General features: G+C 65.2%; 410 protein-coding genes, 1 rRNA gene and 5 pseudogenes (1 of these 416 only partly in view). 190 read left to right on the forward strand and 226 right to left on the reverse strand.

The features are described 5' to 3' along the window. Positions 1-698 precede the first annotated feature (698 nt). From VI123_RS11895 to VI123_RS11910, 4 genes are all read right to left on the reverse strand, one after another. A complete protein-coding gene (locus VI123_RS11895) occupies positions 699-1013 on the reverse strand; it encodes a hypothetical protein (RefSeq protein ID WP_336338276.1) in 315 nt (104 codons plus the stop codon). 745 nt (positions 1014-1758) lie between these two features. After that, positions 1759-2754 (reverse strand): phosphonate ABC transporter, permease protein PhnE, encoded by a 996-nt coding sequence (gene phnE, locus VI123_RS11900; protein ID WP_336338277.1) that lies wholly within the window; start codon positions 2752-2754, stop codon positions 1759-1761. Next, entirely contained in the window at positions 2751-3542 is a 792-nt protein-coding gene (gene phnC, locus VI123_RS11905) for a phosphonate ABC transporter ATP-binding protein (RefSeq protein WP_336338278.1), read from the reverse strand. The genes phnE and phnC overlap by 4 nt, the downstream gene beginning before the upstream one ends. Before the next feature lie 6 nt (positions 3543-3548). Then, positions 3549-4577: a PhnD/SsuA/transferrin family substrate-binding protein gene (locus tag VI123_RS11910; RefSeq protein WP_336338279.1), complete on the reverse strand. Its 1029-nt coding sequence runs from the start codon at positions 4575-4577 to the stop codon at positions 3549-3551. A 376-nt stretch (positions 4578-4953) separates the two neighbouring features. On the opposite strand from VI123_RS11910, the gene VI123_RS11915 reads away from it, so the two are divergent. Both VI123_RS11915 and VI123_RS11920 read left to right on the forward strand, forming a co-directional pair. Next, on the forward strand, positions 4954-5166 hold the full coding sequence (locus VI123_RS11915; RefSeq protein WP_336338280.1) for a hypothetical protein: 213 nt from the start codon (positions 4954-4956) through the stop codon (positions 5164-5166). A 60-nt stretch (positions 5167-5226) separates the two neighbouring features. Beyond that, positions 5227-5490, forward strand: coding sequence for an MTH865 family protein (locus VI123_RS11920; RefSeq protein ID WP_336338281.1), 264 nt, complete (start codon positions 5227-5229; stop codon positions 5488-5490). Between the two features lie 121 nt (positions 5491-5611). On the opposite strand, the gene VI123_RS11925 is transcribed toward VI123_RS11920, so the two are convergent. Continuing rightward, positions 5612-5809, reverse strand: coding sequence for a heavy-metal-associated domain-containing protein (locus tag VI123_RS11925; protein ID WP_336338282.1), 198 nt, complete (start codon positions 5807-5809; stop codon positions 5612-5614). Between the two features lie 489 nt (positions 5810-6298). On the opposite strand from VI123_RS11925, the gene VI123_RS11930 reads away from it, so the two are divergent. The 4 genes from VI123_RS11930 to VI123_RS11945 all read left to right on the forward strand — a co-directional run bounded on the left by VI123_RS11930 (position 6299) and on the right by VI123_RS11945 (position 10521). Further along, positions 6299-7489, forward strand: coding sequence for an AGE family epimerase/isomerase (locus VI123_RS11930; protein WP_336338283.1), 1191 nt, complete (start codon positions 6299-6301; stop codon positions 7487-7489). Between the two features lie 131 nt (positions 7490-7620). Continuing rightward, entirely contained in the window at positions 7621-8409 is a 789-nt protein-coding gene (locus VI123_RS11935; protein WP_336338284.1) for an SDR family NAD(P)-dependent oxidoreductase, read from the forward strand. 39 nt (positions 8410-8448) lie between these two features. Next, positions 8449-9450, forward strand: a complete 1002-nt coding sequence (locus tag VI123_RS11940; protein ID WP_336338285.1) for a TIGR03560 family F420-dependent LLM class oxidoreductase — start codon at positions 8449-8451, stop codon at positions 9448-9450. 45 nt (positions 9451-9495) lie between these two features. After that, positions 9496-10521 carry an aldo/keto reductase gene (locus VI123_RS11945; RefSeq protein WP_336338286.1) on the forward strand — a complete coding sequence of 342 codons (1026 nt, stop codon included), beginning with the start codon at positions 9496-9498 and terminating at the stop codon, positions 10519-10521. 15 nt (positions 10522-10536) lie between these two features. Here the strand turns inward: VI123_RS11945 and VI123_RS11950 are convergent, their stop codons facing one another. Next, positions 10537-10881 carry an L-rhamnose mutarotase gene (locus VI123_RS11950; RefSeq protein ID WP_336338287.1) on the reverse strand — a complete coding sequence of 115 codons (345 nt, stop codon included), beginning with the start codon at positions 10879-10881 and terminating at the stop codon, positions 10537-10539. Positions 10882-10958: 77 nt separating this feature from the next. Between VI123_RS11950 and VI123_RS11955 the strand changes: the two genes are divergently transcribed. Next, complete coding sequence (locus VI123_RS11955; RefSeq protein WP_336338288.1) at positions 10959-11924, forward strand: mannonate dehydratase; 966 nt, start codon at positions 10959-10961, stop codon at positions 11922-11924. A 2-nt stretch (positions 11925-11926) separates the two neighbouring features. On the opposite strand, the gene VI123_RS11960 is transcribed toward VI123_RS11955, so the two are convergent. The 4 genes from VI123_RS11960 to VI123_RS11975 form a co-directional block, all read right to left on the reverse strand. Beyond that, positions 11927-12823 (reverse strand): SMP-30/gluconolactonase/LRE family protein, encoded by an 897-nt coding sequence (locus VI123_RS11960; RefSeq protein ID WP_336338289.1) that lies wholly within the window; start codon positions 12821-12823, stop codon positions 11927-11929. Positions 12824-12925: 102 nt separating this feature from the next. After that, the gene (locus VI123_RS11965) at positions 12926-13753 is read right to left on the reverse strand and encodes an ATP-binding cassette domain-containing protein (protein WP_336338290.1); all 828 of its coding nucleotides are present in this window, start codon (positions 13751-13753) and stop codon (positions 12926-12928) included. Further along, a complete protein-coding gene (locus VI123_RS11970; protein WP_336338291.1) occupies positions 13750-14757 on the reverse strand; it encodes an ABC transporter permease in 1008 nt (335 codons plus the stop codon). Before VI123_RS11970 ends, VI123_RS11965 begins: the two co-directional genes overlap by 4 nt. Positions 14758-14762: 5 nt before the next feature. Then, a complete protein-coding gene (locus tag VI123_RS11975; protein WP_336338292.1) occupies positions 14763-15992 on the reverse strand; it encodes a substrate-binding domain-containing protein in 1230 nt (409 codons plus the stop codon). 236 nt (positions 15993-16228) lie between these two features. Here VI123_RS11975 and VI123_RS11980 point away from each other — a divergent pair, with 236 nt between their 5' ends. Then, a complete protein-coding gene (locus VI123_RS11980; protein WP_336338293.1) occupies positions 16229-16990 on the forward strand; it encodes an IclR family transcriptional regulator in 762 nt (253 codons plus the stop codon). A 203-nt stretch (positions 16991-17193) separates the two neighbouring features. On the opposite strand, the gene VI123_RS11985 is transcribed toward VI123_RS11980, so the two are convergent. Next, positions 17194-18060 carry an amidohydrolase family protein gene (locus VI123_RS11985; protein ID WP_336338294.1) on the reverse strand — a complete coding sequence of 289 codons (867 nt, stop codon included), beginning with the start codon at positions 18058-18060 and terminating at the stop codon, positions 17194-17196. A gap of 155 nt (positions 18061-18215) precedes the next feature. Here VI123_RS11985 and VI123_RS11990 point away from each other — a divergent pair, with 155 nt between their 5' ends. From VI123_RS11990 to VI123_RS12005, 4 genes are all read left to right on the forward strand, one after another. Then, positions 18216-19391, forward strand: coding sequence for an enolase C-terminal domain-like protein (locus VI123_RS11990; protein ID WP_336338295.1), 1176 nt, complete (start codon positions 18216-18218; stop codon positions 19389-19391). A gap of 1 nt (position 19392) precedes the next feature. Further along, the gene (locus VI123_RS11995) at positions 19393-20490 is read left to right on the forward strand and encodes a Gfo/Idh/MocA family protein (protein ID WP_336338296.1); all 1098 of its coding nucleotides are present in this window, start codon (positions 19393-19395) and stop codon (positions 20488-20490) included. A 333-nt stretch (positions 20491-20823) separates the two neighbouring features. After that, the gene (locus VI123_RS12000) at positions 20824-21225 is read left to right on the forward strand and encodes a (R)-mandelonitrile lyase (protein ID WP_336338297.1); all 402 of its coding nucleotides are present in this window, start codon (positions 20824-20826) and stop codon (positions 21223-21225) included. Positions 21226-21306: 81 nt separating this feature from the next. Next, on the forward strand, positions 21307-22140 hold the full coding sequence (locus tag VI123_RS12005; protein WP_336338298.1) for an aldo/keto reductase: 834 nt from the start codon (positions 21307-21309) through the stop codon (positions 22138-22140). Between the two features lie 122 nt (positions 22141-22262). On the opposite strand, the gene VI123_RS12010 is transcribed toward VI123_RS12005, so the two are convergent. Both VI123_RS12010 and VI123_RS12015 read right to left on the reverse strand, forming a co-directional pair. Beyond that, on the reverse strand, positions 22263-24338 hold the full coding sequence (locus VI123_RS12010; protein WP_336338299.1) for a beta-glucosidase family protein: 2076 nt from the start codon (positions 24336-24338) through the stop codon (positions 22263-22265). Positions 24339-26482: 2144 nt separating this feature from the next. Beyond that, on the reverse strand, positions 26483-27163 hold the full coding sequence (locus tag VI123_RS12015; RefSeq protein ID WP_336338300.1) for a helix-turn-helix domain-containing protein: 681 nt from the start codon (positions 27161-27163) through the stop codon (positions 26483-26485). A 123-nt stretch (positions 27164-27286) separates the two neighbouring features. On the opposite strand from VI123_RS12015, the gene VI123_RS12020 reads away from it, so the two are divergent. Further along, complete coding sequence (locus VI123_RS12020; RefSeq protein WP_336338301.1) at positions 27287-27691, forward strand: DUF7475 family protein; 405 nt, start codon at positions 27287-27289, stop codon at positions 27689-27691. 61 nt (positions 27692-27752) lie between these two features. Here VI123_RS12020 and VI123_RS12025 read toward each other — a convergent pair whose 3' ends face one another. Together VI123_RS12025 and VI123_RS12030 are read right to left on the reverse strand one after the other, a co-directional pair. Then, positions 27753-28646: an alpha/beta fold hydrolase gene (locus VI123_RS12025; RefSeq protein ID WP_336338302.1), complete on the reverse strand. Its 894-nt coding sequence runs from the start codon at positions 28644-28646 to the stop codon at positions 27753-27755. Between the two features lie 218 nt (positions 28647-28864). Continuing rightward, positions 28865-29521, reverse strand: a complete 657-nt coding sequence (locus VI123_RS12030; protein ID WP_336338303.1) for a helix-turn-helix domain-containing protein — start codon at positions 29519-29521, stop codon at positions 28865-28867. A gap of 111 nt (positions 29522-29632) precedes the next feature. On the opposite strand from VI123_RS12030, the gene VI123_RS12035 reads away from it, so the two are divergent. The 6 genes from VI123_RS12035 to VI123_RS12060 all read left to right on the forward strand — a co-directional run bounded on the left by VI123_RS12035 (position 29633) and on the right by VI123_RS12060 (position 35607). Further along, a complete protein-coding gene (locus tag VI123_RS12035; protein WP_336338304.1) occupies positions 29633-30199 on the forward strand; it encodes an acyl-CoA thioesterase/BAAT N-terminal domain-containing protein in 567 nt (188 codons plus the stop codon). Further along, positions 30106-30990 carry an acyl-CoA thioester hydrolase/BAAT C-terminal domain-containing protein gene (locus tag VI123_RS12040; RefSeq protein ID WP_336338305.1) on the forward strand — a complete coding sequence of 295 codons (885 nt, stop codon included), beginning with the start codon at positions 30106-30108 and terminating at the stop codon, positions 30988-30990. The genes VI123_RS12035 and VI123_RS12040 overlap by 94 nt, the downstream gene beginning before the upstream one ends. 163 nt (positions 30991-31153) lie before the next feature. Then, positions 31154-31813 (forward strand): hypothetical protein, encoded by a 660-nt coding sequence (locus VI123_RS12045; protein ID WP_336338306.1) that lies wholly within the window; start codon positions 31154-31156, stop codon positions 31811-31813. Between the two features lie 172 nt (positions 31814-31985). Continuing rightward, the gene (locus tag VI123_RS12050) at positions 31986-32921 is read left to right on the forward strand and encodes a DUF1616 domain-containing protein (protein WP_336338307.1); all 936 of its coding nucleotides are present in this window, start codon (positions 31986-31988) and stop codon (positions 32919-32921) included. Positions 32922-33097: 176 nt separating this feature from the next. Then, positions 33098-34828, forward strand: a complete 1731-nt coding sequence (locus VI123_RS12055; protein ID WP_336338308.1) for a glycosyltransferase family 2 protein — start codon at positions 33098-33100, stop codon at positions 34826-34828. Between the two features lie 62 nt (positions 34829-34890). Next, positions 34891-35607, forward strand: a complete 717-nt coding sequence (locus VI123_RS12060; RefSeq protein WP_336338309.1) for a hypothetical protein — start codon at positions 34891-34893, stop codon at positions 35605-35607. Here the strand turns inward: VI123_RS12060 and VI123_RS12065 are convergent. After that, the gene (locus tag VI123_RS12065) at positions 35533-35805 is read right to left on the reverse strand and encodes a hypothetical protein (RefSeq protein ID WP_336338310.1); all 273 of its coding nucleotides are present in this window, start codon (positions 35803-35805) and stop codon (positions 35533-35535) included. The genes VI123_RS12060 and VI123_RS12065 overlap by 75 nt on opposite strands. An 85-nt stretch (positions 35806-35890) precedes the next feature. Between VI123_RS12065 and VI123_RS12070 the strand changes: the two genes are divergently transcribed. Together VI123_RS12070 and VI123_RS12075 are read left to right on the forward strand one after the other, a co-directional pair. Continuing rightward, positions 35891-36421: a metal-dependent hydrolase gene (locus VI123_RS12070; RefSeq protein WP_336338311.1), complete on the forward strand. Its 531-nt coding sequence runs from the start codon at positions 35891-35893 to the stop codon at positions 36419-36421. Positions 36422-36461: 40 nt separating this feature from the next. Then, the gene (locus VI123_RS12075) at positions 36462-37376 is read left to right on the forward strand and encodes an NAD-dependent epimerase/dehydratase family protein (RefSeq protein WP_336338312.1); all 915 of its coding nucleotides are present in this window, start codon (positions 36462-36464) and stop codon (positions 37374-37376) included. Here the strand turns inward: VI123_RS12075 and VI123_RS12080 are convergent. Next, complete coding sequence (locus VI123_RS12080; protein ID WP_336338313.1) at positions 37368-37829, reverse strand: cupredoxin domain-containing protein; 462 nt, start codon at positions 37827-37829, stop codon at positions 37368-37370. The genes VI123_RS12075 and VI123_RS12080 overlap by 9 nt on opposite strands. Before the next feature lie 90 nt (positions 37830-37919). Here VI123_RS12080 and VI123_RS12085 point away from each other — a divergent pair, with 90 nt between their 5' ends. After that, entirely contained in the window at positions 37920-39872 is a 1953-nt protein-coding gene (locus VI123_RS12085) for a hypothetical protein (RefSeq protein WP_336338314.1), read from the forward strand. Here the strand turns inward: VI123_RS12085 and VI123_RS12090 are convergent. From VI123_RS12090 to VI123_RS12105, 4 genes are read right to left on the reverse strand one after another with little or no spacing between them, the layout of a single operon-like run. Next, on the reverse strand, positions 39845-40615 hold the full coding sequence (locus tag VI123_RS12090; RefSeq protein WP_336338315.1) for a glycosyltransferase family 2 protein: 771 nt from the start codon (positions 40613-40615) through the stop codon (positions 39845-39847). The genes VI123_RS12085 and VI123_RS12090 overlap by 28 nt on opposite strands. Next, a complete protein-coding gene (locus VI123_RS12095) occupies positions 40609-41805 on the reverse strand; it encodes a glycosyltransferase family 4 protein (RefSeq protein ID WP_336338316.1) in 1197 nt (398 codons plus the stop codon). Before VI123_RS12095 ends, VI123_RS12090 begins: the two co-directional genes overlap by 7 nt. Continuing rightward, complete coding sequence (locus VI123_RS12100) at positions 41802-42722, reverse strand: glycosyltransferase family 2 protein (RefSeq protein WP_336338317.1); 921 nt, start codon at positions 42720-42722, stop codon at positions 41802-41804. Before VI123_RS12100 ends, VI123_RS12095 begins: the two co-directional genes overlap by 4 nt. Next, positions 42715-43938 carry a glycosyltransferase family 4 protein gene (locus VI123_RS12105; protein ID WP_336338318.1) on the reverse strand — a complete coding sequence of 408 codons (1224 nt, stop codon included), beginning with the start codon at positions 43936-43938 and terminating at the stop codon, positions 42715-42717. The genes VI123_RS12100 and VI123_RS12105 overlap by 8 nt, the downstream gene beginning before the upstream one ends. A gap of 185 nt (positions 43939-44123) precedes the next feature. On the opposite strand from VI123_RS12105, the gene VI123_RS12110 reads away from it, so the two are divergent. Next, positions 44124-45143: a glycosyltransferase gene (locus VI123_RS12110; protein WP_336338319.1), complete on the forward strand. Its 1020-nt coding sequence runs from the start codon at positions 44124-44126 to the stop codon at positions 45141-45143. Here VI123_RS12110 and VI123_RS12115 read toward each other — a convergent pair. The 5 genes from VI123_RS12115 to VI123_RS12135 all read right to left on the reverse strand — a co-directional run bounded on the left by VI123_RS12115 (position 45140) and on the right by VI123_RS12135 (position 52490). After that, positions 45140-46276: a glucosamine inositolphosphorylceramide transferase family protein gene (locus VI123_RS12115; protein WP_336338320.1), complete on the reverse strand. Its 1137-nt coding sequence runs from the start codon at positions 46274-46276 to the stop codon at positions 45140-45142. The two genes, VI123_RS12110 and VI123_RS12115, sit on opposite strands and share 4 nt — an antisense overlap. Positions 46277-46327: 51 nt before the next feature. Further along, positions 46328-47656 carry a hypothetical protein gene (locus tag VI123_RS12120; protein WP_336338321.1) on the reverse strand — a complete coding sequence of 443 codons (1329 nt, stop codon included), beginning with the start codon at positions 47654-47656 and terminating at the stop codon, positions 46328-46330. Further along, on the reverse strand, positions 47656-49434 hold the full coding sequence (locus VI123_RS12125; protein WP_336338322.1) for a LamG domain-containing protein: 1779 nt from the start codon (positions 49432-49434) through the stop codon (positions 47656-47658). The genes VI123_RS12120 and VI123_RS12125 overlap by 1 nt, the downstream gene beginning before the upstream one ends. Positions 49435-49527: 93 nt before the next feature. Further along, entirely contained in the window at positions 49528-51327 is a 1800-nt protein-coding gene (gene glmS, locus VI123_RS12130) for a glutamine--fructose-6-phosphate transaminase (isomerizing) (RefSeq protein WP_336338323.1), read from the reverse strand. 2 nt (positions 51328-51329) lie between these two features. Continuing rightward, a complete protein-coding gene (locus tag VI123_RS12135) occupies positions 51330-52490 on the reverse strand; it encodes a sugar phosphate nucleotidyltransferase (RefSeq protein WP_336338324.1) in 1161 nt (386 codons plus the stop codon). A gap of 262 nt (positions 52491-52752) precedes the next feature. On the opposite strand from VI123_RS12135, the gene VI123_RS12140 reads away from it, so the two are divergent. After that, positions 52753-54042 carry a PQQ-dependent sugar dehydrogenase gene (locus VI123_RS12140; protein WP_336338325.1) on the forward strand — a complete coding sequence of 430 codons (1290 nt, stop codon included), beginning with the start codon at positions 52753-52755 and terminating at the stop codon, positions 54040-54042. On the opposite strand, the gene VI123_RS12145 is transcribed toward VI123_RS12140, so the two are convergent. The 3 genes from VI123_RS12145 to VI123_RS12155 are packed head-to-tail and all read right to left on the reverse strand — an operon-like array spanning position 54039 to position 57428. Continuing rightward, a complete protein-coding gene (locus tag VI123_RS12145) occupies positions 54039-55454 on the reverse strand; it encodes a flippase (protein ID WP_336338326.1) in 1416 nt (471 codons plus the stop codon). The two genes, VI123_RS12140 and VI123_RS12145, sit on opposite strands and share 4 nt — an antisense overlap. A gap of 55 nt (positions 55455-55509) precedes the next feature. Next, on the reverse strand, positions 55510-56421 hold the full coding sequence (locus VI123_RS12150; RefSeq protein ID WP_336338327.1) for an NAD-dependent epimerase/dehydratase family protein: 912 nt from the start codon (positions 56419-56421) through the stop codon (positions 55510-55512). Continuing rightward, positions 56418-57428 (reverse strand): Gfo/Idh/MocA family protein, encoded by a 1011-nt coding sequence (locus tag VI123_RS12155; protein WP_336338328.1) that lies wholly within the window; start codon positions 57426-57428, stop codon positions 56418-56420. The genes VI123_RS12150 and VI123_RS12155 overlap by 4 nt, the downstream gene beginning before the upstream one ends. Before the next feature lie 240 nt (positions 57429-57668). Between VI123_RS12155 and VI123_RS12160 the strand changes: the two genes are divergently transcribed. Beyond that, positions 57669-59582 (forward strand): methyl-accepting chemotaxis protein, encoded by a 1914-nt coding sequence (locus VI123_RS12160; protein ID WP_336338329.1) that lies wholly within the window; start codon positions 57669-57671, stop codon positions 59580-59582. A gap of 85 nt (positions 59583-59667) precedes the next feature. Here VI123_RS12160 and VI123_RS12165 read toward each other — a convergent pair whose 3' ends face one another. Further along, positions 59668-60102: a universal stress protein gene (locus VI123_RS12165; RefSeq protein WP_336338330.1), complete on the reverse strand. Its 435-nt coding sequence runs from the start codon at positions 60100-60102 to the stop codon at positions 59668-59670. A 95-nt stretch (positions 60103-60197) separates the two neighbouring features. Next, the gene (locus VI123_RS12170; RefSeq protein WP_336338331.1) at positions 60198-61553 is read right to left on the reverse strand and encodes a sulfatase-like hydrolase/transferase; all 1356 of its coding nucleotides are present in this window, start codon (positions 61551-61553) and stop codon (positions 60198-60200) included. Positions 61554-61686: 133 nt separating this feature from the next. Between VI123_RS12170 and VI123_RS12175 the strand changes: the two genes are divergently transcribed. Next, a complete protein-coding gene (locus tag VI123_RS12175; protein ID WP_336338332.1) occupies positions 61687-62085 on the forward strand; it encodes a ribbon-helix-helix domain-containing protein in 399 nt (132 codons plus the stop codon). A gap of 70 nt (positions 62086-62155) precedes the next feature. Here the strand turns inward: VI123_RS12175 and VI123_RS12180 are convergent, their stop codons facing one another. Further along, positions 62156-63223: an NAD(P)/FAD-dependent oxidoreductase gene (locus VI123_RS12180; protein WP_336338333.1), complete on the reverse strand. Its 1068-nt coding sequence runs from the start codon at positions 63221-63223 to the stop codon at positions 62156-62158. A gap of 87 nt (positions 63224-63310) precedes the next feature. Beyond that, positions 63311-63979, reverse strand: a complete 669-nt coding sequence (locus VI123_RS12185) for a ribonuclease HI family protein (RefSeq protein WP_336338334.1) — start codon at positions 63977-63979, stop codon at positions 63311-63313. 137 nt (positions 63980-64116) lie between these two features. Here VI123_RS12185 and VI123_RS12190 point away from each other — a divergent pair, with 137 nt between their 5' ends. Both VI123_RS12190 and VI123_RS12195 read left to right on the forward strand, forming a co-directional pair. Next, positions 64117-65319 (forward strand): PQQ-dependent sugar dehydrogenase, encoded by a 1203-nt coding sequence (locus VI123_RS12190; protein WP_336338335.1) that lies wholly within the window; start codon positions 64117-64119, stop codon positions 65317-65319. Between the two features lie 92 nt (positions 65320-65411). Further along, entirely contained in the window at positions 65412-65585 is a 174-nt protein-coding gene (locus tag VI123_RS12195; RefSeq protein WP_336338336.1) for a hypothetical protein, read from the forward strand. A 146-nt stretch (positions 65586-65731) separates the two neighbouring features. Here the strand turns inward: VI123_RS12195 and VI123_RS12200 are convergent, their stop codons facing one another. After that, positions 65732-66838, reverse strand: a complete 1107-nt coding sequence (locus VI123_RS12200) for an agmatinase family protein (RefSeq protein ID WP_336338337.1) — start codon at positions 66836-66838, stop codon at positions 65732-65734. 182 nt (positions 66839-67020) lie between these two features. Then, positions 67021-68037, reverse strand: coding sequence for an AbrB/MazE/SpoVT family DNA-binding domain-containing protein (locus tag VI123_RS12205; protein ID WP_336338338.1), 1017 nt, complete (start codon positions 68035-68037; stop codon positions 67021-67023). Positions 68038-68455: 418 nt separating this feature from the next. On the opposite strand from VI123_RS12205, the gene VI123_RS12210 reads away from it, so the two are divergent. Beyond that, positions 68456-70018, forward strand: a complete 1563-nt coding sequence (locus VI123_RS12210) for a sodium:solute symporter family protein (RefSeq protein ID WP_336338339.1) — start codon at positions 68456-68458, stop codon at positions 70016-70018. A gap of 61 nt (positions 70019-70079) precedes the next feature. Here VI123_RS12210 and VI123_RS12215 read toward each other — a convergent pair whose 3' ends face one another. The 6 genes from VI123_RS12215 to VI123_RS12240 all read right to left on the reverse strand — a co-directional run bounded on the left by VI123_RS12215 (position 70080) and on the right by VI123_RS12240 (position 74499). Then, on the reverse strand, positions 70080-70556 hold the full coding sequence (locus VI123_RS12215; RefSeq protein ID WP_336338340.1) for a Mov34/MPN/PAD-1 family protein: 477 nt from the start codon (positions 70554-70556) through the stop codon (positions 70080-70082). Positions 70557-70637: 81 nt separating this feature from the next. Continuing rightward, a complete protein-coding gene (locus tag VI123_RS12220; RefSeq protein WP_336338341.1) occupies positions 70638-72242 on the reverse strand; it encodes a TCP-1/cpn60 chaperonin family protein in 1605 nt (534 codons plus the stop codon). Positions 72243-72276: 34 nt separating this feature from the next. Next, a complete protein-coding gene (gene fmdA, locus VI123_RS12225) occupies positions 72277-73548 on the reverse strand; it encodes a formamidase (RefSeq protein WP_336338342.1) in 1272 nt (423 codons plus the stop codon). Positions 73549-73819: 271 nt separating this feature from the next. Next, positions 73820-74011: a hypothetical protein gene (locus VI123_RS12230; RefSeq protein ID WP_336338343.1), complete on the reverse strand. Its 192-nt coding sequence runs from the start codon at positions 74009-74011 to the stop codon at positions 73820-73822. Between the two features lie 127 nt (positions 74012-74138). Then, positions 74139-74261: ribosomal RNA gene (gene rrf, locus VI123_RS12235) — 5S ribosomal RNA — on the reverse strand. A 34-nt stretch (positions 74262-74295) separates the two neighbouring features. Next, positions 74296-74499, reverse strand: a complete 204-nt coding sequence (locus VI123_RS12240; protein ID WP_336338344.1) for a hypothetical protein — start codon at positions 74497-74499, stop codon at positions 74296-74298. A 71-nt stretch (positions 74500-74570) separates the two neighbouring features. On the opposite strand from VI123_RS12240, the gene VI123_RS12245 reads away from it, so the two are divergent. After that, positions 74571-75122 carry a hypothetical protein gene (locus VI123_RS12245; RefSeq protein WP_336338345.1) on the forward strand — a complete coding sequence of 184 codons (552 nt, stop codon included), beginning with the start codon at positions 74571-74573 and terminating at the stop codon, positions 75120-75122. 13 nt (positions 75123-75135) lie between these two features. On the opposite strand, the gene VI123_RS12250 is transcribed toward VI123_RS12245, so the two are convergent. Further along, a complete protein-coding gene (locus tag VI123_RS12250) occupies positions 75136-75639 on the reverse strand; it encodes a GbsR/MarR family transcriptional regulator (protein ID WP_336338346.1) in 504 nt (167 codons plus the stop codon). A 127-nt stretch (positions 75640-75766) separates the two neighbouring features. On the opposite strand from VI123_RS12250, the gene VI123_RS12255 reads away from it, so the two are divergent. The 4 genes from VI123_RS12255 to VI123_RS12270 all read left to right on the forward strand — a co-directional run bounded on the left by VI123_RS12255 (position 75767) and on the right by VI123_RS12270 (position 80980). Further along, positions 75767-76120 (forward strand): ArsR/SmtB family transcription factor, encoded by a 354-nt coding sequence (locus VI123_RS12255; RefSeq protein ID WP_336338347.1) that lies wholly within the window; start codon positions 75767-75769, stop codon positions 76118-76120. Positions 76121-76272: 152 nt separating this feature from the next. Next, positions 76273-76746: an Lrp/AsnC family transcriptional regulator gene (locus VI123_RS12260; RefSeq protein ID WP_336338348.1), complete on the forward strand. Its 474-nt coding sequence runs from the start codon at positions 76273-76275 to the stop codon at positions 76744-76746. A gap of 354 nt (positions 76747-77100) precedes the next feature. Then, positions 77101-78588 carry a proton-conducting transporter transmembrane domain-containing protein gene (locus VI123_RS12265; protein ID WP_336338349.1) on the forward strand — a complete coding sequence of 496 codons (1488 nt, stop codon included), beginning with the start codon at positions 77101-77103 and terminating at the stop codon, positions 78586-78588. Next, entirely contained in the window at positions 78578-80980 is a 2403-nt protein-coding gene (locus VI123_RS12270) for a DUF2309 domain-containing protein (RefSeq protein ID WP_336338350.1), read from the forward strand. Before VI123_RS12265 ends, VI123_RS12270 begins: the two co-directional genes overlap by 11 nt. Positions 80981-81251: 271 nt before the next feature. On the opposite strand, the gene VI123_RS12275 is transcribed toward VI123_RS12270, so the two are convergent. The 3 genes from VI123_RS12275 to dgoD all read right to left on the reverse strand — a co-directional run bounded on the left by VI123_RS12275 (position 81252) and on the right by dgoD (position 84895). Then, positions 81252-82280: an LLM class flavin-dependent oxidoreductase gene (locus VI123_RS12275; protein ID WP_336338351.1), complete on the reverse strand. Its 1029-nt coding sequence runs from the start codon at positions 82278-82280 to the stop codon at positions 81252-81254. A 385-nt stretch (positions 82281-82665) separates the two neighbouring features. Beyond that, positions 82666-83697: an NAD(P)-dependent alcohol dehydrogenase gene (locus tag VI123_RS12280; protein WP_336338352.1), complete on the reverse strand. Its 1032-nt coding sequence runs from the start codon at positions 83695-83697 to the stop codon at positions 82666-82668. A gap of 46 nt (positions 83698-83743) precedes the next feature. Then, positions 83744-84895, reverse strand: coding sequence for a galactonate dehydratase (dgoD, locus tag VI123_RS12285; RefSeq protein ID WP_336338353.1), 1152 nt, complete (start codon positions 84893-84895; stop codon positions 83744-83746). Between the two features lie 119 nt (positions 84896-85014). Between dgoD and VI123_RS12290 the strand changes: the two genes are divergently transcribed. After that, positions 85015-85788, forward strand: coding sequence for an SDR family NAD(P)-dependent oxidoreductase (locus VI123_RS12290; protein WP_336338354.1), 774 nt, complete (start codon positions 85015-85017; stop codon positions 85786-85788). A gap of 4 nt (positions 85789-85792) precedes the next feature. Here the strand turns inward: VI123_RS12290 and VI123_RS12295 are convergent, their stop codons facing one another. The 6 genes from VI123_RS12295 to VI123_RS12320 all read right to left on the reverse strand — a co-directional run bounded on the left by VI123_RS12295 (position 85793) and on the right by VI123_RS12320 (position 92498). Further along, positions 85793-87268, reverse strand: coding sequence for a rhamnulokinase (locus tag VI123_RS12295; protein ID WP_336338355.1), 1476 nt, complete (start codon positions 87266-87268; stop codon positions 85793-85795). Between the two features lie 7 nt (positions 87269-87275). Then, on the reverse strand, positions 87276-87929 hold the full coding sequence (locus VI123_RS12300) for a class II aldolase/adducin family protein (RefSeq protein WP_336338356.1): 654 nt from the start codon (positions 87927-87929) through the stop codon (positions 87276-87278). Between the two features lie 41 nt (positions 87930-87970). Continuing rightward, positions 87971-89131, reverse strand: a complete 1161-nt coding sequence (locus tag VI123_RS12305) for an ABC transporter ATP-binding protein (RefSeq protein ID WP_336338357.1) — start codon at positions 89129-89131, stop codon at positions 87971-87973. An 86-nt stretch (positions 89132-89217) separates the two neighbouring features. Next, positions 89218-90096 carry a carbohydrate ABC transporter permease gene (locus tag VI123_RS12310; protein ID WP_336338358.1) on the reverse strand — a complete coding sequence of 293 codons (879 nt, stop codon included), beginning with the start codon at positions 90094-90096 and terminating at the stop codon, positions 89218-89220. After that, positions 90096-91028: a carbohydrate ABC transporter permease gene (locus tag VI123_RS12315; RefSeq protein WP_336338359.1), complete on the reverse strand. Its 933-nt coding sequence runs from the start codon at positions 91026-91028 to the stop codon at positions 90096-90098. Before VI123_RS12315 ends, VI123_RS12310 begins: the two co-directional genes overlap by 1 nt. A gap of 36 nt (positions 91029-91064) precedes the next feature. Further along, positions 91065-92498, reverse strand: a complete 1434-nt coding sequence (locus tag VI123_RS12320) for an extracellular solute-binding protein (protein ID WP_336338360.1) — start codon at positions 92496-92498, stop codon at positions 91065-91067. 325 nt (positions 92499-92823) lie between these two features. On the opposite strand from VI123_RS12320, the gene VI123_RS12325 reads away from it, so the two are divergent. From VI123_RS12325 to VI123_RS12380, 12 genes and pseudogenes are all read left to right on the forward strand, one after another. After that, the gene (locus tag VI123_RS12325; protein ID WP_336338361.1) at positions 92824-93858 is read left to right on the forward strand and encodes a galactitol-1-phosphate 5-dehydrogenase; all 1035 of its coding nucleotides are present in this window, start codon (positions 92824-92826) and stop codon (positions 93856-93858) included. Further along, positions 93855-94658: a class I fructose-bisphosphate aldolase gene (locus VI123_RS12330; protein ID WP_336338362.1), complete on the forward strand. Its 804-nt coding sequence runs from the start codon at positions 93855-93857 to the stop codon at positions 94656-94658. The genes VI123_RS12325 and VI123_RS12330 overlap by 4 nt, the downstream gene beginning before the upstream one ends. Positions 94659-94868: 210 nt before the next feature. Beyond that, positions 94869-95636, forward strand: coding sequence for an IclR family transcriptional regulator (locus VI123_RS12335; protein ID WP_336338363.1), 768 nt, complete (start codon positions 94869-94871; stop codon positions 95634-95636). A gap of 634 nt (positions 95637-96270) precedes the next feature. Next, positions 96271-96792, forward strand: coding sequence for an LUD domain-containing protein (locus VI123_RS12340; protein WP_336338364.1), 522 nt, complete (start codon positions 96271-96273; stop codon positions 96790-96792). 2 nt (positions 96793-96794) lie between these two features. Beyond that, positions 96795-98975 carry an LUD domain-containing protein gene (locus VI123_RS12345; protein WP_336338365.1) on the forward strand — a complete coding sequence of 727 codons (2181 nt, stop codon included), beginning with the start codon at positions 96795-96797 and terminating at the stop codon, positions 98973-98975. A gap of 143 nt (positions 98976-99118) precedes the next feature. Beyond that, positions 99119-99420, forward strand: a pseudogene (locus VI123_RS12350) (L-rhamnose mutarotase). An 833-nt stretch (positions 99421-100253) separates the two neighbouring features. Continuing rightward, positions 100254-100547 carry a YgaP family membrane protein gene (locus tag VI123_RS12355; RefSeq protein WP_336338809.1) on the forward strand — a complete coding sequence of 98 codons (294 nt, stop codon included), beginning with the start codon at positions 100254-100256 and terminating at the stop codon, positions 100545-100547. 2 nt (positions 100548-100549) lie between these two features. Then, positions 100550-101143: a class I SAM-dependent methyltransferase gene (locus tag VI123_RS12360; RefSeq protein WP_336338367.1), complete on the forward strand. Its 594-nt coding sequence runs from the start codon at positions 100550-100552 to the stop codon at positions 101141-101143. 127 nt (positions 101144-101270) lie between these two features. Continuing rightward, positions 101271-101507, forward strand: a complete 237-nt coding sequence (locus VI123_RS12365; RefSeq protein WP_336338368.1) for a sulfurtransferase TusA family protein — start codon at positions 101271-101273, stop codon at positions 101505-101507. Further along, positions 101504-102649: an NAD(P)/FAD-dependent oxidoreductase gene (locus tag VI123_RS12370; RefSeq protein ID WP_336338369.1), complete on the forward strand. Its 1146-nt coding sequence runs from the start codon at positions 101504-101506 to the stop codon at positions 102647-102649. The genes VI123_RS12365 and VI123_RS12370 overlap by 4 nt, the downstream gene beginning before the upstream one ends. A 2-nt stretch (positions 102650-102651) precedes the next feature. Beyond that, on the forward strand, positions 102652-103278 hold the full coding sequence (locus VI123_RS12375; protein WP_336338370.1) for a DUF1641 domain-containing protein: 627 nt from the start codon (positions 102652-102654) through the stop codon (positions 103276-103278). A gap of 123 nt (positions 103279-103401) precedes the next feature. After that, positions 103402-103740, forward strand: a complete 339-nt coding sequence (locus VI123_RS12380; protein WP_336338371.1) for a thioredoxin family protein — start codon at positions 103402-103404, stop codon at positions 103738-103740. A 141-nt stretch (positions 103741-103881) separates the two neighbouring features. Here the strand turns inward: VI123_RS12380 and VI123_RS12385 are convergent, their stop codons facing one another. The 3 genes from VI123_RS12385 to VI123_RS12395 form a co-directional block, all read right to left on the reverse strand. Beyond that, on the reverse strand, positions 103882-104022 hold the full coding sequence (locus tag VI123_RS12385) for a hypothetical protein (RefSeq protein ID WP_336338372.1): 141 nt from the start codon (positions 104020-104022) through the stop codon (positions 103882-103884). Positions 104023-104577: 555 nt separating this feature from the next. Then, positions 104578-105795 (reverse strand): Tm-1-like ATP-binding domain-containing protein, encoded by a 1218-nt coding sequence (locus VI123_RS12390; RefSeq protein WP_336338373.1) that lies wholly within the window; start codon positions 105793-105795, stop codon positions 104578-104580. Between the two features lie 28 nt (positions 105796-105823). After that, positions 105824-106660, reverse strand: coding sequence for a phosphoenolpyruvate hydrolase family protein (locus VI123_RS12395; RefSeq protein ID WP_336338374.1), 837 nt, complete (start codon positions 106658-106660; stop codon positions 105824-105826). Positions 106661-106838: 178 nt separating this feature from the next. Between VI123_RS12395 and VI123_RS12400 the strand changes: the two genes are divergently transcribed. Continuing rightward, positions 106839-107249 (forward strand): cupin domain-containing protein, encoded by a 411-nt coding sequence (locus tag VI123_RS12400; protein WP_336338375.1) that lies wholly within the window; start codon positions 106839-106841, stop codon positions 107247-107249. 8 nt (positions 107250-107257) lie between these two features. Here VI123_RS12400 and VI123_RS12405 read toward each other — a convergent pair whose 3' ends face one another. The 7 genes from VI123_RS12405 to VI123_RS12435 form a co-directional block, all read right to left on the reverse strand. Next, positions 107258-108514 (reverse strand): beta-alanine-activating enzyme beta-propeller domain-containing protein, encoded by a 1257-nt coding sequence (locus VI123_RS12405; protein WP_336338376.1) that lies wholly within the window; start codon positions 108512-108514, stop codon positions 107258-107260. 64 nt (positions 108515-108578) lie between these two features. Further along, positions 108579-109322 (reverse strand): ABC transporter ATP-binding protein, encoded by a 744-nt coding sequence (locus VI123_RS12410; protein WP_336338377.1) that lies wholly within the window; start codon positions 109320-109322, stop codon positions 108579-108581. After that, positions 109319-110080: an ABC transporter ATP-binding protein gene (locus VI123_RS12415; RefSeq protein ID WP_336338378.1), complete on the reverse strand. Its 762-nt coding sequence runs from the start codon at positions 110078-110080 to the stop codon at positions 109319-109321. Before VI123_RS12415 ends, VI123_RS12410 begins: the two co-directional genes overlap by 4 nt. After that, positions 110080-111219, reverse strand: a complete 1140-nt coding sequence (locus VI123_RS12420) for a branched-chain amino acid ABC transporter permease (protein WP_336338379.1) — start codon at positions 111217-111219, stop codon at positions 110080-110082. The genes VI123_RS12415 and VI123_RS12420 overlap by 1 nt, the downstream gene beginning before the upstream one ends. Continuing rightward, positions 111216-112157 carry a branched-chain amino acid ABC transporter permease gene (locus VI123_RS12425; RefSeq protein WP_336338380.1) on the reverse strand — a complete coding sequence of 314 codons (942 nt, stop codon included), beginning with the start codon at positions 112155-112157 and terminating at the stop codon, positions 111216-111218. The genes VI123_RS12420 and VI123_RS12425 overlap by 4 nt, the downstream gene beginning before the upstream one ends. Positions 112158-112366: 209 nt before the next feature. Beyond that, positions 112367-113773: a substrate-binding protein gene (locus VI123_RS12430; protein WP_336338381.1), complete on the reverse strand. Its 1407-nt coding sequence runs from the start codon at positions 113771-113773 to the stop codon at positions 112367-112369. 403 nt (positions 113774-114176) lie between these two features. Beyond that, positions 114177-114944, reverse strand: a complete 768-nt coding sequence (locus VI123_RS12435) for an IclR family transcriptional regulator (RefSeq protein ID WP_336338382.1) — start codon at positions 114942-114944, stop codon at positions 114177-114179. 307 nt (positions 114945-115251) lie between these two features. Between VI123_RS12435 and VI123_RS12440 the strand changes: the two genes are divergently transcribed. Further along, positions 115252-116145, forward strand: coding sequence for a GAF domain-containing protein (locus VI123_RS12440; RefSeq protein WP_336338383.1), 894 nt, complete (start codon positions 115252-115254; stop codon positions 116143-116145). 283 nt (positions 116146-116428) lie between these two features. Here the strand turns inward: VI123_RS12440 and VI123_RS12445 are convergent, their stop codons facing one another. Together VI123_RS12445 and VI123_RS12450 are read right to left on the reverse strand one after the other, a co-directional pair. Next, complete coding sequence (locus tag VI123_RS12445; protein WP_336338384.1) at positions 116429-117673, reverse strand: inorganic phosphate transporter; 1245 nt, start codon at positions 117671-117673, stop codon at positions 116429-116431. Positions 117674-117835: 162 nt separating this feature from the next. After that, on the reverse strand, positions 117836-118729 hold the full coding sequence (locus tag VI123_RS12450) for a hypothetical protein (protein ID WP_336338385.1): 894 nt from the start codon (positions 118727-118729) through the stop codon (positions 117836-117838). A 149-nt stretch (positions 118730-118878) separates the two neighbouring features. Between VI123_RS12450 and VI123_RS12455 the strand changes: the two genes are divergently transcribed. The 3 genes from VI123_RS12455 (at position 118879) to VI123_RS12465 (ending at position 120493) form a co-directional block, all read left to right on the forward strand. Next, on the forward strand, positions 118879-119193 hold the full coding sequence (locus tag VI123_RS12455; RefSeq protein WP_336338386.1) for a hypothetical protein: 315 nt from the start codon (positions 118879-118881) through the stop codon (positions 119191-119193). A 271-nt stretch (positions 119194-119464) separates the two neighbouring features. Then, complete coding sequence (locus tag VI123_RS12460) at positions 119465-119719, forward strand: hypothetical protein (protein WP_336338387.1); 255 nt, start codon at positions 119465-119467, stop codon at positions 119717-119719. A gap of 279 nt (positions 119720-119998) precedes the next feature. After that, positions 119999-120493, forward strand: coding sequence for a DUF3592 domain-containing protein (locus VI123_RS12465; RefSeq protein ID WP_336338388.1), 495 nt, complete (start codon positions 119999-120001; stop codon positions 120491-120493). 97 nt (positions 120494-120590) lie between these two features. Here VI123_RS12465 and VI123_RS12470 read toward each other — a convergent pair whose 3' ends face one another. Both VI123_RS12470 and VI123_RS12475 read right to left on the reverse strand, forming a co-directional pair. Then, positions 120591-121214, reverse strand: a complete 624-nt coding sequence (locus VI123_RS12470; RefSeq protein WP_336338389.1) for a hypothetical protein — start codon at positions 121212-121214, stop codon at positions 120591-120593. Then, the gene (locus tag VI123_RS12475; protein ID WP_336338390.1) at positions 121211-122443 is read right to left on the reverse strand and encodes an outer membrane protein assembly factor BamB family protein; all 1233 of its coding nucleotides are present in this window, start codon (positions 122441-122443) and stop codon (positions 121211-121213) included. The genes VI123_RS12470 and VI123_RS12475 overlap by 4 nt, the downstream gene beginning before the upstream one ends. Positions 122444-123280: 837 nt before the next feature. Here VI123_RS12475 and VI123_RS12480 point away from each other — a divergent pair. Further along, the gene (locus VI123_RS12480) at positions 123281-123808 is read left to right on the forward strand and encodes a hypothetical protein (RefSeq protein WP_336338391.1); all 528 of its coding nucleotides are present in this window, start codon (positions 123281-123283) and stop codon (positions 123806-123808) included. Positions 123809-123870: 62 nt separating this feature from the next. Here the strand turns inward: VI123_RS12480 and VI123_RS12485 are convergent, their stop codons facing one another. Genes VI123_RS12485 through VI123_RS12495 form a run of 3 tightly spaced genes read right to left on the reverse strand, consistent with a single transcriptional unit; the run spans position 123871 to position 126903 of the window. Then, on the reverse strand, positions 123871-124950 hold the full coding sequence (locus tag VI123_RS12485) for a hybrid sensor histidine kinase/response regulator (RefSeq protein ID WP_336338392.1): 1080 nt from the start codon (positions 124948-124950) through the stop codon (positions 123871-123873). A gap of 4 nt (positions 124951-124954) precedes the next feature. Next, positions 124955-125431 carry a response regulator gene (locus VI123_RS12490; RefSeq protein WP_336338393.1) on the reverse strand — a complete coding sequence of 159 codons (477 nt, stop codon included), beginning with the start codon at positions 125429-125431 and terminating at the stop codon, positions 124955-124957. A gap of 11 nt (positions 125432-125442) precedes the next feature. After that, the gene (locus VI123_RS12495; RefSeq protein ID WP_336338394.1) at positions 125443-126903 is read right to left on the reverse strand and encodes a sensor histidine kinase; all 1461 of its coding nucleotides are present in this window, start codon (positions 126901-126903) and stop codon (positions 125443-125445) included. Between the two features lie 339 nt (positions 126904-127242). On the opposite strand from VI123_RS12495, the gene VI123_RS12500 reads away from it, so the two are divergent. Further along, a complete protein-coding gene (locus tag VI123_RS12500; RefSeq protein WP_336338395.1) occupies positions 127243-129837 on the forward strand; it encodes a hybrid sensor histidine kinase/response regulator in 2595 nt (864 codons plus the stop codon). Between the two features lie 26 nt (positions 129838-129863). On the opposite strand, the gene VI123_RS12505 is transcribed toward VI123_RS12500, so the two are convergent. The 3 genes from VI123_RS12505 to VI123_RS12515 form a co-directional block, all read right to left on the reverse strand. Further along, positions 129864-132101: an amino acid permease gene (locus tag VI123_RS12505; protein ID WP_336338396.1), complete on the reverse strand. Its 2238-nt coding sequence runs from the start codon at positions 132099-132101 to the stop codon at positions 129864-129866. Then, on the reverse strand, positions 132098-132529 hold the full coding sequence (locus tag VI123_RS12510) for a universal stress protein (RefSeq protein WP_336338397.1): 432 nt from the start codon (positions 132527-132529) through the stop codon (positions 132098-132100). Before VI123_RS12510 ends, VI123_RS12505 begins: the two co-directional genes overlap by 4 nt. 96 nt (positions 132530-132625) lie before the next feature. Then, on the reverse strand, positions 132626-133279 hold the full coding sequence (locus tag VI123_RS12515) for a potassium channel family protein (protein ID WP_336338398.1): 654 nt from the start codon (positions 133277-133279) through the stop codon (positions 132626-132628). A gap of 205 nt (positions 133280-133484) precedes the next feature. Here VI123_RS12515 and VI123_RS12520 point away from each other — a divergent pair, with 205 nt between their 5' ends. The 3 genes from VI123_RS12520 (at position 133485) to VI123_RS12530 (ending at position 136978) form a co-directional block, all read left to right on the forward strand. Continuing rightward, on the forward strand, positions 133485-134939 hold the full coding sequence (locus VI123_RS12520; protein ID WP_336338399.1) for an APC family permease: 1455 nt from the start codon (positions 133485-133487) through the stop codon (positions 134937-134939). 3 nt (positions 134940-134942) lie between these two features. After that, positions 134943-135596: a potassium channel family protein gene (locus VI123_RS12525; RefSeq protein WP_336338400.1), complete on the forward strand. Its 654-nt coding sequence runs from the start codon at positions 134943-134945 to the stop codon at positions 135594-135596. An 86-nt stretch (positions 135597-135682) separates the two neighbouring features. Beyond that, complete coding sequence (locus tag VI123_RS12530; RefSeq protein ID WP_336338401.1) at positions 135683-136978, forward strand: DUF6498-containing protein; 1296 nt, start codon at positions 135683-135685, stop codon at positions 136976-136978. Between the two features lie 28 nt (positions 136979-137006). On the opposite strand, the gene VI123_RS12535 is transcribed toward VI123_RS12530, so the two are convergent. Together VI123_RS12535 and VI123_RS12540 are read right to left on the reverse strand one after the other, a co-directional pair. Then, entirely contained in the window at positions 137007-137237 is a 231-nt protein-coding gene (locus VI123_RS12535) for a hypothetical protein (RefSeq protein WP_336338402.1), read from the reverse strand. 96 nt (positions 137238-137333) lie between these two features. Continuing rightward, entirely contained in the window at positions 137334-137981 is a 648-nt protein-coding gene (locus VI123_RS12540; RefSeq protein WP_336338403.1) for a metallophosphoesterase family protein, read from the reverse strand. Between the two features lie 101 nt (positions 137982-138082). Between VI123_RS12540 and VI123_RS12545 the strand changes: the two genes are divergently transcribed. The 5 genes from VI123_RS12545 (at position 138083) to VI123_RS12565 (ending at position 141726) form a co-directional block, all read left to right on the forward strand. Then, positions 138083-139504 (forward strand): FAD-dependent oxidoreductase, encoded by a 1422-nt coding sequence (locus VI123_RS12545; RefSeq protein WP_336338404.1) that lies wholly within the window; start codon positions 138083-138085, stop codon positions 139502-139504. A 110-nt stretch (positions 139505-139614) separates the two neighbouring features. Next, positions 139615-140094: a pyridoxamine 5'-phosphate oxidase family protein gene (locus tag VI123_RS12550; RefSeq protein ID WP_336338405.1), complete on the forward strand. Its 480-nt coding sequence runs from the start codon at positions 139615-139617 to the stop codon at positions 140092-140094. Positions 140095-140188: 94 nt separating this feature from the next. Then, the gene (locus VI123_RS12555) at positions 140189-140509 is read left to right on the forward strand and encodes a DUF7471 family protein (protein ID WP_336338406.1); all 321 of its coding nucleotides are present in this window, start codon (positions 140189-140191) and stop codon (positions 140507-140509) included. 58 nt (positions 140510-140567) lie between these two features. Then, the gene (locus tag VI123_RS12560) at positions 140568-141128 is read left to right on the forward strand and encodes a nitrous oxide reductase accessory protein NosL (RefSeq protein WP_336338407.1); all 561 of its coding nucleotides are present in this window, start codon (positions 140568-140570) and stop codon (positions 141126-141128) included. A 70-nt stretch (positions 141129-141198) separates the two neighbouring features. After that, positions 141199-141726: a winged helix-turn-helix transcriptional regulator gene (locus VI123_RS12565; protein WP_336338408.1), complete on the forward strand. Its 528-nt coding sequence runs from the start codon at positions 141199-141201 to the stop codon at positions 141724-141726. A gap of 3 nt (positions 141727-141729) precedes the next feature. On the opposite strand, the gene VI123_RS12570 is transcribed toward VI123_RS12565, so the two are convergent. The 3 genes from VI123_RS12570 to VI123_RS12580 are packed head-to-tail and all read right to left on the reverse strand — an operon-like array spanning position 141730 to position 145174. Continuing rightward, positions 141730-142542 (reverse strand): ABC transporter permease, encoded by an 813-nt coding sequence (locus VI123_RS12570; RefSeq protein WP_336338409.1) that lies wholly within the window; start codon positions 142540-142542, stop codon positions 141730-141732. Further along, positions 142539-143264: an ABC transporter ATP-binding protein gene (locus VI123_RS12575; RefSeq protein WP_336338410.1), complete on the reverse strand. Its 726-nt coding sequence runs from the start codon at positions 143262-143264 to the stop codon at positions 142539-142541. The genes VI123_RS12570 and VI123_RS12575 overlap by 4 nt, the downstream gene beginning before the upstream one ends. Further along, entirely contained in the window at positions 143261-145174 is a 1914-nt protein-coding gene (locus VI123_RS12580) for a NosD domain-containing protein (protein ID WP_336338411.1), read from the reverse strand. Before VI123_RS12580 ends, VI123_RS12575 begins: the two co-directional genes overlap by 4 nt. A gap of 192 nt (positions 145175-145366) precedes the next feature. On the opposite strand from VI123_RS12580, the gene fdhF (VI123_RS12585) reads away from it, so the two are divergent. After that, complete coding sequence (fdhF, locus tag VI123_RS12585; RefSeq protein WP_336338412.1) at positions 145367-147421, forward strand: formate dehydrogenase subunit alpha; 2055 nt, start codon at positions 145367-145369, stop codon at positions 147419-147421. An 11-nt stretch (positions 147422-147432) separates the two neighbouring features. Here fdhF (VI123_RS12585) and VI123_RS12590 read toward each other — a convergent pair. Then, positions 147433-147647 (reverse strand): annotated as a pseudogene (locus VI123_RS12590) (guanosine monophosphate reductase); the annotation flags it as partial. Between the two features lie 73 nt (positions 147648-147720). Here VI123_RS12590 and VI123_RS12595 point away from each other — a divergent pair. From VI123_RS12595 to VI123_RS12615, 5 genes are all read left to right on the forward strand, one after another. Further along, complete coding sequence (locus tag VI123_RS12595; protein WP_336338413.1) at positions 147721-148266, forward strand: ribbon-helix-helix protein, CopG family; 546 nt, start codon at positions 147721-147723, stop codon at positions 148264-148266. A 138-nt stretch (positions 148267-148404) separates the two neighbouring features. After that, complete coding sequence (locus tag VI123_RS12600; RefSeq protein WP_336338414.1) at positions 148405-149613, forward strand: Nramp family divalent metal transporter; 1209 nt, start codon at positions 148405-148407, stop codon at positions 149611-149613. Further along, a complete protein-coding gene (locus VI123_RS12605; protein WP_336338415.1) occupies positions 149614-151608 on the forward strand; it encodes a hydantoinase/oxoprolinase family protein in 1995 nt (664 codons plus the stop codon). Beyond that, positions 151605-153224, forward strand: coding sequence for a hydantoinase B/oxoprolinase family protein (locus VI123_RS12610; protein ID WP_336338416.1), 1620 nt, complete (start codon positions 151605-151607; stop codon positions 153222-153224). Before VI123_RS12605 ends, VI123_RS12610 begins: the two co-directional genes overlap by 4 nt. Before the next feature lie 50 nt (positions 153225-153274). After that, a complete protein-coding gene (locus VI123_RS12615) occupies positions 153275-154312 on the forward strand; it encodes an NAD(P)-binding protein (protein ID WP_336338417.1) in 1038 nt (345 codons plus the stop codon). A 484-nt stretch (positions 154313-154796) separates the two neighbouring features. Here VI123_RS12615 and VI123_RS12620 read toward each other — a convergent pair whose 3' ends face one another. The 8 genes from VI123_RS12620 to VI123_RS12655 form a co-directional block, all read right to left on the reverse strand. Continuing rightward, entirely contained in the window at positions 154797-155171 is a 375-nt protein-coding gene (locus VI123_RS12620) for a hypothetical protein (protein ID WP_336338418.1), read from the reverse strand. Next, positions 155168-156013 (reverse strand): ParA family protein, encoded by an 846-nt coding sequence (locus VI123_RS12625; RefSeq protein WP_336338419.1) that lies wholly within the window; start codon positions 156011-156013, stop codon positions 155168-155170. The genes VI123_RS12620 and VI123_RS12625 overlap by 4 nt, the downstream gene beginning before the upstream one ends. 91 nt (positions 156014-156104) lie before the next feature. Continuing rightward, entirely contained in the window at positions 156105-157340 is a 1236-nt protein-coding gene (locus VI123_RS12630) for a tyrosine-type recombinase/integrase (protein ID WP_336338420.1), read from the reverse strand. A gap of 399 nt (positions 157341-157739) precedes the next feature. Beyond that, entirely contained in the window at positions 157740-158291 is a 552-nt protein-coding gene (locus VI123_RS12635; protein WP_336338421.1) for a phosphatase PAP2 family protein, read from the reverse strand. A gap of 24 nt (positions 158292-158315) precedes the next feature. Next, entirely contained in the window at positions 158316-158792 is a 477-nt protein-coding gene (locus VI123_RS12640; RefSeq protein WP_336338422.1) for a metal-dependent hydrolase, read from the reverse strand. A gap of 25 nt (positions 158793-158817) precedes the next feature. Further along, positions 158818-159585, reverse strand: coding sequence for a CDP-alcohol phosphatidyltransferase family protein (locus tag VI123_RS12645; protein ID WP_336338423.1), 768 nt, complete (start codon positions 159583-159585; stop codon positions 158818-158820). Positions 159586-159657: 72 nt separating this feature from the next. Continuing rightward, positions 159658-160041 (reverse strand): DUF7475 family protein, encoded by a 384-nt coding sequence (locus VI123_RS12650; RefSeq protein WP_336338424.1) that lies wholly within the window; start codon positions 160039-160041, stop codon positions 159658-159660. A gap of 48 nt (positions 160042-160089) precedes the next feature. Continuing rightward, on the reverse strand, positions 160090-162063 hold the full coding sequence (locus VI123_RS12655; protein ID WP_336338425.1) for an aldo/keto reductase: 1974 nt from the start codon (positions 162061-162063) through the stop codon (positions 160090-160092). 140 nt (positions 162064-162203) lie between these two features. Here VI123_RS12655 and VI123_RS12660 point away from each other — a divergent pair, with 140 nt between their 5' ends. From VI123_RS12660 to VI123_RS12680, 5 genes are all read left to right on the forward strand, one after another. After that, complete coding sequence (locus tag VI123_RS12660; protein ID WP_407067005.1) at positions 162204-163073, forward strand: alkaline phosphatase family protein; 870 nt, start codon at positions 162204-162206, stop codon at positions 163071-163073. A 123-nt stretch (positions 163074-163196) separates the two neighbouring features. Further along, complete coding sequence (locus tag VI123_RS12665; protein ID WP_336338427.1) at positions 163197-164177, forward strand: MDR/zinc-dependent alcohol dehydrogenase-like family protein; 981 nt, start codon at positions 163197-163199, stop codon at positions 164175-164177. Positions 164178-164212: 35 nt separating this feature from the next. After that, positions 164213-164590, forward strand: a complete 378-nt coding sequence (locus VI123_RS12670) for a 6-pyruvoyl trahydropterin synthase family protein (protein ID WP_336338428.1) — start codon at positions 164213-164215, stop codon at positions 164588-164590. Next, positions 164587-165642 carry a glycosyltransferase family 4 protein gene (locus VI123_RS12675; protein WP_336338429.1) on the forward strand — a complete coding sequence of 352 codons (1056 nt, stop codon included), beginning with the start codon at positions 164587-164589 and terminating at the stop codon, positions 165640-165642. The genes VI123_RS12670 and VI123_RS12675 overlap by 4 nt, the downstream gene beginning before the upstream one ends. Next, entirely contained in the window at positions 165639-166538 is a 900-nt protein-coding gene (locus VI123_RS12680) for a class I SAM-dependent methyltransferase (RefSeq protein WP_336338430.1), read from the forward strand. The genes VI123_RS12675 and VI123_RS12680 overlap by 4 nt, the downstream gene beginning before the upstream one ends. Before the next feature lie 300 nt (positions 166539-166838). On the opposite strand, the gene VI123_RS12685 is transcribed toward VI123_RS12680, so the two are convergent. Next, positions 166839-167606, reverse strand: a complete 768-nt coding sequence (locus tag VI123_RS12685) for an SDR family oxidoreductase (protein WP_336338431.1) — start codon at positions 167604-167606, stop codon at positions 166839-166841. A 253-nt stretch (positions 167607-167859) separates the two neighbouring features. On the opposite strand from VI123_RS12685, the gene VI123_RS12690 reads away from it, so the two are divergent. Then, on the forward strand, positions 167860-168831 hold the full coding sequence (locus VI123_RS12690; RefSeq protein WP_336338432.1) for a DUF7351 domain-containing protein: 972 nt from the start codon (positions 167860-167862) through the stop codon (positions 168829-168831). A 71-nt stretch (positions 168832-168902) separates the two neighbouring features. On the opposite strand, the gene sod is transcribed toward VI123_RS12690, so the two are convergent. Together sod and VI123_RS12700 are read right to left on the reverse strand one after the other, a co-directional pair. Beyond that, on the reverse strand, positions 168903-169505 hold the full coding sequence (gene sod / locus VI123_RS12695) for a superoxide dismutase (protein WP_336338433.1): 603 nt from the start codon (positions 169503-169505) through the stop codon (positions 168903-168905). A gap of 308 nt (positions 169506-169813) precedes the next feature. Next, positions 169814-172066: an NADP-dependent malic enzyme gene (locus VI123_RS12700; RefSeq protein WP_336338434.1), complete on the reverse strand. Its 2253-nt coding sequence runs from the start codon at positions 172064-172066 to the stop codon at positions 169814-169816. 734 nt (positions 172067-172800) lie between these two features. Between VI123_RS12700 and VI123_RS12705 the strand changes: the two genes are divergently transcribed. Then, positions 172801-174333, forward strand: coding sequence for an alpha-N-arabinofuranosidase (locus VI123_RS12705; protein ID WP_336338435.1), 1533 nt, complete (start codon positions 172801-172803; stop codon positions 174331-174333). A gap of 78 nt (positions 174334-174411) precedes the next feature. Next, entirely contained in the window at positions 174412-175740 is a 1329-nt protein-coding gene (locus VI123_RS12710; RefSeq protein ID WP_336338436.1) for an exo-alpha-sialidase, read from the forward strand. On the opposite strand, the gene VI123_RS12715 is transcribed toward VI123_RS12710, so the two are convergent. Genes VI123_RS12715 through VI123_RS12730 form a run of 4 tightly spaced genes read right to left on the reverse strand, consistent with a single transcriptional unit; the run spans position 175741 to position 179615 of the window. Next, complete coding sequence (locus tag VI123_RS12715) at positions 175741-176451, reverse strand: hypothetical protein (RefSeq protein WP_336338437.1); 711 nt, start codon at positions 176449-176451, stop codon at positions 175741-175743. A gap of 2 nt (positions 176452-176453) precedes the next feature. After that, positions 176454-177329 (reverse strand): carbohydrate ABC transporter permease, encoded by an 876-nt coding sequence (locus tag VI123_RS12720; protein WP_336338438.1) that lies wholly within the window; start codon positions 177327-177329, stop codon positions 176454-176456. Continuing rightward, the gene (locus VI123_RS12725) at positions 177322-178197 is read right to left on the reverse strand and encodes a carbohydrate ABC transporter permease (protein WP_407067006.1); all 876 of its coding nucleotides are present in this window, start codon (positions 178195-178197) and stop codon (positions 177322-177324) included. The genes VI123_RS12720 and VI123_RS12725 overlap by 8 nt, the downstream gene beginning before the upstream one ends. Before the next feature lie 59 nt (positions 178198-178256). Further along, positions 178257-179615, reverse strand: coding sequence for an ABC transporter substrate-binding protein (locus VI123_RS12730; RefSeq protein WP_336338440.1), 1359 nt, complete (start codon positions 179613-179615; stop codon positions 178257-178259). A gap of 286 nt (positions 179616-179901) precedes the next feature. Here VI123_RS12730 and VI123_RS12735 point away from each other — a divergent pair, with 286 nt between their 5' ends. After that, positions 179902-181044 (forward strand): ABC transporter ATP-binding protein, encoded by a 1143-nt coding sequence (locus tag VI123_RS12735; RefSeq protein WP_336338441.1) that lies wholly within the window; start codon positions 179902-179904, stop codon positions 181042-181044. 1221 nt (positions 181045-182265) lie between these two features. On the opposite strand, the gene VI123_RS12740 is transcribed toward VI123_RS12735, so the two are convergent. From VI123_RS12740 to VI123_RS12755, 4 genes are all read right to left on the reverse strand, one after another. Continuing rightward, on the reverse strand, positions 182266-182652 hold the full coding sequence (locus tag VI123_RS12740) for a coiled-coil domain-containing protein (RefSeq protein WP_336338810.1): 387 nt from the start codon (positions 182650-182652) through the stop codon (positions 182266-182268). Between the two features lie 291 nt (positions 182653-182943). Beyond that, on the reverse strand, positions 182944-183642 hold the full coding sequence (locus tag VI123_RS12745) for a DUF2270 domain-containing protein (protein ID WP_336338442.1): 699 nt from the start codon (positions 183640-183642) through the stop codon (positions 182944-182946). A 429-nt stretch (positions 183643-184071) separates the two neighbouring features. Next, the gene (locus VI123_RS12750; protein WP_336338443.1) at positions 184072-185745 is read right to left on the reverse strand and encodes a histidine kinase N-terminal 7TM domain-containing protein; all 1674 of its coding nucleotides are present in this window, start codon (positions 185743-185745) and stop codon (positions 184072-184074) included. A gap of 143 nt (positions 185746-185888) precedes the next feature. Next, positions 185889-186830 carry a UbiA family prenyltransferase gene (locus tag VI123_RS12755; RefSeq protein ID WP_336338444.1) on the reverse strand — a complete coding sequence of 314 codons (942 nt, stop codon included), beginning with the start codon at positions 186828-186830 and terminating at the stop codon, positions 185889-185891. 316 nt (positions 186831-187146) lie between these two features. On the opposite strand from VI123_RS12755, the gene VI123_RS12760 reads away from it, so the two are divergent. From VI123_RS12760 to VI123_RS12775, 4 genes are all read left to right on the forward strand, one after another. Continuing rightward, on the forward strand, positions 187147-188103 hold the full coding sequence (locus VI123_RS12760) for a bile acid:sodium symporter family protein (protein WP_336338811.1): 957 nt from the start codon (positions 187147-187149) through the stop codon (positions 188101-188103). Between the two features lie 601 nt (positions 188104-188704). Then, positions 188705-189361, forward strand: a complete 657-nt coding sequence (locus VI123_RS12765) for a lactate utilization protein (RefSeq protein WP_336338445.1) — start codon at positions 188705-188707, stop codon at positions 189359-189361. A 441-nt stretch (positions 189362-189802) separates the two neighbouring features. Then, complete coding sequence (locus VI123_RS12770; protein WP_336338446.1) at positions 189803-190141, forward strand: HalOD1 output domain-containing protein; 339 nt, start codon at positions 189803-189805, stop codon at positions 190139-190141. A 583-nt stretch (positions 190142-190724) separates the two neighbouring features. Then, a complete protein-coding gene (locus tag VI123_RS12775) occupies positions 190725-191381 on the forward strand; it encodes an outer membrane protein assembly factor BamB family protein (RefSeq protein WP_336338447.1) in 657 nt (218 codons plus the stop codon). Positions 191382-191535: 154 nt separating this feature from the next. Here VI123_RS12775 and VI123_RS12780 read toward each other — a convergent pair whose 3' ends face one another. Beyond that, positions 191536-192780: a Cdc6/Cdc18 family protein gene (locus VI123_RS12780; RefSeq protein WP_336338448.1), complete on the reverse strand. Its 1245-nt coding sequence runs from the start codon at positions 192778-192780 to the stop codon at positions 191536-191538. An 888-nt stretch (positions 192781-193668) separates the two neighbouring features. On the opposite strand from VI123_RS12780, the gene VI123_RS12785 reads away from it, so the two are divergent. After that, positions 193669-196191, forward strand: a complete 2523-nt coding sequence (locus VI123_RS12785; protein WP_336338812.1) for a DUF7827 domain-containing protein — start codon at positions 193669-193671, stop codon at positions 196189-196191. 199 nt (positions 196192-196390) lie between these two features. On the opposite strand, the gene VI123_RS12790 is transcribed toward VI123_RS12785, so the two are convergent. From VI123_RS12790 to VI123_RS12805, 4 genes are all read right to left on the reverse strand, one after another. Beyond that, on the reverse strand, positions 196391-197611 hold the full coding sequence (locus VI123_RS12790; protein ID WP_336338449.1) for an ABC transporter substrate-binding protein: 1221 nt from the start codon (positions 197609-197611) through the stop codon (positions 196391-196393). 151 nt (positions 197612-197762) lie between these two features. Further along, complete coding sequence (locus VI123_RS12795) at positions 197763-198077, reverse strand: AzlD family protein (protein ID WP_336338450.1); 315 nt, start codon at positions 198075-198077, stop codon at positions 197763-197765. After that, complete coding sequence (locus VI123_RS12800; RefSeq protein WP_336338451.1) at positions 198070-198828, reverse strand: AzlC family ABC transporter permease; 759 nt, start codon at positions 198826-198828, stop codon at positions 198070-198072. The genes VI123_RS12795 and VI123_RS12800 overlap by 8 nt, the downstream gene beginning before the upstream one ends. A gap of 107 nt (positions 198829-198935) precedes the next feature. Beyond that, on the reverse strand, positions 198936-199574 hold the full coding sequence (locus VI123_RS12805; protein ID WP_336338452.1) for an NAD(P)-dependent oxidoreductase: 639 nt from the start codon (positions 199572-199574) through the stop codon (positions 198936-198938). 136 nt (positions 199575-199710) lie between these two features. Between VI123_RS12805 and VI123_RS12810 the strand changes: the two genes are divergently transcribed. Continuing rightward, a complete protein-coding gene (locus tag VI123_RS12810) occupies positions 199711-200046 on the forward strand; it encodes a winged helix-turn-helix transcriptional regulator (RefSeq protein ID WP_336338453.1) in 336 nt (111 codons plus the stop codon). A gap of 766 nt (positions 200047-200812) precedes the next feature. Here VI123_RS12810 and gfo6 read toward each other — a convergent pair. Further along, entirely contained in the window at positions 200813-201883 is a 1071-nt protein-coding gene (gene gfo6, locus VI123_RS12815; RefSeq protein WP_336338454.1) for a D-xylose 1-dehydrogenase Gfo6, read from the reverse strand. Positions 201884-202620: 737 nt separating this feature from the next. On the opposite strand from gfo6, the gene VI123_RS12820 reads away from it, so the two are divergent. Then, positions 202621-203766, forward strand: coding sequence for an alpha-D-ribose 1-methylphosphonate 5-triphosphate diphosphatase (locus tag VI123_RS12820; RefSeq protein WP_336338455.1), 1146 nt, complete (start codon positions 202621-202623; stop codon positions 203764-203766). A 50-nt stretch (positions 203767-203816) separates the two neighbouring features. Here VI123_RS12820 and VI123_RS12825 read toward each other — a convergent pair whose 3' ends face one another. Continuing rightward, entirely contained in the window at positions 203817-204446 is a 630-nt protein-coding gene (locus tag VI123_RS12825; protein WP_336338456.1) for a DUF7344 domain-containing protein, read from the reverse strand. A gap of 775 nt (positions 204447-205221) precedes the next feature. On the opposite strand from VI123_RS12825, the gene VI123_RS12830 reads away from it, so the two are divergent. The 4 genes from VI123_RS12830 (at position 205222) to VI123_RS12845 (ending at position 209881) form a co-directional block, all read left to right on the forward strand. Further along, positions 205222-205503: a winged helix-turn-helix domain-containing protein gene (locus VI123_RS12830; RefSeq protein ID WP_004515801.1), complete on the forward strand. Its 282-nt coding sequence runs from the start codon at positions 205222-205224 to the stop codon at positions 205501-205503. Positions 205504-205878: 375 nt separating this feature from the next. Next, positions 205879-207720 carry a COG1361 family protein gene (locus tag VI123_RS12835; RefSeq protein WP_336338457.1) on the forward strand — a complete coding sequence of 614 codons (1842 nt, stop codon included), beginning with the start codon at positions 205879-205881 and terminating at the stop codon, positions 207718-207720. A 331-nt stretch (positions 207721-208051) separates the two neighbouring features. Continuing rightward, positions 208052-208882 carry a glycosyltransferase family 2 protein gene (locus VI123_RS12840; protein ID WP_336338458.1) on the forward strand — a complete coding sequence of 277 codons (831 nt, stop codon included), beginning with the start codon at positions 208052-208054 and terminating at the stop codon, positions 208880-208882. A 72-nt stretch (positions 208883-208954) separates the two neighbouring features. Then, on the forward strand, positions 208955-209881 hold the full coding sequence (locus tag VI123_RS12845) for a DUF1616 domain-containing protein (protein WP_336338459.1): 927 nt from the start codon (positions 208955-208957) through the stop codon (positions 209879-209881). Between the two features lie 21 nt (positions 209882-209902). Here the strand turns inward: VI123_RS12845 and VI123_RS12850 are convergent, their stop codons facing one another. Then, positions 209903-211060, reverse strand: a complete 1158-nt coding sequence (locus VI123_RS12850) for a glycosyltransferase (protein ID WP_336338460.1) — start codon at positions 211058-211060, stop codon at positions 209903-209905. A 243-nt stretch (positions 211061-211303) separates the two neighbouring features. Between VI123_RS12850 and VI123_RS12855 the strand changes: the two genes are divergently transcribed. From VI123_RS12855 to VI123_RS12865, 3 genes are all read left to right on the forward strand, one after another. Then, positions 211304-212506, forward strand: coding sequence for a glycosyltransferase family 4 protein (locus tag VI123_RS12855; protein ID WP_336338461.1), 1203 nt, complete (start codon positions 211304-211306; stop codon positions 212504-212506). Next, entirely contained in the window at positions 212503-213762 is a 1260-nt protein-coding gene (locus VI123_RS12860) for a glycosyltransferase (RefSeq protein ID WP_336338462.1), read from the forward strand. The genes VI123_RS12855 and VI123_RS12860 overlap by 4 nt, the downstream gene beginning before the upstream one ends. 156 nt (positions 213763-213918) lie before the next feature. After that, positions 213919-215727, forward strand: coding sequence for a glycosyltransferase family protein (locus tag VI123_RS12865; RefSeq protein ID WP_336338463.1), 1809 nt, complete (start codon positions 213919-213921; stop codon positions 215725-215727). A gap of 31 nt (positions 215728-215758) precedes the next feature. On the opposite strand, the gene VI123_RS12870 is transcribed toward VI123_RS12865, so the two are convergent. Next, on the reverse strand, positions 215759-217174 hold the full coding sequence (locus VI123_RS12870) for a sulfatase (RefSeq protein WP_336338464.1): 1416 nt from the start codon (positions 217172-217174) through the stop codon (positions 215759-215761). Between the two features lie 199 nt (positions 217175-217373). On the opposite strand from VI123_RS12870, the gene VI123_RS12875 reads away from it, so the two are divergent. The 4 genes from VI123_RS12875 to VI123_RS12890 all read left to right on the forward strand — a co-directional run bounded on the left by VI123_RS12875 (position 217374) and on the right by VI123_RS12890 (position 222595). Further along, positions 217374-218855 (forward strand): sulfatase, encoded by a 1482-nt coding sequence (locus VI123_RS12875; protein WP_336338465.1) that lies wholly within the window; start codon positions 217374-217376, stop codon positions 218853-218855. A 118-nt stretch (positions 218856-218973) separates the two neighbouring features. Then, positions 218974-219930, forward strand: coding sequence for a glycosyltransferase family 2 protein (locus tag VI123_RS12880; RefSeq protein WP_336338466.1), 957 nt, complete (start codon positions 218974-218976; stop codon positions 219928-219930). Between the two features lie 382 nt (positions 219931-220312). Beyond that, positions 220313-221263 (forward strand): sulfatase-like hydrolase/transferase, encoded by a 951-nt coding sequence (locus tag VI123_RS12885; RefSeq protein ID WP_336338467.1) that lies wholly within the window; start codon positions 220313-220315, stop codon positions 221261-221263. 63 nt (positions 221264-221326) lie between these two features. Then, positions 221327-222595, forward strand: coding sequence for a hypothetical protein (locus VI123_RS12890; protein WP_336338468.1), 1269 nt, complete (start codon positions 221327-221329; stop codon positions 222593-222595). 25 nt (positions 222596-222620) lie between these two features. Here the strand turns inward: VI123_RS12890 and VI123_RS12895 are convergent, their stop codons facing one another. The 6 genes from VI123_RS12895 to VI123_RS12920 form a co-directional block, all read right to left on the reverse strand. After that, complete coding sequence (locus tag VI123_RS12895; RefSeq protein ID WP_336338469.1) at positions 222621-223880, reverse strand: hypothetical protein; 1260 nt, start codon at positions 223878-223880, stop codon at positions 222621-222623. A 4-nt stretch (positions 223881-223884) separates the two neighbouring features. Next, complete coding sequence (locus VI123_RS12900; RefSeq protein ID WP_336338470.1) at positions 223885-226083, reverse strand: carbohydrate-binding domain-containing protein; 2199 nt, start codon at positions 226081-226083, stop codon at positions 223885-223887. 293 nt (positions 226084-226376) lie between these two features. Then, positions 226377-227291, reverse strand: coding sequence for a hypothetical protein (locus VI123_RS12905; protein ID WP_336338471.1), 915 nt, complete (start codon positions 227289-227291; stop codon positions 226377-226379). 165 nt (positions 227292-227456) lie between these two features. Further along, the gene (locus VI123_RS12910; protein ID WP_336338472.1) at positions 227457-227957 is read right to left on the reverse strand and encodes a hypothetical protein; all 501 of its coding nucleotides are present in this window, start codon (positions 227955-227957) and stop codon (positions 227457-227459) included. A 55-nt stretch (positions 227958-228012) separates the two neighbouring features. Continuing rightward, a complete protein-coding gene (locus tag VI123_RS12915) occupies positions 228013-229518 on the reverse strand; it encodes a lipopolysaccharide biosynthesis protein (protein WP_336338473.1) in 1506 nt (501 codons plus the stop codon). 194 nt (positions 229519-229712) lie between these two features. Next, positions 229713-230849, reverse strand: coding sequence for a Gfo/Idh/MocA family protein (locus tag VI123_RS12920; protein WP_336338474.1), 1137 nt, complete (start codon positions 230847-230849; stop codon positions 229713-229715). Between the two features lie 490 nt (positions 230850-231339). Between VI123_RS12920 and VI123_RS12925 the strand changes: the two genes are divergently transcribed. Next, positions 231340-231513, forward strand: a complete 174-nt coding sequence (locus tag VI123_RS12925) for a hypothetical protein (protein WP_336338475.1) — start codon at positions 231340-231342, stop codon at positions 231511-231513. A 69-nt stretch (positions 231514-231582) separates the two neighbouring features. Here the strand turns inward: VI123_RS12925 and VI123_RS12930 are convergent, their stop codons facing one another. From VI123_RS12930 to VI123_RS12960, 7 genes are all read right to left on the reverse strand, one after another. After that, on the reverse strand, positions 231583-232392 hold the full coding sequence (locus tag VI123_RS12930) for a glycosyltransferase family 2 protein (RefSeq protein ID WP_336338476.1): 810 nt from the start codon (positions 232390-232392) through the stop codon (positions 231583-231585). An 86-nt stretch (positions 232393-232478) separates the two neighbouring features. After that, entirely contained in the window at positions 232479-232700 is a 222-nt protein-coding gene (locus tag VI123_RS12935; RefSeq protein ID WP_336338477.1) for a hypothetical protein, read from the reverse strand. Between the two features lie 128 nt (positions 232701-232828). Beyond that, positions 232829-233599: a UTP--glucose-1-phosphate uridylyltransferase AglF gene (gene aglF / locus VI123_RS12940; protein WP_336338478.1), complete on the reverse strand. Its 771-nt coding sequence runs from the start codon at positions 233597-233599 to the stop codon at positions 232829-232831. A 96-nt stretch (positions 233600-233695) separates the two neighbouring features. Beyond that, positions 233696-233893, reverse strand: coding sequence for a hypothetical protein (locus VI123_RS12945; RefSeq protein WP_336338479.1), 198 nt, complete (start codon positions 233891-233893; stop codon positions 233696-233698). Between the two features lie 1111 nt (positions 233894-235004). Then, positions 235005-235547 (reverse strand): DUF7344 domain-containing protein, encoded by a 543-nt coding sequence (locus VI123_RS12950; RefSeq protein ID WP_336338480.1) that lies wholly within the window; start codon positions 235545-235547, stop codon positions 235005-235007. Between the two features lie 600 nt (positions 235548-236147). Beyond that, entirely contained in the window at positions 236148-236411 is a 264-nt protein-coding gene (locus tag VI123_RS12955) for a HalOD1 output domain-containing protein (protein ID WP_336338481.1), read from the reverse strand. A 70-nt stretch (positions 236412-236481) separates the two neighbouring features. Beyond that, a complete protein-coding gene (locus VI123_RS12960) occupies positions 236482-239628 on the reverse strand; it encodes a GAF domain-containing protein (protein WP_336338482.1) in 3147 nt (1048 codons plus the stop codon). A gap of 546 nt (positions 239629-240174) precedes the next feature. Between VI123_RS12960 and rdfA (VI123_RS12965) the strand changes: the two genes are divergently transcribed. The 6 genes from rdfA (VI123_RS12965) (at position 240175) to VI123_RS12990 (ending at position 246519) form a co-directional block, all read left to right on the forward strand. Continuing rightward, on the forward strand, positions 240175-240822 hold the full coding sequence (gene rdfA, locus VI123_RS12965; protein ID WP_336338483.1) for a rod-determining factor RdfA: 648 nt from the start codon (positions 240175-240177) through the stop codon (positions 240820-240822). Continuing rightward, the gene (locus VI123_RS12970; protein ID WP_336338484.1) at positions 240819-242609 is read left to right on the forward strand and encodes an archaea-specific SMC-related protein; all 1791 of its coding nucleotides are present in this window, start codon (positions 240819-240821) and stop codon (positions 242607-242609) included. The genes rdfA (VI123_RS12965) and VI123_RS12970 overlap by 4 nt, the downstream gene beginning before the upstream one ends. A 137-nt stretch (positions 242610-242746) precedes the next feature. Next, the gene (locus tag VI123_RS12975) at positions 242747-243580 is read left to right on the forward strand and encodes a hypothetical protein (protein ID WP_336338485.1); all 834 of its coding nucleotides are present in this window, start codon (positions 242747-242749) and stop codon (positions 243578-243580) included. Between the two features lie 396 nt (positions 243581-243976). After that, the gene (gene nadE, locus VI123_RS12980; RefSeq protein WP_336338486.1) at positions 243977-244822 is read left to right on the forward strand and encodes an NAD(+) synthase; all 846 of its coding nucleotides are present in this window, start codon (positions 243977-243979) and stop codon (positions 244820-244822) included. A gap of 52 nt (positions 244823-244874) precedes the next feature. Continuing rightward, on the forward strand, positions 244875-245069 hold the full coding sequence (locus VI123_RS12985; protein WP_336338487.1) for a 30S ribosomal protein S17: 195 nt from the start codon (positions 244875-244877) through the stop codon (positions 245067-245069). Between the two features lie 115 nt (positions 245070-245184). Beyond that, positions 245185-246519, forward strand: a complete 1335-nt coding sequence (locus tag VI123_RS12990) for a 5'-deoxyadenosine deaminase (RefSeq protein WP_336338488.1) — start codon at positions 245185-245187, stop codon at positions 246517-246519. A 25-nt stretch (positions 246520-246544) separates the two neighbouring features. Here the strand turns inward: VI123_RS12990 and VI123_RS12995 are convergent, their stop codons facing one another. From VI123_RS12995 to yqeC, 6 genes are all read right to left on the reverse strand, one after another. Next, positions 246545-247456 (reverse strand): PhnE/PtxC family ABC transporter permease, encoded by a 912-nt coding sequence (locus VI123_RS12995; RefSeq protein ID WP_336338489.1) that lies wholly within the window; start codon positions 247454-247456, stop codon positions 246545-246547. After that, a complete protein-coding gene (locus tag VI123_RS13000; protein ID WP_336338490.1) occupies positions 247449-248285 on the reverse strand; it encodes a phosphonate ABC transporter ATP-binding protein in 837 nt (278 codons plus the stop codon). Before VI123_RS13000 ends, VI123_RS12995 begins: the two co-directional genes overlap by 8 nt. Positions 248286-248291: 6 nt before the next feature. Continuing rightward, positions 248292-249182 carry a phosphate/phosphite/phosphonate ABC transporter substrate-binding protein gene (phnD, locus tag VI123_RS13005; RefSeq protein WP_336338491.1) on the reverse strand — a complete coding sequence of 297 codons (891 nt, stop codon included), beginning with the start codon at positions 249180-249182 and terminating at the stop codon, positions 248292-248294. Positions 249183-249266: 84 nt separating this feature from the next. Next, entirely contained in the window at positions 249267-249647 is a 381-nt protein-coding gene (locus tag VI123_RS13010) for a Rid family detoxifying hydrolase (protein ID WP_336338492.1), read from the reverse strand. A gap of 80 nt (positions 249648-249727) precedes the next feature. Continuing rightward, positions 249728-250330 (reverse strand): nucleotidyltransferase family protein, encoded by a 603-nt coding sequence (locus tag VI123_RS13015; RefSeq protein WP_336338493.1) that lies wholly within the window; start codon positions 250328-250330, stop codon positions 249728-249730. A 31-nt stretch (positions 250331-250361) separates the two neighbouring features. Continuing rightward, positions 250362-251138: a selenium cofactor biosynthesis protein YqeC gene (gene yqeC, locus VI123_RS13020; RefSeq protein ID WP_336338494.1), complete on the reverse strand. Its 777-nt coding sequence runs from the start codon at positions 251136-251138 to the stop codon at positions 250362-250364. A gap of 94 nt (positions 251139-251232) precedes the next feature. Here yqeC and VI123_RS13025 point away from each other — a divergent pair, with 94 nt between their 5' ends. Both VI123_RS13025 and selD read left to right on the forward strand, forming a co-directional pair. Continuing rightward, positions 251233-251475 carry a sulfurtransferase TusA family protein gene (locus VI123_RS13025; RefSeq protein ID WP_336338495.1) on the forward strand — a complete coding sequence of 81 codons (243 nt, stop codon included), beginning with the start codon at positions 251233-251235 and terminating at the stop codon, positions 251473-251475. A gap of 2 nt (positions 251476-251477) precedes the next feature. Further along, on the forward strand, positions 251478-252554 hold the full coding sequence (gene selD, locus VI123_RS13030) for a selenide, water dikinase SelD (RefSeq protein ID WP_336338496.1): 1077 nt from the start codon (positions 251478-251480) through the stop codon (positions 252552-252554). A gap of 75 nt (positions 252555-252629) precedes the next feature. Here selD and yqeB read toward each other — a convergent pair whose 3' ends face one another. The 9 genes from yqeB to VI123_RS13075 form a co-directional block, all read right to left on the reverse strand. Then, positions 252630-254210, reverse strand: coding sequence for a selenium-dependent molybdenum cofactor biosynthesis protein YqeB (yqeB, locus tag VI123_RS13035; protein WP_336338497.1), 1581 nt, complete (start codon positions 254208-254210; stop codon positions 252630-252632). Then, a complete protein-coding gene (locus tag VI123_RS13040; RefSeq protein ID WP_336338498.1) occupies positions 254207-254452 on the reverse strand; it encodes a DsrH/TusB family sulfur metabolism protein in 246 nt (81 codons plus the stop codon). Before VI123_RS13040 ends, yqeB begins: the two co-directional genes overlap by 4 nt. A gap of 3 nt (positions 254453-254455) precedes the next feature. Further along, positions 254456-254809, reverse strand: coding sequence for a DsrE family protein (locus VI123_RS13045; RefSeq protein WP_336338499.1), 354 nt, complete (start codon positions 254807-254809; stop codon positions 254456-254458). Further along, positions 254806-255177 carry a DsrE/DsrF/TusD sulfur relay family protein gene (locus VI123_RS13050; protein WP_336338500.1) on the reverse strand — a complete coding sequence of 124 codons (372 nt, stop codon included), beginning with the start codon at positions 255175-255177 and terminating at the stop codon, positions 254806-254808. Before VI123_RS13050 ends, VI123_RS13045 begins: the two co-directional genes overlap by 4 nt. Positions 255178-255248: 71 nt before the next feature. After that, entirely contained in the window at positions 255249-257714 is a 2466-nt protein-coding gene (locus tag VI123_RS13055) for a xanthine dehydrogenase family protein molybdopterin-binding subunit (protein WP_336338501.1), read from the reverse strand. Continuing rightward, complete coding sequence (locus VI123_RS13060; protein WP_336338502.1) at positions 257711-258298, reverse strand: (2Fe-2S)-binding protein; 588 nt, start codon at positions 258296-258298, stop codon at positions 257711-257713. The genes VI123_RS13055 and VI123_RS13060 overlap by 4 nt, the downstream gene beginning before the upstream one ends. A 103-nt stretch (positions 258299-258401) precedes the next feature. After that, entirely contained in the window at positions 258402-260852 is a 2451-nt protein-coding gene (locus tag VI123_RS13065; protein WP_336338503.1) for a xanthine dehydrogenase family protein molybdopterin-binding subunit, read from the reverse strand. After that, positions 260845-261396 (reverse strand): (2Fe-2S)-binding protein, encoded by a 552-nt coding sequence (locus VI123_RS13070; protein ID WP_336338504.1) that lies wholly within the window; start codon positions 261394-261396, stop codon positions 260845-260847. Before VI123_RS13070 ends, VI123_RS13065 begins: the two co-directional genes overlap by 8 nt. Before the next feature lie 221 nt (positions 261397-261617). Then, complete coding sequence (locus VI123_RS13075; protein WP_336338505.1) at positions 261618-262850, reverse strand: Zn-dependent hydrolase; 1233 nt, start codon at positions 262848-262850, stop codon at positions 261618-261620. A gap of 136 nt (positions 262851-262986) precedes the next feature. Between VI123_RS13075 and VI123_RS13080 the strand changes: the two genes are divergently transcribed. Further along, complete coding sequence (locus tag VI123_RS13080; RefSeq protein ID WP_336338506.1) at positions 262987-264702, forward strand: N-acyl-D-amino-acid deacylase family protein; 1716 nt, start codon at positions 262987-262989, stop codon at positions 264700-264702. An 84-nt stretch (positions 264703-264786) separates the two neighbouring features. On the opposite strand, the gene VI123_RS13085 is transcribed toward VI123_RS13080, so the two are convergent. Together VI123_RS13085 and VI123_RS13090 are read right to left on the reverse strand one after the other, a co-directional pair. Beyond that, positions 264787-265905, reverse strand: coding sequence for a BMP family ABC transporter substrate-binding protein (locus tag VI123_RS13085; protein WP_336338507.1), 1119 nt, complete (start codon positions 265903-265905; stop codon positions 264787-264789). 195 nt (positions 265906-266100) lie between these two features. Beyond that, positions 266101-267243, reverse strand: coding sequence for a BMP family ABC transporter substrate-binding protein (locus VI123_RS13090; protein ID WP_336338508.1), 1143 nt, complete (start codon positions 267241-267243; stop codon positions 266101-266103). A 308-nt stretch (positions 267244-267551) separates the two neighbouring features. Between VI123_RS13090 and VI123_RS13095 the strand changes: the two genes are divergently transcribed. From VI123_RS13095 to VI123_RS13110, 4 genes are all read left to right on the forward strand, one after another. Beyond that, complete coding sequence (locus VI123_RS13095; protein ID WP_336338509.1) at positions 267552-269210, forward strand: ABC transporter ATP-binding protein; 1659 nt, start codon at positions 267552-267554, stop codon at positions 269208-269210. After that, positions 269210-270310, forward strand: a complete 1101-nt coding sequence (locus VI123_RS13100; RefSeq protein WP_336338510.1) for an ABC transporter permease — start codon at positions 269210-269212, stop codon at positions 270308-270310. Before VI123_RS13095 ends, VI123_RS13100 begins: the two co-directional genes overlap by 1 nt. After that, a complete protein-coding gene (locus tag VI123_RS13105) occupies positions 270310-271302 on the forward strand; it encodes an ABC transporter permease (RefSeq protein WP_336338511.1) in 993 nt (330 codons plus the stop codon). The genes VI123_RS13100 and VI123_RS13105 overlap by 1 nt, the downstream gene beginning before the upstream one ends. Before the next feature lie 162 nt (positions 271303-271464). Further along, positions 271465-272499 carry an LLM class flavin-dependent oxidoreductase gene (locus VI123_RS13110; RefSeq protein ID WP_336338512.1) on the forward strand — a complete coding sequence of 345 codons (1035 nt, stop codon included), beginning with the start codon at positions 271465-271467 and terminating at the stop codon, positions 272497-272499. Between the two features lie 4 nt (positions 272500-272503). Here VI123_RS13110 and VI123_RS13115 read toward each other — a convergent pair whose 3' ends face one another. The 3 genes from VI123_RS13115 to VI123_RS13125 all read right to left on the reverse strand — a co-directional run bounded on the left by VI123_RS13115 (position 272504) and on the right by VI123_RS13125 (position 276859). After that, positions 272504-273910, reverse strand: a complete 1407-nt coding sequence (locus VI123_RS13115) for a uracil-xanthine permease family protein (RefSeq protein WP_336338513.1) — start codon at positions 273908-273910, stop codon at positions 272504-272506. Positions 273911-274117: 207 nt separating this feature from the next. Continuing rightward, on the reverse strand, positions 274118-275377 hold the full coding sequence (gene thrC / locus VI123_RS13120; RefSeq protein ID WP_336338514.1) for a threonine synthase: 1260 nt from the start codon (positions 275375-275377) through the stop codon (positions 274118-274120). Positions 275378-275515: 138 nt separating this feature from the next. Beyond that, on the reverse strand, positions 275516-276859 hold the full coding sequence (locus VI123_RS13125; protein WP_336338515.1) for a dihydroorotase: 1344 nt from the start codon (positions 276857-276859) through the stop codon (positions 275516-275518). 141 nt (positions 276860-277000) lie between these two features. Here VI123_RS13125 and VI123_RS13130 point away from each other — a divergent pair, with 141 nt between their 5' ends. From VI123_RS13130 to VI123_RS13140, 3 genes are all read left to right on the forward strand, one after another. After that, a complete protein-coding gene (locus VI123_RS13130) occupies positions 277001-278299 on the forward strand; it encodes an amidohydrolase family protein (RefSeq protein WP_336338516.1) in 1299 nt (432 codons plus the stop codon). Positions 278300-278618: 319 nt separating this feature from the next. Continuing rightward, positions 278619-279548, forward strand: a complete 930-nt coding sequence (locus tag VI123_RS13135) for a hypothetical protein (RefSeq protein ID WP_336338517.1) — start codon at positions 278619-278621, stop codon at positions 279546-279548. An 80-nt stretch (positions 279549-279628) separates the two neighbouring features. Further along, positions 279629-280471, forward strand: a complete 843-nt coding sequence (locus tag VI123_RS13140) for a hypothetical protein (RefSeq protein WP_336338518.1) — start codon at positions 279629-279631, stop codon at positions 280469-280471. A gap of 205 nt (positions 280472-280676) precedes the next feature. Here the strand turns inward: VI123_RS13140 and VI123_RS13145 are convergent, their stop codons facing one another. Beyond that, a complete protein-coding gene (locus VI123_RS13145) occupies positions 280677-281447 on the reverse strand; it encodes a hypothetical protein (RefSeq protein WP_336338519.1) in 771 nt (256 codons plus the stop codon). 100 nt (positions 281448-281547) lie between these two features. Here VI123_RS13145 and VI123_RS13150 point away from each other — a divergent pair, with 100 nt between their 5' ends. Continuing rightward, a complete protein-coding gene (locus tag VI123_RS13150) occupies positions 281548-282021 on the forward strand; it encodes a hypothetical protein (protein WP_336338520.1) in 474 nt (157 codons plus the stop codon). Positions 282022-282058: 37 nt separating this feature from the next. On the opposite strand, the gene VI123_RS13155 is transcribed toward VI123_RS13150, so the two are convergent. Continuing rightward, positions 282059-283894, reverse strand: coding sequence for a bacteriohemerythrin (locus VI123_RS13155; protein WP_336338521.1), 1836 nt, complete (start codon positions 283892-283894; stop codon positions 282059-282061). 102 nt (positions 283895-283996) lie between these two features. Between VI123_RS13155 and VI123_RS13160 the strand changes: the two genes are divergently transcribed. The 8 genes from VI123_RS13160 (at position 283997) to VI123_RS13195 (ending at position 290952) form a co-directional block, all read left to right on the forward strand. After that, a complete protein-coding gene (locus VI123_RS13160) occupies positions 283997-284431 on the forward strand; it encodes a pyridoxamine 5'-phosphate oxidase family protein (RefSeq protein WP_336338522.1) in 435 nt (144 codons plus the stop codon). 128 nt (positions 284432-284559) lie between these two features. Then, positions 284560-284835, forward strand: coding sequence for an SHOCT domain-containing protein (locus VI123_RS13165; protein WP_336338523.1), 276 nt, complete (start codon positions 284560-284562; stop codon positions 284833-284835). A gap of 108 nt (positions 284836-284943) precedes the next feature. Then, positions 284944-285561, forward strand: coding sequence for a class I SAM-dependent methyltransferase (locus VI123_RS13170; RefSeq protein ID WP_336338524.1), 618 nt, complete (start codon positions 284944-284946; stop codon positions 285559-285561). 109 nt (positions 285562-285670) lie between these two features. Continuing rightward, positions 285671-285940: a DUF7571 family protein gene (locus tag VI123_RS13175; RefSeq protein WP_336338525.1), complete on the forward strand. Its 270-nt coding sequence runs from the start codon at positions 285671-285673 to the stop codon at positions 285938-285940. A 274-nt stretch (positions 285941-286214) separates the two neighbouring features. After that, positions 286215-287201 carry a DMT family transporter gene (locus VI123_RS13180; RefSeq protein ID WP_336338526.1) on the forward strand — a complete coding sequence of 329 codons (987 nt, stop codon included), beginning with the start codon at positions 286215-286217 and terminating at the stop codon, positions 287199-287201. 383 nt (positions 287202-287584) lie between these two features. Continuing rightward, the gene (locus tag VI123_RS13185) at positions 287585-288760 is read left to right on the forward strand and encodes a FecCD family ABC transporter permease (RefSeq protein WP_336338527.1); all 1176 of its coding nucleotides are present in this window, start codon (positions 287585-287587) and stop codon (positions 288758-288760) included. After that, on the forward strand, positions 288757-289671 hold the full coding sequence (locus VI123_RS13190; protein ID WP_336338528.1) for an ABC transporter ATP-binding protein: 915 nt from the start codon (positions 288757-288759) through the stop codon (positions 289669-289671). The genes VI123_RS13185 and VI123_RS13190 overlap by 4 nt, the downstream gene beginning before the upstream one ends. Before the next feature lie 84 nt (positions 289672-289755). Beyond that, positions 289756-290952, forward strand: a complete 1197-nt coding sequence (locus tag VI123_RS13195) for an ABC transporter substrate-binding protein (RefSeq protein WP_336338529.1) — start codon at positions 289756-289758, stop codon at positions 290950-290952. A gap of 465 nt (positions 290953-291417) precedes the next feature. Here VI123_RS13195 and VI123_RS13200 read toward each other — a convergent pair whose 3' ends face one another. Beyond that, entirely contained in the window at positions 291418-292458 is a 1041-nt protein-coding gene (locus VI123_RS13200; protein ID WP_336338530.1) for a zinc-dependent alcohol dehydrogenase family protein, read from the reverse strand. 111 nt (positions 292459-292569) lie between these two features. On the opposite strand from VI123_RS13200, the gene VI123_RS13205 reads away from it, so the two are divergent. Next, on the forward strand, positions 292570-293148 hold the full coding sequence (locus VI123_RS13205; protein WP_336338531.1) for an FAD-dependent oxidoreductase: 579 nt from the start codon (positions 292570-292572) through the stop codon (positions 293146-293148). Positions 293149-293287: 139 nt separating this feature from the next. Then, positions 293288-293857 carry a hypothetical protein gene (locus tag VI123_RS13210; protein WP_336338532.1) on the forward strand — a complete coding sequence of 190 codons (570 nt, stop codon included), beginning with the start codon at positions 293288-293290 and terminating at the stop codon, positions 293855-293857. 64 nt (positions 293858-293921) lie between these two features. On the opposite strand, the gene VI123_RS13215 is transcribed toward VI123_RS13210, so the two are convergent. Next, positions 293922-294731: an aldo/keto reductase gene (locus VI123_RS13215; RefSeq protein WP_336338533.1), complete on the reverse strand. Its 810-nt coding sequence runs from the start codon at positions 294729-294731 to the stop codon at positions 293922-293924. A gap of 57 nt (positions 294732-294788) precedes the next feature. After that, the gene (locus VI123_RS13220) at positions 294789-295529 is read right to left on the reverse strand and encodes a ThuA domain-containing protein (RefSeq protein ID WP_336338534.1); all 741 of its coding nucleotides are present in this window, start codon (positions 295527-295529) and stop codon (positions 294789-294791) included. A gap of 556 nt (positions 295530-296085) precedes the next feature. Here VI123_RS13220 and VI123_RS13225 point away from each other — a divergent pair. Both VI123_RS13225 and VI123_RS13230 read left to right on the forward strand, forming a co-directional pair. Continuing rightward, a complete protein-coding gene (locus tag VI123_RS13225) occupies positions 296086-297864 on the forward strand; it encodes an L-lactate permease (RefSeq protein ID WP_336338535.1) in 1779 nt (592 codons plus the stop codon). 24 nt (positions 297865-297888) lie between these two features. Then, a complete protein-coding gene (locus VI123_RS13230; protein WP_336338536.1) occupies positions 297889-300921 on the forward strand; it encodes an FAD-binding and (Fe-S)-binding domain-containing protein in 3033 nt (1010 codons plus the stop codon). Positions 300922-300957: 36 nt separating this feature from the next. On the opposite strand, the gene VI123_RS13235 is transcribed toward VI123_RS13230, so the two are convergent. The 6 genes from VI123_RS13235 to VI123_RS13260 all read right to left on the reverse strand — a co-directional run bounded on the left by VI123_RS13235 (position 300958) and on the right by VI123_RS13260 (position 307241). Further along, positions 300958-301404 carry a hypothetical protein gene (locus VI123_RS13235; protein WP_336338537.1) on the reverse strand — a complete coding sequence of 149 codons (447 nt, stop codon included), beginning with the start codon at positions 301402-301404 and terminating at the stop codon, positions 300958-300960. Then, a complete protein-coding gene (locus tag VI123_RS13240) occupies positions 301392-303146 on the reverse strand; it encodes an Nramp family divalent metal transporter (protein ID WP_336338538.1) in 1755 nt (584 codons plus the stop codon). The genes VI123_RS13235 and VI123_RS13240 overlap by 13 nt, the downstream gene beginning before the upstream one ends. A gap of 8 nt (positions 303147-303154) precedes the next feature. Continuing rightward, complete coding sequence (locus VI123_RS13245) at positions 303155-303724, reverse strand: ArsR family transcriptional regulator (protein ID WP_336338539.1); 570 nt, start codon at positions 303722-303724, stop codon at positions 303155-303157. Between the two features lie 130 nt (positions 303725-303854). Continuing rightward, the gene (locus tag VI123_RS13250; RefSeq protein ID WP_336338540.1) at positions 303855-305189 is read right to left on the reverse strand and encodes a metallophosphoesterase; all 1335 of its coding nucleotides are present in this window, start codon (positions 305187-305189) and stop codon (positions 303855-303857) included. A gap of 96 nt (positions 305190-305285) precedes the next feature. Beyond that, positions 305286-306290 carry an alcohol dehydrogenase gene (locus tag VI123_RS13255; protein WP_336338813.1) on the reverse strand — a complete coding sequence of 335 codons (1005 nt, stop codon included), beginning with the start codon at positions 306288-306290 and terminating at the stop codon, positions 305286-305288. 126 nt (positions 306291-306416) lie between these two features. Further along, positions 306417-307241 (reverse strand): M48 family metallopeptidase, encoded by an 825-nt coding sequence (locus VI123_RS13260; RefSeq protein WP_336338541.1) that lies wholly within the window; start codon positions 307239-307241, stop codon positions 306417-306419. Positions 307242-307354: 113 nt separating this feature from the next. Between VI123_RS13260 and VI123_RS13265 the strand changes: the two genes are divergently transcribed. The 4 genes from VI123_RS13265 (at position 307355) to VI123_RS13280 (ending at position 311076) form a co-directional block, all read left to right on the forward strand. Next, complete coding sequence (locus tag VI123_RS13265; protein WP_336338542.1) at positions 307355-307954, forward strand: hypothetical protein; 600 nt, start codon at positions 307355-307357, stop codon at positions 307952-307954. 127 nt (positions 307955-308081) lie between these two features. Then, positions 308082-308873 carry an aldo/keto reductase gene (locus VI123_RS13270; protein ID WP_336338814.1) on the forward strand — a complete coding sequence of 264 codons (792 nt, stop codon included), beginning with the start codon at positions 308082-308084 and terminating at the stop codon, positions 308871-308873. Positions 308874-308949: 76 nt separating this feature from the next. Beyond that, complete coding sequence (locus VI123_RS13275; protein WP_336338543.1) at positions 308950-309987, forward strand: DMT family transporter; 1038 nt, start codon at positions 308950-308952, stop codon at positions 309985-309987. A gap of 165 nt (positions 309988-310152) precedes the next feature. Then, a complete protein-coding gene (locus VI123_RS13280; protein ID WP_336338544.1) occupies positions 310153-311076 on the forward strand; it encodes an LLM class oxidoreductase in 924 nt (307 codons plus the stop codon). Between the two features lie 161 nt (positions 311077-311237). Here VI123_RS13280 and VI123_RS13285 read toward each other — a convergent pair whose 3' ends face one another. Both VI123_RS13285 and VI123_RS13290 read right to left on the reverse strand, forming a co-directional pair. Beyond that, positions 311238-311606, reverse strand: coding sequence for a cupin domain-containing protein (locus VI123_RS13285; protein ID WP_336338545.1), 369 nt, complete (start codon positions 311604-311606; stop codon positions 311238-311240). 183 nt (positions 311607-311789) lie between these two features. Next, positions 311790-312392 (reverse strand): class I SAM-dependent methyltransferase, encoded by a 603-nt coding sequence (locus VI123_RS13290; RefSeq protein ID WP_336338546.1) that lies wholly within the window; start codon positions 312390-312392, stop codon positions 311790-311792. 121 nt (positions 312393-312513) lie between these two features. Here VI123_RS13290 and VI123_RS13295 point away from each other — a divergent pair, with 121 nt between their 5' ends. Further along, positions 312514-313359: a DUF726 domain-containing protein gene (locus VI123_RS13295; protein WP_336338547.1), complete on the forward strand. Its 846-nt coding sequence runs from the start codon at positions 312514-312516 to the stop codon at positions 313357-313359. A 36-nt stretch (positions 313360-313395) separates the two neighbouring features. Here VI123_RS13295 and VI123_RS13300 read toward each other — a convergent pair whose 3' ends face one another. After that, on the reverse strand, positions 313396-314031 hold the full coding sequence (locus VI123_RS13300) for a DUF3267 domain-containing protein (RefSeq protein WP_336338548.1): 636 nt from the start codon (positions 314029-314031) through the stop codon (positions 313396-313398). A 157-nt stretch (positions 314032-314188) separates the two neighbouring features. On the opposite strand from VI123_RS13300, the gene VI123_RS13305 reads away from it, so the two are divergent. The 3 genes from VI123_RS13305 (at position 314189) to VI123_RS13315 (ending at position 318195) form a co-directional block, all read left to right on the forward strand. Further along, on the forward strand, positions 314189-314899 hold the full coding sequence (locus VI123_RS13305; protein WP_336338549.1) for a metallophosphoesterase family protein: 711 nt from the start codon (positions 314189-314191) through the stop codon (positions 314897-314899). 3 nt (positions 314900-314902) lie between these two features. Continuing rightward, on the forward strand, positions 314903-317401 hold the full coding sequence (gene ppk1, locus VI123_RS13310) for a polyphosphate kinase 1 (RefSeq protein WP_336338550.1): 2499 nt from the start codon (positions 314903-314905) through the stop codon (positions 317399-317401). Positions 317402-317523: 122 nt separating this feature from the next. Further along, a complete protein-coding gene (locus VI123_RS13315; RefSeq protein WP_336338551.1) occupies positions 317524-318195 on the forward strand; it encodes an AIM24 family protein in 672 nt (223 codons plus the stop codon). On the opposite strand, the gene VI123_RS13320 is transcribed toward VI123_RS13315, so the two are convergent. Beyond that, positions 318192-318851: a class I SAM-dependent methyltransferase gene (locus VI123_RS13320; protein ID WP_336338552.1), complete on the reverse strand. Its 660-nt coding sequence runs from the start codon at positions 318849-318851 to the stop codon at positions 318192-318194. The genes VI123_RS13315 and VI123_RS13320 overlap by 4 nt on opposite strands. A 196-nt stretch (positions 318852-319047) precedes the next feature. Between VI123_RS13320 and VI123_RS13325 the strand changes: the two genes are divergently transcribed. Beyond that, entirely contained in the window at positions 319048-320538 is a 1491-nt protein-coding gene (locus VI123_RS13325; protein WP_336338553.1) for an aldehyde dehydrogenase family protein, read from the forward strand. A 50-nt stretch (positions 320539-320588) separates the two neighbouring features. Here the strand turns inward: VI123_RS13325 and VI123_RS13330 are convergent, their stop codons facing one another. Both VI123_RS13330 and VI123_RS13335 read right to left on the reverse strand, forming a co-directional pair. Next, a complete protein-coding gene (locus VI123_RS13330; protein WP_336338554.1) occupies positions 320589-320978 on the reverse strand; it encodes a DUF5684 domain-containing protein in 390 nt (129 codons plus the stop codon). Between the two features lie 144 nt (positions 320979-321122). Further along, positions 321123-321401, reverse strand: a complete 279-nt coding sequence (locus VI123_RS13335; protein ID WP_336338555.1) for a PRC-barrel domain-containing protein — start codon at positions 321399-321401, stop codon at positions 321123-321125. Between the two features lie 277 nt (positions 321402-321678). Between VI123_RS13335 and VI123_RS13340 the strand changes: the two genes are divergently transcribed. After that, positions 321679-323022, forward strand: a complete 1344-nt coding sequence (locus VI123_RS13340; RefSeq protein ID WP_336338556.1) for a DUF7827 domain-containing protein — start codon at positions 321679-321681, stop codon at positions 323020-323022. A 65-nt stretch (positions 323023-323087) separates the two neighbouring features. On the opposite strand, the gene VI123_RS13345 is transcribed toward VI123_RS13340, so the two are convergent. Then, positions 323088-323699, reverse strand: coding sequence for an ArsR/SmtB family transcription factor (locus VI123_RS13345; protein ID WP_336338557.1), 612 nt, complete (start codon positions 323697-323699; stop codon positions 323088-323090). Between the two features lie 63 nt (positions 323700-323762). Continuing rightward, positions 323763-325064 carry a S8 family serine peptidase gene (locus tag VI123_RS13350; RefSeq protein ID WP_336338558.1) on the reverse strand — a complete coding sequence of 434 codons (1302 nt, stop codon included), beginning with the start codon at positions 325062-325064 and terminating at the stop codon, positions 323763-323765. 436 nt (positions 325065-325500) lie between these two features. On the opposite strand from VI123_RS13350, the gene VI123_RS13355 reads away from it, so the two are divergent. From VI123_RS13355 to VI123_RS13365, 3 genes are all read left to right on the forward strand, one after another. Beyond that, the gene (locus VI123_RS13355; protein ID WP_336338559.1) at positions 325501-326352 is read left to right on the forward strand and encodes a CPBP family intramembrane glutamic endopeptidase; all 852 of its coding nucleotides are present in this window, start codon (positions 325501-325503) and stop codon (positions 326350-326352) included. Between the two features lie 146 nt (positions 326353-326498). Continuing rightward, positions 326499-327656, forward strand: a complete 1158-nt coding sequence (locus tag VI123_RS13360) for a glutathione-independent formaldehyde dehydrogenase (RefSeq protein ID WP_336338815.1) — start codon at positions 326499-326501, stop codon at positions 327654-327656. Between the two features lie 56 nt (positions 327657-327712). Then, positions 327713-327874, forward strand: coding sequence for a hypothetical protein (locus tag VI123_RS13365; RefSeq protein ID WP_336338560.1), 162 nt, complete (start codon positions 327713-327715; stop codon positions 327872-327874). Position 327875: 1 nt separating this feature from the next. On the opposite strand, the gene VI123_RS13370 is transcribed toward VI123_RS13365, so the two are convergent. Continuing rightward, the gene (locus VI123_RS13370; protein ID WP_336338561.1) at positions 327876-328991 is read right to left on the reverse strand and encodes a CobW family GTP-binding protein; all 1116 of its coding nucleotides are present in this window, start codon (positions 328989-328991) and stop codon (positions 327876-327878) included. A 218-nt stretch (positions 328992-329209) separates the two neighbouring features. On the opposite strand from VI123_RS13370, the gene VI123_RS13375 reads away from it, so the two are divergent. The 3 genes from VI123_RS13375 (at position 329210) to VI123_RS13385 (ending at position 330746) form a co-directional block, all read left to right on the forward strand. Next, a complete protein-coding gene (locus tag VI123_RS13375; protein ID WP_336338562.1) occupies positions 329210-329437 on the forward strand; it encodes a DUF7557 family protein in 228 nt (75 codons plus the stop codon). Further along, positions 329434-329841 (forward strand): type II toxin-antitoxin system VapC family toxin, encoded by a 408-nt coding sequence (locus VI123_RS13380; RefSeq protein WP_336338563.1) that lies wholly within the window; start codon positions 329434-329436, stop codon positions 329839-329841. Before VI123_RS13375 ends, VI123_RS13380 begins: the two co-directional genes overlap by 4 nt. A 173-nt stretch (positions 329842-330014) precedes the next feature. Beyond that, the gene (locus tag VI123_RS13385) at positions 330015-330746 is read left to right on the forward strand and encodes a creatininase family protein (RefSeq protein WP_336338564.1); all 732 of its coding nucleotides are present in this window, start codon (positions 330015-330017) and stop codon (positions 330744-330746) included. 237 nt (positions 330747-330983) lie between these two features. On the opposite strand, the gene fdhF (VI123_RS13390) is transcribed toward VI123_RS13385, so the two are convergent. Next, positions 330984-334292, reverse strand: coding sequence for a formate dehydrogenase subunit alpha (gene fdhF, locus VI123_RS13390; protein ID WP_336338565.1), 3309 nt, complete (start codon positions 334290-334292; stop codon positions 330984-330986). Next, positions 334289-335809: an NADH-ubiquinone oxidoreductase-F iron-sulfur binding region domain-containing protein gene (locus tag VI123_RS13395; RefSeq protein WP_336338566.1), complete on the reverse strand. Its 1521-nt coding sequence runs from the start codon at positions 335807-335809 to the stop codon at positions 334289-334291. Before VI123_RS13395 ends, fdhF (VI123_RS13390) begins: the two co-directional genes overlap by 4 nt. Before the next feature lie 164 nt (positions 335810-335973). On the opposite strand from VI123_RS13395, the gene VI123_RS13400 reads away from it, so the two are divergent. Continuing rightward, a complete protein-coding gene (locus VI123_RS13400; RefSeq protein WP_336338567.1) occupies positions 335974-336243 on the forward strand; it encodes a hypothetical protein in 270 nt (89 codons plus the stop codon). 21 nt (positions 336244-336264) lie between these two features. On the opposite strand, the gene VI123_RS13405 is transcribed toward VI123_RS13400, so the two are convergent. Together VI123_RS13405 and VI123_RS13410 are read right to left on the reverse strand one after the other, a co-directional pair. Beyond that, a complete protein-coding gene (locus VI123_RS13405) occupies positions 336265-336645 on the reverse strand; it encodes a Rid family detoxifying hydrolase (protein ID WP_336338568.1) in 381 nt (126 codons plus the stop codon). 90 nt (positions 336646-336735) lie between these two features. Beyond that, positions 336736-337146: an EamA family transporter gene (locus VI123_RS13410; RefSeq protein WP_336338569.1), complete on the reverse strand. Its 411-nt coding sequence runs from the start codon at positions 337144-337146 to the stop codon at positions 336736-336738. A gap of 173 nt (positions 337147-337319) precedes the next feature. Here VI123_RS13410 and VI123_RS13415 point away from each other — a divergent pair, with 173 nt between their 5' ends. Together VI123_RS13415 and VI123_RS13420 are read left to right on the forward strand one after the other, a co-directional pair. Continuing rightward, a complete protein-coding gene (locus VI123_RS13415) occupies positions 337320-338564 on the forward strand; it encodes an NAD-binding protein (RefSeq protein ID WP_336338570.1) in 1245 nt (414 codons plus the stop codon). Between the two features lie 89 nt (positions 338565-338653). Next, positions 338654-340510, forward strand: coding sequence for a BCCT family transporter (locus VI123_RS13420; protein ID WP_336338571.1), 1857 nt, complete (start codon positions 338654-338656; stop codon positions 340508-340510). A 20-nt stretch (positions 340511-340530) separates the two neighbouring features. Here the strand turns inward: VI123_RS13420 and VI123_RS13425 are convergent, their stop codons facing one another. Next, complete coding sequence (locus VI123_RS13425) at positions 340531-341103, reverse strand: anthranilate synthase component II (protein ID WP_336338572.1); 573 nt, start codon at positions 341101-341103, stop codon at positions 340531-340533. After that, positions 341100-342611 carry an aminodeoxychorismate synthase, component I gene (gene pabB / locus VI123_RS13430; protein ID WP_336338573.1) on the reverse strand — a complete coding sequence of 504 codons (1512 nt, stop codon included), beginning with the start codon at positions 342609-342611 and terminating at the stop codon, positions 341100-341102. The genes VI123_RS13425 and pabB overlap by 4 nt, the downstream gene beginning before the upstream one ends. 317 nt (positions 342612-342928) lie before the next feature. Between pabB and VI123_RS13435 the strand changes: the two genes are divergently transcribed. Next, positions 342929-343822, forward strand: coding sequence for a bifunctional methylenetetrahydrofolate dehydrogenase/methenyltetrahydrofolate cyclohydrolase (locus VI123_RS13435; RefSeq protein WP_336338574.1), 894 nt, complete (start codon positions 342929-342931; stop codon positions 343820-343822). Between the two features lie 33 nt (positions 343823-343855). Here the strand turns inward: VI123_RS13435 and VI123_RS13440 are convergent, their stop codons facing one another. Continuing rightward, complete coding sequence (locus VI123_RS13440; RefSeq protein WP_336338575.1) at positions 343856-344056, reverse strand: hypothetical protein; 201 nt, start codon at positions 344054-344056, stop codon at positions 343856-343858. Between the two features lie 151 nt (positions 344057-344207). Here VI123_RS13440 and epsC point away from each other — a divergent pair, with 151 nt between their 5' ends. Then, a complete protein-coding gene (epsC, locus tag VI123_RS13445; protein ID WP_336338576.1) occupies positions 344208-345071 on the forward strand; it encodes a serine O-acetyltransferase EpsC in 864 nt (287 codons plus the stop codon). Between the two features lie 203 nt (positions 345072-345274). Here epsC and VI123_RS13450 read toward each other — a convergent pair. Both VI123_RS13450 and VI123_RS13455 read right to left on the reverse strand, forming a co-directional pair. Then, positions 345275-346361: pseudogene (locus VI123_RS13450) on the reverse strand (dicarboxylate/amino acid:cation symporter). A 297-nt stretch (positions 346362-346658) separates the two neighbouring features. Beyond that, a pseudogene (locus tag VI123_RS13455) lies at positions 346659-347590 on the reverse strand (DMT family transporter). 1031 nt (positions 347591-348621) lie between these two features. Here VI123_RS13455 and VI123_RS13460 point away from each other — a divergent pair. The 3 genes from VI123_RS13460 to VI123_RS13470 all read left to right on the forward strand — a co-directional run bounded on the left by VI123_RS13460 (position 348622) and on the right by VI123_RS13470 (position 351086). Next, a complete protein-coding gene (locus tag VI123_RS13460) occupies positions 348622-349170 on the forward strand; it encodes an MFS transporter (RefSeq protein ID WP_336338577.1) in 549 nt (182 codons plus the stop codon). Between the two features lie 879 nt (positions 349171-350049). Then, positions 350050-350703, forward strand: a complete 654-nt coding sequence (locus tag VI123_RS13465; protein ID WP_336338578.1) for a helix-turn-helix domain-containing protein — start codon at positions 350050-350052, stop codon at positions 350701-350703. A gap of 206 nt (positions 350704-350909) precedes the next feature. After that, the gene (locus VI123_RS13470) at positions 350910-351086 is read left to right on the forward strand and encodes a hypothetical protein (RefSeq protein ID WP_336338579.1); all 177 of its coding nucleotides are present in this window, start codon (positions 350910-350912) and stop codon (positions 351084-351086) included. A 107-nt stretch (positions 351087-351193) separates the two neighbouring features. Here the strand turns inward: VI123_RS13470 and VI123_RS13475 are convergent, their stop codons facing one another. Next, entirely contained in the window at positions 351194-351469 is a 276-nt protein-coding gene (locus tag VI123_RS13475; protein ID WP_336338580.1) for a hypothetical protein, read from the reverse strand. 246 nt (positions 351470-351715) lie between these two features. Here VI123_RS13475 and VI123_RS13480 point away from each other — a divergent pair, with 246 nt between their 5' ends. Both VI123_RS13480 and VI123_RS13485 read left to right on the forward strand, forming a co-directional pair. Next, positions 351716-352213: a dihydrofolate reductase gene (locus tag VI123_RS13480; RefSeq protein WP_336338581.1), complete on the forward strand. Its 498-nt coding sequence runs from the start codon at positions 351716-351718 to the stop codon at positions 352211-352213. 218 nt (positions 352214-352431) lie between these two features. Then, the gene (locus VI123_RS13485; RefSeq protein WP_336338582.1) at positions 352432-353808 is read left to right on the forward strand and encodes an aminomethyltransferase family protein; all 1377 of its coding nucleotides are present in this window, start codon (positions 352432-352434) and stop codon (positions 353806-353808) included. A gap of 82 nt (positions 353809-353890) precedes the next feature. Here the strand turns inward: VI123_RS13485 and VI123_RS13490 are convergent, their stop codons facing one another. Both VI123_RS13490 and glyA read right to left on the reverse strand, forming a co-directional pair. Beyond that, the gene (locus tag VI123_RS13490) at positions 353891-354130 is read right to left on the reverse strand and encodes a hypothetical protein (RefSeq protein ID WP_336338583.1); all 240 of its coding nucleotides are present in this window, start codon (positions 354128-354130) and stop codon (positions 353891-353893) included. A gap of 130 nt (positions 354131-354260) precedes the next feature. Next, positions 354261-355508 (reverse strand): serine hydroxymethyltransferase, encoded by a 1248-nt coding sequence (gene glyA, locus VI123_RS13495; protein ID WP_336338584.1) that lies wholly within the window; start codon positions 355506-355508, stop codon positions 354261-354263. Positions 355509-355785: 277 nt separating this feature from the next. Here glyA and VI123_RS13500 point away from each other — a divergent pair, with 277 nt between their 5' ends. Further along, positions 355786-357048, forward strand: coding sequence for an ABC transporter substrate-binding protein (locus tag VI123_RS13500; RefSeq protein ID WP_336338585.1), 1263 nt, complete (start codon positions 355786-355788; stop codon positions 357046-357048). 74 nt (positions 357049-357122) lie between these two features. After that, on the forward strand, positions 357123-358325 hold the full coding sequence (locus tag VI123_RS13505) for a hypothetical protein (RefSeq protein WP_336338586.1): 1203 nt from the start codon (positions 357123-357125) through the stop codon (positions 358323-358325). On the opposite strand, the gene VI123_RS13510 is transcribed toward VI123_RS13505, so the two are convergent. The 7 genes from VI123_RS13510 to VI123_RS13540 form a co-directional block, all read right to left on the reverse strand. Then, the gene (locus tag VI123_RS13510) at positions 358322-359029 is read right to left on the reverse strand and encodes an ABC transporter ATP-binding protein (RefSeq protein WP_336338587.1); all 708 of its coding nucleotides are present in this window, start codon (positions 359027-359029) and stop codon (positions 358322-358324) included. The two genes, VI123_RS13505 and VI123_RS13510, sit on opposite strands and share 4 nt — an antisense overlap. Before the next feature lies 1 nt (position 359030). Continuing rightward, a complete protein-coding gene (locus VI123_RS13515; protein WP_336338588.1) occupies positions 359031-359999 on the reverse strand; it encodes an ABC transporter ATP-binding protein in 969 nt (322 codons plus the stop codon). Further along, positions 359996-361777 carry an ABC transporter permease subunit gene (locus VI123_RS13520; RefSeq protein ID WP_336338589.1) on the reverse strand — a complete coding sequence of 594 codons (1782 nt, stop codon included), beginning with the start codon at positions 361775-361777 and terminating at the stop codon, positions 359996-359998. The genes VI123_RS13515 and VI123_RS13520 overlap by 4 nt, the downstream gene beginning before the upstream one ends. Before the next feature lie 3 nt (positions 361778-361780). Beyond that, the gene (locus VI123_RS13525) at positions 361781-363199 is read right to left on the reverse strand and encodes a branched-chain amino acid ABC transporter permease (RefSeq protein ID WP_336338590.1); all 1419 of its coding nucleotides are present in this window, start codon (positions 363197-363199) and stop codon (positions 361781-361783) included. A gap of 108 nt (positions 363200-363307) precedes the next feature. After that, positions 363308-364168, reverse strand: a complete 861-nt coding sequence (locus VI123_RS13530; protein ID WP_336338591.1) for a methylenetetrahydrofolate reductase — start codon at positions 364166-364168, stop codon at positions 363308-363310. Between the two features lie 77 nt (positions 364169-364245). Further along, on the reverse strand, positions 364246-365427 hold the full coding sequence (locus VI123_RS13535) for a hypothetical protein (protein WP_336338592.1): 1182 nt from the start codon (positions 365425-365427) through the stop codon (positions 364246-364248). Positions 365428-365566: 139 nt separating this feature from the next. Beyond that, the gene (locus VI123_RS13540; protein ID WP_336338593.1) at positions 365567-366523 is read right to left on the reverse strand and encodes a succinylglutamate desuccinylase/aspartoacylase family protein; all 957 of its coding nucleotides are present in this window, start codon (positions 366521-366523) and stop codon (positions 365567-365569) included. 368 nt (positions 366524-366891) lie between these two features. Here VI123_RS13540 and VI123_RS13545 point away from each other — a divergent pair, with 368 nt between their 5' ends. The 7 genes from VI123_RS13545 (at position 366892) to VI123_RS13575 (ending at position 376667) form a co-directional block, all read left to right on the forward strand. Further along, on the forward strand, positions 366892-369465 hold the full coding sequence (locus tag VI123_RS13545; protein ID WP_336338594.1) for a GcvT family protein: 2574 nt from the start codon (positions 366892-366894) through the stop codon (positions 369463-369465). A gap of 150 nt (positions 369466-369615) precedes the next feature. Continuing rightward, positions 369616-370755: an aromatic ring-hydroxylating oxygenase subunit alpha gene (locus VI123_RS13550; protein ID WP_336338816.1), complete on the forward strand. Its 1140-nt coding sequence runs from the start codon at positions 369616-369618 to the stop codon at positions 370753-370755. A gap of 5 nt (positions 370756-370760) precedes the next feature. Next, on the forward strand, positions 370761-371132 hold the full coding sequence (locus VI123_RS13555) for a hypothetical protein (RefSeq protein ID WP_336338595.1): 372 nt from the start codon (positions 370761-370763) through the stop codon (positions 371130-371132). A gap of 299 nt (positions 371133-371431) precedes the next feature. Further along, entirely contained in the window at positions 371432-373984 is a 2553-nt protein-coding gene (locus VI123_RS13560; protein WP_336338596.1) for a GcvT family protein, read from the forward strand. A 56-nt stretch (positions 373985-374040) separates the two neighbouring features. Further along, positions 374041-375288 (forward strand): threonine ammonia-lyase, encoded by a 1248-nt coding sequence (gene ilvA, locus VI123_RS13565; protein WP_336338597.1) that lies wholly within the window; start codon positions 374041-374043, stop codon positions 375286-375288. A gap of 270 nt (positions 375289-375558) precedes the next feature. Next, entirely contained in the window at positions 375559-376002 is a 444-nt protein-coding gene (locus VI123_RS13570; RefSeq protein WP_336338598.1) for a GlcG/HbpS family heme-binding protein, read from the forward strand. A 221-nt stretch (positions 376003-376223) separates the two neighbouring features. Further along, the gene (locus VI123_RS13575; RefSeq protein ID WP_336338599.1) at positions 376224-376667 is read left to right on the forward strand and encodes a universal stress protein; all 444 of its coding nucleotides are present in this window, start codon (positions 376224-376226) and stop codon (positions 376665-376667) included. Positions 376668-376673: 6 nt separating this feature from the next. Here the strand turns inward: VI123_RS13575 and VI123_RS13580 are convergent, their stop codons facing one another. Then, a complete protein-coding gene (locus VI123_RS13580; protein ID WP_336338600.1) occupies positions 376674-376835 on the reverse strand; it encodes a hypothetical protein in 162 nt (53 codons plus the stop codon). A gap of 382 nt (positions 376836-377217) precedes the next feature. Between VI123_RS13580 and VI123_RS13585 the strand changes: the two genes are divergently transcribed. Next, the gene (locus VI123_RS13585; protein ID WP_336338601.1) at positions 377218-378978 is read left to right on the forward strand and encodes a BCCT family transporter; all 1761 of its coding nucleotides are present in this window, start codon (positions 377218-377220) and stop codon (positions 378976-378978) included. Positions 378979-379028: 50 nt separating this feature from the next. Here VI123_RS13585 and VI123_RS13590 read toward each other — a convergent pair whose 3' ends face one another. Next, positions 379029-379622: a hypothetical protein gene (locus tag VI123_RS13590; RefSeq protein ID WP_336338602.1), complete on the reverse strand. Its 594-nt coding sequence runs from the start codon at positions 379620-379622 to the stop codon at positions 379029-379031. Positions 379623-379725: 103 nt separating this feature from the next. Here VI123_RS13590 and VI123_RS13595 point away from each other — a divergent pair, with 103 nt between their 5' ends. Further along, positions 379726-380157 carry a hypothetical protein gene (locus VI123_RS13595; RefSeq protein WP_336338603.1) on the forward strand — a complete coding sequence of 144 codons (432 nt, stop codon included), beginning with the start codon at positions 379726-379728 and terminating at the stop codon, positions 380155-380157. A gap of 21 nt (positions 380158-380178) precedes the next feature. Here VI123_RS13595 and VI123_RS13600 read toward each other — a convergent pair whose 3' ends face one another. Both VI123_RS13600 and folP read right to left on the reverse strand, forming a co-directional pair. Further along, positions 380179-380412, reverse strand: coding sequence for a hypothetical protein (locus VI123_RS13600; RefSeq protein WP_336338604.1), 234 nt, complete (start codon positions 380410-380412; stop codon positions 380179-380181). Between the two features lie 25 nt (positions 380413-380437). Continuing rightward, on the reverse strand, positions 380438-382837 hold the full coding sequence (gene folP, locus VI123_RS13605; RefSeq protein WP_336338605.1) for a dihydropteroate synthase: 2400 nt from the start codon (positions 382835-382837) through the stop codon (positions 380438-380440). A gap of 302 nt (positions 382838-383139) precedes the next feature. Here folP and VI123_RS13610 point away from each other — a divergent pair, with 302 nt between their 5' ends. After that, complete coding sequence (locus tag VI123_RS13610) at positions 383140-384885, forward strand: formate--tetrahydrofolate ligase (protein ID WP_336338606.1); 1746 nt, start codon at positions 383140-383142, stop codon at positions 384883-384885. Positions 384886-384896: 11 nt separating this feature from the next. On the opposite strand, the gene VI123_RS13615 is transcribed toward VI123_RS13610, so the two are convergent. From VI123_RS13615 to VI123_RS13625, 3 genes are all read right to left on the reverse strand, one after another. Further along, entirely contained in the window at positions 384897-385487 is a 591-nt protein-coding gene (locus VI123_RS13615; protein WP_336338607.1) for a cyclodeaminase/cyclohydrolase family protein, read from the reverse strand. Positions 385488-385939: 452 nt separating this feature from the next. Beyond that, complete coding sequence (locus tag VI123_RS13620; RefSeq protein ID WP_336338608.1) at positions 385940-387244, reverse strand: hypothetical protein; 1305 nt, start codon at positions 387242-387244, stop codon at positions 385940-385942. Continuing rightward, positions 387241-387924 (reverse strand): hypothetical protein, encoded by a 684-nt coding sequence (locus tag VI123_RS13625; protein ID WP_336338609.1) that lies wholly within the window; start codon positions 387922-387924, stop codon positions 387241-387243. Before VI123_RS13625 ends, VI123_RS13620 begins: the two co-directional genes overlap by 4 nt. Before the next feature lie 297 nt (positions 387925-388221). Here VI123_RS13625 and rdfA (VI123_RS13630) point away from each other — a divergent pair, with 297 nt between their 5' ends. Beyond that, positions 388222-388818, forward strand: a complete 597-nt coding sequence (gene rdfA / locus VI123_RS13630) for a rod-determining factor RdfA (protein WP_336338610.1) — start codon at positions 388222-388224, stop codon at positions 388816-388818. Between the two features lie 9 nt (positions 388819-388827). On the opposite strand, the gene VI123_RS13635 is transcribed toward rdfA (VI123_RS13630), so the two are convergent. Beyond that, complete coding sequence (locus tag VI123_RS13635) at positions 388828-390783, reverse strand: archaea-specific SMC-related protein (RefSeq protein ID WP_336338611.1); 1956 nt, start codon at positions 390781-390783, stop codon at positions 388828-388830. A 244-nt stretch (positions 390784-391027) separates the two neighbouring features. Here VI123_RS13635 and VI123_RS13640 point away from each other — a divergent pair, with 244 nt between their 5' ends. The 5 genes from VI123_RS13640 to VI123_RS13660 are packed head-to-tail and all read left to right on the forward strand — an operon-like array spanning position 391028 to position 395030. Further along, positions 391028-392167: a PTS fructose transporter subunit IIC gene (locus VI123_RS13640; protein ID WP_336338612.1), complete on the forward strand. Its 1140-nt coding sequence runs from the start codon at positions 391028-391030 to the stop codon at positions 392165-392167. Positions 392168-392172: 5 nt separating this feature from the next. Then, entirely contained in the window at positions 392173-392649 is a 477-nt protein-coding gene (locus VI123_RS13645) for a PTS sugar transporter subunit IIA (protein WP_336338613.1), read from the forward strand. Continuing rightward, on the forward strand, positions 392646-392927 hold the full coding sequence (locus VI123_RS13650) for an HPr family phosphocarrier protein (RefSeq protein WP_336338614.1): 282 nt from the start codon (positions 392646-392648) through the stop codon (positions 392925-392927). Before VI123_RS13645 ends, VI123_RS13650 begins: the two co-directional genes overlap by 4 nt. Next, entirely contained in the window at positions 392920-394602 is a 1683-nt protein-coding gene (ptsP, locus tag VI123_RS13655) for a phosphoenolpyruvate--protein phosphotransferase (protein ID WP_336338615.1), read from the forward strand. The genes VI123_RS13650 and ptsP overlap by 8 nt, the downstream gene beginning before the upstream one ends. Beyond that, the gene (locus VI123_RS13660; RefSeq protein WP_336338616.1) at positions 394599-395030 is read left to right on the forward strand and encodes a PTS fructose transporter subunit IIB; all 432 of its coding nucleotides are present in this window, start codon (positions 394599-394601) and stop codon (positions 395028-395030) included. The genes ptsP and VI123_RS13660 overlap by 4 nt, the downstream gene beginning before the upstream one ends. A gap of 77 nt (positions 395031-395107) precedes the next feature. On the opposite strand, the gene VI123_RS13665 is transcribed toward VI123_RS13660, so the two are convergent. Continuing rightward, on the reverse strand, positions 395108-396973 hold the full coding sequence (locus VI123_RS13665; RefSeq protein WP_336338617.1) for a heparinase II/III family protein: 1866 nt from the start codon (positions 396971-396973) through the stop codon (positions 395108-395110). Next, on the reverse strand, positions 396966-398216 hold the full coding sequence (locus tag VI123_RS13670; RefSeq protein WP_336338618.1) for a glycosyltransferase family 4 protein: 1251 nt from the start codon (positions 398214-398216) through the stop codon (positions 396966-396968). The genes VI123_RS13665 and VI123_RS13670 overlap by 8 nt, the downstream gene beginning before the upstream one ends. Positions 398217-398687: 471 nt before the next feature. Between VI123_RS13670 and VI123_RS13675 the strand changes: the two genes are divergently transcribed. Continuing rightward, positions 398688-398906: a hypothetical protein gene (locus VI123_RS13675; RefSeq protein WP_336338619.1), complete on the forward strand. Its 219-nt coding sequence runs from the start codon at positions 398688-398690 to the stop codon at positions 398904-398906. Between the two features lie 361 nt (positions 398907-399267). Further along, positions 399268-400779 (forward strand): chitin-binding protein, encoded by a 1512-nt coding sequence (locus VI123_RS13680; RefSeq protein ID WP_336338620.1) that lies wholly within the window; start codon positions 399268-399270, stop codon positions 400777-400779. A 172-nt stretch (positions 400780-400951) separates the two neighbouring features. On the opposite strand, the gene VI123_RS13685 is transcribed toward VI123_RS13680, so the two are convergent. The 3 genes from VI123_RS13685 to VI123_RS13695 form a co-directional block, all read right to left on the reverse strand. Then, entirely contained in the window at positions 400952-402757 is a 1806-nt protein-coding gene (locus VI123_RS13685) for a hypothetical protein (protein ID WP_336338621.1), read from the reverse strand. A 255-nt stretch (positions 402758-403012) separates the two neighbouring features. Then, on the reverse strand, positions 403013-405880 hold the full coding sequence (locus VI123_RS13690; protein ID WP_336338622.1) for an Ig-like domain-containing protein: 2868 nt from the start codon (positions 405878-405880) through the stop codon (positions 403013-403015). A gap of 408 nt (positions 405881-406288) precedes the next feature. Next, positions 406289-407281, reverse strand: a complete 993-nt coding sequence (locus VI123_RS13695) for an alkaline phosphatase family protein (protein WP_336338623.1) — start codon at positions 407279-407281, stop codon at positions 406289-406291. 221 nt (positions 407282-407502) lie between these two features. Here VI123_RS13695 and VI123_RS13700 point away from each other — a divergent pair, with 221 nt between their 5' ends. After that, positions 407503-408720: a glycosyltransferase family 4 protein gene (locus VI123_RS13700; RefSeq protein WP_336338624.1), complete on the forward strand. Its 1218-nt coding sequence runs from the start codon at positions 407503-407505 to the stop codon at positions 408718-408720. Here VI123_RS13700 and VI123_RS13705 read toward each other — a convergent pair. Both VI123_RS13705 and VI123_RS13710 read right to left on the reverse strand, forming a co-directional pair. Beyond that, the gene (locus VI123_RS13705; protein WP_336338625.1) at positions 408717-409937 is read right to left on the reverse strand and encodes a glycosyltransferase; all 1221 of its coding nucleotides are present in this window, start codon (positions 409935-409937) and stop codon (positions 408717-408719) included. The two genes, VI123_RS13700 and VI123_RS13705, sit on opposite strands and share 4 nt — an antisense overlap. Positions 409938-410162: 225 nt before the next feature. Beyond that, positions 410163-411050, reverse strand: coding sequence for a glycosyltransferase family 2 protein (locus VI123_RS13710; protein ID WP_336338626.1), 888 nt, complete (start codon positions 411048-411050; stop codon positions 410163-410165). Positions 411051-411413: 363 nt separating this feature from the next. Here VI123_RS13710 and VI123_RS13715 point away from each other — a divergent pair, with 363 nt between their 5' ends. Continuing rightward, positions 411414-411689, forward strand: coding sequence for a hypothetical protein (locus tag VI123_RS13715; protein ID WP_336338627.1), 276 nt, complete (start codon positions 411414-411416; stop codon positions 411687-411689). Between the two features lie 54 nt (positions 411690-411743). On the opposite strand, the gene VI123_RS13720 is transcribed toward VI123_RS13715, so the two are convergent. The 5 genes from VI123_RS13720 to VI123_RS13740 form a co-directional block, all read right to left on the reverse strand. Beyond that, complete coding sequence (locus VI123_RS13720) at positions 411744-412412, reverse strand: methyltransferase domain-containing protein (RefSeq protein WP_336338628.1); 669 nt, start codon at positions 412410-412412, stop codon at positions 411744-411746. Positions 412413-412601: 189 nt separating this feature from the next. Then, complete coding sequence (locus VI123_RS13725) at positions 412602-413576, reverse strand: DUF1616 domain-containing protein (protein WP_336338629.1); 975 nt, start codon at positions 413574-413576, stop codon at positions 412602-412604. 104 nt (positions 413577-413680) lie between these two features. Next, complete coding sequence (gene wecB / locus VI123_RS13730) at positions 413681-414796, reverse strand: non-hydrolyzing UDP-N-acetylglucosamine 2-epimerase (protein ID WP_336338630.1); 1116 nt, start codon at positions 414794-414796, stop codon at positions 413681-413683. Between the two features lie 151 nt (positions 414797-414947). Next, entirely contained in the window at positions 414948-416228 is a 1281-nt protein-coding gene (locus VI123_RS13735; protein WP_336338631.1) for a nucleotide sugar dehydrogenase, read from the reverse strand. 210 nt (positions 416229-416438) lie between these two features. Next, the gene (locus tag VI123_RS13740) at positions 416439-417758 is read right to left on the reverse strand and encodes a glycosyltransferase family 2 protein (protein ID WP_336338632.1); all 1320 of its coding nucleotides are present in this window, start codon (positions 417756-417758) and stop codon (positions 416439-416441) included. Positions 417759-418105: 347 nt separating this feature from the next. Between VI123_RS13740 and VI123_RS13745 the strand changes: the two genes are divergently transcribed. The 3 genes from VI123_RS13745 (at position 418106) to VI123_RS13755 (ending at position 422386) form a co-directional block, all read left to right on the forward strand. Beyond that, a complete protein-coding gene (locus VI123_RS13745) occupies positions 418106-419035 on the forward strand; it encodes an NAD-dependent epimerase/dehydratase family protein (protein ID WP_336338633.1) in 930 nt (309 codons plus the stop codon). A gap of 559 nt (positions 419036-419594) precedes the next feature. After that, a complete protein-coding gene (locus VI123_RS13750) occupies positions 419595-420929 on the forward strand; it encodes a glycerate kinase type-2 family protein (protein WP_336338634.1) in 1335 nt (444 codons plus the stop codon). A gap of 107 nt (positions 420930-421036) precedes the next feature. Then, positions 421037-422386, forward strand: coding sequence for a nickel pincer cofactor-dependent isomerase, group 22 (locus tag VI123_RS13755; RefSeq protein ID WP_336338635.1), 1350 nt, complete (start codon positions 421037-421039; stop codon positions 422384-422386). Positions 422387-422563: 177 nt separating this feature from the next. Here VI123_RS13755 and VI123_RS13760 read toward each other — a convergent pair. From VI123_RS13760 to VI123_RS13780, 5 genes and pseudogenes are all read right to left on the reverse strand, one after another. Then, positions 422564-422848 (reverse strand): annotated as a pseudogene (locus tag VI123_RS13760) (LUD domain-containing protein); the annotation flags it as partial. A gap of 415 nt (positions 422849-423263) precedes the next feature. Beyond that, positions 423264-423881: a LysE family translocator gene (locus VI123_RS13765; RefSeq protein ID WP_336338817.1), complete on the reverse strand. Its 618-nt coding sequence runs from the start codon at positions 423879-423881 to the stop codon at positions 423264-423266. Positions 423882-423965: 84 nt separating this feature from the next. Beyond that, entirely contained in the window at positions 423966-424925 is a 960-nt protein-coding gene (locus tag VI123_RS13770) for a hypothetical protein (RefSeq protein WP_336338636.1), read from the reverse strand. A gap of 232 nt (positions 424926-425157) precedes the next feature. Continuing rightward, on the reverse strand, positions 425158-425577 hold the full coding sequence (locus VI123_RS13775) for a hypothetical protein (protein WP_336338637.1): 420 nt from the start codon (positions 425575-425577) through the stop codon (positions 425158-425160). A 250-nt stretch (positions 425578-425827) separates the two neighbouring features. After that, entirely contained in the window at positions 425828-426520 is a 693-nt protein-coding gene (locus tag VI123_RS13780) for a type I 3-dehydroquinate dehydratase (protein WP_336338638.1), read from the reverse strand. Positions 426521-426748: 228 nt separating this feature from the next. Between VI123_RS13780 and VI123_RS13785 the strand changes: the two genes are divergently transcribed. Next, positions 426749-427369 carry a GNAT family N-acetyltransferase gene (locus tag VI123_RS13785; RefSeq protein ID WP_336338639.1) on the forward strand — a complete coding sequence of 207 codons (621 nt, stop codon included), beginning with the start codon at positions 426749-426751 and terminating at the stop codon, positions 427367-427369. A gap of 322 nt (positions 427370-427691) precedes the next feature. Then, complete coding sequence (locus VI123_RS13790; protein WP_336338640.1) at positions 427692-428600, forward strand: NAD-dependent epimerase/dehydratase family protein; 909 nt, start codon at positions 427692-427694, stop codon at positions 428598-428600. Positions 428601-428661: 61 nt separating this feature from the next. On the opposite strand, the gene VI123_RS13795 is transcribed toward VI123_RS13790, so the two are convergent. After that, positions 428662-429438 (reverse strand): IclR family transcriptional regulator, encoded by a 777-nt coding sequence (locus VI123_RS13795; RefSeq protein WP_336338641.1) that lies wholly within the window; start codon positions 429436-429438, stop codon positions 428662-428664. Between the two features lie 252 nt (positions 429439-429690). Beyond that, complete coding sequence (locus tag VI123_RS13800; protein ID WP_336338642.1) at positions 429691-430380, reverse strand: 4-carboxy-4-hydroxy-2-oxoadipate aldolase/oxaloacetate decarboxylase; 690 nt, start codon at positions 430378-430380, stop codon at positions 429691-429693. 200 nt (positions 430381-430580) lie between these two features. On the opposite strand from VI123_RS13800, the gene VI123_RS13805 reads away from it, so the two are divergent. Then, on the forward strand, positions 430581-431624 hold the full coding sequence (locus tag VI123_RS13805; protein ID WP_407067000.1) for a zinc-dependent alcohol dehydrogenase: 1044 nt from the start codon (positions 430581-430583) through the stop codon (positions 431622-431624). Between the two features lie 91 nt (positions 431625-431715). Here VI123_RS13805 and VI123_RS13810 read toward each other — a convergent pair whose 3' ends face one another. Then, entirely contained in the window at positions 431716-432387 is a 672-nt protein-coding gene (locus VI123_RS13810; RefSeq protein WP_336338644.1) for an MBL fold metallo-hydrolase, read from the reverse strand. Between the two features lie 264 nt (positions 432388-432651). Between VI123_RS13810 and VI123_RS13815 the strand changes: the two genes are divergently transcribed. The 3 genes from VI123_RS13815 to VI123_RS13825 all read left to right on the forward strand — a co-directional run bounded on the left by VI123_RS13815 (position 432652) and on the right by VI123_RS13825 (position 435691). After that, complete coding sequence (locus VI123_RS13815; protein ID WP_336338645.1) at positions 432652-433773, forward strand: TRAP transporter substrate-binding protein; 1122 nt, start codon at positions 432652-432654, stop codon at positions 433771-433773. Positions 433774-433920: 147 nt separating this feature from the next. Continuing rightward, positions 433921-434400, forward strand: coding sequence for a TRAP transporter small permease subunit (locus VI123_RS13820; protein WP_336338646.1), 480 nt, complete (start codon positions 433921-433923; stop codon positions 434398-434400). After that, the gene (locus tag VI123_RS13825) at positions 434393-435691 is read left to right on the forward strand and encodes a TRAP transporter large permease (protein ID WP_336338647.1); all 1299 of its coding nucleotides are present in this window, start codon (positions 434393-434395) and stop codon (positions 435689-435691) included. Before VI123_RS13820 ends, VI123_RS13825 begins: the two co-directional genes overlap by 8 nt. A gap of 78 nt (positions 435692-435769) precedes the next feature. Here the strand turns inward: VI123_RS13825 and VI123_RS13830 are convergent, their stop codons facing one another. Next, positions 435770-436729: an AEC family transporter gene (locus VI123_RS13830; protein ID WP_336338648.1), complete on the reverse strand. Its 960-nt coding sequence runs from the start codon at positions 436727-436729 to the stop codon at positions 435770-435772. Positions 436730-436848: 119 nt separating this feature from the next. Here VI123_RS13830 and VI123_RS13835 point away from each other — a divergent pair, with 119 nt between their 5' ends. From VI123_RS13835 to VI123_RS13845, 3 genes are all read left to right on the forward strand, one after another. Continuing rightward, positions 436849-437289: a universal stress protein gene (locus VI123_RS13835; protein ID WP_336338649.1), complete on the forward strand. Its 441-nt coding sequence runs from the start codon at positions 436849-436851 to the stop codon at positions 437287-437289. Positions 437290-437725: 436 nt separating this feature from the next. Further along, positions 437726-438373 (forward strand): MBL fold metallo-hydrolase, encoded by a 648-nt coding sequence (locus VI123_RS13840; RefSeq protein WP_336338650.1) that lies wholly within the window; start codon positions 437726-437728, stop codon positions 438371-438373. 513 nt (positions 438374-438886) lie between these two features. Then, a complete protein-coding gene (locus VI123_RS13845) occupies positions 438887-439564 on the forward strand; it encodes a type I 3-dehydroquinate dehydratase (RefSeq protein WP_407067001.1) in 678 nt (225 codons plus the stop codon). A gap of 50 nt (positions 439565-439614) precedes the next feature. Here the strand turns inward: VI123_RS13845 and VI123_RS13850 are convergent, their stop codons facing one another. The 8 genes from VI123_RS13850 to VI123_RS13885 all read right to left on the reverse strand — a co-directional run bounded on the left by VI123_RS13850 (position 439615) and on the right by VI123_RS13885 (position 446307). Continuing rightward, on the reverse strand, positions 439615-440562 hold the full coding sequence (locus tag VI123_RS13850; protein ID WP_336338652.1) for a homoserine dehydrogenase: 948 nt from the start codon (positions 440560-440562) through the stop codon (positions 439615-439617). Continuing rightward, positions 440559-441092: an amino acid-binding protein gene (locus VI123_RS13855; RefSeq protein WP_336338653.1), complete on the reverse strand. Its 534-nt coding sequence runs from the start codon at positions 441090-441092 to the stop codon at positions 440559-440561. Before VI123_RS13855 ends, VI123_RS13850 begins: the two co-directional genes overlap by 4 nt. Before the next feature lie 768 nt (positions 441093-441860). Continuing rightward, a complete protein-coding gene (locus tag VI123_RS13860; protein ID WP_336338654.1) occupies positions 441861-442895 on the reverse strand; it encodes an NAD(P)/FAD-dependent oxidoreductase in 1035 nt (344 codons plus the stop codon). Then, the gene (trxA, locus tag VI123_RS13865) at positions 442896-443255 is read right to left on the reverse strand and encodes a thioredoxin (RefSeq protein ID WP_336338655.1); all 360 of its coding nucleotides are present in this window, start codon (positions 443253-443255) and stop codon (positions 442896-442898) included. A gap of 159 nt (positions 443256-443414) precedes the next feature. Beyond that, entirely contained in the window at positions 443415-443819 is a 405-nt protein-coding gene (locus VI123_RS13870; protein ID WP_336338656.1) for a helix-turn-helix domain-containing protein, read from the reverse strand. 273 nt (positions 443820-444092) lie between these two features. Next, the gene (locus tag VI123_RS13875) at positions 444093-444551 is read right to left on the reverse strand and encodes a YeeE/YedE family protein (RefSeq protein WP_336338657.1); all 459 of its coding nucleotides are present in this window, start codon (positions 444549-444551) and stop codon (positions 444093-444095) included. Continuing rightward, positions 444548-445105 carry a YeeE/YedE family protein gene (locus VI123_RS13880; RefSeq protein WP_336338658.1) on the reverse strand — a complete coding sequence of 186 codons (558 nt, stop codon included), beginning with the start codon at positions 445103-445105 and terminating at the stop codon, positions 444548-444550. The genes VI123_RS13875 and VI123_RS13880 overlap by 4 nt, the downstream gene beginning before the upstream one ends. A gap of 8 nt (positions 445106-445113) precedes the next feature. Beyond that, a complete protein-coding gene (locus tag VI123_RS13885; protein WP_336338659.1) occupies positions 445114-446307 on the reverse strand; it encodes an MBL fold metallo-hydrolase in 1194 nt (397 codons plus the stop codon). Positions 446308-446555: 248 nt separating this feature from the next. Here VI123_RS13885 and VI123_RS13890 point away from each other — a divergent pair, with 248 nt between their 5' ends. Together VI123_RS13890 and VI123_RS13895 are read left to right on the forward strand one after the other, a co-directional pair. After that, positions 446556-446801 (forward strand): sulfurtransferase TusA family protein, encoded by a 246-nt coding sequence (locus tag VI123_RS13890; RefSeq protein ID WP_336338660.1) that lies wholly within the window; start codon positions 446556-446558, stop codon positions 446799-446801. A gap of 2 nt (positions 446802-446803) precedes the next feature. Beyond that, a complete protein-coding gene (locus VI123_RS13895; RefSeq protein WP_336338661.1) occupies positions 446804-447376 on the forward strand; it encodes a DsrE/DsrF/DrsH-like family protein in 573 nt (190 codons plus the stop codon). A 139-nt stretch (positions 447377-447515) separates the two neighbouring features. Here VI123_RS13895 and trxA (VI123_RS13900) read toward each other — a convergent pair whose 3' ends face one another. Further along, positions 447516-447926: a thioredoxin gene (trxA, locus tag VI123_RS13900; RefSeq protein WP_336338662.1), complete on the reverse strand. Its 411-nt coding sequence runs from the start codon at positions 447924-447926 to the stop codon at positions 447516-447518. A gap of 396 nt (positions 447927-448322) precedes the next feature. Here trxA (VI123_RS13900) and VI123_RS13905 point away from each other — a divergent pair, with 396 nt between their 5' ends. Together VI123_RS13905 and VI123_RS13910 are read left to right on the forward strand one after the other, a co-directional pair. Then, positions 448323-448763, forward strand: a complete 441-nt coding sequence (locus VI123_RS13905) for a DUF302 domain-containing protein (RefSeq protein WP_336338663.1) — start codon at positions 448323-448325, stop codon at positions 448761-448763. Between the two features lies 1 nt (position 448764). Next, complete coding sequence (locus tag VI123_RS13910) at positions 448765-449325, forward strand: class I SAM-dependent methyltransferase (protein ID WP_336338664.1); 561 nt, start codon at positions 448765-448767, stop codon at positions 449323-449325. Between the two features lie 318 nt (positions 449326-449643). On the opposite strand, the gene VI123_RS13915 is transcribed toward VI123_RS13910, so the two are convergent. The 8 genes from VI123_RS13915 to VI123_RS13950 are packed head-to-tail and all read right to left on the reverse strand — an operon-like array spanning position 449644 to position 458491. Then, entirely contained in the window at positions 449644-450054 is a 411-nt protein-coding gene (locus tag VI123_RS13915; RefSeq protein WP_336338665.1) for a DUF3830 family protein, read from the reverse strand. After that, positions 450051-451334, reverse strand: a complete 1284-nt coding sequence (locus tag VI123_RS13920) for a Zn-dependent hydrolase (RefSeq protein ID WP_336338666.1) — start codon at positions 451332-451334, stop codon at positions 450051-450053. The genes VI123_RS13915 and VI123_RS13920 overlap by 4 nt, the downstream gene beginning before the upstream one ends. After that, positions 451334-452743 (reverse strand): dihydroorotase, encoded by a 1410-nt coding sequence (locus VI123_RS13925; protein WP_336338667.1) that lies wholly within the window; start codon positions 452741-452743, stop codon positions 451334-451336. Before VI123_RS13925 ends, VI123_RS13920 begins: the two co-directional genes overlap by 1 nt. After that, entirely contained in the window at positions 452733-453764 is a 1032-nt protein-coding gene (locus VI123_RS13930; RefSeq protein ID WP_336338668.1) for an ABC transporter ATP-binding protein, read from the reverse strand. Before VI123_RS13930 ends, VI123_RS13925 begins: the two co-directional genes overlap by 11 nt. Beyond that, positions 453761-454861: an ABC transporter ATP-binding protein gene (locus tag VI123_RS13935; RefSeq protein WP_336338669.1), complete on the reverse strand. Its 1101-nt coding sequence runs from the start codon at positions 454859-454861 to the stop codon at positions 453761-453763. The genes VI123_RS13930 and VI123_RS13935 overlap by 4 nt, the downstream gene beginning before the upstream one ends. Next, positions 454858-455769 carry an ABC transporter permease gene (locus VI123_RS13940; RefSeq protein WP_336338670.1) on the reverse strand — a complete coding sequence of 304 codons (912 nt, stop codon included), beginning with the start codon at positions 455767-455769 and terminating at the stop codon, positions 454858-454860. The genes VI123_RS13935 and VI123_RS13940 overlap by 4 nt, the downstream gene beginning before the upstream one ends. Further along, entirely contained in the window at positions 455766-456794 is a 1029-nt protein-coding gene (locus tag VI123_RS13945; protein ID WP_336338671.1) for an ABC transporter permease, read from the reverse strand. The genes VI123_RS13940 and VI123_RS13945 overlap by 4 nt, the downstream gene beginning before the upstream one ends. Continuing rightward, positions 456794-458491: an ABC transporter substrate-binding protein gene (locus VI123_RS13950; RefSeq protein ID WP_336338672.1), complete on the reverse strand. Its 1698-nt coding sequence runs from the start codon at positions 458489-458491 to the stop codon at positions 456794-456796. The genes VI123_RS13945 and VI123_RS13950 overlap by 1 nt, the downstream gene beginning before the upstream one ends. A gap of 391 nt (positions 458492-458882) precedes the next feature. On the opposite strand from VI123_RS13950, the gene VI123_RS13955 reads away from it, so the two are divergent. After that, positions 458883-459677: an IclR family transcriptional regulator gene (locus tag VI123_RS13955; protein WP_336338673.1), complete on the forward strand. Its 795-nt coding sequence runs from the start codon at positions 458883-458885 to the stop codon at positions 459675-459677. A 352-nt stretch (positions 459678-460029) separates the two neighbouring features. On the opposite strand, the gene VI123_RS13960 is transcribed toward VI123_RS13955, so the two are convergent. The 3 genes in view from VI123_RS13960 to VI123_RS13970 are tightly spaced (each overlapping or abutting the next) and all read right to left on the reverse strand, a layout consistent with a single transcriptional unit that may run on beyond the window. Further along, the gene (locus VI123_RS13960) at positions 460030-460719 is read right to left on the reverse strand and encodes an urease accessory protein UreF (RefSeq protein ID WP_336338674.1); all 690 of its coding nucleotides are present in this window, start codon (positions 460717-460719) and stop codon (positions 460030-460032) included. Continuing rightward, positions 460716-461282 (reverse strand): urease accessory protein UreE, encoded by a 567-nt coding sequence (locus VI123_RS13965; RefSeq protein WP_336338675.1) that lies wholly within the window; start codon positions 461280-461282, stop codon positions 460716-460718. The genes VI123_RS13960 and VI123_RS13965 overlap by 4 nt, the downstream gene beginning before the upstream one ends. After that, positions 461282-461373: the 3' end of an urease accessory protein UreD gene (locus tag VI123_RS13970; RefSeq protein ID WP_336338676.1), read on the reverse strand. The gene runs 808 nt beyond the window's last position; only the last 92 of its 900 coding nucleotides appear in the window; the start codon falls outside the window, past its right edge; it ends in the stop codon at positions 461282-461284. Before VI123_RS13970 ends, VI123_RS13965 begins: the two co-directional genes overlap by 1 nt.

Here is a 461373-nt window from a genome sequence, read left to right on the forward strand (position 1 = left end):
CGGTTGACGAGGAAGTTAAGGAGCTGGTCTTCGTGGATTTCACTGTCTGCTTGCTGCTGGTGTTTGGACACATCTTCAGCAAGCAGACGTTCTAACTAACCGGCTTTGTGAGGTACTGATACTTCAACACGCTGTATGGACCACTCCGCTACTGAGAGATATCAAGTAGTTACTGAGGGTGCTGCTGCATAGAGCGCGAGCCCCGTAGTATGGTGCCCCTCGTCCCTTGCAGCACAATCGCGTAACATAGGAGTGGACGTGTTACTGGCATCACGTTGAAACATCCTTTTGTGGCGTGAGCAGGAACCTGTATCGCATGGTCCCCTCTGTTAGCGAGACACTATTTAATGAGCCGCAAGGGCGTCCAATTGCACTCTTTCAGTTCGGCCTGTCGCTCTCCTTCTTGTGTATGTTCGCGTATACCGCAAGCATCGGCGTCGCAGGCGATACTAGGTGGGTATTGTTTCTCGGCGTTGGAACCGCGCTGTCCGGAATCGCAGAATCCCTCCCGAAGAATCGGCGACAGACGGCGGGTTTACTCCGCTTCGCGGCAATTCTCGTCTTAGGTTCAGTTGCTGCTTCTTTCCTCGGTTTTAGATTTGTCAGTGGAGGATAACTGTCCGTGTTGTTGCTCTCTGTACAAGAGACCTGCGGGAAAACTGAAATTAGGCAAAAAGGAACTCGGCTGACCAGCAGCCCTACGTAGCGTCAGTTCCCCTGCTTACCAGGCGATACACACCGCTCAGTAACAGGATGACCCCCGCGAGCCCAACCACAATACCAAGTGGCTCCACGAAGGCACATATCCTGCATGGGTTTGATCCAGTGGCTATAGTGTATATAGTCCCGCTTTTTTCGACATAGGTAGCGTCCATTGTATCATCTGGATAGTCGAAATCTGGCGGTGACTGATTCACTGTGGCAATCCCATCAGCACGGAGTGCTTGGTCGAACACGTCTTGGCCCGCTGCTGAAAGGTTATTGTAACTGACTACCTCGTCATCCGGAGACACTTGCGATTCATTCGTCTCTGTGGTGTAAGCCCTGTTCGTCGGCTCCGAGGGAGCACCAATGAGTAAACCAGAGATAATAAGCAATGCTACTGCAAATATAATTAGCGCCCAACCAATGAATCGGTTTTTTGAATTCGGTCCCATTTTGCAGACTCTCTGAAATATATAAGGAGTGTTCTTTTTACTATCCTAGCCTGTCAGCAGAGTTAACAATCGCATCTTTTGTGCAGGGACTTATATCGGTTGTGACACCGGTAGCGGGTTCTTCTGGGTTGCCTGAGCAGTTGTCACAAGGTGGTGGTTGCCCGATGCGACAGCAGTTGTGTACCATGTTTGTGCCGGTGACACATGTCCTGATGAATTGATTGCGCCAAGAGAATGGTCCTCAGAGTGGTCTTGGGAACAGCCGTCTGATGGTGTATCTATATCACCCGGGGTGAGCGCGTGAATGGCATTGTGGATGACAGTGACCTCGAATTTGTCATCACCACCTGGATAGATTGGAGTACCGCCGAGTGCAGCATACGTATTGACCGCAGCGGTACCAGCCTCAGAGCTGTTACAGTCTGGGTGGGTTTGGAATGGATTTCCTTTTTCTTTGACCGGCCCGAGAGTGTATCGAAACCTCGGGGAGATAGAAGGTCCGTATCGACAATCGGTGCCTCTACTCCTGCAATCACAGTCCGAAACTCGGCTCGGATATCGGCGGGCCGGTGGTCGGTGATCTTGTCACGGCCCCACCTGTCTATTTGAGGAGCGAATCGGCCATCCGTTCCGGGAAGCCGACAGCTAACTGATAGAAGCTCAGTTGTTCTACGTCGTCGCCCTCACGGAGGTAGGACCGCGTTCTCTGACTGATCATTTCAACGGAGATGACGAGTATCACTATAAACAGAATCGTCGCCATCATATTGGTGAAATTGAAGGTTTGTTGCTCAATCGTGAGCGTCACTCCGAGACCCCCCGCTCCAATGATACCGAGACTGACCGCAGACCGGACGTTGTTCTCCAGAACGAACATCGCCCACGCGATGAACGGGCGGACCATCTGAGGAATCATTCCGAACGTGATTATCTGCGGCTTGCCTGCGCCAGTGCTTTTGATTCCTTCGATGGGTCCGTCATCTACCTCTTCAAGTTCGTCGGTGAGGAGACGGCCCAGTTCCCCGATAGTGTCTGTACCGAGCGCGAGGGTTGCCGTTACTGGAGTGATACCGCCCAAGGGAACGTATATCAGCGCCCAGACGAGCGCCGGAATCGACCGAATAATACTCATCACGCCCCGGAAGAGGAAGTTGAATGGAAACGGGATGACTCGCTCGTTTCCGAGGATACCGAACAGCAGTGCCAGCGGCGCACCCATAATCGTGCCCGCGAGCGCAATTGCGAGCGTGATTCCCGCTTCTCCGACCAGCCCCGCTTCGTTCACGAACTGATAGTAGCGGCCGAGGTCGACGAAGGGAAGTAGGTCGAAATACAGCTTCGGCGGGAAATACTGCGCGAGTGCCTCGACGAACTGTGGCCAATACACCACCCATTCCGTACTCCAGAACCCGGCCGCGTTCAATGACACGTACAGCAGTGCCGCAATACCAGCAAGTAGAGCTGATTGAGCCAGCCGACGAACTAGTCTGGCACGCTTCAGTTCGATGTGCCGTTGTTTGACGGCTGAATCGCCTCGACTACCGCCCAGTAATCGCTGAAGGAGCCTCTCGGTGAGGGAATCGGAATCTGTACTCATAATCTGGCACCCTTGTCGGCCGGTTTGGCCTGTGTAGATTCGTTCGAGTCGGTCCCTTCGCGCAGTTCTTCTGTCTGTATCTCACCGTAGATATCTTCGAGAATCGAGGGTGTGAGTTCCGCGCGCGAGCCAACAAACACCACCGTACCGTCTTTCAGGCCGATAAACTGCTCGCCGAACTCCCGGGCGATGTTGACCTGATGGAGGCTCGCCAGCGTCGTGAGGTCGCGCTTCTTGGCAGTCTCACGGAAGCACGCCATCACCGTCTCGGCACTGGCGGGGTCCAGACTGGCGACAGGCTCGTCGGCGAGGAGGAGCGCGGGCTGCTGGACCAGCGCGCGTGCGATTCCGACGCGCTGTTGCTGGCCCCCGCTCATTCGGTCTACTCTCTGGCCTGCCTCGTCGAGTAACCCGACCGTCTCCAGTGCCTCCAGTGCGAGTTCTCTGTCCTCTGTGGGCTGTCGGTTGAGCAGGCTCCGAACGAAGCCGGTTCGATTGAATGTCCCAGTCAGGGCGTTATCGTAGGCACTCAGCTCATCGACGAGATTGTGCTGCTGAAACACCATCCCGACGTCCGACCGCGAGTTGGTGATTTCCTGGCCGTCGAGATACACGCTCCCGGAGGTGGGTTCGGTCAACCCGTTGAGGATCCGCAGCAGCGTCGACTTGCCGGCCCCGGACTCGCCGAGCACGACAGCGAAGCTCCCGTCGGGAACCTCGAAGGAGACACCAGATAGGGCTGTCGTGTCCCCGTACTCTTTGGTCAAATCCTGCACATTCAGGCCCATATACAGCTACAGGTCCCCCAGATCGACGCCGAGCGTGTTGATAACGTCGAGGATGGGCTGGTAATCCTCGTTACTGCCCGGCGAAACCGCACTGATCGGGTTGTCTACGTCCCCGTCCGGCTCCCGCAGCGTCCCCTCGTCTATCGAGAGTATCGCCTCTTCGATGTCGGAGCGAAGCGGGTGTTCCCAGTTACTGCGAGCGATGATCGGTGAGAGAGGGAGCGACTGCGACGCTTCGACCAGTTCCAGTTCCGTCGAACTCGACCCGACGTCGTCGTCCCACCGGCCGGACTGTTCGCGGACCCGGTCCGGCCACTGGTCTTCCGAGATGTACTCCAAGAGCACAGCGATGTCACAGCCGACGGCGGCGAACTCGTCCCGGTTGAGGAAGTTCTCTATCGCGCCCGCCTGGCCGCTCGTCCACGTCCCGTCGTAATCGACCGGGTCGCCGTACGGGGCTTCTCCGGAATCGAGCCCGGCCTGGTTGAGCATATAGTTGGGGTACAGCGACCCGCTCGTCGAGAGCCGGTCGGCGAATACGATGCTCTCCCCTTCGAGGTCAGCGAGCTCCTCGATATCGGAGTCCGGGCGTGTCGCGATTCCGGAGAAGTACACCGACGCACCGCCTTCGTTGACGATACCGACGACGTCAATCTCCTCAGGATTGGCGAGCAACACGATGTCGCTGCGCGTCATCTCGGCTTGGTCGTTGATAAGCGACTGGCCGATTCCCGAGGTGCTATCGGCGAACTGGACGTCCAGGTCCAGCTCGTCGACCTCCGAACTGACGTACTCCGAAAACGGCTCCCACATCTCTTCGGTGTCTCCAGGCGTCTCACCGGGCGTTTCCAGGAACGTGACCGGTTCATAGTCGTTGCCCGTTGACCCCACAGTCGTGCCGGAATCGCTATCTGCTCCGTCAGTAGACCCGTCCCCGGAGCCGCCACTAGAACTGTCTGAACTACAGCCTGCAAGGCCTGCGGTGAGTCCTATACCAACGCCCTCCAGCACGCGACGGCGTGTCTTATCTGACATCACGTTTGGCCTATGGGAGTATTTAAAAGAAGTTGTATATTTTCTATAAATAAAAATACAGTCTGATATGTCGTGTAGTATAGCACAATAAAAATATATAAATGACAATATTCATGCACTGGCTCAGGAGAGAGGTGCTTTCAGTATAGTACAGCGGCGAAACGTACAACGGCGTTACCAGTAACAGAGTTGATCTAATACAGATATAAAGAAAAGTTAAACTTCTATTTGCCTGTAACAAAAATCGCTAGATGACGAGGACCTGCCGGTCGGTTTCTGCTAACACGTGCCCCAAGACTGTGCCCATGTGCTTCTGATGGGACTCTCCTTGATATCCCATCACGATTAGTCGTCCGATTTCCACTACAGCGCACACATGGCTGACACGACCCTCGCCACGATAGACGAGTTACTGGAAGGGGCCTTCGACGACGTGGACGACCCCGACGTACGATACAAACTCAGGAGCGCACGACAGCTCCTCCAGGTGATTCAACAGCAACAGGACATCGTCGACGAGGCCATCGACGCCGCCGTCGAGGACGAGGAGATACTGCGCAATCTTCGGGACCTGGGCTACACCGAGTAACGCGCGCCTCGCTCGCCGGGCAGAACAAGCCTTTTTCTCCCGCTCGACCAACGTCTTGTTATGACAGCCGACACCGCTGCGCAACTCAGAGCGGAACTGGAAGCGGTCTTCAACAGCGCGGACTATCCCGTTACGGAACCGATGGAACTGGTCCCGGTCCTGCCGGACGGCCCGGGCACGACCTTCGAGGCGGGCGACGTGAGCGTCGGCGTGATGGACTTCGGCGCGGAGTACGCCGAGTACCAGGACTACCCCTACGAGTCGGCCGAGGCCCTCATCGACGACCTGATGACTGGCTTCCGGGAAGCGGGACTGTTCGACTGACAGAACTCCCGAGCCACTGGTCCCGGCGCTGGCTACCGGACACCGGCGTCGCCCGGAGCGTACAGCTACCTACTTGCAAAAACGTCGAATCCGCAGTGACCGCAACGCTGACCGATGCCGTCTACGGTGCCGCGTCGTAGCCCGCGTCTTCCACGGCGGCGACGAGGTCCTCCTGGCTGGCGTCGCCGTCGACGGTCACCTGTTCGGCGTCCCGGTCGGCGTCGGCGCTCCGGACGCCGTCCAGGGCCTCGATGGCCTCCTCGACGCTCTGCTCACAGTGACCGCAGCTCATCCCTTCGACGGTCAACGTCGTTGACATAGCGGTTCGAAAGAGGAGCGTGCGGACCTTTTCGCTTACGGCTCCGGAACTGCCGCACCGAACGGTACTCACACCTGGGCAGGGTCGTTCGGGCGGACCGAGGGGGTATTTCGCACTATCAGAAGCGGGGGACGCTCCGTTTTTACTTCGGAACGGCACCCATCTCTCGAAATCTTGTCCCAATAGTGTGCGCTTCGACGATATCTGCGTGTAATTCGTGAGTGATTGGGGTATATTTCCGAAAATAAGTGCAACAGTCGTACTAACGCGGATAAATAATCTCGATATGTATCTCGAACCAGAAAAGACACCCATACTTTCCCGAAGCGTCTAATATACATTTGCGAATCACATGAACGAAACGCTATTCTGATATACTCTCTCACCGAAGCTTGGTTTACCAATGCTCTCGTCCATTGGTGCTTACCCGCCAGAGCAGCGTCCAGGACACCCAGAACATTATTGCCGTACCGGACAGTGAGGCGGTGTATGGACCCCGACTCGAAGTACCGGTCGGCCGAATGGTTGCGCGGTCAGATTCGCGACGTCCTGAACTTCTACTACCCGCAGTGTCTCGACGAGGACGCGGGCGGGTACGTCGCGCAGTTCGACGAGGAGACGGGCGAGGTGTACGACCGCTCCGCGAAACACCTGGTCGCCACGTCGAGGTTCGTCGTCAACTACTGCGTCGCGTCGACGCTGCACGGCCCGGACTGGTGTCGGTCCGCCGCGGAACACGGCCTCCGGTTCCTGCAAACCTCCCACCGTGACGCTGCCCGTGGCGGCTATCACTGGCTCCTCGACGGCCGGGAACCGCGCGACTCGAAACGCGTCTGCTACGGTCACGCGTTCGCGTTCCTGGCGCTCGCCCGCGCCGCCGAGGCCGACATCGCCGGCGTCGGCGACGACATGAAGCGACTATACCGGCTCCTGACCGACCGCTTCTGGGAGCCGGAGCACGGCCTCTGTAAGAGCGAGTACGACCCCGACTGGACGGAGGCCGCCGACTATCGCGGCCAGAACGCGAACATGCACATGTGTGAGGCGCTGATAGCGGCCTACGAGGCGACCGGCGACCGGCGGTATCTGGAGCGAGCCGAAACCATCGCCGAGGCACTCACGGTCGAGTTGGCGGCGGAGACGGACGGACTCGTCTGGGAACACTACGCCAGCGACTGGGAGCACGATTTCGACTACAACCGGAACGACCCGAGACACACGTTCCGGCCGTGGGGATACCAACCGGGCCACCAAATCGAATGGGCGAAACTGCTGGCGGTCCTCGCCCGACACAGTGACGAGGCGTGGCTCGGTACCAGGGCCGAAGAACTGTTCGAGGCGGCCATCGCCTGTGGCTGGGATGACGACGACGGCGGCTTCTACTACACCGTCGATTTGGACCTGGAACCGCTGGTCCGGGACAAGTACTCCTGGGCGGTCGCGGAGGCAATCGGTGCCGCGGCGGCCCTCTACGACGTAACCGGGGACACGGCGTACCGGACGTGGTACGACACGTTCTGGCAGTACGCCGACGCTAATCTCGTCAATCAGGACCTGCGTAACTGGTACACCAAAGTGACGGAGGCGAACGACCCGGTTCCCACGCAGTCGGGCGTCGCCGTCGAGCCCGGCTACCATCCCATCGGTGCCTGCCTCGAAGGCATCCGTTCATTCGCCTGATTGCCGTCCTGCAGTCTCTACCGGCGTTCTCGCCTCGCTCCCGACGTCCTACCTGTCGTACGTCCCGGCGGGACGACGACGACGGGGCGTTCTTCGGACACCGTTAAGTCCTTGGCTGTGAACCTCTAGCTATGTCTGGCAAGCGACACGCGGACCGGACAGTCGTCGTCACCGGCGCAGCGAGTGGCATCGGGCGCGGCATCGCGCGGCGGTTCGGGGAAGAGGGCGCGAGCGTCGTCGTCGCCGACGTCCGGCGGGAGCCCAAACAGGGAGCCCGGTACGACAGCGACGTGACGACCCCGACGGACGTCGTCGTCACCGAGGAGATGGCCGGCGAGGCCACGTACGTCGAAACCGACGTGGGCGACCCCGACAGCGTCGCCGCGATGGTGGACACGGCGGTCGAGACCTACGGCGGCGTCGACGTTCTCGTCAACAACGCCGGCATCCAGATAGCGGGGGACTCCCAGTCGACGACCGTCGAGGAGTGGCACCGCTCCATCGACGTGGACCTGAGCGGGGCGTTCTACTGCGCGAAGTTCGCCGTGCCACACCTCGTCGAACGCCGGGGGCAGATACTCAACATCGGCTCCGTGCGGGGCTTCGAAGGCGGCGGCGGCCCGCCATACGCGGCGGCGAAAGCCGGCGTCGTCAACATGACTCGTGACCTCGCGGTCGAACTGGGGTCGGACGGCGTCCGGGTCAACTGCATCAACCCCGGCTACATCGAGACGCCGCTGCAGGACATCAACACCGACGAGGACGTGGCCAAAGCGGCGGACCACACACTGTTGCCCCGGTTCGGGACGCCCGAGGACGTCGGCGACGCCGCGGTGTTCCTGGCCAGCGACGAGGCGTCGTTCATCACCGGCGCGAACCTCGCGGTCGACGGCGGCTGGCTCGCACACAGCGGCCTGTGAACCCCCAACAGTTATTCTCGCTCCGGTGCCAGTAGGCGTATGCAGTTCGACTGGATGGTCCAGTGCTACGCGGGCGCTGGCGTTCACCGGGACACACCGATGCTCGACAGTCTCGACCGGGAGACGATCCTCCGGGGCGTGGACACCGCGGTCGACACCGGCCTCGAAGGCCTGTGGGCACCCGACCACTTCATGCTCGGTCCGAAGGCCGAGGAGTTCGAGGTCTGGACGCTGTTGAGCGCGCTCGCCGAGCGGACCGACGACGTCGACCTCGGGCCGCTGGTCGGCTCGATTACGTACCGGAACCCCGCGCTGCTGGCGAAGATGGCGACGACCGTCGACGTGCTCTCCGAGGGGCGGGTCCGGCTCGGCCTCGGGGCCGGCTGGCACGAGGAAGAGCACCGCGCCTACGGCTTCGACTTCCCCGACGTCGGCACCCGAATCGAGATGCTCGACGAGGGGCTCCAGGTCGTCAAGGCGATGTTCACCGAGGACAGCCCGACCTTCGACGGGGAGCACTACAGCATCGACGGGGCGCTGAACGAGCCGAAACCGGTCAGCAAGCCCCACCCGCCGATTGTCGTGGGCGGCGCGGGGCCGAAGATGCTCCGGCTCGCCGCCCGCCACGCCGACGAGTGGAACGTCGAAATCAGCGGCCGGGCCCGCGGCCGCCCCATCGAGTTCAAGGCCCGGAAGTTCGACGAGTACCTCGAAAACGAGGGGCGGGACCCGGACTCCGTCGAGCGGTCGTGGCTCGCACACGCGCTCGTCCGGGAGGACGAGGCGGCCGTCGACGCGGCCGTCGATGACATCTTCCCGCTCCCGTGGGGCGAGGAGTCGGACATGGACGACGAACTGAGCGACGCCGCCGAGGCCCGGGAGAAAGGCGACATGCTCATCGGGACGCCCGCACAGGTCGCCGAGCAGATAGAGCGCATCCGCGACCTCGGGTTCGAGAAACTCCAGCTGATGTTTCTGGACTTCCCCGACCACCGCGGGATGGAACTGTTCGGCGACGAGGTCGCCCCGGAGTTCAGGTAGGTCGAGGGAAAACCGTTTTACAGGGCCAGCCGAACACTTGGTGTCATGGAGTACCGACAACTCGGCAGCACGGGGACCCGCGTCTCCGAGCTCTGCCTCGGGACGTGGCGTTTCGGCAAGGAGACGAACGGCGTGGTCGAGACCGGCCGCGAGGAGGCCCACGACCTGCTGGACGCGGCGTGGGACCGCGGCGTCAACTTCATCGACACCGCCAACGTCTACGGCACCCCACACGGCACGAGCGAGGAGTATATCGGCGAGTGGCTGGAGGACTACGACCGCGAGGACTTCGTTATCGCCTCGAAGGTGTATTTCCCCTTCGACGGCCGCGGCGAACCCGGTCCGAACGATTCGGGCCTGGGCCGCAAGCACATCCGCGCGCAGGTGGAGGGGACGCTGGACCGCCTCGACACGGACTATCTCGACCTCTACTACATCCACCGCTGGGACGAGCACAGCGATATCGAGGAGACGCTGGCAACCCTAAACGACCTCGTCCGCGCGGGGAAGGTCCACCACCTCGGGGCCTCGACGATGGCCGCCTGGCAACTGACCAAGGCCCTCTGGCAGAGCGATGTCGAGGACTACGAGCGCTTCGAGGTGACACAGCCGCTCCACCACGCCGGCTACTACGAGGACGTGAAGGACTATCTCGACGTGTGTGCCGACCAAGACCTCGCGGTCTGCCCGTACTCGCCGCTCGCCGGCGGCTTCCTCACCGGGAAGTACGAACGCGCCGACCCGGACGACCCCGAAGCCGTCGAGGCTCCGGACGGGTCCCGGGGGAGCTTCGACGACTTCTTCGACGACTACTACCTCTCGGAGCGGGGCTGGCACGTCCTCGACGAGGTGCGGGCCGTCGCCGACGACCTCGGCGCGACGCCCGCCCAGGTCGCCCTGCGCTGGCTGATGGACTGGGACGAGTTCACCTGCGTCCCAATCGTCGGGGCCCGTACGGTCGACCAGCTCGACGAGAACGTCGCCGCGACGGAAGTCGCCCTCTCGGACGCGCAGTGGGACCGCATCATGGACGCCAGATACGACCCGGAGGGCGACCTCTGGGGCCACTGACGTGGCCGTGCCGGCTCACTCGGCGTCGGGCTCGAACCACCAGACCCGTTCCATGAACGGGATGCCGGCCTCGGGGTCGGCGTCCGCGTCGACGCCCGACCGCTTGAACTGGCCGGTGTAGCGCTCCCACTCCGCGACGGCCTCGTCGCCGTTGACGGCGTCGAGGTAGGCGTCCAGGTCCGCACACTCCAAGATGCAGACCGCGACGTCCTCGCGGACGTACAGTTCGAACGTCTCGACGCCGCCCCGCTCCATCGCGGCGGTCACGCCCTCGGGGACCTCGTCGTGGGCGTCGACGTACGCCTCCCGCTGGTCGGGGTCGAGTCGCTGGACGTAGACGGCTCGCTCGGTGTCTCCCATACCGGCTCCACTCGGGGCTGGCAAATCAGCGTTACGGGGGCGGTGGGTATTAGTGGCCGCCCCGCGAGTCGGCTGGTATGGTTTCGCCCGCACTCGTGTTGCCACACGAACCCGACGAACGCTGGCACCTCGCCCGACAGCTGGGCGTCGAGGACGCCGTCATTCATCCGCTGGAAATCGGCAACGGCCGCACGCAGTGGACGTACGACGACTTGCAGGGGCTCTCGAACTGGCTGTCGGAGGTCGGACTGAACTTCTCCGTCCTCGAAGGGTCGGTCCCCATCTCGGACCGGGTCCGCCTCGGTCGGGAGGGTCGGGACGCGGACATCGAGGTGTTCAAGCAGTTCCTCCGGAACTGCGGCGAAGTCGGGATTCCGGTCGTCTGCTACGACTGGATGGCGGGCGTCCGCTGGGCGCGGACCGGCGCCCACGTCGAGGCTCGCGGTGGCTCCTACGTCACCGAGTTCGACGTCGACAAGACCCGCGGCGGGCCCGAGACGCTGCCGGACGCGACCCACGAGGACCTCTGGGAGGGACTGGAGTACTTCCTGCGGGAGGTCGTCCCCGTCGCGGAAGCGGCGGGAGTGAAACTCGGGCTCCACCCCGACGACCCGCCGCGGGCCTCGCTCCGGGACGTCCCCCGCATCGTCACGAGCGTCGAGAACTACGAGCGCGTCCTCGACATCTACGACAGCGAGTACAACGGCGTCACGTTCTGTCAGGGCAACTTCGCCGCGATGGGCGCGGACGTCCCTGCGGCTATCGAGCGGTTCGGCGACCGCATCAACTTCGTCCACTTCCGCGACGTCGAGGGCGACGCCGACCGGTTCGTCGAGACCTGGCACGACGACGGCCCGACGGACATGCTCGCCGCGATGCGGGCCTACGAGCGCCACGTCGACGACGACGTGGTGATGCGGCCCGACCACGTCCCGACGATGGCCGGCGAGGACAACTCAAACCCCGGCTACCACACGAACGGGCGGCTGTTCGCCATCGGCTACATGCGCGGCCTGCGGGAGCAGGTCCGGACCGACGGCTGAGTTCAGACCTCGACGGCGGACCGGAACTCGGGCCGTCCGGTCACGCCGAGGTCCACCCGGTAGAGGCTCCCCGCGCCCGGTCCGTCGACTTCGCGGCTCTCGACGCAGGCCGTCGTCGCGTAGGCTGTGTCGTAGTCCTCACCGGCGAAGGTCAGCGACGACACCTTCCGGGGGTCGAATGCGACCTTGCGCTCGTGGGTCCCGTCAGGCGCGAACCGGTGGAGCGCGCCACCGTCCCAGAACGCCGACCAGACGTGGCCCTCGCTGTCGACGGTCAGCCCGTCGGGATACCCCTCAATGTCGCTCGCGTCGTAGAACACTTCGGGGTCGGAGAGCCGGCCGCTCGCGCGGTCGTAATCGTACCGGTAGACGTAGCCGGGCTCGGCCGGGTCGACTTCGCAGGTGTCGGTGAAATACAGCTGTGACCGGTCGGGCGTGAACCCCATCCCGTTCGGGAGCACGCAGGACTCCCGGACGAGCGTGAACGTCCCGTCGGTGTCCAGCCGGTAGAGCTGTCCGGGCAGGTCCCGCTCCGTGTCCGGCATCACGCCGGCGAAGACCCGGCCCTCGGGGTCCGCGATGACGTCGTTGAACCGCTCGTGGAAGCGGTCGGGGTCCGGGGCGACGACGGACTCGGTCGTCCAGTCCTCGCGGGAGAGCCGCCGGACCGCCCCGGCCTCCTGGAACAACAGCAGCGAGCCGTCCCGCTGGATGGTGAAGCCGCCGATACGCTCGTTGTCGTCCCTGTAGACACACTCGTAGTCGTCGGCCGCCGGGTCGTAGCGGTAGACCCGCCCTTTCGGGATGTCAGTCCAGTAGAGACGCTCGTCCTCGGGGTGCCACAGCGGCCCTTCGCCGGTTTCACACTCGATGTCGACGACCTGTGTTGGCGTGTCCATACCGCGACCACGACCGCCGGGGCCGAAAAACCGGGGGTCTGTGTCGCGCCGCCGCTCGCGCACCTCCCGTTCGGAGGCGGCGGGGACCGCCCCGCCGTCGGGCTAGTCGTCGAGGCGACCGCTTGCCAGCGTCCCAGTCGTCATCAACTCGTTCAGCTCCTCCAGGCTGGTCTCCGCTGGCTGCTTGATGTCGACGAGCTGTCCCTGGAACAGCACGCCGATGCGGTCCGCGTGCCGAAGCACCGACTCGATGTTGTGGCTGACGATGACGATGGTGATGCCCCGGTCGGCCAGCGTGTCGATGGTGTCCTGGACGAGCCGGGTCGCGTCCACCGAGAGGGCGCTCGTGGGTTCATCGAGGATGATGACGTCCGGGTCGAAGGCAAGCGCCCGGCCGATGGCGACCAGCTGTCGCTGGCCCCCGGAGAGGAACTCCACCTCGGTCTTGATGTCCAGGTCCCGGCCGAGCTGGTCCATCATTATCTGTTCGGCCCGCTCGTAGGTTTCGCTCCAGTCGATGACGCTGAATGGGCCGAACCCGGTCTGTGGGAACTGGCCCATGAAGATGTTGGTGGCGATGTCGAGGTCGTTCATCAGCGCGAGGTCCTGATAGACCGTCTCGATGCCGTTGTCGCGCGCCTCGGAGGGGTTACTGAAGTTCACCGGCTGGCCGTCCTTGTATATCTGGCCCTTCGTTGGCTCGTGGACGCCGCTGAGCATGTTCATCAGCGTCGACTTGCCGGCTCCGTTGTCGCCGACGAGCGCGAACACCTCCGCGGGCTGTATCTCCAGGGAAACGTCCTCGACGGCGACGATGCGGCCGAACTGCTTCGTGAGGTTCTCCGCGCGGAGCTTCGGCGTGCCGGCCGAGTCGGTGTCTGCGCTCTCGGCGTGGCGCTGTTCCGCCGCGCCGCTCTCGTCGACGCTCATACCGCACCACTCGCGAGGATGCGAGCGCGAATCTTGCTCTGGGTGCTGTACAGCAGAATCGCCAGCAGCAGGACGATGCCGTTTATCATCTGAATCTGTGTCGCGTCGATGACCGGACTGTTGTTCAGCGCCGACTGGACGACCTGGATGAGGATGACGCCACCGAGCGCGCCGGTAATCTTCCCCCGGCCGCCGAAGAGGCTGATGCCGCCGATGACCGCGCCGGCGAACGCCTGGAACACCAGCCCCTCACCGATGAGCGGCGGGACGACGCCGACGAACCCGGTCAGCATCAGCCCGGCGATTGCCGACAGCACGCCGCTGATAGTGTAGATGAGGATGATGAGCCGCTCGGTGTCGATGCCGACCTCGCGGGCGGAGTGCTCCGAGCTCCCGAGCGCGTACACCGCCTGTCCGAAGGAGGTGTACCGCAACACCAGGCCCGCGACGAGAAACGCCACCAGCATCAGCCCGATAGCGAACCGGGGCGTCCCGCCGACCTGCGTATACACGAGCGGGAGGCCCGTGACCGGCTGGGTCTGCATCGCCGTCTTCGCACCCTCGAAGATGATGAGAAACGCCAGCGTCTGCAGGAACGGGTTCAGCCCGACCTTCGCTATCATCACGCCGTTGACGAGGCCGATGACCGACCCGACGAGCAGGATGACGGCGAAGCCTATCCATGGGCTGGTGGTCAGCGACCAGCAACTCGGGCAGGTCCCGAGTATCATCCCGGTGAACATCGCCGAGAAGCCGGCGATGGAGCCGATAGAGAGGTCGAAGTGTCCCGACAGGAGACAGAGGCTCTCGGCCAGGACGAGCAGCCCGATGGGGACGGCCCCCCACAGGATTAGCTGGGCCGACCTGAACGTCTGGGGTACGAACGCCAGCACCCCGAGCAGGACGAGGGCCAGAATCGGCCATATCATGTTGTCTAACAGCGTCAGCATCACGTCGTCCCGGTCCCCGACAGTCCGGCCGATGAATCCTTGGTCCGTTGCCATTAGCGTTAGCCCCAGACGTTACCCCAGAGGAACGGCTGGTCGTAGTTCTCTTGCGTGATGACGACGCTGTTGGTCCGGAACCACGGGTGGCCGTTCTGCTCGCGCATGACCCCGGGCTCCCAGATGGGCTCGGACCACATCTCGACGCCCTTGTGCTGGCCGGACTCGATGGTCAACTGGTCGGACGTGACCTCAGACCCCACCTCCGGGATGACGCTGTCGTCCATCCCGCTCTCGACGTACTCCCGCATGTAGTACATCGCGATTGGGTTGTAGAAGTAGTTGGGCTGGTCGACCGCCGCGTCGATGGTCCCCTCTCCGACCAGCGGGTTCACCTCGGGACTGCCGTCCATCTGTGTCAGACAGATGTGGCCCTCCTCGCCTCGCGGGGCCAGCATGTCGAGGTTCCGGAGCGCCCCGACGACGCCCAGTCCCATCGAGAGGTTCCCGGAGTAGATGCCGTCGACGCGGCCGTTGGCCTGAATCCACTCCTGGGTCGTCGACTGGGCCACGTCACGGGCGTACTCGCCGTTGAGCGTCTGGACGACTTCGACACGGTCCTGCTCTGCCATCACGTCGAGGAACCCCTGCGAGCGCTGGTTGGCCGACTGGTTCCCCTGGACGCCGCGGACGTTCAGCACGCGCCAGGTATCCTTGTCCGGGTACTGCTGTTCGAGGGCATTGAGCAACTGCTCGGCCGAGCTCGCGCCGCCGTCGTAGTTGCTGAACCCGACGTACAGCGGAATCTCCGAACTGGATGTGTCGGCGTTCGTCGCAAACACCGGCGTCCCCCCTTGGATGGCCTGGTTGATGGCTCCCTCGGCCGCGCCCGTCTGCCAGACGCCGACGAGGATGGCGTCGTGGTCGCTGTTTGCGAACTCGCGGATGTCCGAGACCTGCTTCTGTGCGCTTTGCTGGTTCGGCCGGACGTCGAGTTCGATGCCCTGGTCCTCGGCGTAGAACCGGGCCGCCTCGATGTAGGCCGTAATCCAGGAACCCCCGCGGACGTACGCCGTCATCCCGATTTTGTCGAGGGAGTTCCCGCCACCGCCGCCGCTGGTGCCGGTGGACCCGCCGTCCCCGGAGGAGTCGCCGTTGCTACCGTCGCCGCCCCCGTCTCCGCCGCCCCCGTCTCCGCCACCGCCCCCACCGTCTCCACCGCACCCCGCGAGTGCGACTGTCGTGATTGCTGCGCCGGTCGCTTTCAGGAACCGTCGTCTGTCACTGCCTCGCATAGCATGTCGATTTAAACCGTCAGTATATAAATGTTGTCGATAATAGAACGTGAGGAATAATCAAGTGGGGCCTCACTGCCATTTGGCCGGCGACGACTCGGGAAGGCTACGTGACGGGCCCGCCCGAAGTCACTCCTTAACTCCCGCGACGGTTACTGTCCCCGCCGTCGCGACTGCCCGGACGGTCGTTCCGTTCTGGTGAACAGAGCTATATGAGTGGGCGGTCATGTCGGAGTATGGCACCGGAGGAGAACACAATCACCGCGACCAGAACGTCGCTCCGGATAGTCGAGGCGCTGAAGCGACTGGACGGGGCAGGGACGACGGCGGTGGCCAACCACCTCGACATCGCCAAGAGCACCGTCCACAACCACTTGCGGACGCTGGAAGACGAGGGGTACATCACGAAGGAAGGCAGCGCCTACCGCGTGGGACTGCGGTTCCTGGAACTGGGGGAGTACAAGCGCCACCGGATGGACATCTACGAGACCGCCCGGCCGGAGGTCGCGTCGCTGGCCGAGGAGACGGGCGAGATGGCCAACGTGGCCGTCGAGGAACACGGCGAAGGCGTGTACCTCGCCCGCGCCGAGGGGACCGAAGCCGTCACGGTCGACACGTACGGCGGCAAGCGAGTGAACCTCCACTGCACCGCGCTCGGGAAGGCCATCCTCGCGGAACTGCCCGAGGAGCGGGTCGACGCCATCGTCGACGAGCACGGCCTGCCGGCCCGGACGGAAAACACCATCACGGACCGGGCGGCGCTGAAGTCGGAACTCGCCGACATTCGGGAGCGGGGTCACGCGTGTGACCACGAGGAGCGGCTCCCGGGCCTGCGGTGTGTCGCCGCTCCGGTCACTTCGGTGGACGGGGACCCGGTGGCGGCGCTCAGCGTCTCCGGACCCACGAGCCGTATCAAGGGCGACCGCTTCCACGAGGAAATCCCCGAACTGCTCCAGTCGGCGGTCAACGTCGTCGAAATCAACCTCACCTACTCCTGAGCCGTCCGCCCGGCGTTCGCCAGACGCGTCGGTTCGTTCCGCTGTACTGAACATCCGTGGTATGGCCCCTCATGACACGGATGCTCGACTCGTCTAACAGAAGTACGTCTGTTACAATTCCCAGGTTTGCCGTTTGCTTTCGCTGTCGATACGTTCAGCCCTGCGAAACGGGCGTTCGCTCAAGTGCGTCGTCCCGGCCCCGCTCACTCGTGAATCCGCTCGAAGGTCCGGTGGGCCAGATACGAGTACTCGCGGGCCGAGAGGAACGGCACCGCCTCGACCCACGAGAGGCAGTCCTCGTAGCCCGCCCAGTCGTCCATCCACGGGTAGTCGGACCCGAGCATGAGGCGCTCGGCCTCGAACCAGTCCACGAGGTTGCGGACGTACCCCCACATGTCCTCGTAGGGCCACTCCGCCCCGCTGGACCGGGGGAGCGAACTCACCTTGACCGCGACGTTGTCGTGGGCAGCCAGCGCCTCGAACCCCGTCCAGGGGGCCGCGTCCGGGGCCGTCGTCTCGTCGGGGTAGGCCATGTGGTCGACGACTAGCTGTACGTCCGGATGCCGTTCGGCGAGCGTCGCCACCATCGGGAGCTGCTGGGCCTTCGGGAAGACGAACACGGCCGTTCCCTGCTCGGCGGCCTCGGCCCAGACCGGTGCCAGTTCTTCGTCGAGTATCCAGTCGGCGGTCCGATTTAGCTCCGTCGAGTGTTCCTCGTAGTCGAGGCAGGCGTGCATCCGGACGCCGAGCATCCGGTCGTGGCCGACGACCCGGCGGAGCCGCGCCCGGACCTCGTCGGGGTCACCGTAGAAGTCCATCAGGCCAACTCCCCACAGCCGGTCCGGGTACGCCTCGATGGCCCGCATCGTGTACTCGTTGGCTCGCACGCCGCGGCCGTACATCGGCGTCGTCACCATCACGGCTTCCTCGACGCCGGCGGCGTCCATGTCCGCGACGAGGTCGTGGGCGGTGTAGACCCCCTCCCAGCCCGGCGGGAGCACTGTCTCGGGCCAGGGTAGCTCCGCGGTGTCCGGTCCCCACGTGTGGGTGTGTGTATCGACGAAGCGCATCGTCACGCCGGAGCGTCGCCTCCCATGACGACGGCGGCCTCACTACCGGAGCCGACCTGTGTGTGTTTGACCATACCACGGCAAACTACACACCACGGTGAAATGAAACCTCGGGAGACCCCACGTTTATCTCCCGTGGTGTCGCATAGTGTGGTATGGCACCGGAAATAACCAGCATCGAGTCCGTCGAGTTCGCCTACCCCATCGAGGACGTCGGGACAGACCAGCACGGGTTCAACCTCGTGTACGAACCGGGCGCGGTAACGGAGCGGAAACTGTTCGCCGTCAAGGTTCACACCGACGAGGGCATCACGGGCGAGTACGTCGGCGGCAACTCGCCTGGAGCTGCCCAGATAAACACCTTCGCCGACTACCTCGTCGGGAAGAACCCGCTCGAACGCGAGCGCCACTGGAGCGAGGTGAAGCGGGCGCTGCGGAAGTACGACCGGATGGGTATCGGCCCCATCGACATCGCGCTGTGGGACTACGCCGGCAAGAAGTACGACGCGCCCATCCACGAACTGCTCGGCACCTACCGGACCCGACTGCCCGCCTACGCCTCCACGTATCACGGGGACGAGAACGGCGGGCTCGACACGCCCGCGGCCTTCGCCGACTTCGCCGAGGACTGTCGCTCGATGGGGTACGGCGGGTTCAAAATCCACGGCTGGGGCGGCAGCGAGGGGGCCCGGGACCTGGACCGCGAGATTGCGGCGGTCCACGCCGTCGGCGAGGCTGTCGGCGACGAGATGGACCTGATGCACGACCCCGCCTGCGAACTGGAGACGTTCGCCGACGCCCTGAAGCTCGGGCGCGCGCTCGACGAAGAGGGCTTCTTCTGGTACGAGGACCCCTACCGGGACGGCGGCGTCTCACAGCACGCCCATCGGAAACTCCGCCAGGCCCTCGACACCCCCATCCTCCAGACCGAACACGTCCGCGGGCTGGAGCCGGCGACGGACTTCGCGGCCAACGAGTCGACGGACTTCCTGCGCGCGGACCCGGAGTACGACGGCGGCATCACCGGCGCGATGAAGCGGGCGAAGGTCGCGGAAGGGTTCGGCTTGGACGTGGAGTTCCACGCCCCGGGACCCGCCCAGCGCCACTGCATCGCAGCGATTCGCAACACGAACTACTACGAACTCGCCCTGGTCCATCCCGACGCGCCCAACACCCAGCCGCCGGTGTACGAGGGCGGCTACTCCGACATGCTCGACACGGTCGACGACGACGGCACGGTCGAAGTCCCCGACGGACCGGGCCTGGGCGTCGACTACGACTGGGCGTACATCGAAGACAACGCCACGGGGAGCGTTCACACGTACGACTGACATGACATACAGAGCCGGCATCATCGGGACGGGCGGCATCGCTGGGATGGGCATCCTCGGGATGCACGACGAGGCGGACATCGGCCAGAAGAAGGTCAGAGCCAGCCACGCCGGGGGCTACAGCGCGACCGACGGCGTCGAACTGGTGGCCGTCGCCGACGTCGACGAGTCGAAACTCGACCGGTTCGGCGAGGCCTGGGAAATCCCGCCCGACCGGCGGTACGTCGGCCACGAGTCGATGCTCGCGGCGGAGGACCTCGACATCGTCTCCGTCTGTACGCCGTCGTACCTCCACGCCGACCACGTCGTCGACGCCGCCGAGTCTGCGGCCGACCCCGGACTCGTCTGGTGTGAGAAGCCCATCGCCTCCTCCGTCAGCGACGCCGAGGAGATGGTCGCCGTCTGCGCGGAGACGGACACGGAACTGCTCGTCAACCACTCCTTCCGGTTCACCACGAAACTCCAGCGACTCAGGGACCTCATCCAGGGCGAGGACCTCCTCGGTGACGTCCACGCCGTCGCCACGCAGTTCCGAATGGAACTGTTGCGGAACTCCACTCACCTGCTCGACACGCTCGTGTATCTGCTCGACGCCCGTGCCGAGCGGGTGTCGGGCTACATCACGGGCGAGAACGAGGCCGTCGACTCACTCGAAGCCGAAGAGCACGTCGACGACGCCGGCGGCGGCGGATTCGTGGTGATGGACGACGGCAGTTTCGTCACCATCGACTGCACCATCCCACGGGACGCCTCCTCGATGACGCTCCAGTTCGTCGGCAGCGAGGGCAAGCTCTACCTCAACAACGACGACGGGGAGTGGCGGTACTGGCGACTCGACGACGGCACGCACGTCGAGGCCACCCTGCCGGGTATCGACGGAGCCTGGACGTGGGACGAGGACTATCGCGACGCCTTCGCCAACGCCGCCGCCGACGCCGTGGCCGTCCTCGACGGGGCCATCGAGAACCCCTCGACGGGCGAGGAGGCGACACGCTCCCTGGAGATAATCGTCGGCTTCTACGTCTCCCACTACACCGGCGGCCAGGTGTCGGTCCCGCTCGCCCGTCCACTGCGGGACGTGACTATCACGTCGTGGTGAACGGACCGCCCCACCGTCGCTCGCCTTTCTGAATATATGGAACTATGATAGTAGATTCAGAGCTATTTACAGGATCAGAAGTTTAAATAAATAAAACCACAGTCAAATACAAATATTCAAAATTAAAATATCGAATTTGATTAGATACAGACACAGTCTGATTTCAAAAATCTCTACTCTCTCCGTGGGCCGCTCAAGGCTGAAGTCGATTACCGTCGACGACGTCCAGGCGTCCCGCTCCGACGTACCGTCTGGCAGATTGACTTAAGCGGCCTTTCAGTATAGCATCAGAATCAAGCCACACAGCGGCCAAGGATGGCGTAGGTTCAATCCATGGACATCACAAGCGACTGTTCGCGACTCTCCGTCGAAGGGCCCGACGAGTACTTCACAGGCGAGACGCGGATAGACCCCCTGTTCGACTCGCAGGCCGAGGCTCGCGCCGCGGCGGCGAGCGTCACGTTCGAACCGGGCGCTCGCACCGCGTGGCACACCCACCCGCTGGGGCAGCGACTCATCGTCACGAGCGAGTGCGGGCTCGTCCAGCGCGAGGGCGGAGACATCGAGCGGATTCGGGCGGGTGACGTGGTCTGGTTCCCGCCGGGTGAAAAGCACTGGCACGGCGCGACGCCGGAGAAGGCGATGACCCACATCGCCGTCCAGGAGGAGCGAGACGGCGAGGCCGTCACCTGGCTGGACCACGTCACTGACGAGGAGTACCAGCCCGAATCCTGAGTCACCGCGACCGGGCGAACCGACGCCGCCCGCTCCATCCGACCGATAGACTGATGCGAACGACGTGGCTGTTTCGATTCGATGCCACCAGAAGACCTCCCCCCGCTCGGACTGGGGACCTACTCCGACGACAACCGCGAACAGTGGCGTGACAACGTCCGGACCGCGCTCGACGTCGGCTTCCGGCACGTCGACACCGCGCAGGTGTACGAGAACGAACAGTACGTGGGCGAGGGGCTCCGCGAGGCCGACGTGGCCCGTGACGACATCTGGCTCTCGACGAAGACCGTCCACCACGACGTGCCACCCTCCGTCGAGCAGGTCCCGGCGGCCATCGACGGCTGTCTCGACCGGCTCGGCGTCGATACCGTGGACCTGCTCTACGTCCACTGGCCCTCCGGAATCTACGACCACGAGGCCGTCCTGCCCGCCTACGACGCCGCCTACGAGGCCGGCAAGACCCGCAACGTCGGGCTCTCGAACTTCACGCCCGACCTGCTGGACGAGGCGATGGCCGTGCTCGACGCGCCGCTGTACGCCCATCAGGCTGAGATGCATCCGCTGCTCCCCCAGCGGGACCTAGTCGACCACGCACAGACTCACGACTACACCTTCGTCGCGTACTCGCCGCTGGCCCAGGGGGCAGTGTTCGACGTCCCCGAAATCCGCGAGGTCGCGGAGAAACACGACGCCACGCCGGCGCAGGTGAGCCTGGCGTGGGTCCTCTCGCACGACAACGTCGCCGCCATCCCGAAGGCAAGCAGCCGCGAGCACATGGTACAGAACCTCGCCGCGGCCGACCTGGAACTGGACGACGAGGACGTCTCGCTGATAGATTCCATCGACCGCCGCCACCGGGTCATCGACCCCGACCACGGTCCGTGGAACTGGGAATCCGACTCTCTCAGTAACTAACCCCCGGTCACGGCGGCTGCCGTCCGGAGTGACGGTGGCGTCGACGCCGTTCGACGACCCGCCGCGAACCGGCACACATCTCCGGGCTCGGTCGCCTGCGTGTCGGTGGTGACGCGCAGCGTTCAGGTGTCGTGCTCGAAGGTCGCCACGATATCTCGCACTGACCGCCCGACGTGGATTCGGTTGGTGCCGTCGGGGACGGTCCAGCCGCTGGTTTCATCGTAATAGGCGAACGCCTCCTCAGTCAGTGAGACGCTCGCTGTCGTCGCCTCGCCTGGCGCAAGTGAGAGCCGGGCAAAGCCCGCGAGTTCGCGCGGCGGCGTCTCGACCGGTGCCGCTGCCTTTTCGACGTACACCTGGACGACAGCCGTCCCGGGGCGGTCGCTCGTGTTCCGGACGGAAACTTCGACGGTTCCGCCCCCGTCCGTCCCCGTCAGCGTCGGCTGCCCGTACTCTATCGAAGCGTAGGAGAGACCGTGGCCGAACGGGAACGTCGGCTCGAGACGCTCCTTTCCGAAGTGCCGATAGCCGACGAAGATTCCCTCGTCGTAGCGTGCAACATCATCCCGACCCGGATATGCGGATTCGTCAGTAGCCGGATACGCTGCAGGTTCGCCGAAGGTCACGGGTAGGCGACCGCCGGTCTCGGCGTCGCCGAACAGCACCGCGGCCAGGGCCTCACCGTCGGCCTGTCCCGGATACCAGGTCTGAACCACGGCGTCGACCGAACCGAGCCAGGGAAGGTCGACAGGCCCACTCGTCCGGAGGACAACCACGGTCCGCTCGGCCACTTCGGCGACAGCCGAGACGAGTTCGTCCTGTCGACCGGGCAGTGTCATGTCCTCACGGTCAAGGAACTCCGTGGCGTCGTCCTGAACGACTACGACCGCGGTGTCGGCGCTTTCGGCTGCCGCGACCGCGTCGTCGAGGTCCGCATCGGAGGGTTCGCTCGATTCCTGGGTGTCACCGAAGACGACCGCCTCCGCGATGGGTTCGACGCCGCGCTCGAACGTGACTGCTGTCCCTCGCTGTCTGAGTCCTTCTACAGGTGAGGATTCGACCGACGCCGTTACCTCTGAGGAGCCGCCGCCGCCGAGTTTGGCTCCGTCAGCGTTCGGGCCAAGGACCGCTAGCGAGTCGTCGTCGGCAACCGGCAACGCGTCGTCGTTTTTCAACAGGACGGTCCCCGAGACGGCAATCCGCCGCGCGAGTTCCCGATGTGCGTCTGTATCTGACTTCCCGTCGGGGTCGCCGGGCCAGTCGAACCGCTCCATCGTGGTAAGAATCCGCTCAACCTTCTCGTCGATGGTCGACTCGGCGACCTCGCCGTTCTCGACGGCGTCCTGGAGTGGGCCGCCGAACAGCGCAGGGACATCGGGCAGGTGTGGCATCTCGAGGTCGTTGACCGGACCGGTGTCGTCGAGTTCGGACTCGGGCAGATACTGCTCGCGAGTTATCCCGGGCATCTCCATATCGAGCCCGGCGTTCGCCGCGGCGACAGTGCTCCGTGTCCCCCACCAGTCTGACATCACGAACCCCTCGAACCCCCATTCGTCTTTCAGCACGTCGGAGAGCAGGCGCGCGTGTTCGCCCATGAACGTGCCGTTGACCCGATTGTAGGCGGTCATCACGGATGCGACGTCCGCCTCTTCGACTGCGGCGCGGAACGCGGGGAGATAGATTTCTCTGAGTGCCCGCTCCTCGACCTCCGCGCTGACCTCGTACCGGGTTTCCTCCTGATTGTTTGCGACGAAGTGTTTAATCGTCGCGCCGACACCCGCGGACTGAATCCCTTTTATCGTCGTGACGCCGATTCGAGCGGTCAGGTACGGGTCTTCACTGTAGTATTCGAAATTCCGTCCGCCGGTCGGGACTCGGATGATGTTGACGCCCGGTGCAAGTACGACGTGTTGCCCGTGGGCTGCGGTTTCTTGGCCCAGCTCCGCGCCGAACTCCCGCGCTAGGGCAGGGTCCCACGACGCGGCCAAGGAGATAGAGGCCGGGAAGGCGGTCGCCGACTCGCCGAACGCCCGGACGCCCAGTGGCCCGTCGACCAGCCGCAACGGTGGGATGTCGAGCCGCTCGACACCAGGAGTGTATCCCGTCGAGGTCTGGTCGGGGTCGACAGTACCGTGAATCAGTCCGAGTTTCTCGGACAGTGTGAGTTCCTCAATGAGTGTATCGATGTCTCGGTTCATTCTGTGAGTTCCTGAGCCGGTCCGCAAGCCGTCCCTCGCTCGTGTCCGACTACCAGCGTGTTCGGGTAGGTACTGTGACACACCGGTACGGCGTCGAACTGGTACCGTCACCGGCCACAGCCTGCCTGCATCTCCCGACGCCGCGACGGTCGGACGCTATCCCCCGTTTGGCCGACCACCGTTCGCGTCCCTGTCCCGAAAGCGGTGCCAAGAGTCGTCACGTGGGACTTCACCAGCTACAGGCGGGTGTTTGCCACCGATGTAATGATATGTTCCCCTCCCTCAAACGTCTCACTCGCTGGCTGTCGGCAGAGAATCCCTCGTACCTGGGAAGAAATTATTGCTGCTTGAGTGATTACATGGCCTCACCCCGTCGTATGCGGCCCTTTCGATGCTGGCTACTTCACCGTCTTCGTATTCCGTTCCGACTGTGTCGCTACATTGGACGCAATATTTCGCCGAAATCGTCCGCCATCACCGGAAGATACGGATTGGCGGCGTTTCGAGTCGTTCACAGCGATTTACGCGGTTCGTAGTTCGGCGGCACGGGTGATTTGTGACATCTTCGTCTCGAACGGGTCAGTGTGGTCGGGCGTTTCGGGAAACCACTACTCGGCCGATACCGACTCCCCAATCCCTCATTCGTGCTGGGATTGCCCCGGACGAGGCGTCGTAGTTTGCCCAGAATAACAGGTGTACGTCTATGCTCGTAAGGGGCTGGTCGTCGACTACTATCACCACAGCCCGGACAGTAGACAGAAACAAAACGGACTAGACGTACGTTCGGTACCGCTGCCCGGATAACTTCTGGGTGGGACGCGACACGGCGTGACACCGGGCCGAAACGACAATCGCGGCTCGGTGTCCGTTGCCTCGTCCCCGCTCAGGAACGGCCGACTCCCCGAGAATTGCCCCGGCAACTACACCGGACTGTGAGCCTCGGCCACGACTGCGTTATCCGGTGCATCCGGAACAGAAGGCGCGGAGCGAGCCACCGATATTAGTGCCGGCGAAGCGGGGCGCGGACCAAGACAGGAGCGGAAGTCGCAAGACTCGGCCGAAACGTCGGTTCCTGATACCCGGTGGTCAGCAGTCGACAGCGGGTCGACGTCCGGCAGCCTCGAACCATTTTTGGACAATACCGAATCCAGCACAGACCAGTTAGTGGGTCCCGTGGGACGAACAGCCGCAGAACCTCGACGTCCAGTGTTCGGTCCGCGTGGTAGGAGCCGGACCGTGCCATGTGCTTCAGCGCTCACGGTAGCCCGGTGCCGGGCAAGTCCGGCCAGCGTTCTCGGGCGGGCACGTCGAGAGAAGACATTTTGGTGAAGACATACTCGACGAAATTGAATAGTCAGAAAAATTAGGGATAAGTTGTCCTACCAGCATTAATTTATTTCCTCGCTTGCTTCTATGACACCTCTCCGCCACGTGGTGAGTGGTTCCGTGGCGTGCGGTCCGAACGGTCCGCGCTATCTGCGTGCAACGCCACGATGTCGAAGTCATAGAGTCAGTACGGTGCAATTAGCGCGACTAGCGGAAGTGACAGGGCTGGTAGCTGCTGGATGCAACCAAACATTTGTGGGCGCACAGCGGCGGCTTTCTGGCAACATTGCTCGGTTTGCCCACTCACTGGCCGAGTCCGCGAATCCTGACCCTGCGTCCCAAGCGTGCGCGCGTTTAGCGACTCTCTATCCGAGGCCACGGACGGCTTTCCGAGAGTAATATCTGAGAAATATAAGATTCCAAAGTAATATTCTACTCTGTTACTTCTGCGGTACTATCGACTCACATATGGGCCGAAACAGGCACGCCCCACTCAAAATAGGAGCCGAGCACCCGCCCCACGACGTGGACACCGTCCACGACGCAACGCGCACCCCGAGTCCGCGCTGCGGTTGGCTATGACGGAGGTCGCCCGCCCCTTCGAGCCGTGTCACCCCGGAGCTGGAAATCGCTCGGTCCGGATGCGAGCCACTGTACGAGCGGGAACCGACGACAGAAGAATTTCCGCGACGACGGCCATACGTCGGTCGGCTCTGACCGGAATACATCTGCACGGCTCGGCCGCGACCGGAAGAGCGGGTCACCGAGGGTTCTGTGTCTCGCCGGCCGCGGCCAGATACGCACCCAATCGGCACCGCTCACCCGTTGTGGGTGCCAGCGAGACCCGGGTCCCGCACGTCGAGCGAGTCGGTGAGCAGTCGGCGCTCGCCACGCCGGAGGAGACTGGACAGGGACGGTTGCGAGATGTCGAGTTCCTCCGCGAGTTCCGCGGCGGTCACCCGGCGCGGGCTCTCGTAGTAGCCGCGCGCGACGGCCAGTTCCAGAGCCTCACGCTGGCGGTCGGTGAGGCTGTCGTCGGTCGTCCCGTCGTCGTCAGAGTGATTCGTGATGGATATCAGGTCGACCGAGATTCCGTGCTCCTCGAAGGTGGTGTGGAAGTCGTGGAACGTCTCGTAGTCTTTGAACTCCTTCGTCTCGTGCCACCCCTCGGCGGTGATGGTCGTGGACTTCATCTTCGCACCGTCGAATCGCTCGGGGTCGAAGGCCGGGGCAATCGAATCGTCGAGTTCGACGGTGAGCTTGTAGACGACCGTGTCGCCCCGGTCCCCGAGCGGCGTCACCGTGGTGACCTCGTCGAGCGCCGCGAGCTGGGCCTCTGTCACCTCGTGTTCGGCGTCGATTTCGACGTGGAACACCCGTGCGCCGGGTTCGAGACAGAGGGCGTGCGAGCATTCGATTGCCTCCGGCGGGAGCGTCGCCGGGATGCTGACCAGCGGCAGGGCTGGCGAGCGGAGCCGGAACTCTGTTGTAATCGTCATTGGGTGAACATACACTCCGCGTATAATTAAGCGTCCTGACGGCCACGGCAGCCTGGCACTCGGTTCCGCCGCCGCGAGAACCTGCACCTGGATTTACATTTCGGCGGGGACAATCGGGTCCACATGGTCGCCCAATCGACGCCGCACCAAGACCCGCTGTTTAGCCGCCCATCCCATCCCATCGGCTATCTCGCCGCCGTCGCCACGCTCGTCACCGCCGGCATCCACCTGTTTCTCGGCCCGCAGGTCATGGGATTCAGTCAAACGCTGGGTATCCTGTTCGTACTGAACGGGCTCGGGTTTCTCGGCGGCCTTGTCCTGTACACCAGCCGCTACTGGCGGCGGGAACTGTTTTTGGTCGCCGCGGGATACGCCGCCGTGACGGTCCTCGCGCTGTTCGCGTTCCAGGGGTTCAGTCCCGACGCCTTCTACATGCGGGGCAGCCTGAACCCGCTCGCAGTCGGCGCGAAAGCCGCCGAGGTCGTCCTCGCGCTCTGTGCCATCTACCTGTACTCACAGACCCCGTGAGGGCGCTGTCGGCCTACTCGAACTTCATTACTCGCCGTCAAGCAGCGGCAGCCGACGCCGGTTACTGCAGATGTCGGAGTAGTTCGTCAGTCACTTCCGGGCGCTCGTGATGGACCCAGTGAGACGCGTCGCGGAAGGTCCGTAACTGCCCGTTTTCACAGTAGCCGACGCTCTCGTCGGCCATCGAGGGGAGGAGTGCGATGTCGGCTTCGCCCCAGCAAATCAGCGTCGGCTGTGAAACGGTGCTGCGGGGCGGGCGCCCCGACCGACGGAACCCGCGGTACCAGTTCACCCTCGGGACGACGCCGGAGTGCCGCCAGGCCGCCTTGTACCGGTCGAGTGTCGCCTCGTCGAAGGTGCCCGGGTTCGAGGTCACCTCCAGCGATTCGACCATGTTGGCCATGTCGTTTCGCTCCAGCAGCCACTCGGGTAGCTTCGGCACCTGATAGAACCAGACGTACCAGCTCCGGGCGACCTGTCCGGGACTGACCCGTAGGGTCTCCCGATACACGGTCGGATGTGGAACGTTGAGAATCCCGAACCTGTCGACGGCGGAGGGGTGGCGGAGCGCCAGGTTCCAGGCGACGAACCCGCCGAAGTCGTGGCCGACCACGTGGGCCGACTGCCGGCCCTCGCTCCGGATTAGTTCGCGGACGTCCGCAACCAGTTCTTCCTGTCGGTAGGGGTCGATGCCCTCGGGGGCGTCGCTCAGGTTACAGCCCCGCTGGTCCGGGACGACCACGCGGAAGCCGGCGTCGACCAGCGGGCCTATCTGGTCCCGCCAGCCGTACCAGAAGTCGGGGTGGCCGTGCAGGAGCACGACAAGCGGGGCGTCGGGGTCGCCGGCTGTCACGGCGTGCAACCGGACGCCGTTGACCTGGTAGTACGTGGACTCGAGGTCCTGTTCGGCCAGCAACGATGCGTCAGTGTCCGGGTGCGTTGTCGTGACTGGCATCAGTGTCGGTTCGAAGGGTCGACTCGCTTCGCTGTCTGTACGGGCGTCGGACGGTCACGTGACATACCCGCGGCTACGCCGGGGAGCCGAATACGGGAACTGCCACACCAGTGTGGCTCCTTTTCAACCCCAGTTCGAGCCCGTCGGCAGCGACCGCTCGGAACAGTTCCGGTACACAGTCTCCGCTCGGGTCGGGATTCCGTGGCTTTCCGGGCCGCTCAGTGGACGAGTTCGCCGAACACGCGCTCCTCGACCTTCCGAAGGTGTTCCCCGACGGTACCGGGAGCGATACCGACGACGTCGCTGACGTCCGCGAGCGACGCCTGCCGGGGCTCGTGATAGTACCCCAGGTCGACGGCCGCTTCGAGCACCTCCCGCTGTCGGGCGGTAATCAGCCTCCCGAACGCCGACTCGTCGATCCGGTACTCGCCCGTTTCGAGGACGTCGACCGTCACGTAATCGACGTCCGCGACGTGTTCGTACAGCTCTTTGAACGTCTCGTCGGTCCCGACGTAGGTCACCTTGAGGTTGTCCTCTGCGGTGAACCGTATCGGCGTCTCCACCACCAGGAACGACTCCCGCTGTAGTTCGAGCGCCCCGCGGACCCCCTCCGTGGGTTCGAACTGGCTCACTGCCATCCAGCGGTCCTCGCCGGCGGTGAGATAGCTACGGACGTGTGGCGACGCCGCCATAATCTGCTCGTATCGCTCCCGGTCCCCGCTCGCCTCGGCGAACAGCAACACGGTGTCGTCGGCGAGCAGTTCGACGTGGTGAATCGCTCGCCGCTCGATGGAGGGCTCGTCCGACAGGTTTCCGCCGAGCGGATGGAAGGCACCGTCCCCGTTCGGTTTGACCAAGACCGTGAGATACCGCATGCGACACCCTATACCGCGTCGGATTAAATTACCACGGATACCCGCGGTTATACGACACCACTGGCGCGGCACCGCACCTATGGGGTTGCGTCGAGAAGCGAGGTCCGAGACATGGCGTCCCAGCGAACGGTCCCGCGCCGCCGCTTCCTCCGACTGGCCGGACAGACCGGGTCGGTAGCCCTGACCGGGTGTTCCTCGTCTACGTCCCCAACCATCGAGATGCCGGCGAGCGCGCTGGTCGACGAGCCGATTCCCGTTGCAGTCACCGGCCTGGACCCGGAGCAGTCGGTGACGCTCCGGAGTCACACGCACGACAGGGGCGGTACCGCATGGGAGTCCAGTGCCGCCTTCGCCGCCGGGGCAGATGGTTCGGTGACGGTCGGCGCGCAGCGCCCGGACGAGAGCCGGTACTACGACCGAGACGACGGGATGGGGCTGTTCTGGTCGATGCGCCCGGTCGAGACCGGCCCGACCGCACCGCTCCCGCCCGGCGTCCTGTTCCAGCCACCGACTGAGGCCTTCGAGGTCACACTCACGGCCGAGAGCGGCGGACGGACGCTCCAGAGGCGACGACGACCCGGCGCATGTATGCACCGGACATCGGGAGTGCCCCGCTCCCCGACGGGCTGGTCGGTGCCGCCTTCCTCCCACCGGGGGACGACCCCGTTCCCGGCGTAATCCACCTGCACGGCCACGGCGGGGCCCCGTTCGTCGGCCTCGCACGCCTGCTGGCGTCCCGCGGGTTCGCGGCCCTCGCGCTCCAGTATTTCGGCGACCCGGACCCGTTATCGGACACGCTCCGGGCGGTCCCGGTCGAGTACGTCACCCGGGCGGTCGAGTGGCTCGGGAGCCACGAACGGGTCGTGGAGGGCGTCGGACTGTTCGGGTTCTCGCGGGGCGGGACGCTGGCCTTGCTCGCCGCGAGCCGAACCGACGCCGTCGGCGCAGTCGCCGGGTGGGCCACGAGCGGCGGCGTCTACGAGGGCTTCGGCCCGGACCGGACCCCGGCTGGGACCGCCGCGTGGTCGGTCGACGACCGACCGGTGTCGTTCCTGGAACTGGCGGACGCGGACCCGGGACCGCCGCCGGCCCCCGGACTACCGCTCTTCGAACCGCCGCTGGACGCCGCGCCGCGGGAGCGCCTTGCCGCGGCCACGGTCCCGGTCGAGGCCGCCGACGCGCCGATATACCTGGTCTCGGCCGCCGACGACCGGCGGTGGCCGTCTACCCGGCTGTCTGCCCGGGTCGTCGACCGCCTCGCCGGAGCCGGCTACTTACACCCCTACGCTCACGACGCCTTCGAGGACGCGGGCCACTACATGCGGCCCCCGTATCTCCCGACCGCTGGCACGACGCGGGACCGGACCGACGTTTACGGTGGAAGCCCGGCCGCGAACGCGCGTGCCAACGAGACTGCCTGGCGGCGGACGCGGGCGTTCCTGTCCAGGGCACTGCAGACGGCTCCGTGACGAACCCGGCGACCGCCGGAGCAAAGCGATACGAAGGCCCGTCTCGGTCCGAAAACTCACACTCGGGGCGGAGATGTCGAATTCGGAGGGACCGTTCCCGGGCACTCAAATCCGAGTTTGATCGTCCTGAAGCGGTTTACCGTCGGCGGCGGTACGCCGGTGTATGACGGTCTCCCGTCGTCGCCTCCTGCATGCGCTCGCCAGCAGCGGTACGATGCTCCCCTGGGCCGGGTGTCTCGCGCCCGATGGCACTCCCGCCACCGAAACACCGCCAGGGGAAGACGCGCAGTCAGAGTCCCCGTCGGCGTCTTCCGGGTGGGCCATCGACGTTCCGGAGACGCCGCCGGACGTGTCCTGTTCGGCCGTTTCCCGACCGACGGCCGAGTCGGTCGACCGCGAGGGCGCGCTCGAACCGCGTCCGTACCCCGGGCGACCGCCGTCGGAGCCAGCGGGCGAGGCCGGGGTGGCGTACGTCACCGCGTTCGAACGGGCGTACCGCCAGAACGACGAGATGCTGTCGAACACCGACCTGGCGACCGACGGCGGACGCGACAGCTACCTGACGCGGTTCGACATCACCGTCCGGGACTCGTGGGTCACCGCGGGGCCCGCCGGGTCGGCCGTCGTCCGCCTCCAGTACGTCGGCTCCGGGTCGGTCCATCCCGGTCTAGAGTTCGACTACGTCACCCAGTACGTCACCTACTACGTCGGTTCGGCGCGGGTCGTCCGGGCCAGGACGACGCGCCGCGACTTCGAGGGGGTCGATGCGCTGGACCCCGACCCCTGGACGGACGGGACCCCGGTGGCCTGTTTCGAGGGGTAGCCGATAGGCGGTCGGCGGTATCGAGCCAGACCGACCGGACAGCCCGTGGAAGTCGACGGCCACCGGGACGCCGTCGCTGTGGCTCACCGCGCCTGTCCACAGCCTCGCGGCCGCGACTCCCGAACGCGCCAGCATCCGCTTGCTTTTAGCTCTCTCGTCACGAGGGATGCCTATGGCCGCTGTCGAGAGAGATGACGGAGTCGTGCCGCGGGCGGACCTGCTCGCGGTCGTGGCGGGTGTCGCGGCGGTGCTGACTGTCGCGTTCACGCCGCTCGGCGAGTGGCGAACACTCGCCGTGGTGGTCGGTCTCCCGTTCGTTCTCCTGGGGCCCGGGTACGCGCTCGTCTCGGCTGTGTTCCCGCGGGCGGGCGACGCGGGGCCGGGTCCGGGCACGTCGTGGATAGCCCGGCTGGTGTTGAGCGCCGCCGGGAGCGTCGTGGTCATCGCCGTCGTGGGCGTCGCGCTCGACTTGACCGTCTGGGGGTTCCAGCGCGGCCCGGTCGTCGTCGCGCTCGCCGTGCTGACCCTGTCGGCGACGGCTATCGCCTGGTACCGTCGCAAGCAGGTCCCGGCCGACGTGCGGGCAGGAGCGACCGTCGCGACGGTCCGGGCGCGGACGCGTGCCGCCGTCGCGGGTGACGGGGCGCTCGGTGTCGTCATGACGGTGCTCGTGGTCGTCGTGGCGGCGGCCGGCGTCGCCGCGGTCGCCGCGGAGTCGTCGTCTCAGCCATCGGTGACGGAGTTTTACGTCCTCGGGCAGGACGAGTCCGGCGACCTGGTCGCGGGGAGCTACCCGACGGCCCTGACCGCCGGCGAGCCGGTGACGGTCGGTATCGGCGTCGGAACGACCCAGGCGGCGGGGTTCGACGGCACCGTCGCCGCGGCGCTCGAACGCGTGCGTGTCGACGGCGAGTCGGCCACCGTCACGGAGTCCCAGCCGCTCGGCTCCTTCGACGTGGCTGTCGCGCCCGGCGAGTCGACGGTCAGACGCCACACCGTTCGCCCCTCCATGGTCGGCGACCGGCTTCGGCTGACCTACCGGCTCTACGAACGGGGGTCGGAGTCGCCGTTCCGCCGCGTCCAACTCTGGGTCTCTGTCAGTCGATAGCGGTCACTCGGCGGTTTTCGAGATCGGGCTCGTAACGACCTCTTGACGTGTTGGTGTGGTATCCGATACCTATTTATCCGGTTTTATTCTACAATTGGTACGTAAACAGTGGGTGTGTGGTCCTAACATTGACACAAATAGACAAAAGCACGCGGAGGGGGCAGCAGACACCGTCGGTGTCACGAACCGTCGTGGAACTCGACGCCGACAGCCGGCTGGTCACGGTCGCCGTCGCGACGGACGGCACCGAACCGCTCCGCGTCTCGTTCAGACAGCCGGTACCGCCACACCACACGCTCCGGGTGGGAGACGACGGGTCCGTGGACGCCTACGCCGACGGCACGGTGACGGTGACCTACACGGCCGAGCCCGGCTCCGACGCGGAGTTTTGCTACCGTATCGACGGGCCGGTCGATTCGGCACTGTCCGAGCCGACGGCGGAGGTGTTGCAGGCGGCCGAGAGCGGACCGGCGTCGCCGACGGTGACGTGGGTCGACGCCGAGGGGACCACGACGCCGCTCTCGATGTCTGCCGACACGGTTACCGCACGCACGGACGGCGCGTTGCCGATGATAACCGGCCGGACGACGCCGGCGGCCGACCCGCTGGCCGGCGTGGCTATCGGCGTCATCCTCACGCCGACCAACGAGGACGCCGTGGTCCGGACCGTCCTCAGGGCCAGGCGGCGCGGCCACGCCGTCCTCGTCACGACGCAGGGCGTCGACGGCGACGCCGAGACGCTCGAAATACTCGAAACGCTGGGGGCCGTCGTCTCCGCGCCGCCCTCGAAGTGGGCCTCGCAGTTACAGCTCCACCGGGTGCTATCACAGACCGCCAGAGGGCAGGGTCTCCCGGGTATCGTCCTCCAGACCCGTGACTGCCCGCGCATCGACTACGAACGGACCGCGACAGCGGCCACGGACGCCGATTACGAGGTCATCGCCATTCCGGAGCTGTGGAACCAGTCGCCGACCAACCCCACGGTCGTCGTCGGCATCCCGGCGTACAACGCGGCGGACAGCATCGGCTCCGTCGTCGAGAGCGCGCTCCCCTACGCGCAGGAGGTCGTGGTCGTCGACGACGGGAGTCACGACGGGACGGCCGACCGCGCCCGGACGGCCGGTGCGACGGTCGTCGTCCACGACCGCAACCGTGGGTACGGCGGCGCGCTCAAGACGATATTCCGGGAGGGGGCTGAACGCGACGCCGCTCACCTCGTCGTCATCGACGCCGACGGGCAACACGACCCGGCGGACATTCCGGCCCTGGTCCAGGCACAGCAACGCGACGAGACGGACATCGTCATCGGCAGTCGCTACGTCGGCGAACGGGACACGAAAGTCCCGTTCGTCCGCTCGGTCGGGCTGGCGGTCATCAACAGCCTCACGAACGCCAGCCTCGGCAAGCTCCGCCCGAGCGGCTTCATCCACGATACACAGAGCGGCTACCGCGCGTACAGCCGCATGGCGACGCGCTCGCTCGCGGCGGACCCGATGATAGGGGACAACATGGGCGCGAGCACCGACATCCTCTATCACGCACACCGCAACCGGCTCAGCGTCGCCGAAGTCGGGACGACCATCTCCTACGACGTCGAAAACGGCAGCTCACAGGACTCGTTCTCCCACGGGATGGACCTCCTGCGGAACATCTTCTGGACTGTCGAGTACGGTCGGCCGCTGCTCATCTTGGGGCTCCCTGGGGCCGTCACGACGCTGGTCGGCGTCGCCGTAGCGATGTGGCTCCTCTCCGGGTACGTCGAGACCGGGACGCTGGCGACGGCCCCCCTCGCGGCGGCTATCCTGTTCGCGCTCGGCGGCCTGTTGCTCTGTGTCACGTCGCTGATGATGCACGTGCTGAACGGGCATCCGACGCTCAAGCGACTGCGCGGCGAGGGCAACAGCTAAATGCCGTCACCACAGGACTCCAGTACGATGACGGGCGCGCGCTGTTCAGTCGGTGGTCGGCCGTGAGCAGGACCGAGGTCGCCGCGGGCGGCCGCCTCCGGGACCGGGTCAGTCCCCGGGCGCCGGCCGCTGTCTTTGCGGCTCTGGGCCTCGTCCTCGTCGTGGCCGCCGTCGCCGTGCCCGCCGCCGAGACGCTGTTGCTCTCGTGGGGCGGGACGGCGCTGTTTCTCGCCGTGCTGTTGCGGTTCGTCTTCACCGGGCCGACGGTCCCGGCGGCCGTGACGACGGCCGTCTACACCACGATGGCCGACGACGCCCGTCGGCGCGCGCCCGACGCCCCACACCGGTACGTCCCCGGCGACGACGGCGTCTCGCTCGCCGTCGGCGGGGAGACGTTCGACCCTGTGGGCACGCGACTGCTGGCCGCCACGGAGACACCCGTCGGTGACGGACCGGCCGCGGAGCGGCTCGCGGTAGTGGTCGATGTCGTGATCAATGAACTGGAACTGGCCGGGCGTGCGAGCGCCACGACCGCAGCGGGCGAGGCGACGGTCACCGTCGTCGGGAGCCGCGTCGGGACGGCGGCACTGTTCGACCACCCCGTGGCTTCCGTCGTCGGCGTCGCGCTCGCGGACGCCCTCGAAACGGGGGTTCGCGTCGACACCAGTGTCGAGGACGGGGTGCTCGTGGTCTCCTGCCGGTGGTCACAGCGCGCCGAGGAACTTCTCGACGGTGCGGAGGCCGACGAAGACGGCGAAGACGGCCGCTCCGACCAGTAGCGGCCAGCGCAGACGGGTGCGCCACCCGACGGTGGCGTGGATCGGTGCGGTCAGGGCCGTCACGACGACGAGTCCGACGAAGGCGACGACGAAGGCTACTTCGACCGTGAGGCGGCCGGCGCTGGCAAGCAGCGCGATACCTGCGAGGGTCCACGCGGCCTGGTACAGCAGGAACTGTCGCTGGCGCGGGGTCGTCATTAGGCTCGCTACGGCACAGGGGGGTATAACCGCACCGACAGCCGGAGCAGCGGGTTCAAGGGCGTTCGCGCCGTCAGTACCGTAGATGTTTCCCTGGACTCACGCCGCCTTCGGCTACCTCCTCTTTCTCGCGGTCGTGTTCCTGCTCGGCCGACGGCTCTCGAAGGCCGAACTGCTGGCGGTGCTCGTCGGTACCCAGCTGGCGGACGTCATCGACAAGCCGCTGGCGTGGTGGTTCAACGCGATACCGTCGGGGCGGTCGCTGGCGCACTCGTTGCTGTTCGTGGTGCCCGTGAGCGCCGTCGTCGTCGCTGTCGCGTGGCACCGGCACCATCCCGAGGTCGGCCTCGCGTTCGCGTTTGGCTACCTGACCCACCTCCTCGGCGACACCTACGCGGCCCTCTACTACTGGCGGACCGGGGAGTTCACGTTCCTGCTGTGGCCGGTACTGCCGCCGTACCCCTACGGCGGTTTCGTCGGGTTCGCCGACTTCGCCGCCGACGTGGAGCTCACCGGGACGCTGGTGGGGCTGTTTCTCGCGGCCGTGGCCGTCGGCGGCGTCTTCCTCGTCCACTTCGCCCGTGCGCCGTGGTGGCAGGCATCTCGGACGCGGTGAGCACCAGCGGGTATTTGACGCGTCCGAGCGAGAGAGAGACATGGACCAGACTGTCGCCGGGCGGACGGTGCTCGTAACGGGCGGGGCGGGATTCGTCGGGAGCCACGTCGCCGACGCCCTCTGTCCCGACAACGAGGTGCGAATTCTCGACGACTTTTCGACCGGCGACCGGGCCAACTGCCCCGACGACGCGACGGTCGTCGAGGGGGACATCCGTGACGAGGCGGCGCTTTCGGCCGCCATCGACGGCGCCGACATCGTGTTCCACGAGGCAGCCCTCGTGAGCGTCGCCCGCTCCGTCGAGGACCCGACGGCGAGTCACAGCATCAACACCGAGGGGACGCTCGCGGTGCTGGAAGCCGCGCGGCGACAGGACGCCCGCGTGGTATTCGCGTCCAGCGCCGCCATCTACGGCGCGCCGGCGTCGACGCCGGTGGCCGAGACGGCCCCGAAGCGTCCGGCCTCGCCGTACGGGCTGGAGAAGCTCTCGGGGGACCACTACTGTCGCCTCTACGCCGACCTCTACGACCTCCCGACGGTCGCGCTGCGCTACTTCAACGTCTACGGCCCCCGCCAGTCCGGCGGCGACTACGCCGGCGCGATAACCGCCTTCACCGAACAGGCCCGGGCCGGCGGCCCGGTGACGGTCCACGGCGACGGCGACCAGACCCGCGACTTCGTCAACGTCGCGGACGTCGTGCAGGCGAACCTGCTCGCGGCCACCACCGACGCCACAGGGGAGGCGTTCAACGTCGGCACCGGCTCACAGACGACCATCCGCCGGGTGGCCGAGGTCATCCGCGACGAGGTGGCTCCGGACGCCGAACTGACCCACGTCGCCCCCCGCGACGGCGACATCCGCCACAGCGTGGCCGACATCGACAAAATCGTCGACCGGCTGGGGTACGAGCCGACCGTCACGCTGGCGGACGGCCTCCGGGCGTACCTAGCCTGACTCGACGACGACCGTCCCGACCATGCCCGACTCGTGCGGGATACAGAAGTAGGGGAACTCCCCGGCCGTCTCGAACGTGTGACTGTATGTTTCGTCGGTGCTGACGCTCCCCTGCGGGTAGGACTTCCGGGCGGCGGACTCGCTGTCGAACTCTCCCGACGCGAAGTACGCCGCCCCATCGGGCAGGTCCTCCTCGTAGGCCGTCACGCTGTGGGCGACGGCCCCGGTCGTCACCCAGTCGACGGTGTCGCCGACGCTGACCGTCAGCGTCTCCGGTTCGAAGTTGAGGCTGTCGGTCATCTCGACGGTGTGAGCGCTCGGTGTCCCGGTCTCCATCTCCGTCGGCGTCTCCGTCCCCCCTTCCGTCGCGTCCGAACTCGACCCGCCACACCCGGCCACGCCGCCGGTCAGCGCCACACCGCTCAGCCGTAGTACCGTCCGCCGATTACACATACCTGCTCCTTGGGTGCGAGACGGTTAAGCGTACACCTCGACTGCAACGCTTTTGGTCACACCCGCGAAACGGCTACCAACGAAACCCCGATGGTCGCTCTCACTCATGAACGGCGGACGCAGGCGCTTCCGTTCGCCGTCTGTCTGCTCCTCGGCGCGGGACTGCTGGCCGCGGACCGCCTCAGCCTGCTCCCCCGGCCGACGCTGTTGCGCGCCGGGTTCACCCTCGTCGGGGCCGCAGTGGCGCTTCTACTGTTCGTGCTGTCGCGGGGCGACCGCCCCGCCCGCTCGCGGCGGGTGCCGCCGAGTCTCGTGACGAAGGCCGTCCTGTTGCTCGCCGGCGGTGGCGTCGTCGCCACGGCGCTGGTGGGCTCACGGGTCCTGCCGTTCGCGGTCGTCCTCCCGCTGGGACTGGGCGTCGTTGCGCTCCAGCTTCGGGCCGACCCCGCTGCGCCGGCGATACTGACACAGCTCAGCGCGCTCTTTCTGGCCGGCCGGCTCGGGAAGTACCTCACGACCGGCTTCTACTTCGGCGGCACCGACACCTTCGCTCACGTCGCGGCGGTCGATACGCTCCTTCGGACGCGTTCCACGGCGGCGATTCCACACGGCTACGACCTCTATCCGGTGTTTCACTTCCTCGTCGGGACGGTGCGACACGCGACGGGGCTGCGGAGCTACGACGCGCTCGTCCTGGCTGGCATCGCGCTGTGTACGCTCGTCGTCCCGCTCTCGTACCTGCTGGGCTGGTCGGTGTTTGGCTCACAGCGGCTCGGACTGACGGCCGCGCTCTCGGTCACAGTCCTCGAATTCTTCTCCTATCACGCGCTGTACTTCTACCCGCAGGCGCTGGCGTGTCTCCTCGTCCTCGTCGGTATCTACGTCACCAGCCGGCTGCGCTACGCCGCCGACGAGCGGGGCTTTCGCCGACTCTCCGTCTTCGTCGTCGCGCTCGTCGCGACGATGGTCGTCACCCACCACCTGACGTACGTCCTGTTCGCGCTCGTCGCCGCCGCCGCCGTGCCGGTGGCCCTCGCCCGGCCGTATCTGTTCGACAGCCCGGTACCGGAGGTGCGGCGGTGGTTCCGGTACCGCTGGCTGTTCCCCGGCGTCGTGGGCGCGGTGCTCCTGCTCGTCTACTGGTCGTACTCCCCGAGCCTCATCACCGTCGGCATCGTCGAACTGAGCCTCGGCCTCCTGCTCGACGTGGCGACGGTGCCGCCACAGCAGTTGTACACGTACGGGACGGCGCTCCCGGTCGACAGCGTCGCCCGGGCCGTCGAGTGGCTGCTGACGCCGACCGGGCTGTACGCCGCCGGGCTGTGGGCGGTACTGTTGCTCGCGGGCTACGAGCTGCTCGACAGGCCCCGGGCGTACCAGCGGGGGTTCACGATGGCCGTCACCGGCCTCGGCCTGTCGGTACTGTTGCTCCCGCTTCCGGTTCCCGTCCCACAGCTAGAGCGGCTGCAGTTCGTCGTGACGCTGGTCGCTATCTTCCCGCTGGCTGTCGGCCTCCGACGCGTGCTGGCCGTCGACCGGCGGTACGCCGTCGCCGCCGTGGTGTTCGTCGCCGCGCTGGGCGGCGCGACGGCGTTTACCGTCCTCACGGCCGACGACGTAGCCGACATCTACATCGAGGAACCCCGCGAGCAGGTCTCGATGAGCGGCGACCAGTTCCGCGCCGTCCAGACGACGGCTGGGTTCGTCGGCGCGTACGGCGACGGACCGACGGCAACCGACCGCGTGACCAACCGCGCCTTCGAGACGGCCCGGTTCAACGCCACGGCCGAACTCGACGCCGCGCCGTCCGGTCTGGAGAGCGACGCGACGTACCTGGTCGCCCGCGAGCGCTGGACCTGGAACGTCGTCGCGCTGGGCCGTGGGCTCCGCGTCGGCGAGCAGGACACCTTCGCCGTCTCCAGGGCCCGGTTCTCCGTCGCGGACGCGACCCGGACCAAGGTGTACACCACGGACCACACGCGCGTCTACCGGAGCTCGGACGGTTTTGCCGGGCTCTACGGCGAGAACGGCACGAGCCTGTAACACAGGCTCCGGCACAGGTACGCCACCGAAAACGGGTGTGGCGAGATGCGGACCGCCCGCCCGAGGTAGGTCACGGCGCGGTCGTACTCCCCGGCCTCGTGACAGGCCAGGCCGAGGTCAGTGTACAGCTGAGTGTAGTAAATCGGGAGGTACGGCTGGGCCTCCGGGACGCGCTCGCTGACGAGGTAGCCGAAGCGCTTCGCGTGCCGGCGGTACTCGTCGACCGCCATCCCGGAGGCCGTCATGCTCTCCCCGTGGCGGCGGCGCTCGAAGAGGTCGGGACAGCAACAGACCCCGCCGTCGCTGGCCGCTTCCAAGACGTACAGCAGGTCCTCGCCGCGGTCCAGCCCGGTCTCGAAGCGGGTCCCGACCCGGTCGGTGTCGACGAGAATCGAGGAGGTCACCTCCGAGCGGTCCCCCACGAACACCTCGTAGACGAAGTCGTCGAGCGTGGTCTTCGGCCCCTCGACGCAGAGGCCAGCGCCCGTCTCCGCCATCCGGTCGAGCTGTCGCGCCAGTTTGTCCGGGGCCCAGAGGTCGTCGGCGTCGAGGAACGCAACGTACCGGGTGTCGGCCCGGTCTAACCCCGCGTTCCGGGCGTCGGCCGGGCCGGTGTCCACGTCGTCGACGACCAGCAGCTCCGTATCGACGGTCTGTGCCGCGACGGTCGCTTTGGCCTCTTCGAGCATCTCCGGCGGCGTGAACCGCTCGCTGTACGGAATGACCACGGACACGGTCACCATTCGGCCATCACCGCCTCGTGGATGTCCGTGACGCGGTCGGCGTGGGCGCTCCACGTCCAGTCCTGGTCGAGTAGCCGCCGATGGCCGGCGGTCCCCATCGCCCGCAGGCGCTCGGGGTCGTCGAACAGGCGGTCAAGCACCCCGGCCAACCGCGTCGGGTCCTTCGGCGGGACCAGCACGCCGGTCTCGCCGTCGACGACCATCTCGGGGATGCCACCCACCGACGAGGCGACGACCGGGGTCTTCGCCGCCATCGCCTCGTAGAGAACCGTCGGCCGTCCCTCGGTCCAGCTCGGGAGCACCAGCGCGTCGGCGGCGACCTGCCATCGCCTGAGCGCTACCGGGTCCAGCCGCCACATCGACCGCGCGGGGTGTGGGAGCTCCCCCAGTCGCTCCAGCAGCCACCACCGCAGGTCGCCCTCGTGGCCGACGGTGACGAGCATCACGTCGTCGCGTTCGAGCGCGCCGACCGCCTCCACCAGTTCCTTCACGCCCTTCTGTTCGGTGAACGCCCCGACGTACAGCAGGAGCTTCGTGTCGGGGTCGATGCCCAGTTCCCGGCGGATGGCGGCCCGACGGTCGGTCGGGAACTTCTCCGGGTCCTCCCCGATGGGGACCGTCCGTATCTTCTCCGCGGGCGCGAACCGCCGGGCGACTTCGGCCAGTTCGTCGCTGACGACCATGATTCGAGCGGCGTAGTCGATAGTCTCGCGGATGCGGGCCTGAGCCCCGTCGTTGAAACTGTCGAAGTTGTGCAGGTCGACCGCGTGGCTGTTGACCACCAGCGGCACGTCGTGCTCGCGGCAATACGGGAGAAGGCCGTACCCGTCGAGGTAGACGTCGGAGGTGTGGACCACGTCGTGTGGCGTCCCGAAGGTCCGCTCGACGTACCGGGGGATTCGCTTCTGGAGGGAGTCCCCCGACACGTGGTAGAAGTACTGTTTCGGCACCATGTACAGGAAGCGCGGGTAGTGGGCCACGTAGGTCCCCCAGCGCTCGGTCGCCGGCACCCGCGAGTACTCGGAGTGGGGGCCGACCGGCGGGGCGAACGGCGTCGGCACGACCACGTCGAGGTCGGCGTGGGTGCGGTTGATGGCGTCGAACGACCGGTGGTTGAACGGCGACCGGACCTGGAGCGGGTGGCTCTGGTGATGGATACAGCAGGCCAGCACGTCGTAGGGGTCGCTCATCGTTGCCCCCCGGCGAGGACTCTCAGCCCGAGCACCGACCAGAACGCCAGCCGAGCGAGGTTCTTCGGTCGGAGGACGGTCGCCACGTCGAGGTACGCGCCGGCCTCTCCGAAGCGACCCTCGGCGAGGAAGTGGCCGACCAGCCCCATCCGGTGGACCTGCCCGACCGGCACGCCCCGCGCTTCGAGGGCGGCGACGAGGGCGGCGTTCCGTTCGAGGTAGCGGCGGTCGTTCGCGGCGTAGGCCTCCGCGGGGGCGTCGCCGGTGAAGTGTGTCACGGCCAGCGGCTCGTCGACGTAGGCCAGTTTCCCCGCGGCGAGGACCCGCAGGACCAGGTCCCAGTCCTCGTAGATGGACAGCCCTTCGTCGAACCCGCCCGCCGACTCGACCGCCTCGCGCTCGACGAGCAGCGTCGACCCCGGCCCCATGAACACCTGCAACGACAGCAGCGCCTCGGCCAGTTCCCGGCCGCCCTCGCGTGGCGCGGCCGACCGAAAGAGCCGCTCGGAGACGACGGCGGCGAGCCGGCCGAGCGGGGAGAGGCCAGCGGCGGTCACGTCGCAGTACGCACCGACCCACTCCTCGCCCCGGCCGTCAAGGGACGCGAGCTGGCGCTCCAGTTTCCGGGGGAGCCACTCGTCGTCGGAGTCGAGGAAGGCGACGTACTCGCCGGCGGCCACCTCGACGCCGGTGTTGCGGGCGGCGCTGACACCGCGGTTCGTCCCGTGGGTGAGCACCCGGACCCGCTCGTCGTCGTACGCCTCGGCAACAGCCGCGGTGTCGTCGTCGCTGCCGTCGTCGACGACGACCACCTCGATGTCGCTGACGGTCTGGGCCAGCGCGCTGTCGACCGCCCGGCCCACCACGTCGCCGCGTTCGTACGCCGGAATCACGACGCTGACCCGTGGCTCAGGCATCGATGACCCTCCGGTGGACCGCAGCCAGCCGCTCGCCGTGGCGGGTCCACGTCCACTCGTTGTCCAGCAGGCGCTGTAGGCCCGCCGCACCCATCTCACGCAGTCGGTCGGGGTCGTCCAGCAGGTGGTCCAGCGCCTCGGTCAGCGCCGCGGCGTCGGCGGGCGGAACCAGCACGCCGGTCTCGCCGTCGACGACCATCTCGGGGATGCCGCCGACGTTCGAGGCCAGCACGGGCGTCTCGGCGGCCATCGCCTCGTAGATGACTGTCGGCCGCGCCTCGAAGTAGCTCGGGAGGACGAGGAGGTCCGCCGCCACCTGTAGCCGCCTGACGGCGACGGGGTCGAGCTCCCAGTAGGCGTGGGCGGGATGGCGCAGTTCGCCCAGTCGGTCGAGGAACCACCAGCGGAGCGCGCCGCCGTGGCCGACGGCCGCGACGCTCACGTCCGTCCGGTCTAAGCCCTCCAGGGCGGCCGCGAGCTCCCGGACGCCCTTCTCCTTCTCGAAGCGACCGACGTACAGCAGGAGCTTCGTGTCGGGGTCGATGCCCAGTTCCCGGCGGATGGCGGCCCGGCGGTCGGTCGGGAACTTCTCCGGGTCCTCCCCGATGGGGAGCGTCTCGACCTTGCTCGCGTCGGTGAAGGTGCGGGCGAGGTCGGCCAGTTCGTCGCTGACGGTCAGGACGGCCGACGCGTAGTCGATGGTCTCGCGGATGTGGGACTGGACGGTGTCGTTGAACCGGTCGAAGTTCTTGAGGTCCCCGGCGTGTGAGAGCGCGACCAGCGGGATGTCGTGGCGTCGACAGTACGTGAGCACGCCGTAGCCGTCGAGATAGAACCCACAGGTGTGGACCACGTCGTGTGGCGTCTCGAAAGTCCGCTCGACGTAGCGAGCCACGCGTTTCCGGACGGAGCGCCCGGAGTAGTGATAGAGGTAGCGTTTCGGCAGGGCGTAGAGGAACCGGGGGTAGTGGACCTCGTAGGACCCCCATCGCTCGGTCTTCGGGACGCGCCGGTACTCGGAGAAGGGGCCGACCGGCGGGGCGTAGGGCGTCGGCGACACTACGTCGAGGTCTACCCCGGTTCGGTTGAGCGCGTCGAACGAGCGCTGATTGAACGGCGTCCGAACGGGGAAGACGTGGCTCGGGTGTTCCGTCGCACACCCGAGGACGCGGTAGGACGGCTGGGAGTCGGATTGTGAGGTGGTTTCGTCTGACATGTGGTGGTCGTCGCTGGGCGACGGTCGAGTAGGTTCGTCCTACCGTACGCTGAGTCCGGTGTTATGCTTTCCGGGGCGGCGACCGCTGCTCGGTCCGACTGGCAGCGCTCTCGTCTGCGGTTGCCGGCCTGTGGATGGGCTAGCCTACCGACAGCGTTATTCACGGACATCGCGAGAGATAGGCCGTGACAGGACAGCAACGCGGCGACGCCGTCGACCCGCTGGTGTCGGTCGTCGTCGTCACCTACAACTCCGGGCGGACCGTCGGCGAGACGCTGGCGTCGCTGGTAGCTCAGACCTACCCCGACGACCGCTACGAGATACTCGTCGTCGACGGCGGCAGCGACGACGACACCGCGGCCGTGGCCGCCGAGTACGGCGCGGCCTTCCATACCGTCGACGGCGGGACAATCGGCGCGTGCCGGAACCGCGGCGTCGAGGTGGCCGCCGGCGAGTACGTCGCCTTCACCGACTCGGACTGTGCCGTCCCCGCGACGTGGCTCCGCGCCCACGTCGAGCGAATCGCGGACACGGACGACCACATCGCCGGCGTCGGCGGCCCGAACCGGCCGTTCCCGGACGACCCCGCTTTTGCGAAGTTGGTCGGGAGCCTCCAGGGGACGGTGTTCGGGTCGGGCGGGTCGCCGCAGTCACACGCCATCGACCGGGTGCGGGAGGTCCGGTCGGTCGCGTGCTGTAACGTCCTCTACGACGCGGCTGTGTTCGATGAGCACCGCTACGACGGGGAGATAAACGTCGGCGAGGACGCGGAGTTTCACTTCCGGCTGAGCGAGGCCGGCTACCGCTTCGTCTTCGACCCGTCGATTGCCGTCTCGCACCACCTCTCGCCGGACTTCGGGTCGTTCTGCAAGAAGGGGCGCTCGTACGGCTACGCCATGGCGCGCATCCAGCGCCGTCACCGGAAAGTCGTCCGGTGGTACTCCGCGCTCCCGTCCCTGGCGCTCGGCGGCGGCACGGCGGCGGCGCTGGCGGACCTGGCGCGCCGGAAGGCCCGATACCTCCCCCTGCTCGCCCTGGCCTACCTCCTGGTCAGCGGCTACGCGACGGCGCAGGTCTACCGTGACAGACGGAGCCCGCTGGCCCTGCTCGTCCCGGTCATGCTCGCGGCCCAGTACGGCTACTACGGCGTCGGCTTCCTCGAAGGCCTGACCGCGCCTGACCCCGTCCCGCAGGAACTCCCCTAGGCTCGGTAGATGCCGATGGCCCAGTGGTGTTCGCCGACGACCTGGTAGCCGAGGCCGAGGTTGCCGTCGACGGCGCAGTGCCAGCCCTCGCCGTCGAACCACGGGTCGACCTGGTGCATCGCGCCGGTGTTCCAGCCCAGCCCGCCGGGCGGGTCCACGACCGGCGAGTCGGCCCGTTCGCGGTCCCGGTACGTTTCGGGCGTGAGTTCGGTAATCTCGTAGGCGTGGATTCGCTCGCCGTAGCGGCCGGCACAGTCCTGATAGAACGCGAGGACATGGTCGGGAAAGACGAGCGGCCGGCCTCCCGGTCGGGCCGCCGTCGGCCGCCCGGCCACGACAGGGTTGTCGGCGTGTGGCGTCCAGTCGGGCGCTTCGAGTTCGTCGCTGTAGTACGCGTAGAGGTCGGTCCCGTCGCCGATGAGCGCCCACCACCGTCCCTCCCAGCGGAACGGGCTGAAGTCGTGTAGCGGGGTCGCCGGCTGGAGGAGGTCGGCGACCGGTTCCCACTCGTCCGGGAACGACCTGGCCCGGTAGAGCGTCACGCCCGCGGGCCCCAGCTCCTTCGCCCACCGGTCGGGGACCATGTAGTACTCCCCGTCCCATCGGAAGACGTAGGGGTACGAGAGGTGTTCGTCCGTCTCCAGGACGACGCGGTCGTAGGTCCACTCGTAGCCGTCGTCGCTCTCGGCGTGGCCGATTGCGGCCGTCGGCCGGCGGTTCTGCGTGTATATCTCGAAGAATATGTGCCAGTCCCCCGCATCGGTCACGAAGAGGAACGGGTCGGCGACGCAGTCCGCTCGGCCGAAGTCGGTCACGTCGGCGGCGGTGAGGACGGGATTGATGTCGCCGGCCGGGACGAACCGCTCGGGCGCTCGCTCGGCATTTACGGGATAGGACGGCACGGTCTCGCTCGCGTACCGGCCCCGGATGTCCACCGGGTCGGGCCGTCGCCGTCGCTCGGGCGTGCGCATGTGGAGGCGCTCGCCGGTGTGCCAGGCCGCGCGCTCGACGAGCGTCGACGAGGCGAGGCGTCGCCGGAGTCCGGCAACGAGCGGGTCGGTCCGGTGGCGGGCGTGCGCGAGGAGTCGGTCGTGCGACCGGTCGGCGCCGTCGGGCGACGTATCGTCTGTCATACTACCTCACTCCGGGGTGATGGTACTTAACGACCGACGGAACCGCCGAGGTCAGAAGCCGGTCCCGGCGGTGCCGAGCGCCCGGAAGCCACCGGTCGACCCCTCGGTGTGGGTGACGGTCACGTCGTCGGGGGACCCCTCGTACAGCGACGGTTCGTCGGGGTCGACCGGATGCGCGAGGTTGACGACGGTGTTGGTGATGTCCGCCGCCGCGCCCAGTTCGATGTAGGGTCCGAGCACCTTGCGGTTGGGACCCCGGCCGTTGTAGCTGTCGTAGCCCAGTTCGTAGACGTAGTCGGCCACGCCGGTGACGTGTTTGACCGTGTCGATGACGGCCGTGCCGTGGCCGCGCAGGCGGACGATAGCGGGCGGGTCGGTTGGGTTCGTCGTCGGCTCCCAGTGGACGTGTCCGAACTCGATGAGGCTGTCCCACGTCTGGTCGATGGCCACGCCCGCCGACCCGCCCATCGTGAGCGAGTCGACGGTCTGGGTGCCGCCGCGGGTGAAAAACACCGTCGTGTTCCGCCCGCTGACGGTGGCGGTGGGGTAGGCCGCGATAGTCCCGAACCAGTTCGCCGGTCCGTACCACGAGCGGAACTCGAACAGGCCGTCCTGGTCGCCGGCGTCGCACTCGTAGACGGTCAGCTGGTCGTGGCGACACTGGAAGGGCCCGACGCCCTCGTCGACGCGGTAGACGGAGTTGTTCCAGCCCCAGAGGACGAGGCGACCGACGAAGAGGTCCTGGGTATCCCGGTTGGCGTGGTGGATGGCGACCCCCGTTGGCTCGCTGCCCGCCGGTCCGTTCAACGCGAAGCCGTCGAGCTTGACCCGGCTCACGCCCGAGTCGCGGTCGAACAGGATGCCGTCGGCGCTCCGGTCGGTGATGGCGACCTTCGAGAGCTCGACCCCGAGACCGACTATCTGCGTCTCCTCGTAGGGACGAATCGGCCCCGTCTCCTCGATGACGCCCGCGGGGAGTCGGACCTCGCCGCCGCCCGCGGCGTCGACGATGTCCAGCGCGTCCTGGACCGGCGTCGCCGTCGTCGTCGGGTCCACGGAGCGCGGGGCGGAGTTGTTCCGTCCCAGCGCGACGACGTATCCCTCGAGGATGAGCGAGGTGACGCTCGTCGCGTCGCCCGAGCCACTACTGCCAGGGCCGATGGTCCCCAGTTGTGTCCACGAACCGCCGTCGCCGAGATAGACGTTACCGGTGTCGGTCGCGAGGAACTTCGCGCCGGCCTTGGCGACGTAGTTCGACCGATTGGCGTCGGCGTCGCGGACTTCCACGTCCGTGTCGATGCGTTCGAAGTTGCGGTTCAGCGGCTGGTCCCAGTCCAGTGACCCGGACGGGGGAGTTTCGTATTGGTGGTTGTCTGTCATCAGTTGCTCCCGGCGACGATACCGCCGTAACCGTGGCTCCCGTAGCCACTCTCGCCGAACTCGTCGTTCGGGATGGGCGTCGCAGTCGGTGTGTCGCTCGGCGTCTCTCCGTCGGTCCCGGCCCCGTCGACTACCGCGGCGACCTGGGCGGCCGTGAGGGCCGTGTCGTACACGCGGACGTCGTCGACGGACCCGTCTAGGTCGTATACGGTGGTGTACCCGTTGTCGCCGTACCCGACGTACAGCGACCGGGTGCTGTGAACTATCTCGCCCGCTTGAGAGATGTCGCGGTCGCGTTCCTCGCCGTCGAGGTATAGCACGAACGCCTCGCCGTCCCACGTGCAGCACACGTGGTGCCACGCCCCGTCGTGGGTGTCGACGCTGGGATTGACGGTGGCTCGCCCGCTCTCGACGGCGAGATGGGCCCGAATGCGGCTCGGGCTCTGGACGTCGACGGCGTAGCCCTCGTCGCCGAAGCGGGCGTCGGCCTTCTGGAGGACGGTCTGTTCGGTCCCACCGCTCGTCGTGCGGTACCACCCGCCAAACGAGAGCGCCGTCGCCGGCCTGAGGGTGCCAGCATCGGGGACTTCGACGTAGTCGTCCGCCGTCGGCCCGAAAGCGATGCCCGACGTGTCGAAGACGCCATCCGCCGCAAGCGTCGGCGACCCGCGCACGAACCCGTCGTTCGACCCGGCGCTGTCGGCCACCGTCGTCCCGCCCGTTTCTGTGAACTGCCAGCGGGCCACCGGCGCTGGCTGCGACGAGGGGGACGTCGGTGTGGGCGTCGGCGTAGATGACGGTGTCTCGGTCGGTGTTGGCGTCGGCGTTGGTATCGGTGTGGGTGTTTCGGTGGGCGTCGGCGTTGGGGTCGGCGTCGGCGTGTCAGTGACCGTCGGCGTCTCGGTTTCCGTCTGCGTCCCGACTCCCTCGTAGAGTGCGGCCACCTCGTCGCTACCGAGAGCGCGGTCGTACACGCGAGCGTCGTCGACGGCACCGTTCATGGCGTAGGTGCTGGCGTACCCGTTGTCGCCGTACCCGACGTACAGCGGTCGGTCGCTGTGGACGACAGCGCCGGACTGTGCGGTGTCGCGGTCGCGTTCCTCGCCGTCGAGGTACAGCACGAACGCCTCGCCGTCCCACGTACAGCACACGTGGTGCCACGCCCCGTCGTGTGTCGCCACGCCGAAGGGATTGACCGTCGCCCGCCCGCTCTCGACGCCCACGTGTGCGCGCAGGCTGTTCGGCGTCTGCACATCGACGGCATAACCTTCGTCGCCGTAGCGGGCGTCGGCCTTCTGGAGGACGGTCTGTTCGGCCCCACCGCTCGTCGTGCGGTACCACCCGGCGAAACTGAGTTCGGCCGGTGCGAGGACGCTCGCGGGCGCGACCTCGACGTAGTCGTCCGCGGTCGGGCCGAACGCGACCGCCGTCGAACCGTGAACGCCGGGCACGCCCAGTTCCGGGTTCCCGCGGACGACGCCGTCGTTGCCGCCCGCCACGTCAGCGACCGTTCCACCGCTCCCGTCGAGTGGCCAGTGGCCCACGAGCCCGTCGCTGGGGCCGACGACCGACAGGGGATTCGCGCCTGTCAGCCCTGGCGGAACGGCGCTGGACGCCCGCCACGGGACCCCACCGTAGCCGAGTTCGGCGACTTCGATATCGCTGCGCCCCAGACACCCGGCCGTCGAGACGGCACCGACTGTGGCGATGCCGGTCAGTTTGAGCAGTTCGCGGCGCGTGATGTCGGCGTCGTCTCCCGGTGGTGGGTCAGTTTCCATTTGATAAGTACTTGGCTACCAGCAACGATATCCCTTACTGCTACTGTCGTCCGACCGTCAGTTGCTGGCGGGGGAGTTCACGACCCGTGGGCGCTACTCCACTGTGACGCTTTTCGCCAGGTTCCGCGGCCTGTCGATAGCGCGGCCCTTGTCGTCGGCGACGTGGTAAGCGAACAACTGGAGGTAGACGTTCGCCACGAGGGGCTCCAGCAGCCCGAGTTCCGGCACCTCGAAGCCCACCTCGTAGTCGCCGTCCTGGCCGGCCCCGGTGAGGGCGATGACCGGAGCGCCGCGGGACTGGACCTCCTTGACGTTGTTCCGGGTCTCCTCTGGCCGAGTCCCGTCGGTCAGTATCGCGAGTACCGGCGTCCCCTCGGTGACGAGCGCCAGCGGGCCGTGTTTGAGTTCGCCCGCCGGGAAGCCCTCGGCGTGGTCGTAGGATATCTCCTTGAGTTTCAGCGCCCCCTCTAGTGCGACGGGGTTGCCGAACCGGCGGCCGATGAAGAAGAACGCCTCGCCGGCGGCGTAGGCGACGGCGACCTCTTCGATGGCGTCGTCGCGGTCGAGAGCACCCTGTACGGCCCCCGGGAGGTCCTGGAGGTGCTCAACCAGTTCCCTGCCGACGGTCGCGTCGAGTTCGCTGCGCCGCTCTGCGACGGTCAGCGCGAACAGCGCGAGGACGACGACCTGTGAGGCGAACGTCTTGGTCGCCGCCACGCCTATCTCCGGCCCGGCACGGATGTACACCACGTCGTCACACTCGCGTGCCATCGTACTCCCCACGGTGTTGGTCACGCCGAGGGTCCGAATCCCCGAGCGGCTGGCCGTCCGGAGGGCACGCAGGGTATCGGCCGTCTCCCCACTCTGGCTGACACCGACCACCAGGGTCCGTTCGGGGTCGCGGCCGCTCCCGACGTCGTACTCGCTGGCGAACTCGACGGTCGCGCGAACGTCCGCCAGCTCTTCGAGCAGCTGTTTCCCGTACATGCAGGCGTGATACGACGTCCCGCACGCGACGAACTGCACCTCGTCGATGCCCGCGAGGAAGTCGTCGGACAGCGAGAGGTCGTCCAGTTCGACGCGGCCCTCGATGGGGTCGATACGGCCGGCGATAGCCTGCCGGAGAGCGGTCGGCTGCTCGTGTATCTCCTTGAGCATGTAGTGGTCGTACCCGCCCTTCTCGGCGGCGTCGGCGTCCCACTCGACGGTGGTCACGGCCCGGTCGACGAGCGCGCCGTCCTGGTGGACCGTGACGCCATCCCGGGTCAGGTGTGCCACGTCGCCGTCTTCGAGGTACGACACGGAGCGCGTGTGTTCGAGCAGTGGCGTCACGTCGCTGGCGATGAAGTTCCCGTCGGCTCCGTGGCCGACGACGAGCGGGCTGTTGCGCCGTGCGGCGACGATGCCGTCGTAGCCGGCCGCGACGACGCCGAGGGCGTAGCTCCCCTCGATGCGGTCGACGACGGCCGCGACCGCCGCCCGGAGGTCCACGCCGGCTTCGAGTTCCGCCTCGACGAGGTGGGCGACGACTTCCGTGTCGGTCTCGCTGCGGAAGCGGTGGTCGGGGAGCGTCTCGCGCAGCTCGTCGTAGTTGGCGATGATGCCGTTGTGGACGACGGCGACCCGCCCCGAGCAGTCGGTGTGCGGGTGGGCGTTCGCGTCGGTCGGCTTCCCGTGCGTACTCCACCGCGTGTGGCCGATGCCACAGGTCTGTGGCGTCTCCACCGGCAAGTCGAGGTCTCCAACGGTCCCGGCTTGCTTGAACACTGATAGCTCCTCGTCGGCGAGCGCGATACCCGCCGAGTCGTAGCCGCGATACTCCAGTCGTTGCAGTCCGGCCACGAGCCGCGGCCGGGCCTCCGAGTCGCCGATGTATCCGATTATCCCACACATGATTACCCTCTCCGCACTGTTTCGCCCGACGCGATACGTCCCCGCAGGACGGTCCCGCTGTCGGCTAGCACTTCCCGCCCGATTACCGTCCCAGGCGTCACGGTCACGTTCCCCCGGAGCGTCGTCCGGTCGGCGACGACCCCACCCAGCCCGACCTCGCGGTGGACCGCGTCGCCGACGACGACGGTCGCCGGTCCGCCCTCGACGGTCACGTTCGGGCCGAGAGACGCCGCTTCCCCGACGATGCAGTCGTGGACGACCGCCCCGTCGCCGATACGAGCGCCGGGCATCACGATGCAGTTCGAGAGCACCGCGTTCGCGCCGATGCGGACGTTTTCGCCCAGCGAGGTCCCCGAGAACACCGTCGCGTTCGGCCCGACTGACACGCTCCCGTCGAGCGCGACGCCGTCGGACACCGCGGCCGTGTCGTCGACGCCGCGGGGGTCGGTGTCGTCGGCCCGGCCGTGGACGAGCGCGGCGTTCGTCGCCAGCAGGTCCCACGGGTACGTGAGGTCCTGCCAGGAGCCGCGGTGCAGCACTGCCGAGAGACTCCCGCGGTCGGCGAGCCGCTGGAGGGCCGTCGCCATCCCGAAGTCGCCGTCCGTCGTCTCGTGCATGTCCCGAATCACGTCGAACACGCGCTCGTCGAAGACGTAGGCACCGCCGTTGACCAGGAACGGCGGGTCGTCGGTCGGCGTCCGCGAGACGGACTCTACGGTCTCCCCGGCGACCTCCACCGCGCCGTACTCGGTCGGGCGGTCCGACCGAACGGCCGCGATGGTGGGCGTCGCGGTTTCGTCCCAGCGGTCGAGCAGGCGCTCCAGTAGCGCCGCGTCGACTATCTGGTCGCCGTGCAGGACGAAGAAGTGGCCCTCGACTGCCGACTCGACCTGCGAGAGTGCGTGTGCCGCACCCAACTGGTGTGGCTGGACGACGTACCGGATGTCGACGCTCCACTCGTCGCCGTCGCCGAAGTGCGTCTGGATGCGTTCGCGTTCGTGGCCGACGACGAGCACTACCTCGTCGACGCCGGCGGCGATTGCCGCTTCGAGGACGCTCTCTAGAATCGGTTTGTTGCCCACCGGAACCATCGGCTTCGGTCGCCCCTCGGTCAGGGGACCGAGTCGCTGCCCCTGCCCGGCTGCCAAGACGACCGCCTTCATCTACCCACCGAGCGAGAATGCATACCTTACCAATCTCCTGCAGGCTTAATATACGTTTCTCAGCGGGCCTATGTTGCGGTAGGGACTGGTAAACTCTTAAATGGATGAATCCCATGTCTGCCATATGAATAGAGGGTCGCGAAAGGGCAGCTTACTCCGCCGGAGAGAGTTTCTCAGAGCGGTCGGTGCCGCTGGACTGACTGGAACTGTCGCCGGTTGCTCACAGTTCGGTCTCGGGTCGTCTCCCGGGGAGACCGCCACGGTGACGGAGTCGCCCACAGAGACGGAGTCAGCGACGCCCACGGCGACAGCGACCCCCGACGACGGAACGGACGGTATCTCGAGGTCGTACTTCGAACAAGGACCGACGGTCGGACTGGAGGAAGTCGCCACCGGACTCACCTCCCCGAGCGCGCTCGTCACCGCCGACGAGGACGCCGACCGGCGGTTCATCGTCGACCAGGTCGGGACGGTCCACGTCCACGACGCCGACGGGCTGCGGTCGACGCCGTTTCTCGATATCACGGACCGGATGGTCGCGCTGGGAGAGGGGCTCCCGAACTGGATTTCATACGACGAGCGCGGCCTGCTCGGGCTGGCCTTCCACCCCGACTTCGCCGAGAACGGGCTGTGCTACGTCAGATACAGCGCGCCGTCGACCGAGGCCGACATCGACCACCGCGAGGTGCTCTCGGAGTTCAGGGCCACCGGGGACCGGTCGGCGGTCGACCCCGACAGCGAACGGGTACTGCTCGACCTGCCGTGGCACCGACCGATTCACCAGTCCGGGTCCATCGAGTTCGGGCCGGACGGGTACCTCTATGGCTCGCTGGGCGACGGGCTGAACCCGTACCACGGACAGGACCTCGACACGCTCAAGGGCTGCATCTACCGCATCGACGTCGACAGTCGCACCGAGACGACGCCGTACGGTATCCCCGCGGACAACCCGCTGGTCGGCCGTGAGGGGCGGGACGAACTGTACGCGTGGGGGCTGCGGAACCCGTGGAAGATGGCCTTCAGCGGCGACCGACTCATCGCCGGTGACGTGGGGCAGGCCACCTGGGAGGAGGTCGACGTCATCGAGGCCGGTTCCAACTACGGCTGGCCGCTGAAGGAGGGGACCCACTGCCACGACCCGCAGCTCGGAACCAGTTCGGAGGACCAGTGCCTCGTCGAGTCGGACCGCGGCGAGCCGCTGGTCGACCCGGTCTTCGAGTTCCCGCACTTCGACGAGGAGGGCGACGCGGTGGGCTTCGCGGTCATCGGCGGCCACATCCACGAGGGGTCGGTCGCCGCTGTCGACGGCTCGTACCTCTGTGGGGTGTTCACGAGTTCGTTTACCACCCCGGCTGGCCGGCTCCTCGCTGCCGCGCCACAGGACGCCGGTACCTGGCCCGTCGAGGAGCTACAGGTCGACGGCGGCCTCGACATCCAGGTGCTGTCGTTCGGGCAGGACGGCGCGGACAGCTACGTTCTGGGGACGCGGGCCGCCCTCGCCGACGACCCGCTCGGGCAGACCGAGGGCGTCGTCTACCGGCTGACCAGCTAGCCGCGGACGCTCCGGACGCTCTCGACGACTTTCACCCGTAGCGGCGGCGCGGCGAGCACGCAGACGCCGTAGACCACCGCCGAGACCGCGATGGCGGCCACGAGTGTGGCGGGCGTCTCGACGGACAGCACGCGGACGAGACCGAAAAGCGCGACGCCCATCCCCAGCGCGGCCGCGACCGTCCAGCCGACGTCACGGACCGGGAACCGGACGGGGGTGAGCCGTTCGAGGTAGTACCACAGCAACAGGGTGTTGACCGTCACGGACACCAGCGTCGCAGCCGCCGCGCCGACCAGTCCGTAGCGTGGCACCAGAAAGAGGTTCAGGACGACGTTCGTCGACAGCGAGACGACCGTGGCGATGGCCCCGTATTTCGGCCGGTCGAAGGCCTGAATCGCCTTGTCGAAGACGAGGTTCAGCGCCTGTGGGAGCTTCTCGACCATCAACACGACGAAGGCGGCCGCGGCGATGGTGTACTCCGGGCCGAAGACGATGCCCAGTATCTCCCCGCCGATGAGCGCGACACCGACGACGGAGGGGACGATGAGCAACAGCGAGGTCGTCATCGCGTCGGAGATGAGGTCCCGGACCTTCTCGACCGCGCCGTCGGCCTGCCACGCCGAGAGCTGCGGGAACAGCACCCTGGCGAAGACGGTGCTGAACATGATGGCCGTCGTGGTCAGCCGCCACGCCAGTTCGTACGCGCCGACGGCGGCCTGCGAGAGGAAGAGGCCGATGACGATGACGTCCATCCAGTTGTAGACGTGCCCGCCCAGCCCCCAGATGCCGTTGAACTTCGCGTAGTCGTACAGCGACTTGAGGTGGTAGGTCCCGGGCCGTGAGAGCGGCGTCGAGAGGCGGAGGCTCGCCCCGACGAACAGGACCGTGTACGAGACGAGCAGGGCCCACACGAGCGCCCGGACGCCGTAGCCGTACTGCAGCAGACCGACGGCCACGGTCACGAACGTCAGGCTCCGCAGGAAGTGCAGGACCGCCGTCTGTGCGACCCGTAGCTCCCCCTGAAGGACGTGGACGACGAGCATCGAGAGTTCGAAGGCGACGACGACGCCGACCAGTTCGACCGCGAGGTCGGCCCCGACGTACGCCGCCAGCGGGTCCCGGAGTGCGAGGACAGTGGCCGAGACCACGGCGATGAGCAGGAGCTTCAGGACCACCGCCGCCCCGAACATCTGGCCGGGGTCGTCTCCGGCGCTGATGCGTTTCTCGACGGCCCCGCGGAGCCCGAAGTCCACGACGGTCGCCATCGTGTAGAGGGTCGCCTCGAACAGGAAGAAGACGCCGAGCAGCGTCGCGCCCAGCGCCCGGGCGAAGTACACCGTCCCGAGGAAGCCAAGCGCCGTGTTCAGCAGTTCCACGAGGAACAGCAGCGAACTCGCGCGTGCGAGGTTCATCGACCGTCGGAGCGGCGGGGGCGAGAGTGTCCCGCGGGGGCCACGTCCGCGCATGTTACAGCAGACCCACCGAGTCGTACCACGCGACCGTGTCCGCTATCGCGGCCTGCCAGGACCGCTGGCGGACCGGTGCCTGTTCGGTCAGCCGCTCGGGAACAGTGCCGTAGTCGCCCCGTTCGAGGAACCCCTCGCCCGGCACCGGCGAGATACCGGCGCGATAGAGCAGGTCCATCGCCGGCTTGACGCCCCACCGAATCGCGCCGTAAGGGACGTTGACGACGGTACACCTGCCAGGGGTGTGCCGGGCCAGCGCGTTCAGCACCTGCCCGTTCGAGAGGTTCGGTCCGGTGACGAGGTGGCGTCCGGGCGCGCCGTCCAGACAGTGGGCAACCGTGTCGACCACGTCGTCGACGTGGACGATGTTGTACCTGTCGACGGTGTACAGCGGCGGGACCAGCAGGCGGTTCGTCGCAATCGGCCGGACGTGTTCGTACCGAGTCAGCCGGTAGTCCCGCGGCCCGAAGATGTAGGTCGGATAGATGGCTGACACCTCGAAGGGGTGGTCCCGGCCGAAGAGAAGGTCCTCGGCGGCGACCTTCGACTGCTCGTAGGCGGAGTCGGCGTCGGCCGGCACTTCGGGGTGGGCTCTGACGGTGCTGGTGAAGACGAACCGCGAGACGCCGGCGTCGGCCGCCGCGTCGACCAGTCGCTCGGTACCCGTGACGTTGGTTCCGGCCATCTGGGCGGTGTCGTAGACGGCCGCCGCGAGGTGGACGACGCTGTCGACGCCCGCCAGCGCCCGCGACAGCGAGTCGGGGTCCGAGAGGTCTGCCTCGACGGTGTCGACCCCGGACGGGAGCCGGCCGCTGGGCGAGCCGGGCCGCACCATCGCCACCGCGTCCCGGTCCAGCGAAGCGAGCAGGTTCAGCCCGATAAAGCCCGTCGCACCCGTCACGAGGACGGTCATCGAGCGGCCCTCCAGTCGACGCCACACCGGTCGTACACCGCGTCGATTATCTCCGCGACGGCGACGCCGCGGGCGGCCGGTGCGGCCGTGTCCGTGTCGCCGCGCGCCGCGTGGTCGGCGAAGTCGTGGATGCGCGCCGTGTGGGCGTCCTCGTCGCTGGCCGGGAACAGCGTGGCGACGCCGACGTCGACGAGCGAGCGCTCGCCGTGTCTGAACTCGAACGGGCGGCCGTGGACGTCCCCCTGCAGGGTCTCGGCGTCCAGTTCCAGCCAGCCCTCGGTGCCGACGACGAGGACGCGGCTCACCCCCTCTGTCTGTGTCCACGTCGCCGAGCACTCGACCGGCACGCCGTCGAAGTCGAGCGAGACGCTGGCGGCGTCCTCGACCGGCCGGTCGCGGAGCGAGCGGACGCGCGCGTCCGTCACCTCGGGGGGCGCGTCGAACACCTCCAGAAGAACGTCCAGCGTGTGGGGAAACAGGTCCCGCGCGACGCCGCCGCCGGAGAGGTCGGGGTCGTAGTACCACCCGGCCGACGGCGGGGCCGAGTGATGGGCGACGGTCACCTCCACGACCTCGCCCAGCAGGTCGTTCGAGAGCAGTTCCAGCGCCCGGTCGTAGTTCCGGTAGTAGCGGTGGAGATACCCCACCTGCGTGACGACCCCGGCCGCCGCCGCGGCGTCCGCCATCCGACGGGCGCTGTCGGCGGTCAGCGCAAGCGGCTTCTCACAGAGGACGTGACAGCCGGCCTCAACCGCGGTCAGGAATATCTCCTCGTGCGTGCTCGGCGGGGTACAGATGCTGACGACATCGAGTTCGTGGGCCGAGAGCATCGCCGCCGCGTCGTCGTAGCCGGGGATGGCCTGTTCGCGTTCGACGGCCGCTCGGCGGTCCGCGTCGCGCTCGGCGACGGCGACGACACGCGTGTCCGGATGGCTGGTAAAGGCCGGGATGTGGTAGTCGGTGGCCATCCAGCCGGCGCCGACGACCCCGACGGCCAGTTCGCTCATACGACACCTCTGGACAGTCACAGGGATAAACCCATCTAGGCGTTCTTTACGGTCCACTTACGTTCTGACTGCGTATCTCGCCCGTCGCGGCGTGACCGCTCCCCGGACCCCGCCAGACTACGACACATGTCAGCTCCAATTTGTGGAGGAGTCGACGTGTTTTCGACGTATCGATGGCGAAATAATCAAGTGTGATAATATCGGGAGCAGGAATATGGTCTCCGAACGGCTTTTATCGACATGGAGAACGCTGACGTGACAGATACGGGCACAAATAGAACCGCCGACAGGTCAGTCGGCGGTGATAGCCTGCTGTCGAGTATTCCGGACGGGAGTTCGATACCCGACGAGACGTGGGAGCTCCGCCACAAGTACTTCATACTCACAGTCCTCGCGCACATTCCGTTCCTGCTCGCGCTAGGGCTGGTCGAGACGGCACAGAGTCCGTTCGCCGGCGCGAGTATCCCCGCTATCCCTACCGGTCGGGTGGTGCTTCAAATCGGGCTCATCGCCGGATTCGCGTTCGCTGCAGCCGTCCCGCGGTTCAGTCGTCGGATACGGACCGTCCTCGCAGTTACCGGGCTGGCGTTCTGTACCGGCACGCTCGTGCACTTCAGCGGCGGGTACATCGAGGCGCACTTCCACTTCTTCGTCGCTATCGGCATCGTCGCCGTCTACGAGGACTGGATTCCGTTCGGTATCGGCATTGCCTACGTCGTCGTGAGCCACATCATCTTCGGCATCGTCGACCCCTCGGCGGTGTACAACCACACGGCGGCGCAGTTGAACCCCATCGCGTGGGGAGCCATCCACGGCGGGTTCGTCGCCATGCTGGCCATCTCGCTGACGATTCACCTGAGTTCCATCGAGAAGTCCCGACGGAAGGCACAGGCCGAGATAGAGCGGGCCCGCGAGCGGGCGAACCGCATCGACAACCTCGAAGAGGAGCGCGCCGAAATCGAGAGCCAGCGCGAGGAAGCACAGCGCCTCCGTGACGAGGCCGAACGGGAGCGCGAGGAGGTGGCGGCGCTCAACGCCCACCTCGAATCCAAAGCCGAGACGTACAAGGACGCGATGAAAGACATGTCGGACGGCGACTTCACCGTGCGCGTGGACGCGGACAGCGAGAACGACTCGATGAGCGAAATCGGCGTCGCGTTCAACGACATGGCGGACGAACTCGAAGCGACGCTTGGCGAGATTCAGTCCTTCGCCGCCGCCGTCGACCGGCAGGTCTCCGAATCGGACTCGGCGCTCCAGGAGGTCGCGACGGCGAGCGACGGGGTCAGCGACTCCATCCAGCAAATCGCCGCCGGGGCCGACGAACAGCGGGACATGGTGCAGGAGGCGAGCGCGGAGGTCTCGAGCTTCTCGGCGGCGGTCGAGGAAATCGCGGCGTCGGCCGACGAGGTCGCACAGACCTCCGCCGAAACCGCGACAATCGCCACCGACGGGCAGGAGCTCGCCGCCGACACGCTGCGTGACGCCCGGGAGGTCAAGGCGTCCATCGACGAGACCGTGACGACGGTCACCGAACTCGACGACCAGATGGCGGAAATCGCGTCCATCGTGGACTTCATCTCCGACATCGCCGAGCAGACGAACATGCTCGCGCTCAATGCCAACATCGAGGCGGCCCGCGCCGGCGGTTCGGGCACGGGCAACGCGGGCGAGGGGTTCGCCGTCGTCGCCGACGAGGTCAAGCAACTGGCCGACGAGACACAGGAGTCCGCGGGCGACATCCGGACCCGCATCGAGCGGATTCAGGACCAGACCAGCACCGTCGTCAGCCAGGTCGAGCAGGCGAGCGACCTGGTCGAAAAGGAGATTCGAGCCGTCGAGAAGGCCGTCGACGCCTTCGAGCGGGTCGCGGAAAACGCGGCGCAGACTGACACCGGGGTCCAGGAGATAAGCGACACGACCGACAGCCAGGCCGCCACCAGCGAGGGCGTGGTGTCGATGATGGACGAGGTGGCGGAGATAAGCGTCGAATCCGCCGACGAGACCGAGTCCGTCTCCGCGACGGTCGAGGAACAGACGGCCTCGCTCAACAAAGTGAGCGAGGGAATGGACTCGCTGTCCGACCAAGCACAGCGGCTCGAAACGCTCGTCGGGTCGTTCACCGTCAGAGCCGGCACCGCGCAGTCACACTGACCGGGCACAGGCGTCCCCGGCCGATACCTCGGTCCCGGACACTGCGACGGCGGACTCGCTCGCGTCCGACGGTGGCCGGGCTTCCCTATTCGGACTCGGACACGTCGACAGTGAGCACCGGCACGGACGACTTCGTGACGACTTTCTGTGCCGTGCTTCCGAGCATGTTCTTCTCGTAGGTGTCCGCCTGCGTCCCCATCGTAATCAGGTCGATGCCGGCCTCGTCAACGTACGAGACGATGCGTTCCGCCGGGCTTCCCCGCCGGATGGCCGTCGACACCTCGACACCCGCCTGTTCGACCGTCTCCTCGACGGCCGCCGTGGCCGCTTCCCCTTCGGCCCGCAGGTCCGCCAGCACGTCGTCCTGCATGTCCTCATCCATCGACAGGAACGCCCGGTCGTCGACGACGTACAGGGCGTGGACGGTGACGTCGCGCCCCTCGGCGATGTCGAGTGTGTGCTCCAGTACCTGCTGTGTCGACGCGCTCCCGTCCGTCGGAACCAGAATATCGCGATACATCGTTCGTACAAATCGAGTTGGCACAAACATCGCTTTCGGTTCCGCGCTGGCCCCCGGTCGGCCAGTGACCGCTTGCCCGGCCGAAGTCCTGTGAGTCAGAGATAGCCCAGTCGTTCGAGCCGGGCTTCGAGGTCCACGTCGTCGAAGCCGTCGATGTCGTACTCCGCCATCTCGTCGTCCCCGTCGGCGAGCGCGTCGATGTCGATCGACTCGCTGCGCTCCGCCGAGTCGGCGACGACCGCCGACGGCGGGCGGTCGATGGGTGTGTCGTCGGCGGGCTCGGATCGGCGGCCCCGGACGACAGCCGCGTACTCGTCCTCGCCCCAGGCCGCGCGCTTGTACACGGTGTCGCCGGGCCCGTCCTGATACACGAGCGACGCAGCCTGCCGGAACCGGTCGGGGTCGTCGGTGTACTGCTCGGCATACTCCGCGGTCTGGCCGGTCGGCGGTGCCTGGTAGGCCGTCGTCCGGCCGTCGGGGGCTTCGAACCACCCGGGGTCGCTCCCGTCCCCGTCGAACGCCGCCAGGACGGCGTCGGGGAACCGAGACAGCGTCGCCAGGGACGTGACCCGACGCCCCTCGGTCTGTCCGGGTCCCTTGACGACCAGCGGAACGTGGAACAGCTCCTCCTGTGTGCCCATCCCGTGCATGACCGCTGGCGGTTCGGTGTCGGCCTGTGGCGGCTCCCCGAAGCCGTCCCCGTGGTCGGCGGTGACGACCACGAGCGTCTCCTCCAGCACGCCCCGCTCGGCCAGGTCGCTGACGACCTGCTCCAGCACGGCGTCGGCCTGTCGAATCGCCCCGTCGTACAGCGGTTCGACCAACTGCCCGACGCCAGCCGGGAGTTGTTCCCCGTAGACGCTCCACTCCCACTTTATCGGGAGGTCGTCGTGCATGGCCCAGTAGAACTCCGTCCCCCACTCGTCGTAGGCGTCCCGCGTCGCGTAGGGCATGTGGGCGTCCATCAGGTTCAGGCACGCGGCCCACGGCTCCGCTCGCTCGTCGACCCACTCGGTCAGTCTGTCGGCGTACCAGAACCCGTCGACGCCGTTGCGCGTCTCGGACGGGTCCGCGACGTCCGTCGAGTCCGGCCGTTCTGTAACGACAGTCTCGAAGCTGTCACTGAGTCCGGACGGATGCACCGTGAGATACGGGTTCTCGGAGAACACGCCGGTCTCGTAGCCCTCGCCGTCGAGGTAATCGAAGACGGTCTGGCCGGGCACCAGTCGCTCGGTGATTCGGAGTTCGTGGCCCTCGGAGGGGACGCCGGTGAACAGGCTCGCGTGGGCCGGCAGCGACCAGCTCGCGGTCGTTCGGGCCTGCGTGTACACCGTCGCCTCGCGCCCGAATTCTTCGAGGAAGGGCGTTGTCCTGCGCCGGTGCCCCAACAGCGAGGTGTTCGCCGCGCGGACGCAGTCGAGAACGACGAGTAACACGTTCGGCCGACCCATTGTCAGGCTACAGAACGGCTCCGAGGCAAAAGTACGTTCTGTAATCGCTCTCTGCGTACTTCCGAGGGGACACACTGCAGTCGGGGCACCCGTGAGTATATTTTATGTGGGTCGACGGTATGGTGATACACACGTGGTCAAGTCAACGGTCCGGTTCCCCGAAACGGTGATGGACTGCGTCGAGGAGATGGTAGCGGAGGGGGTCTTCTCGAACAAGTCCGAGTTCCAGCGGTTCGCCGTCGAGTACGTCCTCTCGGAGATTGACGACTACGAACCCGAGATGGTCGACTTCGACGAACTCCAGCGGGACGTCTTCCAGCAGCCGGCCACCGACCGGACCGAGATGTCGCCCGAAATCAACGAGAACTTCTACGAGAACGCGGCCCGCGTCCGCCAGTTCGCCATCCGCGGCGAAATCGAGACCGCGGAGGAGTACATCGACACCGCGTACCCGGTCACGGACCCCCGGTGTCTGCTCCTCGACGACCTGCTGGAGCCGTATCGACAGCGTGCGGCCGACGACGACGAGTAGCCCGGCTGCTGTGACCGTTTTTGCGCCGACCACAACGCCGTGTGTCGAAGGAAACCAGCCGCTGGGCCGGTCAGTCGTCGTCGGCGCGGGCCTCCGGCGCGTCCGCCGACCGCGGCCCGGCGGCGTGACCCTCGTGTAACAGTGCCGTCGTGAACAGGTCCTCGGAGACAGCGGGCACCTCGTCGTCCGAAACCGCGCCCTCCGACGCAATCTCGTCGGCCGAGCGGGGGAACTTCCGGAGGTCCTTGTGGATTGCGATGCCCGCGTCCGCGCCCTCTCCCATGGCGACCGGAATCTGGTTGTGGCCGGGGGTGAGGTCACCCACGGCGTAGACGCCGGACTGGCTGGTCTCGCCGTGGTCGTCGACGGCGACCGTCCCGTCGTCGTTCCGCTCGAGGCCGAGTTCGTCGGCCAGTTCCGCGTGGTAGTCCGAGCCGAGCATCGGGAACCCGCCCTTGTACTCCCGGACGCTCCCGTCCTCGAACTCGTAGGCCGACAGCCACCCGTCGTCGTCGGTCCGCTTGCCCGACAGCTCCGTGTCGACGATGTCGACCGGGTGGTTCTCCAGCATCGTCTGGGTCTCGTCGCTCCACTCCGGCGTCTCGCCGCGGGTCAGGATGTCCACGTCGTCGGTGTAGTTCAGCATAATCATCGCGACGTGGGCCGCGGCCTCGCCGGTCCCCATGACGAAGACCGGTTCGCCGACGAACATGAAGGCGTCACAGTGGAGACACCAGTGCAGGCCCTTACCGGTCCGTGGTAGCGGCGGGTCCGGGCGCTCGTCGGCGAACCCGGTCGCCAGGACGACCTGCTTGACAGCTAGCTCGCCGTCACCGGTCGTCACGGTGAACCCGTCCGCGTCTTCGAGCGGGGTCACGGACTCGACGAAGCCCCGCTCGTAGGTCCCGCCGTAGTCCTGGACCTGCTCGCGGGCCGTCTCCAGGAACTCGTTACCGGACACGTCCTCCGTGACGCCGATGACGTTGTGCGTGTCGGTCATCATCGCGGCGCGGCCGCCGCCGCGGTTGACCACGATGGTGTCCATCCCGAGTCGAGTGGTGTACAGCGCGCTCGTCAGCCCGGCAGGGCCGCCGCCGACGACGGCCACGTCGTAATCGAACCGCTCGTCAGTGTACATTACCACTCTGTACGTGGTCGAGGAATAAAAACGGCAGAATAACGGCCACCGCTGTGTCCAGCGTCGCGTCGGACGCCCGTTCGCTACTCACCCCGGGCCGAGGGCCGCGATATCGGCTCCAACCGTCGCCTGCGCGTCCGCCGGGTTCGGGTCGCTGTCGGCCAGGTGTGTCCAGTCGTGAGCGGGCAGATTCGATAGGAAGGAAGTAATCGCCGTGCTGTAGGGGGTCGCTCGCACGGTGTTCTCCTTGTGCCCCCAGATGTGGTCGATGACGGTCATCGAGTCGATGCGGACCTCGACCGACGCGGGGTCACACCGCGTGGTCAGCGCCTGCAGGCCGAGGTGGAGCGCGGCGTACTCGGCGACGTTGTTGTTCGTCCGGGAGCCGACTGGCCGCCCGAGCCGGGCAATCGCCGTCTCGTCGGCCTGAATCACGGCACCGGCTCCCGCCGGGCCGTTGCTGTGGGCGCTACCGTCCACGTAGAGGACGACCTGTGACGCCCCGGACGTACCGGGAGTCCGCTGTGACTGTGGCGGGCCGGCTTCGAGAAGCCCGTCGACCGCCGCCCGTATCTCGTCGGCGGTCGTCTCGGGGTCGAACAGCCCGCCGTACCCGGGCACGGCGGCGTCTATCGCGTCGATTGCCGGCGTGAGTTCGTACCGGTACAGCGCCAGCAGTTCGTCGACCCGCGCCGCAAGCGGCGAGAGCGTCTCCGACGGCAGGCGCTCGTCCCCCGGTCGGTCATGAGGGTCCATCGATGGCGGACAATAGCCGCGCGTGAGTAATGACACTTCCCACTGCCCGGACCCGGGATGTGACTGGCTGTCGCCTGGGCCGCCATTGGCCGATTGGGGCCGCAGTTAACAGCACGGGAACCGTAGCCGCGAGTACGATGGACAGACGAACGTTTCTCGCGGCGAGCGGGCTGGCGGTCGCCGGCACACTCACGGGCTGTAGCGCTCCCGAGGAAGACCAGCCAGCGGGCGGCTCGGCGGCAACAGACGCTGTGACCGACGGTTCCGGCACAGGATTGGCCGTCGAGACCGTCGCGGAGGGGCTCGAATCTCCCTGGAGCGTCACGCCGCTGCCGGCGGCCGGCCGACTGCTGGTGACGGAGCGCGTCGGCCGCGTGGTCCTGGTCGACCCGTCCGACGGGACCGTCACGCGCGTCAGCGGCGCACCGTCGGTGTACGCCAGGGGTCAGGGCGGGATGCTCGACGCGGCGCTTCACCCCGACTTCCCGGACCCGGCGTGGGTGTACCTGACGTACTCGAAGGAAAACGACAGCGGCGAGTCGGCCACGCACCTGGGCCGTGGCCGCCTGGACGCCGACGGCGCACAGTTCACGGCGTTCGAGCAGTTGCACGTCGCGGAGCCGTTCGTCGACTCCGACGGCCACTTCGGGTCCCGCGTCGTGTTCGGCCCTGACGGGCTGGTGTACGTGACTGTCGGCGACAGGCAGTTCAAGGACTTCGGGCCGGACCACGTGGCCCAGGACCGGACGAACGAACTCGGGACCACGCTTCGACTGACGCCCTCAGGCGGGATTCCCGACTCGAACCCGTTCACGGACGACCCCGACGCGGTGGATTCGATATTCAGCTACGGACACCGCAACGCGCAGGGAATGACCGTTCATCCCGACACCGGCGCTATCTGGCAGGCCGAGTTCGGCGAGCAGGACGGCGACGAAATCAACGTCGTCGAGCGGGGCGGCAACTACGGCTGGCCGGTCGCCGATGAGGGCTGTACATACGGCAGCGGCGAGCCTATCGGCGTCAGCCACGCGGAGCGCGACGACGTGGTCGCGCCGGTCTACTCGTGGGACTGCGGGTCCGGGGGGTTCCCGCCCAGCGGCACGACCTTCTACACCGGCGACGCCTTCACGGAGTGGACCGGCGACCTGCTCGTCGGCGGACTGGCCTCGCAGTACCTCGCCCGGTTCACCGTCGACGGGCGCACGGTCAAGGAAGCGCAGCCGCTCCTCGCCGACAGGGGATGGCGAATCCGCGACGTCGCGGTCGAACCCAGTGGGCACGTGCTCGTCGCCGTCGACTCGCCAAACGCACCCATCGTTCGCCTCCGCCCGGCCTGAACCGGGGTGGTTGCGGCGCCACCCGGAGCGGGTGCCGTTCGAGCAGGGCACCCCTATCGCGTCGCTTTTCATCGCGAACACTTACCCCGGATGTGAACCAGACTGCGACTCTACACGCCGCGTTCGGGGTACTGGTCGTCGCGGGCTTTCTCGTCTCCGGGCAGCTTTTGAGCTACGGTCTGTACGGGCTGGGAGCCGCCTGTTTCGTCGCTGGGATACTGCTCGCTCGGCGGGACGACGGGCCGGACGCCGCCGAGAGCGCCTGAAGATACGATTGTAGCCGGCCACGGTCGGCTGGGAGATGCAAGCGGCGTCGGTACCGACTGGCGCAAGTTCGAGAAGCGCCCCGTAGCCGACTGCTCTCCGCGATGAGAACAGTACAGGAAGCGCAGAAGCGGAACTGAGGTCCGACTCAGTCGTCGGCCGGCGTCTCGGCCTCTTCGGTGGGGCCGAGCGGCTCCTTGGGCTTTATCGGGTCGCCGGATTCGAGCCCCTGCTCGGCGAGGGCCATGCTCCCCATGACCTCGATGATGAGGCGGTTGGCCAGCCCGCTGGTGACGCCGCCGTTGTAGGAACTGCTGTCGCTGGTGTCGTAGGCCGGTGAGACCTCGACCACGTCGAAGCCGAAGTCCTCGGGGTCGAGCGCCTTCACGACCTCGCGGACCATGTAGATGGCCTCCCGCGGGATGAGGCCGCCGGGTTCTGGTTCGCCGGTGCCGGGGGCGTAGGCCGGCTCCATCACGTCCACGTCGAAGGAGACCCACACGGCGTCGGTGCCGTCGGTGGCGCGCTGGACCGCGTCAGCGACGATGTCGTCGAGGTCCATCCCGCCGACTTCCATCGAGGTGTACCACTTCATGCCGGCTTCGCGCATCTCCTCGTAGGTGTCCGGGCCGGGCCAGAAGCCACGCGGACCGATGAGGGTGTAGTTCTCGCCGGCCATCAGGTCGTCGTCGAAGACGCGCTTGACCCACGCGCCGTGGTCGTACTTGAAGCCGGTCAGCCCTTCGTCGCCCGTGTCGGCGTGGCAGTCGAAGTGGATGAGGCCGATGTCGTCGTAGTCGTTCGCCTCGGCCCAGCCCTTGATGTCGGGGTAGGAGATGGAGTGGTCGCCGCCGATGACGATGGGGGTGGCCTGCTCGCTGATTTCGTAGACGGCGTCCTCGATGTTCAGCTGGCTCTGGCGGGTGTCACCGGGGGAGACGGCCGCGTCGCCGGTGTCGGCGACGCTGAACGTGTCGAAGGGGTCGACGCCGGTCTCGATGTTGAAGTGCTCGTAGGGGGGCGAGGGCACTGTCGAGGCGGCCCGAACGGCGCGCGGGCCGTACCGGGTGCCCGGACGGATGGTCGTCGCCGTGTCCAGAGGCGCACCCAGGATGCCGATGTCGACGTCCTCCTCGTCGAGGGCATCGCGCTCGACCTCGGGGAGCTTGAGGAACGTCGGGATGCCGCTGAAGATGGGTTCGTTCGCTTCCTTGTGCTTGTCGCCGTAGATGTCGTCGCCGTTTCGGTCGGTCATGATGTGGTAGTTTTCCGGATTCGAACTGGTCGAACCCGGCGCGTTTATCGACAGAAGTAGATGATTGCGAACTACGGAAAAGCGTTCCTTCGGATGTGTAAAACCCACTCCTATGACCACGAGTGGACATGTACCGTTCGAGTTTCCTTAAGGGATTTAAGGAATGTGTCGCCGCGCGACAGTTACTCCCCGGTGACAAGCGACGGGTCGTTCCGGAAGGCCAAGTGGGTCGCCACAGAGAGGCTGTCGCGGGCGTGTCTGGCGCTTCGCTCCAGCAGGACGACGGCGCGCTGGAGCGCGAGCAGCGGTTCGGGTCGCTCGGCTTCGAGATGGCTGTTCAGGTCGTCGATGCGGTCGTCGACGAGGTCGAACGCCGCGCGGGCGTCCTCGGTCGCGTCGTAGTCGGGCGTCGTCACCGCCGACCGGGTCGCGCTGGCCGCGTCGTCGAGCGCGTCCCCGAGTTCAGTGAGCTTCGTGGCGGTCGTCGGGTCGGGCGTCGCCGAATCGGTCGCCAGGCCCGCGATTTCGATGGCCGTGTCGGCCATCAGCACCACGTCCTGTGCGACGGAGCGGTAGCCGATGAGGGGAAAGCCCGTCTCCAGGCCGACGGCCTGGTTCAGCCGCGGGTTCCGGTAGATGGTAAACACCAGGCGAAGGAACAGGTAAAAGAGCTTCTCGACCTGTTCCTGGCGGCTCTCGACGGTCTCGACGAGAGTCGTGTCGCCCTCGATGAGCGCGGAAATCGCGTCCCCGCGTATCACCGCCTCGGTGCGGCTGAGCCGGCCGAGCAGCGTCGGGAGGTCGAAGTCCTCCGGGGCGACCGAACACCGCACCGTCACCGTCGTTTCCGCCTGTTCGACGATGCCGAGTCCCATCAGTCGGCGCTCGGCGTCCATCACGGCGTTGCGGTGTTCCAGCCCCAGCGGCGCCGTCGCCTCCACCCGGATGAGCTGTCGGCCCAGCACGTACTGCGTGATGATGGCCCGCTCTAAGGCGTCGGGGGTTAGCGCGTCGGCGTCGATGGTCGCCTCAACGTCCTCGATGGTGGGCTGTTCGGGAACGACGAGCAGCGACCCGCCGTTCTCGTCGCGCTGGACGATGACCTCGTCACCCTTCGAGATGTCGTGCTGGCGCGCCCAGTCGACGGGCACCGTCACCGCCAGCGTGGAGGAACCCAGCTGCTGGACCTTCCGCTTCATTCGAATCGGGTCGGGCGTCACGTCCTACCACTCCAGTGGATTTGCGATGCGTCCATCGAACACTCTACGTACTGTCCGAATAGCACACATTTTCCACTTCCGGTTGAAACAAATTCTCCGAACGCGCGTGTCTCTGGACGATACGCAACCGGACATCCGGCCAAATATTAAAACAGTACTAGGACTCTTATCCCGTAGATACTGTACATGTGTCCATCTACCTGTGCCTACAGTCCATGGGCGTTGCGGGACAACTCTACTGTGTAAACAATACTGTCATAACCGCTTTATGTAGTGCCCAAAACGAAACTCACGTGACTGATTACCGTCCGACCCAAAACAACATCGGGCCTAAAACTGTGGAAGCGAGCGGCGAATACGGATTTAGTTGTGCAATCGTCAACAGTGGTGGTGCGCCGTGAGCGTCATCCTCTACGGGCTCGCGGCCACCATCGTGACGATGATGACCATCGGGTTCTACGTAGCCAAGAAGGTCAACGGGGACAGCATCAACTACATCGTCGCCGGTCGGGGGCTCATCCTCCCGCTGGCCGCGGCGACGCTGATGGCGCAGTCGCTGGACTCGAACGCGACGCTCGGGAACACCGACCTCGCGGCCGGCTTCGGCTTCTGGGCCGGCGCGGCCCTGCCCGTCGGCCTGGCGACCTGCCTGTTCCTCACCGGCCTGTTCTTCGCCAAGCCGATGAACCGACTCAACCTCACGACGCTGCCGGACTTCTACCGCCGGAAGTACGGTCGCACCGCCGAAATCGTCGCGAGCCTCATCATGTCCGTCGCCTACGCGTTCCTGCTCGCGGGGAACCTCGTCGCCGGCGGGTACCTCTTCCAGATTTTCGTCGGCACGAGCTTCCAGCTGGGGGTGTTCATCATCGCCGGGCTCGTGCTCGCGTACACCGTGGCCGGCGGGCTGTTCTCGGTCGCTTACACCGACGTGATACAGGCGGGCGTGGCCTTCGTCGGCTCTATCGCGCTCATCGTCTACGTCACGACCAACTACGGCATCACGATTCCCGCCGGCATGGGGCCGACGAACCTCGGGCAACTCACCGACCCGAGCCAGGGGGCGTACATCAACCTCGCGACCATCGTCGCCCTGGGTCTCGGTGACATCGTCGCCATCGACTTCATGGAGCGGGTGTTCGCGGCCGACAGCCCCGAAACCGCACAGAAGGCCTGTTTCATCGGGGCCGCCGGCACGCTCGTCATCGGCGTTCCGTTCTCCGTCGTCGCGCTGTCGGCGAACCCGATTCTCTCCTCGCTCGGCGTCGAGGCCGGGAACCAGGCCGTGCTGTACACGCTCCTCCAGAACGCCGTGCCGCCGTGGCTGGCCGCGCTCGTCCTCGCCGGCATCGTCGCCGCCTCGTTCTCGACGAGCGACGGTGCGATACTGGGCACGTCGGCGGTCATCGCCCGTAACATCGGGAACATCCGCGTCGACGAAGAGAGCGCCGCCAGCCCGGCGACGGCCACGGACGGCGGCGTCGACGAGGGCTTTTTCGGCTCGGAGAGCGACAAACTACTCACCGTCACGCGCCTGATGTCGGTCCCGATTACGCTGCTGGGCGTGTTCCTGGCGATACGGGTGTCCGCGACCGGGATGTTGCTCGTGCTTGCCTTCGACATCATGCTCGCCGGCGCGTTCGTCCCGCTGGTGATGGGGCTGTACTGGTCCGACATCGCCACTACGCCGGCGGCGCTGGGCTCGATGCTGGCCGGCTCCGGGACCCGGCTCGTGCTGTTCGTCCTGGTCCCGACGACCTACGCCTACGAGAACACGCTCCTGTACATCCCCAACGACATCTTCACGTCGGCCTTCGACGGCCTGCCGACGTTCATCGCCGCCGCGGTGGGGCTCGTGGCGTTCCTCGTCATCGCCTACGTCACCAAGGACGACTACCCGATATACAGCGTCGAGAAGCAGAACAACCCCAACATCGTGGCCGGCGGCGAGGAAGACTGACCGGCCGAAGATTGACGGTTCCGTTCTCAGCCGGCTGGACAGTGTGACCGGGGGCGTGGCCTCAGACCAGCCGTGGCAGTCTGGTCGCTTCTTCGGCGGACTCGCACGCCGTCACGGGGACCTCTTGCCAGTTGAACATCCCCAGGCGGAACAGGCGGTAACTGTATGGCTCCCCGTGGGGGGCAAACACGACGAGCGCGAAGCGGTCGCGGATGTTTCGCCGGTCGGTGCCCGTCAGTCCCGAGGGCGTCGACGCCGACGTGTGTGAGTGATAGAACACCCGCGGCTCCGGCGGAACGGCGTCGGCGGCCGTAGCGACGAACCGGCGGCGCGGCCGCGGCGAGACGTTGTCGAGCGGGACGTGGTCGGTCGCGTACAACCGGTCGTCCCGTCGCGCACACGCGAGGTACCCGCCGGCCTCGTGAGGGTGACTCGCCGCGATGTGTGCCGCCATCGCGTCCCGAACGTCGTCGGGCACTGTGAGCGCTCGGGTCCGGTGACTGAGACGCACAGTATTCCGCGTAAGTGGTGGAACCATAGAGGTGTTTCGGCTGGCAGTGGGGCCGGCTATCCCGCCTTACCGGCCGTAACACCACCCCAGTCGGAGAGTGGGCCGGGCTCAGTGTCCCACAGCCCACGGGTAGCCGCCGGTCGCAGCGTGGCCGTGGTCGGCCTCCCCGGCACGGTCGTCGGTGTCCGTCCGGACCACGTCGTCGACCCGAAGTAGCTGTGTGGCGACGGCGACCGCTCGCCGCAGCGCGCTCTCGAACACCGAGGCCGGTTCCAGGATACCCGCCGCAACCATATCGTGGGGGCGGCCGTCGGGTCCGACGCCGACCGTCGCCGTCCCGCTGTCGTGGCGCTGTTTCAGCGTCGTCAGCGTCTCCAGCGGGTCCGCCCCGGCGTTCGCGGCCAGTGTGCATGGCACCGCTTCGAGCGCAGTCCCGAACCCGTCGAAGACGAGCTGTGTCCGGTCCGGGACCCCGCGGGCAACGTCGGCGACGTCCATCGCCAGCGCGGTCGGGACCGCACCACCGCCCGGCACGAACGCGCCGTCCTCGAGCGCGAGGCGGGTAACGTCGATGCAGTCGGCGACGATGCGGCGGACCTCCTCTGCGACGTGTGGCGTGCCGCCGCGGAGGACCAGCGAGACCCGCCGCTCCTCGGGACAGCCCCGCAACACGAGCGTCCGTGTGGTCCCGACGGTGCGCTGGCTGACTGCCTCGACGGTGCCTGTCTCCTCCGGAGTGAGTTCGTCGACGGCCGTGACCGGCGTAGCCCCGGTCGCCCGGGCGATGACGTCGAACTCGTCACGCCGGGTCCGCTCGACGGGGAGCACGCCGCGCTGTGCGAGCGCGGTTCGCACGGACTCGTCGATGGATTTCTGGCAGAACAGCACGGCCGCGCCCGACTGCACGACCCCCTCGACGAGGTCCGCTCTGCGCTCCCGTTCGTAGTCCTGGAACGCGCGCCGCTGTGTGGCGTCCCGGAACGCCACCGACTCGACGCTGTCCGGCTCCCCGATGCCGATTTCGCCGTCGACCATCGCAATGGCCGGCTCGTCGTGGGTGTCGGCGCGCGGATTCAGCGCTTCGAGAGCGGTCGAGGAACTGTCGAGATCGACAACGACGCCGTCGAGACGCGCCGACTCGCGGAGTTCGCCGCCGGGGTAGGACCGGAGCGTGAGCTTCGACGTGTCGAACCCGACGGCCCGCAACGCCCCGAGCGTCAGGTCGGCGAACCGGTCGGTCGACGCGTCGTCCCACCGCCCCGTGACGGCGGTCTTCGCAATCTGTCCGAGGCGGTCGTCGTTGCCATCGAGGGCACGTTCGTACCGCTCGACCCGGTCGAGGGCGGCTTCGGCGGCCCCGACGTATCCATCGACGATTGTCGTCGGGTGCAGCCCGTCCGCGCGGAGAGACGCGGCCGCGTCGAGGAGTGCACCGACGAGCACGACGGCCGTCGTCACCCCGTCACCGACAGCCTCGTCCTGCGCGGCCGCGGTCCGTTCGACCAGCCGGCCGACCGGGTGGTCGATGTCCATCCACTCGACGATTTTCGACCCGTCGTTCGTGACGACGACGGTCCCACTCTCGCCGATGACCATCTTGTCCATGCCGTTCGGCCCTAGCGTCGTCCGGACGGCGTCGGCGAGTGCGCCGGCGGCGTCCCCGGTGCCCCCCTGCTCCTCGTTGCCCTCGTCGTCTGTGTCATCTCCCAGCATCAGCGTCTATCGTCGGGCTTCCCAGCGGTGCTCATCACAGCGGGTCGTCCGTGATGGGGATTTCGCCGCGGTCCGTGCTGTTGTGCTCGATGCCCGTCGGCGAGGCGTCGAACTCGAACGCGCCGGTCGGGAGCGCGAGCGTCGAGCAGGCGTTTGGCACGTCTACGACGCCGCTCTGGCGGCCCTCGACCGGGACGGTGCCGAGGATGTGCAGCGCCTGCTGGCCGGTGTAGCCGAACTGCTTGAGGTAGTCGATAGCCTGGAGGCAGGCCCGCCGGTACGCGGTGTGGGAGTCGATGTACTTCTGCTCGCCGTCTTCCGTGACGGAGTAGCCAAGGAAGGTGACGTAGTCCTCGAAGTTCGGCCCGCGGTGGCCCGGTTCGAAGATGGGGTGGTCGACGCCGAACTTCTCCATCCCGTCTTTCACGAGGTCGAACTCCAGGTCGACGTAGGCGGCCATCTCGATTGCGCCACAGAAGGATATCTCGCCGTCGCCCTGCGAGGCGTGGAAGTCGCCGATGCCGAACTTCGCGCCCTCGACGTACACCGGGAAGTACACCGTCGAGCCGATAGAGAGGTCCTTGATGTCGTGGTTCCCGCCGTGTTCCCGGGGCGGGACGGTCCGGGCCGCGACTTCCGCGGCTTCCTCGGCCTCCTCGGGGTCCATCTCGCCCATCAGCGCGCCGTCGGGCGTCGGTGGGTTCGCCACAGCGGGCTCTGCCTCACCGGTCGGGTGGTTCGGTATCGACTCGGGGTCCTCGGCGTGTTTGTCGATGAGTTCCTGCTCGCGCTCGTTCCACGCTTCCAGCAGTTCCTCGCTCGGGGCACACCCCGCGAGACCAGGGTGAATCTTCCCCTCGTACTCGACGTCGGGGATGTGGCGCGACGAGACAGTGTAGCCGTCGATATCCCAGATGGACTTGGCCGCCTTGGGGAAGTGGTCGGTCAGGAAGCCGCCGCCGTTCTGCTGGGAGAACGTGCCCGTGAAACCGAACTCCGAGCGGTCGTTGAGCGGCCCCATGTCGTGGAACTCGACTTTCAGCAGGTCGCCCGGCTCGGCACCGTTTACGTGGACGGGACCCGCGAGGTAGTGGACCTGCGAGAGGTCCACGTCGCGGACCTCGTTGGCGTCGTCGCTGTCGGTTATCTGGCCGCCAGTCCAGTCTAAGGCCTCCAGTCGCATGCTCTCGCCGGGGTCCGCTTCGACGACCGCCGGGATGTCCGGGTGCCACCGATTGAACGGGTTCGCACCCGGCTGGTCGTCCGGCGCATTGTCGACGTCGACCTCGAACTTTGTCTCGGGCATTACGGCCGCCATATCGGATAGGCTACATATAAGTGTTCGGCAGAATAGGGTTTAGGTGTTTTAGTTTTCGTAGAGAATAGACCACATGTGTGCTGCTACTCGTTCTTTATGTTCGCACCTACAAGTAATATCGTAGATATCTATACAGTTGCTAGGTGCCATGTTTGCGTTTTGCTTAGAGTGGTCTCGACCGTGACAGGACGTGCTGGACGGCGCCCGCCACAGCATCTCGTCCTCACCGGTCGGTGGTCAGCCGAGCGACGGCATCCCGTCAGTCCGGGTCTCGACGCCGTCGGAGTTCGTTGACGAGCGTCGGAAGGACGATGCCGACGCCGAACAGCGCCCCCATCTCCAGCAGGTCGTTCGCCGTGAACAGTCGGACGGCGTACCACGCCGTGAGGCCGACGAACATGAACGCGAGCGTCACCTTCGTCTCGGAGGTCAGTAGCGGGTCACGCGCCATACGTCGAACCAGCGCACAATAGCCTAAAGTCGGTACGGTCGCACAGACGACCAGAGCGGACTACCGGACCCATCGAGTTCGACCGGGTAGACGCTCGCGTGGCTCACCGGTACAACAGATATGAATGGTGTGGCGGCGAACCGGGTTTCCCAGAGGCTCGCGCACTCCAGTACTCGCCGGAACGCTGGTGGGCTTATCTTCCGTGTTCGGGATGGGTACGGGAGGCAACCCCACCGCTGTGGCCGCCTATACGTCCTCTCGTGTAGCCACACGTATAAGGGTAGCTACTCAGCGCTCCGGGCCGCGAGAAAGTGTGCGTATTCCGATATTCCGACGGCTTCGGCACCGCCGAGCAGGGCAAACACCGCGGTGGGGAGCGTGACGTACGCGAGGGTCTTCACCGCCAGCACGGGGCCGACGAGCGAGGCGGTATCAGCAGGGGTAAGCGCCGGGCCGCGTGGGTCGCCACACTCGTTCTGGTGCGCCACCTCACGGAAGCCCCGTGGGTGACGCGTGTATAGCCGGATTTTATTTCCGCCCCCGCGAACAGTTCGACAGAATGGCATCCTACGACGCGTTCGACCCGTCCGTCGAGGTGAACGGTCGAACTGTCCTCACGATAGTCGAGGAAGCGATGGGGAAGTTCTCGGACGAGTACCGGGAGCGGGCGCTGGCGGCGCTGGCGGCGGAGGGCATCACCGACCCCGCGCCCGACGAGTGGTACCCACAGCAGGCCTGGCTGAACGCGTTCGAGACGATTGCCGAGGACCTGCAACCGCACGTCCTCGACCGTCTCGGCGAGCAGATTCCGCGGGTGGCCGACTGGCCGAACGACTTCGACAGCGTTCCCGAGGGCCTGCAGTCGATAGACGAGGCCTACCAGCGGAACCACCGCGGCGGGGATATCGGCCACTACCGGTTCGAGTCCGCGGGCGAGCGAGCCGGCGACGTGGTCTGCGAGAACCCGTACCCGTGCCCGTTCGACCGCGGCCTCGTCCGCGGCGTCGCCCAGCAATACGCGCCGGTCGACGGGTTCGTGTTCGTCGAGGAGACGGGCGAGACGTGTCGCCGGAACGGGGACGACACCTGCACGTACACGGTGTACTGGTAGTCGCCCGCGACGGCTACCCCTCGTACGCTTCGAGCGCCTCGCGGAGTTCCGCGGCCGAGTACTCCGAGGTGAGTTGCACGATTTCCGCCAGGTCCTCGTAGGTCTCCCGGAGGTCCCGGACGAGCGCCCCCTCGCGGGCGTCCCCCGGCAGTTGCTTCTCCGCCCGGCGAATCGTCCGGAGCGTCGTCTGGACTTCCCGCAGGAGGTACTGCTGGAACACGTCCTGCAGGATGAACCAGACCTCCCGCTCGGCCTCGAACCGGACGCGTCTGCCGCCCCCGTCCGACGACCGCCGGTGGACGAGACCGATGCGCGACAGCGTCCGCGTGACGTTGCTGACCGTCGACTTCGCGTAGCCGGTCTCGTCGACGAGTTCCGGGATGGAAAGCGGGGCATCGGCGAAGTACAGGACGCCGTAGATGCGCCCGGCGCTCCGGCTGAGGCCGTACACCTCGGCCGATTGCTCCATCGACTCGATGACTCGTTCGCGTGCGACCGCGCTGTCCTCGTCACTCATGTGTCAGAACTGGCCGCCCTGTTTGCCGCGTGCCCGACGCCATATCACCGCATATGTGATTCGTAAGTATTAAATTGTTTGATTGGTTTGTTCGGATTGAGCCGAACAAAAGGAACTCAGACTAGCCATGGCAAGCGCCTTCCCCCACCACCCGCCGGTCGAGTACGCACCCCGAGAGCAGACGAGCGTCGTCGTCGACGGCACCGAACCGACCGACGTGTTGCAAATTCTCTCGTCCGAGACAGCACAGGAGATACTTGGGGCGCTCAGAGACGAACCGCGCACCGCGTCGGACATCGCCGACGCCGTCGACCGGTCGCTCCAGAGCGTCTCCTATCACCTCGACCGCCTCCGCAGGGCGAACCTCATCGAAGCCGTCGAGACGTGGTACTCGGAGAAGGGGACGGAGATGACGGTGTACGCACTCGCTGCGGAACGACTCGTCGTGCAGTTCGGTGACACCGGCGACCGGTCCGTCTGAGCCGGACGCCGGGTCGGAATCCGTAGGTTTGCTCCGGGGAAAGCTGACTACGATACCGCGGTTCAGTCGGGCAGCGAGACGGTGTGCCGACACCCGAGAGAGATGCAGGGTAACGTACAACAGTAAAGTGTCTGTCTCGCCGACGTACCAGTATGGCCGACCAGGATATCGACGACGTAGACAGGGCGATTCTGTACGCGTTACAGGAGGACGCTCGAAACATGTCCTCCGGGGACATCGCGGAGCGGACCGACACGTCGGACAGCACCGTTCGCAAGCGCATCAACCGCCTCGAATCCAGCGGGATAATCAAAGGCTACAGCGCGGACGTCGACTACCAGGAGGCGGGCTACCCGCTCCGGATGCTCCTGTACTGCACCGCGTCGATTCCCGAACGGGGCGAGCTGATCCCCGAGATTCTGGAGATAGACGGCGTCGTATCGGTACAGGAACTGGTCACCGGCGAACAGAACCTCCTGGTGACGGCCGTCGGCGAGTCCGATAGCGACATCACGCCGGTCGCGCAGGCGCTCCTGGACATGGACCTGACGGTGGCCGACGAGGTGCTCGTCCGGAGCCACGAGACGACGCCCTTCGGCAAGTTCGATTCCAGGAACGGCGACTGACGACGGGTCGCGCTCAGAGACAGCCGCGGAGTCCCCTCCTTTCTGGTCCGTCGAACGATTCGGGAATTTCTGTCCGTGTCGCCAGGAACGCAGCCCCAATTATCGCGTAGCCGTATGTCTGAGCGAAAACTCGCTCCACCACGTATCGGCCGCCAGAGTCCCTGAAGGTCCAGGTAGGGCGTGTCTCCCGGTCGGCCACCTCGAAAACCATAATGTTCTATAATTCACCTCTTTAGGAACAATCTGGTAGTATAGAAGGATTTAATAACCAGTATGTTCGCAATAGGGGTGAAGACAACCAGACCCGGTCAACCGCGTTCCGAGGTTGCCGTGATGGGTCACGAACGAACAACGATGTCAGGACGCAACTCTACGACGACGGTCGGATCACTCCCGGACACGGCGGCAGACTCGCCGCTCGTGCCCGTCGCACTCACGTGGCTCGTGTGGTCGATGCTGGCTGCGAGCATCGCCGTACTCGCCGTCCGAGTCCGAACCGGGTTCACATGGGAGGTTCCCGGCGTGGTCGCCGTCGACGGGCTGACCGTGCTGATGTGGGTGGTCGTCACGTTCTTCAGCGGCATCGTCCACAGCTACTCGCGCCGCTACATGGCGGGCAGTCGCGTCAAAACGCCCTTTTTCGCCACCGTGTTCGGCTTCACGGTGGTCGTGATGGGGCTCGTCGCGGCTGACCACCTCGCCCTGTTCGCGGCGCTGTGGCTGGCGATGGGACTGCTGATGGCGAAACTCATCGGTATCGTCGGGGGCTGGGACCAGGCGCAGGCGGCCGCGTCGGTCGCCCGCAGGTACTTCCTCGCCAGCAGCGGGCTCCTCGGTCTCGCACTGGCGGCGCTGTGGTGGGCGACCGGGGCGACGACGGTCTCCGGGGTCGCCGCGGCGGCCGACACGCTCGGCGGCCCGGTGTGGCTGGCCGCCGCCGGCGCACTCGTGCTCGCGGCGATGATTCAGTCCGCCCTGATTCCGTTCCACGGCTGGCTGCTCTCTTCGATGACCGCCCCGACGCCCGCGTCGGCGCTGATGCACGCCGGGTTCGTCAACGCGGGCGGCATCCTGCTGACCCGCTTCGCGCCGGTCGTCACCGTCGACCCCGCGCTCATGCTGGCAATCGTCGCCGTCGGCGGTGCCAGCGCCATCGGCGGAAAACTCCTGAAGTCCGTCCAGACGGACGTCAAGGGCCAACTCGGCTGTTCGACGGTCGGCCAGATGGGATTCATGATAATGCAGGCCGGCCTCGGCTTCTTCGGAGCCGCCATCACCCACCTCATCCTGCACGGCTTCTACAAGGCCTACCAGTTCCTCAGTTCGGGAAGCGAAGTCGAACACACGAGCCCGGGCGACGGGACGCCGCACACGGTGGGACCGGTGGCGAGCGTCGCCGGGGCCGCCGTGACGCTGCTGACCGGTCTCGCCGGCGGCGCGCTGTTCGCAGTACTGACCGGAAAGGGGACGACGGCCGACAGCGGCCTGCTGTTGACCCTGTTCGTGGTGTTCACGACGCTCCACGCGGCCCGCAGCGCCGTCCAGCACACCTCGCTCTCCGCGACGGCCCGCTACGGAGCCGTCCCGCTGGTCTTCTTCCCCGCCATCGGAATCTACGCCGTGGTCTACTCGGCCGTCTCGGCGCTCGTGCCGGTGAGCGCGGTGACGACCGACCTGACCCTGCTCCACGGCCTCGTCGCCGTGGCGTTCGTCGCCATCTACACCGGCATCGAGACGGGGGTTCACGAGCGCAGCCAGCGCCTCTACGTGGCGCTGTTGAACGCCGGCCAGCCGGCGGCCGACACCGTGCTTACCGCGACGGAGGATTACAATGAGTACTGACGCCACCATCCGCGACAGCATCGACACCGCAGCGACGACCGTCGGCTCGCTCTGGCCGATTCACTCGTTCGTGACGGCGAACCCCCTGGCTGGGTTCGAGGACCGGCCGTTCGACGAGGCGGTAGCGGACGCCGCCGACCTGCTGGGTGGCCGTGGCTACCCCAGCGCCGAGACGTTCCGCACGGCGCTCCAGCGTGACCAGATTGACCCGGGGATACTCGAAACGGAACTCGCCGACCTCGGCTACGACGAGGACCCCGAGGTACTGCTCGAGCACATGGCCAACGCGAGCGACGCCACGGGTGACGCCGCCGACGGTCCGACGGACCGCGTCGACCAGGTGCTGGCGAAGTGGCTGTCGGCGTTCCTCGACGAGGGGAGCGCACACTGGTCGATGCCGAACCGCAAAGCGGGGTTCTACACGGCCTTCCGCGGGGTGGCTGAACACGACAGCGAAATCCCGGCGACGGCCGTCGACGCCCTGGCGCAGACGCCGACCGGCACTATCGAAGCCGTGCTCGCGCCGTACCCGGAGCACCAGTGGGAGACCATCTTCGAGGAGCAACTGGCCGCCCTGCCTGGCTGGACGGGGCTCATTAAACAGCGCGACGACGACGAGGGCGCGTGGCAGTCGACCTATCCGATTTCGCTGGCGGGGTACCTCGCGGCGCGGCTGGCGCTGCTCGACGCCGTCGACGCCGACATCTCCCCCTCGGACAACAGCGTCGAGCCGGACCCGACCGCCGAACTCGCCGGAGCGTTCCTGCGTGCGTGGGAGGCGACCTACCGCGGGGCCCTGGTCGAAACCGTCGCCGCCGAGAGCCAGTCGCTGGCCGACAGCGACACCGGCGGCCGCCCGGACGCACAGTTGGTGTTCTGTATCGACACCCGCTCGGAGGTCATCCGCCGCCACATCGAGGCGACGGGCGACTACGAGACCCACGGATACGCCGGCTTCTTCGGCATCCCGATAGAGTACCAGGGCTACGACGACGAGGTGTCGGTCGACGCCTGCCCGCCGATTCTGGACCCGCAGCACCGCATCACCGACGTGCCGACCGACGACGACACGCAGGCGAGCCACGACCGCTGGTCGGGCCTCCGCGAGGCCGCCGACGAAGTCATCGAGACGCTCGAAGCCAACGCCGCCACGGCCTACGGCTACGTCGAGACTGCCGGGAGCGGGTACAGCCTCGCGCTCGCGGCCCGCACGCTCGTCCCCGGGCGCGTCCACGACCTGTTCGACACGGTCGAGGAGTCGGTGCCGGACGACCACGAGTTCTGTGACCCACTCGTCCACTACCAGCACAGCTACGCCGGCGACCTGCCGGTGGGGCTGACGACAGAGGAGAAAGTCGAGTACGCCGCCACCGCGTTCGACATGATGGGCTGGGAGGAGTTCAGCCGCCTCGTCGTCTTCACCGGACACGCGAGCGAGACGGCCAACAACCCCTACGACGCGAGCCTGGACTGTGGGGCCTGTGCGGGCAACCCCGGCGGCCCGAACGCCCGCGTGCTGGCCGAAATCTGCAACGACGAGGCAGTCAGGGCCGCGCTCCGCGACCAGGGCTTCGACATCCCCGAGGACACGGTCTTCCTCGCCGGCGAACACAACACGACGACTGCCGAGGTGGAACTGTACGACAGCGACGTGCCCGAGAGCCACGCCGACGACCTCGCCCAGTTGCGCGGCGACCTCGCCGCCGCCCGCGAGGACGCGGCCGCCGAGCGCGCCGAATCGATGGGTGCCGACGGTTCGTCGGGCGTCAGCGAGACGGAGCGCCGCGCCGCCGACTGGGCCGAGACCCGCCCCGAGTGGGGGCTGGCCGGCAACGCTGGCTTCGTCGTCGGCCCGCGCGAGCTGACGAGCGACGTGGACCTCGACGGCCGCGCGTTCCTCCACTCATACGACTGGTCGACTGACCCTGACGGCGAGGCCCTGGAGTCGATACTCACCGGGCCGATGGTCGTCACGCAGTGGATAAACACCCAGTACTACTTCTCGACGGTCGACAACGCCGTCTACGGCAGCGGGTCCAAGGTGACCCACAACCCCGTCGGCAACGTCGGCGTCTACCAGGGCAACGGCGGCGACCTGATGGCCGGCCTGCCGCTCCAGTCGCTGATGGCCGCCGACGACGACCCGTACCACCAGCCGCTCCGCCTCTCGACGGTCATCCACGCCCCGGTCGACCGCGTCACCGACGTGCTCGCCGACCACGGTGAGCTTGCGGAACTGCTCGACAACGACTGGCTCTCGCTGACCGTCGTCGACCCCACGCAGGACCACCGCGCGTTCCAGTACGAGCGCGACCTGGAGTGGACGCCCGTGTCCGAGCGCGCCGTGGCCGACGCGATGGAACCGACCGCCTCCGCGGTCGCCGACGACTGAGCCGACTACGAGGAGGCGGTCCCCGAACCGTCGGCAGCAGTCATCGCCCGCGAACGCATCCGTTCTTGGTTGTATAGCCACTATCCGAAGTTGTATTGTGTAATTCCACACACCGATTATCCTATTTCCAGCAAATTTAGAGGGTTTTTCTCATTTTTCGAGTTGTAGACCCAGATATACTTCCAATACCCAGTATATATACCTGTATTTGTACTACCTGGCTGCCGATTTTCGCGGCCACCGACGCATCTGTCCGTTCGAGGCGGAACAGTCACCGCGGTGAGAGGCCGACGCCGTCGGCGAGCAGTTCGTGGGAGCGGAGCCCGTCGGCGTGGTCGCCGACGGCGTGTTGTATCATCACCTCGTCGGCCCCGACGCGGTCGGCGAGCTGTTCGAGAAGGCCGTCGAGCGTGTCCGGGCTGCCGGAAATCGCTCGGGGCCACTCGCCGGCGTCGAGCGTGGCCGGCGTCGGTTCGGGCACGCCCCCGAGCTCGTCGATAGCCTCCTCGACCGACGGCGTCGTACCGATGACTCCCCGCTCCATCCGTTTGAACGACGCTTCGGCCACGGCCCGGAGCCGCGCCGCTTCGCGGTCGGTCTCGCCACAGACCGCGTTCACCGCGACCATCCCGTGTGGCTCGTCGACGCCACCGGCCAGCGACGACGGGTCGAAGCGGTTCCGGTATTCCTCGAAGGCGCGGGTGGCCAGTTCGGGCCGGATGAACGCCGCAAAACAGTAGGGCAGGCCGAGTTCGCCAGCGATGGCAGCGCTGGACGGACTCGACCCGAGAACCCACGGGGCGGGCGGGTCCCCGCCAGAGAGTGGGATTTCCAGGTCGCTGTAGGCGTGGCCGTCGGGATAGCCGTCGTAGAGGTGCGAGACGACGGCCTCGATTTTCTCCGCGTGGTCCTCGTCGGGGTCGCGGACGCGGCGGGCCGTCCCGAGCGCGCGGTCGACGGCCGGCGAGCCGTTGGCCCGCCCCAGTCCGGCGTCGATACGCCCCGGCGCGAGCGCATCGAGGGAGCCGAACACCTCGGCGACTTTGAACGGGCTGTAGTGGTTGAGCAGTACCGCCCCCGAACCGAGCCGAATCGAGTCGGTCTCGGCGGCGAGGTGGCCGAGCAGTACCTCGGGGGTCGTCCCCGCGAGAGTCTCCCCCATCCCGTGGTGTTCCGCGACCCAGAACCGGGAGTAGCCGAGCCGTTCGGCCTGCTGTGCGGCCTCGACGGTGTTCGCGTACGCCTCGGTCGCGGTGCCGGTATCGGGAACCGGAGAGAGGTCGACGATAGAGAGGTCCATGTCCGCCCACAACGGCAGGGGGACATAACCGTTCGGCTGCCGGCAGTGCGTGGTATTCACATCCGCGCGACGCCACATGCCCTCACTCTGTCGCCAAGAGCAGTATGTTCAAAAATCTGTACGACAATATAACTATCGTATTTATTAAACGTTGGCACGTTCTCAGTATTCTCGTCGAAATGGCCGTCGTTCGAATCGTGAGCGCTAAGCGGGCTGGAAAGCCTTTACCACGCTACGCTGTCGTACCAACCGACCGCACGTATTTCGGGAACCACGTCCAGTATCGTGATGCTGTCGGCGATAGTTCGAGAACTGGCAATATAGTTGAATAGACAGAGCTCTGTCTTATGTGTCCTTCGCGGCGTGTCGCCCCGAGCGGCGTCGGTCACGCATCCAGCGATATCATGCCCTTGACCACGGTCGGTTCCATCGCCCGGCGGAACGCGTCGTCGATGTCTTCGAGTCCGGACTCGAAGTCGATGATGCCCTCGACGTCGACCTCGCCGTCCGCAAGCAGGTCCACGGCCGCGCCGTAGGTGTTCTTGTACCGGAACGAGCCGTGTACGTCGATTTCGTTGTCGATGAGTTCCAGCACGTCGAGAGGGACCTCCGCCTCGCTGGCGAGGCCGACGAGTACGACCGTTCCGCCTCGACGGACCACGTCGAGCGTCGACTGTATCGACGGCTCCGCACCGGAGGCCTCGACGACGACGTCGGCACCGGTTCCGCCCGTGTGCTCGGCGACCGCGGCTTCGAGGTCCGTCTCGGTCACGTCGACGGTCAGGTCCGCACCGCGTTCGTCGGCGAACGCGAGCTTTTCGGCCACCACGTCGGTCAGGATGACGTCCGTCGCGCCGGCGGCCTGCGCGGCCTCCATCGCCATCAGCCCGATTGGACCGGCACCGGTTATCAGCACCGTATCGCCGGTTCCGACGTCTCCGCGGCGACAGGCGTGAATCCCGACGGAGAGCGGCTCACACAGCGCCCCTTCGGCGGTTGAGACGGACTCGGGAAGCTCGTAGGCGAAGTCTGCGGGCCAGGAGACGTACTCGGTGAATGCCCCGTCGTGTGGCGGCGTCGCCATGAACCGCACGTCCTCGCAGAGATGGTAGTCGCCGCGCTTACAGTGGGGACAGCGCCGGCAGGGGACGCCGGGTTCGAGTGCGACCCGGTCGCCCGGTTCGAGGTCGGTGACGTTCTCGCCGACCTCGACGACTTCGCCGGCGCTCTCGTGTCCGAGGACGAGCGGCTCCTCGACGACGTAGTCGCCGATGCGACCGTGTTCGTAGTAGTGCACGTCGGAGCCACAGATGCCCACGTCCCGCACGGCGACGAGCACGTCGTCGGGGCCGGGCGACGGTCTGGGGCGGTCCTCCAGTTCGAACTCGGTCGGCTCTACCAAGACAGCTGTTCGCATACCTGGTGGCAGGTGGCAGAGCTATAAAAATACACAGGGTGGGCAGTCACCACTCCGCGATGCTGCCGTCCTCGTGGTGCCAGACCGGATTGTACCAGTTGACCTGCGTCTGGGCCTGCTCGCGGATGCAGGCCTCGTCGACATCGATGCCGAGCCCGGGGCCGGTCGGCCGCCTGACGTAGCCGTCTTCGAACTGGAACGTCCCGGGGTCTTCCAGGGCTTTGAGTCGCTGGCTCGCCGCCGGGTCGTGCAGGTCCAGGTCCTGTTCGTGCATCACGACGTTCTGGGTACAGAACGCGACCTGCAGACTCGCAGCAAAGGCGATGGGGCCGAGCGGGCAGTGCGGGACGACGGCGACGTCGAACGCTTCGGCCATCGACGCGACCTTGCGCATCTCGCTGATGCCGCCGACGTGTGTCACGTCGGGCTGGATTATCGACACCCCGTCGTCGACGAGGAGGCGCTTGAAATCGTACCGGGAGTAGAACCGCTCGCCCGTGGCTATCGGCACGGTCGTCCGCTCGGCGACCTGGGCAAACGAGTCGTCCTGTTCGGGGAGCAGCGGCTGGTCGATGAACATCAGGTCGAACTGTTCGAGGCGCTCGACGAGGTCGGCGGCCATCGGTTTCGAGACGCGGCCGTGGAAGTCGACGCCGACGAAGGCGTCGTCGCCGACGGCGTCGCGGATGGCCGCCACGCGCTCGACCGCGTGGTCGACTGCCTCCGGCGTCTCTATCGGCCGGAACTCCCTGGCGAAGTTGAACTTGAACGCCTTGTAGCCGCGCTCCCGGTCCTCCTTCGCGGCGGCCGCCACGTCTTCGGGGTCGTCGCCGCCGAGCCACTGGTAGACGAGCAGTTTGTCGCGGACGTGCCCGCCGAGTAGCTCGTGGACCGGCGCGCCGTAGTGTTTCCCCTTGATGTCCCACAGCGCGTGGTCGATGCCGGCGAGCGCGCTCATGAGAATCGGGCCGCCCCGGAAGTACCCGCTCTGGTAGAGCTTCCGCCAGTGGTACTCGGTCCGGAGCGGGTCGGCACCGAGGAGATACGCCTCGACGAGCTCCGTGACCGCGGCCCGAACGGTCTCTAACCGGCCCTGGACGATTGGCTCGCCCCAGCCGACGACTCCCTCGTCGGTTTCCAACTTCAGGAGCAACCACCGCGGCGGCACGGCGAACAGTTCGAAGTCGGTGATTTGCATGGGTGAGATATCTTCGAGGAACTACTTGTAATGACTGGCTGCCGATACTGACCCGCAGGAACCGTGCCAGCGATAGGCGTACATTTATGCTGGAGGCTACCGCAGTGGGAGACGTACGCATGAGTGTACTGGACAGTTTCTCCCTCGACGGAGAGACGGCTATCGTCACCGGTGCGGCGCAAGGTCTCGGCAAGCAGATGGCGACCGGTCTCACGGAGATGGGGGCCGACGTGGCTATCGCGGACGTGAACATCGACAAGGCCGAACAGACGGCGTCGGAACTCGACGGCGAGACGGAGGTCATCGCGACGGAAGTGGACGTGACCGACGAGGCCTCGGTCGAGGCGATGGTCGCGGACGTGACCGACCGCCTGGGACCGATTGACGTGCTGGTCAACAACGCCGGCATCGTCGAGAACTCCCCCGCGGAGGAGACGGACATCGAGTCCTGGCGGCGTGTCGTGTCGGTCAACCTCGACGGCGTCTTCCTCTGTGCCAAGCACGTCGGCCAGCGGATGCTCGAACGCGGCGAGGGACGCATCGTCAACATCTCCTCGATGTCGGGCTTCGACGTGAACGTCCCGCAGAAACAGGCCAGCTACAACACGACGAAGGCCGGCGTCCGGATGCTGACCCAGTCGCTTGCCGTCGAGTGGGGCGGCCGGGGCGTCCGCGTCAACGCCATCGCGCCCGGCTACATGCGCACCGAACTCGTCGACGAGGTGCTCGCGGAGAACCCGGAGATGGAGGAGACGTGGCTGGAGAACACACCGATGGACAGGCTCGGTCGGCCAGAGGAACTGAAAGAACTCGTCGTCTACCTCGCGTCGGACGCGTCCTCGTACATGACGGGGTCAACCGTCGTGATGGACGGCGGCTACACCTCGCGGTGAGGACTCAGGCCTCGGACGACGGGGCGTCGGTCAGTGCAGCCAGTCGTTCTTTCGCGCGGTTCCACTCGTCGCCAGCCCGCGGCTCGTAGGTCGTCTTCTCGAACGCCGACTCGACCAGCCGCCGGCCGGTCTCGATGTCAGGCACGGTTCCGGCGGCGACGGCCTGCGTGAGGACGTTGCCGACGGCCGTCGCCTCCACCGGCCCGGTCGACACCGGGCGGTCGGTGGCGTCGGCCAGGAGCTGACAGAACAGTTCGTTCCGGACGCCGCCGCCGCCGAGGACGATGCGCGAGGGCGGGTCCTCGACGACCGCCGCGAGCGCGTCGAGTTCCAGCGCCGTCTTCGCCGCCAGGCTGTCGAGGAGACAGCGGACGATACCCCCCTGTCCCGTCGGGACGGGCTGGTCCGTCCGGCGGCAGTACGCCCGAATCTGGTCGGGCATCGGCTCGTCGATGCCGAAGGCGTCGGCGTCCGTATCGACGAGTGCGGCCCGTGGCGGGGCCTGCTCGGCGGCCGACAGCAGGTCGGCGTACTCGACCGGCTGCCCGGTCTCGCGCCACGCTTCGCGGCACTCTTCGAGCATGAAGAAGCCGTTGATGTTCTTCAGGAGCCTGACGGTCCCGTCGACGCCGAGTTCGTTCGAGACGGCCTCGTCGAAGGCGGCGTCCGTCCGCACTGGGTCGTCGCGCTCGACGCCGAGGACGAACCACGACCCGGTGTTGAGGAACGCGGCGTCCTCGACGAGCGGGAGGCCGGCGACGGCCGCCGCCGTGTCGTGGCTGGCCGGCGTCACGATGTCCGGCGTCGAGGCCAGCCCCGGGACGACGGTCTCGTCGACAGCGCCGAGGGACTGGCCGGCCTCCGACAGCGGCGGGAGCACGTCAGTCGGCACCGATAGCTCGTCGAGCAGGTCGGTGGCCCACGTTCGGTCCTCGGGGTCGACCATCTGCGTGGTCGAGGCTATCGTCACCTCGCCGGCGGGCTGGCCCCCAATCTGTGCCGAGAGGAGCTGTGGCATCATCAACAGCCCGTCACTCGCTTCGAGGAGGTCGGGCTCGCGCTCGGCGAGGGTGTGCAGCTGCCACAGCGTGTTCGGCGTGTTCCAGTTCGTGATGCCGGTGGCGTCGAACAGCCGCCGCTTGCCGACCGCGTCGAACACCTGCTCGCGCGTGGCCGTCGACTCCGGGTCGCGGTACGAGACCGGGTCCCGGAGCAGTTCGCCGTCGGCCAGGAGCCCGAAGTCGAGCCCCCAGGTGTCGATACCGACCGTGTCGAGGCCGTCGGCGTGGTCGTCGGCCGCGCGGATGCCGTCCCCGATATTATCGACCAGCGCGTCCACGTCCCAGACGTAGCGGCCGTCGCGCTCGACGGGGCGGTTGTCGAAGCGGTGGACCTCCCGGACGGCGAACGACGACTCGCTCACCTCGCCGAGAAACACCGTCCCGCCGCTCGCGCCGATGTCGATAGCGACGTGGTTCATAAGACGGTCACTGCCCGTAGCTGTCGAGCTTGTCGGCCAGCCGGTCTATCTCCTCGTCGGGGAGGATTTCCGGCTCGCCGATGGCCCGGGCCTGGTGGTGGATGCGGGCGCAGTACTCGACCATCAGCGCGACCGTGTAGGCGTCGTCCAGCGTCTCGTCGGCGGTCAACACGCCGTGGTTGCGCAACAGCGTGGCGTTGAACGACTCGCCCAGCGCGTCGACGGCCGCTTCGCCGAGTTCCTCCGTCGCGTGTGTCCGGTACTCGGCGACGGGCACCTCCGTCCCGGTAAAGGAGAGGAGATAGTGCGAGGCCGGTATCGGCTCGCCCAGCGAGGCGAAGGTCGTCGCGTACGGCGAGTGGGTGTGGACGACGCCGCCGACCGCCGGTCGCTCGCGGTAGACGGCCAGATGCATCGGCAGTTCCGTCGACGGCTCGATGTCGCCCTCGACGACAGTCCCGTCGGTCCGTACGACCGGAACGTCCGCGGGTTCGATGTCCTCGTAGGGAACTCCAGACGGGCTGATGGCGATGTGGGTCTCGTCGAGCCGGGCGCTGAGGTTCCCCCCCGTGCCGGTCGTCAGGTCGTCGTCGAGCAGGCTTCGGCCGTACTCGCAGATAGCGTTACGCGTCTCGTAGTGTGGAATATCTTGGGCTGTCATGTGTCGTGTAGTGCAAACGGATGTGTGACGGCGGGTGGTCGTTACTCGGCGGGCTTCATCTGCTCTTCGAGTGCCATCTCGGCGTCGTCGCCGAGCTGGCGCTGGTGAATCGTCTCGCCGCTGGCGGCGTCGAACAGGTGGACGTCCTCGTCGGGAATCTCGACGTAGACGTGCTGGCCCTCGCTGATGGGGCGCTGGCCGTCCGTCTCGACGATGAACGTCTGTTCGTGGCTCTGTGCCCGCGCCTGGAGGTAGACGTAGGAGATGCTCCCCATCGGCTCGACGACGTCAACGACGGCCTCGAACTCGTGGCCCGAGTTCGCCCGGTCGTGCAGGGTCATGTCCTCGGGCCGGATGCCGAGGACGAGTTCGTTGCGGTTCCCGACCGCGGACTGCATCCCCTCGGTCAGGTCGAAGTCGAAGCCGTCCGCGCGGAGCGTGCCGCCCTCGACGGTCCCGTCGAAGAAGTTCATCGACGGCGACCCGAGGAAGCCGGCGACGAACTGGTTGGCCGGCCGGTAGAAACACTCCAGAGGCGTCCCGACCTGCTGGAGTTCGCCGTAGTTGAGCACGACCAGCCGGTCGCCCATGGTCATCGCCTCGGTCTGGTCGTGCGTGACGTACAGCGTCGTCACGTCCAGGTCGTTCTGGAGCCGGTTGATTTCGGTCCGCATCTCCGCCCGGAGCTTCGCGTCCAGGTTCGACAGCGGCTCGTCCATCAGGAAGACGTTCGGGTCTCGGACGATAGCCCGGCCCAGCGCCACGCGCTGTTGCTGGCCGCCGGAGAGTTCCCCCGGCTTGTCGTCGAGCAGCATGTCGATGTCCATCATCTCGGCGGCCGAGGTGACGGCCTCCTCTATCTCGTCAGCAGACATGTCGGTGGACATCTTCAGCCCGAAGGACATGTTCTCCTCGACGGTCATGTTGGGGTACAGCGCGTAGTTCTGGAACACCATGGCGATGTCCCGTGCGCGCGGTCCCAGTTGATTGACGAGTTCGTCGCCGATGTGGATGTCACCCTCCGTCTGGGTCTCTAGTCCCGCAACGATGCGCATGAGCGTCGACTTCCCGCTCCCCGAGGGCCCGACGAAGACGATGAACTCGCCGTCGCGGATGTCCAGGGAGACGTCGTCGACCGCAACTATCGATTCCTCTTCGTCTCCGAACCGTTTCGTAACGTCGTCGATTGTGATACGAGCCATTTAGCGTGCCTCCGTCTCGCGGCTGTGTATCCCCGCCGCAGGGGTGTGGTTTGCGAGCGATACCGGTGCCGGGTGCGTCGGCGCGGTCATTCTTTGATCACCACGCCGAAGCTGAGCCCGGCCGCGAGGTACTTGTTGACCGCGACGAGGAAGATGACCACCGGAACAATCATCGCCGTCGAGGCGGCCGCCAGCATCCCCCACTCGATGGACCGGGAGCCGATGAACGAGTAGACGAACAGCGTCACCGGCACGGCCTCGAAGCTCGTCAGCACGAGCCCGAACAGCAGCTCTATCCACGCGAAGATGAAGCTGATGATGGCGACCGAGAAGATGCCGGGTTTCGCCGCCGGCAGGACGACCTTCCTGAAGCCCTGGAACTGGGTCGCGCCGTCGACCCGGGCAGCCTCCTCCAGGGTCTCGGGGATGCCGTCGAAGAACGCCTTCATCACCCAGACCACCAGCGAGAGGTTGATGCTGACGTACATCAGCACCATCCCGATTCGCGTGTCGAACAGATTGAGCTCCCGGAATATGATGAAGAAGGGGAGCACGACGGCGATGGGCGGGAGCATTCGCGAGGAGAGTATCCACACGAGCACGTCCCGCTCCATCGGGATGTCGTACCGCGAGAGCACGTACGCCGCGGGAACGCCGATGAGCAGGACGAGGACGACCGACGCCGACACCATGACGAGGCTGTTGGCGAAGGCCGCGACGAACCCGGAGTCCTGAATCAGCTGGATGTAGTTGTACACGGTCGGCAGGAATATCCAGTCCGGCGGCAGCGAGTTCGCCGTTCCCGGCGGCTTCAACGACATCGAGGCGAGCCAGTACAGCGGGAACAGCACGATGAACGACCACGTCAGCAAGATGGTGTGTCGAACGACCGTGACCAGCGTCTCGCGCGTGTCCTTGTCGAGTCGCTGTGACGCGGTGGGGGAGTCACCGTCAGTCGTCGCCATCAGTCCCACACCCCCTCGAAGCCGACCTTCGCGATGATGATGTTACACAGCGCGACGACGAGGACGAGGTAGACGATAGCTATCGCCGCGGCCACGGGTATCTGGTTGTTGATGAACATCTGTTCGTAGATGTTGATGCTCACGAGCTGGGTCGCCGTCCCCGGGCCACCGCCAGTGAGCCCGTACACCACGCCGAATGTACGGAACAGGTCGATAAGCCGGATGAGCGTCGCGACGAAGACGACCGGCTTCATGTAGGGGATGATGACGTGGACGTAGCGTCGCCACATCGGCGCGCCGTCGACCCGCGAGGCCTCGATGAGCGTCTTCGGCACCGACGAGAGGCCGGCGTAGAAGATGATGAACATGAACGGCGTCCAGTTCCACGCGTCGAGCAGTATCACCGTCAGCAGCGGGATTTCCGAGAGGAAGTTCGGCGCTGCGAACGGCGTGCCGGTGTTTATCACGTACGGGATGATGCCGATTTCGCTGTTCAGCATGATGCGGCCGATGGTCGCGAGGGACACGGGCGCGACGGCCATCGGGACGATGAACAGCACCCGGTAGAACGACTTCACGCGGCCGGAGCCGACGCCGGCGACGAGCGCGGCCAGGACGAACCCGAGGACCGTTTCCAGCAGCAGCGCGCTCGTGACGACGGTAATCGTGACGACGAACGAGTGAATCGCGCCGCCACGGGTAAACGCCGTCTCGAAGTTGCTCAGGCCGACGAACTCGGCCGAGAACACGTCCAGCGTCGGCTCCGCGACCAGGCTGAGATACAGGTCGTAGGCCCCGGGGAAGAAGGTGATCATCACCATCACCGCAACCATCGGTGCCATGAACCAGTACGGGAGGTAGTCGTTCCAGAGGTCCCGTAGCCTGGCGACGGTCGATTGGGGTGTCGTTTCCGTTTGCGTTGGTGTACTCATTTGTGGGATGTGTTGTGGCGCAGGCGTGGCCTGAACTTAATTGCTGTAGATGTCTTCCGCGATGGACGCGGCCTGCGTCATCGCCTCCTCGGCGGTCTTCTGGCCGGCGATGGCCCGTTGCAGTTCCTCGGAGTAGCGCTGGCCCCACTGCGGGTACTTCCGGTCGAAGGGGTCCGGCGCGGCTTCCTGCAGGGATTCGAGCGTGACCTGCGCGAAGTTCTCGCCCACGCGCGAGCGGAACTCGTCGTTCTCCCAGACGGACTGCCGGACGGAGAAGGCGGCGTCGCCCTCGACGTGCATCCAGGTGTTGGTCGGCTGCGAGGACGCCCACACCATGAACAGGAACGCCTGTTCGGAGTTCTGTGCGTTCTTGGACGTGGATATCTGCCAGTTGAACGCGTTGGGCGAGAACTGGCCGTCGGCCGGGCTGGGCACCTTGGCGATGCCGATGTCGTCGGCGACCGACGAGTCGGGGCCGGTCAGGCCGGGCCAGAACAGGTTCGCGTCGGCGACGATGTGGCCGGCGCGGCCCTCCTGCATCGTCGAGAGGACGTCCGACCAGGTCTGTGTCGACGCGCCCTCCGGGCCGTAGTCCTGGAGCAGGCTCACGTACCACTCCGCCGCGTTGATGACGCCGTCGGTGTCGAGTCCGGAGTCAGTCGGGAACTCGGACCACAGCGAGGACCCGAACTCACGCAGGAACGTGTTCAGGATGTAGATGTTCATCCCGTAGCCCTTGTCGCCACGGCCGACGGTGCCGACGACGTCCGACTCGTTCTCGTGGATGGTCTGGGCGTTCTGGCGGAACTCTTCGAGCGTCTCCGCGACCTCCAGGTCGTGTTTCTCGTAGAGGTCCTTGCGGTAGAACTGCGTCTGGACCTCGACGGTGATGGGCATCCCGGTCCAGGTGTCACTGTAGCCGCCGCCGTGGGCCTGCCACCGCGACGCCTCGAAGAGGTCGTCGGTGTCGTACCAGTCCTCGTCGAAGAGGCTGTCGTCCTCGAAGAACGGGTCGAGGGGCTGAATCCAGCCCTCCTCGCGGAACTGGTTGACGACCTGGTCCATGTAGAAGACGTCGAACTGCCCGGCACCGGTGCTGACGTCTGTCTGGCGCTTTGTCCGGAACTGCTGTTCGGGCAGGACGTTCCAGACCACGTCGATGCCAGTCAGTTCTTCGAAAACAGGGACCGCGGGCTTGATGGCCGAGACCCAAGGGTGCTGGACGGCCCCGATGTTTATCGAGGAGCCCTCGAACTGTCGCCAGTCGATGTCGGCGTCCTCGTACTCGCTGAGCGGAATCGCGAGTTCGCCGTCGCTGCCGTCGGTGCTGGTGCCGCCGTCGCTGCCGTCGCTCGAACCGTCGCTCCCGCTGCCGCCCGAGCTATTGCCCCCGCGGGTACAGCCAGCGAGACCGCCGAGTAGTCCGACACCTGTCGCTTTCAGGAACGTCCGCCTGTTGGAGTTGGTCATGCGAGTTTGCCTCGTCACTACCGACTTACCGATGCATAATAAAGGTAATCATCTGTAAGGTAGAATACCAACTTCGCTGCCAGAGCACCGGGCCGACCACGTGGGCCCGCGCTCGGTACGCTCCCGACTGCGGGAGTCCGTGGCAAGATTTTAATACGCGGTCCGAAAACATCGAGGGTACGGACCGACGCCGAGCCCGCCGTGTCCGGCCAGTCTGGCGGCGACGGCGGGCTCCGGCCCGACCACTCATGACCCGACCCACACCAACGCACGACCGGAGTACCGTTGCAGCGACGACCGCGGCCCGACCGCCGGAGGGGAACTGATGCGCGCGAGCACACTGACCGACGTCGGCGAAATCACCGTCGAGGAGCGCGACCGGCCGGAGCCGGACGACGACGAGGTCCTCGTCCAGGTCGGTGCCTGCAGCGTCTGTATGACCGACTACCATATGTACCACGGCACCTTCGCCGCCGAGACGCCGCTGGTCCTGGGCCACGAGGGTGCCGGGACCGTCGCGGAGGTCGGTGCCGACGTCGACCAGTTCGCGGTCGGCGACCGCGTCGCAATCAACCCCACGGTGCCCTGTAACGCCTGTTCGTACTGCAAGAAGGGGGCGACGCACCTCTGTGAGAACAACACGAGCATCGGCGGTGCCGGCGACACCATCCTCGACGGTGCCTTCGCCGAGTACGTCCGCGTGCCGGCCATCAACGTCGAAGACATCGGCGAGATGTCGTTCGAGCGGGCCGCCCTCGCCGAACCACTCGCCTGCTGTGTCCACGGCGTCGAAGAGGCCGATATCACGCCCGGCGACAGCGTCGGCATCATCGGTGCCGGCCCCATCGGCCTCCTCCTGCTCCAGGCGTTCCGCAACGCCGGCGCCGCGCCCATCGTCGTCTCCGAACTCGACGACGAGCGGCGCGAGCTGGCCGCCGACCTCGGCGCGGACGCCGTCGTCGACCCCGAGGAAGCGGACCCGGAGGAGGCAATTCCCGAGGCAGCCGGCGGGCCGGTCGACGTCGGTGCCGAGGCCATCGGACTGGTCCCGACAATCAAGCAGGCCAACGCCGTGACCGCCCCCGGCGGGTCGACGCTCATCTTCGGCGTCCCCGACCAGGAGGCGACGATGGAAATCAGTCCGTTCGACGTCTTCTTCGACGAGGTGGACTACCGCGGGTCCTTCTCGCTGACGACCGAGGACTTCGAGCGGGCGATAACGCTGCTCCGGCACGGCCGCATCGACGCCGAGACGCTCATCACCGAGCGCATCGGGCTCGACGACCTCCCGACGGCGTTCGAGCGGATGGGCAACGCCGAAGGGCTGAAGAAGGTGGTCATCCCGGGGGATGGCGAGTGAGCGCGTCCGACCTGCTCGATACCGAGTCCGGGAACGCGGTCGTGGTCGCGCTCGACCACGGTATCGGAATGGGCGCAATCGACGGGTTCGAGGACCCACAGGCCACGCTCGATGCAGTGCTCGCGGGCGAGCCGGACGGCGTGCTCGTCGGACCGTACTTCGCCGAGCGGTTCGCCGACACCCTCGCCGCGTCGTCGACGGACGTCCTCGTGACCGCCGACTTCGTCTCCCCGTCGAGTCGCCCCGGCGAGGACGTCGGTCCGTGGGTCCAGCGGCGCGCCTTCGACACCGACCGGCTGCTGGCATGTGACCCCGTCGGCGTCAAGTCGGTGCTCGCCTTCGGTCGGCAGGACAGCCAGTCCTTCGAGCGAAACGTCGACTACATCACGGACATCACCGAGTCCCTGCGGGGGACGGGCGTCCCCCACATCGTCGAGACGGTCATGTGGGGGAACCAGGTCCCCGACCGGTTCGAAACGGACGCCGAGTACGTCGCCAACGCCTGCCGTATCGGGTGGGAACTCGGCGCGGATATACTCAAAGCACCGTACACCGGCGACCGCGACTCGTTCGAACCCATCGTCGAGAACGCGCCGGTCCCGGTCATGATACTCGGCGGCCCGTCCGGCGGCTCCGTTCGGGCGATGCTTGACGACGTCGCCGGCGCGATGGCGGCCGGGGCCCGTGGTCTCGTGATGGGACGGAGCGTCTGGCAGACGGAGGACCCGGCCGCCGTCGTGGCCGCGCTCCGCCGAATCGTCCACGACCGCGAGACGCCGGAAGCCGCCTGGACGGCCTGAACGGTTTCACTTCTCCGTATTTTCGACTCGTCTCTGGAGTGTACAAAGTCGTTCTGTAGAGTAGAACGGTTTAATTTCGCCGTTCGAGCGGCGTAGTAACCCAGTCTAAATCAAAAAATAATGTATAATTCGGCGCACTGACCCGTCCCGAACCGCCGGTTGTTCTGCTCTAGTGAACAAGCTTTTCACGCCACCGGGTGTAGCGCCGGTATGGCTGACGAACCACGGTATGCGGTCGAAGCGACCCAGACCTCTGTGGCTATCCTCGAGGCGCTCGTCGACGCGGCCGGTCCGGTCGGCGTCACGGCGCTGTCGGACACGGTCGGCGTTTCGAAGAGCGTGGCACACAACCATCTCTCGACGCTGCGCGCGGCCGGATACGTGGTCAAGCGTGGAGAGAAGTACGAGCCGTCCCTTCGCCCGCTTGCCCTCGGTGAGCGAACGCGCGAGGGACTCAGTTTCTATCAGGCGGCCAAAGAGCAACTGGACAACCTCGCGGCGGCGACCGGGGAGACGGCGACGCTGCTGGTCCTCGAAGAAACGGCCGGCGTCCCGGTGTCGATAGCGGAACCAGAGGACGGCTGGTCAGTCCCGTTCCGCACGGGCGAGCGGCTGCCGCTCCACGTCAACGCCCCGGGGAAGGCACTGCTGGCATCGCTCCCGAGCGACCGCGTCGACGCGATTCTCAGCGAAACCGACCTGGTCGCGCCGACCAGCGCGACCATCGTCGACCCGGACGAACTCACCGCGGAGCTGCGTCGGGTCCGCGACGACGGTATCGCGTTCTGTAGAGGAGAACAGTACGAAGGCATCATCGGGGTCGCCGCGCCGCTCTCGGAAGTCGGCGGCGACCGCGTCGCTGCGCTGGGCGTCTGTGGCCCCGTCGAGCGCTTGAACGGGCGCTACCTCAGGGAGGACATCACCGGGCAGGTGCTCAGCACGACGAAGTCCATCCAGGTCGACCTCACGTCGAACTGACCGCTTCTGGAATAACGGACGTACTACTGTTAGCCAATCGTCACTGGACCGTCACAATGGAGCGGGAACGACTGCGTTCTCGACCCGGGTTCGCCGCCGGGAGCGGCTCGTGTCTCCGGCCATATCGACTGAGCACGTCGGCACCAAGGACGGACGGCCAGGTGTCGTCGTTCGGGTCGGTAGACGGCGACTGTTCTTTCCAGCAGAACGGACCGAGCGGTAAGGGTACACAGTTGGGCCGGGACAGCGACAACAAGCGCGCCTACCAGCACTCGGATATGGAACTCTATCCGAAAGGTTCCAGATACTCGTAAAAACGCCGAAGTATCGGCTATCTGTGAGTGAATACTCCCAGTATGAAGACAAATATCGTCGTGAATTCTGCGTCGGTATGTCTCGTCATATTGTGGTCAGATACAAGACGTCTCTACATCGAGATGAGGGTGTAGTACAACTAGATTGGACTATTGTCGACTCAGAGAGGTCCATCGGGACGTATGTTCTCTCACCAACCTACAGCAGTCCTACCCCGCAGTAACGGCAGATGGGGTCGTGAGTCTCGCCCGAACATGGTGCTTCGTGTTCGTTTAAGACAAAAAATAAATGATGGTGTGGGTTTTCGGTTAGAACACAGATGGAAAGCAAGCGCGCGTCGTTCGAGGGCGCTCTCAAGGCGTTGGGTGTGACCGTCACCGCCACGACCGAGTCCGAACTCGAAGCGGCTGTGACGGAGGCGATTACCGAGCCCGCGGTCGGGGTCGCTCTCGACGATTCGGTCGGCAGCGAGGCGGTGTCGCTCGCGGAGACGCCGGTCACAGTGGACCCGACACCGGTCGAACTCCGCGAGGCGACCACCGGCGTCACCAGCGCTCAACTCGGCGTCGGCGACTACGGCTCGCTCGTCCTGACGATGACAGAACAGGCCAGCGAACTCGTGAGCCTCTTCGTCGAACGTCACGTCGCCATCCTCCACGAGGCCGACATCCAACCGGACATGGACACCGCAATCGCCGAGCTGGATGAGCGGTTCAACGAAACCGGCGAGAGCGCCATTCTCGCGACCGGACCCAGCGCGACGGCCGACATGGGCGCGCTCGTCAAGGGTGCACACGGACCCAAGGACGTCCACGTCATCCTCGTCGAGGAGGCCGAGTGACCATGTCAAAAGCCGACGAACTCCGCGAACTGATGCGCACCGAGGGCGCCGCAATCGCCCAAAACACACAGGGCTTCAACGACGGCCGCTACGACTCCGTCGCCGACCTGGAAGACTACGAAGACCTGAAATCCCAAGCCCGCGCCATCAAAGAAGACGCCATCGCGGACCTCCCCGAACTCCTCGACCAACTGACCGAAACCGTCGAAGCCAACGGTGGGACGGTCTACATCGCCGACGACGCCGCCGACGCCAACGACTACATCCGCAACGTCGTCGCCGACCGCGACGCCGACCGCGTCGTCAAAAGCAAGTCCATGACCAGCGAGGAAATCGAGGTCAACGACGCGCTCGAAGCCGACGGCGTCGACGTCGTCGAAACCGACCTCGGCGAGTGGGTCCTCCAGGTCGCCGACGAAGCCCCCTCCCACATCGTCGCCCCCGCCATTCACAAATCCCGCGAGAGCATCGCAGAGCTGTTCAACGAGCGCTTCGACCCCGAGGAACCCCTCGAAACCGCCGAGGAACTGACCCACTTTGCCCGCGAAAAGCTCGGTGAGCAGATAATCGACGCCCAGGTCGGCATCACCGGCGCGAACTTCGTCACCGCTGACACCGGGACGATGGCCCTGGTGACCAGCGAGGGCAACGCCCGCAAGACCGTCGCCGCCACCGACACCCACGTCGCCGTCGCCGGTGTCGAGAAAATCATCCCCACCGTCGAAGACCTCCACCCGTTCGTCGAACTCATCGGCCGCTCGGGCACGGGCCAGGACATCACCTCCTACGTCTCACTGCTAACTCCGCCCGTCGACACCCCGGTCGTCGACTTCACCGACGACGAGACACCGCTCTCCGAGTTCGACAACGACCGCGAGTTCCACCTCGTGCTCATCGACAACGGCCGCCTCGACATGCGCGAAGACGACGACCTCCGCGAGACGTTGTACTGCATCCGTTGCTCGGCCTGCTCGAACTCCTGTGCCAACTTCCAGAGCGTCGGCGGCCACGCCTTCGGCGGCGAAACCTATTCCGGCGGCATCGCCACCGGCTGGGAAGCCGGCATCGAAGGCCTCGACACCGCCGCCGAGTTCAACGACCTCTGTACCGGCTGCACCCGCTGTGTGAACGCCTGCCCGGTCGGCATCGACATCCCCTGGATAAACACCGTCGTCCGCGACCGCATCAACCGTGACAAAGACACCCCCGGCGACTGGCTCGTCGACGGCCTTACGCCCGACCAAGAAGACGGCGGCGCGCCCCTCCAGAAACGCTTCTTCGGCAACTTCGAGACGATAGCGAAACTCGGCAGCGCCACCGCCCCGGTGTCGAACTGGCTCGCCGACACGAGCGTCTCGCGCCAGGCCATGGAACGCGTGCTGGGTATCGACCCACGACGCGACCTCCCGACCTTCGAGCGCGAGACGCTCGTCGAGTGGTTCGAAACGCGGGAATCACAGGTCGAAGACCCCGACCGCCGGGCGGTGCTGTACCCCGACCTCTACACGAACCACGTCCAGGTCGACCGTGGCAAAGCCGCCGTGAAGGTGCTCGAAGCGCTGGGAGTCGACGTGGTCGTGCCGCCGACGGCGTCTAGCGGCCGCGCGCCCCTGTCACAGGGAATGGTTGCGACGGCGACCGACCACGCCGAACGGGTCGTCGACGCCCTCGCCCCACATATCGACGACGGGCGAGACGTGGTCGTCGTCGAACCCAGCGACCACGCGATGTTCACGCGCGAGTACGAACGACTCCTCAACGACCGAGCGTTTACCGACCTCGCTGAGAACAGCTACGAGGTGTTCGAGTACGTCTACGGCCTGCTCGACAACGGGGCCGACGTGGGCGCTCTCTCGACCGTCGAGGGTGGCGAAATCGCCTACCACAGCCACTGCCAGCAACGAACGCTCGGCCTAGAAGCCCACACAGTCGCCGTCCTGGAAGACTGTGGCTACGACGTGACCACGTCCGACGTGGAGTGTTGCGGCATGGCCGGGAGTTTCGGCTACAAGTCCGACTACTACGAACTCAGCATGGACGTCGGCGACCGACTCCGGACGCAACTGCGCGAGGACGGCGTCGAGGAGCGACCCGTCGTCGCCAGCGGCACCTCCTGTCTCGAACAGATCGACGCGCTCCTCGAACGCCAGCCGCGCCACCCCATCGAACTGCTGGCCGAATAGAACCGGACCACCCTCGCGGGAGGTCCAATCGGACGTGCCACGGGAAGGATTTGTCGGGAAGTCACATCCGCCGGCTCGCCGGTCGGACTCCCAAACCGTATCGAAAAAGCACTAAGCCGAGCGCCGGTGAACTGGGTCGGTGTATGGCGCGAATAGCGTTCCACCTCCGTATCGAGGACGGCAGCGCGAGGCGTACCGAGAAGAGCACGAGAACGTACCCGAGGCGCTGGAGGCGGCCTACCTCGACTCCGGCGCAGGTATCGAGACGTACAGCGTCTTCGAGAAAGACGGCCACGTCTTCGGATTTCTCGACGTAGAGAACCCAGAAGTCGTCAAAGAGGTCATGGCCGAGAGCGACGCGCAAGCGGACTGGGACGAGGTGATGGCCCCTATCCTCGTCGACACGGACGACCAGTGGATGGACGAAGTGTATCGGATGGTGTGACCCAGGCTGTCAGGTAGCCGGCGTCGACCGCAATCCACTCCCCGGTCATTTTCGTTTTCGAGAAAGGGAACCTCGCCCCCACCAGGAATCCGATAATACCGGAGAGGGACCATCCACCGACTGGGTGTGACTACAGACAGAAGAATCCCTGGTAACACACTAAATACGGGCTGAGCGACGATAGAGACAGTCAGGAACCGAGTGATACCATCAGCTCGTAATCTAATTCAGATAGACAGCCATACCGCCATTCGAGAGCATCCGATATTGGCGGAAAGCTTACCACAGTAACTCAAAATCGGGTCCGGATGTCGAGACAGGGCCTAATGGCCAGTGCTATCGTAGCGCATGTAACGAACCACTGTCTCGGCGCAAGAGGTGATTCACGGGCAGCAAGTAACCAAACGATGGGAACAGTCCGCACACGAGGTGGTACGTCACTCCATAGAACTCCTCCGCAGTAACCGTGGTCTGGAAAATACTATCATAGTAGCAGACGACTGTCTCCGGTAGTAGCGGATAGGGTTCTCGCTACTACCGTATGGAATCTAGATTGTACGTGGCGTCTCGTCAACAAAAATATAACAGATGTACTCGTGTTATCCATCGCGTTTTACCAGGGCTAGCTCAGAGAATACCTGTCGGTTCGCGTTCTGAGGGTATCAAACAGCTATATAGACTCATTATTTGCTTGATATGATTGTTTTTCGGCTCGCAGGACCTAATTTTTGATTGGGATTGTAAATATACACTTTTTACATGTTTTCCACGCGTTTTATATTTATATAACGAAGTAATACGACTATATTGGACCAGTGGCGCGTCGAGACGTGATGGAGTGGCTGTCAGAGTGTCTCCAGCATCAGGCCGCCCGTCGGGAAAGACTTAGGTATCTTTATTGTGTACTTGTGGATATAAAGCACAATATTGGAGTGACAGACAGGCGGACTCGGATTATCGTGGGACTCGCAGTGGGGGTCATCGGTATGGCCACACTCGGCGGGCTCTTGGAGTTGGGGATGGTGGTTGGCACGATTCTGGCTGCAGCGGCCCTCATCCTCGTCGGGACTGGACTCGTTCGAGTGTGTCCCCTGTACCGTCTGCTGGGCATCGACACATCCCGATAGCGATGGAGCGGTTCCAGAACACCGGCCAGCCCGACTGGGACTGGTGGAGCAAGCTCTGGCCGACGCCCGGTGCGACACTTCGGAGCCTCGGCATCGGGGCTGACGAATCGGTCGCCGAAGTGGGATGCGGAAGCGGGTACTTCGCGTTGCCGGCCGCCCGTATCGTCGAGCCCGGATCGGTGTACGCGCTGGACCTCGACGAGGAACTACTCGCCGAACTGGAGCACCTCGCAGACCAGCAGGACATCGAGAACGTCGTCCCGGTTCACGGCGACGCGCGTAACCTGACCGCAGTCCTCCCGGAACGTGTCGACACACTGGTCGTAGCAAACACGTTCCACGGAATCGACGACCAGGCGGGGTTCGTCCGGAACGCCTTCCAAGTAATCGAACCCGGCGGGGAGCTGGCAATCATCAACTGGCACGAGCGGCCGCGCGAAACGACGACCGTGGAGGCAGAGCCCCGTGGGCCCCCGACGGGACGTCGAATGACGCCCGGAGACACCCAAGAGACCGTGCGTTCGGCGTCGGAGTTCGTGTTCCGTCGGCATGTTGATCTCCCACCGTATCACTACGGGCTCGTGTTCGAGCGGTAAGCCTCCCGCGTTCCTGAGAGTCTCCAGCTCCCGCTCATTGACCGTCCTGTATGGGGGTTTTCACAATCTTGGAATATTCACACAATACTAATACAGTCGAGCACCAACTACCGACTGTGAGATATCTATGACCGACATCGAACCTGACGAGACCGTCGATGCCAGAGGCGCGGCCTGTCCTGGTCCATTGATGGACCTCATCGGAAAGGTCCGGAGTGCCGAATCCGGCGACGTGGTCCGGCTCCTGAGCGACAACGACCAGTCACTCACGGACGTCCCCGAATGGACTGACGAAGCCGGCAACGAGCTGATAGCTGTCGAGGAGCGCGATGACTACAATGCGTTCTACGTGGAGAAAGCATGACCGAGCACGTCGTCATCCTCGGCGGCGGGACCGGTGGAACTGTCCTCGCGAACGACCTCGCGGACCGGCTTGAACCGGAGCTCGACACCGGTGACGTCCGCGTCACGCTAGTAAACGACGACCCCGAGCACGTCTATAAACCGGTCTGGCTGTACGTCCCGTTCGGCCAACGCGAACCGGACGATGGGCGGCGTCCGCTCGACGAGCTGGTCGCCGACGCAGTCGACCTGCAACTCGACCGCGTGTCCGACATCGACACCGAGGCCCAGCGGCTCCAGTTCGACGGGAGTGCCGGCTCGGTCGGCTACGACTACCTCGTAGTGGCGACCGGGTCGACGCTGCAGCCCGACCGGATTCCCGGTCTCCGGGAGGGCGGACACGACTACTACAGCGAGTCGGGGGCAACCGAACTGCGCGATGAACTGCTGGCGTTCACGGAGGGCGACCTGGTGTTGAGCGTCATCGGGACGCCGCACATGTGTCCGGCGGCGCCACTCGAGTTCGTGATGATGGCCGACGACTGGTTCCGCGAGCGCGGTCTCCGCGAGGAGGTCGATATCACGTACACGTACCCGATTCAGCGCGTCCACGGGAACCCCCACATCGCCGAGTGGGCGCGCCCCATCATGGAAGAACGCGATATCGAGGTGGAGACGTTCTTCAACGCCGAGTCGGTCGACCCCGAGGCGGAGACCATCACGTCGATGGAGGGGACCGAACTCGACTACGACCTCCTCGTGACGATTCCACCCCACGCCGGCACCGACCTGGTCGAGGCGGCTGGCCTCGGCGACGACGGCTGGGTCGACGTCGACAAGCACACGCTCGAAGCCGAGGCCGCCGAGAACGTCTACGCGCTCGGCGACGCCGCCGCCACCGGCGTCCCCAACGCGGGCAGCGTCGCTCACTACCAGGCCGGCGTCGTCGGGCAGCGCCTCGCCAGCGAGATTCGGGGCCGTCCGGCGACGGCAACCTACGACGGGAAGACGCTGTGCTTCATCGAGACGGGGATGGACGCGGCGTCGTTCGTCGAGTTCGACTACGAGTCGCCCCCGTCGCCCGCGCCGCCGTCGGAGAAGCTCCACTGGTCGAAGCTGGCGTACAACGAGTCCTACTGGCTCACTGCGCGAGGTCTGCTCTGACCATGTCCGAGGAACGGGTATCCGAACGGACCGAGCTCGAATCGGCAATCGAACAGAACCCCGAAGCTGTTGCCGATTTCGTGGACCGCCTCGACGCCGTCAACGAGCTACTGGCCGTGCTCTCGCTGGGCGAGAGCGCGCTCGACGACGAGATGGTCCGGGAGCTATCGGCGACGGGGGCGACGCTGGCAGAGTCCGCCGACGGGCTTGCGACCGACGAGACCGTGGCGCTGGCCGAGCGAATCGGCGAGAACGGCGACGACCTGCGTGCGGCACTCGACACGCTGCTGGCGCTCCAGCGGAGCGGCACGCTCGACGAACTGGCCGAACTCGCCGAGGTCGGGTCGCTGGCGTCCGCGGCGCTCAACGACGAGATGGTCACGTCGCTGGCCGGCACCGGAGCCGGAGTCGGCGAACTCGCACAGACGGCGTCGGACGACGACACTCGTGCTGGCATCGAAACCCTGCTAGAGGGCCTCGGTGACGCGGAGCGGAAATCGCCAGAGCAGGTCGGGGCTGTCGGCCTGCTTCGCGGGCTGCGTGACCCGGATGTCCAGTACGGGCTGGGCTATCTGCTGGCGCTTGCAGGCGCGGTCGGTCGGGAACGGACCGACGGTCGGTCCCAGTAACGGCCAACCGCTGGCCCGTCTCCCGTGGCGATATGTCTCCCACCAGTCGAATTTCTCACAGTCACAATATAGTCTTGTTCAATATGCACAAGTCTATTAAACCCTCAGCGCGTAGAGTGTACAATGGCAATCGAGATACCGGAGACAGGGAGTGTGATTTCGCTTGGCGACGATGATATCGAATCGGTCGTCGGGGACACCGGCCTCACCCTCGTAGAGTTCTTTACGGAGTGGTGTGGCACGTGCCAGCGAATGAAGCCGACGCTCGAAACGCTCGCAGTAGACACGGATGCGACAGTCGTGACGGTCGACATCGAATCGCACCTCGAAACCGCGATCAAGTTCGGTGCCCAGAGCACGCCCACGTTCGTTCTGTTCGCTGACGGCCAGCCGGTGAAACAGCTCCGGGGCGGCCAAACCGAGCAGTCACTCCGCGAACTGATAGCTACGTACAGTGACTAACGCCCGGATGACGAGCGGTTCCACCCACCAGACTTCGCGCTGACACGCCGGACGCCACAGTGGGCGCGTGTACTGTTGTGGCGCAGACAAGTACGATGTTCTTGCCGAGCGGGGCAGTCCCCGGCTCGCGGCCGTTTGAGGCTAGTCCTGTCTCCCGTAGAGAATCTGGAGTGCTTCGCGCAGGTGGTAGAGAACCTCGTCGTCCTCCGCGTGCTCGTAGGCTTCCCGGAGGTGTCGCTCGATGGGCTGGTCGGCCTTCGCCTGGCCACGTTCCGAGTGCATATTTATTCACACGTCTAACATTTAATGAAGCTATTGATTCCTGCACATTACGTGTGAAAACGGCGTTCCGAGTGGGTGGCCGAAACGAGTCGCCGGCGTGTGTGGCGACGTGTCGTCCTCAGCAAGAAGATGCCAGGTAGTTAGAAAACCAGATAGCACGTGATATGGCGGGACGTGCCGCGACGACGGACGGACGGAACGTGCCACCATCCCGTCGAGTCGTGACTGAATACCGTACGTGCGGAAGACCAGCGACTCACGGGGCCACAAATCAGTGGCAAAAGCTAACAAAGAGAGACAAAGACGACTCACAGTGTTCCGTTTACGCCTCAGTGGAGGGGAAATGGATTCAAATATTAGGTATACGGTGTGTTTTTCGTGATGAGCGAACCCGGATTTGGCCCAAAAGCGTATATCTGAAGGAAATACGGGGCGTCCCTGGTATATTCCGGGACCATCCCCGTCCGGCGTCACCGGACTCGGACCGGTCAGTGGCGGCGGCCGTCGTCGGTCGTCCGCTATCGTCACGAGCGCCGAGTGGCCGGGCCCCTGGAATCAGTTGCGTGTGGTATCGCGCATGTACGCGTCGAGTTGCTCCGCAAGCAGCCGTGCGAACGCCTCGTCGTTGATGTCGGCCTCGGACTCGATGAGTTCGACCGACTCGTCGACGTTGGCACGGAGCGCGTCGAACAGCGCCGCGTCGGCCTCGGGGTCGTCGAACGCCGCACCGTCTTCGTCGAGCATCGAGACGCTGCCCAGCGGAAGCGCGAGCGCCGTCGGCCCGGTCGCGTCGTTGAGCTTCGCCGCGATAATCCGCCCGAGTTCGGCGTTCTCCTCGGGCGTCGTCCGCATCAGCGTCACCTGGGGGTTGTGAACGTGGAATGTCCGGCCCTCGAACTCGTCCGGCACGGAATCGCGCGGGCCGAAGTTGACCATGTCGAGCGCGCCGGGGGCGACGACCTGCGGGACCCCCATCTCGGCTGCGGCGTCGAGTCGGTCAGGACCGGCAGAGAGGACTCCGCCGACGAGTTCGTCCGCCCACTCCGTCGTCGTCACGTCGAGGACGCCGTCGATGACGCCCTCGCGAATCAGGTTCTCCATCGCTCGGCCGCCGGTCCCGGTCGCGTGGAAGACGATGGTCTCGTACCCACGGTCCTCCAGCACCTCCCGTGCCGCCTGGACGCACGGGGTGGTGACGCCGAACATCGTGAGGCCGATTGTCGGCTTGTCCGACAGCTCCACGCCGGGGTCGTTGGCGACCATGCCCACCATCGCCAGCGCCGCGTTGGCGATGACCGTCCGCGAGAGCTGGTTCAGCCCCTCGATGTCGGCGACGGAGTACAGCATCGCGATGTCGGTGGCCCCGACGTAGGGCTCGGTGTCGCCCGAGGCCATCGTCGAGACCATGAGTTTCGGGACGCCCACGGGCAGGGCACGCATCGCGCTCGTGGCGATAGACGTGTTCCCCGACCCGCCGAGGCCGAGGATACCATCGAGGGTGCCCGCCTCGTGGAGCCGCGACGCGATGGCCGCCGCGCCGTCGCCCATGACCTCCATCGCCACGCCACGGTCCCCGTCCTCGCGGAGCGAGTCGAGCGACGACCCCCCGGCCTCCGCGACCTCCGCCGCGGTGGTGTCCGGATCGATTTCCGGGTCGCCCATCACGCCCACGTCCATCACGTGGACGTCGACGCCCTGGGCCTCCATGACGTCGCGTGCGAAGCCGATTTCCTCGCCTTTCGTATCGAGCGTGCCGACGATGACGACGCTCATCGCGGCCACCCCGCTCGTGTCGGTCGGCTCATGAGACGGTGATGTCCTTGAACTCGCGTGCCTGCTTCTCGATTGCGTCCTCGGTGGCGAGGCGCTCGATGCTGGACGCGCCGAAGAAGCCGACGACGCCCTCGGTGTTGTCGAGGACGTACTGGGCGTCCTCGGGCCAGGCGATGGGGCCGCCGTGGCAGATGACCATCACGTCGTCGTCGACGCTCTTGGCGGCGTCATGGTGGGCCTGCACGCGCTCGGCGGCCTCGTCCAGGCTCAGGGCGGTCTCCGCCCCGATGTCGCCCGAGGTGGTCAGGCCCATGTGCGAGACGACGACGTCGGCACCCGCCTCGGTCATCTCGCGGGCCTGGGCCTCGTTGAAGACGTACGGACAGGTGAGCATCCCCTGGTCGCTGGCCTCCCGAATCATCTCGACCTCCTTGTCGTAGCCCATCCCGGTCTCTTCGAGGTTCTTCCGGAAGGAACTGTCCTCGTCGATGAGGCCGACCGTGGGGAAGTTCTGGACGCCCGAGAATCCGCGACGCCGGAGGTCCTCGATAAAGACGTCCATCTCGCGGAACGGGTCGGTGCCGTTGACGCCCGCCAGGACCGGTGTGTCCTCGACGACCGGCAGGACCTCCTGGCCCATCTCCAGGACGATTTCGTTGGCGTCGCCGTACGAGAGCAAGCCCGCCAGCGACCCGCGGCCGTTCATCCGGTACCGCCCCGAGTTGTAGATGATGAGCAGGTCGACGCCGCCGCGTTCCGCGAACTTCGCCGAGATTCCCGTCCCCGCTCCCGCCCCGATGACCGGTTCGTCGTTCTGTACAGTCGACTCTAACCGCTCTAGAGACTCGGTTCGTGCGAACTCCATGGTACGTTGAAACAAACGACAGAAGCCCTAATCAAGATTGGGGTTCGGACCCGGACCGCCGGTGCGAGTCGCCCGCTCAGCCCCGCCTTTCGGTCCCGGACTCCAGTCCCGCGTTCCGGTCCCGACCGTCCACCCAACCACAATATTTAATATATCTTGCTGTTCGGTACCATACGCTATGGTAGCAGACCAGCGATTCGTCCAGCCAGACGACGTCGAGACGATACAGCTAGACTGGGGGACCCTGAAGTGGATGAACGCCCCCGACGTCACCGGCTCCGAAGGGTTCAGCGCCGGCATCGTACTCCTCGAACCGGGGAAGGGACACGAGCGACACACACATCCGGATAGCGAGGAGATACTCTACTTCCTCAGCGGCGAGGGCGAACAGACCGTCGCCGACGAGGAGCGGACCGTCAGCGCGGGCGAGATGGTCTACATCCCGGCGGGCGTCGAACACAGCACGATGAACACGTCGTGGGAGCCGCTCCGGTTCATCGCCGCCTACTGTCCCCCCGGCCCGGAAGCCGAGATACGGGACCTCGACGAGGCGACGGTGTACCCACCCGGTGAGGTCCCCGAGGCGTAGACCGGGCGCTACTCGAGGGCGTACACTGTCGCGTCGGTCCCGCCGAAGTACAGCCGCCCGTCGAGGAGCGCCGGACTGGAGCCGACGCCCCGGGCCCCGACCTCGAAGAACCACTCCTCCTCGCCGCCGGTCGTCAGCGCGTGCACCCCCACGTCGTCGCCGTCGGTCTGCCTGTGACTCCCGACGTAGAGGCGCTCCCCCGTCACGGCCGGGCTGCTGCCGACCTCCAGGGCCGGCGTTTCGAAGGCCCACTCCTCGGTCCCGTCCGTGCGGTCGAACCGGAATATCTTCGCGTAGTTCGTCGTGGGGTCGTCGAGCGTGTTGTACGGCGTGTGGCCGACGTACACCGCGCCTTCGTCGACCGCGACGGACCCCGAGATGTACCGCCCGGCCGTGTCCGCGAGCCACTCCTGGTCCCCCGTCGCCGCGTCGACGGCGTGGACGTTCCCGTTCCAGTCGGTGATGTACACTGTCCCGTACGCGACGGCCGGGCTCGACCATATCATGTCCCGGGTCTCGTAGGTCCACGTCACGTCGCCCGTCATCGGGTCCAGTGCGTAGAGGACGCCGTCCGACGCGCCGATGTACACGGACTCGTCGGTGATGGCCGGGCTGCTCACGACCTCGGTGCCGACCTCGTGGCGCCACTCCGTCTCCCCCGTCGCCGCGTCGAGCGAGTATATCCAGCCGTTCTCTGGAACGTCGTTCTCGTCGGCGTACCACGCACACGCGAGATTGTGGCAGCCGACGCCGACGACGACCGAACCGTCCCACACCGTCGGACTCCCCCGAATCAGGCCGCCGAACGCCCGGGACCACCGCTCCTGCCCGCCGGCCGCGTCGACGGCGTAGAGGTGCTTGTCGTAGGACCCGACGTAGACGGTCCCGTCGCTGTAGGCCGGCGTCGCCTCGATGCGGTGCTGTGTCGGGAAGGCCCACTGCTCGGTCCCCGTCGCGGCGTCGAGCGCGTACAGCGAGTTGTCCGCACTGCCGATGTAGACGGTCCCGTCCGCCACGACCGGGCTCCCCCAGAACGGGCCGTCGGCCTCGTGGGTCCAGCGGACCGACGGACTCGCCCCGAGCGACGAGGCGCCGCCGGTGTAACCGGTGTTGTACCGGCCGCCCCGGAACGTCGGCCACGACGTTCTCGGTTCGGTGACCGGGTGCTCGGCGGGGACGGTACCCGGGCTCTGACATCCGGCGGCGACGGTGACTGCGGCTGTCGAGAGCGAGGCCAGGAACTGCCGTCGGTTGCTGTTCGCCATCTATCCGAAGTATAGACGCTGAGAAAATAATGCTGTCGGCTGTCCCCGTCCGCGGGCCCCGAAGTCAGACGACGAGGTACTCGTCGAGGTCCTCGTTTTCGAGCTGGTCGACCGTCCCCTCGTAGACGATGTCGCCCTGGTCGAGGACGTAGCCGCGGTCGGCGACACGGAGCGCCTCGCGGACGTTCTGCTCGATGAGCAGCACCGTCAGGCCCCGCTCGGCGATTTCGTCGATGGAGTCGCCGACCGTCCGGACTATCTGTGGGGCCAGCCCCTCGGTCGGCTCGTCCAGGAGCAGTAGCTCCAGGTCCGGCAACCGGAGCGTGCGGGCAATCGACAGCATCTGCTGTTCGCCACCCGAGAGCGTGCCGGCCTCCTGCTCCCGGCGCTCCTCTAGTCGGGGGAACAGGTCGTAGAGTTCCCCGAGCGTCATCGTGCTGTCGTCGCCACCGAGTCCGCGGCGGCGGATGGTGTTCCACCAGCCACGCGTAATCTTGGACATCTGGAGGTTCTCCTCGACGGTGAGTTCGGTGAACAGGCGACGGCCCTCGGGGACGACGCCGATGCCGCCCATCGCAACGTCGTCGGCGGGCCAGTCCGTGATGTCCGTCCCGTCGAAGCGGACGGTGCCCGAGCGGACCGCCGGCGGTTCGGTCCCGGCGATGCTCCGGACGGTCGTCGTCTTGCCGGCACCGTTCCGTCCGAGCAGCGTGACGATTTCGCCCCGTTCGATGCTGAACGAGACGCCTCGCAGGATGTGGCTCGGGCCGTAGTAGGCGTGAACGTCGTCGAGGCGCAGCAGGCTCACGCCTCCTCACCCCCGCCGAGGTAGGCCTCGCGGACGGCCGGGTGCTCCCTGATTTCCTCCGGCGTCCCGCGGGCGATGAGCGACCCCTGGTGGAGCGTGAAGATGCGGTCGGAGACGTCGAAGACGATGTCCATGTCGTGTTCGACGAGGAATATCGTCATCCCCCACTCCGTCAGGAGGTCGCCGACGAGGTCCACCGTCATCTCGGTCTCCGCCGGGGACATCCCGGCCGTCGGCTCGTCCATGAACAGCAGGTCGGGGTCGGTCGCGAGCCCGATAGCGACTTCGAGCCGTCGCTTGTCGCCGTACGGGAGCGACTGGGCGTCCATGCCGGCCTTCGAATCGAGCCCGATGGTCTCCAATATGTCGTCGGTCTGTGCCTGCACTTCCTCGAAGGAGTCCCGGCGACGCAGGAAGTTTATCCGGAACGAGCCGTGTTCCGCCGCGAACGACGCGACCTGGATGTTCTCACGGACCGTGAGCTCCGGCAGAATCGACGCGGTCTGGAACGACCGGCCGACCCCGAGCTGTGCGATTTCGAAGGGTTCCATCCCGACGAGGTCGGTCCCGGCGTAGTAGACGTCCCCTCGCGTCGGCGACAGCTGCCCCGTTATCGTGTTGATGAGCGTCGACTTCCCAGCGCCGTTGGGGCCGATGAGCGACACCAGTTCGCCCTCCTCGACGGACATCGTCACGTCGTCGAGCGCCGTGAGGCCGCCGAACTCCTTGGTCAGCCCTTTGGTTTCGAGCAGCGCCATCACCGCTCACCCCCGGGGACCAGGTCGGAGAGTCGCCGTCGCGTCTTCGCCACCAGTTCCTTCGGGTCCCGGAGCGCCCGGACGAAGTCGGTGAGCATCCCCCAGATGCCGTCGGGATAGACCCACACGACCGCGGTAAAGGACAGCGCCAGCAGGAGCAGCCAGTAGTTCCCGAGCGTGGGGAACCCGTTGACGATGCCCTTGAAGTAGAAGAAGACGAACGTCCCGATGACGGGTCCGGCGAGCGTTCCCAGCCCGCCCAGGACCGTCATCACGACGATGTCGCCGCTGACCGACCAGTAGAGGCGCTCGACGCCGGCGAACTGGGTGTTGACGGCCATCAGGCCCCCGGCGAGGCCCACGATGGCCGCCGAGAGGAGGAACGCCGCGAACTTGTAGCGCCAGACGTCGAGGCCGACGAACGCCGTCCGCGTCTCGTTTTCCCGGATAGACTTGAATATCAGCCCGTAGGGCGACTTGCGGATGCGCGTGATGAGCGCGACGACGGCGACGAAGAAGACCCCGATGAAGATGTAGAGGTTGTTCACCACGAGCATCCCGAGGAGGCCGCCGTACTCGTGCTCCAGGTCGACGATGCCCAAGAGCGGCATGCGTGGGATGTCGAGCCCGTTGATGCCCTGGGTTATTTCGACCAGCGGCTCCCGGGAGAGGAAGTAGAGGAACTGGGCGATAGCGAGCGCGACGATGGAGAAGTACACGGTGTGGAGACGCAGCAGTATCAGCGCCGCCACCACGCCGAGCGCGACCGCGGCGAGAACCCCCACGAGCACGACCAAGAGCGGCTCGTTGTAGACGTGAATCGCGAACAGGGCCGCGGCGTAGCTCGCCGTGCCGAAGAACATCGCGTGGCCGAAGGAGAGGAGCCCGGTCTGGCCGAGGAGGAGGTTGAAGCCGAGAGCGAAGATGGACCAGATGAGGATGGTCATCGCCAGGCCGTGATAGCCCCTGAAGATGTCCGAGACGACAGGTGCGCGACCGAACGCGTAAGAAAACAGGAGGACGAACAGGACCGACGAGAGGACGACGAACCGCTCGGTGTGTTTGATGCGGTTCCACGTCTCCCAGCTGAGCAGCGTCGAGTCGCCGGCGACGCTGTTGCGAATCGTGTCGATACTCATTGGCCGACCTCCGTCGACGGGTAGATACCGTTCGGCCTGAGCGACAGGACGACGATGGCGAGCAGGTAGATGCTAGCGCGGGTCATGCTCGGGACGAGTTCGGTGGCCGTCGCGAAGAAGAGGCCGGCCAGGAGCGCGCCGACCACGGTCCCCCTGAGGCTGCCGACGCCGCCCATGATGACGATGACCAGCGACGGGATGATTATCTCCATGCCGATGCCGGAGGTGACGTTGAACAGCGACCCCCCGAGGACGCCGGCCAGACCCGCGTACGCGGACCCGACGGCGAATATCAGCAGGAACGGCCGGCCGACCCGGATGCCGAGCATCTGGGCCATCTCCGAGTCCTCGGTCCCGGCACGCACGGCCAGGCCGTACTCGGTATACTTGAAGAACGCGAAGATAGCCAGGATGAACAGGACCGTGAGCGCGACGACGAGCACGCGTATCGTCGACGCCGCGCTCATGCCGGGTGGCGTGCCGATGGCGGGAAGGGATATCGCGCCGGTGAGCCACTCGGGACGGGGGTAGATGGTCCCCGTCCGACCGAAGATGATGGCGACGAACTCCTGGGCCGCGATGAGGATGCCGAAGGTCACCAGCAGCTGGTCGAGCAGGTCGCGCTCGTAGAACGGCTTGGCGATGAACCGCTCCATGACGATACCGAGGACGAAGACGATGACCGGGGTCAGTAGCAGCGCCGGGATGAATCCCCAGCCGAGTCCGACCTGGCCCGCATCGCTCAACAGTCCGCCGTACTGGTTGGTCGACGCGATGAGCAGACCGATGTACGCACCGGCGAGGTACAGCACGCCGTGAGCCATGTTCACGTATTTGAGCGACCCGAACACGATAGAGAGCCCGACCGCGACGAGCAGGTACAGGGACGCGACGCTCAAGGCGATGAACAGGAAGCCGACGATGCCGTCGATACTCATGTTTGCCACTCCGGTACAAGTGTGCGTGTTCGTCTCATGTGTGCGGTTAGTATTGCAACCATCAGGTATGTTAACGTTGTGCTTTGATGAACGACGGGGGCGGAACCACGTCGGGTCGGAGCGCCGTCGGTTGCCGGCGAGCCACCGCAGTCGGGGCTGGACGGCGGCCCGGCGTCCGGTCGTCGGCGCGGTCCGTCGCTGGCCGTTCGTTACTCGTCGCCGTAGGGGTTGTCGCCCATCGCGCAGTTCGACGCCGGGAACGAGCTACACTCGTAGACGAGCGGGTCGGTCGTCTCGACGATTTCCGTCCGGATGCCGAGTTCCTCGGCGCGGTCGTCGCTGACGCCCTGGACGAGGTACCACGGCCGCTCGACCTGGTGGTCGCAGACCCGGAACGCCGAATCGCCCCACGCGAGGCTCCAATCGAACTCTTCGAGCGTTCTGACGACGGTGGGCGGGTGGAACGTGCCGGCCTCCTCGACCGCGGCCGCGTAGACCATCATCGACTCGTAGGTGTGCATCGAACTCTGGTTGGGCGTCTCGTCGTACTCCTGTCGGTACGACTCGACGAACACCTGGCTGGGCTCGTTGTCCGCGTTGGGATTCCACGGCTCCATCCCGAGGACGCCCTCCGCGTCCGCGCCGAGCGGGTCGAGCGTGAACGCGCTGACGTGTGGAATGATGACGTCGACGTCGTCGGTCAGGCCGGCGTCGCGCAACTGTGCGAGGCCGCTGGCGGCGAAGTTGCCGAAGCTGGAGAAGTACAGCGTGTCGGCCCCGGAGTCTTCGAGGGCCTGTATCTGGGAGCTGTGGTCGGTCTCGCCCTCCGCGATGGCGGCGCCGCCGGCGTCCTCCCACGGCCCCTGTTCGGTGAGGTACTTGCGGGCGGCGTCGCGGTTCGACTGCCCGTAGGAGTAGTCCATGTAGATGTGGAACAGCGACCGGTCCTCGCCGAGCACGGACGGGGCGGCCTCGCCCATCGCCATCCCGATTATCTCCGCGTGGAACGTCGGGTGGAAGTAGTACCGCGAGCAGTTCTCGCCGGAGATGCCCGCCGAAGTGGAGTTGCCCCCCATGAACGGCACTTTCTCGCGCTGGGCGACGTTCTGCATCGCCATCGTCACCGTACTGGACATGCCGCCCGTCCAGAACTGGATGTTGTCCCGCTGAATCATCCGGTCGATGTTGTCCTGTGCCGTGTCAGCACTTCCCGCGGTGTCGGCCTTCGTCGGTTCGACCTGGTAGCCCATGATGCCGCCGCCGTTCAGCCGGTCCCAGTAGTCGACGAGGCCCCCGCCGTCGTTGAGGTGTGTGACCGCCAGGTCGAACCCCTTCTCCTGGTCCTGCCCGTCGGGACCTAGCGCCCCGGAAGTCGGCCCATTGAACCCGATGGAGACCGTATCGCCCTCGGGCGGGAAGTTCCCGATAGCGGCGTACTGTGTCCCGCCGTCGCCGCCGCTGCTGTCCCCGTTCCCGGTGCTGCCACCACCGCCACCGCCGTCGCTGCCCCCGTCACCACCCGAACAGCCGGCGAGGCCGGCGGCGATGCCAGCGGTGCCGATTGCTTTCAGATAGCTTCGCCTGGACCCGTCCACCGCGTCTTCGTCTCTGGTCATAGTTGAAACGTCCATGATAGAATGGTATAACAATCTATTTAAAACTTCTGCTATATTAATGATGTTAGATACGTTCCGAACGCGAAGCACTGCGTGCCGCGGCTGAGTTGCATGAGAGTTATCCACAAACAATCATTTTGTTTTCGCGTCTGTCCCGCGGAAGCGTCGCCCCGACCGCGACCCGAGCGTTCGGCGAAGGTGTTCGCATAATGTGAATGTGGTCGGTTCGGGCCGATGGGTTCCGCGTCGGATGCCTGGCGCTGTGACCGCACGGTTCCAGGCGAGGCCGACCTTCGTCGACTGGGACGGACAGGGGCGTCGGAGCGAGGCCGGTTCGCCGAGACTAACACGCGTACAGACGTTATTTTCACCGGTGAAGGGCAGTGATATCCTGGTCAGCCGGCTACGACCGGAGCCGGGATTCCAGTGTGTCTACGGCCCCGAGTAGTTGCTCGCCCAGTTCGTTGTCGATGCGAGTCCTGTCTATCCGGTATTTCGGCCCGCCCACGCTCAGGCCGCCGAGGACCGTCCCGTCGTCGCGGTGGACGGCCGCCCCGACGGCGACGAGCCCGGGCGCGAACTCCTCGTCGACGACGCCGTACCCGCGCTCGGCGGTCGCCGCCAGTTCGTCGAACAGCCGCTCCCGGTCCGTGATTGTGGCCTCGGACTCCCGTGGCAGCCCCCACTTGTCGAGTACCCGCTCGACGCGGGGCCGGTCGAGTTCCGACAGGATGGCCTTGCCGGCGGCGGTGTTGTGGAGGTAGTACTCCGACCGGTAGTCGGCCTCCTCCTCCGCGGTCGCCGTGTTGCCAGACGTCCCGTGGAACATCAACAGCCGGCCGTGCTCGAAGATGGTGAAGTTGGCCTCCTCACCGGTCGTCTCCGCCAGGTCTTCGAGAACGGAACTGACGCGGTCGCGGTTGGGGTACCGCGCTCGGACTCTGTCCCCCAGCAGCGCCACCCTGAAGCTCACCCGGTAGACCCCATCTGTCTTCACCAGATACCGGCTGTCACGGAGCGTGTCGAGGTGGCTGAGAATCGAACTCTTCGGACTGTCGACCAGCCCGTCGAGTTCCGCCAGCGTGAGCCCGTCGTGTTCCAGGACCAGCGTGAGAATCCGCAGCGACGTCCGGGTCGTCTTGAGGGTTCGGCGTTCGGTATTCTCTATCATACGACAGTGGTGCCACGCCGGTCGCATAACTGTTTTCATAATGCGAACGCCACCGCTCCGAGCGCAGTTTATTCGCATTATGTGAATTTCGGGTGCAAGTACTGCCAGTAATCAGCCGTCGAGCGGGGACGACCCTGGGCCGCGACTCGCCGGAATGGTAACTTCAGTGACTGTTGTGTCCGGTCCGGTCGGACGCGTGCGTCAGCCGGACACGGGCGAGTGACTGTCCGACGGGAGAGCGTCGGATACGGGAGGCAGACCACACGAAGGTTTTTATCCGGCGTCCGTGTGAGTTGTCCACAGGAACATGGGTAGTCCACGAGACAGACCGTCGGCGTCGCTTGACGAGGCGCAGTGGCCGGAACTGGTGTCGAGCGTGCAGCGGCTGACCGGCATCGGCGTGTGGTCCCACGACGTGGCGACCGATGAGACGTGGTGGAGCCGACAGGCCAAGGAAGTCCACGGTATCGACCCGGACCGTCAGCTCTCGTTTGCCGACCTCGTGGCCCAGTACACTGACAGCGACGAGGCGGAAGTGCTCCGCCGATTCGCCGAGGCGACGTCCGAGACAGAACCGTTCACCGTCGACGTGGCACTCACCGGCGCGGGCACGACCGAGCGGTCGATAAAGATGCACTGTGAACCGCGTCGAACGGCGGCGGGTGACCTGTGGTTGTACGGGACCGTCGAGGACATCACCGACGTGAAGCGGCGCGAACAGCGCATCGAGGTGCTCCGGAAGACGAGCCAGGAACTCCGGGCCGTGAGTTCCCGGCAGGACGTGGCGGAAATCATCGCCGACGCCGCGAAGAACATCCTCGGGCTGGTCAACACGACGGTTCGGCTGGTCGACACCGACGCCGAACTGCTGCGAACCGTCGTCGCCACCGAGGAGTGCGTCGAGCGTGCCGGGGACCGACCGGATTACTCGGTGGACGAGGAGACCCCAGCCGCCCGGACGTTCCGGACGGGCGAACCGGAGCTTCACGCGGACCACGACCTGACCGCGGACGACCACAACCGCGGCGACCTGCAGTCGGGCCTGTACGTCCCTATCGGCGAGCACGGCGTCCTCAGCGCCGGCGACGTCGTCGTCGACGCGTTCGCGGAACACGACCTCGAAGCCGCCGGCCTGCTGGGCCAGCTCGGAGCGGAGGCCATCACGCGCATCGGCTGGGTCAAGCGGTCGCGGGCGGTGTGAGGCGGCGGAGCGCGCGTCGGACCACGGGCGTAGAATATCGAGGTACTTGCTCGCCAGAGAGGTATCTAAAAAGAATTTTTGAGTGTAGATAGGAGGATTTAGATGTGGATAGTACATCCTGAAACCATATTTCGGATTTTGATTCGCGTCCACCGATTGCGCTCAGTTCTAGGACCGGTTCCGGTCCTATCTCGACTCGGTCTGGCGGGACCGCAGTGGCGAATGCACCGTCCAGCACCCGCGTCGGGACCCGACGGTCGGAAACTCCGTCGGAGCCGCCGGCTCACAGCAGGAACTCGAACACCGGATAGGACGCGGCGACCGACAGCGACGGCGTCAGGACCCAGAGGACGACGATTCGCTTGGCCGCCCGCGGGTCGAAGAGGCTCCGCTCGTCCAAGTCCGCCGGCCCCTCCGCGCCGATGTCCGGCACGTCCGGCACCTCGTTGGGCCTGTCCATCGGCTCCCGCTCCCGGGCGATGTCCCCGATTGTCGGGCTCGCTGGGGCCTCTTCGACGCGGGAGGTGACCAGCGCGCCCGTCGAGACCTCAACATCGGGCCGCTCGGGCGCGGGCGTCGCCAGTTCCACCAGCGTGGCCGCCCGGCTCGCCCGCCCCCAGCCGAGCCCGATAATCGTCGACGTCGTGCTCACGGCCAGGCTCGCGGGTATCCCGAAATACGAGAGCACCGTGATGACCGTCCCCCCGACGACGGAGACAATCAGCGACGCGAGAATCGGGAGTTCCGTGATGTCGTCCCCGACCGTCTCCAGGGTCCGCCGGGCGATGGTGAAACTGCCGACCCCGAAGGCGAACACCGCGAGCAGGACGCCCTGGTCGACGGTGAGCGACCCGCCCTCGCCGACGAGCGGGGCCACGGCGTTCGCCGCGTTCGACGCCCCAGCGGAGAACGCCATGTAACACGCGATGACGATGACCGACAGCGAGCCGGCGATGTCCCGCGGGGAGGCGTTGGAATTGAACCGGGGCCGGGGAACCGTCCCCGACCGGTCGAGCTGGACGAGATGGAGGTCGAACTTCGTGAACGCGACGTAGCGGTCGAGGTACGGGTAGATGTAGCGGCCGACCACGCCCCCGATGGTCAGGCTCAAAAGCGGCGCGACTATCCACGCCGAGACGATAGTGAACATGAGCGCCTCGTTGAGCGTGCCCGACGCCAGCCCGAGCCCGACGATAGCGCCGACGGCCGTCATCGATGTCGAGGCCGGCACGCCGTAGAGGTTCGAAATCAGTAGCGACGCGCCGGTGAAAAACAGGACGGCGACGCTCGCCAGGGGCGTGAACTGGGCCGCGGGCACGATGTTGCTGCTCATCGTCGCGATGACGTTCCGGCCGACGGTCCACGCGCCGAGGAAGGCGAAGCCGACGAACAGGATTCCCGCCGTCGTCTTCCGGACGAGGCGGGACCCGACCGCCGGGCCGAACGCCACGCCCGTCGACGACCCACCGATGTTGAACCCGACGAACACGGCGACGACGACACCAGCGAGGAGGAGTAGTGACACCATCGTGCTGTTCCCAGGTCACAATGGCCCGACTGTCGTATATAATTCCCAGCATATCTATCCGGGCCGACAGGTGCGAGGCCGTGCCCGTCTCGGTAGCGGCGAACCGTAGAAGTGACAGGCGCTAGGCTAGACGGCCGCTCGACGGTCGAGCAGAGCGTGTACCTACGCCCGCTCGACGTCGAAGCCCTCGTACGAGAGTTCGGCGAGGTAGAGGCGGCCGTCGTAGCGCACTATCCAGATGCCACGGTACTCGTTTTTCTCGACGGCCTCGTGGCGGTGGAACCGCTCTAGCACCGACCGGAACCCCTCGTCGGAGTCGCTGTCGGCGTAGTAGGTGTCGTTGATGGCTTCGGTGACGACCGACCGCTCGGCGTCCGAGAGGTCCGAGAGGGCGAACGCGTACTCGGAGCGGAGGTGTCCGGCGTAGGCGTCGGTGCTGCTGGCGACGACGGTCGCGGTATACCGGCGGGTCAACACGGTGGTCGGCTCGGTGTCTTTGACCGTGACGGGGTAGGTTTCCCCCTCGTAGCGGACCGCCTCGGTGTCGTTGTCGAGCAGGACGGACTCCTCGCGTTCGGACGCGTTGTAGGTCGCGTCGAAGTGATAATCGGAGCCCGGCCGGGTCGTGACCGGAACGGGGGGCAACACCGTGTCCAACATCGCCCGGTCGCGGGCCGAGAGGTCCCCGTAGGCGACGGTCGCACTGTCCTGGGCGGTCCCGTTGTAGTCGATACCGAGCCTGTATGCGGTCCCGGGCTGGCGGTCGACCACCGACCACGAGACGTTGTAGTATCGCCCCTCGGACCGGAACGGCAGCCCGGCTTCGACGGGCGGCTCCTGGCTCCGGGCCGTCGCCGAGCCGTTTTCGATGGCCGCGCGAACGACCGCTCCGGTGTCGCCCGGGCCCTCGTCTCGGTCGGGCACCGGCCGGCTCGCCTCTTCGGCGACTGTGTCGTCGGTGGCCGATTCAAGCGCCAGTGACCCCGCGGCCGAACACCCGGCCAGCAGGGCGAGCACGAGCAGACCCCCGGCCGCGAGGGCGCGTCGTCGGTTCATACCGGTCGGTGAACGGGGACCACGAAGTGGCTTCCGTAGAGTAAAGAGCGGATTTGACCGTCACCGAGCCACAAACGGCGGTGCCGACCGGCGGGGCGGCCCTCGACGGGACAAAGCACTGAAATGGTGCTCCCCCGAACTGGCAGGTGATGGAGCGACCAGGGAAAACACAGCTCCTGAAACTGGGGGGCCTCACGGTCGCACTGGTACTGGTACTCGCCGGCCTCCCGTTTCTCAGCCGGAACGGGTACATCAGCGGGTCGACGGCCCTCGCGGTCTTCGGTGGGCTGACAGTCGTTGCAGGGGTCTGGAAGGTCCGCTCGCCGGAGAAACACGACACCGTCCTGGGAAACGAGGAGGCCCACGCCGAGTCGACGGTCCGGTGGCGGCGGTTCGACGAACGCCTCGGCGGGGTCGCCATGGTCGGTGTCGGGCTCGTGTTCATCTTTCTCGGGCTCACGTGAGTTCCCACCGACTGTGGCCCCGTACTGGCGACAGAGCGCCGGCAGAGTGACAGTCGTCCACCACTTCGGCGCGTGACTGACCGCGACGCCGCAAGGTGACTGCGTGTCGTCGACCGTCCGCAAGGCAGTCCAGTAAGTCGCTACGGTGGCGGCGGCCAAATTCGTCGTGACGCCACAGATACTGAACCGTGTAGCGGAGGACCCGCCAGCCCCGAACGGAACAGTCTCGTCCGTCGACAGTTTATTGCCGGCGGCTTCCAAACTCGGGCGTATGTCGCCCTCCAGTGAACTCACCGAGCGAGAAGTCCGGTCGATTGTCCGGGAGGAAATCGCTGGGACGGCCCGCTCGCTGTTGGGAACGGTCGTCTGGACGGTCCTCTCCCTCTTCGCGGTCCTGGTCGGTCTCCAGTTGGTCCAACTGGCGCTGTACACGGCGTCGGTCGCCGTGGCAATCGGGTTCGCACTCGTCGGGACAGTCGTGCTCGGTGCGAGCCTCTACCTGCTCTATCTCCTGCACTGGGGCTAGAGTCGTGCGGGAGAGCCGGTCGCGTCCGTCGGGGAGGCCGAATCCAGGTACTGCAGCAGGAGACGCACAGGTATTTATGCGCGACGACAAGAACGGGAGCGTGTATGCTGCCCTCCGAAACTGCCGCCCAGCCACGTCCACGGGGAAACGTACAGCCGACCGGTCCGCCGTGTTCGCTACGTCGCCGGGCTCCGGGTGAGTGGGTCGTGCCGCGATTTACCGCGCGGTCCGGAAACGGGAGGCAACCGCCGGCAGTCGAACGGCCGACGGGAGGACGGGATGGCTGACGATTCGGGCGTCAGCATCAGCGGTCCGGACAGCCCGGGGAAGGCAGTGCTGTACGTCCTCGTCGGCCTCGCTATCGCCGGGTACGGCGGGTTCGATTACGTCCAGCAGACGGAAGCGGTCCGGAATTCGGTCGAGGTGGACGCGACAATCGTGGAGCGGGGCATCGAGACCGACAGCGGAACGTCGTCGAACCCGGGCGTAGAGTACGAACCGACCGTCGCGTTCGAGTACACGTACGACGGGACCGACTACACCGGGACGAAGCTGTACCCGGCAGACATAGCGCGGAGCTACGACTCGCGGTCGGAAGCCGAATCGGTACTCGAACCCTACGAGCGGGGAACGCGGACGACCGCGTACGTGTCGCCGGACGACCCGAGCGACGCGTTTCTGAAGAACGAGACGTCGAGCGCGCCGATAGTGGCGGTCGGGCTCGGCGCGCTGTTCGCCCTGCTGGGGACGGCGTCCGCTGTGAGACAGTTTTGAAGCGACCGGACGCGGTCGCTGTTTGCCCGAGTCGCCCCGGCGTTCGTACTGCGGCTTCGGGGACGGTCCCCGCCGTCGACGGTTCGCTGGCGGCGCGTCACCCCTCGTCGGCGTCGGTCCCGACCCACAGGTCGGAGCCGACGGCGAGGGCCATGGCGCTCGCCGGGACGACCAGCGCCAGTCGGCCGCCGACCGGGAGCGCGACGCCGGCCAGCGAGACCGCGATGAGCCCAGCGGCGAGCAGCGGCGGGCCGGCGAGGGCGGCACCGAGCCGGCGGTTCCCCGACTGGAGGTAGCCGAGGCCCCAGCCGAGGAGGCCGGCGGCCGCGAGCAGCGACGCGAGGGCCCAGACGAGGATACCGGTGAGTTCGCTCCCGAGGTCGTTCGGGCCGGCCGTGGTGACGAGCAGGGTGCCGAGCACGCAGACCCCCGTCCCGAAGAGGGCGGCGAGTGCGAACGCGCCCTGCAGGCGCGACATCGCGTCGCTGTCACGCCTGAACAGCGCGCCCAGACCGAGCGTCACGAACACGTTCGCGGTGACGACGAGCGCGGGGATGAGCGTCCGCTGGGCCCAGATTGCGCTGAACCGCGGCGGTGAGAACACGTACGAATCCCCGGGTCGCGGCGCGGGCCAGAACTGGAGCGGGACCACGGCGACGAGCAAACACGCGACACTCAGACCGAGCAGCAGGCCCGCAATCCGATAGAGACGACGGTTCATGCGGGTCGCTCACCCCCGAGGGCGACCACTGTCCCGGCCGGCGAGACGCTCACGAGGCCGCCGTCGAGCACCGCCAGCGAGACGGCCCGGTAGTCGACCGGGTACTGCCAGGTCGCCTCGCCGAAGCGCCTGGTGAAGGCGGTGAGGCCGACCTCGCGCTGGGACGTGACGACGGCGTCGCCGGCCGCGGCGGTCACCGCCCCGCCGATGTCGATTTCGGAGCACCACCGGGGCTCGGGGGGCCCGTCGTCGGTGCGGTCGAACGCGAACGTGGCGCTGGACGACTCGCCGGGCCGCTCGATAGCGTAGACGCTGTCGGAGGTGACAACCGCCGACTCCATGGCCCGCCCGCGGTCGATGCGCCACTGCTCGGTCCCGTCCGGAAGCGAGCGACCGAGCAGGTCGCCGTACGTGGTGGTCAGATAAGCCGTCCCGTCGGCGACGACCGGGTAGCCGGTAGCCCGGTCGTCGCGCCGCCAGCGCTCCTCGCCGGTCGCGGCGGCCAGCGCCACCGTCTTCTCGCCGGTGACGACGACGGTGCCGTCGGCCACGGCCAGCCGCGTCCCGTCGACGGGTGCCGTCCACTCCCGCGCCCCGCTCGCGGTATCGAACCGAACCACGCCGTCGGTCGTGGGAACGAACAGAGCGTCGTCAGTCACCGCCGGAACACCCGCACCGACTGGGTCGGTATGTCGCCAGACGACGCTCCCGTCGGCGATGTCGAGTCCGAGGACGCCGTCGGCGGTCCCGAGAAAGACCCGGCCGTCGGCGACGACCGGCGGCGCGAGCCCCTCTCCGATGCCGACGGCCGACGGGACCGTCGCCGGCGTGAGCGCGCGCGTCCACTGCCGGGTCCCGTCGCGGAGCGACAGCGCGACGACGCCGGCCGACGACGTCGCCACGACGGTCTCGTCGGCGACGACCACCGGACTGGCCGCGGCGGTATCGTCGCCCGTAGACGAGGTCGGAAGGCTCGTTCGCCACTGGACCGACGGCGTCGCCGAGTCCGTCCGAACCGGGGCAGCGCCCGTGTTCGCCGGGTCGAACCGCGGCGACGGCCACGAACCGCCGGGGACGGTCTCGAACCCCGAACCCGCGTCGGCCGAGTCAACCGTGTGAGGCGGGTCCGGGAGCGCGTCGTCGGGACACGACGACGAACAGCCTGCGATGCTAGCGACAGTGCCGGTGGCGACCGCTCCGAGGAACGCTCGCCGCGACGTGGAGGGCATCGGCCGCCGGTTCTGCTAGCTCGATAAAAAATATTGGCACGTGGTCCCGCGGGCGGAGAACAGCCATCGGGAGGCCCAGTGGCGGCGCCCCGGTAGCCGGTTCGCGGTTCCGTCGCCCGCAGAGCGGCGGCGAGAGGGCCCTGGCGACACGTGTTGGGCGTTGTTCCGGAGAGCGGGGTCGGGATGGCGACGGGCACGTAGTGTGCCACCCGTCACCCGCCACAGTCAGAGGCACGAGCGGGCTCTGGACCCGAGGCATGGGGTAAAGCGGTCGGGCGCGCCGTGACGCGTCGCCCGGAGTGGGGACCAGAACCCGTTTAGACGTAATGCAGTCCTGCAGGTTATCTCTTATGGCGGTGCGTCACACGGTGACGAGTCTGTGCTACACGACCCCAGGACCAGGCCGCTCGCGATCTCTGGAAAATGGTGGGCAGCCGGGGGGAGTGGCGTGCAACACCATCGGGAGTCGTCATCCACGACGACAGGTCCTGGACCCGTACCAATCGACGAACTCGGTCGGATTCAGGGGGAACCGAGCGGGGACCAGAACCTACCAACTGGTACGTAGCTGGTACAAAAAATCGTTGTGATGTTTTACCCCATTTCACTGGCTCTGCGACTGTTGAGCGACCGTTTTCCGACCCAGAAACCGCGGTGACCCCCCACAGACAGGCGTCGGGCTCGGTGATTAGACACAACGATACCGCCAGACACCCCACAGCGAGTGCCGCGACCGCGGGGCTGCCCAGCACCGAGTCGGGAGCCGCCCGCCCGAACGCGGCCCGCGCCCCGAGTCACGACACAAGAGTTATTGAGACGGCCGCGACTCGGGCAGACATGCGACGTTCTCGGCGGGCCTTCGTGACCACTCTGGTGGCTGTCGGAAGCGGCTGTCTCGGTTCGTCCCGGGCCCCGACGCCGACGACGGAGCCCGATGCCGACGGCGACGGCGTTCCCGATGCCGTCGACGACTACCCCACCGACGCCCGGCGCGCGTTTCGCTCGTTTCGGATGGCCGGGACAGAGACCCTCCAGCCCGGCCAGTTCTCGGCGGTCGCGCTCATGAACTCGCCGCGGGCGAGGGGCGACGTCCTCCACTACGACGTCACCGTCGAGGGGAGCGCCGGGGTTGACTGTCTCGTGTTCGACAGGGCGGCGTACGACGCCTACCAGGACGGGGACCGCGACGTGGCTATCGTCCCCGAGTACAGCCGGACGGGCGTCACGGAAGCCACCCTCACGCGGACGCTCGACGAGGGCGAGTACGTGTTCTCGCTGGACTACACCGACCTGCTGACCGAGCCCGGCGACGCGAGCGCCACCGTGCGCCGGTCGCTCTCGCTCAGCGAACCGGCGAGCGAGTGACGGGACCGGGCGTGGCTGCCGGAGTCCCCGCCGGCCTGCACGGCCGTCCGGAGCGTATCGAATCACTCCCGGTTCAGTTCGACGCGGAACACCGTCCCTTCCGGGTCGTTGTCCGCCACCCAGATGCGCCCGCCGAACTCCTCAACGAGCGTCTCGGCGAGATACAGCCCGATGCCGGTCCCGTTGCTCTTGTTCCCCTGTTTCCCCTTGCCGAACAGCTGTTCCTTCCGCTCGTCCGGGATGCCGGGGCCGTTGTCCGCGACGGCCACGCGGGCCACGTCGTCGGTGGTCTCGACCGAGACGGTTACCTGCGGCACGTCCTTGTCACAGTGCTGGACGGCGTTGTTGAGGAGGTTCCGGAAGACGGACGACAGCATGCCGTTGGCTTCCACTGCAATGTCCGGGAGGGTCGAGGGGTAGTCGAACTCCGCGTCCGGGTAGGCCGATTCGGCTTTCCGGCACTCGATAGAGAGGAGGTCGTCGAGGCGGACGGTCGTCAGCCGCATCGGCTCGCTTCCCCCGACGAGCTGCATGTACTCCCTGGTGTTCGCAGTCATCTCCTCCATGTGCTCGACGGTGTCGAGCGCGTTGTCCAGGTAGGTGTTCTCGCCGTCGGCCACCATCTGTGCCGTGTCCAGCCACCCGGTGAGGACCTGCAAGTCGTTCTTCAGGTCGTGTCTGAGAATCCGGTTCAAGACCTCCAGTTGCTCGGAGGTCCGTCGGAGTTCGGCCTCTCGGTCCTGGCGTTCCAGCGCGTAGCGGACCGATTTGATGAGCCGGTCGCGGTCCAGGGACGCCTTGTTGAGGTAGTCCTGTGCCCCCTGCTGGAGGAGGTCCACCGCGGCCTGCTCGTCCTGGAGCCCCGTCAGGACGATGACGGGCAGGTTCCCGACCACCCCCTCGATGCGTTCGAACGTCTCGATGCCGCTGCTCTCCGGCAGACCGAGGTCGAGCAACAGGAGGTCGAGGCCGTCCCGTTCGAGCCTGTCCAGGCCGTCCGTGAGCGTCGTCTCGTGGTGTACGTCGACGGAGCCCGGAATGAAGACGGTGGTCGTCTCCCGGAGGTGGCGCTCGATGAGCGTGGCGTCGTTGGGGTTGTCTTCGATGAGGAGGACCGATAGAACGTCGTCTGACGTGCTCATGTACTCATTCGGTCGGTGGGAGTTTCACAATCGAGAACCAGAAGTTCTCGATTTCGCGGACGATGTCCTGAAAGGCCTGGTAGCCGACCGGCTTGGTCAGGTAGGCGTTCGCGGAGTGTTCGTACGATTCGACGATGTCCCGCTCGGCCTCCGAACTGGTCAACACGACGACCGGGAGCTTCTTCAACACCGGGTCCTGCTCCATGTCCTCCAGTACCTCCACGCCGCCCTTGCGGGGCATCTCCAAGTCGAGGAGGACGATGTCCGGGCGGGGCGCGTCGGCGTACTCGTCCTCCTGCCGGAGGAACTGTATCGCCTCCACGCCGTCCTGGACGACGTGGAGGTTGTTGAGCATCTTCCCCTCCTCGAACGCCTTCCTGGTGAGTTCGATATCGTTCGGGTTGTCCTCGGCGAGGAGTACCTCGACTGGCTCCCGGTCTTGGGATAGAGACCTCTCAGATGGTGACTCGTCGGGCGTCATCAATAACAACTCTACTCAGGTATGGTGAAGATGAAAGTTGAACCTTTCCCTTCTTCGGATTCGACGCGGATGTCGCCGTCGTGGCGGTCGACGATGCGCTCGACGACGGCCAGCCCGATACCGCGGGCTTCGCTTTCGGTCTGGTAGTTCCGGCCGCTCTTGAATATCTTGAATATCTCGTCCTCGATGTAGGGGTCGATACCGTCGCCGTCGTCCGCGACGGTGAACCGACAGCCCTCGGCCGTCTCGGTCCCGGAGACGGTGACCTCGACGGGGTCGTCGCCCGAGTGCTGGAGCGCGTTCTTGATGAGGTTCTGGAACACCTGCCAGAGCTGGTCCCGGTCGGCGGTGACCGTCGGCAGCGACTCCACCGTGATGGTTCCGCCGTTCTCCTCGGCGAGCACCTGCAGGTCCGTGACTACTTCGTCGACGACCGCGGCGGTGTCGACCTCCGACATCTCGTCCCCGCGGGTGGTGACCCGGGAGTAGTCCAGGAGCCCGTTGACCATCGAACTCATCCGCTCGGCCCCGGTCACGACCGTATCGAGGTACTTCCGCCCCATCTCGTCGAGGTCGTCCCCGTAATCCTCGGCGACCAGTTCCGCGTACCGCGACACGGTGCGGAGCGGTTCCTGGAGGTCGTGTGAGGCGATGTAGGCGAAGTCCTCCAGGCGCTCGTTCGAGGCTTCCAGTTCCGCGACTGTCTCCTCCAGTTCCGCCCGGACCTCCTGGAGCTCGGTCACGTCGCTGTACAGGAGGTAGGCGCTGTCCTCGCCGAAGGGGACGACCCGGAGCTGGTAGTGTCGCGTCCCGTCGGCGGTGTCGACGGTGACGGTCTCTTCGAGCGGCTCGCCGTCGAGGACGTGGTCCCGAATCCGCGCCACCGCCGACTCGTCGTGAGCGGCGACAGCCGACAGCCGGTCGCCGGTGGAGGGCGCGGAGAACGCCGACCGGAAGGCGTCGTTCGCCCGCCGGATGCGGACGTCCGTTCCCGTAGCGCTCACGTCGACTATCTCGGCGGACGCGTTCTGGAACAGCGCCTCGGCGCGGTCGCGCTCGCGCTGGGCCGCCTGCGTCGTCTGTTCCTGCTGGGCGCTCGCGTAGCCGACGAACGAGCCCGCTGCGGTGCCGCCGATGGCTATCTGTGTCATGAGGAGGTACGGCTTTATCTCGCCCTGGATGAGTTGGACGCCGACGACGAGCAGCGCCAGCGTCAGCGTCCCGAGCCCGCTGAGGAGCTGCCAGCGGACGACCGAAGCGAGGTAGAGCCGCTCGCGGTTCCGGTAGAGCCAGTAGCCCGCCAGGAAGATGCTGCCGGCGAGGGCGAGCGGGAAACTGTTCTCCAGGACCGTCGTCCAGAGCGGTTTCCCTTCGACGACCCAGTCGACGTAGATGTCACGGACGATGACCCCTGACAACACTGCCGCGACGAGTCCCGAGAGACAGAGATACACCCGCTTGCTGTAACGCATTACTTCGTGATTGGCAGTCGGACCGTTAACGTTTGGGAGAAATGTAACTGAAACGTACGCTGAGAACACGAGCGGATGTGTCGAGGCGTCGGACCGGGCGGGCGGCCGGAGACCGCGTTCGACCGGAGCCACGGGGGCGGTCTCCAAATCGCGGACACTATCATACTCCCTACCTGTCCGGCCGGATAGATGACTGCATCCGGAGCAATCGGGCTGGTACAGGCCAGTGCAACCCACATTACGGCGCCGACCCGACCGGTCGCCACCGTCCCGGGCGCTGTCAGGTCGCCCGAGCGGAGCGCCCAACCTTATGCCGCGTGACTATAATCGTTCAGTATAGTGAGCCAACCAGCAGCGATTTCCGTGCTCCACGTCGACGAAGACCCCGACTTCGCGGCGCTGACGGCCGAGATGCTCGCGGAGCAGGCGGGGCAGTTCACCGTCGAGACGGCGTCGAGCGTGCGCGAAGGGATGGACCGACTGGCCACGGGAACCGTCGACTGTGTCGTCAGCGACTATCAGCTCCCCGACCGGAACGGTATCGACTTCCTCGAATCGGTCCGGGAGGAGTATCCGGACTTGCCGTTTCTCCTCTACACCGGCGAAGGGAGCGAAGTGGTCGCGAGCGACGCCATCTCAGCCGGCGTCACCGACTACCTCCAGAAGGATGTCGGGACCAGCCAGTACGCCATCCTCGCCAACAGAATCCGAAACGCCGTCGAGTCGCGACGGCGCGAGCGAGCCCGGACGCGCCACCTCGAAGCCATCGACACGGCCGGTGAGGGTATCAGCATCCTCGACGAAGAGGGGCAGTTCCGCTACGTCAACGAAGCGTTCGCCGACCTCTACGGCTACGCCGCCGAGGAACTGGTCGGGGAGCACTGGGCCGTGCTCTACCCCGACGAGGAGACCGACGTCGTCCGCGAGGAGATATTACCGGCTGTCGAGGAGACGGGCTCTTGGCGCGGCGTGACGACCGGGCTCCGGGCCGACGGGAGTACCTTCCAGGAGGACCACCGGGTCGCCGCGACCGAGAACGACGAACTCGTCTGTACCGTGGAGGACATCACCGAGCGGGAACAGCGCGAGCGGGAACTCGGCCGCACCAGCACCGTCCTCCAGACCGTCATCGACAACCTCCCGATGGGCGTGTTAGTCGAAAACGCCGAGCGCGAGGTGCTAATGGCGAACGACCAGCTGGGGTCGGTACTGGGCACCTCCCACGCCGCCGAGTCGTTCATCGGACGGGACTGTGACGTGGTGGCCAGGGAACTCAAAGAACGGTTCGCCGACCCCGAGCGGTTCACGGACGGCATCGTCGACCGGCTCGAACAGCGGGAGCCGGTGCGGAACGAGGAGTTCAGGCTCGCCGACGGCCGCGTCCTCGAACGCGATTACGTGCCCTACAGCCTGCCGGACGGCGAGGGGAACCTGTGGCTGTACCGCGAAGCGACCGAGCGCAAAGAGCGGGAACAGCGGCTGCAAACCCACCGCAAGGCGATGGAGGCGTCAATCGACGGGATGGCGCTGCTCGACGGGGACGGGAAGTACAGCTACGTCAACGAGGCCCACGCCGACATCTACGGCTACGACGACCCGGAGGCCTTCGCGGGCGAGTCGTGGCGGCTGTGCTACGACGACGACACGGTGACGCGGTTCGAGGACGAGATACTCCCGACGCTGTTTGCGGAGGGGAGCTGGCGCGGCGAGGCGACCGGCGTCCGCAGCGACGGCAGCACGTTCCCACAGGAGCTGTCCCTGACCGTCACCGACGAGGACGGCATCATCTGTGTCATCCGCGACGTCACCGAGCGCAAGGCCCACGAGGACAGACTGGAGCAGTTACACGACGCGACGCGGGACCTGATGACGGCCACGGCGACCGAGGAAGTGGCGACAATCGCCTCCGAAACCGCCACGGAGGTCCTTGACCAGCCGCTGAACAGCGTCCACCTGTACGACACGGAGGCGGACGCGCTGGAGCCCGTCGCGTGGGCCGAGGAGGTAGGGGACCTGCTGGATGGCGCACCGGCGGCGCTCCCGGTGGACGACAGCCTGGCAGGGGAGACGTACCGAACCGGCGACGTGCAGCGTCGCACAGACGGCGGCGACGCGGACGGCGCGGCGGCTGCGGGCACCCCGTTCCACAGCGACTGGTACTTCCCGCTGGGCGACCACGGCGTCTTCAGAATCGCGTCGCGGACGGCGGAGGCCGTCGAGGCGACCGACAGGGCGCTCGCGGACGTGTTCGCCGCCAACGTCGAAACCGCGTTCGACCACGTGAAACAGCGACAGCAGCTCCAGCGCGAACGCGACAGGCTCGATAGGTTCGCCAGTATCCTGTCCCACGACCTTCGGAACCCGCTGAGCGTGGCGCGGGGACACCTAGAGCTGGTCGAGTGTGACAGCGACCGCCTCGACGACATCGCCCGGGCACACGCCCGGATGGAGACGCTCATCGACGAGATGCTGACGCTCGCACGCGAGGGGGAGCGGGTCGACTCGCCGGAGGCGGTCGCGCTCGCGGACGCGGTCGAGGAGTGTCTCCGGACCGTCGAGACGGACGGGGTGACAGTCGACACCGCGACGACGCAGACGCTCCGGGCGGACCCGAACCGGCTGAAACAGCTCCTCGAGAACCTGCTACGGAACGCGGTCCAACACGGCGGCGACGATGTCACGGTCACCGTCGACGACCTGGACGGCGGCTTCTACGTCGCCGACGACGGCCCGGGCATCCCGCGGGCCGACCGCGAGGACGTGTTCGCGGTCGGGTACTCGACCGCGGATGAGGGGACGGGCTTCGGGCTGAACATCGTCCGGGAAATCTGCGACGCGCACGGGTGGACCGTCGCGGTTACCGAGAGCGAGGCCGGTGGCGCGCGAATCGAGGTCACCGGCGTGACGGCCGCCGCCGGCGACACTGGCCACTGAGACCGGGACTCGGGGCGCGGGACCGCTCAGAACAGCCGTTCGAGCAGGCCGCGGTCGCGGTCTTTCTCCGCCAGCAGGACCGAACACTCCACGTCGTCGACGATGTCGAGGACGAGCGACTTCGAGACGAGCCGACGGAGCAGCCCCTCCTCGGTCGCGCCGATGAGCAGCAGCGTCGCGTCGGCGGCGGCGTTCTGGATGGCGGTCTCGACGTCGCCGGACTTGACCAGCAACTCGGCGTCCTCCAGCCCCTGTTCGGCCGCCCACTCCTGGAGGAAGCGTTCGCCGTCCTCGCGGTCGTCGGCGACGTTGAGCAGCGTCACCTCGGAATCGTATTCGGTCTGCAGCAGTTTCGCGATGGCGGCCGACAGCTCGGAGTCCGGGCCACCGGCTGTCGGGAGCAGGATGCGCGAGGGGTCGAACCCGCGGTCCCGGAGGACGAGGAAGTCACAGGGCACCGCCTCGGTGAGTTCGTCCATGGCCGACTCGGCCCGCCCGGGCGAGCCGTGTGCGTCCGGCCCCCATCCCATCACGACGAGGTCCGCCGTGTGCGTGCGAGCGGCATCGAAGATGGCCTCGAATGACTTGTGCGAGAGGATGGTATGCGTCTCGACGTCGACGCCGAACGTCTCGGCGTCGTCGCGGGCGCTGTCGAGCAGTTGCTGTGAGGTCCGGTCTATCTCGTCGGAGCGGTCGGCGGCGGCCGACAGCGCCGTCTGGTCGGGGACCGTGACGATGTGGGTGGCGATGACGGTGCCGCCCCGCTGTTTGGCGATGGCGCTGGCGAGTGTGATGAGGTCCTGTTCGTGTGCGGGGTTGGCCAGGGGCACCATCACGCGGTACTGCCCGCCGTCGGGCTGGACGCCGGCGGCCGCGCTGACGGCCGCGTCCGGCATCTCCTCGGACCGCGAGATGATGTGTTTCGACAGGATGCCCTGTTTCTCCGTCCGTGACCTGGCGTAGAGCCCGTACCACAGCACCGCCGCGGCGGCGATGCCAAAGGAGAGCAACAGGGCGTCGCTGGCGACGAACACCAGCAACGCAAAGGAGAGCGCGGCACCGAGAATCGGCAGCAGTGGGTACAGCGGCACCACGAAATCAGGGGCGTACTCCTCGGGGTCGACGTAGCGCATGACGATGAGCGCGAGGTTCAACAGCCCGTAGATGATGAGGTGCAGCCCCGACGCGGCACCCGACAGCAGCGTCAGGTCCCCGACAACGATGAACAGGAGAATCAGGCCGCCGGTGATGCCGATTGCCCGGTAGGGGGTCCCGAACCGGGGGTGTATCTCGTTGAGCGCCGGCGTGACGATTCGGTCCCGACCCATGGCGAAGTTGATGCGCGAGGACGCGAGGATTGAGGCGTTCGCACTGGAGGCGGTCGCGAGCAGGCCGCCGAACAGGAGCGCGCCGCCCATGGCGGCCCCCTGGATGTAGCTCCCGACCTCGACGACGGCGATGGGGTTCTCGGCGTCGGAGGTGATGACGTCGGCGATGAACCCCTGCGGAACGGCCGCGCTCATGATGACCAGCACGAGGGCGTAGATGACCGTCACGATGACGACGCTGCCGATGACCGCCCGCGGGAGGTTCTTGCCGGGGTCCTTTATCTCCTCGGCCACGCTCGTAATCTGGACAAAACCGAGATAGGAGACGAAGATGAGCCCCGTGGTCTCGAGGGTGGTTATCATGTCGGTGGCCGCCGGGAGGTTCGACGGCTCGGCCCGGAGCGTCCCCAGGAGCGTAAAGACCGTGAGGATGCCGATGAGCAGGACGACGATGACGTTCTGGAGTCGGCCGGTCTCCTTGGCTCCGACGTAGTTGATGAACACGAAGAACGCGCCGCCGACGAGCGCCACGAGCTTGACGACGGTAATCGACACCGGGCCGACGCCGACGCTCCCGGAGAGGCCGAAGATGCGGGCGATGTACCGGCCGAACCCGACCATGTAGAAGGCGGAGGCGAAGGCCAGGCCGAGCCAGTTGGCCCAGCCGGCGACCGAGCCGAACATCGGCCCGAGCGCGTGGTTGACGTAGTAGTAGGCCCCGCCGGAGCGTGGCATCGCCGTGCCGAGTTCGCTGGCCGACAGCGCCGTGAACATGGCGATGACCCCGCCCAGGACGAACGCCACCGACGCCAGCGACCCCGCGGTGAGGATTGCCTCGCCCGGGAGCACGAAGATGCCGGCGCCAATCATCGTCCCGACGCCTATCGTCAGGGCGGCCAGCGGCCCGAGGTCCTTGGCGAGGTCCTCCTCGCTCATTCTTCCTCCTCGCGGGGGAGGGCGACGACCGGCCGGTCGGCCTCTGTCACCAGTTCGAGCGAGAGGTCGCCGGAGAGGAACTGCGTGAGGCGGTTCCCGCCGCGGGACTGGTACGCGATGGCGCTGGCGTCGACCGCCTCGGCCGCCTCGAAGATCTCCGCCGCGACGTCCCGGCCGTAGGCGGTGTGTTCGTCGGCGTCCGGGAACACCGTCCGGACGGCGGCGTACGCTTCCTCGGCCAGTTGTTCGGACTGTTCGACCGGCGTCTTGTCCGGCGCGCCGTCACCTTTCTCTACGACGTGGAGGGCCGTCACGCGGCCCGGACCGTAGGGTTCGAGTGCTCTGGCTGTCGCCAGCGCGTCGTCTTCGGTCGCGACAGGAAGGACCACGTGGGCAAGGAGGTCCCTGCCCTTGGACTCACTGCTCATAGTGGGTGGTGTATCCACTCGCTGTTAAGCGTGTGTATCCACTTTCACTCGGCCGAGTAAATATTACGAGACAATGGCCCGAACACTGACAGATAGCTAGCCGCGCAGCAGGTGCAACACCTCGTCGACCACGTCGGCCTCGACGGCGACGATGTAGCGCTCGCCGGGCTCTAAAACCGTGTCGGGGCCCGCGAGTTCCGTCCGGTCGGCCGTCGAAATCAGCAGGCTCCCGGCCGGCAGCGCGATTTCGTCGAGTCGCCGGCCGGCGACGGGGGCCGACGGGGCGACGCCCACCTCGATGATGTCGAGGTCGGCGGTCGGATAGACGAGCGTCCGGACGTCCGCGCCGGTCAGCATGTCCGCCGCGTGGTCGCCGCCGAGATACTCCGGCAGCAGCGTCGCGTCGACGACTTCGTCGTACTCCTGGTCGGTCCCCGTCTCAGCCCTGGCGATGGTCCGAACCGACGGGGCGTACTGCTGGGCCTCCATGCAGATAGCGAGGTTCGTGCCCGGTTCGTCGGTGAGCGCGGCGACGGCGTCGGCCTCGGCCAGGTCGGCCTGTTTCAGAATCGACGGGCGCGTCGCGTCACCGTGGATGACGGGACCGATGTACGCGTCCGAGAGCGCCTCGACGCGCTCCTCGTCGGACTCGATGACCAGCACGTCGTGACCCTGCTCGGCGAGGTTCCGGGCGGTCTGTGTCCCGACGCGGCCGCCGCCGGCGATGACGAATCGCTTTGTTCGGGTCATTGGTATACTGTTTCAAACGCGTCATCTTCAATGCCCCGACAGTTCCGACGACGCGGGAACCGGGTGACCGTCTCCGTGACCAGCCAGCAGAAGGCTTTATCAAATCCCTTCACGGTTCTTACAATAGAAGAACGCACCCGGTCGGTGAAGTGGGCCGGAGCGTACGGGGCGTACGATAGATGGCACACCGAACGAAACCACGACAATGAGTAAGGGCCAGACGCGGTCACCGGAGGCCGAACTCGGGTTGCTCGACGCGACGATGATAGGGATGGGCGCGATGATAGGGGCCGGTATCTTCGTGCTGACGGGGCTGGCCGCCGAAATCGCCGGCCCGGCCGCGATTGTCGTCTTCGCCCTGAACGGCGTTGTGACGGCGTTCACCGGGCTCTCGTACGCGGAACTCGCCGCGTCGATTCCGAAAAGCGGCGGCGGATACGCCTTCGTGCGAGAGATATTCGACGACTTCGCCTCGTTCATCATGGGGTGGATGCTCTGGTTCGCCTACATGATAGCAGGGGCGCTGTACGCGCTGGGGTTCGCGCCGAACTTCCTCGAACTGCTGCACGTCTACGGCGTGGTCCCGCCGCCAGAGCAGGTGGGTGCCGTGGCGCTGCCGGTGCTGGACGCGGCGCTCCCGCTGTCGTTCCTGCTCGCGTTTCTCGCGGTCTTGGGCCTAGTGGCGCTCAACGCCGTCTCGACGGCCGCGAGCGGGAGCGTCGAGACGATTTTCACCGTCATCAAGGTGTCAATCCTGGTGGTGTTCGTCGCTTTCGGGCTCGCCTCGCCGATGTTCTCCGGGGCCGAGTTCCAGCCGCTGTTCCCGGAGGGCAGCGGGGCGGCCGCCGTCTTGCCGGCGATGGGGCTCACCTTCATCGCCTTCGAAGGCTACGACCTCATCACCACGGTGACAGAGGAGGTACAGAACCCGCGCGAGAACATCCCGAAGGCCATCTTCATCAGCCTCGCCGTGACCGTCGTCGTCTACCTCGCGGTCGTGACGGTCGCCGTCGGAACCCTCGGCGCGGGGGGTCTGGCCGAGGCCGGCGAGGCGGGCATCGCCACGGCGGCGACGTCGTTCATGCCGACCGGGCTCCCGGTCATCCAGAACGGCGGCGCGCTCATCGTCTTCGGGGCCGTGTTCTCGACGCTCACCGCCCTCAACGCGGTCGTCATCGCCTCCTCGCGCGTGGCGTTCTCGATGGGGCGCGAGGGGCAGTTGCTCCCCTCTGTGGGTCAGCTACACCACCGTTACGGGACGCCGTTCGTCGCAATCCTCGCCAGCGCGGTCGTGATGCTCGCGTCGGTCGCATTACCGACCCAGAGCGCCGGCAACATGTCGAGCCTGTTTTTCTTGCTGTCGTTCATCATCGTCAACGTCGCCGTCATCAGGCTCCGCCGGGAGCGGCCGAACATGAACCGCCCGTACGAGATGCCGTTCTACCCCGCCCCGCCGATAATCGGCATCGCGCTCAATCTGCTCCTGACCGGGGTGCTCGTGGAGTTTCTCCTCCGGACGGACCCGCTGGCGCTGGCGCTCAGCGCGGCGTGGATTCTGCTCGGCGCGGCCGCGTATTTCGCCCTCAAGCGGGCGAAGACCCCGCCGGAGTCAGGACCGGCGACCGACGACACCGAAATAACACCGGAGGCAGAAGACTGAGCCATGACCAGTACTCTCGACATCATCATCGCGGGCGGTGGGCGCGTCGGCTTCCAGACGGCCGAGATACTCGCCGACCGCGGGCACGACGTAACGATTATCGAACGCGACGAGCGAACCGTCTCCGACATCGCCGACCAGTGGCTGGCGACCGTCATCCGCGGCGACGCGACGAACCCGGAAATCATCGACCAGGCGGGCATCGAGCGAGCGGACGTAATCGCCGCACTCACGGGCGAGAGCGGGCTGAACCTCGCGGTCTGTCTGGCCGCGGGGGAGCTGAACCCGGACATCCGGACGGTCGCGCGCATCGACCGCAAGGGGGGCGAGGCCTACACCGAGTTCGTCGACGCGGTGGTCTTCCCCGAGCGGGCCGGCTCCAGGGTGGCGGCCAACGAAATCCTGGGCAGTGACGTGCAGACGCTGGCCGACGTGACCGGCAACCTCGATATCATGCTCATCAGGGTCGCCGAGGGCGCTCCGGCGGCCGGGAAGGCGCTCTCTGACGTGCGCTTCCCCGAGGGCACGGTGGTCGTGTCGGACGCCGACGGCGAGCGAATCGCCCGCGCCGACACGACCCTGACGCCGGGCAGCAGCTACGTCGTCGCCGTCGAGCCCGACGTGGTCGACGAGGTGCTGAACCTGATGCGCGGCTAGGGACCGTCGGACGGAACGTGGACACGGACCGGTCCGGGCGGCCCCGGACCGGTTCGTTCATCTGTCAGTAGTCGAATCACGAAGCCATGTCCCTGTCCGGACCGGGTCTGGGTGGCGAGCGCAGCCGTCGGGCGGAGCTACTCAGCGTCGTCGTCGCGAACGCGCTCCCGGTCGTCGGCGTCCTGGCCCTCGGCTGGAGCGGGGTCGCGCTGTTGCTCCTGTACTGGCTCGAACTCGGTATCGACTCGGTGTGGGCACTCGTCCGGGCGCTGTTTGCCGGTCGCCCACCGGACGTCGACGCCGACGGCCTGCTCGTCGGCCCGCTGGCGGCACGGCGGGCGACGCTCTCGGTCCCCCGTACCGGCCTCCGTATCTACCTGACGACCCTGGCGACGCTCCCGCTCGCCGTCCTGATTCTCGGGATAGCCTGGCTCGTCACCGGCGCGCTGCTCGTCGGCCCGGTGCCGAGGCCGGGTTCGGAGACGGTGCGCAGCGTGACGCTCGCGGGCCTCGGGATTTTCCTCCTGACCGGCTGGGACACGGTACGGAACTACTTCTACAACGGGGCGTACCGGGAGCACAACTCACAGACGGCGTTCGGCGGCCTCCTGTTCGAGATGTGTACCGTCTTTTTCGGCGGCGTGTGCACCCTCGTGCTGGTGACGGCGGCCACGAACGGACCGGACGCGGAACTCGGTGCGCTCGCTCCAGGCGCGGCCGAACTGCCGCTGTTGCTCACGATAGTCGCGCTCAAGTTCGCCTCCGACCTCCTTGGCGTGTACAGCGACCGGCTCGCCGTCTACTTCGAGTCATACGACCGGGAGTACGGGTGGTCGCAGGCCCCACCGCAGCCGAAGTCGATTGACGGGACGCTGCCCGACGCGCCGACCCGGCTCCGTCCGGCTCGGTTGGGGCGCGTCCTGGGCGGGCCGCTCAGGCTCCCACGACATCCGGGAGCCGCGTATCTCGGCGGGCTGGGGCTGCTCGTCGCGGCGCTGTTCGCAATCGGCGGGGCGTGGACCGTCGTCGCCACGGTGGCTGTCGCGAGCGTCGCCATCCCCCTGCTCCTGCTGTGTTGCGACCAGCTACTGCGCTACGGGGCGGTCGAGTATCGGGTCGCCCCCGAGGCCGGCGCAGTCGTCGCGTACGACCGGCTACTCGGCGAGGCGCTGTGGCGCATCGAGTCGTGGGACGAGAGGGGCCTCCGGGTCGAACGGACCGCCGTCGATGCCCTGCTCGGAACCGAGACGGTCACCATCGAGCACGCTGACGGCGACTACGTGCTGCCACACGTGCCCGATGCCGCCCCGGTGCTAGCGGTGTTCGACCGACAGCCGGAGCGGGACCCAGGGGGAGCGGGCGGCCTCGGCTTCGTCGGGTAGTCGCCGGCGGACCCGCGGAACCGGGCCGTCACTGCCCCGGGCGCTCGACGCTCCGTTTCGGGTCGGTGTCGACGGCGAGTTGCCACACGACGATGCCGATGGAGACGAACGCGACCGCGGCGGTGGCGACGTAGCCGGCGGTGCCGAGGGTGAACAGGCGGTCCGGAAAGAGCGCGAGCAAGACGAGCAGTCCCGTCGTCGAGAGCCCGGTCAGCGCCGGGACGACCGTGAGCCAGAACCGTCGCGCTACACTACCCATGTGCCGAGATAGCAGTGCGGATTATATGTTTGTTTCCACCCGACAGGTCGGTCCCGGGCCGGGCGGTCCGTCGGGCCCACCGCATGCGTCGCCGCCCTAGTCGGGGGCCAGTCGCGCTCCGTTCCGGTCGGGAATAGTGGTCTCCGCGATTCGCCGTCGGACGCGGTCGACGTCGTACGGAACCCGGCGGAGGTCGACGGACAGGTCGGACAGGTCGAGGACCGCGTAGGCGGCGTCCGGGTCGCCGTCGCGGGGCTGGCCGACACTGCCGGGGTTGACCACGAGCCCCTCGTCGAACCGCTCTGCGTGCTGGACGTGCGTGTGCCCCAGGACGAGGACATCCTCGTCGCCCAGAAGCGTCGGCGCGAAGTCGGCCGGGTCCGTGTAGCGGTCCCGTTCGTCGGGGTGGTCGTGGACGGCTTTGAGCCGGCCGTCGAAGCGCCGCAGTTTCCGGGGCAGGTCCCCCAGCCACTCGATGTCGGCCGTCGAGAGGACGCGGCGGGCGTACTCGTCGCCCGGTTCCCAGGTCATCCCGTCGACCACCGCCCGGTCGTGGTTGCCGGCGACGGTCGGGATGGCCCGGTCCCTGACGGCCGCGAGACACGGTTCGGGCGACGGCCCGTAGCCGACGACGTCGCCGGCACAGACGAGTGCGTCGACGGGGCCCATGTCGTCGAAGACCGCGTTCAGCGCGACGGCGTTGCCGTGGATGTCCGAGAGCAAGCCGACGCGCGTTGTCGTCATCGTGTCCGTTCATCGACACGTACCCTGTTTAATCCTCGGTCGGACGGGACGCGGCGGTTTCCGCACTCAACGCTTAGTACCACGGCGACGCGAGTGTCCGTATGACGGACCCGTTCGTAGTCATCGGCGGCGACGCGGCCGGACTGAGCGCCGCGAGCAAGTTCGCCCGAGAGGCCCCGACCCGTGACGGTATCGTCTTCGAGAGGGGCGAGTGGGTGTCCTACGCCCACTGCGGCACGCCCTATTACGTGAAAGGAACGGTCGAGCGGCTGACGGACCTGCTCTCGCTGACGCCCGCGGACGCGGCCGACCGGGGTATCGACCTCCGCCGGAACCACGAGGTGGTCGGCATCGACACCGACGCCGGGACGGTCACCGTCGCCCACGACGGCGGAACGTTCAGCCAGCCCTACGGCGACCTGCTGGTCGCGACGGGGGCCCACGCCGTGACCGGGTCGATACCGGGGTCGGACCTCGACGGCGCGTTCACGATGCACGGGCTGGACTCGGCGGCCGCGGTCCGGGCCGCGCTGGCAGCACCCGGCGAGTCCGCCGTCGACACGACCATCGAGTACGTCGACGCGGCGCTGGTCGAGAAGTACGCCGACTGGCAGCCGCCGGAGCGGGTGGCCGTCGTCGGCGGCGGCTACGTCGGCGTTGAGATGGCCGAAGCGTTCCGGGCTCACGGCGTCGAGACGCACCTCTTCCAGCGGTCCGGCCGCCTCCTACCGCCGTTCGGCGAGACGGTGGGCGAGCGCGTCGCCGACCACCTCCGGGAACAGGGTGTGACGCTGCATTTGAACACCGCCGTCCAGGAACTCCGCGGCGACGACGGGCGCGTCGCGGCGGTCGTCCACGACGGCGGGGCGACCGACGTGGGCCTCGCGCTGGTCGGTATCGGGGTCGGGCCGAACACCGACCTCGTCGCGGACACCCCGGTCGCCCTCGGGGACACCGGCGCGATAGCGGTCGACGAGTACGGGGCGACGAGCGTCGACGGCGTCTACGCCGCCGGTGACTGCGCCGAGGCCCGCCACGCCGTGACCGGCGCGCCGGACTGGGTGCCGCTCGGACTGACCGCGAACCGGGCCGGGCGCGCCATCGGGGCGACCGTCGCCGGGGAGCCCTCGCCCGTCGGCGACATCGCCGGCACGGCCGTTGTCAAGGCGTTCGACCTCGAATGCGGGCGCGTCGGCCTCCTCGACGACGAGCGGGCCAGCGACGCCGGCTTCGACCCGGTGTCGGAGTCGGTCACGGCCGGCTCCCGGTCGGGCTATTACCCCGGCGGCGACGCCACCGACGTGACGCTCGTCACCGACCGGGGGAGCGGCCGCCTGCTGGGCGGCGCAATCGTCGGCCGGGACCGGGCGGCGATACGCATCGACACCCTGGCGACGGCCATCGAGGCGGACATGACCGTCGACGAACTCGAACGGCTGGACCTGGGGTACGCCCCGCCGTTCAGCCCCGTCTGGGACCCGGTGCTCGTCGCCGCGAAAGTCCTCGACGGGCGTCTTGAGTGAGCATGGTGTGGTGGGAACGGTGGCCGCCGAGTCCGGCGGGGGACCCCGCTCTACCTTTTTTAGCGTGGGGTCGCATTCGTGATACGTAACTGGATGGTTAGACGCGACCCATGACAATCGACCAACTAGCGGAGTACGGACTCGAACAGATGGCCGACGAGGAGATACGGGCGTTCCTCGCCGACCACTCGACCGGGGTACTGGGCCTGCCGACGGCGGACATCCCGTATCTGGTGCCGCTGTCGTACGGCTTCGACGACGGGGCCGCACTCTACTTCACCTACCTCCTCGGCGAGTCGAGTCGGAAGGCCGACCTGACCGAGCAGGCGGGCCGTGGCCGGTTTCTCGTCTACGACATCGAAACCGCCTTCGAGTGGCAGAGCGTGATGCTCGACGGCGATATCAGCAGAGTGCCCGAAGCGGAGTGGGACGATATCACGGCGCTGACACAGAACGCCTGGCGACCCAACACGCTCCAGACGGCCACCACCTCCGGCGGTGTCGCGCTCTACGAGTTCGAGATTACGGACCTGGCCGGCATCCGCCAGACCGGGCTGGCCCCCGGCTTCCGGGAGAACATCGAGCCGTGACCGTCGCCCGTCGGTGACCGCCGGCTGTCACCCCGGAGCGGCGACGCCGACCGAAACCGATTCCAGTGCGACCGCCGGAGGATGAACCCGAGAGATGCTCCAACCGACGGCTGACTGGCTCGGCCCTCGCCAGACGGTCATCTTGCTTGCCGTGCTGGGTCTCGCCGCGCTCGGGACGCTGGCGCTGTTTTTCGTCGCGTCGGTCAGCACCTACCGACGCCGGTCACGGCCGTACGTCCTGTTGACGGTCGCTATCGGGCTGTTGGTCCTCCGGTCCGTAGTCGGCATCGGGACCGTCCTCGGGACCGTCCCGATGGTGGTCCACCACCTCACCGAGCACGGAATCGACTTCCTCATCGCGCTGTTGGTGCTGAGCGCGATTTACTCGGTCGCACCGCCGAGTGCCCCCGATTGACCGGAGTTTCGACGGTCGCACCAAGAACGATTTGGCGTCGTTCGGAGAACCGGCTAGTATGTCCGAACACGCGATAGGCCTGACACGGCGAAACCTCCTGGTCGGGACCGCATCCGTCGTATCGCTCTCCGGATGTCTGGGGACCAGCGAGGAGCGGGGCCCGGTCAACATCGAGCGCGGCGCGAGCTGCGATCAGTGCGGGATGGTCATCGACCAACAGCCCGGGCCGGTCGGACAGACCTACTACCGGGACAACGCACCCGAGGGGCACGACCCGCCGGCCCGGTTCTGCAGTACGGTCTGTACGTACCGACACCGGTTCGCCAAGGCGCAGTCGGGGTGGGCCCCGGCGGTGACGTTTCTGACCGACTACAGCGCCGTCGACTACGAGGTCCGGAGCGACGGGGGCACGACGGTCATCTCCCGGCACGAGGAGGTCGAGGCGTTCGCTCCGACGGGAGAACTCACCGTCGTCGCTAACTCGGACGTGGAGGGGTCGATGGGGACCGCTATCGTCCCGTTCAGCGACAGCGCGGACGCGCGGTCGTTCGCCGAAGCACACGGCGGCCAGACCCTCCCCGCGGAGGAGATACCGCGGGAACTGGTCGGTGGAATGTAGGTCGGTTCTCGCCCGATGGGAACAGCCGATACCCTGTTGGCCCGGTGGCGAAAAGCCCGTACCGAGAACCATGTCTACAGTCACCGAGCAGGTGCGGGCCCACGTCGAGGCCAAACCGGGGGTCCACTTCAACGCGCTCGCGTCCGACCTCGATATCGCGACGGGACAGGCGCAGTATCACCTCCGGAAGCTACGGCGCGCCGGCGACATCGTCGCCGAGGAAATCCAGGGCAAGACCCACTACTACAGCCGCGAGTACGGCCCCTGGGAACGCCGGGTGCTCGCGTTCGCCCGGCGGGAGACGGCCCGGACGCTGCTTTTCCACCTGCTCGAAGCGGAGTCCCTGTCGGCGGACGACCTGGCCGACCGGCTGGAGGTCGCGCGCAGCACCGTCGCGTGGCACGTTTCGGCGCTGGCCGAGGCGGGGATACTCGAGAAGTCCTACGGCGAGCGGGGGCGCGTCGTCGTGACCCTGACCGACCCGGACGCGACACAGCGACTGCTCGCGGCGGTCCGGCCCTCGCTTACCGACCGCCTCGTCGACCGGTTCACGCGGTTGGTCGATGGAGGGCTCGGGACCGGAGCGGACGACCGCTGACAGTCAGGCCGCATCCGTGGCGAGCATCGCCCCGGCGAACGTGACAGCCGCCCAGAACACCAGCGAGGCGGCGGCGACCCACGTCGGAACGAACGCCGACCGACCGGGGACGGCGACGTACAGGACCTGGTCGAAGACGAGTCCACGGTACGCCTCCGCCGGAGTCAGGGCGAGCGCGCCGCCGAGCGTCCGCGTCGTGACGCCGGTGTCGAGCGCGGCGAACACTGCGAGGTCGCTGCCGACGGTGAGAGCGAGGAGCCCGGCGAGTGCGAGCACGAGTGCGCGTCCCCGGCTCCCGGCGAGCGCCGACAACAGGAGCACGACAGTCAGCGAGACCAGCGCGTACAGGAACGTGAGAGCGACGTACCGAACGAACAGGAACGGCGAGTCGACGCCGCGGTGGCTCGCGAACACCGCCGTCTCCGGCCCCGCGGTCGTCGCAACAGCGACACCCAGAGCCAGCAACGGGATGCCGACGATGGCGAGCAACAGCAGGGCACGGCCTGCGTACACGCCGCCGACGTACGACCACGTCGAGAGCGGGTAGGTGTCGAGGACGTCGAGTTCGCCCCGGACGACCGGGTCGGCGATGGCGCGATAGCCGACCGCGAAGGCGAGCGTCGGCACCAGCACTTCGACGGCCACCAGCGTATCGACGACGGTGGGGACGTAGCCGCCGGCCAGACCGCCCCCGGCGCGGGCCAGACCGAACAGGACGACCACGGTGACCAGCGCGAGCGCGAGATAGGTGCGCGTCCTGACCGCACTCCGGACCTCCCGGGCGAAGACCGTCCAGAATCGGTGTCCGTCCGTCACGACTGCGACCCCTCCGGTGCGGCGATAGCGGCGCTGTCCTGTTCCAGCAGCGACGTGAACGTCTCGTAGAGCGGGCCGCCGGCTTGGTCCCGCAGAGCGTCGACCGTCCCGGTCCGGACGAGACGGCCGGATTCGAGCACCGCCACCCGGTCGGCGGTCTCCTCGACCAGCAGCAGTTCGTGCGAACAGAGGACCACGGCGCGGCCGTCGTCGGCTATCGATGCGATGACGTCGAATATGTGCCGACTCATCGCCGGGTCGAGGCCGCTGGCGGGTTCGTCGAGCATCACGACCGGCGGGTCCCCGGCCAGTGCCTGCGCGATGCCCAGGAGACGCGTCATCCCCCCGGAGAGCCCCGAGACGGGTCGGGTGGCCACGTCTTCGAGGCCCACACGTTCGAGGAGTCGGTCCGGGTCGTCATCGACGAGGTCGGCGTAGAACGCGGCGGTCTCCCTGACGGTAAAGCCCGGCCGGAACGCCGGCCGCTGTGGCAGATAGCCCAGTCGCCGTTGGGCCGCGGGGCCGGCGTAGGAGACGGTGCCGCTGGTCGGTCCCTCGACGCCCAGGAGCACGCGCAGGAGCGTCGTCTTCCCGGAGCCGTTGGGGCCGATGAGTCCGGTCACGGCGTCGAAAGGGACGTCGAGCGACACCGCCGAGACGGCCGTCACGTCGCCGTACCGTTTCGTGACCTCGTCGGCCGCGAGGTACGTCTCGCCCGTCACGATGCCCCCGCCGCGGCGGTCTCGTTTCGGAGTCGCCTGACGGCCTCGGGATTGGCGGGCGCTGCCAGCGGTGCCCGGTCGACGATACTACCCCGGCGGAATCCCGGCGTGGTTCCGCGGAGCGCGCGGAGCCCCCGGACGCTCGGTGCCGACCCGAGGACGACCGCGGCGTCGGTCCGATGGAGTCGGCGGTCGATGGGGTCGGTCGGCGAGTACGGTTGGGTCAGCACCGGAGCGGCCCCACCGGTGAGGTCGTACGCGCCGCTCCAGTAGTTCCCCCTCCCCTCGTGAGTGTACACGCGCAGGGGCCCCGGCCCGGAGACGGCGTGGCGGTCGTTGGCGACGAAGTCGTTCTCTGCCACGACGTTCGACGGGACGGCCGTCGACGCCCGGAGGCCGAGTTCGTTCCCGTAGAGGACGTTGTGCTCGTACAGGGACCGACCGGCGTTCGTCGACATCGCCTGGCCGGTGTCGGACACCACGTTGTGGGCGATGTAGCTCCGGGACCCCGCGAGCATGACGCCACTGCCGGCGTGGCGCACGTCGTTCCCGACGATGGCGTTGGCCACGGGATTGGTCATGACGACGACGCCGGCGTAGGCCTGCCCCCGAGCGGCGTTGTCGGCGACGAGCGACCGCGAGGTGTACATCAGGTGGACGCCGAAGCGGTTGTCCCTGAACGTGTTGTTCCGGACGGCGGTCCCGTCGGCCCGGTGGAGGTACACGCCGTCGCGGCCGCCGTCGAACACCGAATCCTGCACGACAATCGGCCCGTGCATCCCGACGACGCCCATGAACCCATCTCGCCAGTCCGCCGTCCCGTCGACCGTGACGTTCTCGACGACCGCACCGGGCGTCCGCCGTAGCACGACGCCGCTCGCGGGCGTCTCGACGGTGAGGTCAGCGACGTAGAGCCCGGAGGCGTTGCGACCGGTGACGGCGGCGTCGCTGTTGCCGTAGGCGGTGGTCACGGTCGCATCCCAGGCGCTGTCGCTGGCGTTGGTCGGGTCACCCACCGTCGCGTTCCCGACGCCGACGATGTCGAACCCGGTGACGCCGACACGGTCGGCGGTCACCGTCACGACTGTGCCGTTCCCGCCGCCGTCGAGCGTCGCGCCGGGGCCGCTGAGGGTGAGCGGCTTGTCTATCGTCACCCGTTCGGCGTAGCTGCCGGCCGGGACCGCGACTGTCGTGTTCGGCGGTGCCGCATCGACGGCCGCCTGGATGGTCGGCGCATCGGGTCCGACTTCGACCGACACCGGTCGGGTCCGGCGCTGTCGCGCCGCCCGGACGGTGGCGTCGGCGTCGCGTCGCCGCGGGTCGACCTGGTTTCGGACCGCCGCCGCTCGCTGGAGGTGGAACGACCGACTTTGGAGGGTCTCCCAGTCGACGATTCGCCCGCCACACGACTCGGCAAACGCCGCGGCGTCGGCCCGGTCGGCGAACGGCACCACGGCCGGCCCGGACGGAACGCGCACCGACCCGTCGACGACGTAGTGGGCCTGGCTGGCTTCGACCCAGTCCGGCGGTGCGGCGGTCCGCAGAGAGCCGTCGTCGCCACACCGGACCGGCCTGTCGCTGTAGTCGGAGACGTACACCACGAGCGGGTATCCGAACTGCCGTTCGTGCCCCGGTTCGGCGAGCGCCGTCACGGCCTGGTCGAGACCGACGTAGCCGACGACGTAGCGGTACTGCGAGTAGAAGACCTCGGCCCGGGGGACGCTGACGCTCCGGTTCCGGGCTATCTGTTCGTCGGCCATCGTAATCCCGCGCTGGACCGTGGTGTCGAACGGGACTGGCTCCGGACGGGCGCTGGTGGTGTCGACAGCGAACGACACAGCGAACACCAGCGTGCCGAGAACCACGGCGAGGAGAGCCAGGAGTTGCGTGGTCGTCAGGGCTGGTCGCATCGACCGGGGATACGAGCAGTGGCCCATTACAGTGTTTGGTGCACCTCTCGAAACTGACGGCGTCTCCGACCGTCACGGCCGCCGGTTCGGGACGCCCCGAGCGCAGTGCGGCCGCGTGGTGACACGCTGATAAACTCACCGAGGTTTGACCGAGTAGCTACTTGTATCCCCGTTCCGTTCACGTAGAGTGACATGAGTGGCAACCAGGAGCCCAACCACCGGGCCGAGCAGACGGTCTGCCCGTACTGTGGCGTCGGCTGTACGATAGAACACGCGGGCAACGGCAAAGCGACCGGCACAGCGGGACCGGTGAACACGAAGGGCGAGGTCTGTCCCAAGGGCGCGGCCGCGTTCGACGTGGTGGACCACGAGGAGCGGCTGACCGAGCCACTCGTCCGGGAGGACGGGCGGTTCGTCACCACATCCTGGGAGACCGCCCTAGCCCGCGTGGCCGAGGGACTCGGGGACGTCGTCGACGAGCACGGGCCGGACGCCGTCGAGTTCTTCGCGTCCTCGAACTGCACGAACGAGGAGAACTACGTCTTCCAGAAGACGGCGCGGCTGCTCGGCACCAACAACGTCGACAACTGCGCCAGGCTCTGTCACTCCTCGACCGTCGCCGCGATGAGCGAGCGCCTCGGTGCCGGGGCGATGACGAACACGCTCGACGACCTCGCCGAGACCGACTGCCTGCTCGTCACCGGCGCGAACCCGGCCGAACAGCACCCGGTCATCTTCCGGTCGTACTTCCTGCCGGCCATCCGCGACGGGGCGACGCTGATACACGTCGACCCGCGCGAGACGGACACGACCGACGCCGCCGACGTCCACCTCGACGTCCGCCCCGGGTACGACATCCAGCTGCTCAACTCGATGGCGACGGTCGTACTCGAGGAGGGGCTCGTCGACGAGTCGTTCGTCGAGGCGCGGACGGCCGGCTACACGGACCTGACGGCGCACCTCGACGACGTGGACGTCGAGACGGGTGCCGACGCGGCCGGCGTCGACCCGGAGACCGTCCGGGAGGCCGCCAGAGCGTACGCCGAGGCCGACAGGGCGGCAATCGTCACCGGGATGGGGATGAGCCAGCACACCTGCGGCACCGACAACGTCCACGCGCTGTTGAACCTCGCGCTCCTGACCGGCAACGTCGGCCGACCGGGGACGGGCGTGAACCCGCTGCGCGGCCAGAACAACGTCCAGGGGGCCGGCGACGTGGGCGCGCTCCCCAACGTCCTCCCGGGGTACCAGCCCGTGACCGACGCCGAGGCCCGCCAGCGGGTCGCCGAGGAGTGGGGCGTCGAACCCCCGAGCGAGCCCGGGCTGACGGAGACGACCGCGACACACCGGTTCGGCGACGAGGTCCGGGCGGCGGTCGTGTTCGGCGAGAACCCCGCCGTCACGGAGCCAAACGCCAACGCCGTCAGGGCCGGCTTCGACGAGCTGGACTTCTGTGTCGTCGTCGACCTCTTCGAGACGGCGACCACCGACCACGCCGACGTGGTGCTTCCCGGCAGTAGCTGGGCGGAGAAGGCGGGGACGGTGACCAACACGGACCGCCGGGTGATGCGAATGCGACCGAACGCCGACCTGCCCGGGAACGCCCGCCGGGACCTCGACATCCTCACCGACCTCGGTGGGCGGCTGGTCGGCGAGCCGGACGCGTTCGACTACGACGGGCCGGGAGCGGTGTTCGACGAGCTGACGCGGGTCTGCCCGCCGTACGCCGGCATGAGCTACGACGGCATCGGCGACGGCTACCAGCGGTGGCCGTTCCCGGCGGAGGCCGAGTCCGGCACCGACGTGCTTCACGCGGAGACGTTCGCGTCGGGGGCGGAGACGGCACCGCTGCTCCCGGTTTCACCGACGCCGCCGGCCGACAGCGTCGGCGAGGACGAGCTCGTGCTCACGACGGGACGGGCGCTCCAGCACTTCAATAGCGGGGCGCTCACCCGCCGGTCGGAGACGCTCATGCGGATGCGCGGGGAGGACGTCCTCGAAATCCATCCGGACGACGCCGCCTTCCGCGGCATCGAGGAGGGCGACACCGTCGTCGTCGAGAACGACCGCGGCAGCGTGCGGGTGTCGGCGGCCGTGACGGGGGCGATACAGCCCGGCGTCGTGTTCTGTACGTTCCACTACCTGGACCCGCTCGCGAACGCCCTGACCGGCGACGCCCTCGACCCGGTCGCCGAGATTCCCGAGTACAAGCACTCGGCAGTGCGCGTACGGAAGCCAGCGGCGTAGTCGCGTGGCGGTCAGTCGTCGCCGTCGACCGCCGCCCCGGTGCCGGCGTCGCCGACCCCCGCGGCTTCGCTGTCGACGTTGATGCCCTCCCAGTCGTGGTCGGTGTGGAACCACTCGCGCTCCGAGCGACGCGGATTAATTCCGCCTTCTCGCGGGCCGCGGCGATGGTGTGGCCGCCACAGTGGGAGAGGCCCGAGCGGATGCCAGCACAGAACTCCTCGGCGACGGCGGGAGTGCGGTCCCGGTCGGAAGAGCACCGAACGTCCTGACGTTAAGTCCGTCCGGGGACGAGAGGGGGTATGCCGACCGACCGAGTCACCGTCTCCCTGGACGAGGAGACGAGCGAGACGCTGGGGGAACTGACCGATCGAACCGGTGAGAGCCAGAGCCAACTGGTCCGCGAGGCCATCGCCTTCTACGCGGCGAACTTCGACTCGGCACACGCCAGCGACAGCGACCACCTGCAGACGTACTACGAGATGCTCTCGACGGGCGAGCACGTCCTCCTGGACGTCGACCTGCTGCACGCGCTGTTGCGCCAGTTCGACGACCCGGACGCGCGCGACGAGGAAGTGCTCGAACTCATCGACCAGGTCGCGCGGTACCACGCCCGGGAGTACGCCGACCGGTTCGACTCGCTCGGGGACGTCCTCGACTGGCTGTCGCTGTGCGGGTTCCTGACCGTCCGGCGGGACGACGACGGGGGCTTCCACGTGGTCTTCCCGTCGGAGTCGGTGCGGTGGCTGATGATTCGCTTCATCCGCGGGAGCATCGCCGACCTGCCGTTCGAGATAGACGTCGAGGAGAGCGTCTCGAAAGTGCTCTTGCGAGAGCGAGCCCAGTGAGGGGGCCGGCAGAGCGGCGGGGGCGTTCTTACTCGGTACGCGGCGTTCATACGACCGACGTGGCGACCACACACGGGTCTTAACAACGTTTTTTGATACCTGCCGGGACCCTGGCAGTAGGTATCAAAGGTAACAATCATGGATATTACGCAACGACTCAAAGCCGTCGGCCCGGGAGCGATGGTCGCGGCCGCGTTCATCGGTCCGGGCACGGTCACGACTGCCAGCGTCACCGGGGCGGAGTTCGGCTACGCGCTCCTGTGGACGATGGCGTTCTCCATCGTGGCGACGATAGTTCTCCAGGAGATGAGCGCGCGGCTCGGCCTCGTGTCCGGCGAGGGGCTGGGCGAAGCGCTCCGGGGCCGGTTCGACAGCCAGGCCGTCGAGTACGTGAGCATGGGGCTGGTCGTCGGCGCAATCGGCGTCGGGACCGCCGCCTACGAGGCCGGGAACATCCTCGGCGGTGCCGCGGGACTCGCGACGATTACCGGGCTGGACGCGCGGGTGTGGGGCGTCGTCATGGGGCTGGTCGCCGGCGCGCTCCTCTACACCGGGCGGTACAAGCTGATAGAGCGGGCGCTGGTGGGGCTCGTCGGCGTGATGGCGCTCTCGTTCGTGGCGTCGGCGCTGCTCATCGGTCCCGACCCCGGTGCGATTGCGATGGGGTTCGTCCCCGGCATCCCCTCGGGGTCGCTGTACCTCATCACCGGCCTCATCGGGACGACCATCGTCGGGTACAACCTGTTCCTGCACGCGAGCAACGTCCAGGAGCGGTGGAGCGGGCCCGAGGACATCGGTCGCTCGCGCGTCGACACGGTGGTGTCAATCGTCGCGGGCGGCGTGATTACGATTACCATCATGGTGACCGCCGCCGCGGCCTTCGAGCCGGGGACGCAGATAAGCGACATCGGCCGAATGGCCGAACAGCTCCGGCCCATCGCGGGGCCGTACGCGGAACTGTTCTTCAGCATCGGCATCTTCGCTGCCGGGTTCACCAGCGCGACGACGGCACCGCTGGCGGGCGCGTGGGCGACGACGGGCGCGCTGGGCTGGGACTCTGACATGCAGAGCACGCAGTTCCGGGCCGTCTGGGGGACCATCCTCGGCGTCGGGATTCTCTCGGTGTTGCTCGGGGGCAGCCCAGTCGAAATCATCGTGTTCGCACAGGTGGTCAACGGGATTTTATTGCCAATCGTCGCCGTGTTCCTGATATACGCGATGAACCAGCAGGACCTCCTGGGCGAGTACACGAACGGCACGGTAGCGAACGCGCTCGGGGCCATCGTGACGCTCATCGTCGTGTGGCTCGGGATTCGAACGCTGCTCGACGTCGCGGGGGTGCTGTAGATGGCGGACCGGACGGTCGGCGTCGACGTCGGCGGGACCTTCACCGACGTGGTACTGTCCCTGGACGGGGACCTGGTGACCGCGAAGGTCCCGAGCACCGAAGACCAGAGCGAGGGCGTCATCGCCGGCATCGAGAAGGCGTGTGCGGAGGCCAGCATCGAACCCGAGACGATACGGGATTTCTCACACGCGATGACCGTCTCGGTCAACGCGCTCCTCGAAGAGAACGGCGCGAAGACCGCGCTCGTTACGACCGAGGGGTTCCGGGACGTGCTGGAAATCGGCCGCCAGGACCGCCCGTCGCTGTACGACCTGTCCGCCGAGAAGCCGACGCCGCTCGTCCCCAGACGGCGGCGGTTCGAGGTGGCCGAGCGGACGACGACCGACGGGGTCGAACAGCCCGTCGACGAAGACGAGGTCCGGGCGGTCGCCGAGCAGATACGCGAGGCGGGCGTCGAGTCAGTCGCCGTCTCGCTCCTGCACGCCTACGCCCACCCGGAGAACGAGACGCGCGTCGCGGAGATACTGCGGGACGAGCTCGACGTTCCCGTCTCAGCCTCGCACGAGGTGCTCGCGGAGTTCCGCGAGTACGAGCGGACGTCGACGACCGTCGTCGACGCGTACGTCCGGCCGGCAATCGACCGCTACGTCAGCCGCCTCACCGAGCGCGCACGGGACCTCGGCCTCCCACAGCCTCGGATTATGCAGGCCAACGGCGGGATTACCGACGCCGACACCGTCAGGCGAAACGCCGTGACGACGGTCCTGTCCGGCCCCGCCGCCGGCGTCGTCGGGGCGGGGTCGATGGCGGGCGACGAGCAGGACGGCCTGGTCACGTTCGACATGGGCGGGACGTCCAGCGACGTGAGCCTCGTCCGCGACGGAGAGGCCGAGCGGACGACGGAGGGGGTCATCAACGAGCGGCCGATAAAGACGCCGATGGTCGACGTCGAGACGGTCGGGGCGGGCGGCGGGTCCATCGCCTGGGTCGACGCCGGGGGCGCGCTGCGAATCGGCCCGCGCTCGGCCGGCGCGACCCCCGGCCCCGCCTGCTACGGCAAGGGCGGTACCGAGCCGACCGTCACCGACGCGAACCTAGTGCTCGGCTACATCGGCGAGAGCACCAGCCTCGGCGGCGAACTCTCGCTGGACGCGGACGCGGCCCACGACGCGCTGGCGGCCCTCGCCGAGGAGGCCGGTCTGGACGGCCCGCTGGCGGCGGCACGTGGCGTCTACCGCGTGGCGAACGCCAACATGACCAGGGCCATCCGCTCCGTGACGGTCGAGCGGGGCTACGACCCCCGGAAGTTCGGCATCGCGGCGTTCGGCGGAGCCGGGCCGATGCACGCGGTCTCGATTGCGGACGGCCTCGACATCGACCGGGTCGTGGTTCCGCGCGCCTCGGGCGTGCTGTCGGCCTACGGCCTGCTCGCGGCCGACGAGAAGCGCGACGCGGTCCGGACCTACCAGCGGTCGCTCGACGCGGTCGAGGCCGAGGCGGTCGACGCGGTCTACGGGGAACTGGCCGACGAGCTGCTGGCTGAGGTCAGCGACCGCGAGGCGGCGGCGGTTCAGTACGCCGCGGACCTCCGGTACGCGGGCCAGAGCTTCGAACTCACCGTGCCCGTCGACCGGCCGTTCGACACCGCGGAAGCCCGGGAACGGTTCGCGGCGGCCCACGAGTCCGCGTACGGCTACCGGGCCGAGGAGCCGGTCGAACTGGTGAACTGCCGCGTGACGACGACGGTCGAACGGGACGCGCCGCCGGTCGAGTACGACGCCGAGGGCGACCCGCTGAAGGGGTCCCGCGAGGCGGCCTTCGCCGACGAGGTCCGCGAGACGCCCGTCTACGACCGGGCGCGGCTTCCCCCGGGAGACGGAATCGACGGCCCCGCAATCGTCGAGGGCGACGAGAGCACGATTGTCGTCCCGCCAGCCTGGGGCGTACAGGTGCGCGAGGACGGGGCGCTGATTGCGGAGGTGAGCGAGGCATGACCGACGGCGAGCCGGCGGGCGGGTCCGACATCGACCCCGTCACGCTGGAGATACTCAGAAACCAACTGGAGAGCGTGGCGACGGAGATGGGCCACGTCCTCATCCGCGGGGCCTACTCCCCGAACATCAAGGAGCGCCAGGACTGCTCGACGGCGCTGTTCGACGCGTCGGGCCGGATGGTCGCACAGGCCGAGCACATCCCGGTCCACCTCGGCGCGATGCCCGACGCGGTGGACGCCGTGCTCGGAAAGGACCCGAAGCCGGGCGACGTGTTCATCGTCAACGACCCGTTCGTGGGCGGGACCCACCTCCCGGACATCACGCTCGTCTCGACGATTGCGCCCGACGACGAGGTCATCGGCTACGCGGTCTCGCGGGCCCACCACGCCGACGTCGGCGGACGGTCGCCGGGGAGCATGCCGCCCGGCGCGCGCGAGATTTACGAGGAGGGGCTCCGACTGCCGGCGGTTCGCCTCGTCGACGGCGGCGAGCCAAACGAGGCAGTCCACGACCTCATCCGTGCCAACGTCCGGACGCCGGACGAGCGCGAGGCCGACCTCCGGGCCCAGCGGGCCGCGAACGCGCGGGCCGAGGAGCGGGTCGGCGAACTCCTGGAAGAACACGGGTCGACTCTGCTCGACGCGTTCGACGCCGTCATCGACTACTCCCGCGAGCGGGTCGAGGCCGAACTCGACTCGCTCCCGGACGGCACGTACCGGGCCGAAGACGTCCTCGAAGGCGACGGCGTGACCGACGCCGACGTCCCGATAGCGGCGACCGTCACCGTCGACGGGGCCTCGATAGCGGTCGACTTCGACGGGACCGCCGACCAGGTGGCGGGCAACCTGAACGCGCCGCTGTCCGTGGCCAAGAGCGCGGTCTACTTCGTCGTCCGGGCAATCACGGACCCGGAGATTCCGCCGAACCACGGCTGTTACGAGCCGGTGTCCGTCTCCGCACCCGAGGGGTCGGTGCTCAACCCGAACCCGCCGGCCGCGGTCGTCGGCGGCAACGTAGAGACGAGCCAGCGGGTCATGGACGTCACGCTGGCGGCGCTGGCCGTCGCCGCCCCGGACGAGGTGCCCGCCGGCGGACAGGGGACGATGAACAACCTCATCATCGGCGACCGCGCCGGCGAGTTCACCTACTACGAGACCATCGGCGGCGGGTTCGGGGCCCGACCCGGGAAAGACGGGATGGACGGCGTACAGGTCGGCATGACGAACACGCTCAACACGCCCGTCGAAGCGATGGAGACGGAGTACCCGCTCCGGGTCGAGCGGTACGCGCTGCGGCCGTCCAGCGGCGGCGATGGCCGACATCGCGGCGGACTTGGCCTGGAACGGACCGTCACCGTCGAGACCGACGCCACCGTCTCGCTGCTGACCGAGCGTCGGCGGACGGCCCCGGCGGGAATCGACGGCGGCGAGGACGGCGCGACGGGGGCGAACCTGGTCGACGGCGAGCCGGTCCCGGCGAAGGCGTCCGTCGACGTCGCAGCCGGGACGACCGTCTCCGTGCTGACGCCCGGTGGCGGCGGCCACGGCGACCCGGCGGACCGCGACCCGGACGCGAGAGCGCGGGACCGCCGCGACGGGAAGGTCGACGACCGCTGAGCGGCGGCGGTCGCTCGAACTTTGAAATAGCTACCGCTGGAAGGTCCCGCATGAGAGTTTCCATCGTCGGCGGGGGGTTCGCCGGGCTAGCCGCAGCGCAGTTGGCCGAGAGGGCCACCGCCGACGTCCAACTCTACGACGAAGGGTCGTACAGCGGACCGCGGCGGGGTGCCTGGGGAGAGATGGTCTGGGACTACTCGAAGCTGCCCGTAGAGCGGGACGTGCCAGGGTACGTCAGAGAAGCGACGACGGGCATCTTCGTCGGTTCGGAGGGGAAAACCACGGTGAACGTCCCCGACGGCGTGATACTGAACCGGGGAGAGCTGGAGAAACACTGGGCCAGAACGCTCGACAGAACGGAAATCGTGGAAAACGCGGCCGTCAACGAGGCGGCGTTCCGGCAGCTGGCGGCGGAGTCGGACCTGCTGGTAGACGCCACCGGCCAGTTCCCGATATCCCAACAGTTCACCGACCTGTCCTACGACGTGGCGTGTCCGACCCTGAGCGGGCGGATTGAGGCCGACTTCTCCCATCTGTACCCGGAGCCGAGGGCGCTCGCGTACGAGAACTACTTCCTGTGGATTGTGCCCCAGTCGCCCGAGGAGGCGACTGTCGGCCTCGGCTGTCGGGCGGACAGGTCCGCCGACGAACTGTACGCGGACATGCGGACCTTGCTCACGGAGATAGACGTCGAACCACCGGAGCGAGGGACGCTTTACAGCGGAACTGACGTCTCGAACGGCCTGCGGAGCCTGGCGGACTGTTCGTACGAACTGAACGGCTGTACGGTCCACGTCGCGGGCGACGCCATCGGCGTGGCGAACCGCCTGACGGGGTTCGGGATGATACACGCGGCACAGTCCGGCCGAGCGGCCGTGGGTGCCTTCTTCGGAGCGGAGTCGTACAGACGCAGACTGCTCTGTCAGAACTTCTGGCCGAAGGCGGTCACCGGCGCGCTCGCCCCCGTCCACGACACTATCGGATTGGAAGGCATCGCTCGGTTGGCAACGTCGGACATCGAGTACCAGGAGAGCTTCGAGCCACAGGGGCCGAGCGACATCGTCAGCGCCGTCCGAGCCTTCCTGTAGCTGTTCACGCGAGAGTGATTACCGGTTTCGACACGGCGATGTCGGAGGCGTCCACCACGGTGCGGACTGCCACCAGGACAGCCGGACGCTCACAGTAATCGGGTCGTCGGGCGGTTCAGATGTGAGGAGAGGAAGAGCAATCCGCGCCAGCGAACTGGTGGGCTTACGGGAAATTGCGACGGAGGCCAGCTATCGTAGCTGACTATTTAGTGTAGTTCTTTAATATTGTCGTTTAGTATAGCTATTCAGTATAGCTGGCCGACATAGCCAGATGGCTTAGCTACAAAGAGTAGCCAATTGAGGTAACAGTACAGTATAGTCAACAGAGATAGCCAGAGGGGCTGTCTGCATCGTTTCACTGGCGTGGTCAGCCACACGGACTGGCGAGAAGGGGGAGCCAGCCGGCACAGCTACCGGGCATAGTTGGCAGAGACGGTCAAGAAGAGCAGAACCGGACAGGCCGTAAGCGAATCCAGTAGCGGCGTCAGCGGGGGGCGGTCTGGTCCCAGTCGTACCCCCACTCGCGTAGCTTCTCGGCGACGAGGGCCGGGTTGTCCATGGCGACGACGAGGGCGGCCTCCAGTGCGTCGGTCTTGTACACGTCCTCGCCGACTTCGTCTTCCAGGGTCCGGAGGAAGGTCGACTCCCGCTCCTCGACCTCGGGTCGGATGAATATCGGCCGCTGCTTGCGGTCCTGCTTGACCGAGTCACGGCGGAACTTGTACGGGATGTCGGGGTGGGTCGTCCGCTCTGTGTCGGTGGGCGACGGGTCGGTGGCCGCCGGCTCGTCGTCCCCGGCGTCCGATTCTGGCTCCGAGTCCGTCTCGGCGAAGGGGTCGTCGCCGGAGCCGGACTTCATGCCGTCGCCTCCTGTTCGCGAGTCCGGCGGAGATGCGCGGCCAGTTCTTCGAACTGCTCCAGCGTTTCGAGTTCGTAGTCGCGTTCCCGGCTTCGGTGGTCTTCGATATATTTGAACGCCGAGCACTGTTTGCGCCAGCACCCCTCCAACAGCGACGTCCGCTCGCGGAACACGACCGGGATGTCGTACGACTCGGCCCGGAGCCGTTTGAGCATCTCTTCCTGGTCGTTCGTGCCCTTGAACCGGTTCGGCACCGCGGCCAACACGCCCACGTTGATGTCGAGCGTCTCCTCAAGGCCGGTGACGAGGTCCGCCAGGCCCTCGACGGACTGCTGGCCTTTCCCGCTGGGCTCGAACGGGATGACGAGGTTCCGGGTCGCGTGCAACGCGTTGTACAGTTTCACGTCCGCGGTCGCCGGCGGGTCGATGATGACCGTATCGTACTCGGACGGAACGTCGGCGTCTTTCAGCACGCGCAGGAGCTGGACGTTCGGGTTCCAGTTCTCGCCGAAGTCCGCCGCTTCCTCCTCACGGCGACGGAGGTGCTTCGAGAGCACTTCCAGGGAGTTGTGGGCCGGGAGCACGTCGACGCCTTCGGACGTTTCGACGAGGTCCGCGAACGGTCCGCGGGGTCGTTCGACAAGGTGCCGGACCAGGCTGTCGGCCTCCGAGTCCGTCCGGTGGTCCGCGACGTCGAACAGGAACGAGAGGCTCCCCTCCTGTGGGTCCATGTCGATTGCCAGCACGTCGTGACCGGCGCGGGCGTCGGCGACGGCGAGGTTCGCCGCCATCGTCGTCTTGCCGACACCGCCGGCCTCGCTGTACACGGTGTAGGTCAGCATACCCTACGGAAGACACTACCCAGATATAAAGATTAGTCAGACGGTATAGCTATACTGTATAGCCACATCGACAATCCACGGTGACCGCGGGCTACTCGTCGAACAGCCCCGCAAGCGTCTCGCGCATCTCCGCTCGTCGGTGGGACCGGGCCTCGGACTCGGAGAGGTAGTTATCCAGGACGACCTGTGCGGAGGCCGAGCCCTGCTCGGCCGCCACGTCTTCGAACCGCTCGGCGACCCGCCGGACGGCAGCGCCGTACGTCGTGTACCAGAAGCGACGCCCCGTCTTCGGCGTCGGTCGAGCGCCGTCGACGGTGATATCGGCGGCTTCGGCTACCGATTTGAACCGTCGACGGACGGTTTCGGCGGTCAGATGGCCGGTGGCCGACGCCGCAGAGGGGAGGAGATAGCCGTTCCAGTCCGGACCGGAGAGCGCTTCGATGCGCTCGCTGATCGTCGCCAGACCAGCCAACAGGGCCACGGTTCCGGGGCCGTTCTTCCGCTCGCCGTCGGTGAACTCTATGTACGGATGCGAGTCGTCGTCCGGTTCGAGGTTGAGCTGACGGACGTGCAGCGACGCGACTTCGCTCGGTCGGAGTCCCCAGCCACAGCACGCGACGACGATGAATCGGTCCCGTGGCTCGGCCGCGGCCGCGTATAGGCGCTCGACAGCGCTTCTATCGAGTGCCTCGTTGTCCCAGGAAGGGGTCTCGTCCCACCCGAATCGGGTTTCGAGGTCGGCGAGCGGATTGTACGCGGCGGTTCCGAACATCACCTGGTGCTTGTAGAACTGCCGGGTGTCCTGGACGTACTTGCGCCGCGAGGCGAGCGTCGTCAGCGTCTCGTCAGACCGGTCGAGGGCGTCGAAAGTCGCTGCGACCCGGTTCATCTCCGCGACGCGTTCGTCGGGATTTTCCAGCGGTCCGAGCAAGTCTTTCGTATCGTGGATATTGGTATATACTTTCGCGTATCGGCGTAGAATCGACCGCCGTGTGTCGATTGTGGCGTCGGCACGGCCGCGCCGGGTCGCAAGCTCGTCGAGGTACCCCTCGAGTGCCTGCTGTGTGTTGTCAGAGAGGAACGCGAACGGAGCGGTCGACCGGTCCACGTCCGGGACGCCGATTTCGTCGTAGAACTGACCGGGAGACAGGTCCAGTCGCCGCTGCAGGTGCTTGACGAATCCGGGGAACTGGCCGTTCAGCCATGCGTACGTCGGCGTCTCCGAATCCGGGTCGAAGCCATCGTCTTCCATCACCGGCACGACGGTTTCGCGGTAGAAGGACGCACAGTCCGCCAGGTCCATCGTCGCATAGCGAGTCTCAGTCATCGACTCGCGCTCGCTCGTGGAGCTGCAGTAACCGTCGCGCTGTCCGAGTTGACGCATCTGAATCACTTGATTTTCGCATACAGAGTGCTTCAGTCGCATCACTAATAATTTGTCTTGTATTGTTTTCTCACGCAGAAACCCACAACAAGACAGTTAGCGGAGGATATATTACTACAGCGGATAAATCATATGGCGCTATATCAAATTCGGGGCTCGGCGACGGATATTCCAAGCGGTTTAGACGGGCTATGAAGCGCAAATTCGGCCGATAAGCCGGCTATCCGACCCCATAGCGGTGCCTGTGAAACCCCCGTCGTCCGAGCGGGGTTGATTCGTATTTTCTCACCCCGGTAAGTCCGCGTAGGAGGTCCGTCGTTCGGTCAGGGCCGATTCCGTATCTTAGGCGGCCGTGTTCCGGACGGTCTCTCTGTCCAGGAGCCACGCAGCGAGCAGAGAGGCGGCGATACCGATACCGACGCCGGCGACGGTATCGGTGAGGTAGTGTGTCCCCAGATAGACCCGCGAGACGGCGACCAGCGTCGCCAGCGTGGCCACTGTGCCGAACGGGAGGGCGTCGGACTTCCGGGCGGTCATGGCGTACACCGTCACGGCAGCGGCGTGGCCCGACGGGAACGACGTGGCCACCGTCTCGGCCCCGTCGGTCAGACAGACCGGGGCGGCCGGAAACGGACGCTGAATCGTCAGCATGAGCGCCCCGACGAACGCACCCGCGAGCACCAGCGCGAGGAGGCTGTGGCGAAACGCCTCGTCCCAGTCGGCCAGGTAGCAGACGCCGACGAAACAGAGCGCCGCCGTCGCCGAACCGAGCCCAGTCACCGAGGTGAGAAGCTTCGTCAGCAGAGGAGTCCGTGCGGCAACGATGGCGTCCATCGTCACCGCGTCGACTCGAACGAGCAGGTCGAGGAGGTCGGCGAGTAGCTGCGCTATCACTCTCGCGTGGTAGCGCCTGCAGCATCATAGGGACTCGGTCCCGACCGGGGGCGCTCCGCCTCGCCAGCGCCGAACGAGCAGTCCCGCGACGGCCAGCCAGAGCGCGACTTCGAGGAAAAACGACGGGCTCCAGAGGTAATACAGGAAGAAAGACCCCGGTGGAAGGGCGAGCGGGTCCGTCGGAACGACGACGGGCCACAGCAGGAAGACGGCATCGCCGGGCCGGCCGTTGACGACGACGTGAACGGTATCGAGCAGGAGATGCAGCGCCCAGCCGACCGCGGCCGACAGCCCCACACGCCCGGACAGCGCCAGCGGCACCGCGAGGAGGACCAGCAGCGCCGAGTGGCCCACGGAGTGAAACAGCGACGTGACGCCGACGGTCGCCAGCGGCTTGTCGAGGAGGTCGGGGACCGCAGTGCCGGCGACCAGCCACGGCGTGGAGAGCCGGGACGCCCGGCCGGCGAGCCAGGCCGCGAGCAGGTGCGTCGGGAAGAGCATACGCGTACGTCGTCGGCGAGACGTATCAACGTCCCCCGTCGAACCACTCCCTCGGCAGCCGGCCGCTGACGACGAGGAAGTCCCGGACGAACACAGCGAGCGACGGCGCGAGGACGGCGGGCGCGAGCGCGAAGACGAGTCTGACCGGAACCGCGGGGACGAGCGCGACGGTGAGAAACGCCATCTGGACGCCCGCGAAGTACTTCCCGAGGTCGCTGTCCGGCCGGTCGAAGACCGGGCGACCGCGCAGCCGTCGCCACCGTATCCCCGCGAGGTAGACGTATCTGGCGGCGGAAATCGAGAGATACCAGACGGGGAGCCGGCCCCACAGCACCGCGAGGACGGGCGCGACGACGAACCCGAAGGTGTCGAACGCCATGTCGAGGCGCGTGCCGAGCGCCGTCTGTTGCCCGACCGTGCGGGCGACCGCGCCGTCGAGTCTGTCGAGGGCGACGCCGACGCCGTAACACGCCGCCGGTACCCACGCGAGGTCGGTCGTCGCCGGGACGACGAGGAACCCGGCGACGACGGCGTACAGCCCGCCCCGGAGCAGCGTCAGCGTGTTCGCCAGCCCGAAGACGTACCGCCACGGCCGGACGGTCTCCAGCCCGCGGCCCGCGTACCAGAGCTGTCCCGCCAGACAGACGCCCGCGACGGCGGCGGGGTGGACCATCCAGCGAGTCATCGCGTCGGCGGGGAACAGCGCGCCGACCACGGTGGCTACGGTTACGGCTCCGACGACCGGGAGGCCGACCCGGAGCCCTGCGGGCGCGTCACCCTGTCGGCCCGCCATCGCCACCTCCCGGGCCGCTCTGGGTCGGGTCGCCCACCGGCGTCGTCCGAGCCGCGTCCCGGCCGGCGCGGGTCATCGCAACAGGGCGACGAGGACGGCGAGGAGAACGACCTGTGCGAGCTTGTCGACCGCGCCCAGCGTCCCGATATCGGCCGGGAACGACTTCCCGAGCGCGACGAAGTTGACGTAGTACCACAACACGATTTGGACGAGCGTGAAGGGGACACCGACGGCGTAGACGGTCCGGCGGCGGTAGTCCAGCGCGACCAGCACAACCGCGCCCAGGAACCCGAGCCCGGCGAGCACGAAACTGATACCCATGGCCGACGGGAGCATCCTGACGCCGAGCAGGAGGTGAACGGCGGCGGAGACGAGTGCGGCGGCGATGCCGACCCAGTGCAGGCTATCGAGCGAGGCCAGGTCCGGTGAGAGCGCTTGTGTCTCGGTCGTGCTCATGCCTTACAATCGGTTTTCAGTCACATAATGATAGTGCCAAATCGGCGTTTACCGCTCGAAATCGGGCCGTTCGAGTGCCTCGATTCGGGCGCACGCCTCGGCATCCAGTCGCCGACCGGCGGCGGCGAGGTTCTCGACGACGTGGGACGGGGTCGTGCTCGACGGGATGGGGACGACGCCCTGTGTGACGTTCCACGCCAGCACGACGCCGGCGGGCGTGAGTCCGGCCTCGTCGGCGATATCGGCCAGGACTGGCTCGTCGAGCAACCCGGGGGCCGACAGCGGCGAGTGGGCAATCACGCGGATACCGCGCTCGTGACAGAACGCCACGAACTCGGGCCGTGGCTGATAGGGGTGGCGCTCTATCTGGACGAGCGCGGGCCGGACGCTCGCGGCGTCCAGAATCGTTTGCAACTGGGCTTTCGAGACGTTACAGACCCCGAGCGTGCGCGCCAGCCCCCGCCCGCGGACCGCTTCGAGGTTCGCCCACGCCCGTTCGAGCGGGACGTCGGCCGTCTCGACGTCGCCGCCGTCGTCCCGGGGGAACGTCAGCGCCTCCTGCCGGGCGACGGGCTGCTCTGCCAGCCGCGAGAGCGGCCCGCGATGGGCCCACGCCTCGGGCCAGTGCAGCGCGTAGCAGTCGAAGGCGTCGAGGCCGAGTTCGTCGAGGCTCCCCCGACACGCTTCGAGCAGGTGGTCGCGACGGTGGTTCGTGCGCCACACCTTCCCGAGGACGAACAGGCCGTCGCGGTCGGGAGTGCCCGGCGCGGCCAGCAGTTCACCGATGCGGTGTTCGTTGCCGTACAGTTCCGCGCTGTCGAGCAGGCGGTAGCCGGCGTCGAGCGCCGTCGCGATGGAGTCCGCGCGGTCGACGTACTCGCCGTCGCGGTAGCGCGAACAGCCGAAGCCGACGGGCGGCAGTCGGAGCGCGTGCTCGGCGGTCCGGCCCGCGCGGTCCCGGCTAGGTCGGACCGTCGGTACGGGAACGGGGTCGGCCGTCGCGCCGTGGTCGGGCACGTCGACCGGACCACCCGACTCGGCGGCCGCCTCGATGGCGTTGCAGACGGCGACGACGTGTGCGCCGCGCCGCCCGGTCGCTCGCGGGGGCCTGCCGCGGGCGACCCCGGCCGCCAGCGATTCGACGGGGTCAAGATACCGGTAGGGGCGGGTTGGGTGCTGTGCGGGGGCGTCGACGTACTCGCGGCCGACGCGGCCAAAGCGAACGGCGTCGGCGCTGTCGGTCATCGCACCAGTGCCCCGTAGATACAGCGACCCGTCGTCGCCGTGCAGTTCCAGCCCGTAGAACTCCCGGCTCCGATGTGGCGCGTAGAGGCTCGCGGTGAGCCGAACCGTCGGCCCCGCGGCGAACGCGAGCGTCGCTTCGACGTGGCTGGGGGCCGAGGGCCGTCGGTCCTCGCGGTCTGGCCAGCTATCGAGCGCGTCGGCGGTCCGAACCGACGCCACGGGGCCGAACCAAGAGGTCAGCAGGGCGAGCGGGTAGACGCCGCCGTCGTACAGCGGTCCGATGTCGAGGAAGGAGTCCGGCCGGTCGTGCCAGTCGGTGACGCGACCGACGTGCGCGTGGGCGTATCCCAGTTGGACGGGGCCGAGGCGTCCGTCTGACAGGAGCCGGCCCGCGCGGCGCTGGCTGGGAGCCCCCGGCGTGCCGGGCGCGCAGCCGAGCGCCAGGTCCCGCTCGCGGGCCAGTTCGAGGAGTGCCGCGGCCGCCTCGGCGTCGAGAGCCAGGGGCTTCTGTGAGTAGACGTGCCGGCCCGCCTCCAGGGCCGTCCGGGTCACGGGCGCGTGGGCGGCGTGGCTCGTCAGATTCACCACCAGCGGCGCGTCCACCGCCCCGAGCGCGGCGTCGAAGTCGGTGAAGGACGGACAGTCGTACGCGTCGGACAGCGTCCTCGCCCGCTCGCCGTCGAGGTCACAGACGCCCGCGAGCGCGAGCGGCCCATCCTCCAGTTCGGCCGCGTACTCGGACGCGATGGCCCCCGCGCCGACGAACAGACAGTGCACACAGAGACGGTGTGGGCGAGACGTATATATTGTCGGCCGGGGGACGTGGCGCTCGCCGTCCGACGTCGTGCCGGGCTCCGGGCGGTAGCCCGACCAGTTTTACCCGGACGGCACCAACACCGTGTGTGACAGAACCGGGGATGGGCCGGCTCGGGACGGCGTACCTGCGGGCGCTCCAGGCAGTCGGCCGCCGACTCGACTACGGGACGAACGTCTACGAGCGCGAGTGGGACGTCCTCGTGGTGCTCGACGGCTGTCGAGCCGACGTGCTCCGGTCGGTCGCGCCGGACGTGGGCTTCCTCGGGACGGTCGAGACGGTCCGGTCGGTCGGTAGTTCCTCCTCCGAGTGGTTGGAGAACACGTTTCTCGGCCACCCGGAGACTGGACACACCGCGATGGTCACCGGCAACACGTGGACCGACCGGTACCTCGACGCCGGGGCGTTCGCGGCGCTGGACGAGGTCTGGAAGTACGCGTGGGACGAGGACCTGGCGACCGTACCGGCGGCGGCGGTCACCGACCGCGCTATCGCACTGGCCCGCGAGCGGACCCCCGAGCGGCTGGTCGTCCACTACATGCAACCGCACCACCCGTTCGTGCCGGCGCCGCTGGAGGGCGACGACGGACTGGCCCGGACCGGCGACCACAGCAACACGGCGAACCCGTGGGTGTCCCTGCGCCGCGGCGAATTCCGGGCCGAGCGGGTCTGGGCGGCCTACGAGGCGAACCTCCGGTACGTCCTGGCGTCGGTCGGGACCCTGCTCGACAACGTCGACGGCCGGGTCGCCATCACGGCGGACCACGGCAACCTCTTCGGGGAGTGGGGGCTGTACGGCCATCCGATGCACACGCCGGTCCCGGCGCTGCTCGCGGTGCCGTGGGCCGAGGCGACGGGCGTCGACAGCGGCCGGTTCGAGCCGGAGCTGTCACCCCCCGAGCGGCTCCCGGTCTCGCGAGTCTACGGGGCCGAAGGGGACCGCGAGCGCCTCGACGCCCTCGGGTACCGCTGACCGGGATAGCTTTTAGTCGGAGAAAGCCTGGGTGCAAGACGTGCATTCCAGGAGCCGCTCCCGCACGCGCCCAGTTTGGCACCGACACACCGGCACCGACGCCCCACTGGAGGCGGCAGCCTGATGCCCGGCAAGGAGCTGTACTTCACCGGCTCGGAGTCGGTCGCCGTCGAGGAGGCCCCGATACCACGTCCCGGACCGGCGGAGGTCCGCGTCCGGACGGAGCTTTCGGGTATCAGCCCCGGGACGGAACTGCTCGTCTACCGCGGCGAGGTGTCGTCGCAGTTCGATACCGACGAGACTATCGACGCGCTGGCGGGGACGTTCTCTTATCCCCTGCGGTACGGCTACGCCGCCGTCGGCCGCGTCACGGCCGTCGGTGACGGGGTCGACGACGACTGGCTCGACCAACGCGTGTTCGCGTTCAACCCCCACGAGAGCCACTTCCTGGCCGACCCGGAGACGCTCGTCCCGACGACGCTGTCGCCCGAGCGGGCCGTGTTCATCCCCAACGCGGAGGCGGCGGTCAACTTCGTCATGGACGCCCGGCCACGCATCGGCTCCCGCGTGGTCGTCTTCGGACAGGGTCCGGTGGGGCTGTTGACCACGGCCGTCCTCGCCGAGTTCCCGCTGACCTCGCTGGTGACCGTCGACCCCTGCCAGCGCCGGCGGGACCTCTCCGAATCGTTCGGCGCGGACCGCTCGGTCGCACCCGAGGCCCTCGCCGTCGAGGACGCCGACATCACGTTCGAGCTCTCGGGGAACCCGACGGCGCTGGACGACGCTATCGACGCGACCGGCTACGCGGGCCAGGTCGTCGTCGGGTCCTGGTACGGCACCAAGGACGTGCAGCTGGCGCTTGGAAGCGACTACCACCGCAGCCACATCCGGGTCCGGAGCAGCCAGGTGAGCCGCATCGACCCCGACCACGCCGACCGCTGGGACAAGGACCGCCGGCTCGACGTCGTCCGGTCGTGGCTGGCCGAACGGGACCTCTCGGCGCTGCTGACCCACCAAATACCTATCGACCGTGCGGCCGAGGCCTATCGACTGCTGGACGAGCGGCCCGACGACGCCGTCCAGGTCGTTCTCTCCTACGAGTGACACCATTTACGTGACTCCCAGCCCTGTATCGGGTCGTGTACTCGACGACAGTGCTGACGGACTTCGTGGCACAGCACTACCTCACCGTCCCGGACGCCGGCCCCGAGGGGGAGCCCCACTCCCACCACTACGAGGTGGAACTGTGCTTTCGCGGCCCCACCCTCAACGAGTTCGACTACATCGTCGACATCGACGACGCCGAGGCCGCGCTCTCGGGCCTCGCGGACCGCTACCGCGATACCTTGCTCAACGACTGTGCGGAGTTCGAGGGGCACAACCCCAGCGTCGAACGGTTCGCCAGGGTCATCTTCGAGCGCGTCACCGACCGCGTCAGCGACGACACCGTCACCGAACTCGCCGTGACGGTCTGGGAGGACGACGAGGCCGCCGCGAGCTACGACGACGCCGTATGAGGGTCGGGCTGACGCTGTACGGGAGCCTGGAGGCGCAGTCGGGCGGGTTTCGATACGACCGGAAGCTCGTCGAGGGCCTCCGGGCCGCCGGCGACACCGTCGAAGTGGTCGAACTGCCGTGGCGCGCGTACCACCGTGGCCTGCTCGACAACGGGTCGCGGGCCCTGCGCCGGCGACTCGGCGTGGACGTCGACGTCATGTTGCAGGACGAACTCGCCCATCCGTCGCTCGTCTACACGAACCGCGCGCTCCCCTATCCCATCGTCAGCGTCGTCCACCACCTGCGGGCGAGCGAGCCCCGGCGGCTGACGCCGCTGTACCGGGCGGTCGAACGCCGCTACCTCGACACCGTCGACGCCGCCGTCTGCAACAGCCGGCCGACGCAACGCGTGGTCGCCGACCTCGGCGTCGACCGGACCGTCGTCGCGCCCCCGGCCGGCGACCGGTTCGACCCAGCGATAGATGACGAAACTATAGACGACCGCGCACGCGCGGACCCGCTCCGGGTCGTCTTCGTCGGCAACGTCACGCCCCGGAAGGGGCTGGACACGCTCGTCGACGGAGTGGCCGCCGCCGACGCCGAGGTCGCGCTCACCGTCGTCGGAACCCCGGCCGACAGGGACCACCTCGAGTCAGTCGAGGCGAGCGTCCGCGAGCGCGGCCTGTCCGACCGCGTCAGTTTCGCGGGGCGTCTCAGCGACGACGGACTGGCGGCGACCCTCGAAGCCAGTCACGTTCTCGCGGTGCCGTCCCGCTACGAGGGGTTCGGTATCGTCTATCTGGAAGGGATGAGCTACGGCCTGCCGGCCGTCGCGTCGCGGGCCGGTGGGGCCACCGACCTGGTCACCGACGGGGAGACCGGCGCGCTCGTCGACCCGGACGACCCGGCGGCCGTGGCCCGCGAACTGGAGCGGTTCGCGGCCGACCGCGACCGGCTGGCCGCGATGGGGCGGGCGGCCAGAGACCGCTACGAGGCCCACCCAGACTGGGACGAGACGACGGCGCGGGTCCGCCAGCTGCTGGCCGACGTGGCCACGGAGGTACCGGCGTGACCGACCCCTTCCAGCGGTACCTGCGGGCGAAACGGACCGTCGACGACCGGGCGCTGGACCGGCGGCTCGTCCAGACGCTACGGGGCCGACTGGGCGACCGCGCCGCCGACACCGACGGGCCGCTCCGGGTACTCGAAGTCGGGGCCGGCATCGGAACGATGCTGGCCCGGTTCGTGGACTGGGGCGTGCTCCCGGCCGGCGACGTTCGCTACACCGCGGTCGACATCGAAGCCGCGAACACCGCCGCTATCCCGGGATTCCTGCGAGAGTGGGGGGCCGACAGCGGGGTCACCGTAACCGACGCCCCGCTGACGGTCAAGACCGGTGACCGACGTATCGAGGTCGAGACCGTCGCGGCGGACGGCGTCGCGTACGCCGCCGACGCCGACGGCTACGACCTGCTGGTCGGTGCCGCGCTGCTCGACATCGTCGACCGCGACGGGCTCCCGACGCTGCTCGGCGCGCTCGCGCCCGGTGGGCACTACTACTTCCCCATCACCTTCGGCGGCGCGACCCGCTTTCGCCCGCGACACCCGGCCGACCGGGCAGTTGAGGCCCGCTACCACGACCACATGGACCGAAAGCCCGGCGGCGACAGCCGCGCCGGCGACGACGTGCTCGACCGCCTCCAGCGGCTGGACGGAGCGACGCTGACCGCGGTCGGCGGCTCGGACTGGGTCGTCCGGCCGGTCGACGGCGCGTACCCCGCCGACGAGGCGTACTTCCTCCGGCACATCCTCGACACAATCGAGGGCGCGGTCCGGGAGGTGACCGGCGACGACTTCGACGCGCTGGACGACTGGCTGGCCAGTCGACGCGAACAGGTCGCGGCCGCGGAACTACTGTATGCCACCCACCAACTGGACTTTCTGGGTCGGGCCACCCGCGGCGTTTGATTCGTGACGAGGTGCCAGATAGTCAGGTGCGAGGGCTCAATAGACGTATATTAGCGAATTCACGACCATTTATTATCTTTTTATATATGGCAGGGGAAAGTTAGAACGTAGTCCCGGTTTCGTGGACGTAGTAGTTATAGGGTGATCTAAATACCTATCTAGAGGGGAGATTCTGATGACCGACTCACACACGGCGGCCGCGGCTCGACCCGACACCGCAGTGCTGAAAATATTTTCAGTTAGAGCGCGGGCCGCCCGCTGCGGAGGCCCCTATCGCTCGAAGCGGTTCCGGGAATCGGGCTAGGGCTGGACCTGGTCGAGGGGGCGAATCAGGACCTCGTTGATGTCGACGCGTTCGGGCTGGGACACGACGAACGTGATAGTGCGGGCGATGTCCTCGGGCGCGAGCGCGTCCATCGACCCGACGTACTCCTTGACCCCCGCCTGGAGTTCGTCGTCCGGGATGTGTTCGAGGAGTTCGGTGTCGACCGCACCCGGCTCGATTGTGGCGACGTGGACGCCCGCTTCGGCGACGTCGAGGCGCAGCGAGTCGCCGAACATCTTCACGCCGGCTTTCGCCGCGTTGTAGTGGGAACTGTTCTCCTGGAGGAACCGGCCGACGACGGAGGAGAGGTTGACGACGTAGCCGCTCCCCTGGTCTATCATCGTCGGGACGACGGCGTGGGTGAGGGTGATGAGGCCGGTGAGGTTCACGTCGATGGTCGTCTGGAGGGTCTCGCGGTCCGCCTCCGTGATGTGTGCGAGCGGCATCACGCCGGCGTTGTTGACGAGGATGTCGATTTGGCCGTACTCGTCGAGTGTTGTCTCGACCAACTCGTCGATGTCGTCGTCGTCGGTGATGTCCGTCGTGACGGCGAGGGCCTCACCGTCGGTGTCCGACTCAATGCGACCGGCGAGTTCGTCAAGTTCGTCGCCGCGCCGGGCGGCGAGGACGACGCTCGCGCCGCGGGACGCGAGCGACTCCGCGGTGGCACTGCCGATGCCGGAGGAAGCGCCGGTGACGATTGCGACCTGTTCGTTCAGTTCTGAGCCGAATTCGGTTGTCATCACACGAACGGACGCCGGCCGTCCGCTTCGGCGTTATCCTATACTCAAAGTACGTTTAAATAGTCGGGCGGCAGGCCGTCGCGCTGGGACAATCTTCGCCAGAGAATCCCACTGTATCGACACCGCGCGGGCAACGAACTGGCCGGCGACCGCGAGCGGCGCAGAGCGTTTGGCACACAGGCCGGACTCCCCGATGCCGGTCGTGTGAACGCCCACCAATAGACTTACCCGGCGGCCAGACCGATAGAGCGGTATGAGCAGATTCGGTCGTGAAGCGGACTCCGAACCGGAGTTCGGCGACGCCGTCGAGGAGGATTCCGGGTCCGCGGCGGAGCATCTCGGAACCGAGGCGTCGAAAGACGGGATGGTGCCCGCGGAGGCGTTCGCGCTGCTCGGGAGCGACACCCGAATCGAGATACTGCAGGCGATGCTGGACGCGAACGCCGACGCGACGCCGGTCGGGTTCACTGACCTGTTCGAGCGGGTCGACATCGCGGACACCGCCAACTTCAACTACCACTTACAGAAGCTCACCGGCCACTTCATCAGACAGACCGAGGACGGCTACGAGTTCCGCCACCCCGGCCGGAAGGTCGTCAGTTCGATATTCGCGGGGACGCTCACCGACCACGCTCAACTGGGCTTTTTCCCCGTCGCCGGCTCCTGTCACACCTGCGGCGGGGACCTCCACGGATGGTACGTCGACGAGGTGCTCAGCATCGCCTGTGTCGACTGCACGACGGTGCTCGTTCGGTACCCGTTCCCGCCGGGCGGCATCGACGAGCGAACGCCCGAGGAGTTACTGCAGGCGTTTCACCACTACGTCCGGCACCACTACTGCATGGCCGCCGACGGGGTCTGTCCCGAGTGTACCGGGCCTGTTGAGACGGAGCCGGCCTACGAACCGACGGACGGCGGCGACTTCGACGTGACAGTCGAGCACACGTGCCAGCGGTGTGGCTACGAGCTCCAGTCGAGCGTCGGGGTGAACCTCCTCGACAACGCCGAGGTGCTCCTGTTTCACTCCGAACGCGGTATCGACCTGAGCACGGAGCCGTTCTGGCACTTCGAGTGGTGCGTGAGCGACGCGCACACGGAGGTGCTCGACGAGGACCCGCTCCGCCTGCGCATCGACATCCCCTGTGCGGGCGACGAGTTACACGTCGTGTTAGACGAGACGCTCTCGGTCATCGAGACGGCGCGACAGGAACAGCTCTCGTACTGAGAGCAGTGTGCGTCAGAAACGGGGCCGACCGATGATGCCCACGGTCGGAAAGCCAGCGGTCGTCTGCCGGCCTATTCGAACAGCTGGACGGCCTCGTCGTACCGGGAACTCGGCTCGTCCCAGTCGACGACCTCGAAGAATGCGTCGATGAAGTCGCCGCGGGCCGGACCGTAGTCGTAGTAGTAGGAGTGTTCCCAGACGTCGAGCGCGAGGATGGGGTGGCTCCCCCAGAGCGCGCCCTGGTCGTGCTTGTCGACGGCGACGTTTCGCAGTTGGTTGCTGAAGCTGTCGTAGACCAGCAGTGCCCAGCCGCCGGCGGCCGAGGCCGCGGCCTCGAACTCGTCCCGCCACGCCTCGTAGCTGCCGAAGTCCTCCTCGATGCGGTCCGCGAGGTCGCCCGCGGGTTCGTCGCCGTCCTCGGGGCTCATCGACTGCCAGAACAGGTCGTGGAGGATGTGTCCGGAGCCGTTGTGTGTCACGTTACCGAGCGCCGAGGCCGTCGAGGAGTGGTCGCCTTCCTCGCGGTTCTCGGCGAGCGTCTCTTCGGCGCTGTTCCAGCCGTTTACGTAGCCCTGGTGGTGGGTGTCGTGGTGCCACGTCAGGACCTGTTCGCTGATGTGCGGTTCGAGTGCGTCGTAGTCGTACGGAAGCGGCGGAAGTTCGTAGTCTGTCATTCGTCGTCACTACCGTCAACGGGGGTGAGCAACATGAGCGTTTTCTGTAGCGCGATATAGTTGAGTTGCTGTCATTGTTGTGGGGAGGGTTCCGGTCCCGCTCTGGCGAGAGCCGAGCGAATGCCGCCCTTGGCGACCGGACCGAGAGCGTCGTCGAAGCGTGCAACGACGTGCCACGGGCGTCACGCCCGCTGGGCGGCGAGGCTCACGATGGCGTGACCACCGTTTTCGGCGACGGATGTGCTCGCGTTGCTCGCACAGCACTCCTGGAAAAACGTGGGCCGAAAAGCCTCGCTCCGCTCGCGTCGCTACTCCTGCTGTGCGTCGACGACGGCGACGCCGGCGAGGTTCACGATGTCTTTGACCTCGTCGCCGCGCTGGAGGACGTGGACGGGCTTGTCCATGCCGACGAGCATGGGGCCGATGGCTTCGGCTCCGCCCAGCCGCTGGAGGAGCTTGTAGGCGATATTGCCCGCTTCCAGGTTCGGGAACACGAGGACGTTCGCGGGGTCGTCGAGTTCGGAGAACGCGTAGGAGTCCGTGAGGATGTCCTCCACGACGGCGGTGTCGGCCTGCATCTCCCCATCGACCGGGAAGTCGACGGTCGGGTCGGTCCTGAGCCGGTCGGCGGCCGTCCGCGGTTTGGCAGTGCCGGTGTTCTGGACGCTGCCGAAGTCGGAGTACGACAGCAGCGCCGCGCGCGGTTCGACGTTGAAACGGCGGGCCAGGTCGGCGGTGAGACGCGTGACCTCCGCCAGCACGTCCGCGTCGGGGTCCTGATTGACCGTCGTGTCGGCACAGAAGACGACGCGGTTCTTGAACGTCAGCATGTAGACGCCGGCCGCGTAGTCGGTGTCGTCGTCGGTGCCGATGACCTGCAGCGGCGGTCGTAGCGCCTCCGGGTAGTGGTGGGTCAGGCCGGTCAGCATCGCGTCGGCCTCGCCCATCTCGACCATGACGCTGGCGAGGTAGTCGCCGTTCCCGACCAGGTCCGTCGCCTCCTGTCGGGTGACGCCCTTTCGCTTCCTGAGGGCGTGTAGCCTGTCGGCGTACGGCGTCAGGTCGATTTCCTCTGGGTCCACCACTTCGGGGACCGCGTCGAACCCGAGGCTGTCGACGGTCGCCCGAATCCGGTCGCGGTCGCCCACGAGAATCGGCTCGGCGATGCCCTGGTCGGCGAGCTGATGTGCCGCTCGAATCATCTTCTCGTTGCTGCCCTCCGGTAAGACGAGCCGCTTGGGGTCGCTCCGAGCCTTGTTGAGCACGATGCGCATCATCTCGCGGGACTTGCCCAGGCGGGCCTCGAGCTTCTCGACGTAGGCGTCGGTTTCGAGCGTCTCCCGGGCGACGCCGCTCTCGATTGCGGCCTCGGCGACCGCGGGCGCGACTTCGAAGAGGACGCGTGGGTCGAGGGGTTTCGGGAGGATGTACTCGGGTCCGAACTGCAGGGGCTGGTCGCCGTAGGCCTTGACGACGGCGTCGGGGACGTCCTGCCGGGCGAGGTCGGCCAGCGCTTCGGCGGCCGCTCGCTTCATCTCCTCGTTGATTTCGGTCGCGCGCACGTCCAGCGCGCCCCGGAAGATGAACGGGAAGCCCAGAACGTTGTTCACTTGATTGGGGTAGTCGGAGCGGCCAGTGGCCATGATTACCGTGTCGTCGCGGGCCGCTTTAGCGTCCTCGTAGGCGATTTCGGGGTCGGGGTTGGCCATGGCGAAGATGATGGGGTCGCTGGCCATCGACCGCACCATCTCCTGGTCGACGATGCCGCCCACGGAGAGCCCGACGAACACGTCCGCCCCCTCCATCGCGTCCGACAGGTCGCCGGCCGGCACGTCCTGGGCGAACTCGCGGCTGTACGGGTCGATGTCCCCGGCTTCCGCACGCTCGGTCGTCAGAATCCCGTCGACGTCACACATCGTGATGTTCGCCGTCGGCACGCCCAGCGAGGTGAAAAACTGCGCCGTCGCGGTGGCGGCCGCCCCGGCCCCCGCGAACGTCACGTCGAGGTCCGCGAGGTCCTTGCCGGCAATCTCCGCGGCGTTCAGGAGTCCGGCCCCCGAGATTATCGCGGTGCCGTGCTGGTCGTCGTGGAAGACAGGAATGTCCATCTCCTCGCGGAGTCGGCGCTCGATTTCGAAACACTCCGGGGCGGCGATGTCTTCGAGGTTGATTCCGCCGAAGGTCGGCTCCATCGCCCGGACGTTGTCGACGAACCCGTCGGTCGATTCGGCGTCTAACTCCACGTCGAAGACGTCGATGTCGGCGAAACGCTTGAACAGCACGCCCTTACCTTCCATGACGGGTTTCGACGCCTCCGGGCCGATGTTCCCCAGGCCGAGCACCGCCGACCCGTCCGAGACGACCGCCACCAGGTTCCCCCGCGCCGTGTAGGTGAACGACTGCTCCCGGTCCCGGTCGATTTCCCGACAGGGTGCCGCGACGCCGGGGGAGTACGCCAGCGAGAGGTCCCGCTGGGTGTTCGTCGGCTTCGTCGTCGATATCTCTATCTTGCCCGGCGGCGCTGTGCGGTGATAGTCGAGGGAGTCCTCGTCGAGTCCCATGGCAGCCATGGTGCGGCGACCGCCAATATTCTGACGCTCCTGTGCAAAGTTGCGGAATCCACTCAGACCAACCGAGCCGCGACGACTGTGTCGTGTCCACCGCCCGGGACGGATGCGTTGACTGGCAGTGAGATACAGTTGCTCCAGCACCGCACTCGAATTTCGAGAGCGTTCAGTCCCGCAGAAATATAATCTTTGCATATATTATATTATTCTTATATTTCTGACGCGATGGGTTCTCGAAAAGCCGTCCACCAGTTGAAACCGATACACCGTGTTTGACTCCCCGGCGTGACGTACCAGATTCGATTGCGGTCGCCGCAAGGGTGGGTGAGTCGGAACCGGTTCTTCCGGCCGTGTGCTGGGCCAGACCATTGACGGCGTCTTCACCAGTTTCGGGACGCCTACACGATATCGCACTTACAGAGATGTTCCAAGGAGGTGGGTAACGTCCCGTTGTTACTGAGAGCGCGCGGACCACCACAAGTTCGGATTTCGACGGCCCGGGGACAGACTGGAGACGGAACGTTACGGAGTTCGGAAGAGTGCCAGATATATTTGTCTTATGGAAGTATTTTGTATTAGTAAGATTTTGTACCGTTTTAATTACCACCGGGGCGGAGACTGCCGAACCCGGTGTCGAGGGCCTATTCTCTGGCGCGGCGGCTCCGAGTCGGCGGTGACGTGCTGGCGAGGCACAATAGTTATACGACCCGGAGTGGATTCCAAAACGTATGTCGAGCGAAGTTAGCGTCAGCGGCGGCGAGACTATCGACCGGATATCCGAGAACGTCTACGGCCATTTCGCCGAGCACCTCGGCCGATGTATCTACGGCGGCATCTGGGTCGGCGACGACGACCGGGTCGAGACGGCAGACGGCATCCGGATGGACACGGTCGAACTGCTCCGGGACCTCGAAATGCCCGTCCTGCGGTGGCCCGGTGGCTGTTTTGCGGACGACTACCACTGGGAGGACGGCGTCGGTCCCCGCGACGAACGCCCCCGCCGCCGGAACCTGTGGTGGACACAGGGCCGAGACAACGTCCCCGAGGAGTCGAACCAGTTCGGCACAGACGAGTTCCTCCGCCTGTGTCAGCTCCTCGAAACGGACCCGTACATCGCGGTCAACGTCGGGTCCTCCACCCCCCAGGAGGCGCTGGACTGGATAGAGTACTGCAATTACGACGGCGACACGGAACTGGCGGAGCGACGCCGCGAGAACGGCCAGGACGAGCCCTACGGAGTGAAGTACTGGGGCATCGGCAACGAGAACTGGGGCTGTGGCGGCCGGTTCGCCCCGGACGAGTACGCCGACGAGTACCGCCGCTTCGCGAACTACTTCAACGGTTTCGACAATCTGATGAACGCCGACTCGACGGAGTTCATCGCCTGTGGCCACCTCACCGACGACTGGAACCGGGTCTTCTTCGAGAACCTCAACGGCGGCATGGAGTTCGGCCCCGGGACGTTCCTCGGGATGGGGTCGCCGTTCAATCTGCTCGACCACTTTTCGGTCCACCGCTACTACCAAGCCGGCGGCGACGTGGACTTCTCCGACGACCAGTACTACAAGATGTTCGCCCGCGCCGAGAAAATCGCGGGCGACATCGACCGGGCCGCAGAGACTATCTCGGACTTCGTCCCGAAAGACGAGGTCGGCATCATCGTCGACGAGTGGGGCGCGTGGCATCCGGAAGCGACCAACGACAACGGCCTCGAACAGGAAAACACCGTCCGGGACGCGGTTGCGACGGCCGGTGTCCTCGACCTCATCCACGACCGCGCGGACGTCGTCTCGATGGCGAACATCGCCCAGACCGTCAACGTCCTGCAGTGTCTCGTCCAGACCGACGAGGAGGCCGCGTGGCGGACGCCGACGTTCCGCGTGTTCGAACTCTACGAGAACCACGTGGGCCAGACCGCGCTGGAGACGAGCATCGACACCGACGTGGAGTCCTTCGAGGAGGAGGACCACGACGTGCCGATGGTCTCGGCGTCCGCCTCGAAGGGCGACGGCGAACTGTTCGTCACGGCGTCGAACCGTCGCCACGACGAGGCCGAAGCCATCACCGTCGACGTCGGGTCGGACGCGTCCGTGGAGTCGGCCACCGTGCTGTTCGACGGGAAGGACATCCGTGAGTACTCGACGAAGGACAACGCCGAATCCTTCGCGGGTTCGGACCTGGCCGTCGACGACGAGGGCGAGGGCACGATTACGTTCGATGCCCCGCCGGCTTCTGTCGTCGGACTGACGCTCTCGGAGTAATAGGGTCGCAGCCTTTCTCTTTCAAGCTGACAGCGGGAGTATAGTTATTATCGTGGCGTGTGAACACGTGACTGCGTCATGAGCGAACGCGATTCCACTAGCCAGCATAGCCGCCGGAAGTACCTCGCCGCAGTCGGTGCCGTCGGGGTCGGTGCAGTCGGGTCCGCCGGGGTCCTCGCGGGCCGCGGGCGCAAGGACGAACAGACTGACGTAGAGGGGACGCTGTACTCGCCTCCGACAGGCTCGCCCGCACCCGGGTCGCTGTATCCCCGCGTCACACGCCTGAAACACGGGTCGGGGAAAGGCGGCGAGAAGGAACTGCTCGCCACCTTCGAGTTCTACCCGTCGATGAGCGGCGGGTCCGAGCCGTACTTCCCCGTCTACCGGAGCACGGACGGGGGAGAATCCTGGTCGAAGTTCTCCGAGATTCACGACACGAGCGGGAAAGAGTGGGGACTTCGCTACCAGCCGACCCTGTTCGAACTCCCGCGCGCTGTCGGCCCGTGGCCCGCCGGGACCGTCCTGGCCGCCGGAAACTCCATCCCGATTCTCGACGACCCCGAGGACGTCCCGGAGGGCCAAATCGGCGAACTCGGCGAGACGAGCATCGACCTCTACGCGAGCACCGACAGCGGGGAGTCCTGGGAGTACGTGAGCACCGTCATCACCGGCGGCAAGGCCGTTCCCTATGACGGGAACAGCCCCGTCTGGGAGCCGGAACTCGGCTTGGACGACGACGGGAACCTCGTCTGTTACTTCGCCGACGAGCGGATGGGGACCGACGACGACTACAATCAGCTGGTCGCGTACAAGGCCTCCGAGGACGGCGGCCAGACGTGGGGCGACGAGCAGTTCGTGGCGGCCGTCCCGAACGAGACGACGCGACCGGGGATGCCCACGGTCACTCCCCTTCCCAACGGCACCTACATGATGAGCTACGAGGTCGTCGGACCGGACTACCTCTACGGCGAGGTCCACGTCAAAACCTCGCCCGACGGGCGCGACTGGGGCGACCCGACCGACGTGGGGACGCTCGTCTCGACGGCCGACGGTCGGCGGTTCATCAACGGCCCCTACGTCACGTGGACCCGCGCGGGCGGCAAGGACGGGACGATACTCGTCTCCGGGAAACAGCTCGTCGACGGGGACCGCGAACTCGCTGAGGGCAACGGCGAGGTCGTGCTGGCGACCTCGAACCTCGACGGGAGCGGCGACTGGGAGCCGGTCGAGGCCCCGCTGTCCTTCGAGACGGAGAGCGAACTCGGCGGCCGGACGTTCGTCGGTTGGACCACGCCGCTGCTGCCCTCGCGTCACGGCGACGAACTGCTCCAGTTGACCTCGACCGATCTCAACTCGGAGCTGTGTGAGATTCGCTACGGCGTCGAGTCGCTGAATCTGGACGGCTGACTACCGTCCGAACGTCGTCGAGAAGTCGTTTCTCCGGTCCTCACCGACGACGGACGGCTCCTGTGAGACGGTCGCCTCCGTCTCCTCGCCGTCCGCCTCGCCCCGCGTCGCAACCACGAGTTCCGTGTGGAACGCGGCCGCCAGCGCGGGGAACACGAGCGGGAGCGCAATCGTCAGAACGGCGCTTGCCACCAGCAGCGTTCCGGTGACGATGCCGACGAGCACGGTCGCGACCGGGTTCTCCACCGACCACCGGTACCCGCTCGTGACGGCGTCGACCGCGTCCGCGCCCTCCGCGAGCGAGACGAACGCCAGGGCGAAGACGACCCAGGCGTGATACGCCAGGTAGAAGCCGACCGCGCCGAGGACGCCCGACAGCGGCGCACCCGTGGCCGCGTACTGACCGAGATAGAGGACGGCGATGACCGGGAACACAACCAGCAGCCCGCTGAACAGCACCGCATCGAGCCAGTGGGCCGCGAGCGTCTCCCTGACCGCGGCGCGGTCGACCCGGCCGTCCTCGCGGACGGACCGGACCGCGCGGTACGCGCCGAGCGTCGCCGGCCCGACGGTGACCAGCGGGAGGGACGCGAGGACCCAGCCCACGCTGATAGCCACCATCGGCAGCGGGTGGCGATACACCTGTCGGGCCGCCGTCGCGAGCGCGCGGTGGACGCCGACGGTGGCGTCCGCGGAGTCGCCGTCACTCATCGTCATCCGGTCGCACCCTGCATCTGCACTGCGCGCACAATCTGTCCCTGGAAGATGAGATAGATGACGAACAGGGGCAGCGAGCCGAGGATGGCCACGGCCATGTGGAGGCCGGGCGTGTCGATGTTCCCCTGGTAGAGGTTCACGAGCCCGATGGGCAGCGTGTAGGCCGTCTCACTCGACAGCACGAGCAAGGGCCACAGGAACGCGTTCCAGTTGTAGACGAACATGAACAGCGCGAGCGCCGAGAGGATGGGCTTCGCGAGCGGCAGGATGATGCGCGTGTACACCTGGAACGTCGAGAAGCCGTCCAGTCTAGCTGCCTCCTCGTACTCCACTGGAATATCTCTGAAGAACTGATAGAGGAGGAACACCCCGAGCGGGCTGGCGGCCGCCGGCATGATGACGCCCCAGTAGGAGTTGATGAGCCCGAGGTTCGAGACAATCTGGTACAGGGGCACGATGTTCATGTAGTACGGGACCATGAAGCTCGCCAGGATGATGCCCATGACGGCTCCCTGTCCGGGCCAGTCCAGGCGGGTGAGCGAGAAGGCTATCATCGAGTCGATAGCCACGATGAGGATGGTCGCCCCGCCGGCGATGATGAACGTGTTGATGGTCCACTGGACCACCAGCGTGTTGTCCAGCAGGTACTGGTAGTGTTCGAGCGTGATGGGTTCGCCGACGAGCGGCGGTATCCAGTAGGGCCGCGGGTCCCGCAGCAGTTCGTTGGGCTGGAACGACCGCGAGATGGTGTACAGGTACGGGACCGCCATGAGGAACGCGAGCCCGTAGAGGAACACGTGCAACAGGGCGCTCCGAACGGCGTCCCCGCTCAGATAGGCGCTCACCGAGCGTGATTGCGTCGATTCAGGCATTGGAATCACCGATTACCTTGAAGTTGACGACGGCTATCAGTATAAGGATGGCGACCAGCACGTACCCCATCGCCGCGCCGTACCCGAACTGCTGCTGGGAGAAGGCGCTCCGGTAGAGGTAGTAGACCAGCGTGTCCGAGGAGTTGCTCGGACCGCCCTGGGTCATGATGTAGGGCTGGGCGAACACCTGGAACTGGAGGATGAACTGGACCATCACGACGAACACGACCGAGTTCCGCATCTGCGGGAGCGTGATGTCCTTGAACGCACGCCAGCCGGTCGCGCCGTCGAGGCGAGCGGCCTCGTAGAGCCGTTCCGGGATGCTCTGGCGGGCGGCGAGGAAGATGACGAAGTTGAAGCCCACGAGCCACCACACAGTCATGAACGCGAGCGACGCCATCACGAGGTCCGGCGACGTGAGCCACCCCGGCGGGTTCTCCATGACTAGGCCGAGGTAGTAGTTGATGAGCCCGTAGCTCTGGGAGTACACCTGACCCCAGACCAGCGCCACGACCGCGACGGTCAGGACGTAGGGACTGAAGTAGATAGCGCGGAGCGTCCGCTTGCCGGTGACGTCCCGGTTCACGCCCAGGGCCATCACGAGCCCGAGAATCACGAGCGCCGGGACCGAGACGGCGACGAACAGAAGCGTCCCCTCCATGGCGTTGTAGAACACCGGGTCCTGGAACAGTTCAACGTAGTTCTGGAGACCGACCCACTCGGTCTCCGTGAGGTCGAACTTGTTCGGGTAGGTGTGGAGGCTCATGTAGAGCCCCTTCACCGCGGGCCAGACGAGGAACACCGTGAACACGGCGAGGTACGGAATCGACCAGAGGATACCCTCTATCGTCTCCTTCCGGAGACCCATGACCGTCTTCTGGTTCGTGGCTGTCTCACCTCCCGAAATACGTTCTGTTATGCCCATGCTTACTCAGAGATGCCGCTGGAGACCGTCTCGATGCCGGACTGGACCCCCGCCTGGGGCTCGGCGTTGTGCGCCCAGATGTCGACGAGCCAGGTGTACCAGTTCTGGGCGTTCGGGTCGCCGTTCGGGACCTTCGGGTGGTAGAAGTAGTCGCCGTCCTCGGCCATCTCGACGTACTTGTCGAGCGTCTTGTCGTAGTACGGGCTGTTCTGGAACGCGTCGGACTCGTAGATGCTGTTCGCGGCCGGGAGGTGACCGGCTTCGGCACCCCACGAGGGGTTCTGCGTGGTCATCCAGTGACCGACCTGTGCTGCGATTTCCGACTTCGCGTCGCTCCGGCCGTCCTTCTTCGGGAGGACGAGCGAGTGGCCGTCGGCCCACACCCTGTCCTGTTGCTTGTTCGGGCCCACCGTCGGCTCGAAGAAGCCCCAGTTGAGGTCCTCGACGCCAGAGAGGGCCGCGACGTACCACGTCCCGTTCATCGCCATCGCGCAGGACCCGTTCTGGAACGCGTTGTTCCCCCACGTGTCCTCGCTCGTGGCGGGAGCCCAGCCCATGTCACCGGTCATGTCGGAGAAGAGCTGTGCGATGTTCATCCCAGCCTCGTTGTCGAAGGTCGGGTTCCACTCCTCGTCGTAGAGGCTGCCGCCCTGCTGTTTGACCCAGGTGCTCCAGGTTCGGAACGACCCGAAGCCGTCGTTGTACGGCGACTGGGTGAACGCGGCCGCGTCGGTGTTCTGTGCGACTGCGTTGCCGGCCGCCTCGAACTCGGACCAGTTCGTCGGCGGGCTCTCCGGGTCCAGTCCGGCCTGCTCGAACAGGTCCTTGTTGTAGTAGACGCCGATGGGGTGCATGTCCATCGGGAGGGCGTTCACGTTGCCGTCCACGGTGACGAGGTCCCAGTGGCTCTCGGTGTAGTCGCTCTGCATGGAGCCGGTGTCGGCGTACTGGCCGATGGCGTCGACGCCGCCGGCCCAGGCACGCAGGTACGCGGCGTGCATTACTGCCATGTCCGGGGCCTGGCCGCCCGAGAGAGCCGTAAAGAGCTTGTTGTAGTACTCGTTCCACGGTGTGCGCTGTCGATTGATAGTGACTTCGGCGTCTGTGTCGAGGGGCTGTTCCTCGTTGAACCGGTTGACGATGCTCTCCATTATCGGCCCTTCGCCGCCGCTGAAGAGCTCCCAGAAGGTGATTTCGTAGGATTCGCTGCCACCACTGCCACCGGTCGACCCGCCGTCGCTTCCGCCGTCACCGCCGTCGCCGCCGTTGCCCCCACAGCCAGCGAGAGCGACTGTACCGGCGACACCGAGTGACTTGATGAACGTTCGACGGGATTTGCTACCTGACGGTTTCGGAACCATGTGCTCATCCTATAATCCACGTTATTTATAATTTTATACTTAGAGGGGGTTTCTGCCGTTTGTTCGTCCGGGGCAGGGGCGAGACGACCCAACGGTTAGGTTTAGTTACTCCTGTGCGCTGGCGAGGTGGTGTAACGGAGACAGTCACAGGGGGAAATCGACGGCAGGATAGCCGAACGGCGGCGAAGTACCGGGCGGGAGCGGGCGACGGGCGGGCAGAACAGAGGCGGGGTCCGGACGATATCCAGTCACAACTATTATTATGCCACTTGGCAATTACCGCACTATGGGTACAGTTACCATCGAAAACGTGCGGAAAGTCTACGACGGAGACCCGGAGGTCGTGGCAGTCGAGGACGTGAGCTTCGAAATCGCGGACGGCGAGTTCCTCACGATTGTCGGGCCCTCGGGGTCGGGGAAGTCGACACTGCTACGGATGATTGCGGGGCTAGAGGACATCTCGGACGGGACGATTCGAATCGGGGACCGAGTCGTCAACGGCGTCCAGCCACAGGACCGGGACGTGGCGATGGTGTTCCAGAACTACGCGTTGTATCCCCACATGTCAGCCCGGAAGAACATGAGCTACGGGCTGGAGCTGACGACCGACCTCCCCGACGAGGAAATCCAGCAGCGCGTCGAGGAGGCCGCCGAGATGATGGGCGTGACCGAGCAACTCGACAAACGGCCGGGGAACCTCTCGGGCGGCCAACAACAGCGTATCGCGACCGGGCGCGCCATCGTCCGCGAACCGTCCGTGTTCCTGTTCGACGAGCCGCTCAGTAACCTAGACGCCAAGCTCCGGCTCCACATGCGGACGGAACTCCAGCAGTTGCAGGACAAGCTCGGCACCACGACGGTCTACGTCACACACGACCAGGAGGAGGCCATGACGATGAGCGACCGCATCGCCGTCGTCAACGCCGGCGAGCTCCAGCAGATAGGGACGCCGGAGGAGATATACGACGAACCGCGGAACCTGTTCGTGGGCGATTTCGTCGGCAGCCCGCCGATGAACCAGTTCGACGTGCGCCGTGACGGGTCGACGCTGGTCGGCAACGGCTTCACCTACGAGGTCTCGGACTCGACCCGGGAGCGGCTCGACCAGTACGCACAGGGGGTCGAGGAGTTCGTCCTCGGCATCCGGCCGGAGAACATCACTATCGCCGACGACGGGGAGTCGAACACCGTCCGTGCGTATCTCGACGTCCGGGAACCGGTCGGTTCCGACAACTACCTCCACATGGACATCGACGGCGAGGAGTGCTGGGTCCGCGTTCCGGGTGAGGTCAAACCCGAGACGAACCAGGAACTCTCGCTCGCGTTCGACGAAGACCACCTTCACCTGTTCCGCCGGTCGGACGGCATCAACATTCTCGCCGGGGACGACCCCTCGACCGAGATTCCACCCGCCGGACAGGCTCAGTAGACGGCCGCTCGGACTGCCTCGCCGTGACGCGTCGCCCGTGAGACGAGCGTCGGCGTCTGCAGCGGGTCGTTTCTCTTCGCCAGCTCAGCCGCCCGGTCTCGACACGTCGACAGGGATGACAAGCTATCGCAGTCGCGACACACTGGTCACACTGCGTCGACCGCCACGCTCTGTTGTCCGCGCGCCGTACTCCGTCCTGTCGCTATTGTCGTACGCTCGTTCCAGCTGTCTAAAATATTGTTCACGAATGCTGAACGCCAAATATAACATGCGTACCCGTGTTATCCCAGTCTTACCGCCCGGTCAATTCCGCTCGTAGTGCTCGTATCGGCGTATCGTGGAGGATGTGTCCGGGTACTCTGTTTTCCAGTTCGTGCTTCATGTCGGACTAATCAATCAGACATTATTCCACATGATTGAACGGTCGTCGGCCGTCTCCGGAGTGAGGCCAAATAACGGGATAGAAGCGAACGGACCGACCCACGTCGGGAACGAGTAGCGCAGGCCCACGCAGCATCCGTTTCGAACCGACAACCCCGTGGCTGAAATCGGTCTGGCAGTGGGATGTCGAACAGCACCGGGCCTCAGTCGGAGTGGGGAGTGGCCGGCACCCAAAACTATTAGTACTTCGAAGTGGAAGCGTGAATCGTCCCGGAGCAGCGAAGGGACACAGTCAGCGGTACGAACACTGGCGCATCCCGAAACTGAGAGAATCGGTGTCTGTCCCGTCTCTCCACGTTGTCGTAGACCCCCATATGCGTCAGCCACCCCCCAGCTCGGAGCGGTGGGACCGTCTGTTGTCCCACCGGAGTGGTCCCGTTCTTAGCGAGGCGTCGGAACCCACGACGGTACAGAGAGTCGTGAGACCCGCCCAGCAGGCGACGGGCCAGACGGCGAGCGCGGACCGTTTCGCACGGACCATTATGCTACGACGGGCAGTCACGTGTCGGTGCCTCGCGGCCAATCTGGCTCCGTACACGCCGACAGTGGGTCCGGTCGAGGGTGGCTCGAAGGTGCGTTTCTATTTTCCGTGTGCGGTATTTGATTTCCCAAAACGTCCCCAATATCGACAGATAGTAGATTGTAGTCCCCAGTTTGGTATCGTATTTTCTTTTCTAGCTTCAAACTTCGTGTCTTAGTTAGAAATGTCGAGAATTCACCTCCACACATGGATAGGTTCGGCTGTTCTACTGAGAGAACGGCAGTTCCTGACGGCAGGCGTCACGTACCGGGACCGAACTGCTGACAGCCGAACCGTTCCCTGTTTTCCGGCTGTGCACAGAGGTAGTCGAGACGCTTCTCCATTTCCGAGCGTGACATCCCCGCCTGGCCGTCCCGTGCCTTCGCGAGTCGGTCCCTGCTGGCGTTGAGCAGTTTCTCTTTCGTCTCCAGTTCCGAAACCAGCGTGTCGACGTCCTCGTTCCGGGTTTCCAACCGCCCGTCGAGGGTTTCGGCCCGGGCCCGCGCGGCCCGTCGGTCCTCCCGAGTCTCGTTCAGTCGTTCGCGTAGTTCCTCGTTTTCAGCGCGTAACTCCTCGTTTGTCGTCTGTATGTCCTGTGCCGAGTCCTGGAACGCGACGGTCGTCCCGACGGTCCCGCTGGCGGTCATCACGACGGCGACGATGACCCAGGAGCTGATATTGCGTGCGAGCGTCGTCAACGGCGGCTCACCCCCACCAGGGCACGATTCGTGGTCCGAGAGACAGTCCGGAACGAGAGTGCCAGAGGTTGAATCATCATGTGCCAGCCTGTTCGGTATGTACTACTAATAGTAGTTTCTGGGTAGTTACGTTTAGACAGTAGTAGTCATCGTATACTAGCCGGTAGCGTTCCGCTGGGAGAAGCCGTCTTGTGGCCCCGAGACGACGGCGGACGCTCCGAAGTCTCGACGGCGACTCACCTACTGCCGGAGGTCTTCGGACCGGAGTTCCCCTTTCGCGTGCCACGTCCGGGGCCGGACGGCGATACCGACTGCGGCGGCGTACAACACCGTGACGGTGCCGATGACGACACTGCCGGGGACCATGCCGACGGCGGCGCTTTCGACCCACCCGTCGGGACTGAACACGGTAATGCGGACGAGCCAAGCAGTCAGTAACACGGAGAAAAGCGGCAGGTACACGCGGCGGAGCCGGTGTGCGAGGGCTTCCTCCGTGCTGATTTTGATGGTCGGTCGCCGGTAATCCGCGCTCAGCGACTCGCGCCAGTCCGGGTCGGCCACGCCGGCCGACGGGTCCAGCCCGTAGGCGAAGACGTTCGCCTGCAGCGTTCTGACCCGGCTTCGCCAGATGTCGTACCCCCGGTATCGCCGCGCCTCGATGAACAGGAACACTGCCAGCGTCGCCGTCCCTATCAGGACGATGTAGTGTGGGATGTCCGGCCGCGAGAACGACCACGTGAGAATCGCGGAGATGACCAGCACCGCCCAGTTGGTCGTCCGGTCCAAGCGTTCGCGCCAGAACTTCATGCGGTGAATCTCGCCGCGGTAGAGGTGTGCCATGGCCGAACTCGGCCCCATGTCCTCCTCCAGCAGGCCCTCGCCCAGCTCCCGGTGTGCCGAGTCCGTCACGTCGACCTCCTTGTCCGAGACCCGTGTCATGAGTGCGCGGTGAGCCGAGCGTCTGGTTCGGTGCCGTTCCGGACCACAATTTCGGGGCCGTCGCGGTCGGCCGGCTTCTGAGTGAGTTCGGTGTCGTCCATAGTATTGTTTTGTAGTTCCAATACTACACCCACGTACAAAAGCGCAGTGGTCCCGCCATCAATCCCGTAGCGCCCTGTGTAGGTCCTGGGCCGGTTTCTGTACCTCGGCGTGGTCATAGAATTGTACGAAAATCTGCTTACTACAACACGGGGTCACGGCCCGGACACCGCAACGGCTCGGAGAGTCGGCCTGGGTTCGGTGCCGATAGACGGGAGTCCCCGCGTCAGCGTTGAGACGCCGGTCGGCTCCGGAACGCGACCCGACGTGTGCGGTGGGGCTTCTGGAACACAGCGGGGAGTCGGCAGCCTCGAAGCCGCCGGCCGCTAGCTACGCCGAGGAGAGAATCGGAATCCGCAGGGAAACGGTCGTGCCGTCCGTCCCGCTGGACTCGATGTCGACGGCTCCGCCCGCGATGTCGGTTCCCCAGACGACCAGCGCCAGCCCGAAGCCGCTGCCGTGTCGCAGCGGCGTTTCCGAACCGTGTTCGACGAGAGCGAGTTCGTTCGAGTCGATGCCGGGCCCGTTGTCCCGAACCGAAACCTCGACGTACTCGCCGTCCCGTTCGGCGGTGACCGAGACGACCGGGTCGGGGGACGTGTTGTGCTGTGCGGCGTTGCGGATGACGTTCTGGCAGACGACGTCGAACAGGTGGTCGACCGCGAAATCGACCTCCGGGGACGTGTACTCGAACGTGACCTCCGGATACGACTCCTCGGCCGACTCGATACATTCGGTGAGAATCGAGCCGAGTCTGAGCGTCCCCCGTTCCTTCCGGCTCTGCTCGAAGACGTCTATCACCGACCGGACTTTCTCGCCGAGGTCGTTGATGGCGATGGCGTGTTCCTGCAGGGTCTCGGCCTTCGACTCGCTGTTGTGCGTCGCTAGGTGTTCGGCGTTGCCGAGGATGACCTGCACGTTCGTGCGGATGTTGTGCCGGAACACCCGGTGGAGGACCTCCAGGCGCTGCTGGTCCCGGAGCAGGTCAGTGACGTCGTGTAACGTGATGACTCGGCCGATACTCCGGTCGTGGATGTCCCTCACGACGGTCTCGGAGACGTCGTAGGATTTGGTCGTCCCAGAGGGGCGGTGGATGGTCTGGCCGGCCTGGGCTGCGGTGCCGAGCGCCGCGAGGTCCGGACTTATCTGGTCCACCGACCGACCGAGGGCCTCCTCCGGCGTAGTCTGCAGGAACGCGGCGGCCTGGCCGTTCATATCGACGACGTGGTCGTGGGTGTCTAACACGAGCGCCCCCTGTTGCATCTGCTCGAACACCGAACTGCGGGCGTGGCGGATGGGGGTCGGGTTCGCACCGAACAGCTGGAACCTCGTGAGCGCGCCCAGGTACGCCACCCCGGAGACCGAGAAGGCAACCGGCGTCGGGTCGACACCCGAGAACGGGAGCGTGTCCATCAGGAAGAGGACGTTGGTCACCCAGGGCGCTAGCAGGCCGAGTAAGAGTGCGACGCTCTGGCCACGGAACGTGTCTACACGGCTCGTGAGGAGTTTCAACAGCGGCAGTATCCCGAGCAGGCCCAGCAGGTACGTGTAGCCGGCGATGACCCAGAACCAGACGCCCGGCGTCCGGTTCAGTACCTGGACCCCGTTTTCCTGAACGAGCATCGAACTGGTGTACAGTAGCTGGTGGGCGTGACTCGTGAGTCCCAGAAAGACCGTAATCGCCGGCACGATTGAATAGAGCAGGATGTGCTTGCGGGCCGTGTACTCGGTGTAGCCCGCGTATTCGAGGGAGAAGAGCAGCCACGCGACCGGGATGATCGCGACACCCATCCAGGAGACGTCGACCCAGAAGACCTTCCAGTTCAGCGTCGCCGCGTCGATACGGAATATCAGCGTCGCCGACCACCAGCACTGGCCCGCGAGCAGCAACACGAGCGGGTCCGCGCCGGGTTCCGGGCGTTCCCGCCAGGCGAGCAGACCGCCGGCAACGCCGACCCCAATCGTGGCGACCAACACCATCTTCATCAGCGTCAGGGAGAACACGACTGTGTCGAACAGCTAACGTGGGCTGTCGTTATAATCTATTTGCCATCGAAAACATCCGGAGTCGTGGGCAGAGCCAGTAGGAGGGCCGAGACTGGTGTTTCGACATGGCTTTACAAATAATGGTTATGTGTCTGATAGAGCTACTGACCGAGCAGCGGGAGGACGGCGACCGCGAACGCCGGGAGGCGGGTACACTCCGCTGCGACCGCGAGCGCAGCGTCGTTTTCGACGCGGTCGAGGCAGAAAACGACGCCGGCAAGGAGGAGGAGGGTCGCCAGGAGGACGGTCGCCACGCCGGGACTGACGACGGTCGCGGCGAGCGCACCGGCCAGCAGAGCCGCCGTCAGGCCCGTGACGCCGTAGAGGGCGTATCTCGTCCGGCGCACGCCGACCACAACCGGGAGCGTCCGGACGCCGATTTCGCTGTCGCCCTCCAGGTCGCGCACGTTCGGGACTTCCGTGTTGACGAACGTCGCCAGCACGAAAAACAGGAAGACGACGCCGACCGCCGGGGTGACGGGCGCGCCGGCGAAGGCCAACGGCAGGAACACGATGGCGAGCGCCCAAGCACCGGCGACGAGCAGGGAGTTCAGGAGGAAGACGTCCTTCAGCCGCGGGGTGTCACCGGAGAGGCTGGGCAGCAAGTCACGCGCGTAGAGAATCCAGACCACGCCGGGCAACAGCGAGAGACCGAACGTGAGCGGGCCGCCCACTGCGGAGAGGGCCACGGCGAGGCCGTACGCGAGAGCCGCCAAGACGTAGAAGCCGTCCTGATAACGTCGCACGAAGGCGGTCCGTGCGGGAGCGGTCTTCGCGTCGGTCTCCAGGTCGGCCAGCCGGTCGTTCCCGTACACCGCGAACGTCAGCAGTCCCGCCACGAGCGGGGCCGGGGTGAGCGGGAGCGACAGCAGTTCGCTCACGAGAACGACCTCGGCCATCGCGATGGCCGCGAGATACAGCGAACTGTGGAAAACCAGGTTCCGGGCCGGTCTCGTCAGCGTCGATAGTTTCGTGATGAGCGAGCGATTCGTCGCGGTCTCTACCCCGGGCTGTGCGCCCGGGGTTCGTGCATCTGTCGGCATTGCTGCGATAGAATGTCAGTAACTGAATAATAAAAGCCCACTGTACGGTTACATTTTAACGGTAATCGGGGCCTATCGCGTAGGTATCGTTGGTGTGCGTTTTCCCGCCAACAATTCCAACTGTATTCGAATCCACGTCGGAATGCGAGATTGAACGGAGCGTTAATTGACAAACCGGTGAGGTTAGTTGCGGTAGTGTTCGTGTGCGTTCGAGAACGAGGGGTCCGGCCCAACCGCCGGACGGGACGCTAAAGTAAGCTTTTTTCTCCGCGCTTCGACACCCGGAGATGTGACCGCGATATCCACGTTACGTGCGGTGAGTCGGGCCGCAAGCAAGTACTTCGTCGTCTGGGTCGTCGTCCTGGCGGGGGTCGCCCTTGTGAGGCCGGAACCGTTCGTCCCCGTGCTGAACTACGTCTCCCCGCTGCTCGGGCTCATCATGCTCGGGATGGGGCTGACGCTCCAGCCGGCGGACTTCCGTCGACTGGTCGAACAACCGGTGGACATCGGCATCGGCGCTGTAACGCAGTGGGTTGTCATGCCCGCCACCGCGTACGGGCTATACGTCCTGCTCGACCTGCCGGACGCGGTCGGTATCGGTCTCATCCTCGTTGGTGCCGCCCCCGGCGGGACCGCGTCGAACGTGATGTCGTATCTCGGACGGGGCGACGTGGCGCTGTCCGTCGCTATCACGACGCTGACCACGCTCGCAGCGCCGCTCGTGATGCCGGCCTGGGTGGTGTTCACCCTCGGCCAGCAAATAGACGTGACCTTCGCGGAGATGTTCGGGAGTATCGTCCAAATCGTCATCGTGCCGGTGTTGCTCGGGTCCACACTCCGGTATCTGCTGGACCGCTATTCGCCCAGGGCCGCCGAAATCGGCACCGACGTGTTCCCCGTCGTCAGCGTCGCCGCCATCGTCGCCATCGTCGCCGGCGTCGTCGGCGCGAACGTAGACAACATCCTCACGGCCGGACTGCTCGTGCTCGTCGCGGTCGTCGCTCACAACGCCGTCGGACTCGGTGCCGGATACGGCGTCGGGCGGGCGACAGGAATGTCGACGGACCGCGTGCGGACCTGCGCGTTCGAGGTGGGGCTCCAGAACAGCGGTCTCGCCGTCGCGCTGGCAACGACGCTGTTCGAACCCGCGGCCGCGCTCGTTCCCGCGCTGTTCAGCGTCTGGCACAACGTCACCGGGCCGGCGCTGGCGAGTTTCTTCACCTGGCAGGACGAGGGGCAAGAGTCGACTGGCGCCGTTCCGGGCGACGACTGACCGAGTCCCCCCACGTTACCGTCTCACCGGTGGCCGGTCGTCCGAACCAGAGGCAACGGGATTGTCGTCGGTTCTGTTCGCTCCCGGTCGGATGCACTCGGCTACAGTAGTGCAGAGAGTCAGACAACAGCGACCGTGAAAACGTGCTACCGGTGGGTCGGAACCCGAAACGAGTGGTGACACTCCGGGCAGTGATACGTAGTCGCCTCCGGAGTGTTCGAAACGGTCCAGGCGTCACCGCGCAGACCGCTGCTGAAACTGCATCCCGGACAGAACAGCACCGACTTCGAGGGGATGCCGGTCGCGGTTGGCGTCTCTTTGCGCCCCATATCTATTGCTATTGTAACACGACGTGCGGAGGGCAATATATGCTGGCCTCCGGTTCTCAGTAGTTGATATCGGGGATGCCGGATGGACGTGCTGTCAGGGGCTGGCGACACGCCGGCGATGTCGGTGATTCCGAGCCGCTACAGTCGGTCGTCGGTGGGCATGAACACCCAGGGAGCGGAGTATCACCGGTGTAACTACCTGACACCGGTGTCCGCGAGCACTTTTGGGCTAGCTACGCCACTCTGTAGATGCTGATACACTCATCGCCAATATGTCGCAACAGAAATCGGATTACGTAGACGACGCGGACATCGACGAATCGCTGGACGAACTAGCCTCTGAGGAGGCAATCGAAGAGACTGTCGAGAACCTGGAGGAGAACGGGTTCGACGTCGTCGTCGTCGACTCGGCCGACGACGCGCTCGCGGAGATTCAGTCGCACATCCCCGCGGGGGCGTCCGTGATGAACGGCCACTCGACGACGCTCGAAGAGATAGGCTTCGACGAGTACCTGAGCGAAGGGGACCACGAGTGGGAGAGCCTCCCCGACGAAATCTGGAGTATCGACGACGACGCAGAGCGGCAGGCCGCCCGACGGGAATCGCAAACGGCCGACTACTTCCTCGGCGGCATCAACGGCATCTCCCAGACCGGCGAACTCGTCGCCGCGGACCGCTCGGGGAGCCGCATCGGTGCGTATCCGTTCGCTGCCAGTAACGTCGTCATCGTCAGCGGCGTGAACAAGGTCGTCCCGACGCTCGACGACGCGCTCGACCGACTGGAGAGCGTCGCGTACCCCCTCGAAAACGAGCGTGCCAAGGAGGCCTACGGCGTCGACTCCGCGATTGCCAAGCAGCTCATCTTCCGGCAGGAACTCGAAGACGACCGCACCACCGTCGTTCTCGTCCGCGAGCATCTCGGCTACTGAGGTCGTCAGGAACGGGCAGCGCAGCGTACGCTGCCGGCGTTTTTGTACCGTCGGCTGCGCCGGGCTTTTCGGTAGCCTCTCCGACCAAGCGCCGTCGTGTGAACCGTCGCTATCAGTGATAGTTCGGACGAACGTCTAGTCCATACGGCCTGGTAGTCTGCGTAGACGCGAGCACGGGACCGGGACACCAATCGACCACTGGATGGAGAGACCGTAGCAGTGGCCGGTGTTGAAGGGGCCTGGCGATGACGTTGACGCGTTTGATATAGCTATTTAGTATAGCTATACAATATACCTATAGTCTCGTGTTCGAGTGGGTGAAATTCAGACGCCCCCTATGTCTCGCTTGGGCGATGAACGGGCGAGACCGCGCGACAGCCGCGAGTACCATAGCAAATATTTTGTCGGTTGATATCTGTGGTAGAGGTATCAGCCAGACAGATGACAGAGGACAGCGAGAGCGGGCGAGCCAGTCGTGAGGGGTCGGTCGCCGAGACCGGCGACGTCCTGACCGAAGTCCAGTACGACCCGGCAGGTGGGCGGGAACTCGCAGGAGTCATCGTAGAGACTGTCGCCGCTCGGACGGGAGCGGACACGTCGACGTACCGTGAGACGCCGCTACAGGACTACGTCGACGTCGATGAGGTCGAGACGCTCCTGTTCGGCACACAGGACCCGTCGACCGGCGAGGCGAGCCGGAAGATTACGTTTCGGTACCGACGCTTTCTGGTGACCGTTCGCGCCGACGGCGTCATCCAGCTGTCCGACAGTGCCGAGTGACTGGGGCGGCACAAGACACTTCTATCGACCCGAGCAATCGGGTGCCCTCCCCTGACTGCTCGCCGCCAGCGTCATCGTTCCCGGTGCGCCGGTCTCCCAACGACACCACCGACCGAAGGTTCTCGCGACGTGGGTTGCTGGCGAGCGTCGGAACCGCCGTGACGAGCGGTTTCGCCGGCTGTACCGCCGTCGACACTGGTCCGGACGAACGGCCGCTCCACGGTGGGAACTGGGAATCGTTCGGGAACGGGCAGGCTAACGCGAACCGGGTAGCCGGTGGCACGCCGGAACCCACGGCCCGCGAAACTCTCAGCGCCGGCGGATGGCCGTACGCGCCCCCGGTCGTCCACGACGGAATCGCCTACTCTGGCCACGAACACCGGGTCATCGCCGTCTCCCTCGACGGGAGCGAGCGGTGGTCACAGCAGCTCGAACCGCAGGTGTCCGGAGCGCCAGCTCTGGACCCGGACGCGGGTCGGCTCTACGTTCCGACCCAGTCCCGGCGGGCATCGGGAGGTGGTGACGGCCGCACGTACGGAATGACTGTCGCAGATGGCGACGCGTACGTCACGAGTGCGACGGTGTGTGTGTCAGGCTCGGCCCGGACGGGAACGAGCGCTGGCGACGACCGTTCGAGCCGCTCGCGTACGACGAGTACAACCTCGGCGACTCCACCGCGACGCAGGTCACGCCGGCCGTCAGAGAAGAAGGCGTGTACGTCCCCGACCGGGACGCGCTCGTGAAACTCGACGCCGAGAGCGGTGTCGAGCGGTGGCGGATTCCCGTCGAGACGGCGTATGCAGCCTCCGTCGTCGACGATAGCGGCGTCGTCCAGACCGGGTATCAGGAGACGGTCGCCATCACTCACGGGGGCGAGGTTCGGTGGCGACGCCCACTCCAGAGTCGGGCCGCCGCGGCGGTTGCCGACGACGCGGTCTACGTCGTCGCGGACGAGTGTCACGAACTCGACGCCGTCACCGGCGAAACGAACTGGCGGACCCGGCTACTGTTCAGAGGCACGGCCGCACCCGTCGTGACCGACGACGCTGTCGTCGTCGTGACTGGAAGCGTCCACGCGTTCAACAGGGACACCGGCGGCCTACTAAATTCGGACCGGACCCGATGGGAGACCGGGGAGATACACGCAACGGCGTTTGCCTCACCGGTCGTCGCTACCGGGCGTCTTTTCGTCGTCAGTCCGCTGGGCCTCCTGTCGCTTCGGTCCGAAGAGAGCGAGTGAGCGTGGAGACGGCGGGACGAGTCGTCGGTCGACACCATCGTGTCCGGAGTTCTGCAGCCCCCACCCACCGGTATCCACACCACCATGTCCGCTGTTCTATCTCCTGAGAACGGCCCCCGTTCGGTCGGTCCCGACACCACCGTGTCCGCTGTTCCTACGTGGACTGGAAGTCCGAGAGCTTCGCTTCGTTGTCGACGAGATTGGTGACGGACTTGTGGATGCCGACATCGTCGACGGTCTTTTCGAGCGCGGCGAGAATCATCTCGGGGTCCATCTCAAGGGAGTACTCGCGGTAGGTTCCGCCGCGGCGGCCCTCGTTTCGCTCGATGGCCGAGATGATGCCCAGCATCGACAGTTCGCCGAGGTGGTCACGCATCCGACGCGGGACGAGCGGGTCGATGCCGGCCTTCTCGGCGAAGTTCGTGTATCGGGGCCTGATGTCCCGCGTCCGGGCCGGCGTCTTCCCCTCCTGGTCGAGCGTGACCATGGCGTAGACGACCAGATGACCGTGTTGCGTGAGTCCGGAGATGCCCTCCTGGATGCGGCCACGCTCCAGAACGTCGCGCGCCTCCCGGACCAGCGACTCCGAGATAGTGTCCGTGTCCTTGTCCCGGGCCAGGTCGCCCGTCTTCATCAGGAGGTCGAGCGACTGCCGTGCGTCGCCGGCGTCTTTGGCCCCGTAGGCGGCACACAGTTCGATGACGCCGTCTTCGAGGACGCCGTCGTGGAACGCCACGTCAGCGCGCTGCTGGAGAATCTGTATCAGTTCCTTCGCGTCGTACGCGGGGAACTGGATTTCCTCCTCACAGAGCGAACTCTTGACCTTCGGGGAGAGGTCGTCGCGAAACGAGAAGTCGTTCGAGATACCGATGATACCGATTTTCGCAGAACTCAGGTTGGCGTTCGCCCGCGCACGCGGGAGTTGATAGAGGATACTGTCGTCCTCGATGTGGTCGACCTCGTCGAGAACAATGTAGATAGTGCCGCCACAGGCGTCGAGTTCGGTCCAGAGCATGTCGTACACCGTCGCGCGGGGGTAGCCCGTCGTGCTTATCTGGCTCGTTTCGTCCCTGAACTCGTTGACGAGTCGAGTGGCTATCTGGTAGCTACTGGAGAGTCCGTCGCAGTTCAGCATCTTCACCGTGAGGTCGATGTCCTCGTACTTCGCCGCGTCCTCTTCGAGGTGGTCGATGAGGTACCGCGTGCCGGCCGTCTTCCCGACCCCAGTCTTCCCGTACAGGAAGATGTTGTTCGGCTGTTCGCCGTTGATGACAGGCTGGAGAGCCGCCCGATATCTGTTCAGTTCGGTGTCGCGCCCGACGAGGTTCTCGGGCTGATAGTCCTCCCGGAGAGCGTCCCGGTCAAGGTATATCTCGGTGTCGCGTTCGAACATCCCCATGGTCGTTACCTGACGTATCGGATGGAGCCCACATAAAACCACCCCTGTCCGCAGTGTCCGGAGTGTCCGCTGTTCCTGAGCTTATAAAGAATCGGTGGGACCCTCCCACCCCACTATGTCCGCAGTAACTAGAGTGAGGAGAGGAGGGGGTAGAGAGAACTATACACAAGAGAAAAGTTTATAATAGTCTCCTGTGAGCTAGACCGTAATGCAGTTTGACAGCTGTAGTGCAACAGGCTACAGCGATATCTAGTGTGGAAACCGGCACAGTTCGGACCTCTGCCGACCGGATACCTCCGCAAATCTTGCCGCCGCCTCTCCCACCTCCCTGGCCGTTCTCGAAGAACAGCGGACAAAGTGGGGTGGGAGTGTCCCTGTCCATCGACGACCCGATTCCGTCAACTTAGCCCCTCTACTTTCTGTCTTGGGATTTGAACCACCGCTGAACACACCGTGATGTCCGCAGTTCCGGACGAGAACGGCGTAGAACTGCGGACATCGTGGTGTGGGTTCGCGACAGGCACGGTTCGGTCAGTCCGGTTCGGACACCACCATGTCCGCAGTAATCGGTTCCCGTTTCCAGCCGACGGTAGAACTGCGGACATCGTGGTGTTCACCGCTCGATTCACTCCTGTACTCTGCGTCAGACGCCACAATGTCCGGAGTAAATGCCACGGAGATCACCTCTAACACGGTGTTACTCCAGACATCGTGGTGTTCTCTGACATCGACTCGATGGCGAAAATGTGCATCTAGATATACGAGACCATTGACTATCATACCTTTTGGCTAGCCTAAAATCCGCAAGCTATGTATATCGTTTAGGTTGCCCTAAAGAACGTGGCACGGAACACTGATATCTCGAAGGAACCGATGGGGCGAGACCGCGTGTTCGAAGCGTTTCGAACGCGCGTTTCAGCTTCGGTCTCGTCTGACAGCAACACGACGGGGAGTACGGACAAACTCCGAAGCCTCGTTCTCTCTTGGCTGGTGGTGGTTTCCGTATTCGCCGGCACCGTCGCGTTCTCCGGGGGCGTGGCCGCCGCTGCGAACGTCGGCGTCGAGCAGGCGGGAGAGTACTCGGACAGTGGGGATGGGGCAAGCACGGTCGAACTGGCGTTGAGCGACCCTGTGACGAACGGCCTCGACGGGAACGGCGAGCTGGAACTCTATCTCGACGGCAAGGAAGTCTCCGATTCGCTGTTCGATGGCGTCGCTCGGGACGGCACCGCCGGTCGGGTCGCAATCGAACTCAGCCGAGACGTGACTCCGAACCAGAACCTGACGGTCAAACTCACCGACTTCGGGAGCGGTTCGCTCACGGCGCGGGACGTCGCCGTGACTTCCCGAACGTTTACGCCCGACTCTGGCGACCGGTCGTACACGAACCTCTACCATGGTGTGGTCGTCGCTATCGAGGACGCAGACGCCGGCTCCGACACCGCCCTCCGCATCGAGCGGGCGGACGGCGGCATCGTCTTCCAGGACGACTACGTCGACAACAGCCAGGTCTTCGTCGTCGACACCGCGGACCTCGACCCCGGTCAGGACTACGACATCACGTCCGGGGCTGACACGGCCGGATTCAAAGTCAACGACCTCGGTCTCGACGTCGAGATGACCGAATCCAACGTCTCCGAGGAGGACGCCATCGTCGCCGAGGTGACCGCAATCCGCGGTGGCACGGCGGCCACCGCAACGCTGTCGGACAGCGACGGCGAAACGGTCGACTCGATTGCTACGGACCTCGAAAGCACGGAAACCGTCGAGTTCGACTTCGGACCCCGGAGCACGGCCGGGTCCCCGTACACGGTCACTGTCACGGACACTCAGACCGGTATCACGGCCGACTCCGAGGAGGTCTCGGTCACCGAAAGCATCGAAGGCGAGGTACAGTTCGCGGAACGCGTCGTCGCCGACGACCGCGGCGACGTGGTCAGCGTCACCTTCGACCTCTCGAACACGGACGAGGGCTACGTCACTATCGGCGACAAGAGCGAGGCGAACTACGCCATCTCCGGCCAAATAACCGACGACGACGACGGCGACGGCGAAGTCACCGTCGAGTTCAACAGCTATCTGGCGGGGGTTCCGAACAGCGGCAACGCTACCGTCGCGGCGAGTGACGTCCTCAGCGCCACCGGAGACGACGACATTTCCGGCGTCAGCGAGCACGGGTCGTTCGAACGCAGCGACCTCACCGCCGACACGCTGGCCGCGGGGAGCTATCCAATGAACGCGACCGCCGGCACGAGCCACAGCGACAGTCCCGACAGCGTCGGCACCCTCCGGCTCCGGGACCGCTCTACCGACCGCATCGGGAGCTGGGTCGCGCCACTGGGTGCCTCTCTCTCCTCCGGGGATATCTACGACAGGGTCGGGCACAACCTCACGCGGGCGGACGAGATAGCCGACGGCGACGTGGTCGTCCACCGTGTCACCGCGTCCGGCATCGAAGGGCCGCTGGACTACCGAGAGGACGTCAGGGGCGCGGGCGATACGACGGCCGCGTTCCTCCAGGCGACCGGCGACAGTGGCGCGCTCGACCTCTGGGTCAACCGGACGAACGTCGGCGCGAACGCCGACGGGGACCCGCTCCAGCTCAACGCCTCTAACACGGTCGTCGTCGACGACCCCGATAACGACACGTACTTCGTCGCCGTCGAACTCGCCGATGCAGAGTACCGGAGTGACACCCCGGTTCACGACGGTGACGCCGACGAACTGACGGCTGGCTTCTCCGTCACCGGAACGACCGGGCTGGCCGATTCCGCCGACAGCGTGGAAGACACGTACGAAATCACTGACCGCGATGCGACGCTCACTACGACCGACGACGTCGTGCTCGCGCAGGCCGCCGCCGACCAGCCCGTCACGGGCACGACGTCGGTCGCGCCCGGCTCGGAACTCACGGTGCGGCTGGCATCGGAGAGCGACGCGAACCCGTTCATCAGCCGACCCGGGGCGACGGTCACGCGGAACGGGACGTTCACCGCGACGGCCGACATGAGCGGCCACTCCGTGGGAACGAACTTCACCGCGACTGCCCTCGATGTGACCGGCGAGGCGTTCGGCACCGCCGCGGACGGGCAAATCGTCGCAGTTGCTACCACGAACGGTGGCGGCGAGTCCACCGGTGCGAACGGCACCGACTACGAAGGGGCAGCCGAGGACACGATTGCGGACCTGTCCAACGAACCGACGGAGAGTACGCCCGGGGCGTCGACCGAACGACCGACCGCGACACTGTCGACGCCGACACCGTCGACGGTAGCACCGACAGAGACGGCAACCACAACCGAACGGACGGACGTCGCAACCACGGCCGCTTCCGGGCCGGGTTTTACCGTCGGCGTCGCAGTGCTCGCGCTCGTCGCTGCTGCGTTGCTGACCGTCCGCCGCGGTAGCTAACCGGGTCCCCAGCCGGGCACTTCAGATTCGGACGAATCGACGGTGGCTTCCTTTCTCGACCATCGAAAACGGCTGGACCTATCAGCCGGCGGAACAGCCGCCGCAGGAACGTCTCGGCCGAGGATTCCGGAAGCGGGGCGTATCTATTCCGGAACTCCGCGCCAGGAGAAATCATCGCTCAGTCGCTGCCGTCGCCTGCCTAGACGCCTTGTCCGCCCGTGATAATCTCGGCGACCCGGTCGCGGTCGAAGAGCTGTTCCTCCGCCGGAATCTCCGGGTAGTGGGCCCCGTTCTCGTAGGTCGGCCACTCGCCGAAGACGTCCGGGTACAGCTGTTTCGCGGTCATCTCTATCTGGAAGAGGTTCATAATCGGTCCGTGGTACCGCATCCCGTGTGCGTACACGCGGCCGTTCTGGACCGCCGAGAGCTCTCGGCCGACGCTGTGGGACGCGAGGGTCTCCCGGACGGAGTCCATGTCGTACCGCGGCGTCATCCCCCAGAGGTGAAGAATCACGTCCGGGTCCGCCTCTAACATCGTCTCGTAGCCGACCGACCCCCAGAGCCCGTCCCACGTCTCGTCCCCGAAGGCGTCGTTCGCGGCGAGCGGGCGGGTGTCGGCGAGCCAGAACCCCGGGCGGTTCAGGTGGTACGTCCAGAACTGGCCGTCGCCGAGCGTCACCCGCACTGCGGTCGGGCGCTCCTCCGCGGGCGGGAGGTTCGACTGGATAGTCTCCACGAGTTCCCCGTGGACCGCCTTGAGTTGTTCGTACCGCTCCCGCTCCTGGAACACCGAGGCGACACGCCCGAACAGTTCCCAAAGCGTGTAGTATCGGTAGTCTTCGCTATAGGGTTCCTGCGGGTCGCCGTGCGTGCCGCTGTAGAAGTTGCCGAAGAAGGGACCGACGTTGTCGGTCAACTCCTCGATGTCGCTCACGTCCCAGTTGTCCTGGGCAATCGCCCAGGCGGGGTCGAGGAGGTGCACGTCGCTGTCGAGGCCGTAGAAGAACTCCTTGGTGAAGTTCGTGTAGGGATTCGGGAGCCCTTCCCAGTCGAAGGAGACGCCGGGGAGCCGCTCGTAGTAGTGGCGCATCGACGGTCCGGCCATCTCCGGCACGAACATCGCGTTGACCGCGTCGCCGTGGCCGAGCGCGACCAGCATGTCGGCGTACTGGTTGTACATCGTGAAGACGTTCTCCGGCACCGAGTCGAACTCGACCTCGCCGACCGGTGAGAGGGAAGCGGTGTAGGAGCCGTCGGTTGTCGGCGACGTGCCCGCAGTGCCGTCATTCGCGGTCGCCGTTTCGGACGGGTCGCCGTTGTCACTCGAGCACCCGGCCACGATTGCCGTACCGAGCACCGCTCCACCGCCTGCGAGGTAGTCACGCCGCGTGAGCCCGCCCGTCACGTCTGTGTTTCCCATGTTTTAGGTAAGCCTAATACTCCGTAAATTGTTTTCGGATTGGCGGGACTGCCGTGGGCCGGCTCCCCTTCCCCTGGCGCTCACGGACGGTGGTCTCTCGCCGTGCCACCAGATGGTTCTCTCGGCTGGTCCGTCATTCGATTTCGACCGGTTACAGCACGGCCCGGAACGCGACGACGGCCCCGACACCGGTGACCAGGGCCAAGAAGATGTTGCCCGTCCGCCAGGCGACGACCGCGACGACGCTTCCGGCGAGCCACTCAGCCGGGCCGCCCGCGGCAAGTTCCGGCCCGAGAACGGCGACGACAATCGCGCCCGGCAGCGCTTCCAGGGCCGCCTCGACGCGGTCGCTCACTCCGACGCGCGTCAGCAGCCACAGTCCGCCGATCTTCGTGAGATAGGTGGCCGCGGCCATCGCGGCGATGACGGCGACGACCGGCGGGTCGAGCGAGAGCGGGTCAGCCACGGCGGACCACCTCGACGACGGCGGCGGCGACCCCACCGCCGATGACGTGCCACTGCCCGCTCAGCACCTGTGCGGTGACCAGCGCCGTCACTAGCGCGACTGCCCACGGGATAGCCGTCGACGCGCCGTCCCAGAGTTCGACCGCCAGCGCGACGAACGTCGCCACGAGGACGAAATCTAGTCCGAACGTGGCGGGGTCGTCTATCACGCCGCCGACGGCGACGCCGGCGACCGACGAGGCGACCCAGAACACCCAGATAGCCAGCCCGCTCCCGAGCAGGAACGCGCCGCGCCGACTCCCGCTGGTGAGGTCCCGCATCGTCAGCGCCCAGTTCTCGTCGGCCATGAAAAACAGGCTGCCGTAGACTTGCGACCCGGACAGATGCTTGAACCACGGTCGGAGCGCGGCCCCCATCAGCGAGTACCGCAGATTCACCGCGAAGACCGCGAGCACCACCGTCGCGGCCGGGATTGGGTCCGCCCACAGCTCCACGGCGATAATCTGGGAGGCCCCGGCGAGGACGGTCGCGCTCATCAGCGCCACCTCCGCGACGCTCAGCCCGGCCCGGTCGGCGAGGACGCCGAACGCGATGCCGTAGCCGGCGACGCCGAGCGCGACCGGGAGGCAGGTCACGAACCCGGCGCGTATCCCGGCCCGTTCGAACGCCACTGCGCCCGGGGCGTCGTCGGCCGCGGTGGCCGTCTCGGTGCTCTCCGCGTTCCGCTCCGTTTGCTCGTCAGTGGTAGGCATTTCGGTGGGGACACTCCAGGTACAGCGGCACCGCGACACCGCCGTCCCGGGGCCGTCACTTGACTTGAAACGGCTGGCAGACTAAACGGTGTTGGAAACGCGCGCCGTCAGTACCCGGTACCGAGGTAGGTGTGGACGGCGTTTTCCGCTTCGAGTTCGTCGACCAGAGCGATGGCGAAATCCTCCATCGAGATGTAACTGTCCCCTTCTTCGTCAGTCACGAGTTCGCGCTCGGCGGTCCGGTACTGGCCGGTCCGCTCGCCGGGCTCTATCAGTGCGGCCGGGGCGACGTAGCTCCACGCCAGGTCGTCGGCCTCGCTGAGGGTGTCGTATGCCTCGATGGCGGCCCGGGCGACGGGCTCCCACTCCGCCGGGAAATCCTCGGTCTCGATGAGAAGCGTCTCCAGTCCGACTCTGAGCCCGCCAGCACCCCCGGTCCAGACGAGACGGTCGACGCCGCTGCGGCGCAGTCCGTCGACGACCGCCGAAATCATCTCCGTGAGGACCTCGGCCGACTCGTCCTCGCTCGGCCCAAGCGCCGACACCACCGCGTCGTGGCCCGTCGCGAGCTTCGTGACGTCGTCGGGGTCGGTCGCGTCGCCCGCGACGGCGACGAACTCGTCGCTGTCTATCCCCTCGACCGTCCCGCTGCGGGAGACGCCGGTGACGGCGTGGCCGCGTTCGAGGAGTTCCGTTGCAGTTCGCTGCCCGATTCGTCCGCTTGCTCCGAGTAGTAGTACGTCCATTGTTCGTGTGGAGTTGCCGATGATTGCGACGCGATGCCGGTCCGCGAAACCGGAACTGCGGTCACATCATCTTACTTGCTATTGGAACATGACCTTAATATAACTCAGCGAACGTTGCCTTGACCAAGTAACACCGATGTCATCGAACGATGCCCTCGAATCGAAGTACGGGGACTGTCCGGTCATCCAGACGCTCGAAGAAATCGGGTCCCGCTGGCGGATGACCGTAATTCACGTCCTCAGAGAGGGCGAACTCCGGTTCAACGAACTCAAGCGCGCGACGGACGCGAACTCGCAGACGCTGTCCCGCGTGCTCGAAGACTTGGAGGAGAACGGGTACGTCGAACGTCGCGTCGCCGACGGAAGCCCGGTCGCGGTCTACTACTCGCTGACCTCGAAAGGCGAGGAACTCCTCTCGGCGTTCGACGAAATCCACGAGTGGGGGGTGAAGTGGATTGCCGACGACAATTGAACATCGGTCTCTGCCGGTTCGTTGAGCTATTACGAACGTTCACTGCTACGGCTGCCGAAACAATCTTATAATCAAATATTTAGTAATATATATGCAACAAACTCTGCTGAAATTCAGAATATGAATTCACAACGTCCAGATAACTCTATTATATGGCCATTTTAGTTTACATCGACCCCTTCTCCATCTATACTCTTGTTTAGGCCGGTATCGACGAAAGGTAAAGGTAGGCTGGATACCCGACGTCGAAACCCGCGTTGGTCGGTGCCAGTGCGACTCCCTTACCTCCGGAGCTAGCGAGATCCCCGTGACTGCCACGCCGGAACAGATATAACAGCAGTACTGGTGTTATTTACGTCCGGCCATCGATGACAAACCTTTCACCGATGCCCGGGACGATACCTAAAAACCTTCGCGGCCGGCTATCCGAGACCGGCCATTGACACGGATTCTCGATTCGGCATGGGTGAACGAAATCCGGTTGGCCTTCTGGATATCACGTTCGAGCTGTCCGCGGTTCCCCTGTCAGTGAGACGTGGCATTGTATCGCAACGATGCACACACGTCGGGTGAGTGTAGCACAGTCCCACACTGCTTGTCATCCACCCCAATCTAACCCACTCGGTTCGACCGGGCCGGCCGGGGACCGCACACGGTCGTATCCCTGATAGTTTACCCATCAGAACGAGGTATCTGCCGTTCCGTTCACTCATTTCGAACGCGGTTCCACCGGAGGGTCGGTAATAAATCGAGACGAGCGGTTCCGCTACAGTTCGACGATGTCGCCGCTCTCGGCGGCTTCGTGAATCGCTCGGATGATTCGCATGTCCTGGAGCCCGTGGCGGCCGTCCGGGGCGATGTCGCCGTCGGTCAGGACACGGTCGGCGAAGTAGTCGAACTCCTCTCGCATCTCGTCTTCGGCGTCGAAACTCTCGCGTTCGACGGTTACGGTGGTCTCGCCGCGGGACAGGTGCAACTTCGCCTTGCCGTGGAACGCCGGTTTGAGCTCTATCTGTCCGTCCGTCCCGGTAATCTTCAGCTGGGTGTCGTCGTGGGCGTTCTGGCTGTCGGTCGTGACCATCTTGACTCCGTCCTCCAGCGCAAGCAGCGCCCCGGACCGTTCGTCGGGAACGTCTTCGAAGGCGTCTCCGTGAGAACTCATCCGCGACTGCACCGCGCGTGGCTCCCGGTCGAGCAGGAACCGCGTCGTGTTAATCGAGTAAATGCCCAAGTCCATCACCGAGGTGCCATACCCCGACAGGTCCGGGTCGAGCCGCCACTGGTCCGTGTTCGGGTTCATCTCCAGCAGCGGCTGGCTGTTGTTGCCGTAGACGGACACCGGGTCGCCGATGAACCCGTCTTCTATGAGTTCCTTGGCGCGCCGCACCGCCGGGTCGGTCTGCATCCGGTAGGCAATCATCAGCGGCACGTCCGCCTCCTCACAGACCTCGACCATCTCTCGGGCGCGTTCGACCGTCGACTCCATCGGCTTCTCACACAGGATGGCCTTGTCCAGTTCCGCGGCGGTTTCGGCGTATTCGAGGTGGAACGCGTTCGGTGTCCCGATGTAGATGGCGTCGTACGCGTCAGCCGCCTCTCCGTCGTGGAACTCGTCGTAGCTGATGCCGTGCTCGACACTGTTCTCTTCGGCAAGTCGCTCGGCTTTCTCCGTCGAACTGCTGACGAACGTCGTGACTTCGCCCAAGTCGGAGTCCCGAATCGCGGGGAGTGCTAGGTCTATCGTCCACCATCCCAGGCCCAACAGCGCGTATCGGACCGTACCATCCGTCGTCGTTTGCCAGTCCCGCTCGTCGTAGGAGTCGATCCACTCCATCATAGGAATCCATTTTAAACGCTTCGGCTAAAACCTTCGGATTCCGGACACACACTGCCCTGCTGGCGGTGACTGGGCATAACCCGTTCTCGTAGCCGATCCGTCTGGCGATTACGGTCGGCAAGTGGTCTCGGTATCTATTGACGTTTTCGTCCCGAATGACGGCAGTCCGGAGAGCGACTGACAGCTGCTGGCCATGGTCGTGGGTAAATCGATTCAATCAGACAGAAAGAGTAGCGAGAAGCTACTGAGGGACGGACCTGCCTGTCCCGGCGACATCGGTCTTCGAGAACGGGACCTCCACCAAAGAACGCTCGTTGAGGCTGTTAAGGGGATATTATTTGAGTAGGTATAACCTAACAAACACGAATCCGACGGAACAACCCCCGAATTCTGCACTCTATGGCGGTGGTTTGGGATTACCGCCCGGAATATATTCTGATTGACACTCTATTCGGTTCTTCGAAGTGCCACTTTCGAACTCAAATCCGGTGGACCCGACACTCGTTTCGACTTCCCGACTTCTGTCTCGTTGCTCTGGACTCTCCCTCTCTGACTCGGTGCCGTTTGTCGAAACCACGGGCCTCTGCCCCATCGAACGAGGTCATGGGGCGACATGACTACACACACATAAATATAGACTTTCTATCCGTACTCCGGCACGTTCGTAGCAGGCTCATACTCATGCTCGGCGATATCGACTATCCTACATCGGTACATCCTACCGGGAGTCACAGCACATGAGCCACAAGGCAGAACGGACGTTGATTTCGGGCGGAACCGTCGTCACGCCGACCACCGACATAGAGAACGGAACGGTGGCGTTCGCCGACGGAAAAATCGTCTCGGTGGAGGCTGAATCGCACAGAACCCCGGATATCGACGCGACGGGGAAGTACGTCCTTCCCGGGATGGTCGACCTCCACGGCGACGATATCGAACGGCACCTCTTCCCGAGGGCCGGTGAGCGCGTCGACACGGGGGTCGCTCTGGACCGCTGTGACATCGCCAACGCAAGCGCGGGTGTCACGACGAAGTACCACGCAATCGCGTTCGAGGACGTCCCGGAGGACAACCGGAGTATCGAACTGGCCCGCCGGCTGGCCGACCGCATCCGGGGGTTCGACCGCGACAACGGTGCTCGGGTCGACAACAGGCTCCACACGCGGTGTGAACTCACCAACGAGGCGGCGGTGGAGGCCGTCTCAGCGGAGCTCCGGTCTGGCGGCGACCTCGTCTCCCTCGTGTCTCACGTCCCTGGAGCGGGCCAGTTCGCCGGCGAGAACTCGCTTGCACAGCGCTACGACCTGTCCGGCGAAGCCGAGGAGACCAGCATCCAGACGCTCCAGGCACGCCGGGCCGCCGTCTCCACAGCGGAAACCAGGTCGCGCGCGAAGCGGATTACGGAGTTGGCCCGCGAGAGAAACATTCCGGTCGCTTCACACGACGACGAGACCGTCTCAGACGTGGACTCCGCCGCCGCTCTCGGTGTCGATATCAGCGAGTACCCGCTCTCCCAGCGCGTCGCTCGGCGTGCGACCGAACGGGACATGGCCGTCGCGATGGGCGCGCCGAACGTCGTTCGCGGTGGCAGCCTGTGGGACGGCCCCGATGCCGGTCAGGCGATCAAAAACGGCCTCGTCGACATCCTCTGTAGCGATTTCCGGCCGCAGTCGCTGCTCGGTTCTGTCTTCGTCGATACCGACGAACCGCTCGCGGAACGGGTGGCGCGCGTCTCTACCGCGCCGGCCGCCGTTGCGGGCCTGTACGACCGCGGACGGCTGGAACGGGGAGCGAGGGCGGACATCGTAATCGTCGACCCGGACCCCGTGCCGTCGGTAGCACGGACGTTCGTCGCCGGCGACGAAGTGTACCGCTCCGCGTAGCTCGGGCTCTTTTATAAAAGTCAGACCCGAAACCAGGCCGACTTACCGGCCTATTCGTCGTCTGCTTCTTCGCGCGCGACGGACCAGTGGAACACGGAGCAGGCACCCGCGACGCCGACCACGAGGGAGAACAGACCCAAGACGACACTGCCGGACAGCGGGAGGGCGACGGAGGCGGCAAGCACTAGCGCACCCAGCATGGACACAGCCGCGTAGTACTGGTACCACTGTCTGTCCTGTTGCTCGTCGGAGCGGTCGAGATACTTCTCGAAGTCGTCGGCCTTCTCGGTGAGGGTGATGTGCCCCCGGTCCTGGTTGAAATCGACAACGCCGATGTCGTCCATCTTCGGGAGGTGACACTGGTACAGCCCGACGTACACGCGCTTGCGCTCGCTTGAGGTCAGCGCGTCGGTCGTCGTGTCGTTCTCGATGGCCGCGACGTGTTCCGCGAGTTCTCCGAGAGAGACCTGCTCGTCGCGCTCCCGAAGAAAGTGGAGGACTTCCCTCCGGCGGCTGTTCTTCAATATCTCGAAAATGACGTCCAGGGAAGCACCGGTGTCGTCGCTTTCCTGTGATGTCTTCTGGTCGGGTTCGCTTCCCCCCTTCGGCGCGGATACGGACCCGTCGTTCAGTTTGTTATCCGGTTCTGCCTTCGTTTGTGCGGTGTCTTTGACTCCCATATTTACCCACTTCCTGTGTGCTGCGACATCGTTTATCCGTCTGGAATCGCGCTCACACAGCCCCCCGGCTGCATCGACGGAGCGTTACGCTGTCAGCCAGCATTTCAATTCAACATCACCTTCCCACTTAATACTTTGTTATGTAATAGAAAATATAATTTCCCTCTGATTACCGGCCGGGGTAATGGGTGATTGATTCGGTATTCCGAGAGTAACGGCTGTCTCCGACTCGATACGTGGCGATTCACGAGAACATATTCGGCTCGTCGCGAGCGTCCGCCGCGTGCCAAGAACAGTCGATACAGTCGCTCAGACCGGTCGATACACGCGACGTGTGGGTGCGCTCCGGAGTTATGATTGGTAAACGGTGCCGTATATGTACCGTTACCACACATAGCCGAAGTAACGTAATCTTATGCGCACGGTCGAACAGCCCGTCACTGGCACTGCTCGGGTTTCGCGCCGATGAACGTCCTGATAGAAGATAGTTCCGCGCAAGCGTCAGGAAAGACTCTCATCGGCTTCCCGACCCGATTCTATCTCTTCGTGCCGAACAGGTCGGCGACTGAAACAGCGATGTGATTCTCCACACAGCGCGGGGCATTACTCACCGTATACTCAGTATGCGGGATACGCAACCGGATTCGTGTATGGCTACGAAGCGAGACCAACCGACACGAGCGAAACAATTAACCACAGGCACATGGAATACCACTGTACACGAGTTTACGTCCAACAGAGCTAGCTGGTACGCTCGTGTACACGAATAGATACGATGGCAGACTTTGATCAGTGGGACGAAGTGAGCTACGTTATCAGTTCACGGTATCGAGTCGAAACTCTCCGCAGACTGTCAGAGGGCCCTGCGACACCGTCGTTGATTGCCGACGACAGGGAAATGAGCATCGCTCACGTTTCACGTGCGCTGCAGGAGCTTCGTGAGTCGGAGCTCGTCGACCTGCTCGTCTCGGAAGACCGGAAGAAGGGCCGTGTGTACGATATCACCGAGAAGGGCGTCGATATCTGGGAGACGATAGAACGGAAGAACATGGCGTAACCGTCGCGTCTCAGTCCCGACCCGAGCGCACCGCGTCCGACCGGCGAGTCGGCCCAGACCCGTCTCTGTCCTGGCTCTGCTTGCACAGTCGCCCCGTGCGAGGGCTGTGCTGTCGGGTCGAACTGGTCCTGTGACCGGCGCGTGGGGGAGCTACGCGTTCGAAGGTCTGCCGCCGTAGCCGTTTGGGGCCAGTCACTCCTGCTACGTGTCGAACTGTCAGACGACATCGACGGACCGCCGTCCTGCAGTAGACGGCTGCTACTCGCTCCGACTCGTCACCCGTCAGACGGTTCTCGGCGACATCGAACGCAGAGAGCGGCTACTAACTGGTATACCGGCCGTAACAATGGTGGTTTGTGAGTAACCTGCGTACATATGTTGTCCATAGGCTACGGCAAACTACTGGTCGGGTGTGCCGCCGGGTTGCTCGTCTTGGGAGGCGCTACGGTTGGGCTCGGTATCGGTGGATTCGCCGACGTGCCGGTGAATTCGGACACCACCGCGGGCGGGGCCGAGTTGGAGATACGGGCTGTCCACGCTCTCTCCGAAATCCGGCCCGACGAGCCATTGCAGGTCCGACTTCGAATCACAAATACGGGATCAGCTACGACCACCCAACAGGTCGCTCTTCGGCTGAATACGGAAGGGCAGTCGTCTGAGACGGTTGCGACGGCACAGGCACAGGTCCCGGCGGGTGAAGCAGCGAACGTGACCCTGTCCGCCGAGCCTGACCAGCTCGGTCCGGGAGAGTACACGTACGCCGTCGTTCTCGGTTCCTCGTCGTCTCCCGCGGAGACCGGGAGCGTGGCCGTCCTCACCCCGCCGACGTTCACGCTCGAAGACAAGACTGGCGACGCTACCGTCGTCCGCGGAACGAACGCCTCGCTCCGTGCCACCCTGACAAACGTCGGTTCGTATCGCGGCGTCCAGACCGTTCGGGTCGCCGTTGACGCGGACCAGAACGGGGAGTACGCCGACACCGAGACCGTGAACGAGAGCGCGTTCTCGCTCACAGGCGGTCAGAGTGCGGTGAGTACCGCCACGGTCCGGACTGCCGACCTGAAGCCGGGGCAATACCAGTACGAGTTCGCCACGGAAAACACGACAGCGACTGGGACACTCCGGGTCCAACAGCCCGCGACGTTCCGGGTACAGAACGCGAGTGCGCCCGAGAACGTCACCGCCGGGGACACCGCGAACGTCTCGGCGGTCGTCGAGAACATCGGCGACGTCGACGGAACCGAGACCGTCACGTTCAGCAGCGAGTCCGCGAACGGCACCCACTCGCGCTCCGTGTCGCTCGCCCCCGACGAAACCACGACGGTGTCCGTCGAAGTGAACACGACGAATCTGAGTCGCGGGACGCACAACTACTCGTTCGGAACCGCCTCCGATTCGGACACGGTCTCAGTCACGGTACAGGACAGCCACTTCGAGGTGTCCAACCTGGACGGTCCGAACGTTCTGTACGTCGGCGACACCGCCGTGTTCGCCGCGGAGGTAACGAACACCGGTGACATCGCCGGGACGCAAACCGTCCAGCACCGCATCGACAGCGACGACGACGACCGGCCCGAGGCCTACGGACTTAACAGGAACGTGACGCTTGAGCCGGGCGAATCTACTCGCGTCCGGTTCGAGGTCGAGTACACCGTGACCGACGCCACGGATTACCCTGTCGAACCACTGAGCCTGCAGACGTACGTCTACGGTATCTACTCGGATGACACGCGCGCGTCGACCGCCATGTCGGTCAAGCCATCGTGGGCCAAGGACGGCGGCTCCAGCGGTTCCAGCGGGAGCACCTCCGTCTCTGAGGGCGACCGTGCCTCGCTCGACGAAATCACTCAGGACAAGTACGGGCTCTACTACCACGAAGTGAGCAGCGAGACGAAGCGGCAGGTCGAGGAGATTCACGAGCGCCAACCGTTCGCCGACGGACTCGCGGCCGCCGAAGTCCAGACGCGGGAGGAAATCGCCCGGCAGGAGTACGGTGCCGACGTGCAGGCCGGCGAGAACTTCGATTTCACCGGCCTGGACATCGAGGTCCAGCAGCAGGTCGAGGCGGACTTCGACGCGCAGTTCCAGACCGACTCCGGTGACCGAATCGAGTCCTGGGACGAACTCGCACGCGACACGTACGGGTCGCCCTACGAGAACCTCACCGACGCTCGCCAGGCGGAAATCGAGACGGCGTATCAGGACCAGTTCGAATAACGGCCGGCCCGTAACCTGGGCCGACCACAGCACGACAGCCCGAACCCGACCCCGGTCTAACGAGATATTTACTGCCGGGCTTATGTGTTATATACTATCGCTAATTCTGAAAGTATAGAATAACTATAGAGTGCTTTCTCCAACAGGGTGGTAGAAAGGGCCTTGGTCACTCAGTGAGCGGCCCTCCGACCTACCATGACTACCGCCGAACCAGAGACCGCTATTGACGCGTGGGTCTGGCATGGAACCAGCCCCGAGACGAGCCGTCACCTGTCGAACGTCTGTACTGCTGTACCAGTACGGCACGGCGCACCTGTGGGAGGGCCATAGCGTGTACAAAGGCTCGACCATTGGCGTCGTCATTCCGGCCTACAACGAGGAGGGCTTCATCGGCGACGTACTCGACTCGCTTCCGGAGTTCGTCGACCAGGTGTTCGTCATCGACGACTGCTCGACGGATGACACCTGGCCCGAAATCAAAGAGTACGTCGAGGCTGAAGCCAACCAGGCGGCCGTGGCCGGCGAAGCCGGGGAAGAGCTAGTGGTCGCCGACGGGGCCGGGACGACGGTCTCTGAGAGCCAGACGTTCCTCGACAAGCGTATCGTCCCGGTGCGTCACCAGACGAACGGGGGTCGCGGGGCCGCCATCCAGACCGGATACGAGCTGGCGCTGATGAGCGGTATGGACGCGGTGGCAGTCCTTGACGGCGACGGACAGATGGACCCGGACATCCTCGATGAGATACTCGACCCGGTCGTCGAGGGGGAGGCGGATTACGCGAAGGGCAACCGTCTGATATCCCGCCGCCACTGTGCACAGATGTCCAACTGGCGGCTGTTCGGGAACGCCCTCCTCACGCTGTTGACCAAAGTGGCGAGCGGACACTGGCGGATGCGGGACCCGCAGAACGGGTACACCGCTGTCTCCGCGACGGCGCTCGAGGCCCTCTCGCTGAACGACCTGTTCGACGACTACGGGTTCCTGAACGATATCCTGATTCACATGGACGCCCACGGTATGACCGTTCAGGACGTCCCGATGGAGGCACTCTACGGCGACGAGTCGAGCGGCATCAGATACGGCTCGTTCATCCCGAAGCTCTCTATGCTGCTCCTGAGACGGTTCTTTTGGCGAATCGGTAAGAAAATCTCCAGGCTATGAATGGTTGTTCAGATGATGGGTCTTCCGATTATGTAGTTTCTACTTATGTCGGACCAGAGGTGACAGTAGCGCATGGCTAGCTGGTCCTCATCTCTGCTAAGAGTGGCCGATTTGGTGGCCGTCATTCTGCTTACCGTGCTGGCGCTCGCGGCGACTTTCCTGTCAGAGTCACTGCTGAGAACCGTGGTGACGATACCGTTTCTGTTCTTCGCACCGGGATACTCGGTGGTGGTAGCCATGTTCCCACACCGACGCTCGTCACTCGATGGCGAGCAGTTGTTCGGCTCCGAGGCCCTTCTGTTGGGTATCGCTACCAGCATTGGCCTCGCAATTATCGTCGGGGTGAATCTCGAGTACACGGTCTGGGATATCGCCGCAGTCCCGGTGATGGTTGCCCTGTCGTCAATATCGCTTTTGGCGGTCGGTATCGCGATGTATCGCCGGCTATCGACTCTCAGTGAGACGTCTCCGACTACGTTCGGCGGCTCGTCGTACCGAGCGAAGACCCCGAATATCGGCGACTCGATACAGCTCAGCTCGGTCGTTGTTGCCGTCGCCGTCCTCGTCGCGGTCCTCAGCGTCGGCGCTGTCGCACTGGACCCGCCCCGCGGTGAGCGGTACACGGAGTTCGGTCTCCTCACCGAGGCAGAGAACGGAACGCTCGTTGCTGACGACTATCCGTCAGAGATATCGGCTGGCGACCGGGAAACGCTGTACTTCACAGTCACGAACCGCGAGATGCAAAACAAACAGTACACCGTCGTGGTTACGCTCGTCGCTACGAACGAGGACGGAAACGCAATCCAGCGTGCTCGATTGGATTCTTTCAGCAACCAAGTCGCGGCCGAAGAGACGTGGCGGCAAGAACACACGGTTGAACCCCTGTTGAGCGGTGAGCGGTTACGGCTGACGTATCTGCTTTACGACGGACCTGTCCCCGAACAGCCCACGGCTCAGAACAGCTACCGGAACCTCCACCTCTGGCTAACCGTCTCGTAGCGACGGCTCTAACGAGGCGCTCTACTGCTCGATTTCGGCAGGGCTGTGAGAAGATGCTTCGGTGGGCAGGTGCGCTCGAATGAACGCCTCGTAGTCCCGAAGCACGGATTCCGGAGCGAAATCGCGCGCTCGGTCGACCAATCTCTCTTTTTTCGGTGGGTGGGACAGAGTGGTACGTATCCCATCTGCGAGAGCGTCGTCGTCCCCGACCGGCACTAACGGTCCGACCTCGCCACCTTCTAAAATTTCGTAGGGGCCGCTCGGACAGTCAGTCGAGACAACCGGGCAGCCACACGCCAGCGCTTCGATGAGAACTGTCGGGAGCCCCTCGTGTACCGACGACATGGCTAGTACGGACGCACCGGCCATGTAGCCGTAGGGATTGTCAACGTAGCCCGGAAACGAGACTTTATCACTGATTCCGAGGTCCCGTGCCAACTGCTTGAGTTCGTCACGCTCGGACCCCCGACCGACGATGATTGCTCGCGTTTGCGGGCGCGCTTCGTGAACTCGCCTGAACGCTTTGAGGAACGAGCCGAAGTTTTTCTGTGGCTCGAGGCGGCCGACACCGAGTACGACCTCGTACTCCGGGTCACCGACCCATTCGTGCTCTACCGGCTCCCGGGAGCGCATACGAACCTCCTCGACGGGAATCGGGTTGTGCAGTACGGTTACGTCCTCCGGACTGACCCCCACGTGTTCGACGATGCTCTCGGCGGCCCCTTCCGAAACGGCGACGAACTGGTCTGCTCGCCCGGAAAGCCGGCCAGCGAGCCACTCGACGAACTTCTCTTTCGGCGATTCCTGCACTCCAAGGGTGTTGTGGACCGTCGGAACTGTGACCGCATCGGAGCCGGCCAACCCGTGTGCGACGAGACAGACATCGTTGGCGTATGTCATCTGTGAGAAAATTATGCTCGGGGATTCGTCCCTGAGATACCTGCGGAGTGCCGGAATAGCGGCACCGATACCGAGTCCCGGGATAGATGGGGTCTCCAAATCGAGAAGGCGGACGTCACTTCGCACTTCTTTTTTGAACTCGCCTTCGCAAAACGAGACGAGGAGGTCGACATCGTACCCCTGCTCGGCCAACCCGTTCGCGATTGTCACCGTCACTCGTTCAGCCCCTCCGACTGTTAGAGACGGAACGTAGAATGCCAGCGGTCTCTGCCCTGTCATATCGACACTGTCTCGGTCGGTAGGCTTTTTTACTATCTTCCTACCCCGAGGTGTCTCTCGTATTTTTGCCGTATCGCGCTTCGTGGGACGGTCTGCAAACGGGTCCGGAGACGTCGGCCTAATTCGGAGACACACTCGCCAACGCGCGAATGCTGCGCCGGAGCGGATACGTGGTTAGGACTGTGATACCCTGGAAAGCACAGGCTTAACAATAAGTCTCGGACGGCAAGCGTCCAGCACAGAATGCGCATCCTACGTGTCGCCCAAGATATCTTTCCAGACAAAGTTGGGGGAGCACCTTATCACATACACGCTCTCAGCCGCGATCAGGCCGAGATGGGACACGATGTGACCGTTCTGACCATCTCGAGCGACCAATCCAAGCCACAAACCGAACAGAGAGCCGGATACACCCTCGTCAGACTGTCGCCGCGCATCGAACTGTTCGGCAATGCGCTGTTCGCTGGGACGGTGAAGTACCTCCGCAACGCCCGAGAGTACGACGTGGTACACGCCCACTCACACCTGTTCTTTTCGAGCAACCTCACGGCGGCTTACAGTCGGGTAAGCGACATCCCTCTCGCTGTTACGTGCCACGGACTCATGTCTCAACGAGTCCCAGAATGGTTTTCCCGGTTCCATCTCAACACCGTCGGTCGGTTCACATACAATGCGGCGGACGTGCTCTTCTCTTACACTGCGCTCGAACGCGAGCGACTTCGGGACATCGGCGTCTCGTCCGATGTCCGCGTCATCCACAACGGAATAGACGTCGACCGATTCACGCCGGTCGGCGAAACGCACGACCGGATAACCGCTGCTACTGGTCCGGCAGTCGTCTTCGTCGGGCGTCTGGTCGAGGGAAAACGGCCCCGCGACGTTCTGACAGCATTTCAGGCGGTACAAGATGACATCCCCGAGGCCGAACTGTTTTTCTGCGGTGACGGGCCGCTTCGGGACGAGCTAGAGAAGATTGTTGAGCGAGAACACATGCGCGAGTCGATACGTTTCCTCGACCGGGTTCCGTATCGGGAGATGCCGGCGGTCTACCGTGCCGCGGACCTGTTTGTGCTCGCCAGCCGAACGGAGGGATTCCCACGAAGCGTCATGGAATCGATGGCGTGTGCCACACCCGTTCTCAGCACCCGACTGGAACAGACAGAAGCGGTAATCGAGCAGGCTGGCCGGACGGTGCCGGTAGGAGACACGACGGCACTAGCCGACGCCATGTCTTCGATGCTCGACGACAGGGCTGCGTTACGAAAGCTCGGCCAAGCCGGCAGGGAAATCGTCATGAGAGAGTACGACTGGTCCGAAACGGTAGAGCAGACGACACAGGCCCTCCGCACTATCGCTACGTCGCCGCTCTCTCAACAACAGGTCGACAGTGGCCAGGCCGAAGAGCAAGTGATACGCGCCGGCTCGAACACGGAGCACGAGCAATGAGCCGCTCGGACACGGCACGCGCGGCTTCCACGGCGGGTACCGACAGCTACGACGCCATCTCCCGTCAATCTCGGGACGAGACGCTACGCGTCTGCTTTCTCATCAACAAACTCGCACCCGACGGCGCACCGACTATCGTTCTGAATCTCGTCGAGCAAGCGCGAGACCAACCGTTCGATTTCACGGTCTGTTTCTTCGGCGGTGATGACACGCTCCGGCAGGATTTCGAGGCCGCAGGCGCGCGCGTCGTCGATTTCGGAGCGGTCGGGGAGTTCCCGCAGTTCGACCCACGCTCGCTCCCATGCATGCTCCGTTTCTTCCGTCAGGCCTCGTTCGACGTCCTCCACTGCCACTTGCCGTACTCACAATCGCTCGGACGACTCGTCGGTTCCGTAGCCGACATCGACCATATCGTGAGCACACAGCACAACGTCCCGGCGAACTATCATCCCATAGAGCGGGTCGCAGAACGTATCACCCGACCGCTCGACTCTCGGACCATTGCCGTCTCGGAGGGCGTTCAGACGGCCTTCACCGGTGAGAGCGAGGTCTTCGACTACGGTGCTAATGGCCAGTGGACCACGATTCCGAACGGGATTGACGTGGATGCCTTCGCTGGCTCCGTCGAGGCGGCCGACGGAAGTGCCGTCCACCAGGAGTGGGGCCTTTCGGACTCCGACCCGCTCTTTCTCAACGTGGCCCGTTACGAACCCCAGAAGCGCCAGGAGACGCTCATCGAGGCGATGGGTGACGTCGTCGACACCGCGCCGTCGGCACATCTTCTCATCGTCGGGTGGGGGTCGCTCGAATCATCGCTCCGGACGAAGGTCCGGAACGCGGGCCTGTCCGAGGCTGTGACGGTCACAGGACGTGTCCCGGAGATTCACGGGTATTATGCAGCTGCTGATGCCTTCGTCTCTGCATCGGCATTCGAGGGATTGCCGGTGACTATCCTCGAAGCCATGGCCGCCACGTGTCCAGTGGTCGCCACGGATATCGACGGCGTGAGAGAGGTCGTCCTCGACGGTGAGACCGGACGATTGGTTCCACCCGAGGAGCCAACACAGATGGCAACGGCGATGCGAGAGCTCACGGAACACGCCACTCGGGAGCGCTACGGGGCGAAGGGATACGACCGCGTTCAAAACATGTTCACGGTCGAACAGATGGTCTCTCGCTACACCCGGTTGTATCGCTCTCTCGATGGTCGACGGGAACAGGATAACGACGCTGAATATTACGATAACGATGCCTGACACCGATACGCACAATAATGTCATCTGCGGCACTACCAACCCTGCCCGACCCTCGTCGACGGCCCGTTATGCTGCATTTACTTATTGTTACAAACCCGAACAAGCGGACGTGAACCGCGTCACAGGTAGTGACTTCATCTCTCTCCCTAGTGAGCGATGAGTATCGTAAATAATCTCGAACGCCGTCTCGACAACTGGGTAGGGTTTACCGATAGCCATCTTCAAGCTACGCTCGCCGTCGTTCTCTCCGGCCTCCTGCTCGCCGAGTGTGCCCTGTTTCTTCGAATCCAACTGGCGACAGGATACGAAACGTCTATCGTCGAGTCACTCCCGTCGACGTACTGGCTCCTCTTTTATTCGATACTAGCCGGTAGCATCGTGTTGTTGTTCTTCGCTGGTGCTACCGGTACCACGTTTTGGCGACACGGACTGGCCCTCTTGCTGGCGAACTATCTCTTATATACTTTCCTGCCAGTTGCCCGAGGGTACAAGCTCTATGGACGCGGTGAGGCTGACAAACTCCGGCATCTCGGGGACGTCCAGGCCATCGTCGAAACCGGAGCACTCCCCGGCATCTGGTATCCCGGCGAACACGTTCTGATGGCGGAACTACACATGCTAGGCCTGCCGCTGACGAGCACCCAATACGGCATCAATTTCGCGTTCACCCTCTTGCATATCGTGGCCATCGGTGCCGTCATCCGCCTGTTTGGCCAGCGGCGCGAGAGCATCGCAATCGGACTCGCGGTCGGTGCTCCGCTCCTCTACACCACGTTCCACCTCTCGGCACACCCTGCCATCCTGTCCTTCATGCTACTCCCGGTCATTCTGCTCGTCCTCGAGCGGTACCGGCAGACGAACGAGAAGACCTTCCTCCTCCTTCTCGTTACGCTGGGCGTTGCCGTCATCTATATGCATCCGATGACGACGCTGTTCATGATTGGGATGATTACGGTGACGGCGGTGTATTCAATCCTGTACCGGGGCATCTTCGATAGCTCAACCAAGACGATTAGTCTCCGTCTGGGTGCGCTGTTTTTGCCGCTTCAGTTAATCTGGTTACAGGGCTTCCGGCAGACGGAAGTGTCTATGTACAACATGTTCGGACCGGACAGAGGGCCGAGCCCGGCAGCCCAGGAACTGGCGAAAGCCACGTCCGTTTCGTTCACCCCGGTGCAATTAGCCTGGAAATTCGTCGACCTCTACGGGAGTGTGTTCCTCTACTTTCTGACTGCTGGCGTCTTCGTTATACTCATTCTCGTCGCCTTTCTTCGCAGAAACAACCGATACGACTGGGGCCTCGGCGCGACTCATTTCATGGCGGGTGTCACACTGGCAGTACTCTTCTTGCTTCGTGACCTCGTGGTCAAGGGCCACATCCGTCTGTCACGCTACGCTATCCTCTTTGCCGCAGTGGCTATCGGGATGTTCATTCTACACCTCTTCGAGCGACAGAAGTCATCTCTGATAGTCTTCTCCGCACTCGTAGTGCTTCTCGCGGCTGGATTGGGTGCCCAGGCGGCATACGAGCCGAACCGCCATCTCACCCACGCAGAGTACGACGGGACGCAGTATCTGTCGACGAACTACGACCTTGGCGAGCCCGTGTATTCGATGGACACGTCGCACAAAATGAAAGAGTTCGTGCTTTCGAGCAACCACGACCGCCTGTGGCCGAGAGGCTTCACTACGGAAAACGACGTTCCGGATGCGTTGGGGTACACCGGACCAGATGTCAGGGCGGCAGATACGTACGGCAGTGCGTATCTCGTGACGAAGACGTACGACCGAAAACGACACACCGCTTCGCACTACACCCCGGAACAGCAGGAGTACCTCTTCCGGTACGGCGAGACACATCTGAACCAATTAGAACGGGATTCAACGGCGAACAAAATCTACGTGAACGGCGGGTACACGGCCTGGAGAATCTCGCCCCGAGTAGACGAAGGGGCCCCGGAATAATCCGGCCCGGCACTCTGCTCACGGACTGATATCACTCGACCAAGTATCCCAGGTCGGAGAGCTGGTCTCGTATGTCGTCGCTGAACTCGGCCTCTTCGCCATTGACGCTCTGACTGTCGATTTCGCTCAGTCGCCTCTGTAGTTCTGCCTCGAGTTCGTCTCTCTGGTCGGGGTACGACGTAGAGACGTCTGCCTGTTCGTCGGGGAGTTCGAACAGCACGTCACCTTCCGCACTCTGCTGGTATTTGAACTCGTGAGTCCGGAGCGAACTAAGCGCCGCGTCGTGGAAGTACCCGGTATCGAATGACGGGTTATGCTCTTGTATCGCCGAGAGCGGGCCCTGAATGTCGGCGGCACGCTGACTGAGTGCGGCTGTCCGTCGTTCGTTCCGGAGGTCAATACCGTCGAGACCGGTCGTATCGCCGCCAGCACACTCGACGAGCGTTCGAACGATGTCGACATGCTGAACGAGCTCGTCTTGTTCACTGGCCACTGAATCGAGGCCGTGTACGACGGCCGGTACGTGAATCAACCCGTCGTGAAGGACAAATTTGTGACCGAGCAGGCCACACTCTCCGAGTAAGTCACCGTGGTCGGCGGTCACAACGAAAACAGTGTTCTCGAGGTTGAGTGCATTCAGGTGGTCGAAGAGTTCTCCAATCAGCGAATCAGCGTACGCTACGAGCGTGTCGTACATCACATTCAACGCGTTCCAGTCCGCTTCGTCGAACTCGCTGACATTGGCGATGCCTCGGTGCAGATCGGCGGTGTGTTCGAAGGCCCGCTCGCTCGCTGCTCGTGGCGATTCAACGAGGTCCGACGCAAACCGGTCCTGCCATGCCGGCGGCGGATAGTACGGGAGGTGTGCGCCGTGGTAATGTGCGGACAGGAAGACCGGTTCACTCGTTCCGGCGCGGGACGAGACCTGCTTCTTTACCACTTCGTTGACGAAGAAGTCGGGTCGGTGTTTCGTCTTCTCAGTACTGAGCCCGCCTGAATGTGACCGCACGTTGCCGAGGAAACGGAGTAGCGTAAGCGGGCTGACCTCTCTGAATAGCTCGGTCGGGTTGATGTGTTTGAACGTCTCGAATCCACGGCTAAGACCGGTAGATTCGGTGAAGTAATGGTTCGCCGAGACGCCAACCGTCTGATACCCTACCTCTCGAAGTCGCTCGGCAACGGTGCTGACGCTCTGTGGAAGCTTCTTGGTACCGTAGCCCGTCCGGTGGTATTCGGGGAAGGTTCCGGTGTGTATCGACGCTGCCGACGGCAGTGACCAGTTCGCGGCGGCAATGCAACTACTGAAACTGACTCCGCCCGGCTGATTGGCGATACGCTCCATGTTCGGCGTCGTCGCTCGCGTGTGCCCATCCAACGTGGTGCGGTCGTATCGAATACTGTCTAGAGTAATCCAGATGATATTGGGCGGAGCAGTTGACTCGCTCATTACTAAGTTAGATTCGGTGTTGGCTGTTTGTTAATGACTACGTACACTGGCTGTTCACTCGACCTCTCCGAAGTCCAGCGGTTCTTCTACTGTCGGCCGACAGCGGCTATCGGTCGATGAAACACTGTACGCGAAGTAGCAGAAGATTGCTCGGTTTTAACTCGTATAACTATACCTGTCGGTGAAAAACTGGGTCGCAATGTCACCGAAGCAACGTCCAAACGTGCTGTTGATAGTTCTCGACACAGCACGTGCGCGCACGGTGCTTCCGGGTCTCGAATCCGGACTGATGCCGACGCTGTCACGTATCGCGAGTGACGGAACGACATTCACTGACGCGACGGCCACTGCACCGTGGACGCTCCCTTCCCACGCCGGGATGTTCACTGGCAAGTATACGTCATCGCACGGTGTCCACGCAGGGAACCACATCTTCGACCCGGAATCCGAGGCGCTCGCAGCCCGGCTCTCCGACGCAGGCTACCGAACAGCGGGTATCTCCGGCAACGTCTGGATAAGTCCGGAGTTCGGCTTTGATGCCGGCTTCGACGAGTTCTCGATGAAGTGGGACCTGTTCTGGGACGCCCCCGAGCTTTCAAGTGTCATCAGCAACCGGAACACGACCGCGACCGGCGGCACTATTCTGGACGTGTTTCGAGGGCAGGGCCCGGTTGACCTCCTCAAAGGCGCGCTTACGACCGGATACGCGAAGTTCCTTGCCGAGCGTCAAGACGATGGGGCACACCACGTCACTTCACGAACGGTCGAATGGCTGGAACAAAACGGTACGGCGGACGAGCCGTTCTTCTATTTCCTGAACTACGTTGAACCTCACCTTCCGTACGAGCCGCCCGAGCCCTTTCTCGATGAGTACCTGCCTGACGGTACCGACCCGTCGCACCTCTCGAACCTCGAGCAAGATCCCTGGCAGTACGTCGCCGGCGACCGGGAGCTGACCGAAGCGGATGCTGAACTATTCAAAGGCCTGTACAAGGCAGAACTGGCGTATCTTGACACGCAGCTCGAACGCCTTTATGAGACACTTGCCGAACAGCGTATTCTCGACGAAACCGCCATCATTCTGGTTGGCGACCACGGGGAGAACATCGGTGAACACGGGTTGATGGACCACCAGTACTGCCTCTACGAGACACTGATTCACGTCCCTCTCATCGTTCGATATCCGGAACTGTTCAATGAAGAGGAGGTCTCCGGGCCCGTCGAACTCCGGGACCTGTATCCGACCGTTACAGACCTCGCGGGCGCCGAGCAGCCGGCCGATACCGACGTTTCGACACACAGTTTGGTTCCCCAGGACGGAACGGTTCCCGTCCGGGACAGCGCAATCGCCGAGTATCTCGTCCCCCAGCCGTCGATGGACGCGCTCCGGGAGGCAGTGGAGTCGTTCGATGAGTCTGCGACGCGATTCGACCGTCCACTTCGAGCCATCAAAACCACTGACTGGAAATTCATCGAGGCACCGGGGGACAACGAACTGTACGACCGCGATGAAGACCCCACCGAACGGATTGACGTCGCGTCGGCACATCCGGACATCTGTGAGCGCCTCGGGGCAAACCTTCGAGACGAACTCGGTCGCCTCACTCGCGGAACGTCGAACAGAAATACCATCAGCGCGAACAAAAAGGAGCGCCTCGAAGACCTGGGGTATCTACAGTGATACTCGCCCACTGCCTCCTCGAAATGATACGAGAACCATTGCTACACCGGACCATGGCCTGGCACCGGACGGCACACCTGATGGAGCCTCCTGAAATATCAGCCCAACTACTATCGGTATGAACGAGCCACTCGTCAGTGTCGTCCTCCCGACGTACAACCGCCCAGAAAAACTCCTGAGCGCCGTCAAGAGCGTTCGGGAGCAGACCTACGGCCACATCGAACTAGTCGTCGTTGACGACCACTCATCGACACCGGCAGCGGACACGCTCGGTCCGCTCTCGTTCGACGACGTGACCGTCGAGATAATCAGACACGAACAGAACAGAGGCGCAAACGAGGCCAGAAACACGGGAATCCGCGAATCGACGGGCGAGTACGTCGCTTTCCTCGACGACGACGATGACTGGGCTCCGTCAAAAATTGAAAGGCAAGTGGCGGCGTTCCGCGAGGCCGGTCCAGAGGTCGGCGTTGTCTACACGGGCTCCGAGTACGTGTACGACGATTACGTTCGAACGGTCGTCTTCTCGCTGGAGGGGGACGTTACCGAAGAGATGCTCCGCGGACGTTCTCTCGGCGAATTTACCACTCTAATGGTACGCCGCGACGTTATCACGGCTGCTGGGCTTCCCGATACGGACTTTCCGAGCTGGCAGGACCGCGACTGGCTGCTGCGCCTGTCCTGTCACTGTAAATTTAAAACCGTCCCGGAGGCTCTCACCACTCGGCGTCGCAAAACCGGCGAAGACAGCATCAGCGATAATTTCGAGGAGAAACGCGACATCTCGTACCCACTGTTTATCGAGAAACACAGGGACCTCGCCGCGGAGTACGGGTGGCGATGTGAGCGCGCGTTCATGGCCGCGACGACCGAATCACTCGGACAGGAGGCGCTGAAGAACGGGTACTACGCCGATGCCAAAAAGTACCTCCTCAGAGCGCTACGATACCATCCGGTCGACAGGTCACGGCTCGTGTACGCTCTCGTCGCATACGGCGGGAAGTACACCTACGGGGCGGCACATATGCTCGTCAGCCTGCTCCACCGGGTCAGGACGGATACCATCCACAAGTAGGAACCGCCTAGTACTACTGCCAGTCGGCGTGCCACCGCCGCAACCGTGGCTTGAACGCACACCCTCGCGCGTACCGTCTGCACAGTTGGTTAATAACTCTCTTACTTTGCTTCCGATAGTCTTGGGGACAGATAGTATGGACTTGGATGTCGAAAACGTCCTCATTTACGTCGACGACGCTGTTAGATACGATGCGATTGCGGACACGCTGTCTGATTTCGGGCCGACGCACAGGACCATCGCAGCGTCGACTCATACCCCGACATCGTTCGGGAGTCTGCTGACTGGACTACTACCTCCGCGGAGCGGAATCCATAGTTTCAAACACACAGTCCCCCCCGACGTGCGGTCCGTCTTCGATATCGAGACACACGAGACGTCAATGGGGTCCGAAGGGGGGATGAACGACGGCATCGCGGACATCTTCGGCGCTCCGGAACGGACCACTATCGAGGAAACGAAGCCGCCATTCGTCCACGTCGTCCGCCGTCCCGGTGGACACGCACCGTACAACGGGTTCGAGTGGGAGCAGTACGAGTACGCGAACGAGACTGCCGCTGCATACTTCGACAGAATTTCGACCCAACCCGAACAAGCACGAACTGATTACGAGCGGGGTGTAGAGCGCTCGTTCGAGGAGTTCCAGCGCGTCCTCGGTGTCCTGAAAGAGCGCGGGCTCTCCGAGGACACGTTAGTGGTCTATACGAGCGACCACGGCGAATTCCTCGGCGAGTACGGGTTCTTCGGACACACACACGCTGCCACCCCCGAAGTCGTCTACGTCCCGACGACGTTCATCCATCCCGAACTCGAGCCCGGCCACGTCGACGGTCTCTTCCACCACGTCGACTTGGTACCGACCGTCGCCGACGCGATGGCACACGATGTCAACATCGGACAAACGGACGGGGTTATCGACGGCGCTGGCCGCGAAACCGGGTACAATCACCTCCGGCACATCCGGTACGGGACCCTCGCCGAGCCTGTCGAACGACTGCTCCAGCTGACCGGCGGATTCGAGCGGACCATCCAGAGTCTCTGGGATGCGAACGGCGGCCACGTTTTCGTCGACGGGTCACAGGTTACTGCTTCACTAATCTACCTCGTCCTGTTGCTACAGAAGCCGTTCGGGAAACAGGTCCGGTACGCGAACCGGGTCCTCGAATCGTACAAGATGTTCACGCCCGGACACGCGTCGTACGGACTCCCCGGATTCGACAGGTCCGAGGCCCGGTCGCAAATCGACTCGATTCTCGAGGGCGAGACCGCCGGCAGCGAACACGACATAGATGCAGCCACTGCGGAGCATCTCGAAGAGATGGGATACCTATAACGGGGACAGCGTTTCGGTAGCCGTATTATAATTTTCACTTGGGGAGTCCTACAATCAGATATTGTGACCGATAACACAGCGAACCACGCGTACAACCGACCGCCTCGGGGTACACAAGATTGGGACGTACTGCTCAACGAGAATTTCTCGCGTATAGACGGGGACGTCGAAATTCGGGATACAGAAGAGAACCGCAGTCAGTACACACCGAAGACGGGTGCGAAGTACCTCGCGACGGATACCGGACAGGTGTATCTCGGCGACGGGAACGAGTGGCAGCGACGTGCCTCCGTCAACGTCGTTCAGAACGGCTTCACTCGGACGGCCGATGGAACAGTGATTGCGCCGCCGGGCGAGCTCCAAGCGGCAATCGATGCGACCGCGACGAACTCCAACTTCGGGCAGAGACCCACACAGACTATCAGTCTCGTTTCCGGGCGAACGTATGAGATATCCGATACTATCACACTCAAATCCGGTGTCAGGCTGGAGTGCAACGGCGCCAGAATCGTCCCCTCCGGCGATTTCAACGTTTTCGAACTCCACCGCGAGACACAGCTAGTCCGCCCCCACATCGATACGCGGAATATGAACTGGCAGTCGATTCAGGTCCTCGTCGGAACCAGGGAGTCCGACAAGCTGGAACCGTCAAACCGGGCCTGGGTCCAGGACGCCTACCTGCTCGGTGAGCCGGGGCGGGGCACCGGCTTGCAGTTTCGCGGACAGAGCGGACCCTGTTCGATGCAGGCAGCCAGCGGGATAATCAATGGATTCGACACCGGATTGGAATTTTACGCGGCGGGCGGCGACACCAGCGGCCAGGGCGACTGGTCGAACGGCAACCACTTCGAGGGCACGATTCGGAATTACCGCGTCGCGATTAGTATGCGGTCGGAAGGTGCAGCGGTCAGCGGGAACACGGTCAGGGCGCAAGTACAGGCCAACAGCAAGCGGAGCGAGTGGCTCCTGTGGATGGCGGATGACCCCCGAAGCGAACGGGACAGTGAAAACTACCTGATGAAGGGAAACACCCTCTTCGTGTATCCGTGGGACGTCAACAACTACAACGCAAACAACCCCTACAGCTCTGATGCGGACAGACGGGCTCCGATATGGTATCTCGGACGAGGGACCCGCTACGGGAACTCCGTGTACGATTTCAGTGGCCTGCTAGGCAACGAGTTCATCGTGAACAACTCCGACAACCCCGACCGAAACGGCATTTTCACCGCACACGGCGGAGAGGTCACTGGAACGACACAGCTCCGATTCAACCCCGCATACGACCGAAACGATAGTCGAAGATGGCACCCGGAGTCCGAGAACAGCTGAATCCGGGGGTTCTGGACAGCGGTCGCTACGAGTTCCGTGATTCGTGGTGCCAGTTCCGGCTATCGTTGCGCTGGTAGTTCGGCGGCTGGCTCCACTCCGTCGTCCCCGTCACGTGCCCACCGTGGCCGGTGAGAATACCGTTCCGGTCGGGGGTGTCAGCGTTGTTGACGATGTACTGGTTGCCCATCAGGCCACCGAAGTCGTACAGCGAATTCGCGTACTGCTTGCCCTTTCCGATGTACCATACCGGCGGCTTCCGGTCACTGCTATCGTAGTACGGGTTCTTCTCGTAATTGATGTTGTCCCAGGATTTCACCAGCATGGCATTCCCCTTCTTCACGTAGGAGGTATCTCCGCGCTGAGAACTGGAGCGGGGGTCGTCTTCCATGTACCAGAGCCACTTGCTGACTCGCGGGTTCGGCTGCGCCTGCAGGCGGAAGGAGTTCCCAGTGACGGCCGCGCCTTCCGACCGCATCGAGACGCCGATTTCGTAGTTCCGGATGAGCCCCTCGAAGTGGTTGCCGTTCGACCAGTCGCCCTGGCCGCTGGTGTCGCCGCCCGCCGCGTACAGGTCTATCGCACGCTTGAACCCGTTGACCGTTCCGGAGGCCCACTGCATCGAACAGGGTCCACCGCTTCCGCCGCGGAACTGGAGGCCCGTTCCAGCGCCCTTGTCGCCCATGAGGTAGGCGTCCCGGACCCAGGCCCGGTTCGCGGCCTCGAGTTTCGCAGCGTCGTCGGCACCGACGACGATTTGGGTCGAACTCCAGCCCTGGTTCCGGGAGTCGATGTGTGGCTCTATGAGCTGGCTCTCCCGGTACATCTCGATGACGTTGAAGTCCCCGGAGGGGACGATTCTGGCGCCGTTGCACTCCAGCCTGACGCCGCGCCGTAGTTTAATCGTGTCCGAGACGGTGTAGTTCTCGCCCGAAACCAACCGAACGGTCTGGGTCGGCCGCTTGCCCCATTCGGCTCCGTTCGAAGCGTCGTCGATTGCGGACTGGAGGTCCCCGGGTGACGCGATTATCGTCCCGTCATCGGCGGTAGTCGATCCCGTAGACGAGGGCGTGATATCCCCGATTGGGTTCCACGTGTCACCGTCGCCGATATACACCGTTCCCGTGTCCGTCGCGAGGAACTTCGCACCGGCGTTCGGCACGTACTGTCCGATGTTGGATTCGGCGTCCCGGAGCTCGACATGCTTGTCGAGTTTCTTGAAGTTCTCGTTGAGCGGTACGTGCCAATCTAGCGTGCCCTCCGCGGGCGTGTTGTATCGTTCTGCCATTGTTCTATTGAGTACCCCCGTACCCACCCATTCCGTAGCCTTCGCTGCCGAAGTCGTCGGTCGCAGTTTCGGTTTCCGTCGCTGTCTCTGTCGGTGTCGCCGTTTCAGTCGGTGTCGGCGTCGCGGTTTCCGTCGGTGTCGCCGTTTCAGTCGGCGTCGCTGTCTCGGTTTCCGTCTCCGTCGGCGTCGTAGTCTCCGTCTCGGCCGCGTCCCGGAACTCGAACCAGTTGAAGTCGATACCGGAACCGACCGCCTTGACTTGGACGACGTGTTCGCCGTCGGACTCGACGGTCACGTCCGGAAGCGTCGCCGTCTCCCAGGAGGTCCAGTCGCCCGTGTTCGGAACGGCTACCGTCCCGACCCGTTCGCCGTCGAGCGACACCCGCAGTTGCCTGTCGTCCCGGGTCGTCGCCACGCGGATGTCGACGTCGTAGGTTCCGGCCGGCACCTCCACGGTGTATTCGAGCCACTCGCTGTCCTCGAAGTAGCCGACGTTGTACTCGCCAGAGACGTCCTGTGTCTGCCGGATGTCCACGTCGGAGTCGCGGTAGTCGAGACCGTACTCGCTGCCGGCGGTGGTGTCGTGGTACGCCACGCCCTCGCCGCCGAGGTCGTAGTCCTGGGCCTGCACTCGGCCCGGCAGTACCGGGACGCCGTCGAACGGCTGGTTGCCGGCGACGACGAACTCGGCCCAGTTGAAGTCGATGCCGGAGCCGACGGCCTCGACCCGGAGGACCTGCTGCCCGTCGGCGTCGATGGTCACGTCCTCCAGGGTCGCGGTCGTCCACGCCGTCCAGTCGCCCGTGTTGGGGACGTCGAGTGTTCCGAGCGTCCGCTCGCCGAGCGTGAACCGGAGCTGTCTGTCGTCCTGGGTCGTCGCGACGCGGACCTTGATGTCGTACTGGCCCGGCGAGACGTCGGCGGTGTATTCGAGCCACTCGCCGTCCTCGAAGTAGCCGACGTTGTACTCCCCGGTGCTGTCCTGAGTCGCCCGGATGTCGACGTCGGAGTCCCGGTACCCGGTGTCGTACTCGTTGCCGGCCGTCGTGTCGGAGTACGCGACCCCGTCACCGCCTGTGTCGTAGTTCTGGGCCTGGATACGGCCGGGAATCGTGGCGGGCGTCCCGTCGTACGGGTCTTGAGTGTCGACGCTCTCGAACTCGACCCAGTTGAACTCCACGCCGGAATCCAGCGCCTCGACCCGCAGCGTCGATTGCTGTTCGGCCGTTATCTCGACGTCCTCTACCGTGACAGTCTCCCAGGAGGTCCAGTCGCCCGTGTTGGGCACGGTAACGGTCGCGAGAGTCCGGCCGCCGAGGGACAGTTCGAGTTGGCCGTCCGAGAGCGCGGACGCGACTCGCAGACTGATATCGTACGTCCCCGGAGAGACGGCGGTCGTGTACTCGAGCCACTCCCCGGCCTGGAAGTAGCCGACGTTGTACTCCCCGGACTCGTCCCCCGTCGGTCGGATGTCGACGTCCGTGTCCCGGTTGGCGGACCCGTAGACGTTTCCGGCGGACGTGTCGTGATACGCCTCGCCTTCGCCGCCGATGTCGAAGTTTTGGGCCTGGATACGGCCCGGAATCGAGCGGACCGTTCCCTCGTACGGGGACTGGGATTGCGTCGTGTTGCCGGTCGAGAGGGCCAGCGAGTAATCGCCGCCGCTCCGGCCGACGTCCATCACTTGGAGGTAATGTGTCGCACTGGTAGAGAGCGATTCCGGGAGATACACCGGGGCTGCCGAACTTGCGTACGCCTGTGACAGCAGTTCACCCTCGGGGCCGAACACCCCGAGGGCCGCGGGCCCCGTGTCGGGACCGGGTGTGAACTTGACCGTCACGTCCTCGGTGTCCGGCCGAAACGCGAAGAGGTCGGACGAGCCCGGAGGCAGCGTCGTGGAGAGCGGAGAACCGACGTCGAGGCTGCTGACCGACTTCGCAACGCTGGCGTCTCCGGCCACCTCCGAAACCTCGACCGCGGCGAGCTGAGTCGTCACTGCGGGCTCGCCGCCGTAGCCGAACTGTGCCGCCGAACTACCTGTGGTAGGGGAACCTTTCCCGGCACATCCCGCCAGGGACGCGGTGGCAATACCTGCTAATTTCAGGCACGTACGGCGGTCTACGACGGTCGTGTTCGTCGGACTCCTGTCCTCCCGCGACACCTCCTCACTGTCGTGCGAGCGATTCTGTTCTTCGTTGGTCACACTCCGGTAATCCCTATTTACTTTTTTATTCGTTGTTGCGGATTGGATGAATTTTGAAGTGTTTTCAATCCATCCACTGTATCTTGCGTACCAGTCTTAAAAGAAAATTACAAACGAAAATGACAATCAACCAATCGAACGCTCACCGATATCGCCGGATGGATGCAGAAGTAGGGAAGTATTAACAGCGGGGGTGCGAGAGGTTTTACCGCTGGTCACCCCAACTTGGGGCTCGCTTACTGTCCCCCCGTCGTGTGGTTCCGGTCCGGCGACGACGCGACCCGTTTCCCGAGTCAGTTCACGTAGCCGAGATGCTCGAGTCGCTCGCGGGCGGTCTCTCTATCCCGTTCGGTCGTGTCGGAACTGGCGGGATTCTCAGCGGTGATTTCCGGACGCTCGCCGCGCTCGTATGTCAGCCATGGAACCGTGACCAGTCCGTCGGCGTACACCCCGCCCGGGTGGCCGTACTCCCGTATCGGCACCGGGAAACTCCGCTCACCGATGACCTGCCCGTGGTCCGCGGTGACGACCGTTTTGCCCGCGAACTCGTCGAAGAGCCGTTCGACCTCGGGCAACACCACGTCGAGGTTCTCCCTGAACGCACGCTCGACGACCTCGTCGGAAACGTCTAGCTCACCGCTGAGGAGCTTGTACCACTCGAAATTGAGCCTGTCCAGGTCGAAGTGCTCCTGTCCCGTCGGTCCGAGAAACGGGTAGTGCGGTTGGAGGTAGTGGACCAGCAGTCGCTTGTTGGGGTACCGCTCTTTCGCCTGTATCGCGGCTTCGGTCATCGTTTCCGGGAGGACCGTCCGGTACTCCTCGTCCCAGCCGTCCTCCCTCCACACATCGACGACGTCGTGAAACCGCGTCTCTACCTTGTCTCGATGTCTGTGCAACATCGGGCTTCCCGTCACGTACACCGTATCGAGGAACTCGCGCCCGTGAAAGTTCGCTCTGAGGAACTCCTTCGTGTCCGACGCCCTCGATTCTACCGACTCGAGTTTCCCTGGAAGCGAACTCTGCTCCTCGAACATGTCGTAGCGACACGCATCCAGAATAAGGAGGTGGTCCCAGTCTCTGGCAAAGATGTCGATTCCATCCCGGTTGTATGGCCACGTTCGCAGTCGGCGATAGTAGAGGCGGTTGACCTCTTGGAAAATCTTGTGTGGCTCATCGAGGCCGTGTTTCAACGACTCCAGCGTGTACATCCTGACTGGTAGGACTGCTGTCGGACGTATTGTTATATCGTCTAAAACCGGCTCACTCTGCTACTGTAATCCCGGTCCCGCTACCACTCTTGGGGCAACAGCCTGCCCCTGACTCGTCTGTACCGTGCAGTGTCTGCGACCCGGGGGCGGCGCCGCACGCTCCTGTCATTCCCCGGTCGGGTCGTCGATGTCGACCCGACACCGACGCTGCAGGGACTCCCTGTCGCTTGCAAGACAGGACAGCGAGATGATGGTATCCCGCCCCAGGAGCGACGTCTGAAACGAGATGTGGTCGCCCACTGCGGTCCCGCTGTACAGCGTTCTCGACGTCCGGTACTCCGTCGTTCCGGTCCGAGCCAACACCGCGGGGCCGCCGTCGTGGTGGCTGACGGTTAAGTGGAAGCGAACCGAGTCGTACCGCTCCCGCACGGCGTTCGCCGTCGCGGCCGAGACGTCTCCCGGCGACTCTCCGAGCAGCCCCTCGTGTTCGGAGGCGACGGCGGTCCCGTCACCGTCGATGACGACGAGGTCGGTCGTTTCTCCCCCCGCGGTACCGACGAGTCGTTTCCGGACGATTTCACCCCGGTTGGCGAACAGAAGCTGGTCCAACCACCGCCCGACGCCCAACACTGGGAGCGCACTGCCGAGCAGCGTTCGCCGCTTCATCGCCCGTTCCCCCTGTCCCCGACTCGACCGCTCTGGATTCCCTGTCTCATTCTGATCACGCCAAGGCATCGAAGATGGATTCGAGGTTCTGTTTCACTTCCCAGTCGAAACTGAACATGAGCGCCAGGGCCAGTGCCACGTAGACCCCGATACCGACGAGCACCAGCAGGACGAACTCCAGCAGCGGTGCATCGAGCCGCACCGTCTGGTACACGTAGGTCACGGCAGCCGCCATCCCGACGCTCGCTGCGAGCGGGTACGACACCTCCCTGAACACTCGTATGGGCGACGCTTCCACCGTCCGGGCGATGAGGTAGGTGTCTATCGGCATCATCGGGAATATGTAGATACCCGTGATGAGTGCTGAGACCCCTTCGATTCCGTACCGCATCGTGACCGGATAGATGAATATCGCGATGAGGGTCACGCGCAGGGCCGACAGTTTTGTGATGTAGTCGGGCCGCCCGACCGCCTTCCAGACCGGCCCCATCGTCGCGCCCATCGAGCGCAACAACCCGTAGATGGCGAGCAACTGCAACACCGGTATCATCGGCTCCCACTCGGGGGTGAAAAACGCCCTGACGAACGCGGGCGCGACTGCTGCGATTCCCATCGCCGCCGGGAACGACGCCAGCGTGGTCATCCTGAGCGTCTGGAAATAACCAGAGCGGAGCTTCTCGACGTCGTTTTGTACCTTCGAGTACGCCGAGAACGTCACGCTCGATATCGTCTGCGTGATTTCGGTCGCCGGCGCGTTCGAGAGCCGGTAAGCGAGCTGGTAGAACCCGAGGGCACTCGCCATGAGCGCCCAGCCGACGAACGCGTCATCCCCTCTGCTGTACAGGAAATACAGTATCGAGTTGGCCGTGACCCACTTCCCGAAACTGTAGCGCTTCTTCGCGACGTCGACATCGAACGAGGGCCACGGACGGTACCCGTGGGCCAGATACGAGACGAGGAACCGGGCGGTGTCACCGGCGATGTAGCCGATAGCCAGCGCGTAGACGGTCGGTTCGTACAGAGCCAGCCCTACGGTTACGACGAAGTACGCGACTGCGCCGCTGACCCGATAGACGAATTCCTTGTGGAAATCCAGGCTCTTCTGGAAATAGACGACGGCGGGGTTTCGCAACCCGACGATGAACGGCGAGATGGCGATGACCCGGAACAGGTCGGTCGCCGCGGGCTCGTTGAACAGCGACGCCAGAGCTGGGGCGCCGAGAAACAGAACGCCACCGATTACCGTCCCTCTGACCGTCTCAATCGTCCAGGCTGTGTTGAGTTCGTCGTCGACGTTGTCCTCCTCGGCTTGGATGAGTGCGGATTTGATGCCCAGCTCGGAGAACTTCTTGAGCGAAGATAGGGTCAACAGCGCGATGCCCATCAGCCCGAATGCCCGCGGCGACAGCAGCGAGGCGACGATGACCAGCAGCAAAAGCTCCAGACCCCGCTCGCTGACGTTCATCACGCCGACCCAGACGCCGCTCTTTACCGCCTGCTCCATGATGTCGTCGCCGGCCGGGAGCAGGCGCGTTATCAACTGCTTCAGTTTGTCTAGCATCGTTGTCCCGCCCCCCCACGCGCATCACGGTAGGGAGTAACGGACCGCTGTACGGTCGCCCGACCCTGTGCTCTGTATAGCTGTTCCTGCATAGACGCTTCGTTGTTGCATACTTCGGACAGCATCTGTTTGTTATGGATGGTGTAACCTGTGACGCAGCCGAACTATCGGGCCCGACTGCGGTGAACCGGACCTTACTGGGTGTCGGCAGCGAGCACTCGGCCGCTTTCGACCATCGATTCCAGCGGGTTGTCGTCGATTTCCAGCGGGAAGTCGACCCGCCCGCACCGGCGCGCGGACTCCCAGCAGCCGAATATGAGTTCCGTCGCCTGTAGCGCGTTGTCGGCCGAGAGTTCGGGCTCGCGGTTCGTCGCGAGCGCGTCGACAGTGTCCGCTATCGCGCGGTCGATGAAGCTCTCGGGTCTGGCGCTCTCGACCGAGCGCCCCGGGATTCGGGCGCTGAGCTTCTGTTTCGCAGCGGTGAAAATCGTCTCGCTGGGGCCGTGGACGTCCTCCCCGTCCGTCCCGACCGTCTTCCAGGTCTTCCCGGTTCGGATTCGCAGCGGCACCTCCCCACCGATTTCTATCACTCCGTCAGAGCCGAGCAACCGCATGTGGCAATCGACGATGCCCCCGTCGCCAGTCGAGGCGAGCCCGTTGACACCGTTCGTGTACCGCCACTGCGCGATGGCCTGGTTCTCGTTGTGGGCACCGAACTGCACGTTCTCTTCGCTGTACTCGATGCCGGCCATCACCCACTTCGACATCGCCTGGTCGGTGAAGTAGCCACAGAGGTCAAACAGATGCGAACCGTAGTCGAAGAGGTTCTTGCCGCCGAGCTCGATGCGCTCCAGCGAGCCTATCTTCCCGCTTTCGAGCAGCGATTTGGCCTTGCGAAACGGCTTCCCGAACCGCCGCTGGTGGTTGAACGTGAGCTGGATACCGGCCCGCTTGCAGGTTGAGGCCATCTTCTGGCAGTCCTCCCACCGCGTCGCCATCGGCTTCTCGCAGTGAATCGCGTCCATCACCCCGTTCTCCGCGCAGGTCATGACGACGGGCGCGTGCACGTGCGGGGGCACACAGACGCTGACGATGTCCGGCTCGACGGCGTCGAGCATCTTCTCTGTGTCCGTGTAGACGTTTCCGTCCGGGAGGTTCCACCGCTCACCGAACGCCTTCGCGTTCTCCGGGATGACATCGGCGCAGGCGGTTAGCTCGCAGGAATCTAACCGCCTGTACGCGCCAGCGTGTCGATATGCCATTGCGAACCCGTCAGTATCCGGATCGTCCGGATCTGCACCGGTCCCGACGACGGCGACAGTGTAAGTCATCGACGGATGGTGGAGGAGTAGCTACAATAGTAGTAACCTCGTACTGACTCGGGCCGGTTTCACTTCGCCGACCGGCCGGTGTGGCGACGGCACCTCACTCCCGATGGGCCGCCCTCGACCGACCCGACCAGAGTGCTGTAAGCAGCGAGCTATCGCAGTTTTAGCGCGCACCGCTGTATTATATGGCTCTTAACTGCACAGTTTTCGAGGACTCGGCCGCCGGACGCTTGGAAGACGAACCGAGCATCCGTCGCGCGGGGACTATCCCCTTCGCCTCCCGGCTCAGAACCGTCCACTGTCGAACCGACGCCCCGTCCGGGTCAGCAGCCCAACCACAGACACGGTCACTCGAACACCAGCCACGGGACACCTGGCGGTACGGGCCGGCTACTAAACCCGTTCCAGTCACTTGGTTTTCGATAGCGATGGACCGAGCCAGTCGCCGACGAAGCGAAGCTATAGTAGTACGGGGGGCCTCCCCGACGTACTGATGTCTTCGGACGAAGAGACCGATACCCAGACGTCGGAGCGAGCGACCCGTCGGACAGTTCTGGCTCTCCTCGTGACCGCCCTCTCGTTCGGGGTCGCGGTGCTCCTGGAACGGGAAGTACTGTTCCGCGGGTACGGCGAGGACGGGTACGGCGAAGGGGGCTTTGGCGGCTGACGCCCGAGGATTTCACACTCTGCCTCGAATCGGAGAACAGCCGGTGGAACCGGCTCCGGCACACCCGCCCTACTCCGTGAGTTCCGTTACTGCTTCCGGTGCCCGGTCGATGTCCGGAACCTCACCCAGGTCCCCTCGATGATACTCGTCGTCGAGGAGCCCCCGGAGGCGTCCGGCCGTCTTCGCGACGGTACTACCCGCTTCTGTGACGGTTGCTAGGGGCGTTATCCTGACGTAGTTCAGTGGGTCGAACGCCTCACAGACGATGCCCTTGAGCTGGTCCGTCCGCGAGATACCACACTTCGACCAGTAGTACGGACTCTTGGTTTCGAGCTTGTACTGTTTCTTCCAGTACTCCGTAATGGACGACGCGTACGGATGTTCGACGACGAGGTCGGGGTCGTACCGTATCTCGAACGCGCTTCTGACACGCCGGGCGAGCTCCTTTTCCTCGTGTCCCCACCCCATCTGTTCGTCCCACCCGCCGACGGTCTCGAACACGGACCTGTGAACGCCCATGTTACAGCCCCAGAAATGGTTGACGTAACACGGGTCCTCGCCCCAGTCGTAGTGGTTGGTGAAGTGGCGAGCGAACACGTCGTCGACGGGATGGACTGTTCGACCGGCGTACGCCGCCTCGGATTCGAGGACTTCGTCGGCTTTTCGAAGATAGCCCGGCCGGGGACGGGAATCGTCGTCGAGGAACACGAGCTTGTCGGTCGAGGCTCGTTTGATGCCCTCGTTTCGAGCTTTGGTCACGGGGCTCTCGTCACACACGATGACCTCGAAGTCGTCGAACGTATGCTCTTCGAGGTCCTGTATCGCCTCGATCTCATCCCGCGGACTCAGTGTCGCGATAACAACGCTGACCGATACCATGTGGTTCTCTCTATATGTGAAGTATTATCCTCGGACTATTAGTATAGGCGTCTTGGCATGAGTAAGCAATGCATTCACCCGTCGGTCTACGCCGCCGCAGTCGCGATAACTGTCTGTACCCACATCACGACCCCGTAGACGAACACTACGAACCCACCCACCGACACCCATCGCAGTCGCCGGTGGTTCTTCGGCCGGGGACCGTCCGGGTTACTGAGTTCGAGTGCGAACAGGAAGCCCGCGTAGCTGAGGAAGTAGTACAACAGCGGGTTCCAGAGACCGGCATACGACAGTCCACCCAGAGTCAAGGCAAGCCAGAGTAGGAACACCCCGAGGAACCGTCGAGCCCAACCAGCGCACATATGCGGTCAGTACATGTCCTCCTGCTTTGTTATAGTACTACTACGCCCGCTCGGAGAAAGGACCCTGAGCCACATCAGTCGTCGCTCGTGGAGGAACTGCCGGGGGTCCCGCCGTCAGTGGTCGGCGTGGGTGTCTCCTCGGAGAGACGCCGCTCCGCGGCATCCCGGTCCTCGGGGTACCCGACGTCGATACGCCATCCGTCGAGCCGAACAGCGTCAATCGTCCGCCCGCTCTCCATCAGTAAATCGATGGCGTCGCTGAGTTCGTACTCGCCCCGGTCGGAGGGTTGCACCAGGCTGCACGTCTTGAATATCGCCGGAGAGAACGTGTAGAAGCCGGTCATGACCAGGTTCGACGGGGGGTCGTCCGGCTTCTCGACCACGTTGACTATCTCACCGTACTTGTTGGTCACGCAGACGCCGTATCTGGACGCCTCCTCCTCGGGAACTTCCTCGACCAGAAACGCGCAGTCGACGCGCTGTTCCCGCTGCCGTTGCACGACCGTCTCGAGGTTGCCTCGAAACACATTGTCCCCCAGCATCAGCATGAAGTCGTCGTCGACTTCCGGCTCCGCCTGCAGGAGCGCGTGTGCGAGCCCCGCCGGTTCCTCCTGGTGTACGTACGTTATCGGAACCCCGTCGTACGAGTTCCCGTAATGCTCGATGATTTGCTCTTTCCGATACCCGACGACGATGACGAACTCCTCTGCATCCAGCGAGACGAGTTCGTCGAGACAGTACGTCAGGAGCGGCTTCCCGTCTATCTCGACCAGCGCTTTCGGGCGGTCCTCGGTCAACGGTCGGAGTCGTGTTCCTTGGCCGGCCGCGAGAACTACTGCTTTCATCGTTCAGACGCATCGCCAGATACCACATTGTAATGACACTACTAACCGGACTGTGTGCGTAATCGGACGTCGGTCGGCTGTCGCCGCGGTACTCAGCTATCGACGCAAGTCCCGGAGCGAGTCCGAGTGTATCACGATGAACTCCTCTTCCCCCAACTGTGACTCGTGTTCGGGCAGAAAAATCAACTGCGAATCAGTCGAGGACTTGACGACAGTCAGTTCCTCCATCTCGTAGCCGAGGTCCGACTCCCAGTCCGGGTCGGTCGGCACGTCCTTCCATTCCTCCGAAGTCATCATTCGACTGTCACTCCGTACACCTTCTCCGAGGTTGCAGCACATGCCGGTGTCCCTCCGGGCAGTGCGTCCCGGCTCCCGTCTCGCGGCTTTAACGCCGGATTAAGGCTATATTTACACTGCCGTCCTACCGCGCTAGTATCAGACATATCTCGGAAAGGAGTAATTACTATATTAAAGATTGCGTCTTTGTACACATCATTTACATACTATTTATGAACCAAATACTTACCAAACTTCGGCCCTACCACTCATCCGGTGAATGTGGGAATAAAGCCCAATCAGCGCTGGTAAGTTTGTATTACCACACCTCCACAGCGGGATAGCACGGTTGTGATGGTAGGCCGAATCGACGCCGCCACATCCACGCGCGACTCTGTCTCGGTGTCGGGCGGGCCGTCCAAGTTATCGTCCGCGCTTTAGCTGATACTCTCGGACATTCCCGTACGGATGCGGCCCCTTTTGGGACTACCTCGACATCTCCTCACAGTCAGCTACTGCTGGTCCCGGAGCGGTCTGGAGCGGTAGGCTCCGCTGTGTCGGAATAACACGACTATAACAATACGCCCCTGTGTATATTGTCCTGATGGAGAGGGCAGTTACCCGACACCCACAACACCGGCCCAATCCTTACCATCCCCCCTCAGGGACGCTCGTGCCCTGTTTAGTCGCTGTCGACTCGGATCGCTCTCTCCACTTTGACGGTGAGCCGGAGCGGCTTCGGTCACACCGTTCCCTCCGGCTCATACTGGCTTCGGCTTTCGACACGGCACAGGGACCCGCAGTCGCCGTTCCGGTCCGCTGTTCGACGCTGTAGACCGCACGCTCAGAAGCCGTGCATCCGACGGCTATGCCGGGATAGCGGCGACCGGTGACGGCTAGAAGAACCCGACTACCTCGGATATGGGCTCAATTACTAAACTGCAACAGTTACTGGTAGTGGTGTATGCCGGAACATATCTCCGACAGCGAAATGGAACGGATATCGGAATTCGCGAGCACTCCGATGTACAAGCGGTCGCCCGACCAGTTACTGCCGGACGGCGCGGCCGACGACGACGAATAACACGTCCCTCGGGGGGTGTTTTTTTAACTCTCCACGTTGCCCAGCTCACGGCTCACCGATGTCGAAGGACTTGCCGTTGTTACCCCGCCGCCTGGAGACGGCGTGGGCGATTGAGAGCGCCAGAAACGAACTCATGACGACGACGCCGATGATTATCGGGCTGACTGCACTGAGCGGTGGCACGCCGACGATGGCCCCCAGGAGTAACAGTGCGTTCAGCAGGGCAACGGCGGCATAATACCGGTACCACCTGGATTCGCCGTCGCCGTCGCTGACGAACGGCTCGACTTCCGGTGCGTCCTCTCGGAGCGCAATTTCACCCGTATCTGCGTCGTACGTTATCAGCCCCGCCTCTTGGAGTTTCGGAGCGTGGGTCTGGTACAGCGAGACATACACCCGCTTTCGCGCCTGTGAGGAGAGCGCTTCGACGGTTGTGTCGTTCTCCCACGCGGCCAGCTCCTCAGCCAGGTCGGTCAGCTGTACGGGTTCCTTCTGCTGGCGCAGATAGTAAAGGGTATACCGACGCCTAGAACTACTGAGGATATCGAACATTTGGTCGCGTGAGAGCTCTGGTTCTTCCTCTACCATCGGTTCGCTCATGACCCCGATTGCTGCGTTGGTTTGTGTTCAGGCCGCGAGAGCCACATATATACACGAAACCCGGGGTAACGTTTTGTTACACCCTCGTTACCTCTCGCGTCCTGAGTAAGAAATCGCTACTTGCAGCACGGCATGGACGCGCTGCCTCTACCGGTCGACGACAATCGGTTCATAACCCCTTGCTTTGCTCTCCCTGGAAATATTTCCTGGCAGTCACACTGGAGCGGGGACGGGCTTGTCCACGAAAGCGCAGTACGGTGGGTCGCTGTTCGGTGTCGAACGGGACCTGCTGCTGTCAAAACCGAACTCCGAATCACGCCGCGTCGGCAGGCCGACCTGCAGTAGCAGCACCCATCTCGCGGTCACGGAGCGGACAGATTCTATATAGCATCTCATTAATAATATGGGGCTGTTCCGCCAGCACTCTCTCCTTCGCTCGGGTCCGAGGTGGCGACTCCCGGCAGGCAACACGAACCAGTCTGTGGCCCTGTCTGACTTGACTTGCCAGCCCCGCCCCGGTCTCAGACGCCTGCAGTACCAGTGGCTCGCCGGTATTCGCACACCGCAAAACCGGGGGAGACTCGACGACTACGCCGGCGTGATTTCGATTGTCTCGCTGTCTCGAATCCGGACTGTGTACCCGCTGTACGTGAAACTAATCTGAATGTCGTCGCTCGACTGCCCCGTGACGAGTGTGTCGAGGGCGTCGGGGTCTATCTGGTTGTAAAGCGGCGGGAGACTGGTCTCCGTGACGCGTTCTCTGGCCGCGACGGCGGTGACAATCGCTTCGCTCGGTGATTCGTACTGGTCTGCCCAGAAGACAGTCTCTGTCTCGTTCCACTCCAGACTCATTGTTCTTTGTATCCACGCACTCCCGTATCAGCGTGTACGCTAGCAGCCTAGCAAACGCTGACGACGGCCGCTATCTATCTAGATGGTGCGTCGTTCCGCCCTCGCTGAACAACTGTTCCAAGAGCTTTCGGACCGCGACCCGGAGGTGGTGGCTGAACGTCGGCTGTGAAATGTCGAGGGTGTCGGCTATCTCCTGACCGGTCTTGTCCCTGGGTGACTGGTAGAACCCGCTGTAGAAAGCCGCGAGCAGCACCTCGAACTGCCGGGGGGTCAGTTGTGCCGTCAGTTCCGAGTGGAACGACTCTCGGGTCTGGACACCGCGTTCGCGCTCGCGGCGGCTCACCAGTTCGATGTCCGGGCACGAGCGCCGGAGTTCCGAGACGAGTTGGCGGATGTCGACGGTCTGTGGGACTTCGAGCTGGATTTCCAGCCGCTGGCCGTCGGACAGGATTCGCTGTGGAGCCCCGCCCTGTTCGGCGACGGTCAGCGCCAGTTGCGTTCCCGACACCGTCGCTTCGAACAGGCTCGTCTCCTCGGTGTTGGTCAGACACTCCAGTCGCCGAATCCGTGGGAGGGCGTCCGAACACGCCTGCAAGTCCTCGGGCGGGGCGTCGGTGCTGAAAAACACGATACAGCTGTTGTCCCCCTGCGGGACGATGCCCTCGAAGGTGACTTCGGCGTCGGCGACGCCCGCGATACGGTGGAGGATGTCGTCTGACTCCGTCGCTTCCAGTTGAATCTCGACGGCCCGGTCCGCGACGAGCCCCTGCTTCGTCTCGATGCTGTTTATGGCGTACCCGACCGTCTCGCTCACTTCCTCGAGGACCGACTGCGTCGGCAGGTCGAACACGTCGGGCTGTTTCGCGTACACGGTCAGGAGCCCGTAGGAGAGCTGCTGGTAGCTGAGCGGAATGCTGACGACCGACTGGAATCCCCGCTCCAGTAGTCGCCGTTGCCACCCTTTCCCGCTGAGTCCGTCCGCGATATTGTTGTTCAGTGTCTGCTCGTTGGTTCGGGCCGTCTGGACCGCTGGCGGCGGCGGTGTCTCGTTCGAAGGGCTCCTGGATTCTTCCAGAAAGCCCCGGTCGGTCCCCGCCCAGGTCCGTGGCGTGACCCGGTCGGTATCGGACTCGTACTCCCCTATCCAGGCGAACGAACAGATGTCGGACGCCACTAGCTGGTCACACACAGCCTGCTCTATCTCCGAGCGGCTGTCCGCCCTGAGTACCCGCTCGTGGATTTTCTGGCTCAGCTCCGTCAGCCGGTTCATCTGCTCTAGCTGGACTGTCTGTTGCTCCAGGTCCCGCTGTCTGTCCTGGAGTTCCGTCTCGTAAGTCAGCCTGTCGAACGCCGTCCGAATCGTCGCCCCGAGGAGTTCGGTAATCCGACGCGTCTGGGTGTCGAACGCGCCGCCGATTGCATCGCCGGCCCGCAGCACTCCGTGGTCCCCTAGCGGAACGAACACGGTCTTCCCGTCGCTCGCCAAGTCCTCGTCCGCCGAGTTCTCGTCGCAAACGATGGTCTCCTCGGTGAAGAAAGCCGAACTCACGCGGCTCTCGGCGTCCGCCGGGACGGCGTCGTCTTCCTCCGTTCCCGCCGCCGCGAGTGGACGAAAGGTGTTCGTCTCGCTGTCGAAGGCATACAGCACGACTTCGGGGAGACCGATGATGTCGCGCGTCCGCGAGACGACTATCTGGGCGGCTTCCTCCTCCGATGTCACGCCCAGGAGGTCCGTCGCCGCCTCGTACAGTTGGGTAAAGCCCATTTCCGCCCGCTGTGTCTGGAGTTCGTTCCCGATCCACTTGCTCAGCAGGTCCACGAGCGTCACGTCCCAGTCCGAGAACCCGGCCCTGCTCGTCCCGGACCCGTAGAAACAGAGGGTCCCGTAGATGCTCCCACTGACAGTGAGTGGCGTCCCGAGGTACCGGCTGACCTCGCCGTTCCACATCCAGTCGTTGCCGGACCCGGCGGCCACGTCGCTTATGACGACCGTATCCTCGTTCGCGATTGCTTCGGCACAGGGGGTTTCCGACAACGGCATCGTCCCGCCGGAGAAAATCGTCTCCTCGGGCGTCTGGAGCAGTTCGAACTCGTACTCCTGCCCGTTGACACGGGACAGCGTCGCGTACTCGGTCCCCAGGACCTTGCGGCCCACCTGCATGAGGTCCGCTATCTGTTCCTGTAGCGACCCGTCACGCGACGTGAACACTTGCGTAATCGTCCGCAGGATTTCCTCCCGCATTTCGAGTTCGGCACGCGTCGCGGTCGAGTGGAGGCCGTCGGCGACGATTTCCGCGAGTTCCGCCAGCACGGTCTGCTCGGCCTCGTCGAACGCGAAGGGCGTGTCCGCGTATATCGAAACCACGCTCCGCACCGACCCCGTGTACTGGATGGGGAGGACGATGAGCGACTGGAACCCGTACTCCGACGCGAGGTCGTGCCAGGGCTGGACCGACGATTCGGTCCGGATGTCGGCTGCTACCTGCGGTTCGCCGGTCGCCAGCGCGCGGTCGAACGGCCCGCCGTCGAAAACAAGGCGGCCGTGACGGCCGAGCATGGCTTCGACGTATTCGAGCGCGCCGCCGCCACCCGCCGTCGGGATGATATCCCCCGACTCGGTCTCCTCCCCGATCCAGGCGAACTTGTAGGCGTCCGAACTGGCCAGGATTTCACAGACGGCCTCTTTGATTTCCGTCGCCGTCGACGCCCGCAGGACCTGGCGGTTGATTTCCCGGAACAGCGAATTAATCCTGGACAGTCGCGCCGTCTCCCGGCGGAACCGGTGAGACTCGACCGCGTTCTCGATTCTGTTCGTGAGCACAGCGTATTGTTCCGGCCCGCCGCCCTTCACGAAGTAGTCGGTGACTCCGGCCGAAACCGCCTCGCTGGCGAGTTTCTCGCTTCCCTGGCCCGTCAACAGGATGAACGGGAGGTCCCCGTTTGACTCTCGCACCGTCTCGACGAACTCGATGCCGTCGGCCTCGGGCATCTCGTAGTCGCTGACGATACAGTCGATAGACTCCGAGTCGAAGTAACTGAGCGCGTCCTCGACGCTCGCGGCCTCGACGACCTCGATACGGTCGTTCTCGTGTTCCAGCAACTCCGCCGTCGTCTGCCGGAACTCGCCGTAGTCGTCGACTAACAGCACCCGTATCTTGGAGGCTGCCGTTTCACTGTCCGTTGGTGCCGGTCCGGTCTCACCGGCCAACTTCCGCATACTACGCTACTTACGCGACGGTCCGTATAAACGTTTGACTTGCACGTGAAGCCGCCGCGACTCTACACGCCTGAAACGGTAGGTCACGCTGAACCCGCTTTCGGAACGGACTACTCTCGGTCGGTGCTGCAGTCTCGGAAAGTATACACCTCCTGTGATGTCTCTCCCGCCGCTCCGGACACTAATATATACACATATAGCTATACATCGGAATATTATACAACTAAGATAATATTTGTGCTGCCGTGTTAGCTCACCAGTAGCAAACCCGAGGCCTGCGCGACTGTATTGCGATAAATTCACAGCAACCCTGTTCTATTCTGCTGTGAGAAAAAGAATTAAATACGAAATAAAAGTCAAAAATAGTACCAATCACGGAAACAGTACTGATATGACATGTTCTCGCTCGATAGACTGAATCACTTCATACCAGACTGGATATTATTCATCACAGGCTAAGGGTGTATATTCAGACGCACGGGGACGTCGACTCACTGTACACTATCCGTCAAAAACTATTACTGAGCAGGCCGACACAGTAGACCAATGGCTGGTGAGTCCGGTTGTAAAGTAGACACGGTCATCAACACGTACGGGCTGGCGTCGACAGACCCTATCTACGACTCCATCGACGAGGGCCTGCTCGCACGCTGGACGGGCGCGGACGACCGGACGGAGATGGGGTACCGGTCGCTGACGGCCTGGTTCAACAAACGGCTTCTCAGGCGAGTCTACACCGACCACGGGCGCGAATCGCTGGACACCCGAATCGACAGCGACTACGAGACCCTGCGCGGCGACGACGACCTCGAACGGGACGACCTCGTCGAGCGACTAGAGGCCGCGGGGATTCCCGGTGAGACGGTCCGGGACGACATGGTGTCGTGGGGCACGATGCGGACCCACCTCAACGACTGCCTGGACGGGCGGAAAGAGCCCCAGCAGGCGACGACAGACTGGGAACGCGAGAGCGTCGAGACGGCCAAAGCGGTCGTCGAACGGAAGACCGAAACGGCGCTGTCGTCGCTCGCGAAGAAAGGCGACATCGACAGGGGCGACGCCGCGGAGGTGGAGGCACAGGTCCAGCTCGGCTGTCCCGACTGCCCGACCCGCGTCCCGTTCGACGTGGCGCTCGACCGCGGATACGTCTGCAAGCAACATCGGAGCCAGGCGCTCCCGTCACACGACCTATGACCTGGGCCATCGAAATCGAGCGCATCGCCGGCATTCTGGAGGGTGGGGCGACGATAGAGCCGGGACCGAACGTCGTCAGGGGCTCGAACTGGCAGGGGAAATCGAGCTTCATCGAGGCACTCAAGACGGCGCTCGGGGCCTCTACCGAACTGACGGAGGGGGCTGACAGCGGTTCGGTACATCTCGAAACGCCGACCGGCGAGTACGACGTGACACTCGCACGCGAAAACGGCGCCGTCACCCGCCACGGACAGCCATACCTCACCGACGAGTACGACGTCATCCGCGCCGAACTGTTCGCGTGTCTGGACGAGCGCAACGCGGTCCGTCGGGCCGTCCGGGCGGGCGAGAACCTCGAAGACGTACTCCTGCGCCCGCTGGACTTCCAGAACATCGACTCGCAGATAGAGAGCTTACAGCGCGAGCGCGAACAGATAGAGTCCGAACTCACCAACGCCCGCGAGGCGAAAAAGCGGCTCCCGACCGTCCAAGAGAAAGTGACGCGCCTGCGAAACGAAATCGAGGACTTGCAGGCCAAACGCGACGCAATCGACAGCGAGTCGGGGGACGACGACAGCGCGGAACCGGCCCGTCGGCAGCTCAGCCAGGCCCGGACCGAACAGAACCAGGCCAGGAACCGCATCGAACGGCTCGAACAGAGCATCGAGCGGACGGAACAGCGCCTCTCGGAACGGCGGGACGCCCTCGACGCCCTCGAAATCCCGGAGTACGACGACGTGGAAGACAGGCTCGCCGAGGCCCGGGAGGCCCTCACGCAGGTAGAGCGGGACGCGGAGGTGCTCCAGTCGGTCTACTCGGCGACCGAGATGGTGCTCAGCGAGAACCGACTGGACCTGCTGACCGACGTGGAGCGCGACATCGACGGCGACACCGTCGCTTGCTGGACCTGTGGCAGCGAGACAACGCGGGCTGACCTGGCCGACCGACTGGACGCGCTCGGGAGCGAACTAACGGCGCTTCGCGCACGGAAAGAATCCTGCCGTGATACCGTCGAGGAACTGGAGACCCAGCGCGAAGAAATAAGCCAGGCCCGGCGGCGGAAGGCGGACTTGGAGGAGGAAATCGCCGACCTGGAGGCGACGCTGGCCGACCGCCGGCAGCGCCTCGACGCAGCCAGAGACCGGCTCGAACAGGCACAGGCCGACGTCCAGCGGCTCTCCGACCGCGTCGACGAAACCGTGGCGGAACTCTCCGACGTCGAGAGCGAAATCAAGTACCGCGAGGCCGAACTCGAAGACACCGCCGACGAACTGGACCACCTCGAAACCAGAGCGGCCCGCGTCGACGCGCTCGAAGCCGACCTCGAATCGGTGCGTGACGACCTTGCGGACCTCCGAACCCGCAAGGACCGGGTCAAACGCGAGGCCCGGGACGCGTTCGACACGGCGATGGGGGACATCCTCTCCCGGTTCGACACGGGGTTCGAGACGGCCCGACTCACTCCGGACTTCGATATCGTCGTCGCCAGGGACGGGCAGGAAGCGAGCCTGGACGCCCTCAGCGAGGGCGAACTCGAACTCATCGGTTTCGTCGCGGCGCTGGCCGGCCGCCGGTCGTTCGACATCGGCGACACGGTGCCGCTCCTGCTCGTTGACGGCCTGGGCGGGCTGGACGACGGCAACCTCCACACCCTCATTGAGTATCTTCGCCAGGGGACCGAGTACCTTGTCTTCACTGCGTATCCGGAGTACACGGCCTTCGACGGGCGTGAAATCGACCCGACCCGGTGGACCGTGGCAAACGAGAATCAGGCCTCGGCCGACTGACTGACGTACCCCTTCCCCGCTATTTCGGCCCGGCTTCGAACCCACTGCCGTGACGGGTCAGCGTGTGATAGGTGTATTTCCACTTCTAGGACAGTTATACAAAAGCACTATAGGAATATAGGTACCTTCTAACTCAGATGGCGACTATCCGGCTCAAAGATTGGACGAAAGCGGAATTAGAGGACATCCGGGAGGCGGAGGCACACTCGTCGTACGACTCGGTCATCAAATCGCTGCTGAAAGACCGCAAACTCGCGCAGTACGCGGACGACGCGGCCGACGCGGCCGACACTGGCTCGGACGCACCCGTCCAGTCGGAGGGAGACCCCGCCGACACGGCCTTCGAAGACCTGACCGTCCTGGCGGAACTGACCGACGCGCACGACGACGTGTTGTTCCTGTGGTGTCCGAACTGCGGGAACGAACTCGTCCACCTCACAGTCGAGCGTCCGCTCGGCCTCTCCGTGTTTGAGATGGAGTGCCAGCGGTGTCTCACCCACCTCGACCGTCACGCCATCGTCGCAATCGAACTGCGATATCCCATCGAACAAAAGATGATAGCGGACCAGCTCCAGGCGGACCTCAAATCGTGCGTGATAGACTACTGGGACCGGACGCTGGAAGCGGCCGCCGCCGGCACGCTCGAGACCGAAACCGCCGTCGACCGCCTCGTGTGGCAGTTCGACCAGTACCACAAACAGTTCACCTGGGACTGGCCGACGGACGTTCCGGCCGTCAGTTTCGTCCCCGGGGTCACGTACCGCGACACCACTATCGGGGAGCGAATCGAAGTCCTCGAAGCCGTCACCGAGAACCGGAACGCGATGGACGCGTACCGAGTCGAGCGCCACACCTCGGACGGGGACGCCGTACAGGACCAGCTCGACAGCAGTACAATCGTCGACCGCATCGTCAACCGTGACCTGGTCGTCGCCGAACAGCCCGTGGGCACGACCAAACCGGCCACATGAGCGTCGTTGCTGCCGCCCCCGCTGCTGGCGTGGCGGCCGCTTCGGGCTGCGACCCGACAGAGGGCTGACGCGACTGACGGCGTCCTGCCGACGGTTGCAGCGACGCTTCACGAGGCTGCCGTAGCTGAAGATAGAACACTATCTCGGCCATTCTGAACCATATACTGACTCAGTACCTTGAATACCTACCAGTCTGGCGGAAATATGAATCGAAAGTTGGCGCCGACGATTGTACTGTATAAGGTGTATCGAGGGGACCAAACACACTCATGACATTTGTCGACAACAGTTATACGACACCAGTCTCCTACTTCGTGTCATGACTAGACTGGTTGGACGTACGCGCTTCGGTAGTCGCATCTCCAGTGTCCCGGTCGGCGGAGGAGGGGAGCGCCTGTGAGCAAAGCGACGCACCCGCACACGCTCAAGCTCCCCCGCGAGGAAGACGGACTGGCAACGTCGAACGCGGCGACCAGGCGGATGCAGAGCATCCTCCCGGCGTTCGTCGAGAACCAGATACTCGAAGCGGAGGCGAACGGGCTGGTCGTTCCCCTCGACGGCAGCGTCGAGTCGACGGTCGCGGCCGCGCTGGCCGTCGACGGAATCGGGGCCGACTACGTGACCGGGCTGGTGATGCCGGTGCAGTTGAGCGACGAAGCGCCCGCCCGGACCGCCGAGACCGTCGCGTCGCTGCTGGACATCGAGTGTCACCGACTCCAGTTGCAGCCGGTGCTGACGGCGTTCCAGCGGGTCGTCGGCGAGACCGGCGAGCCGACCGACGACCTCGTGGCGATGCGAAACGCGGGCGAGCGCGTCCGGATGGCGTGTAAGTACTACGTCGCAAACACCAGGAACGAACTCGTCGTCGGGACGGTCCCGCGGACCGAACGACTGCTGGGGTCCGTCGCGAAGTTCGGCGGGAACGGCGTGGACCTGTCGCTGTTTGGCGACCTCTACCGGACCGAAATCGAGGCGCTGGCCGACGCCCTCGCCGTGCCCTCGGAACTGTTCGACCGCGCGCCGCCCGTGGAACACCCCAGCGCGACCGACGCGACGGAACTGGGCGTCGAACAGCGGGAACTCGACAGTGTCCTCCACTTCGCGATTGACAGGGACTGGTCCGCACCGGAGGTGGCCGACCGGGTCGGCGTCGACGAAGCCGTCGTCGAGCGGGCGCTTCGCTGGTGTGCCAGAACGCGCCACAAGCGACACACGCCACCGAAACCCTCGATGGAGAACTGACCCGGGTTGTGAGCAAAGCAGTTAACAGCTTCACTCCGCGACACTCACTCCCATGGAGGCCGACCCCCAAGAGATAATCGACACCGGCGACAGGCTGCTCGCGGAGTACCCCGAGCTGTTCACCGAACAGTACGAGACGAACACTCGCCTCGTGCAGCGTCTCGCCGGCGTGGACTCGTTTCGCATCCGCACCCGGCTCACGGGGTACATCACGCGCGAGAAGCGGACGCAGGACGGCCGGCGGTGACGCCACCGGGACACACGCGCCACACGGAGTGGCACACGTGTGTGCCGGGTTTTCCCGCCACAGCAGCCGTCGGCGATGGGGACTTTCTTTACGCTGAACCCGCTTTGCAGGACGTATGTTACTCACAGGGACTGTCGTCGCGGACGCCGAGACCGTCCTGCAGGACGGGGCGGTCGTCGTCGCCGGGGACCGCATCGAGGCCGTCGGTCCCCGCGCCGACCTCGAAGCGGAGTACGCCGACCACGAACACCAGTCCTACGACGTGCTGTTGCCGGGACTCGTGGGCGGCCACATCCACTCGGTGCAGAGCCTCGGCCGTGGCATCGCCGACGACACCGAGCTGCTCGACTGGCTGTTCGACTACATCCTGCCGATGGAAGCCTCCCTGACTCCCGAGGAGATGCAGGTCGCGGCGAAACTGGGGTACTTAGAGATGATAGAGAGCGGGACCACGACCTGTATCGACCACCTCTCGGTCGCCCACGCCGACCGCGCCTTCGAGGCAGCGGGCGAAATCGGCATCCGCGGCGTCCTCGGCAAGGTGTTGATGGACCAGCGCTCGCCCGACGGTCTGCTGGAGGACACCCAGGCCGCCCTCGACGAGTCAGAGCGCCTCATCCGGGAGTATCACGGCGCGTTCGACGACCGGATACGGTACGCCGTCACGCCGCGATTCGCCGTCTCCTGTACCGAGGAGTGCCTCCGCGGCGCGCGCGAACTCGCGGACAGATACGACGGCGTGCGAATCCACACCCACGCCAGCGAGAACCGGAGCGAAATCGAGACGGTGAAAGCGGACACCGGGATGCGAAACATCCACTGGCTCGACGAGGTGGGCCTCACCGGCGAAGACGTGGTGCTCGCCCACTGCGTCTGGACCGACGAGAGCGAGCGGGAGGTGCTGGCCGAGACGGGGACACACGTCACGCACTGCCCGTCCTCGAACATGAAACTCGCCAGCGGCATCGCGCCGGTCCGGGACTACCGCGAGCGCGGCATCAACGTCGCACTCGGCAACGACGGGCCGCCGTGTAACAACACGCTCGACGCCTTCACGGAGATGCGACAGGCCAGCCTCCTCCAGAAGGTCGACCGGCTCGACCCGACGGTGACGCCCGCCAGCGAGATATTCGAGATGGCGACCATCAACGGCGCGAAAGCCGCCGGCTTCGAGAAGGTGGGGGCGCTCCGTGAGGGCTGGCGCGCCGATGTCGTCGGTCTCGACACGGACCTCACGCGGGCGACGCCGCTGCACGACGTGCTCTCCCATCTGGTGTTCGCCGCCCACGGCGACGACGTGCGCTTCACGATGGTCGATGGGACCGTCCTGCAGGAACACGGCGAAGTGACAGCCATCGACGCCGACGCCGTCCGCGACCGGGCCTCCGAGATGGGGCTCAACATGGACCTCGAAGACGCCCGGGAGTCGGCACAGGAACAGAAGCCCTGAGCGGCGGACGCGGTGACCGCCGGTCTCATCCCAGTCGCGTCCGGAACCGCGAGGCGAGCCAGTCGCTCAGGAGGACCAGCCCGAAGACGGCGGCGATGGCGGTCAGGAGCTTCCCGTACTGCAGGCGCTGGATGGTGACGACGAGGTAGTAGCCGATGCCGCCGGCCCCGACGAAGCCGAGAATCGTCGCCGAACGGATGGTACACTCCCAGCGGTACAGCGTGTAGGAGGCCACCGTCGCGGTGACCTGCGGGACCATCCCGTGACAGACCGCTTGGAGCCGCGTCGCGCCGCCCGCCGCCACCGCCTCGGTCGTCAGCGGGTTCGTGTCTTCGAGGAAGTCGGCGTACAGCTTCCCGAGGACGCCGGCGTTGTGGACCGCCAGCGCGAGGACGCCGGCGAATGGGCCGAGCCCGATGGCAGTGACGAACAGGAAGCCCCAGACGATGCCCGGAACCGACCGGAGGAAGCTGAGGACGGTCCGGCTGGCGCGGTAGACCCCCTTGCCCGCGGCGATCCGCACCGGGGAGGCGTTCGCGTAGAGCGGGCCGCGGTGGGTGACCGTCGCGGCGCTGGTCACCGCGAGCGGGACGGCCAGCGCGACGGCCAGCGCGGTTCCGACCACGCTGATAGCCAGCGTCTCGACGACGGCCCACAGCAGCCCGTCACGGACGGTTCGGCCGAGCAGGTACTCGCGGCTGGTATCCGGCGGCAGCCCCTCGGCGACAAAGGCCAGCATCTGCTCGCGCGCGCCGGGCGAGGCGAGCGCCAGCGGGTCGACCTCCGCAATCCAGGCGGCGACCAGCAGGACGAGACAGCCTCCGAGCAGCGTCGTGAGGCGACGTTTCGAGGCCAGCGGCTCCGTCTCGTACTCCTCCCCGGCCACCGATGGGCCGAATCCGGCCTCGGCCGACGAGCCGGTGCGTTCCTCAGGCATACCAGCGGGCCTGCGCTCGGGATTCGTGCCCGTCGGCGTCGCCGTTCGATTTCGCCGCTCGGTGCTGTTGCGTGCCACCCGTCGACCGTCGCCCGTCGGGCGTCGACGCTCCGGCCGCGAACAGGTCGTCGAGCATCTCGTCGGTGACCGCGCCGGCGGGTTCGTCGAAGCGGACGCGGCCGTCGGCCAGGCCCACGATACGCTCGAAGCGCTCCAGCGCCAGACCGACCTCGTGGAGAACGGTGACGAGCAGTTCGCCGTCGAGGAGGCGGTCGAGCACGTCGACGACGTTCACGCGGGACGCGGGGTCCAGGTTCGCCGTCGGTTCGTCGGCCAGGACGACCGGCGCGGCCCGAACGAGTGCCCGTGCGAAGGCGACCCGCTGGCGCTCCCCGGCACTCAGAGTCGCGGCGCGGGCGTCGGCCTTCCCAGCGAGACCCACGGCCTCGAGCAGTTCGAGCCCCGGTTCGGGGTCGCGCGGAACGAGCGGTTCGAGAAAGCCCCGGAGCCACGAGCAGTCGCCGACCCGGCCGCTGAGGACGTTTGCGAGCGCGGTCCGGCGGTCGACGAGCGTCTCCCCCTGGTACGCGAGCGTCACGTCCGCGCCGGAGACCGGGCCGCAGCCGAGCGTTATCGACCCCTCGTCTGGCGTGAGCGCACCGCTCGCCAGTCGGAGGAGCGTCGTCTTGCCCGCGCCGGAGGGACCGACGACGGCCACGCGTTCGCCGCCGGAGAACCGCAGGGACACGTCCGACAGCGCCGGCTCGCCGTCGAAGCGCTTGGTCACGCCGTCGAACACCAGTTCGCGGTCCGCCGTCGGCTCAGACATCCGCGCTCACCCCGACCCCTCTGTCTCTGTACCGGTCTCGATACCGGCCATCTCGACGGCCGTGTCGAGCGAAGTGAAGTCGTCGTGGCTGACCTCGACGTAGCGGTCGACGTTCTGCTGGTCGAGGATGTCGGCCTCGTCCGTCGAATCGAGGCCTGTGAACGCCCGGCGGACCTCGTCGGCCGTCGCCGTCTCCATCGACGGGGCAACGGCCCACGGGTAGTCGGGAAAGCCCGGGGTCCGCCAGATTTCGCGGACGCCCGTCACCGCGTCGTCGGCGACGAGCGCGTCGTAGATACGAGCGTTCAGCGCGCCGACGGTCCCGGTCGACCCGGCGACGGTCTTCGCTGTGGCGTCGTGTGCGCCGACGTGGGTGACCTGCTCGAACGCCGTCTGCGGGGCCAGGTCGTGCTCCGTCTGGAGGTAGTACGTCGGCATTACCGTCCCGCTGGTGGAGATGGGGTCGCCGAACACGAGTTCGAGGTCACCCGCGTTCGCGGCCACGTCGTCCATCCCCCCGACCTCGGCGTCCGCGCCGACGACGAACGCGGAGTGCCACAGCGTCTCGCCGTCCTTCGACCCGACGACGACCGGCTCCGCGCCGGCCCGGTGGTGGGCGAGGACGTACGAGACGCCACCGTAGTACGCGAGGTCGACCTGTCCGGCGACCATCGCCTGGACCATCCCGGCGTAGTCCGCGGCGGTCCGGAGGTCGACCGTCGCGCCGAGTTCCGCTTCGAGATAGGACGCGAGCGCCGTGTTCTGCTCGATTGCCGTGTCGGGGTCCACGTCGGGAACCACGCCGACGGTCAGCGTCGGCCCGCTCGCACTCCCCAGACAGCCGGACAGCGACAGCGCCGCCGCTGTCCCCAGAAAGCCGCGTCTCGTGGTCTGCATGTGCTACTCGCTGGCGTGGCGAGCGGCTTGAAACTTTCGTGGGACACACCGGCCGGCCCGTGTGTCGCGGCGCTTCCGCGCCGGTCAGTCGTTCGCGGCGATGGCCTCGATCTCGACGCCGACGCCCTTCGGGAGATTGGCGACCTCGACCGCGCTGCGGGCCGGCGGTTCGTCGTCGAAGAAACCGGCGTAGGTGTCGTTCATCGCGTCGAAGTCCTCGATGTCGTTCAGGAAGACAGTCACCTTGAGCACGTCGCTCATGTCCAGTCCCTCCTCGCGCAAGACGGCCTCGACGTTCGAGAGCGACTGCTCCGCCTGGACCTCGATGGGTTCGTCGTCCAGCAGTTCGCCGTCGGGCGTCAGCGGAATCTGGCCCGCCGTGAACACGAGGTCGCCGTTCGTCGTCGCCTGGCTGTACGCGCCGACCGCCGCGGGGGCATCGTCGGTGCTGATGACGCGCTTCATACGCCGTCGTACCGGCGACCGTGTCATAAAAGCACCCCTCCCGCCAGCTGCTGCCCGCACGCCCCGTCAAGTGACCGCGACTACTCTGTGGCGTCTCGAAGGTCTGCCTCGGTGTCGACGTCGCGCCGGACGCCGGGGTCGTCGACGTCGACGAACCGGACGCCGTCGCCGCGTTCGATCAGGTCCCGCCCCCCGCGGTCGCCGGAGACGGCCGCGAGCGCGTCGAAGTGCCGTCGGTCGAACAGCACGGGGTTGCCGCGCTGACCGTCGTATCGCGGGACGACGATACTGTCCCCGCCGGTTCGGTACGCCGCGAGGAGTCGGTCGACCGTCCCGGCGCTGACGAACGGCATGTCCCCGAGTAGGAAGGCGGCGGCGTCCCAGCTGTTCTCGCGCGCGAACGCGACGCCGCGGCGGACCGAGGTGCTCTGGCCCTCGGGGTAGTCGTCGTTGTGCCGCACCGCAATCGGGAGACCGTCGAGTGCCGCGCCGACCGCCTCGGCCTCGTGACCGACGACGGCGACGACGTCGTCGAGTTCCGACGCGCACGCGGTCTCGGCAACGTGTCGGACCAGTGGCGCGCCGTCGACCGAGGCGAGCAGTTTGTTGTTGTCCCCGAACCGGGTGCTGTCGCCGGCGGCGAGGACGACGCCGCCGATTATCGAGCGGTCGTGTTCAGTCATCGCCGTGGTTCCCGGTGAGGAGCGACGGTCATCAGTCACTGGCCTCCCGCATGGCGGTCCCGACTGGTTCACAGACGCCAGTCTCGAAGGAGGTGACGACGCCGCGAGAGAATCGCTCGGTCTGTGCCATCGCGTGGTCGAGCACGTCGCGGGCGGTCGCTCGCAGCTCCGCCGTGTCGGCCTTGTTCACCAGCGGGACCACGAACGCCGACGACGGGGCGTTCCGGCGGCCGCCCTCTGAATGTGCGAGCACCTCCCCGACTGCCTCAGCCGTGATTGGGTCACCAACGTCGAGCCCGGTGAGCGCCGCGACGCGCTCCGGGCGGTGGACGGCGTCGGTCGTGAGCGGTTCGCCGACGGCCGCGACCGAGGCCACCGGCACGACGTGCGTCGCCGCGTTCGGAATCACCGGCTCGTCTTCGCCCGGGGCTTTGAACTCGCGCCGGCGCGCGCCGTCGGCCTTGACCAGCAGCCGGTCGAAGACGCCGCTGTAGTACACCGACCGAAGGAACTCGGGGTCGAAACCGCGGACCTTCTCGGCGACGCGCTCGGGGTTCGCAACCCACTCGCGGGCGAAGGCGAGCGGCGGGTCGTGGTCGGAGATGACGTACGGATAGCCGTCGCGGACGGTGAGCGTCAGGGGGAGGTCGGGCGGCGGGGGCATGGCCGTAGTCGTCGTGAATCCGACGTCGACGCCCTCGCGAGCGCCCTCGGCAGCCAACTGTCCCATCGCGGTCTTCTTCCCGCCGGCCCCCACGAACGCGACGAGCGCGCGGTCGTCGAGCGCCAGCGCGTCAGTCAGTCGCATGCCATAGCTCGCCGGCACAGCCACATATAGCTCTCGCCGACACAGCCGCCGTGTCGCCGACAGCGTTTTTGTGACCGGGTGGCACGTATCCGGTATGGCTCGCGTGGACGTTCGCGGCGAAATCTGTCCCCGACCGGCGCTCATCGTCCGCCGGGAGCTCTCGGACCTCGAACCCGGGGACACGCTCGTGGTCCGAGGCGACTACCCGCCGGCCGAACAGAATCTCCGCCGGATGTGTACGACCCACGGCTTCGACGTGTCGACGGTCGAGTCCGACGGCGACGAGTTCGAACTCCGCCTGCTGGTGACCGAGCTGTCGTCGCTCCCAGACCGGTGACCATGGCGGGCGATGGCCCTGCCGACACGGACGCCCCGTCTGGGGAGGACCCCGGGACCGACGGCGGCTCCGACGAACCGCGCCTCACCGAGTACGCGGAACTGCACGGCTGCTCCTGCAAGGTCGGCCAGAGCGACCTCGACGCGCTCCTCGCCGACGCTTCCCTCACCGACACGCGAGACGAGCTGCTGTTCGGCGTGGGCGAGGACGCCGCCGCCCGCCGGCTCACCGACGACCTGGCGCTGGTCTCGACGGTGGATTTCTTCACGCCAATCGTCGACGACCCGTACGACTTCGGCCGGGTCGCGGCCTGTAACGCTGCGAGCGACGCGTTCGCGACGGGCGCGACCGAGAATCTCGACTGCCTCGTCGTCCTCGGACTGCCGCGCGAACTGACCGACAGCGCGGCCCCGCTTCTCGCCGGGATGGCCGATGCCCTCGACGCCATGGACGGGGGCGTCGCCGGCGGTCACACCATCATGAGCCCGTGGCCGTTCGCCGGCGGAGCCGTCACCGCGACGGCACACCCCGACGCGCTGCTTACGGCGGCGGGAGCCGGTCCCGGCGATCGGCTCTACCTGACGAAACCGCTCGGGACGCAGTCGGCGATGGGCGCGACGCGCGTCTCCGACGGCGAGTTCGTCGAAACAGTCCGGGAGGCCACGGACCGTCCCCTCGACCGGCTCGGGGATGAGGCGGTCGCGTGGATGACCACGCCGAACCGCGACGCAGCGCTGGCATGCCGGGCGTTCGCCACCGCCGCGACAGACGTGACGGGCTTCGGCCTCGCCGGCCAGTGCCGCGTCCTTGCCGAGCGCTCGGGCGTCGGCGTCGAGCTGACGCACCTCCCGGTCATCGCGGGGACGCCGGCGCTCTCGCGGCTGTTCGGCTACGGACTCGCCGCGGGCGAGAGCGCCGAGACCAGCGGCGGACTGCTGGTCGCGGTCCCACCGGATTCGATGGCCGACCTCGAAGCCGCCTTCGACGACGCAGAGGTGTTCTACCGCGAAGTCGGCCGCGTCACCGACGGCAGCGGCGTCACCGTCGACGACCCGACCGTCGAACCGGTCCGCCGCTGAGAGTTCGTAGGACGCTTCTACTACCGTTCAGGAGGGTCCTAACAAGGTGACTGCGAATCGGGCGGAGAGGGCCAGTCAGCCCAGGCGGAGCGCTGCCTCAAGGACGCCGCCGCCCAGACACAGCGCCTTGTCCGAGATCTTCGTCGGGTCGACCGACTCGCCGCGGGGGTCGACGTCGCCGAGTTTCGTCCCCTCGGACACGTCGAGGCCGCCGTGGACGAGACCGCGGACGAGGCCGTCGATCTCCGTCTCGACCGGGCTGTCCCCCACCCGTCCGACCACGTCGCCAGCGGCCACGGTGTCCCCGATGGCGACGGTCGGCTCCCAGGATCCGTCGGTCGGCGCGCGGAGCACCCGCTCGTGGGTGTAGCCGCGGCGCTCGCCCGGTTCGCCGTCGTAGGCGCTCGCGGTCCCCTCGTAGAACACGCGGCCGAGTTCGTGCCCGCGGTCGGTCTCAACGACGGCGTCGACGTCCGCGCCGGCCACGAATCCGGGGCCCATCCCGACGACCACGTCGGCGTCACCCCGGCGCGTTCCGGTGTCGAATTTCCCCTTCGCCATGATGGCGTCCACGAGGACAGCGGCGTCGAGTTCGTCGGCGACCGCCGCGTCGGGGTCGGCGAGAACCGGCACGTCCCCGGCGGCCAGAACCTCGATCGCCTCGTCGATATCGTCGGCTCGCCGGCCGGTGACGCCCTCGACGTCTACCTCGCCCTCGTAGAGCGCCGCCCCGAACGCGACCGCCCGGCGGACGACCGTCGGGCGCTCGACCTCGGTGACGACGACCGGGTAGCCCGCCCGGTGGAGGCGGAAGACGACGCCGCTACCGAGGTCGCCGCCGCCGCGGACGACGGCGAGGTCGTCGAGGTTGAGGTCGGTGGCGCGCTCACCGGTCGCGCCGTGGCGGTCCATGCTGACCTCCGCGAGGATCGAGAGCGCGACCGCGGCCGGGCCGCTCCCGCCGAGGTCGAGGCCGACTGGCGTCCGGACGCGAGCGAGGTCGCGCCGAGCGTAGCCAGCCTCGGCGAGCGAGTCGAGGACGTGGTCGGCCTTCGTCTTGCTAGCGACGAGACCGACGTAGCCCGCGCCGCCGTCCAGCGCCGCGGCGACCGCCTCCTGGTCGAACGTCCCGCTCCGCGTCGCCACCGCGACCGCGGTGTCGCGGCCCATCGGCAGGGCCCGGAGTTCCTCGCCGTAGTCCCCGTGGACCACGTCGGTGTCCTCGGGAAACGCCTCGGGGGCGGCGTACTCCTCGCGGTCGTCCACGACGGTGACGGCGTAGCCCAGTCGTTCGGCCAGCGGCGCGAGGTCGGCGCTGATGTGGCCCGCGCCGGCGACGTAGAGGCGCGGCCGGCCGCGGACCCGGTCGACGAACACGTCCATCTCGCCGCCACAGACCATTCCCGTGTTGCCGCCGGGTTTGAGTTCGTACGTTCTGACGCCCGGTTCCCGGTCGCCGGACAGCACCGCGCGGGCGTCCTCGACGGCGAGGTGTTCGACGGTGCCTCCGCCGATGGTCCCGTACTCGTCGCTGGCGGTGACGACCATCTTGTCGCCCACGTCCCGCGGGGCGCTCCCGTCCTTGCGGACGATGGTCAACAGCGCCGCCGGGTCGCCCTGGGCGGCGAGTTCGTCGAGACGCTGGAACAGGCTCATACGAACGACTTCACCTCCCGCTCGACCAGTAGTTCGACCACCCGGTCGTAGGAGATCGGCTCGATCTCCGGGGGGAGGTCGACCCCGCGAACGTCCACGTCCCTCGCGACGGCGGAGACCTGCGCGTCCAGGTCCGGCGTCAGGTAGACGCCGTCCTGGATCAGGACGACGTGAGCGTCGGGGTCGTCAGCGGCGGTGCGCAGTCCGATTTCGGCCATCGGCTTGTCGATGAGATAGAGCATGAGTCAGAAGTCAAGCGTGTGGTCCGCGTCGCGGATGCGGGCTGCGACGCGGTCGCCGGGCCACACCGCCACGTCGTCGGCGATGTCGGCTTCCTCGAGGTCGCGGGCGGCCATCGCGGCGGCGTCCGCGACCATCGTCCCGTCCTGTTCTTCGAGGTCCGCGACGTGTCCCGTCATGTTCAGCGCGTCCCGGTCGACGGCGTCGCGCGCGCCGTAGACCCCGTCCTGCGTGAACACCACGGTCACGTCGTGCAGGTCGAACCCGGCTGCGACGCCGCGGGCCGCGCGCAGTCCCTCGGGGACGTGAACCCGGCCGTAGGGCGCGCGGGTCAGCATGACGACCACGTCGCGCTTCATAGCGAGACCACCCGGTCAGCCTCCCCGAGGACGTCGGCGAGGTCGGGGAGCAGTCCCACCTCGACGCCGTCGGGATAGTCCGCGTCGGCGTCGATGCCGCGCGCGTCGACGCAGAGCCCGCAGCAGATGACCTCCGCGCCGTCCGAGATGAGTTCCTGGAACTTCGCCGTCGGCATCTCGTCGTACAGCCCCGAGTCCGAGCAGTCCGGGAAGGACTGGTCGGCGACCGGGACGAGCGCGCCGTCGAGGTAGTGGAAGTACGTCACCTCGTGACCCGCGTCCAGCGCTGCCCGCCCGAGTTCGTAGGCGGTCCGCCAGCGCTCGCTGTCGAAGGGCCCGCCGGTCAGGAGGAACCCGATGTAAGCCATGGTGTCGATTTTCGTAGAATCGGTCTTAACGCTTCCCCCGACACAGCGAACGTGGGAACGGCGGCTGGCGGTCAGTCGTCTCCGTCTCTCGCGTCGAGGGCGGCCCGCAGGTCCTCGTCAGTGAACGGCAGGTCGGTCAGGCGGACGCCGACGGCATCGCGAATGGCGTTCGACAGCGCCGGCGGCACGCCGTTGGTCGGGAGCTCTGCGATGGACTTCGCGCCGAAGGGACCCGTCGGCTCGTGGGTCTCGACGAGGATGGTCTCCATCGGCGGGTGGTCCGTCGTCCGGGGCATCCCGTACTGCCGGAAGCCCTGCACCTCGGGGTTACCCTCCTCGTCGAACGAGAGGCCGCCGCTGGTGGCGTACTCGAGGCTCATGTGTTCGCCGCCCTCGATCTGCCCCTCGACGAGGGCGGGATTGATGGCGACGCCGCAGTCGGCCGCGAACACCAGCTTGTTCAGTTCGTACTCGCCGGTCTCCTCGTTCACCGTCACGTCCGCAAACTGCGCGCCGTAGGGCGGCGGGCTCTCGTCGGTCGAGTGGTTCCCGTCGCCGAGGATGTGCTCGCGCTCGTCGTCGCCGTAGGCCGCCTCGTACCCGATCTCGTCCAGCGAGACGCGGTTCCCGGTTTCCTCGCTGTACACCGCGCCGTCGCCGGTGTCGAGGACCTCGGGCGGTTCCTCGAGCAGCTTCGAGCCCCAGTCGAGCAGTCGCTCCTTGGCGTCCTCGGCTGCGTTCTTGACCGCGCGGCCGCTGATGTACGTTGTCGAGGAGGCGTACGCGCCGTAGTCGAAGGGCGTCAGGTCGGTGTCAGCGGCGACGACGACGATATCTTCGGGCGGACAGCCGAGTACCTCCGCGGCGATCTGTGAGAACATCGTGTCCGCGCCGGTACCGGTGTCGACGCCGCCGACCTGGAGGTGGAAGCTCCCGTCCTCGTTCATCTTCACCTGGGCCGCGCCGAGTTCCTTGCCCGCGACGCCGCTGCCCTGCGCGATGAGGGCCATCCCGACGCCGCGGTGCAGGTGCGCTTCCTCGGGCTGTTCGAGGTCGTCGTAGCCGATTGCGTCCTTCCCGCGTTCGACGCACTCGCGGATGCCACAGGAGCGGATCTGCCGCTCGAATCGGTCGTCGTCTTTCAGGATCGCGACGCTCCGGTCGAGGTCCCCCTCGCGGACCGCGTTCCGCAGACGGAACTCGATCGGGTCGAGGTCGAGGCGGCGGGCCACCTCGTCCATGTGGGACTCGACGGCGAAGTGACCCTGCGGTGCGCCGTAGCCCCGCATCGCCGCGCCCATCGGGAGGTTCGTGTGGACCACGTCGCCCGAGAAGCGGACGTTCGGGACCCGCGGGTAGATGGGCAGGGGCTTCGTCCCGACGTTGTTCGCGACGGTCATGCCGTGCGTGCCGTAGGCCCCCGAGTTCGACAGCGTGTAGAGGTCCATCGCCTCAATGTCGCCGTCGTCGGTGACGGCCGTCCGCATTTGCATCCGCATCGGATGCCGGAAGCGAAGCGCGGTGAACTCCTCCCGTCGGGTCATCTCCAGTTTGACCGGGCGACCGGCCGCGAGATGGAGCGCGAACGTGATCGGCTCGATGGCCATCTCCTGTTTCGAACCGAACCCCGCGCCGATTCGGGGTTTCGTCACGCGCACGTCGCGGATGGGCACGTCGAACAGGTGCGAGATCTGCCGGCGCGTGTGGAAGGGGACCTGCGTCGCCGTGATGAACACGTGGCGGTCGTCCTCGTCGGTGTAGGCGATGGTGGCGTGTGGCTCCGGGACGCAGTGGGACTGGTACGGCGTCTCCCACTCGGTCTCGACGACGTGGACGCCCTCGCCGCTCGCCGCTGCCTCGAACGCCGCGTCCACGTCACCCAGTTCCCCCTCGAAGTGCGATTCGAGGTTCTTCGCGTAGTCCGCGCCCGATTGCTTGTTCTCCACGTCGTCCGTCTCGAACAGTTGGGGGGCGTCCTCGTCCAGCGCCGCCTCGGGGTCGAACACCGCGTCGAGTTCGCGGTACTCGACCTCGACTTTGCGGGCCGCGCGGTCGGCGGTGTCCGCGTCCTCGGCGGCGACGGCCGCGACGGGGTCGCCGACGAACCGGACGTGCTCGCGCAGGACCGTCAGGTCCCATGGGCTGGGTTCCGGATAGGACTGGCCGGAACTGGAGTACAGTTCGTCCGGGACCACGTCGTCGAACGGCGTGATGACCGCGTAGACGCCGTCCATCGCCTCGGCCGCGCTGGTGTCGATGGACTCGACGTGCCCGTGGGCGACGTCGCTGCGCACCACTTTTCCGTGGGCGAGGGCCGGGAACCGGTCCCGGTAATCGGCCGTGTAGCGTGCCTCGCCGGTGACGATCTTGCGCGCGTCGTCTTTCTCCTCGTCGGTCGTGATGCTCTCGCGCTCGTCCGGCGCCTTGCGGTCCGGTTCTCTCGCCGCGCCCTCCACCGTTCCGCCGGTGGCCTCCTCCTCCGCCCGTACGCCGTCGGGTCCGTCGTCGAGTTCCGATGCGTCCTCCGAGTCGCTCATGTCTCGCCCCCCGAGCAGTCACACCTGCCGGGCGGACAGCCCGAATCGAGCGTCCCGCCGGCCGCGCCGTCGGGCGGTGCGTCCCCGTCGATCGGGGGGCCCCCGTCGGTCGCCACCGCGCGGCTCTCGTCCAGCCGGTCTGCGGCGTCGAGCACGGCCTCCACGATCTTCTTGTAGCCCGTACACCGACAGAGGTTGTCCGAGAGGGCCTCACGGACCTCCCGCTCCGTCGGATCGGGGTTCTCATCCAGGAGCGCTTTCGAGCGCATGATCATCCCCGGGATGCAGAAGCCACACTGCAGCGCGGTGTTGTCCACGAAGGCCTGCTGGACCGGGTGCAGGTCGTCCTGCTCGCCGAGTCCCTCGATTGTCTGAACCGACGCCCCCTCGGCTTTCGTCACGGGCGTCACGCACGACAGCGTCGCCTCGCCGTCGACGTGGACCGTACAGAAGCCGCAGGCCCCGGTGTCACACCCTCGCTTCGCGCCGGTGTACCCGTTGGCCCGCAGCACGTCCAGGAGGGAGTCGGACTTCGACGCCTCGAACGTCTCCGTCTCGCCGTTCACGTCCAGTTCGATTTGCATATGGCTCATCAGCTCGCTAACTATATCGGCTACGTGACGCCCAGAACCGTAAATAGCTATCGCGGACAGCGGCTCGCACACGGGAATCTGTGGTCGCCGCCGGTCAGTGCTCGCGCTCGTCCAGTTTCGCGCGAATCTTCTCGGCGGTTATCGGCATCTCCCGGATTCGGACGCCGACGGCGTCACGGACGGCGTTCGACAGCGCCGGCGGGACCGTGTTCGTCGGCACTTCAGCGACGGACTTCGCGCCGAACGGACCCGTCGGCTCGTGGGTCTCGACGAGGATGGACTCGATGGGCGGCGTCTCGGTGGCCGACGGGAGGTGGTACTCGTCGAAGTCCGACACCTCGGCGCGGCCCGCCTCGTCGAGCGTGATGCCCTCGCTGACGGCCAGCTCGTAGCTCATGTGGTTCGCGCCCTCGACCTGGCCCTCGGCCATGCCGGGGTTGATGGCGACGCCGCAGTCGACGGCGACCACCAGCTTGTGGACGTCGAACTCGCCGGTCTCCTCGTTCACCGTCACGTCCACGAACTGGGCGGCGAAGGGCGGGGGGCTCTCCTCGGTGCAGTGGGTGCCCTTCCCGAGGATGTGCTCGCGCTCCTCGTCGCCGTAGGCCGCCTCGTAGCCGATATCTTCGAGCGTGACCGAGTCGCCGGTTTCCTCGCTGTACACCGTACCGTCGCCGGTGTCGAGGTCAGCCACGGGCTCGTCCAGAAGCTTCGCCCCCCACTCCAAGATCCGCTCTCTGGCGTCTTCGGCGGCCTTCTTCACCGCCATCCCGCTGATGTAGGTGGTCGAAGACGCGTACGCACCGTAGTCGAAGGGCGTCACGTCCGTGTCCGATGAGCGGACGACGATCTGCTCCTCGTCACAACCCAGCACCTCGGCTGCGATCTGGAGGAAGGCGGTGTCAGCGCCCGTGCCGATGTCGACGCCGCCGACCTGCAGGTGGAAGCTCCCGTCCTCGTTCATCATGAGCTGTGCGGCCCCGAGTTCGTCGCCGGCGACGCCGGTTCCCTGGGCGGACAGCGCCATGCCGACGCCGCGGTGCAGGTGGTCTTCCTCGGGCTGTTCCACGTCGTCCCAGCCGATGGCCGCCTTCCCGCGCTCGATGCACTCGTCGAGACCACAGGAGCGGATACGCCGTTCCGCCCCTTCGCCGCCCATCATCCCGGCGATTTCGTCCAGGTCGCCGACCTCCATGTAGTGGCGCTGTCGGAACTCGACGGGGTCGAGGTCGAGGTCGCGGGCCACCTCGTCGAGGTGGCCCTCCAGCGCGAGCGTGCCCTGTGGCGCGCCGTAGCCCCGCATCGCACCGGTCTGGGGCGTGTTCGTGTGGACGATGTCGGCCTCGAAGTGGACGTTCGGGACCTTCGAGTACAGCGGCAGCGGCTTGCTCCCGACGTTACCCGCGACGGTCATGCCGTGACTGCCGTACGCGCCGGTGTTCGACAGCGCGTAGATGTCGATGGCCGCGATGTCGCCGTCGTCGGTGACGGCCGTCTTCGCCCTGACTTTCATCGGGTGGCGCGAGCGCATCGCGTAGAACTCCTCCTCGCGCGTGGCCTCGTACAGGACCGGGCGGTCGATTTCGAGCGAGAGGGCGAGCGGAATCGGTTCGACGACCATCGCCTGCTTGCCGCCGAACCCGCCGCCGACGCGCGGTTTCTTCACCCGGATGTCCCGGATGGGGATGTCGAAGAGGTGCGCCAGCTGGCGGCGCGTGTGGTTCGGGACCTGCGTGCTGGTGACGAGGACGTGGCGGTCGTCCTCGTTGCAGTAGGCCAGCGACGTGTGCTTCTCGACGTTGGCGTGGGACTGCCGGATGGTCTCCCACTCCGTCTCGTGGACGTGCACGTCGTCGCCGTCGAGGGCGCTCTCGGGGTCGCCGAGTTCCCCCTCGATGCTCGCCATGCGGTTGCGGTCGTAGTCGTGGCCGACGATTTCGTTCTCCACCTCGTCCTCGCCGAACAGCTGCGGCGCGTCGGCGTCGAAGGCCGCCTCGGGGTCGGTGACGTAGTCGTACGCCTCGTAGCTCACGTCGACGGCGTCGGCGGCGGCCCGGGCCGTCTCTGCGTCCTCTGCGGCGACGGCGGCGACGGGGTCGCCCACGTAGCGGACGTGCTCGTTCAGGACGTGCATGTCCCACGGACTGGGCTCGGGGTAGGACTGCCCGGCGCTGGTGTACTTCGCGTCGGGGACCGCGTCGGAGTCCGGCGTGAGGACGGCCGCGACGCCGTCCATCGCCTCGGCCGCGCTCGTGTCGATGTCGGTGACCCGCCCGTGAGGAATCTCGCTGCGGACGACCGCGGCGTAGGCGAGGTCCGGATACCGCTCCTCGTAGTCGGCGGTGTACTTCGCCTGCCCGGTGACGAGCTTGCGGTCGTCGTACTTCTCGGCGCGCTGGGAGACGCTGTCGCGCTCGCCCGGCGAGAGGTCGTTGTTCGCCGGTTCGTCCCACTCCAGTGGGTGTTCCTCGACGCGCTCCTCTCCGACGCCCTCGGGCTGTGACGCCGTCCCCCCGTCGGCTTCGACCGTTTCGTCGTCACTCATCGCAGTCACCCCCACAGCACCCGACTGACCTCGCGCCGCGGGACGGCGCACCGACCGACCGGCCGCCGTCGGCGGCGACGCCCTCCTCGCGCATCCGGCCGGCGGCGTCGAGTACCGCTTCGACGGGCTTCTGGTAGCCGGTGCAGCGACAGACGTTGTCCTCAAGCGCCTCGCGGACCTCCCGCTCGGTCGGGTCCGGATTCTCGGATAGCAACGCCGTCGCCTCGACGATCATCCCCGGAATGCAGAAGCCACACTGGACGGCGAAGTTGTCCACGAAGGCCTGCTGGACCGGGTGTAAGTCGTCCTGCGTGCCCAGCGACGCGACCGTCCGAACGTCGCTGCCCTCGGCCTCGGTCGCGGCCATGCCACAGGCCATGCGTACCTCGTCGTCGACGAACACCTTCGACGCGCCGCAGGTGCCGCCGTCGCAGCCGCACTTCACGTCGATGTGGCCGTGCTGTCTCAGTACCGTCGCCAGGTCCTGCTCGGTCCCGGCTTCGACTGTCGTCCGCTCGCCGTTGAGTGTGAGTTGGATTTCCACGGAGTTCCCTCCAGTCTCTCGGCATGCGCTGTACACGCACGCCTGTTAGTGCCCAACTGTGGGACACTTCACATATATGTATGGTTCACAGGTCTCCGACGCCGGTGTTGCCGGCGGCCGCTCCCGGCAACATCCCGCCGCGACGCGACAGACGGGCCTACTGGCGACATATCCCACAGTTGCTGTGTGGCGTGTGCCACATCTGTGACGGGCGTGGCCGCTCACTCGGCGGCCTTCGCACGGACCGCTTCGAGGAGGACCTCGGCCCCGGTGACGACGTCCTCCCACTCGGTGAACTCGCTCTCGCGGTGGCTGATGCCGTCGACGCTCGGGACGAAAATCATGCTCGTCGGCGTTATCTTGTTGAGGTAGTTCGCGTCGTGGCCCGCGCCGCTGACCAGTCGCGTGTATTCACAGCCGACCGTCTCGGCGGCGTCGACGACCGTGTCGATGCAGTCCCGGTCGAACGGGTCTGCGTCGACGCGCATGATTTGCTCGACCTCGTAGTCGAGTCCCTCGCGCTCGGCGGCGTTGGCGATTTCTCGCTCGATGCGCTCGATAGCCGCGTCGACCGCCGCGTCGTCGTACGAGCGGAAGTCGAGCGTGAACTCCACGCGCTCGGGGATGACGTTGATGGCGTTGGGCCACACGTCGACGCTACCGACCGTCCCGACGAGGTCCGTGCCCTCGGTCGCGGTGATGCGCCGGACCGCCCGCGTCACGTCCGCCGTGGCGACGAACGCGTCGTGGCGCATGTCCATCGGCGTCGGCCCGGCGTGGTTGGCCTGCCCCTCGAAGCTGACGTTCAGCCAGGCGAAGCCGAACACGCCCTCGACGGCGGCGACGGGGATGTCCTGCTGTTCGAGGAACGGCCCCTGTTCGACGTGCATCTCGAAGTAGCAGTGGATGTCGTCGGCCTCGCAGGGAACGTCGCCCTTGTAGCCGATGCGTTCGAGCTCCTCGCCGAACCGCTTGCCGTCTTTGTCCTCGCGCGCGTAGGCGTAGTCGAGGTCGAACACGTCGCAGTAGACGCCACTACCGAGCATGTCTGGCTGGAAGCGCACGCCCTCCTCGTTGCTCCAGGCGACGACCTCCAGCGGCCGCTCGGTCGTCTCGCCGGCGTCGTTCAGCGCCTCGACGACTTCGAGCGCGCCGAGGACGCCCACGACGCCGTCGTACCGCCCGCCGTTGTACTGGCTGTCGACGTGTGAGCCGAACAGCACCGGCGCGGCGTCGCCGTCGGCTCCCTCCCGCCGGCCGAAGATGTTGCCCATCGTGTCGATTCGGACCGCCAGCCCGGCGTCCCGGAACCACTCGACGAGCGCGTCCCGGGCCTCTCGGTTTGCGTCCGAGAGGCTCGGCCTGTTCACTCCGCCCCGCTCCGTCGCGCCTATCTCGTTGAACGTGTCGAATCGCCGTCTGAACCGCTCGCTGTCGAGACTGACGGATGGCATTGGGTAGCTGTTCCGTGGCGTCGTCTTGAAGATTGCGTCGGGAGTGGGGTCACACACCTGTGGCACGCGACGCCCGCCGCCACACACGGTCGGGGCCACCGAAAGAGCCAAACGACCGTTCCGCGAGTCGGCAGACATGACAGAGCCGAGTGCCGCGTCTATCGCGTTTCGGGACGCGCGGGTACTGGACGGGAGCGGCGGCCCTCCGTTCACTGCGAGCGTGCGCGTCGCCGAGGGCCGAATCGACGCTATCAGCGACGCCCCGCTGGACGCCGACCGCGTCGTGGACCTCGACGGGTCGTATCTCGCGCCGGGGTTCATCGACATGCACGCGCATTCGGAACTGCGGCTGTTCGAGCACCCCGGGGCCGAGGAGAAACTGACGCAGGGAATCACGACGGAAGTCCTCGGGCAGGACGGGGTCAGCGTCGCCCCGGTCCCGGCGAACCTCACGGCGGAGTGGGAGGAACGGGTCAAGTCACTCGACGGGAGCCTCGACGACACGTGGCCCTGGCACACCGTCGACGGCTACCTCGCGGCGCTCGACGGTGCCGACCCGGCCGTCAACTGCGCGTACTACGCCCCGCACGGCAACATCCGGTCGATGCTGGCCGGGTTCGAGGACCGCCCGCTCACCGACGAACGCGTCGTCGCCGCCGGCCCGGTCACGGACCAGCGCCTGGCGGCCCACGAGTTCGACGGCGACGCGCCGCCCGGGGAACTGGACGTGCTCCAGCAGGAACTGGAAGTGGCCCTCGAAGAGGGCGCGTTCGGCATGTCCAAGGGGATGATATACCCGCCCAGTTCCTACGCCCGCGACGACGAGCTGGTGGCGCTCGCGGACACGCTCGCCGAGCGCGACTCGTTCATGGTCTCGCACGTCTGGAACGAGACGGACCGCGTGGTCGAGTCAATCGACCGGTACCTCGACATCTGTCGCCAGGCCGGCTGCCACGCTCACGTCTCCCACCTCAAGGTCGGCGGCCAGCAGAACTGGGGCGACTCCGAGGCCGTGCTCGACCTGTTCGAGGACGCCGGCCAGCGGGGCCAACGGGTCACCTTCGACCAGTACCCCTACACGGCCGGGTCGACGATGCTGACCGCGCTCCTCCCGCCGTGGGCGCGCCAGGGCGAGTCCGACGACATCCGCCACCGCCTCAACTCCGCGGCCGTCCGCGACCGCATCGCCGACGACATCGCCCGGCCGGGTGACTGGGAGAACCTCGCCTACGCCGCCGGCTCCTGGGACAACATCCTCGTGACGCGGACGGGGAGCGGTCGCCACCAGGGCGAGACCATCGCGGACGTCGCCGCCGAGATGGACCGCGAACCGGTCGACGCGATGTGTGAACTGCTCGTCGCGGAGGAACTGGACGTGACGATGGCCGACTTCGTGATGGCCGAGGAAGACATCGAGCGGTTCCTCGCCGACGACCGCGGCACGTTCTGCACCGACGGCATCTTCGGCGGGAAGCCCCACCCCCGGGCCATCGGGGCGTTCGGCCGCATCCTCGAACGCTACGTCCGGGAGCGGGACGTGCTCTCGCCGGCACTGATGGCCCGCAAGGCCGCCGGCAACCCGGCCGACATCCTGGGTCTCAGGGACCGCGGCTACGTCCGGGAGGGGTACGTCGCGGACCTCGTGGCCTTCGACCTCGACGCCGTGTCCGCGAACGCCACCTACGAGGAACCGTTCCAGTACACTGACGGGATGGAGTACGTCCTCGTGGGCGGCGAAATCGCCGTCCGGGACGGCGAGCCGACCAGTGCCCGGAACGGCGCGGTGCTGCGCTCCTACGAGGAGTGGGGCAGTGCGAGCCGGCCGACTCTCGACCGGGCTGCCGGGGACTAGCCAACCGCCAGCCGGTCGGAGACTTCTCCGTCTGCCACCTACACCAACGACGCGACGAAAAAACGGTCCGCGAACCGGACCGCGCTACTCCGGCACTTCGGCGTCGACGGCGTCGACGAAACTGTTCATCTCCTGGAAGAGGAACTCGTCGCTCTCGCCCTCGAACGGCGAACCGGCCCAGACGTCGAGGTCGCCGTTGACGATTTCTTCCTCGGTCTCGGCGACGGTGTCCTTGACCTCCTGTGGGACCTCCGGCCCCCACTCGTCCAGCGCCGGGAGGTTCGTCTCCATGCCGCCCCAGAAGGCGTCGGACTCCCAGGTTCCGTCCCGGACTGCGGAGACGGTCGGGTCGTAGACCTCTTCCCAGTTCCACACCGGGGAGATGAGGTAGTTGTCGCCGCCGAACTCGCCCATCGGCGCGTTGTAGCCGGAGGCCCACACGTCCGCCTCGTTCGCGGCCCTGACCGGTGCGGGGGAGTCCTGCTCCTGTGAGATGACGTCACAGCCCTCGTCGATGAGGGAGTTGGCCGCCTGTCGGGAGGTCTGGGGGTCGAACCACGCGTTGACCCACCGAATCTTGAACGTCGCGTCCGGGTTCACCGACCGCGCGCCCAGCGCCATCGCGTTGATAGAGCGGATGACCTCGGGAATCGGGAATGCGGCGACGTAGCCGATGGTGTCGTTCTCGGTGACCATCCCGGTCGCTTGCCCGGCGAGATACCGTGGCTCGTAGATTCGGCCCATGTACCGACCCATGTTCTCCCGGGTGCGGTAGCCGGTCGCGTGCTCGAAGTACGTGTCGGGGTACTGCTCCGCGACGGTGTACATCGGGTCTTGGTAGCCGAACGTCGTCCCGAAGACGATGTCGGCGTCGCCCTGTGCGTACTGCTCGAAGACGCGCTCGGAGTCCTCCGGCGCGACGGCCTCGGTGTACTCCGTCTCCAGCCAGTCGTACTTCTCGTCGACCGTCTTGCGACCCTCGTCGTGGGCCCAGGACCACCCGAGGTCGCCCACTTCCGAGATGTACACCCAGGCGGCCGTGACCGTGTCCGTGCCGCCGCCGCTGGTCGCGGTGCCGTCAGTCGTGTCGGTGTCGCCGCTCCCGCCGTCGCCGCCGCTACACCCGGCGAGCGCGGTTACCCCCGACGCCCCGAGGGCACCGAGCATCTCCCGTCGCGTTATCGTTCGGTTCGTGTCCACCATTACTGAACTGCATAGATGTAACGGAAACTGCTACTTAAGCTATCCCATCTCTGACCTTGCAGCGAACGAATATTTCCATCGAAACTGACTGAATGGCTGGCTTTAGGCGTGAGAATCAGACGTACGTCCCGTCATCGGACAGAAAGGAACCGCAATCGGCAGGCGGCTACCGGCCGCCGGGGACCGTCGGTGGCGTCAGCTCGGGACCTCCCCTTCGACGGCGTCGACGTAGCTGCTCATCTCCTGGAAGAGGAACTCGTCGCTCTCGCCCTCGAACGCCGAGCCGGCCCAGATGTCCAGCTCCCCGTTGAGTATCGCCGACCGCGACTCGGAGACGGTGTCTTTCGCTTCCTGGGGGACCTCGGGCCCCCAGTCGTCGAGGCTGCAGATGCCCGAATCGATGCCCTCCCAGTACGCGTCGGACTCCCAGGTGCCGTCCCTGACGGATTCGACGGTCGGCCCGTAGAACTCCTCCCAGTGCCATATCGGGGAGGTGAGGTAGTTCTCGCCCGCGATATCTCCCATGGGGGCGTCGTAGCCGGTCGCCCAGATGCCCGCGTCGGCGGCCGCACGGAGCGCGGCGGGGGAGTCCTGGTGTTGGGCCATCACGTCGACGTCCTCGTCCAGCAGGGCGTTCGCCGCCTCGCTCTCGGTCGGCGGGTCGAACCAGGAGTTCGTCCACCTGACCTGCAGTGTCGCGCTGTCGTTGACCGACGCGGCCCCGAGCGCGTAGGCGTTGATGCCGCGGATGACCTCGGGAATCGGGAACGCGGCCACGTACCCCAGGGTGTCGGTCTCGGTTACGATACCGGCGGCCTGTCCGGCGAGGTACCGTGGCTGGTAGATACGACCCATGTACCGGCCCATGTTCTCCCGGGTCAGGTAGCCGGTGTTGTGTTCGAAGTACGTGTCGGGGTACTGCTCCGCGACGGCCGCCATCGGGTCCTGGTACTCGAACGTACAGCCGAAGATGATGTCGGCGTCGCCCTGTGCGTACTGCTCGAAGACGCGCTCTGAGTCGGCCGGGGCGACGGCCTCCGTGTACTCCGTCTCCAGCCAGTCGTACTCCTCTGCGACCGCCAGCCGCCCCTCGTTGTGCGCCCAGGACCACCCAAGGTCGCCGACCTCAGAGTTGTACACCCAGGCGGCCGTGACCGAATCCATCCCGCCACCGCCGGTCGTCGCGCCCTCGGTGGCCCCGCTGTCGGTCCCGCCGCCGCTGTCGCCGCTGTCGCCGCCGTCACCGCCACCACTGCAACCGGCCAGCCCGGCGACGCCCGCCGCCCCGAGCGCTGTCAGTAACTCCCGTCTCGATTTTGCGTGATTCTTGTCAACCATCGACTAACCGACTGTCCATTGCGGAAACATTCACTTAAATCGTTCCGTTCACGCATCTTTCTCTCCGATATCTTCCAAATATCTGCCACAGAAGCCCCACTATCACATACTGATTGGTGAAAAACTGCAGTATATGTGCATACCGGCGTCGTTCGCACCCGGGGAGCGTGACCGTCGCCGACGGACGCTAACACACACCGACTGACATTTGGCAAACGTCCGGTATATCCCGTCTGGACGGCGAATATCACTGCCTTTGGAAACAATTATGCCACTACATAGTCGATACCCGGCCAAGAACAGACAGCATGTCCGAACACACCACGCTCAGGATGGAGGGGATACGCAAGGAGTTCCCCGGGGTCGTCGCCAACGACCACGTCGACCTCTCCGTCGAGCGCGGGGAAATCCACGGTCTCCTGGGCGAAAACGGCGCGGGAAAGAGTACGCTGATGAAGATTCTCTACGGGCTCTATTCGCAGGACGCTGGCGACATCTATCTCGACGGTGAGCGACTCGACCTGGGGTCGCCACAGGACGCCATCGACGCCGGCATCGGGATGGTCCACCAGCACTTCATGCTGATACCACGTCTCACCGTCGCCGAGAACGTCGTCCTCGGCGAGCGGGAACCGGCGACGGCCTTCCGGGACGACGCCGAGGACAGCTGGCTCCCGGCGGCGGTCCGGAACAACGGTCTCGTCCAGTCGCTGGCCGGCCAGTTCTCGCTGGGGCTTGACGTCCCCGAACAGCGGATTCAGGCCCTGGCGGACCAGTACGGCTTCGACATCGACGTCAGCGCGAAGATATGGGAACTCGACGTGGGCCAGCAACAGCGCGTCGAGATACTCAAGGCGCTGTACCGGGACGTCGACCTCCTGATTCTCGACGAACCAACGGCCGTGCTCACGCCGACAGAGGCCGAGCGGCTCTTCGACTCGCTGGAGCGACTGACCGACGAGGGGCTCTCGATTATCTTCATCACGCACAAGCTCACCGAGGTCGACGCCATCGTCGACCGGGTGACGGTGCTCCGGGAAGGGCAAAACGTCGGCACCGCCGAGGTGGCGTCGGTCTCCCGGGCCGACCTCGCGGAGATGATGGTCGGCCGCGAAGTCCTGTTCGAAATCGACAGGGAGGCGGTCGACCTCGGTGAGCCGGTCCTGCGCGCACGCGGGGTGACGGCCGACGACGACCGCGGCATCGAGGCCCTCTCCGGCGTCGACCTGACGGTCCGCCAGGGCGAAATCGTCGGTATCGCGGGCGTGAGCGGCAACGGCCAGAAGGAACTGGCCGAGGTCATGGCCGGCATCCGGGACGTGACGGCCGGCGAACTCGTCGTCGACGGCGAGGACATCACGGGCGCAAAGCCAAAGACGTTCGTCGACAGCGGCGTCTCGTTCGTCCCCGAGGACCGGCTCAGGTACGGCTGTGCCGAGGACCTCTCGGTGATGCACAACGCCACGATGAAGGACTTCAGGGACGGCCGCTTTGGCGACCGGTCGTTCCTTGACTACGGGGCACTCCGGGAGTACGCCGAGACGCTGGTCGAGGAGTTCGACGTCCGCGGCGTCAGCGACGTGACCGAGACCGAGGCCGGCGACCTCTCCGGGGGGAACCTCCAGAAGCTCATCCTGGCCCGGGAGATACATCGCGACCCGGACCTGCTCATCGCGAACCAGCCGACCCGGGGCGTCGACGTCGGGGCCATCGAGTTCATCAGGGAGACGCTGTTAGAACAGCGCAAGGCGGGCACCGGCATCATCCTCCTCTCGGAGGACTTGGACGAGATTTTCGACCTCAGCGACCGGATTCTGGTCGTCTACGAGGGCGAGTTCGTCTACGAGACGACGCCGGCCGAGGCCGACCGGGAGCGGATCGGCCTGGAGATGACCGGCGGTGGCGGCGACGAGGGCGGCGAGCCGGTCGCAGTACAGTCCGGCGTCACAGGGGGGAGCGAGAGCTGATGAACGTAGCAGTACACGTCGACGCACGCGAGGACATCCCGGCCTGGTTGGCCTACGGGACGCCCGTGTTCACCGTGCTGGCCGCGCTGGCGGTCAGCGCCGTCGCGCTGGTCGTCCTCGGCGTGAACCCCATCGCGGCGTACGCGACGATGTTCGTCGACACGCTCGTCACCGAGTTCGGCCTCACCGAGACGCTGACGAAGGCGGTGCCGCTGATTCTGACGGGCCTGGCGGTGTACCTCCCGCTGAAGGCGGGCCTGTTCAACATCGGTGCCGAGGGTCAGCTCGTCGCCGGCGCGCTCGCGGGGACCTGGGTCGGACTCAACGTCCCGCTCCCGGGACTGGCGCTGGTCCCGCTGATGTTCGCCGCCGCGGCCGTCGCCGGTGGCCTCTGGGCCGGCATCCCGGCGTACCTGCGGGCGAAGTGGGACGTCAACGAGATTATCACGTCGCTCCTGCTCACGTTCGTCGCCCTCGAAATCCAGAGCTATCTGCTCCGCGGGCCGATGCAGGGCGGGACCGGCAACTTCCCGCAGTCCGAGCGGTTCTCCGAGGCCGCGACGATTCCGGAACTGGTCAGCGGCGTCCACGCCGGCCTGCTGGTCGCCGTCGCGATGGTCGTAGTGACCTACGTCCTGATGACGAGAACGCGGCTCGGCTTCGAGATTACCTTCGTCGGCTCGAACCACGAGGCCGCCCGACAGGCGGGGATGAGCAAGTTCTACGTGTACCTCCTGGTGTTCGTCGTCGGCGGCGCGTTCGCAGCCATGGGCGGCATCAGCGAAATCGCCGGCGCACAGGGGCGGTACCGAGCCGGGTTCGAACCCGGCTACGGCTTCACCGCCATCCCGATTGCCCTGCTCGGGCGCAACAGCGCGCTCAAGGTACTGCTCGCCGGCCTGTTTTTCGCCGTGCTGTTCGTCGGCGGGTCGAGCATGGAGGTGGCCTTCGGCGTGCCCGCGGCGCTGGTCGAGATAATCCAGGCACTCGTCATCCTCTTTCTGATTACCGCGGAGTTCTTCAAGAACTACCGGGTCGGTATCGACTTCGACCGCGGGCCCAGCGGTGCGGCGGTCGAGCCACAGGGGGGTGACGACTGATGGTCGGGTTCGTCGCCGGTCTGCTCGATGCGACCGTCCAGGCGGCGACGGTGCTCCTGCTGGCCGGGATGGGGGAACTCATCAGCGAGCGGGCGGGCGTCCTCAACCTCGGCGTCGAGGGGATGATGCTCGTCGGCGCGCTCGGCGGGTTCATCACGACCGTCCTCACGGGGAGCCACTGGCTCGGGTTCGGCGTCGGCATCCTCCTGGGGATGGTGCTGGCGCTGGTTCACGCGTTCCTCTGTATCACGCTGAAGTCGAACCAGGTCATCAGCGGCGTCATGCTGACGCTTCTGGGGACCGGGCTCACGACCTTCTTCGGCTCCGGCTGGGTCGAGGAATCAATCGACGGCTTCCCGCAGATGACGTTCCCGCTCGTCGGGCAGTACCTCGTCGGCGTCCCGGTCGTCGGCGAGGCGCTCTTCCGGAGCACGGCGACGGACTACCTCGCGCTCGGCCTGCTGGTCGTGGTCTGGTACTTCCTGCACCACTCGAACCTGGGCCTGGAGATGATTGCGGTGGGCGAGGACCCCGAGATGGCGGACACGATGGGCGTGTCCGTGTTCCGGCTGCGGTACCTCGCGGTGCTCATCGGCGGCGGGTTCGCCGGCGCGGCCGGAGCCCACCTCTCGCTGGCCTTCTCACAGCTGTGGGTGCCCGGCATGACCGCGGGGCGGGGCTGGATTGCCGTCGCGCTGGTCATCTTCGCGCAGTGGCGGCCCCGCCGGATGCTGGTCGGGGCGTACCTGTTCGGCCTGCTCGACGCGCTCCGCATCCGGTCACAGTCCATTTCGCTGACGCTGGGCCCCGACGCGCCGCTCGCCGGCGTTATCAACCCCGTCGTCGAGTTCCTCATGACGCCACAGATAATGGGGACGTACCCGTACCTGGCGACGATTATCGTGCTGGCCTACGCCGTCATCCGGACCAAGAGCGACCAGCTCGCGGTCCCGTCGGCGCTGTTGCAGTCCTACAGCCGCGAGACGGACTGATACTGTTGGCTGTACCTTCGTGAAAATATTCGCCTCCTCGATGAGGCCATCTGCTTCACGTGAGTACAGCCGACAGTATGACCCCAGCGGCCGGCCACACCTCCCACAGACCGTGTGTGTGGCAAATCTATTTACCTGCATTCGCTGAATCCCGCATGTCTCATGAGTGCCAATCAGGTCTTCGAGAGAGGCGACCGCGTCGGTATCTACTTGCAGGACAAACACTCCCTCGAAGCGAACGTCGAACTCGTACAGTACGCGGAACAGCAGGGTATCGACGAGGTCTGGCAGGCCGAATCGCGCCTCGCGCGCGACGCCATCTCCCCGCTGGGCGCGTACGCCGCGGTCACCGACGACATCAAGCTCGGGACCGGCGTCATCAACAACTGGACGCGCAACGCGGCCCTCATCGCCCAGTCGATGAGCACGCTCGAGGAACTCGCCGGCCCGGACCGCATCCTGTGCGGTATCGGGGCCTGGTGGGACCCGCTGGCCGAGAAAGTCGGTATCGACCGCAGCGGCGCGCTGCGTGCGATGCGCGAGTGCGTCGAGGTGACCCAGGACCTGCTCGACATGGAGAACGTCACCTACGACGGCGAGTTCGTCCAGATGCGCGACGTGGAACTGGACGTGGTCCACGGCGACGACGGGCCACGCACCGTGCCCGTCTACGTCGGCGGGACCGGCTTCAAGATGTTGGAACTCACCGGCCACTTCGCCGACGGCGCGCTGTTGAACTACCTCGTCAGCCCCGAGTACAACGAGAAGGCGCTCGACGCGCTGGAGACCGGCGCGGAGCGCGGCGACCGGGCGCTGGAGGACATCGACCGCCCGCAGCTCGTCGTCTGCTCGATGGACCACGACGAAGACAAGGCCCTGGACAACGCCCGCGAACTCATCACGCAGTACCTCGGTCAACAGCCCCACATCATGAAGGCCAGCGGCGTCAGCCAGGACCTCATCGACGAAGTGGGCGAGACCATCGGCGGGTGGCCGGCCGACAAGGACGACATCAAGGAGGGGATGCACCTCATCCCGGACGACGTGGTCCACAAGCTCACCGCCAGCGGGACGCCAGAACAGTGCCGCGAGAAGGTCCGTGAGTACGCCGAGACGGGCTGCCAGTGTCCGATTCTCTACCCGCTGGGCGACGACCGGCGGCTGATGATAGACGAGTTCGCCGACGGCTACCTGTAGGCGCTCAGTCGTCGTCGACCGGCGGTGCGCCGGCCCCCGGCTCGCCCGGATTCGGCTCCAGCCCGGCGGTGTACTCCGTCGGCCCGGTGCCGACGCTCCCGCCGGGGAACACGACGTTGAGGACCAGCGCGGCCATCCCGCCGGTGACGAGCGCGGACCCGAACAGCGTCTGGACCTCCGACGGGAAGTTCTGGAGGATTTCGGGGCGGAACGCGACCCCCAGGCCCAGCGCCATCGACATCGCCAGGATGGTGGAGTTGCGGTGGTCCAGTTCGACGTTCTGCGTGATGAGCCGCGCGCCCGAGGAGAATATCATCGCGAACAGGATGAGCGCGCCACCGCCCAGCACGGCGTCGGGCATCGCCGAGACGACCGCGCCGACCTTCGGCACGAACCCGAGCGCGAGCAGGACGGCGCCCCCGATGCCGGCGACGTACCGGCTGGCGACGCCGGTGAAGTTCACCAGGCCGACGTTCTGCGAGAACGACGTGTTCGGGAGCGCGTTGAACACCGCGCCGAAGGCGCTCATCACGCCGTCGGCGACGAGCCCGCCCCGGATTTCCTCGCGGGTGGCGTCCCGCCCGGTGGCCGACACCGTCCCCGAGATGTCGCCGATGGTCTCCATGCCGGTGATGACATAGAGGAAGGCCACGGTGACGACCGCGCTCGGCTCGAAGGCGAGGCCGTACCTGAGCGGGACCGGGACCGTCACCCACCCGGCGGCGGCGACCGTGGAGAGGTCGACCACGCCCAGTGCGAGCGCGACGAGGTAGCCGACGACGATACCCACGAACACGCTGATGACGCGCAGGAACCCCTCGAAGAACTGGTTCAGCCCGACGGTGACGACCAGGACCAGCCCCGCCAGCCCGAGGTTGACGAAAGAGCCGTACCCCTCCGCCGACGGCCCTGCCGAGGCCCCCGCGGCGTAGTTCATCCCGGTGGGAATGAGCGTCAGGCCGATGAGCATCACGACGATGCCAGTGACGAGCGGCGGGAAGTACCGTCGGAACCGGTCGAAGGAGACGCCCATGACGATTTCGACCGGCGCGGCCAGCAGCGACGCCCCGAACACGGCGGCGATACCGAACTGGTTCCCGATGCCGATGAGCGGGCCGAGAAAGGCGAAACTGGTCCCCATCACCACCGGGAGCCGCGCGCCGACGGGCCCGACCGGGTACGCCTGGACGATGGTGGCGACGCCGGCGACGATGAGCGCCATCTGGACGAGAAACGTCGTCTGTCCCGTCACCGACCCGACGGCCCCCGCGAGGATGAGCGGGGGCGCAACGTTGCCGAGAAACATGGCGAGCACGTGCTGGATGCCGAGGGGAATCGCCTTCCCCAGCGGCGGCTTGTCCTCGATATCGTACGATACGACCGATTGTCGCTCCGCCTCTGGACTGCCCATGAGTGGCCATCCAGACGCCTCTCTTTTCAATCCACCTACTGGAAACCTAATACCAACATATGTGTTTAATTTTGTCGCCGAGACACAGCCGAACGGCCCACTATTTTCGGGTATTCGTGGGCAATCGGCTCACTGGCGTTCGGCCCGGGAGCCGTGGCTCGACGGACTGCCGAATCCGACTGCAAAACCGGACAGCGGGTCGCGGCTTCAGTCGTCGGCCGCGGCTTCCTCGGCCGTGCCGTACAGGCCCTCGACCTCCTCGATGTCGGGGTCGATGCGGTCGACGCCGCCCGTGGCCTTCTCCGCGCTTTTCGTGTCTTTCAGCCCGAAGCCCGTCGAGACGACGACGACCGTCTCGTCTTGCTCGATGATGCCGCGGTTGAGGGCCGTCCGGACGCCGGCGACGGGCGTCGCGCCCGCGGGTTCGGAGTAGATGCCCTCGGTGCTGCCCAGCAGTTTCTCGGCTTCCAGAATATCCTCGTCGGAGACCAGCACGCTCGTCCCGCCGCTCTGTTCGAGCGCGCGGCAGGCCTTGACGGTGTTTCGCGGCCGGCCGACGGCGATGGAGTCGGCCACGGTCTCGGCGATGTCGTCCACGTCGTCGTGGTCGTGGAAGGCGTCGTGGATGGCGGACGCGCCCTCGGCCTGGACGCCGAGCATCTTCGGATGGTCGTCGACGTAGCCCATGTCGTAGAACTCCCTGAAGCCCTTCCAGGCCCCGGCGATGGTACAGCCGTCGCCCATCGAGAAGACGACCCAGTCGGGGACGTGCCCGCGGTCGATGGACTGGTCGGCGAGTTCGTGACCGACGGTGCGCTTGCCCTCGACCTGGAAGGGGTTGATGGCGGCGTTGCGGTTGTACCAGCCGTACTTCTCGGTCACCTCGACGCTGAGGTCGTAGGCCTCGTCGTAGCTCCCGTTGACGGCGAGCACGTCAGCGCCGTAGACGAGCGGCTGTGCGAGCTTGCCGGTCGGGGCGTCGCCGGGGACGAAGATGCGACAGTCCATCCCGCCGCGGGCGGCGTACCCCGACAGCGAGGCGGCCGCGTTGCCCGTCGAGGCACAGGTGATGATGTCGCGGCCGGCGTGTCTGGCCTTCGTGACCGCGATTGAGCTGGCGCGGTCCTTGAAACAGCCCGTCGGGTTGCGGCCGTCGTCCTTGACGAGCGTCGTGACCCCGAGCGCCTCGCTGAGGTTCGGCGCGTCGAAGAGGTCCGTCCCGCCCTCGTTGAGCGTTACCACGTCGGCCTCGGCCGCGACCGGGAGGAACGCCTCGTACTTCCACTGGCTCGCTATCGGCCCGCCGAGGTCGCCGTCGAACGCCTCGTCGATGGCGTCGTAGTCGTATTTCACTTCGAGAATCCCCTTCACGCCCTCGTGTTCGGTGCAGGTGTAGATGACCTGGTTCGGGTCGTACTCCGCCCCACAGAGTGTGCACTCGAGGGTGGTGACTTGCGTCATGCCCATACTACTCCCTGAGTACAACCGGATATAAAATCGTACTGTGGAGTCCCCGCTTGTGTGGCGTTGAGTCGCCGCCACACCACACACACGGCTCGCACACGCGACACACCTGTTTGTGGCGTCGCGGGCTCCGATGGCCCGCTACAGCGGCCGGTCCAGGAACTGCCCGCGACCGGCCGTCGACAGGACGTCGTGGTCCCGCGCGACGATGTCGCCGCCGGCGACGACCGTGTCCACGCGGGCGCTCCAGCGCCGCCCCTCGTACGGCGTCCAACCGCCGACGAACGCGTGGTCCTCGGCGGTCACCTCGTAGTCGTCCTCGCGGACGAGCAGCACGTCGGCATCCGTGCCGACCTGCAGTGACCCCTTCCGCGGGTAGATGCCGGCGTTCCTGGCCGGGGCCGCACACACGAGTTCGTGGAGCCGCGGCCACGAAATCCGGCCCGCGTGGACGCCCTCGCTGACGAGGAACTCGACCATCGTCTCGACGCCCGGGAGGCCGGCGTAGGGCTCCCAGATGTCTGCCCAGCCGGCCTCCCGGGTCTCGCGGTAGGTCGGGAAGTGGTCCGTCCCGACGAGGTCTATCGTCCCGTCCCGGACCGCATCCCAGAGTCGCTCTCGCTCGGCCTCGGACTTGAGGCTGGGGTTGACCTTCAGGAACGGGCCCTTCTCGTCGACGTCGGCCTTCGAGAAGGCCAGATACTGCGGACAGGTTTCGAGCGTGACCGGGACGTTGGCCCGCGAGTCGAAGCGGGCGGCCTCGCGTGCGCCGCTCCCGCTGGAGATGTGGACGACGTGCAGCGGGCAGTCGGCGTACTCCGCGAAGTACCCGGCCCGGGAGATGGCGTCCAGTTCGGCTTCCAGCGGCCGCGAGTCCATGTACACGTCGGGGCCGTCGCCGTCGATAGTCGACCGCGCGTCGTCGAGCAGTCCCTGCGTCTCGCAGTGGACGCGAACCGTGCCTCCGGCCTCGCCCACCCGGCGCATGAGACGGGCGATGGACGCGTCGCTCGCCCGGTACGGGTCGGCGGTGAACGTCTTGAAGTCGGCCGTCCCTGCGTCCATGACTCCCTCGACGTCGAGGTCGGGGTCCCGAACGTTGCCCGCGACGAGGCCGAAATCGACGTGTGCGAGGGCTGCGCACGTCGCCGCCTTCTCGCGCAGTGCCGCCGGCGTCGTGACGGGTGTCTGGGTCGGTAGCTCGACGACCGTCGTCACCCCGCCGGCGGCCGCGCTCGCGGTCTGGGACGCGAAGTCGATGCCGTCGGGAAACAGGTCGTCGTCGTGCATGTGGGTGTGGACGTCGATGGCTCCCGGGAGCGCGACCATGCCGTCCGCGTCGATGACGGTCTCGGGGTCGCTGGGCGCGGAGACTGACGACGCCGGACCGACGGCGTCAATCGTCCCGTCGGAGATGGCGAGCTCGCCCCGCTGGACTCCGGACGCCGTCACCAGCCGCGCGTCTCTGATGTGAACGTCTGTCATGCCAGTACGGCTCGGGCGGACGAGCAAAACAGTTGGTGTGTGAGACGCCACATCCGGCACACACGCTAATTGCGAGCGGCGGGCCGATACGGCCGTTCTGGCGCGGACAGCTTTTAGTCGGCCGCCGGTATCCTCAGACCTGTGATACTGAACGCAGGGACGCTCGTCACGATGAACGACGAGCGCACGGTCCGGTCGGAGGCCCACGTCGTCGTCGAGGACGGGGAAATCGTCGCTATCGAGGACGGCTACGCGCCGGACGAGGACGCAGTCGACGCACGCGAGGAAGTCGTCATCCCGGGGCTGGTGAACTGCCACACGCACATGTACGCGCTCCCGATTCGCGGCGCGCCGCTCGACGCCGCACCGGAGAGCTTCTACGAGGCGCTCGTCGACATCTGGTGGAACGTCGACGAGGCGTTCACCGAGCGTGACGCCCGCCTCTCGGCGCTGGGGTCCTGTGCCGAGATGCTGGCAAGCGGCGTCACGACGTTCTGTGACAACTACTCCGGGCCGAACACGCTGCCGGGCGGGCTCGACGCCGTCGCCGAGGGCGTCGCACAGACGCCGATACGAGGCATGCTAGCGTTCGAGGCGACGGCCCGGAACTCCGAGGCCCAGGCCAGGGAGGGCATCGCGGAGAACCGCCGGTTCGTCCGCGACGGCGAGGACGACTACGACAGGGTGTCGGGGCACTACTGCCTCCACACGCTGTTTACGAATACCGAAGCCGTCGTCGAGGAGTGCGTCGACCGGGCCGTTGACGACGACCGCCCCATCCAGATTCACCTCGAAGAGGGGCTCGTCGACGTCCACGAGTCCATCGCCGAGTACGGGGCGCGGCCGGTGCCGGCGCTCGACGAGATGGGCTTTTTCGACGCCGAGGTCATCGCGGCCCACTGCGTCCACTCGACGGAGTCAGAAATCGAAATCCTCGCCGAGAACGACGCTCGCGTGGCCCACAACCCCTACTCCAACATCAACAACGCCGTCGGCATCGCCGACGTCGAGACGATGGCGGCCCACGACGTGACAATCGGGCTCGGTGACGACGGGTGGGACCCGGACATGTTCGAGACCATGCGCTCGGCCGTCGGCATCCACAAACTGAAACAGCGCAATCCCAGCGGATTCGACATGGCGACCGCCCTCGGGTGGGCGACCATCGGCAGCGCGGCGGTCCTGGGGATGGACGACGCGGTCGGTAGCATCGAAGTGGGGAAACAGGCCGACTTCGTCACGCTGGACCTCGGTCCGAACCCGGTCCTGGCCGGGAGCGCCCCGTACTACGTCGTCAGCGCCGCGAGTCGCGCGGACGTGACGCGGACGATTGTCGGCGGGGAGACCGTCTACGAGCGCGGGGCCGGCGTGACTGGGGTCGACGACGCGGACATGGCCGCCGTCGGCGACGCGAGCGCCGAACTCTGGGACCGGCTGTAGGTCGACACGCCGTGGCTCCCGTCGGTCGCCCGCCGGAGTCCGGGTGCCTATCGGCCCGCTGTGGTCACGGATAGATTCACACCCTAAGGGCATACATTGTTTAATCGGTCAGTCGCCGAGGCCCGCTGTCACGACTGGCCATAAATTAACACCCTAAGGGTGTATAATACAGCGGCTGCTGAAATCTCTCGTCAGTGTGCACGTTCCGTACACAGTATCCGACCGCAGCGTGGCTGACGGGCCAAATATCTCGCTTCGCGGCCGCGCAAATATTTCCGATTCCAGTACGTAATAGTAGCACTGTGTTCGTGAGTGACATATGGTAGTTAGTGACGCCTTTGAGACGTTCACGCAGGTACTCGAATGCGTGGAATCGTCAGACACTGAGGTGGAGTCGGTCTCGGTCAGAGGCCAGACGACCGCGGACAACGACGAAATCAGCGCCGACCTGACGCTCTCGACGCCGGTCTTCGGCGGGGTATCGCTCCACGACGACGTCTCCGTCGACGCCGAGGAGCTCGACCTGACCGACAGGCGAATCGAACTCGACGTGACGGTCACCGTGCCCGTCGGGACCGACATCCCGGTCCCGTCGGCGGAGGGAGAGGAACCGGACGAACTGGCCGGGACCCTCTCGCAGTCGGACTCCGTGCCGGCGTACAAGGACCCGGAGGCGCTCCAGGCCGCCTACGAGGCCTGCGATACGTTCCCGGAGATGACCGAGGCGCTGGACGCCGACGTGACCTCCGAGACCGTCCGCCGGTACATGGTCGAGTACGACATCCACGACCCGACCGAGACGACGCCACAGGCCGGCGGGCTCAGCCTCTCGAACGTACAGCCGGAATCGGGTGCGGACTCGGACGCTGACGCCAGTTCCTCGGCCGACTCGGACCCGCCCGACGACCGGTCGGCCGACGGCGAACAGCCCGAGGAACCGGACGGGCTGGGCTCGCGGTCGGTCGCCGACCTGCTTGCCGAGGCGGACGCGAAGGACAGCGACGACAACCTCGTCGCGGACGGGCTCGGCATCTCACAGGACCTCACAGTCGCCGAACTCGCGCAGACCGTCACCCGGGCCACCTCGCTGCACGAAGTGACTCAGCGGCTCGACCTGAGCCAGACCCACGCCCGCCGGCTGCTGTCCGAACTGGACCTGCTCGACCTCGTCACCCACCGACTGGCCGCGAACCAGATACGCGTCTCGAACGCCGAAATCAAGCGCCGTATCACCGCTGCCAGTCACTGACCTACACGACGCCGTGGGCGGAGCGACGGACCAGCGCACCGGGGAAACCATATTTGTACCTGGGCTTATATGTGTGACAAATGGCAACGATTCGCGTACGCGACTGGACGAAAGAACAGATAGAGCGGATACGTGACGCGGAGTCCCACTCCTCGCACGACTCGGTCATCAAGTCGCTGCTGAAAGACCGGAAGCTAGCCAAGTACGCGGACGACGCCGCCGAGAACGACACCGAGGCCACGTCGGAGTCCCGGACGACCCCGCCAGACACGGCGTTCGACGACCTGACCGTGCTCGGCGAACTGGCCGGTGCGGACAACGGGGTGTTGTTCCTGTGGTGTCCCGGATGCGGGAACGAACTGGCCCACCTGACTGCGGAGCACCCGCTCGGCCTGTCCGTGTTCGAAATCGAATGCCAGCGCTGTCTGACTCACCTCGACCGTCACGCCGTCGTCGCCATCGAAATCGGCTACCCAATCGAGCAGAAACTGGTCGAGGACCGGCTTCAGGCCGACCTCAAGGACTGCGTCGTCGACTACTGGGACCGGACGCTCGACGCGGCCGCCGTGGGGGCGCTCGACGATGACCGCGACCCGGAGTCACTCGTCTGGCAGTTCGACCGCTACCTCCGAGAGTTCTCCTGGGAGTGGCCCGACGAGGTCCCCGTCGTCGGCTTCGCCGCGGGGGACACGTACCGCAACACCGCCACCGGCGAGTACATCGACGTCGTCGAACCGGTGTCCGAGAACCGGAACGCGATGGACTCGTTCGAGGTCCGCCGGTACGACGCCGACTGGGACGACGGCGAGACGGAGATTCTCGACAGCACCACCGTCGTCGACCACGTCGTCAATCGGCGACTCGTACTCGAAGGACGCAGCGATTCGACGCCAGCCACCGAGGCGACCGAACCGACGACGTGACCGCTCGCGTCGCGTCCGCTCCTCAACTCCATCTATCTCGATACTGTTGCAGAGTCGATTTTTCCACTCGAAATGTCCCCAATATGTCCTTGTATTCATACACGTATTTCCATGTGTCCTCTATATGGTGGCATCTGAGTACAAATCTCTCTCAAAGCTTATTGTATCTGTAGGCTGGTGGCGGAATAGCTGTAAACCGCGTGAATCAATTCGTCTCTGCCGTCGGATGAGAACACCGGAGGCACAGAACGCTCTCGGCGACCCAGTTCACGTCCGTCGAGCCACAGTGCGGACAGCGGTGGTGATCGGTGTCGTACTCCGTCGTCCCTCGGGGGGCGGCGAGGAACCCGTCGTCGACCGCTCGCTCGACGAGGCCGGGGAACCGCTGGCGTTTGACGACGGCCCGCTGTGCGAGGAAGCGGCCGGGGTCGTCGGGGTCCGTGCCGTGGAGGTCCGCCCAGGGGATGGCGATTTCTCCGTCGGCGGGGCCGCGGGCGACCTGCTGGAGGACCGTCGCGGCGGCCTCGAACAGCGGCGTCGTTCCCCAGGTCTGTGGGCTGTCGACGGCGCTGGCAGCGTCCTCGTAGGCCGTCTCCGCCGCCCGGTACGCCCCGTCCGCGCCGTCGAGTCCCGCGACCGTCCGGAAGTCCGCGGCGAACTCTTTCAGGCAGGCGTGCTGGACCGGGTGGTCGAGCCCGTTGGTCAGGTCCTCGGCCACGGCGACTCCCTCGACGCCGCGGCGAGTGGCCCGCGTCTCCAGGCTGGCGACGCGGTAACAGACCGCGCCGGTCGCCAGGTACCCGAGGCCGTCGCCGACCCAGCCCTTCTCGTCGGCGTCGAAGGGGTCGATACCCTCCCGCGGGTCCGAGAGCACGCGCCACCCGGCCCGCGTGTACTCGTCCCCGGCGCGGCGATAGTCGCGGTCGGCGATGGCGGCGACCGCGGCCGCCCGGTGTCCCGCGTCCTGTGTGCGCATACGTCGGCTACGGACCGTAGCATCACGGGCTTTCGCACCCAACAAATCGGTGTCGGCCCGAACCGTCAGACAGAATACATCCCCGTCCTGTCAGTGGTACATGGAGTCGGTCCCGCTTGTCACGACGCTTACGGTGTCGCTCAGGTTCGTTATCGGCGTTGCCGCCGGCGTCGCCGCGACGCTGGCGATGGACCTCGTGATGGCCAGACTCACGGAGGGTGAGACGCCGCCGCTCGTCGCCGCCGGCGTGCTGACCGACAGCGCGCCACAGCACGCCCCGGAGCGGCTCGCCAGCGTCGTCCACTACGTCGCCGGCTGGCTGACCGGCCCGCTGTTCGTCTGGGTGCTGCTCACCAGCGAGGGACTCCTAGGCGGGCAGTCGCTGCTGGCGACGGGACTCGCCGCCGCCGTCCTGTACGCGCTGATGGTCGGCTTCTTCGTCTTCGTCGTCCTCCCGCGGTCCCGTCTGCCGTCGGTCCGGCTGGCGGCCATCCGGCGGGACTGGGCGATATCGGCCGCCGCGTATCTGCTCGTTCTCGTGCCCCTCGTCGCGGTCGGGTCGCGGCTCGTCTGATTCGGACCGGGGACCGCTCCGGTCGCCGGCAGGGCTCTCACTCGCCCAGCGACAGCGTGCCGTCCGACCCCACTTCGGCGGTCTCGCCGGTGTGGTACCAGTCGTCCCGGAGCGTCCGTGCGCCCGTCCGGTCGTCGTCGAGGAAGCCGCCCAGGACGGTCGGGCCGCGGACCAGTAGCTCCCTGTTCTCCGCCACCGCGAGTTCGACGCCGGCCATCGGGTCGCCGATTGTCCCCTCGACGTAGGCGTCCGCCCGGTTCAGAGCGCCGATGCCGGTCGTCCCGACGGAGCCGTACAGCTCACAGACCGGTACGTCGAGCCCCCGGAAGAAGTACAGCAGGTGGTCGTCTAGCTGGCCCGTTCCGGAGAGGGCGTACGTGAGGTTCGCGAGCCCCGCCTCCCGCCGGAGCGGCCTGTACACGAGCCGCTCCGCGGCCCGGTATTTCAGCGGCGTCCCCCGTCCCGCGACGATGTCCCGCCCGTAGGCGGTGACCCGGCCGCCGACCTTGCGCTTCATCCAGCCCATGTCGCCCAGTCGGTCCTGTATCGTCCCGTAGAGCTGCTGGTACATCTTCGGGACGCCGACGAGCACGTCGGGCTCGACGGCCGCGAGCTGGTCGACGAACGAGTCGGCCCCGAGGTAGGCGACGGCGCTCCCGGTCGCCCAGAGGTAGTACGTCGCGACCCGCTGATAGACGTGTGCCAGCGGGAGCGAACACGTCCCGGTCGCCCCGGGGTCGACGGGTAGCTCCTCGCGGAGGCTCTCGGCTGCCGCCAGGAGGTTCCGGTGTGTCAGCGCACAGCCGGCCTGCTCCGCCGGGGCGGCCACGTCGAACGCGACCGTCGCCACCTCGTCGCCGTCCGTCTGGAGGCCGGGGAGCACCCTCGCCTCGTCGGTCGGCAGCGCCCCGAAATCGAGCACGGTCTCGACGGCCCTCGCGAGGTCCTCGGCCACGTCGCCCTCGGCGACGAGCCCGGTCGCGCCGGTCCGTTCGATGACCTCGGCGGCCCGGTCGTCGCTGGCCGACGGGTAGAGCGCCACCGGGACGAGCCCGGCGAAGTGACAGGCCAGGTCGAGGACGGACCACTCGTACTGGGACTGCGCCCTGATGGCCAGTCGGTCCCCCGGCCGCAGGGCCGTCGAGAGGAGGCCGCCCGCGATAGCTTTCGCCCGGTCTGCCATCCCCTCGAAGCTCCGCTCGACGAACTCGCCGTCGGCCCGGACGAGCGCCGCGGTCCGGTCCCCGTACTCCGAGGCGACGTCCTCGAACCAGGCGGCCACCGACCCCTCGGGGACCGACAGCGACCCCCCGTCGTGGACCTCGCTGTCGAGGCGCACGCCGGCGTCCTCGCTTCGCCGCTCGACCGGGACAGGGTCTTCCGACGCCGACCGGTCCTGGTAGAGCTGGCCGGGCTCGTACTCGTAGTCGTCGCTGACCTCGTTCTCGAAGTAGTCCGCGTAGTTCTGGTCCTCGTCGCTCGCGGCGATGTGGGCGTCGAGCCAGTCCCGGGCGACTGTCAGGACCTCCATCGTGACGTACTCCCCGTTCTCGTGTTTCTCGCGGAGCTCCCGGACCTTCCCGGCGAACTCCTCGTGCATCTCCCGGTGGTTGTAGAAACAGTCGCTGCAGTCCATGGCGTACCCGCAGTTCTGCATGAACTCCTCCTCGTCGCCGAAGTGGTACTCCGTGTACCGTTCTAGCTCCCGCAGGATGTCGCCGACCTCCTCCTCGGAGTGGCCCTCGTCCATCGCCGTGTGGAGGTCGTTCAGCAGTCCGAACAGCCGCTTGTGCTGCTCGTCGAACCGCTCGACGTTGGTGCTGTATCGCTCCTCGTCCCACTCGGCGAATTCCCCCGTCGAGTCCGTGCCCATACCCGTTCTGTTCACCCTTATTTGAAAAGCGACTCTCACGTTCCCACCGACTGAAAACGCGACCCCCATCACAAGTGGTTCCCGGGCGTCACTGCGGTCGGAATGCGCACACTCAGTGACGAAGCGGTCGTCGAGGTCCTCGCGGGGAACGGCATCGGCGTGCTGGCGCTGTCGAGTCCGTCGGAGGCGACCCCGTACCCGGTCCCGGTCGCGTTCGGCTACGACCCGGCGACGGACTGCCTGGCGTTTCACCTCTCGGAGAGCGACGGGAGCCGGAAACACCGCTACTTGGCGGCGAACGCCAGCGCCGCCTTCACCGTCTACGAGGAGACCGAACCCAAGTCTGTGTGGCGAAGCGTCGTCGTCACCGGCGAACTGGTCGAGACGACCTACGGCGACGTGGAGCCGGCCCTCGCCTCGCTGGCCAGCAACACGCAGTTCGCGCCGAACCCGGTCAGCTGGGGCGGGACGGAGACGACCACGCCGTACGAACTCCGAATCGAGGACTGGAGCGGGCGGGAGTTCCGGGTCGGGTGAGCGGTGGGCACGGCCCGTCTCCTGCCGAGCCGTCGCTCCCCTTCGGCGGCGGCACGTTCTCACGCGATGGGAACCAGCGAACGTTGTTATACCCCGTGACACGTACGTACAACTGAGAGGTGACCACGATGTTCCCATTCACGACCGCGTTACTCCAGCACGGACCGATGGGCCCCCACGGCGGGGCGATGGGGGCGGGGACGGGCGCGACACCGGGCGTCTGGTGGCTGCTCCTGGCGCTCGTCGTCTTCGTGGCGATTGGGGGCCTGTGGTACCTGCGGCGACAACGGACGACCGCCCAGCCGGACTCGCTGGAGACGCTCAAACGGCAGTACGCGAACGGCGAGATAGACGAGGCGGAACTGGAGACGCGGGCCGACCGACTGCTCCAGTACGAATCGTAGGCCGGTCCGGACGACCGCCTGATTCGCCCGGAAACCGCGGCGCGTTCGCCCGCCTTCCCCCGACACGCACTTCGTGGTGCATTTATTCCGCAACAGTGTACGGAGGGTATGGACCCGGACGACGTTCGAGACGACTGGGCCTCCCGCTCCGGGAAGTTCTCGCCGGCGTACTACGCCGAACTCGGCCCCAACGAGGTTAGCGAGACGCTCGTCGACGTGCTCGACCACTACGTCCACGACGACGCCCGAATCATCGAACTCGGGTGTGGGTCGGGTCGCCACCTGGCCCACCTCAAGAACCACGGCTACGGGGACCTCACCGGGGTCGACATCAACGACGACTCCTTCGACGTGATGGCCGAGCACTACCCCCGGCTCGCGGAGTCGGGGACGTTCCACACCGGCGCGCTGGAGGACCTCCTCCCGGAGTTCGAGGACGACGCGTTCGACGTCGTCTACTCCGTCGAGACGCTCCAGCACATCCATCCCGACGACGCGTGGGTGTTCGGGGAAATCGCGCGCGTCGCCGGGGACCTGCTGGTCGTCGCCGAGAACGAGGGCAACAGCCCCGACCGCGGACGCGCGGACGCCGAGGTCAGCTACGTCGACGACGACTTCCCGCTGTACCACCGCGACTGGAAGCAGGTGTTCTCGGAACACGGCCTCGCACAGATTATCCGTGAGCCAACGTCGCGGGACACCATCCGCGTGTTCCGCGCCCCCTGACCTCGCCCGCTGTCTCGTCGCTCGACCGACAGCCGTCCCGGGACTCTCAGCGCCGATACTCGGGCAGTAGTTATTTGTGTCACGGTACCATGGGACAACTTGAATCGCCATGCAACTGTGCCAGAACTGTCAGGCGGCTATCGACGAGTACCTCTTGGACAAACAACTCGAACCCCTGCGGGACCTCACAGTCGACGACTTCAACCTCTGTACCGACTGCGTGACAGTCGTCGCGGACGCCTGCACGGAGTGTGGCGGCGCGGTGTACGTCCCGCGCTCGAAGTCCGCGGTCCCCGATTGCTGTCCGGCCTGCCGGTCCGACCACATCGCAGAGACCGGGGCCGACCCGGGCTGGCACTTCGACGCGGCGTCGACCTGAGCGGTCCGCTCGGGTCTGCCGACGTGGGCATCGTCCGCGGCCCCGCCGATAGTGACAGACAACTGAACTTATTTCCCCGCCGAATTCGAACTCCGCGACACGCCAGCGAGCAGAACGCTACGTCTCGCTACGCCGAGCCAGGATAGCACTGCGAACACACACCGTTCGCCGGAATTTCTGAACGGCGGATTCCGCGGTAGCGGCCGTGTGTGTGGGTCACAGTGGCGATAGAAGCTTCATACTCCTCCAGCACGTACGGTTGGTCTCTACTGGAATGACACGCTCGACACGACATCTCGGCTCGCTGTTTGCTGCGCTCGCGCTCATCTGGGGTCTCTCCTTTGTGGCTATCAAGACCGGCCTCGAAACCGTCCCGCCGGTGCTGCTGGCAGCGGTCCGACACGACATCGCCGCCGTCGTCCTGCTCGGCTACGCCCTCTGGCAGGGCCGAACGCTGCGCCCGCGGACCCGCGACGACTGGTCGCTGATACTCATCGGCGGCATCGTCCTCATCGGCGCACACTTCGCGTTGCTGTTTCTCGGTCAGCAGTACGTCCCGAGCTCCTTCGGCGCAATCCTGCTCAGTCTCACGCCGGTGGTGACCCCGGCGTTCGCCTCGACGCTGCTGCCCAGCTACCGGGTCCGCCCCCACGAACTCATCGGTACCGTCTGCGGGTTCGTCGGCGTGGTCATCATCGCCAACCCCACGCCGGGTTCGGTCGGCGGCCGGCTGCTGGGCGTCGCCCTACTCATCGGGTCGGCCGTGGCGTTCGCGGTCGGTGCGGTCCTGACCGAACGCTTCACCAGTTCCCTCCCGCTCGTGAGCCTCCAGGCCTGGATGACGCTGCTCGGTGCCGCCATCTTACACGCCGTCAGCGCCGGCCTGCCCTCGGAGCGGCTCGGGACTGTCTCGGTCGGTCTCGAACAGGTCGCGGCGGTCGCGTACCTCGGTATCGTCGCCAGCGCCGTCGGGTTCCTGCTGTACTTCCGCCTGGTCAGCACCGTCGGGGCCGCCGAGACCAGTCTGGTCTCCTACGCCGTCCCGGCGGTGACGGCCGTCAGCGGCTGGCTCCTGCTCGGCGAGACGCTCGGGCCGGTGACCGTCGCCGGCTTCGCCGTCATCGTGGTCGGGTTCGCGTGGGTGAAAGCCGACGTGCTCCGGTCCCTGCGGCGTCGCCACGCCGGCTCCCGGTCGTACCACTGTGGCCCCCAGGACGACTGCGTGGTCGTCAGCGGGAACGCGTACGCGACCCGGGAATAACCGGGCCGCCACGGCGAAGCTACCACTGACCGCCCTGCGGATTTGGCGTTTGTGGCCGCACTGCGGGCACCGTCCGTTCGATGCCCGCCGCCGACCGCGATGGTTTCGGTGCCCCTAATTTCCGAAAGCGCTTTATCCGTTTAGGCTGCCCTAAATAATATGTCGGTAGATTCGAGCGACACTGTCGGACCGACCCGCCGGCTGTCCGTGACCGGCGGCGGGGCGACAGCCGTGGGGGGACGTCCGGTGTGGGGCTGGGCCGACACCGCCGGTCGCTCTCCCGTCCCTGAGTTGGTCGCATCGCCCGTCCGGACCGCGCGTGGGGTGGCGGCCGAGACACGACGCCGGGCCGGGCCCGGCCGCGCGGAGGTGTGCGAGTAGCGATGGCGAGCAGGTCGACGAACACCCCCGGCGTCCGGGAACGCGCACGGGCCTGGGTCGGCGACGTCGACGCGTCGCTGCTCGGGCTCTGTCTGGCGAGCGTGGCGGTCGTCGTCGCCGGCGGTCTCGTGCAGGTGAGTTTCGGCGCGTACTCGATGACTATCCTCGAAGCGTGGCGGGCCGTCTTCGACCCGCAGATTCTGTTCGACCTCCGGGTCTGGCAGGTGCTGTTGCTCGGCGGGCAGGTCAACCCCGACGCGCTGTTGCACCCCCTGGCCTGGGACTCGCTCGTCGTCGACGCGTCGCTCCCGGAGATGAACAGGCGGAGCCTCATCGTCTGGAACATCCGGCTGCCCCGCGTGCTCGTCGGCGTGCTCGTCGGGATGAACCTCGCGGTGTCCGGAGCCATCTTCCAGGCGGTCACACGGAACGAACTCGCCAGCCCGTTCATCCTCGGCGTCTCCTCGGGCGCGGGGCTGATGATTCTGCTCACGCTGGTGGTGTTCTCGGGGCTGGCGACGCTCCTCCCGCTGATTGCCTCCGCCGGCGGCGCGGTGGCGTTTCTCGTCGTCTACGCCATCGCCTGGAAGAACGGCACCTCGCCGGTCCGGTTGGTGCTGGCCGGCGTCATCGTCAGCACCGTCTTCGGCTCCCTCCAGACGGCGATGTTCTTCTTCGCGGACGACATCGGCATCGTCCAGTCCGCCATCGCCTGGACCACCGGGTCGCTGACCGGAACCGACTGGGAGCAGGTTCGGATGGCGCTGCCCTGGACGGTCGTGGCGATGGGGCTGTCGCTTTTCAGCTCGCGCCAGCTGAACGTCCTCCTGCTCGGCGAGAACACCGCCAGGTCGCTGGGCATGAGCGTCGAGAAGGTCCGGTTCGCGCTCTCGGGCGTGGCCGTGCTCGCGGCGTCCGCGAGCATCGCCGTGGCCGGTATCGTCGGCTTCATCGGCCTCATCGTCCCCCACATGGTCCGCAACATCGTCGGGAGCGACTACCGGAAGCTCGTCGTCGGCTGTGTCTTCGCCGGGCCGGCGCTCATGGTCGGTGCCGACGTCGGGGCGCGCCTGGCGTTGAGCCCGACACAGATTCCGGTCGGCATCGTCACCGGACTGGTCGGGGGGCCGTACTTCCTCTATCTGATGCGCAGACAACAGCACATGGGTGAGATATGACGTCACAGAACCACGCGACCGCGAGCGGTACCGCCGCTACGGAGTCGTCGACGAACCGAACCGAGGCCTCGCTGACCGGCGAGGACCTGGTCCTGACCTACCCGTCCGGCGACAGTCCGGTCATCGACGGCGAGTCGATTGCGGCCGAGCCGGGGGCCGTGACCGCCCTCGTCGGCCCGAACGGCTCGGGCAAGAGTACGCTACTGAAGGGTCTGGCGAACCAGCTCACGCCGGCGGCGGGGTCGGTCCTGCTGGACGGGCAGGACATCCAGACCCTTGAACCCAAAGAGATGGCCCGAAAGCTCGGCCTCCTCTCACAGGAGAGCACGTCGCCGAACAGCATCACCGTCGAGGATTTGGTGTATCACGGCCGCTACCCGCACCGCGGGTTCTTCGAGAGCGTCACCGACGAGGACGAGGCCGCCGTCGACCGGGCCATCGACCTGGCCGGCTGTGACCACCTCCGCGACCGCGAAGTCGGCAGTCTCAGCGGCGGCCAGAAGCAACTGGCCTGGATAGCGATGGTCCTCGCACAGGACACCGACGTCCTCCTGCTTGACGAGCCGACGACGTTTCTCGACCTCCACCACCAACTCGAAGTGATGGCGATAATCGAGACGCTCCGGGACGAGAGCGACATCACAGTCGTCGTGGTCCTCCACGACATCGAGCAGGCGGCCCGCCTCGCCGACAGGATGGTCGCGCTCAGGGACGGCGAGATACAGGCCCGGGGGAAGCCCGAGGATGTCGTGACGGAGCAGTTACTCGCGGAGGTCTTCGAAATCGAGGCCGAGGTCTCGGTCACGCCCCGCGGGCCGCGCGTCGACCCCATCTGTGCCCGTCATGACGGGGACGAACGCGGGAGCGACGGCGACGAAGCGGAGCGCCCCGGAGAAGTCGTCGCCGAGTAGCGACCGGACCGACGCCCGACCCGGCGTCTGCCCCGCGGTCGCCGAACCGGAACGCCTATATAATTTTTAGGCTAGCCTAAAAACATGGCAGACGACGCCGATACCGAGACGCCGACGCGGAGAGAGTACGTGAAATACGGCGCGACAGTTCTCAGCGCCGGGTTACTCGCTGGCTGTACCGGCGACACGGAGGGAAGCGAAGCCACACCGACGCCGTCCGCGACGGGGACGGCCGACGGGTCCTACTCCGTCGCCATCTCGCCGATGGGCGAGGTGACGTTCGATTCGCCTCCGGAGACCGTCTTCACGCGGCTCACCCACCACGCCGACATGGCTTTCGCCCTGGGACGGGGGGACACCGTCACGGCGATGCACGCCCCGGACTACTACAACGGCCTCTGGAACCAGTTCGTCGAACGGCTGCCCGGCGTGTCGCTGGACTGGAGCGGGCTGTACTCCTCGTGGGAGCCGAGCAAGGAGAAACTGTACGAACTGGACAGCGACGTCCACCTGGCGGACCCGGCCTGGATAGCCAAACAGGACAACTGGGACCGGCCGGACTTCGAGGAGATAGCGACCAACGTCTCGCCGTGGTTCGGCAACTCGCTGAGCGACCGCCACGCCGAACCAGCGCCGGGCTGGGAGGACTACGAGTACTACACCCTCTGGGAGCAGTTCGAACTCGTCGCCGAGGCGTTCCAGGAGCAGGCTCGCTACGAGGCGCTCGCGGCCGTCCACGACGAGCTACGCTCGACCATCGACGCGAGGCTCCCGCCCGAGTCCGAGCGCCCGTCGGCGGTGATGCTCGCCGCAGCCGACATCGACGAGATGTACGCGTACACGCTCGACAACCCCGGGTTCCTGACCGCCCACACCCGCCCGCTCGGCGCACGGGACGCCTTCGAGGGCGCGGTCGAGACCAACACCGTGGTCGACTTCGAGACGCTGCTGGAGGCGGACCCGGACGTGATACTCCACCTCGGCGGGTTCGAGCCGAACACGAGCCTCCCGGAGCGGCGCGAGGCGTTCGCGTCCGACCCCGTCGCCGCCGAGATAACGGCCGTCCAGAACGACCGCATCTACCCGCAGGGGGCGCGATACCAGGGGCCGATTCTCCACCTCTTCCAGTTGGAGATGACCGCGAAGCAGCTGTACCCGGAGCAGTTCGGCGAGTGGCCGACCTACACCTCGGGCCCCTATCCCGAGATTCCGGCCGAGGAACAGCTGTTCGACCGCCAGCGGGTCGCGGACGTCATCACCGGGTCGTTCGACCCCGTGTAGCTCTCGACGGGGCCAGCGCCCGCGACTCGGTCCGCTCCGTCACCGACACCCGCAGGCGATACTGACCACCGGTCGCTCTACGCGGTCTTGATAGGTCCTTGGATGTAAAGAATATCGCCCGAATACCTGGGCGATTGTCTCACGAACTCGGTCTGCGCTAGCAGTATATGTGGAATATAAGGTACTACTGTGCTATTTGTCCAGAAAATTTTTATAGTACCGTGTCATCCACTCTCATATGTTAGTACACGAAGGAAACGCGCACTCGCATGCCGCCGGCTCCGACCGCTACTGCCACCACTGCAACGACGTCGCCCTGGCTTACGACCCGACTGCCGAACGGCCGCGATGTCGTTCCTGCGGTAAGTTAGGGTAACGCTGTCCGATTCGAATCGGTGACGCCACGCCAAGAACTACCGACCGGTCGCTTCTCCGTCCGTGTGCAGTTCCGCACCCGGTGACCGACTACAGTTTGACGAGGACTTTGATTGCTTCCCGTTCGTCCATCGCCCGATACCCGTCGGGCACGCCGTCGAGGTCGACGGTCTTCGTGAATATCGGCGACGGGTCGAGCGTGCCCTGTAACACGTCGGCCAGCAGGTCGTCGGCGTAGGCCCGAACCGGTGCCACGCCGCCGTTGAGCCCGATGTTGTCGCCGAACATCGAGAACACGTCCAGTCCGTCGTCGTCGACGCCGTGTGGCACGCCGACGTAGCCGACGGTCCCGCCCGGCCGACAGACGTCGATGGCCGTCTCCATCGCCGAGGCCGCACCGACACACTCCAGCACGTGGTTCGCGCCGCCGTCGGTCAGGTCCAGCGCCGCGTCGACGGCGTCCTGTCCGCGGGCGGCGACTGTCTCCGTCGCGCCGAACGACTCCGCCAGGTCGAGGCGGTCCTCGTGGTGGCCCATGGCGATGATGCGTTCCGCACCGAGGCGGCGCGCCGCGAGCACGCCACACAGGCCGACGGCCCCGTCGCCGACGACGACGCAGGTGTCGCCCTCCTCGACGCCGGCGCTGACCGCCGCGTGGTGGCCGGTCCCCATCACGTCCGTCAGCGGCAGAATCGCCTCCAGCGTGTCCTCGTCGTCGGCGTGGCGGCCCGGAACGCGGACGAGCGTCCCGTCGGCCTCCGTCGCCCGGACGTACTCGCCCTGGCCGCCGCCGTTGTCGCCGCCCCAGGAGTCGCCGTTGACACAGGAGGTGTGCAGGCCCTTCCGGCAGAACTCACACCGGCCGCAACTGACGACGAACGGAGCGAACACCCGGTCGCCGGGTTCGACCGAACGCACGTCGTCGCCGACCTCCTCGACGATGCCCATCGGCTCGTGGCCGACCCGAGACCCCTCCTCGCGGTCGCTCTCGCCGCGATAGAACCACAGGTCGGAGCCACAGACCGCGGTGTGTGTCACGCGGACGATTGCGTCGGTTGGCGACTCGATTTCCGGTCGCGGGACCTCCTCGACGGTTATCTCTCCGGGACCGCGATAGATAGCTGCGCGCATGTGCTCGCTTCGGAGCGACCGTGCAAAACCGTTCCCATGCGGCCGTCGTGACACCGGCACGATGTTACTAGATGAAAACAATTACCACCGCCGGGACAGAAACAGCGGCACATGACGGACGTACTCGTCGTCGGCGGCGGCCCCGCCGGCCTGAGCGCCGCACTGTTCGCACAGAAGAACGGCCTGGAAACGACGGTCTTCGACACCGACGGGACCTGGATGCACAAGGCCCACCTGTTCAACTACCTCGGGGTCGGCTCCCATGACGGTTCCGCGTTCATGGAGACCGCCCGTACACAGGTCGATAGCTTCGGCGTCGACCGAAAGCAGGGCACGGAAGTAACCGACGTGGCACAGACCGAGTCCGGGTTCGAGGCCACGACCGCCGAGGAGACCTACGAGGCGGACTACCTCGTCCTCGCGACGGGTGCCAACCGCGACCTCGCGGAGTCGCTGGGCTGTGGGATGACCGACGAGGACACCGTCGACGTGGACGTGACGATGGAGACGAGCGTCGACAACGCCTACGCGACGGGTGGCATGGTCCGGGCCGAGGAGTGGCAGGCGGTCATCTCCGCCGGCGACGGCGCGGCCGCGGCGCTGAACATCCTCACCAAGGAGAAAGGGGAGCACTTCCACGACTTCGATACGCCCGCCGACGCCGACGCGCTGTTCGGCTCGGAGGAGTAGGCCCCGGCGCTGCCCCCGGTGGACGACCGGCGAGTCCGGGGCGTAAGCAAGTACGTAATCGGCGGTTTCAGTGTCTCCAAGCGTCGTTTCGGCGTCCGCGCGCCCCGGAACGACAGCCGGTTTTATCGACTGATTCACTATGGTGGTCCGGGGCCACCCGTTCCCTGTGAGGGAGTTCGAGTTCACTATCAGGTTCGCCGCGGGGGCCGACCCCCTGATGGACCTGTTCCGGGAGTACCCTGCGCTACGGCTCCGGAACGCGACCTGTACCGTCGCCGGAGACGCCATGTGGCGCGTCGACCGCGTGGACGGGTCCGCCGCCGCCGTCTCGGCGTTCGAGGACGCGTTCCTCGACGACGGACGCTGTAACGAGTGTCTCGGTAGCGACCGCTGTGCCGGGACCAGGGAGTATCAGGTCCTCGACCGGGGACCGACCGCACGGACAGTGTACACCTACCACGCCGAAATCGACCGGTGTCAGTCGGTCGCTCCCATCGTCACCGACCGGATTGTCGACGGGGTCGTCTTCGCGTCGGAGCGCACCGACGGGGCGTATCGCTGGCGTGTCCTGTCGCCGGCGGCGATATCGCCGGAGGGGGTGTTCGACGGACTCGAAACGGCGCTCCGCGACGGACTGACGCTCGACGTCGACCGCGTCGGCGGGGCGGGACAGTGGAACGTGGAGCCGAGGCCGGCGTTTCTCCAGTGACGCGCTCACTGGCGAGTATTCGATATAATACAATGAATACGCGCGTCTCAACCGGTCTGTCGCTTCACTCCGCCTGCCACGGCGCGCCGTCGCGCTCGACGAACCGCTCGGTGTGCTCGATACCGCGGATTCGGTCGACGTCCGCGGCGTCGAGGGCCAGGTCGAGCGCCCCGAGGTTGTCCCGGATGTGGGCTTCGCTCGTGGCCTTCGGGACGACGCTCACGCCGTCTCGCGAGAGCAACCAGGCGAGACTAACCTGTGCCGGGCTGACGCCGTGTTTCACCGCGATTGCCTCGATTTCCGGGACGTCGAACACGCGCCCACGGGCCAGCGGCGAGTACGCGACGTGGTGGTACCCGTCTGCCTGCGCGTGGGCGACGAGTTCGTCCTGCTGTAACAGCGGGTGGGTCTCGGCCTGGTGGGCGAACAGCGGCACGTCGAGCGTGTCGATGGCCTCGTCCAGCAACTCGACGCTGAAGTTCGAGACGCCGACGTGCTCTATTCGTCCTCGATTGACCAGTTCGTCGAACGCCGCCAGCGTCTCCGTCGCCTCGTAGCCGTCCACCGGCCAGTGGACGTAGAGGAGGTCAAGCGTTTCCAGCCCAAGCCGGTCCAGCGTCGCGTCGAGGCCCTCGATGACCTCGTCGTAGCCCAGTCCGAACCGCTTCGGATGCACTTTCGAGGCGACGAACACCTCGTCTCGCGGCACGTCGGCGGCGGCGATGCCCGCCCCGACGGCCCGCTCGTTCTCGTAGTGCTGTGCGGTGTCGATGTGGCGATACCCGGCTTCCAGCGCCGTTCGAACGCTGTTCGCACAGGTGTCCGGGTCCGTGTTCTCCCAGGTGCCGAGTCCCATCGCTGGCAGGTCAGTCATGGGCTATAGCACCAGCGAGGTCCTGATATCTCTTTGGTTCCGTGCAGCGGCCCCGACTCAGTGGACCGACCGGTCGTCGCTCTCGTCGATGGCCTCGATGGGGTCGGCGTTGCCGAAGTCGGGGGTCGGACCGTCGCCCTCCGCGGCCCACTCGCAGGCGTTGGCGAGGACCCGCTGGATGTCCTCGTCGTGGTAAATCGGATACGTCTCGTGGCCCGGCCGGAAGTAGAAGATACGGCCCGCGCCGCGGCGGTAGCAACAGCCCGACCGGAACACCTCCCCGCCCTCGAACCAGGAGTTGAACACGAGCGTGTCCGGCGCGGGGACGTCGAAGCGCTCCCCGTACATCTCCGTCTCCGGGAGCTCGATGTACTCCCCGACGCCGTCGGCGATTGGATGCCCGGGTTCGACGACCCACAGTCGCTCGGTTTCGGCGGCTTCACGCCACTTCAGACTGCAGGTCGTCCCCATCAACTCGCGGAATATCTTGGAGTAGTGGCCCGAGTGGAGGACGACGAGTCCCATGCCGTCGAGGACACGCTCTTTCACCCGGGCGACCACCGCGTCGTCGACCTGGTCGTGGGCCGCGTGGCCCCACCAGGTCAGGACGTCCGTCTCCGCCAGTACCGCCTCGGTGAGGCCGTGTTCCGGCTCGTGGAGCGTCGCCGTCTCCGTGTCGAACCCGCGGTTCTCCAGCGCCGCGGCGATAGCGCCGTGAATCCCGTCGGGATACAGGTCCGCGACGGCCTCGTGCTCCTGTTCGTGGACGTACTCGTTCCAGACTGTGACGCGTGTCATACCTCTGGTTTCCACCTCCGCCGTAACGGCGTTGGCTAAGCGGCAATCCGTACGACGAGCGGTCGCCCCGTCCGCGCGCCAACGGCGGCCGAGCGGCGCTTCGGCACCTCCGATAGCGGACGCCGAGACGGGTCGTGTCCGCATGGCTGTGACTCACACTCTGAGACCGCTAAATACAGACGAATGTAGGCGTCCCGCCCCGGAGTACAGTCGACTGAAATCAAGCCGTAGACCGCCGCTATACCCGATACACACGACTGTATCCCGTTTCGATTGGCCGTCCAGAGAACGGCCGGATTTTTACACTTTCAGACGCTCTCGCTCCCGGACCGCCGATATTCTTGATGGACGATAATGTAAACAGTAGATAGGTATAAATACTCCCTGCCGGACGACGTGACTGATGCACCCTACCAGAAACCGCCGTATCGGAAGGTTTCGAGCGATAGAGCCGCGAAACGAGGTGGGTTCGAAATGAGACCGCGACACCTGCTTCCGGCACACGCCTCGACAGCCGGGACACGACTGCCGGCGCGGACTTCGGGGGTGTGCCGCCATGTCTGAGCACACGCTGGTGCTGATGGCGCTGTTGCCCCTGGCGACGATTGCAGTGCTGATGGTCGGGCTGTACCAGCCCGCGACACGCACGATGCCGATTGCGTGGGCCGTGGCGGCCGTCGCCGCCTTCGTCGGCTGGCAGATGTCGCCCCGGCTCATCGCCGCCGCGTCGATACGCGGTGCGCTGACGGCGACCAGAATCCTGGTCATCGTCTTCGGGGCGATACTCCTGCTGTACACGCTGAAACAGTCAGGCGCGTTCGAGGTCATCAACGCCGGGTTCTCCTCGATAAGCGACGACCGCCGCGTGCAGGTCGTCCTGCTCGTCTTCCTCATGGGGTCGTTCATCGAGGGCGCGGCCGGGTTCGGGACGCCCGCGGCCATCGTCGGCCCGCTGCTGGTCGGCCTGGGCTTCCCGCCGCTGGCCGCCGTGGTCGTCGCGCTCACGGGGAACATCCTCGCAATCACCTTCGGCGCGGTCGGCACGCCGCTGATTATCGGCCTCCGGGACGTGGTGTTCGCGGAGGGGACTGGCGCAGCACAGCAGGTGCTCCAGCAGGGCGGCTACGAGAGCGTCGGCGCGTACGTCGCCCAAATCGGCGTGTGGGCGGCGCTCATCCACGCCATCGTCGGCATCGCCATCCCCTTTATCGGCGTGGCGATGATGACCCGCTTCTTCGGCGAGGAGCGGTCCATCAAGCCCGCGCTGGAAGTCCTGCCCCTGTGCCTCTTCGCGTGGGCGTCCTTCGCAATCCCCTACGTCGCCACCGCGTACTTCCTCGGCCCGACGTTCCCGGGCCTGCTGGGTGCGATGGTCGGGCTGCTCGTCGTGACGACCACGCTCCGGGCCGGCTACTTCCTCCCCGACGAGGAGTGGGACTTCGGCCCACAGGACCAGTGGCCCGACCACTGGATCGGAAGCATCGAGCCCGGCGAAGGCGTCGGCGCGACGACGGGCGACAACCGCGAGGGCACCGTCGCGGCCGACGGCGGGACGCCTGCCTTCGAGGAGACCCACTCCCAGGACATGTCGCTCGGCATGGCCTGGCTGCCGTACCTCCTCGTGGCCGCGCTGCTCGTCGTGACCCGCGTCGTCGACCCGGTTCAGACGTTCCTCTCGACAAACGGCGTGCTCCTGTGGAGTAACATCCTCGGCACGCCGTTCTCCGAGGGCGTCGAGATGTTGTACCTCCCGGGGAGCCTCTTCGTGCTGGTCGCGGTGATTACCTACGCGCTTCACGGGATGTCCACCGACGAAATCAAGGCCTCGTGGAGCGAGGCGCTCCGGAACATCGCGCCGGCCGTCGTCGCGCTGTGGTTCGCCGTCGCGACGGTCATGATTATGCAGCGGACCGGTAGCGCCGTCGTCCTGGAGACCGCGCCGATTGACGCCGGCATGCTCGGCCTGCTGTCGGAGATAACCGCGGGCGCGACCGGCCAGATGTTCCCGTTCTTCTCGGGCTTCATCGGCGCGTTCGGCGCGTTCATCGCCGGTTCGAACACGGTCAGTGACATCCTGTTCGGGCTGTTCCAGTTCCAGGCCGCCCAACAAATCGGCGCACCGACCCAGATAGTCGTCGCCGCGCAGGCGGTCGGCGGCGCAATCGGCAACCTCATCGCGATTCACAACGTGGTCGCCGCCCTCACGGTGGTCGGCCTCATCGGCGAGGAGGGACGCGTCATCCGGCTCGAACTGATACCGGTGCTGTACTACGGCGTGTTCACGGGCATCCTGACGCTCGTCCTGGCCTACGTCGTGGCACCGGGCGCGTTCTGACTCGCTTCCTCCCAGTTCTAATTTATGGCATACGACTCCCGACCCCCCGAGCAGCGTGACCCGGCGACGGACCCGAGCGCGAACTACGACTACCAGGGCGACAGCGTCCAGCGCCCGGATCTCGTGGCGGCCCTGGAACGGCGCGTCGACGGCGACGTGCGCTTTGACACGTACACCCGCGAGCTGTTCGCCACCGACGCGAGCGCGTACGAACAGCTCCCGCTCGGCGTCGTCTCCCCGGTCTCGACCGAGGACGTGGTCGCGGTGATGGAGTACTGCGACGAGCAGGACGTGCCGGTGCTGCCGCGGGGCGGCGGGACCAGTCTCGCCGGTCAGGCCGTCAACGAGGCCGTCGTCCTCGATTTCAAGCGCCACATGGACCAGACGGTGTCGGTCGACCCCGATGCCCGACAGGCCCGTGCCCAGGCCGGCATCACCATCGCCCGGCTCAACGACCGCCTGGAACCCCACGGGCTGAAGTTCGCGCCGGACCCCGCCTGGGGCGACAAGAGCGTGCTGGGCGGCGCTATCGGCAACAACACGACCGGCGCGCACTCGCTGAAGTACGGCAAGACCGACGCCTACATCGAGGAGTGCGAGGTCGTTCTCGCGGACGGCACCCGGACGACCTTCGGCTGGGTCGACGTCGAGGACCTCCGGGCGGCCGAGGCCGGTCCGGACGCCGACCTCGAAACCCGCATTCGCGCCGAGGTCGCCCGCATCCTCTCAGAGGACGCCGAAGAGATAGACGCCAGGTACCCGGACCTCAAGCGCAACGTCTCCGGGTACAACCTGGACGAACTGGTCGATAGCGCCAGGGAGCGCGGCGAGGTCAACCTCGCCCGCCTGCTCGCCGGGAGCGAGGGGACGCTTGCAGTCGTCACCGAGGCGACGGTGTCGCTCGAACCCGTCCCCGAGGCCACGGCCGTCGCCATGCTGACCTACGACGACATCATCTCGGCGATGCGGGACGTGGCCCCGATTCTCGACCACGACCCCTCGGCCGTCGAGGTGATGGACGACGTGCTCCTCGACCTCGCCGCGGAGACGCCGGAGTTCGCCGACGTCGTCGGCATGCTCCCCGAGGAGACGGACTCGACGCTGCTCGTCGAGTTCTACGCCGACTCGGCCGAGGCGGGCGCACAGAAGGTCGCCGACCTCCTCGCCGACCGGCTCCCGGGCTACGGCGCCAAGGAATCGCCCAGCGAGAGGGCGGGGTCGGTCACCGACGCCCCGGTCCACGCCGTCGACGCGCTGGAAGCCTACGACCCCGACCGGCAGGCGAAGTTCTGGAAGATGCGCAAGGCCGGGCTGCCGATTCTGCTCTCGCGGACGGGCGACGACAAGCACTGGCCGTTCGTCGAGGACACGGCGGTCCCGGCCGAGAACCTCCCGGAGTACGTCGCCGACATCCGGGAGCTGTTCGACGAGCACGACACGTTCGCCTCCTACTACGCTCACGCCGGTCCCGGCGTCCTGCACATCAGGCCGCTGTTGAACCTGAAATCCGAGGCCGGCATCGAGACGATGGAGGCCATCTCCGACGCCATCACGGACCTCGTCGTCCAGTACGACGGCTCCGTCTCCGGCGAACACGGCGACGGCCGCGCCCGAACCCAGTGGAACCGCAAGCTGTACGGCGACGACCTCTGGGAGACGTTCCGCGACCTCAAGACCGCGTTCGACCCCGACTGGCGGCTGAACCCGGGGAACATCTGTGGCGACCACGACCCGGCCGAGCACCTCCGGTACGACCCCGACTACGCCTTCGACGCGGGCTTCGACCCCACGCTGGAGTGGGACAACGAGAACGGGTTCCAGGGGATGGTCGAACTCTGTCACGGCTGTGCGGGCTGTACCGGCCACCAGGAGACCACCGGCGGCGTGATGTGCCCGACCTACCGCGCCGCCGAGGAGGAAATCACCAGCACCCGCGGCCGGGCCAACATGCTCCGGTCGGCGATGGACGGCGACCTGCCCGAGGACCCCACCGACGAGGAGTTCGTCACCGAGGTGCTGGACCTCTGTATCGGCTGTAAGGGCTGCAAGAAGGACTGTCCGAGCGGCGTCGACATGGCGAAGCTCAAAGCCGAGGTGGTCCACGAGTACCACCAGCGCGAGGGCGTCTCGCTGCGGGACCGGCTGTTCGCCAACGTCGAGACGGTGCTCTCGGTCGGGAGCGCCTTCGCCCCGGTGTCGAACTGGCTGATGGACCTGCCGGGAGCGGGCCGTCTCATGGAGACAACGGTCGGCATCACGGACGAACGCACCCTGCCCGCCTTCCACCGGACCACGTTCCGGGACTGGTGGACGGACCGTGGCGGGGCACGGGTCGCGGCCGACGAGGCCGACCGGACGGCGCTCCTGCTCGCCGACCCGTACACGAACTACAGCCACCCCGACGTGGGGAAGGCGGCGGTCCGGGTGCTCGAAGCCGCCGGCGTCCACGTGGCCGTGCCCGACGACGTGACCGACAGCGGCCGGCCCGCCTACTCGAAGAGTATGCTGGACCACGCCCGCGAGACGGCGCGAGCCAACGTCGATTCGCTCGCGCCCCGCGTCGCCGACGGCTGGGACGTGGTCACCATCGAACCCTCCGACGCGGTCATGTATCAGGTCGACTACCGTGACCTCCTCTCCGGCGACGGCGTCGACGCGGTCGCTGAGAATACGTACGGCGTCTGTGAGTATCTCGACACCTTCCGGCTCGGGGAGTCGCTGGCCGTCGACGGGGCCGACCGCTCGCTGGCGTACCACGGTCACTGCCACCAGAAGGCGACGAAGAAGGACCACCACGCCGTCGGCGTCCTCCGGCGGGCCGGCTACGACGTGGACCCGCTCGACTCGGGCTGTTGTGGCATGGCCGGCTCGTTCGGCTACGAGGCCGAGCATTTCTCGATGAGCGAAGCCATCGCCGACCTCCTGCTGGGCCAGATAGACGACTCGCCCGCCGAACAGGTCGTCGCGCCCGGCGCGTCCTGTCGGTCGCAACTCGACGACCTCGGCGGGGTGGAGCCACCCCACCCCATCGAGATGGTCGCGGCGGCGCTCGATTAGGCGGGTCGCCCGCGACGGGCGCTGTCGGTCGTGGCGTCAGAACCCGAAGCCGTCCCGCCGTCGGACGGTCACGTCGTGTCCGTCGACCGCCGACCGGAGCGCCTCCTCGAAGGGGGCCGCGTCGAACTGGCCGTGGACTCTGACCGTCGTCTCCGCCCCAGCGCGGGGCCGGGCCGTGATTTTCGGCCGCCCGACCCGGCCACCCGAGTGGATGTCGACCCCGTCGAGGGCGTCGTAGGGCTGTGTCTCCACCTGCTCGGCAGTTTCGAGGGCCGCGGGCACGCCCTCTTCGACCACCCGTGACGCGAACGCGGCGGCCCGCCGGTCCGGCGACCCGAACAGCAGGTCCACGGGCGTCAGGTAGTCGTACTCGACGAAGTAGGCCCGCTCCGTACAGAACAACACGTCGAGCAGCCGGAGCGGGTACGAGCCACGCATCGTGTAATGCAGGTGCACGCGGAGTTCGTCGGTCACGAGAACCACCCCTGGGCGGTGGCGGCGTCGGCGACCGTCCCGTCGGCTGCGACCTTCGCCCGTGCGACCCGGTACATCGTGTACGTCTGGACGAGGAGGTAGCTGGCCCAGAGGACGTATCCGCCCGGCGCGCTCCCGAGGACGGCGGGCCGGACGGCGAACGTCGCCAGTCCGAGCCGCGTCGCCAGGCCGGTGCCGACCAGCAGAACGCTGAAGTAGCCGAAAAACGCCGCCGCGAGCCACATCGCGGCGACGCGGCCCCACCCCGGCATCGTGTGCTCGGGGAGCCGGACCGTGTTGACGAGCTGGACGACGACGATGTAGGGCCACATCAACAGGCCGGACATGGCCGCCCCGACGACCAGGAGCCCGAAGGGGTCGGCTATCGAAATCGGGAGGGTGAGGATGAGCACGCCCCAGCCACAGAAGACGGTCAGCAGGCCCCAGAACAGCCGCGGCAGGCTCCAGCCCGCGTCCCGGCCGTACAGCTCGTAGATGATGTCCGAGCTGTTCCGGACGAACGACTCGATGATGGCGTACTCGGTCGTGAACAGAGCCAGAAACAGCGTGACGTAGATGACACTCGTCGCGAGCCCGCCGACCGAGGGGGCGATTTCGATGAGCCACATGTCGACCGCGTCGCTCGTCGCCCCCGGGGCCTGTGACACCGCGACGACGACCAGCATCGTCGTGACGAGGACCAGCCCGAAAAAGAAGGTGAGCAGGTGTTCGAGCTGTGTCACGCGCCACCAGCCGCGCCACCGCTTGAGGTTCTGGGTGTCCGGCGTGAACGTGAACCCGTCTTCGTGGACCGTCTCGGGGTCGTCGCCGGCGAAGGGGTTCTTGATTCGGCCCTGATACCGGCCCATCCCGTAGCCCTTCTCGCGTATCCAGAGGCTCTGTGAGAGGTTGAGATACCCCCCTGCCCCGGCGTAGGCCAGGGCCCCGACCAGGACGGCGATGGTCCCGACCGGCGAGTAGTCGCCCACCGTCGTCAGGCTCCCCGGGACGCCGACCAGCACGTCGACCGACCCGATGAGGACGAACAGCAACAGCGCGAACGCGATGGACAGCGCCACCAGGACGAGTTGGAGGCTCTCGACGACGTTGTACATCAGCGGCGTCACCTGGTAGGTCACCCAGATGAACACCATGAGCGCGATGCCGAACAGCCGCCAGCCGACGACGTCGACGCCGACGATGTCGTACGTGCCGAGCCCGAGCCCCTGGGCACCGATTTGCGCGGCGCTCGCCGCCCAGCCCGGCCAGCCGAGGCTGACGAACCCGCCGATCAGCATGGCCAGCGGAACGACCGGATGGACCCGCTCGAACGCGCGGAACACGCTCTCACCGGTCGCCAGCGACCACCGCTGAATCTCCGTGTTGACGACGAAGTGGAGACAGACGGCCACGAGGAACAGCCAGTACAGCCCCCACCCGTAGCTGGCGACCAGGTGCGGCCAGAACAGCGTCTCGCCGCTGCCCAGCGACGCCCCCAGCATGATGGCGCTTGGGCCGACGACGTGACGGAGCTTCGGCACCTTCGGCAGCGCGAGCTCTCTGAACCGACCGCCCGACCCGGTGTCCGGGTAGTCGTCGGTCTCCGGTGCGGCCTCCAGGTTCTCGTAGGCGACCGGGGTGTACGAGGAGATGGGGTAGCGCTGCTCCGCGAGGGAGGCGTACACCTCCGCCTGGTCCGATTCCGAGTCGTCCGCCACGTCCGGCTCATCGGGCCGCTTTTCTTCTGGCATCGCGCTACTCACCCACCGACGTAGTGCCAGACGTGTTCGTGGTCCTCGGCTAAGTCGACCTGCGGGAGGTCCTCCAGCGCCGGCCCGATGGCGTCCCACCACTCGTCGGCGGTCTTGTAGCCCGCCGGGTGCTCCTGGAACACCTCCGTGATGAGCTTCCCGGCGTCGGTGTCGGGGTTCTCACGGAGGTAGTCGTACGCGGCTTTCAGCGCCGCGCGCCGGGCGGCGAGCACCTCCCCAGTCCCCGGCAGGTCCGCGTCGGCGATGCTGTGCTCAACGGGCGGCTCCCGCCCCTGTGGCCCCGTGTCCGTGCCGACGAGCTGTGCGAACGGAACCCACCAGACCCGGCTCCGCGCGCCGACTTTCCGCGTTTCGAGGTCCCCCCGGTCTACGAGTACGTCGAGCTTGTTGTGTGCCGTCTTCCGGGAACAGCCGAGCGCGTCCATCACGTCGGACGCCGTCAGCGGCTTCGCCTGGTCCGCCCGGTCTTGAAACACCGAGAGCACCCGCTCCGGTGTGAACTCTGCCGTGGACGGTGGCGACCCGTCGGCCCGACCATCGTCCGCGGTATTGCTCATACGTAGCCATTACAGTCGTATGTAATAGACTTTTCTGCAGAGAACCCCGCGGCGGGAGCAAGCGGCCTGTGCGCGCTTCGCTGGCACCCAGTTGTACACGAGGGCAGGGACGGGACCGTCCGACGGCCCCTCACTCGGCCGGTTCCGGCGCGGCCACCGACTGCTCAGTCTCGACGACTGCCCGGTCGGGCAGTTCGGGGTTCGGTTTCCGACCGAGGGTCAGCAGCCGTTCGGTGAGCGTCAGTTCCTCGGGGCTGGGGCTCGGCTTCTGGACCTCCTCGAAGTCGACGACGACCTGCCCGTCCTCGGCCGCGATGCGCACCGCACAGAGCTGGTAGGAGGGGTAAAACACCGGGGGCAGGAGCCCGATGACCCCGTTACGCCGGTGGAGGCGCTTGAGCCAGGTCCCGCTGTTGACGACCAGCCCACCATCGACCGCCTGCACGTTCGGGCGGTGCGTGTGCCCGTAGCAGAAGACGACCACGTCTTCCTGCTCTTCGAACACGTCCTGCGCGGCTTCCCTGTAGGTCGTCCGGGTGTCGACGGTGAGGTCGGTCTCGAAGATGCCGAAGCGGTTGATTGTCTTCTTGATGTCTCGCCGCAGGAGATACAGCGGGACGCCGACGAGCAACAGGAGCCCGGCCAGCGACGCGTTCACGACGAGCAACACCCAGATAGCGGTCCCGACCGTCCCGAACTGGCCCAGGAACGACGTCGTGGTCTCGACCGGTGCCGACCAGACGCCGAGCAGATTCAGCGCCGCCAGAATCGCCAGGATGGCGCTGATGTTGAACAGCAACAGGAACGGAACCAGCGCGTACCGCAGCAGGGGGTTCATCTCGCGGTAGAAGTATTTCGAGAGCATCCAGACCGGGACCCGCTCGGTCGGCGTGACGGCCTGGACGTCCTTGAGCCAGTTGTACCGGCCCCGGTCAGAGAGCTGGCCGGCCCGGCTCGTCACGAGCGTGTTGTAGTAGTAGCCAAGCGGCGTCACGTTCGTGTCTCCCCAGTCCTCGATGCGGTTGTTGGGGTCCTGCTGGTTCCCGTGTTCGAGGTGGATTGCCTGGTCACCGACCGCTCGGGTGACCGACTTCGACTGGACCAGCCTGACGTTGTACGCCGCGAACCGCTCGACGTACTCGTCGTAGGCCGCGAGTTCGTGGTCGTGGTTGCCCGGGATGAGGGTTATCTGTACGTTCTCGCCGGTCTTTCGCAACTGCTCGAACAGCGACGGGTAGGTCTCTTCGAGGACGTCGAACTTCTCTAGCCCCGACACCCCGGTGAACTCCCAGAGGCCGAAGGCGTCGCCGTTGATGAGTAGCTCGACGTCCTCGTCGGTGGTCTCCAGCCGCGAGAGGAAATCCAGCAGTTCGTCCAGAAACTCCACCTCCTCCAGCTGCTCGTCGCCGCCGATGTGGAGGTCGCTTATGACGTAGTAGACGCGGTCATCGGCGGAGCCGTCCATTGAATACGGGTTCTGGACCCACGGACAAAGGCGTTGCTTTCCGGGGACTCCGAGTAGATGCGCCGTGTCGGCCGGGACAGGTGCGTCGTCCCGCGGCTACAGTTCCAGCACGGCCCGGAAGCGCGCTTCGTTCTCTATCATCCGGCCGTAGGCCTCGTTCACGTCTTCGAGCGGGAAGGTCTCTATCTCCGGCGTGATGTCCCGAAGCGAACTGAACTCCAGCGTGTCCTGGGAGTCGCGGGCGTGGCCGGACCCCCAGCCCTCGACAGCGCCGCGGGTCTGGACGAGGTCCATAGCGTTGACTGCGACCGGTTCGCCGGGGACGCCCACGACGACGACGGAGCCGTCGACGCCGATGCCGCTGACGACGGAGCTGATGGCGTCGCTCGACGGGGCCGTCCCCAGCACTACGTCGGCCCCGCCCAGTTCCTGCAGCCGCTGGCCGGCATCCGTCTCCGTCGCGTCGATGAAGTGGTCCGCTCCCAGTTCTCTCGCCAGGGACTCCTTCTCCGGTGTTCGGGAGATGGCGGCCGTCTCGAAGCCGGCCGCGTGCGCGTACTGGATGCCGAGGTGCCCGAGGCCGCCGATGCCCTGTACGGCGACGAGGTCGCCGACGTTCGCGTCGCTGTTCCGGAGCGCGTTGAACGTCGTCACGCCCGCACAGAGCAGCGGTGCCGCGGCCGCCGCGTCGAGCGACTCCGGAATCCTCGCCAGCGCCTCCGACGGGGCGGTCATGTACTCGGCGTACCCGCCGTCGTAGGTCAGCCCGGTGACTTCGCCGTTCTCGCACTGCAGGAAGTTGCCCTGCCGACACTGGTCACACGTCGAGCAGTGGCCGCCGTGCCAGCCGACGCCGACCCGGTCGCCCACCTCCCAGGCGTCGACGGCGTCGCCGACGGCGTCGATGTGGCCCGCCACCTCGTGGCCCGGGACTCGCGGATACGTGACCGCGGGGTTGGTCCCCTCTTTCGTGAACACGTCGCTGTGGCAGATGCCGCAGGCGTCGACCGAGACCCGAACCTCGTCGGCGTCCGGTTCGGGCACGTCCCGTTCGACGACCTCGAACTCCGCTCCCGGCTCGGGCACGACCGCCGCTTGCATCGTGTCTGACATAGCGACATTTTCGGCTCGACGCGGATAAACGGCCAGTTAGCAGACATCCTTACGGGGGTCCGACGGGACCGCCAGAGTCACGACCTATCGCCGGGTGACGGCCCGGTCGTCGGCTCAGGACCGGAGCCGCTGGATGCGCTTCTCCGTCGGCGGGTGGGTCGAAAACAGCCGCTCGAACAGCCCCTTATCGGCGTTGAAGATACAGAGGGCGTTCATGCTGTCCTCGACCGCCGATTCCCGCCCCTCGGCACCGCGGGAAATCTTCTCCAGCGCCCGGGCCAGCGGCTCGCCGGTGCCGATGGCGCGGCGCGCGTCCGCGTCGGCGACGTACTCCCGGTAGCGGGAGATAGCCAGCACGAACACCATGACCAGCGCGTTCGCCAGCGAGGAGGCGACCATCGCCAGGAGCCAGGAGCCGATGTTCCGTTCGCCCCCGAACAGCACCGCGAAGTAGGCGACGTAGCCGACGAGCATCCCGATGGACTGGCCCACGACCATCGTGATGACGTCCCGGTTCTTGATGTGGGCCAGTTCGTGGGCGACAACGCCCTCCAGTTCGTCGTCGTCCAACAGCTGTAGCAGTTCGCTCGACACGACGACGACGCCCGCGCCCTTGCGCCCGACGGCGAAGGCGTTGGGGACGCCCATGTCCATCACCATCAGCCGCGGCTCTTCGAGCCCCATGTCTCTGCAGAGCCGGCGGACCATCTGGTGGACGTGCCCGAACCGACTGTCGTCGGGCATCTCCTCTGCGCCACGGAGCGCCAGCCACTTCCCGAGCTTGTACTGGATGGCCGGAACGACGAGGATGCCGACGAGGAGCACCGGCACGAGCGGAAGCCCCAGAAGCACCGACAGCGCCGTGCCGGCGAAGACGTAGAACGCGAACAGGACCGCCCCGACGACCAGCATCCGAAGTTGTAATCCGAAGTCCGTCATACAGGGTCAAGTCCGGCCGGCCGTATAAACCGTCTGGCTGGTGACGCCGCCGCGTCAGCCGGTTTCGAGCCGGGTGGCAACAGCTATGGGCCTGGGTTCGGAACCTCTCCGACGTGTCCCTCCGACGCCTCGCCGGGCGGTTCCGGCCTTACTCCGTCCCAATCTGTCTGTTCGCCCTGGTGGTAGTCACCGTGTCGGTCGTACCGCCGCTGGTGCTCGGGGAGGCGACCGGCCGCACGTACGCCCTGACCGTGGCCGTGCTGGTCGTCGCCGTCTCGTCGGTCCTCCCGTACGCCGCCGCCGTCGCTGTCCTGACTGTGCCGTTCCCCTACGCCGGACTGGGGAGCTACGCCGCTCCGGCCGCCGGCGAGCCGTTCTCGCCCACTGCGGCGCTCCGCCACGCCGTCGCCGGCGTCTCGTACGTCGTCGCGGCCACCGCCGTCGGGGCTGTCGGAATCGGCGTCGACTTCGCGGTTTCCAGCGGCTTGACCCCGTTCCCGGCGGTGCGGTTCCCGGCGGTCGGGGTGCCGCCCTACCTGGCGCTCGGCGGCGCGGCCGTCGCCGGCGTCTACGTCGCCGTCCAGTTGTGGCGATACGACACTCCGCTCGGGGAGCTGGGGCTCGATACGGTCCTCGGGACGGTCGTCCTCGGTGCGCTGCTCGCCGCGTCGCCCGTCGTCGCGCTCTGGCTGTTCGGGGCCTACGGGTTCTGAGCGGCCGTGTGCCCCCGTCACGTCCTCGGCGCTACCCGCCGGCTTCAAAACGTCTTAAAGTCGCAAGCACTCGGTACCGGATATGACGCAGCAACAGTCCCAGACGGGCGGCCCGCGAGCGAGCGGGATGCCGATGCTCGGGCTCGGCACGTGGCAGAACGACGACGAAGCGCAGTGTGCCGAGAGCGTTCGGACGGCGCTGGAAGCCGGCTACCGGCACATCGACACCGCACAGGCCTACGACAACGAGGGCGCCGTCGGCGACGGCATCGCCGCGGCCGCCGTCGACCGCGACGACATCTTCCTGGCGACGAAGGTCTGGCTATCGAACCTCTCGCACGACGACGTCATCGAGACGACCGAGGAGAGCCTCGACAAGCTCGGCGTCGACTCGGTGGACCTGCTGTACGTCCACTGGGCGGCCGGCGAGTACGACCCCGAGGAGACGCTGCCCGCGTTCGACGAACTCGTCGACCGCGGCCTCATCGACAACGTCGGCGTCTCGAACTTCGAACCCCACCACGTCGAGACGGCGATGGACGTGCTCGACGCGCCGGTGTTCGCCAACCAGGTCGAGACGCACCCGTTCCTCCAGCAGTCGGACCTGCGCGAGCACGCGGCGGCCCACGACTACGAACTGGTCGCGTACTCGCCGCTGGCCCGCGGGGCGGTGTTCGGCCACGAGGTCATCGAAGCCATCGCCGACGACCACGGCGTGAGCGAGGCCCAGGTCAGCCTGGCGTGGCTCCGCGAGAAGGGCGTGACGGCGATTCCGAAGGCCACGAGCGAGGCCCACATCACGGACAACCTGGCGAGCCTCGACCTGTCGCTTTCCGACGCCGACGTCGACCGCATCGACGGCATCGAGACGGTCGACCGGCGCATCGACCCGGACTGGTCGCCGGCGGCCTGGGACTGAGCCGACGCCTTTCGCCCCGTGCCACCACGCCTCTCACAGCCCTCTTCACATTTCCACCCCTTGAACACACGATGAGATGGTTTCCTCCTCTCGGGTGGTCCGGCTGACCCGGACCACGCTACGGTCCGCGCTCGCCGTTCGCCCGTCGGTCCCGGCCCGGTACCGCGACACCGCTCTGTTCGTCCTGCTGGCCGTGCTGTTCGGTGGCTCGTTCGTCGCAATCAAGACCGGGCTCCGCGAGCTTCCGCCGGTGCTGTTTGCTGGCCTCCGGTTCGACCTGGCGGCGGTGACGCTGCTCGGCTACATCGCCATCACCCGCCCTCGTTCGACGTGGCTCCCGCGAACACGCGGGGACGTCGTGGGCATCGGGATGGCGGCGCTGTTCCTCATCGCGCTCAACAACGGCCTGCTGTTCCTCGGCCAGGGCGCGACGACGCCAGCGGCGGCCTCCGTGATGTACGGCCTGAACCCGATACTCGCCCCCGTGTTCGCCTGGTGGCTGCTGGGCGAGCGGCTCTCCTGGCTCGGCGCGCTCGGCATCGGCGTCGCGCTGAGCGGCGTCGTCCTCATCGTCCAGCCCTCGCCCTCGACGTTCACCGACGCGAGCGCCGTCGGCCAGCTCCTGGTCCTCGGCGCGGCGGCGGCCGTCGCCCTCGGCAGCGTCCTCCTCCAGCGCGTCGGCCCCCGGATGGACAGCACGCCGCTGACCGCGTGGGCGATGGCCGTCGGCGCGGTGTTGCTCCACGCCGCGAGCCTGCTGGTCGGGGAGCCGCCGGCGGCCGTCGTCGGCATCGGCCCCGAGACGGTCGCGAGCATCGTGGCCGTCGGCATCCCCTCGACGGCGGTGGCCTACGCTATCTACTTCGGGCTCATCGGGCGCATCGGGCCGGTGCGTGCGAACCTGGTGGCCTACGTCGTGCCGGTGTTCGCCGCGCTCATGGGCTGGGCGCTGCTGGGCGCCTCGGTGTCGCTGTGGACGCTGGCCGGGTTCCTGGTCGTCGTCGCGGGCTTTGCCCTCATCGAGCGAGCGACCATTCGCACGGAACTGCGCCGGCTCTACCACCGCTTCGGGGAACCGCCGGCCTCCCAGCAGACGCCCCGGTGTGACGACTGAACGGCGAGTACGGCGCGCATAGACTGCTTTCTCGCTCCCGACGTCATGTTATCGCCGGTGCCAGCGACGGTCGATACCGAGTAGCCGGCCGCGCCACCGGTCCCGCTCCGGGGGCCGTCTGTCAGTACCCGTGTGTACATACGCCTCCGGCGGGAAACGGTCGTGATGACTGCGCTGGACCACGCCAACGCCGGCTATCGACGACTCTTCGAGCAGGACGGCCTCTCGTTTGGCCTCGGGTTCCCGCTCACGGGGGAGAAGGAGTCGACGCCCGACGTGGACGCGGAGCTCCGGCTGGCGAGCCACGCCGAATCGGTCGGGTTCGACGCGCTCTGGGCCCGGGACGTGCCGACGTACTGGCCGCGGTTCGGGGACGCCGGCGGGGCCTTCGACCCGTGGGGGCTGCTGTCCCACGTCGCCGCCACCACCGAGTCGGTCGCGCTCGGCACCGCGAGCATCGTCCTCCCGCTGCGCCACCCAATCCACGTGGCGAAGTCGGCCGCGACCGTCGACCGGCTCTCCGACGGCCGGCTCGTGCTGGGCGTCGCCTCGGGCGACCGCGACCCCGAGTACCCGGCGTTCGGTGTCGACCCCGAGAACCGGGGGCACCTCGTCCGCGAGAGCGTCGACGCGCTCCGCGTGCTCTGGCGCGAGGCGTACCCGACCCTCGACGGCTCCTGGGGCCACGTCGACGGCGACCTCGACGTGCTCCCGAAACCGACGACGGACACGCTCCCGCTGTTCCCGACCGGCAACGCCAGGCAGTCGACGGAGTGGATAGCCGAGAACGGCGATGGCTGGATATTCTACCACCTCCCCGAATCGACGCTGGAGTCGTATCTCGACACCTGGCGGAGCCACGCGCCCGAGAAGCCGTTCACGATTGCCGTCCAGGTCGCGCTCGCCGACGACCCGACGGCCGACCCCGAACCGCTCCACCTGGGCTACCGGGCCGGCGTCGAGTGGTTCCGCGAGTACTTCCGGCGGCTCGACGGCTACGGGCTGGACCACGTCATCGTCGGGCTTCGCGCCGCGGACCCCGAGGCGGCGATGGCGACGTTCGCGGACGAAATCATCGACGAGCTGTAGTGGAGCGATGTTCGCGGACAGGGCCGTCGATGGGGCGGACGATACACAGCGGTCCGCCGTCGGCGACGTGGGCGGCGCGACCTGCCATTCGTGGACGTGCGAATCCGAGGCTCCACTGCTCCTCCGTCGTCGAGTGACTGCGGTCCCCGTTTTGCCGCCCCTCACGGGTCGAACTCGTCCTTCCTGAGCCCCTCCCGGACGGGGCCGTGCTCGGCGTCGGTCGGCGGCGGCGCGGTCACCAGCAACGCCTCCAGCCGACCGTCCGTCGCCCTGACGCCGCGCTCGGTGTCGGCCTCGACGACCACCACGTCGCTCGGCTCGACCGTCCGCTCTGTGTCCCCGTCGCGGACGACGCCGGTCCCGGACTGGACGTGTATCGCCACGTCGCTCGCGGGCGCGTGGACCGGGATGAACTGTCCCGGCTCGAAGTAGCCACAGACGACTTTCATCCGGTCGCTGCAGAACACCTCGACGGCCGAGAACCGGTCGTCGTTGTATTCACGGGCGGCGTCGAAGTCGGTCGCCGTCATCGCCGGCCCCCGTTCGTTTCCGACGGCCCTGGGCGCGTCGTCACGCTGTGCCGAGACAGTCCAGGTCGACTGAGCGGTCCCGCTCCACGTCGCTGTCGGTGCATACGCGGCTGGTCCGACCGCACAACGGAAAGCGTCGGTCCCGAACGGCTTCGTCTCCCCGTCGCCGACGGCGCTTCCGATTCACTCCCCGATGTCGGGATAGGACTGGCTGCTCCCGTGGGACTTCCTGGCGACCAGTTGCGCGGTGGCCGCGGTCGTCCCGTCCGTCGTCGCCGTCCGCTCGTCGTAGTGGAGCACGGTCAGGCCGAGTCCGGCCCTGAGCAGTTCGTTCGAGGCGAACCGATACCGGTCCCCGGACGGTCCGCCGTCCACGTCGTCCGTCGTCCGGAGGTGGTGCTGGACGAACAGATAGCCGCCGTCGGCCAGCGACTCGACGATATCGGGGAGGCGGTCGACGGGGCGATAGAAGCTAATCGTGACGAGGTCGTACGTCGCCGCCGGGAAGGCAAACGAGTCGAGGTCCGCCTGTAGCCACTCGATGCTGTCCTCGACGCCCGCCGCCCGGGCGTTCTCGCGGGCGATGCGGAGGCCCTCGCGGGACTGGTCGACCGCATCGACGCGGTGGCCGGCCGCCGCGACCGGGAGCGCGTTCCGCCCGGTCCCGGTCGCCACGTCGAGCGCCCGGCCCGTCGGGACGGCCGGCAGGTACCGCTCCAGCACCGGATGTGGGTCCGGACGCCGCGGGTACGTCCCCGTTCGGTATCGCTCGTCCCAGGTCGTCATGGCTCCGATGACCGCCCGCCGGGACATGAAAGGTGTGGGTCGGCCAGGCACTCGCGTCGCGGTCCGTTTCAGCGGACGGCAATCTCTTGCCCGACCGCTACATACGCCCGAACGGATTGCTATGGAGAGCCAAGGCGGTGTGACGAGGCGGCGCTTGCTCGTGGCCCTCGGAAGCGCCCTCAGTCTGGTCAGTGGCGGCGGTGCCTACGTGTACTGGTCGCTCCAGGGCGACTCCGGCGGGTACACCGCGCCGGAGTCACACCCCGTCGTCAGCACGCGGGGCCTGCTCGGCGACGCGGCGGGACCGGCCGTCGAGACTGCCGGCACGTGGGCGTTCGAGGACGCGCCGGCGGTGTTCCTGTTCGCCCACGGGTTCAGCACCGACGCGGAGACGGCACGGGACAACGCCTACACGGCCCAGCTAGCGCTCGAAGGGACGCGGTCGGCCCCGGTCATCGCGTACAGTTGGGACTCCGACGTCGAGTGGGAGCGAGCGAAGGACAACGCCGAGGCCAACGCGACGCGCCTCGCCGCGTGGCTGGTCGAGTGGGCCGACGCCGACGGCCGCCCCGTCCACCTGCTCGCTCACTCGCTCGGCGCACGGGTGACCGGCGAGACGCTCCGGGTGCTCGCCGAGCGAGGGGCGACGGACGCCCTCGCCTCGGTGTCACTGCTCGGCGGGGCCATCCCGTACGACAGCGTGACGCGAGGCGGTCGGTACGGCGACGCCATCGGGGCCGTCGACGCCCCGGTGTCGAACTTCCACAGCTACGACGACACGGTCCTCGCGTGGGTGTACCGCGCGGCCGACCGGACACACGCCGTGGGCCACGGCGGGACCCGCGGTGCGGGGCCGCTTCCCGACGGCTACCGGGACGTTGATGTCACCGACCGCGTCGCGGACCACTACTCGTATTTCGAACCGGGCGAGGGCTGTCTCCCGCTGGTCGTCGCCGAAATCGAGTGACGCGGTCCCCGTCCGGTCAGCCGGTCCCTGCCTTGCCTACGATTCGGGGTAGAACAGGTACGAGTGCCGGATGTCGCTGTCGTACATGAGCGACCCCGACGGCGTCCTGAGCAGCGTTGCGACCAGATAGAGGTCGCCCGCGGCCCCGGCCGTGTTGAACAGCAGGGCGACGAAGGCCGCCAGCGCCACCAGCGGGACCGGGGCGAACAACAGGGGGAGCAGCAACGTATCGAGCACGACGAGCGGCGCGATACCGGCGACGACGTTGTGGTCCCGCCGCTGGAACTGGTGGAACGTCGCCGCGTAGAACGCGCCGAGTTGGGGCGCAACGCCGTAGGAGACGCGATAGCCGTACCACCGATAGACGAGCCCGTGCACCAGTTCGTGCGCCACCGTGACGCCGACCACTGCACCGACGCACGCGACCGCCGCCCCGGGGGTGAGCGTGACCGTCACGCTCGTCGCGGTCTCCTCGACCGGGAACACGGTCCCGAGCGCGGCCCCCTGGGCGTACCAGAGCACGCCGCCGAACACCACCGCGGTGACCGGCAGCAGGACGGCCACGAGACCGAGTACCGCCACGAGCGAGTACCGGAACTGTCGGGGCGGCTCGTAGCCCGCGGGCGTCGCCGGACGCAGCGTGTCGGACGGGTCGTGCTTGCTCGTCGGCACGGCCGTGTTTCGCCGGCCCGAGTGAAAAAGCCAGAGGCCCCCGGCGGCCACGACCGCTGGGCGGCGAGTGTCTACGTTGGCTCCCGTACGGCTATATACCCCTCATATAAAACGCCTATACCGAACTCACCGACGTGTCGCCAACGACTCTACAGCGATGGTCTCAGCACCGACGTTTCACCCGGACCTCGACGCATCACACCAGCGAATCCACAGCCACAGGTGGGAGGAAATCTACGTCGTGGGCGACGTCCACGGCTGTCGTCCGACGCTCGAACGGCTGTTGGACCGGCTGGACCCGACCGCGGACGACCTCGTCGTCTTCGTCGGCGACCTCGTTCGCAAAGGCCCGGACAGCGCCGGCGTGGTCGACGTCGTCCGGCAGACGCCGAACTTCGTGACCGTCCGGGGCAACAACGAACAGAAGCTCATCGACGGCCGCAAGTCGATTCCTTCGCTGACCGACGACGACCTCTCGTGGCTCGCCTCGCTCCCCGCGGCGATATCCTGGGACGATTCGCTCGTCGTCCACGGCGGCCTCGACCACCGGAAGCCCATCGTGGAACACGACCTGACCGAACTGCTGAACATGCGCTCGCTGGTCCCCGACGGGAGCTCCGACCGCCCGTACTGGTTCGAGACGCGCAGCGAGCGCCCGCGCGTCTTCTTCGGCCACACGGTGCTCTCGGAGCCGTTCGAGACGCCCAGCGCGGTCGGTCTGGACACCGGTTGCGTGTACGGCGGGCAACTGACGGCCTACCGGTGCTCGACGGGCGAGTTCGTTACCGTCGACCCGGAGACAGTCCACGAGGACCGGTCCGCCGACAGCATCGTCGACCCAGACCGGAACGCGCCGGTCTCGCCGTAACGCATGGACGGCTCCGAATCCCCGGACATCGAGGCGTACCAGCCGGACGACGTCGACCTGACCGACTCGTCGCTGTATCTCAACCGGGAACTGAGCGAACTCGCCTTCCAGCGACGGGTGCTCCACGAGGCGCTCGACGAGCGCAATCCGCTGCTCGAACGGGTCCGCTTTCTCTCCATCGTCACCCGGAACGTGGACGAGTTCGTGATGAAACGCGTCGGTGGCCTCAAACAGCAAATCGAGGCCGGCGTGACGGAGACGGCCCCGGACGGCCGGACGCCCCGCGAGCAGTGGGACGCGGTCCACGAGACGCTCCGGCCGATGCTGGCGACGCAGGCCCGGTGTTACCGCGACGCGATTCGCCCGGCCCTCGCTGACGAAGGCATCCACGTCCTTGAGTACGAGGAACTCGGCGACGGCGACCAGGCGTCGATGCGCGAGTACTTCGAGGACTCCGTGTTGCCGACGCTGACGCCGCTCTCGTTCGACCCCGCCCACCCGTTCCCGTTCATCTCGAACCGGTCGCTGTCGCTGGCGGTCCTCACTCGGCACCCGAACGCCGACGAGCCGACGTTCACCCGCATCAAGATTCCGCCGAACCGGCCCCGGCTGATACAGGTCGACGACGCTCGCTACGTCCGAATCGAAGACGTGATTCGGGCGAACCTGGACCTGCTGTTGCCCAACGTCGACATCGTCGACACGGCGCTGTTCCGACTGACGCGCAACGCCGAGGTGCGGCGCAACGAGGAGGTCGCCGAGGACCTCATCGACATGGTCGAGGACGTGCTCGAACAGCGCCGGTTCGCCACGGTCGTCCGGATGGAGATATCCGCCGACGCCGACCCGCGCATCCGGGCGACGCTCACAGAGCAACTCGGCCTCGACGAGCGCGAGATATACGACCTCCACGGGCCACTGGACTACCGCGACTTCGCGGAACTGACCGACCTCGACCGGCCGGACCTCTCGCTCGACGAGTGGACGCCACAGCCCCACCCTCGCCTCGACACCCGGAATCAGCGCCCGCTCCGCAACGCCGACCAGACCGCGGACCGCGACATCTTCGAGCGTATCCGGGAAGGCGACATCCTGTTGCACCACCCGTACCACGACTTCACGGACACAGTCCAGCGGTTCCTCTCGGCGGCCGCCGAAGACCCCGACGTGTTGGCGGTCAAGGCGGCCATCTACCGGACCGCCAGCGACTCGCAGGTCATCCAGTCGCTCATCGACGCCGCGGAGAACGGCAAGCAGGTGGCGGTGATGGTCGAACTGAAGGCCCGCTTCGACGAGCAGAACAACCTCGAGTGGGTGCGCAAACTGGAGGAGAACGGCATCCACGTCGCCTACGGCACCGTCGGCCTCAAGACCCACACGAAGACGGCGCTGGTCGTCCGAGAGGAGGACGACGGCGTCGAACTGTACTCCCACGTCGGGACCGGCAATTACCACTCCGAGACGGCGAAAGGCTACGTCGACCTCGGCCTGCTGACCGCCGACCGGAACATCGGCCGCGACCTGACGAAGGTGTTCAACTTCTTCACCGGCCCGTCGCTGGACGAGGACTTCCGCGAACTGCTCATCGCGCCGGTGACGATGCGCCGGGAGTTCACCCGCTGTATCCGCCGCGAGGCCCGGCACGCCCAGGCCGGCCGCCCCGCCCGCATCGTCGTCAAGGTCAACGGCCTCGAAGACCCCGCCATCGTCGAGGAACTGTATCGCGCGTCGATGGCCGGCGTCGACATCGACCTCGTCGTCCGGGACATCTGCCGGCTCAGGCCCGGTCTCGACGGTATCAGCGAGAACGTCTCGGTGTACTCGCTCGTGGGTCGCTTCCTCGAACACTCCCGAATCTTCTACTTCGAGAACGGCGCGCGGGCCGACCCCGACGAGGACGACGACTGGGGCGAACCGGAGTACTACATCGGCAGCGCCGACTGGATGACGCGGAACCTCGACTACCGCGTCGAGGCCGTCACGCCCGTCACGAGCCCCGAAATACAGCGACAGCTCCGGTTCACCCTCGAACTCGTCCTCGCTGACAACCGCAAGCTCTGGGAGATGGACAGCGACGGGGAGTACCACCAGCGGTACCCGGACGACGGCGGACAAGTCGTCAGCGCACAGGACGTCCTGATGCGAGAGGCGCTGAAGGCCGGCCGCGCGGACGACTCCGTCGCGGGCATCCCTGGCGACTACCCGCTGGCCGGCGACCTCTGCATCGCGGGCGACGCCACCCGCCGGGCGTCCACGGACCGGCTGTCGAACCCGGACGACGCCGACGACGCGGCTCCGACAGCCGACCCGAGTGGCGAGACGTTCGAAGTCACGGACGGCGGCGAGGACGACCTCCTGTCGACGCACAGCGACCGGTGGTACGTCCCCGACAGTGTCGTCTACGACTACGCCGTCCGGACGCCCGACGGGGAGCGGCGCTACTTGAAGACCAAAGCCGGCGTCGCGGACCTCCTCGGCCGACTGTACGATAATACTGAATAGCTATACGGATAGACTATACCACCCGGACGCGGCGACCGCCGATGTGGGACCCGTTCGCACAAAATCCGTTTTCATTCTCCGCGGGGCCTATCTGTCTCCCCCGCGAGTCGGTCGCTGTAGCTATGGACTTACAGGAATTCGCCAGCGCCAACGCCCCCACGGACGGCGGCGATGGGTTCCAGAAGGAGAACAACAGGCTCCTCGACGTCCCGCTCGACGGCACCGTGATGGTCAAGGCCGGTTCGATGGTCGCCTACACCGGCGAGGTCACGTTCACCGGTCGGTCCTCGGCGGAGGGCGGTATCACGGGCTTCGTCAAGGAAGCCGTCAGCGGCGAGGGGACGCCGATAATGGAGGCCGAGGGGAGCGGTCACCTCTACGTCGCCGAGAACGGCAAGAAAGTGCAGGTGCTGGACCTCGACGACGGGGAATCGATATCGGTCAACGGCACGGACGTGCTCGCGTTCGAATCGAGCGTCGACTACGAAATCAACACCGTCAGCAGCCTCTCCGGTATGGCCGCCGGCGGCCTGACGAACGTCTACCTGACCGGCCCCGGCGAAATCGCGCTGACGACCCACGGCGACCCGCTGGTGATGACCCCACCGGTCTTTACCGACCCGGACGCGACCGTGGCGTGGAGTTCGAACCTCTCGCCCTCTTTCGAGATGAACAAGGCGTTCGAAATCGGCCAGACCTCCGGCGAGTCGATACAGATGGAGTTCACCGGCGACGACGGGTTCGTCGTCGTCCAGCCCAACGAGGAAGGTTCGGTCACCCAGAGCCGGAACTAGTCCCGCGTCGGGACCGCCGTTCGCCTGCGGAGCCGTCCCCTGACGAACGGCCGAACCGGCGTCACGCCCAGATGCAGCCGCTCGATTTCGACGACGTCGAACGACCGGTCGGCGACGAGCTGCGACCCCGTCTGCCGGGTCAGGTGACACCCGCCGGCGAGGCGCTCCCACAGCGGCGCGAGCAGCGATTGCACGCGGGCGCGCCACCCGTCGTCGACGACGTGTTCGAAGAACCGGAGTTCGCCGCCCGGCCTGAGCACACGGGCGACCTCGCCCATCGCGGCGTCGACGTCCGGAACCGTACAGAACACCATCGAGGCGACGACGGCGTCGAAGGTGTCGTCGCCGTAGGGTAGCGCCTGGGCCGGGGCGGACTCGATGTGAATCGGCGTGGCAAGCGCCGCCGCGGCCTCCGCCGCCTGCCGGCGCATGTGGGGGTCCGGCTCGGTCGCGTGGAACTCCGTCGACGCGCCTGCGACGCGTTCGAAGTACGGGAACATCGCCCCCGTGCCAGCGCCGAGGTCCAGCACTTTTCCGTCCAGTCCCGACGCCAGGTACTCGCGGTGTGGCGGCAGGAGTGCGCGTTCGAGCACCGCCGTCGCCGGGTCGTAGATAGCCGCAAACAGCGGCGCGGACGGGCTAGGGGTCGAAGGCATGGCAGTACCGACGGCGGCCCCGCTGAAAGCGCTGCTCCCTGTCGGTCCCTCGCCGGTCGACTGCCCTTCCGACCGACGGTGGCCCACCGGTCCGGCTCAGCGCGGGGGCCGCCAGTCGTGTCAGCGTCACGGTAACCGGCGTTTTTCTCCCCCTCTCGCCCCCTTTTCCGTATTCTACCATTTGGTAAAAACACAGATGTCGAACGACCTGTCCATCGACGCCGACTGGAGCAGACAGTACATCGACGGCGAGTGGGTGCCGGCCGACGACGGCGGGACCATCGCCGTCGAGGACCCCTCGACGCGGGAGGCCGTCGCCACGGTCCCCGCCGCGACCGAACGCGACGTCGACGCAGCCTACGAGGCCGCCAGCGAGGCACAGACCGAGTGGGAGACGGCCCCGCCGGCCCACCGCGCGGAGGTCGTCCAGCAGTTCCTGGCGGCGCTCCAGGAACACAGCGACGCAGTCGTCGACCTGCTGGCTCACGAGGTGGGTGGCTCCGCCATCATGGGCGAGACGTCCATCCAGATAGCCTCCGACCACGCCGGCGAGGCGGCGACGCTGCCCCGGCGGATGAAGGGTGAACACGCCGAGTCGAACATCCCCGGCAAGGAGAACACCGTCGAACGCGGACCGAAGGGCGTCGTGACGGTCATCTCCCCGTGGAACTTCCCGCTGAACCTCTCGGCGCGGGCGGTCCTGCCCGCCATCGCCGCCGGGAACAGCGTCGTCCTCAAGCCCTCGACAAACTCGCCGATTACGGGCGGGCTCCTGTTCGCCAGGCTCTTCGAGCAGACCGACCTGCCCGACGGCGTGCTCAACGTCGTGACCGGGCGCGGCTCGGACATCGGTGATCGCGTCGCCAGCCACCCCGAGAGCGACGTCGTCTCTTTCACCGGCTCGACGGAAGTCGGGCAACACGTCGCCGGCCTCGCCGGGGAGAACCTCGCCGTGCCCGCGATGGAACTCGGCGGCAACAACCCGTTCGTCGTCACGAGCGACGCCGACGTCGACCGCGCCGTCGACGCGGCGACGTTCGGCTCGTTCGTCCACCAGGGGCAGGTCTGTATCTCCATCAACCGACACATCGTCCACGAGGACATCTACGACGAGTACGTCCGGAAACTGACCGAACGCGCCGCGTCGCTCACGGTCGGGAGCGCCCACGACCCGGCGACCGAAGTCGGCCCCATCATCGACGAGTCCCAGCGCGACGAGATGCTCGACTACGTCGAGGAGACCGTTGCGGCTGGAGCCACGCTCGAAACCGGCGGCGAGACGGTGGCTATCGACGGCGTCGAGGACTCGCTGGTCGTGAAGCCGACGGTGCTGTCGGGCGTGACCAACGACATGGCGGCGGCCTGCAACGAGCACTTCGGTCCCATCGCGCCGGTCATCCCGTTCTCGGACGTCGACGAGGCCGTCGAAATCGCAAACGACACCGAATACGGCCTCTCCGGGGCCGTCCACGCCGACGACCTCTCGGTCGCCAAGGACATCGCCAGCCGACTGGAGACCGGGAACGTCCACATCAACGACCAGCCCATCAACGACGAGGCCCACGTGCCCTTCAGCGGCATCGGGGCTTCCGGCGTCGGCGAGTACAACAGCGACGCGTTCCTCCGTGAAATCACCGAGACGAAGTGGATTTCGGTCCAGCACGAGCCCCGCGACTACCCGCTGTAACGTCGGCTGACGGCTGCGACCTCACGGTCGGACCACGCGGCCGGCGGCGCTCAGGCGAGCCCGTCGGACTGGCGATACTCGTAATCACCGAAGCCCAGCAGCGGGAAAAACAGGACGCCCAGGAACGCGAGCCCGAGCCCGAAGCCGATGCCGCGACCGAAGGCTCTGGCCACGCCGGCGTGAATCCTGTACAACGCGTAGATGTTCAGGATGGGGACCAACAGCAGGACCAGCCACCACCACGCGTTCCCGCCGATTTTGAGCATGACGTAGAAGTTGTATATCGGGACGATTGCCTTCCAGCCCGCGTGACCGGCCTTCCGGAACACCAGCCACATCCCGGCTATCTGGACGGCGACCACCAGGAGCTGGAACAGGACATACACGATGTCACCCGCACCGCCGCTCTGGAGGGGTGCTATCAGTTCGATGGGGACCATACCGGCAGTGACTCCGGGGCTCTGAAAAAAATGGCGAAGGGCGGCCACGTATCGGGCCAGCCCACCCACTCTGGGGCACACGGTGAAGCCCACTGGCCACTGGTCCGTGGACCGCGGCCGTCGGCTTGCCCCGCCCGGACCCGCCTACGAATCCACGGCGTCGCCGCCCGTCGGGCGCTGCTCTGCCGGCGGCTGGATGGTCAGGTGGTCACGCATCGACTCGATGAGCGTCGCCGGCAACCGGATGTGCCCGTCGGCGTCGCGCTCGACGCTGAATATCTCGGCGACGTCACTGTCGATGACGACCGTCTGCAGTTCGCCCGTCGCCGTATCGATGGTGAGGTTTTCCACTGTGCCGACTTCGCGGCCGTCGGTACTCACGACTCGAACGTTGGAGAGCTCGCTTGCGAGGACCGTTCGCATACCGGCCTCTTGTCCCGAAATTATCATAAAAATACTGGATTTCTCACCGCTCACAGTGCCCTGTCGCCGCACGTCGCATGCCTACTGGGTGTGTGGTGGTCGGGGCCGACGGTCCCGCTCCGTTCAACGTGGCTTTAAGCTATCGCCGGCTGTTTTTCGACCCCACTGCAACTGCTACCCGTATGCCAGCGAACTGCCCTCCACTTGCGGTACGGAACTGCCGACGGCATAGCGACCGAGTGTCCGCGCGACTGTCTCCGCTTCGGGAGGTGATTCCGTGAACCGTCGCTCGGTGGTGCTGGCCGCGGTACTCGTCGCCTCGGCGGCGGGGCCGGGGCTGGCCGCTGCACAGCAGACCGCCACGCTCTCGGAGGAGAGCGTCCCGCTCTACGCCGCCGAACAGCAGGTGGTCACCGGCGAGACCTCGCTCGACCCCGGGACCGAGTTGACCGTCAGAATCCAGTCGACCGACGCCCAAACTCCGTTCGTTCGACAGTCACACGTCAGGGTCCGGTCCGACGGGACCTTCGCCGCCCGGTTCGACCTGTCCATGGTGCCGCCGAACACGACCTACGAACTGCACGGTCACGCCGACGGCGACCCGCTGTTCGAACGCCGCGGCACCATCGCTCAGTGTGACGCCGACTGCACCGACCCGGTCCCGGAGACCCCGGAGCGGACCGAACGCGGCGAAAACGTCGTCGCCGTCTCACAGGGCGAGACGGCCGAAATCCCGCTCTCGATGAGCGACGGCGGGAGCAAGACACTCTCCGTCGGCAGCGAGGCGACCAACTACCGCATCAATGCGACTGTCAGCGACGACGACGGCGACGGCGAGGTGCTGGTCCTCTTCGACACCGCAGCCGCCGGCACGGACGGGGCGACCCTGGGCGTGGCGGACGACGGCGACTCGCTGACCGTGACCGAGCCGGAGCCCGCCCTCCCGTCGACGCTCGACCCCGCCGCCTACCCCTACCGCGTGTACGACGGCCGGACGACCGATGGCACGCCGACTCTCGGCCAGCTCGTCATCGAGGCCAACGGGTCGGCAAACGAGCGGTTCGAGGTCGAGGAGTCGGCCGACTTCGGCTTCGGGGAATCGGTGGTCCAGGGTCGACAGGGCGAGACCGTTCGAATCCCCGTCGTCCTGGCGACCGCTGACGCGGCCACCGTCTCCATCGGGAGCCCCGCCACCAACTACGAAATCAACGCGACCGTCCGCGACGGGAACGGCGATTCCCGCGTCGTGCTCCTGTTCGACACCGCGGCGGCCGGCCACGACGAGCCCACCCTCGAACCCGCCGCGGACGCCGACGCCGTGGCGGTCGAATCCGGCTCCGAGGTCGCGCTCGACTCGCAACTCGCCGCGACCAACTACGACCTGTCGCTGTACCGCGGCACGGAGGCGACCGGCCAGCCCGACGCCATCGGAACGCTGGCCGTCCGCGACGGCAACGCGTCCACCACCGCCTCCGACGACGTGGATTCGGTGACCGGCGAAACGTCGGCCGCCCAGCAGTCCCGGGCCGGCGATTTCGGCGTTGGTACCGGCGCTCTCGCCGTCGGTGGCGTGCTCGCCATCGCCGGCGTCGGAATCTGCCTCCGAGCGATTATGAACTGAGACTGTCCGGGCTCCGAAGCAGTATCGACCACCGTCCCTTCTCGGCTCGACTCCGTTCTCCGGGCTCACCCGTCAGCGAGCAGGGCCGCCATCCCGAGCACGGTGAGACACAGGCAGAAAAACAGGAGGCCTGGCTCGACGACCTCGAACACGACCCTGGCGAGGGCGTCGGTCCCCTGTACCGGCCCCGAGCCCGGACTCGCCGGGGCCAGGACCCCGCTCCCGGCCGCGGTGTTCGCCAGCCGCTCCGCGCCCCACTGGACGAAGAGGCTGGCGAGGCCAATCAGCCCCAGCCCGGCGACGACGTCGGCCAGGGACTGCCGGAGGCGGGGGACCATCTCCCGGTCGCCGACCAGCACAATCGGGTCGCTCGCCGGGCCGTACACAGTCATCTCGTTGCCCTTCGAGGAGTAGACCGTCTCGACCGGTTCGATGAGCTCCGCCTCTTCGAGGTTCGAGACGTGGTAGTGGACGTTTTGGACCGACGTGTCACACCGGTCGGCTATCTCAGACGGCGTCCCGGGCTCGTCGTACAGCGTGCGAAACAGCGACCGACCGGTGTCCGACGCGAGGGCGTCGAGCACGTCGTCGGTCTCGGTCGCCGCGACGCCGAGCACTCGCGGTGATTCGTCGGCGGTCCCCGTCCGCTCCTGTATCCGTTCGATGAGACTCGACATGCGTCCGTATCGGGTACGTGACCGGGCCGTTCGCAAAACGCTGTGGCTGGGTTAAAACGAGCTTTAACCCTCGGTCCGGTTCCGCGCGGCTCGGACCGCACGCACCGGGTCGACCGCCCCGTGGCCGGTCCCGTTGTCGAGTCCCGGCTCGCTCACGTCCCTGGCGGTCCGCTCCAGCACCCGTTCGGTCCGGCGCGGGGACAGGGACTCGTTCGCGTCGAGTAGCAGGGCCACGGTCCCGCCGACGTAGGGGACCGCCGCCGAGGAGCCGACGAAGCCGTCGGGCGCGGCGGCGGCGAACTGTCGGTCCGGGGCGACGACGTCGACGCCGGGCCGGCCGTCGACCGTCGGGCCGTGGGAACTGAACGGTTCGAGCTGGTCGACGCGGCTGTTGTACGCGCCGACGGTGACGGCACCGCGTGCGGTCCCCGGCGCGACGACGCTGTTTCGGGTCGTCGCGTGCTGGAGGTCGTGTGTCGGTGAGACGAGCCGGAGCCGCGTGCCGGTCGGGGACGCCGGCCCGCGAACGACGAGGTAGTAGTCGCCGGGCCTGACGTCGGCGACGATGCGCTCGTTCGGCACGCTGTCGCCGTGATAGGGCTGCGAGCGGGCGACCAGCCGCGAGTCGGTTCCGTTCGTCCGGTACAGCTCGACCGTGTACTCCTCGTCCGCGTGGTCGCGCTCCCAGGAGAGCCAGACCGTGATTTCGGTCCCGCCCCGGACGTAACTCCGCCGGCTCCCGCCCGCGAAGGCGACCGTCCGGTTCTCGACGGCCTCTGCGGTGTACCGGCCCGACCAGTGTGACTGTGCGAGGTTCCCGGCCGGGGCGACGAACACCGCCCCGCGCCTCGTCGCTCGGGTCGCGCTCCGGGCGACCGGCCCGGTCCCGTCGCCCGGTTGCCCGTAGAACGAGACCGGCGCGACGATTACGTCGACGTCCGCCCGGACGAGCCAGGCCACGGCCCGCCGGTAGCTGTCGACGCTGTCTATCCGTGCGAGGTACAGGTCGGCGTCCGGGGCGGTCCGGGCCACGACGGCCGCCGTCGCGGTGCCGTGTGCCTCGTCGGTCCCGTGTGCGGGACCGGCCCCGAACGCCCGCGTCGCGGCGACGCGCCCGGCAATCGCGTCCGACTCCGTGTCGAACCCCGTCGGGTCGACGACGCCGACCGAGACGTTCGACCCCGCGATACCGGTCGCGTGGAGTTCGGCGAACCGACCGGCCGTCCCGTTCGACACCGCTACCGGGTCGCCGTCAGTCGCGGCCGGGCGCGGCTCCGCCGGAGCCGTCACCGCGAGCACAGCGATGCCGGCCGTCAGCGACCCGACAGCCACGACGGCCAACAGCCAGACGGCGGCGTTACGCACTACCGACCACCCGCCGCGAGGCCGTCCGTGACGCCGTGGCCGACCGCCCGCTTCCGAGTGCTGTCTTGGGGATTCAGCGACCGCTGGAAGCCCCACTGTCGGCAGTAGCGAAAGAACTGTTCGGCGCGTACCTCCGGTTTCATGAGTTCGACGGCGCTTGGCGGAGCGGCCGGCAACGGAAAGGGGGAGGGCTGTGTCCGTTGCCGGTCGGACAGTCGAGCGTGGCGGATTCCGGTTCGTGGCAACGGTGTGGCGATGTGGGTGGCAGCCGGGGACCGGCGCAGGCGGCCTCCGGCATGTGATCCGTCGGGCGGATGCGTAGTAAAGCCACCTCAGACTAAAATCTGAGTTTAAACGACCCGCACAGACGGTGGCTTCTGCCGCGGTCGCGGCGACATGGAAGAGAATTTCAGTCCGTCCCGAGAACTCCGACGGGATGTTGCGCCCTCCACTGGGCCTGCCGGAGTTCGACGGCGGGCCGCTGGTCCCTGTCGCAACGTACCTCCTGACGATTGCCGTCCTGTCCGGCCTGGTCGCGCTCTCTCCCGGGGCGTCCCCGCCGCCGCTCCTGGGGATGGCCTGGGGCGGCTTTCTCGTCGTCCTCACGGCCGCCGCACTCAGGGTCGAGGCCCTCAGCTTGCGCCCGCTCCTCCCGCCCCGTCGAACGCTCGGGCCCGTATTCGGCGTCGTCGCCGCGTTCTGGGCGCTGTACAACCTGGTCGCGGCCGCGCTCGCGCTGGGCGGCGTCTCCGGCTTCGAGGCGACGCTGTCGCGGACAGCGACCCGTCCGCTGCTGTATCTCGCGGCCCTGCTCAGTTCGCTTCTGTTCACCGCCATCCCGGAAGAACTCCTCTTCCGAACGTACCTCCAGCAGAAGTGCACGTCGCTGGCCGGGGGCGCGACACGCCGCGGCGCTCTCCTCGGCATCGGGCTCGTGGCGGTCCTGTTCGCGCTCTTTCACCTCCCCCGGTGGTTCCTCGCGTCGGGCCACGGGGTCGGTACCCCACTCGCGGGCCGGCTCCTCGGACTGGCACTCGTGGGGGTCGCCTACGGGAGCGTGTACGCGCTCACGGGGAACCTCTGGCTCGTCGCGGTGTTCCACGCCTCGATGAACTACCCACCGCTCGCGGTCACGACGAGCGTCCCGTCCGAACTCCACCTCGCTGTGGGCGTCGTGGAATGCGCCGCCATGGTCTCGCTGGTCTACCTGGCCGTCCGGCTCTCGGGGCGGGACGGCCACCCGCTCGCCTGGTCCCCGAGGGAGACGTCCCCCTCGACCGGGGACTAGGGGTCACTACTGCGGCCCGCCCGCTGCGGGTCACGGACTGACCCTCCGGTCGCGCCGTCGAGTGCTGTCCCGAATCGTCCATAATAATTGACTAGTTATAAGTGACAGCCATACTATGGGAAATATGGTTGTGCTAACCAATGTCAATGAACGCTGTTGTGTACAAGGGCCCGAAGGAAGTGGCCGTCGAAGAGGTAGACGAACCGGAGATAGAGCACCCGAACGACGTACTTATCGACATCACGACCTCGTGTATCTGCGGGTCCGACCTCCACATGTACGAGGGGCGGACGGCGGCGGAACCCGGCATCGTGTTCGGACACGAGAACATGGGTATCGTCACAGCGGTCGGCGACGCCGTGTCCTCGCTGGAAGTGGGCGACCGCGTCGTCGCGCCCTTCAACGTCGCCTGTGGGTTCTGTGAGAACTGCGAGAACGGATACACAGGGTTCTGTACGAACGTGAATCCTGGCTTCGCTGGCGGGGCTTACGGCTACGTCGCCATGGGGCCGTACAAGGGCGGCCAGGCCGAGAAGCTCCGCATCCCCTATGCGGACTTCAACGCCCTCAAACTCCCGGAGGGCGACGAACACGAGGACGCCTTCTCCCTGCTCGCGGACATCTTCCCGACAGGCTGGCACGGGACAGAACTCGCCAACCTCGAACCGGGCGACTCCGTCGCTATCTACGGGGCCGGCCCGGTCGGGCTGATGGCCGCCTACAGCGCGAAAATCAAGGGCGCGGCGGAGATTTACTCCGTCGACCGCGTTCCGAGCCGGCTCGAACTCGCCGAAGAACACTGCGACGCGACCCCGATAAACTTCGAGGACGGCAACCCGGTCGAACAGATAAAGGAGCGACACGGCGGCGGCGTCGACAAGGGCGTCGACGCCGTCGGCTACCAGGCAATCGACCCCGACAAGGAAGCCGCCGATGCCTACGACCCGGCGCGTGAGAACCCGGCCGTCGTCATCAACAACCTCATCCGGACGGTGAAACCGACCGGCGAACTCGGGATTCCGGGACTCTACGTGCCCGAAGACCCCGGCGCGCCGGACGACATGGCCGCACAGGGCCGTCTCGGCATCGACTTCGGGCTGCTCTTCGAGAAGGGCCAGGCGCTCGGGACCGGCCAGTGTAACGTCAAGTCCTACAACCGGGAGCTGCGGGACCTCATCATCGAGGGACGAGCCGACCCCAGCTGGGTTGTCTCCCACCGCGTCGACTTGGAGCAGGCCCCGGAGATGTACGAGGCCTTCGACAACCGGGAGGAGGGCGTCACGAAGGTGCTGCTGGAGCCCTGAGGCCAGCCCCACCGAATGGCGATAGCTATACGTCCCACTGCCCGGTACTGACGGGTATGTGCCAGTACTGTAGTTACCGTTTCCACGACGGCTGGACCCAGCTCCTGTCCTACGACGACGTCTACCAGGCCGCGATGGGCGGCGGGTCCGAGTCCACCTACGGGTTCCACGAGTCCTGGGACGAACTCCGCGAGGAGGTCGGCTACGGCGCGACCTGAGTCAGCCGTCCCGCGGGAACGGGTCGCTGTCGAACGTCTGGGTTCGCTCCGCGTCCGTGACCAGACAGTCGTCGAGTCCGGCCACGATGCCGTCCTTGTCCATCTCCCGGCCGATGAAGACCAGTCGGGTGGCGGGGTCGTCGTCGCCCCACTCGCCGATGGGGCCGGCCCGGACCGACGGGCCGGCCTGACTCACGCCCACGACCGTCTCCGGCCGGCTTGCGACCCACGCGAACCCCTTCGCGCGGACGATTGTGCCGTCCCAGTCGTCGAGCCAGTCGTCGAACCGACCCGGGTGAAACGGCGTCTCGCGGCGATAGGTGAACGAGTCGACGCCGTGGGCCGCTGCCGCCGATGCCCCGTCGTGTTCGTGGCCCTCGTGCCCGTCCGACCCGGCTAACGCCTCCTTCCAGCCCTGCCGTCGCTTGGCGGCCTCGAAGTCGAACCGGCCGGTCCCGAGCACGTCGCCTGGGTCGACTTCGCTGTAGGTCGTCCGGTGGACGGTCGCCCGGGGCTGGAGCGCTCTCACCGCGGCCGCGACGGCGTCGAGCGCGTCGTCGGGCACCATGTCGCACTTGTTCAGCAGGAGCACGTCGCAGAACTCTATCTGGTCGACCAGCACCTCTGTGAGCGGTCGCTCGGGGTCGGGCGCGGCGTCCGGCAGCGACTCCTCGGGGTCGAACGCCTTCCAGAACCCGTAGGCGTCGACGACCGACACCGTCGTATCGAGATGGAACCCCGCCGGCGGCTCGCCCCCGTCCGGCCCGACTGTCAGCGTCCGCGCGATGGGAATCGGCTCGCTGATGCCGGAAGCCTCGACGACGAGGTAGTCGAACGACCGCTCTTCGGCGAGCCGCGTCACCTCGGTCACGAGGTCGTCCTGGAGCCGGCAACAGATACACCCGTTCGAGAGGTCCACGACACCCTCTTGGCCCGCGTCCGCCTCGTCCGCGACGAGCTCCGCGTCGACGTTTATCTCCCCCATATCGTTGACGACGACGGCGATTCGCCTGTCCCCGGGCTCGCTCAACAGCCTGTTGACTAGTGTCGTCTTCCCCGCACCGAGGGGCCCGCTGATGACTGTCATCGGAATCGAATCCGAGCCAGTGTCGATCATGGTACCACAACACACGTGTCAGCAGGTAATAAATACGGGTCCGGAACCGACTCGCTATCGCAAACAGTGATTGCCGACACGATTTCTTTGTTCCATGCCAGAACTGCAACGCCCGGTCAGTACAGACAATGCAGTAATCGAATCTTGCCTTTACGACAAGTCGGTACTACTGATTCCCGGGCGAAACCACTAACCCAGCCGAATACATTGTATTCGATATGAGCTCATCAATTCGAATCTCGGATGAAACAAAAGCGAAACTGGAAGCGGTGAAGCGTGAAGACGAAACGTTCGACGAGTTGCTGGACCGGCTCGCAGTCACTCGGACTGAGGAAGACGTTCGTGAAATGGCTGGATTCGCTGAGGAGGGGATCGAGGAACACATGAAACAGAAACGTGAGGACCTCAACGACTCGTTTGAAACCCGGGCAACGGGCCCAGAATGATTCTCCTCGACAATAACATCATCCGAAAGTACGCCCGCCCGGACCCGGATGCGGCTGTTCTCAACTATTTATCCGAGCATCGAACTGAACCATGGGGTATCTCAGCACTCGTCCTCTTCGAATTTCTGTCCTACTACGACACGCAGTCAAAACAGCGCACGCGGCGAAGCCAGCTGACACGGGCTGTTGACACCGTAATCAGCTTCGATGGCGATACTGCTGCTGAAGCGGCCAGCATGGAAACCGCGCTCGAAGCTGCCGGTGTCTCACTCGGCGATGTCGATCTACTCATAGCCGCGACAGCGCGCCAACACCAAGCGACGCTGGTGACTGCCGACAAGACTGATTTCGACAAGGCGGCGTTACACGAGTTCATGGATGTCGACATAGTCGACGCGTCCTAACGCTATTCTTTTCGCGCCAAAGCATTTGAGCTATCTGTTCACTATGCATATCTACTAACCGATCTGGCTGTTCGAGTTTCAGGGACGCTCCTGAGTGACGGAATCGCGCCAGCAACCCTTGTAAAAGCCGCCGAGAGAACGGGCTTTATCTCGCCGCCGTCGGAGATGTGACTATGGACCTACAGACGGAGACCTGGACCGACATGGCGGATGTAGAGACGGACCTGGCCCTCCTCCCCGTCGGAAGCACGGAGCAACACGGGCCACACGCACCGCTCGGGACGGACACGCTCGACGCCGAGGCGGTCGCCGAACGCGGGGCCGAGCGCTACGACGACCCCGTCGTCGTCGCGCCGCCGGTTCCCGTCGGCGTCGCCGAGGAGCACCGGGCGTTCTCCGGAACGCTGTGGGCCTCCGAGTCGACGTTCCGGGCATACGTCCGGGACATCGTCCGGAGTCTCGCCAGCCACGGCTGGGACCACGTGGTGCTGGTCAACGGCCACGGCGGCAACATCGACGCACTGCGGGAGGTCTCTGGCCGGATTACCCGCCACGACGAGGCCTTCGCCGTCCCGTTCACGTGGTTCGACGCGGTCGGCGACCACAGCGCCGACATGGGTCACGGCGGGCCGCTGGAAACGTCGCTGCTCCAGCATACGAACCCGGAGTCCGTCCACGAGGACCGACTGGACGAGGCCGCAGACGGTGGCAGCGACGGCTGGGGGGAGTGGCAAAGCGGCGTCAACCTCGCGTTCGATTCCGACGAGTTCACCGAGAACGGCGTCGTCGGCGACCCGCGAGAGGGCAGCGCCGAACGCGGGGAGACGCTGCTGGAACTGGCGACGCGGTCGCTCGTCGACCTCCTTGATGAAATTGCGGATCGACCGGTCGGACCGCGTGAGTAGTGAGGCAAGCACAAACCAATTATATTAAAATCACACTATCTGGATACTTTTCAAAATATTTCTTATTCTTCCAACCAGAAAATATCTTCATTGAATTTATCATAGAGTAAAGTACACTCAGAAATAGGATATAGAGCTAGATATTAACTAAATGGTCTTGTATATGTCGCACCTGTCTGGACCTGTCACGACACTATCCCACGATTTCATATGCTGGCGAAAAGCAACCGGATCGACTCAGTCGTCGCCCGCGCCTCGCTTCCGGATCTGTTTCCCGCCGGCGTCCGGCGTTCGGAGCACCGCTTCGTCGGTCTCCGGCCCCAGCACTTCGACGCGGACGCTCGATACTTTGTACTCGGGGATGCCGGCGGTCGGGTCAAACGTCTCGCCGGTGAGCTTGTTGACCGCGCCCGCAGCGAAGTGCATCGGGATGAACAGCGTCCCCGGACCGACGCGGTCGGTGACTTGCGCCTTAACGACGATGTCGCCCCGGCGGGACTCGACGCGGACGTACTCACCGTCGGCGATACCGAGGTTCTCCGCGGTCTCGGGATGCACCTCGACGAAGCTCTCCCCGACGTGGCTCATCAGCCCCTCGACGCGGCGCGTTATCTGGCCCGTGTGCCAGTGATACAGCACGCGCCCGGAGGTGAGTGTCAGCGGATACTCCTCGTCCGGAATTTCGCCGGGGTGGCCCCCGTCCGCGGGGACGAAGCGGGCCTTCCCGTCTTCGAAGTTGAAGTTCCCCTCGTCGTAGTCGTAGAGGTACGGCGTGCCTTCGTGGTCCTCGTCCCAGCAAGGCCACTGCAGGCCGTGCTCCTCGCCGGATTCGAGACGGTCGTAGGTGACGCCGCCGTAGATGGGGGCGAGCGAATTGATCTCGTCCATCACCTCCCGCGGGTGGTCGTAGTCCCAGTCGTAGCCCAACCGGCGGGCCAGGGCCTGCGTTATCTCCCAGTCCTGGCGGGCCTTGCCCGGCGGCTCAGACGTGGGACGGACCCGCTGGACCCGGCGCTCGGTGTTCGTGAACGTGCCGTGTTTCTCCGGCGAGGTGGCCGCCGGCAACACCACGTCGGCGTACTCGGCCGTCTCGGTCATGAAGATGTCCTGGACGACGAGGAACTCCATGTCCTCCAGGGCCTCGGCGGCGTGCTGGATGTCCGGTTCGGAGAGCGCGGGGTTCTCGCCGACGACGTACATCCCGCGGAGATTCCCCGCGTGGGCCTCGGCGAGCATCTCCGGCACTTTGAGCCCGGGCTCTTCGGGCGGTCGCTCGCCCCATTTGTCGGCGAACTTCTCGGCGACTTCATCGTCTGCTGGGTTTTGATAGCCCGGCAGACTTCCCGGAAGGGTGCCCATGTCACCGCCGCCGCCCTGGACGTTGTTCTGGCCGCGGAACGGCGAGAGGCCGGCTCCGGGCTTGCCGACCTGCCCCAAGACGAGCGCGAGGTCGGCCATGGCGATGAGGTTCTCCGTGCCGTGGCTCTGCTGGGTCATCCCCATCGCCCAGCCGAAGACGACGCTGTCAGCCTCGGCGAGTGTCTCGGCCGCCGAGGCGAGTTCCTCGGGCGAGACGCCCGCCAGTTCCTCGACCTTCTCGGGGGTGAAGGCCTGGACCTTCTCTCTGACCTCCTCGAAGTTCTTCGTGTTGCGCTCGATGAAGTCCTCGTCGTGGAGGTCGTTCTCGACGATGTACCGGATGAGGCCGTTGAGCCAGGCCACGTCGTAGCCGGGGTTGGTGCGGGTGTACTGGTCGGCGTGTTCGGCGATGCCGACTTTCCGCGGGTCGAACACGACGAGGTCGGCCCCGTCCCGGACGTTCTGCTTGATTCGCGTGGCGAGCACCGGATGGGACTCGGTGGTGTTGGAGCCGCTGATGAGGTAGGCGTCGGCCTCGCCGATGTCCTCGTTGATGCGGTTGGTCATCGCGCCGTAGCCCAGCGTCTGCTGGAGCGCGGCGACAGTCGACGAGTGACACAGCCGGGCGCAGTTGTCGATGTTCTTCGTCCCCAGCACCTGCCGGGCGAACTTCTGGACGAGGTACGCCTCCTCGTTGCTCCCCTTCGAGGAAGCGAGACAGCCCAGCGCGTCGATGCCGTGCCGGTCCTGAATCTCGGTGAAGCGCTCGGCGACGTGCTCGAGTGCCTCGTCCCAGCTTGTGGGTTCGAGTTCGCCGTCGTCGTTGCGGACGAGCGGTTCGGTGACCCGCCGCTCGCTGTTGGCGAACTCGTGGCCGAACTTCCCTTTCACGCAGGTCGAGAAGTTGTTCGCGGGCGCGTCGTCGGGGTCCTCGACCGGGACGACGCCGAGCGAGTCCCCGTCCTTGCCCCACATCTCGAACCGGCAGCCGACGGCACAGAAGCCACAGGTCGTCTCCTGCTTGTCGATCTTCGAGAGGCGGTAGTCGCTGACCGCGCTGGCGATGTCGAACAGTCGGCCCTCGGGCATCGTGTTCGCCGCGATGCTCTCGGCGGTGTGTTCGCCGGCGAGGAACGCCTTCCTGCCGTACTCTTTCGCCAGGTCGCCGGCCCGGCGCTTGGCCGCCGATGCGAACCTGGCGAGTCCCTCCTTCTCCTCCGCCCTCGGGTCGCCGGGCTCGAACCCGCGGTTGGGGGCGGTGGTGTCGTCGATGGTCTCGGCGTCCTCGTGTTCGATGACTTTCCCGATGGAGTTGCGCTGGGTGAAGCCCGGCAGCGGGAGCGTGGCCGCGCCGCCGATGCCCTTCTCGGTCAGCGAGCCGGTCGGACAGACCGTTGCGCAGTGGCCACAGGAGACACATTCGGAGTCGTGCATCGTCTCGGCGTCGGACTGGAAGCCGATGCGGGTGTCCTCGCCGTGGCCCTCGACCCGGAGGACGCCTTCGACCTGCACGTCGTTGCAGGCGTCGACACAGCGGTTACAGAGGATGCACTTGTTGCGGTCTATCTGGATGAACGAGGAGGTGTCGTCGATTGGCTCGTACTGGTCGCGCTCGTCGAAGACGCCGTATCGGGGGTGGTCGACGCCCTCGCTGATGGCGGCGTCCTGCAGTTCACAGCGGCCGTTGCCGTTGCAGGTGGTACACCGGAGGTTGTGGTTCGACAGCACGAGGTCGAGGTTGACGCTGCGGGCCTCCTCGGCGTCGGGCGCGTCCGTTGAGACGGTGAGCCCGTCCTCGGCGGGGAACGAACACGACGGGACGAGGCCGTGTTGCTCGGTCTCGACCATGCAGGTGCGACACTCGCTCCGCGGGCCGATTTCGTCGCTGCAGTCGCCGTCGCGGTCGTAGTAACACAGCGCCGGCACGTCCGCGTCGTCTTCGACCCCCTCCGCGCCGGGGTCGACGCTGACGACCTCGTCGTCGAGGTCCTGCAAGGCGTCGATGATGGTCGACCCCGGGGCGACGGTGACGGGATGACCGTCGACGGTGAGCGTCGTCGGAGCGTCGGTGGCGGTCCTCACGTCGGGGTCGTTGGCGGTGCCGGTCTCGAACTCGCGGGAGACTGGCGTTTCAGGCTGTGGGTCGTCCAGGTCGGGCACTCGCGGAATCGATTTGTCTGTGTTCATAGTCTCTCAGTGCAGGTATCGGCCGGACAGCGGCCGTTCGTGTGGGCGCGGAACTCGGGTTCGAACTCGTCGATGGCGGTGGTCACCGGTCGCGGTGCGTGCGCGCCGGTCTGGCAGTTGCTCGATTGGCGCATCACGCGGGCGAGTTCCCGTATCTTGTCGCTCTCGAAGGAGCCATCGTAGACGTCACGCAGGAGCTCGGTGAGCTGTTTCGTCCCCTCGCGGCCGGGGACACACCGGCCGCTGTTCTCCACCGACGCGAACCGGGCCCGTTTCCCGGCCGTCTCGACGGCACACCGGCCGCCGTCGAACAGTTCGACGACGCCGTCGGTCCCGAGCCCGGCCGCCCGGAGCGACTGGGCGGTCGGCGCGACGTCGAGGCTCCGAGTGATACCGCCGAGGACGCCGCCGACGCAGGCCATCTTGAACGAGCCGTCCATCTCGACCGCCTCACGGGCCGTCGAGAGGCTGGCGCTTGACCCGAGTTCGACCGTCGCCGGAGCGGCCACGTCGCCGGTGACGGTCACGAGCCGCGTTCCGGGGTCCGCGGCGTCGGCGTCGAGGCTCCCGGGGTCGGCGACGGCCCGCTGGACCTGCGCGAACGTCCGCGGCGTGTGGACGACCGTCGGGCGGCCGTACAGGCCGTGCTCGGCTGGCGTTGGGGGCTGGAGCCGCGGCTCGACGCGGTCGGCCCCCTCCAGCGCTTCGAGCGCCGCCGTCGGTTCGCCGGCGCGGAACTCGTCCGGGCCGGCCACCAGTTGCGGAACGACGGGCAGGGCGCCGGCGGTCGCATCGATGGCCGCTTGGAGGTGGGCCTGCAAGCCGGTGCGGGACTCGTTGACGTAGACGACGGCGTCCTCGGCGTCGACGTGCTCGGCGACCGCCGCGATGCCGTCCAGCACCGCCATCGGCGCGCCAGAGAGGAGCGTGTCGTCGCCCGTCGGGTGGTCGCTGGCGTCGTTAGCGTTACAGACGACCACCGGGTCGCCGTCGGCCGCGCGGGCCGTCTCCCACGCGTCGGCGACCGGTTCGTCGGTGGCGGCGTCCCCGCGGCCCCGGCCCAGCAGACCCACTTCCGCCATGGCGGCGGGCCGCTCGGTCGAGACGAACGACCAGTCGGCCGGTTCGAGCGGAGCCACCCAGCCGCAGGGACCCAGCACGTCGCGGCGGCCGACAGAGAGCGGGCCGCGCTCCGGGATGGGAAGCGATGCCGTTTCGGGGTCGTGTTCGACGACGGCGTCCGCGTCGGTCGTCGGTACGGTCCCCGCTTCCAGTTCGTCGACGATGTCGCGGACGGTCGCTAGCGACGGGTCGCCGTAGAAGGCTGTGCGTCCGTCACTCGTGACCATCACGAGCGGTGTGGCCGCCGTGATACCCGTCGGCCCCGTCTCGACGACCGGGACCGAGTCCGTTGCTGCCCGCGCCGCGGAGCGGACCCGGTCCCCGCGCTGTGATCGCCCGTCCATCGACACCCGGATGACGGTCGAATGAGCGAGAGCCGTGGTTTCCTGTGTCATACTCTGTGCGTCGTGCTGAACGATTAAAAACCCCGGCTGAGTGGTCCGGATGCAATGTCCACTGCCGCTACAAAACACCACGTGTTTATAAATTGATGAGATAGCGATGGCCGGCTCGTTCCGTCGAAACAATGAGGGAGCGGAACGGTCCTACAATCGAGATCATGAATCCACGATTCGAGGAAGTCAAAACTGAGGCGTCAGCCGCGATAACCGAGGCCGACCTGCGCTCGGTGTACACAGGTATCATCCACGAGGACGGCCGCCACGAGTACTACTTCGGTAACGACACTGAAGAGGCGGCCGAACTCCGCGAGGCGGCGGCGATACAGCTCGGGATGGTGCTCCGCGTCCTTGCGGACCGCTCGGACAGCAGCGTCGACGAATTGACGGCCCTGGCGGCTGAACGGGCCGAACAGATGGAGCTACGGTAGGAAACGGAACGGCCGCCTTCGCTAGTCGGTGGTGGCGATAGCTTCGATTTCGACCGCTGCGCCCTTCGGGACCGCACCCACGCCGACGGCGCTCCGTGCTGGTGGGTCCGATTCGAAGAACTCGCTGTAGGCCTCGTTGAACGAGTCGAAGTCGTCGATCTCGTCGAGGTAAACAGTTGTCTTGAGCACATCGTCGAGCGAGAGCCCTTCGGACTCCAGAATCGCTTCGACGTTGTGCAGACACTGTCGCGTCTGGTCGGCGACTGGCTCGTCGTCGAGCAGTTCGCCGTCTGTTGTTAGCGGGAGCTGTCCGGCAGTGATGAGGAGGTCGCCGTTCGACGTAGCCTGACTATACGCGCCGACCGCGGCCGGTGCCTCGTTGGTGCTGATTACGCGCTTCATGTCCGGCCATACCTACCCCGGTCGGATAAACCCCTGTCGTGCCGGGACGCGCTCGCACAACGTTCTCGGGCGCTTACCAGTTGTGTCCGGTCATTGGTTGATGATGACAATCGCAGTCAGCGCCAGCCCGAGGCCCGCGGCTTTCGTCAGGGTCATCGACTCTCCGAAGGCGATGACGCCGATGATTGCGGCAGTGATGAAGTACATCCCGCCGATGGTAGAGACCACCGATGTCGGCCCCACAGTTACGCCGACGAACGTCGAAACCACGCCGATAGCTGCCGCGATACCGGCCGCGCCCGCGAACAACAGGCCTCGATTCGTGACGACGAACGACGCGTCGGAGACGGCGACGTATATGCCCGTGACGACCGTCGCGACTGCATACGACACGAACGCCGCGGTTTCCGGGTCTATTGTACTCGACGCGACGTTGCCAAGCGCGATCCAGAACCCCCACGCGATCATCGTCCCCAGCCCGAACATGACGGCGGCGTTCATCTGTTTTTCCTCCGCGTAAGTCGGTTCCAACTCTCTCTAAGCATCCCTGGCGAACAGCGGCATCTAGGGCTGTACGATTGACGCATTGATCACGTCGTACGGGCCCCACTGTCTTGAGTGCGGTGTCCGCTCGCCGCGTGTTTTTTTATGCCGACTCTGAGAATACCGTGACAATGGATAACGTCCCAAAAGACTCGTCGGACCGGACACTTGAGGACGTGTTCTACCCGGCCGACAGGGTTCCGTTCGTCGAATGGGACGAGCTATCCGGTGCCAAGCCGACGGTCGTCCTGACCGGCGTCGTCACGCTCTTGGCGTTCGTGACCGGCCTTTCGAACCTCAGCCAGGCGTCGCTTGCGATCACTGGTCCACTGACCGCAGTGGTCGACCTTCCGTTACCTGCCGTCCGGTTCGGCGGCGTGTTGTTCGCGTTCGTCCTCGGTCTCGTCACGGTCGGCCTCCAGCGGCGGAAGCGCCTCGCCTGGCGCGCTGGGACCGTCGTCCTGCTGGGCCTGGTCCTGTTGCCCCTTGCCACGTTTCAGCCCACGGACGTGCCCCTGCTGATGACGACGCTGGTCACGTACCCGCTCCTGGTCCGGAACCGCCACCGCTTCGACCAGTCACTGGACCTCTCGCCGATTCAGATTGCGTCGCTGTCAGCGATTTTCGGCGTCATTCTCTACGGGACTGTGGGCGCGTACGGACTGCGTGGCCAGTTTCTCGAACTCGACAGTTGGGGAGACGCCGTCTACTACGTCATCGTCACTATTGCGACGGTCGGGTACGGCGACATCACCCCCGTGACGGCGGAGGCACGGTGGTTTTCCCTCTCGATCATTCTGTTCGGGACCGGCGCGTTCACCGTTGCCGTCGGCGCGCTCATCGGACCAGCTATCGAATCCAGAATGGCAACAGCGTTCGGAGTCATGACTGCATCAGAGCTCACACTTCTCGAGGACCACGTTGTGGTTCTCGGGTACGGAGACGTTACGGCATCGTTGCTTGAGGAACTGGGCGACGAGACCGAGGTCGTCGTCGTCACGCCCGACGAGGAAACGGTCGCGTCGCTGCAGCGCGACGGCGTGAACCTGCTTACCGGCGACCCCACCGACGAGGCTGTTCTCAGAGATGCCCGTGTCGGAACTGCGAGCGGTGTTGTGGTGGGGAGTAACGACGACGCACGCGATGTACTGGCCGTCATCGCGACGAAGAACGTCAATCCGGGCATTCGAACGGTCGCGGCGGCGACAGACGAGAAGCACGTCGAAAAGTTCCGTGCGGTCGGTGCGGACGAGGTTATCAACCCCCGTTCCATCGGCGGGCGGCTTCTGGGACAGTCGGTGCTGGGCCACGAGTCAACGGACTCGTTGCTGACCGGACTCGGGAGCGACGACAGCGACCCTGCCAACTCTGAGTAACCCGGCGACCACTCCAGCGACGATAGTCTCGGCCGTTTCAACGGCGTTCTGGGATAGTAATATATGTTTCCGATACTGAATATTGAGGCATGGCCACCTCGGACGCAAGTGGCATTGCGGAGATTGTCGGCCGGCTACTGATCCCACTGTGTGCCGCGTCCGGGGCGCTCGTGCTTGCGGGGTTCTTTTTTCCGACGCTCGTCGGCGAAGCCGTGACTGGCCCGGTCTGGCTGACCGTCGCGCTCGTGTTTTTTACCTCGGCGCTGTGTTACATTGCGCTGCTCCCGTACTCAGAGGACACCACCGCGCCAGCTGCGGCCGATGTTTTCCTCCGGGTCCGACAGACTGATCTCCGGCAGGCCGTCCGGGAGTTTCTCGCCCAGCACGAGCCGAGCATCCTCGCGTTCCCGGTGCTCGTATTCGCCGTGTTCTTCGGGCTCCAGATCGCATTCCCTGCACGGACGACAGGTGCTGTTGACGCTGCCGCCGCTACCGTCCTTCGCGGCGGCGGTCCACTGTTTCTCGCCGCCGTCTTCCTCTCCGTCTGTTACTGTGTGGTCCTGCTGTTGGGGCCCTGGGGCGACATCAAACTCGGCGGTTCGGACACGGAGCCCAGCTACACCTATCCGACGTACTTCACGCTCGTGTTCACGGCCGGTATCGCGGCCGGACTGGTGTTCTGGGGGCCCACAGAGGCCCTGTTTCACTACAACCAGCCGCCGCCGTACATCGGGGCTACCGCTGGGTCCCAGAACGCTATCGACGGCGCGCTGGTGTACACGCTCTTTCACTGGGGCGTCTCGGCCTGGAGCGCGTACGCCGTCATCGGCGTTCCGATAGCGTACTTCGCGTTCACGCGAGGCGCACCGCTCCGGGTCTCGACGGTGCTCGCACCGGTGCTGGGCACTGACGGGCTGGATTCGGCCTGGACCAAACTGGTCGATACGCTGGCCGTCTTTGCCACTATCGGCGGCATCGCTACCTCCGTCGCACTCGTGAGCGAGCAGTTCCTCGCCGGCATCAATTACCAGTGGGGCGTGGCGGCCGGCGAGGTCGGACCGGTCCTGTTCGTCGGCGGACTGACGCTGATATTCGTCGTCTCCAGCGCGACCGGGATTCACCGCGGCATCCGTCGCATTGCCGGCCTCAACGTTGTTCTGTTCGCTCTGTTCACACTCCTCATGGTCGCTGTCGGTCCACGGTCGTTCGTCCTCGACCGTGGGACACAGGCCCTCGGAACCTACATGCTGGAGTTCGTTCCGTTGAGTCTCCACACAGGCGGACAGTGGGTCGCGGAATGGACCGTCTGGAACTGGTCGTGGTGGTTCTCTTGGGCCCCATTCGCGGGGCTGTTCGTGGCCGCACTCTCCCGCGGTCGGCGGGTCAGAACTGTCGTGTTCACGACCGTCGTCGCAACCTCGGCGGCGACGATGGTCTGGTTCCTCCTGCTCGGTGGCACATCGCTGTTCATCCAGCACACGGGTCGGGCCGATCTCCTCGCCGCTATCGCACAGCGTGGGGGTTCAGAGGCCGTCGCCGGATTCCCGCTGTTGTCGTCGCTGGCGCTGGGGCAGCTCCTGTTGTTCCTGTTTCTTGCGCTCATTATCGTGTTCATCGCCACGTCAGCGGACACCTCGACGCTCGTCGTCTCAGTACTGGCGACGCGCCGGGGCGTGGCACCGTCAACGACGCATATCGTCTTCTGGGGGGTTTTTCAGGGTGTGGTCGCCGTCTCGGTGTTGCTTCTCGGTGGCGCAGAGACGTTACAGGCGCTGGCTGTCCTGACTGGCGGCCCGTTCGCCGTAATCTCGCTCGTGGCGGCTGGCGGGCTGGCTGTGACTTGGCTCCGCGACGAGCGAGGCCACACGTCACTCCTCAGACGTGCTGTCAGGAAACTGCCTGCCATTCAGACCCATCACGACGTGGACCCACCGGAAGAGAAGTAGGCCCGACTCGCGCTGTGTGATCAGGCCTCAGCGATCCCGGTACAGAAGTTCTCGACTAATTGTTTCCCCGCGTCGGTGAGGATACTTTCGGGGTGGAACTGCACGCCGATGTGTGGCTTCTCGGTGTGCTGGACGCCCATTACGATGCCCTGCTCGTCGTTGGTGTGGGCTGTCTCCTCGAGCGTGTCCGGAAGGGCCGTGGCCTCGACGGCCAGCGAGTGATACCGCCCGACCTCGAACGGGTCGTCGACCCCGTCGTACAGCTCCGTCCCGTCGTGGCGGACTTCCGAGGGTTTCCCGTGGACGACACTCGGTGCGTGGCCGACGGGGGTTCCGTGGGCCGCACAGAGCGCCTGATGGCCCAGACAAACGCCCAGGGCCGGGTACTCTGTCTCAGCGAAAACGTCGATTGACACGCCGGCCTCCGCCGGCGTCCCGGGGCCCGGAGAGACGACGATGCCGTCCGGGTCGAGGTCGTGAATGCCGTCCACGTCGATAGCGTCGTTCCGGCGGACGGTTACCTCGTCGAACTCGCCGACGTACTGGACCAGATTGTAGGCGAAGGAGTCGTAGTTATCTATGATGAGTATCATCGCATCTTCTCCATCGGTTCGGTCCCGGACTCGACCGCGAACGACCCCTGTTCGCCGAGTGCCTCGTCGACGGCGGTGACGAGCGCTCGGGCCTTGTCCAGCGTTTCCTGATACTCCGCCTCCGGCTCCGAGTCGTGGACGATGCCGCTCCCGACGCGGAGCCGGTACTCGCCGTCGGAGCGGACCAGCGTCCTGATGGTGATGTTCAGTGTCGCCCGGTCGTCGAAGCCGAACATCCCAATACTGCCGGTGTATGGTCCCCGTCGGGTCTGTTCCACCTCGTCGATAATCTCCATCGTTCGCGGTTTCGGCGCGCCGGTGATGGTTCCGCCGGGGAACACCGCAGCGACCGCGTCGGCGATACGCACGTCGTCGCGCAACTGTCCTTCGATGAGAGAGACGAGGTGCATCACCTCCGAATAGCGGTCGACGCGGCGGTACTCGGCGACATCAACGGTCCCGTACTCGCTGACCTTCCCGAGGTCGTTCCGTTCGAGATCGACCAGCATCGCGTGTTCGGCCCGCTCCTTCTCGTCACTGCAGAGGTCCGACTCGAGTGCCTCGTCTTCAGCCGGTGTCGCACCGCGCGGACGCGTCCCGGCAATCGGCTCCGTGAGCAGTCGGTCGCCGTCGACGTCCAGCAACAGTTCCGGGCTGGCGCTGACGAGGTCGACGCCGGGGAACTCAAGTAGCGCCGAGTACGGGGCGGGATTCACCCGGCGGACAGCGTCAAAGGTATCCACCGGGTGGACGGCCGCCGGGGCGGTCAGCCGGTGCGAGACGTTCGTCTGGAACGTGTCGCCGTCCCTGACGTACTGCTTTATCTGCCGAACGCGGTCGGCAAACGCCGCTTCGCCGCACTCGCTCTCGAACGTGGCCTGACTTGCAGCGGTCGGCTGGGACTGGACGTGGCGCTCGCCGTGGACGGCGTCCTCGGCCAGCTCGCGGGCCATCTCTCGGCCCCGCTCGTACGCCGTCTCGGGCGATCCGTCGATGACTGGACACGCCGTCACGTACAGTTCGACCTCTCCATCATGTGGTTCCTCCCATGCGGCGACACAATCGAAGACGCCCAACTGGAGCCGTGGGAGACCGTCCGATGCAGTCGTCTCCGGGATGTCTTCGAGTTCCCGTGCGACGTCGTACGACAGCCAGCCAAACGCGCCGCACGGATATGGAACCGTACAGTCACCCCGCTCTAGGTGTTCGCGGTCGAGTAGCTCGCCGATAGCTTCGATGCTTGGACTGGCGCTGTCCTGTGCGGGCGTCGCCCCCGCGGCGATCTCGATTTGCTCGACCGGCTCGACGCCGAAATACCCCCACCCGGACTGCCCGCCTGTCGTCTCGAGATAGAACCCGTCTCTGTTCCCGTCACGGACGCGGCGATACGCCTCAAATGGGTCGGTGACCGTGAGGCGTGCTTCGACCGGCACGCGAGCGCCATCGGGGGCCCGTTCTGCAGTTTCGAGGAACGATTCTCTGTCGGTGCTGAACCGGATATCAGTCATAGTGCAGTTGCTCCCGGACGAGAGGCGCATGCCTCTCGGTATGGTTGTGTAGACCAAGCATGGGTCATGACAAAAACTTTCGGTCCCCTGGCCCGCTGCCAGATCTGCTGTCGAATCGTCGACCGATTGTGGTTGCTCGCTGGACGAATAGCCGATGGTATTTCAACGGTTGGACTATTCCGCATCACCCACTATACCCGCTGGGTTTGAGACGGGTATCGAACGCTTGCCCGGCCTCGACCGCTGACTGACAGCAACGATTTCCATTCCCGAACACCTTTTCGGGAAGTCCCGGGCTGAGAACGGATATAACAACAATGACAACGATAATCGACGGGAACGAAATCGGCGACCAGATCACAAAGGGCGTTGCGGCGTGTACGGACACGCTCGTCAGCGAAGGCGTCACACCGGGGCTGGCGACTGTGCTGATGAGCGACGACGGCGCGAGTGAGACGTACGTCTCGATGAAACAACAGGCCTGTGAGGAGATCGGCATCGAGGGGTTCCATTACGAAATCGACGCGGACGAACCGGCCGAGACACTGTTTGCGACCATCGACGACCTGAACGCGGACCCGGCCGTCCACGGGATACTCGTCCAGATGCCGGTCCCCGACCACGTGAACAAGCGTGACGTGCTGGAGCGCATCGACCCGATGAAGGACGTCGACGGATTCCACCCCGAAAACGTCGGTCGACTCGTTGCAGGGAACGCACGGTACAAACCTTGCACGCCCCACGGAATACAGAAAATACTGGCCGAAACTGGGGTTGAGACGGAGGGGAAAGACGCTGTCGTCGTCGGTCGCTCAGACATCGTCGGCAAACCGATGACGAACCTGCTCATACAGTACGGGCCGGGCGGCAATGCGACGACGACCGTGTGTCACTCACGGACTGACGATCTCGCAGAAAAGACTCGCAATGCCGACATCGTGATCGCCGCTGCCGGCGTTCCAGAGATGATAGACGGGTCGATGCTATCGGACGGCACGACGGTCATCGACGTGGGTATCAACCGAGTTGATGCTGACACGGATAAGGGGTACAAACTCGTCGGGGACGTAGACTTCGAGAGCGCCAGAGAGAAAGCAGACGCCATCACGCCGGTCCCCGGTGGGGTCGGACCGCTCACCATTGCGATGCTGATGTACAATACAGTAAAAGCAGCTAGCCTCCAGTCCGGCGTCGATATTACGCTCCCGTAGGACGGAACTACTGTCGTCTACAGGGAGTCTGTGTTACACTGTCTCGACTTCGCCACATTCCGGGCACGTAATCAGGAGTTCACCGGCTGTGTTCTGCCCTCCTTCGATGACGTTGTGGCCACTGGCACACTGTTCGTGCATGTACACTTCGTGGCTGTCGTGCTCACACAGCCAGATGTGGCCTTCCTCCGGTGCTGAAACGATGCCGTGACAGAAGTAGCACTCGCCGTTCATACAGAGACGGTGACAAGCCAGTATCAAATAGCTACCTCTCACTGTGGAATTTCGCTCGTTTCCAGCGTGATTGCGCCAACGAAAACACAACATATAGCAACAATGATAGCTGTTGTTTCAATACTAAGGTGGTTCAGGGCAACCATTCGATATGGACTACTGTTACACAGGTGATGCACACGAGAAACTGTTCGCAGCGTACCGGGCAGATGAAGAGCCATTTCCCACCCAGACACAGATGGAGTTCCCACGACGGGAACACCGAAGGCCCGAAGTCGACATCCTCAAACGATTATTTTTCCCAACCTGCTGGAACGCCGTTGAACTGGTCCGGGACGAACTCGCTGTTTTGGATAGTCTCGACACCCTGGGCGGCCTCTTCTTTGCCGGCATCAGACCGTACTCCGGATCGGACCCCGCTGAAACAGTCGATGCCGTCATTGAGCAACTCCCAGCGGTTCGCAGGCGACTCAAAAAAGACGTCGAGGCCGCGTTCAAAGGCGATCCGGCGGCGAAGACGTACATGGAGATAATCCGGTCCTATCCGGGGTTCATGGCGATACTCGTACAACGGGTCGCACACACCCTCTACGAGGCCGATGCCTCCGAGTACGCTCGCGAACTCACCGAATACGCGAAGACTGAGACCGGCATCGACATCCACCCCGGAGCCGAAATCGGCGACCATTTCTTCATCGACCACGGAACCGGTGTCGTCATCGGTGAAACAACCACCGTGGGGGAGTGGGTCCGCCTCTATCAGGACGTGACGCTTGGCGCACTCCACTTCGAGGCCGACGAGAGCGACGAACACAGATTAAAAAAGGGATACAAACGACACCCCGATATCGGCGACCATGTCGTCATCGGCGCGGGAACGAAAGTGCTGGGCGCTATTACGGTTGGTGACCACGTCAGCATCGGGGCGAACTCTTGGGTCACCGACGACGTTCCGGACGATACGAAAGTGTACGTCACAGACCACCCGACTCAGGAGCGGAAACGAACCAAGTGAACTGAAACTGCCACTGCGCGGTTTCCGAGACTGCGCTGCTCGTACGAATCGACCGGACAAACGGTTCTGAAACGCGTAGCCCGCACGGGACCCGCTCAGCCTGATCTCATCAGTCCAGATACAGGACGTGTCTCTGGTTTTCTAGATTAGAATAACAACTGTACCAGCATTAGGTTCTGTTTCAATCGCTCTCGCCGTTTTCCCTAATCGTCACCGGGAACGAACTCAGCAACACTGTTCAGGTTTCGTGACCAGACGCCCTCACCACGGTCGAGTCCGTCGTTCCACTTCCCCACAACGGTCGAAACTGCGAAGTCGCCAGTGACGTTGTTCATCGTCGCAATCCGTCCGAGGATTGGGTCCACGCCGGTGACGAACCCAACGAGCGTGAACGAATACACCCGCTCGGCAATCTGCAGGTCTTCGTCCGCATTACGCATCGTGACGGGGAGCGTTCCGCTCGACGACCGAGTTGCGAATGCAGTCACTATCGCGTCCTTCGCCCCGCTGAGGAACGCAATCGAGGAGACATCAGCGACCACGCCCATCAAGAAAACGAGATAGGTGAAGCCGATGTGAATGACGATTGCGATTGTGACTGCCAGCACGAGCTCGCCCAGCGAAGAAAACAGGCCGATGCCTTCGGTACCGATTCCGGACGCCATCAACGCGAAGACGCCGAGGACACCGAATTCGAGCACCTCTCGGACGATGACGAACATCGCTTCAGCACCCACTTCAAAGGCCTCGAACACTGAATCGACGCTCTCGGCGAGCGCGTCTTTCTGGGAGCGGACATACGTCAGCGCAATTCCAAACACGATGACGAAAAACACCGTCGCCAGCAGATTCCCCCTCCGCGAGCGCCCCAATTGGATTGTTCGGCACGATACCGAGAATCACATCCAGCAACGACGGCGGCGCTTTCGATTGTGCTTCACCGCCGCCGAATTCGAGCCCACGGCCCGGCTGAAGCACGGTTGCAACTGCAAGGCCAATGATTCCTGCGAGGGTCGTCGTCAGGGCGTAGAGGCCGACTGTCGCACCACCAATCTTCCCAAGCTTCGAGGGGGAGAGCTGTCGAATCCCGGTCAGTAGTGTGAAGACGAGAATCGGGATGACCAGCATCTTGAGCAGTCGAAGGAAGCGGTCGCCCACTGGCCTGACAACGGCCATCTGCTCCCCAAACGCGATCCCGGCACCTGTTCCCAGTACGAAGGCGACGAAGATGCACCAGATGAGTGGGATGGCACGATACCGGCTCCATAGTGTCTGAGCGGATCGTATCATTCGGCAACGGGCGATCTTATAAAAACCCGTCAGCCCCGCCAGTATGTGCGACCGGCTATGATGCGGTCTTCGCCTACAAGATTCCGTTTGCAGACGCGTTTCTCGGCAAATGGCAAGTGCTGACGCTGAGCCGCTGAAAAGATAGCAGAATAACGGTTGCAGTTCGCTTGTTTTCAGAAGTACGACGCCGTTGTCACTCCTGCCTGACGGCCATACTTACTGTTTCCCGCTTCGCTGTCGATTTTCTCGATCCCAGCAACAGGGTCCAGTCGGGGCTGTTCAGCAGACCGGTCTCGGTCAGTCGGCCGGTGGACTGGCTTTCGGTTCGACGACCCGACGAAGCTCCGCTCGCAGCGCCGTCCACTTCGCCGCAATGAATCCCAGTAGGATGCACACGAACCCGCCGATGGTAGCGAGCGTGACCTGCTGATCGAGCACGATCCAGCCGGCGATCGCGGCGAACAGCGGAATAACGTACTCGATGAAACTCATCTCGATAGGCCCCAGCTGGTCAAGTAACCGGAAGTACAGCAAGAAGCCACCGATGCCGGCGATAGCCGACAGATACAGAAGCGCCGCAACTGCGGACGGCGTCCACGATGCGTCCGCGAACGACTGTCCGGGAAGCACGAGTACGGTGAGATGGAGCACCGCGGCCCCGATACCCATCAACCACGCCTGGTGGCCAGAAACGACATCGACGGGCTGGTGGTGTGCGTGATGACCGCTGGGATGGCGAAAGCCAGCGCTGACGCGAACACGAGCGCGATCCCGATAGTACTGCTGAAGAGGTTCGCCGGGTCAGGGTCAGCAATCACGACGACGCCGGTGAACCCGAGTACCACGCCAACACCAGTATTTGCGGTAAATTTGTCGTCGCTGGATGCGAGTTTCGTGAGTGCGGGCGTTACGACGGGAACGAGACCGAGCAGCACGGCGGCGACGGCCCCGGTGACGTACTGTTGCCCGGTGAACAGGAATACGTGATGTATCCCGATCATAAGCGTCCCACCCGTGAGGACGTACACGTAATCGTCGTGGGTCTGTGGCCGTTCTAGAGACCCTGTGACACCCAGCGCGGCAAACAGGAGAACGGAGGCGATGTCGAAGCGTGCGGCGGCGAACGGTACCGGCGGCAGGTCAGCGAGGCCGACATCTGTCGCCATGAATGCAGTACCCCAGATCGCAGCCAGAAGGAGAAAGCAACCGGTCGTTCGATAGCGACTCATTCAGCTGTCGGTCACCACCCGATGGTAAAAGCACCGTCGAAGCCTGTCGCAAATGGCTATAGTAGCCATTGAAAATCAATGCACACCTGATCGCACGAGAGCAGTGCGATCAGTGTGTAAATCGTTTCAATTGTTACTATAGATGTTGCCACTGCGTCAGCGAACACCTGACGCAGTGCTAATTGCTGGGCGGCATCTGTTCGTGGCATGCTCGCTCGGGCTGAGTACGTCAGTGAGTACCGTCGAATGGGTCCTGTTCTCACACCGAACACAGCGTCTTCTTTCGAACAGATATCTGGATATCGTGGCCGATATCTGAAACAGGATCTGCTGCTTCTGGGAACCCACCACGGATCATATACTGAGATACTGCGTGATTTTGAGGGTATATACTTGCAGATGGATATGAGGCCACGCTGTCGGAATGTGTTTTAAACAGCCTAAAACTGCACGTTTGCGATCGACTATGTGCGCCAGATTTGCTCGAAAAACACGTTTCTGGGCATCTCCTGCACAGTTCTCATGAATATGCACCGAACACATTTGAGTATAGACTAGCGGGAAGTATACCAGAGACACAACGCGAGACTCAGAAAATACTTGATTCTATTTCCAGGTCTGTGGCCACACTTTCGGGCAGTGTCTCCCTGCCCTGTTCCGTTCCTGTTTCTTGGTGACTGTCGTGCCACGCATTCCACGTTCACACTCCTCCGTGCTTAGTGACGACTCTGTTGTATCGGCCGCTTCGAGTCCCATGGTTTCAATACGCCCTGTTATTTCATCCGCACATAGTGTGTCTCAGCCGCCAATGTTACTCGCTAGACCGTTTTTCGGTGTCGTCCGAGAATCGCCTGCTGGCCGTTCGCTACCCGAATTGACTGCGTTTTTGAGTTCCAGCTTCGATACCAGTACTACACTACGATGAGCAAACGATCTCCTCCGACAGAATGACACCACAGGCTACTGATTCCGATGTTTCGGATGCCACTGCTGGGACAGCTATCCCAACAGCCAACTCGACGTGATGGCTCGTGGCTGGCGCGAGCCTGATCTCGATAGGACTGGCCGCATACGAGATCGTTCCTGTGAGCGTCACACCGCTAATTCAGGACTCACTACGGGTCGGGCCGACAGCGGCCGGCCTCCCCGTCGGGGTCATGTTCGGGTCCGCCGTCGTCGTCAGCCTTCCTGCCGGTGCTGTACTGGATCGGGTCTTCGATGGCAGACGGCGACCGGTCGTGCTGTGGTCGTTCGGCCTTGCTGCTCCGCTTCTTCTCGGGTTTATGCAGCTTCGCTCGCTGGCGCTGCTCGTCGCCATCCTTCTGCTGATCGGATTTGCCGTCCAACTGACGCTTGGCCTCTCGTTTACGTACGTCCGAGAGGTCGTTGACCTGCGGGTCGCTGCAACGGCGGTCGCATTCCAGACTAGTATCGGCCTTGCGGGTGCGTTCGTTGCACCGATAGCCGGCGGAATCGTGATGAACAGAGCCGGATTCGATCCGGCGTTTCTACTGGCTGGTGCGGTCGCTGTCGCCGGTATCATTGTCACCTGGCAGGCCCCAGAGCCGGGACGCAAGTAGGGTCGGACGCGTTGAACTCCGTCGTTCACGGGTCGGTTCCGAGACCGCGGTTTGCGATGTCGGTCCAACTGATCTGTCGTTAAACTGTGTAGTGCAACCGAATGTCACCAGAGATGACGAACGGCGGGCGACAAAAGCGTAGCAGTCGCTGGAGATGGTTCGATCTCAGAAGCACAGACAAGCGGTAGCCGACGAGGACGACGTTCCCATTGGGGCTGTCGAAGCGGTCGCCGACGAACTGCCAGATTACTCACGGATAATCAGATATATATCAAATACCCTATGCAGCGCTGGACGGCTGGATTACTTATTGTAGCTATCCGGAATCAGCACGACGCCGTGGAGGTCAAAGAGGTCGGAAACAACCGACTCGATGCGACTGAAGTTCGGTGGCAGCGCGACTGCCGGCAGATAGAAATCGTCGTTTGAGAACTTGCTGTCCCTGGTGGATTGGGTTTGTGTTTCGATCATATCAATATAAGATATTGCGTATAGCCTCCTAAGCTCATTGGGGGATAATTACGGGTCTTTATCACAGATAATTATAGATTATTGTTAATGCATATCCTCCACAATACGCGTGCTACTCAACGAATTTAGTGGATAGCTGACACACAGCTTCTGAGTTGTTTTAGGTTTCTTCGGCGTTTTGACTACGCTCGTACTCATGTTCTCATTGGTGAAAATACAATCTCCTACCGCAATCGGTACTATTTGGGTCGGCAGCCATCTTTTTATTTTTGCCCTCGTGTGTGGACCTGTGCATGTAAACATTGACGTAGTGTACCTGCGTATATCCGGTAGTTCACATACGATGACGCCCAGCTATCGAACTGGCACTCGTCTTTGACGCTTCGACAGCAGTCTCCGTACCACAACATGTCAATAACGACTAAGATACAGATCGAACACGAACGCCTCGCTCTGGTTCCAACCTTACAGAACCTCGAAGATGTAACAATCCGTGTCATCACGCAGGGGAACACCGATCCGGGGTCGACTGTGTTCCCGTTCCTCATCGAGTATCACGACCGGGAACGACTTGAGAAGATGCTCGCGACCGACCCGACAGTCCAGAGCTACGAACTTGTCGATTGGACCGACCAGACCGGCATCTACTACATCGAACACACCCCCGAAACGAAGCTCATCAGTTCTGTCGTTACCGATGTCAACGGCTTTCTCGTCCATACAGAGACGAAGGGCAACGGGTGGCTCGTCCGACTCTTGCTCCCCGACCGTGAGGCACTGAATACCATCTGGGAGTACGCAAACGAGAACGACATTTCCCTCGATATCATCGAAATATACGGAAACACGGACAGCGGCGGCGAGTCGTCGTACGGATTAACCGATGAACAGCGGACCGCCCTGACAACCGCATACGAAAACGGCTATTTCGGAGAGCCCAGGGACATCTCCTTGAACGAAGTTGCCGATGAAATCGGGTTGTCCTCGACAGCAATGAGCGGCCGGCTCCGCCGCGGGATGCGGAACCTCATTGCGGCAACAATAATTGACAGAGAGAAGTGAGTTCACAGATCTGATCTCAGCGGGCGCTTGGAAGGAACTCTCATTCGATGTACCAGCTTGTACCCATTTTGTGGCACATATTATATCTGAATATGTAGATCTGTTGATATCCTATTCTTCAGACATATTCTCATCTGAAACAGTCAGTAGTTGAGAGCTGCATACAGAGTATAATGGTTTTACTTCCATCAGATAAAAGAATACGTATGGAATGGAACAAACTATCTATTATCGCTTTTTTACAGTTTATTTTCGGTTCCTTTCTCGCCATTCAGAACTTTCTTAACTCGAAAATGATCTTTGCAGCCGCTTGGGCAGTCGTTGCAGGTGTTGGGATCATTCAGGCTTGGAAATTCCGCAGCTCGGAGCCTCTCCAAGTCTAAACTCTATCTTCATTCACCGCCTGTATTGACCGCAGGAGGGGGCAAAATATGTCACCTATTGAGGGTTTCAACAGAGCCGAATATGTGACTTGTCTAGCGGTACGACTCTACTTTGATCGCCCCCTCGAATCTTTTTGACGATAGACTGGCCGTAGCGCAGTCGCGTCTTTATTATATCCCAACCACACGCTCAACGCTGTCGCGGCGAAGACGAGGTACACGGGGAACAGGAGGACGAGGGCGTATCCAGCAAACAGCGGAGTCAGAATGTCTAGCCAGTAGAGGGTCGTAATTCCCGCGAGCCCACCGACAGCGCTCGTGACGATCCCCAAGCGAAACGCCTGCGCGGCGGCGGGTCCGGGCGACAGGTGAATTGTATCCATACGATGTTTTATATGGCTGACCCTCATAAGTCGCGCGCGAGGGACGGTATCAAGGTCCGGGTTAGCATTGGTATGCCGATATCGTACTGATGCGGTCGCAAACGGCGGAACTACGATACCCGAAAGTAGCCTGAAACCCCACTGTGTATCCAGCTCGTCAGCGGGACTGATGTGTGTGTTTCGAGCGGTGGCCGCACTCATCGACTGGGACGGACTTATTACCAGCAGCGCGACAAAGTGGTGTCTATGAAGGTCTCGTTGATCGCCGCCGTCGCAGCTAACGGCGTGATCGGCGCTGGCGGCGACATTCCGTGGCAGTATCCCGAAGACCTGAACCACTTCAAACAGACAACAGTCGGTCATCCCGTGATTATGGGGCGGCGAACCTTCGAAAGTATTCGGCGTGACCTCGATGGCCCGCTGCCAAAGCGACTGAACATCGTCTTGACCACGACACCGAATCGGCTTCCCGACAGTGTCACGGCCGTTACCTCGACGACGACAGCGTTGACAGAAGCGGCCGATAGTGGTGCATCTACGACATACGTCATCGGTGGGGCGACGGTGTATGAGCAGTTTCTCCCGCGGGCCGACGAGCTAATTCTGACCGTGCTAACCGAACCTTTCGACGGCGACACGGTTTTTCCGACAGTCGACTGGTCGTGCTGGATTGAGACGGAACGAACGACACACAGCGAGTTTGCTATCGTTAGATACACTCGCACCAGCGGTGACTCGGAGTGAGCCTTGTCTGCGCAGTTACAACGGCTCTGTGCCGGTCGACCGCCCCTTCCAGTTTCAGCCGCGTACTGCGAGGACGCATTCTAGTGAATATTCCTGCTCAGTAGATGTTACACAGCGGCTCAGAGCGTCTTCGCTCCCGCTAAACTCTACCCGGTACATAAAACCCAGAAGCAAGTAACAATATCTTTTATTAGCATTTCACATCTCCTTTCAGAGGCATGACCGGTAACGAGGAACATCCCAACCATCCCAGTGTCGACCAGTCAGACCGGACCGTCCCCCGTAACCTCCGCCAGACTGGTGACCCCAACATCGAGATGTTGGTGTCGACGCGCGTTCGAAAGTCCCCGTTCTTCCACAAGTCCTTCAACGAGGAGGGTGCGTGGCGGGCAACCGTCTACAACCGCCTCTATCACCCGCGCGGCCTCATCGAACCCGAAGACGGCGGCGTGATGAAAGAGTACGACGCACTGACCAACACTGTCACCCTTTGGGACGTCGCCGTCGAGCGACAGATCCGTGTCAAAGGACCTGACGCCGAGGCGCTGACGAACTACGTTGTCACACGCGACGTGACGGGTATGGACGCCATGGACGGGAAGTACGTCATCCTCTGTAACGAGGACGGCGGCGTCCTGAACGATCCTGTCCTCCTGCGCCCCGAAGAAGACGAGTTCTGGTTCTCCATCTCGGACTCGACGCTGATGCAGTGGCTCCAGGGAGTCAACGTCGACAACGACTTCGACGTCGAAATCGACGAGATCGATGTCGCACCGATGCAGATTCAGGGCCCGAGGGCGCTCGACGTGATGGTCGACGTCGTCGGCGAGGAAGTCAAAGACGTCCCGTACTACGGCCTGATGGACGCCGAAATCAACGGTGCCGACGTGCTCATCAGCCAGACCGGCTTCTCCGGTGAGAAAGGGTTCGAGATTTACGTCCGAAACGCCCACGAAGACGCCGAGCGGGTGTGGGACCCCGTCATGGCGTCCGTCAAAGACCACGACGGCCGTCAGATCGCGCCGGGACACCACCGCCGGATTGCCGCCGGTATCATGTCCTGGGGACAGGACCTCGACCACGAGACCTCCCCGTTCCAGGTCAATCTGGGCTATCACGTCCCTGACGACAAGGAAGCCGACTACATCGGCAAAGAGGTTCTCGAAGAGCAGAAAGAACAGATCGAGAACGGCAACTACCCGTTCGAACACAAACTCATCGGCCTGAAGATCGCCGGCGAGCCGATCCGCGACTACGCCCCCGACTTCTGGCTCATCTCCGACCCGGACACGGGCGAGGAATGCGGGTACCTCACCTCGCCGTGGTGGAACCCGGATCTGGAGACCAACATCGGCATGGGCTTTGTCCCGGCTGAGAAGATTCAGGAAGTCACCGACACGCCGCTCAACGACGAAATCTACGACGAGGAACTGGATCTGGAGTTCCAGGTCCATCTCCCAGACGAGTACGCCGACGAGCCCGGTGAGCCGGTGTTTGCCACCGCTGCGAAAGTGCCGTTCAAGGAGTCGGTCAATCCGAGCGCCCGCGAGCAGGCGAAACTCAACGCCCGTAAAGAGGCCGAAAGCGACGACTAACACCACTCCGTCTGTCCCACTTTCGAGCCGTAGCCCTACGCTTTCGGCTATCGCGCCGCTCGTTTTCGTGCAATCTGGCCAGTCAGGAATCGAATCTTTCTCGCTTGAGCGTCGTCGAGACACTGTCCGTCGGGTCCGACGTTGTTTCTACGGTCGCCGCAAGCTCTGCACAGACCTGTTCGAGCTCTCTGAGCATGGACATCACGAGCCACGAATCATCGTGAGAGGGCCCGCGTTCGTAAGCGATCTGCGTGGACTCGGCTCCCTCGTATCGATGGTAGTTCCGGACGCCACGCTTGGTGAGCGAGCACTTGGCGTCCATCGCTTTGGGTCCCAGAAACGAGCCCGCGAAGGCGTGGGCCACCGGGTCGCGGAGTCAGGTTGCAGGCCTCCACCGGGATGGCCGGCGGGACCACACCACGGTTCTACCGATCTGCCCGCCTCGTTCGGTCCTACTCGTACAGCGTGTACTCGTCGGTCAGTTCGTCCACGCGGTCGCTGACCTCCGCGACGACCTCGTCGTCGTGTGGTGCGTCGATGACCTCACAAATGAGATCCGCGACTTCTCGACAGGCGTCTTCGCCGAACCCGCGCGTCGTCAGTGCCGGTGTCCCCGCACGGATGCCCGAGGGGTTGAACGCCGAGCGGGTCTCGCCCGGGACGGTGTTGGCGTTGAGGACGATACCGGCTTCCTCCAATGCTTCCTCGACCTCCTTTCCGGTCGTATCTGGGTGCGACGGTCGGAGATCGATGAGCACGAGGTGGTTGTCCGTGCCGCCGGAGACCAGCGAGAGGCCGTGCTCCTCCAGTCGTTCACCGAGTGCGATTGCGTTGTCGACGGTCTGCTGTGCATACTGCTCGAACTCCGGGGTTAGTGCCTCGCCGAAGCCGACGGCCTTGCCGGCGACGTTGTGCATCGCGGGCCCGCCCTGGGCGCCGGGGAAGACGGCAGCGTCGATGCCGTCAGCGTACTCCTCATCGCACATGATGATGCCACCGCGCCCGGCACGGATGGTCTTGTGCGTCGAGCCGGTGACAAAATCGGCGATGCCGACAGGCGACTCGTGGACGCCAGCGGCGACCAGCCCGGTGATGTGGGCGATGTCCGCGAGGTGGTAGGCGTCGACTGCGTCGGCGGCTTCCTGAATCCGTTCGAAGTCGACCTCCCTGGGATATGCCGAATACCCCGAGACGATGATGTCCGGGTCGAAGGATTCGGCTGACTCACGGAGTCCCTCGTAGTCGATGTACCCGGTATCCTCGTCGACCTTGTACTGTTCGACCTCGTACACCTGACCGGCGAAGTTCGCCGGGTGGCCGTGCGAGAGGTGGCCGCCGTGTGTCAGGTCAAGCGAGAGGATTTTGTCGCCGGGTTCGAGTGCGGCGAGATACACGCCCATGTTCGCTTGCGAGCCCGAGTGTGGCTGGACGTTGACGTGGTCCGCGCCCCACAGCTCTGTCGCGCGGTCGATGGCGAGGTCCTCGACATCGTCGGCGTACGCACAGCCGCCGTAGTACCGCTCGCCGGGATACCCTTCCGCGTAGTTGTTCGTCAGCTCGGAGCTCTGGGCCTCCATCACAGCCTCGCTGACGTGGTTCTCGCTGGCAATCATCGCCAGTGTGTCGTTTTGCCGCTGGCGCTCGCCGTCGAGCGCGTCAGCTACCGCTGGGTCCGCTTCACGAACAGTCTCGTACGTCATACTGCGTTCAACGGCCTGGTAACGTAATAATCTGCGTACCGACGCAACCTATCAGAACAGTGGCTGATTGTGGTGACTGGTACGCAGCTACGGTCTCTGGTGGCGACTGGAGGGGACAGGACTAGCACAACTGGCTCCACCCGCCGCTGTCGTGAGGCCAATATTGCATCTCAACATAGATTCATATGTGAATTGTTCATACATTCCAATGAACATGTCTGAACAGACCAGACGTGACCTTCTGAAACGGCTCGGAGTCGGAAGTACAGCCGGTGTCGTGTCGCTAGCTGGGTGCGCTCAGCAGTCAGACGATGGCGGTGGTGACGGAGAGGCAACGACCACGGAAGCCGGTGACGAGTCGACCAACACGGAGAGCGGCGATGGTGACAGTGGTGGCGGTGAATCGATTACAATCGGGACGCTGTTCCCTGTCACGGGCACCAACAGCGCATACGGCGGTGGCCATCAGGAGGCAGCCAATTTAGCCGCCGAGGAAATCAACGAGGCAGGTGGTCCGCTGGACCGTGAGGTCGAAACTATCAACCGCGACACGGAAGGGAACCCCTCTCGGGCGGCCCAGAAGTTCCGGACGATGATAAACGAAGAAGGCATCGTTGGACTCGTGGGCCCGTACTCAAGTGGTATCGGGACCACGCTCGCGCCGGTCGCTCGCGACAACCGGGTGATGGAAGTGAGCAACGGGAACACGTCCCCGGCACTCGCAACTGCGGGCGTCAACGAAGACAACGGCGTGAAATACTACGGCCGGACCGCACCGAACGATGTCCAGCAAGCGCTCGTGATGGGGCGGATACTGAACCAGCGCGTCGAAGCCGAGACGGCAGCGTTCCTCTACGTCGACAATCCCTATGGGCAGGGGCTCGCTGAGCAGGCCAGCGAGAACTTCGAGGGTGAGACACTGAGCATGGTCGGCTACTCCCAGCAGACGAACGACTACACGTCGACGCTGGATTCAGTATTCGAGGGCGACCCCGACGCCGTGGGAGCGGTGATGTACCCGGGGAACGGTCGGACGATACTGAACCAGTGGAGCCAGGGCGGCTACGGCGGACAGTGGGTCGCCGCCGAGGCTATCCTCGCACCGCAACTCCTGTCGGATCTCTCCGACATCGTCGAGGGCATGTATATCACGTCCCCACAGACTGCCAACAGTGAGACGTTTATCAGCAATATGGGTGGTGAGAGCGCAGTCACACAGTTCGCACCCCACGCCTACGACGCGACCTACCTGGAGGCGCTGGCGATACAGCAGGCCGGGGAAGCCAGCGGAACGGGTATCGCGGAGAACATCCGCAGTGTCTCCCGGGGCGACGGGACGACGGTCGGAGTCGATGAGTTCGGGGCCGGCAAGGAGGCCCTCGCAAACGGCGAGAGCGTCAACTACGACGGGGCCTCCGGCTCGGTTGACCTCAACGAAAACCTCGAGCCGGTCGTTCCCTACCGCATCCTCGAAGTGACAAGCGGTGAGGCCGAAGTCATCGAGGAAGTTCCCCTGAGCTACTTCGAGGGCAAGATGTAGCCGGCCGCGCTCGCCCCGTCGCCCGCTACTGGGGCGGCGTGTGGCTTTATTTCGCCGACAGCTATACTACCGGTATGAGCGTCGATATCGAACCGGAGTGGCAGCCGGCGACCAAGCTGAACGTCATCGGCGGAGCGGTCGATTTCACGGCCATAGATCCGCTCCCCGATGGCGTCACCCGCGACCAGATCGAGGAGATTTGCTACACGGTCCGTGAACTCTACGGCGACTACGTCGATGAAATCGTCGCTGAGACGACCCTCTCACAGCGAGAGGCCCAGACGTGGGTACTCCGGACTCTCGCTCACGACGGCACCGACCCGCTCTCCTATGAGGCGATTGGACTGTACATCTGGGCCATTGGCCGTGCGACGGAGGGCGACCCGCTCTCGCGGACCATCGTGACGGAGTATTACGACCGGGCCGAGACGAAGGTCGAGCGTGCCGAGGCGACGGTCAAGCGGACCGGGCCACCGCCGTATCCGGATGACGTGTATGATACCCCCGCGCTGCTCTGGGTCGATGCACCGGTCGCCGAGCGGCTCCAGCGACACCGGCAACCGAACGAAACGTTCAGTGACTGCCTCGCCCGACTGCTGGACGAGTCCGTTTCAGCGGTCACCATCGAAGCGTTCGTCGAGGCCTACCTGACCGAACGGGACGCCGACTATGTAGCGGTCGACACCGTCTACCCCGACTGGGATGCCAAACTGCACGTGGTCGTCGGGGTGCCGGCGGAGGGTCCGAAACCCGACGCGGTCGCTGACGCCACGATGTTACGAGTGGACGACCGCACATATGATTTTACCGTCAGCGAGGAGGTCGGTCCCATCCACGCGGACTCTCACCTCGTCGTGTCAGCTGAGACAGCGGACACGTCGGTTGCAGTCGCGGACGGAGCTGACAGACTCGGAACGGCACTTGCGGGCGTCGAGCGTTCGCTCCCGGACCTGGTATCCCATCTCCGCTCCGTGGGCGCAACAGCACTCGCCGTCGGGACTGAACCTGCCGGCGCTGGCGCACACCTGTTCCCGGTTTTCGAGGGGGAGCCGGCTGCGGAACCGCTAGCTTCGCTCGAACGGATAACGCTAGACGAACGGACGCTGGACGTGGGTCGGGTCTCGCCGCTGAGGATGGCTGCATATCGGGACCGAAGCGAGACAACAAGACTGCTGTGGGCGCGCGATGACGGGCCTCTGGAACAACGGGCGCTCCCTGATGACCCACTCGGCCGGCGGGAACTGCTCCCGGACGCAGTGCTCAGAACGAGCACTTAACCGCCGAGATACAGCTCACCGACCTCGTCGCTGTCGAGCAGGTCCTGTCCGCTCCCGGCGAACTCGTTCTCTCCCATATCCAGTACGTAGCCTCTGTCCGAGACTGACAGCGCTTGACGCGCGTTCTGTTCGACCATGAGAATCGCCGTCTCGGTTTCGTCACGGATTCGAACGAGGCGGTCAAACATGTCGTCTACAAGGTCCGGAGCCAGACCGGCCGAGGGCTCGTCGACGAGGAGCAGTTCTGGGTCGAGCATCAGCGCCGAGGACAGGGCGAGCATCTGCTGTTGTCCCCCGGACATGGTTCCGGCCTTCTGGTTCTGTCGCTCACGGAGAACCGGGAACCGCTCGAAGGCGTCCTGGAAGTCAGCTTCACTCACGTCCGCGTCGATGTACGCCCCCATTTCGAGGTTCTCCCGGACGGTGAGTGTCGGGAAGACGTTCTCCCGCTGGGGGACGTAACACAGCCCCTGTTCGGTCACCTCGTCGGCCCGGAGGTCGGTAATGTCGGTTCCGTCGAACGTGACTCGCCCTGCCCAGCAGTCGATGAGGCCGTAGATAGCCTTCATCAGCGTCGACTTCCCTGCCCCGTTCGGACCGATGATAGTGACGATCTCCTCCGCACCGACATCTATGTCGACGCCGTGGAGAATTTCCGCGTCACCGTATCCGGAGACAACGCCCCGTGCTTCGAGCAGTGCCATCTCAGTCCACCCCCAGGTAGGCGTCGATGACACGCTGGTCGTCCCGAATCGTAGCCGGTTCGCCTGCGACCAGTTTCTTGCCCTCGTTCATGACGATGATTGTATCACAGAGATCCATGATGACTTCCATGTCGTGTTCGACGATACAGAAGGTGTATCCCTCGTCCCGCAACGCTCTGATGCGGTCGGTCAGCTTCTCGGTCAGCGCCGGATTGACGCCCGCGACCGGTTCGTCGAGGAGGACGAGTTTCGGGTCGAGCATCAGCACCCGGCCCAGTTCCAACAGTTTCCGCTGGCCGCCCGAGAGATTGCCGGCCAGTTCTTCGGCGACGTGGTCGATTTCGAGCAGTTCCAGCATCTCCGTCGCCCGCTCGTACAGTTCCCTCTCTTCCTCGGCGACGGCGTCACGGCGGAACCACGCGTTGGCGAGGTTCTCCCCGGCCTGTTGCTGGGGGGCGAGCATCAGGTTCTCCCGGGCGGTCATATCGCTCAGCTCCCGCGTAATCTGGAATGTCCGGGCCAGTCCCTCTCGAGCCAGCATGAACGGCCGACTGAATTTGTGGCCTTCATATGTGGCTTTGAATTGCTCCTGTCCGAGGTAGACGCCGGCGCCGAGGCCCGCACCAAGCGCGCCAGCGCCCAGACTGGCCGCGGTGCCGAGCCCGGCGGCCCCGAAGGCCGCGACAGCACCGATGCTCCCGAAGGTGAGTCCTGACGCACCCCCCCAGATGAGCTGTTCGTCGCTGCTTGCCGTCATCAGATCCTGTAGCGACCGCCCGTCGTAACGAACGGTCCCGCTGTCGGGCTTGTAAAACCCGCTGATGAGATTAAACGTCGTTGTCTTGCCGGCGCCGTTAGGCCCGATAAGCCCCGTTATCGAGCCTTCCTCGATGTCGAAGGTGGCACCGTCGACGGCAACGATGCCACCGAAGGTCTTCCGGAGGTCCTCTACTTCGAGAAGTGCGCTCATTCGTCGTCACCTCCGTCGGCACGGGCGGCCACGTCGCCTTCCCGCTGTGGGGCCTGGGATTCGTTGGCCCCTACAGGCGTGCTGTAGTTCGCTTTCCCCAGCAGTCCGTCCGGCAAATAATACAGCACGATGAGGAACAGAATCCCCATGACGACGAGACGGAAGGCGACCACGTTGACGCGCAGTGCTGGTGGGAAAAACGACGCGATTTGGGTCGTCGCCTGCTGGAAGGCCCAGAACACGGCGGCCCCGAGGACCGTCCCCTTGTTGTTGCTGGGCCCGCCGATGAAGACGATGAGCAGGGCGATGAACGTCACCCGCGGCGCAAACGTGACGAAGGTGAGCCCCTGAGTGTACATCGCCCACAGCGCCCCCGCGAAACCGGCCAGCGCCGAGCCGATGACCATGCTCTGTATCTTGTACACGAAGGGGTCCTTGCCCAGCGAGCGCACCACGTCTTCGTCGTTCCGGACTGCCCGAAGCACGCGGCCGAACGGCGACCGGGCGGTTAGTTCCAGCACGTAGTAGGCCCCGATCAGGAACAGGACAAAACCGGCCAACAGGAAGCGCTGGTAGTCGACCTGCACAGTCAGATTCCCGACAACAGCCGCGATGTAGTCCACGCCGACATCCCCGCCGAAAGCCAGTATCCACACGAGGTTCTGTAGCAACGCTTTGAGCGCCGGCCCGAGTTGCCCGCTACTGAGGGGTCCGACTAGCGGAATGACGAAGTACCAGAGAGCGACAAACCACAGCGCCGCGACGCCGACTATCTGGACTTTCGCCGCGGCGAACCAGTCCCGCGACTGAACGGCACGGTAGAACCCGCCGACGACGAGTCCGAGCAGGAGCAGGCCCCCGGCGATCTTGACTGCCACGGCATCGGCGTAGGGGACCGGCAGCAAGGCGACGAGGAATCCAGTCCCGAGGGCGATACCACTCAGCCACTCACGACGCGTGAGTCGTCCGAACTGTCGAACCAGAACCACAGTAAGCACGAGCCAGGTGAACGCGGAGACAAACACGCCGACCAGCAGGATGCGGTCTGCGACAGCTAGCAACACCGCCATGAGGACGGCGGCGATGACGCCGCCGCCGGCGGCAACCTGAATGGGAGTCGCTAGCGGGCCGTCAGAGCGACTGAGTGTCGAGAGTCCGAACGAGCCCGCGAGGTACAGCGTCGACACTGGTAGCGGGGAGCTGTAATCGCACTCCCCAGCGAGCACTGCCAGGGCGACACCCCAGACGACGGCTGTGATAACGCCGAACAGAACCGGTGTGGCCGGCAGCGACACGCCGAGGAACGGCACGCTAACCTGCCCTTCCAGCAACAGCGGGAAGCTGCTTTGTAACGGTGGGCTGTATCCGCGCAGCGCGTCGGGGCCGTTTGCGAACCACGTCTCGGCCTGAATGAACCGCTGGAAGATGACGGACACGCCCAGAACCGTGATCGCGAGGTAGTCCTCCCGCAGGCGGATGGTCGGCAGCGCGACCAGCCCACCGATTATTCCCGACAGCAGCGTTGCGACCGCGATGCCGACGATCCACGTTCCGACAATGGGGATGTCGCCGAGTCCGACGACGTAGGCGGTGAAGTCCCCCGGGTCGTCCGGTGGGAGAACGAACAGGACCGACGTGTACGCGCCCACGAGGAAGAATCCCACATGACCGAAGTCCAACAGCCCGGTGTGGCCATACTTCAGGGTCAGCCCGTACGAGAGGATGCCGTAGATTGCGACCAGCACCATAAACGAGATGACGACGTCTGATACTGCCATCTGTCAGTCCCCCACTATTCCTTCGGGCTTGATGAGCAAGACGAGCAGTAAGACGACGAACGCGACAGGGACTCGGTATGTGGCACTCAGACCCGGGATAGCGAAGATACCGACTTCCATCGCAAGCCCGACGACGTAACTCCCGAGGATAGCCCCATACACTGATATCCCGCCGAGAATGACGCCAGCGAACATCGGGAGCAAGAGGAAGAAGCCGAGGTTGATCGTGATGTTGCTGAACAGGAAGCCAAGCAACACACCGGCGACCGCGGCGAACATCCCCGCGAGTATCCAGACGACCATCATCACACGGCGCGTGTTTATGCCGCGAATCATCGCCAGTTCCCGGTTGTCGCTGGTCGCCCGCATCGCCTTCCCGAGCGTCGTCGCCTGTAGCAGGTAGTGGAGGAATCCCATGAGGCCGGCCGCGATGAGGATGATCCCCAGCCTGAGCGGCGACGTTCGCAGGCGCGTCTCGTACAGTGTGTCCGACGGGACCGTCCCGCCACCGGCGAACAGTGCGCCGCCGACCAGCAGGACGGCGACCCCACCGAGTCCAGCAGCCAGGCGCGGACCGACCACACCTGCAGTGTCACGTCGGCGTCGGTACCCCGCACCTGCGACCACGGCGGCAACGCCCAGGATACCAATCACTTCCAGCCACCCATAGCCCAGGGTGAACAGCTGGAGGTTCTCTGCGCCGCGCGTGTCGAGAACGTTGACAACGACGCCATTGCTCGACACCAGAAGGTCGATCAACTTCGCGAACGTGAAGTTGACGCTCGACCCGGCCGCCTGAATCGTCGTGTCCACCTCGTAGAACCGAATGTCGCCGCCGAAGACAGTCTGGATACTGAACCGGATAATAAATGCCATCGCGAGGGAGACGATGAGCATCATCGCTAGTTCGACGTCTTTCTCCCGGAATTTGCGGAACACGAACGATTCGGTCAGCGGTACCACGGCACCGAGAACAACGACGGCGAACAGGAGTGCGGCGGGATAGGACGGGAGACCGGCCACAATGAGCGCGCCGACAATCACTGCGAGGCCAACGTGCGTTGCGGTCCCTACTGTCGGTGATACGTCAATTGCCCACCACCCCCCGCGTATCGCGTCGACGCCACCGAGATGGTACACCGACCCGAGAATCCCCGCGGCCGAGACGGCGAACAACAGCCCGGCTCCCGTGAGACCGACCGCACGCGGTCCCGTGGCGAACACGTCGAACAGCGGGACGGACTGTGGCTTGTTCACAAGAAGCGCGGCATAAGCACCCAGTGTCAGAAGGTCCCCGTGTGCGAAGTTCGGAACCTCGGCGATGTCGTAGACGAGCGACAGCCCGATTGCACCCAGTGAGATAATACTACCCGTGACCAACCCAGTCAGAATTGCGTTCAACAGTCCGGCAGACGGGGCCATACGGAGGACATGTATCTCCCAAATAAATATTGTTTTTCCATCAGGTAATTGTGCCGCTGACCAGTGACCGCGACGGATTTGCCGCGAACGTCGCTGGGTCGCTGTCGACTATCTGTCCAGTCGGTTGTGCCGCCACTGCTCCGTGTCGGGCGTCTGATTGAAGGTGTATATGTGGACGCCGCGGATGTTGTACTCGTCGTCTCCGACGTGGGGGGCGAGGCCGTCGATGAGTTCGTCGGGTTTGTACGTCCCGCGAGAGCCGACCAGTTGCTTGACAAACCCAAGAATGCCGGTCGTCTTCCGGAGGAATTTAATCGAATCACCGACGCCGACCTTTTGAGAGATTTGCATCAGGCGCTGGTAGTTCATCACCCCCGGGATACCGACTTCTACCGGGAGTTCGATACCGCGGGCGCGGATGTCTTCGACCCACTCTAGCACGGTGTCCGGGTCGTAACAGAGCTGGGTGACGATGTATGTCGCGTACGGTGCTTTCTGTGCCATCGACTCCGCCAGCGTCTCGTCATCGATGAAATCGTGACCCTCGGGGTAGCCCGTGATGCCGACTTCTTCGAAAGAGTACTCTGTCTCTGCGAGCACTTCGAGCAGGTCCAGTGCCGACCCATACTCGCCAGCCGGTTCCTCGCGGTCACCACCCGGGACGAAGATGTCCGTAATGCCTGCCTGCTCCAGACGCTCAGCGATTGCTTTGAGTTGCTCCCTGTCCTCGATGTACCGGGCCGCAATATGTGGCACGACATCGAACCCCATCTCGGCGGCTTCTTCCGTCTTTTCGACGGTCTTCTCGATGCCGAGCTGTGGCGATGTCGTGATTGCGATGGTCGCGTCGTCGGGGAGGTGGGTGATCTCCTCGTCGAAGCTCTCGAACGGCATCAGTTCGAACCGAGCGCTCGTCAGTAGCGTCTGGACACCCTGACTGTCTGAGACAGCACGCGTTCCGAGGGCCATGATTTAGCTGGAATTAGGCATACCCGTACTTCGCTTTGTGGGTGGGGCATCGAACCCGTTTATAAGTGACCCCACTGTCACGCGCTATGAGGCGTACACTGTCGGATTCGACTGGCCACCCGCTCGAAGGTGACGGTGTGGTTCGGTTCGTCCGTGAGCCTGCACAGGACGAGGTCCAACAGATTGAGTTCCTCGAGCAGGTTCCGGGTCTGGCCCCGTTCGAGATTCAGACAGCGCTGGACTTCGTATACCGTGTCCGCATCGGCCACGGCGTCCGCGACATCGCGCAGGTGGACGTCGGCCGGCAGTCCGAGCCCGTCAGTGACCAGTTGCTCGTCGGGGAGTTCCCCGACCGATTCGCTGGTGGGGCCTGCTGAGTCTGGTGCGGTAGGTTCTGCCGCGCTAGCTTGGCTGTCCTCGTCGCCGGCTTCAGTCTGGTTCGCGTCGTCGTCGCACTCCCTCGCCTCGCTGTTGTCACTGGAGGTGTTGTACCTGTTCGGGGTGTGGATATCCGCTTCTATCATGTACCGTCGGACCGTCTCGGAGGAGACGTCCATCTGTATCTGCTCGGCGATTTCTCTGAAGTTGTCGCACTCGTCGTACAGTGCTTGCAGGTAGTCGGTGTCCTCATACGGCGGCACGGAGTCGTCGCGGACGGCGGCGAATGGATCGGATTCAAAGTCGGTCTCGCGACCCGACTGTATCTCTGTCGATGCCGCACCGTCTGACTGTGGGGTTTTCTGTGCCCCGTCGTCTTCGTCACCGACACGCTCCGAATCCGGCACAGCCGACCCGTCTAGCGATGCACCACCGTCAGTATCAGCCGGACTCACTGCGCTGACTGTCGCTGTGTCGCTAGAGCCAGCCCTCTCTGGCTCACAGTCGGCGCTAGCTGTCTCATCTGATGCAACTGTGGCGTCGATTGTCAGGTCCACCGTCAGGAGCAAGCCGTCATCGGCGACCGTCACCGAGGCGTCACCAACCGAGAGTGAGGCACCGGTAGTTGACGGAAGGGTGGTGGCTGACGGTGAGAATGTGACTTCGAGATCCCCACTCTCCGTCAGCCGTGCCGTCTCCGGCGTGAGATTTCCATCAGCGCCGCCGCCGGACCGCAGTGAGACCGGCATCGCCACCGTCACATCGAGGACTGCAGCACCGGTATCGGCCGGCGATGCTTCGACGGTCTTGATGGACCGGCCGCGGGATTCGTACGCATCGATGACCTCCGCGAGTGCCGTGAACGCGTCGTGAAGTCCCATGTTATTGATTGACTATGACACGTTATGGTGTAGAGATAGGTGTGGAATAGCGAACCCATTTATAAACCCCCCCCCTAAATGACGGTCCCCAAAACACGGCTGAAACAGAACGTATCGACGACTACCGGACTCGTGCAGGTCATCGCGGTCTCGCGATACCCGCGAGCCGCTCTCCCTGCACGACGACAGACTCCCTAGCGAGCGAGAATATCACTCCTCGTTCTGTCGCTGAGACAACCTGTTGTTGCTCGAACGAGGCGGGTTCGTAGACTGTCCCCAGTCGCTCACCAGCGGCAACGGTGTCGCCGACGGCGATGTCCGGCTGACATTCGAACAGCCCCGATTCCGACGCGGTGACTGGCTCCGCATCGTTTCGGAGTACCGTCTGTGCAGCCTTTGATTCTGGCTCTTCCGGGAGGAGTGCCTGTTCGCGCAGGAGATTGTGTATCCCGTCGACACCAGCCGCAACCGCGTCCTCTGCAATTCGGCGACTGTTCGATAGTTCTGCGGTGATAACCGGAATCCCGGCTGCCGCAGCCGCAGCCCGGAATGTCCTGCCGGACCCGTCGTCGTCCGTATCCTTGGGTGCGTCGGTGAGCCTGTATGCAGTGCCGAACGCTTCGGCGAGGCCCTCGGCGGCTGGGTCGTCTGCCCGGCATCGGACGTGTTCCAGCATATCTGCTGTGCCGGTGTGGAGGTCGACCGCCGCGTCGGCGTCTTTTACGAGTTCCCACAGGCGAGCGGCGAACTGTTCCTGTAGACTGCCATTCACGTCGCCTGGCCACACGCGGTTCAGGTTCGGGTTCATCACGTCGTACTCGCCCGGAGTCATGTAGGACCGGTGATCGAACGCGAGCTGATTCACTACCGGAACGACGAGCACTGTCCCGGCGATGGCCGCGTCAGTCAGGCGGTCATGTAGTCGACGTAACGCGGCTGGACCGTTGAGTTCGATGCCGTGTTGGGCCGCCTGAATATACACGGTCGGTCCGGAGCCGCCGTCGTATCGGTGGACAGTCACAGACACGTCTCGCCCCGACGGCAATCGTCCGAGCTGTCGGTCAGTCGTCGTGTGCGTGACGGCCCTGTAGTCCATATCAAACCCCGGCGACGCGAAGACAAAAACGCTGGGAGTTGGAGCGTCGCTGGATAACACGGAGTGGGGCTGTGATTCCTCTCAGAACAGAGCCACTGGCCGATACGGCGATCATCGCTGATCTGAAATCATCCTGTTGGAAATATCACACAGGGATGGTAACACATTACTTGACAGTACAATCGGACTGTTTGAACTCACTCGAAATCTCTGAATAGCGGCGATAATCACCGTAGGGAATCCAGATTTATTAACAATGGTACTCCTGTTATCCTGAAACACTACCTGACACTCCTACAATATATTGCAAAAGAACCCGGGCAGGCGGTAACTATATTGCCACGCCATCGTACGGTCTACCCAGAGTTATGGAGCCTACCGATAGCCTGCCGACTCAGGCCGACACTGTCATCGTCGGCGCTGGAATCGTCGGCTGCAACGTTGCTTACCAATTGACGGAGCTTGGCCGGGAAGACGTCGTCGTGGTCGACCAGGGACCGATGCCAACCACGGGCGGGTCGTCGACGCACGCCCCCGGTATCATGTTTCAGACCGCCGAACCGAAGGTACTCAGCCAATTTGCGGACTACAGCCGCCGGCTGTACTCTGACCTCGAAGGCGCGGACGGTCGCCAGGCGTACAGCGAAACGGGCGGTATCGAAGTCGCACGCAGCGAGGAGCGCATGGACTTCCTCCAGCGGCGCGTCGAGTACGCCGAGGCGTGGGGCATCGAGGACCCGCAGTTGCTCTCGCCGGAGGAAGTCACCGAGCATCTCCCGCTTGTCGACGCCGACCAGATCGAGGGCGGCTACTACTCCCCGACGGACGGGCAGGTATCTGGCGTCGTCGCCTGTGACGCACTGGCCAGAGAAGCGATGGACAGAGGCGCGAAGTTCGTCCCGCACACGCGCACCGAGGACGTGGAAGCGGAGGACGGCGACGTACAGGCCGTCGTCACCGAGAACGGCACCATCGAGTGTAACGAGGTCGTCGTCGCGACGAACATCTGGGCCCGACAGCTCGGTGAGAAACTGGACGTGCACCTGCCGGTCACGCCAGTCGAGCATCAGTACACGATGACGGAACCGCTCGACGAACTGGCCGATAGCGCGGTCGACATCACCGACCACCCGCTGTTCGAGAACTACGAGAACGTCTCCGGCGAGAAGGCCAAGCGGCTCCTCGTGGGTCCGGACCGGCCGATTCTCCGCGACCAGGACAACGCCATGTACTACCGGAACCATGGGGACGCCTACGGCATCGGCTCGTACAACCACGAGCCGATTGTGCCCGACCCGCAGGACCTCGGCGGCAACGACCCCGACGGCGAGCAGGGGTCCGTCCACGAGTTCACCGACTACCACATGGACAACGCGACCCATCCGGATCGGCCGGACAAAGCCCCGCGTCAGGCCAGCGACGAACTGCTCCCCGCGACGGCCGGCAAGGAACTCGAACACAAGTACAACGGCATGTTCGCGGAATCACCGAACGGGCTCCCCGTGATGGGGCCGGTCCAGGAGTACGACGGCCTCTGGACGGCGGCGGCCATCTGGGTCACCCACGCCGGTGGTGCCGGGAAGGCCCTCGCCGAGTGGATGGAAAACGGCGTTCCGCGGCTCCCTGACGGGCCTATCGACCTCGCACACTGCGATGTGAACCGCTTCGACGAGCACGAGGGCAGTTGGGACTTCGCCCGGGACATCGGCGGCGAGGAGTACCGCATCGTCTACAACATCATGCATCCCAAGTGGGTCTGGACCGACAAACAGCGGGACATCCGCCGGACCCCGATGTACCACACCCACAAGAAGTACGACGCCGAACTGTGGGCCGAGGCCGGCTGGGAGGAACCACACTGGTTCGACTCCAACGCCGACCTGCTGGCGGAGTTCGGCGACCAGATTCCGGACCGAGAGGGCTGGGAAGCGAAGTACTGGTCGCCAATCGAGGGCGCGGAGGCGCTGAACGTCCGCGAGAACGTCGGGCTTCACGACATGACCTCCTTCAACAAGATGGAGGTCATCGGAAGCGACGCCGGCGAGTTCGTCCAGTACCTCTGTACGAACGACATGGACATCGACGTGGGCGACGTGAAGTACACGCTGATGTGCAACGAAGGCGGCGGCGTCCGGGCCGACATCACGGTCACGCGGACTGATGAGGACCGTTACCTCCTGCTGACGACGGGCCGGGAGGTCGGGAACAACCACGTCGCGTGGGTGCGCGAGCAGTCCCCCGACGACGTGGTCGTCAACGACGTGACCTCCAGCCTCGCGGCGATGGTCTGTACGGGCCCGAACGCTCGGAAGGTTCTGTCGAAGCTCACTGACGTCGACCTCTCGGACGACGCCTTCCCGTTCTTCACGAGCCAGCAGTTCTTCGTGAAGAACATTCCAGTCACTGCGCTCCGTGTCTCCTATGCGGGCGAACTCGGCTGGGAGTTCTATACGCCCTCGGAGTACGGCGAGCGCCTCTGGGAGCACATCATGGAGGCCGGCGAGGAGTACGGTATCCGCCCGTACGGCAACGGCGCGCTCGACTCGCTCCGTATCGAGAAAGGGTTCCGGCTCTGGGGCAAGGACCTCCACACGGAGCACAACCCCTACGAGGCCGGCCTCGGCTGGGCTGTTGACCTCGAAACCGACTTCATAGGGAAAGAGGCAGTCGCGGCGGCCGCCGACGGCGACAACATCGACCACAAAGTCGCGTGCCTGACGCTCGACGACGAGGACGCCGTCGTGCTCGACAACAAGCCGGTCCTCGACGGCGATGAGACCATCGGCTACCTCCACAGCGCCGAGTACGGCTACACCGAAGGTGCGTGTGTCGCTTACACGTACCTCCCGCCGGAGTACGCCGAACCCGGCACTAGCGTCGAAATCCTCTACGAAGGGGAGCGCTACGACGCAACGGTCCGCGAGGAACCGCTGGTCTCCTGACTTCGGCCACTCGACCGTTGCCCTCGGCGCTTTTCTAGCGGACAGTGCGGCCGCGCTCGGCGCGGGCAGCCAGTTCCGTTCGCTGTCGTTTAAACGGGTGTACTATCCGTGGCCAACGGTGATGTAGTCTACGAGCGGAAAATCACACGTATGACAAGGTGGAACGCGTCTAGCGATGAAGTTACTGCAGTAAGCCCAGATATAACCGACGAAAAGAACGCTTTGCCTGCCAAATATTTCACAGACCCTGCGGTTCACGAGCTCGAAAAGGAGAAAGTATTCGGCCAGTACTGGGTCTACGCCGGACACGCCAACGCTATCTCCGAGCCCGGAGCGTACTTCACGCGAACTATCGGCGACAAGCAGGTGATCATCGTCCGCGACCACGACGACGACATTCGCGCATTCTTTAACGTCTGCGCACACCGTGGCTCGAAGATGGTCGAAGATACGCCCATGACCAACCCCGGAAACATGGGTCGTATCCGCTGTCCGTATCACATGTGGTCGTATGATCTGGACGGCGACCTGGAAAGCACGCCAAAGAGCTTCGAGGAGGCGGGGCTCAACCCGGACCTGGATGACGACGAGGTCTGCAGTTTGGATGCCAGCGAAAACGGACTCAACGAGGTCCAGACTGACCGGATCGGACCGTTTGTCTTCCTCAACTTCGCCGACGACCCGATGCCACTGGCTGAGCAGGCGGGGTCGCTGAAAACGGAACTGGAAGACATGCCTCTCGAGGAGTACGAACACGCAGCGCGATACGTGTCGGAAGTCGACTGCAACTGGAAGACCTTCGCGGGCAACTACTCCGAGTGTGACCACTGTCACGCGAACCACCAAGACTGGATAACCGACATCGAACTCGACGAGTCAAACCTCGAAGTCAACGACTACCACTGGATTCTCCACTACACCCACGACGAGGATGTCGACGACGAACTACGCATCCACGAGGAAAAGGAGGCGAAGTTCTACTACTTCTGGCCGAACTTCACGGTGAATATGTACGGGACTGCTGACGGGTACGGTACGTACATCATCGACCCAATCGATGAGGGGCGGTTCCAGTTGATCGCGGACTACTACTTCAGTTCTGCGGAGATGACTGACGCAGAACAGGAATTCGTCCGGACGAGCCGGCAGCTACAGGAAGAGGACTTCGAACTCGTCGAACGCCAGTACGAGGGGTTACAGTCCGGGGCGCTCGCCCAGGCACAACTGGGGCCGAACGAACACACCGTCCACAAACTGCATCGACTCGCACAGGAGGCCTACGAATCTTGAATTCGGTGTCACGGACAGACCCGCAAGAGGACGTGTCCTTCGTCGCTCGCTCGACCGAGACAGGGGCCCGCGTGGAGGCGTCGACAGCGAACGAGGTGATTGGGTTCTATCGACGCCAGCAGGAACTGCTAGACACGGATCTCGAATGGGTGTTCGCGGAGCATCCGGCCGTCACTGCGGCCCCAGACTCAGACAGTATCGACGCCGTCCTCCGTGAGTTAGACGACTACTTCGAGAACGGCGTCCCGCTTGGTATTCTCGCCGCCGCGATGAGTAAACAGGGCTGGACCGTCGGAGACACGTTAGCCGAAGTGTACGAACTCCGAATGAGCGGCTCCCTCTGGGAACCACGCGCCGATCACCTCCGGCCGGTCTGACGGGTCGCCAACCGTCACGCTGGTCGGCTATTACTTGCCGTGAACCACTCTATTCGCTCACTCACTCACAGCAGCAGTCACGGTTGTTCGCAGCGGCCAGTCGCTTCAGTGGGCTGCCAGAAACTGTAAGCTGGGTAGAATGCTGAGGTTCGGCGCAATCTGAGCGCCGAGTCGTCGTCCGACTCCTCATTCAAGTAAATATGTGCCACAGAGCCTCTCTACTATCGGAATCCTCAAAACAAATACTCGGGCCACCGATGTTTTTATACCTGTGACAGAAGCAGTCCCGAATGAGATACATGAGCACAGAGACTCCCCCATCTCGGGCGGATACCGTTATTATCGGTGCTGGTGCCGTCGGGTGTAGTGTCGCATACCACCTGACGGAGCTTGGCGCGGAGGATGTCGCCGTCATTGACCAGGGACCACTCCCGGTAACGGGCGGCTCGTCCGTCCACGCCCCCGGCATCATGTTCCAGACGTCGCCATCAAAGATTCAGACGAAGGCCGCCCACTACACCAGCCGATTGCTTTCTGATGCTGGCGTGTACGACGAGGTCGGTGGCATCGAAATCGCCCGCAGCGAGGACCGGATGGACTTCCTCCGGCGGCGCGTCGAGTGGGCCACTTCCTATGGCTTGCCAGAACCGCAACTACTCTCGCCGGAGGAAGTGACCGAGCATCTCCCGCTGGTCAATGAAGAGGAAATCCTCGGCGGTTACTACTCACCGACCGACGGACGTGTCGACGGTATCGGCGCCCTTCAGTGGTACATGGAGAACTCGTCGGCGTCGTTCTATGGAGACACGGAGGTCACCGATCTAGACGTGTCGGGCGGGGAAATCAACGCTGTCGAGACCGACCAGGGCCGCATCGACTGCGAGCGAGCGGTCATCGCAACGAACAACTGGGGCTACCAGACTGGCCAGCTAGCCGGACTGGACCTGCCGATTGCACCGGTCGAACACCAGTACGTCGTCACCGAACCGATGGACGAACTCGCCGACGCCGAGACCTCGGTCGGCGACAACACGACCGGGCTGGACGTGCCCGGAGATCGCTCTATCGCGGAGTACATGAGCGAGGGGCCACACCAGCCCGTCGGCCGCGACCAGGACCACTCGCTGTACTTCCGGACCCACGGCGACGCGCTCGGACTGGGGTCGTACAACCACGAGACGCTCTCGGTCGACCCCGAGGCGATGGGGAAAAACACCGAGGAACACCAGGCTTCGGTCAGGGGGTTCACGAAGGAACACTGGGAGACGCCGACCCACCGCGGACGGGACAAGTCGGCCAAGCAGGCCTTCGACGAACTACTACCGGCGACCCAGGACGTAGAGTACGAAGCAACCGAGAACGGCATCTTCGTGTTCACGCCTGACGGCATGCCGGCCGTCGGCGAGACGGCGCAGGTCGACGGGCTCTGGACCGGGCTGGCCATCTGGTGGACCCACTCTGGCGGCTACGGTCGCATCCTCGCGGAGTGGATGGAGAACGGCACGCCCCGACTGCCGTCCGGACCGGTCGACACCGGCGGCATCCACGTCCGGCGGTTCGAACCCCACGCGGGCGAGAAAGAGTACTTTGTCGACCGTGGGGCCAAACGGTACGAACAGGTCTACAGCATCGTCGAGCCACGGTGGCAGCCCGACGACCACCGGGGGCTCCGGACGAGTCCGTTCTACCACCAGCAGAAGGAACTCGGCGCGGAGTTCTACCAGAGCGGCGGCTGGGAGACGCCACAGTGGTACGAGTCCAACAGCGACCTGGTCGAGCGCTACGAGGACCAGATCCCCGACCAGGACGGCTGGCAGGGCGTCAATCGCTCGAAAATCGAGGCCGCCGAACACCTCCACACCCGCGAGAAGGTGTCGATGTTCGACATGACGACCTTCAGTTCGATCATGGTCGAAGGCGAGGGGAGCCAGGCGTTCCTCCAGCGGGTCTGTAGCAACGACATGGACCTCGATGTCGGACAGGTCCGCTACTCGCTGCTGCTGAACGAAGGCGGCGGCATCCTCGCAGATATCACCGTCGTCAAACTCGATGACGAGGAGTTCATGGTGACGACCGGCGGCGGGAACTCCCCCGGTATCCACGGCGGGCACCTCGAAGAGGAGGCTCCTGCGACGGTGTCAGTCCACGTCGAGGAGGGTGCGAAGTCCACAATCGGCCTCTGGGGGCCGAACGCGCGGCTCCTCCTCCAGCGGTGTACTGACGAGGACGTGACAAACGATGGCTTCCCGTACTTCCGTGCCAAGCAGATATATGTCGGCGACGTGCCGGTCATCGCGCTGCGGGTCTCGTACGTCGGCGAACTCGGCTGGGAACTGTGGGCCCCGACGGAGTACGGCCAGCGCCTCTGGGAGACGCTGTGGGAGGCCGGACAGGACCTCGGCGTCCGACCGATGGGCGGCGGCGCGCTCAGTTCCATGCGACTAGAGAAGGGCTTTCGGCTCTGGGGGACGGACATCGATACGGACTCGAACCCCTTCGAGGCCGGACTGCCTTTCGCTGTCGACATGGATACCGAATTCATCGGCAAGGAAGCGCTGGAGACCGCACGCGACGAGGGTATCGACAGCAAGATCACGCCGCTCACGCTTGATGACTCGACCGACATCATGCTCAGTGGCCGCCCGGTGCTGAAAGATGGAGAGGCAATCGGCTACGTGCAGGCCGGGAACTACGGCTACAGCATCGGCGAATCGATTGCGTACACGTATGTCCCATCCGAATACACCGAAGCCGGAACGTCGGTTCAGATACAGTGCGAGGGCGAGACCTACGATGCGACGGTGCGTGACGAACCGCTGTTTGACCCTGGCCGGAACCGAATCCTCAAGTGATGAGCCAGCGCACTGAACCGACGACATCGGGATAAGACCCGCCACGACACGAACACATGACACAATCCGAATCGGAGACGCTACCAGTCACGTACGCAGATATCGAACGAGCCCGCGAACGCTTAGACGACGATACGGTCGTCAAGCAGACGCCGGTCGAACGGAGTACGTCACTCGGGGAATTCGTCGACGCCGAGGTGTACCTGAAGATGGAACACCTCCAGTGGACGGGGTCGTTCAAGACACGGGGCGCGTACAACAAAATCTCACAGGATGTCGCCGACGGCGTGGACGAGTTCGTCGCCGCCAGCGCTGGCAACCACGCCCAGGGTGTCGCCCTCGCCGCGACGAACTGCGGTGCGGAGTCGACCATTTTCATGCCGGAGGACGCACCACAGGCGAAGATAGACGCCACCAGAGGCTACGGCGGGACCGTCGAGTTGGTCGGCAACGACTTCCAAGAGACGATGTCACACGCCCAGGCTGCCGTCGAGGAGACCGACGCCGAGTTCGTCCATGCCTACGACGACCTGGACATCATCGCAGGCCAGGGAACCCTCGGCACGGAGATGTACCACGACTGCCCCGATGTAGACACGGTCGTCGTTCCCATCGGTGGCGGTGGTCTCATCAGCGGCATCTCGACAGCAATCAAACACCTCTCTCCGGAGACCCGCGTCGTGGGCGTTCAGGCGACCGGCGCGGAGACAGTCCACGAAAGCCTCGACAAGGGGATGCCGGTCGTCCTCGACGAGGTCGACACCATCGCCGACGGTATTGCGACCGGCGGTATCTCGGAGACGACACTCAACATCATCGAGGCGAACGTCGACGAGGTCGTGACCGTCTCGGACACGGACATCGCACGGGCGATTCTCCTGTTGATGGAACGGGCCAAACAGGTCGTGGAAGGTGCCGGAGCCGCCTCTGTGGCTGCCATACTGAGCGACGGCCTCGACGTGTCGGGCGAGACGGTTATGCCGCTGCTCTGTGGCGGCAACCTCGACATGACACAGATGCGTGAGGTCCTCATCCACGCGCTGACCGAGCGCCAGCAACTCCTCCAGCTCCGGGTTCGCATCGACGACCAGCCCGGCGTGATGGAGGAGATCTCCGGTGTTATCGCCGACCAGGGTGCCAACATCCACGACGTCCGCCACGAGCGCTCAGTCGATAATCTCGAAATCGGGGAGGCCTACCTCGTGTTCAACGTCGAGACGAGCGGTGCCGAGCACGCACAGACCATCATCACGGCGATACGCGACGCGGGCTACCCCGTCGACAACGTCGCACGGAAAACCTAACCGCTAGTACGTTTGCCAGAGCACCGCTCAGATCGGGGGTGCCATCTTGTGTATCGTCCCAAATAAACCGATTTCCCGACTTTGACGGCGGTCTAATTACCGTGTTTTCCGTATCAGCACCCGAGCCCACGTCGGTGAGACGCACCCTGTGCCGATTTGAAATAAGCACCGAGAACCACGGTGGTATCGACGATGTGTCACTCCGTATCCGAGCATCATGATAGTGCGAAACACCAGCTTAATAGGGGTCAAATGTGTTTCAAACAACACATGGTGGCAGCCATTAGTCTGGAGACAGCAAAGCGACTCATTGAGGCAGCTGAAGAACGCGCTAACGAGATCGACAATCCGATGGTCATCACGGTCGCCAATAGCGAGGGGAACCTGATCGCTCAGCACCGGATGGATGGAGCCTGGTTGGCGTCCGTCAATATCTCGCGGAACAAGGCGTATACGTCGGCTGCACTCGACACGCCGACACACGACCTCGCGGAACCGTCAGAGCCTGGCAACTCTCTGTACGGCCTCGACACGCGCGACGAGGGTCGGATGGTCGTGTTCGGCGGTGGGTACCCACTGGAGAAAGACGACCGTATCGTTGGCTCGGTCGGTGTTTCCGGTGGTGCGGTGGCCCAAGACCGTGACGTAGCCGAGGCCGCCGTCACGAAGTGGCGTGAACTCCTCGAAAACGATGCGGTAGAAATGGCCGAGTGAGAGGATTGTGCTGCTAGAATAGGAAAAATCCCAGCGGATAGCGGTGGAGGCAGACGCGCCTCCGCGGAGATACTAACAGCAGCGATCACTAATTTTTGCTGACAAATGCGACCAAGGAGACTAGCTCGATACGCTCGAACAACCGTGAGACCCGCTCGGATATCCTGAACGGGGGAAACCTATAACAGGATTGTAGTGGAAGTGCAAGTGAGTCAGGCAACATGTACGACCACATTCTCGTCCCGTACGACGGCAGTGACGAGGCCCGGAGAGGGGCAGAACACGGCATCGAACTCGCGGCCGCGCTCGACGCGACAGTCCACGCGCTGTACGTGATCGATCTGCCGGGGACGCCGCGCGCACTCGCGCTCAGAGATGACGAGGAGGAAGTCCGCGAGGAGTATCGGACCTACGGGGAAGAGGTTCTATCGGAACTGGGTCGCTTCGCCGAGGGCCACGGGGTCGCCTACGAGACCCACTTCCGGACCGGCGCGCCCAGCGAGGAGATCGTGGAGTTCGCCGAGGACGAGGCCATGGACGCCATCGTCCTGGGTTCGGCGTTCCGCGGGAAACTCGGGAACCTGCTCGGCGGCACCACGGACAAAGTGGTCCGGACGTCGAGCGTGCCGGTCATCAGCCAGCGGATGAGCGTCAACGACATCTGACCGGCGTCACTGGTCTATCAGCCGGGTCTCGCGGATGTAAATGACTAGGCTCGCGCTGAGGAAACTGAACCCCGCGAGCCGGAAGTCGCCGACCGTCATCCCGACCAGACCGACGCCCATCAGCAGCGCCGCTACCGCGGCCGCGCCCGTCGCCAGTAGCCGTCCCATACCGGGCGTAGACGGGGGTCCGGGATAAAGGCGCGTCTCTCGCCGCGGGGCCGGGGAACCTCAACGTATTAGTTCTCGAACCTATAGACCGGGAAAAACGGGTAAAGGGCCTCAATCCGTCATATATTGGGGTCTAAGGTGAAGTTTTAATAGAGTAGCATTACTGGGTATGCATGAGACGGAGTAGCATATAGTTCACGTCGACAACAGCGCCGTGGGCACGCCGTGCCCGCCGAAGCGTACAGTGAGACAGACAGGATGCGACCGTTGGAGACGCGCTACGCCAGGTTGTCGCTGGCACGCCGGTGGCGACGGACCATGACAGACACGACCACGACAATGAGACACAACAGTTCAGTACCGCGTTCGAGAGGGGTAACGTATGTCAGACAGTGATGACAAGGGCGGCGGCATGTCGGACGGGCTGCAGGTCGAATTGTTCCACCCGGAGTCCGACCGCGAGCCGGGTGACACGAACATCCAGGCGGCCGGTTTCGACGTCCATCCGGTGGTCTTCCCGGTGGCGCTGGCGATAATCGCGCTGTTCATTGCTGTGACGATCCTGCTGGGCGACACCGCGTCCTCGGCGTACACCTGGCTGTTCAACACCATCGGGGAAACGTTCGGCTGGTTCTACCTGCTGGCGGTGAACGTGTTTATCATCATGTTACTGTACTTCGCGTTCAGCAAGTACGGTAAAATAAAGATCGGCGGCGTCGAGGCCGAGAAGGAGTTCAGCGACTTCTCCTGGATGGCGATGCTGTTCAGCGCCGGGATGGGTATCGGACTCATGTTCTTCAGCGTCTCGGAACCGCTGTACTACTTCCAGAACCCCCCGAGCTTCTTCGGTGCTGAAGCCGGAACCGGGGCGGCGGCATCCGCCGCAATCGCACAGACGTTCTTCCACTGGGGCTTTCACCCGTGGGCGGTGTACGGTCTCGTGGGACTGGGACTGGCCTTCTTCTCGTTCAACCGCGGGCTCCCGCTCACCTTCCGGTCGATATTCTGGCCCCTGCTGGGCGAGCGGATTTACGGCTGGCCGGGCCACATCATCGACCTCGTGACGGTGTTCGCGACGCTGTTCGGGCTGTCCACCTCGCTGGGGCTCGGCGTCGCACAGGTCAACACGGGTCTGTCTTACGTGGGCGGGGACATGCTCGGTGCGGTGAGCGTCCCGACGGGGACCTGGCCACAGGTCGCGCTCATCGCCGGGATTACGCTCATCGCGACGCTGTCCGTCGCCGCGGGGCTCGACGGCGGCGTCAAGCGCCTGAGCACCCTCAACCTCTACCTGATGTTCGCACTGCTCGGGTTCCTCGTCGTCGTCGGCCCGACGGTGTATATCTTCGGCACCTGGGTCGAGGGGCTCGGCGCGTACTTCGGCAACATCCTCGCGCTCGGGTTCTTCACCGGCACGCTCGGCGAAGCCGCGAACGGCACCCCGACCGCCTGGACCGTGTTCTACTGGGGCTGGTGGATAGCGTGGTCTCCGTTCGTCGGGATGTTCATCGCCCGAATTTCGAAGGGCCGGTCCGTCCGTGAGTTCGTCCTGGGCGTGCTGTTCCTCCCGTCGCTGTTCTCGACGCTCTGGCTGTCGGTGTTCGGCGGCAGCGCGCTGTTCAACTCCCTCGTTGGGAACGGACAGGCGCTCGCCACCTACAACGACGTCGGCCAGACCGTCGCGATGTTCGCCCTGCTGGAGCAGTTCCCGCTGGGCGTGGTGAGCGGACTGCTGGCGACGCTGCTGGTCGTCACGTTCTTCGTCACGTCCTCTGACTCCGGGTCGCTGGTCATCGACCACCTGACCTCGGGCGGGAAACACGACGTGCCGCGGACCCAGCGGATATTCTGGGCCCTGACCGAGGGCCTCGTCGCGTCCATCCTGCTCATCGGCGGCGGGCTGACGGCGCTCCAGACGGCTGCCATCACCACGGGACTGCCGTTCGCGTTCATCCTGTGTCTGATGTGTTACACGGTGTATCTGGGGCTCGACAACGAGTACCAGATACTGGAATCCGAGGAGTTCGCGGAGACGATTCAGGACCTCTCCGAACGGGAGGACGTGGACGTCGTCACCGCCGGCGACCAGATGGTGACGGACATCTCCGACCCCAGCGACGACACCCCGGCTGGTACCGACTGACCCCTCGTTTTATCGCTTTTCCACCGACCGACAGCGCCGGCGTCGTCGCCTCAGCCGGCGTCCGCTTCCGTCTCGACCGTTCGCTCGGAGTGTATCCAGACCCGGACGGAGCCGCCGATGCCGAACGCGGCGACCGCGAGACTGACCGCGACACTGCCGGCCGGCGACAACAGGGCCCATGGAACCGCGCTGAGGGCCGCCCCGACGACGAGCCCGTACGACGGCCGGCGGCCGCCCGAGAGTTCGGTGAGGAGCGTGCCGGCGACGAGGAAGCCGAAGCTCGTCAGCGCCAGGACGAACAGGCTCCCGACGACGACCACGAGACGGACCAGGACGCCGCCGGCGATGCTGAGTCGGGCCAGCGTCGTCGCGCCGTAGAGCCCGACGATACCGACTATCACGTACCCCGCGACCCCGTAGAGGACGGCGACCGCCGGCCGCTCGGCAATCGCGTCGAGGGCCGCACCGATGCCGCGCCGCCGTTGTCGGAGCACCACTGCGCCGGTCACGAACACGAGTACGAACGAGACAGCCCCGCGCAGCGGCCCGGACAGGTCGGCCACCGCGCCGGGGCGTAGCTGTCCCACGACGGGGGTTCCAATCGCGGCCGGACCCAGCACGCCCACGACTGCGTCAACGCTCATACGGCACGTACCACGGGTCGCCGTGAAAACCTATCGACGGCATCCCGCGGCGGCGTCGGCACCGCCCGGAGACTTAAGCAGTCACAATCCGTAGCCTGAGACCGTGACTGGATGGCTGGCGGTCCTGTTCTCGAAGCTCGTCTCGCTCGGGGAGCGGGTCGTCGCGCCGCTGCGGCGCGGCGACGGACCGAACAAGTTCAGACTGTCGAGCATGGACACCGCGACGACGACGTACGACGGCGACACCGGGTGGGCGAGGCGGCCGCCGGCGACGGTGGAATGTCCCCGCTGTGAGGCCGAGATATTCCAGCACAACGCGCGTGACGACCTCGACTGCTCGCGGTGTGTCGGCGAGTACAGCCACGAGTCGTTCGCCGACCTGCGGCTCCTGTATCTGACCTGCCCGGTCTGTCGCAGCCGGATGGAACACGGCCAGCGACACCCCGAGCGGTTCGACATCCCCGAGTGGGCGACCTGTACGGACTGTCGGTACCACTGGGAGTTCGAACACTCCTACGACACCAGGACCGACTGAGGCGACGGGCGCGCCGCTCGGTCAGTAGTACTTCCAGTCGTCCTCGCGGCTCCCCTGGACGACGCCCTCTTCGTCGTCCCCGTCGGGTCCGTCCCGTTCGTCGGGCCACCGGACACCGTCCCCGACGACGCTCTTGTACGCGAAGGCACCCAGGCCGACGAGTATCAGCAGGAGGACGACGGTCCCGGCAACCGCCGCCGCCTGCCCGACGGATTCGAGCAAGCCAGAACCGAGCTGTATGGGAAATCGTACCATATGAACTGTCCGTGCTGTATAGGTATCATTGTTGCCGCGACTCAGGCGCTCGTCCCGCCGTCGCCGACACCGTCTCGAGGACGGCGTTGTTCTCGGAGACGTCGTGGACCCTGACGGCGTCAGCCCCGCGCTCGGCCGTCAGCGCAGTCGTCGCCAGGGTCGGTGGCAGCCTGTCGGCCGCTGTGTCGCTCACGTCGGCAAACATCGACTTCCGGGAGTGGCCGACCAGCACCGGACAGCCGAGTGCGTGGAACTCGTGGAGCCGGTCGACGAGCTCGAAGGACTCGGCGGCGTTCTTTCCGAACCCACAGCCAGGGTCGACGATGACCTGTTCGCGGTCGATGCCGGCCTGTTCGGCGAGCAGTATCTGCTCTTGGAGGTCCCGAAGCACGTCGGCGACGACGTCGTCGTAGGTCACAGTTCGGCCCGGGTCTACGGGCGCGGAGAGACTGTGCATCAAGATGATTGACGCGTCGTGGTCGGCGACCACGAACCGCATCTCGGGGTCGGAGAACCCCGACACGTCGTTGACGATGTCGGCACCGGCGTCCAGCGCCGCGTCAGCGACGGCAGCTTTTCGGGTATCTACGGAGACAGTCGTATCGAGCGAGGACACGGCCTCGATGACCGGCACTACACGGTCGATCTCTGTTTCGACGGGCACCGGATCTGCCCCGGGACGCGTGCTTTCGCCGCCGATGTCGACGATATCTGCCCCGGATTCGATCATCCGCTCTGCGTGACTGACTGCGAGGTCCCGACGGTTGTACTCGCCACCGTCGTAGAAACTGTCCGGGGTGACGTTGAGAATCCCCATCAGGGCGGCTCCGTGGCCGTCGAACGGCGGCGAGAGCGACCTGTCCGCCAGCGCGTCTTCGAGTTGCGTGGCGAGCCGCCCGAGTCCCAGCCCTGCAGAAGACAGCCGGGTAGTGAGCTGCTGGAACTGTTTCGACGTGCCTGACAGCGTCGTCTCGACGAGCTTCTCGGGTGTCCCGACAGTCGAACAGTTGCAGGTGCCCCCGCAGTCCTCGAACTCCTGCGTTACCACTCCCGCCTGCTCGCGCCGCAGTGTGACCGAAAGCACGTGTCTTCGGATGTCAGACTCGGCTCTGGACCCAGCAATCCCGTTCGCTGATCCCTGTTGGAAGGTCTCCTTGGGAACGACCAGTCGGCTCCAGCGGTCCCGGGCCTCCGCGACTGCGTAGAGCGACCCGGTCACGAGGACGAAGTCGTCCTCCCCGGCCCTGGCTACCGCTCGCTCGGTGGCTTCGGGGACGGACGCGACCTGTCGTATCTGTGCTGCCTGTCCCTCGAACGCGGCAGCGAGCGACTCGGTGCTCGCGGCTCGGTCGACCTCAGGCCGCGCGGCGAAGGCCGTCTCGACCGCCGGAAGCGTCGCAATCATCTGCTCGTACTCCTTGTCGTCCATCGCGGCGAAGACCACGTGGAGGTCGTCGTACTCGTATCGCTCGGTGAGCCTCGCCAGCGTCTCCATCGCACCGGGGTTGTGGGAGCCATCGAGGACCACCATCGGGTCGGTCGACCGGATCTCGAACCGGCCCGGGAGCGTCGCGGCCCGCAGCCCCTCGGAGATGGTTTCCGTGTCTACGTCAATGAGTTGTCGCGCCAGTGTCGCGGCGACGCCGGCGTTCGCTGCCTGATGCTGGCCGAGCAGTTTCAGGTTCGTTTCCAGCGCCCAGTCCGGGCCCGTGAGCGAGATGCGGTTCTCGACGGCCGAGCGCATGCCGTTCTCGACAGCTGTGACGTCTGCCCCGTCGCCGCCGACGATGACGGTGTCGGTGATTCCCTCAATCGCATCGAGAGCAGCGCCGGCCGTCCCGGTCACGAGCGGGCCGTCTCGGGGCGCGACCTGTGCTTTGTCGCGGGCAATCTCTTCGACTGTGTCGCCGAGCAGGTCGGTGTGTTCCAGACTGATGCTGGTGACGGCGCTTGCGACAGGGTCGACCGCGCTCGTGGCGTCGTAGCGGCCGCCGATGCCGACTTCAAGCACTGCCACGTCGACGTCTTCGACATCGAAGTGATAGAGCGCCAGCGCAGTGAGTACCTCGAAATGCGTCGGCTTGTCGTCCTCGGCAGCCAACTGGTCGATACAGGGTTCGATCTGCTCAACGAACTCCACCACCCGTTCTTTCGGTACCCGACCGCCGTTGACCGTGATCTGCTCCCGGAAGCCGTTCAGCCCCGGCGAGGTGAACAGCCCGACGTCCAACCCCGCGGCCCTGAGTACGCTTTCTGTCATCCGGGCGGTGCTTCCCTTTCCGTTCGATCCGGCAATCTGCACGCTGTCGAAACTGTTATCCGGGTCACCGAGATGCGAGAGCATCCGCGCCGTCGTATCGGTCCCCAACTTGGGCCGACGACGCTGTAGCGACTGCAGGTAGTCTGCCGACTCGTGGTACTCCATACCATAAGTGGTCATCGGTGGCCTGATTAATGTATCGCCAGGGGAGCCTGCGTCGACAGCGCGTGCTCAGGTAACCCAGCCGTTCGGAGAGAAATCCCATCGTACTAGCCCTGAGGCCACGGTCGAGTACTCTCGGAAGCGCTGACTTTGCAGCGGCCACCGTCGGGCCACGGAACCAATCTCGTAAGCCGAGATACATGATGTGGCTTACGCGGTCTGCAGTCGCGACTCGAACACATCCTATCCCGGTAGTGTCAGGTACACTAACATTATTACGACGGTGTAGGGAAGGACTAGTCGAGATGTCTTCACAGGACGAGCAATCTTCGACCGAAGAGAGCCAGGAGCCGATCCCCACAGACTACGATATCGCCCAATCGACCGATATGGAGCCGATCTGGGAACTGGTCGAGCCGTGGGGCCTCGGCCTCGACGATCTCCAGTACTTCGGCGAGTACACCGCGAAAGTCAAACAACACGCCATCGAGCGGCTCCGTGATCAGGCCGAAAACAAGGAGCAGAACCTCGTTCTGGTAACGGGGATGACGCCGACCCCGAAAGGCGAGGGGAAGACGGTAACGACCGTCGGCCTCGGGCAGACGCTCAACCACGTCGGGGAAGATGCGATGATCGCTATCCGGGAGCCGTCGCTCGGCCCGGTGTTCGGCGTCAAAGGCGGCGCAGCAGGCGGCGGCCGGTCACAGGTCCTTCCGATGGAGGATATTAATCTCCATTTCACCGGTGACCTTCACGCGCTCACCTCCGCGCACAATCTCATCGCCGCGATGCTTGATGCGAAAATCTCACAGGGTGACGAACTGGACATCGACATCAACAACGTCGCGTGGCCGCGGGCCATCGACATGAACGACCGCGCGCTCCGTGAGACGGTCGTCGGCCTCGGCGGCGAGACCGGCGGCACTCCGCGGGAGGACAGTTTCATCCTGACGGCCGCCTCCGAGCTGATGGCGGTCCTCTGTCTGGCCAGCGGCATCGGCGACCTCAAGGAGCGGGTCAGCCGTATCATCGTCGCCTACGACGAGGACGGCGAGCCGGTCACTGTCGACGACATCGAGGCGACCGGTCCGGCCACGATGTTGCTCCGGGACGCGATTAAGCCGAACGTGGTCCAGACCATCGAGGGGACGCCGGCGCTGGTCCACGGCGGCCCCTTCGCCAACATCGCCCACGGGACGAACTCGCTGGTCGCCGACAAGACCGCCTTCGGCATGGGCGACTACCTCGTCACCGAGGCCGGCTTCGGCTCCGACCTCGGCGCGGAGAAGTTCATGGACGTCGTCTGTCGCAAGGGCGATATGACGCCCAACGCCGTCGTACTCGTGGCGTCGGTTCGCGCGCTCAAATACCACGGACTGGACCAGTGGCCAGTCGACTACGACGAGATCGACGAGGCCGGCGTCGAGGCCGTCGAAGCGGGCTTCTCGAACCTCGACAAGCACGCGACGAACCTCCAGAAGTTCGGCGTCCCTGTCGTCGTCTCGCTCAACCGCTTCCCGGACGACACCGACGAGGAGGTTCAGGCCGTGCTGGACCACTGCCGTGAGGACCTCGGCGTCAGAGCGGCCGAATCGAACGTGTTCTCCGACGGGAGCGAAGGCGGCGTCGACCTCGCCGAAAACGTCATCGAAGCGACCGAAGAGAGCAACGAGGAGGACTTCCGGATGTTGTACGACGACGAGGACAGCATCAAGGAGAAAATCCACACCGTTGCGACCGAGATCTACGGCGCTGATGACGTGAAGTACACCGGCAGCGCGCTCGACGATATCGAGCAAATGAACGACCTCGGTTTCGACGACTACCCGGTCGTCATGTCCAAGACGTTCCACTCGCTGAGTGACGACGCGAGCCAGAAGGGTGCGCCCGAGGGCTGGGAACTCGAAATCAGCGAGGTGTACCCGTCCGCCGGGGCCGGCTTCCTCGTCGCGCTCACGGCCGACGCGCTCACGATGCCCGGGCTGCCGGCCCGGCCGGCCGCGGCCGACATGGACATCGACGAGGACGGCAACATCTCCGGCCTGTTCTGACGCGGTCGCCGCTACGCCGTCGCGTTCGCCCGCACCGCTCTGAGTGCGGCGTCGCCGGCCGCTTCTACCGTGTCTGCCCGACCCTCCATCTCCGCGATGAAGGCCCCGTCGGCTATCCCGTCGAGGTTCGCACGCACAATCGACACGGACCCACCCAGTGCTGCGTGAGCGAGGACCGCTCCGACAACCGCGTCCGGAACGGCGACCGGCGTCCCCGCTGCCGTCACCGTGACGGCGTGTTCGACCACGTCAAGACACGCGTCGGCGGTTTCCATCGGAACCGCCGTCGACCGTTCCAGCGCCGCCTGAACACCCGCGCGGTCGTCCGAACCGAACGCGGCCTGGACCGCGTCCACCGCTGCCGCGTCCTCGTCGGCGAGGGCGAGCAACTCTGCCCGTCGGTCGGCCAAGGTGTCCCGCACGGCCGCCAGTTCCGCTTTCGCCTGAGACTCGTCGCCGCTGATAGTGTGCACGCAGGTCATCTCGCACAGGGCTGCCCCCATCGCTCCGCCGACGGCGGCGACGGCACCGCCGCTCGGCGTCACCTGTTCCGCCGCCACGGCGTCGAGGAACTCGCCGATGGACTGGTCCGAAACCGTCATGTGTCCTGCCCGGGCCCGCCAGACTGTCGCGTTCGACTGTCCATGGTATGTTCTCCCGGCGTAGGCGTCTAACGGTTTCGCCGGACGGCCCAGAGGGACACGGCCATCGCTGGCTCGGGCCGGAGGCCGGGACTGCCGGTTTTTCTCACTCAGTATATAGGAAAACTGCCACTACGAGTTCTGTGCTGCCGGTCGGTGTCGGGAGTCGCTCACGTGATGGCGTCACACAGTGACCGGCTCACGGCGACGCCGTCACGATGCCGCCGCGTGTTCGTCGGCATAACAACCACACTCGCTTGCGCCCCAAATGCGCTCGCTCCCCCATCGCTTCGGCACTGGAATAACAGTGGTAACATTGTGATTTCCACGAAATGACATACGGAAAACACGTCTTGTTTGCCGAACGTTCCCATCGCGCTCTCGACCCCGTTCTCACCGTCCGCGGTGCCGTCTCAGTCGGATTGGAGCGCCCGCACGCCCCGTCGAGCGGCCGGCGGCGCTGCCCGGGCGAGCGCCGTCGCGTGCCAGTAGCCCGCGACGCTTCTGTCGAGTGCGGAGGCCGGGATCTCCGCTCGGTGCTGGGACAGATGGCGGTCCGCACCCATGACTTCGTAGCCGGCGTCGACTAGGACCGGCCTGACTAGTTCCGGCCGGGCATTCGATTCGAGGGCCGCCGTGAGCGCGTTGTACGCGGTGCGTCGAATGTCCCGGACCGCCGCGGCGTTCGTCGGGCGGGCGAGTTCTCCGGCCTCCCGACGCGTCCCGATGCGTTCGAGCGCCCGGAACCGAGCGAGCCGCCCGGCCGCGTCGACGACGGCGCTCGCCGGCCCGATAGCCTCCGTGAGACTGCTGGGACCGCTCTCGACCTCCCAGCGGAGGTCGTCGAGGACCATCCGCCCCGGTGTGCGGTCGCCGGCCGTCCCTTCCGGCGGCAGGTCCGCCCGCCGGTCCCGGACGGCCGCGAGCAACGTCTCCGCCCCGTCGGTCAGTACCGATTCCAGCGTCCCGGCATCGGCCGGGAGCGCGGCCGCGAACTGCGACTTTAGGTGGCGAGCGTCGTCGAGGTACGCCTGTGCCGACTCGGCCCGCTCGCCCCACTCGGCCACCGCCAGCAACTCCGAGCCCGCTCTGGGCGTGCCGTCCGTCTCGTTGGCCCGCTGGAGTGCGGTTTCGATGCGGGCGTGGACCAGCGCCGCGCGCACCGGGTCGGTCCCGACGTACTCGTGTGCCTCCATAGCTTCCCGGGCCGCCAACACGGTCCGGCTGTGCTCTTCCCGGAAGGGGGCGTCGGTGCGGCCGCTGTCGACGACGCTCCAGCCCGCAGCGGCGTAGCGGGCGTGTTCACGCGCCGACCGGAGTTCTCGAAGCGCCACCAACTCCGTTCGGGCCGTCCGCGCGTCGTCGAGGCCGTCCGAGGCGGTGCTGGCGGCGTCGGTCAGGTGCTGGCGAATGTGGCCGTTCGGAATCTCGTCGGGGCCAAGCGGTGTCGGCAGCGTCGATAGGAGCGAGCGGACCCGCTCGCGCGCGGCCCCGAAGTGGCTCGCCGCGACGTCGACCGGGACCGACGGGGGAACCGGTGACTCCAACTCCCCGTCGGGGCGGATGTCGGGCAAGTCGTAGGCGTCGATAGTCGGCTCGCTCCCGGTGCTGCCGATACTGCCACAGCCGGCGATGGCACTGGCTCCGGCCAGCGCGAGCATCCCGCGCCGGGTTATCCCTCCGCTTTCCCCGCCCGTTCCGGACGTCTCGTCGGTCATGCCCGCTCACCACCGGACCGGCGGGCACTGCGCTGTCCCGACCCGCCGCCACCTTCGCTCTCGGCACCGATTCGCGGTCCGTCGCAGCCGCTGCCCCCGATAGAGGAGGAGAAACTGGTGACCCCGTCGGCGTCGAGCGCCTGGGGAATGCGGATGAACCACACCGCATACACCGTCTCGCCCGCCGTACAGCGTTCGTCGTAGGGACGGCTCACCCGGCCGTAGTCGGTCGAAATCCTGTCGGGCGACCACTGGACTCTACAGAGCGACAGTCGGAAACACTCCTCGATACGCACGTTCTGGATGTATATCGTCTCCGTATCGAAGTCGGTCTCGTCGAGGAAACTCTCGATTGCCTGACGGTCCACGGTTTCGGCGACGCCGAGCCGGTCCGCTTTCGCCGCGGTGTCGATAATTTCGGACTGCAGTCGGTCTCTGTGTCGGATTTCGGTCGGCCGCCCGTCGTCGTCGAGCCAGACCGGTCTCCGGTCGGCGTCGACGCGGGCGACGACCGTCTCCGGGTCGGTCATCGAACCGGCTCCCGGGGCGGCCGCGTCGTCACTTTCTGTCGGGGTGCGTGTCGAGCCGGTGCCGCCCTCGAACAGCCCGTTACAGCCGGCAAACAGCGTCGCCAGCCCGCAGGCGCTGTGGAGGAGGGCACGTCGGGTAGAGGGGACCATCGTGCAATTTCCCGCTTGCGTTGTCAGATATAAAACCCTCGTGGTAGACTGGCAACGGCCGGGTCGTGCCGGACGTCCGGAACGCTGCATCGATGTCGACAGCCTGCACCGGCTACTGAACATATAACTGCGATTGCGAAACTACACCTCTATATTGGGAATTTTTAACTCCATAATTCGCATATCTGGTAGTAACTATCTCGGATGCAGCTCTCGCCCGGTGAGCTGACCGCCCGGTATCAACGGACGCGGAGCCGCAACACAACGGCTAAACCGGGCCGCCGCGTTCCGGCGGTAATGGGGTCGGCGCAGTCCAAAGTCGGACGGCTAATCGAGACGTACGGTCTGGAGTCGATGGGTGCGGAACTGGAACGGGCGTGGCTCGGGGCCGGGCAGGAACGCCAGAGCCTCCGTGACCTGGCCGACCGGTTCAACCGAGCCCTGCTCGTGGCCGCGATACGCGACGCGGGGATGGACGTGGTCGACGGCGAGCCGGCGAACTTCTATCGGCTCCTGACGGCCGAGGACGTCAGCGCGGGGAAGCGGGTCGAAGCCAGGAACCGGCTCGAACGGGCCGGTATCGACGTCGAGCGGCTGGAAAACGAGTTCGTCACCTACCAGGCGATTCGCTACTACCTGACGGAGGTTCGCGGGGCGAGCTACGACCCCGACCGCGGGTCCGAGCAGGTCGAGCGGGAGCGTGGCACCATCGACCGTCTCCGCAGCCGGGTCGAGACCATCGTCCGGGACACGGTCGACCGACTGCAGGCCGCCGACACGCTCACCGTCGGCGACTACCGCGTGTTCGTCAGCATCGACATCCGGTGTCAGGACTGCGGGACGCGCCACAGCATCAGCGACCTCCTCGACCGCGGCGGCTGTAACTGCCGGTAGCGTTCCGGGTCAGATATCGGTAATCCGGGTGTACTCTTCGGGGAGCGCCTGCGCGTCCTCCGGGAGCAACGCGACGACGAGGTAGGTCGGGAACTCCGCGAAGTACTCGACGAGGGCGGCGATGCGCTCCGCGTCGATTGCCTCCAGCGAGTCCAGTAGCATGAACGGGACCTCCTCGTACACGTCGTGGACGAGGTAGCCGGCGAGCGCGAACACGAGGCCGGTCACCTCGCGCTCGCTCTCGCTCAGATGGCCGACCGTGTCCTCGTACACCGTCCCACCGTCGGTGCTCCTGACGACGTGGAGGGTGAACGTCGACCCCGTGATGCCGTCGTCGCCGCCGACGACCGGACCGTCGGGCGTGTCGGTCCGCTCGAGCCAGATGCGCTCGACGTTGCCATAGCCCAGCACGTCGAGGAGGTCGTCCATCTTCTCGTTGAACTGGTCGGTCGCCTCGGCTTCGAGGCGGTCGATGCGCGACCGGAGGTCTAGCAGTTCCTCGACGACTGCCTCCCGCTGGGCGGCTAGTTCGTCGTTCCGGCGGATTTCCGACTCGACCTCGGCGATTTCTTCGCTCACGCCGTCCCGCTCCGATTCGAGGCGGTCCAGTTTCAGTTCCAGTTCGTTCGCCTCCGTGTGGAGGTCGAGCACTTGGTCGAACTCCTCCGTCCGGAGTGCCGTGACTCGGTCTTCGAGTTCTTGGACGCGGGCCGAGAGGTTGTCGCGTCGCTCCCGGAGGTCCGCGACGTCCGACTGCCGGCGCTCGATTTCGGCGTCGACCTCCGCAATCGTTTCCGTGAGTTCCCGTGTTCGCGCGCGCGTCTGTTCGATGTCATCACGCTGGTCGGTCAGCGATTCGAGTTCGGCCTCGATGTCGCCGATTTCCGCGACCGTCTCCTCCAGGTGGTCGCGCATGCTCCCGAGCGTCGACTCGATGCGCTCGGACTTCACCCGGGAGCCACAGGTCCAGCAGGTCGTCTTCGACCCCTGGTAGAGCTGGTCAGTGATGTCGCCCACGCTCTCGGGCTTCGCGTCGATGGCCTTCGCTATCGCCCGGTGTTCGCCGGCCAGCAGTTCCTCGTTGAACCCGATGACGTTCTCGAGCCGCGTCGTGTACTCCGAGAGTTCCCGCTTTCGCTCCCGGAGCCGTTCGATGTCCACCTCCAGTTCATCGAGGCGCTCGTCCGGCGACTCCGGGAGCCCAGACCGTTCGACGGCGAGGCGGCCGCGTTCGTCCCGCAGCGCCGCGATGCTCTCCTGTTCCGACTGGATGTCGTCGCGCACGCGCTTCAGTTCCGAACGGGTCGCCTGGAGTTCGTCGAGGGCGGTTTCGAGGTCGTCTCTGCTCTCGGTCGCCTGGAAGTCCACGTCCCGCTCGTCTATCCGGTCCTCGACGCGTTGCAGGTCCTTCCGCGTCTCGCTGATTTCCTCGCGGAGGTCCGCCTGTTTCTGTTCGAGGTCGGGGAGCTCCCGCTTGAGCGACGCGATGTGGTCGAGTTCCTCGTCGATTTCCCGCTTTCGTCGCTCGGCCGCGCGTATCTGTCGGTGGATGGCGGCCACGTCGACCGGGCGCATGATGAGTTCCCGGAGGTCGGCACCGCGCTCGACGGCCCGCCTGGCCTCGTTGTCCTCCAGCAGGAACGAGAACAGGTCCGCGACCGTCGGGTCGGCGAGTAGACCGAGCCCCGAGCCAGACACCCCCTCGGCGGTCCTGGTCATCGTCCTGGTGTAGGTCTCGCCCCCCAGCGAGAGTTCGACCTGTCCCTGGTCGGCGTCGCCCTTGACGCTGGCCCACTCGCTCCCGTGGGCGGCCATCAGCGCCTGGAGCAGTGACGTCCGGTTGGTCGCGTTCCGGCCCCGAAGCACCGTCACCCCTGGCGGAATCTCGACTGTCGTCTCGTCGATGCCCCCTATCTTCTCGACGGCGACGGTCGCCACCTCCCCTGATACCGAGAGTGAGCCCATACGTCGGTGTGGGTGAGTGACGGTCATAAGCACTATGACGCGCGTGCCGTCGTCCGGTCACCTCCCCACACCGGCCTTCGCCTACGGCTAACAAACATATGTCTGTTATTTCAACGGACCGGCGGGGCTAGTTACGTGCAGAAACAATCGCGCAAATCCATATATCGGTCACTATCGATAAATAACACGCTCAAACGTGTATCTTTATATGACCCAATCGGTGTAGCTGTCGGTGTCGGTGACCATGACAGAGCAAAACCGGGCCGAGAGCGTCCTTCGCTCTCACGTGACCTCCGTCAAGGAGGACCTGATGACGGGCGTATCGTTCATGATTCCCTTCGTGACTATCGGCGGTATCTTCCTCGCCGTCGCGTACGCGGTGGGAGACACGCAGACGGTTTTCGACAACACCGGGTCGGTCGGGTGGTTCCTCGCCCAGATAGGCGTGGCCGGACTGACGATTATGGTGCCCATCCTGGGCGGCTACATCGCGTACGCCATCGCTGACCGCCCCGGACTCGCGCCGGGCTTCCTGCTGGCGTACATCCTCCAGCAGGGGACCGTCGTTTCGGAGGCGGCGACGGTCATCGGCCTCTCCGGCGGTGAAGCCGGCGCGGGCTATCTCGGCGCAATCGTGGCCGGGCTGCTGGCGGGCTACGTCGCGCGCTTCTTCAAGAACCTCGACGTCCCCGAGTTCATCCAGCCGATGATGCCCGTGTTGCTCATCCCCGTCGCGACGATGGCCGTCCTGACGCCCATCATGCTGTTCGTGCTGGGGGTCCCCGTCGCGCTCGCCAACGAGGGCCTGACCTCTTTCCTGCAGTCGATGCAGGGCGGCCAGGCCATCGTCGTCGGCCTCATCCTCGGCGGGATGATGGCCTTCGACATGGGCGGCCCGGTCAACAAGGTCGCCTACGTGTTCGCGACCGGCCTCATCACCGAGGAAATCTACGCGCCGATGGCCGCGGTGATGATAGGCGGCATGATTCCGCCCATCGGCCTCGCGCTCTCGAACTTCATCGCGCCCCACAAGTACGCGGCCGAGATGTACGAGAACGGGAAAAGCGGCGTCGTGCTCGGTCTGTCGTTCATCACCGAAGGTGCGATTCCGTACGCGGCCGCGGACCCGCTGCGCGTCATTCCTGCTATCGTCGCCGGTAGCGCGGTCGGCGGCGCGACTTCGATGGCCCTCGGCGTCACGATGCCTGCGCCCCACGGCGGCATCTTCGTCGTCCTGCTGTCGAACCGCCCCCTCGCGTTCCTCGGCAGCATCCTGCTCGGCTCGCTCGTTACCGCCGTCGTCGCGACGGTTATCAAGCCGGACTTCGAAGACCGTGTCGACACTGGAGCCGAGGCGAGTAGCGCACAACCGACAACCGACTGATACCAATGACAGACGCAATCACAGCCGACGACATCGACGAGCTGATTCCGGCGGCCCACATCTCGCTGTCCGACCCGCCCGCCGAAAAGGAAGCGTGTATCGAGTACCTGCTCGACCTCGTCGTCGAGAGCGGCAGGGTCGAGGACCGTGAGGCAGCACTCGATGCGCTGCTGGAGCGCGAATCGGAGACCACGACCGGCGTCGGCATGGGCATCGGCATCCCCCACGCGAAGACCGACGCCGTGACCCGCCCGTCGCTCGCGTTCGGCCGCTCCGAGGCGGGCGTCGACTTCGGCTCCATGGACGGCGAGCCGGCGACGCTCATCTTCATGATTCTCGTCCCGGAGTCGGGCGGCGAGGAGCACCTCGACATCCTCAGTTCCCTCTCGCGGGCCCTAATGCACGACGATGTCAGGGACCGGCTCCACGAGGCGACCGACGAGGCTACCGTCCAGAACGTGCTCCGGGAGGCCATCGCATGACGGTCGAACGCACCGTGACGATTGTCCCGGAAGCGGGTCTGCACGCCCGCCCGGCCTCGGTGTTCGTCCAGGCCGTCAACGACCACGACGCCGAGGTCTCGGCCGGGCGTCCGGACGGGGACCTCGTCCAGGCGGCGAGCATGATTGCCGTCACCAGCCTCGGCGTCGGACAGGGCGACGACATCAAACTGGTCGCCGACGGCCCGGACGCCGAGGCCGTGCTCGACGAACTGGAGCGGATACTGACGACGCCGGAGGCGGAACTGGACGATGGCTGAACGCACGCTCGACGGGACCGGCGCGACGCCGCGCTCCGGCGTCGGGTCGGTCGTCTGGTACGGCCGGGACATCTCGCTTCCGGACCTCGAGGGCGAGGTCGACCCCGACGCGGAGGCCGAGCGGTTCGCCGACGCCGTCGAAACCGCACGCGACGAACTGGAGGCAGAGCGCGAGGCGACTGCCGAGCGCGTCGGCGAAGACGAGGCCGCGGTGTTCGACGCGCACATCCAGTTCCTCGAGGACCCGACCATCGAGGACGCCGTCGAGACGAGCATCGGCGACGGAGCGGACGCGGCCAACGCCGTCGACGCCGCGTTCGGCGAGCACATCGAGCAGTTCGAGGGGATGGACGGCCGGATGGCCGAGCGCGCCGACGACCTCCGCGACGTGCGCGACCGGCTCCTCCGCTTGCTGACCGACGGTGAGCGGGTCGACCTCGGCGACCTGCCCGAGGGCAGCGTCGTCCTCGCTGAGCGGCTGACCCCCAGCGACACGGCACAGCTCGACCCCGAGCGCGTCGCCGGCTTCGCCACGGTCACCGGTGGTCGGACCTCCCACGCGGCGATTTTCGCCCGCTCGCTCGCTCTGCCGGCCGTCGTCGGCGTCGGCGACGCGCTGGAGACCGTCACGGACGGCGACGAGGTCGTCGTCGACGGTGACAGCGGCCAGGTGCTGGTCGGCCCCGACGACGCCGAGCGGGAGGCCGCAGCGACCGGGGCCGGTGCGGCTATCGTCGAGAGGTCCGTCGAGACCACCGACGGGCGACACGTCGAAGTCGCGGCGAACGTCGGCCGGCCGGCCGAACTGGACCCCGCGGCGGAACGGGGTGCCGATGGCGTCGGCCTCTACCGGACCGAGTTCCTCTTTCTCGACCGCGAGGCCTCGCCCTCGGAGGACGAGCAGTACGAGGCCGTCCGCGAGGCGCTCGATACCTTCCCCGACGGGCGCGTCGTCGTCCGGACGCTGGACATTGGCGGCGACAAGCGGATTCCCTATCTCGACCTGCCCGAGGAGGAGAACCCCTTCCTCGGCGAGCGCGGCATCCGCCGCTCGCTCGCCCCCGATTCTGACCTGTTCGCCACGCAGCTCCGCGCGCTCCTGCGTGCCGGTGCGGACGGGGCCGGCGACCTCGCCATCATGTTCCCGCTGGTCGCCACGGTCGAGGAACTCGACGCCGCGCTCGACGCGCTGGACGCGGCGGCGGCCGACCTCGACGACCGGGACGCCGCGGCCGCCGACCCCGAGGTCGGCGTCATGATAGAGACGCCGAGCGCCGTCTTCATGGCCGATGAACTCGCTGCCCGCGTCGACTTCCTCTCTATCGGGACTAACGACCTCACGCAGTACGTCATGGCTGCCGACCGCGAGAACGAGCGCGTCGGCGACCTGCACGACCCGACCCACCCGGGCGTCCTCCGTGCCATCCACCGGACGGTACGGGCGGCCCACGCCGAAGACGCCTGGGTCGGGATGTGCGGCGAGATGGCCGGGGACCCCGACCTGACGGAACTGCTGGTCGGGCTCGGCCTCGACGAACTCAGCATGAGCGCCGTGACGATTCCGGAGGTCAAAACGGCCGTCAGCGACACCGAGTACAGCACCGCGAGCGAGCGCGCGGACCGCGCCCGACTCGCCGCAACGCGCAGTGAAGTCCACCTCACACTAGATTCATGAAACTCGTCGCAGTCACGTCCTGCCCGACCGGCATCGCACACAGCCAGATGGCAGCCGAGAACCTCGAACAGACAGCGGAAGAACTGGGCCACGACATCTCCGTGGAGGTCCAGGGCGCGATGGGCGCGGAGAACGAACTCTCCGAGGCGGACATCGACGCGGCCGACGCCGCTATCATCGCCTCGGACACGTCGGTCAGCCAGGACCGGTTCGAGGGCGTCCCGCTCATCGACGGCACCGTCAAAGACGCCGTCAACGACGCCGAAGGGATGATTGCCGACGCCCTCGAGGCCGCCGACGGCGACGCCCCGACGGCCGAACCCGAGGCTGACAGCTCCGAAACCACGGCTGGGGCGGACCAGCAGCGCCGTCGCGGCGGCGACCGCTCGAAGAGCCTCGTCGCGCGTCTGAAGCGACTGTTCAGTTGAAGCCGTCCCACACGGTACCCGACGCCGGACCGAACACGGCCTTCGCAGCCGAGCAGACCGCCGCGGTCCCGGCTAGCTTACCGGTCCTCGGCCGAGCGGCCGGGCGCGCCATCGGCCGCCGGGGCGAGGAGGTAGCCGAAGGCCGTCGGTCCCGACTCCGGACCGACTTTCAATTCTAGCGTCTGCCGCTCCTCGGCGACGCCGAACTCGGGGAAGTACTCGGTCGTCGTCGTCCGAACGTCGCTGGTGCCGAGCGGATGGACGCCGAGCAGGGTCGGGCCGTCCTCACCGCGGGTCGCCCGCACCGTCCCCGAGTCCTCGACAGTGATGGCGACCTCCGGATGGAAGTGGAGTCGGGAGACGCTGGGCTCGGTCTCCGTGTCGGGCCCCCGGAGTTCGTCCCGGACTAGCCACCAGTCGTCGCTGGCGAGCACCGTCCTGCCGTGCCGATACGACGCCGGTGCGGCGGCGGCTGTCTCGTAGTCCCCCCTGAAAAGGGCCGGGTCCGCCCCCTCGTAGTCGGCCGTCGGTTCCGTCCGCGCCCCCATCAGGTACTTCCCGCCGATTTCGATGGGCTCCGTCTCGCCGACCTGGACGGTGTTGTGGCCGGCGACGCTCCTGGCGTACTGCCGCCGCTCGTTGTCGGCGTAATCGTACACGCCGGTGTCCGTGAGCACGCGCTGGTCGCCGACCCAGAGCAGGACGCTCAGCATGTCGTTGTGGGAGTGCCCGGGCAGGTGGGACGGTCCCACCGGGCCGCCGTCTACCAAGAGTCGACCGTGGTCGGTGTCGAGCCAGTAGTACCCCGTCTCGCCACCCATCGAACTGTGTGACGGGACCGGCCGGTCGTCGTCGGTGAATCCGACGGCTCCGGCGTATCCCAGGCAGTCCGCCAGCGGGAGCGACTGCCCGAACACGGCGTCGTTGTACAGCGGGAGCCGGCCGTCCGGCGGCGAGATGTATCGCAGGTACGCCACGGCCTGTTTCGTCATCGCCGTCAGCCAGGTCGGGGCCGTCCGATCGCTGGCCGCCAGTAGCGAACACGCCGTCACGTACCGCGTCGTCACAATCGCGTGGTACATCGGCGACCGCTCGTAGTGGCCGCCGTCGGGGAGGAACTGCCTGGCTCCGGTGCGGCCGAGAATCGAGCGTCCCGTGGAAAACCAGGATTCGTCGGTGTCCGGGAACAGCAACCCGGCCATGAGCAGTGCGAGCCCGTTCTCGACGAGGTGGTTCCCGCCGACGTCGCCCTCCACATGGTTGGCGAGGAAGAGGGCGTTCCGGTATATCTCCCCGGCGAGCGCCTCGGTAAGACCCTCGGGAACGCCGTCGTGTGTGCCCCCGGTTCGCCACGCCAGATACCGCGCCAGCGTCTGCAACCGGAGCGACACCGCCCATGGTGTCCAGGCGTTGCGAAGGTAGCCAGGCCGACCGATATCGACGCTCTCGGTCCACTCCCGGACCCACTGGTCGAACACCTCGACGACCTCCTCGGGGGCTGCCCGTGGGTCTTTGTACCCCAGCATCGCCCACCGGAGCGGTTCGAACGCGTACAGTTTCAGCGACCAGAGCAGCGGATAGCCGTTGGCCCCGTGGTCGTACCAGTCCGGGTGGGCCGGCGAATCGAACTGGACCGTCCCGTTGAGGAACGTCACCTCGCCGTCGGCCGCCCGTCGGCTCCGCCGCTGGAACGACTGGACGGTCGAGTCGGAGAGTTCCCCCCGAAGCACGTCGAGGTCCGCTTCGAGCGGGCCCGTCGCGACCAAGAGCCGCTCGGGAACCGCGTCGTCGTACCGCCCGTCGAAGTCGACCGGGAGCCGGGCGAGCCCGGTGTTACGGGCCGTCCGTTCGGCCATCCCGAGAACCTGGGCCGGCTCCAACCGCGTGAGCGTGTGCCCGTACAGCCTGGCGCCCGCCGGAAGCATTCGCGTCGGCTCAGTCATCGTCGGGACTCGGGGTCGCGCGTGGTGTCTGCCGCTCGCTCGCCGTCAGCGCCCGGAGTTCTTTGCCCAGTTGGTCCGCGATGACCCCGCGGTCGTATTCCCCGGACACGAGACGGTGTCCGTCCCGACCCATCGACGTACGCTGCCCGGGGTTTTCGAGGAGGGTGTCGATTGCCGCCGCGATGTGCTTCGGGTCGGCCTCTGTGTGTATGCCCGCCTCGGTTTCGGTGACGAACCGTTCGATTTCTCCGCGCCCGGTGACCACAACCGGCAACGAGCACGCGAGGTACTCGTAGAGTTTCGTGGGCATCGCGTAGTCGAGTTCCGGACTGTCCTTTATCGGTGCCAGGCCGACGGTCGCGTCGTTGAGAATCTCCGGGACCCGCTCGCGGTCGACCAGTCCGACGAACTCGACGCTGTCTTCGAGGTCGAGTCGCTCCGTCACCGTTTCGAGTCGGGACACCTCGTCCCCGTCGCCGACCAGCCGGAGCTCGGCGTCCTCGCTCGACACGTGTTGCATCGCCCGGATGCACGGTTCGAGTGCCTGGGCGCTCCCGATGTTCCCCGTGTACACGATTCGGTCGTCCGCGTCGCTATCCCTGGCTTCCGGCGTGAACCGGTCGGTGTCGACGCCGTTAGGGATAACACGCACCCGGTCACGGAGTTCGCCGCCGTACGCGTCGGCGACGGCGTCGCCGAGCGTCTCCGTCGTCACGGTAATCCGGTCGGCGGCGTGTAACGCGACCGACTGGAACGCACGTCCGGCTTTCACCAGCGGGCTGTCCGCTGCGATATATCCCAGGGCAATCGAGTTCTCGATCCACAGGTCGCGTACGTCGACGACCCACGGCTTCCCGATGGCGACGGCCACGAGCCCTGGAATCCCCGTGGTAATCGGCGGGGTCGAGGTCATGACGACGTCGTACTGCCGGTAGTTCACGACCAGCCAGAGCACCGCGTGAAGGGCAAAGAAGAGGTAGTACGGCAGTCGCCGGAGCAGCGAGGGGTTCTCCGTCTGTGGTTGCCACGTCCACAGGCGATGGACCACCACTCCGTCGTCGTGCTCCGTCCGCTTGCGCTCCCACGTCCGCTCGAAGTTCCCCGGCGGATAACACGGGGACGGTGCCAGGACTGTCGCGCCGATGTCGTCGTCGAGGTTGACGGCCGTGTCGTGGATTCTCGACGCGTTACCCCCTTTTTCGGGCGGGTACCGCTGGGAGACGATGACGCAGTCAGTCGTCATCGGACACCCACGTGTGTGCCACAACGGTCCTTCCCGGACGATTCTCACACGACGGTGACGCGTCGGTTGGCCTGTCGCTGTGCATTGGATTGTTCCATCGTATCCCTGACAGGGACATTAGTATGCGTCTGATACTCCACCGGCGGCTCACGGACCGGTCCGTTATGCGTTCTCTTGCCCCCGAGGCCATCTCACGACGGCCGCGTGCCCCGGACCGTGCGTCCGTTTCCAGCGGCCAGACTGACTACCGAATCTACCCAGACTCGGCCCCGTCTGGCTGGTCTACCTCTTCTTGCCGGCCGGTTATTATACACCTACTTTATCATATTTGATTCGCACGCATAGCAAACAGGCATACACAGCAGACTATCTGGTAATCACTACACTCGTACGTGTAACTAAAGGCTAGCTACCCAGTCGACACAGTGTAAGAACGGCTAATTAGCATATACCTACTTCAAACGCATGTGTATGTTCGATAAGCACGACGCGGCTGACGACGAAAACAAATCGGGCCTTTCAGACACTCTATCCGCAAACGAGCGGGGTAAAGTACACCTTAACAGGCGGAGTTTCTTCCAGTTCGGCCTGACGACGCTGACCGCGGCTGTCGGTGTCGGCAGCCTGGGTGCGAGCATCTCCGGTCAGGAGACTAACACCCACATGACGGATTTCAGCGAGTACGTGTAGCGGGCACGGACCGGTACACGCTCGGCGAGTGTGTACTGGGAGGGGTGTTCCGTCTCGGCCCGAACTGCTGGATTGTATCCACCATCGTAAGCGCGAACTGCTCCGGTTCTGGTATCAGCTGTCGACGCTCGACGGGGACCGAAAGCCGGAGTGACCACTCCGGGACGGGCGCGGCTCTCTCGCTTCGGCAAGGCTACGACAGGACGGATTCGAGCACGCTGTTCGCAGCTCTCTGTAAGAGGCCTATACTAATGTCCCGAGCATCTCACTTTAAGATGATAGACATGATTCCCTCCAGCCGTCCACGGTATCACTCTATTCAATCCAATCCGCGGGACACTACGACCCGTCCATATCTGTCATGACCGCTGGCTCTGGGGTGCTCAGCCGTCGGAAACTCATCGCTCTCGCCGGCGGTACCGCGGCCGCCGTCTCGGGCGCACTCTACGGGTGGCTTCCGGGTGTCGACACCGGTGGTGGCGACCCCGCCAACGGGACCGCCGGGTCGGCAGGGGCATCGGGCCGACCGACCGCGACGCCCACGGGACCCACCGAAGAACCCGACGTGCCGCGGGACGCCGAGAGCATCGGTGACTACGGCTCGGAGCCGAACCCGGACGACCCCAGTCTGGCCGCGGCGAGGCGAAACCTCGACGCCATCCTCGCAGCTGTCGAGGCCGCCGGCGAGGGCGGAACGATATACGTCCCGGAAGGCGAGTACTACTTCGGCAGCGAGGATTCGGGCTTCAGTCCGTACGTGGAGTTCGGGAAGACCGGGCCACCGGGCGTCTCGATTATCGGCGCAGGAGCCGACAAATCGACCCTGGCGATTACCAGGCACGCCGCTGCCGACACCCGTCCGAACCAGAGCGCGTTCATCTGGTACGACGGGTACGAACACGGCTCCGTCGAAATAAAGGACGTCAAACTGGACGGCAACTACGAGAACGTCACCGGGCTCGCCGAGAACGGCGGCGGGTCCTGGGGGCTGCAGATGTCGACGGCCGGCAACTTCCATCTCGAACGCGCGTGGATACGGGGCTGGCACCTGGCGGGCGTTCGCGGCCGTGCCGTCCTCAGGTCGGTCAGAAACTGCACGTTCCAAGACAACGGCATCGGGCGACACAACGAGACCGACGGACGGTCGAACTCCCACCACATCTCCGTCCGACCGCAAGCGGGCGACGAACTCGTAATCGAGAACAGCTGTTTTCTCGACTGTGCAGGGAACGCACTCAACATCCGCTTTGGCGACGGGGTCACCCGGATGCACAACTGCTACGTCCGCGGTACGGGGTCCGGACTGTGCAAGATGTCTGCCGGGAGGGTCGTCGAACTGAAGAACATCTACCACAGGGCGAACACCCCTTCGCTCGAACGGAAGGTCGACGAACGGGACATCGGGCCCGACTTCCACGGTCGATTCTTCATCAACAACCTCGGAAATCGGGGGACGACCCCGACCACCGTGATTATGGAGAACGTCCTCTCCAGGGACATGGCCGACTACGCGTTCCAGGCACAGAGCGAAATCGGCGACGGGCCGATGAACGTAATATGGAACGGGGATATGATAGAGATATATAACACCAACCGCGCCCGCGACGACGCAGTCATCCGAGACCACGGCGACGGGCGGTTCTCGGACATCGACATCTCCCGGCTGTCAGTACACAACTCGAACGCGGAGGTGTTCATGCTTGATGACTCCCAGGGCACCATAGAGACGTTCAGCTACTCCAATACGGACGGGCTCGGCGACGCGGGAGACGTCTCTATCAACGTGAGCTCCCTCAGTCAGGAGTGGTTCCGTCCGACGGTCCCCACTATCGACGAGGTCGGTGTGGCCCCCCTCGTCCCGGGCGAGGACTGACTCCGACCCGGACAGCACCCCGGTTCTCTGTTCGCTGATTGCGCGTCGACTGTTCCTCTCGATACACGTGTCCGCGGTCGGACCCACCCGGTCCCCCCACTGGAACAGTGGAGAGAGTGCGGTCTGCACGACTGTGGCGCGGTTCTAATCCGCTGCGGTGGTGCCGTCCCCGTTACGCGCCCTGTGTGCTGGTGCCGTTCGCCAGGTAAATCCTGAGGTCGCCGTTGTCGTACGACCGGTCGACGGTTCTGTCCCGGTTGAACCGCTGGAAGTCCTGCGGGGTGTACTTCCACCGCTGTGGGTAATCCGGGAACGTCTCCTGGTAGAAGATGCGCCCCTTTCTGTTTATCATCACGTACTTCCCGCTGTCGTAGTTCTGCCCGAAGTACCGGTTTGTAGTGTAGTTGAAGTGCGCCGGGAGGAACTGCTCCCAGAACGGCAGCCCCTCGCTGACGCCGTGTTCCGCGTGGTGGAACCGTCGGTACTCTATGTCGAAGTGGTACAGCTCCTTGTTGCCGGTCTCGTGTTCGGTCAGCCACTGGCTGCCCTCGACTTCCATCGCCGTGACTTGGTCGTTGGTCATCCCCGACAGGGGTGACGGGTACAGCGTGAGCGTAGACAACACGACGAGCACCAGCACCGTGACGGTGGCGACCGACCGTACGCTGCGGGCAAGCGACTGACTGCGCTGCCTGTGGCGATTCCGGAGTATGTGGAACAGGGGACCCAGCAGGAGCACCGCGCCGATTTTGGCCACCTGCCAGGGCCGCTCCTGCGTGACGATGAGGTCCAGCAGGAGGAACGCAAGCCCGACGACCCCGAACACGCCCACGACCGCGCCCATCACGGTCGTCCGCGTGTCCAGTTCGTAGCGTCGCCTGAAACTGAGCAGGAGCGCGACCCCGAACAGGCCGCCCCCGAGGGCGAACAGCACCATCTCGGTGCCGAACCGAAAGGTGATGAACCGAACGATGTCTATCAGGGCCGGTGTCGCTTCCTGTGCGGTCTGGGCGTACGCCTGGACCGGGGCGTCGCTGCTGCTCGTCCCGAAGAGCACGCGATAGATAGTGTCGAACCGCAGTATGACTCCGGGGAAGTTGGAGTACCAGCTCACGATTATCGCGAGCGACAGCCCGAAACTGCTCGTCGGGCTCCGGTGTATCGTCCGTATCCGCGGGACGTACTGCACGCCGTAGTACAGCATGAACACCCCCGCGACGAACACGGCGGTCAGCGGGTGATACAGGAGGAGGCTCAGGAGCGTGAGCACGAGCGCCCCTCTGATTGCGGGTGTCGGATACCGCTGACTCTTGAAGAACAGATACAGGACGACCGGTATCAGCAGGATGCTGAAGTCGAACGGGCGAAAGAGCAGGTGGCTGTAGCCGAGTATCGGAAGCAAGACGAAGGGAAGGCCGAGGAGGAATCCCCGCCGGGAATCGGCCACTTGAAACAGCAGGTAAACCATCCCTCCGAAGTACACGGCGGAGAAAACTGCCGGTATCAGCATCGCCAGCGTCATCGTCTCTAGCCCGGTCGCGTCGGCGGTGGCGTACACGAGCAGGTGCGCGAGCGGGTAGATGTTCGCCCCGGTGGCACCGGTGTTGGCGATGTCCTGTACGTACCCCAGGTGCGTCAGTGGGTCCGCGTCGCCGTACATCACGTAGCCCCGTATGAGCGGCATCAACACCAACAGCGCGTCGGTCGCCAGCATCAACACGGTTCCGAAGACCCAGGACCGGTCGTCCGGGTCCCCGATGCTCCCGAATATCAGTAGCGCACCGGCGAACAGCGACCCGACGACACAGCCCCAGAACGGGGCGGGATACGATTCGTAGAGCGATATCTCGTACTCGGTGGCCGTCGGCGTCGTCAGCACAACCGCTGTCGAGGCCACGAGCAGCAGGACGCCGACTGCCGCGATGGCCCCCGAGACCCGCGAGTGAGCGAACCAGGTGCGCGCTTCGCCTTCGCTCATGGGTTATCCACGGACCTTGCTCACTCGCCCGGTGTTCGTACAGCCCAGTCCAGCACCTGCCGAGAGCGCCCCCGTCATTCGTACTACGTCCGTAGACTAGTCCATATCATTGTTAGTGCGCTCCTAACCCGCTGGGGGTCTGTGGACACTGTCGCCGCCGCTCCCCACTTGTCCAGGCGAATACAGGACAGAAAAGCGCGGACAGCACGAACTGCAGGAACTCGACGATACCGGCGACCAGAGAGAACGGCGCTCTCAGACGCTCACGGACTTGGTCGTGGAGACGGATTCCCCGTTACTGTCGACGACCGTGAGTCCGACGTCGTAGTTGCTCTCGCTCACTTGGTCGATGCTGAACATGTCGATGTCCGAAGCCGTGTTCCCGCCGACGTCCCACTGGACGCTCTCCACCGTGGCGTTCGAGTCGGCGACGTCGATGGTAACCGACTGGAGGTCGCTGTCGCTGCTGTACACGTCCCACACGACAGTGATGTCGGCTCTGCCGTCGCCCTGCTGGGACTCGGAGACGCTGAACCGGCCGATTTTCGGTTTCGCAGCGTCTGCCGCGGCGGACGTCGTCGCAGTCGCGGACGTGCCGTTCCCGCTGGTATCGGTCGCGGTCACCACGACGTTGTACTCGTTCCCGGAGCCGGCGTCGCCACTCGCCGCCAGCTCGGTCGTGCCGGTCGCCGAACTCCCGGAGACGTCGACGCTGGCCGCGTCCTCCTGCTCGTTGTCGGTTTCGTCGTACAGACCCACGTCGACGGTCGAGAGGTCCCCATCCGGGTCGCTGACGCCCCAGTCGACCGCGAAGGCAGCGTTCGCGGTGTCGGTCTCGACCTCGGAAACGGAGAGATTGTCGACGGCGGGGCCGGTCCCGCTGTTGTCAGTGGTGACCGTGATGCTGCTCGAGTCCGTGTTCCCGGCCGAGTCGGTCACTCTGGCATCGAGCGTGTGGGTGCCGTCCGACAGCGCGGAGGTGTCCCAGGCGGCCTCGTAGTACCCCGTGTTCGAGTTGTACGAGGCCTTCGCCCAAGCGTCCCCGTCGATGCGGTACTCGACGGACGGGGTGCCGGGGGAATCTTCGGCGTCGGTCGCACTCATCTGCAGTGTGACCGTCCCCTCGACCGTCTCATCCGCGAGCGGTTGTCGCCACGTTATCTCGGGTCTGGCGTCGTCGAGCCGCGCCGGTTCGCCGTTCGTCCCGACGCTGAAGAAGTCGAGCAGTTGCACGTCGCCCGACCAGGAACCGACTCCGGTCCACCCGGGGCCGGTGACGTCGCCGTCCGTTACCTCGATATCCCACGTGTCGGGCTCTCTGGAGCCGTAGCGCCAGTTCTTCGCTTTCACGGACGTGCCCTCGATGCGCAGGCGGAGGTAGCTCCACTCTTCGAGGGGGTTGGTGGCGGCCACGGTTTCACCGAGCGTGGTCTGTGACCCGCCGAAGTCCTTCTCGACGCGGAGCTTGATGTCGCCCTCGTGTCGAACGAACCACGTCGAATAGCCGACCATGTTCCCGCTGGCGTCGACGCCGCCGCGCCCGATAAGGCGGCCCCAGCCGTCACTGCCGGTGTCCGTCGCGCCGACGCGGACCAGTCCGAGCACCTCGGCGTCGGCGTGCTCGCCGACGTCGTCCCAAGACATGGCGTGTGAGTCGGCCGAGCTAGCGTCGAACTTGACGTACGCGTCGCCGGTGTTGGAATCGCCCGAAACGACCGACCAGTTCGACGGGTCGCCGTCCCACCGGGGCGTCCAGTCCGGGAGGCTGGTCTGTGCCACCTCTTCTGTCGCGGTTCGGGTCGTCTCTTCCTCTGTGCTGTCCCGCGTCTTCGCCCCGACCTCGCTTTCGGCCGGAACGTCCACGTTCAGCGGGTCCCCGCCCGACAGATGGTCGCCGATGTCGATGCCGCCCGTGTTTCCGAGGCCGCCGACGTTGCCCGTCGAGAGCGTGGCGATGGACCCGTCGGAATCCTCGGTCTCGAACACCTTCGCGTCGGTGTCGTGGACCGACATCTCGCCCACGTCGACGTTCCTGAACGCGACGCCCTGTCGGTCGCGGATGACTTCGTCGTCTTTGTACATGTTCGAGCCGGCGAACGCGATTCGGTCGCCGACCCAGGTGAGGTCCGACGGGCCGCCGACCGTGTCGCGCACCTGGAACGCGTAGGACGTGTGGTTCTTCGTCGATACGTCTTCCATGTCCAGCGTCACGTTGGTGTCGCCGCGGTCACCCAGGCTCTGGATGAAGTGACGGCCGAGGAACCCGTCGTTCGGCTCGTCCGGGAGCAGCGATTCCAGTTCCGACGTGTACGCCGTGTGGTTGATACGGCGGAGCGTGACCGACTCCCCGGCGGAGAGTTTGAGGAACTGACTGCCCGTCCCGGCGGCGTACACGTTTCTAATCCGGTAGGTACCGTCGTTATAGCGGATGTTTATCGCGCTCCCCGGACAGTTCTTTATCTTGCAGTTCTCGATGACGGTGGTGTTGCCCCTCGGCGTCTGGAGCGAGTCGAACGGGTGGGTGTTCGACCCACTGTCCTTGTGGTACTCGATGCCGATTCGCTCGAGCGTACAGTATCGGGCGGACGAGAGGTACTGTCGACACCTGATGCCGCGCGTGTACGTGTCGGTAATCCGTACGTTGTACAGCGAGAACGACAGGGATCGGCCAGCAAGGGAGAACCCGTCCGCGCCGCCGTTGTACCGGTCGAGATTGCCCAGGTTCGGAGCGTTCACGTCCAGCGTGAGCCCGCGGACTTCGACCTCGCCGTGGTCGGCGTCCCCGTCGTAGATGAAGGCCGTCTGGTTCGAGATAGCCGCGGGGTCCATGTGTTCGGTCACCGCGAGCGTGGATGCGTCGGGTCCCTCGCCGTACACCGAGATGCCTCGCGGCTGGCCGCTCCCCATCTTTACGAGGCTGTAGACGTCCTCACTGCCGAAGTAGTAGGTGCCTGCCGGAACGAATATCGACCCGTTCGGCCCGGCGGCTTCCATCGCGCTGTGAATCGCGTTCAGCACCTCCCGTGCGGCCGCGAGGCCCGGGTCGCTGGGGTTGTGGTCGCTCCCTATCCCGTGGTCGGTGATGTCCTCGGCGCTGTCGGGTACGTAGGCTGGTCTCGTCATTGGTCCCCTCCCTGACGACCCTCGCGGAAATAGTTGGGGAAATTACCATTTCTCTCCCCAGGAGTGGCTGCGTTCTCTTTGAGGGCTACACTCGGGTCAGTACTCGCAGTTGTCGCGCCCCATGCGGTAAATTGGTTCCTAACTTCGGCTATCGGCCCGATAGAACCGGTCTCACGCCAACCTATCCCTTTTGCTCCGTCGTGACCCCTCGCTTCAGTAACAGCTCCCTTCGCAAAGTAATTCGGTCTTAACATGCCGTACCGACTTCGACCCGAGTACGGTATTATAAATTGTTACTTTATGTAGATATTTGGTTGTTCGATACGGCTGCTTGAACGCGACATACGTACCAGTTCGTATCTCCCACCACCGGCCACTCACAGACGCTTGGGAGTCGGGACCGACGAATTATATGTAGCCGAGATGCTCCAGGCGGTCCTCGACGTCCGCCTTCGACGGCTCCGCCTGCGCCGTGACGTCTTCGCGTGGCGTGCTCGTTTCGTGGTCCGTGGCGGAGGTAAGGGCCCACGGGACCTTCTTGAGATGGGGGTGTGGTATCCCCTCGGGATGGCCGTACTGCTTCATCTCTCCGAACAGTTCGCCGTGGTCGGCGGTGATGGCGACCCGCTCCGCGTCTACGTTGTCGAGCAGTCGGCGTATCGAACCGAGAACCAGTCGGAGATTGTCGAGGTAGTTCTCCCAGGCGTCCTCTTTGGATATCTCCCCGCGCTGGATGGCCTCCCATGGGTGGTCCTCGGCAGCCGTGATGTCGCGCTGCTCCCTGTACGCAGCCGCCACGTGCGGACGATGTGGCTGATAGTAGTGGAGTATCATTCGCTCGAAGTCGAGGCTCCGTCCGGCCGAAATCGCCTGGTCGGTCACGACGTTCGGCGGGATGGTGTCGAAGTGGTCCTCGTACCGGTGGTGGCGCGAGAACTGCTTCAGGAGCTTGAACTGACTCCCGTCGACCACGTCCCAGTCCGCCCACGTGACCGGCGTGATGTACTTCCGCGGTGGCCGCTTGCCGTCCTCGAACGTCGGTTGTGTGTGCGGGTTCGTAGAGAGGTACACCGTCTCCGCTATCTCCTCGGCGTGCTCCTCGGTAAACGTCTTACACAGCCACTCGTGTGACGAACTCCCCGTGGACCAGACGCTGTCGACCCTGTCGATAAACTTGAACTCGGGCGCGACCTCCCGCAGCGCGTCTACCCGGCAGGCGTCCAGCACGATGAGCAAATCCCACTCCCTGTCGTAGACGTTCGTGCCGAGCGGGCGCTGCGTCGTCAGCGAGAAATAAACACCGTTGTAAGCGCCACCTAGAAAATATCGGAGCCCCGTCTCGCCCCCGTCGACCTGGCCTCCCGTCAGAGTTCGCAGCCACTCGCGTATGTTCGTCTTCACGGCAGTGACATCCGGAGAGAATCGTATAGTTATATATCTTCTACCCGGAGCCCCCCGAATGCGCTCCCCGAACCTCAGTCACTGGGCGTACCGCGTCTTTCGGTCCGCCAGAGACCCAAGCGAACGTCTCCTCCGACTGGCTGGCTTCGACGATGCCCGTGGCACGTGGGTCGCTCAGTATCAAATGCATACTTAATGACCGACCCCACCAGCTATCGCCCATGTACCGTGCGGTCGTAAGCGCGATGAACCATCCGGACCCGTTCAATCCCTACATGGGGCTGTTCAACTTCCGCTCCATCAGAGCCCTCAGTAGGACAGCAACCGAGGTCGACGTCGTGACCCCGCGCCCGAGAGCGCCGCCGGTCGGCCCCTACTCAGAGTTCGGCGAAATCCCGAGTCGGCACGACTACGGCTCACACGAGGTCCACTATCCCAGGTTCCTCTACCTGTTACCGCAGAAACTGTTCAAGTACACGCTCTCGTCGCGGTCGTTCGCGGACATGCTCCCGGAGTACGTCTCGACGCACTTCGAGACGCCGGACATCTGTCACGCCGGCCACATCCACTACGACGGCTACGGGCTGGCGTCGTACTGCCGGAGCGACGACATCCCGCTGACGGTGATGGGTCGCGGGAAGATTCTGAACAACTTCTACGACCTCTCACAGATAAGCCGGAGAAAAATCAGGGAGACCCTCGAGTACGCCGACGGGATTTTCTGCGTCAGCGAGTCGCTCGCCCGCATCGCCAACGACATCACCGACACGCCGAAAGCGACCGTGCTCCCGAACGGGGCGGACCCGTCGCGGTACCCGACGGACAACGAGCGGGCGATTCGCCAGGAGCTGGGCATCGACCGGGATACCACCGTCGTCATGTTCTGCGGTGGGTACACCGAGCGGAAAGGCATCAACGAGATATGTGCGGCCCTAGACGACATTCGGGGCGACGACGTGGCCTTCGTTTTCGTTGGCCATTACGGTGACCTCCGTACGGACCTCATCAGCGCGCTCAAAGCCAGTCACCACGACAACTACCGGGTGCTCTGGGAGGTCCCGCCGCTCGGTCTCCGACGGTGGTTCGCCGCCGCCGACGTCTTCATGCTCCCGAGCCACGCCGAAGGCCGGCCGAACACGATTTACGAGTCGATGGCCAGTGAGACCGCTGTCGTCGCCTCTGCTGTGTCCGGTATTCCGGAGCAGGTCGAGGACGGTGAGACGGGGCTGTTGATTCCGGCGAAAGACCCTGACGCGCTCGCAACCGCCCTGAACAGTCTCATCGACGACCCGGAAACGCGAGAGCGACTGGGCGCGAACGGCAAGGCCCGGCTGGTCTCGAAGGGCTGGACGTGGGACGCACACGGCCGACGACTGGCGTCCCTCCACGAAGCGATTATCGACGACGGCGAACTCCCGGCGAGTGAAGTACTGAACTAGCGCTCGGTCGCGGCCGCAAAGACGTGTTCGTCGAGGAACCGCTCGTACTCGTCGAACACTGGCGTGGGCGAGAAGTCGTCGGCACGGGACCGCAACCGCTCCGGGTCGGGTGGGTCGGCGAGCGTGTCACAGACCGCGTCGGCCAATCCGTCCACGTCACCCACCGGTACGAGCCTCCCGTACTCCCCGTCAGCGAGGATTTCGCGGGGGCCGCTCGGACAGTCCGTCGACACGACCGGACAGCCGACCGACAGACACTCTATCAGGACCGTCGGTAGCCCCTCGTACCGCGAAGACAGGAGGAAGGTGTCGGCCTTGGCCATGTACCGGTACGGGTTGTCGACGTATCCGGGCAGGGACACCACGTCGGAGAGCCCGCGCCGCTCGACAGTCTCCACGATGTCGTCCCGGCACTGCCCCTTGCCGGCGATTATCCCCCGTGCGTTCGGGTTCCTGTCGACGACTTGCTCGAACGCACGGACCCAGCCGTCCAGGTTCTTCTGGCCCGCGTGCCGTCCGACGAACAGGACCACGTCGCGGTCGCTGTCTTCCACCCACTCGTGGTCGACCGGCCGGCTGGCACGCTCGCGGATTCGCTCGACGTCGACAGGGTTGTGCAGTACTGACACGTCATCCCTGTCGACGGGCGTCTGGTCGACGAGGCTGTCGGCGACGCCCTCCGAGACGCTGATTATACGGTCCGATGCGGGATAAAGACGCGGCACGACCTGCTCGACGATTCGGTCTTTCGGTGTCGCTTCGACCTCGTGTCCGAACGCCGAGTGCTGGGTCGGGATTACGGTGGTCTCGGTGTCGAGGAGCCTGTTGATGGTGAGGCAGACGATGCTCGGGTGTTCGAGGTGGGGAAACAGCGCCGCCGGCTTCTCTCTGTGCAGGTACGAAACGAGCGCCGGAAGGTGCGCGGCGACCCCTACCGCCGGCGTCTTGGACGGCGGTAGTTCTACGGTGGAGACCCGTTCGGAGAGCTCCGACTGGAGCTCGCCGCTCGCGCGCGACAGGAGCAGGTCGATGTCGTACCCGCGCTCCGCCAGCCCGTTCACGATGGTGATTGCGACTTGCTCCGCGCCGCCGACCGAGAGGTCCGGGATAAAGAACGCCAGTAGTGGTCGGTCGCTCCCGGCCGCTACCGAACTACTTCGTTCCGCCCGCGTCGGGGCAGCGAGACCATCGTCGTCCGAAAGCGTCGGCGCGTCCATTACCGTCGCAGTGCCGTCCGATAGTCTTTGTTAGTCACTGGATTCGTTCCGCGACGACGCGAATTCTCCAGTCGACCCGGGTGGTCCCCCCCACTCTACCTGGCGGTGGTCGAATCGACTGTTCGCTTCGCACCGACCTGTCGCCGGACTGGGACGTCAAACTCGTGTAGTGCTGCTCCGAGTCGGATAAGAGCGGCCGCTCCGTAGACTGACGGACGCCGGCTGCTATACGGGTACCGTCTCGGCGACCCGCCGCCGCAGGGACGCAACCGACTCGTAGGTCCACTTTCCGCCAAGCGAGGGCAGTAGGTGGGGGTAGACAGGACGGTGCAGCGGGTTGGCGAAGAACGCCAGTAGGAAGTACTTCCGAGCTTCGCCGTACTCCCCGGCGCGTATCGCTGACCGGGCGAGCGAGCGTCGCATGGACGCGAGGAAGGTCCGCTCGTAGTAGCGGCCGTACTCCGCCGCGAGGTCGCCGTGTTTCTCGACGAACAGCGGATAAGCCACGTCGCGCTTCTGCTGGAAGTTCACGGTGATGCTGTCCTCCCGCCCGGTCTGGCGGTACGTAAGCGCCTCCTCGACCGGCTGGAACTCGCAGGACTGGGCCAGCCGGAAGAACCATTCGCGGTCCTGCCACGCCGGAAACCGCTCGTCCGGGAGGCCGGCGTCGACAATCGCCTCGGTGTCAACCAGCACGGAGGAGAACTGTCCGAAGTTCGACCCCGTCAGCAGGTCGGTGACCACGTCCCCCGACGCAGTCGGCGTCGAGACCGTCGTTCCGGCTGGATGTTCCCGTCTAACCCACGTGTAGACGACCCCCGTCTCCGGCGGGGACCGCGAGAACGTCTCGACCTGTTTTCGGACCTTCGTCTCGTCCCACTGGTCGTCGTCATCGAGAAACGCGACGTATTCGCCGTCCGCAGCCCGAATGCCCGTGTTTCGGGCGACGTTTGCACCCTTGTTTCCATCGTGGCGGATGACCGTCATCCGCTCGTCGCTCAAAAACCACTCCGGCAGCGTGGTCGCTACGGGCGTGGGCGAGCCGTCGTCGACGACGAGGAGTTCGAGCCGTTCGTACGTCTGGTCGAACACGCTCTCTATCGCTTCCGGCAAGTCTTCGTCTCGACCGTACGTGGGTATAACCACACTCACGAGCGGCGCCCCGTCGTCGGTGTTTCCTCCCGTCGGCATGTGTCTTATTTTACACTCTGTGGGCTAGTACAGTTAAGTACAACATCGCTACCGGACACCGGGCTGTCTCCCGTGACCGGGCGTGACACGCCGATTCGAGACGCTACTCCTGTGACGGTTGGAACGTCCCGGTTACGGGACAGATAACACCCAGTCGAGCGAACCGGCGCGTGTTAGTCAGTGTATTATCGACCGCGCGGACAGGTATTCAGGGGCATTACTATTGGTCAGGTACCGCTAGCTTTCGGTACGCAATCCATGTCGATGAACGAGTGGGTCTCATCTATGTCGGTGTCAGTACCTACACGGAGCCGGTTCCGGTGGTTTCTCGTCTCCTTCGTGACGCTGGGCATCGTCTCGTCGGTCGCCCTCTGGGCCGTCGGCATCACCGGCGCGGAAATACACCTCGTTGCGATGTTTCTGGCCCTGCTCGTGACCAGCGAGCTGTTCCCTCCGGTGGCCGACGAACAGTGGTGGCGCTGGCTGCTACTGGTCAAACTCGTCGGCTGGCTCGTCACTCTGTACGTCCTGTTCGAGCGCGTCTCCGGCGTCATCCAGTAGTCGGAGTGGGTTCGGGCCCCGGCCTCTACTCTGCTCTGTTCAGGAGCGTACGAATCAATCGACGAAACACTTCATGTAGTGGGTGTTCAGCCGCAAGACGGTCGTAGCGACTATCCACTTCGCGTCCCAGTCGCTGAGACGCCTGCTGAACAGCTCGCGGGAGTTGACGGACTCGTGTGCGATACGAAACCCGCGGTCTGCGAGTTCGACTCGGACTTCCGAGGGAGAAAAGTGATGTAGATGCGGCCGGTCGACGTATTTCATCCGCTTTCTCACGAACTTTGGAAGCGAAAAGGTGTTTATTTTGAATAGAAACGTCCCGTCTGTCTTCAACACCCTCGAAATCTCGCCTAGAATTGACGAAGGGTAGATAGCGTGGTCGATGACGTTGAGACTTGCGACTACATCGAACGAGCTGTCTCCGAAGGGTAGCGATTCACCAGCGGCCTGAGCGACCGGTTCGGTGCTGAGTGCCGGGTTCGATAGCTTTCCCAACACCGGGTCGACGCCGACGACCAACTGGTCCTCCGATACGGATTCGGCGACGGAGTACGTGAGCCCGCCGGTACCGCACCCGCCCTCCAGCACTCGTCCGTCCAGAACGTCTCTGCTGGAATCGAACTGCTCGTCTATCCACTGCAACTCCAGCTCTCCTCGCGATATCTCTTGGTGGAACTTCGTCTCCGCTTGCTGTGCTTCCTGCCAGCGACTTTTTGATATCATGGCTTTCCTACGTGTTTTTCAATTAACAAAAGCATGAGTGAGCTACTGACTACCACACGCGGGCAGCTCAGCGTCCACTCCTCACCGATTCTGGTCGCGGAATCGTGTTCTCTGTCGGGAGAAAACCACGGGCAACAGCGGGAGCACCAGTCGGGATAACGTTGTCTTTATTCGGTGTGTTCTGTGCCGTTAGCCGTTGGTGACGTCGACCCAGATGTGAGTGCGCCGGTACGCGTTCTCGGGTCTCGGGTTCGCCCCCGCCGGAGCCTCGCCGCGGTAGAGGAGATACGACACTCGGACGTCCTCACCGACCAACGAGGGTGTCATCTCGTGTGGGCGTGTGCGCGTCTCGCCCGCCGCGACGCGGGCGTCGAACCGGTCGAGCCGTGCGGTGCTCAGGACGGTGCCGTTCTCGATTCGCTGGGCGATGACGACCACTGTGTAGTCCTGGTCCTGTCCCTCGTGGTTGCCGATAGTGACCTGCACCGTCGCCGAACTGCCGAGCGGAACCTGTGATGGGTACTCCGACGCGACGAGTTCTCCGTCGTCGGACTCCGCCATCAGCGCGAACTCCGTGAACTGCTCGCCCCGCTCGGCCGACATGGCCGCGTACCCGATTCCGGTCCCGGAGACGAGAAGCCCGAGTACGAGCAGGACGTGCAGCGCCCCGACGCCGCCGGACGGCCGCAGGGACGCCCGGGACCGTGCGCTCGTCACCCACCGCAGGGGACTGAACCGCTCCGCCGGTGGGACCCGGAGCCGTCGGCCCGCCGCGGCCACGGTGAGGAGCACGGTCGTAGCACCGATAGAGAGCTGGAACAGGCTGGTTGTCGCCCCGTACGACAACAGGACTAACCCGAGCCCGACCAGCGGAACCAGACAGACGCTGACCCCGACGGAGAGAACGAGCCGCTCACCGGCCGAAATCCGTCCTCCTTGGTCCTCGAACAGCCCCGCTTCGGAGGCACGACGCGGGAACAGTAGCGACACCAGGGCGTAGCCCGGCGCGATGAGCACAGCCACCAGCCCCAGCACGGCCTGCACGGACAACTGTCCGACGTACCCCTGGGCAGCGGCGAGGTGCCAGAGGCCGAGCAAGCCCACCAGCAACAGGTCGACCGGGAGCGCGTCCGCCTCGATACCTACGTCTGCATCAGTTGCCATTACCGGTCCGTGAGCGCGGAGTAATAAAATAAGACAGTTACTACTGGGACGGGCAACCGGTGGCCCGGGCGTCCCGCTCTCGAAAGCCCGGACCGAGACCCCGCTTACTCCGTCGCCGTGACCGTCTCGCTGACGGCGAGTTTCGGAATCGCGTCGAGGATGTGGACGGCTGCGTCCCCGTCCCCGAACGGCGTCGTCCAGTTGCCCGTCTTGCCGCGCATTTGCGCCGCCGCCGATACGATGGCGCTTGGTTCCCGACCGGCGACGCAGTTCGCACCGACGAACGCCGTCTCGGGCCGCTCGGTCCCGTACCGGAGCGTCACACACGGCGTCCCGAGGATGCTCGTCTCTTCCTGGACGCCGCCGGAGTCGGTGAACACCACGTCCGCCGTGCTCTCCAGGCGGAGGAAATCGAAGAACCCCAGCGGCTCGACGAGCCGAACGCGGTCCGGGACCGCGATTCCGAACTCTTCGAGGCGGTCCTCCGCCCGGGGGTGTATCGGATAGATGACCTCCCGGTCCGCCTGAGCGCTCGCCCGCGAGACGCCGCTGAGAATCCGCTCGAACGCGTTGCGGTCGTCGACTGTCTCCGCCCGGTGAGCGGTCAGAAGGTCGAACTGCCCCTCTGTGACGCCGAGTTCGCTCAGAATCCGGCTTTCGCTCGCGGCCTTGTCGTCGTAGGTCTGGACCGCATCCACGACCGTGTTCCCGGTAACCGTGATTCGGTCCTCTGGAATCCCCTCGTCCCGGAGCAGCGCCGCCGTCTCCTCTGTCGGCGGGAAGAGGTGGTCAGAGATGTGGTCGATGACGACCCGGTTGGTCTCCTCGGGCATGTCGTCGTCGAAGCTCCGCAGTCCGGCCTCGACGTGGGCCACGTCGACGTCCATCTTGCTCCCCGCGAGTGCGCCCGCGAGCGTCGAGTTCGTATCGCCCTGGACGAACACGACCGCCGGTTCGACGGCCTGGAGTTCCGCCTCGACACCGGCGAGCATCGCCCCGGTCTGAGCCCCGTGGTCGTCGGAGCCGACTTCGAGGTTCGCGTCCGGCGGCGACAGCCCGAGCTGTCGAAAGAAGACCGCGTCCAGCGAGTCCGAGTAGTGCTGCCCGGTGTGGATTACGTGCGTGTCGATGCCGCGCCGGTGACACGCCTGGATTACCGGTGCGAGCTTGATTATCTCCGGACGCGTTCCGAGCACGAAGCCGACGGTACTCGCAGTCATTGTCGTCCCCGGTTTCGCAGGTCTGGTGTCCGATACCGGTCGCGTCCAGTCGGTTCCATACCGGGTTCGTGAGCGACCACCAGAATTGTTATAAACTTCCTACGCCGTCGGTTCCGCTCGCCACCGCGGTGACCTCGGACAGCGACCCGGTTCAGAGTGTCCGGACGTCGAACCCGTGGTCGGCCCACCGCTCCGCGTCGATGACGTCGACCGGGTCGACCACGGTCCGTTCCGACATCTTCGCACCGATAGCCGCCGGATTGAGGTCGGCGAACTCGTCGTGTGCTGCCCCGAAGACCACCGCGTCAGCGCCGTCGACGGCGGCATCGAGCGAGACGAGCTGCAGCCTCGAATCCGTCGCTCGCGGGTCGTGGATGGTCACCGAACTCTCGCCCCAGCCGCCGTCCACGGCCGTGCGCGTCTCCGTCGTGACGTCTCCAAGCAGTTTCGCAATCTCCAGGCCGGGGCTGTTCCGGGTGTCGCTGACGTTCCCCTTGTACGTGATACCGAGGACGGCCACGGTCTTGCCGTGCAGCGAGCCGACGGCGTCCTCGAGCATTCTGATGACGTGCTCCGGCATCCGGTCGTTGACCTGGCTCGCCACGTCGAGCAGTTCCGTCGCACCTGTCCCGTCGCTCAGGAAGTGCGGGTCGACGGGGAGACAATGGCCGCCCACGCCGGGGCCCGGATTCAGGATGTCGACCCGCGGATGGTTGTTCGCGAGACTGATGGCGGACCGCACGTCGACGCCGTAGTTCTCCGCCAGCAGTGCGAGCGTGTTCGCGTACGCGATGCTGACGTTCCGCTTCGCGTTCTGTGCGAGTTTCACGAACTCGGCGGTCGTCGGGTCGGCGGCGACGTGGATGTCCCCGCTGGTGAGCGGCTCGTAGAGGGACTCGATGGCTTCGACGGACGCCTCATCGACGCCGCCGACGATTCGGTCGTTCGTCCGGAGTTCGGTGAGCGTGTTCCCCGGCATCACCGTCTCCGGTGTGTATCCCAACGACACGTCGTCTCCGACGTCGAGCCCTCCTCTGGAGAGAATCGGGGCCAGGACCTCGGTGGTCGTTCCCGGCGGGACCGTCGATTCCAGAACCACGGTGTCGCCCGGTCTGAGTACGCTCGCCACGTTCCTTCCGGCGGATTCCACGTAGGCGAGGTCCGCCTCGCCGTTCATCTCGTCATACGGCGTCGGCACACAGATTACGTGCACGTCGGCCGGTCGCGGCCGGCGGCTCAGCGCCAGGTTCCCATCCAGCGCGTCCTGTACGTACGACTCGAAGTCCGGTTCGCTGACCGCCGGTTCACCCTCGCTGAGACGGTCGAGTAGGTCCTCGTCGACGTCGAAACCGACGACCTCGGTGCCGTGGTTGGCGAAATGCGCCGCCGTCGCGAGCCCGATGTATCCGAGCCCGTGGACACAGACAGTCACGTTTCCGGGGCCTCCCGTGGTTTTCCGGGTGATTCACGGCGCTGTCCCCGTTCCAGACAGTCCGGTTTGGGTTCGTGTCCCATTGCTCTACGAATGATATACGGTACCCTTTGTTATGCAGCAGTTGTGTGCGGTCAGCGACCATAGAGTCCGGGTAAACCCTGCCTGACGAACAGTGAGGCACACGGTAACCCCGCCGCTGTGCCCCGGCTACTGGCGGTACAGTTCCAGGGAGTGGAGAATGATGCCGGTGAAGGAGGCGAGGATGCCGGTGATGGTGAAGGTAGTGCTCGCCAGCGCGTGTCCGAGCGGGAAGCTCCCGCTCTGGAGATAATTAAACATCGTGAGGTACGTGAACACGAACCCGACGAGAACGAAGCAGACGCCGGGGACGCCGAGCAGCATAATCGGGTGTTCCCGTTCGACCGTGCGGATGATGTTCCCGACGAGCGTGAGGCCGTGCTCGACCGGACCGAGGTTGTTGGACGCCTCCACGTCGTACTCTATCGTCGTCGGCACCTCCGCTATCTGGTAGCCGTTCGAGTGGGCGTGGTACAGGATGTTCGTGCTCGCGTCCATCCGGTCGCCGATTGAGCTGTCCGAAGCCAGCGAGCTTATCGCCGCCTGGCTGTATGCCCGGAAGCCGCTTTGCGTGTCGCGAATCCGATTGGTCGGCGTGATGATTCCGAGGCTGAGGTTAGTCATGAGATTGACCGTGAACAGCCCGAACCGCCTGTACAGCGGCATCTCCGTCTCGGCGGATTCGTCGAACCGGTTCCCGATAACGATTTCCGCGTCCGATTCCCGCTGCCGTTCGACCAACTCCGGGATGTCGCTCGGGTCGTGTTGGCCGTCGGCGTCGAGGACGACCAGGTAGTCGGTGTTGCTCCGGTCGGCCTGCTCGAAGATGCTCTTGAGCGCGCCGCCGTACCCGACGTTGCGCTCGTGTTCGTACACTGTCGCGCCGGCCGCTTCGGCGGCCGCGACAGTGTCGTCGGTGCTTCCGTCGTCGACGACCAGGACGGTGTCGGCGTACTCCATGGCCGACTCAACCACGCTCCCGATGGTCCCCCCTTCATTGTACGCCGGAATTCCGACCATGACGGTTGGCTCCGGGTCTGTGACCGGCTCGATGCGGGCGTCGATAGTGAACTTCTCGGTGCTGTTCAGCGCCTCGCGGCTCGCCGGGAGATTGACTGACCCGTCCCCCCCGCCGTGGTACACGAGGCCCGGATACCCCGCCTGTTTGGCGTACCGCCGAAGCCGCTCGCGGGGCGTGTCGGCCTCGGTCCGGTTCCCCGACGGCTCGACCACTTCCGCGTCGAGCCAGCGGGCAAAGGCGAGCGCCTGCGGGTCGGCATCGACGGCCGCGGTGACGATCGCCTGATGTGCCCGGGAGTGGATGCGGAGGATTTCGGCCGCTATCCACTCGGCGTTCGACTCGGTCGCGACCAGACCCACCGCGGGCAGGTTCTTCGAAACCTCGCGGATACCGTCGTTGGCGGGCGGTTGCTGTATTCTGTCGGACATTTCAGCCCCACTCCCGAACCGCCCTCGACGGCGGCCGCTCGGTGTGGTCGTCCACGAGCTCCGGTACGCGTGTTGGCATCATTGTGTCGGGTAGTGGACTCCGTTGTGCTCCGCTGTGTACGAGTTGACATATTGTTATTCCCAGCTTTCCGGAGGGCAGCACTCCTCTACGCCGTCCGCAGTGAGCAGGTAACAAAGATTGCTACTACGCAGCCGGCCGGCGTGTCCGCGTCGTGGCCACACCTCGACTCAGACCGGTCGAGGGTCGAGTGACACGGTTCCCGGTTCCCGACGTCGCCGTATGCGTACGAATAACTTAACCCGTGAAAACCCCGTCTCCGAACGACATGTCTACGGATACTGTCAGCGGCCGCCAGGTACTGATCACCGGAGGCGGTGGGTTTATCGGAAGCCACCTGGCGTCGGCACTGGCGGCGGACAATCACGTGCGGGTCCTCGACGACTTCTCGACGGGTCGGCGGGCGAACCTCCCCGAGGAAGTAACCGTCATCGAGGGCGACGTTCGGGATAGGGCGACGGTCGACGCGGCGATGGAGGGGGTCGACGTCGTGTTTCACGAGGCGGCGATGGTCAGCGTCCCCGAGTCGATAGAGCGGCCGGTCGACTGCCACGAACTGAACGGCACGGCGACCGTCGACCTGTTCGACTGCGCTCGACGGCGGGACGCGCGGGTGGTGTTCGCGTCCAGCGCCGCCGTGTACGGCACCCCCGACGACGTGCCTATCGGGGAAGACGCGCCGACCAAACCGAACAGCCCGTACGGCTTCGAGAAACACCTGGGGGAGCAGTACGCGCGGTTCTACACCGAGCAGTACGGGCTCCCGACGGTCCCACTACGGTACTTCAACGTTTACGGTCCCCGCGGGCTTGACGGTGAGTACGCCGGCGTCATCGGGACGTTCGTCCGTCAAGCCCAGGCCGGCGAGCCGCTCACGGTCGAGGGCGACGGGATGCAGACGCGGGACTTCGTCCACGTCGACGACGTCGTGCGTGCGAACCTGCTCGCGGCCACGACGGACGCCGTCGGCCGCCCGTTCAACGTCGGAACCGGACGGAGCGCGAGCATAAACGAACTCGCCGAGACGGTCCGCGACGTCGTCGGTGCGGACATCGCGGTCGAGCACGTCCCCGGACGCGCGAACGACATCCAACAGAGCGAAGCGGACCTCGGTGACGCGCGCGAACTGCTCGGGTACGAACCGACGCGCCCCCTTCGGGAGGGCCTCGAAGCGACCCTCGACGCCGAACGGACGTGAGTCTGGTTTCCACGGTAGTACTGTATCGCATCGGCGGTACGAGCAGTTCCGTACCCCGACCCGCCCCGAATCCACTGCGGTGTTAGGAGATTGCTTACGACAGTTGCTTGAGGAGAGGTGGTGTCCGGTGACGGAATAGCGTCCAGCTAGCGACGGATAACAGAGTCTCTAAACGTTCACGTATCGAACCGGGGCTTCGGTCCGACGGTACACACTCGCTGCTGTCCGGAGCGGCTCAATCGATTGGTCCGTATCGAACCGAGCGCTAGCGCGCCAGCGGCTTCGAATCACAGCAACCCGAACTCCCGGGGCCCCTGTCCGCACATCTGGCCGTCTATCCATAGAATATAGACCCAGGTGCCGGCTGGAGACCAGTATCCGTTCCACATCCACATACGTATACGAATTCTAACTGTTTATCGGCCCCCATCGAACACTGTTAGCCACAGTCTCCTTGCGGCTACCCGGCGTAGCGCGCTCGATGTCAGCGGGGTTGGTGCGCGAGGTAACTGGATTGTAACTGAGCCAGACTTTTATCGGTCCGGGCGGAAGCAGTCGTATGATTCGCAACCGAGCCGAACTCGCTGCCGACTCCGGACACGAGGTCGCACTCGATTGCATCGAGGCCGCCGTGGACGCGGCCGCGCCCGATGTCGCCACCAGGTCGGCCGTCAGCCGCGACGGCCAGACGCTGACCGTCGGCGAGTCGACCTACGACCTCGACGAGTACGGCGATATCGTCGTCGTCGGCGGGGGGAAAGCCGCGGGCGGCGTGACACGGGTGCTCGAATCGGTGCTCGGCGACAGCCTCGGCGGCGGCCACATCGTCGCCAAGCAGGCCGTCGACACCGAAACCGTCCGGTGTACCGTGGGGGACCACCCGTTACCGTCGGACCGCAACGTCGAAGCGACGGTGGATATCCTCGATGCGGTCGACGCTGCCGACGCGGATACGCTCGTCCTGTTCGTCCTGACCGGCGGAGCCAGCGCGCTCCTGTCGGCCCCCGCCGGGGACCTGACGCTGGCGGACCTCCAGACGACGACCGACAGGCTCCTCGACGGGGGCGTCCCGATTGGGGAGGTCAACGCCGTCCGCAAACACCTTTCGGACCTGAAAGGCGGACACATAGCACGGCGTGCCGCTCCCGCCACCGTCGCCGGACTGCTGATAAGCGACGTGGTCGGCAACGACCTGTCGACCATCGGGAGCGGCCCCTCAGTTCCGGACGAGACCACCTACGCGGACGCACTCGGCGTGTTCGAGCGGTACGACCTCTCCCCGCCGCCGGCCGTCCGCGACCATCTCGAAGCCGGGCGCGACGGCCGAATCCCGGAGACGCCGTTTCCAGACGACCCGACCTTCGACCGAGTCGCGAACCACCTCATCGGGGACAACGCGACCGCGCTCGATGCCGCCGCCGCCGTCGCACAGGAGGCCGGATACGACCCGCTCGTGCTCACATCTCGCCTGCGCGGCGAGGCCCGCGAAGTGGCGCACCCGCTCGTCGCTATCGCCGAGGAAGCCGCGGCAACGGGCACGCCGGTCGAGCCCCCGGCCGTTTTCCTCGCCGGCGGCGAGACGACCGTGACTGTCACCGGCGACGGGGGGCGTGGTGGCCCCAATCAGGAGCTCGTCCTTTCCGGTGCACTGGCTCACGACGGCGACGCGGTCATCGCTGCCGTCGACACCGACGGGGAAGACGGGAGCTCCGACGTGGCCGGTGCCATCGCCGACGCGACCGACGTCGAGGACCGCGAACGGGCCCGTGAGGCGTTGCTCGCGAACGACGCCGGTACGTACCTCTCGGAAATCGGTGCGACGGTCGAGACCGGCCCGACCGGGACCAACGTCAACGACGTTGTCGTACTCGTGGTCCCGGACACGAGCCGGTGAGTGCCGCTGTCCGCGAGGGCCGTTTTCGGCCTGTGCCGTCCGGACTGCCACGACGGCACAGCGTCCCCTGGGTCACGTTTATGAACAGCGGGGCTGATATGGCGCGTATGGACCCAAGCGAGCAGCAGGTCGCGGCCGGCGCACTCTCGGTCCCGGAGGAGACAATCGTCGAGGCCTGTGGCGACCCACCGCTCCCCGAACTCGGCGTCATCGAACAGGTCTGGGAGACGGACCCAATAGCACCGGACGCCGTCGGAGCACGCGCGGCCCGTGCGGTCGAGTCGCTGTCTTTCGCTGACGTGCCCGACGGCGGCGAGGTCGCGCTCGGCGTCGGGAGCCGCGGTATCGCAAATCTCCCCGCCATCGTCGCTGGCGTCGTCGACGCGGTCTCGGACGCCGGCTACGAGCCGTTCGTCTTCCCGGCGATGGGGAGCCACGGCGGCGCGACCGGCGAGGGCCAGCGCGAGATGCTGAACGAACTCGGCGTGACCGAGGCGGCCATCGGCTGTGACATCCGGTCGTCCATGGACGTCGTCGAAGTCGGGCGAACCCCGGACCGGGACGTGCCCGTCGTCGCCGACGACAACGCCGTGGCGGCCGACGCCATCGTGCCAATCAACCGCATCAAGCCACACACGGACTTCGACGGCCCCGTCGAGAGCGGGCTCTCGAAGATGCTCGTCATCGGTATGGGCAAGCAACGCGGTGCACAGATAGCCCACAAGTGGGCCGTCGACTGGTCGTTTCGCCGAATGATTCCCGAGATTACCGGCCAGTTGCTCGACGAGTTACCCATCGTCGGCGGCGTCGCAATCGTCGAGGACCAGCACGACGAGACGACGCTGCTAGAGGGCGTGCCGCCGAGCGGCTTCCTCGACCGCGAGGCGGAACTGTTAGAGACCGCCTACGAACTGATGCCCACGCTCCCGTTCGAGGACCTCGACCTCGTGGTGTTCGACCGCCAGGGGAAGGAAATCAGCGGACAGGGGATGGACACGAACGTCATCGGCCGCCGACCGTTCTCGATAAACGAGCCGGCCCCGGAGACGCCCGACATCAAACGCATCTTCACGCGCGGGCTGACGGAGAAGACCCACGGGAACGCGATGGGCGTCGGGTCGGCGGACGTCATCCACGAGGACATCGTCGCGGAACTCGACGCCCGGACCTCGCTCATCAACGCACTCACGGCGAGCACGATTCGCGGCGTGAAACTGCCGCCGGTGGTCGAGACCGACCGCGCCGGCATCGTCGCCGCGCTGTCGACGATTGGCGTCGTCGACACCGATACCGTCCGCGTGCTCCGTGCGGCCGATACGATGCACCTCCACCGGCTCTACGCGTCGCCCGCACTGGTCGAGGCCGCGCGCGACCGCGAGGACCTGCGTGTCGTCGCGGAGCCGTCCCCTATCGAGTTCAATGACGGCCAACTCGTTGCCCCGTCGCCGCGCCAGTAGCCGCCGGAGGCCTGCCCCGCGACACGTCCTGGCTTGAGGGACTCCCCGCGCTCCGGCACGCGCGCCGAATATAAAAGCGGGATAAATAACGGCCGTACACACGTTAGGTTCCCTGCGGTCCGCAAACGCGAATGCGAACTCTCGGCCGATACGGAGGCCGGGGGCGTGAAGCCGCCCTCACGTCGCCAGCAGTTCGATGGGATGGCGCGGCTGGCGTTCGAGGAGCGTGTCGATCTGTTCGAGACAGGAGGTGCCGCTGGCGACGACGGGCCGGTCCTTGACGCCGTCTTCGCGCAGTTGCGTCCGGAGTCGGTCGCCGACGTCCATGCTGAGTTCGTAGTAGTCGGACTTGTAGCCGAAGCTCCCAGCCATGCCACAGCATTCCACGTCGGACGTGACCACGTCGTAGCCACAGTCTTCCAGGACGGCGACCGTGTGGGCTTCCAGGCCGAGCGTCCGCTCTGTACTCCATCACATGCGGCCGCTCGGGTATTCTGAGAAATATCCATTATAAAATCAGACAAATTTATTATATGCGATACACATCATTCGTAATAGCGGACCATGACGGTAGAGTTCGGGGACGCCGTCGCGGTTGCTGTGGCAGTCATCTCAGGTGTCAACAGACTTTTGACGGTGTATTCCGGCCTCTGTCTACATGTTCTCGTTCCTAGTCCGAATTTCTGTGAATATTCACCCAATATAACATAGAATACTGATAACCCACTCAAACATTGACCACTATGCAGCTATTATCTTTTTAGTTCCCTCTAATTTGGAAGTAAAAGCACCTTTTTGCACATCTCAGCCGCTCGTTTCGGCGTAGTGTGTCGCGTCACGTACACCGGTTCGGTCCACTCGAGTCGAAACTGGCTGTCTACAACTGCACCGCCCCCCAGAGTGACAGTGTTCCGAACCCGACGATGATGAGGCCAGCCAGCTGACTCACCCGCCGCATCGCTGCCCGGGTGAACCGCGTCCGGAACAGACTCACACCGACGCTCAGCGTGAGCCACCAGAGCGCCGAGCCGAGGAAAACACCACCGACCAGTGCGGCGGTCTCGACGTACGCGCCTGCAGTCCCGATTCCGAGCCCGGCGAAGATGCCAACGAAGGCGAGGACCGTCACCGGGTTGGTGAGCGTCAGCAGAAACGTCGAGCTGTAGTCAATGGCGAGTTCACTCGTGTCGGTGGCTGCGGTTGAGTCGTCCGTCGGCTCGGTACGGAAGGACTGGATGCCGAGGGACAACAGCACCACTCCACCGACGATACGAATCGTCGTCCGGTGCTCCAACAGGAACGCCGAGACGAGTGTGATACCGAACCCCGCGATGGCCCCGTACACGGCGTCTGCAGACGCGGCTCCGAGGCCACTCACGAATCCCGAGACTCTCCCTTTAGAAAGCGTCCGCTGGATACACAGGACGCCGACCGGGCCAACCGGCGCAGCGATGGCGAACCCGAGGACGATACCCTGGAACAGAATGCTGAGTATCGTTAATACACATCACCTCACGACTGCTCGCACTCCGGGAGTGGATAAGTACGTTCTGAATGCCGGCTCCCCTGACAATCGGATTTATTCCGGTGTGAATGTGAGCGACGTCCCAGAAGTCAGGTTGTTGATGCGGAACTGACGGTTCGTCTCCGCCCCGAACTGACATCCCGATGCGCATTCGATACCGACATCTCTGGTGAGGAACCGTCCAGTTGTGTCACCACTTGTTCCCCCACCGTGTCCGCTGTCTTGTATTCTCAGCCTCCCGTCTGACATCGTTTGGGGCGGCTGGACTGGTGTCGCAGAGGGTCTCGACACGGCCCCTGCATCTTGCATCGCCTCCGAACGACTGGGGAACGGACTATCCTCGGGGGGATTGACCTGTATGAGCTGGTCGAAGAACGTTCCGATTTCGATGGTGTAACTATCGGGCGGCGTAAGCTCCAACAGCCAATCGTAGCGCCCGGGTTCAACGTCCGAGTCGGCGAAATCAAATTCGAACACACCATCGTCTGGTCGTACATCCGGCGTGACTTCGTATTCGCCACTCGGGTACGACAGCCTGAGTGTCCGGTCCCAGTCAGCAGAAATCGACGGCTGGTGCGTAATGAATGCCGCGTCCGTCGATTGTGCAAAGACGTACTGATAGCCGTAAATGAGGAGCTTCTCGCCACTTGACTCGATGACTGACCCGTCCTCGAGAAGCTCAAACGAATACCGTGCGCAAGCTTGGCTCGACATGATGGATGTGTCTCCACGCCAGACCCCCTCTATCTCTGTTCGGTTGCCGTTCACTCTCGCGTATAGCGTCCCCGCATCCCGAAGTTCTCCATCGTCGAAGTGGTCTAAATAGAATCTCTCTATCTCGTGGGTACCGCTTGCGACTGCACTGTCGGTCCTATCTTCCTCGATAGTCCGCGGCTCTGTGTTTGGAGCGGTGCTTGGGTTCGAAGCTTCCGTTTCTTCTTCAGCACTGCCGCCCTGTAGCCGAAGACAGCCCGAGGTGTGTCCGATGCCAACGGCTCCCCCGAGTTTAAGCAAGTTACGTCGAGATAAACCTGACATATATTATATTTCAATTACTAACAGTTGTTAAGTATTGTGTTACATTATGAGAACTAAGTGTAAATAACTGTAGCATTGCTCCACGGGACTGACGTGAGGTAGTCCTTTCCAGAGGTCGGGATTCGTTTCAGACCCAGCACCGGGTCGATTAGTGAAGTCGTGAACCGACCAGCGGGTGAGTGCCCTACCCCCTATCCTAATGACGGGATTAGTCGTCAGCTAGAGAGGCCGGAGATGCACCACCACCCGGCGTTGCTGGGTCTTGCGTGAGAGTCTTGTACAGCATGATAAGCATGGAGGCGATAAGCGCGAGTCCCCAGAGGAACGCGGTCGGCATCAGAACGGTAAGCCCAGCGCCTTCACCGAGCCAGACGACCCCCGGAATCCCCCACTGTCCGGCGATGAACAGGGCTGTAACGGCGGTCCGGAGTTGGCCAGTGACTCCAATAGCGGGCACAGCAAATCCCATGACGATTGCGAGAATGGAAATCACCCCGAGGTGCGCGTGCCCGCCTATCATCCACCCGGGGACACCGGTACCGCCTGAAAGCAGGATGAACTGGTACAGTCCAACCACCATCATCGTTGCAAGTCCGAGGAAGCCGCTTGCTTTGAGCGCTTTTGTCATGTCCGACTGGAGGAATATCGGCCTACATATTAAAAGTTGGTAACTATGTGTCTGTATACAATATACAATAAGACACACATTTATATTGGATATTTGAATAAAGTTCCCCGCCGGTCTTTGTTTTCGTCCTTTGTCATCAATCACTCACGTTTGAACCCATATAGTGTATATATGTTAATAAATACGGCGAGTCCGGGTTTATATGGCGGAATGCGACTCTCAAATGCTCGTCGTTCTCTCGAAGCCCCAATCAGTCTATCAGTTCGACGTGATCGCCGCCGTGGACAGTTGTTTCTAAAAGGTTCGCCAGTTGAGCCAACTCTATCTCCCCGTATTTCGCCTCGGTATCCAGTTGTATCGGTGCAAAACAGAGCTCGGAACCGTAGAACACGCCGATGACACGCGTATGCTGTCCTAATTCGCCCAGTGAGACTCCAGACACTCTGACACCACTCTGTGAGGCTGCGTTGAGACAATCCAGTAGGAGTAATGCATCCTCTCGCTCCTCCGCAAACACGGATACTTTAGATACATCTCCGTACTCGTCACACTCCAAAATCAGCTCTTGGAGCTCCGATTTTTCCGGAGTCTGTTCGAAATCGTAGTACGCGACTATCACGTCGACTTCGTTTTCTCGTAGTTCGTCGGCAAGCCACGCTTCGGTTCTAATAGTTTCGAGATCGATTTTCACCATCGCGACTGCATCTGAACTGGCAGCAGCGAGAAGTTCTTCCAAGCGATTGGATTCCGATGCAGCACCGCCCGCCCACTCGGGCCGATTCGAAACAATCAATGGCAGTTCCCCATCGTACTCGGTTAGTTGGTCGACCGGGGCCGTAGCCCCGTCCATTCGAAATTCCACGTAGTCCGCATGCTCCCTGGCCAAGGGCTCGTCACGCAAATCGTCGGTGGTGCCGACCATATCGTACTCTATGTCGTCCATGATACAATACAACAACCGTTCCTATAAAAAAGTTCTATACTGTTGGGTTCCGGCCCTCGGAATGGCTATCTCAGCTACTGCGGAGAGACTTGCTCGGCATACGTCTCTGCGAGTCATCCCCGACTACGAGTCACTTGCACTGGGTGGCGACCGGAGAAACCTGCGTATTAAGAAAGCCCGATGATGTGCGGCAGAGATGGCTATAGGTGCGCGTACAGATTTTCTAGCATGACCACCAGCGATGTCTGGCATATCTGGGATAATTCCGAATGTGAGGGGACGCAAGACTGTCCGCCCAGGTGCCCGAGGTTCTTCGATAAACGGGGAGAACCGATGCTGGTCCGTGAATTTCGCTCCGGTGACTACGACCCGCTTCTGGAAATGTACACCAGTCTCGAGGCTGCTGACCAGACGATGGGGGTGCCGCCACAAAAGACGGCCGCGTTGAGACAGTGGTTGAACCACATTTTAACCGACGGCTGGAATCTAATCGCGGCGCATTCTGACCGAATCGTCGGGCACGCGGCCGTTACCCCGAAATCAGAAGACGAACCGGAGTTCGTCATTTTCGTCCATCGCGACTACCGGGACAGGGGCATCGGGACTGAACTAGTCAAACAGGTACTCGCATACGCCGAAACGATGGAGCACCGGAACATCGTGTTGGACGTCGCCAGAACAAACGAGCGGGCAATAAACGTGTACGAGAGTCTCGGATTCGACATCGTGAGCGAGACTAAAATGCATGCACAGATGCGGATGCCGCTTCGAAAACCGGACGTCCGGGCTTTCCAGCGTCCGCCGGCAAATCGCAGAGACGCACAATCTCAGCTGTGTGACGACAATTAATCCTTGGTGGCCTATCCAGACGAATTCAGCGTGACAAATCAACACCCGACGAACGGACGGCCCGCAGTGAGTTCAATAATATTAAAACTCTTTATCTACCGCCCTACTCCTTATATGTGCGCTCCCGGCCGTCAGAATAACAGATGTACACACATTACTGTAATGGTTCTAAATGAACCATTGGCTTCGATAATATTGAAACACTTTGCCGCGATGTCGCTCAGTCTCGCGCCGCATGACTTGCTCAGCCGCACCCAAAAATTCGGTAATAAAAACAATTGGGAAGGATTTTTATACGGTGCTATAGTAGAAATCGTCACTGATGACCAAGCAAAGCGTCCTCGTTACGGGTCCGTTCGGCGAAGCCGGGGAAGCGATACTGAACCACCTTGCCGAGAAGGACGACTACGAGTTCACGTATCTCAACCGGACCGACCACCCCGAGTACGAGACACACGTAGCGGACGTTGCTGATTACGATGCGATTCGACCGGCGTTCGACGGGCAGGACGCTGTCATCCACCTCGCCGCACAGTCCGACGCGGGCGCGGACTTCGAGGAGATAATCGAGCCCAACATCGTCGGCACGTACAACGTCCTCAAAGCGATGGCCGACGCCGGTGTTGAGAAGCTCATCTACGCGTCCTCACAGCGCGTGATGGGGCTGTACGAGGAGGACCACGCGCCGGAACTGTACGAGGAGGACTATCCCAGCGAGTTCGACCCCTTCCGGCTCACTCACGAGACTTTGCCGAAGCCAGACGGGTACTACGGGGCCTCGAAGATGTTCGGAGAACACATGTGTCGGGCACACGCCCGGCGCGACGGTGCTCCGGAACAGGTGTACTCGCTCCGCATCTCCAGCGTTCGCACCGCGGAGTACGACCACCCGTACGGCGACGCCGAACGCGGTGTCGACCGGGGTGAAGAGCACGAGGTCGACGAGGACGAGGTCTGGGACCAGTCACAGACCGGTTCCTGGGAACGCGGCAGCGAGGAGTACGAGAAGATGGTAAAGCGGCTGAAAGCCTCCTGGACCTCGCAGCGGGACTTCGCGCACCTCCTCGAATGCTGTCTCGAAGACGACAGCGTCACCTACGATGCGTTCTACGCGGTCAGCGGGAACGCTGCACGGTGGTTCGACATCGAGCACGCACAGGCTGTCCTGGGCTACGAACCGAAAGACGACGCTTCACGATGGGACGGCCCGCCCAGTGACGCGACGGAGTGACCTCGGACAGCGGCGTGATATCGGCGGCGGCTGCTCGCTCCGACACTGACCGACTGCGCGGTCACTCGTACTGATGTATTTTCAACTCGATGATGTTCTTCTTGTTCATCAGCTTCGGCACGAGTTCGTCTTCTATCCGTTCGTTGTCCAACCGACTGCGTGGGCCGCTTATGCTGATGCCGCCGATAGCGTCGTCCGGCTCTGAAACGATGACCGTGGCAATCGCACAGACCCCGGGGAAGTGTTCGCCGCGATTTATCGAGTACCCACGCTCCCGAATCGTGTCGAGTTCCTCGTACAACGCCCCCTCGTCAGTTATCGTATCGTCAGTCTGCGGTGGGAGTCCGCGCTGCTCTATGATTTGATTCACCCGCTCTTCGGGTAGCTCCGCGAGTATGGCCTTCCCCGTCGCCGTCGAATGCAGGAACAAGTGTTCGCCGAGCGGTGCCTCGTCGTCTATCGACTCGGGGCTCTCAGATTTGTAGAGCTGCACAGCGTACCCGTTCTGCTCGACAGTCACGTTCGTGTGCTCGCCAGTCATCTCGCGCAGTTCGTCCAGTTCGGGCCTGGCCGCCTGATAGAGTGCCATCCCGTCCTGCATCTCTCCCCCTATCCGAAGGAACTGAAAACTGGTTTTGTAGATATCGCCCTCCCGGACGACGTAGCTCGATTCCACGAGCGTGCTGAGGTGGATGTGTGCGGTACTGGCCGGGAGGTCGAGCGCTTCGGCTACTTCCGAGAGTGTCGCGCCCCCGTTGTTGTGGAGGTAGCCGATAATCTGAAACGCCCGATTGACGCTCTTCAGCTGGCGTGTGTCGGAATCTTCGGTGTCTGTCATAGTAGAATATTGCCGCGGACTCGGTTAAGTACTGTGAAATTTTTCAATTATGTTGGAACGAGTGCCCCTGGTGACTCGTGGAGCCGCTCTCCGACACAACACAAACAGCGAGTCACAGTGTTCAATCGGCACGAGGGCCCGTCACAGCGCTCTGCGTACTCTCTGGATTGGTCTGTGTGCTAGAATCTGTAGCGATGGCCACGACCGGCCAGCCGACTCGACGGAGTTATCGAGACACTGTCGCCGACTCGGCTACTGAATGGAGTCTTCGGGACCGACGACGTTCAGGTTCTCGAACAGTTCGTCGTAGCCGTTGAGTTCGAAGAGGTAGTCCCCGTCCAGCACTTCTTCGCGGACGGAATCTTCGGCCGAGAGTTTCTGTCGGGACCGCTCCAGTACCTCCGCTGCCCCTTCGCTAGGGATGACGGCCAGGCCGTCGTCGTCGCCGATGACGATGTCCCCGGGGTCGACGCTGACGCCGCCACACGAGACCGTGACGTTGACCGACCCGGGGTCCTGCTTGAGAGGGCCCTGTGGATTCGTCCCGCGCCCGTACACCGGAAACTCCATCTCGGCGATTTCACGGCTGTCCCGGTACCCGCCGTCGATGATGAGGCCCGCGAGGTCGTTCGCCTGGCAGGAGGTACACATCAGCTCGCCGATGTGACCCGTCTCGGTGTAGCCGTTGGCGTCGATTACGAGCACGTCTCCGGGCTCGGCCATCGTTATCGCCTTGTGGATTATCAGATTGTCACCGGGGGACGCGTTCACGGTTATCGCGGTCCCCGCGAGTTCAATCCCGTCGTACGCGGCCTCGATGCCGGAGTCCATGGTCAGTCCGACGTTCCCCGTCACGTCAGAGACGATGGTACTCGGTATCCCTTCGAACGCCTCGACGACCTCGCGGTCCGGTCGCTCTACCTCGTGCTCTATCGTGTGCATATCTCAGCCGAAGGTGACATTGTATTTCAAACTACCGATGTCCCGACCGGAGAGCCCTGACCGCTCCGGAACTGCTTGCGCCTCCTCTCGAACCTGGCTGTGATGTCCACTGGTGGCGGTCGGGACTGGTCGGGAACGTGTGGTGTGATGACTTGCGAAATTCCGTAACATTATAATCGTTGTACCGTGATATCGTTCGTATGCGTGGATTGGCTAAAACCAGCCGTGAGTACGGTCAAATGGAACTAGTGGACATCGAGACCCCAGAACCGTCGCCCACCGAGGTGTTAATCGAGATAAGCTACGCCGGACTGTGTGGCAGTGATGCGGGCATTTACGCGTTCAAATCAGCGTTCGAACGGATGGAACTGCCGACGGTAATCGGCCACGAGTACACCGGTGAAGTGGTCGAAACCGGTGCCGACGTGACAAAGTTCGAGGTCGGGGACCAGGTCGTCGAGCGACCTATCCGTGGCTGTGGTGACTGTTATCAGTGTGAAATCGGAAACGAGAACATCTGCCAGAACGCCGAACTCACGGGGATTGACCACCACGGGGCGTACGCGGGGTACATCGCCGTCCCCGTGAGCGCCCTGCAGAAAGTTCCGGAGGGGGTCGAGCCGAGACACGCCGCGCTGGTCGAACCGACGGCTATCTGTACTCGCGCCGTCATCGAGAACTCGCGGGTCAGCCCCGGCGACACCGTTCTGGTCGCTGGACCCGGACCGATGGGGCTCCTCTCCGCACAGGTCGCGGAAGCACAGGGCGGTGACGTCGTCGTCGCCGGCGTCGAACAGGACACGACGTATCGGCTTCCGCTTGCGGAGAAACTGGGGTACCCGACCATCAACATCGAGGACGACGACGTGTCGGCGTATCGTACCGAATTCACGGACGGAATCGGCTACGACGTCGTGTTCGACACGACGGGTCACCCGTCGGGGCTGACGATGGCCGCCGAGCAGGCTCGAAAGGGCGGACAGGTCGTCCTCGTCGGGCAGACCGGGGAAGCCACGATGGATTACACCCCAATTGTCCGGGCCGAAATCGACCTGCAGACTTCGTACGGCGCGATGTATCGGGACTTCGACCGTGCGCTCAGACTGATTCGCTCGGGCGACGTCGACCACGAGACGTTCTCGGACGGCCGGTTCAGTCTGCTCGACGCCGACGAGGCGTTCGAGGCGTTTCTGGCCGGTGAAACGTGCAAGCCGGTTTTCGACGTCTCCGTACTCCGCGACTAGCTGTTTTTCACCGAAACGAATGGTTCGGGATTCGAAACACTGGACTCAGAAGCGTCGGCGACGCGGAACCGTTGTCAGACTGTCCGGTCGGCTACTCGGCACGCGGGTCCCATTCGTTCCACTCGCGCTCGACGAGGAAGTCGTCGAGTTTCCCCTTCGGGTCCTCGAAGACGTGCGAGCCGTGGAACACGAGCAGGGTGTCGAAGTCGTATTCGAGCAGCGAATAGAGGTTGAGCTCGGCGGCTCTGTGGTCGTCGTTGAACAGCGCCGGCGGGGGGAGCAGATACCCGGCCGGGAGTCCACCCCGGTCGGAGCCGTCGAGCGTGTCTCCGGAAATCAGGATGCCACGGTCTTCGAGCAACAGCGCGGACGTCGCTTCCGTGTGGCCCGGCACCTGAATCACGCGGATGTTCCCGTCGAGCACGTCGCCGTCCTCGTATCTCACGTCGGGTTCGAACTCCAGCCCCTCCTCTTCGAGATGGGTGTACAGTTTCGTCTCGTCCGCCGGCATCGCAAGCTCGGGCGAGAAGGCCTCCATGACGTGGCTCAACCCACCGTGGTGGCCGTGGTCGCCGTGCGTGATGATTACGCGGTCGACCGACCCGTACTCTGATTTGAGTGTCTCGACGAGTTCCTCGCCGTTCTCGTCGAACGCAGTGTCGACGAGGGTCGTCTTCCCGCTGGGCACGTCTTTCAGTACTAGCACGCGCACGTGGTCGAACTGGATTTGGTCGATACCGTCGACTACGTTACTTACGCTCATTTCAGGCGTACGTTCTCGAATTATCTAATTAAACTTGTCGGTGTACCCACTCCACGGGACGTATCGTGACGACACGGGCCACGCTGAAGGTCGGCCCTGCAGTCCCACCCAGTGGGCGACCACCACCCGGTTTCGACAGCCCTATCTCGTGTCCCGTAGAACGCCGACCCGGGCTTTCGAACCGCCGTTCGTACTTCCGCTCAGGCCGTTCCGTCCGACGCAACCATCACAATCTTTATTATACGTTAGGATGTTCAATCGGGTATGGCGCGTGACAAGCGGCCAGTATCACGAAGAACCGTCCTAAAATCAAGTGGCGCACTCCTGACAATCGGTGCTGCCGGGTTGGCCGGTTGTTCCGGCAACGGTGACGGGGGCAGCGACGGAGGGAGCAGCGACGGCGGCAGCGGTGGCGACGGTGGCAGCAGCGGCGACGGCGGTTCCACGACGTCCGACTCCGGCGGGGAGGAACTGGAGATTACGTTCGCTACGACACAGCCACCCGAGAACATCTCGGTCCAGACCGCACAGGAGTACTTCGCCGACGTGCTGGAAGAGGAGTCGGATGGTCGCATCACAGTCAATCTCGAAGCCTCGACACTGGGCGGCACAGAGGACAACCTCGCCGCGCTCGAATCGGGGACTGTCGACGTTCTGCACGAGAGCCCGACGGCGCTCTCACAGCGGTTCGCCTCCGAGTACTCCTTCGCCGGCGACCCGTTCGTCATCGAGGACATGGAACACTATCGGGCGGTCAACGAGGAGTTCCTGAAACCCGACGACGGGCTGAACGGCATCCTGAAGGAAAACGGCATCAGGCTCGGCGACGCGTTCTACGTCGGCAACCGGTGTTTCACCAGTAACTCCCCGGTTACGTCCCCCGAAGACGTCCAGGGCCTCAAACTCCGTCTCCCACAGTACGAGACGTGGACCGCCGTCTGGAACGAAATCGGCGCGGACGTCACGCCTGTCGCCTACGACGAACTGTATTCGGCACTCCAGACCGGCGTCGTCGACGCCTCCGAGGGGCCGATTTCCCAGTTCCTGTCCGTGAGCCTCAACGAGGTCCAGTCGCATTTCAGCGTCACGAACCACCTCCTCGACACGAAGCACTTCCTCTACAACGAGGAGTTCATGCAGGGCCTGAGCGACGAGGACCGCGAACTCATCACGTCGACGGCGAGCGACGCCGTCGAGTCGATGACGAGCGACATCAAAGCACAGGAAGAGGAACTTTACCAGGAAGCCCAGGACAGGGGCACTACCGTCGTGCCCGCGGAAGACGTCGACCGAAGCGCCTTCGTCGAGGCCGGGCAGCCGGCACTCGAAGAGCTGTCCGAGAGCAACTGGGCCGTCAACATCAACGACGTCCAGGACCTCGCCTAAACCGTACCGACCCGTCTGCCGTTCTTTTTTGACGCGGTGTCCTCGTCCACTCAGCGGGCGGCCACCGCAGCGAGAGCGCCTGCCTTCGACCGAAATCTCTTCACAATAACTCACAAGGTTTTTTAATTGACGCAGAGAATATCTACTATGACCGGAGGATGGTTTGACAGAATTACCGTCGCAATTGGGGTACTCATGTTAAACGTCATGTTAGTCGTCGGACTGCTCCAGGTTCTCAGTCGCTACTTTTCGTTTCCGGTACCACTGTATTGGACGTACGAGATAGCCAGAACGTTTCTCGCGTTGATGACCATCATCGCCTTACCCTACATGTTCAAGAACGAATCGGACATCTCGTTTCTGCCGGTACTGAAACGTATCACCGAACGAACCGACGAGCTACTGCTCCTCCGTAACGTCTTCGTGGCGGTCCTGGCCGCCGTTCTCGTCGTCTCGGCGTACCTCGCGGCAGTGCTCGAAGGCGACGTCAGCCTGCCGATGATCGGGTGGTTCAAAATCGGATGGGGGTACACGCTCCTGGGTGTGAGTGCCGCGTTCCTCCTTGGCGTCATCATTCTGGATACGAAAGACCGGCTCAGCACCCTTCGGGGTGATGCCGATGTCTGAGCTCCTCCTCGCTACCTTCATCGGGCTCCTGATGCTGCTGTACGGCATCGGCATCCCGGCCGCGTATTCGCTTGGCCTGACCGTCCTCATCATCATGTTCCTCCCAATCGGGCCTCCGCTGAACCTCATCGTCATCACACAGCGGTTCTGGGCCGGGATGAACTCGTGGGTCCTGCTGGCGGTCCCGTTCTTCCTCATGGCGGGCCGAATCATGAACATCACCGGGATAACCGACGACATGTTCAACTTCGCCACGGAGCTGGTCGGGCCGATACAGGGCGGCCTGGCCCAGGTAAACGTCGTCGTGAGCCTGATATTCTCGGGGATGAGCGGCTCCGCAGTCGCGGACGCGGCCGGAATCGGAAGCGTGGAATACGAGGCGATGACGTCCAACGGCTACGACGGCGAATCGGCAGTCGGTATCACCGGTGCCTCGGCGATTATCGGCCCGATTATCCCGCCCAGCATCCCCATCGTCATCTACGCGGTGTTGGCACAGGAGTCGATAGGGACGCTGTTCATCGCCGGCATCGGTCCCGGCCTCCTCCTCGCCGCGGCGATGGCGGGCACAGCGTTCTATCTCGGGAAGAAACGGAACTGGCCGGACGAGGGGACGTACGATTTCTCCCGGCTGTTCGAGACCTTCGTCAAAGCTATCCCCGGATTGATTACGCCGGCGATTATCATCGGCGGCATTCTCGGCGGCGTCTTTACCGCGACGGAGGCCGCGCTGGTCGCGGTCGTGTACGCGTTACTGCTCGGCTTCTTCTACTACCGGTCCATCGGCCTGGACGACCTGTACGAGGTCAGCAAGGAGACGTTCGAGGACACCGTGAGCATCGTCGTCATATTCGGGTTCGCGAACCTCTATGCGTACTGGCTGACGCTCTCCGGCATTCCGGACCTAATCGGCGAAATCGTCGTCGGGCTCTCGCTGACGCCCGTGATGACGATGCTACTGCTGGCCGTGGTGTTGCTGGTCCTCGGGACTTTCATGGAGGGAATCGCGGTCCTCCTCATCATGGTTCCGATGCTCGTGCCGCTCTACCCGGAACTCGGCATCGACCCGATTCACTTCGGCATCGTGATGGTCGTGACGCTGATGTACGGACTCATCACCCCGCCGTTCGGGCTGATACTCTTCGTCCTCGAACGCGTGACAGAAGAATCGCTCGACAAGGTGATGAAGTCGATGGTCCCGTACTACCTCCCACTGGCACTGGCCCTCTTGCTGATAATCCTCGTGCCCGAGTTGTCCCTGGCGATTCCGAGAGCGTTCGGACTCCTCTGAATCGACTGGCCAGCGCCGGTCCATCGCCGGCTCACCCCAACCGGGCGAAACACTCGCCCTCTCCGAACCCCTTTCGATCTAGATTACCGTCCCCGATTGCAGCAACGTAACGACGATAGTCAACACCGGAATCGAGACCAGCGTCGAGACGAACACGGTCGCGGAGACGTACTCCGGGATAGTCACACCACCCACGCTCGTGTCGCTTGCGAACTCCACGGAGAAGATGACGGGGGCCACCGCGACCGGCATCGCCGTCAAGAGCACGAACACCTGTGCGACGGTCGCGTTCTGGAAGCCCAGCCCCAGCGCTATGACGAGGCCAAGACACGGTGACAGCAGAAACCGGAAGAGCGTCGGTGTGACCGTCATCGAGAGCGCGCTGCGATACTCCGTCTCGGAGAGTTGAATCCCGAGAATGACCAGCATGACCGGGATGGCCGAATCACCGACGAGTCCGAGCGTCTCCATTGCCGCCGAGTCCGCCTGTGGCACGACGTCTGCTGTTCTGGCAGCGATGGCGAGCAGGACCGCATAGACCAGCGGATAGCGGAACACTCGCTTGAGACTCCCGAGACGGGAGTGCGCCCCTGAGTTCGACGCGATTGCGAGACCGACGGTGAACACGAGCACGCCGTGGACGGCCGCGAACAGCACAGCGGTCTGCCGTCCGAGGTCCCCGAACGCGAAGTCGGCCAACGGGATGCCGAGCGCCCCCGTGTTTCCGAACGTGGCGATGAGCAGGAACGAGTACAGCAGCGAATCCTGCTTCCCGAGGGCTTTGCCCAGAGCCCAGCTCGCTGCGAGGACGGCCGTCACGAACAGACAGACGCCCAGAGAAACCCTGAACAGGGCGTCCGTTCCCAACTCGGTGAGCGTGATGCTGTGGACGATGAGCCCCGGGTTCAAGACGAAGAGAGTCAACGTGTTCAACGGCCCCGAGTCGATTTCCTGCCAGTGACTGAGCAGGAATCCGCTGCTGATTATCAGGAATATCGGGAGGATAGAGGTAGCGATGACACTCGTTACGGACTCCATTTGGTGGGACCACGAACAGGGCGGATAAAAGGTCTTCCACCGCCGAAACGCCAGCGGGCGCGACTGGTAGAACCCGGATATTGACAAAGTATAATACGGACGCGTTTGAAACGGACAGTATGGTCATCGTGGCAGCCGTCGACGACTCGGATAGAGCGGCCAGTATTCTCAGGGAAGCCGATACGCTGGCCGAGCGGTTCGACGAGACGATTCACGTGCTTCACGTCATGAAGCGGTCCGAGGCTATCCAGGTCGAGGAGGACAGCGCCAATCCCGACGAAGTCGTGTCGATAGGGGAGCTTCGGGACCGGGCATCGAGGACCGCTGCAGACGCAATCGAATCACACCCGACGAACGCCCCGACTGAGGCGATTGGACGAATCGGCGACCCGGCAGCGGAGGTCGTCGACTATGCGCAGGCCAACGACACGCGGTACATCGTCGTCAGTCCGCAGAAACAGTCCGCCACGGGCAAGATGCTCTTCGGGAGTGTCGCACAGTCCATCCTTCTGAACGCAGATTGTCCAGTGGTCTCACTGGTCGCACAGGACGACGCATAGCCGGTCGACTGGGTCCCATCGGCGCTACCGTTCGTTGTGAGCGGAACCTCACCGCTCGTGACTCCAGCGTTCCCCGGAGACCGCTTTCCATTCTGTGACCCGAGTACGTCTCGCTCTGTGTTTCAAAACTATTGAAGCGTCTGGGGCGGCCAGTATCGGGCGTTTCAAGACGGAATAACTAGTGTACGCCCGTTATGATACTGGGTTGTGTCCCGCCGAGCGACTTCGATATTGTTGAACTCTTGGCGGAACGGTACCGGCGGATAACGGGCCCACGGACCGGGTACCGGGACGGCCGACCTTCTGACTTGCCGGGTCACTGGAGAGACGACGGGGGTCCCGGGCCCCGAACTCCGGTTACGTCTCCGGGTGTGTTCTAAGATTCTGAGAACCGGTGTCGATAACTAAGTGTTCTCTCCCCGCGCTTTCGAACGCGATGTCAGTTACAGAGCTAGCAAGCGACGTGTACGCCATCCAGTTCGAGCACGTTCGTGTGTTCGTGCTCCAGGACCGGCCCGAGGGCACGACCACGCTCGTGGACGCGGGGTTCCCCAGTGACGGTCCCGAACTAGTCGAAACGCTGCGAGAGGAATTCGGCGGGATTGACCAGCTGATACTCACTCATGGTGACGAGGGCCACTTCGGCGGGACTCCGGAAGTCGTCGACGCGTTCGACCCCGAACTCGTCGTCCCCGGCGGAGCCAGAGGCTTCCACGACGCGTTCGACATCCCCGTCGACAAGCACGTCAGCCACGGCGACCGGCTCGAAGGGGGGATCGAGGTCGTCCGAGTGCCCGGTCACACCGTTTCCAACAGCGGCCTCTACCTCGTCGATGACAACGTCTTCATCGCCGGGGACGTCCTCGAGGGGTCCGACAGAAGGGGACTGCCGGCGGGCTATCTCGTGCCACCAGCGGAACAGTTCAACGACCTCTCACACGCGCAGGCCGAGCGGAACCTGGTGACGCTCTTCGATTACGACATCGAAACGATACTGGTCAGTCACGGGTCCCACGTCTACGAGCAACCGCTTGAGAAACTGAACGACTGGCTCTTGGACCGCGAGTGGGACCTCGAATACTGAGCACCGTCAGACGCCGGACGCTCGACCGTACAAACGCTGTCAGATGTGAGCAGCACTGACTCGCCGGCGTTCCGGTTCCGATATTCGGCCGCGCTTTCGACGTCCCTCGCAAATATAATCGAAACGGAGACTTTCGGGACAGCAACGGTCTCGAATTAGAACACCCTCCGCCTCGGTGGCTTCTAACGGGACGTTCTAGCAGTACATTTCTGCTTACTGTGCGTATATCTCGCCGGATATAGCTATATTCTCCAGCTACCTACTCACATCTTTTCCGTCTCTCTGATGCAACCGGTTTTGTACACGTATCCGAACATTCACATTCAAATCAGCGGGAAAGCGCAGTCGGGTCTCTGAAAGCAGTGATAGACGGCCGACGGAATGTGAACAATCATGTGGGATTGAGAACCAAATTTTATATGCTATGGAGTGATAAGGAATACCATGAAAATAGACGGGTTCGCTCTTGCGGCTACAACAAACGACTTGACACGGGAGCCCGACGCCCGGGGAGTGGCAGACCTCATCGAATTTCGGATGGACAAAGCCGAAAACCCTGTCGAGCAACTTTCTGCGTACGACGGCGAACTCCCGATTATCGCAACAAACCGGACCCGATGGTTCGGTGGCAAGGCAAACGACTCCGGCCGTCTGGACGACCTGTTCGCTGCGTCACGTTTTGATGCGGTCAAATTCGTCGATATCGAACTCGAAACGGCACGTGCGAAGGAGTGGATACTGACCGAATTCCGGGAAAACGACGTACAGCTCATCATCTCACACCACGACTTCGAATCCACTCCCGACAAAGAGATTCTCGATGCGATTATCAAGCAGTGCGCGGAGTACGGCGACATCGCGAAAGTAGCGACGTACCCACAGACCAACACGGACGCACTCACCCTGCTGGAGGCAATCACTACCGCGAACCAGCAGGGTATCGACGTTGCCGGCATCTCGATGGGCGAAATCGGGAGCCACACCCGTGCCGTCGCCCATCTGTACGGGTCGAAGCTCGGATACGCTCCGCTGGCGGCGGACACCAACGACTACGCACCGGGACAGATTCCGCTCGAAAAGCTCCGGTCGCTCATCGAGACGACGAAGGAAGCCAGCGGCGAAGAGCACGTCATCGATACGCTCGAAGAGGAGGAAGTCCGAGTCCCCAAGGAACTCACTCTGTCGGACTGACGTCGATAGGCGTACAGAACTGCGGGGCTATCTACTGGGAGACGTGACAACTACTCCGGGAGTCGCTCGATATCCGACAGCACCGCGCTCGCCGTCTCTACTCCCCCTGCACCTCGGCCAGAGAGATTGAGTTGCCCGGCCGACTCCGTTTCGATTCCGACCGCGTTGCGCGTCCCGACGGGCGCGAGGTCGGCGCTCTCGTGGAGGAGACGGGGCCCGACCCTTACCGTTCCGTCCGCAACTTCGACGATAAGCCGGATAGTGCGGCCGTCTTCTTGCGCCAGGTCCAGCATGCTGCCCGGGAGGTCCGCTATGCCCTCGACTTCTGCATCCTCCAGCGAGACGGCCTCCCCTTGCTGGAGGACGTTCGCAACGATTACCCCCTTGAGTGCGGCGTCGGTGCCGTTGACGTCGAAACTGGGGTCTGCCTCCGCGACCCCGAGGTCCTGTGTTTCCGCGAGGACGTGTTCGTAGTCCAGCCCTTCCGTGGCCATCCGCGAGAGGATGAAGTTCGCGGTTCCGTTCAACACGCCGCGCAACGAGAGGACCCGGTCCGGTCCGAAGTCCTCTATCGTGCTGATGACCGGAATCGCGCCGCCGACGGTCGCTCCGAACCGAACGGTCCCATCGCTTTCCGCTTCGAGTTCTTTGAGCTCCCGGTAGCGTTCAGCCACCGGACCTTTGTTCGCGAGCACGACGTGTCGGTCCCGCTGGAGGGCGATGCCGGCGTGAGAGAACCCGGGCTCGGCGTCGTCGAGCGTCGTCGGTGTACACTCGACGAGCACGTCGTACGGCCCCTCCAGCGCCGCTTCGGGGTCGGCACGTCCAACGACGCCGTCCGACCGTTTCGTCGACAGGACCGCCGACACGTCGACCCCGTCCGGTTCGACAGTCGCGCTCTCCGAGTCGGCGACCGCCGTGACCGTGTGTCCGTACTCGGCCGAGAGTTCGAGGACGGCAGAGCCGACGTCACCGACGCCGACCACACCGACTCTCATACGTCGCCCCCGGTAATCAGTGGCTCGACCAGCCGCAGGTCCTTCTCGTCCGCTATCTCGCGGATCGATTCCAGCACTTCCGCCGTCGAGCCCGACTCGGTGGCCAACTTCAGTCGAGCGCTGGAGATGTCTGTCGCGCCCTGTGGGGCCGTGAGCGAGATGTCAGTGACCGTCGCGTACTTGGTTTCCTGAATCTGCGACAGCGTATCCGAAAGGTCAGTGTCGATGAGATGGCCGGACAGTATTATCGTGAGCCCCTCGCTGTACCGCTCGGTACCCGCCTGAATGACGTTTATCCCTGCGTCGCGGAGCCCCTCGACAATCGTCTCGAAGCGGTCCGGCGTTGCTTCGATGTCCACCTCGACGGGGATGTGCCCTCTCGGCGTCACGTTTCCCCGCTCGTGGAAAATAGAGAGGAGATTGCCGCCGTTCTCGGCGATTGGTTTCAGGGACCGAAGCAGTTCCCCCGGCTCGTCCACCAGTTCCAGCCGAAGAGTGTACGCACGGATGTCCGTTTGTGAATCATTCATCGGAGCGCCACCAGCGAGTTTCGCTAATCATTGCCGGGAATCACAGTCCAGGCGTATTATGGGCTTTCATTTGTGGTTCGCCGACGAGCGCGGGCGGCGCTGTGCTGTCGGTCCCGCTGTCGCTGGCCGGTCGTCGCGGCATCGTGACCCAGTGCCCAGCCTCGAACTCGCCGGCGGACCGATAGACAACCCCGGGGGACCATCCTCGGCGAACGCGATGGCGACGCTCTCATCGGAACACCTCCCGAGGGCCGACAACGGCTGTGGAGGTGTCGTAGAATCGACAGACGGCGAGTAGACACCGCAACTATTTTTGCTGCCAACTACGTACCGTTCAGTTAGGTTCTGTCCCTCGCTCCATGTTCCCCTGATAGCCAGTTGTCCTATCGAATGTGTTGGGTGCAGGACCTGTCGCCGGTGACGGCGACTTTGGGTGGTGCGTGGCATGCCGATTTCCCCCGGCTGCCCACCATTCTGTGGTCGCTCGGAACACAGCAGTTCGCCCAATAGATATCTCACCAGACAGGTCTGGACTCTCGCGGAATTCTACCCATCACTCTCTGCATTACGACGGGGCTGGGCCTGTGATTGATAGACGCGTAGCCGAGGGTGAGCACCACACTCACCGGAGGAACCAGACGACAGGCCGCCAGCCGAAGCCCCCCATCCCGTCGCCCATGCCATTGGAGTGACTACCGCCGTGCTGTGCGATGGGAAGCACGGTAACTCCGGTCAACGGGTCGGTCGCAAACGTGGCTGTCAGGGCGTCTATTCCGGTTTGGCTGTCGCTGTAGCGACCGATTCGCCAGTGGCCTGGCGCGTCTCGAGGAACGCCTCGGCGTCGAGGGCGGCCATACTTCCGGTGCCAGCGGACGTGATTGCCTGCCGGTAGCGGGGATCGGCGACGTCGCCGGCCGCGAACACCCCATCGACAGTCGTCTGCGCTGTGGGCCGACCGGCGTCGTCGGTCCGCGTGAAGAGGTACCCACTTTCATCCCGTTGGACGCCGGTACCGTCGAGGAACTGCGTGTTCGGCGTGTGACCGACGGCGTAGAACACGCCGCCGACCTCGACGGTGTCCCGTTCGACGTCGATTCCGGACTCGGCCTTCTCTCCGGGATAGCCCTCCGGATGTGAGACGAGCGTGGCACCGGTGACACCCTCTTTTTGAGAGCCGTGAATGGACTCGAGCTCCGTGTTCCAGCGGAACTGGATGCCGTCGTGTTCGCGGACGCGGTCGGCCATAATCTCCGATGCTCGCAGCGCTTCGCGTCGGTGGACGACCGTCACGGAGTCGGCGAACTTCGCGAGGAACAGCGCTTCCTCCATCGCGCTGTCGCCGCCACCGACGACGAGCACGTCGTCGCCGCGGTGGAACGCGCCGTCACAGGTCGCACACGTCGACAGCCCGTGCCCCATCAGTTCGGCCTCGTTCTCGGCACCGACCCAGCGGGCGCTCGCGCCGGTCGCGACGACCAGCGACCGCGTGTGCAGCGTTTCCCCGGTCGACAGCGACAGCTCGAGGGGTTGGCCGTCCACAGCCGCGTCCTCGATGCGTCCGTATCGGAACTCCGCACCGAACTGCTCGGCCTGTTCCTTCCCGCGTTGGATCAGTTCCATGCCGCCGACGCCGTCGGGGAACCCGAGGTAATTCTCGACAGCCGTCGTCAGCGTAAGCTGCCCGCCCGGTTGGTCACCCTCGAGAACGAGGGGGTCGAGATCGGCCCGGGAAGCGTACACGGCCGCCGAGAGCCCGGCGACGCCGGACCCGGCGATGACGAGACTCCGTACGTCAGCCGTCATCTACTCGGTGTACCTCCCGAGCAGTGAGCGCAGTTGCTCTTCGCCCTGCATCCCGACGACCTCTTCGACCTGCTCGCCGTCGGCGAACAGAATCAGGGTCGGAACGCCCCGAACGCCGTACGCGGCGGCGAGTTGCTGGTTCGCGTCGACGTCCACCTTGGCGACGGTTGCATCAGTCTCAGCGGCCAGACGCTCGACGACGGGTTCGAGCATCTGGCAGGGACCACACCAGTCGGCGTAGAAGTCCACCAGTACGACGTCGTGCTCGGCGACGACCTCATCGAATTGGGACCGCCCGTCGATGTGGAGCGGCTCGCTCGTGGTAGCGGTGCCAGCGTCGGATGCGGTATCGGTTGCCATCACGAGTATATACGCACCGGCGGTAATTAAGAGTTTTGGGTAGTGGACACAATACTTCACAATACAATACTCGAACGTCTCGGCAACTGCCTCTATACGAGAGGAAACCCCAGTTCACCGTCGAAACGAGGGAGAGCTGAGACAGAACGACGAGAAGAGTTAGCTTTCGGCAGCGGGAGCGGAGGTGTCGGACTGCTCGTACTTGTTCTCGAACTCCTGAATGAGCTGGCCCATCTTCGCGTACCAATCGTTGAGCATCCGCTGCATGTCGTCGGCGATTTGCGACGGGTCGGTTGGCGAGTAGACGTGGTAGTAGCCGCCCTGCTCGTAGTTGACCTGGTCTTTCTCGATGAAGCCCGTCTGGAGAAGCCGCTGGACGGCGCGGTACGCAGTCGACCGCTCACGGTCGACAGAGTCGGCGATTTCGTCGACGGTCAACGGTTCCTCGGCGTCGACGAGCGCCCGGAAGCACTCCTTGTCGAGCTCCTTGAGGCCGTGGAAGCACTCGAGTAGTCCCTCGCACTCCATATCCCGACGGAGTTGTTCAGACATCGAATCTGGCATTGTTATCGCGTATTCGTACGTAGTGGGCTGTTAAAAGACTTGTGTATGGAATACACAAGTCTGTGCGAACCCGTGGTCAACCCTGACGGCAAGGAGCGCCTCGACCGGACAGGACCGCTGTGCTACAACGGCCACAGCAGGTGTGCCCGCCACTCGGCGGGACTCGTCTCAGTGCCGGCACCGAACTCTCGGAGAGCGCTGCTGGCGACCGCACCGCTAGTTAGGAGCGTTGCACCGGCAGAGAACGATAGGTGCGCGGTCCACAGAACTGTGTCAGTCTGCGCCCGCCGGGACCGTGTCACGTGTCCCGCTCCGGCTTCGCCAGTAGCCCTGGAGGTACGCGCCGAGGAACATCCCACCGAGCGCCCAGAGGATGGTGACGTTCCCGACGCCGAGGCTCGCGTAGGCCGCGCCCGGGCAGATGCCGGAGATTCCCCAGCCGACGCCGAAGACGGCACCGCCGACCAGGACGTTCCGGTCGAACGGCTTCAGGCGCCGCTCGTAGGGATCGCCCGTCAGGGGCGCGGCGTCCCGAATCCGCGGCAGCAGGGCGAACGCGATGCCGGAGACGATGGCGGCGCCGAACATCACGAACGGGAGGCCGAGGTCCTCGAACTGGAGGAAGTTCAACACGACCTCCGGTCGCGCCATGTGGCTGAACCCGAGTCCGAACCCGAAGACGATGCCGCCGACGAAGACCAGCGGCTTGAACAGCGGGTGCCGGTCGCTCACGGGCTCACCCCCAACGCGGCCACGATCTGGGCCGTCCCGATGGCTACGGTCAGGAACGTCAGCACGCCGACCAGCGACGTCTTCGACGCCGAACCGACGCCACAGACGCCGTGGCCCGACGTACAGCCTTTGCCTATCCGAGTACCGATGCCGACCAGGACACCGCCGACGAACAGTCGCCACGGCTGGACGTCGGTCAGCCAGAACGTCACACCGGCGACCTCGTACAGCCGGCCGGTCGTGCCGGGTTCGTACAGCGAACTCGTGACCAGCCCGGACTGGAACGTCGCCGCGAACGCCAGGCCGCCCAGGACGATACCGGCCGTGAACACGAGCCGCCAGTCGCGAGACCCGACGTACCGCTGGAACCGCGACTGGTCCGAGACGTACGACAGCGTCGACTCCAGGAACGTGCTCGCGCCGGCGGGAATCCCCGTCCCGATGTATATCAGGACCGTCCCGAGGCCGACGAGCAGTCCGCCGACGGCGTAGCGGCTGATCCCGTTCGGGAACAGGTCGGCGGCCACCTGAAGCAGTACAGGGTCAGTGACCATCGGCGTCCTCAGTCACCTGCGAGGGATTCCTGGCTGGCGGCACAGTTGTTCGGCCCGAGTTCCAGGGTAAACGCCTCGTCGTCGTCGACGGCGTTCTGCCCGAGGTTCGTCGCGATGATGTCCTCGTAGTTGGCCGGCCGCGGCGGCATGTCCGAGAGGATGAGGTCGACGAACGCGTCCTCGTCCATCGTGAGCGCGTCCATCTCCGCCACGAGGTCTCCGATGGGTGCCGTGTAGGTGCCGTCGCCGGCGGGTGCGGCGGCGTCGCTGAAGTGCGCGCCGCCGACGAGCGTGTCGTCGGGCAGCGTCAGCACGCGCTCCTGCAGGGACTCGTAGAGCAGCCGCGCGGCATCCGGCGCGCCGTCGTCGCCCTCTTCGAGATCGGGGCGCGCGACACTCTCGACGAACAGCCCGTCGCCGGTCGCGAGCAGGCTGCCGTCGACGAGGTACGAGGTCATCCCGGTCGTGTGGCCGGGGGTGTACACGGCTTCGATGGTGGCGTCGCCGACCTGGAAGGTGTCGCCGTCCGCGGCCGTGCTCAGCTCGTCGGCGTAGGTGACGCCGCGGTCGACGGCGGCCGCCGGAATCACGCCTTCGACGCCCTCCGCGTCGAGGTCCCGAACTCCGGAGATGTGGTCGGCGTGGATGTGCGTATCGAACGCGTACTGCAGGTCCACGCCGAGAGCGTCGGCGTCGGCGAGGTACCGGTCGGTGAACGAGCGCAGCGGGTCGATGACTGCGGCCTCGCCGTCGTCGTACAGCAGGTAGCCGAGACAGCCCGAGGAGGGCCGCTGGTACTGCAGGAGCGTGCCCGCGCCGTCGTAGCGCTCGACCTCGACGGCTTCGTAGATGCTCGCCCAGCCGTTCATACCGTCCTCGAGGTGGTCGACGTCGTGGCCGCGTTCCGCGAGCGTCCCCGCGACGTACTCGCTGGCGCCGCCCTTCGCGCACAGGACGGTCACCTCGCGGTCCGCCGGGACTTGCTCGAGAACGTCCTCGTCGATGTCGTCATCGAGGAACTCGAAATACGGGACGTTTATCGACGTGACGTCGTCTCCATCGATACGCCATTCCTCGTAGTCCGATTGCATGCGTGCGTCGAGGAGCGTGACGTCCTCGCCAGCGTCAATACGGTCCTTCAACGTTTCCGGGTCGACGGATTCAACGTCGGCGTCCGGTGTCGGGAAGTCGTCGGCGTTCATGTTGTGCAGTCGCTTCTAACGGGTGGGCGTACAAAAGCATTTGGATAGTATTCCACAATACAAGCAATACTACTGTTCGCTCGACCCTCCAAAAACGCTCCTGAAACAACATAAAATACCTCTGAACCGTTTTTGACGGAGATTGGGGCGTGGGCAGAAGTTTATAGTATTTACAAGAACCGACAATGTTTTACTTGGGTAGTGGGTATTGTGCGGTAGCTCCAATACAGACTCGGAGCAGATAACCAATGAACGCTGAATTCGACATTACCGAGACGCTCGACGTGAAAGGTGCATCGTGTCCCATGCCGGTCGTGAAGACCAAGACGGCCATCGACTCCCTCGCCGAGGGTGAGGTCCTCGAAGTGCTTGCCACGGACCCGGGCAGCATGAGCGACATCGACGGTTGGGCGTCCGGCACCGAGGGGGTCGAACTCCTCGAGCAGGCGGAGGGCGACGACGTGTACAAGCACTACGTCCGCAAGACGGAGTAACGATGAGCACGGACACATCCGACGCGTCCGCCGACGACGTGCCGTCGCGGGCGGAGCTGGCCGCGCGCGTCGACGAACTGGAGGACGCACTCGCCGAGGCCACTGACGAGGACGACACGAAGAAGATGAGCATCATCGCGACGAAGGGCACGCTCGACATGGCGTACCCGCCGCTCATCCTCGCCAGCACCGCGGCTGCGTTCGGGTACGAAGTGACGGTCTTCCACACGTTCTGGGGGCTGGACATCCTCCACGAGGAGCGCTCGAAGGACCTCAAGCTCAGTTCCGTCGGCAACCCGAACATGCCGGTGCCCAACGCCGTCGCCGCGCTCCCGGGCATGGACCGCGTGACGACGAAGATGATGGAGAAGAAGATAGCGGACAACGATACCGCGACAATCGAGGAACTCATCGAGACGAGCCTCGACATGGGCGTGGAGTTCCAGGCCTGCCAGATGACCATCGACCTCCTGGACTACGAGGAGGACGACTTCTACGACGGTGTTACGACGGGCGTCGGCGCTGCGACGGCGCTCCAGGACATGGCCGACGCCGACATCCAGCTGCTCGTCTGAGAACCGTCTGGGTGCGGAGAACTCCTGTCGACCCGACTTCCTGGTTGCGAGCGCCGCCTTTCTCCCGTGTGGATGCCCGTTGATTGCCGTGCGTTCGCAGAAGGTTCCACCCGGCCGAGTCACCGCGGCCCCGCCGATTTCAGGCGTACGCTTCGATTACGGAGCGAAGCCGTGCCTCGTCTTGCATCCCGACGAGCCGTTCGACCGGCTCCCCGTCGGCGAACAGGAGCAGGGTCGGGACCCCACGGACGCCGTACGCGGCGGCGAGTTGCTGGTTCGCGTCGACGTCGACTTTCGCCACCGTCGCAGCGGTCTCGGCAGCGACCGTCTCGACGACGGGGTCGAGCATCTGGCAGGGGCCACACCAGTCGGCATAGAAGTCCACCAGGACGACGTCGTGTTCGGCGGCTATCTCGGACAGCTCAGCCCCGCTCCCGACCGCAATCGGTTCGGATACGCTCGGTTCCGCTCTGCCGGCCGTCCTCGCTTCGTCCCGGTTCCGGAGTTCGTTCAGTTTCTCTCGCCGAATTTCGTCTAGTTCGTCGGTCATTGGTCTGTATACGCGCCGGGCCGACTTATTTATTTTGCACCAAACGCACAATACTATTCGGTGCTGCGAGTCCATAGCCGAATTTCGGAGTCCGACAGACGAAGCCTCGGACTCTGACGCCCACTCACGCCGCGACCACGACAGGCACACAGTCGCTCCTGGGTGGGTGTCTACCGTCGAGAGTGGTTCCCAGTACGCCCACGTAGACTCGCTGTTGCCGTCTCCAGCCGACAACTTCGAATCCAGGAAAGCGAGTGACCGGCCGACGGCGGCCCCTCCTCCGCGCTAGTACTGTCGACCAGCGCCGTCCAGTCGGGAAGCGGCTTGACGACGACACCGTTCGTCCGGCGTCGAATCCGAAGGGTCTTTGTCCTGTAGGCACAATACAGCACACGAATGGCGCTCCCAATCGACCCGACCCAGATAGACCCGGAAGACATCGGCCAACAGCAGACGACGCTCGAAATGAGCCACGAGGACGCAATCGAACACGTCCGGGACGTGTTCACCGACGCCGGATTCGGCGTTCCCGTGGAGTTTTCCCCCTCCGAGATGCTCAACGAGAAAGTCGACGCGGGGCGGGACCCCTACTACGTGCTGGGGGCGTGCAACCCCGGCGTCGCCGACCGCGCCCTCGACGCGACGGACAACAAACTCGGCGCGCTGATGCCGTGCAACGTCGTCGTCTGGGAGGAAGAGCCCGGACTCCAGCGCGTCTATCACGTCTCCATCATGCGCATCGCCCGCCTCGTCGGGATGGCACCCGACGACGAGGAGATGGCGGACATCGTCGCCGACACCGGCGAACTCGTCGACGAGGCGTTCCGGAACCTCTAAGATGGGGTATCACACCTTCGACGCCGGCCGGGCCGACAAACTGGAGGACGCACAGCAGCGGTACCGGTTCCTCTCGGCTGAGGAGCTCCGGTGGGCGCTGTCGGTCGACGGGGACGCGACGGTCGCGGACCTCGGGAGCGGCACCGGGTTCTACACCGACGACGTCGCGCCGGCCGTCGACCACGTCTACGCCGTCGACATCCAGGAGGCGATGCACGACTACTACCGGGAGAAAGGCGCTCCCGACAACGTCGACCTCGTGACGAGTTCGGTCGACGACCTCCCACTCGATACCGGGAGCCTCGACGCGGCGTTCTCGACGATGACCTACCACGAGTTCGCCAGCGACCGGGCGCTGCGGGAAGTCGCGCGCGTGCTCAAGCCACAGGGCACGCTCGCCATCGCCGACTGGGCGGCCTCCGGAAGCGGTAGCGACGGCCCGCCCGTCGACGAGCGGTTCTCCAGCGACGAGGCTACTGCTGCGCTCTCCCAGCACGGGTTCACGGTCGAGTTCGAGGCGGTGCGACCCGAGACGTTCTTGATCGTTGCGACTGCCGAGTGAGGCTGTCGCCGGCCACGCCAGTTTTCGACAGCTGTTCGGACCTTTCGTCAACAGTGTGTATATCCCTCCAAGATAGGGCTACAATCCTCTCTACAAGTCCTTTCTATATCGGAAGAACAGACAGATACGGGCAAAATAGGGGTATAGAAACATATATGGCGAGTTCTCTACGTAAAATTCGAGAAACAATTATCAAATGGCTGAATAGGAACATAGATACCTTCTCTGCTACTTCTTCTGCTCCAGGTTCCGTCGGTACGCTCTGTCAGGCCCGCTCTGGGCGACAGTCGGTGTCCTGTCGGACCGCGATGGCCGCGGCTACACCTCGCTGATGACGACCTCTTGAATGCCGTCGCGGAGAGTCGTCCGTTCGAGCTCCCGGAGTTCCTCGGCGCTCGCGTCGACTGACGCGACGTGGTTCCCCGCGAGTTCGCCGGCCTGACTCTTGAAACACGTCGGCCCGCAGGGGAGCAGTATCTCCGCGTCGTTTCGAAACCCCGGGTAGAGTAACAGGTCCCCACGCGACGGGTACGTCGTGTGGTTCTCCCGGGGGAGGTCCGGCAGGTCGACCTCGTCGATGTTTATCCACGTGGCGATGCCGCTCCAGCGGACGTGCATCAGCTCCGAACGCAGCGGCAACATCTCCCTGAGGGCCGCGGCGGTTTCGGGGGCCTGCTGTTCGTGTAGCTCTGCTGTGAACGTCGTCTCGTCGGTCTGAATCTCTATCATTCGTACGTGTGGTGGTGTTCGGTGTTCGATGCAAGCAGTGCGAGACTCTCCGCGAGGACCTGTGTCGCCACGGCGCAGTCCGACCAGTCGGCCCACTCCTTGGGCGAGTGCGAATGCCCGCCCGTAGACGGGGCGAACAGCAAGGCCGCGTCGGTCACGTTGGCGACCTGCATGGTGTCGTGGCCCGCGCCGGAGTGGAGCGTCAGCGTCTCGACCCCGTGACGGGAAGCCGCCGTCTCTACGGTGTCCCGGACGCGCTCGGAGAGCCGCGTCGGGGGGATTTCGTACGGGATGTCGAGCGACGTTTCGACGCCGTGTTCGCGCTCCAGCCCGTCGAGGGAGTCCTCGACGGCCCGGACCTGGCGGTCGATTTCCAACTGGTCGACCGACCGGAGGTCGAGCCGCATCGACACGTTCCCGGGCACGACGTTGACCGCGTTCGGCTTCGGGGTGAGGTGGCCGACCGTCCCGACCGCTGTTCCCGTCCCCGCGGTGGCGAGTTCGCTCGCCGTCGCCTCCACGTCGAGGACGAGTTCGCTCGCCGCGACCAGCGCGTCCCGGCGTGCGTCCATCCCCGTCGTCCCGGAGTGGTCGGCCCGCCCGTCGATGCTGACGTGCCCCCGCGTCGTGCCGGTGATGTCGGTCACAACGCCGAGGGGGACGCCGGCCGCGTCGAGGTGCCCGCCCTGTTCGATGTGGAGTTCGACCCAGGCGTGCCACTCGCTCGCGTCGAGGCGGCCGGTCCCGCGGAAGCTCGCCTCTTCCAGGGCCGTACCGAGCGAGACGCGGCCGTCGGAGAGGGTCAGGGCGTCCTCGACCGATAGCTCCCCGGCGGCGACCGAGGAGCCGAGGACGCCGTCGGCGAACCGCGTCCCCTCCTCGCCGGTGAACGAGACGACTTCCAGCGGTCGCTCGACGGCGACGTCGCTGTCTCGAACGGCCCGGACCGCTTCGAGCGCGGCGTAGACGCCCAGGACGCCGTCGAAGATGCCGCCTCGCGGGACCGAGTCGAGGTGGCTCCCCGCCGCGACCGGCGGGGCGTCCGGGTCACACCCCGGCGGCGTCCATCGGCCGGCGATGTTGCCGACGGCGTCGACCCGGACGTCGAGCCCGACCGCTTCCATCCGGTCGACGAGGTACTCCCTCGCCCGAACGTTGGCGTCGTCCGCCGGGAGCGCGGTCCGGCCCACCCCGGTGTCGGCGTCGACGCTGCCGAACTCACCGGTCCGCTCGATGTCAGCCCGGAGCGATTCGGCGTCGATGGCAATCGGTGTGTCCACTACGCCATCCCTCCCTGCGGGTCCCACGTCGGTACGTCGCGGGCGCGGAACTCCCCGCGCGGGTCCCCGACGACGCCGGTCCCGTCGGCGATGCGGTGGCCCCGGAGGTAGGTTTCGAGGACCTTCCCGGTCACCTCTCGGCCCTCGTATATCGAGTAATCCGCGATGGAAGCGTTGTCCGCCGCCGAAATCTCGTAGGTCTCCGTCGGGTCGAACACGACGAAGTCGGCGTCGGCCCCCACGGCGAGTCGCCCCTTCCGCGGGAGGCCGAACGTCTCGGCGGGGTTCCTGCAGAGGACCCGGACGAGGAACGAGTAGGGGAGCCCACGCCGGTTGATTGCCTCGTCGTGAAACACCGGGAGCGCCGTCTGGAGGCTGTTGACGCCGAACGGGCAGTCCCACCAGTTCTCGACGGCCTTCTCGGCCCGCGTCGACGCGACGTGGTCCGTCGACACGATGTCGAGCGCGCCGCTCCGGAGCGACTCGAACATCGCCTCGACGTCGTCGTCGGTCCGGAGCGGGGGCGACTGGAGCGCGAGCGTCCCCTGTTGCTCGTACGCGTTTTCGGTCAGCGTCGTGAAATGTGGACACGTCTCGCCGCGAACGCGGGTCCCGTCCTCGCGTGCCGCCGCGAGTTCGTCCACGGCGGCCCGTGAGGTGGTGTGGATGCCGTAGTACTTGCAGTCGGTCTCGGTCGCCAGCGAGACGGCGTCGGACAGCGCCATCGCCTCCGCGTAGTCGGGGCGCGCGCCGGGGTAATCGGTCGGATGGCCACGGCCGGCGCGACGGCGCTGTTCGGTCAACGCCTGACACACGGAGTCGTCTTCGGTATGCAGGACCGCGACCGCGTCGAGGTCCGCGAGGCGCTCGAAGGCGAGCCGGAGGAACCCGTTCGAGACGCCCACGTCGTAGACCGTGAAGAACTTGAACGACGGGACGCCCGCCTCCACGACCGCCTCGAACTCGTCGAAGACGGAGGGGTCCTCGGCGGTCACCGTCGCGTGCAGGCCGTAGTCGACGTACGCCTCCGACGCGCTCTCGCGCTGTCGGTCGATGGCGTCCATGAGCGACCCGCTGTCGGCCCACACCGACCCGGTCGCGTCGCGCTCGCGCTCGCCGGTCCAGGTCTGCCACGCGAAGTTGATGACGGTGGTGACGCCGCCGCGGGCCGCCGCCGCCGTCCCGGTCTCGTAGGTGTCGATGGAGTTGAAGCCGTTTATGTGGACGTGCGGGTCGACGACGCCCGGCAGGACCAGCTTCCCCGATACGTCAAGCGTGTGGTCCGCGTCGGGCAGGTGACGTTCGTCACCGACGGCGACGATAGTCCCGTCCTCGACGGCGAACCCCGCGTCGAGGGTACCCTGGGCCGTGGCGAGCGTCCCACCGACGACGCGGAGGTCAGCTGCCATCGGAGCCACCCCCGACGGGAGCCTGTTCACGGAGCCGGTCGAACCCGTCCGCGCCGTCTTCGTAAGCGATACACCGCACGTCTCGGTCGTCTACGTCGTACTGGTCTGGATGTCTCATTGCACAGTCCTCGGTCGCGTGTGGACAGCGCGGGTGGAGCCGACACCCCGACGGCAGGTCGCGCGCGCCGGGCACTTCGCCGTCCAGCGACTCGCTGTCCGGTTTGAGCGCCTCCTCTCGCTGGGACGTGACGGGAATCGACGACAGGAGCGACCGCGTGTAGGGGTGTCGGGGGTTCTCGAAGAGCCGGTCGGTCGGCCCCTGCTCCTGTATCTCACCGAGGTACATGACGGCCGTCTCGTCGGCGAAGTTCCGCACGAGCGAGAGGTCGTGCGTGATAAAGAGGTACGTGAGGTCGAACTCCGCCTGGATGTCCTCGAGCAGGGAGATAATCTTGGCCTGGACGCTCACGTCGAGCGCGCTGGTCGGTTCATCGAGCAACAGCAGGGACGGTTCGACGGCCAGCGCGCGGGCGATGTTGACGCGCTGTTTCTGCCCGCCGCTCAGTTCGTGCGGGTACTTGTACAGGTACTCGTCGTTGAGTCCGACCCGCTCCAGCATCTGTCTGACCCGCTCCTCGCGCTCCGAGCGCGGGACGCCGGTCGCTTTCAGCGGGACCAGGAGCGACTTCCTGATGGTCCGGCGCGGGTTCAGACAGGACGTCGGGTCCTGGAAGACCAGCTGTATCTCCGACCGCATCTCGGCCAGTTGCTTCCGAATCGGGTTGGTGATGTCCTGGCCGTTGAACCGGATGAGCCCCGCGGTCGTCTCGTGGATGTCGATGATGGTCTTTGCGACCGTCGACTTCCCGCTCCCGGACTCCCCGATGAGGGCGAGCGTCTCCCCCTCGTCGATGGAGAAGGAGACGCCGTCGACTGCCTTCGCCGGCGGCTCGGACGAGAACAGCCCCTCCGCCGGGAAGTGTTTTTTCAGGTCCTTGACTTCGAGGACGGGGCCGCTCATCGCCGTCCCTCCGCCGGCGTCCGCTCCGGCTCGGAGAGCCGCCGTTTCGTCTCTTCGAGCGTCGGTACCGGGCCGGCGTCCCCCTCCGCGTGACGGACGCAGGCGGCCCTGGACTCGTCGCCGAACGAGACCGCCGGGGGTTCGCTGGACCGACAGCTCTCGTCGGCGTACGGACAGCGCGGGTGGAACCGACACCCCAGCGGCGGGTCCGTGTACTCCGGGACCGATCCGCCGATGCCGCCGGCCATCGAGTCGCCGGACAATCGGGGGATAGACGCTATCAGGCCCTGCGTGTACGGGTGCCGCGGGGCGTCGAATATCTCCGCCGTCGGCGCGGTCTCGGCGATGCGGCCGCCGTACATGATGTAGACGCGGTCGCTCAGCTGTCGGGCGACTCCGAGGTTGTGCGTAATCATCAGGATGCTCATGTCCCGCTCGGCGATGAGGTCCTCCAGCAGCGAGAGGATTTCGTCGTGGACGGTCACGTCCAGCGCGGACCCCGGTTCGTCGGCGATGAGCAGGTCCGGCTCGTTGAGGAGCGCCTGCGCGATTATCGCCCGCTGTCGCATCCCGCCGGAGAGCTCCGACGGGTAGCTGTCCATCACCGATTCCGGGTCGGGCATCCGGACCTCTTCGAGGAGGTCCAGCACCCGCTCGCGAGCGGCCGACCGGTCCGGCGACGAGAAGCGTCGCCGGAGGTACCCGAGGACGCCGGTGTCCCCGTGGCCGCCGAACTGTGCCGTGTCGGTGAGCTGCTCCCCGATAGTGAACACGGGGTTCAGGCTCGACAGCGGGTTCTGGAATATCACGCTGATTCGGTCACCGTTCAGCGCCCGACGCTCGTCGTCCGGGAGGGTACGGAGGTCCTGGCCGTCGAACTCGACGGTCCCGGAGACGCGTGCCGGCGGCTCCTCGAGCAGTCCGGTGATGGCCTTGGTCGTCACGGATTTGCCACAGCCGGTCTCGCCGGCGATGGTGACGACCTCGCCGTGGTCGACCGTCAGGTCGACGCCGTCGACGACGGCGGCGTACCCGTCGAACCCCTCGAAGCCGACCGAGAGGTCCCGGACCGAGAGCAGGGGCGCGTCGCCGCTCATTGCTCTACCTCCACGTCGAAGAGGTCCCGCAGCCCGTCCCCGAGCATGTTGAACCCCATCACGAGGACGAAGATGGCGAGCCCCGGGAAGATGCTTATCCACCACTCGGCGGGCAGGTACTCGGTGCCGTTGGCGACCATCGTCCCGAGCCCCGGTCTGGGGGGCTGGACGCCGAGGCCGATGAACGACAGCGACGCGCCGGTCAGCACCACGATGCCGGCGTCCAGCGTCGCCTTGACCAACAGCGGCGAGAGGCAGTTCGGCAGCAGCTCCCGGAAGAGGATGTGCGTCGTGCTCGCCCCCGCAAGCTCCGCCGCCTGTACGTATTCCTCGTCGGACAGGCTCGCGGCCAGGCCGCGGGCCAGCCGCGCGTACCACGTCCACCACAGCGACGCGATGGCGAACATCGCGATTTCGAGGGTCGGCTCGAAGGCCGACGCGATGGCGAGCGCCAGCACGAGCGGCGGGAGCGCGAGGAACGTGTCCGTGACGCGCATGATGATAGTGTCGACCCAGCCGCCGGCGTAGCCGGCGACCAGCCCCAGCATCACGCCGACCGGGACGCCGAGTCCGAGCACCACCGCGACCAGCAGCAGGGCGATGCGGTAGCCGAAGATGACGCGGGTGAGGATGTCCCGCCCCGCGCTGTCGGTCCCGAAGGGGTGGTCGAGGGTCGGCGATTGATACGCGTTCGCGAAGTCCGTGAACGACCCCACCTGTTCCGGGTACGGGGCGACGTAAGGCGCGAACACGGCCACGAGCGCGATGGCGACCACTATCACGAGGCCGACGACGCTCATCGGCTGGTTCGCGAACCGGCGGTACGAGCGGTACCACAGCTCGCGGCGTGCCGGCGAGACGATACCGTCGAGTCTGGACGTGTCGATGGAGGGGGTCTCGATGCTCATGCGCTGTCACCTGCCAGGCCGATACGCGGGTCGATGACGCTCGTCAGCAGGTCGACGGCGAAGTTCACCAGGACGAAGACGACGCCGACCAGCATCGTGACGCCGACGACGGCGTTGACGTCCGAGGTCAGGACGGACTGGACGCCGTACTTGGCGAGGCCGGGCCAAGAGTAGACGATTTCGATGATGAACGCACCGCTGAGAAGCCACGCGTACTGGAGCCCGAGGATGGTCAGCGTCGGGACGAACGCGTTCTTCAGGGTGTACTTGTCGGTGACCAGCCACGTCGGCAGACCGTAGCCGCGCATCGCCTCGATGTAGTCCTGGCCCTCGATGTCTATCATGCTCGACCGCGTGATGCGGATGACCTGCCCCATCCCGCTGAACGACAGGGCGAGCGCCGGCAGCAGGATGTGCATCCACGCGTCGGCGTGTGCCGCAAGCGACCCCGACAGGAGCGTGTCGACGAGCATGAACCCCGTCGTCCGGACCACCTCGCCGCTGTAGGCCGAGGAGAGCCGCCCCGTGATAGGGAACCAGTTGAGGAAGTACCCGAACACGAGCTGGAAGACGATGCCGACGAAGAAGCTCGGGACGCTCACCGTCGAGAAGGCGAAGAACCGGGTCACGTTGTCGAGTACCCCGCCGTGGTGTTTCGCAGCGACGATGCCCAGCGGGATGCCGAACACAACCATGAACGTGAACGCGAGCGTGATGAGTTCGAGCGTCGCCGGGAACTTCGTCACCAGGTCGTACGCGACGGCGTTTTTCGTCTGGAGGCTCTGACCCAGGTCGCCGACGAAGAGCCGGCGCATGTACTCGACGTACTGGACCGGGAGCGGCTGGTCGAGGCCCATCTCCGCGGCGAGTTCCGCCACCTGCTCTTCGCTTGCCATCGCTCCGAGCGCCATCCGAGCCGGGTTCCCCGGTAGGACCCGCGAGATGACGAAGATGAGGACCGACAGCCCCAGCAGGCTGACGGCCATCCCAGAGAGTCGACGCAGTAGCTGTCCTATGCGCGCCATTACACTTGGTGGAGGTCACGGAACGTGTACTCGAAGCCCTGTGCCGGCCGGAGCGTGAGCCCCTCGACGTCGTTCTGGAAGCCGATGGTCTTCACCGTGTGGTACAGGTGCATGTCGCAGTACAGGTCCGCGAGCGTGCTCTGCAGTTGGTTGTATATCTCGACGCGGGCCTGTCGGTCGGGGGTCTGTCGCGCCTCGTCGATGAGACCGTCCACCTCGGCGTTGTCGAGGTGTTCCATGCTCATCCAGGTGTTTGCCGCCTCGGAGTGGAACTGGTTGTAGAACATCGAGTCCGGGGACGGGTAGGTCGGGACGTAGAACACCTGACTGGTGTGTGGCGTGTCCTCGACCGTAGTCGCCATCTCCGTGATGGTCCCCCAGGTCTGGGGGTTCAACTCCACGTTGATGCCGATGTCCGCCATGTTGTCCTTGAACAACAGGCCGATGCGTTCCTGGAAGGAGTACGAGGAGGTGAACGTGTTCGTGATGGTGAGTTCCCCCTCGGAGTAGCCGGCGTCGGCGAGTATCTGCCGTGCTCGCTCGGGGTCGTAGGACGGCTGGGTCACGTCGCTGTTGTGGGCTCCCCACGTCGGCGGGAGCGGTCCCTGTGCCTTCTGCATGTCCGGGCGAATCTCGTTGACGACCTGTTCGTAGTCGAAGCCCCAGGCCATCGCTTCGCGGACTGCGGGGTCGTCGGTCGGCGGCTTCTGGGTGTTGATTTTGTTGTACAGCAGCCCGAACGTCGGTATCTTCTCGACCCGCGCGTTCTCCATCTGTTCGATGGCGCTGTAGGTCTGGGAGTTCTGGTACTGCCCGGTCATGTCCAGTTCCCCGTTTTTCATCAGCGTCTGTACCGTCGAGTTCTCGGTGATGATGCGGACCTCGACGGTGTCGAACGCGCCGTCGGGGAACTCCTTGAAGTAGTCGTCGTACTTGGCGAACGTTATCGAGTTGCCCCGGGAGAAATCAGCCAGCTGGTATGCGCCGGACCCGGCGTCGTTGTTGTTGATGTACGCCTGCCCGTAGTCGCCACGCTCGCCGTAGTCCCCGTCTTCGAGGTTCGCCATGATTGTGTCCCTGTCCACGACGAACACGAGGACCATGATGGGGAGAAACGGCGCGTACGACCGGTTGAGTTCGAACGAGACCGTCTGCTCGTCCTCGACCACGATGTTCTCCTTGTCGAGGACGCCGCTCAGCAGTGACGCGTACCCCTGGTTGAGGTCGAGGAACCGCTCGGTGGTGAACTTCACGTCCTCTGCGGTTACTGCGTTCCCGCTGTGGAAGGTCACGTCGTCACGCAGGGTGAACGTGTACGTCGTGCTGTCGTCAGACACCGACCAGTCCGACGCAAGGTTGGGCTGAATCTCTCCCTCGCTGTCGGGGAACACGAGCGGATCGTAGAGGTTCACGAGCGCCATCGCCTGCACGTAGTCGGTCCCCTTCGCGGGGTCTATCGTCCCGAGCCGCTGGGAGATGTTCGCCGTGAGCGTCGAGCCGCCGGCGCTGTCAGTCTGTGAACCGCTCTCTCCGGTCGACGCGCCGTCGGAACTCGACCCGGACCCACCCGAACAGCCGGCCAGCCCGGCGGCACCGGCCGACCCGAGCGCGGCGAGGAACTGCCGGCGCGACCCCGCCGAGGTGAAGTCGGACGCGGTTATCCTGCCGCGACCGGGCCCGCTCTCGTCGTCAGTCATTCGTGCGCTCCCGGAGACCGGAGACGGTGTTCGACACTGTACAGTAGTTGCTGACTCTTCTGGGCGTTTACTCTCATTTTCGCGTCGACAGAGTAGATTCGCCAGCTATTGAAAAGCTTTTCCCTACATACGTCATTATCGCCCCAAGACGATATAGGTCCGGGTAGACCTTAATCACGATGCGTAGGCCTTAAATTTCCGAGCGAAACGCGCCGATTCAAGATGTGCGAACGCCACGTCTCCCACAATCGGCACGCTTCCGTCCACTATTCGCCGGCAACAGTGCTGGAAACCACTGGTAGCGCTCAGAAATGAATATGTATGGGCTGTTTTCCGGACTATTGTTCAACATATGCGAACATATAAGTCGGTCTGGTGTGACGGTAGTAGTATGCCTCCGACCGGTGGTGACGACGGACCGCGGACGTTACAGACCGTCTCTATGTCCGCCCAGGTGCTGGCGACGCTCAAGGAGCTAGACGGAGCCGGCGTGACGGAACTCGCGACGGAGCTCGACCTTTCGAAGAGCACCGCTCACATCCACCTGACGACGCTGGTGGAGCACGGACTCGTCGTGAAGCGCGACGGAACGTACGAACTCGCGCTCAAGCTGTTCGCGTTCGGCGAGTACGTCCGGAGCCGGAACCAGCTGTACCGGCACGGGAAGCCGCAGGTCGACGAACTCGCCGACGAAACGGGGCAGTACGTCCACATCGTGACCGAGGAGAACGGGCGCGCTATCAACCTCTATCAGGTGAAAGGCGACACCAGCGTGAGCGGCGAGTACCAGACGACGAAGCCCCAGCAGCGGGACCACCTGCACTACACCGCCTCCGGGAAAGCGATTCTCGCCTCCCTGCCCGAGGATCGCGTCGAGGAAATCCTCGACCGCCACGGCTTGCCGGAGCGAACGGCGAAGACGGTAACCGACCCCGCGGCGCTGTTCGAGGAGCTATCGGCCATCCGCCAACGCGGGTACGCGTACAACGACGAGGAGGAGATAGAGGGGTTCCGTGCCATCGCGGCACCGGTCCAGACACCGGACGGCGACGTCCTGGGGTCGCTGAGCGTCTCGGGCCCCGCAAGCGTCCTGCAGGGGGACCGGTTCGAAGAGACCCTCCCGAAACAGGTCGTCAACTCGGCCAACGTCATCGAGGTCAACATCAACATGAGCAACCGGTCGTGAGCCCGACATCCCGTTCGAGCATCTTGAACGCCACGTCACACACCGAACTGGCCGGTCGCAGTGTACCACGGTGGGCCATCCCGGAGCGATGCGCCCGGCCTATAACAAATGTACGTTTGTTATATTCTGGCGTCGATAACAGTGTCTGACCGAGGTCCAGCACGCCACCGATTCTAGATCTAAATATTGCTAATGCGACCACAAAATACAACTTTTAACTCTATATTTTCCATATATGTGTTCAGATTCCGATTTTACAGTTTCTACCCCCTCCTATGCTATCATAGTTTTATTTCCGGTTCTTTAGTACTCAGTATCGCCAATTTTGCAGATAAATTCCGGGAAGAAGCCCTCAACTGGCGAACAGTCGCCGCTCGGCCCGTTCGTGCTCGGCTGCCAGTACGTCTACCAGGGGGGCAAACGGAGTCATCTCGTCTATCCCGCTGTCCGCACTCTCCTCGACTGCGGCTGTCATCACCGGCTGCAGGTCGTCCAGAATCCGCTGGGCGTCCGTGTGGCCAAGCGAGAGGAGCCGCTGGGCCGCGCCCAGCAGTCCGGTGACGAAGCCGTGACAGCACAGCAGGCAGGCCTCGCGGACGGAGACGCCGGCCAGTCCCGTCGCAACGCCGAGCACGACGGCGTAGTTCCCGGGGGCCTCGTCGGCGTCGACGCGCTCGGCGTAGCGGTCGAGCAGCGACTCCTCTCGTAGTTCCGTCTGGAGCGAGAGCAGTCGGTCGCCGGACTGCTGGGCGCTCTCGCGGAACTCCGCGGCCAGGGTCACGGCCGAGAGTCGCCGGTCGGCCCGACAGACCTCGTCGAGGTTTCCGTCGGTGGCGGCGGCGTGCGCTGCCCGCAGCGCGACGAGTTCGGCGGGACCGACCTGCCGGCGGAGGTACGTCGACAGGAGCGCTTCGAGGTCCGCCGCGTCCGCGACCCGGTCGTCCTGGATGAACTGTTCGAGGCCGTACGAGACCGTGTAGGTCCCGACCGGGAGAAACGAGTCCGCCAGCCGGAACGACTCGAGCGTCGCGGCGTCGGTCATCGCTCGCCTCCGTCGATAGTGCGGACCCCGTGGTCGTGGGCGTGGCCGCCGTGACTGTGGCCGCCGTGGCCCCCGTCGCCGTGGGAGTGGTCTCCCCCGTCGTCGTCGAACGTCGTCGGCGGCACGCGCTCGTACCGCGTCGGCACGTCCCCGGGAAGCAGGTCGGCGACCGCGGTTTCCATCCGCGATTTCGACTCTGTCACCGGGAACAGGGCCTCCTCGCCGCGGACCGCGAGGTTCCAGTGTCTGTTCCCGACCGCGTGGCCGAGTTCCAGCGCCGCGGTCGGCGACACGTCGCTGTCGGCGAAATCGAGCACCAGGGCCTCGACCGCGGCGAGTTCGACGACGACGAGGGTGCCGTCCTCGGCTTCCAGCACGTCGCCGTCCGCGAGGTCGCGGGCGACCACGATACCGAGGTCCCGGCCAGCCGTCGTCTCGGTGCGCACCCGCGAGCGCCGCCGCTCGGTGTCCGAGAGCACGACCGTCGCGTGGTCCGACGTGTCGACCGCCCCGGCGACGGCCTCGTCGTCGCGGTGACCGAGGTAGGTGTCCGCGACCAGCATCAGTACTTCCTCCCGGACGGCGCGGGCGCGTCCAGCAACTCCCGTCTAGCGTGGTCCCAGGCCGCGTGGAGCGTCGACTGCACGGTCTCGG

The sequence above is a fragment of the Haloarcula sp. DT43 genome, from assembly GCF_037078405.1.
GTDB lineage: Archaea > Halobacteriota > Halobacteria > Halobacteriales > Haloarculaceae > Haloarcula > Haloarcula brevis.

Coding starts and splice junctions, on each gene's coding strand:
- VI123_RS13570 (WP_336338598.1), top strand. CDS start 375,559: ATGGTGGCAGCCATTAGTCTGGAGACAGCAAAGCGACTCATTGAGGCA.
- folP (WP_336338605.1), bottom strand. CDS start 382,837: ATGGAGTACCACGAGTCGGCAGACTACCTGCAGTCGCTACAGCGTCGT.
- VI123_RS13065 (WP_336338503.1), bottom strand. CDS start 260,852: ATGAGTGACGACGAAACGGTCGAAGCCGACGGGGGGACGGCGTCACAG.
- VI123_RS13375 (WP_336338562.1), top strand. CDS start 329,210: ATGAGCTCATCAATTCGAATCTCGGATGAAACAAAAGCGAAACTGGAA.
- VI123_RS13225 (WP_336338535.1), top strand. CDS start 296,086: ATGTCTGAGCACACGCTGGTGCTGATGGCGCTGTTGCCCCTGGCGACG.
- VI123_RS13815 (WP_336338645.1), top strand. CDS start 432,652: ATGGCGCGTGACAAGCGGCCAGTATCACGAAGAACCGTCCTAAAATCA.
- VI123_RS12550 (WP_336338405.1), top strand. CDS start 139,615: ATGACAATCGACCAACTAGCGGAGTACGGACTCGAACAGATGGCCGAC.
- VI123_RS12045 (WP_336338306.1), top strand. CDS start 31,154: ATGACGGTCTCCCGTCGTCGCCTCCTGCATGCGCTCGCCAGCAGCGGT.
- VI123_RS13810 (WP_336338644.1), bottom strand. CDS start 432,387: ATGAGCGTAAGTAACGTAGTCGACGGTATCGACCAAATCCAGTTCGAC.
- VI123_RS12200 (WP_336338337.1), bottom strand. CDS start 66,838: ATGACCGACCGAAACGGCGACGACATCTACGGCGACAAGCACAAGGAA.
- yqeC (WP_336338494.1), bottom strand. CDS start 251,138: ATGCGACTGACTGACGCGCTGGCGCTCGACGACCGCGCGCTCGTCGCG.
- VI123_RS12520 (WP_336338399.1), top strand. CDS start 133,485: ATGAGTAAGGGCCAGACGCGGTCACCGGAGGCCGAACTCGGGTTGCTC.
- VI123_RS12825 (WP_336338456.1), bottom strand. CDS start 204,446: ATGGGAGTCAAAGACACCGCACAAACGAAGGCAGAACCGGATAACAAA.
- VI123_RS12160 (WP_336338329.1), top strand. CDS start 57,669: ATGGAGAACGCTGACGTGACAGATACGGGCACAAATAGAACCGCCGAC.
- VI123_RS12755 (WP_336338444.1), bottom strand. CDS start 186,830: ATGCCGACAGATGCACGAACCCCGGGCGCACAGCCCGGGGTAGAGACC.
- VI123_RS12875 (WP_336338465.1), top strand. CDS start 217,374: ATGTCACCGAAGCAACGTCCAAACGTGCTGTTGATAGTTCTCGACACA.
- VI123_RS13370 (WP_336338561.1), bottom strand. CDS start 328,991: ATGATCGACACTGGCTCGGATTCGATTCCGATGACAGTCATCAGCGGG.
- VI123_RS12530 (WP_336338401.1), top strand. CDS start 135,683: ATGTCCCTGTCCGGACCGGGTCTGGGTGGCGAGCGCAGCCGTCGGGCG.
- VI123_RS13910 (WP_336338664.1), top strand. CDS start 448,765: ATGGGGTATCACACCTTCGACGCCGGCCGGGCCGACAAACTGGAGGAC.
- VI123_RS13530 (WP_336338591.1), bottom strand. CDS start 364,168: ATGGCCCTCGGAACGCGTGCTGTCTCAGACAGTCAGGGTGTCCAGACG.
- VI123_RS12610 (WP_336338416.1), top strand. CDS start 151,605: ATGACCGACGGCGAGCCGGCGGGCGGGTCCGACATCGACCCCGTCACG.
- trxA (WP_336338655.1), bottom strand. CDS start 443,255: ATGGCAACCGATACCGCATCCGACGCTGGCACCGCTACCACGAGCGAG.
- fdhF (WP_336338565.1), bottom strand. CDS start 334,292: ATGAACACAGACAAATCGATTCCGCGAGTGCCCGACCTGGACGACCCA.
- VI123_RS11980 (WP_336338293.1), top strand. CDS start 16,229: ATGGCACCGGAGGAGAACACAATCACCGCGACCAGAACGTCGCTCCGG.
- VI123_RS13245 (WP_336338539.1), bottom strand. CDS start 303,724: ATGAGCAATACCGCGGACGATGGTCGGGCCGACGGGTCGCCACCGTCC.
- VI123_RS13295 (WP_336338547.1), top strand. CDS start 312,514: ATGGAGAGCCAAGGCGGTGTGACGAGGCGGCGCTTGCTCGTGGCCCTC.
- VI123_RS13755 (WP_336338635.1), top strand. CDS start 421,037: ATGGACCCAAGCGAGCAGCAGGTCGCGGCCGGCGCACTCTCGGTCCCG.
- VI123_RS12260 (WP_336338348.1), top strand. CDS start 76,273: ATGGCCGACCAGGATATCGACGACGTAGACAGGGCGATTCTGTACGCG.
- VI123_RS13600 (WP_336338604.1), bottom strand. CDS start 380,412: ATGGTACGATTTCCCATACAGCTCGGTTCTGGCTTGCTCGAATCCGTC.
- VI123_RS13025 (WP_336338495.1), top strand. CDS start 251,233: ATGGCTCGCGTGGACGTTCGCGGCGAAATCTGTCCCCGACCGGCGCTC.
- VI123_RS12485 (WP_336338392.1), bottom strand. CDS start 124,950: ATGAGCACGTCAGACGACGTTCTATCGGTCCTCCTCATCGAAGACAAC.
- VI123_RS13925 (WP_336338667.1), bottom strand. CDS start 452,743: ATGGCAGCTGACCTCCGCGTCGTCGGTGGGACGCTCGCCACGGCCCAG.
- VI123_RS13580 (WP_336338600.1), bottom strand. CDS start 376,835: ATGGGACGGCTACTGGCGACGGGCGCGGCCGCGGTAGCGGCGCTGCTG.
- VI123_RS13420 (WP_336338571.1), top strand. CDS start 338,654: ATGGCCACCTCGGACGCAAGTGGCATTGCGGAGATTGTCGGCCGGCTA.
- VI123_RS12535 (WP_336338402.1), bottom strand. CDS start 137,237: ATGGGTAGTGTAGCGCGACGGTTCTGGCTCACGGTCGTCCCGGCGCTG.
- VI123_RS13105 (WP_336338511.1), top strand. CDS start 270,310: ATGGTCGGGTTCGTCGCCGGTCTGCTCGATGCGACCGTCCAGGCGGCG.
- VI123_RS13560 (WP_336338596.1), top strand. CDS start 371,432: ATGAGCACAGAGACTCCCCCATCTCGGGCGGATACCGTTATTATCGGT.
- VI123_RS12415 (WP_336338378.1), bottom strand. CDS start 110,080: ATGGCGCTGCTCGAAACCAAAGGGCTGACCAAGGAGTTCGGCGGCCTC.
- VI123_RS13640 (WP_336338612.1), top strand. CDS start 391,028: ATGACAGAGCAAAACCGGGCCGAGAGCGTCCTTCGCTCTCACGTGACC.
- VI123_RS13395 (WP_336338566.1), bottom strand. CDS start 335,809: ATGACACAGGAAACCACGGCTCTCGCTCATTCGACCGTCATCCGGGTG.
- VI123_RS13110 (WP_336338512.1), top strand. CDS start 271,465: ATGAGTGCCAATCAGGTCTTCGAGAGAGGCGACCGCGTCGGTATCTAC.
- VI123_RS12925 (WP_336338475.1), top strand. CDS start 231,340: ATGTCTTCGGACGAAGAGACCGATACCCAGACGTCGGAGCGAGCGACC.
- phnE (WP_336338277.1), bottom strand. CDS start 2,754: ATGAGTACAGATTCCGATTCCCTCACCGAGAGGCTCCTTCAGCGATTA.
- VI123_RS12495 (WP_336338394.1), bottom strand. CDS start 126,903: ATGCGTTACAGCAAGCGGGTGTATCTCTGTCTCTCGGGACTCGTCGCG.
- VI123_RS12490 (WP_336338393.1), bottom strand. CDS start 125,431: ATGACGCCCGACGAGTCACCATCTGAGAGGTCTCTATCCCAAGACCGG.
- VI123_RS13805 (WP_407067000.1), top strand. CDS start 430,581: ATGCGTGGATTGGCTAAAACCAGCCGTGAGTACGGTCAAATGGAACTA.
- trxA (WP_336338662.1), bottom strand. CDS start 447,926: ATGACCGACGAACTAGACGAAATTCGGCGAGAGAAACTGAACGAACTC.
- VI123_RS12730 (WP_336338440.1), bottom strand. CDS start 179,615: ATGGTTCCGAAACCGTCAGGTAGCAAATCCCGTCGAACGTTCATCAAG.
- VI123_RS12515 (WP_336338398.1), bottom strand. CDS start 133,279: ATGACCCGAACAAAGCGATTCGTCATCGCCGGCGGCGGCCGCGTCGGG.
- glmS (WP_336338323.1), bottom strand. CDS start 51,327: ATGTGTGGGATAATCGGATACATCGGCGACTCGGAGGCCCGGCCGCGG.
- VI123_RS13960 (WP_336338674.1), bottom strand. CDS start 460,719: ATGACCGACGCCGCGACGCTCGAGTCGTTCCGGCTGGCGGACTCGTTT.
- VI123_RS12125 (WP_336338322.1), bottom strand. CDS start 49,434: ATGGAAACTGACCCACCACCGGGAGACGACGCCGACATCACGCGCCGC.
- VI123_RS12790 (WP_336338449.1), bottom strand. CDS start 197,611: ATGGGAAACACAGACGTGACGGGCGGGCTCACGCGGCGTGACTACCTC.
- VI123_RS12265 (WP_336338349.1), top strand. CDS start 77,101: ATGTCAGGACGCAACTCTACGACGACGGTCGGATCACTCCCGGACACG.
- VI123_RS12600 (WP_336338414.1), top strand. CDS start 148,405: ATGGATATTACGCAACGACTCAAAGCCGTCGGCCCGGGAGCGATGGTC.
- VI123_RS12185 (WP_336338334.1), bottom strand. CDS start 63,979: ATGGACCCTCATGACCGACCGGGGGACGAGCGCCTGCCGTCGGAGACG.
- VI123_RS12845 (WP_336338459.1), top strand. CDS start 208,955: ATGGCTAGCTGGTCCTCATCTCTGCTAAGAGTGGCCGATTTGGTGGCC.
- VI123_RS13095 (WP_336338509.1), top strand. CDS start 267,552: ATGTCCGAACACACCACGCTCAGGATGGAGGGGATACGCAAGGAGTTC.
- VI123_RS13155 (WP_336338521.1), bottom strand. CDS start 283,894: ATGGGCACGGACTCGACGGGGGAATTCGCCGAGTGGGACGAGGAGCGA.
- selD (WP_336338496.1), top strand. CDS start 251,478: ATGGCGGGCGATGGCCCTGCCGACACGGACGCCCCGTCTGGGGAGGAC.
- ptsP (WP_336338615.1), top strand. CDS start 392,920: ATGGCTGAACGCACGCTCGACGGGACCGGCGCGACGCCGCGCTCCGGC.
- VI123_RS13410 (WP_336338569.1), bottom strand. CDS start 337,146: ATGAACGCCGCCGTCATGTTCGGGCTGGGGACGATGATCGCGTGGGGG.
- VI123_RS13085 (WP_336338507.1), bottom strand. CDS start 265,905: ATGGTGGACACGAACCGAACGATAACGCGACGGGAGATGCTCGGTGCC.
- VI123_RS11970 (WP_336338291.1), bottom strand. CDS start 14,757: ATGGCAACGGACCAAGGATTCATCGGCCGGACTGTCGGGGACCGGGAC.
- VI123_RS12170 (WP_336338331.1), bottom strand. CDS start 61,553: ATGGGTCGGCCGAACGTGTTACTCGTCGTTCTCGACTGCGTCCGCGCG.
- VI123_RS13365 (WP_336338560.1), top strand. CDS start 327,713: ATGTGCCAGTACTGTAGTTACCGTTTCCACGACGGCTGGACCCAGCTC.
- VI123_RS13575 (WP_336338599.1), top strand. CDS start 376,224: ATGTACGACCACATTCTCGTCCCGTACGACGGCAGTGACGAGGCCCGG.
- phnC (WP_336338278.1), bottom strand. CDS start 3,542: ATGGGCCTGAATGTGCAGGATTTGACCAAAGAGTACGGGGACACGACA.
- VI123_RS12640 (WP_336338422.1), bottom strand. CDS start 158,792: ATGCTCTTCCCGACGCACCTGCTCGCGGCCTGGCTCGCCGGCCGGGCG.
- VI123_RS12000 (WP_336338297.1), top strand. CDS start 20,824: ATGGACATCACAAGCGACTGTTCGCGACTCTCCGTCGAAGGGCCCGAC.
- VI123_RS11945 (WP_336338286.1), top strand. CDS start 9,496: ATGGAGTACCGACAACTCGGCAGCACGGGGACCCGCGTCTCCGAGCTC.
- VI123_RS12435 (WP_336338382.1), bottom strand. CDS start 114,944: ATGATAGAGAATACCGAACGCCGAACCCTCAAGACGACCCGGACGTCG.
- VI123_RS13780 (WP_336338638.1), bottom strand. CDS start 426,520: ATGGACGACATAGAGTACGATATGGTCGGCACCACCGACGATTTGCGT.
- VI123_RS12445 (WP_336338384.1), bottom strand. CDS start 117,673: ATGGTGTCACTACTCCTCCTCGCTGGTGTCGTCGTCGCCGTGTTCGTC.
- VI123_RS12990 (WP_336338488.1), top strand. CDS start 245,185: ATGTTACTCACAGGGACTGTCGTCGCGGACGCCGAGACCGTCCTGCAG.
- VI123_RS12080 (WP_336338313.1), bottom strand. CDS start 37,829: ATGTGTAATCGGCGGACGGTACTACGGCTGAGCGGTGTGGCGCTGACC.
- VI123_RS12700 (WP_336338434.1), bottom strand. CDS start 172,066: ATGGGACTCGACGAGGACTCCCTCGACTATCACCGCACAGCGCCGCCG.
- VI123_RS12310 (WP_336338358.1), bottom strand. CDS start 90,096: ATGGCGACGACTGACGGTGACTCCCCCACCGCGTCACAGCGACTCGAC.
- VI123_RS12620 (WP_336338418.1), bottom strand. CDS start 155,171: ATGAAGTCCGGCTCCGGCGACGACCCCTTCGCCGAGACGGACTCGGAG.
- VI123_RS12870 (WP_336338464.1), bottom strand. CDS start 217,174: ATGAGCGAGTCAACTGCTCCGCCCAATATCATCTGGATTACTCTAGAC.
- VI123_RS12245 (WP_336338345.1), top strand. CDS start 74,571: ATGGCATCCTACGACGCGTTCGACCCGTCCGTCGAGGTGAACGGTCGA.
- VI123_RS12565 (WP_336338408.1), top strand. CDS start 141,199: ATGTCTACAGTCACCGAGCAGGTGCGGGCCCACGTCGAGGCCAAACCG.
- VI123_RS13545 (WP_336338594.1), top strand. CDS start 366,892: ATGGAGCCTACCGATAGCCTGCCGACTCAGGCCGACACTGTCATCGTC.
- VI123_RS13055 (WP_336338501.1), bottom strand. CDS start 257,714: ATGAGCGACTCGGAGGACGCATCGGAACTCGACGACGGACCCGACGGC.
- VI123_RS13425 (WP_336338572.1), bottom strand. CDS start 341,103: ATGATACTCATCATAGATAACTACGACTCCTTCGCCTACAATCTGGTC.
- VI123_RS13870 (WP_336338656.1), bottom strand. CDS start 443,819: ATGCCAGATTCGATGTCTGAACAACTCCGTCGGGATATGGAGTGCGAG.
- VI123_RS13380 (WP_336338563.1), top strand. CDS start 329,434: ATGATTCTCCTCGACAATAACATCATCCGAAAGTACGCCCGCCCGGAC.
- VI123_RS13855 (WP_336338653.1), bottom strand. CDS start 441,092: ATGAATGATTCACAAACGGACATCCGTGCGTACACTCTTCGGCTGGAA.
- VI123_RS12420 (WP_336338379.1), bottom strand. CDS start 111,219: ATGAGTATCGACACGATTCGCAACAGCGTCGCCGGCGACTCGACGCTG.
- VI123_RS13635 (WP_336338611.1), bottom strand. CDS start 390,783: ATGGGCTCACTCTCGGTATCAGGGGAGGTGGCGACCGTCGCCGTCGAG.
- VI123_RS13700 (WP_336338624.1), top strand. CDS start 407,503: ATGTACCGTGCGGTCGTAAGCGCGATGAACCATCCGGACCCGTTCAAT.
- VI123_RS12345 (WP_336338365.1), top strand. CDS start 96,795: ATGTCAAAAGCCGACGAACTCCGCGAACTGATGCGCACCGAGGGCGCC.
- VI123_RS11985 (WP_336338294.1), bottom strand. CDS start 18,060: ATGCGCTTCGTCGATACACACACCCACACGTGGGGACCGGACACCGCG.
- VI123_RS12120 (WP_336338321.1), bottom strand. CDS start 47,656: ATGACAGACAACCACCAATACGAAACTCCCCCGTCCGGGTCACTGGAC.
- VI123_RS12770 (WP_336338446.1), top strand. CDS start 189,803: ATGACAGAGGACAGCGAGAGCGGGCGAGCCAGTCGTGAGGGGTCGGTC.
- VI123_RS11990 (WP_336338295.1), top strand. CDS start 18,216: ATGGCACCGGAAATAACCAGCATCGAGTCCGTCGAGTTCGCCTACCCC.
- VI123_RS12880 (WP_336338466.1), top strand. CDS start 218,974: ATGAACGAGCCACTCGTCAGTGTCGTCCTCCCGACGTACAACCGCCCA.
- VI123_RS12250 (WP_336338346.1), bottom strand. CDS start 75,639: ATGAGTGACGAGGACAGCGCGGTCGCACGCGAACGAGTCATCGAGTCG.
- VI123_RS13950 (WP_336338672.1), bottom strand. CDS start 458,491: ATGACTGACGACGAGAGCGGGCCCGGTCGCGGCAGGATAACCGCGTCC.
- VI123_RS12360 (WP_336338367.1), top strand. CDS start 100,550: ATGGAGCGGTTCCAGAACACCGGCCAGCCCGACTGGGACTGGTGGAGC.
- VI123_RS12450 (WP_336338385.1), bottom strand. CDS start 118,729: ATGAACCGACGACGCGCCCTCGCGGCCGGGGGTCTGCTCGTGCTCGCC.
- VI123_RS12085 (WP_336338314.1), top strand. CDS start 37,920: ATGGTCGCTCTCACTCATGAACGGCGGACGCAGGCGCTTCCGTTCGCC.
- VI123_RS12365 (WP_336338368.1), top strand. CDS start 101,271: ATGACCGACATCGAACCTGACGAGACCGTCGATGCCAGAGGCGCGGCC.
- VI123_RS13965 (WP_336338675.1), bottom strand. CDS start 461,282: ATGCTGGTCGCGGACACCTACCTCGGTCACCGCGACGACGAGGCCGTC.
- VI123_RS13590 (WP_336338602.1), bottom strand. CDS start 379,622: ATGAGCGTTGACGCAGTCGTGGGCGTGCTGGGTCCGGCCGCGATTGGA.
- VI123_RS13015 (WP_336338493.1), bottom strand. CDS start 250,330: ATGACTGAACACGACCGCTCGATAATCGGCGGCGTCGTCCTCGCCGCC.
- VI123_RS13790 (WP_336338640.1), top strand. CDS start 427,692: ATGACCAAGCAAAGCGTCCTCGTTACGGGTCCGTTCGGCGAAGCCGGG.
- rdfA (WP_336338483.1), top strand. CDS start 240,175: ATGGCTGGTGAGTCCGGTTGTAAAGTAGACACGGTCATCAACACGTAC.
- VI123_RS12005 (WP_336338298.1), top strand. CDS start 21,307: ATGCCACCAGAAGACCTCCCCCCGCTCGGACTGGGGACCTACTCCGAC.
- VI123_RS13835 (WP_336338649.1), top strand. CDS start 436,849: ATGGTCATCGTGGCAGCCGTCGACGACTCGGATAGAGCGGCCAGTATT.
- VI123_RS13185 (WP_336338527.1), top strand. CDS start 287,585: ATGGCGAGCAGGTCGACGAACACCCCCGGCGTCCGGGAACGCGCACGG.
- VI123_RS13435 (WP_336338574.1), top strand. CDS start 342,929: ATGACAACGATAATCGACGGGAACGAAATCGGCGACCAGATCACAAAG.
- VI123_RS12075 (WP_336338312.1), top strand. CDS start 36,462: ATGGACCAGACTGTCGCCGGGCGGACGGTGCTCGTAACGGGCGGGGCG.
- VI123_RS12665 (WP_336338427.1), top strand. CDS start 163,197: ATGCCCGGCAAGGAGCTGTACTTCACCGGCTCGGAGTCGGTCGCCGTC.
- VI123_RS12380 (WP_336338371.1), top strand. CDS start 103,402: ATGGCAATCGAGATACCGGAGACAGGGAGTGTGATTTCGCTTGGCGAC.
- fdhF (WP_336338412.1), top strand. CDS start 145,367: ATGAGTGGCAACCAGGAGCCCAACCACCGGGCCGAGCAGACGGTCTGC.
- VI123_RS13940 (WP_336338670.1), bottom strand. CDS start 455,769: ATGAGCATCGAGACCCCCTCCATCGACACGTCCAGACTCGACGGTATC.
- VI123_RS13165 (WP_336338523.1), top strand. CDS start 284,560: ATGTTCCCATTCACGACCGCGTTACTCCAGCACGGACCGATGGGCCCC.
- VI123_RS12505 (WP_336338396.1), bottom strand. CDS start 132,101: ATGAGCGAGGAGGACCTCGCCAAGGACCTCGGGCCGCTGGCCGCCCTG.
- VI123_RS12065 (WP_336338310.1), bottom strand. CDS start 35,805: ATGACGACCCCGCGCCAGCGACAGTTCCTGCTGTACCAGGCCGCGTGG.
- VI123_RS12630 (WP_336338420.1), bottom strand. CDS start 157,340: ATGACTGAGACTCGCTATGCGACGATGGACCTGGCGGACTGTGCGTCC.
- VI123_RS12780 (WP_336338448.1), bottom strand. CDS start 192,780: ATGGGGATGTTCGAACGCGACACCGAGATATACCTTGACCGGGACGCT.
- VI123_RS13320 (WP_336338552.1), bottom strand. CDS start 318,851: ATGCCTTCGACCCCTAGCCCGTCCGCGCCGCTGTTTGCGGCTATCTAC.
- VI123_RS12320 (WP_336338360.1), bottom strand. CDS start 92,498: ATGACCAACTCCAACAGGCGGACGTTCCTGAAAGCGACAGGTGTCGGA.
- VI123_RS12545 (WP_336338404.1), top strand. CDS start 138,083: ATGACGGACCCGTTCGTAGTCATCGGCGGCGACGCGGCCGGACTGAGC.
- VI123_RS12810 (WP_336338453.1), top strand. CDS start 199,711: ATGTCATCGAACGATGCCCTCGAATCGAAGTACGGGGACTGTCCGGTC.
- VI123_RS12295 (WP_336338355.1), bottom strand. CDS start 87,268: ATGAACCACGTCGCTATCGACATCGGCGCGAGCGGCGGGACGGTGTTT.
- VI123_RS13725 (WP_336338629.1), bottom strand. CDS start 413,576: ATGGCAACTGATGCAGACGTAGGTATCGAGGCGGACGCGCTCCCGGTC.
- VI123_RS13945 (WP_336338671.1), bottom strand. CDS start 456,794: ATGGCGCGCATAGGACAGCTACTGCGTCGACTCTCTGGGATGGCCGTC.
- VI123_RS12050 (WP_336338307.1), top strand. CDS start 31,986: ATGGCCGCTGTCGAGAGAGATGACGGAGTCGTGCCGCGGGCGGACCTG.
- VI123_RS13335 (WP_336338555.1), bottom strand. CDS start 321,401: ATGCGAACGGTCCTCGCAAGCGAGCTCTCCAACGTTCGAGTCGTGAGT.
- VI123_RS13170 (WP_336338524.1), top strand. CDS start 284,944: ATGGACCCGGACGACGTTCGAGACGACTGGGCCTCCCGCTCCGGGAAG.
- VI123_RS13740 (WP_336338632.1), bottom strand. CDS start 417,758: ATGTCCGACAGAATACAGCAACCGCCCGCCAACGACGGTATCCGCGAG.
- VI123_RS13880 (WP_336338658.1), bottom strand. CDS start 445,105: ATGGTCACTGACCCTGTACTGCTTCAGGTGGCCGCCGACCTGTTCCCG.
- VI123_RS12580 (WP_336338411.1), bottom strand. CDS start 145,174: ATGCGACCAGCCCTGACGACCACGCAACTCCTGGCTCTCCTCGCCGTG.
- VI123_RS12430 (WP_336338381.1), bottom strand. CDS start 113,773: ATGACCAGAGACGAAGACGCGGTGGACGGGTCCAGGCGAAGCTATCTG.
- VI123_RS13890 (WP_336338660.1), top strand. CDS start 446,556: ATGAACGCTGAATTCGACATTACCGAGACGCTCGACGTGAAAGGTGCA.
- VI123_RS13250 (WP_336338540.1), bottom strand. CDS start 305,189: ATGGACGGCTCCGCCGATGACCGCGTCTACTACGTCATAAGCGACCTC.
- VI123_RS12740 (WP_336338810.1), bottom strand. CDS start 182,652: ATGACCGCCAGCGGGACCGTCGGGACGACCGTCGCGTTCCAGGACTCG.
- pabB (WP_336338573.1), bottom strand. CDS start 342,611: ATGACTGATATCCGGTTCAGCACCGACAGAGAATCGTTCCTCGAAACT.
- VI123_RS13360 (WP_336338815.1), top strand. CDS start 326,499: ATGAACGCTGTTGTGTACAAGGGCCCGAAGGAAGTGGCCGTCGAAGAG.
- VI123_RS12720 (WP_336338438.1), bottom strand. CDS start 177,329: ATGCCTGAATCGACGCAATCACGCTCGGTGAGCGCCTATCTGAGCGGG.
- VI123_RS13690 (WP_336338622.1), bottom strand. CDS start 405,880: ATGACGAGACCAGCCTACGTACCCGACAGCGCCGAGGACATCACCGAC.
- VI123_RS12595 (WP_336338413.1), top strand. CDS start 147,721: ATGCCGACCGACCGAGTCACCGTCTCCCTGGACGAGGAGACGAGCGAG.
- thrC (WP_336338514.1), bottom strand. CDS start 275,377: ATGGGCATGACGCAAGTCACCACCCTCGAGTGCACACTCTGTGGGGCG.
- VI123_RS12095 (WP_336338316.1), bottom strand. CDS start 41,805: ATGAGCGACCCCTACGACGTGCTGGCCTGCTGTATCCATCACCAGAGC.
- VI123_RS13915 (WP_336338665.1), bottom strand. CDS start 450,054: ATGATAGAGATTCAGACCGACGAGACGACGTTCACAGCAGAGCTACAC.
- VI123_RS13050 (WP_336338500.1), bottom strand. CDS start 255,177: ATGGCTTACATCGGGTTCCTCCTGACCGGCGGGCCCTTCGACAGCGAG.
- VI123_RS11925 (WP_336338282.1), bottom strand. CDS start 5,809: ATGTCAACGACGTTGACCGTCGAAGGGATGAGCTGCGGTCACTGTGAG.
- VI123_RS13830 (WP_336338648.1), bottom strand. CDS start 436,729: ATGGAGTCCGTAACGAGTGTCATCGCTACCTCTATCCTCCCGATATTC.
- VI123_RS13160 (WP_336338522.1), top strand. CDS start 283,997: ATGCGCACACTCAGTGACGAAGCGGTCGTCGAGGTCCTCGCGGGGAAC.
- VI123_RS12865 (WP_336338463.1), top strand. CDS start 213,919: ATGAGTATCGTAAATAATCTCGAACGCCGTCTCGACAACTGGGTAGGG.
- VI123_RS12555 (WP_336338406.1), top strand. CDS start 140,189: ATGCTCCAACCGACGGCTGACTGGCTCGGCCCTCGCCAGACGGTCATC.
- VI123_RS12710 (WP_336338436.1), top strand. CDS start 174,412: ATGAGCGAACGCGATTCCACTAGCCAGCATAGCCGCCGGAAGTACCTC.
- VI123_RS12015 (WP_336338300.1), bottom strand. CDS start 27,163: ATGACGATTACAACAGAGTTCCGGCTCCGCTCGCCAGCCCTGCCGCTG.
- VI123_RS13660 (WP_336338616.1), top strand. CDS start 394,599: ATGAAACTCGTCGCAGTCACGTCCTGCCCGACCGGCATCGCACACAGC.
- VI123_RS12625 (WP_336338419.1), bottom strand. CDS start 156,013: ATGCTGACCTACACCGTGTACAGCGAGGCCGGCGGTGTCGGCAAGACG.
- VI123_RS12070 (WP_336338311.1), top strand. CDS start 35,891: ATGTTTCCCTGGACTCACGCCGCCTTCGGCTACCTCCTCTTTCTCGCG.
- VI123_RS12440 (WP_336338383.1), top strand. CDS start 115,252: ATGGGTAGTCCACGAGACAGACCGTCGGCGTCGCTTGACGAGGCGCAG.
- VI123_RS12030 (WP_336338303.1), bottom strand. CDS start 29,521: ATGCGGTATCTCACGGTCTTGGTCAAACCGAACGGGGACGGTGCCTTC.
- VI123_RS13505 (WP_336338586.1), top strand. CDS start 357,123: ATGAGCGTCGATATCGAACCGGAGTGGCAGCCGGCGACCAAGCTGAAC.
- VI123_RS13270 (WP_336338814.1), top strand. CDS start 308,082: ATGCCGATGCTCGGGCTCGGCACGTGGCAGAACGACGACGAAGCGCAG.
- VI123_RS12020 (WP_336338301.1), top strand. CDS start 27,287: ATGGTCGCCCAATCGACGCCGCACCAAGACCCGCTGTTTAGCCGCCCA.
- VI123_RS12465 (WP_336338388.1), top strand. CDS start 119,999: ATGGCTGACGATTCGGGCGTCAGCATCAGCGGTCCGGACAGCCCGGGG.
- VI123_RS13715 (WP_336338627.1), top strand. CDS start 411,414: ATGTCGGTGTCAGTACCTACACGGAGCCGGTTCCGGTGGTTTCTCGTC.
- VI123_RS13490 (WP_336338583.1), bottom strand. CDS start 354,130: ATGGACGCCAAGTGCTCGCTCACCAAGCGTGGCGTCCGGAACTACCAT.
- VI123_RS12915 (WP_336338473.1), bottom strand. CDS start 229,518: ATGCTAGACAAACTGAAGCAGTTGATAACGCGCCTGCTCCCGGCCGGC.
- VI123_RS12155 (WP_336338328.1), bottom strand. CDS start 57,428: ATGAGCGAACTGGCCGTCGGGGTCGTCGGCGCCGGCTGGATGGCCACC.
- VI123_RS12425 (WP_336338380.1), bottom strand. CDS start 112,157: ATGAGTATCGACGGCATCGTCGGCTTCCTGTTCATCGCCTTGAGCGTC.
- VI123_RS12290 (WP_336338354.1), top strand. CDS start 85,015: ATGAGTGTACTGGACAGTTTCTCCCTCGACGGAGAGACGGCTATCGTC.
- VI123_RS13475 (WP_336338580.1), bottom strand. CDS start 351,469: ATGGATACAATTCACCTGTCGCCCGGACCCGCCGCCGCGCAGGCGTTT.
- VI123_RS13680 (WP_336338620.1), top strand. CDS start 399,268: ATGACCGCTGGCTCTGGGGTGCTCAGCCGTCGGAAACTCATCGCTCTC.
- VI123_RS13205 (WP_336338531.1), top strand. CDS start 292,570: ATGACGGACGTACTCGTCGTCGGCGGCGGCCCCGCCGGCCTGAGCGCC.
- VI123_RS13955 (WP_336338673.1), top strand. CDS start 458,883: ATGCCTCCGACCGGTGGTGACGACGGACCGCGGACGTTACAGACCGTC.
- VI123_RS12830 (WP_004515801.1), top strand. CDS start 205,222: ATGGCAGACTTTGATCAGTGGGACGAAGTGAGCTACGTTATCAGTTCA.
- VI123_RS12165 (WP_336338330.1), bottom strand. CDS start 60,102: ATGTATCGCGATATTCTGGTTCCGACGGACGGGAGCGCGTCGACACAG.
- VI123_RS13180 (WP_336338526.1), top strand. CDS start 286,215: ATGACACGCTCGACACGACATCTCGGCTCGCTGTTTGCTGCGCTCGCG.
- VI123_RS13215 (WP_336338533.1), bottom strand. CDS start 294,731: ATGACTGACCTGCCAGCGATGGGACTCGGCACCTGGGAGAACACGGAC.
- VI123_RS13010 (WP_336338492.1), bottom strand. CDS start 249,647: ATGAAGCGCGTCATCAGCACCGACGATGCCCCCGCGGCGGTCGGCGCG.
- VI123_RS13440 (WP_336338575.1), bottom strand. CDS start 344,056: ATGAACGGCGAGTGCTACTTCTGTCACGGCATCGTTTCAGCACCGGAG.
- VI123_RS13260 (WP_336338541.1), bottom strand. CDS start 307,241: ATGACGGACTTCGGATTACAACTTCGGATGCTGGTCGTCGGGGCGGTC.
- VI123_RS12215 (WP_336338340.1), bottom strand. CDS start 70,556: ATGGTTCCACCACTTACGCGGAATACTGTGCGTCTCAGTCACCGGACC.
- VI123_RS13520 (WP_336338589.1), bottom strand. CDS start 361,777: ATGGCAGTATCAGACGTCGTCATCTCGTTTATGGTGCTGGTCGCAATC.
- VI123_RS13240 (WP_336338538.1), bottom strand. CDS start 303,146: ATGCCAGAAGAAAAGCGGCCCGATGAGCCGGACGTGGCGGACGACTCG.
- VI123_RS11995 (WP_336338296.1), top strand. CDS start 19,393: ATGACATACAGAGCCGGCATCATCGGGACGGGCGGCATCGCTGGGATG.
- VI123_RS12860 (WP_336338462.1), top strand. CDS start 212,503: ATGAGCCGCTCGGACACGGCACGCGCGGCTTCCACGGCGGGTACCGAC.
- VI123_RS13935 (WP_336338669.1), bottom strand. CDS start 454,861: ATGAGCGGCGACGCGCCCCTGCTCTCGGTCCGGGACCTCTCGGTCGGC.
- VI123_RS12190 (WP_336338335.1), top strand. CDS start 64,117: ATGGACAGACGAACGTTTCTCGCGGCGAGCGGGCTGGCGGTCGCCGGC.
- VI123_RS12455 (WP_336338386.1), top strand. CDS start 118,879: ATGGAGCGACCAGGGAAAACACAGCTCCTGAAACTGGGGGGCCTCACG.
- VI123_RS13885 (WP_336338659.1), bottom strand. CDS start 446,307: ATGAACGCCGACGACTTCCCGACACCGGACGCCGACGTTGAATCCGTC.
- VI123_RS13525 (WP_336338590.1), bottom strand. CDS start 363,199: ATGGCCCCGTCTGCCGGACTGTTGAACGCAATTCTGACTGGGTTGGTC.
- VI123_RS12315 (WP_336338359.1), bottom strand. CDS start 91,028: ATGAGTACACCAACGCAAACGGAAACGACACCCCAATCGACCGTCGCC.
- glyA (WP_336338584.1), bottom strand. CDS start 355,508: ATGACGTACGAGACTGTTCGTGAAGCGGACCCAGCGGTAGCTGACGCG.
- VI123_RS13930 (WP_336338668.1), bottom strand. CDS start 453,764: ATGAGCGGCCCCGTCCTCGAAGTCAAGGACCTGAAAAAACACTTCCCG.
- VI123_RS13385 (WP_336338564.1), top strand. CDS start 330,015: ATGGACCTACAGACGGAGACCTGGACCGACATGGCGGATGTAGAGACG.
- VI123_RS12645 (WP_336338423.1), bottom strand. CDS start 159,585: ATGGCGGGCCGACAGGGTGACGCGCCCGCAGGGCTCCGGGTCGGCCTC.
- VI123_RS11910 (WP_336338279.1), bottom strand. CDS start 4,577: ATGTCAGATAAGACACGCCGTCGCGTGCTGGAGGGCGTTGGTATAGGA.
- VI123_RS12525 (WP_336338400.1), top strand. CDS start 134,943: ATGACCAGTACTCTCGACATCATCATCGCGGGCGGTGGGCGCGTCGGC.
- VI123_RS12800 (WP_336338451.1), bottom strand. CDS start 198,828: ATGCCTACCACTGACGAGCAAACGGAGCGGAACGCGGAGAGCACCGAG.
- VI123_RS12460 (WP_336338387.1), top strand. CDS start 119,465: ATGTCGCCCTCCAGTGAACTCACCGAGCGAGAAGTCCGGTCGATTGTC.
- VI123_RS12335 (WP_336338363.1), top strand. CDS start 94,869: ATGGCTGACGAACCACGGTATGCGGTCGAAGCGACCCAGACCTCTGTG.
- VI123_RS12035 (WP_336338304.1), top strand. CDS start 29,633: ATGGCGTCCCAGCGAACGGTCCCGCGCCGCCGCTTCCTCCGACTGGCC.
- VI123_RS12960 (WP_336338482.1), bottom strand. CDS start 239,628: ATGCGGAAGTTGGCCGGTGAGACCGGACCGGCACCAACGGACAGTGAA.
- VI123_RS13190 (WP_336338528.1), top strand. CDS start 288,757: ATGACGTCACAGAACCACGCGACCGCGAGCGGTACCGCCGCTACGGAG.
- VI123_RS12090 (WP_336338315.1), bottom strand. CDS start 40,615: ATGGTGACCGTGTCCGTGGTCATTCCGTACAGCGAGCGGTTCACGCCG.
- VI123_RS13905 (WP_336338663.1), top strand. CDS start 448,323: ATGGCGCTCCCAATCGACCCGACCCAGATAGACCCGGAAGACATCGGC.
- VI123_RS12370 (WP_336338369.1), top strand. CDS start 101,504: ATGACCGAGCACGTCGTCATCCTCGGCGGCGGGACCGGTGGAACTGTC.
- VI123_RS13465 (WP_336338578.1), top strand. CDS start 350,050: ATGTCAATAACGACTAAGATACAGATCGAACACGAACGCCTCGCTCTG.
- VI123_RS12480 (WP_336338391.1), top strand. CDS start 123,281: ATGCGACGTTCTCGGCGGGCCTTCGTGACCACTCTGGTGGCTGTCGGA.
- VI123_RS12605 (WP_336338415.1), top strand. CDS start 149,614: ATGGCGGACCGGACGGTCGGCGTCGACGTCGGCGGGACCTTCACCGAC.
- VI123_RS11940 (WP_336338285.1), top strand. CDS start 8,449: ATGCAGTTCGACTGGATGGTCCAGTGCTACGCGGGCGCTGGCGTTCAC.
- VI123_RS13535 (WP_336338592.1), bottom strand. CDS start 365,427: ATGGGACTTCACGACGCGTTCACGGCACTCGCGGAGGTCATCGATGCG.
- VI123_RS12715 (WP_336338437.1), bottom strand. CDS start 176,451: ATGAGTGACGGCGACTCCGCGGACGCCACCGTCGGCGTCCACCGCGCG.
- VI123_RS12510 (WP_336338397.1), bottom strand. CDS start 132,529: ATGAGCAGTGAGTCCAAGGGCAGGGACCTCCTTGCCCACGTGGTCCTT.
- VI123_RS12675 (WP_336338429.1), top strand. CDS start 164,587: ATGAGGGTCGGGCTGACGCTGTACGGGAGCCTGGAGGCGCAGTCGGGC.
- VI123_RS13040 (WP_336338498.1), bottom strand. CDS start 254,452: ATGCTCTATCTCATCGACAAGCCGATGGCCGAAATCGGACTGCGCACC.
- VI123_RS13195 (WP_336338529.1), top strand. CDS start 289,756: ATGGCAGACGACGCCGATACCGAGACGCCGACGCGGAGAGAGTACGTG.
- VI123_RS12355 (WP_336338809.1), top strand. CDS start 100,254: ATGGAGTGGCTGTCAGAGTGTCTCCAGCATCAGGCCGCCCGTCGGGAA.
- VI123_RS12905 (WP_336338471.1), bottom strand. CDS start 227,291: ATGTACACGCTGGAGTCGTTGAAACACGGCCTCGATGAGCCACACAAG.
- VI123_RS12300 (WP_336338356.1), bottom strand. CDS start 87,929: ATGACAGCCCAAGATATTCCACACTACGAGACGCGTAACGCTATCTGC.
- VI123_RS13200 (WP_336338530.1), bottom strand. CDS start 292,458: ATGCGCGCAGCTATCTATCGCGGTCCCGGAGAGATAACCGTCGAGGAG.
- VI123_RS13750 (WP_336338634.1), top strand. CDS start 419,595: ATGATTCGCAACCGAGCCGAACTCGCTGCCGACTCCGGACACGAGGTC.
- VI123_RS12985 (WP_336338487.1), top strand. CDS start 244,875: ATGGAGGCCGACCCCCAAGAGATAATCGACACCGGCGACAGGCTGCTC.
- yqeB (WP_336338497.1), bottom strand. CDS start 254,210: ATGAGCCTGTTCCAGCGTCTCGACGAACTCGCCGCCCAGGGCGACCCG.
- VI123_RS12390 (WP_336338373.1), bottom strand. CDS start 105,795: ATGAGCGTCGTCATCGTCGGCACGCTCGATACGAAAGGCGAGGAAATC.
- VI123_RS11920 (WP_336338281.1), top strand. CDS start 5,227: ATGACAGCCGACACCGCTGCGCAACTCAGAGCGGAACTGGAAGCGGTC.
- VI123_RS12855 (WP_336338461.1), top strand. CDS start 211,304: ATGCGCATCCTACGTGTCGCCCAAGATATCTTTCCAGACAAAGTTGGG.
- VI123_RS13355 (WP_336338559.1), top strand. CDS start 325,501: ATGTTGCGCCCTCCACTGGGCCTGCCGGAGTTCGACGGCGGGCCGCTG.
- VI123_RS13820 (WP_336338646.1), top strand. CDS start 433,921: ATGACCGGAGGATGGTTTGACAGAATTACCGTCGCAATTGGGGTACTC.
- VI123_RS13550 (WP_336338816.1), top strand. CDS start 369,616: ATGACAAGGTGGAACGCGTCTAGCGATGAAGTTACTGCAGTAAGCCCA.
- VI123_RS13090 (WP_336338508.1), bottom strand. CDS start 267,243: ATGGTTGACAAGAATCACGCAAAATCGAGACGGGAGTTACTGACAGCG.
- VI123_RS12405 (WP_336338376.1), bottom strand. CDS start 108,514: ATGGCGAACAGCAACCGACGGCAGTTCCTGGCCTCGCTCTCGACAGCC.
- gfo6 (WP_336338454.1), bottom strand. CDS start 201,883: ATGATGGAGTGGATCGACTCCTACGACGAGCGGGACTGGCAAACGACG.
- VI123_RS12270 (WP_336338350.1), top strand. CDS start 78,578: ATGAGTACTGACGCCACCATCCGCGACAGCATCGACACCGCAGCGACG.
- VI123_RS13665 (WP_336338617.1), bottom strand. CDS start 396,973: ATGACTGAGCCGACGCGAATGCTTCCGGCGGGCGCCAGGCTGTACGGG.
- VI123_RS12835 (WP_336338457.1), top strand. CDS start 205,879: ATGTTGTCCATAGGCTACGGCAAACTACTGGTCGGGTGTGCCGCCGGG.
- VI123_RS13850 (WP_336338652.1), bottom strand. CDS start 440,562: ATGAGAGTCGGTGTGGTCGGCGTCGGTGACGTCGGCTCTGCCGTCCTC.
- VI123_RS12220 (WP_336338341.1), bottom strand. CDS start 72,242: ATGCTGGGAGATGACACAGACGACGAGGGCAACGAGGAGCAGGGGGGC.
- VI123_RS11955 (WP_336338288.1), top strand. CDS start 10,959: ATGGTTTCGCCCGCACTCGTGTTGCCACACGAACCCGACGAACGCTGG.
- VI123_RS13800 (WP_336338642.1), bottom strand. CDS start 430,380: ATGCACACGATAGAGCACGAGGTAGAGCGACCGGACCGCGAGGTCGTC.
- VI123_RS13895 (WP_336338661.1), top strand. CDS start 446,804: ATGAGCACGGACACATCCGACGCGTCCGCCGACGACGTGCCGTCGCGG.
- VI123_RS11960 (WP_336338289.1), bottom strand. CDS start 12,823: ATGGACACGCCAACACAGGTCGTCGACATCGAGTGTGAAACCGGCGAA.
- VI123_RS12560 (WP_336338407.1), top strand. CDS start 140,568: ATGTCCGAACACGCGATAGGCCTGACACGGCGAAACCTCCTGGTCGGG.
- VI123_RS12895 (WP_336338469.1), bottom strand. CDS start 223,880: ATGGCAGAACGATACAACACGCCCGCGGAGGGCACGCTAGATTGGCAC.
- VI123_RS12385 (WP_336338372.1), bottom strand. CDS start 104,022: ATGCACTCGGAACGTGGCCAGGCGAAGGCCGACCAGCCCATCGAGCGA.
- VI123_RS13625 (WP_336338609.1), bottom strand. CDS start 387,924: ATGGTCCCCTCTACCCGACGTGCCCTCCTCCACAGCGCCTGCGGGCTG.
- VI123_RS11950 (WP_336338287.1), bottom strand. CDS start 10,881: ATGGGAGACACCGAGCGAGCCGTCTACGTCCAGCGACTCGACCCCGAC.
- VI123_RS13540 (WP_336338593.1), bottom strand. CDS start 366,523: ATGGACTACAGGGCCGTCACGCACACGACGACTGACCGACAGCTCGGA.
- VI123_RS13275 (WP_336338543.1), top strand. CDS start 308,950: ATGGTTTCCTCCTCTCGGGTGGTCCGGCTGACCCGGACCACGCTACGG.
- VI123_RS12850 (WP_336338460.1), bottom strand. CDS start 211,060: ATGACAGGGCAGAGACCGCTGGCATTCTACGTTCCGTCTCTAACAGTC.
- VI123_RS12705 (WP_336338435.1), top strand. CDS start 172,801: ATGTCGAGCGAAGTTAGCGTCAGCGGCGGCGAGACTATCGACCGGATA.
- VI123_RS13860 (WP_336338654.1), bottom strand. CDS start 442,895: ATGACGGCTGACGTACGGAGTCTCGTCATCGCCGGGTCCGGCGTCGCC.
- VI123_RS12230 (WP_336338343.1), bottom strand. CDS start 74,011: ATGGCGCGTGACCCGCTACTGACCTCCGAGACGAAGGTGACGCTCGCG.
- VI123_RS13515 (WP_336338588.1), bottom strand. CDS start 359,999: ATGAGCGCACTTCTCGAAGTAGAGGACCTCCGGAAGACCTTCGGTGGC.
- dgoD (WP_336338353.1), bottom strand. CDS start 84,895: ATGCAAATCACCGACTTCGAACTGTTCGCCGTGCCGCCGCGGTGGTTG.
- VI123_RS12150 (WP_336338327.1), bottom strand. CDS start 56,421: ATGACCGTCCTCGTGACGGGTGCGACGGGCTTTATCGGGCTGAACCTG.
- VI123_RS13720 (WP_336338628.1), bottom strand. CDS start 412,412: ATGATATCAAAAAGTCGCTGGCAGGAAGCACAGCAAGCGGAGACGAAG.
- VI123_RS13825 (WP_336338647.1), top strand. CDS start 434,393: ATGTCTGAGCTCCTCCTCGCTACCTTCATCGGGCTCCTGATGCTGCTG.
- VI123_RS13150 (WP_336338520.1), top strand. CDS start 281,548: ATGGAGTCGGTCCCGCTTGTCACGACGCTTACGGTGTCGCTCAGGTTC.
- VI123_RS13075 (WP_336338505.1), bottom strand. CDS start 262,850: ATGCCATCCGTCAGTCTCGACAGCGAGCGGTTCAGACGGCGATTCGAC.
- VI123_RS13280 (WP_336338544.1), top strand. CDS start 310,153: ATGACTGCGCTGGACCACGCCAACGCCGGCTATCGACGACTCTTCGAG.
- VI123_RS12470 (WP_336338389.1), bottom strand. CDS start 121,214: ATGAACCGTCGTCTCTATCGGATTGCGGGCCTGCTGCTCGGTCTGAGT.
- VI123_RS13305 (WP_336338549.1), top strand. CDS start 314,189: ATGGTCTCAGCACCGACGTTTCACCCGGACCTCGACGCATCACACCAG.
- VI123_RS13115 (WP_336338513.1), bottom strand. CDS start 273,910: ATGGGCAGTCCAGAGGCGGAGCGACAATCGGTCGTATCGTACGATATC.
- VI123_RS12615 (WP_336338417.1), top strand. CDS start 153,275: ATGAGAGTTTCCATCGTCGGCGGGGGGTTCGCCGGGCTAGCCGCAGCG.
- VI123_RS13315 (WP_336338551.1), top strand. CDS start 317,524: ATGGACTTACAGGAATTCGCCAGCGCCAACGCCCCCACGGACGGCGGC.
- VI123_RS12745 (WP_336338442.1), bottom strand. CDS start 183,642: ATGACACGGGTCTCGGACAAGGAGGTCGACGTGACGGACTCGGCACAC.
- VI123_RS12685 (WP_336338431.1), bottom strand. CDS start 167,606: ATGACAACCGAATTCGGCTCAGAACTGAACGAACAGGTCGCAATCGTC.
- VI123_RS13705 (WP_336338625.1), bottom strand. CDS start 409,937: ATGGACGCGCCGACGCTTTCGGACGACGATGGTCTCGCTGCCCCGACG.
- VI123_RS12135 (WP_336338324.1), bottom strand. CDS start 52,490: ATGAAGGCGGTCGTCTTGGCAGCCGGGCAGGGGCAGCGACTCGGTCCC.
- aglF (WP_336338478.1), bottom strand. CDS start 233,599: ATGAAAGCAGTAGTTCTCGCGGCCGGCCAAGGAACACGACTCCGACCG.
- VI123_RS13220 (WP_336338534.1), bottom strand. CDS start 295,529: ATGACACGCGTCACAGTCTGGAACGAGTACGTCCACGAACAGGAGCAC.
- VI123_RS13785 (WP_336338639.1), top strand. CDS start 426,749: ATGACCACCAGCGATGTCTGGCATATCTGGGATAATTCCGAATGTGAG.
- VI123_RS12910 (WP_336338472.1), bottom strand. CDS start 227,957: ATGAAGCGGCGAACGCTGCTCGGCAGTGCGCTCCCAGTGTTGGGCGTC.
- VI123_RS13650 (WP_336338614.1), top strand. CDS start 392,646: ATGACGGTCGAACGCACCGTGACGATTGTCCCGGAAGCGGGTCTGCAC.
- VI123_RS13255 (WP_336338813.1), bottom strand. CDS start 306,290: ATGCAAGCGGCGGTCGTGCCCGAGCCGGGAGCGGAGTTCGAGGTCGTC.
- VI123_RS12725 (WP_407067006.1), bottom strand. CDS start 178,197: ATGGGTCTCCGGAAGGAGACGATAGAGGGTATCCTCTGGTCGATTCCG.
- VI123_RS12395 (WP_336338374.1), bottom strand. CDS start 106,660: ATGGAGTTCGCACGAACCGAGTCTCTAGAGCGGTTAGAGTCGACTGTA.
- VI123_RS13210 (WP_336338532.1), top strand. CDS start 293,288: ATGGTGGTCCGGGGCCACCCGTTCCCTGTGAGGGAGTTCGAGTTCACT.
- VI123_RS13145 (WP_336338519.1), bottom strand. CDS start 281,447: ATGCGCACACAGGACGCGGGACACCGGGCGGCCGCGGTCGCCGCCATC.
- VI123_RS13670 (WP_336338618.1), bottom strand. CDS start 398,216: ATGACGACTGACTGCGTCATCGTCTCCCAGCGGTACCCGCCCGAAAAA.
- VI123_RS12040 (WP_336338305.1), top strand. CDS start 30,106: ATGTATGCACCGGACATCGGGAGTGCCCCGCTCCCCGACGGGCTGGTC.
- VI123_RS13480 (WP_336338581.1), top strand. CDS start 351,716: ATGAAGGTCTCGTTGATCGCCGCCGTCGCAGCTAACGGCGTGATCGGC.
- VI123_RS13000 (WP_336338490.1), bottom strand. CDS start 248,285: ATGTCTGAGCCGACGGCGGACCGCGAACTGGTGTTCGACGGCGTGACC.
- VI123_RS13400 (WP_336338567.1), top strand. CDS start 335,974: ATGAATCCACGATTCGAGGAAGTCAAAACTGAGGCGTCAGCCGCGATA.
- VI123_RS13175 (WP_336338525.1), top strand. CDS start 285,671: ATGCAACTGTGCCAGAACTGTCAGGCGGCTATCGACGAGTACCTCTTG.
- VI123_RS13470 (WP_336338579.1), top strand. CDS start 350,910: ATGGAATGGAACAAACTATCTATTATCGCTTTTTTACAGTTTATTTTC.
- VI123_RS13675 (WP_336338619.1), top strand. CDS start 398,688: ATGTTCGATAAGCACGACGCGGCTGACGACGAAAACAAATCGGGCCTT.
- VI123_RS12475 (WP_336338390.1), bottom strand. CDS start 122,443: ATGCCCTCCACGTCGCGGCGAGCGTTCCTCGGAGCGGTCGCCACCGGC.
- VI123_RS13080 (WP_336338506.1), top strand. CDS start 262,987: ATGACAGAGCCGAGTGCCGCGTCTATCGCGTTTCGGGACGCGCGGGTA.
- VI123_RS12180 (WP_336338333.1), bottom strand. CDS start 63,223: ATGTACACTGACGAGCGGTTCGATTACGACGTGGCCGTCGTCGGCGGC.
- VI123_RS13285 (WP_336338545.1), bottom strand. CDS start 311,606: ATGACGGCGACCGACTTCGACGCCGCCCGTGAATACAACGACGACCGG.
- VI123_RS12805 (WP_336338452.1), bottom strand. CDS start 199,574: ATGGACGTACTACTACTCGGAGCAAGCGGACGAATCGGGCAGCGAACT.
- VI123_RS12325 (WP_336338361.1), top strand. CDS start 92,824: ATGCGCGCGAGCACACTGACCGACGTCGGCGAAATCACCGTCGAGGAG.
- VI123_RS12950 (WP_336338480.1), bottom strand. CDS start 235,547: ATGGTAGAGGAAGAACCAGAGCTCTCACGCGACCAAATGTTCGATATC.
- VI123_RS13290 (WP_336338546.1), bottom strand. CDS start 312,392: ATGACGACCTGGGACGAGCGATACCGAACGGGGACGTACCCGCGGCGT.
- VI123_RS12660 (WP_407067005.1), top strand. CDS start 162,204: ATGGGCCGGCTCGGGACGGCGTACCTGCGGGCGCTCCAGGCAGTCGGC.
- VI123_RS13620 (WP_336338608.1), bottom strand. CDS start 387,244: ATGACCGACGAGACGTCCGGAACGGGCGGGGAAAGCGGAGGGATAACC.
- VI123_RS12650 (WP_336338424.1), bottom strand. CDS start 160,041: ATGAGCACGACCGAGACACAAGCGCTCTCACCGGACCTGGCCTCGCTC.
- VI123_RS13405 (WP_336338568.1), bottom strand. CDS start 336,645: ATGAAGCGCGTAATCAGCACCAACGAGGCACCGGCCGCGGTCGGCGCG.
- VI123_RS12820 (WP_336338455.1), top strand. CDS start 202,621: ATGAGCCACAAGGCAGAACGGACGTTGATTTCGGGCGGAACCGTCGTC.
- VI123_RS12305 (WP_336338357.1), bottom strand. CDS start 89,131: ATGGCTCGTATCACAATCGACGACGTTACGAAACGGTTCGGAGACGAA.
- VI123_RS12105 (WP_336338318.1), bottom strand. CDS start 43,938: ATGTCAGACGAAACCACCTCACAATCCGACTCCCAGCCGTCCTACCGC.
- VI123_RS11915 (WP_336338280.1), top strand. CDS start 4,954: ATGGCTGACACGACCCTCGCCACGATAGACGAGTTACTGGAAGGGGCC.
- VI123_RS12115 (WP_336338320.1), bottom strand. CDS start 46,276: ATGACAGACGATACGTCGCCCGACGGCGCCGACCGGTCGCACGACCGA.
- VI123_RS13330 (WP_336338554.1), bottom strand. CDS start 320,978: ATGGTCCCCATCGAACTGATAGCACCCCTCCAGAGCGGCGGTGCGGGT.
- VI123_RS12945 (WP_336338479.1), bottom strand. CDS start 233,893: ATGACTTCGGAGGAATGGAAGGACGTGCCGACCGACCCGGACTGGGAG.
- VI123_RS12400 (WP_336338375.1), top strand. CDS start 106,839: ATGGTAGCAGACCAGCGATTCGTCCAGCCAGACGACGTCGAGACGATA.
- VI123_RS11965 (WP_336338290.1), bottom strand. CDS start 13,753: ATGAGCGTCGACGAGAGCGGCGCGGCGGAACAGCGCCACGCCGAGAGC.
- epsC (WP_336338576.1), top strand. CDS start 344,208: ATGGACTACTGTTACACAGGTGATGCACACGAGAAACTGTTCGCAGCG.
- VI123_RS12995 (WP_336338489.1), bottom strand. CDS start 247,456: ATGCCTGAGGAACGCACCGGCTCGTCGGCCGAGGCCGGATTCGGCCCA.
- VI123_RS12340 (WP_336338364.1), top strand. CDS start 96,271: ATGGAAAGCAAGCGCGCGTCGTTCGAGGGCGCTCTCAAGGCGTTGGGT.
- VI123_RS12765 (WP_336338445.1), top strand. CDS start 188,705: ATGTCGCAACAGAAATCGGATTACGTAGACGACGCGGACATCGACGAA.
- VI123_RS12205 (WP_336338338.1), bottom strand. CDS start 68,037: ATGAAGCGGAAGGTCCAGCAGCTGGGTTCCTCCACGCTGGCGGTGACG.
- VI123_RS12975 (WP_336338485.1), top strand. CDS start 242,747: ATGGCGACTATCCGGCTCAAAGATTGGACGAAAGCGGAATTAGAGGAC.
- sod (WP_336338433.1), bottom strand. CDS start 169,505: ATGACAGACTACGAACTTCCGCCGCTTCCGTACGACTACGACGCACTC.
- VI123_RS13745 (WP_336338633.1), top strand. CDS start 418,106: ATGTCTACGGATACTGTCAGCGGCCGCCAGGTACTGATCACCGGAGGC.
- VI123_RS12025 (WP_336338302.1), bottom strand. CDS start 28,646: ATGCCAGTCACGACAACGCACCCGGACACTGACGCATCGTTGCTGGCC.
- VI123_RS12920 (WP_336338474.1), bottom strand. CDS start 230,849: ATGACTTACACTGTCGCCGTCGTCGGGACCGGTGCAGATCCGGACGAT.
- VI123_RS12010 (WP_336338299.1), bottom strand. CDS start 24,338: ATGAACCGAGACATCGATACACTCATTGAGGAACTCACACTGTCCGAG.
- rdfA (WP_336338610.1), top strand. CDS start 388,222: ATGGGGTCGGCGCAGTCCAAAGTCGGACGGCTAATCGAGACGTACGGT.
- VI123_RS11930 (WP_336338283.1), top strand. CDS start 6,299: ATGGACCCCGACTCGAAGTACCGGTCGGCCGAATGGTTGCGCGGTCAG.
- VI123_RS13685 (WP_336338621.1), bottom strand. CDS start 402,757: ATGAGCGAAGGCGAAGCGCGCACCTGGTTCGCTCACTCGCGGGTCTCG.
- VI123_RS12690 (WP_336338432.1), top strand. CDS start 167,860: ATGAGCAGATTCGGTCGTGAAGCGGACTCCGAACCGGAGTTCGGCGAC.
- VI123_RS12735 (WP_336338441.1), top strand. CDS start 179,902: ATGGGTACAGTTACCATCGAAAACGTGCGGAAAGTCTACGACGGAGAC.
- VI123_RS13610 (WP_336338606.1), top strand. CDS start 383,140: ATGTCTTCACAGGACGAGCAATCTTCGACCGAAGAGAGCCAGGAGCCG.
- VI123_RS12100 (WP_336338317.1), bottom strand. CDS start 42,722: ATGCCTGAGCCACGGGTCAGCGTCGTGATTCCGGCGTACGAACGCGGC.
- VI123_RS13060 (WP_336338502.1), bottom strand. CDS start 258,298: ATGCAAATCGAACTGGACGTGAACGGCGAGACGGAGACGTTCGAGGCG.
- phnD (WP_336338491.1), bottom strand. CDS start 249,182: ATGCAGACCACGAGACGCGGCTTTCTGGGGACAGCGGCGGCGCTGTCG.
- VI123_RS12970 (WP_336338484.1), top strand. CDS start 240,819: ATGACCTGGGCCATCGAAATCGAGCGCATCGCCGGCATTCTGGAGGGT.
- VI123_RS13125 (WP_336338515.1), bottom strand. CDS start 276,859: ATGACAGACGTTCACATCAGAGACGCGCGGCTGGTGACGGCGTCCGGA.
- fmdA (WP_336338342.1), bottom strand. CDS start 73,548: ATGCCCGAGACAAAGTTCGAGGTCGACGTCGACAATGCGCCGGACGAC.
- VI123_RS11975 (WP_336338292.1), bottom strand. CDS start 15,992: ATGCGAGGCAGTGACAGACGACGGTTCCTGAAAGCGACCGGCGCAGCA.
- VI123_RS12255 (WP_336338347.1), top strand. CDS start 75,767: ATGGCAAGCGCCTTCCCCCACCACCCGCCGGTCGAGTACGCACCCCGA.
- VI123_RS12275 (WP_336338351.1), bottom strand. CDS start 82,280: ATGGACCTCTCTATCGTCGACCTCTCTCCGGTTCCCGATACCGGCACC.
- VI123_RS13415 (WP_336338570.1), top strand. CDS start 337,320: ATGGATAACGTCCCAAAAGACTCGTCGGACCGGACACTTGAGGACGTG.
- VI123_RS13775 (WP_336338637.1), bottom strand. CDS start 425,577: ATGACAAAAGCGCTCAAAGCAAGCGGCTTCCTCGGACTTGCAACGATG.
- VI123_RS13100 (WP_336338510.1), top strand. CDS start 269,210: ATGAACGTAGCAGTACACGTCGACGCACGCGAGGACATCCCGGCCTGG.
- VI123_RS13230 (WP_336338536.1), top strand. CDS start 297,889: ATGGCATACGACTCCCGACCCCCCGAGCAGCGTGACCCGGCGACGGAC.
- VI123_RS13345 (WP_336338557.1), bottom strand. CDS start 323,699: ATGTCGAGTCTCATCGAACGGATACAGGAGCGGACGGGGACCGCCGAC.
- VI123_RS13325 (WP_336338553.1), top strand. CDS start 319,048: ATGTCGAACGACCTGTCCATCGACGCCGACTGGAGCAGACAGTACATC.
- VI123_RS13585 (WP_336338601.1), top strand. CDS start 377,218: ATGTCAGACAGTGATGACAAGGGCGGCGGCATGTCGGACGGGCTGCAG.
- ppk1 (WP_336338550.1), top strand. CDS start 314,903: ATGGACGGCTCCGAATCCCCGGACATCGAGGCGTACCAGCCGGACGAC.
- VI123_RS13840 (WP_336338650.1), top strand. CDS start 437,726: ATGTCAGTTACAGAGCTAGCAAGCGACGTGTACGCCATCCAGTTCGAG.
- VI123_RS12885 (WP_336338467.1), top strand. CDS start 220,313: ATGGGGTCCGAAGGGGGGATGAACGACGGCATCGCGGACATCTTCGGC.
- VI123_RS13140 (WP_336338518.1), top strand. CDS start 279,629: ATGGCAACGATTCGCGTACGCGACTGGACGAAAGAACAGATAGAGCGG.
- VI123_RS13510 (WP_336338587.1), bottom strand. CDS start 359,029: ATGGCACTGCTCGAAGCACGGGGCGTTGTCTCCGGATACGGTGACGCG.
- VI123_RS11935 (WP_336338284.1), top strand. CDS start 7,621: ATGTCTGGCAAGCGACACGCGGACCGGACAGTCGTCGTCACCGGCGCA.
- VI123_RS13645 (WP_336338613.1), top strand. CDS start 392,173: ATGACAGACGCAATCACAGCCGACGACATCGACGAGCTGATTCCGGCG.
- wecB (WP_336338630.1), bottom strand. CDS start 414,796: ATGACTGCGAGTACCGTCGGCTTCGTGCTCGGAACGCGTCCGGAGATA.
- VI123_RS13795 (WP_336338641.1), bottom strand. CDS start 429,438: ATGACAGACACCGAAGATTCCGACACACGCCAGCTGAAGAGCGTCAAT.
- VI123_RS13045 (WP_336338499.1), bottom strand. CDS start 254,809: ATGAAGCGCGACGTGGTCGTCATGCTGACCCGCGCGCCCTACGGCCGG.
- VI123_RS12930 (WP_336338476.1), bottom strand. CDS start 232,392: ATGGTATCGGTCAGCGTTGTTATCGCGACACTGAGTCCGCGGGATGAG.
- VI123_RS12540 (WP_336338403.1), bottom strand. CDS start 137,981: ATGACGACAACGCGCGTCGGCTTGCTCTCGGACATCCACGGCAACGCC.
- VI123_RS12145 (WP_336338326.1), bottom strand. CDS start 55,454: ATGAACCTCGCACGCGCGAGTTCGCTGCTGTTCCTCGTGGAACTGCTG.
- VI123_RS13485 (WP_336338582.1), top strand. CDS start 352,432: ATGACCGGTAACGAGGAACATCCCAACCATCCCAGTGTCGACCAGTCA.
- ilvA (WP_336338597.1), top strand. CDS start 374,041: ATGACACAATCCGAATCGGAGACGCTACCAGTCACGTACGCAGATATC.
- VI123_RS12375 (WP_336338370.1), top strand. CDS start 102,652: ATGTCCGAGGAACGGGTATCCGAACGGACCGAGCTCGAATCGGCAATC.
- VI123_RS12955 (WP_336338481.1), bottom strand. CDS start 236,411: ATGAGTCTGGAGTGGAACGAGACAGAGACTGTCTTCTGGGCAGACCAG.
- VI123_RS13135 (WP_336338517.1), top strand. CDS start 278,619: ATGGTAGTTAGTGACGCCTTTGAGACGTTCACGCAGGTACTCGAATGC.
- VI123_RS12280 (WP_336338352.1), bottom strand. CDS start 83,697: ATGCGAACAGCTGTCTTGGTAGAGCCGACCGAGTTCGAACTGGAGGAC.
- VI123_RS13615 (WP_336338607.1), bottom strand. CDS start 385,487: ATGACGGTTTCGGACCAGTCCATCGGCGAGTTCCTCGACGCCGTGGCG.